The sequence below is a fragment of the Devosia sp. CN2-171 genome, assembly GCF_049354815.1.
GTDB lineage: Bacteria > Pseudomonadota > Alphaproteobacteria > Rhizobiales > Devosiaceae > Devosia_A.
The window spans coordinates 781848-1232102 of record NZ_CP186479.1 but is presented as its reverse complement, the minus strand read 5'-3'; the positions used below and the strand labels follow the sequence as shown (position 1 = coordinate 1232102).

At 64.7% G+C, this 450255-nt stretch carries 435 protein-coding genes, 11 tRNA genes, 3 pseudogenes and 1 riboswitch (2 of these 450 running past the window's edge); of the genes and pseudogenes, 258 read left to right on the top strand and 191 right to left on the bottom strand.

The genetic code is table 11. The features are described from left to right. The 5 genes in view from ACOYW5_RS06225 to ACOYW5_RS06205 are tightly spaced (at most 30 nt apart) and all read right to left on the bottom strand, a layout consistent with a single transcriptional unit that may run on beyond the window. On the bottom strand, window positions 1-728 hold the start of the coding sequence (locus ACOYW5_RS06225) for a hypothetical protein (RefSeq protein ID WP_423068384.1). Its footprint begins 745 nt before the window's first position; the window shows 728 of its 1473 coding nt (coding positions 1-728); its start codon is at window positions 726-728; its stop codon lies off the left edge, out of view. 16 nt (window positions 729-744) lie between these two features. Further along, window positions 745-2004, bottom strand: a complete 1260-nt coding sequence (locus ACOYW5_RS06220) for a glycosyltransferase WbuB (protein ID WP_423068383.1) — start codon at window positions 2002-2004, stop codon at window positions 745-747. Further along, window positions 2001-2948 (bottom strand): GDP-L-fucose synthase, encoded by a 948-nt coding sequence (fcl, locus tag ACOYW5_RS06215; RefSeq protein ID WP_423068382.1) that lies wholly within the window; start codon window positions 2946-2948, stop codon window positions 2001-2003. Before fcl ends, ACOYW5_RS06220 begins: the two co-directional genes overlap by 4 nt. Further along, window positions 2948-4012 (bottom strand): GDP-mannose 4,6-dehydratase, encoded by a 1065-nt coding sequence (gene gmd, locus ACOYW5_RS06210; RefSeq protein WP_423068381.1) that lies wholly within the window; start codon window positions 4010-4012, stop codon window positions 2948-2950. Before gmd ends, fcl begins: the two co-directional genes overlap by 1 nt. Before the next feature lie 30 nt (window positions 4013-4042). Continuing rightward, window positions 4043-4858 carry a sugar transferase gene (locus ACOYW5_RS06205; RefSeq protein WP_423068380.1) on the bottom strand — a complete coding sequence of 272 codons (816 nt, stop codon included), beginning with the start codon at window positions 4856-4858 and terminating at the stop codon, window positions 4043-4045. Between the two features lie 446 nt (window positions 4859-5304). Here ACOYW5_RS06205 and ACOYW5_RS06200 point away from each other — a divergent pair, with 446 nt between their 5' ends. Both ACOYW5_RS06200 and galU read left to right on the top strand, forming a co-directional pair. Further along, complete coding sequence (locus ACOYW5_RS06200) at window positions 5305-6696, top strand: UDP-glucose dehydrogenase family protein (protein ID WP_423068379.1); 1392 nt, start codon at window positions 5305-5307, stop codon at window positions 6694-6696. 45 nt (window positions 6697-6741) lie between these two features. Further along, window positions 6742-7644, top strand: coding sequence for a UTP--glucose-1-phosphate uridylyltransferase GalU (galU, locus tag ACOYW5_RS06195; protein ID WP_423068378.1), 903 nt, complete (start codon window positions 6742-6744; stop codon window positions 7642-7644). Window positions 7645-7751: 107 nt separating this feature from the next. Here the strand turns inward: galU and ACOYW5_RS06190 are convergent, their stop codons facing one another. Next, window positions 7752-8321, bottom strand: a complete 570-nt coding sequence (locus ACOYW5_RS06190) for a LysE family translocator (protein WP_423068377.1) — start codon at window positions 8319-8321, stop codon at window positions 7752-7754. Between the two features lie 174 nt (window positions 8322-8495). On the opposite strand from ACOYW5_RS06190, the gene ACOYW5_RS06185 reads away from it, so the two are divergent. Continuing rightward, complete coding sequence (locus ACOYW5_RS06185) at window positions 8496-8924, top strand: CBS domain-containing protein (RefSeq protein WP_423068376.1); 429 nt, start codon at window positions 8496-8498, stop codon at window positions 8922-8924. Window positions 8925-9885: 961 nt separating this feature from the next. Here the strand turns inward: ACOYW5_RS06185 and ACOYW5_RS06180 are convergent. Continuing rightward, window positions 9886-10710: an amidohydrolase family protein gene (locus ACOYW5_RS06180; protein WP_423068375.1), complete on the bottom strand. Its 825-nt coding sequence runs from the start codon at window positions 10708-10710 to the stop codon at window positions 9886-9888. 171 nt (window positions 10711-10881) lie between these two features. Here ACOYW5_RS06180 and ACOYW5_RS06175 point away from each other — a divergent pair, with 171 nt between their 5' ends. The 3 genes from ACOYW5_RS06175 to nagA are packed head-to-tail and all read left to right on the top strand — an operon-like array spanning window position 10882 to window position 13847. After that, the gene (locus ACOYW5_RS06175; protein WP_423068374.1) at window positions 10882-11643 is read left to right on the top strand and encodes a GntR family transcriptional regulator; all 762 of its coding nucleotides are present in this window, start codon (window positions 10882-10884) and stop codon (window positions 11641-11643) included. Between the two features lie 32 nt (window positions 11644-11675). Next, window positions 11676-12686, top strand: coding sequence for an SIS domain-containing protein (locus ACOYW5_RS06170; RefSeq protein ID WP_423069412.1), 1011 nt, complete (start codon window positions 11676-11678; stop codon window positions 12684-12686). Between the two features lie 6 nt (window positions 12687-12692). Beyond that, window positions 12693-13847, top strand: a complete 1155-nt coding sequence (gene nagA, locus ACOYW5_RS06165) for an N-acetylglucosamine-6-phosphate deacetylase (protein WP_423068373.1) — start codon at window positions 12693-12695, stop codon at window positions 13845-13847. Between the two features lie 94 nt (window positions 13848-13941). On the opposite strand, the gene ACOYW5_RS06160 is transcribed toward nagA, so the two are convergent. Next, a complete protein-coding gene (locus ACOYW5_RS06160) occupies window positions 13942-14634 on the bottom strand; it encodes an outer membrane protein (protein ID WP_423068372.1) in 693 nt (230 codons plus the stop codon). A 326-nt stretch (window positions 14635-14960) separates the two neighbouring features. Further along, entirely contained in the window at window positions 14961-15704 is a 744-nt protein-coding gene (locus tag ACOYW5_RS06155) for an SDR family oxidoreductase (RefSeq protein WP_423068371.1), read from the bottom strand. Between the two features lie 108 nt (window positions 15705-15812). Between ACOYW5_RS06155 and ACOYW5_RS06150 the strand changes: the two genes are divergently transcribed. The 4 genes from ACOYW5_RS06150 to ACOYW5_RS06135 all read left to right on the top strand — a co-directional run bounded on the left by ACOYW5_RS06150 (window position 15813) and on the right by ACOYW5_RS06135 (window position 24164). Continuing rightward, complete coding sequence (locus tag ACOYW5_RS06150; protein ID WP_423069411.1) at window positions 15813-17573, top strand: tetratricopeptide repeat-containing sulfotransferase family protein; 1761 nt, start codon at window positions 15813-15815, stop codon at window positions 17571-17573. 304 nt (window positions 17574-17877) lie between these two features. Then, window positions 17878-19251, top strand: a complete 1374-nt coding sequence (locus tag ACOYW5_RS06145; RefSeq protein WP_423068370.1) for a hypothetical protein — start codon at window positions 17878-17880, stop codon at window positions 19249-19251. A 424-nt stretch (window positions 19252-19675) separates the two neighbouring features. Then, window positions 19676-22822, top strand: coding sequence for an OmpA family protein (locus ACOYW5_RS06140; RefSeq protein WP_423068369.1), 3147 nt, complete (start codon window positions 19676-19678; stop codon window positions 22820-22822). A gap of 127 nt (window positions 22823-22949) precedes the next feature. Continuing rightward, the gene (locus ACOYW5_RS06135) at window positions 22950-24164 is read left to right on the top strand and encodes a hypothetical protein (protein WP_423068368.1); all 1215 of its coding nucleotides are present in this window, start codon (window positions 22950-22952) and stop codon (window positions 24162-24164) included. Window positions 24165-24348: 184 nt separating this feature from the next. Here the strand turns inward: ACOYW5_RS06135 and ACOYW5_RS06130 are convergent, their stop codons facing one another. Then, window positions 24349-25290 carry an alpha/beta fold hydrolase gene (locus tag ACOYW5_RS06130; protein ID WP_423068367.1) on the bottom strand — a complete coding sequence of 314 codons (942 nt, stop codon included), beginning with the start codon at window positions 25288-25290 and terminating at the stop codon, window positions 24349-24351. A 38-nt stretch (window positions 25291-25328) separates the two neighbouring features. Continuing rightward, window positions 25329-27458 carry a lytic transglycosylase domain-containing protein gene (locus ACOYW5_RS06125; protein ID WP_423068366.1) on the bottom strand — a complete coding sequence of 710 codons (2130 nt, stop codon included), beginning with the start codon at window positions 27456-27458 and terminating at the stop codon, window positions 25329-25331. 290 nt (window positions 27459-27748) lie between these two features. Here ACOYW5_RS06125 and dapA point away from each other — a divergent pair, with 290 nt between their 5' ends. Beyond that, entirely contained in the window at window positions 27749-28630 is an 882-nt protein-coding gene (gene dapA, locus ACOYW5_RS06120) for a 4-hydroxy-tetrahydrodipicolinate synthase (RefSeq protein ID WP_423068365.1), read from the top strand. Window positions 28631-28635: 5 nt separating this feature from the next. After that, window positions 28636-29118, top strand: coding sequence for an SsrA-binding protein SmpB (gene smpB / locus ACOYW5_RS06115; RefSeq protein ID WP_423068364.1), 483 nt, complete (start codon window positions 28636-28638; stop codon window positions 29116-29118). A 35-nt stretch (window positions 29119-29153) separates the two neighbouring features. Here the strand turns inward: smpB and ACOYW5_RS06110 are convergent, their stop codons facing one another. The 4 genes from ACOYW5_RS06110 to ACOYW5_RS06095 all read right to left on the bottom strand — a co-directional run bounded on the left by ACOYW5_RS06110 (window position 29154) and on the right by ACOYW5_RS06095 (window position 32773). Then, on the bottom strand, window positions 29154-30041 hold the full coding sequence (locus ACOYW5_RS06110) for an alpha/beta hydrolase family protein (RefSeq protein WP_423068363.1): 888 nt from the start codon (window positions 30039-30041) through the stop codon (window positions 29154-29156). Window positions 30042-30306: 265 nt separating this feature from the next. After that, complete coding sequence (locus tag ACOYW5_RS06105) at window positions 30307-31326, bottom strand: FecR family protein (RefSeq protein ID WP_423068362.1); 1020 nt, start codon at window positions 31324-31326, stop codon at window positions 30307-30309. 106 nt (window positions 31327-31432) lie between these two features. After that, a complete protein-coding gene (locus ACOYW5_RS06100; protein ID WP_423068361.1) occupies window positions 31433-32104 on the bottom strand; it encodes a uracil-DNA glycosylase in 672 nt (223 codons plus the stop codon). Between the two features lie 36 nt (window positions 32105-32140). Continuing rightward, complete coding sequence (locus ACOYW5_RS06095) at window positions 32141-32773, bottom strand: NYN domain-containing protein (protein WP_423068360.1); 633 nt, start codon at window positions 32771-32773, stop codon at window positions 32141-32143. 344 nt (window positions 32774-33117) lie between these two features. On the opposite strand from ACOYW5_RS06095, the gene rpoZ reads away from it, so the two are divergent. From rpoZ to ACOYW5_RS06050, 9 genes are all read left to right on the top strand, one after another. Beyond that, window positions 33118-33486 carry a DNA-directed RNA polymerase subunit omega gene (gene rpoZ, locus ACOYW5_RS06090; RefSeq protein ID WP_423068359.1) on the top strand — a complete coding sequence of 123 codons (369 nt, stop codon included), beginning with the start codon at window positions 33118-33120 and terminating at the stop codon, window positions 33484-33486. 143 nt (window positions 33487-33629) lie between these two features. Beyond that, entirely contained in the window at window positions 33630-35903 is a 2274-nt protein-coding gene (locus tag ACOYW5_RS06085) for a RelA/SpoT family protein (RefSeq protein WP_423068358.1), read from the top strand. Further along, window positions 35900-36484 (top strand): orotate phosphoribosyltransferase, encoded by a 585-nt coding sequence (gene pyrE / locus ACOYW5_RS06080; RefSeq protein ID WP_423068357.1) that lies wholly within the window; start codon window positions 35900-35902, stop codon window positions 36482-36484. Before ACOYW5_RS06085 ends, pyrE begins: the two co-directional genes overlap by 4 nt. Then, window positions 36481-36900 (top strand): holo-ACP synthase, encoded by a 420-nt coding sequence (acpS, locus tag ACOYW5_RS06075; RefSeq protein ID WP_423068356.1) that lies wholly within the window; start codon window positions 36481-36483, stop codon window positions 36898-36900. Before pyrE ends, acpS begins: the two co-directional genes overlap by 4 nt. A gap of 30 nt (window positions 36901-36930) precedes the next feature. Continuing rightward, window positions 36931-37695: a signal peptidase I gene (lepB, locus tag ACOYW5_RS06070; RefSeq protein WP_423068355.1), complete on the top strand. Its 765-nt coding sequence runs from the start codon at window positions 36931-36933 to the stop codon at window positions 37693-37695. Continuing rightward, complete coding sequence (gene rnc, locus ACOYW5_RS06065) at window positions 37695-38399, top strand: ribonuclease III (RefSeq protein WP_423068354.1); 705 nt, start codon at window positions 37695-37697, stop codon at window positions 38397-38399. Before lepB ends, rnc begins: the two co-directional genes overlap by 1 nt. Further along, window positions 38396-39346 (top strand): GTPase Era, encoded by a 951-nt coding sequence (era, locus tag ACOYW5_RS06060; protein WP_423068353.1) that lies wholly within the window; start codon window positions 38396-38398, stop codon window positions 39344-39346. Before rnc ends, era begins: the two co-directional genes overlap by 4 nt. Before the next feature lie 6 nt (window positions 39347-39352). Beyond that, complete coding sequence (gene recO, locus ACOYW5_RS06055; RefSeq protein ID WP_423068352.1) at window positions 39353-40063, top strand: DNA repair protein RecO; 711 nt, start codon at window positions 39353-39355, stop codon at window positions 40061-40063. Between the two features lie 23 nt (window positions 40064-40086). Then, window positions 40087-40548, top strand: a complete 462-nt coding sequence (locus tag ACOYW5_RS06050; protein WP_423068351.1) for an SRPBCC family protein — start codon at window positions 40087-40089, stop codon at window positions 40546-40548. Here ACOYW5_RS06050 and ACOYW5_RS06045 read toward each other — a convergent pair. From ACOYW5_RS06045 to ACOYW5_RS06030, 4 genes are all read right to left on the bottom strand, one after another. Next, on the bottom strand, window positions 40545-40784 hold the full coding sequence (locus ACOYW5_RS06045; RefSeq protein ID WP_423068350.1) for a DUF6898 family protein: 240 nt from the start codon (window positions 40782-40784) through the stop codon (window positions 40545-40547). The genes ACOYW5_RS06050 and ACOYW5_RS06045 overlap by 4 nt on opposite strands. Before the next feature lie 4 nt (window positions 40785-40788). Beyond that, the gene (locus tag ACOYW5_RS06040; RefSeq protein ID WP_423068349.1) at window positions 40789-42021 is read right to left on the bottom strand and encodes a L,D-transpeptidase family protein; all 1233 of its coding nucleotides are present in this window, start codon (window positions 42019-42021) and stop codon (window positions 40789-40791) included. A gap of 281 nt (window positions 42022-42302) precedes the next feature. Beyond that, window positions 42303-42812, bottom strand: a complete 510-nt coding sequence (gene ldtR / locus ACOYW5_RS06035) for a transcriptional regulator LdtR (protein ID WP_423068348.1) — start codon at window positions 42810-42812, stop codon at window positions 42303-42305. Between the two features lie 187 nt (window positions 42813-42999). Next, the gene (locus tag ACOYW5_RS06030; RefSeq protein WP_423068347.1) at window positions 43000-43386 is read right to left on the bottom strand and encodes a hypothetical protein; all 387 of its coding nucleotides are present in this window, start codon (window positions 43384-43386) and stop codon (window positions 43000-43002) included. A gap of 98 nt (window positions 43387-43484) precedes the next feature. Here ACOYW5_RS06030 and hemB point away from each other — a divergent pair, with 98 nt between their 5' ends. From hemB to ACOYW5_RS06015, 3 genes are all read left to right on the top strand, one after another. Continuing rightward, on the top strand, window positions 43485-44498 hold the full coding sequence (gene hemB / locus ACOYW5_RS06025; protein ID WP_423068346.1) for a porphobilinogen synthase: 1014 nt from the start codon (window positions 43485-43487) through the stop codon (window positions 44496-44498). Between the two features lie 74 nt (window positions 44499-44572). Beyond that, window positions 44573-45055, top strand: a complete 483-nt coding sequence (locus tag ACOYW5_RS06020; RefSeq protein ID WP_423068345.1) for an RDD family protein — start codon at window positions 44573-44575, stop codon at window positions 45053-45055. Between the two features lie 99 nt (window positions 45056-45154). Continuing rightward, window positions 45155-45883 (top strand): arginyltransferase, encoded by a 729-nt coding sequence (locus ACOYW5_RS06015; protein ID WP_423068344.1) that lies wholly within the window; start codon window positions 45155-45157, stop codon window positions 45881-45883. A 28-nt stretch (window positions 45884-45911) separates the two neighbouring features. Here the strand turns inward: ACOYW5_RS06015 and parC are convergent, their stop codons facing one another. Continuing rightward, a complete protein-coding gene (gene parC, locus ACOYW5_RS06010; protein WP_423068343.1) occupies window positions 45912-48179 on the bottom strand; it encodes a DNA topoisomerase IV subunit A in 2268 nt (755 codons plus the stop codon). 165 nt (window positions 48180-48344) lie between these two features. On the opposite strand from parC, the gene ACOYW5_RS06005 reads away from it, so the two are divergent. Continuing rightward, complete coding sequence (locus ACOYW5_RS06005; protein WP_423068342.1) at window positions 48345-48818, top strand: SixA phosphatase family protein; 474 nt, start codon at window positions 48345-48347, stop codon at window positions 48816-48818. 27 nt (window positions 48819-48845) lie between these two features. Here ACOYW5_RS06005 and ACOYW5_RS06000 read toward each other — a convergent pair whose 3' ends face one another. Next, on the bottom strand, window positions 48846-49280 hold the full coding sequence (locus ACOYW5_RS06000; RefSeq protein ID WP_423068341.1) for a BA14K family protein: 435 nt from the start codon (window positions 49278-49280) through the stop codon (window positions 48846-48848). A 121-nt stretch (window positions 49281-49401) separates the two neighbouring features. Continuing rightward, a riboswitch (ZMP/ZTP riboswitch) is annotated at window positions 49402-49483 on the top strand. A 140-nt stretch (window positions 49484-49623) separates the two neighbouring features. Here ACOYW5_RS06000 and glyA point away from each other — a divergent pair. The 4 genes and pseudogenes from glyA to ACOYW5_RS05980 all read left to right on the top strand — a co-directional run bounded on the left by glyA (window position 49624) and on the right by ACOYW5_RS05980 (window position 53256). Further along, the gene (gene glyA, locus ACOYW5_RS05995; RefSeq protein ID WP_423068340.1) at window positions 49624-50928 is read left to right on the top strand and encodes a serine hydroxymethyltransferase; all 1305 of its coding nucleotides are present in this window, start codon (window positions 49624-49626) and stop codon (window positions 50926-50928) included. 45 nt (window positions 50929-50973) lie between these two features. Next, window positions 50974-51535: pseudogene (nrdR, locus tag ACOYW5_RS05990) on the top strand (transcriptional regulator NrdR). A 2-nt stretch (window positions 51536-51537) separates the two neighbouring features. After that, a complete protein-coding gene (gene nusB / locus ACOYW5_RS05985) occupies window positions 51538-52038 on the top strand; it encodes a transcription antitermination factor NusB (RefSeq protein ID WP_423068339.1) in 501 nt (166 codons plus the stop codon). 6 nt (window positions 52039-52044) lie between these two features. Then, entirely contained in the window at window positions 52045-53256 is a 1212-nt protein-coding gene (locus ACOYW5_RS05980; RefSeq protein ID WP_423068338.1) for an MFS transporter, read from the top strand. Between the two features lie 55 nt (window positions 53257-53311). Here the strand turns inward: ACOYW5_RS05980 and ACOYW5_RS05975 are convergent, their stop codons facing one another. Beyond that, window positions 53312-53761 (bottom strand): outer membrane protein assembly factor BamE, encoded by a 450-nt coding sequence (locus tag ACOYW5_RS05975; protein ID WP_423068337.1) that lies wholly within the window; start codon window positions 53759-53761, stop codon window positions 53312-53314. 160 nt (window positions 53762-53921) lie between these two features. Here ACOYW5_RS05975 and ACOYW5_RS05970 point away from each other — a divergent pair, with 160 nt between their 5' ends. The 5 genes from ACOYW5_RS05970 (at window position 53922) to ACOYW5_RS05950 (ending at window position 59026) form a co-directional block, all read left to right on the top strand. After that, on the top strand, window positions 53922-54449 hold the full coding sequence (locus ACOYW5_RS05970; RefSeq protein WP_423068336.1) for a ubiquinol-cytochrome C chaperone family protein: 528 nt from the start codon (window positions 53922-53924) through the stop codon (window positions 54447-54449). After that, complete coding sequence (locus ACOYW5_RS05965; protein WP_423068335.1) at window positions 54446-55000, top strand: DUF177 domain-containing protein; 555 nt, start codon at window positions 54446-54448, stop codon at window positions 54998-55000. The genes ACOYW5_RS05970 and ACOYW5_RS05965 overlap by 4 nt, the downstream gene beginning before the upstream one ends. Before the next feature lie 245 nt (window positions 55001-55245). Next, a complete protein-coding gene (plsX, locus tag ACOYW5_RS05960) occupies window positions 55246-56319 on the top strand; it encodes a phosphate acyltransferase PlsX (protein WP_423068334.1) in 1074 nt (357 codons plus the stop codon). After that, on the top strand, window positions 56316-57284 hold the full coding sequence (locus tag ACOYW5_RS05955) for a beta-ketoacyl-ACP synthase III (protein ID WP_423068333.1): 969 nt from the start codon (window positions 56316-56318) through the stop codon (window positions 57282-57284). The genes plsX and ACOYW5_RS05955 overlap by 4 nt, the downstream gene beginning before the upstream one ends. Before the next feature lie 110 nt (window positions 57285-57394). Then, window positions 57395-59026, top strand: coding sequence for a hypothetical protein (locus ACOYW5_RS05950; protein ID WP_423068332.1), 1632 nt, complete (start codon window positions 57395-57397; stop codon window positions 59024-59026). A gap of 10 nt (window positions 59027-59036) precedes the next feature. Here the strand turns inward: ACOYW5_RS05950 and ACOYW5_RS05945 are convergent, their stop codons facing one another. From ACOYW5_RS05945 to ACOYW5_RS05935, 3 genes are read right to left on the bottom strand one after another with little or no spacing between them, the layout of a single operon-like run. Next, a complete protein-coding gene (locus ACOYW5_RS05945; RefSeq protein WP_423068331.1) occupies window positions 59037-60131 on the bottom strand; it encodes a glycosyltransferase in 1095 nt (364 codons plus the stop codon). After that, on the bottom strand, window positions 60128-61105 hold the full coding sequence (locus tag ACOYW5_RS05940) for a lysylphosphatidylglycerol synthase domain-containing protein (RefSeq protein ID WP_423068330.1): 978 nt from the start codon (window positions 61103-61105) through the stop codon (window positions 60128-60130). Before ACOYW5_RS05940 ends, ACOYW5_RS05945 begins: the two co-directional genes overlap by 4 nt. After that, window positions 61102-62073 carry a glycosyltransferase family 2 protein gene (locus ACOYW5_RS05935; RefSeq protein ID WP_423068329.1) on the bottom strand — a complete coding sequence of 324 codons (972 nt, stop codon included), beginning with the start codon at window positions 62071-62073 and terminating at the stop codon, window positions 61102-61104. The genes ACOYW5_RS05940 and ACOYW5_RS05935 overlap by 4 nt, the downstream gene beginning before the upstream one ends. A 299-nt stretch (window positions 62074-62372) precedes the next feature. Between ACOYW5_RS05935 and ACOYW5_RS05930 the strand changes: the two genes are divergently transcribed. Beyond that, window positions 62373-62684: an integration host factor subunit alpha gene (locus ACOYW5_RS05930; protein ID WP_423068328.1), complete on the top strand. Its 312-nt coding sequence runs from the start codon at window positions 62373-62375 to the stop codon at window positions 62682-62684. 26 nt (window positions 62685-62710) lie between these two features. Next, complete coding sequence (locus ACOYW5_RS05925; RefSeq protein ID WP_423068327.1) at window positions 62711-63232, top strand: MerR family transcriptional regulator; 522 nt, start codon at window positions 62711-62713, stop codon at window positions 63230-63232. Between the two features lie 56 nt (window positions 63233-63288). Here ACOYW5_RS05925 and ACOYW5_RS05920 read toward each other — a convergent pair whose 3' ends face one another. After that, window positions 63289-63552, bottom strand: a complete 264-nt coding sequence (locus tag ACOYW5_RS05920) for a hypothetical protein (RefSeq protein WP_423068326.1) — start codon at window positions 63550-63552, stop codon at window positions 63289-63291. A 201-nt stretch (window positions 63553-63753) separates the two neighbouring features. Between ACOYW5_RS05920 and ACOYW5_RS05915 the strand changes: the two genes are divergently transcribed. After that, window positions 63754-64125, top strand: coding sequence for a response regulator (locus ACOYW5_RS05915; RefSeq protein WP_423068325.1), 372 nt, complete (start codon window positions 63754-63756; stop codon window positions 64123-64125). 27 nt (window positions 64126-64152) lie between these two features. Here ACOYW5_RS05915 and ACOYW5_RS05910 read toward each other — a convergent pair whose 3' ends face one another. Beyond that, window positions 64153-65688 carry an MDR family MFS transporter gene (locus tag ACOYW5_RS05910; protein WP_423068324.1) on the bottom strand — a complete coding sequence of 512 codons (1536 nt, stop codon included), beginning with the start codon at window positions 65686-65688 and terminating at the stop codon, window positions 64153-64155. Between the two features lie 118 nt (window positions 65689-65806). On the opposite strand from ACOYW5_RS05910, the gene ACOYW5_RS05905 reads away from it, so the two are divergent. The 4 genes from ACOYW5_RS05905 (at window position 65807) to ACOYW5_RS05890 (ending at window position 69007) form a co-directional block, all read left to right on the top strand. Further along, entirely contained in the window at window positions 65807-66463 is a 657-nt protein-coding gene (locus tag ACOYW5_RS05905) for a MarR family winged helix-turn-helix transcriptional regulator (protein ID WP_423068323.1), read from the top strand. Between the two features lie 39 nt (window positions 66464-66502). After that, complete coding sequence (gene ybaK / locus ACOYW5_RS05900) at window positions 66503-66976, top strand: Cys-tRNA(Pro) deacylase (RefSeq protein ID WP_423068322.1); 474 nt, start codon at window positions 66503-66505, stop codon at window positions 66974-66976. 231 nt (window positions 66977-67207) lie between these two features. Continuing rightward, window positions 67208-67603 (top strand): hypothetical protein, encoded by a 396-nt coding sequence (locus tag ACOYW5_RS05895; protein WP_423068321.1) that lies wholly within the window; start codon window positions 67208-67210, stop codon window positions 67601-67603. A gap of 108 nt (window positions 67604-67711) precedes the next feature. Then, window positions 67712-69007, top strand: a complete 1296-nt coding sequence (locus ACOYW5_RS05890) for a peroxidase family protein (RefSeq protein ID WP_423068320.1) — start codon at window positions 67712-67714, stop codon at window positions 69005-69007. A gap of 148 nt (window positions 69008-69155) precedes the next feature. Here ACOYW5_RS05890 and ACOYW5_RS05885 read toward each other — a convergent pair whose 3' ends face one another. Beyond that, window positions 69156-70061 carry a hypothetical protein gene (locus ACOYW5_RS05885; RefSeq protein WP_423068319.1) on the bottom strand — a complete coding sequence of 302 codons (906 nt, stop codon included), beginning with the start codon at window positions 70059-70061 and terminating at the stop codon, window positions 69156-69158. Window positions 70062-70356: 295 nt separating this feature from the next. On the opposite strand from ACOYW5_RS05885, the gene ACOYW5_RS05880 reads away from it, so the two are divergent. From ACOYW5_RS05880 to ACOYW5_RS05870, 3 genes are all read left to right on the top strand, one after another. Then, window positions 70357-70433 (top strand) — tRNA-Pro (locus ACOYW5_RS05880). A 52-nt stretch (window positions 70434-70485) separates the two neighbouring features. Further along, on the top strand, window positions 70486-71436 hold the full coding sequence (locus ACOYW5_RS05875; RefSeq protein WP_423068318.1) for a phosphotransferase enzyme family protein: 951 nt from the start codon (window positions 70486-70488) through the stop codon (window positions 71434-71436). Window positions 71437-71466: 30 nt separating this feature from the next. Further along, a complete protein-coding gene (locus tag ACOYW5_RS05870; protein ID WP_423068317.1) occupies window positions 71467-72237 on the top strand; it encodes a metallophosphoesterase family protein in 771 nt (256 codons plus the stop codon). A gap of 3 nt (window positions 72238-72240) precedes the next feature. On the opposite strand, the gene ACOYW5_RS05865 is transcribed toward ACOYW5_RS05870, so the two are convergent. Then, window positions 72241-72747: a Crp/Fnr family transcriptional regulator gene (locus ACOYW5_RS05865; protein ID WP_423068316.1), complete on the bottom strand. Its 507-nt coding sequence runs from the start codon at window positions 72745-72747 to the stop codon at window positions 72241-72243. Between the two features lie 76 nt (window positions 72748-72823). Next, window positions 72824-73378 carry a polysaccharide biosynthesis/export family protein gene (locus ACOYW5_RS05860; protein ID WP_423068315.1) on the bottom strand — a complete coding sequence of 185 codons (555 nt, stop codon included), beginning with the start codon at window positions 73376-73378 and terminating at the stop codon, window positions 72824-72826. Window positions 73379-73533: 155 nt separating this feature from the next. Here ACOYW5_RS05860 and ACOYW5_RS05855 point away from each other — a divergent pair, with 155 nt between their 5' ends. Together ACOYW5_RS05855 and ACOYW5_RS05850 are read left to right on the top strand one after the other, a co-directional pair. Beyond that, complete coding sequence (locus ACOYW5_RS05855) at window positions 73534-75588, top strand: GumC family protein (RefSeq protein WP_423068314.1); 2055 nt, start codon at window positions 73534-73536, stop codon at window positions 75586-75588. A gap of 5 nt (window positions 75589-75593) precedes the next feature. Continuing rightward, window positions 75594-76625, top strand: coding sequence for a polysaccharide deacetylase family protein (locus ACOYW5_RS05850; RefSeq protein WP_423068313.1), 1032 nt, complete (start codon window positions 75594-75596; stop codon window positions 76623-76625). A gap of 181 nt (window positions 76626-76806) precedes the next feature. On the opposite strand, the gene ACOYW5_RS05845 is transcribed toward ACOYW5_RS05850, so the two are convergent. Further along, a complete protein-coding gene (locus tag ACOYW5_RS05845) occupies window positions 76807-77007 on the bottom strand; it encodes a DUF2842 domain-containing protein (RefSeq protein ID WP_423068312.1) in 201 nt (66 codons plus the stop codon). Window positions 77008-77089: 82 nt separating this feature from the next. Between ACOYW5_RS05845 and ACOYW5_RS05840 the strand changes: the two genes are divergently transcribed. Next, window positions 77090-78142: a COX15/CtaA family protein gene (locus tag ACOYW5_RS05840; RefSeq protein ID WP_423068311.1), complete on the top strand. Its 1053-nt coding sequence runs from the start codon at window positions 77090-77092 to the stop codon at window positions 78140-78142. A gap of 10 nt (window positions 78143-78152) precedes the next feature. Here ACOYW5_RS05840 and ACOYW5_RS05835 read toward each other — a convergent pair whose 3' ends face one another. Continuing rightward, window positions 78153-78458 (bottom strand): GIY-YIG nuclease family protein, encoded by a 306-nt coding sequence (locus tag ACOYW5_RS05835; RefSeq protein ID WP_423068310.1) that lies wholly within the window; start codon window positions 78456-78458, stop codon window positions 78153-78155. 284 nt (window positions 78459-78742) lie between these two features. Between ACOYW5_RS05835 and rplM the strand changes: the two genes are divergently transcribed. The 6 genes from rplM to ACOYW5_RS05805 all read left to right on the top strand — a co-directional run bounded on the left by rplM (window position 78743) and on the right by ACOYW5_RS05805 (window position 83944). Further along, window positions 78743-79207, top strand: a complete 465-nt coding sequence (gene rplM, locus ACOYW5_RS05830) for a 50S ribosomal protein L13 (protein WP_423068309.1) — start codon at window positions 78743-78745, stop codon at window positions 79205-79207. Then, window positions 79207-79689, top strand: coding sequence for a 30S ribosomal protein S9 (gene rpsI / locus ACOYW5_RS05825; RefSeq protein ID WP_423068308.1), 483 nt, complete (start codon window positions 79207-79209; stop codon window positions 79687-79689). Before rplM ends, rpsI begins: the two co-directional genes overlap by 1 nt. A gap of 115 nt (window positions 79690-79804) precedes the next feature. After that, window positions 79805-80884: a Gfo/Idh/MocA family protein gene (locus tag ACOYW5_RS05820; RefSeq protein ID WP_423068307.1), complete on the top strand. Its 1080-nt coding sequence runs from the start codon at window positions 79805-79807 to the stop codon at window positions 80882-80884. A gap of 132 nt (window positions 80885-81016) precedes the next feature. Further along, complete coding sequence (locus ACOYW5_RS05815; RefSeq protein WP_423068306.1) at window positions 81017-82036, top strand: glycosyltransferase family 4 protein; 1020 nt, start codon at window positions 81017-81019, stop codon at window positions 82034-82036. Between the two features lie 40 nt (window positions 82037-82076). Next, on the top strand, window positions 82077-82403 hold the full coding sequence (locus ACOYW5_RS05810; RefSeq protein ID WP_423068305.1) for a c-type cytochrome: 327 nt from the start codon (window positions 82077-82079) through the stop codon (window positions 82401-82403). 326 nt (window positions 82404-82729) lie between these two features. Continuing rightward, complete coding sequence (locus ACOYW5_RS05805) at window positions 82730-83944, top strand: LL-diaminopimelate aminotransferase (RefSeq protein ID WP_423068304.1); 1215 nt, start codon at window positions 82730-82732, stop codon at window positions 83942-83944. A gap of 45 nt (window positions 83945-83989) precedes the next feature. Here ACOYW5_RS05805 and ACOYW5_RS05800 read toward each other — a convergent pair whose 3' ends face one another. Further along, the gene (locus ACOYW5_RS05800; protein ID WP_423068303.1) at window positions 83990-84667 is read right to left on the bottom strand and encodes a sulfotransferase domain-containing protein; all 678 of its coding nucleotides are present in this window, start codon (window positions 84665-84667) and stop codon (window positions 83990-83992) included. 218 nt (window positions 84668-84885) lie between these two features. Between ACOYW5_RS05800 and ACOYW5_RS05795 the strand changes: the two genes are divergently transcribed. From ACOYW5_RS05795 to glpX, 4 genes are all read left to right on the top strand, one after another. Continuing rightward, entirely contained in the window at window positions 84886-85854 is a 969-nt protein-coding gene (locus ACOYW5_RS05795) for an iron-siderophore ABC transporter substrate-binding protein (RefSeq protein WP_423068302.1), read from the top strand. 2 nt (window positions 85855-85856) lie between these two features. Next, window positions 85857-86825 carry an iron-siderophore ABC transporter substrate-binding protein gene (locus ACOYW5_RS05790; RefSeq protein WP_423068301.1) on the top strand — a complete coding sequence of 323 codons (969 nt, stop codon included), beginning with the start codon at window positions 85857-85859 and terminating at the stop codon, window positions 86823-86825. Window positions 86826-87068: 243 nt separating this feature from the next. Further along, complete coding sequence (locus tag ACOYW5_RS05785; RefSeq protein WP_423069410.1) at window positions 87069-88409, top strand: homoserine dehydrogenase; 1341 nt, start codon at window positions 87069-87071, stop codon at window positions 88407-88409. Between the two features lie 81 nt (window positions 88410-88490). After that, window positions 88491-89471: a class II fructose-bisphosphatase gene (gene glpX, locus ACOYW5_RS05780; RefSeq protein ID WP_423068300.1), complete on the top strand. Its 981-nt coding sequence runs from the start codon at window positions 88491-88493 to the stop codon at window positions 89469-89471. Window positions 89472-89692: 221 nt separating this feature from the next. Here glpX and ACOYW5_RS05775 read toward each other — a convergent pair whose 3' ends face one another. Further along, complete coding sequence (locus tag ACOYW5_RS05775) at window positions 89693-90643, bottom strand: Tim44 domain-containing protein (protein ID WP_423068299.1); 951 nt, start codon at window positions 90641-90643, stop codon at window positions 89693-89695. A gap of 154 nt (window positions 90644-90797) precedes the next feature. Between ACOYW5_RS05775 and recJ the strand changes: the two genes are divergently transcribed. The 3 genes from recJ to ACOYW5_RS05760 all read left to right on the top strand — a co-directional run bounded on the left by recJ (window position 90798) and on the right by ACOYW5_RS05760 (window position 94402). Next, window positions 90798-92591 carry a single-stranded-DNA-specific exonuclease RecJ gene (gene recJ, locus ACOYW5_RS05770; RefSeq protein WP_423068298.1) on the top strand — a complete coding sequence of 598 codons (1794 nt, stop codon included), beginning with the start codon at window positions 90798-90800 and terminating at the stop codon, window positions 92589-92591. Between the two features lie 164 nt (window positions 92592-92755). Then, a complete protein-coding gene (locus tag ACOYW5_RS05765) occupies window positions 92756-93991 on the top strand; it encodes a class I SAM-dependent methyltransferase (protein WP_423068297.1) in 1236 nt (411 codons plus the stop codon). A gap of 153 nt (window positions 93992-94144) precedes the next feature. Next, window positions 94145-94402: a hypothetical protein gene (locus ACOYW5_RS05760; protein WP_423068296.1), complete on the top strand. Its 258-nt coding sequence runs from the start codon at window positions 94145-94147 to the stop codon at window positions 94400-94402. Here ACOYW5_RS05760 and ACOYW5_RS05755 read toward each other — a convergent pair. Continuing rightward, window positions 94399-94785, bottom strand: a complete 387-nt coding sequence (locus ACOYW5_RS05755) for a hypothetical protein (RefSeq protein ID WP_423068295.1) — start codon at window positions 94783-94785, stop codon at window positions 94399-94401. The genes ACOYW5_RS05760 and ACOYW5_RS05755 overlap by 4 nt on opposite strands. 139 nt (window positions 94786-94924) lie before the next feature. Between ACOYW5_RS05755 and ACOYW5_RS05750 the strand changes: the two genes are divergently transcribed. The 4 genes from ACOYW5_RS05750 to ACOYW5_RS05735 are packed head-to-tail and all read left to right on the top strand — an operon-like array spanning window position 94925 to window position 98792. Beyond that, entirely contained in the window at window positions 94925-95869 is a 945-nt protein-coding gene (locus ACOYW5_RS05750; protein ID WP_423068294.1) for an ABC transporter substrate-binding protein, read from the top strand. A gap of 26 nt (window positions 95870-95895) precedes the next feature. Further along, the gene (locus ACOYW5_RS05745; RefSeq protein WP_423068293.1) at window positions 95896-96903 is read left to right on the top strand and encodes a FecCD family ABC transporter permease; all 1008 of its coding nucleotides are present in this window, start codon (window positions 95896-95898) and stop codon (window positions 96901-96903) included. Further along, window positions 96900-97958 carry a FecCD family ABC transporter permease gene (locus ACOYW5_RS05740; RefSeq protein ID WP_423068292.1) on the top strand — a complete coding sequence of 353 codons (1059 nt, stop codon included), beginning with the start codon at window positions 96900-96902 and terminating at the stop codon, window positions 97956-97958. Before ACOYW5_RS05745 ends, ACOYW5_RS05740 begins: the two co-directional genes overlap by 4 nt. A gap of 12 nt (window positions 97959-97970) precedes the next feature. Then, window positions 97971-98792, top strand: coding sequence for an ABC transporter ATP-binding protein (locus ACOYW5_RS05735; RefSeq protein WP_423068291.1), 822 nt, complete (start codon window positions 97971-97973; stop codon window positions 98790-98792). 216 nt (window positions 98793-99008) lie between these two features. On the opposite strand, the gene ACOYW5_RS05730 is transcribed toward ACOYW5_RS05735, so the two are convergent. The 5 genes from ACOYW5_RS05730 to ACOYW5_RS05710 all read right to left on the bottom strand — a co-directional run bounded on the left by ACOYW5_RS05730 (window position 99009) and on the right by ACOYW5_RS05710 (window position 102665). Next, window positions 99009-99467: an SRPBCC family protein gene (locus ACOYW5_RS05730; protein ID WP_423068290.1), complete on the bottom strand. Its 459-nt coding sequence runs from the start codon at window positions 99465-99467 to the stop codon at window positions 99009-99011. A 20-nt stretch (window positions 99468-99487) separates the two neighbouring features. Further along, window positions 99488-100093, bottom strand: coding sequence for a dihydrofolate reductase family protein (locus ACOYW5_RS05725; RefSeq protein WP_423068289.1), 606 nt, complete (start codon window positions 100091-100093; stop codon window positions 99488-99490). A gap of 88 nt (window positions 100094-100181) precedes the next feature. Then, entirely contained in the window at window positions 100182-100535 is a 354-nt protein-coding gene (locus tag ACOYW5_RS05720) for an ArsR/SmtB family transcription factor (protein ID WP_423068288.1), read from the bottom strand. A 60-nt stretch (window positions 100536-100595) separates the two neighbouring features. After that, the gene (locus ACOYW5_RS05715) at window positions 100596-101783 is read right to left on the bottom strand and encodes a mandelate racemase/muconate lactonizing enzyme family protein (protein WP_423068287.1); all 1188 of its coding nucleotides are present in this window, start codon (window positions 101781-101783) and stop codon (window positions 100596-100598) included. Between the two features lie 54 nt (window positions 101784-101837). Next, window positions 101838-102665, bottom strand: a complete 828-nt coding sequence (locus ACOYW5_RS05710) for a transglutaminase-like domain-containing protein (RefSeq protein WP_423068286.1) — start codon at window positions 102663-102665, stop codon at window positions 101838-101840. Between the two features lie 107 nt (window positions 102666-102772). On the opposite strand from ACOYW5_RS05710, the gene ACOYW5_RS05705 reads away from it, so the two are divergent. From ACOYW5_RS05705 to ACOYW5_RS05695, 3 genes are all read left to right on the top strand, one after another. Beyond that, entirely contained in the window at window positions 102773-103738 is a 966-nt protein-coding gene (locus tag ACOYW5_RS05705; protein ID WP_423068285.1) for a transglutaminase family protein, read from the top strand. A 66-nt stretch (window positions 103739-103804) separates the two neighbouring features. Next, window positions 103805-104788 carry a Gfo/Idh/MocA family protein gene (locus ACOYW5_RS05700; RefSeq protein ID WP_423068284.1) on the top strand — a complete coding sequence of 328 codons (984 nt, stop codon included), beginning with the start codon at window positions 103805-103807 and terminating at the stop codon, window positions 104786-104788. Between the two features lie 33 nt (window positions 104789-104821). Beyond that, the gene (locus tag ACOYW5_RS05695) at window positions 104822-105874 is read left to right on the top strand and encodes an acyltransferase family protein (RefSeq protein ID WP_423068283.1); all 1053 of its coding nucleotides are present in this window, start codon (window positions 104822-104824) and stop codon (window positions 105872-105874) included. 99 nt (window positions 105875-105973) lie between these two features. On the opposite strand, the gene ACOYW5_RS05690 is transcribed toward ACOYW5_RS05695, so the two are convergent. From ACOYW5_RS05690 to ACOYW5_RS05660, 7 genes are all read right to left on the bottom strand, one after another. Then, a complete protein-coding gene (locus tag ACOYW5_RS05690; RefSeq protein ID WP_423068282.1) occupies window positions 105974-107395 on the bottom strand; it encodes an FHA domain-containing protein in 1422 nt (473 codons plus the stop codon). Beyond that, the gene (locus ACOYW5_RS05685; protein ID WP_423068281.1) at window positions 107392-113073 is read right to left on the bottom strand and encodes a hypothetical protein; all 5682 of its coding nucleotides are present in this window, start codon (window positions 113071-113073) and stop codon (window positions 107392-107394) included. The genes ACOYW5_RS05690 and ACOYW5_RS05685 overlap by 4 nt, the downstream gene beginning before the upstream one ends. Next, window positions 113070-113606 (bottom strand): hypothetical protein, encoded by a 537-nt coding sequence (locus ACOYW5_RS05680; RefSeq protein WP_423068280.1) that lies wholly within the window; start codon window positions 113604-113606, stop codon window positions 113070-113072. Before ACOYW5_RS05680 ends, ACOYW5_RS05685 begins: the two co-directional genes overlap by 4 nt. After that, window positions 113603-114460 carry a hypothetical protein gene (locus ACOYW5_RS05675; protein WP_423068279.1) on the bottom strand — a complete coding sequence of 286 codons (858 nt, stop codon included), beginning with the start codon at window positions 114458-114460 and terminating at the stop codon, window positions 113603-113605. Before ACOYW5_RS05675 ends, ACOYW5_RS05680 begins: the two co-directional genes overlap by 4 nt. A gap of 64 nt (window positions 114461-114524) precedes the next feature. Next, window positions 114525-115325, bottom strand: coding sequence for a MotA/TolQ/ExbB proton channel family protein (locus ACOYW5_RS05670; protein ID WP_423068278.1), 801 nt, complete (start codon window positions 115323-115325; stop codon window positions 114525-114527). Then, entirely contained in the window at window positions 115325-115726 is a 402-nt protein-coding gene (locus ACOYW5_RS05665) for an FHA domain-containing protein (protein ID WP_423068277.1), read from the bottom strand. The genes ACOYW5_RS05670 and ACOYW5_RS05665 overlap by 1 nt, the downstream gene beginning before the upstream one ends. Window positions 115727-115821: 95 nt before the next feature. Continuing rightward, complete coding sequence (locus ACOYW5_RS05660) at window positions 115822-116577, bottom strand: PP2C family protein-serine/threonine phosphatase (protein WP_423068276.1); 756 nt, start codon at window positions 116575-116577, stop codon at window positions 115822-115824. 125 nt (window positions 116578-116702) lie between these two features. Between ACOYW5_RS05660 and ACOYW5_RS05655 the strand changes: the two genes are divergently transcribed. Genes ACOYW5_RS05655 through ACOYW5_RS05645 form a run of 3 tightly spaced genes read left to right on the top strand, consistent with a single transcriptional unit; the run spans window position 116703 to window position 123330 of the window. After that, complete coding sequence (locus tag ACOYW5_RS05655; RefSeq protein ID WP_423068275.1) at window positions 116703-121958, top strand: protein kinase domain-containing protein; 5256 nt, start codon at window positions 116703-116705, stop codon at window positions 121956-121958. Further along, the gene (locus ACOYW5_RS05650) at window positions 121958-122575 is read left to right on the top strand and encodes an FHA domain-containing protein (RefSeq protein ID WP_423068274.1); all 618 of its coding nucleotides are present in this window, start codon (window positions 121958-121960) and stop codon (window positions 122573-122575) included. Before ACOYW5_RS05655 ends, ACOYW5_RS05650 begins: the two co-directional genes overlap by 1 nt. Further along, the gene (locus ACOYW5_RS05645) at window positions 122572-123330 is read left to right on the top strand and encodes a PP2C family protein-serine/threonine phosphatase (protein ID WP_423068273.1); all 759 of its coding nucleotides are present in this window, start codon (window positions 122572-122574) and stop codon (window positions 123328-123330) included. The genes ACOYW5_RS05650 and ACOYW5_RS05645 overlap by 4 nt, the downstream gene beginning before the upstream one ends. Window positions 123331-123350: 20 nt before the next feature. Here the strand turns inward: ACOYW5_RS05645 and ACOYW5_RS05640 are convergent, their stop codons facing one another. From ACOYW5_RS05640 to ACOYW5_RS05610, 7 genes are all read right to left on the bottom strand, one after another. Continuing rightward, window positions 123351-124238: a hypothetical protein gene (locus tag ACOYW5_RS05640; RefSeq protein WP_423068272.1), complete on the bottom strand. Its 888-nt coding sequence runs from the start codon at window positions 124236-124238 to the stop codon at window positions 123351-123353. Between the two features lie 86 nt (window positions 124239-124324). After that, a complete protein-coding gene (locus ACOYW5_RS05635; RefSeq protein ID WP_423068271.1) occupies window positions 124325-124909 on the bottom strand; it encodes a hypothetical protein in 585 nt (194 codons plus the stop codon). A gap of 422 nt (window positions 124910-125331) precedes the next feature. Continuing rightward, a complete protein-coding gene (locus ACOYW5_RS05630) occupies window positions 125332-125898 on the bottom strand; it encodes a hypothetical protein (protein WP_423068270.1) in 567 nt (188 codons plus the stop codon). Window positions 125899-126245: 347 nt separating this feature from the next. Next, window positions 126246-126320, bottom strand: a tRNA-Glu gene (locus tag ACOYW5_RS05625). Window positions 126321-126379: 59 nt separating this feature from the next. Continuing rightward, a tRNA-Glu gene (locus ACOYW5_RS05620) sits at window positions 126380-126454 on the bottom strand. Between the two features lie 67 nt (window positions 126455-126521). Continuing rightward, complete coding sequence (locus ACOYW5_RS05615) at window positions 126522-126977, bottom strand: YcbK family protein (RefSeq protein WP_423068269.1); 456 nt, start codon at window positions 126975-126977, stop codon at window positions 126522-126524. Window positions 126978-127097: 120 nt separating this feature from the next. Beyond that, window positions 127098-127517 (bottom strand): VOC family protein, encoded by a 420-nt coding sequence (locus ACOYW5_RS05610; RefSeq protein WP_423068268.1) that lies wholly within the window; start codon window positions 127515-127517, stop codon window positions 127098-127100. A 228-nt stretch (window positions 127518-127745) separates the two neighbouring features. On the opposite strand from ACOYW5_RS05610, the gene ACOYW5_RS05605 reads away from it, so the two are divergent. After that, complete coding sequence (locus ACOYW5_RS05605; RefSeq protein ID WP_423068267.1) at window positions 127746-128369, top strand: cold-shock protein; 624 nt, start codon at window positions 127746-127748, stop codon at window positions 128367-128369. Between the two features lie 166 nt (window positions 128370-128535). Here the strand turns inward: ACOYW5_RS05605 and ACOYW5_RS05600 are convergent, their stop codons facing one another. Then, a complete protein-coding gene (locus tag ACOYW5_RS05600) occupies window positions 128536-130083 on the bottom strand; it encodes a hypothetical protein (protein ID WP_423068266.1) in 1548 nt (515 codons plus the stop codon). Window positions 130084-130170: 87 nt separating this feature from the next. On the opposite strand from ACOYW5_RS05600, the gene ACOYW5_RS05595 reads away from it, so the two are divergent. Further along, window positions 130171-130689 (top strand): GNAT family N-acetyltransferase, encoded by a 519-nt coding sequence (locus ACOYW5_RS05595; protein WP_423068265.1) that lies wholly within the window; start codon window positions 130171-130173, stop codon window positions 130687-130689. A gap of 9 nt (window positions 130690-130698) precedes the next feature. Here ACOYW5_RS05595 and ACOYW5_RS05590 read toward each other — a convergent pair whose 3' ends face one another. Continuing rightward, on the bottom strand, window positions 130699-131424 hold the full coding sequence (locus ACOYW5_RS05590) for a class I SAM-dependent methyltransferase (protein WP_423068264.1): 726 nt from the start codon (window positions 131422-131424) through the stop codon (window positions 130699-130701). 417 nt (window positions 131425-131841) lie between these two features. On the opposite strand from ACOYW5_RS05590, the gene ACOYW5_RS05585 reads away from it, so the two are divergent. The 5 genes from ACOYW5_RS05585 (at window position 131842) to ACOYW5_RS05565 (ending at window position 138362) form a co-directional block, all read left to right on the top strand. Then, a complete protein-coding gene (locus tag ACOYW5_RS05585) occupies window positions 131842-131967 on the top strand; it encodes a hypothetical protein (RefSeq protein ID WP_423068263.1) in 126 nt (41 codons plus the stop codon). Between the two features lie 260 nt (window positions 131968-132227). Continuing rightward, window positions 132228-132995: a hypothetical protein gene (locus ACOYW5_RS05580; protein ID WP_423068262.1), complete on the top strand. Its 768-nt coding sequence runs from the start codon at window positions 132228-132230 to the stop codon at window positions 132993-132995. A gap of 185 nt (window positions 132996-133180) precedes the next feature. Beyond that, window positions 133181-134935, top strand: a complete 1755-nt coding sequence (locus tag ACOYW5_RS05575) for a flagellar hook protein FlgE (protein WP_423068261.1) — start codon at window positions 133181-133183, stop codon at window positions 134933-134935. A 68-nt stretch (window positions 134936-135003) separates the two neighbouring features. After that, window positions 135004-136851: a flagellar hook-associated protein FlgK gene (gene flgK, locus ACOYW5_RS05570; protein WP_423068260.1), complete on the top strand. Its 1848-nt coding sequence runs from the start codon at window positions 135004-135006 to the stop codon at window positions 136849-136851. An 11-nt stretch (window positions 136852-136862) separates the two neighbouring features. Then, entirely contained in the window at window positions 136863-138362 is a 1500-nt protein-coding gene (locus ACOYW5_RS05565; RefSeq protein ID WP_423068259.1) for a hypothetical protein, read from the top strand. A 224-nt stretch (window positions 138363-138586) separates the two neighbouring features. Here the strand turns inward: ACOYW5_RS05565 and flaF are convergent, their stop codons facing one another. From flaF to ACOYW5_RS05520, 9 genes are all read right to left on the bottom strand, one after another. Then, window positions 138587-138958, bottom strand: a complete 372-nt coding sequence (gene flaF / locus ACOYW5_RS05560) for a flagellar biosynthesis regulator FlaF (protein ID WP_423068258.1) — start codon at window positions 138956-138958, stop codon at window positions 138587-138589. Next, entirely contained in the window at window positions 138948-139334 is a 387-nt protein-coding gene (flbT, locus tag ACOYW5_RS05555) for a flagellar biosynthesis repressor FlbT (RefSeq protein ID WP_423068257.1), read from the bottom strand. Before flbT ends, flaF begins: the two co-directional genes overlap by 11 nt. Before the next feature lie 105 nt (window positions 139335-139439). Beyond that, on the bottom strand, window positions 139440-141272 hold the full coding sequence (locus ACOYW5_RS05550) for a flagellin (protein WP_423068256.1): 1833 nt from the start codon (window positions 141270-141272) through the stop codon (window positions 139440-139442). Between the two features lie 168 nt (window positions 141273-141440). Then, window positions 141441-142892 carry a flagellin gene (locus ACOYW5_RS05545; RefSeq protein WP_423068255.1) on the bottom strand — a complete coding sequence of 484 codons (1452 nt, stop codon included), beginning with the start codon at window positions 142890-142892 and terminating at the stop codon, window positions 141441-141443. Window positions 142893-143139: 247 nt separating this feature from the next. Beyond that, window positions 143140-144591, bottom strand: coding sequence for a flagellin (locus ACOYW5_RS05540; RefSeq protein ID WP_423068254.1), 1452 nt, complete (start codon window positions 144589-144591; stop codon window positions 143140-143142). 251 nt (window positions 144592-144842) lie between these two features. After that, entirely contained in the window at window positions 144843-145163 is a 321-nt protein-coding gene (locus tag ACOYW5_RS05535; RefSeq protein WP_423068253.1) for a hypothetical protein, read from the bottom strand. A gap of 94 nt (window positions 145164-145257) precedes the next feature. Beyond that, on the bottom strand, window positions 145258-145728 hold the full coding sequence (locus tag ACOYW5_RS05530; RefSeq protein ID WP_423068252.1) for a hypothetical protein: 471 nt from the start codon (window positions 145726-145728) through the stop codon (window positions 145258-145260). Beyond that, a complete protein-coding gene (locus ACOYW5_RS05525; RefSeq protein ID WP_423069409.1) occupies window positions 145725-146063 on the bottom strand; it encodes a rod-binding protein in 339 nt (112 codons plus the stop codon). The genes ACOYW5_RS05530 and ACOYW5_RS05525 overlap by 4 nt, the downstream gene beginning before the upstream one ends. Then, a complete protein-coding gene (locus ACOYW5_RS05520) occupies window positions 146063-147187 on the bottom strand; it encodes a flagellar basal body P-ring protein FlgI (protein WP_423068251.1) in 1125 nt (374 codons plus the stop codon). Before ACOYW5_RS05520 ends, ACOYW5_RS05525 begins: the two co-directional genes overlap by 1 nt. Before the next feature lie 185 nt (window positions 147188-147372). On the opposite strand from ACOYW5_RS05520, the gene ACOYW5_RS05515 reads away from it, so the two are divergent. Together ACOYW5_RS05515 and dksA are read left to right on the top strand one after the other, a co-directional pair. Continuing rightward, entirely contained in the window at window positions 147373-147828 is a 456-nt protein-coding gene (locus tag ACOYW5_RS05515) for a flagellar assembly protein FliX (protein ID WP_423068250.1), read from the top strand. 113 nt (window positions 147829-147941) lie between these two features. Next, a complete protein-coding gene (gene dksA / locus ACOYW5_RS05510; RefSeq protein ID WP_423068249.1) occupies window positions 147942-148355 on the top strand; it encodes an RNA polymerase-binding protein DksA in 414 nt (137 codons plus the stop codon). A 57-nt stretch (window positions 148356-148412) separates the two neighbouring features. Here the strand turns inward: dksA and ACOYW5_RS05505 are convergent, their stop codons facing one another. Beyond that, the gene (locus ACOYW5_RS05505) at window positions 148413-149075 is read right to left on the bottom strand and encodes a TetR/AcrR family transcriptional regulator (protein ID WP_423068248.1); all 663 of its coding nucleotides are present in this window, start codon (window positions 149073-149075) and stop codon (window positions 148413-148415) included. Window positions 149076-149172: 97 nt separating this feature from the next. Here ACOYW5_RS05505 and ACOYW5_RS05500 point away from each other — a divergent pair, with 97 nt between their 5' ends. After that, a complete protein-coding gene (locus tag ACOYW5_RS05500; RefSeq protein WP_423068247.1) occupies window positions 149173-150132 on the top strand; it encodes an alpha/beta fold hydrolase in 960 nt (319 codons plus the stop codon). Window positions 150133-150142: 10 nt separating this feature from the next. Beyond that, on the top strand, window positions 150143-150511 hold the full coding sequence (locus ACOYW5_RS05495; protein ID WP_423068246.1) for a VOC family protein: 369 nt from the start codon (window positions 150143-150145) through the stop codon (window positions 150509-150511). A gap of 9 nt (window positions 150512-150520) precedes the next feature. On the opposite strand, the gene ACOYW5_RS05490 is transcribed toward ACOYW5_RS05495, so the two are convergent. The 5 genes from ACOYW5_RS05490 to ACOYW5_RS05470 form a co-directional block, all read right to left on the bottom strand. After that, window positions 150521-151288 (bottom strand): ATP-binding cassette domain-containing protein, encoded by a 768-nt coding sequence (locus ACOYW5_RS05490; RefSeq protein WP_423068245.1) that lies wholly within the window; start codon window positions 151286-151288, stop codon window positions 150521-150523. Beyond that, on the bottom strand, window positions 151285-152415 hold the full coding sequence (locus tag ACOYW5_RS05485; protein WP_423068244.1) for an ABC transporter permease: 1131 nt from the start codon (window positions 152413-152415) through the stop codon (window positions 151285-151287). The genes ACOYW5_RS05490 and ACOYW5_RS05485 overlap by 4 nt, the downstream gene beginning before the upstream one ends. A 68-nt stretch (window positions 152416-152483) precedes the next feature. Next, window positions 152484-153443, bottom strand: a complete 960-nt coding sequence (locus ACOYW5_RS05480) for an ABC transporter substrate-binding protein (RefSeq protein ID WP_423068243.1) — start codon at window positions 153441-153443, stop codon at window positions 152484-152486. 156 nt (window positions 153444-153599) lie between these two features. Continuing rightward, window positions 153600-155852, bottom strand: coding sequence for an LLM class flavin-dependent oxidoreductase (locus ACOYW5_RS05475; protein WP_423068242.1), 2253 nt, complete (start codon window positions 155850-155852; stop codon window positions 153600-153602). Window positions 155853-155923: 71 nt separating this feature from the next. Next, the gene (locus ACOYW5_RS05470) at window positions 155924-157525 is read right to left on the bottom strand and encodes an ABC-F family ATP-binding cassette domain-containing protein (RefSeq protein ID WP_423068241.1); all 1602 of its coding nucleotides are present in this window, start codon (window positions 157523-157525) and stop codon (window positions 155924-155926) included. A gap of 239 nt (window positions 157526-157764) precedes the next feature. Here ACOYW5_RS05470 and ACOYW5_RS05465 point away from each other — a divergent pair, with 239 nt between their 5' ends. Next, complete coding sequence (locus tag ACOYW5_RS05465) at window positions 157765-158670, top strand: hypothetical protein (protein WP_423068240.1); 906 nt, start codon at window positions 157765-157767, stop codon at window positions 158668-158670. Between the two features lie 3 nt (window positions 158671-158673). Here ACOYW5_RS05465 and ACOYW5_RS05460 read toward each other — a convergent pair whose 3' ends face one another. Both ACOYW5_RS05460 and ACOYW5_RS05455 read right to left on the bottom strand, forming a co-directional pair. Next, complete coding sequence (locus ACOYW5_RS05460; protein WP_423068239.1) at window positions 158674-160302, bottom strand: MFS transporter; 1629 nt, start codon at window positions 160300-160302, stop codon at window positions 158674-158676. A 16-nt stretch (window positions 160303-160318) separates the two neighbouring features. Then, window positions 160319-161827, bottom strand: a complete 1509-nt coding sequence (locus ACOYW5_RS05455) for a carboxypeptidase M32 (protein WP_423068238.1) — start codon at window positions 161825-161827, stop codon at window positions 160319-160321. 108 nt (window positions 161828-161935) lie between these two features. On the opposite strand from ACOYW5_RS05455, the gene ACOYW5_RS05450 reads away from it, so the two are divergent. The 10 genes from ACOYW5_RS05450 (at window position 161936) to ACOYW5_RS05405 (ending at window position 169487) form a co-directional block, all read left to right on the top strand. Further along, a complete protein-coding gene (locus ACOYW5_RS05450) occupies window positions 161936-162556 on the top strand; it encodes a LysE family translocator (RefSeq protein WP_423068237.1) in 621 nt (206 codons plus the stop codon). A 64-nt stretch (window positions 162557-162620) separates the two neighbouring features. Further along, the gene (locus ACOYW5_RS05445; RefSeq protein ID WP_423068236.1) at window positions 162621-163124 is read left to right on the top strand and encodes a heme-degrading domain-containing protein; all 504 of its coding nucleotides are present in this window, start codon (window positions 162621-162623) and stop codon (window positions 163122-163124) included. A 92-nt stretch (window positions 163125-163216) separates the two neighbouring features. Next, the gene (locus ACOYW5_RS05440; RefSeq protein ID WP_423068235.1) at window positions 163217-164098 is read left to right on the top strand and encodes a PhzF family phenazine biosynthesis protein; all 882 of its coding nucleotides are present in this window, start codon (window positions 163217-163219) and stop codon (window positions 164096-164098) included. Between the two features lie 96 nt (window positions 164099-164194). Beyond that, window positions 164195-164623 carry a hypothetical protein gene (locus ACOYW5_RS05435; protein WP_423068234.1) on the top strand — a complete coding sequence of 143 codons (429 nt, stop codon included), beginning with the start codon at window positions 164195-164197 and terminating at the stop codon, window positions 164621-164623. A 3-nt stretch (window positions 164624-164626) separates the two neighbouring features. Continuing rightward, entirely contained in the window at window positions 164627-164986 is a 360-nt protein-coding gene (locus tag ACOYW5_RS05430; RefSeq protein WP_423068233.1) for a VOC family protein, read from the top strand. Next, complete coding sequence (locus ACOYW5_RS05425) at window positions 164983-165189, top strand: hypothetical protein (protein ID WP_423068232.1); 207 nt, start codon at window positions 164983-164985, stop codon at window positions 165187-165189. The genes ACOYW5_RS05430 and ACOYW5_RS05425 overlap by 4 nt, the downstream gene beginning before the upstream one ends. A 116-nt stretch (window positions 165190-165305) precedes the next feature. Beyond that, complete coding sequence (locus ACOYW5_RS05420; RefSeq protein ID WP_423068231.1) at window positions 165306-166880, top strand: 2-isopropylmalate synthase; 1575 nt, start codon at window positions 165306-165308, stop codon at window positions 166878-166880. Between the two features lie 2 nt (window positions 166881-166882). Next, entirely contained in the window at window positions 166883-167662 is a 780-nt protein-coding gene (locus ACOYW5_RS05415; RefSeq protein WP_423068230.1) for an SDR family oxidoreductase, read from the top strand. Between the two features lie 9 nt (window positions 167663-167671). After that, the gene (locus ACOYW5_RS05410) at window positions 167672-168445 is read left to right on the top strand and encodes an HpcH/HpaI aldolase family protein (RefSeq protein ID WP_423068229.1); all 774 of its coding nucleotides are present in this window, start codon (window positions 167672-167674) and stop codon (window positions 168443-168445) included. 106 nt (window positions 168446-168551) lie between these two features. Next, a complete protein-coding gene (locus ACOYW5_RS05405) occupies window positions 168552-169487 on the top strand; it encodes an endonuclease/exonuclease/phosphatase family protein (protein ID WP_423068228.1) in 936 nt (311 codons plus the stop codon). Window positions 169488-169490: 3 nt separating this feature from the next. Here ACOYW5_RS05405 and ACOYW5_RS05400 read toward each other — a convergent pair whose 3' ends face one another. Beyond that, window positions 169491-170546 carry an ornithine cyclodeaminase gene (locus ACOYW5_RS05400; protein ID WP_423068227.1) on the bottom strand — a complete coding sequence of 352 codons (1056 nt, stop codon included), beginning with the start codon at window positions 170544-170546 and terminating at the stop codon, window positions 169491-169493. A gap of 47 nt (window positions 170547-170593) precedes the next feature. Further along, entirely contained in the window at window positions 170594-171535 is a 942-nt protein-coding gene (locus tag ACOYW5_RS05395) for an arginase (protein ID WP_423068226.1), read from the bottom strand. A 109-nt stretch (window positions 171536-171644) separates the two neighbouring features. Between ACOYW5_RS05395 and ACOYW5_RS05390 the strand changes: the two genes are divergently transcribed. Continuing rightward, on the top strand, window positions 171645-172094 hold the full coding sequence (locus tag ACOYW5_RS05390; RefSeq protein WP_423068225.1) for an Lrp/AsnC family transcriptional regulator: 450 nt from the start codon (window positions 171645-171647) through the stop codon (window positions 172092-172094). 124 nt (window positions 172095-172218) lie between these two features. Here the strand turns inward: ACOYW5_RS05390 and ACOYW5_RS05385 are convergent, their stop codons facing one another. After that, complete coding sequence (locus ACOYW5_RS05385; protein WP_423069408.1) at window positions 172219-173319, bottom strand: pyridoxal phosphate-dependent aminotransferase; 1101 nt, start codon at window positions 173317-173319, stop codon at window positions 172219-172221. 158 nt (window positions 173320-173477) lie between these two features. Between ACOYW5_RS05385 and msrA the strand changes: the two genes are divergently transcribed. Further along, complete coding sequence (gene msrA, locus ACOYW5_RS05380) at window positions 173478-174125, top strand: peptide-methionine (S)-S-oxide reductase MsrA (protein WP_423068224.1); 648 nt, start codon at window positions 173478-173480, stop codon at window positions 174123-174125. A 106-nt stretch (window positions 174126-174231) separates the two neighbouring features. Here msrA and ACOYW5_RS05375 read toward each other — a convergent pair whose 3' ends face one another. Then, window positions 174232-175101 (bottom strand): mechanosensitive ion channel family protein, encoded by an 870-nt coding sequence (locus tag ACOYW5_RS05375; protein WP_423068223.1) that lies wholly within the window; start codon window positions 175099-175101, stop codon window positions 174232-174234. A gap of 131 nt (window positions 175102-175232) precedes the next feature. On the opposite strand from ACOYW5_RS05375, the gene ACOYW5_RS05370 reads away from it, so the two are divergent. Continuing rightward, window positions 175233-175308, top strand: a tRNA-Lys gene (locus ACOYW5_RS05370). Window positions 175309-175427: 119 nt separating this feature from the next. Here the strand turns inward: ACOYW5_RS05370 and ACOYW5_RS05365 are convergent. Then, a complete protein-coding gene (locus ACOYW5_RS05365; RefSeq protein WP_423068222.1) occupies window positions 175428-176339 on the bottom strand; it encodes a helix-turn-helix domain-containing protein in 912 nt (303 codons plus the stop codon). A 159-nt stretch (window positions 176340-176498) separates the two neighbouring features. Here ACOYW5_RS05365 and ACOYW5_RS05360 point away from each other — a divergent pair, with 159 nt between their 5' ends. From ACOYW5_RS05360 to ACOYW5_RS05340, 5 genes are all read left to right on the top strand, one after another. Then, entirely contained in the window at window positions 176499-178589 is a 2091-nt protein-coding gene (locus ACOYW5_RS05360; protein WP_423068221.1) for an ABC transporter substrate-binding protein, read from the top strand. 68 nt (window positions 178590-178657) lie between these two features. Then, window positions 178658-179668 carry an ABC transporter permease gene (locus ACOYW5_RS05355; protein ID WP_423068220.1) on the top strand — a complete coding sequence of 337 codons (1011 nt, stop codon included), beginning with the start codon at window positions 178658-178660 and terminating at the stop codon, window positions 179666-179668. A gap of 56 nt (window positions 179669-179724) precedes the next feature. Continuing rightward, complete coding sequence (locus ACOYW5_RS05350) at window positions 179725-180846, top strand: ABC transporter permease (RefSeq protein ID WP_423069407.1); 1122 nt, start codon at window positions 179725-179727, stop codon at window positions 180844-180846. Between the two features lie 26 nt (window positions 180847-180872). Continuing rightward, the gene (locus ACOYW5_RS05345; protein WP_423069406.1) at window positions 180873-182519 is read left to right on the top strand and encodes an ABC transporter ATP-binding protein; all 1647 of its coding nucleotides are present in this window, start codon (window positions 180873-180875) and stop codon (window positions 182517-182519) included. A 25-nt stretch (window positions 182520-182544) separates the two neighbouring features. Next, entirely contained in the window at window positions 182545-183915 is a 1371-nt protein-coding gene (locus ACOYW5_RS05340; RefSeq protein WP_423069405.1) for an alpha-glucosidase/alpha-galactosidase, read from the top strand. On the opposite strand, the gene ACOYW5_RS05335 is transcribed toward ACOYW5_RS05340, so the two are convergent. Further along, window positions 183912-184778: a helix-turn-helix domain-containing protein gene (locus tag ACOYW5_RS05335; protein WP_423068219.1), complete on the bottom strand. Its 867-nt coding sequence runs from the start codon at window positions 184776-184778 to the stop codon at window positions 183912-183914. The genes ACOYW5_RS05340 and ACOYW5_RS05335 overlap by 4 nt on opposite strands. A gap of 91 nt (window positions 184779-184869) precedes the next feature. Between ACOYW5_RS05335 and ACOYW5_RS05330 the strand changes: the two genes are divergently transcribed. Further along, window positions 184870-186324, top strand: coding sequence for an alpha-glucosidase/alpha-galactosidase (locus ACOYW5_RS05330; protein ID WP_423068218.1), 1455 nt, complete (start codon window positions 184870-184872; stop codon window positions 186322-186324). Window positions 186325-186405: 81 nt separating this feature from the next. Here ACOYW5_RS05330 and ACOYW5_RS05325 read toward each other — a convergent pair whose 3' ends face one another. Both ACOYW5_RS05325 and ACOYW5_RS05320 read right to left on the bottom strand, forming a co-directional pair. Next, window positions 186406-188376: a phospholipase D-like domain-containing protein gene (locus tag ACOYW5_RS05325; RefSeq protein ID WP_423068217.1), complete on the bottom strand. Its 1971-nt coding sequence runs from the start codon at window positions 188374-188376 to the stop codon at window positions 186406-186408. 71 nt (window positions 188377-188447) lie between these two features. After that, the gene (locus ACOYW5_RS05320; RefSeq protein ID WP_423068216.1) at window positions 188448-189989 is read right to left on the bottom strand and encodes a tryptophan halogenase family protein; all 1542 of its coding nucleotides are present in this window, start codon (window positions 189987-189989) and stop codon (window positions 188448-188450) included. 345 nt (window positions 189990-190334) lie between these two features. Here ACOYW5_RS05320 and ACOYW5_RS05315 point away from each other — a divergent pair, with 345 nt between their 5' ends. Together ACOYW5_RS05315 and ACOYW5_RS05310 are read left to right on the top strand one after the other, a co-directional pair. Then, window positions 190335-191195 carry a hypothetical protein gene (locus ACOYW5_RS05315; protein ID WP_423068215.1) on the top strand — a complete coding sequence of 287 codons (861 nt, stop codon included), beginning with the start codon at window positions 190335-190337 and terminating at the stop codon, window positions 191193-191195. Then, complete coding sequence (locus tag ACOYW5_RS05310; RefSeq protein ID WP_423068214.1) at window positions 191137-191862, top strand: LuxR C-terminal-related transcriptional regulator; 726 nt, start codon at window positions 191137-191139, stop codon at window positions 191860-191862. Before ACOYW5_RS05315 ends, ACOYW5_RS05310 begins: the two co-directional genes overlap by 59 nt. Here ACOYW5_RS05310 and ACOYW5_RS05305 read toward each other — a convergent pair. Continuing rightward, window positions 191853-193199 carry a sensor histidine kinase gene (locus tag ACOYW5_RS05305; RefSeq protein WP_423068213.1) on the bottom strand — a complete coding sequence of 449 codons (1347 nt, stop codon included), beginning with the start codon at window positions 193197-193199 and terminating at the stop codon, window positions 191853-191855. The two genes, ACOYW5_RS05310 and ACOYW5_RS05305, sit on opposite strands and share 10 nt — an antisense overlap. A gap of 228 nt (window positions 193200-193427) precedes the next feature. Between ACOYW5_RS05305 and ACOYW5_RS05300 the strand changes: the two genes are divergently transcribed. Beyond that, window positions 193428-194123: a YjbE family putative metal transport protein gene (locus ACOYW5_RS05300; protein WP_423068212.1), complete on the top strand. Its 696-nt coding sequence runs from the start codon at window positions 193428-193430 to the stop codon at window positions 194121-194123. Window positions 194124-194130: 7 nt separating this feature from the next. Here ACOYW5_RS05300 and ACOYW5_RS05295 read toward each other — a convergent pair whose 3' ends face one another. Further along, a complete protein-coding gene (locus ACOYW5_RS05295; RefSeq protein WP_423068211.1) occupies window positions 194131-194700 on the bottom strand; it encodes a hypothetical protein in 570 nt (189 codons plus the stop codon). 150 nt (window positions 194701-194850) lie between these two features. On the opposite strand from ACOYW5_RS05295, the gene acs reads away from it, so the two are divergent. The 7 genes from acs to ACOYW5_RS05260 all read left to right on the top strand — a co-directional run bounded on the left by acs (window position 194851) and on the right by ACOYW5_RS05260 (window position 203389). Beyond that, window positions 194851-196794, top strand: a complete 1944-nt coding sequence (acs, locus tag ACOYW5_RS05290) for an acetate--CoA ligase (protein WP_423068210.1) — start codon at window positions 194851-194853, stop codon at window positions 196792-196794. Between the two features lie 196 nt (window positions 196795-196990). Continuing rightward, a complete protein-coding gene (locus ACOYW5_RS05285) occupies window positions 196991-198085 on the top strand; it encodes a glycoside hydrolase family 3 N-terminal domain-containing protein (protein WP_423068209.1) in 1095 nt (364 codons plus the stop codon). Further along, entirely contained in the window at window positions 198082-198582 is a 501-nt protein-coding gene (locus ACOYW5_RS05280) for a cupin domain-containing protein (protein WP_423068208.1), read from the top strand. The genes ACOYW5_RS05285 and ACOYW5_RS05280 overlap by 4 nt, the downstream gene beginning before the upstream one ends. 155 nt (window positions 198583-198737) lie before the next feature. Beyond that, window positions 198738-199553, top strand: a complete 816-nt coding sequence (locus tag ACOYW5_RS05275) for a UDP-2,3-diacylglucosamine diphosphatase (protein ID WP_423068207.1) — start codon at window positions 198738-198740, stop codon at window positions 199551-199553. A 278-nt stretch (window positions 199554-199831) separates the two neighbouring features. Beyond that, window positions 199832-200854, top strand: a complete 1023-nt coding sequence (locus ACOYW5_RS05270) for a glycosyltransferase family 4 protein (RefSeq protein WP_423068206.1) — start codon at window positions 199832-199834, stop codon at window positions 200852-200854. A gap of 91 nt (window positions 200855-200945) precedes the next feature. Then, on the top strand, window positions 200946-202169 hold the full coding sequence (locus tag ACOYW5_RS05265) for an MFS transporter (protein ID WP_423068205.1): 1224 nt from the start codon (window positions 200946-200948) through the stop codon (window positions 202167-202169). Between the two features lie 11 nt (window positions 202170-202180). Further along, a complete protein-coding gene (locus ACOYW5_RS05260) occupies window positions 202181-203389 on the top strand; it encodes an MFS transporter (RefSeq protein WP_423068204.1) in 1209 nt (402 codons plus the stop codon). A 202-nt stretch (window positions 203390-203591) separates the two neighbouring features. Here the strand turns inward: ACOYW5_RS05260 and ACOYW5_RS05255 are convergent, their stop codons facing one another. Next, on the bottom strand, window positions 203592-208619 hold the full coding sequence (locus tag ACOYW5_RS05255) for a hypothetical protein (RefSeq protein WP_423068203.1): 5028 nt from the start codon (window positions 208617-208619) through the stop codon (window positions 203592-203594). A 343-nt stretch (window positions 208620-208962) separates the two neighbouring features. Here ACOYW5_RS05255 and ACOYW5_RS05250 point away from each other — a divergent pair, with 343 nt between their 5' ends. The 8 genes from ACOYW5_RS05250 to ACOYW5_RS05215 all read left to right on the top strand — a co-directional run bounded on the left by ACOYW5_RS05250 (window position 208963) and on the right by ACOYW5_RS05215 (window position 216163). Further along, a complete protein-coding gene (locus ACOYW5_RS05250; RefSeq protein ID WP_423068202.1) occupies window positions 208963-209361 on the top strand; it encodes an Hpt domain-containing protein in 399 nt (132 codons plus the stop codon). A 71-nt stretch (window positions 209362-209432) separates the two neighbouring features. Then, window positions 209433-209753, top strand: a complete 321-nt coding sequence (locus ACOYW5_RS05245) for a 2Fe-2S iron-sulfur cluster-binding protein (RefSeq protein ID WP_423068201.1) — start codon at window positions 209433-209435, stop codon at window positions 209751-209753. A gap of 195 nt (window positions 209754-209948) precedes the next feature. Beyond that, window positions 209949-211340 (top strand): siroheme synthase CysG, encoded by a 1392-nt coding sequence (gene cysG / locus ACOYW5_RS05240; protein WP_423068200.1) that lies wholly within the window; start codon window positions 209949-209951, stop codon window positions 211338-211340. Continuing rightward, on the top strand, window positions 211341-211646 hold the full coding sequence (locus tag ACOYW5_RS05235; RefSeq protein WP_423068199.1) for a DUF2849 domain-containing protein: 306 nt from the start codon (window positions 211341-211343) through the stop codon (window positions 211644-211646). It begins immediately after the preceding gene. Beyond that, window positions 211633-213291: a nitrite/sulfite reductase gene (locus ACOYW5_RS05230; protein WP_423068198.1), complete on the top strand. Its 1659-nt coding sequence runs from the start codon at window positions 211633-211635 to the stop codon at window positions 213289-213291. The genes ACOYW5_RS05235 and ACOYW5_RS05230 overlap by 14 nt, the downstream gene beginning before the upstream one ends. Further along, window positions 213284-214567, top strand: a complete 1284-nt coding sequence (locus ACOYW5_RS05225; RefSeq protein WP_423068197.1) for a phosphoadenylyl-sulfate reductase — start codon at window positions 213284-213286, stop codon at window positions 214565-214567. The genes ACOYW5_RS05230 and ACOYW5_RS05225 overlap by 8 nt, the downstream gene beginning before the upstream one ends. 122 nt (window positions 214568-214689) lie before the next feature. Further along, window positions 214690-215715: an NAD(P)/FAD-dependent oxidoreductase gene (locus ACOYW5_RS05220; protein WP_423068196.1), complete on the top strand. Its 1026-nt coding sequence runs from the start codon at window positions 214690-214692 to the stop codon at window positions 215713-215715. 115 nt (window positions 215716-215830) lie between these two features. After that, window positions 215831-216163 carry a 2Fe-2S iron-sulfur cluster-binding protein gene (locus ACOYW5_RS05215; protein WP_423068195.1) on the top strand — a complete coding sequence of 111 codons (333 nt, stop codon included), beginning with the start codon at window positions 215831-215833 and terminating at the stop codon, window positions 216161-216163. A gap of 3 nt (window positions 216164-216166) precedes the next feature. Here ACOYW5_RS05215 and ACOYW5_RS05210 read toward each other — a convergent pair whose 3' ends face one another. Together ACOYW5_RS05210 and ACOYW5_RS05205 are read right to left on the bottom strand one after the other, a co-directional pair. Further along, the gene (locus tag ACOYW5_RS05210) at window positions 216167-216688 is read right to left on the bottom strand and encodes an SH3 domain-containing protein (protein ID WP_423068194.1); all 522 of its coding nucleotides are present in this window, start codon (window positions 216686-216688) and stop codon (window positions 216167-216169) included. A 168-nt stretch (window positions 216689-216856) separates the two neighbouring features. Then, window positions 216857-217450, bottom strand: a complete 594-nt coding sequence (locus ACOYW5_RS05205) for an NADPH-dependent FMN reductase (protein WP_423068193.1) — start codon at window positions 217448-217450, stop codon at window positions 216857-216859. 133 nt (window positions 217451-217583) lie between these two features. Between ACOYW5_RS05205 and ACOYW5_RS05200 the strand changes: the two genes are divergently transcribed. Continuing rightward, on the top strand, window positions 217584-218033 hold the full coding sequence (locus tag ACOYW5_RS05200) for a winged helix-turn-helix transcriptional regulator (protein WP_423068192.1): 450 nt from the start codon (window positions 217584-217586) through the stop codon (window positions 218031-218033). 48 nt (window positions 218034-218081) lie between these two features. Here the strand turns inward: ACOYW5_RS05200 and ACOYW5_RS05195 are convergent, their stop codons facing one another. Next, window positions 218082-218939, bottom strand: coding sequence for an EamA family transporter (locus tag ACOYW5_RS05195; RefSeq protein WP_423068191.1), 858 nt, complete (start codon window positions 218937-218939; stop codon window positions 218082-218084). A gap of 153 nt (window positions 218940-219092) precedes the next feature. Here ACOYW5_RS05195 and ACOYW5_RS05190 point away from each other — a divergent pair, with 153 nt between their 5' ends. Then, complete coding sequence (locus ACOYW5_RS05190) at window positions 219093-219641, top strand: hypothetical protein (RefSeq protein WP_423068190.1); 549 nt, start codon at window positions 219093-219095, stop codon at window positions 219639-219641. 53 nt (window positions 219642-219694) lie between these two features. Here the strand turns inward: ACOYW5_RS05190 and ACOYW5_RS05185 are convergent, their stop codons facing one another. The 3 genes from ACOYW5_RS05185 to ACOYW5_RS05175 form a co-directional block, all read right to left on the bottom strand. Beyond that, window positions 219695-220279, bottom strand: a complete 585-nt coding sequence (locus ACOYW5_RS05185) for an NADPH-dependent FMN reductase (RefSeq protein WP_423068189.1) — start codon at window positions 220277-220279, stop codon at window positions 219695-219697. A gap of 110 nt (window positions 220280-220389) precedes the next feature. Next, on the bottom strand, window positions 220390-221418 hold the full coding sequence (locus ACOYW5_RS05180; protein ID WP_423068188.1) for a YcjF family protein: 1029 nt from the start codon (window positions 221416-221418) through the stop codon (window positions 220390-220392). Beyond that, window positions 221415-222869: a YcjX family protein gene (locus tag ACOYW5_RS05175; protein ID WP_423068187.1), complete on the bottom strand. Its 1455-nt coding sequence runs from the start codon at window positions 222867-222869 to the stop codon at window positions 221415-221417. The genes ACOYW5_RS05180 and ACOYW5_RS05175 overlap by 4 nt, the downstream gene beginning before the upstream one ends. A gap of 108 nt (window positions 222870-222977) precedes the next feature. Here ACOYW5_RS05175 and ACOYW5_RS05170 point away from each other — a divergent pair, with 108 nt between their 5' ends. Further along, the gene (locus tag ACOYW5_RS05170) at window positions 222978-223415 is read left to right on the top strand and encodes an SRPBCC family protein (RefSeq protein WP_423068186.1); all 438 of its coding nucleotides are present in this window, start codon (window positions 222978-222980) and stop codon (window positions 223413-223415) included. A 15-nt stretch (window positions 223416-223430) separates the two neighbouring features. Here ACOYW5_RS05170 and ACOYW5_RS05165 read toward each other — a convergent pair whose 3' ends face one another. Then, a complete protein-coding gene (locus ACOYW5_RS05165) occupies window positions 223431-224357 on the bottom strand; it encodes a homoserine O-succinyltransferase (RefSeq protein ID WP_423068185.1) in 927 nt (308 codons plus the stop codon). A 56-nt stretch (window positions 224358-224413) separates the two neighbouring features. Then, on the bottom strand, window positions 224414-225280 hold the full coding sequence (locus ACOYW5_RS05160; RefSeq protein ID WP_423068184.1) for an ATPase: 867 nt from the start codon (window positions 225278-225280) through the stop codon (window positions 224414-224416). Between the two features lie 139 nt (window positions 225281-225419). Here ACOYW5_RS05160 and ACOYW5_RS05155 point away from each other — a divergent pair, with 139 nt between their 5' ends. Continuing rightward, entirely contained in the window at window positions 225420-225884 is a 465-nt protein-coding gene (locus ACOYW5_RS05155) for a DUF192 domain-containing protein (RefSeq protein ID WP_423068183.1), read from the top strand. On the opposite strand, the gene trhA is transcribed toward ACOYW5_RS05155, so the two are convergent. Next, the gene (gene trhA, locus ACOYW5_RS05150; RefSeq protein ID WP_423068182.1) at window positions 225871-226557 is read right to left on the bottom strand and encodes a PAQR family membrane homeostasis protein TrhA; all 687 of its coding nucleotides are present in this window, start codon (window positions 226555-226557) and stop codon (window positions 225871-225873) included. The genes ACOYW5_RS05155 and trhA overlap by 14 nt on opposite strands. A 137-nt stretch (window positions 226558-226694) precedes the next feature. Between trhA and ACOYW5_RS05145 the strand changes: the two are divergent. Further along, a pseudogene (locus ACOYW5_RS05145) lies at window positions 226695-226904 on the top strand (ArsR/SmtB family transcription factor); the annotation flags it as partial. Window positions 226905-226970: 66 nt separating this feature from the next. Here ACOYW5_RS05145 and ACOYW5_RS05140 read toward each other — a convergent pair. From ACOYW5_RS05140 to ACOYW5_RS05115, 6 genes are all read right to left on the bottom strand, one after another. Next, window positions 226971-227807, bottom strand: coding sequence for a YdcF family protein (locus ACOYW5_RS05140; RefSeq protein WP_423068181.1), 837 nt, complete (start codon window positions 227805-227807; stop codon window positions 226971-226973). A gap of 148 nt (window positions 227808-227955) precedes the next feature. Continuing rightward, window positions 227956-228031: transfer RNA gene (locus ACOYW5_RS05135), tRNA-Arg, on the bottom strand. Between the two features lie 33 nt (window positions 228032-228064). Next, window positions 228065-228901, bottom strand: coding sequence for an MBL fold metallo-hydrolase (locus tag ACOYW5_RS05130; protein ID WP_423068180.1), 837 nt, complete (start codon window positions 228899-228901; stop codon window positions 228065-228067). An 81-nt stretch (window positions 228902-228982) separates the two neighbouring features. Next, a complete protein-coding gene (locus tag ACOYW5_RS05125) occupies window positions 228983-229174 on the bottom strand; it encodes a hypothetical protein (RefSeq protein ID WP_423068179.1) in 192 nt (63 codons plus the stop codon). 282 nt (window positions 229175-229456) lie between these two features. Beyond that, a complete protein-coding gene (locus ACOYW5_RS05120) occupies window positions 229457-229699 on the bottom strand; it encodes a hypothetical protein (RefSeq protein ID WP_423068178.1) in 243 nt (80 codons plus the stop codon). An 88-nt stretch (window positions 229700-229787) separates the two neighbouring features. Beyond that, window positions 229788-230819, bottom strand: a complete 1032-nt coding sequence (locus ACOYW5_RS05115) for a LacI family DNA-binding transcriptional regulator (protein WP_423068177.1) — start codon at window positions 230817-230819, stop codon at window positions 229788-229790. 229 nt (window positions 230820-231048) lie between these two features. Between ACOYW5_RS05115 and ACOYW5_RS05110 the strand changes: the two genes are divergently transcribed. From ACOYW5_RS05110 to ACOYW5_RS05080, 7 genes are all read left to right on the top strand, one after another. Next, a complete protein-coding gene (locus tag ACOYW5_RS05110) occupies window positions 231049-232299 on the top strand; it encodes an ABC transporter substrate-binding protein (protein ID WP_423068176.1) in 1251 nt (416 codons plus the stop codon). 67 nt (window positions 232300-232366) lie between these two features. Further along, the gene (locus ACOYW5_RS05105) at window positions 232367-233314 is read left to right on the top strand and encodes a carbohydrate ABC transporter permease (RefSeq protein ID WP_423068175.1); all 948 of its coding nucleotides are present in this window, start codon (window positions 232367-232369) and stop codon (window positions 233312-233314) included. Continuing rightward, a complete protein-coding gene (locus tag ACOYW5_RS05100) occupies window positions 233311-234213 on the top strand; it encodes a carbohydrate ABC transporter permease (RefSeq protein ID WP_423068174.1) in 903 nt (300 codons plus the stop codon). Before ACOYW5_RS05105 ends, ACOYW5_RS05100 begins: the two co-directional genes overlap by 4 nt. A gap of 2 nt (window positions 234214-234215) precedes the next feature. After that, on the top strand, window positions 234216-235289 hold the full coding sequence (locus ACOYW5_RS05095; RefSeq protein ID WP_423068173.1) for an ABC transporter ATP-binding protein: 1074 nt from the start codon (window positions 234216-234218) through the stop codon (window positions 235287-235289). A gap of 129 nt (window positions 235290-235418) precedes the next feature. After that, window positions 235419-236168, top strand: a complete 750-nt coding sequence (locus tag ACOYW5_RS05090) for a sugar phosphate isomerase/epimerase family protein (RefSeq protein ID WP_423068172.1) — start codon at window positions 235419-235421, stop codon at window positions 236166-236168. Between the two features lie 13 nt (window positions 236169-236181). Continuing rightward, the gene (locus ACOYW5_RS05085; protein WP_423068171.1) at window positions 236182-236931 is read left to right on the top strand and encodes a sugar phosphate isomerase/epimerase family protein; all 750 of its coding nucleotides are present in this window, start codon (window positions 236182-236184) and stop codon (window positions 236929-236931) included. Between the two features lie 4 nt (window positions 236932-236935). Then, the gene (locus tag ACOYW5_RS05080; protein ID WP_423068170.1) at window positions 236936-238078 is read left to right on the top strand and encodes a Gfo/Idh/MocA family protein; all 1143 of its coding nucleotides are present in this window, start codon (window positions 236936-236938) and stop codon (window positions 238076-238078) included. A gap of 61 nt (window positions 238079-238139) precedes the next feature. Here the strand turns inward: ACOYW5_RS05080 and ACOYW5_RS05075 are convergent, their stop codons facing one another. Next, window positions 238140-238463 (bottom strand): hypothetical protein, encoded by a 324-nt coding sequence (locus ACOYW5_RS05075; protein ID WP_423068169.1) that lies wholly within the window; start codon window positions 238461-238463, stop codon window positions 238140-238142. Window positions 238464-238745: 282 nt separating this feature from the next. On the opposite strand from ACOYW5_RS05075, the gene ACOYW5_RS05070 reads away from it, so the two are divergent. Beyond that, a complete protein-coding gene (locus ACOYW5_RS05070) occupies window positions 238746-239801 on the top strand; it encodes a sugar phosphate isomerase/epimerase family protein (RefSeq protein ID WP_423068168.1) in 1056 nt (351 codons plus the stop codon). 10 nt (window positions 239802-239811) lie between these two features. Continuing rightward, the gene (locus ACOYW5_RS05065; RefSeq protein ID WP_423068167.1) at window positions 239812-240963 is read left to right on the top strand and encodes a Gfo/Idh/MocA family protein; all 1152 of its coding nucleotides are present in this window, start codon (window positions 239812-239814) and stop codon (window positions 240961-240963) included. Here the strand turns inward: ACOYW5_RS05065 and ACOYW5_RS05060 are convergent. The 3 genes from ACOYW5_RS05060 to ACOYW5_RS05050 form a co-directional block, all read right to left on the bottom strand. Continuing rightward, window positions 240950-241864: a TraB/GumN family protein gene (locus tag ACOYW5_RS05060; protein WP_423068166.1), complete on the bottom strand. Its 915-nt coding sequence runs from the start codon at window positions 241862-241864 to the stop codon at window positions 240950-240952. The two genes, ACOYW5_RS05065 and ACOYW5_RS05060, sit on opposite strands and share 14 nt — an antisense overlap. An 11-nt stretch (window positions 241865-241875) precedes the next feature. Further along, entirely contained in the window at window positions 241876-242181 is a 306-nt protein-coding gene (locus ACOYW5_RS05055) for an ETC complex I subunit (protein ID WP_423068165.1), read from the bottom strand. 14 nt (window positions 242182-242195) lie between these two features. Beyond that, window positions 242196-242272: transfer RNA gene (locus ACOYW5_RS05050), tRNA-Pro, on the bottom strand. 102 nt (window positions 242273-242374) lie between these two features. Here ACOYW5_RS05050 and ACOYW5_RS05045 point away from each other — a divergent pair. After that, window positions 242375-243073 carry a phosphatase PAP2 family protein gene (locus tag ACOYW5_RS05045; RefSeq protein WP_423068164.1) on the top strand — a complete coding sequence of 233 codons (699 nt, stop codon included), beginning with the start codon at window positions 242375-242377 and terminating at the stop codon, window positions 243071-243073. Window positions 243074-243076: 3 nt separating this feature from the next. Here ACOYW5_RS05045 and metC read toward each other — a convergent pair whose 3' ends face one another. After that, entirely contained in the window at window positions 243077-244261 is a 1185-nt protein-coding gene (gene metC / locus ACOYW5_RS05040) for a cystathionine beta-lyase (protein ID WP_423068163.1), read from the bottom strand. A 215-nt stretch (window positions 244262-244476) separates the two neighbouring features. Here metC and ACOYW5_RS05035 point away from each other — a divergent pair, with 215 nt between their 5' ends. The 5 genes from ACOYW5_RS05035 (at window position 244477) to ACOYW5_RS05015 (ending at window position 249845) form a co-directional block, all read left to right on the top strand. Further along, window positions 244477-245493, top strand: a complete 1017-nt coding sequence (locus ACOYW5_RS05035; protein WP_423068162.1) for an amino acid ABC transporter substrate-binding protein — start codon at window positions 244477-244479, stop codon at window positions 245491-245493. 90 nt (window positions 245494-245583) lie between these two features. Next, entirely contained in the window at window positions 245584-246774 is a 1191-nt protein-coding gene (locus ACOYW5_RS05030) for an amino acid ABC transporter permease (RefSeq protein ID WP_423068161.1), read from the top strand. Between the two features lie 4 nt (window positions 246775-246778). Beyond that, window positions 246779-247900: an amino acid ABC transporter permease gene (locus ACOYW5_RS05025; protein ID WP_423068160.1), complete on the top strand. Its 1122-nt coding sequence runs from the start codon at window positions 246779-246781 to the stop codon at window positions 247898-247900. A gap of 3 nt (window positions 247901-247903) precedes the next feature. Beyond that, a complete protein-coding gene (locus tag ACOYW5_RS05020) occupies window positions 247904-248701 on the top strand; it encodes an amino acid ABC transporter ATP-binding protein (RefSeq protein ID WP_423068159.1) in 798 nt (265 codons plus the stop codon). A gap of 88 nt (window positions 248702-248789) precedes the next feature. After that, window positions 248790-249845, top strand: a complete 1056-nt coding sequence (locus ACOYW5_RS05015) for an amino acid ABC transporter substrate-binding protein (RefSeq protein ID WP_423069404.1) — start codon at window positions 248790-248792, stop codon at window positions 249843-249845. Window positions 249846-249848: 3 nt separating this feature from the next. On the opposite strand, the gene ACOYW5_RS05010 is transcribed toward ACOYW5_RS05015, so the two are convergent. Together ACOYW5_RS05010 and ACOYW5_RS05005 are read right to left on the bottom strand one after the other, a co-directional pair. Beyond that, entirely contained in the window at window positions 249849-250559 is a 711-nt protein-coding gene (locus tag ACOYW5_RS05010) for an alanyl-tRNA editing protein (RefSeq protein WP_423068158.1), read from the bottom strand. After that, window positions 250556-251608: a cysteine synthase A gene (locus ACOYW5_RS05005; RefSeq protein ID WP_423068157.1), complete on the bottom strand. Its 1053-nt coding sequence runs from the start codon at window positions 251606-251608 to the stop codon at window positions 250556-250558. Before ACOYW5_RS05005 ends, ACOYW5_RS05010 begins: the two co-directional genes overlap by 4 nt. Before the next feature lie 300 nt (window positions 251609-251908). On the opposite strand from ACOYW5_RS05005, the gene cysD reads away from it, so the two are divergent. From cysD to ACOYW5_RS04990, 3 genes are all read left to right on the top strand, one after another. Next, a complete protein-coding gene (cysD, locus tag ACOYW5_RS05000; protein WP_423068156.1) occupies window positions 251909-252826 on the top strand; it encodes a sulfate adenylyltransferase subunit CysD in 918 nt (305 codons plus the stop codon). Next, window positions 252826-254745 carry a sulfate adenylyltransferase subunit CysN gene (cysN, locus tag ACOYW5_RS04995; protein ID WP_423068155.1) on the top strand — a complete coding sequence of 640 codons (1920 nt, stop codon included), beginning with the start codon at window positions 252826-252828 and terminating at the stop codon, window positions 254743-254745. Before cysD ends, cysN begins: the two co-directional genes overlap by 1 nt. 81 nt (window positions 254746-254826) lie before the next feature. Further along, window positions 254827-256362: a peptidoglycan-binding protein gene (locus ACOYW5_RS04990; protein WP_423068154.1), complete on the top strand. Its 1536-nt coding sequence runs from the start codon at window positions 254827-254829 to the stop codon at window positions 256360-256362. Here ACOYW5_RS04990 and ACOYW5_RS04985 read toward each other — a convergent pair whose 3' ends face one another. The 4 genes from ACOYW5_RS04985 to mobA all read right to left on the bottom strand — a co-directional run bounded on the left by ACOYW5_RS04985 (window position 256363) and on the right by mobA (window position 258933). Beyond that, window positions 256363-256695, bottom strand: coding sequence for a hypothetical protein (locus ACOYW5_RS04985; RefSeq protein WP_423068153.1), 333 nt, complete (start codon window positions 256693-256695; stop codon window positions 256363-256365). Between the two features lie 206 nt (window positions 256696-256901). Beyond that, entirely contained in the window at window positions 256902-257732 is an 831-nt protein-coding gene (locus ACOYW5_RS04980; protein WP_423068152.1) for an outer membrane protein, read from the bottom strand. Between the two features lie 417 nt (window positions 257733-258149). Further along, a tRNA-Asn gene (locus ACOYW5_RS04975) sits at window positions 258150-258225 on the bottom strand. An 81-nt stretch (window positions 258226-258306) separates the two neighbouring features. Then, the gene (gene mobA / locus ACOYW5_RS04970) at window positions 258307-258933 is read right to left on the bottom strand and encodes a molybdenum cofactor guanylyltransferase (protein WP_423068151.1); all 627 of its coding nucleotides are present in this window, start codon (window positions 258931-258933) and stop codon (window positions 258307-258309) included. A 70-nt stretch (window positions 258934-259003) separates the two neighbouring features. Here mobA and ACOYW5_RS04965 point away from each other — a divergent pair, with 70 nt between their 5' ends. From ACOYW5_RS04965 to ACOYW5_RS04890, 16 genes are all read left to right on the top strand, one after another. Next, the gene (locus tag ACOYW5_RS04965; RefSeq protein WP_423068150.1) at window positions 259004-259447 is read left to right on the top strand and encodes a Crp/Fnr family transcriptional regulator; all 444 of its coding nucleotides are present in this window, start codon (window positions 259004-259006) and stop codon (window positions 259445-259447) included. Between the two features lie 130 nt (window positions 259448-259577). Continuing rightward, entirely contained in the window at window positions 259578-260546 is a 969-nt protein-coding gene (locus ACOYW5_RS04960) for a PAS domain S-box protein (RefSeq protein WP_423068149.1), read from the top strand. 464 nt (window positions 260547-261010) lie between these two features. Beyond that, window positions 261011-261262 (top strand): hypothetical protein, encoded by a 252-nt coding sequence (locus tag ACOYW5_RS04955; protein WP_423068148.1) that lies wholly within the window; start codon window positions 261011-261013, stop codon window positions 261260-261262. A gap of 13 nt (window positions 261263-261275) precedes the next feature. After that, window positions 261276-261923: an ImmA/IrrE family metallo-endopeptidase gene (locus tag ACOYW5_RS04950; RefSeq protein WP_423068147.1), complete on the top strand. Its 648-nt coding sequence runs from the start codon at window positions 261276-261278 to the stop codon at window positions 261921-261923. Window positions 261924-262040: 117 nt separating this feature from the next. Beyond that, on the top strand, window positions 262041-262871 hold the full coding sequence (locus ACOYW5_RS04945; protein ID WP_423068146.1) for a hypothetical protein: 831 nt from the start codon (window positions 262041-262043) through the stop codon (window positions 262869-262871). 186 nt (window positions 262872-263057) lie between these two features. Further along, on the top strand, window positions 263058-263282 hold the full coding sequence (locus ACOYW5_RS04940) for a hypothetical protein (RefSeq protein ID WP_423068145.1): 225 nt from the start codon (window positions 263058-263060) through the stop codon (window positions 263280-263282). A gap of 849 nt (window positions 263283-264131) precedes the next feature. After that, window positions 264132-264205 (top strand) — tRNA-Cys (locus tag ACOYW5_RS04935). A gap of 109 nt (window positions 264206-264314) precedes the next feature. Next, window positions 264315-264965 (top strand): protein-L-isoaspartate O-methyltransferase family protein, encoded by a 651-nt coding sequence (locus ACOYW5_RS04930; RefSeq protein ID WP_423068144.1) that lies wholly within the window; start codon window positions 264315-264317, stop codon window positions 264963-264965. A gap of 151 nt (window positions 264966-265116) precedes the next feature. Next, window positions 265117-266496, top strand: coding sequence for a TolC family outer membrane protein (locus tag ACOYW5_RS04925; protein ID WP_423068143.1), 1380 nt, complete (start codon window positions 265117-265119; stop codon window positions 266494-266496). Between the two features lie 117 nt (window positions 266497-266613). Further along, window positions 266614-266991 carry a hypothetical protein gene (locus ACOYW5_RS04920; protein ID WP_423068142.1) on the top strand — a complete coding sequence of 126 codons (378 nt, stop codon included), beginning with the start codon at window positions 266614-266616 and terminating at the stop codon, window positions 266989-266991. A 210-nt stretch (window positions 266992-267201) separates the two neighbouring features. Continuing rightward, window positions 267202-267861: a DUF2497 domain-containing protein gene (locus tag ACOYW5_RS04915; RefSeq protein WP_423068141.1), complete on the top strand. Its 660-nt coding sequence runs from the start codon at window positions 267202-267204 to the stop codon at window positions 267859-267861. Window positions 267862-268100: 239 nt separating this feature from the next. After that, complete coding sequence (locus ACOYW5_RS04910) at window positions 268101-270950, top strand: valine--tRNA ligase (RefSeq protein WP_423068140.1); 2850 nt, start codon at window positions 268101-268103, stop codon at window positions 270948-270950. An 11-nt stretch (window positions 270951-270961) separates the two neighbouring features. Further along, window positions 270962-271966 (top strand): CorA family divalent cation transporter, encoded by a 1005-nt coding sequence (locus tag ACOYW5_RS04905; protein ID WP_423068139.1) that lies wholly within the window; start codon window positions 270962-270964, stop codon window positions 271964-271966. 484 nt (window positions 271967-272450) lie between these two features. Further along, the gene (gene ilvD, locus ACOYW5_RS04900; RefSeq protein WP_423068138.1) at window positions 272451-274175 is read left to right on the top strand and encodes a dihydroxy-acid dehydratase; all 1725 of its coding nucleotides are present in this window, start codon (window positions 272451-272453) and stop codon (window positions 274173-274175) included. A 34-nt stretch (window positions 274176-274209) separates the two neighbouring features. Next, window positions 274210-275007 carry a tetratricopeptide repeat protein gene (locus ACOYW5_RS04895; protein WP_423068137.1) on the top strand — a complete coding sequence of 266 codons (798 nt, stop codon included), beginning with the start codon at window positions 274210-274212 and terminating at the stop codon, window positions 275005-275007. 70 nt (window positions 275008-275077) lie between these two features. Next, the gene (locus tag ACOYW5_RS04890; protein ID WP_423068136.1) at window positions 275078-275296 is read left to right on the top strand and encodes a hypothetical protein; all 219 of its coding nucleotides are present in this window, start codon (window positions 275078-275080) and stop codon (window positions 275294-275296) included. Between the two features lie 156 nt (window positions 275297-275452). On the opposite strand, the gene xth is transcribed toward ACOYW5_RS04890, so the two are convergent. The 3 genes from xth to ACOYW5_RS04875 all read right to left on the bottom strand — a co-directional run bounded on the left by xth (window position 275453) and on the right by ACOYW5_RS04875 (window position 277809). After that, window positions 275453-276232, bottom strand: a complete 780-nt coding sequence (gene xth / locus ACOYW5_RS04885; protein WP_423068135.1) for an exodeoxyribonuclease III — start codon at window positions 276230-276232, stop codon at window positions 275453-275455. 36 nt (window positions 276233-276268) lie between these two features. Continuing rightward, window positions 276269-277372 (bottom strand): serine hydrolase domain-containing protein, encoded by a 1104-nt coding sequence (locus ACOYW5_RS04880; RefSeq protein ID WP_423068134.1) that lies wholly within the window; start codon window positions 277370-277372, stop codon window positions 276269-276271. An 83-nt stretch (window positions 277373-277455) separates the two neighbouring features. Then, window positions 277456-277809 carry a HesB/IscA family protein gene (locus ACOYW5_RS04875; protein WP_423068133.1) on the bottom strand — a complete coding sequence of 118 codons (354 nt, stop codon included), beginning with the start codon at window positions 277807-277809 and terminating at the stop codon, window positions 277456-277458. 85 nt (window positions 277810-277894) lie between these two features. Here ACOYW5_RS04875 and ACOYW5_RS04870 point away from each other — a divergent pair, with 85 nt between their 5' ends. The 10 genes and pseudogenes from ACOYW5_RS04870 (at window position 277895) to ACOYW5_RS04825 (ending at window position 287961) form a co-directional block, all read left to right on the top strand. Further along, complete coding sequence (locus tag ACOYW5_RS04870; protein WP_423068132.1) at window positions 277895-279082, top strand: deoxyguanosinetriphosphate triphosphohydrolase; 1188 nt, start codon at window positions 277895-277897, stop codon at window positions 279080-279082. Between the two features lie 31 nt (window positions 279083-279113). Then, entirely contained in the window at window positions 279114-280850 is a 1737-nt protein-coding gene (argS, locus tag ACOYW5_RS04865) for an arginine--tRNA ligase (protein WP_423068131.1), read from the top strand. Between the two features lie 91 nt (window positions 280851-280941). Beyond that, complete coding sequence (locus ACOYW5_RS04860) at window positions 280942-283386, top strand: SPOR domain-containing protein (protein ID WP_423068130.1); 2445 nt, start codon at window positions 280942-280944, stop codon at window positions 283384-283386. A gap of 72 nt (window positions 283387-283458) precedes the next feature. Beyond that, window positions 283459-284157, top strand: a pseudogene (locus tag ACOYW5_RS04855) (segregation and condensation protein A); the annotation flags it as partial. A 92-nt stretch (window positions 284158-284249) separates the two neighbouring features. Next, entirely contained in the window at window positions 284250-284921 is a 672-nt protein-coding gene (scpB, locus tag ACOYW5_RS04850) for an SMC-Scp complex subunit ScpB (RefSeq protein WP_423068129.1), read from the top strand. A gap of 116 nt (window positions 284922-285037) precedes the next feature. After that, window positions 285038-285253, top strand: coding sequence for a twin-arginine translocase TatA/TatE family subunit (gene tatA / locus ACOYW5_RS04845; protein WP_423068128.1), 216 nt, complete (start codon window positions 285038-285040; stop codon window positions 285251-285253). A 39-nt stretch (window positions 285254-285292) separates the two neighbouring features. Next, window positions 285293-286093 carry a Sec-independent protein translocase protein TatB gene (tatB, locus tag ACOYW5_RS04840; RefSeq protein ID WP_423068127.1) on the top strand — a complete coding sequence of 267 codons (801 nt, stop codon included), beginning with the start codon at window positions 285293-285295 and terminating at the stop codon, window positions 286091-286093. Continuing rightward, complete coding sequence (tatC, locus tag ACOYW5_RS04835; protein ID WP_423068126.1) at window positions 286090-286923, top strand: twin-arginine translocase subunit TatC; 834 nt, start codon at window positions 286090-286092, stop codon at window positions 286921-286923. The genes tatB and tatC overlap by 4 nt, the downstream gene beginning before the upstream one ends. Before the next feature lie 16 nt (window positions 286924-286939). Continuing rightward, window positions 286940-287401: a DUF3828 domain-containing protein gene (locus tag ACOYW5_RS04830; RefSeq protein WP_423068125.1), complete on the top strand. Its 462-nt coding sequence runs from the start codon at window positions 286940-286942 to the stop codon at window positions 287399-287401. Window positions 287402-287478: 77 nt separating this feature from the next. Then, window positions 287479-287961, top strand: a complete 483-nt coding sequence (locus tag ACOYW5_RS04825; protein WP_423068124.1) for a hypothetical protein — start codon at window positions 287479-287481, stop codon at window positions 287959-287961. A gap of 36 nt (window positions 287962-287997) precedes the next feature. On the opposite strand, the gene ACOYW5_RS04820 is transcribed toward ACOYW5_RS04825, so the two are convergent. Further along, window positions 287998-289827 carry an aminopeptidase P family protein gene (locus ACOYW5_RS04820; protein ID WP_423068123.1) on the bottom strand — a complete coding sequence of 610 codons (1830 nt, stop codon included), beginning with the start codon at window positions 289825-289827 and terminating at the stop codon, window positions 287998-288000. Between the two features lie 121 nt (window positions 289828-289948). On the opposite strand from ACOYW5_RS04820, the gene ACOYW5_RS04815 reads away from it, so the two are divergent. Beyond that, the gene (locus ACOYW5_RS04815) at window positions 289949-290080 is read left to right on the top strand and encodes a hypothetical protein (protein ID WP_423068122.1); all 132 of its coding nucleotides are present in this window, start codon (window positions 289949-289951) and stop codon (window positions 290078-290080) included. Window positions 290081-290219: 139 nt separating this feature from the next. Beyond that, window positions 290220-290354 (top strand): hypothetical protein, encoded by a 135-nt coding sequence (locus ACOYW5_RS04810; protein WP_423068121.1) that lies wholly within the window; start codon window positions 290220-290222, stop codon window positions 290352-290354. A gap of 112 nt (window positions 290355-290466) precedes the next feature. Here ACOYW5_RS04810 and ACOYW5_RS04805 read toward each other — a convergent pair whose 3' ends face one another. From ACOYW5_RS04805 to cls, 3 genes are read right to left on the bottom strand one after another with little or no spacing between them, the layout of a single operon-like run. Beyond that, on the bottom strand, window positions 290467-291333 hold the full coding sequence (locus ACOYW5_RS04805) for a 50S ribosomal protein L11 methyltransferase (RefSeq protein ID WP_423068120.1): 867 nt from the start codon (window positions 291331-291333) through the stop codon (window positions 290467-290469). Window positions 291334-291382: 49 nt separating this feature from the next. Then, on the bottom strand, window positions 291383-292096 hold the full coding sequence (locus tag ACOYW5_RS04800) for an endonuclease/exonuclease/phosphatase family protein (RefSeq protein ID WP_423068119.1): 714 nt from the start codon (window positions 292094-292096) through the stop codon (window positions 291383-291385). Window positions 292097-292102: 6 nt separating this feature from the next. Next, entirely contained in the window at window positions 292103-293557 is a 1455-nt protein-coding gene (cls, locus tag ACOYW5_RS04795; protein ID WP_423068118.1) for a cardiolipin synthase, read from the bottom strand. Window positions 293558-293746: 189 nt separating this feature from the next. Between cls and ACOYW5_RS04790 the strand changes: the two genes are divergently transcribed. Then, window positions 293747-294676 (top strand): DMT family transporter, encoded by a 930-nt coding sequence (locus ACOYW5_RS04790; protein WP_423068117.1) that lies wholly within the window; start codon window positions 293747-293749, stop codon window positions 294674-294676. A gap of 4 nt (window positions 294677-294680) precedes the next feature. Here ACOYW5_RS04790 and ACOYW5_RS04785 read toward each other — a convergent pair whose 3' ends face one another. Further along, a complete protein-coding gene (locus ACOYW5_RS04785; RefSeq protein WP_423068116.1) occupies window positions 294681-297086 on the bottom strand; it encodes an ATP-dependent helicase in 2406 nt (801 codons plus the stop codon). 156 nt (window positions 297087-297242) lie between these two features. Here ACOYW5_RS04785 and ACOYW5_RS04780 point away from each other — a divergent pair, with 156 nt between their 5' ends. From ACOYW5_RS04780 to ACOYW5_RS04725, 12 genes are all read left to right on the top strand, one after another. After that, window positions 297243-299405, top strand: a complete 2163-nt coding sequence (locus tag ACOYW5_RS04780) for an esterase-like activity of phytase family protein (protein ID WP_423068115.1) — start codon at window positions 297243-297245, stop codon at window positions 299403-299405. A 600-nt stretch (window positions 299406-300005) separates the two neighbouring features. Further along, window positions 300006-300494 carry a pantetheine-phosphate adenylyltransferase gene (gene coaD, locus ACOYW5_RS04775; protein ID WP_423068114.1) on the top strand — a complete coding sequence of 163 codons (489 nt, stop codon included), beginning with the start codon at window positions 300006-300008 and terminating at the stop codon, window positions 300492-300494. Beyond that, window positions 300494-301057, top strand: a complete 564-nt coding sequence (locus ACOYW5_RS04770) for a peptidylprolyl isomerase (RefSeq protein ID WP_423068113.1) — start codon at window positions 300494-300496, stop codon at window positions 301055-301057. Before coaD ends, ACOYW5_RS04770 begins: the two co-directional genes overlap by 1 nt. A 13-nt stretch (window positions 301058-301070) precedes the next feature. Next, complete coding sequence (locus ACOYW5_RS04765; RefSeq protein ID WP_423068112.1) at window positions 301071-301547, top strand: peptidylprolyl isomerase; 477 nt, start codon at window positions 301071-301073, stop codon at window positions 301545-301547. Then, complete coding sequence (locus tag ACOYW5_RS04760; protein ID WP_423068111.1) at window positions 301544-301945, top strand: hypothetical protein; 402 nt, start codon at window positions 301544-301546, stop codon at window positions 301943-301945. Before ACOYW5_RS04765 ends, ACOYW5_RS04760 begins: the two co-directional genes overlap by 4 nt. Continuing rightward, entirely contained in the window at window positions 301945-303000 is a 1056-nt protein-coding gene (gene queA / locus ACOYW5_RS04755; protein ID WP_423068110.1) for a tRNA preQ1(34) S-adenosylmethionine ribosyltransferase-isomerase QueA, read from the top strand. The genes ACOYW5_RS04760 and queA overlap by 1 nt, the downstream gene beginning before the upstream one ends. 82 nt (window positions 303001-303082) lie before the next feature. Beyond that, the gene (locus tag ACOYW5_RS04750) at window positions 303083-303373 is read left to right on the top strand and encodes a GYD domain-containing protein (protein WP_423068109.1); all 291 of its coding nucleotides are present in this window, start codon (window positions 303083-303085) and stop codon (window positions 303371-303373) included. 48 nt (window positions 303374-303421) lie between these two features. Next, entirely contained in the window at window positions 303422-304552 is a 1131-nt protein-coding gene (tgt, locus tag ACOYW5_RS04745) for a tRNA guanosine(34) transglycosylase Tgt (protein ID WP_423068108.1), read from the top strand. Between the two features lie 22 nt (window positions 304553-304574). Further along, window positions 304575-306209 carry a glucose-6-phosphate isomerase gene (pgi, locus tag ACOYW5_RS04740; RefSeq protein WP_423068107.1) on the top strand — a complete coding sequence of 545 codons (1635 nt, stop codon included), beginning with the start codon at window positions 304575-304577 and terminating at the stop codon, window positions 306207-306209. Next, window positions 306206-307192: a phosphotransferase family protein gene (locus tag ACOYW5_RS04735; RefSeq protein WP_423068106.1), complete on the top strand. Its 987-nt coding sequence runs from the start codon at window positions 306206-306208 to the stop codon at window positions 307190-307192. The genes pgi and ACOYW5_RS04735 overlap by 4 nt, the downstream gene beginning before the upstream one ends. Further along, the gene (gene map / locus ACOYW5_RS04730; RefSeq protein ID WP_423068105.1) at window positions 307189-307941 is read left to right on the top strand and encodes a type I methionyl aminopeptidase; all 753 of its coding nucleotides are present in this window, start codon (window positions 307189-307191) and stop codon (window positions 307939-307941) included. The genes ACOYW5_RS04735 and map overlap by 4 nt, the downstream gene beginning before the upstream one ends. Window positions 307942-308058: 117 nt before the next feature. Then, window positions 308059-308493, top strand: a complete 435-nt coding sequence (locus ACOYW5_RS04725; protein WP_423068104.1) for a hypothetical protein — start codon at window positions 308059-308061, stop codon at window positions 308491-308493. 34 nt (window positions 308494-308527) lie between these two features. On the opposite strand, the gene ACOYW5_RS04720 is transcribed toward ACOYW5_RS04725, so the two are convergent. After that, window positions 308528-309259: an SDR family NAD(P)-dependent oxidoreductase gene (locus ACOYW5_RS04720; RefSeq protein WP_423068103.1), complete on the bottom strand. Its 732-nt coding sequence runs from the start codon at window positions 309257-309259 to the stop codon at window positions 308528-308530. Between the two features lie 378 nt (window positions 309260-309637). Here ACOYW5_RS04720 and ACOYW5_RS04715 point away from each other — a divergent pair, with 378 nt between their 5' ends. Both ACOYW5_RS04715 and ACOYW5_RS04710 read left to right on the top strand, forming a co-directional pair. Beyond that, window positions 309638-310003, top strand: coding sequence for a hypothetical protein (locus tag ACOYW5_RS04715; protein WP_423068102.1), 366 nt, complete (start codon window positions 309638-309640; stop codon window positions 310001-310003). A 49-nt stretch (window positions 310004-310052) separates the two neighbouring features. Next, window positions 310053-310274, top strand: a complete 222-nt coding sequence (locus tag ACOYW5_RS04710) for a hypothetical protein (RefSeq protein WP_423068101.1) — start codon at window positions 310053-310055, stop codon at window positions 310272-310274. Here the strand turns inward: ACOYW5_RS04710 and ACOYW5_RS04705 are convergent. The 3 genes from ACOYW5_RS04705 to ACOYW5_RS04695 form a co-directional block, all read right to left on the bottom strand. Then, window positions 310271-310579, bottom strand: a complete 309-nt coding sequence (locus ACOYW5_RS04705; protein ID WP_423068100.1) for a hypothetical protein — start codon at window positions 310577-310579, stop codon at window positions 310271-310273. The two genes, ACOYW5_RS04710 and ACOYW5_RS04705, sit on opposite strands and share 4 nt — an antisense overlap. 104 nt (window positions 310580-310683) lie before the next feature. Further along, a tRNA-Lys gene (locus tag ACOYW5_RS04700) sits at window positions 310684-310758 on the bottom strand. 140 nt (window positions 310759-310898) lie between these two features. Then, window positions 310899-311690 (bottom strand): hypothetical protein, encoded by a 792-nt coding sequence (locus tag ACOYW5_RS04695; RefSeq protein ID WP_423068099.1) that lies wholly within the window; start codon window positions 311688-311690, stop codon window positions 310899-310901. A 132-nt stretch (window positions 311691-311822) separates the two neighbouring features. Between ACOYW5_RS04695 and glmU the strand changes: the two genes are divergently transcribed. Genes glmU through ACOYW5_RS04680 form a run of 3 tightly spaced genes read left to right on the top strand, consistent with a single transcriptional unit; the run spans window position 311823 to window position 315393 of the window. Further along, window positions 311823-313178, top strand: coding sequence for a bifunctional UDP-N-acetylglucosamine diphosphorylase/glucosamine-1-phosphate N-acetyltransferase GlmU (gene glmU / locus ACOYW5_RS04690; RefSeq protein ID WP_423068098.1), 1356 nt, complete (start codon window positions 311823-311825; stop codon window positions 313176-313178). Window positions 313179-313187: 9 nt separating this feature from the next. Beyond that, window positions 313188-315014, top strand: coding sequence for a glutamine--fructose-6-phosphate transaminase (isomerizing) (gene glmS / locus ACOYW5_RS04685; protein WP_423068097.1), 1827 nt, complete (start codon window positions 313188-313190; stop codon window positions 315012-315014). Next, the gene (locus ACOYW5_RS04680) at window positions 315007-315393 is read left to right on the top strand and encodes a DUF2237 family protein (protein WP_423068096.1); all 387 of its coding nucleotides are present in this window, start codon (window positions 315007-315009) and stop codon (window positions 315391-315393) included. Before glmS ends, ACOYW5_RS04680 begins: the two co-directional genes overlap by 8 nt. Here ACOYW5_RS04680 and ACOYW5_RS04675 read toward each other — a convergent pair. Continuing rightward, the gene (locus ACOYW5_RS04675) at window positions 315390-315806 is read right to left on the bottom strand and encodes a GNAT family acetyltransferase (RefSeq protein WP_423068095.1); all 417 of its coding nucleotides are present in this window, start codon (window positions 315804-315806) and stop codon (window positions 315390-315392) included. The two genes, ACOYW5_RS04680 and ACOYW5_RS04675, sit on opposite strands and share 4 nt — an antisense overlap. A gap of 5 nt (window positions 315807-315811) precedes the next feature. Continuing rightward, window positions 315812-317920, bottom strand: a complete 2109-nt coding sequence (recG, locus tag ACOYW5_RS04670) for an ATP-dependent DNA helicase RecG (RefSeq protein ID WP_423068094.1) — start codon at window positions 317918-317920, stop codon at window positions 315812-315814. A 199-nt stretch (window positions 317921-318119) separates the two neighbouring features. Here recG and ACOYW5_RS04665 point away from each other — a divergent pair, with 199 nt between their 5' ends. The 3 genes from ACOYW5_RS04665 (at window position 318120) to ACOYW5_RS04655 (ending at window position 322694) form a co-directional block, all read left to right on the top strand. Then, window positions 318120-318365, top strand: coding sequence for a succinate dehydrogenase assembly factor 2 (locus ACOYW5_RS04665; RefSeq protein WP_423068093.1), 246 nt, complete (start codon window positions 318120-318122; stop codon window positions 318363-318365). Beyond that, window positions 318362-321856, top strand: a complete 3495-nt coding sequence (mfd, locus tag ACOYW5_RS04660; protein ID WP_423068092.1) for a transcription-repair coupling factor — start codon at window positions 318362-318364, stop codon at window positions 321854-321856. Before ACOYW5_RS04665 ends, mfd begins: the two co-directional genes overlap by 4 nt. A gap of 112 nt (window positions 321857-321968) precedes the next feature. Next, window positions 321969-322694, top strand: a complete 726-nt coding sequence (locus ACOYW5_RS04655; RefSeq protein WP_423068091.1) for an invasion associated locus B family protein — start codon at window positions 321969-321971, stop codon at window positions 322692-322694. A 52-nt stretch (window positions 322695-322746) separates the two neighbouring features. On the opposite strand, the gene ACOYW5_RS04650 is transcribed toward ACOYW5_RS04655, so the two are convergent. The 3 genes from ACOYW5_RS04650 to ACOYW5_RS04640 are packed head-to-tail and all read right to left on the bottom strand — an operon-like array spanning window position 322747 to window position 324835. Continuing rightward, on the bottom strand, window positions 322747-323901 hold the full coding sequence (locus tag ACOYW5_RS04650; protein ID WP_423068090.1) for an FAD-dependent monooxygenase: 1155 nt from the start codon (window positions 323899-323901) through the stop codon (window positions 322747-322749). 2 nt (window positions 323902-323903) lie between these two features. Next, entirely contained in the window at window positions 323904-324377 is a 474-nt protein-coding gene (locus ACOYW5_RS04645) for a DUF6691 family protein (protein WP_423068089.1), read from the bottom strand. Next, window positions 324377-324835 (bottom strand): YeeE/YedE family protein, encoded by a 459-nt coding sequence (locus ACOYW5_RS04640; RefSeq protein ID WP_423068088.1) that lies wholly within the window; start codon window positions 324833-324835, stop codon window positions 324377-324379. The genes ACOYW5_RS04645 and ACOYW5_RS04640 overlap by 1 nt, the downstream gene beginning before the upstream one ends. A 199-nt stretch (window positions 324836-325034) precedes the next feature. On the opposite strand from ACOYW5_RS04640, the gene ACOYW5_RS04635 reads away from it, so the two are divergent. The 4 genes from ACOYW5_RS04635 (at window position 325035) to ACOYW5_RS04620 (ending at window position 327298) form a co-directional block, all read left to right on the top strand. After that, window positions 325035-325886 (top strand): TerC family protein, encoded by an 852-nt coding sequence (locus ACOYW5_RS04635; RefSeq protein ID WP_423068087.1) that lies wholly within the window; start codon window positions 325035-325037, stop codon window positions 325884-325886. Window positions 325887-325891: 5 nt separating this feature from the next. Beyond that, window positions 325892-326863 carry a quinone oxidoreductase family protein gene (locus ACOYW5_RS04630; RefSeq protein ID WP_423068086.1) on the top strand — a complete coding sequence of 324 codons (972 nt, stop codon included), beginning with the start codon at window positions 325892-325894 and terminating at the stop codon, window positions 326861-326863. Between the two features lie 30 nt (window positions 326864-326893). Continuing rightward, window positions 326894-326983, top strand: a tRNA-Ser gene (locus tag ACOYW5_RS04625). 99 nt (window positions 326984-327082) lie between these two features. Next, entirely contained in the window at window positions 327083-327298 is a 216-nt protein-coding gene (locus ACOYW5_RS04620; protein WP_423068085.1) for a dodecin, read from the top strand. A 353-nt stretch (window positions 327299-327651) separates the two neighbouring features. Here the strand turns inward: ACOYW5_RS04620 and ACOYW5_RS04615 are convergent, their stop codons facing one another. Continuing rightward, on the bottom strand, window positions 327652-328215 hold the full coding sequence (locus ACOYW5_RS04615; RefSeq protein WP_423068084.1) for a dihydrofolate reductase family protein: 564 nt from the start codon (window positions 328213-328215) through the stop codon (window positions 327652-327654). Between the two features lie 80 nt (window positions 328216-328295). Between ACOYW5_RS04615 and ACOYW5_RS04610 the strand changes: the two genes are divergently transcribed. The 4 genes from ACOYW5_RS04610 to ACOYW5_RS04595 are packed head-to-tail and all read left to right on the top strand — an operon-like array spanning window position 328296 to window position 331523. Next, window positions 328296-328931 (top strand): 5-oxoprolinase subunit B family protein, encoded by a 636-nt coding sequence (locus ACOYW5_RS04610; protein WP_423068083.1) that lies wholly within the window; start codon window positions 328296-328298, stop codon window positions 328929-328931. Continuing rightward, window positions 328931-329821, top strand: coding sequence for a biotin-dependent carboxyltransferase family protein (locus ACOYW5_RS04605; RefSeq protein ID WP_423068082.1), 891 nt, complete (start codon window positions 328931-328933; stop codon window positions 329819-329821). The genes ACOYW5_RS04610 and ACOYW5_RS04605 overlap by 1 nt, the downstream gene beginning before the upstream one ends. After that, the gene (locus ACOYW5_RS04600; protein WP_423068081.1) at window positions 329821-330564 is read left to right on the top strand and encodes a LamB/YcsF family protein; all 744 of its coding nucleotides are present in this window, start codon (window positions 329821-329823) and stop codon (window positions 330562-330564) included. The genes ACOYW5_RS04605 and ACOYW5_RS04600 overlap by 1 nt, the downstream gene beginning before the upstream one ends. Before the next feature lie 56 nt (window positions 330565-330620). Beyond that, window positions 330621-331523, top strand: coding sequence for a bifunctional methylenetetrahydrofolate dehydrogenase/methenyltetrahydrofolate cyclohydrolase (locus tag ACOYW5_RS04595; RefSeq protein WP_423068080.1), 903 nt, complete (start codon window positions 330621-330623; stop codon window positions 331521-331523). On the opposite strand, the gene ACOYW5_RS04590 is transcribed toward ACOYW5_RS04595, so the two are convergent. Beyond that, window positions 331513-331872 (bottom strand): MmcQ/YjbR family DNA-binding protein, encoded by a 360-nt coding sequence (locus tag ACOYW5_RS04590; protein ID WP_423068079.1) that lies wholly within the window; start codon window positions 331870-331872, stop codon window positions 331513-331515. The genes ACOYW5_RS04595 and ACOYW5_RS04590 overlap by 11 nt on opposite strands. 119 nt (window positions 331873-331991) lie before the next feature. On the opposite strand from ACOYW5_RS04590, the gene mgtE reads away from it, so the two are divergent. From mgtE to ACOYW5_RS04565, 5 genes are all read left to right on the top strand, one after another. Then, complete coding sequence (gene mgtE / locus ACOYW5_RS04585) at window positions 331992-333407, top strand: magnesium transporter (protein WP_423068078.1); 1416 nt, start codon at window positions 331992-331994, stop codon at window positions 333405-333407. A gap of 359 nt (window positions 333408-333766) precedes the next feature. Then, entirely contained in the window at window positions 333767-334444 is a 678-nt protein-coding gene (locus tag ACOYW5_RS04580) for a glutathione S-transferase family protein (protein WP_423068077.1), read from the top strand. Then, window positions 334441-334872: a DUF1489 family protein gene (locus ACOYW5_RS04575; RefSeq protein ID WP_423068076.1), complete on the top strand. Its 432-nt coding sequence runs from the start codon at window positions 334441-334443 to the stop codon at window positions 334870-334872. The genes ACOYW5_RS04580 and ACOYW5_RS04575 overlap by 4 nt, the downstream gene beginning before the upstream one ends. Continuing rightward, window positions 334869-335219 carry a DUF4180 domain-containing protein gene (locus tag ACOYW5_RS04570; protein WP_423068075.1) on the top strand — a complete coding sequence of 117 codons (351 nt, stop codon included), beginning with the start codon at window positions 334869-334871 and terminating at the stop codon, window positions 335217-335219. The genes ACOYW5_RS04575 and ACOYW5_RS04570 overlap by 4 nt, the downstream gene beginning before the upstream one ends. 148 nt (window positions 335220-335367) lie before the next feature. Continuing rightward, window positions 335368-336270 carry a division plane positioning ATPase MipZ gene (locus tag ACOYW5_RS04565; protein ID WP_423068074.1) on the top strand — a complete coding sequence of 301 codons (903 nt, stop codon included), beginning with the start codon at window positions 335368-335370 and terminating at the stop codon, window positions 336268-336270. Window positions 336271-336277: 7 nt separating this feature from the next. Here the strand turns inward: ACOYW5_RS04565 and ACOYW5_RS04560 are convergent, their stop codons facing one another. Together ACOYW5_RS04560 and ACOYW5_RS04555 are read right to left on the bottom strand one after the other, a co-directional pair. Beyond that, complete coding sequence (locus tag ACOYW5_RS04560) at window positions 336278-336559, bottom strand: hypothetical protein (RefSeq protein WP_423068073.1); 282 nt, start codon at window positions 336557-336559, stop codon at window positions 336278-336280. Window positions 336560-336616: 57 nt separating this feature from the next. Continuing rightward, window positions 336617-338248: a serine hydrolase gene (locus ACOYW5_RS04555; RefSeq protein WP_423068072.1), complete on the bottom strand. Its 1632-nt coding sequence runs from the start codon at window positions 338246-338248 to the stop codon at window positions 336617-336619. Window positions 338249-338568: 320 nt separating this feature from the next. Between ACOYW5_RS04555 and clpS the strand changes: the two genes are divergently transcribed. Together clpS and clpA are read left to right on the top strand one after the other, a co-directional pair. Beyond that, entirely contained in the window at window positions 338569-338967 is a 399-nt protein-coding gene (gene clpS, locus ACOYW5_RS04550) for an ATP-dependent Clp protease adapter ClpS (protein WP_423068071.1), read from the top strand. 10 nt (window positions 338968-338977) lie between these two features. Beyond that, window positions 338978-341356, top strand: coding sequence for an ATP-dependent Clp protease ATP-binding subunit ClpA (gene clpA / locus ACOYW5_RS04545; protein WP_423068070.1), 2379 nt, complete (start codon window positions 338978-338980; stop codon window positions 341354-341356). Between the two features lie 101 nt (window positions 341357-341457). Here clpA and ACOYW5_RS04540 read toward each other — a convergent pair whose 3' ends face one another. The 10 genes from ACOYW5_RS04540 to ACOYW5_RS04495 form a co-directional block, all read right to left on the bottom strand. After that, window positions 341458-343203: a SulP family inorganic anion transporter gene (locus ACOYW5_RS04540; RefSeq protein ID WP_423068069.1), complete on the bottom strand. Its 1746-nt coding sequence runs from the start codon at window positions 343201-343203 to the stop codon at window positions 341458-341460. 72 nt (window positions 343204-343275) lie between these two features. Further along, complete coding sequence (locus tag ACOYW5_RS04535; protein ID WP_423068068.1) at window positions 343276-343539, bottom strand: helix-turn-helix domain-containing protein; 264 nt, start codon at window positions 343537-343539, stop codon at window positions 343276-343278. A gap of 113 nt (window positions 343540-343652) precedes the next feature. Continuing rightward, complete coding sequence (locus tag ACOYW5_RS04530) at window positions 343653-344288, bottom strand: YoaK family protein (protein WP_423068067.1); 636 nt, start codon at window positions 344286-344288, stop codon at window positions 343653-343655. Then, a complete protein-coding gene (locus ACOYW5_RS04525; protein ID WP_423068066.1) occupies window positions 344285-344710 on the bottom strand; it encodes an HIT family protein in 426 nt (141 codons plus the stop codon). Before ACOYW5_RS04525 ends, ACOYW5_RS04530 begins: the two co-directional genes overlap by 4 nt. Continuing rightward, window positions 344707-346035 carry a glycosyltransferase gene (locus ACOYW5_RS04520; RefSeq protein ID WP_423068065.1) on the bottom strand — a complete coding sequence of 443 codons (1329 nt, stop codon included), beginning with the start codon at window positions 346033-346035 and terminating at the stop codon, window positions 344707-344709. The genes ACOYW5_RS04525 and ACOYW5_RS04520 overlap by 4 nt, the downstream gene beginning before the upstream one ends. 137 nt (window positions 346036-346172) lie before the next feature. Further along, on the bottom strand, window positions 346173-347339 hold the full coding sequence (locus ACOYW5_RS04515; protein WP_423068064.1) for a GNAT family N-acetyltransferase: 1167 nt from the start codon (window positions 347337-347339) through the stop codon (window positions 346173-346175). Further along, the gene (locus tag ACOYW5_RS04510) at window positions 347332-348093 is read right to left on the bottom strand and encodes a glycerophosphodiester phosphodiesterase family protein (RefSeq protein WP_423068063.1); all 762 of its coding nucleotides are present in this window, start codon (window positions 348091-348093) and stop codon (window positions 347332-347334) included. The genes ACOYW5_RS04515 and ACOYW5_RS04510 overlap by 8 nt, the downstream gene beginning before the upstream one ends. A 74-nt stretch (window positions 348094-348167) precedes the next feature. Further along, entirely contained in the window at window positions 348168-348632 is a 465-nt protein-coding gene (locus ACOYW5_RS04505; RefSeq protein ID WP_423068062.1) for a RidA family protein, read from the bottom strand. Beyond that, window positions 348613-349944: a DNA polymerase IV gene (locus ACOYW5_RS04500; protein ID WP_423068061.1), complete on the bottom strand. Its 1332-nt coding sequence runs from the start codon at window positions 349942-349944 to the stop codon at window positions 348613-348615. Before ACOYW5_RS04500 ends, ACOYW5_RS04505 begins: the two co-directional genes overlap by 20 nt. A gap of 3 nt (window positions 349945-349947) precedes the next feature. Continuing rightward, window positions 349948-350217: a DUF3572 family protein gene (locus ACOYW5_RS04495; protein WP_423068060.1), complete on the bottom strand. Its 270-nt coding sequence runs from the start codon at window positions 350215-350217 to the stop codon at window positions 349948-349950. A 104-nt stretch (window positions 350218-350321) separates the two neighbouring features. Here ACOYW5_RS04495 and ACOYW5_RS04490 point away from each other — a divergent pair, with 104 nt between their 5' ends. Then, entirely contained in the window at window positions 350322-350696 is a 375-nt protein-coding gene (locus ACOYW5_RS04490; RefSeq protein ID WP_423068059.1) for a response regulator, read from the top strand. A gap of 44 nt (window positions 350697-350740) precedes the next feature. Continuing rightward, complete coding sequence (locus ACOYW5_RS04485; protein ID WP_423068058.1) at window positions 350741-352111, top strand: PleD family two-component system response regulator; 1371 nt, start codon at window positions 350741-350743, stop codon at window positions 352109-352111. A 362-nt stretch (window positions 352112-352473) separates the two neighbouring features. Here ACOYW5_RS04485 and rpmG read toward each other — a convergent pair whose 3' ends face one another. The 4 genes from rpmG to topA form a co-directional block, all read right to left on the bottom strand. After that, the gene (gene rpmG, locus ACOYW5_RS04480; RefSeq protein WP_055048921.1) at window positions 352474-352641 is read right to left on the bottom strand and encodes a 50S ribosomal protein L33; all 168 of its coding nucleotides are present in this window, start codon (window positions 352639-352641) and stop codon (window positions 352474-352476) included. A gap of 99 nt (window positions 352642-352740) precedes the next feature. Next, window positions 352741-353163, bottom strand: a complete 423-nt coding sequence (locus ACOYW5_RS04475; RefSeq protein WP_423068057.1) for a DUF983 domain-containing protein — start codon at window positions 353161-353163, stop codon at window positions 352741-352743. 2 nt (window positions 353164-353165) lie between these two features. After that, window positions 353166-355457 carry a ribonuclease R gene (rnr, locus tag ACOYW5_RS04470; protein WP_423068056.1) on the bottom strand — a complete coding sequence of 764 codons (2292 nt, stop codon included), beginning with the start codon at window positions 355455-355457 and terminating at the stop codon, window positions 353166-353168. Window positions 355458-355469: 12 nt separating this feature from the next. Then, complete coding sequence (gene topA, locus ACOYW5_RS04465) at window positions 355470-358103, bottom strand: type I DNA topoisomerase (RefSeq protein ID WP_423068055.1); 2634 nt, start codon at window positions 358101-358103, stop codon at window positions 355470-355472. A 175-nt stretch (window positions 358104-358278) separates the two neighbouring features. On the opposite strand from topA, the gene ACOYW5_RS04460 reads away from it, so the two are divergent. Then, entirely contained in the window at window positions 358279-359622 is a 1344-nt protein-coding gene (locus ACOYW5_RS04460) for a hypothetical protein (protein ID WP_423068054.1), read from the top strand. On the opposite strand, the gene dprA is transcribed toward ACOYW5_RS04460, so the two are convergent. The 5 genes from dprA to ruvX form a co-directional block, all read right to left on the bottom strand. Beyond that, complete coding sequence (gene dprA / locus ACOYW5_RS04455) at window positions 359590-360708, bottom strand: DNA-processing protein DprA (RefSeq protein ID WP_423068053.1); 1119 nt, start codon at window positions 360706-360708, stop codon at window positions 359590-359592. The two genes, ACOYW5_RS04460 and dprA, sit on opposite strands and share 33 nt — an antisense overlap. A 4-nt stretch (window positions 360709-360712) precedes the next feature. Next, window positions 360713-361345 (bottom strand): glycerol-3-phosphate 1-O-acyltransferase PlsY, encoded by a 633-nt coding sequence (gene plsY / locus ACOYW5_RS04450; RefSeq protein ID WP_423068052.1) that lies wholly within the window; start codon window positions 361343-361345, stop codon window positions 360713-360715. Beyond that, window positions 361342-362655, bottom strand: a complete 1314-nt coding sequence (pyrC, locus tag ACOYW5_RS04445) for a dihydroorotase (protein ID WP_423068051.1) — start codon at window positions 362653-362655, stop codon at window positions 361342-361344. The genes plsY and pyrC overlap by 4 nt, the downstream gene beginning before the upstream one ends. Next, the gene (locus tag ACOYW5_RS04440) at window positions 362652-363647 is read right to left on the bottom strand and encodes an aspartate carbamoyltransferase catalytic subunit (RefSeq protein WP_423068050.1); all 996 of its coding nucleotides are present in this window, start codon (window positions 363645-363647) and stop codon (window positions 362652-362654) included. The genes pyrC and ACOYW5_RS04440 overlap by 4 nt, the downstream gene beginning before the upstream one ends. Window positions 363648-363715: 68 nt before the next feature. Further along, the gene (gene ruvX, locus ACOYW5_RS04435; protein WP_423068049.1) at window positions 363716-364177 is read right to left on the bottom strand and encodes a Holliday junction resolvase RuvX; all 462 of its coding nucleotides are present in this window, start codon (window positions 364175-364177) and stop codon (window positions 363716-363718) included. A 60-nt stretch (window positions 364178-364237) separates the two neighbouring features. On the opposite strand from ruvX, the gene ACOYW5_RS04430 reads away from it, so the two are divergent. The 5 genes from ACOYW5_RS04430 to ACOYW5_RS04410 all read left to right on the top strand — a co-directional run bounded on the left by ACOYW5_RS04430 (window position 364238) and on the right by ACOYW5_RS04410 (window position 367596). Beyond that, window positions 364238-364744 carry a hypothetical protein gene (locus ACOYW5_RS04430; RefSeq protein WP_423068048.1) on the top strand — a complete coding sequence of 169 codons (507 nt, stop codon included), beginning with the start codon at window positions 364238-364240 and terminating at the stop codon, window positions 364742-364744. Window positions 364745-364825: 81 nt separating this feature from the next. Continuing rightward, a complete protein-coding gene (gatC, locus tag ACOYW5_RS04425) occupies window positions 364826-365113 on the top strand; it encodes an Asp-tRNA(Asn)/Glu-tRNA(Gln) amidotransferase subunit GatC (RefSeq protein ID WP_423068047.1) in 288 nt (95 codons plus the stop codon). A gap of 6 nt (window positions 365114-365119) precedes the next feature. Beyond that, window positions 365120-365602 carry a GNAT family N-acetyltransferase gene (locus ACOYW5_RS04420; RefSeq protein ID WP_423068046.1) on the top strand — a complete coding sequence of 161 codons (483 nt, stop codon included), beginning with the start codon at window positions 365120-365122 and terminating at the stop codon, window positions 365600-365602. 70 nt (window positions 365603-365672) lie between these two features. After that, complete coding sequence (gatA, locus tag ACOYW5_RS04415; protein ID WP_423068045.1) at window positions 365673-367157, top strand: Asp-tRNA(Asn)/Glu-tRNA(Gln) amidotransferase subunit GatA; 1485 nt, start codon at window positions 365673-365675, stop codon at window positions 367155-367157. Between the two features lie 124 nt (window positions 367158-367281). Then, entirely contained in the window at window positions 367282-367596 is a 315-nt protein-coding gene (locus ACOYW5_RS04410; RefSeq protein WP_423068044.1) for a hypothetical protein, read from the top strand. Between the two features lie 439 nt (window positions 367597-368035). Here the strand turns inward: ACOYW5_RS04410 and ACOYW5_RS04405 are convergent, their stop codons facing one another. Beyond that, window positions 368036-368290, bottom strand: a complete 255-nt coding sequence (locus ACOYW5_RS04405; RefSeq protein WP_423068043.1) for a YjhX family toxin — start codon at window positions 368288-368290, stop codon at window positions 368036-368038. Window positions 368291-368606: 316 nt separating this feature from the next. Here ACOYW5_RS04405 and ACOYW5_RS04400 point away from each other — a divergent pair, with 316 nt between their 5' ends. From ACOYW5_RS04400 to ACOYW5_RS04385, 4 genes are all read left to right on the top strand, one after another. Continuing rightward, on the top strand, window positions 368607-368915 hold the full coding sequence (locus ACOYW5_RS04400; protein ID WP_423068042.1) for a chorismate mutase: 309 nt from the start codon (window positions 368607-368609) through the stop codon (window positions 368913-368915). Window positions 368916-368956: 41 nt separating this feature from the next. Then, entirely contained in the window at window positions 368957-369481 is a 525-nt protein-coding gene (locus ACOYW5_RS04395) for a GNAT family N-acetyltransferase (protein ID WP_423068041.1), read from the top strand. 10 nt (window positions 369482-369491) lie between these two features. Continuing rightward, window positions 369492-370994, top strand: a complete 1503-nt coding sequence (gene gatB / locus ACOYW5_RS04390; RefSeq protein ID WP_423068040.1) for an Asp-tRNA(Asn)/Glu-tRNA(Gln) amidotransferase subunit GatB — start codon at window positions 369492-369494, stop codon at window positions 370992-370994. A 62-nt stretch (window positions 370995-371056) separates the two neighbouring features. Next, window positions 371057-371455: a hypothetical protein gene (locus tag ACOYW5_RS04385; RefSeq protein ID WP_423068039.1), complete on the top strand. Its 399-nt coding sequence runs from the start codon at window positions 371057-371059 to the stop codon at window positions 371453-371455. Between the two features lie 318 nt (window positions 371456-371773). On the opposite strand, the gene ACOYW5_RS04380 is transcribed toward ACOYW5_RS04385, so the two are convergent. Next, window positions 371774-372349: an alkylhydroperoxidase gene (locus ACOYW5_RS04380; RefSeq protein WP_423068038.1), complete on the bottom strand. Its 576-nt coding sequence runs from the start codon at window positions 372347-372349 to the stop codon at window positions 371774-371776. A gap of 126 nt (window positions 372350-372475) precedes the next feature. Between ACOYW5_RS04380 and ACOYW5_RS04375 the strand changes: the two genes are divergently transcribed. Next, entirely contained in the window at window positions 372476-372952 is a 477-nt protein-coding gene (locus ACOYW5_RS04375; RefSeq protein WP_423068037.1) for a VOC family protein, read from the top strand. Here the strand turns inward: ACOYW5_RS04375 and ACOYW5_RS04370 are convergent. After that, window positions 372949-373839, bottom strand: coding sequence for a DMT family transporter (locus ACOYW5_RS04370; RefSeq protein ID WP_423068036.1), 891 nt, complete (start codon window positions 373837-373839; stop codon window positions 372949-372951). The genes ACOYW5_RS04375 and ACOYW5_RS04370 overlap by 4 nt on opposite strands. A gap of 269 nt (window positions 373840-374108) precedes the next feature. On the opposite strand from ACOYW5_RS04370, the gene ACOYW5_RS04365 reads away from it, so the two are divergent. After that, window positions 374109-375053, top strand: coding sequence for a bifunctional helix-turn-helix transcriptional regulator/GNAT family N-acetyltransferase (locus tag ACOYW5_RS04365; protein ID WP_423068035.1), 945 nt, complete (start codon window positions 374109-374111; stop codon window positions 375051-375053). Between the two features lie 14 nt (window positions 375054-375067). Continuing rightward, complete coding sequence (locus ACOYW5_RS04360) at window positions 375068-375679, top strand: dihydrofolate reductase family protein (RefSeq protein WP_423068034.1); 612 nt, start codon at window positions 375068-375070, stop codon at window positions 375677-375679. Here the strand turns inward: ACOYW5_RS04360 and purN are convergent. After that, window positions 375676-376272, bottom strand: a complete 597-nt coding sequence (gene purN / locus ACOYW5_RS04355; protein WP_423068033.1) for a phosphoribosylglycinamide formyltransferase — start codon at window positions 376270-376272, stop codon at window positions 375676-375678. The genes ACOYW5_RS04360 and purN overlap by 4 nt on opposite strands. Then, complete coding sequence (purM, locus tag ACOYW5_RS04350; protein ID WP_423068032.1) at window positions 376269-377345, bottom strand: phosphoribosylformylglycinamidine cyclo-ligase; 1077 nt, start codon at window positions 377343-377345, stop codon at window positions 376269-376271. Before purM ends, purN begins: the two co-directional genes overlap by 4 nt. Window positions 377346-377378: 33 nt before the next feature. On the opposite strand from purM, the gene ACOYW5_RS04345 reads away from it, so the two are divergent. The 4 genes from ACOYW5_RS04345 to ACOYW5_RS04330 are packed head-to-tail and all read left to right on the top strand — an operon-like array spanning window position 377379 to window position 383005. Beyond that, a complete protein-coding gene (locus ACOYW5_RS04345) occupies window positions 377379-378563 on the top strand; it encodes an AI-2E family transporter (protein ID WP_423068031.1) in 1185 nt (394 codons plus the stop codon). Continuing rightward, entirely contained in the window at window positions 378560-379306 is a 747-nt protein-coding gene (locus ACOYW5_RS04340) for a hypothetical protein (RefSeq protein WP_423068030.1), read from the top strand. The genes ACOYW5_RS04345 and ACOYW5_RS04340 overlap by 4 nt, the downstream gene beginning before the upstream one ends. Continuing rightward, window positions 379299-381470, top strand: a complete 2172-nt coding sequence (locus ACOYW5_RS04335; RefSeq protein WP_423068029.1) for an RNA degradosome polyphosphate kinase — start codon at window positions 379299-379301, stop codon at window positions 381468-381470. Before ACOYW5_RS04340 ends, ACOYW5_RS04335 begins: the two co-directional genes overlap by 8 nt. Continuing rightward, complete coding sequence (locus tag ACOYW5_RS04330) at window positions 381467-383005, top strand: exopolyphosphatase (protein ID WP_423068028.1); 1539 nt, start codon at window positions 381467-381469, stop codon at window positions 383003-383005. Before ACOYW5_RS04335 ends, ACOYW5_RS04330 begins: the two co-directional genes overlap by 4 nt. Before the next feature lie 15 nt (window positions 383006-383020). On the opposite strand, the gene ACOYW5_RS04325 is transcribed toward ACOYW5_RS04330, so the two are convergent. The 3 genes from ACOYW5_RS04325 to ACOYW5_RS04315 all read right to left on the bottom strand — a co-directional run bounded on the left by ACOYW5_RS04325 (window position 383021) and on the right by ACOYW5_RS04315 (window position 385924). Beyond that, complete coding sequence (locus tag ACOYW5_RS04325) at window positions 383021-384355, bottom strand: TCR/Tet family MFS transporter (protein ID WP_423068027.1); 1335 nt, start codon at window positions 384353-384355, stop codon at window positions 383021-383023. 72 nt (window positions 384356-384427) lie between these two features. After that, complete coding sequence (locus ACOYW5_RS04320) at window positions 384428-385669, bottom strand: FAD-dependent monooxygenase (RefSeq protein ID WP_423068026.1); 1242 nt, start codon at window positions 385667-385669, stop codon at window positions 384428-384430. Between the two features lie 9 nt (window positions 385670-385678). Beyond that, complete coding sequence (locus tag ACOYW5_RS04315; protein ID WP_423068025.1) at window positions 385679-385924, bottom strand: zinc-finger domain-containing protein; 246 nt, start codon at window positions 385922-385924, stop codon at window positions 385679-385681. A gap of 216 nt (window positions 385925-386140) precedes the next feature. On the opposite strand from ACOYW5_RS04315, the gene ACOYW5_RS04310 reads away from it, so the two are divergent. The 3 genes from ACOYW5_RS04310 (at window position 386141) to ACOYW5_RS04300 (ending at window position 388205) form a co-directional block, all read left to right on the top strand. Beyond that, a complete protein-coding gene (locus ACOYW5_RS04310; RefSeq protein ID WP_423068024.1) occupies window positions 386141-386896 on the top strand; it encodes an alpha/beta fold hydrolase in 756 nt (251 codons plus the stop codon). A gap of 162 nt (window positions 386897-387058) precedes the next feature. Then, window positions 387059-387883 (top strand): serine O-acetyltransferase, encoded by an 825-nt coding sequence (gene cysE / locus ACOYW5_RS04305; protein WP_423068023.1) that lies wholly within the window; start codon window positions 387059-387061, stop codon window positions 387881-387883. A gap of 103 nt (window positions 387884-387986) precedes the next feature. After that, on the top strand, window positions 387987-388205 hold the full coding sequence (locus ACOYW5_RS04300; RefSeq protein WP_423068022.1) for a DUF3126 family protein: 219 nt from the start codon (window positions 387987-387989) through the stop codon (window positions 388203-388205). A 13-nt stretch (window positions 388206-388218) separates the two neighbouring features. On the opposite strand, the gene ACOYW5_RS04295 is transcribed toward ACOYW5_RS04300, so the two are convergent. Continuing rightward, a complete protein-coding gene (locus ACOYW5_RS04295) occupies window positions 388219-388887 on the bottom strand; it encodes a hypothetical protein (protein WP_423068021.1) in 669 nt (222 codons plus the stop codon). A 98-nt stretch (window positions 388888-388985) separates the two neighbouring features. Between ACOYW5_RS04295 and ACOYW5_RS04290 the strand changes: the two genes are divergently transcribed. Continuing rightward, window positions 388986-389306: a DUF6949 family protein gene (locus ACOYW5_RS04290; RefSeq protein WP_423068020.1), complete on the top strand. Its 321-nt coding sequence runs from the start codon at window positions 388986-388988 to the stop codon at window positions 389304-389306. 6 nt (window positions 389307-389312) lie between these two features. On the opposite strand, the gene ACOYW5_RS04285 is transcribed toward ACOYW5_RS04290, so the two are convergent. The 3 genes from ACOYW5_RS04285 to ACOYW5_RS04275 form a co-directional block, all read right to left on the bottom strand. Further along, window positions 389313-389939, bottom strand: a complete 627-nt coding sequence (locus ACOYW5_RS04285) for a transglutaminase-like cysteine peptidase (RefSeq protein WP_423068019.1) — start codon at window positions 389937-389939, stop codon at window positions 389313-389315. 132 nt (window positions 389940-390071) lie between these two features. Continuing rightward, entirely contained in the window at window positions 390072-390695 is a 624-nt protein-coding gene (locus tag ACOYW5_RS04280) for a PilZ domain-containing protein (RefSeq protein WP_423069403.1), read from the bottom strand. Between the two features lie 104 nt (window positions 390696-390799). Beyond that, a complete protein-coding gene (locus tag ACOYW5_RS04275; RefSeq protein WP_423068018.1) occupies window positions 390800-391462 on the bottom strand; it encodes a PAS domain-containing protein in 663 nt (220 codons plus the stop codon). A gap of 187 nt (window positions 391463-391649) precedes the next feature. On the opposite strand from ACOYW5_RS04275, the gene ACOYW5_RS04270 reads away from it, so the two are divergent. Both ACOYW5_RS04270 and ACOYW5_RS04265 read left to right on the top strand, forming a co-directional pair. Beyond that, window positions 391650-392399, top strand: a complete 750-nt coding sequence (locus ACOYW5_RS04270; protein ID WP_423068017.1) for a rhomboid family intramembrane serine protease — start codon at window positions 391650-391652, stop codon at window positions 392397-392399. Beyond that, complete coding sequence (locus tag ACOYW5_RS04265) at window positions 392396-392629, top strand: SlyX family protein (RefSeq protein WP_423068016.1); 234 nt, start codon at window positions 392396-392398, stop codon at window positions 392627-392629. The genes ACOYW5_RS04270 and ACOYW5_RS04265 overlap by 4 nt, the downstream gene beginning before the upstream one ends. Window positions 392630-392631: 2 nt before the next feature. On the opposite strand, the gene hisI is transcribed toward ACOYW5_RS04265, so the two are convergent. Together hisI and folE are read right to left on the bottom strand one after the other, a co-directional pair. Beyond that, window positions 392632-393069, bottom strand: coding sequence for a phosphoribosyl-AMP cyclohydrolase (hisI, locus tag ACOYW5_RS04260; RefSeq protein WP_423068015.1), 438 nt, complete (start codon window positions 393067-393069; stop codon window positions 392632-392634). A 38-nt stretch (window positions 393070-393107) separates the two neighbouring features. Beyond that, entirely contained in the window at window positions 393108-393731 is a 624-nt protein-coding gene (folE, locus tag ACOYW5_RS04255) for a GTP cyclohydrolase I FolE (RefSeq protein ID WP_423068014.1), read from the bottom strand. Between the two features lie 154 nt (window positions 393732-393885). Here folE and ACOYW5_RS04250 point away from each other — a divergent pair, with 154 nt between their 5' ends. Together ACOYW5_RS04250 and yidD are read left to right on the top strand one after the other, a co-directional pair. Continuing rightward, window positions 393886-394338, top strand: a complete 453-nt coding sequence (locus ACOYW5_RS04250) for an iron-sulfur cluster assembly scaffold protein (RefSeq protein WP_423068013.1) — start codon at window positions 393886-393888, stop codon at window positions 394336-394338. After that, window positions 394338-394649 (top strand): membrane protein insertion efficiency factor YidD, encoded by a 312-nt coding sequence (yidD, locus tag ACOYW5_RS04245; protein ID WP_423068012.1) that lies wholly within the window; start codon window positions 394338-394340, stop codon window positions 394647-394649. The genes ACOYW5_RS04250 and yidD overlap by 1 nt, the downstream gene beginning before the upstream one ends. 12 nt (window positions 394650-394661) lie before the next feature. Here the strand turns inward: yidD and ACOYW5_RS04240 are convergent, their stop codons facing one another. Then, the gene (locus tag ACOYW5_RS04240; protein WP_423068011.1) at window positions 394662-395717 is read right to left on the bottom strand and encodes a FecR family protein; all 1056 of its coding nucleotides are present in this window, start codon (window positions 395715-395717) and stop codon (window positions 394662-394664) included. A 244-nt stretch (window positions 395718-395961) separates the two neighbouring features. Here ACOYW5_RS04240 and thrS point away from each other — a divergent pair, with 244 nt between their 5' ends. Continuing rightward, the gene (gene thrS / locus ACOYW5_RS04235; protein ID WP_423068010.1) at window positions 395962-397935 is read left to right on the top strand and encodes a threonine--tRNA ligase; all 1974 of its coding nucleotides are present in this window, start codon (window positions 395962-395964) and stop codon (window positions 397933-397935) included. A 51-nt stretch (window positions 397936-397986) separates the two neighbouring features. On the opposite strand, the gene ACOYW5_RS04230 is transcribed toward thrS, so the two are convergent. From ACOYW5_RS04230 to ACOYW5_RS04180, 11 genes are all read right to left on the bottom strand, one after another. Further along, window positions 397987-398265 carry a hypothetical protein gene (locus ACOYW5_RS04230; protein ID WP_423068009.1) on the bottom strand — a complete coding sequence of 93 codons (279 nt, stop codon included), beginning with the start codon at window positions 398263-398265 and terminating at the stop codon, window positions 397987-397989. 93 nt (window positions 398266-398358) lie between these two features. Then, window positions 398359-398649 (bottom strand): hypothetical protein, encoded by a 291-nt coding sequence (locus tag ACOYW5_RS04225; RefSeq protein ID WP_423068008.1) that lies wholly within the window; start codon window positions 398647-398649, stop codon window positions 398359-398361. Between the two features lie 152 nt (window positions 398650-398801). Beyond that, on the bottom strand, window positions 398802-399038 hold the full coding sequence (locus tag ACOYW5_RS04220; RefSeq protein WP_423068007.1) for a hypothetical protein: 237 nt from the start codon (window positions 399036-399038) through the stop codon (window positions 398802-398804). A gap of 194 nt (window positions 399039-399232) precedes the next feature. Further along, complete coding sequence (locus tag ACOYW5_RS04215; protein WP_423068006.1) at window positions 399233-399589, bottom strand: cupin domain-containing protein; 357 nt, start codon at window positions 399587-399589, stop codon at window positions 399233-399235. Between the two features lie 110 nt (window positions 399590-399699). Beyond that, on the bottom strand, window positions 399700-400008 hold the full coding sequence (locus tag ACOYW5_RS04210; protein WP_423068005.1) for a hypothetical protein: 309 nt from the start codon (window positions 400006-400008) through the stop codon (window positions 399700-399702). A gap of 144 nt (window positions 400009-400152) precedes the next feature. Then, window positions 400153-400407: a PilZ domain-containing protein gene (locus tag ACOYW5_RS04205; RefSeq protein WP_423068004.1), complete on the bottom strand. Its 255-nt coding sequence runs from the start codon at window positions 400405-400407 to the stop codon at window positions 400153-400155. 88 nt (window positions 400408-400495) lie between these two features. Next, window positions 400496-402262, bottom strand: coding sequence for an adenylate/guanylate cyclase domain-containing protein (locus tag ACOYW5_RS04200; protein WP_423068003.1), 1767 nt, complete (start codon window positions 402260-402262; stop codon window positions 400496-400498). A 118-nt stretch (window positions 402263-402380) separates the two neighbouring features. After that, entirely contained in the window at window positions 402381-403643 is a 1263-nt protein-coding gene (locus tag ACOYW5_RS04195) for an RNA polymerase sigma factor (RefSeq protein WP_423068002.1), read from the bottom strand. A gap of 42 nt (window positions 403644-403685) precedes the next feature. Further along, window positions 403686-404123, bottom strand: a complete 438-nt coding sequence (locus ACOYW5_RS04190) for a YciI family protein (protein WP_423068001.1) — start codon at window positions 404121-404123, stop codon at window positions 403686-403688. Window positions 404124-404139: 16 nt separating this feature from the next. After that, on the bottom strand, window positions 404140-404565 hold the full coding sequence (locus tag ACOYW5_RS04185; RefSeq protein WP_423068000.1) for a YciI family protein: 426 nt from the start codon (window positions 404563-404565) through the stop codon (window positions 404140-404142). A 100-nt stretch (window positions 404566-404665) separates the two neighbouring features. Continuing rightward, complete coding sequence (locus ACOYW5_RS04180; RefSeq protein WP_423067999.1) at window positions 404666-405697, bottom strand: hypothetical protein; 1032 nt, start codon at window positions 405695-405697, stop codon at window positions 404666-404668. A 114-nt stretch (window positions 405698-405811) separates the two neighbouring features. Between ACOYW5_RS04180 and ACOYW5_RS04175 the strand changes: the two genes are divergently transcribed. The 3 genes from ACOYW5_RS04175 to ACOYW5_RS04165 all read left to right on the top strand — a co-directional run bounded on the left by ACOYW5_RS04175 (window position 405812) and on the right by ACOYW5_RS04165 (window position 408569). Next, on the top strand, window positions 405812-406390 hold the full coding sequence (locus tag ACOYW5_RS04175; protein WP_423067998.1) for a nitroreductase family protein: 579 nt from the start codon (window positions 405812-405814) through the stop codon (window positions 406388-406390). A gap of 69 nt (window positions 406391-406459) precedes the next feature. Further along, complete coding sequence (locus ACOYW5_RS04170) at window positions 406460-407278, top strand: transglycosylase SLT domain-containing protein (protein WP_423067997.1); 819 nt, start codon at window positions 406460-406462, stop codon at window positions 407276-407278. Window positions 407279-407360: 82 nt separating this feature from the next. Further along, complete coding sequence (locus ACOYW5_RS04165) at window positions 407361-408569, top strand: DUF2336 domain-containing protein (RefSeq protein WP_423067996.1); 1209 nt, start codon at window positions 407361-407363, stop codon at window positions 408567-408569. Here the strand turns inward: ACOYW5_RS04165 and ACOYW5_RS04160 are convergent. Continuing rightward, complete coding sequence (locus ACOYW5_RS04160; protein WP_423067995.1) at window positions 408566-409339, bottom strand: NAD kinase; 774 nt, start codon at window positions 409337-409339, stop codon at window positions 408566-408568. The genes ACOYW5_RS04165 and ACOYW5_RS04160 overlap by 4 nt on opposite strands. Before the next feature lie 125 nt (window positions 409340-409464). Here ACOYW5_RS04160 and prfB point away from each other — a divergent pair. Further along, a protein-coding gene (prfB, locus tag ACOYW5_RS04155; protein ID WP_423067994.1) for a peptide chain release factor 2 occupies window positions 409465-410593 on the top strand; the annotation gives its coding sequence in 2 pieces (ribosomal slippage) (window positions 409465-409533 and window positions 409535-410593; 1128 coding nt in all). A gap of 183 nt (window positions 410594-410776) precedes the next feature. Here prfB and ACOYW5_RS04150 read toward each other — a convergent pair. The 3 genes from ACOYW5_RS04150 to ACOYW5_RS04140 all read right to left on the bottom strand — a co-directional run bounded on the left by ACOYW5_RS04150 (window position 410777) and on the right by ACOYW5_RS04140 (window position 415987). Next, on the bottom strand, window positions 410777-414094 hold the full coding sequence (locus ACOYW5_RS04150) for a beta-ketoacyl-ACP synthase 3 (RefSeq protein ID WP_423067993.1): 3318 nt from the start codon (window positions 414092-414094) through the stop codon (window positions 410777-410779). Between the two features lie 110 nt (window positions 414095-414204). Further along, a complete protein-coding gene (locus tag ACOYW5_RS04145) occupies window positions 414205-415356 on the bottom strand; it encodes a M23 family metallopeptidase (RefSeq protein WP_423067992.1) in 1152 nt (383 codons plus the stop codon). A 115-nt stretch (window positions 415357-415471) separates the two neighbouring features. Beyond that, the gene (locus tag ACOYW5_RS04140; protein ID WP_423067991.1) at window positions 415472-415987 is read right to left on the bottom strand and encodes a peroxiredoxin; all 516 of its coding nucleotides are present in this window, start codon (window positions 415985-415987) and stop codon (window positions 415472-415474) included. 262 nt (window positions 415988-416249) lie between these two features. Between ACOYW5_RS04140 and ACOYW5_RS04135 the strand changes: the two genes are divergently transcribed. Both ACOYW5_RS04135 and ACOYW5_RS04130 read left to right on the top strand, forming a co-directional pair. Continuing rightward, window positions 416250-419600 carry an AsmA-like C-terminal region-containing protein gene (locus ACOYW5_RS04135; protein ID WP_423067990.1) on the top strand — a complete coding sequence of 1117 codons (3351 nt, stop codon included), beginning with the start codon at window positions 416250-416252 and terminating at the stop codon, window positions 419598-419600. Window positions 419601-419672: 72 nt separating this feature from the next. Then, window positions 419673-420122 (top strand): universal stress protein, encoded by a 450-nt coding sequence (locus ACOYW5_RS04130; protein WP_423067989.1) that lies wholly within the window; start codon window positions 419673-419675, stop codon window positions 420120-420122. Window positions 420123-420145: 23 nt separating this feature from the next. On the opposite strand, the gene tyrS is transcribed toward ACOYW5_RS04130, so the two are convergent. Together tyrS and ACOYW5_RS04120 are read right to left on the bottom strand one after the other, a co-directional pair. Further along, the gene (tyrS, locus tag ACOYW5_RS04125) at window positions 420146-421402 is read right to left on the bottom strand and encodes a tyrosine--tRNA ligase (RefSeq protein ID WP_423067988.1); all 1257 of its coding nucleotides are present in this window, start codon (window positions 421400-421402) and stop codon (window positions 420146-420148) included. Between the two features lie 100 nt (window positions 421403-421502). Then, window positions 421503-422165 (bottom strand): alpha/beta hydrolase, encoded by a 663-nt coding sequence (locus ACOYW5_RS04120; protein ID WP_423067987.1) that lies wholly within the window; start codon window positions 422163-422165, stop codon window positions 421503-421505. 296 nt (window positions 422166-422461) lie between these two features. Here ACOYW5_RS04120 and ACOYW5_RS04115 point away from each other — a divergent pair, with 296 nt between their 5' ends. The 9 genes from ACOYW5_RS04115 to ACOYW5_RS04075 all read left to right on the top strand — a co-directional run bounded on the left by ACOYW5_RS04115 (window position 422462) and on the right by ACOYW5_RS04075 (window position 431054). Next, window positions 422462-423616, top strand: a complete 1155-nt coding sequence (locus ACOYW5_RS04115; RefSeq protein ID WP_423067986.1) for a cysteine desulfurase family protein — start codon at window positions 422462-422464, stop codon at window positions 423614-423616. 10 nt (window positions 423617-423626) lie between these two features. Continuing rightward, a complete protein-coding gene (sufB, locus tag ACOYW5_RS04110; RefSeq protein WP_423067985.1) occupies window positions 423627-425126 on the top strand; it encodes a Fe-S cluster assembly protein SufB in 1500 nt (499 codons plus the stop codon). A 93-nt stretch (window positions 425127-425219) separates the two neighbouring features. Continuing rightward, a complete protein-coding gene (locus ACOYW5_RS04105) occupies window positions 425220-425474 on the top strand; it encodes a hypothetical protein (RefSeq protein WP_423067984.1) in 255 nt (84 codons plus the stop codon). Between the two features lie 73 nt (window positions 425475-425547). Further along, window positions 425548-426300, top strand: a complete 753-nt coding sequence (gene sufC / locus ACOYW5_RS04100) for a Fe-S cluster assembly ATPase SufC (RefSeq protein ID WP_423069402.1) — start codon at window positions 425548-425550, stop codon at window positions 426298-426300. Then, a complete protein-coding gene (gene sufD / locus ACOYW5_RS04095; RefSeq protein ID WP_423067983.1) occupies window positions 426297-427505 on the top strand; it encodes a Fe-S cluster assembly protein SufD in 1209 nt (402 codons plus the stop codon). The genes sufC and sufD overlap by 4 nt, the downstream gene beginning before the upstream one ends. 28 nt (window positions 427506-427533) lie before the next feature. Then, window positions 427534-428754 (top strand): cysteine desulfurase, encoded by a 1221-nt coding sequence (locus ACOYW5_RS04090; protein ID WP_423067982.1) that lies wholly within the window; start codon window positions 427534-427536, stop codon window positions 428752-428754. 9 nt (window positions 428755-428763) lie between these two features. After that, window positions 428764-429180: an SUF system Fe-S cluster assembly protein gene (locus tag ACOYW5_RS04085; protein WP_423067981.1), complete on the top strand. Its 417-nt coding sequence runs from the start codon at window positions 428764-428766 to the stop codon at window positions 429178-429180. 53 nt (window positions 429181-429233) lie between these two features. Then, a complete protein-coding gene (locus ACOYW5_RS04080; RefSeq protein ID WP_423067980.1) occupies window positions 429234-429620 on the top strand; it encodes a HesB/IscA family protein in 387 nt (128 codons plus the stop codon). Between the two features lie 162 nt (window positions 429621-429782). Continuing rightward, on the top strand, window positions 429783-431054 hold the full coding sequence (locus ACOYW5_RS04075; protein WP_423067979.1) for a 3-phosphoshikimate 1-carboxyvinyltransferase: 1272 nt from the start codon (window positions 429783-429785) through the stop codon (window positions 431052-431054). On the opposite strand, the gene ACOYW5_RS04070 is transcribed toward ACOYW5_RS04075, so the two are convergent. The 4 genes from ACOYW5_RS04070 to parE form a co-directional block, all read right to left on the bottom strand. Beyond that, window positions 431051-432088: a GGDEF domain-containing protein gene (locus ACOYW5_RS04070; protein ID WP_423067978.1), complete on the bottom strand. Its 1038-nt coding sequence runs from the start codon at window positions 432086-432088 to the stop codon at window positions 431051-431053. The genes ACOYW5_RS04075 and ACOYW5_RS04070 overlap by 4 nt on opposite strands. A 160-nt stretch (window positions 432089-432248) precedes the next feature. Next, on the bottom strand, window positions 432249-433613 hold the full coding sequence (locus tag ACOYW5_RS04065; protein ID WP_423067977.1) for a DEAD/DEAH box helicase: 1365 nt from the start codon (window positions 433611-433613) through the stop codon (window positions 432249-432251). 231 nt (window positions 433614-433844) lie between these two features. Further along, window positions 433845-434750, bottom strand: coding sequence for a metallophosphoesterase (locus tag ACOYW5_RS04060; protein ID WP_423067976.1), 906 nt, complete (start codon window positions 434748-434750; stop codon window positions 433845-433847). A gap of 39 nt (window positions 434751-434789) precedes the next feature. Then, window positions 434790-436817 (bottom strand): DNA topoisomerase IV subunit B, encoded by a 2028-nt coding sequence (parE, locus tag ACOYW5_RS04055; RefSeq protein ID WP_423067975.1) that lies wholly within the window; start codon window positions 436815-436817, stop codon window positions 434790-434792. Between the two features lie 400 nt (window positions 436818-437217). Here parE and ACOYW5_RS04050 point away from each other — a divergent pair, with 400 nt between their 5' ends. The 4 genes from ACOYW5_RS04050 (at window position 437218) to ACOYW5_RS04035 (ending at window position 441049) form a co-directional block, all read left to right on the top strand. After that, window positions 437218-437631 carry a hypothetical protein gene (locus ACOYW5_RS04050; protein WP_423067974.1) on the top strand — a complete coding sequence of 138 codons (414 nt, stop codon included), beginning with the start codon at window positions 437218-437220 and terminating at the stop codon, window positions 437629-437631. 109 nt (window positions 437632-437740) lie between these two features. Next, window positions 437741-438061, top strand: a complete 321-nt coding sequence (locus ACOYW5_RS04045) for a hypothetical protein (RefSeq protein WP_423067973.1) — start codon at window positions 437741-437743, stop codon at window positions 438059-438061. A 596-nt stretch (window positions 438062-438657) separates the two neighbouring features. Then, window positions 438658-440181, top strand: coding sequence for an ABC-F family ATP-binding cassette domain-containing protein (locus ACOYW5_RS04040; RefSeq protein WP_423067972.1), 1524 nt, complete (start codon window positions 438658-438660; stop codon window positions 440179-440181). Between the two features lie 172 nt (window positions 440182-440353). After that, complete coding sequence (locus tag ACOYW5_RS04035) at window positions 440354-441049, top strand: PilZ domain-containing protein (protein ID WP_423067971.1); 696 nt, start codon at window positions 440354-440356, stop codon at window positions 441047-441049. On the opposite strand, the gene ACOYW5_RS04030 is transcribed toward ACOYW5_RS04035, so the two are convergent. Then, window positions 441046-441657, bottom strand: a complete 612-nt coding sequence (locus ACOYW5_RS04030) for a LysE family translocator (protein ID WP_423067970.1) — start codon at window positions 441655-441657, stop codon at window positions 441046-441048. The genes ACOYW5_RS04035 and ACOYW5_RS04030 overlap by 4 nt on opposite strands. 10 nt (window positions 441658-441667) lie before the next feature. After that, window positions 441668-442663 carry a DUF808 domain-containing protein gene (locus ACOYW5_RS04025; RefSeq protein WP_423067969.1) on the bottom strand — a complete coding sequence of 332 codons (996 nt, stop codon included), beginning with the start codon at window positions 442661-442663 and terminating at the stop codon, window positions 441668-441670. Between the two features lie 123 nt (window positions 442664-442786). Here ACOYW5_RS04025 and ACOYW5_RS04020 point away from each other — a divergent pair, with 123 nt between their 5' ends. Then, complete coding sequence (locus ACOYW5_RS04020) at window positions 442787-443458, top strand: spermidine synthase (protein WP_423067968.1); 672 nt, start codon at window positions 442787-442789, stop codon at window positions 443456-443458. Between the two features lie 53 nt (window positions 443459-443511). Here ACOYW5_RS04020 and glnA read toward each other — a convergent pair whose 3' ends face one another. The 3 genes from glnA to ACOYW5_RS04005 form a co-directional block, all read right to left on the bottom strand. Beyond that, entirely contained in the window at window positions 443512-444921 is a 1410-nt protein-coding gene (gene glnA, locus ACOYW5_RS04015) for a type I glutamate--ammonia ligase (protein WP_423067967.1), read from the bottom strand. A 61-nt stretch (window positions 444922-444982) separates the two neighbouring features. Continuing rightward, complete coding sequence (locus ACOYW5_RS04010) at window positions 444983-445321, bottom strand: P-II family nitrogen regulator (protein ID WP_126151873.1); 339 nt, start codon at window positions 445319-445321, stop codon at window positions 444983-444985. Between the two features lie 294 nt (window positions 445322-445615). Then, complete coding sequence (locus ACOYW5_RS04005) at window positions 445616-446989, bottom strand: FAD-binding oxidoreductase (protein ID WP_423067966.1); 1374 nt, start codon at window positions 446987-446989, stop codon at window positions 445616-445618. Window positions 446990-447155: 166 nt separating this feature from the next. Between ACOYW5_RS04005 and ACOYW5_RS04000 the strand changes: the two genes are divergently transcribed. From ACOYW5_RS04000 to ACOYW5_RS03985, 4 genes are all read left to right on the top strand, one after another. Further along, entirely contained in the window at window positions 447156-448163 is a 1008-nt protein-coding gene (locus ACOYW5_RS04000; protein WP_423067965.1) for an AraC family transcriptional regulator, read from the top strand. A 60-nt stretch (window positions 448164-448223) separates the two neighbouring features. Continuing rightward, a tRNA-Leu gene (locus ACOYW5_RS03995) sits at window positions 448224-448308 on the top strand. A 55-nt stretch (window positions 448309-448363) separates the two neighbouring features. Beyond that, window positions 448364-449743 carry a trigger factor gene (gene tig / locus ACOYW5_RS03990; RefSeq protein ID WP_423067964.1) on the top strand — a complete coding sequence of 460 codons (1380 nt, stop codon included), beginning with the start codon at window positions 448364-448366 and terminating at the stop codon, window positions 449741-449743. A gap of 117 nt (window positions 449744-449860) precedes the next feature. Continuing rightward, window positions 449861-450255, top strand: the beginning of a protein-coding gene (locus tag ACOYW5_RS03985; RefSeq protein WP_423067963.1) for an NAD(P)H-hydrate dehydratase. Its footprint extends 1087 nt past the window's final position; only the first 395 of its 1482 coding nucleotides appear in the window; it begins with the start codon at window positions 449861-449863; its stop codon lies beyond the right edge, outside the window.

Sequence of the window (450255 nt, the reverse complement as noted above, 5' to 3'; positions counted from 1 at the left end):
AGGCCAACCGATCCGACGATCACGCTGCGAAGCGCAGCCGGAATGGCGATCGAGAGATTGGTTCCTGTCGCCGCTAGGACGCCGAAGCGGACGAGGGGCAGTAGAGCTGCGAACTTCGGCGGAGTGGCCGACCATTCAGTCAGTTGCCGCCGCGCCGAGAAGAAACTGCTGAGCGGGTAGGCCAGGGCAAAGCCGATCAGGGTTGCCTCGCCGGTGCCAAAAAGAAGACCGCCGGCCACTGCGCCCACGAGGCCGAGGACTGCACGGAGGATCGTGCGGCTGGAGACGGCGAAATTCAAGAAGCTCGCCCGCGAGGCGGCCTGCTGACCATCGAATATCCCCTGCAGCGCAGCGATGGCCGCAACAAGCGCAACCGGACTGAAGCCAGCGTTCAAAGTGGACAGTAGGGCGAAGGCTACCGCCAGGACGCCGAGGGCTCCGCTCACCGCCAGGTACGCGGCGGCCATGACGGAACGACGATCCTGGTCGGCTGCGGGATCAGAAGTCTGCGAGTAGCGGATGACGCCGATCCGCAGCCACTCGAACAGCAGGCTTGCCGTGACCTGCGCGAAGCCGAGCAGCAGGGAATATCGCGCGTATTCCTCCGCGTGCAGAAGGAAGGGCAGGCAGAGATTCAGCGCTATCCCGAGGAAGCTTGCGAGCACGGTTGTGGCGGCCAGGGCCGCCTGGCTGGAGAGGAGTTTTCGTGCTGTCACGCGCCAACCCATGGGCAGCCGTAGCGCGTCATCGGATGGTTTCTGCGAATGCAGAAACCGCAACCGCCGAGGCGCCCGTTTCCATGATATCCGCGGCGCGCTTCAATATCGCCTGCTTGGCCCAGTGCTCCTCGGCACGCTGGCGCGCCGCTGCTCCAAGTGCGCTCGATAGCTCGCGATCGTCGAGCAAGCGCCCGATCGCTCCAGCGAATGCTGGACCATCGCCCGGCTTGACGAGCAGGCCACATCCATCGACTTCGTCGTAGAGCCCGCTTCCGGACTCTGCCGTCGCAACGACGGGGCGGCCCGAGGCAAGCATGTTGGTCAGCTTGCTTGGCAGGACCAGGTCGGCGGCTCCCGAGATCTGCGGGAGAAGGTGGACGGTGGCGAGGCCCAGCAACTCGTTGAGCCGCTCCTTGGGTTGCAGGTCGTGGAACTGCAGATTGGAGAGGCCCATCGCCTGACGCTCGAGATTGGCGCGGTTAGGACCCTCGCCGCAGATCACGAAGGTGAGGTCGGCCCGCTGCTGCAGTTGCCGGGCGGCATCGAGGACGATCTCGATGCCCTGCTTGTTGGCAATGTTGCCCGAATAGAGCGCGACGTGCTCGGTCATAATTCCCCACTGCTGCCGGTAAGGCGAGGGGGCACTCATCGGCCGCACGGCATCGACATCAGCCCAGTTGCGGAGCTCCATCACCCGGGTGCCGGGCACGCCCTTTTCGACGAGACGGCGGCACATGGCGGGGGAGATCGAGCTCACCTGGTCGAAACTCGTGAGTACGGTCCGCTCGAACCAGCGTGCCATCCGTGCCCCGCGGCCTTCGCCCTTCAGGAGCCCGGTCGCGAAGGCAGCTTCGACCTCGAAGTCCTGAATATGCAGCCAACTGCGAGCACCCGCGACCCATGCCGCGATCCGCGCCACCGGTGCTGCCACCAGAGACGGCGCGACGGTGAGGACGACATCCGGCCGGAACGTCAGTGCCGTCCACAAGGCCGGGACCAACGCCGTGGCCGCGAAACTGGCGTGATGGAGCAGGCGCTTGAAGCCGCTCGGCTCGGCCGGAATGTAGTGCGGCACGCGCCTAACGCGGACGCCGTGCTCGGTGGCGTTGGAGTAGGCCCAGGCATTGTAGCCCTCGGCGATCCGCCAGGTCGGATAGTAGGGGTTGCCGGCGATGGCCCGGACCTCGTGTCCCCGGGCAACCAGCGCCTCGGCCATGCCTGCGGTGTAAACCGCGATGCCGACCTTCTCCGGCGTGTAGTTCAGCCCGACGATGAGGACCTTCATGCCGCCTTCCCCTTTGCGTCATGTTCTAGGAACCAGCGGTATGTTTCCGTTATGCCATCTTCAAGCGCGATGCTGGGAGTCCAGCCCATGTCGCGCAGCTTGTCGGCGCTCATCAGCTTGCGCGGCGTGCCGTCAGGCTTCGAGAGATCGTGGACGATCCGGCCATCATAGCCGACCACACGGCAGACGAGTTGCGTGAGCTCGAAAATGCTCAGATCCTCGCCGGAGCCGACATTGACGTGCTCGGCTCCCGAATAGCCCTTCAACAGGAAGACCAGCGCGTCGGCACAGTCGTCCGCATGCAGGAATTCGCGCCGCGGCGTGCCCGTGCCCCATACCGTGATCGTTTCGGCATGAGCCAGCTTGGCGTCATGCGCCTTGCGGATGAGCGCCGGCAGCACATGGCTGGTCTTGAGGTCGAAATTGTCGCCCGGCCCGTAGAGGTTGGTGGGCATGGCCGAGATGTAGTCGCGGCCATACTGCTTGCGGAACGCCTGCGTCAGCTTGATACCGGCGATCTTGGCGATCGCGTACCACTCGTTGGTCTCCTCGAGCGGGCCGGTGAGCAGGGCGTCCTCTGTGATCGGCTGAGGTGCGTGCTTGGGGTAGATGCAGCTCGAACCGAGGAACAGCAGCCGTCCGACATCGGAGGCGTGTGCTGCGCCAAAGATATTGTTCTCGATCAGCAGGTTCTCGAACAGGAAATCGGCTGGATACGCGTCATTGGCAAGGATTCCGCCGACCTTGGCCGCTGCCAGGACGATCGCGTCTGGATTTGCGTCGTGAACGAAGCGCTCGACATCTGCCTGGCGCGTCAGGTCGAGTTCGGAGCGCGTTGCCGTCAGGATCGTGCAGTCCTCGCGCTCAAGGCGACGCACCACGGCGGAGCCGACCATCCCGCGATGGCCGGCAACCCAGATGCGCTTACCCTTGAGATCGTACATCAGGCTTCCTTCATGACGGTTGCCGTCTGCATGGTCTTGAGATCCTCGTTGACCATCTCCCGGGCGATTTCTCGCGCGGACTTGGTGTGCGTCCAGCCGAGCTTCTCGTGGGCCTTGGTGGGGTCACCGATCAGCAGGTCCACTTCGGTAGGACGGAAGTAGCGCGGGTCGACTTCGACGAGGCACTTGCCTGTCACGGAGTCATAGCCCTTTTCCTCGACACCGAAGCCGCGCCACTCGAGCACGACACCGACATCGGCGAAGGCCCATTCGACGAAGGAACGCACGGGCGTGGTTTCGCCGGTGGCGAGTACGTAGTCGTCCGGGTGCTCCTGCTGAAGCATCAACCACATGCCGCGCACGTATTCCTCGGCGTGGCCCCAGTCGCGCTTGGCGTCGAGATTGCCGAGGAACAGCTTATCCTGCTTGCCCAAACGGATCGCCGCGGCGGCACGGGTGATCTTGCGCGTCACGAAGGTTTCGCCGCGCAGGGGGCTCTCGTGATTGAACAGGATGCCGTTGCTGGCGTGCAGCCCGTAGGCCTCGCGATAATTGACCACCATCCAGTAGCCGTAGAGCTTGGCCACGGCGTAGGGCGAGCGCGGATAGAAGGGCGTCGTCTCCTTCTGCGGCACCTCTTGCACCAGTCCGTAAAGTTCGGACGTCGACGCCTGGTAGAAGCGGGTCTTCTGCTCCAGCTTGAGGATTCGGATTGCCTCGAGCAGCCGCAGCGTGCCGACGGCATCGGCGTTCGCGGTGTACTCGGGAGTCTCGAAGCTGACCGCCACATGGCTCTGGGCGGCCAGGTTGTAGATCTCGTCAGGCTGGGCTTCCTGCACGATCCGGATCAGGTTCGTGGAGTCGGTCATGTCGCCATAGTGCAGGATCAACCGCGGATCCTCGACATGCGGGTCCTGGTAGATGTCCTCGATGCGACCGGTATTGAACGACGACGACCGCCGCTTGATACCGTGGACAACATAACCCTTCTCCAACAGGAGCCGGGCCAGATAGGCGCCGTCCTGGCCGGTTATGCCAGTGATCAGTGCAACACGTTTACTCAAGATGTCACTCGTTAAGTGGGTGCCGAGGGGCTAGATACCGGAGCCCGTCAAGAACTCGCGCGCGAGTGTCTGAATGATGATCCGGATATCGAGGGCTAGGGAGAAGTTTTGCACGTAAGCGCAGTCGTGGTCTATGCGATCCCTCGCCGAGACGATGTCCGTAGTGGGGCCACGCAGTCCGTTCGCCTGCGCCCACCCTGAGAGTCCGGGCTTAACCCGGTGCCGATAGTCGTAATAGGGAACCACCTGATTGTAGTCGACGCCCGCCGCGAGCTGGCCCGGCACCATGGGCCGCGGCCCGATGACGGCCATGTCGCCGACGAGGATATTCCAGAGCTGCGGCAGTTCGTCGAGGCTGGTTGCACGCAGGAAACGCCCGATGGGCGTAACCCGGTCATCGGCCGCAACCGTCTGCTTGACGCCGGTATGGTCGCCGGCCTCGGTTCGCATAGAGCGGAACTTGAGCATCTTGAACTCGCGACCATCGAGGCCGACGCGAGTCTGCTTGAACAAGGCAGGGCCCTTGGACGTCAGGCGAATGGCAAGTGCCACTCCGAGCAGCAGCGGCGAGAGCACGATCAGCGCCATGGCCGAAAGCGGAATATCGATGAGCACACGCTTGAGGAGGAGCTGGAACTTCAGCGCCTTGCTGTCCGGCGGAGCAACCGGAGTTCCGGATGTCATGCTAAGCGGAAGCCCGCTCTTCAGCGTGACGGAGTGCTTCGGATGAGTCCAGTCTATCGCCGGCGGGCTCTTGGCCCGGGGGTCGCTCGTTACCGCTGTGCGGTTGCGCAGCCGGTAGAACTGTGGCGCGCTGTCATAGATGTCACTCATCAACTGCCCCAAGTCGCCGATGTCTGCGGATCACGTCCCGCACCTCACGCCTCCCATAGGGGCATGTTAAGGTAACAATAACTAGACAATACAAGGGCAAAATTGTCCGGATCGAGGCGGCGGGACGGACGCGGACTAGACCTTTTGAGGTCATTTGCCCCGGAAATCCACCAGCCTTGCTGGTTCAAACCTGCATTCAGCGCATGGCTGTTATGTAGGACTTCGGGGAGAGCGCACGAGATTGGTAACGTCCGCGAGAGCTGCAGATTGATCTTGTGCTGGTCCGCGATCCTTGGCGGAGCCTAGAGAAACGGGACACTCCGGGGGCAGTGGGGCGGCCGCTGCCGACCACGGGAGCACAATGTGCTGCCCTGGCGGTCGGTTCCCGGAACCGGAATGATAGTTGCTGCAAGCGGTCCTCGCTTATGTATGTTGCGCTGAACCGTTCGAGGCGTTGAATGAAAGTTACAGTGTTCGGGTCCGGCTATGTCGGGTTGGTCACCGGTGCGTGCCTGGCCGATGCCGGAAATCATGTGGTCTGCGTCGATGTCGATGAAGCCAAGGTTGCGTTGCTGAACAATGGCGGGTTGCCGATCTACGAGCCGGGCCTCGACGACATCGTCGCGGCCAGCCGGGAGGCCGGGCGGATCGAGTTCACCACCGACATAGCGAGGGGTGTCGATCACGCCGAGGTCATTTTCGTCGCAGTCGGCACGCCGCCGGACGAGAACGGCTCGGCCGACCTCAAATACGTGCTGGCGGTTGCCCGCTCGATCGGCCAGCACCTCACGGGCTTCAAGGTCATCGCGGACAAATCGACCGTCCCGGTCGGCACTGGCGACCTGGTTGCGGCCGCCGTTGCCGAGGAGTTGGTCAAGCGCGGCTACGCCGCCGACGCCGACGAGCGGATCAGGCTGGGCCAGCCCGATTTCACCGTGGTCTCCAACCCGGAATTTCTCAAGGAAGGCGCCGCGGTAGCCGACTTCAGCCGCCCCGACCGGATTGTCATCGGCGCCGATGAGACCACCTCCGGCCGCCGTGGCCTCGAGCTCATGCGCTATCTCTATGCGCCCTTCACGCTCAACCACGACCGCACCATGGTCATGGATGTTCGCTCGGCCGAACTCACCAAATATGCCGCCAACGCGATGCTCGCGACCCGCATCTCGTTCATGAACGAGCTCGCGAACCTCGCCGAGGACCTTGGCGCCGACATCGAACTGGTGCGGCGTGGCATCGGATCCGATCCCCGCATCGGCTATAGCTTCCTCTATGCCGGCACGGGCTATGGCGGCAGCTGCTTCCCCAAGGACGTGAGCGCCCTCCGCCGCACTGCGGCCGATCGTGGCAAGCCGCTTCGCATTCTCGATGCTGTGGAGCAGGCCAACGAAGCGCAGAAGGAAGTGCTGGGCGCCAAGATTCGCACCCGCTTCGGCGACGACCTGACGGGCCTGACCTTTGCCATCTGGGGTCTCGCCTTCAAGCCCAACACCGACGACATGCGCGACGCACCCAGCCGTGTGCTGATCGCCGACCTGCTGTCGCGGGGCGCCAAAGTCAGGGCCTACGACCCGGTGGCGATGGACGAGGCGAAGCGCGTTTTCGCGCTCGATCTCAACGGAGCGCATGACGGCATCGCCTTTGTTGACAGCAAGGATGCAGCGATCGAGGGGGCCGATGCGTTGGTGATTGTCACCGAGTGGAAAGCCTTCCGCATCCCGGACTTCAATGCGCTTGCCGCGCGGTTGTCCAAGAAGGTCATTTTCGACGGTCGCAACATGTTCGAGCCGACCGCCGTCGAAGAGGCCGGTCTTTCCTACTTCCCGATCGGGCGCCGACAGGTGAACTGAACCAGCAACCCGATCGCTTACCACTAGAGAATTTCGGAGCCCATCTTGCCCAAACGCGTACGGACTGCCGTGTTCCCTGTTGCCGGTCTCGGGACCCGCTTCCTGCCGGCCACTAAGGCCATGCCCAAGGAAATGCTGACGGTCGTCGACCGTCCGCTGATCCAGTATGCGGTCGACGAAGCCCGGGAAGCCGGGATCGAGCACTTCGTGTTCGTGACCGGCCGCAACAAGGGTGTGATCGAGGACCATTTCGACCGCCAGTACGAACTCGAGCATACGCTCGAAATTCGCGGCAAGAGCCAGGCATTGCGTGAGCTGCAGAAGGACCTGCCGTCGGCCGGGCAATCGAGCTTCACCCGCCAGCAGGAACCGCTGGGGCTCGGCCATGCCGTCTGGTGTGCCCGCGAGCTGGTCGGCGACCAGCCATTCGCGCTGCTGCTCCCCGACATGGTGTTCAAGGCGCGGCCGGGTGTCTTGAAGCAGATGATGCAGGCCTATGAGGAAACGGGCGGTAACATCGTCGGGGTGGAAGAGGTCGATCCGAAGGACGTGTCGAGCTACGGCATCGTGGCCCGGGGAGCCGGCCCGGATCATGGCTTCCGGATCACCGGCATGGTGGAAAAGCCCAAGCCGGCGGACGCGCCCTCGAACCTTTTCATTTCCGGTCGCTATATCCTGCAGCCCGAGATCTTCAACCTGCTGAGCGAGCAGACCCGCGGCGCCGGCAACGAGATCCAGCTGACCGATGCGATGCAGGTGCTGATCAAGAGCCAGGACTTCACCGGTGTGAAGTACGAGGGCAAGGTCTTCGACTGCGGGTCGAAGCTCGGGTTCCTAACCGCCAACGTGGTGTTCGCACTGGATCGGCCGGACCTCGCCGATGCGTTCCGCAACGAGATGGTCAAGCTCGGCCTATTCGAGCGGGAGCGAGACCGCGAGCCTGCATAGCCGGCCAAGCCCTGGTTTGTCGGGCCTTCGATCCCCAGATCAAGTCCGGGAAGAAAAGTCTGCAGTCCCTGCTTTCGCGGGGGACAGGCCTCTTTCCCGAAAGCGCTCTAGCCCAGCACCGACGCCGCGATCAGTCCGGCGAAACCCAGTAGCGTCACCGAGGCGATGCGGCGGACGAGGCTGGCGTTGCGATCGCCTGAGGCTGCGCCGATGACGCGACCGACAAGGATCCAGCCGAAGCCGACGCTGGGGACGGCGAGGGCGAAGGCCACGAAATACCAGGCCAATTGCGGATCCTCGGTCGGGATGATGCTGAGCGCGAAGATCAGCGCCTTGGGGTTGAGCAGGGTCGTGACGAACACGCTCTGCCAGCCGACGGTTTGCGTACCGGTGAGGGCGGCGTCGTGGGTCCAGAGCCGATAGGCGATCCAGCCGAGATAGAGCACCACGGCCAGCTTGAGCGCGATGCCGACGAGCGGGAAGGCGTGGATCACGGGCCCGAGGACGATGCGAATTGTGGCTACCGCGATCAGGTAGCCCGCCAGTTCGCCGCCCAGCAGTGGCAGGGACTGCCTGATGCCTGAGGCCGCGCCCGACGTGGCGAGCAGCGTGTTGGTCGGTCCGGGTGTGCCGAGCAGGGTGAGCACGGCGAGGATGAAGAGGATCGGGTCGTGCACAGCGGCGGGTTTCCTAGCGTTGCGTGATTGAAGCCATGGCGTGGGATTTCGCAAGCCCGGTCGAACAGGCAACACGCCCTTGAACGCAAAACTATTCCCGATCTGACGATGAACCCGCGGGCCTGTCCGCGGGTTTCCTGTTCCGGGGCTGGGTTCTGACAAGGGAGAACGGCCATGAAAGTCAGTGAATGCATGAGCACCGATGTCGAGTTGTGTGCACCCGATGACTCCATCCGTGATGTGGCGCGCACCATGCGCGAGATCGACGCCGGCTCGATGCCGGTGGGTGAGAACGACCGGCTGGTCGGGATGATCACCGATCGCGACATCTGCATCCGCGCGGTCGCCGAGGGCATGGGCCCCGAGACCAAGGTACGGCAGGTGATGAGCTCGAGCCCGCGCTGGTGCTTCGAGGACGAGGATCTCGAGGACGTCGCCGACCAGATGGCCGAGTTCAAGGTCCGCCGCCTGCCGGTGCTCAGCCGTCAGAAGCGACTCATCGGCATGATTTCGCTGGGCGACGTGTCGCTGGCGGACGGTATGAGCAGCGGCCGGGCCCTGCATGAGATTTCCGAGCCGGGCGGGCTGCATAGCCAGCATTAGTGCGTGCGGGATTGGATGGCCGCATCAAGCGGCTCACCCACCGGCCGTCATCCCGGCGAACGCCGGGACCCACGGCTGGAGTTCTGAACGCGCGCTGATCCTGCCCGCCTGTCGGCATGAACCGGGCCGGCCCGCATCCAGACCACCCTTCGAGCAATGGGTCCCGGCGTTCGCCGGGATGACGGCCGATGGGGGGTGAGACGAACTGATGCATCCGGCGGCCGTTGGCCCCGGAGGATGTCAAAGAGCGAAGCGACGTGCCGGCGAGGCGTTTGCCCCTCGCGGGTAGTCCGCAATGTAAGTGAGGCTCACGCCTCGCCGGCCGATCGGGGTTTTGGGCGTATGGCACGATGGCTCGGGCGCATCCCGTGCCGCATCGCGAGGAACCTGCCGGCTGCAAACGGCCGGAATCCACCGGATACCGTCCCGCCTCTGCGGCTGCCTCATGCGTGGCAGCCTTGTCCCTTCGAGCCATCCCGCATCGGACGGCTCCCGCGTGCTAGCGGCGTCCCCGGCGAACCGGATCATGCCGTCGTGCTTTCGGCCTGATGGCGAACGACTCCACCATCACCCAATCTCCACCGCACCAACCACTCGTCATGATCTAGCTTCGGTGCAGCGGACGGGCGGGAGAGTCGCATGGGTCCGGGGTGAGGGGGACAAGATTTCTTGCCCCACGTGCGGTGTCACCCCGGCGCAAGCCGGTCCATCTCGAGATGCCTCTACCCGCGGTGAAGGCTGAAGGATCTCATGTTGGATTCCCGCCTCCGCCGGAATGACCCGGTGCGGGCGATGGCACGAGGCACCACCCTCGCGCTACACCCCGGTGTAATCCCAGCGCAGGCTGGGATCCATCTATCGGCCGGCACAGGTGGAAAGTTGGATCCCTGCCTTCGCAGGGATGACAGCTGGTGGGTAGGCAGGATTTGGGCCCTTGGCGCACCCCCTCCGACGCGTGGCGTCAGCTCACCCCGTAGACCCGCTCTGCGTTGCGGAAGAACAGCTTCTCCTGCTCTTCCACGCTCCCGCCCGAGACGATTTCACGGCTGGCTTCGACCCACCGGGTGAGGTTGGCGAAGAGCGTCACCACGGGATGGTCGCTGCCCCAGACGACGCGGTCCCAGCCGAAAGTTTCGATGACGAATTCGACATAGGGGCGGACCTCCTCGAGGGTCCACTCGGGGGTGACGTTGGCGAGGATGCCCGAGACCTTGCAGACGACATTGGGCAGCTCGGCGATCCGTTCCATGCGGGTGGTCCAGCTCTCCCATTCGCGCTCGGCGATCTTGGGGTTGCCGCAGTGGTCGAGGATGAACTGGGTGTCGGGGCAGGCCTTGATCAGCGGCGGCGCCAGCATCAGCTCGTGGGACTTGGCGCAGATATCGAAGGTCATGCCGTAGCGCGGCAGGAGGCGGATGTTGTCGATGAAGGTCTGGGTCTGGCTCATCTCGGCCGGTTGCCCCTGGATCAGCCGCCTGATTCCCTTCACTCCGCCCAGATCGCGCATCTTTTCGAGGTGCTGTTCGAACCCCGACCGCTCCGGCCGGCCGCTGGCGATGGCGCCGACCACTCGATCGAGCGTGAGAACGAACTCGGATTCGGCCGCGATCTGGGGCTCGGCGACGTCCACCTCCATGTGGAGAGCCGATTCGATGCCGAGGGGGACGGCTTCGGCCCGGTAGCTCTCGACGGTCCAGGCGTGGTTGATCTCCGGCACGCCTGCAAGCCAAGGATACGAGAACCGATCCGGATAGATCAGGTGCAGGTGGGTATCGAGAATGCGCATGAAATTAGCCGCTTGAGGGAGAGTATGGCTGACATGTTAGCGGGTGAACCACCAGCACGCGATAGCCATTCGGGTTGATGCCAAACAAGTACCACTTGCCAAGCGAGCCGCGGTTTATGCTTGCCAATGGTATCTCATTGGTATTATTTCACAGGCGAAAGACGGGTGCCCATGACTGATACATCCGACACGCTCTTCGGCTCCGGAGCCATTATCCTGCCCCAGGGTGGGCCGCTCTACCTGCAGCTCAAGCGCTGGATCGAGAACGCGGTGGCGCGCGGGGCCGTGAAGGCCGGCGACGCCCTGCCGTCGGAGCGGGATCTTGCCGCCAAGGTCGATGTGTCCCGCGTTACCGTGCGCAAGGCCGTACAGCAACTGGTGCGCGATGGTGTGCTGGTGCAGCGGCATGGCTCCGGCACCTTCGTGGCACCGCAGCAGAACCGCGTCGAGCAATCGCTGAGCCAGCTCACCTCGTTCACCGAGGACATGGCGCGGCGCGGCATGGCGGTGCGGGCGATCTGGCTCGATCGCGGGATTTATGCGCCGTCGCCCGAGGAGACGATGATTCTCGGGCTTTCGCCCGGCGAACGGGTCGCCCGGATCGAGCGACTGCGGCTCACCGGCGATGCGCCGCTAGCCATCGAGCGCGCGACGCTGTCCTCGATGACGCTGCCCGACCCCGAGGCCATCACATCCTCGCTTTACGAGCACCTCGAGGCATCCGGCAACCGGCCGGTGCGTGCCATCCAGCGCATTCGCGCTGCCAATCTTGGCGAGGACGACGCCCGCCTGCTGCAAATTCCCGCCGGGGCCGCCGCCCTTTATGTCGAGCGCATTGCCTACCTGCCATCCGGCAAGGTGGTCGAGCTGACACGCTCCGTCTATCGCGGCGACACCTATGATTTCGTCGCCGAACTGAGAGTTGGAGCCTGACCGTGACCGATCCGAAGACCAATGCCAGCCATATGCGCCAGGAGGTTGAGGAGACCCCAGCAGCGATCGCCCGGCTGCTCGCCGAGGGCCGCGATGATTTCGTGCGCGGGGGCAGGGCGCTGCGGGAACGGGATCCGGCGGCGATCGTCACCATTGCGCGCGGGTCATCCGACCATGCGTCGTCGTTCCTGAAGTATGCGATCGAGCTGCTGGCCGGGGTGCCGGTGGCCTCGGTCGGGCCGTCGATCGTTTCGATCTACGGGCGCGAACTGAAGCTGGGGCGGACCGCGGCGATTGCCACGTCGCAATCGGGCAAGAGCCCGGACATCGTGGCGATGACGCAATCGGCCAAGCGCAACGGTGCGCTGACCTTTGCGCTGACCAACACACCCGACTCGCCGCTGGCCGCTTCGTCCGACTACACGATCGCCCTGCGCTCGGGCGAGGAGAAGTCGGTGGCGGCGACGAAGACCTTTGTCGCTTCGGTGGTCGCGGGCCTTGGGCTCGTCGGAAACTGGTTGGAAGACAAGGCCTTGCTGGCGGCACTGGAATCACTTCCGCAAGTGCTGGAAGAGGCTGTTCACTGCGATTGGTCGCCGCTGCTCGGCGCACTCGACAAGCACCAGTCGCTCTACGTGCTGGGGCGCGGACCGGCGCTGGCCATCGCCAGCGAGGCGGCGCTGAAGTTCAAGGAAACCTGTGGCATTCACGCCGAGGCATATAGCGCTGCCGAGGTGATCCACGGCCCTGCGCGTATCGTCGAGCACCACTTCCCGGTGCTGGCCCTGGCGGCGCGCGATGCGGCCGAAGCGTCCGTGGCGGAAGTCGCCGAGCGGCTCGCCGGGCAAGGGGCGCGAGTGTTCATCACTTCGATCAACGCGCGGAGCGCCGAACGGCTGCCCTTCGCGGCTTCGGGGCATGCGATTACCGATGCTCTGGCGCTGATCGTCAGCTTCTACGGCTTCGTCGAGGCGCTGAGCCGCCGACGCGGCTTCGATCCCGACCGGCCGCCGCACCTCAAGAAGGTCACCGAGACGATCTAGGAGCCGATGATGACCAAGCAAGCTTTCACCGGTGCCCGAATCTTCGACGGCGCGGCCTGGCATGACCGGAAGGCGCTGGTCGTCGCCGACGGCAAGATCGAGGGGCTGATCGCCGAGGACTCGCCGACCGACGCGATCCGCGTCCCGGCGGACGGAGCGATGATCGTGCCCGGCTTCATCGACCTGCAGGTCAATGGCGGCGGCGGTGCGCTGCTCAACGACACGCCGACGGTCGACGCGATCCGCACCATCTGCACGGCCTTCGCGCAGTTCGGCACCACGGCGTGCCTGCCGACCATTGTCACGGACACGGTGGAGAAGAACATCGAGACCATCGCGGCGGGCGTGGCCGCGGTGGAGCGGGGGATACCCGGCTTCCTCGGGCTGCACCTCGAAGGGCCGCACCTCGCGGTGTCGCGCAAGGGTGCGCATGAGGCGAGCCTAATCCGGCCGATGGACGAATCGGACCTGCTGCGCCTGCTGGAGGCGCGCAAGCACCTCCCGAATCTCCTCATTACCGTTGCGGCGGAAACCGTTGGCCCGGAACAGATTTCCAGGCTGACGGCCGGTGGAATCGTCGTCAGCATCGGCCATTCCGACGGCACCTATGCGCAGGTGAAGGCGGCGGTCGAGGCCGGTGCATCGATGGTGACGCATCTGTTCAACGCGCAGAGCCAGATCGGCAATCGCGAGCCGGGGGTGGTGGGCTCGGCGCTCGACCTGCCGCAGATATCGGCCGGGTTGATCGCCGACGGCATCCATGTGCATCCGGCGTCGATCGGCATTGCCCTGCGCGCCAAGCGCGGTCCTGGGCAGATCTTCCTAGTCACCGATGCCATGTCGATCACTGGGACCGACTGGACCAGCTTCGAACTCACCGGTCGTACGGTCTATCGCAAGGACGGGGCGCTGCGGCTGGGGGATGGCACGCTGGCGGGCGCCGACCTCACCATGACGGCGGCTATCCGGTATATGCACGAAACCATCGGCGCGCCGCTCGAGGAGGTGCTCCGGATGGCGAGCCTCTACCCCGCGATGGCGATTCGGCAGGAAGCCGAGCGCGGTCACCTGCGCCGCGGTGCACGCGCCGACTTCGTGGTACTCGACGGCGTGCTCGATGTTCGCTCGACCTGGATCGGCGGCAGCAGGGCCTTTGGCTGAGCCAGGTCGGCTCTCTTGCCCCCGGACATAGTAGCCAAAAGCAGATCGGCCGCCCCTTTCGGAGCGGCCGATCGCATATTCGGTTCGGTTCGGCTTAGAACGAGTAGTTCAGGCCGAATTTGAACGAGTGGATGTTCGTCTCGGAGTTGACGGCGATGTAGTCGGCCGGCAGGACGTCGCCGAACGTGACTTCGTCCGCGGTCAGCGAGGTGTAGAGGTACTCGCCCTTGATCGACACATTCTCGGTCACGGCGACTTCAGCGCCAATACCGGCGGTCCAGCCGGTGGCGGTGACGTCGGCGGAGCGATCGTCGCCGGCACCGTCGAGGTTGGTGATGTCGAGCGTGCCACCGGCAAACGCGAACCCGGCGGTGCCGTACAGCAGGACCTGGTCGATCGCGATACCGGCACGGCCGCGGATGCTTCCGATCCAGTCGAGCGAGGTGCTCGGAACCGACGGGTCAGCGCTCAGCGGGTCGATCGGGTCGCCTTCACCCGAGATGTCAGCCCAGGAAATGTCACCCTCGACACCGAGGACGAACGAGTCGAACTGCACATTGGCACCGGCCTGGACGCCAAGGGTCCAGCCCGAGACGTCGAACGAGCCGTCCTCGCCGCCGAGGAAGACGTCAGAAGCGTCGTAGTAGTCGCCGGTCCAATCGACGGTGCCAATGGCGCCGCCAACGGAAGCGCCGACATACACGCCGGACCAGTCATAGCCGGTGGAAACGATCGGAGCGGCAGGCTCTTCGATGATCAGGTCGGCAGCGTAAGCGGTGCTGGCCATCGCGAGGAGCGAAACGCCAACGAGAAGAGTACGAGAAAGCAACATAAGTGGCCTCTAGGTTGAAATATGTCCCGTGTGTGTCTGGAATCGTGAAATTGGGCAAGGGCCCGGCCAAACAATGTTGAATATTGGCAGCGATTGCGCACAGCTGATGCGACCGGGTAACACGGGTGGAACGGCCGCGGCCGTCAGTTACCCCGAGGTGTCCTGTCATGGGTCAGGTGTGAAGTGGGCCGTTAATACAGGTCGATACACGAGCCGTAGCAAAATAAACCGCGAAGATGTTCGCGTGTGCGAGGCGAGAAGAACTTCGGCCGCGAAGTATATTAGCCCCGACCGATGTAGGGCATCGTAGTCGCCATGACAGTCATGAACTGCACATTTGCCTCGAGCGGCAGTCCGGCCATGTAGAGGATGGCGTCGACCACGTGCTGGACGTCAAACGTCGGCTCCGGCTCCATTGTCCCGTTGGCCTGCAGCGAGCCGGTTGTCATCCGGGCCGTCATGTCGGTTGCTGTATTGCCGATGTCGATCTGCCCGCAGGCGATGTTGTAGGCGCGGCCATCGAGCGAGATCGCCTTGGTCAGGCCAGTGATGGCATGCTTGGTTGCAGTATAGGCGGCGGCCCCGGGCCGCGGCACATAGGCGGAAATCGAGCCATTGTTGATGATCCGCCCGCCCTGCGGAGACTGGTCGCGCATTATTCGGAACGCCTCGCGCGCAACATAGAAGGCGCCGTTGAGGTTCACATCGACCATGTTCTGCCACGTGGCGATATCGGTATCGCCGAAGCTGGCCTGCGAGGCGAACCGGCCGGCATTGTTGAACAGCAGGTCGACCCGGCCGAGCTTGCCCCTCACGTCGGTGAAGTAGCGATGGACGGCCGCGGGATCGGCGACATCGCACGTGCCGCTATAGACGGCCTGGCTCAGCTTGGCGGTTTCTTCGAGCTCGGCCTCGCGCCGGCCCAGAATCGCAACACCGTATCCGGCCTTGCTCAACCCGATAGCCACCGCCCGGCCAATACCGGAGGTCGCGCCGGTGATCACCGCCACCTTGCCGTCTGTCATTCTGTCTTTCCCCGCCCTTGTTCGCGCCCATATGGACGACTAGTTGCGGCATAGACAAGGCAGCCTCTAGGCTAAGCCGTAACGCACGTTTCACCTGCAGGGCCCTTGATGTCGAAGCCACCTTCTGCGCCGCCGAGGGCTCCGTCCACGGACGATCTGCTGCGCACCGGCCTGCAGTTGCATCAGTCGGGCCGGGCGGAAGAGGCGGCTTCCCATTACGAGCGAGTACTCGCCGTCGAGCCGAAGCATCCGGCCGCCAACCACCTGCTTGGGCTCGTGTTCCTCGCCAGAGGCGATGCCGGGGCGGCCGTGGACAGCATCACCCGGGCAGTGGCGGCGCGACCGGACGATGCGCAATACCTCTGCAACCTCGGTGTTGCGCTCAACGCCGTCTCGCGCCACGAGGAAGCGGTGACCGCCCTGCAGCGTGCGGTTAGGATCAATCCGAAATTCGCCGAGGCCTATTCCAATCTCGGCATGGCCTATCGTGAACTCCGCCAGTTCGATGAGGCGGCCGAGGCCTATCGGCGTGCCATCGCGATCAGGCCGAACGAGGCCGGGTTTCACTACAATCTAGGCAATGCGCTGTCCGGAATAGGGGACATAGTACCGGCCGAAGAATCGTATCGCGAAGCCCTGCGGCTGCGGCCGGGCTATCCCGCGGCTGCAAATGCCTTCGCAGGACTGCTCGATGAGGAGGGAAGGTATGACGAGGGACTGAAGCTCGTCGATGCCGCCCTTGGAACTGCCGCCAACGATGCGCAGTTGCACCTTCGACGCGCCCGGCTGCTGGAACATGAAGGTCGCCTGGAGGAGGCCGTTGCCGGCTATGACCGGACGCTGACGCTGCGGCCCGGCTTCGGCGAGGCGCACCAGCACCGGGCCAGGCTCGTTCGGCATGCCGGCCGTGACTCGGCCATAGCGGCAATGGAGGCGCTGTTTGAAGACGAGGGCGCCCCGCTGGATGACCGCATCTTCGCTGGGTTTGGATTGGGCAAGGCTCTGGCGGACATCGGCGAGCATGGCGCGTCGGTCGAAGCCTTCCTCACGGCCAACCGAATGCATCGCGCGCGGACACCCTTCTCCTTGGAAAGGGCCAAGGCGGAGTTGGTGTCCGATCTCGACCGCGTCGCAGATGTCGCGGTCGGCAATGACGGCGAGTCGACCGGGCCGATCTTCATTGTGGGACTGCCGCGTGCCGGCAAGAGCACCATCGAGGCGATCCTGTCGCGGCACTCCGGGGTCACGCCGGCTCGGGAACTGCCGACGATGAACCGGCTCTATAAGAGAGTGACCGAAGAGTATCCGGGCATCGCGCTGCGGGAGATTCCGCGGTCGCGAATTGCCCAGCTCGGGCAGGACTATTTCGCCGAGGCGCGGCGGTTTGCGGCCGACGGCACGATCACCGTCGACACCATGCCGTCAAACTATCGCCTCATCGGCGCCATTCGCGCTGCCTTGCCGCGCGCGCGCATGGTCTGGTGCCAGCGGAAGCCAGCGGACCATTGCGTCGCCATTCTTGAAAAGTACCTCACGGGCCATGGACATGAGTACGCCAACGATCCGGGCGAGTTGGTCGCGTTCCACGCGGCCTATCGCCAGATCATGGACGGCTGGCGCGCGCTGCTCCCGGGGGTCATTCACTTCGTCGACGTGGCCGAGTTGCAGCAGGATCGCCGCTCGCAGACGGCCAAACTGCTGGAATTCTGCGGTTTGCGCTGGGATGAAGGCTGCGTAGCCGAGGTACAGTCCGAGCCACAGATCCCCGCCTGGGACCGGATACTGGCGGCGGCCAATCGCGTCGATCACCTTGCTGCCTGGCGCAAAGCCAGGCCGGATTTGTTCGGTGACGAGGGCGCGGAAGGCTGAACGCGTGCCCGGCCGCGATGGCGGGAGGCCCGTTCCTAACCTCGCGGTCACAGGTGTTAAGGGCTGGTTTCCAAACCTGTGCTGAATCTGCAACAGGACGTTTGCAACCACCTTGGGCTCGCCCCAATTCGGCCATTCTGCGATTGCGCCTCCTGACTTCATGCGTAGAGTGGCTAATGCGAATCCATGCATGGGATCGTTTGTCGGTCGCAAACGCGACGGCAACACACACAGTGAGTGTGGTCGCGTTTCGACAAACCGCCGGGCAACTGGCAAAACGAATGACTGACTTTGGAGGTCAATAATGAAAATCAGGAGCCTTCTTCTGGGTTCTGTGGCGGCGGCGGGTCTCTCGACCGGTGCCTTTGCGGCCGATCTCGGCGTTCTCACCTCGCTCGACGTTTGCGACGCGCTTGGCCTTTCGGGTCTGACGATCTCGTCGGATACGAACTGCCTGCAGATCACCGGTGAAGTGAAGTACAACTTTACCTGGGGCGATTACAACGACGAAGACCTCGTAGTTGACACCCCCGCCGACGGTGGCGTCGGCTTCTTTGGTGGCGACGGCTACAACGACTTCAAATCGAAGTTTGATGCCTACATCAAATTCGTTGCTACCGCGGACTCTGACTTCGGTCCCGCCAAGGCGGTCCTGAAGCTGCGCGAGAAGAACTACAAGCTCGCCACCGGCGGCTACTACTACGATACGAATTCGAGCAGCTACTACGAGGGCTTTTTGACCTCGCAGGGTTCGGGTAACACTGGCCTGTACTTCGACGAAGCCTACGTCTCGATCGGCGACTCGACCGTCATCATGGCGGGCAAGAAGGGCTCGATCATGAACAAGGCCGACGACGAGCCGCTGAACTGGCTCGGCCTGTTCAACTCGGAAGACGTCGACACCGGTGTTTCGTGGGGCCCGTATGTCGAGCTTCCCGATGGTGGCCATGTCATCCAGGTGACCTCGGATCTCGGCAATGGCGTTTCGGTCAGTGCCGGTCTCGAAAACCTCGATGGCTCGTCGCACGACTGGGACCTCAGCAACGAGGATGACCGTCCGGGCACTGCCGTTGGTGTGATCGCCTACTCGGGCGAGGGCATCTCGGCTCACCTGACCGGCGCCATTGGTGGCATTCTCGATGGAGACATCGACAATTGGGGTGTCCATGCCGGCTTCACCGGCACGTTTGACAACTTCAAGGTCGTTCTGGCTGGTGCCTATGGCCACAACGAGTACTACGACGACGACTACTGGAACGTGTTGGCGTCGGCTTCGGCCACGTTCGACATCTTCACGATCGCGGCGTCGTTCGAAGCTGTGGACTATTCTGACAGCGACGACACCGACTTTGGCGCTGGCGCGTCGATCACGGCCGCGGTAGCGGAAGGTGTCACGCTCAACGTCGGTGGCCGTTGGTTCCACTACGCCGACGGTGATGTGGACAACTTCCAGGTTGCAGCGTCGGTTAGCGCTGCGGTCACCGAGTCGATCACTCTCACGGGTGAAGTCGGCTACGTGGACGGCGACTATGACAGCCTGTTCTACGGTTCGGCTAAGCTGGCTTGGGCTCCGGGCGGGGGTTATACTTCGTCGATCAAGGGCACGGTCAATTCGGGTACCGACGACCAGGATGTCGGCTACAAGATCGAGACCGAGTTCAAGAAGACCTTCGAGTAAGCCTTACGGCCCAATCGGAATGGAAGGCCCGGCGTCAGCCGGGCCTTTCTTCATTTGGAGACCTGATTTCGCTGAACGGGTGCCGACCGGGCCGCATAGCCGTGCGCTCATCCTGCGTTCATCAGCGGCCACGTAGCTGTGATTGATCGGCCCGAAAAACCCCGTCGGACAAAGAGTTGGCGCACTTCTCCGATTCATTGATTGAGGCTATGGCTCGTCGGTGGCGTTGCGCGCCCGCATTCATTGACCCGGGAACGGCATGAGCATCTTTCTCAAGTGGGGCATACCCGCTTTCGTAACGGTCATCGGCGGAACCGCGGCTGCAATCGCAACGTCGGGTGCCGCGATCCCTGAGGATCTCCAAAGTCGCGCCGGGGCTGAGATCGCCAGAGGCGGAAGCTCCTGGGCTCACGTTGCTTTCGACATGCGTGACGCCGTGCTCACCGGCACGGCGACGACCCAGGCCATGATCGACGAGGCCGTGACCAAGGTTGCCGCGGTTCGCGGGGTCAGGTCGGTAACTTCGAATGTTGTCCTTGCCGAATACGCCAGCCCGTTTCCGTTCCTCGCCAGGGTGGAGGCGGGGAAGATCACCCTATCCGGCGCTCTGCCGGACGAGGCAGCTCGAGCCGAGGTCGCAGCCGCGGCGGGCGAGGGGGCTGTGGACGAGATGCGGCCCATGTCCGGGGGACCGGGGCGCGAGGTATGGCTGGCGGCAGTGGGCGAGGCGCTGGACTATGCGCGCCAGCTCGATGAAGGCGAGGTCGCTCTCGCCGACCTGACACTCACCGTCTCCGGTCGAGCCAGGTCCGGCGAGGCTTACGACGCGCTCGAGCAGCTTGCCGCGGCGCCGGCGACGGCCGGGGTCACGCTTGCATTCCACGATTTCACCCCCGCGCTTCAATCGCCCTATGAGTGGCGTGCCGAGTTCGATGGGCATCGCCTCATCCTCGCGGGCGCAGTTCCGAGCGATCCCGTCGCGGTGGAGCTCGAGGCGTTGGCGGGGGACGAGTCGGACGTTTCCAATAGCCTCGTTCTGGCATCCGGTGCTCCCGATGGCTTTCAGCAGACTGCGTCCGCGCTGGTCGAGAATTTGCTGAAGCTGGAAAGCGGTAGCGCGACGATCTCAGATGCGACATCAACTCTATCGGGGTCTCCGGCCGACCCTGCGACGGCGGAAGCCATCCGTGTCGCGATGACGCCTGGCGGCACGACGGTGACGCTGGGGCCGCCCGTGGTGGATCAGTACTGGTTCAGCGCGGAACGCTCGGGCACGGACATCGTGCTCGATGGCTTTGTCCCGGACGAGGCCTTGCGCGATCGTCTCGACGCGGCCGGCGGGGTGAACGCCGAGGGGCTGGAACTGGGACGCGGGGCGCCGGATCGTTTCGCCTCTGGCGTCGATTTCGTCATCGAGGCACTGCGCCAGATGAGCGAAGGTCGTGCGACGATCAACGGCACGTCGATCACGCTCGAGGGTCGTGCCGCGACCGTCGCGGACTTCACGAGACTCGAGACGACCCTCGATCTCGGGGCGCCGCAGGGGCTGATCCTCGCGCAATCCTCGATAAAGCCGCCGCTCGCGACCCCGTTCACGTTTGCGGTCGAGAAGACCGCAAGCGGGGCCTTCTCGGTCTCCGGCCACGTACCGAGCACCGCGGCGCGCAAGTCGGTCCTTGCCGCCATCACCGGACCGGCCGCCGACAGCACGACCATTGCCGATGGAAACCCAGTCGACTTCAGCAGTGAAGCCGTGGAGGCGATTGCCGTGCTGGCGCTGCTCGACAGCGGCAAGGTGAGCTACGACGGCGCGAGCTGGAGCCTGACGGGCGCCGTGGACACATCGGCCAAAGCGTTTGCCGCAGAGAGCGCCTTTGCGGCGACCGGCCTTCGCTCATCGGGCTGGTCCTATTCGGTCGCGCTGCCCGCAGCGACGGAAGTCGCGGCCCTGCCCGTGGTCGATCCCTATAACTGGCGCGCGCAGAAAGCCCCCGGCGGCGCGGTGACCTTCTCCGGATTCGTGCCGACGCCCCAGCTCAAGGCGTATCTCGCGGTCCATGCCGGGGAGGGCGTGGTCGATGGCACGTCGCTCGGCGCCGGTGCGCCCGAGAGCTTTGTCGCAGATGCACTTGCCGGACTTGACGCGATCCTGGCGCTCGACGAGGGCAGCGTCAGCTTTTCAGCCGGCAACTGGTCGCTGGACGGCAAGGTCGCTTCGACTGCGGGCCGTCACGCGGTCGAGGCGGTGCTGCAGCGTGGGACCGACGTCTCCACCTGGCATGTCGCCATCCAGGCCGCCGATGCGGCGCCGGTCGTGACCCCCTTTACCTGGTCGGCGACGAAGGCCGAGGACGGCACCGTTGCCCTCACGGGTTATGTGCCGACCGAGCCGTTGCGTGCGGCTCTGGCCGGTCTGGCGGGTGGCGGCGCGGCCGACCGGACGCTTGTCGGCTCGGGGGAACCCAACGGGTTCGAGGCCGATTCACAGGCGGGGCTCGCAGCGCTACTGCGGCTCAAGAGCGGCGAGCTTCGGTATGACGGCACCCATTGGTCGATTTCCGGTCAGCCGGAACAGGCAGCAGATGCCGAGACGGTGAAGGTTGCAATCGCCGGGATGTCGAACGGTGGTAGGGGCTGGACCCAGGCATTGGCCGACCCGCTCGTCGTAGCGCCTGAAGCTGCGGTGCCCGAGGTTGCTGTGGCCGAACCGGCCGAGGTCGAGGCTCCGGCGGATGAGCCAGCGGTAGAGACCGCTGTTGCACCGACTGAGGCTCCCGAGGCTCCGGACAAGACGGTCGAAAACGATGTTGCCGCGCTGACGCCGGCGCCGGAGACCAAGGTCGTTCCGCCGGCAGCGCGTAACTTCGTCTTCGATGGCAGCAAGGTGCTCGGCGGTCCCGTGACCTTCGACGGTGCCGTGCCGGCCGATGCGATGCGGAAGTTCCTTGCGGTGATCACCAAGGGCGAGCCGTCCGAAACCCTGAAGATCGACGACGGGCTGCCGGAGGACTTCATTCCCAATGCCGAGGCGGGCAGCCGGGCGCTGGCGCTGCTGGCCGATGGTGAGTTCGGGCTGGATGGCGGGCAGTGGGTCTTCACCGGCCGGGCCGAGAGCGAGGCGCAGCGCAGCGCCGCACTCGCGGAACTGGCCGCGGCGCCTGAAGCCGGCAAGTGGCAGACCGACGTCACGCTGCTGCCGCCGCTGCTGGTGTGCAAGGACAAGGTCGGCGCGTTCGCGACCCGCAACGCCATCCTGTTCCAATCGGGCAGCGCGAAGATTGCGGCGGAATCACTGCCCGCGATCGACGAGCTGGCCGGGTATCTCGCGCTCTGCGCGGAGGCCAGTGTCGAGGTAGAGGGGCACACCGATGCCGACGGAGACGACGCGGCCAACCTAGCGCTGTCCGTGTCCCGGGCCGAGGCCGTGGTGGATGCGCTGATCGAGCGGGGCGTCTCGGCTGACCGGCTCTATGCCATCGGCTATGGCGAAAGCCTGCCGATCGCCTCCAACGAGACGCGGGCCGGCAAGCAGGCCAACCGGCGCATCGCCTTCAACCTGTCGGATGAGTAACGAATGGCGATGATGCTGGGTACGTTCACTTATCTTCTGGGGTTCTACTGGCAGTTCGCAATCGGCGCGGCCCTGGTCGGGCTGGTGACGGGCTGGCTGTCGGTTACGCGGAAGGGTTGAGGGACTGATGCTCAATCCTGCCCATATCCTCGAGACGGCGTTCCTGCTGCTGGCGGCGTTCCTGATCGGCGCGGTCGTCGGCTCGCTGGCCAAGCTGCTGGTCCTCCGCCTGCGGCCGGCAAAGCCGGCAGTTGCGGCGCCAGCGACCGTAGTGACCGAGGCTGTCGTCGAGCAGCCGGCGCTCGTGGCGGCGCCGGTAATCGAGCCGACCGCAAGGCCCGCCCAGCCTGAGGCGCCGGCCGAGGTGCCGACGCCCGATTTCAGCGAGGTGGCACAGTCGATTGCGACGGCAAAGGCCGATGTCGCGCCGCTCTCCGAGATCAAGATGCCGAAGGTTACGCTGCTGCCCTCGATAGCGGCTGACGCACCCGCGCCTGCGATGGCTCCCGCGCGTGAGGCGGGCAGGGCGACGTCGGGCAAGCAGGTGACATCGCCCCGGCTAGACGACGTTGCCGCTGCGCCGGCCGCGGCGACGGGGCCAAGCGCGGATGTAATTCCGTTTCCGATCGAACGCGCAGCGCATGTGGACGAAGTGACGGCCGCGCCCGCACCCACAGCGGAATCGGCGCAGGCCGCCGATGTCGAAGTGGTCTATGAGGCGCAAGCGCCGGCCGCTGCGGTGGCCGAGACAGCGCAGCCGGAGCTCCGTGAGACCCCCGAGCCAACCGTGGTGGCTGCGGTGGTCCCCGAGCCGGTGCCGGTTGTAGCGGAGGTCGCCCCCGAGAGTGCACCTGCGGCCGAAACCGAGAAGACGCCACAGCCGGAAGCGGCCAAGGCCGACGCCAGGGCTGCGCTGCCACACGAAGACGAAACGGCAGCGATGCGGGCGATCGAGGGCACCTGGTCGCCGCGCCGGAACGCCGGGCGTCGGACCACGAAGGTGCCAGCACCCGAGGGGGTCGCCCTCGACGAAATGATGGTAGCGGACGCTCCCGCTGCTGACGAAGCGCCGGGCAAGCCCGCCGGACTCCCGGCGCCGCGCGGCGGGGTGAAGGACAATCTGACCAACGTCATCGGCGTCCTGCCGGTGATCGAGACCTCACTGAACTCGATTGGCGTCTACCACTTCGATCAGATCGGCGCGTTCAGCGACGAGAACGTCGCCTGGCTCGAGGGACATCTCGGCATACCAGGCCGCGTCGACCGTGAGCATTGGCGCGAACAGGCGCGCGAGCTGGCGGTGATTTCCGACCGTGCGCGGAAGGTGGCGGGCCAGCAGTAGGTGCCGGTTGCCTGTCGCCACCCTCACTGGGTCATTCCGGCGTAGGCCGGAATCCATCACGAGACGCAGCTGCCCGCACGGGAGCCGAGGAGACTTCAATGATGGACCCCGGCCTTCGCCGGGGTGACATCGGGCTTGGCGTGCCGACTGTGGCTCCCAGATCGATAGTTCGCGGGAATGGGCGCTATGCAGCCTTCGCGCGCCGCTTCAGCACTTTGCGGATGAACTCGGCGATCGGCTCGACGTCCTCGGGCGTGCCGAGGAGGGCAGGGGAACCCTGGCCCTCGATGACATAGCCCTCGCTGTCGCGCCGGCGGCGCAGCATTTCCTCGAAGGTTTCGCGCCGGACCTGCTCGGTCAGCTGGGTGCGCATGAGCATCAGCGGGGCGCTGCCGAGGGCGTCGTAGAGCGGCCATTGCGGCACAAGAATGTCGTCGTGCTCGAAGGTTTCCAGCATCTTGATCAGATGCGGGTCGAACAGTGCCTTCACCCGGTTGCGCTTGTCGAGATAGTGGGTCCGGGCCGCCAGCACATCGAGCAGGCCTTCGGTCGCAGCCGGATAATCGGGCGAGAGCATGCGGCGGAACATGTTGCGGAAACCGGCCTCGGAGCGGCTGCCGTCGAGATCCTTGAGGTTGTTTCTGAGCCGCACCAGGCCGCGCGGGTCGGACACTGGCCCGGAATCGACCAGCACGGCACCGGAAACGAGGGTGGGGCGCTCGGCGGCGAGGGCCATCACGACCTGCCCGCCATAGCCTTGTCCAACGAAGATGCCGCCGTCGACCGCGAGCGCCGCGAGCACCTGGATCAGGTCCAGGGCGTCGACCGTGCTGATGTAACGGGTCTTATCCCGCCGATCGGAGGAGCGGCCACGGCCCTTGAGGTCGATGAGGACCACCGGCCAGTCGGCGCTGTAGAGCCGGTGGAAATGGTTCGCGAAATCGGCGAAGTCGGCCATGTTGCGCTGGTAGCCCGGCACGCAGACGACCGGGATACGACCGATGCCGAGATGGCCCGAGATGTGGACGGCAATCTGCTCGTCCGCCGGACCCACGGTGAAGCGGGTGACCGGCAGGCTCTGAAAGCTGCGATAATCCTCGGGAACCGTGCGGGCGCGCTCGAACATGTCCGAGCGATAGCAGCCGCCGGGGCCGGCGCCAACGGTTAGGTCGGGATCTTCCTCAGGGCACTGTCGATGCTGAGGTCGTCCTTGCCGAGGCGGGCGCGGTAGACGAGGTAGTTGCCGAGCACGCGCTTCACATAGGTGCGCGTTTCCTGCACCGGGATCAGTTCGACCCAGACCACGGGGTCGATGGCCTCGGAGCGCGGATCGCCGTAGGCCTTGATCCACTTGTTCGCGTTGCCGCCGCCGGCGTTATAGGCCGCTGCAGCAAGCAGAAGCGAACCGTCGAAGCGCTCGAGTTGCGCCTTGAGATAGGTCGAGCCAAGCAGGGCGTTGTACTCGGCATCGGTGGTGAGCTTCGCCTTCGAATACGCGACCCCCAGCTTGCCGGCCGTTTCCTTCGCGGTCGCCGGCATCAGTTGCATCAGGCCGCGAGCGCCGGATGAGGAGATCGCATCGATCTGGAAGCGGCTCTCCTGCCGGGTGATGGCATAGACCGCGGCGTGATCGATGGATGCGAGCTTGGTCGCCGGCAAGCCGTCCTTGGGGAAGTTGAACAGGTCCATCGGCACGCCGCGCTTTTCCGCAGCATCGGCGATGCTGATGGCGACGTTGTGCGCCCCGAGGGCTTGGGCGAGGCGCGCCGTGAGCACCAGTTCGCCGCCATCGGTCAGGCCCTCTGCGAAGTTGCGGAGGAGAGGGATCGCCATTTCCGTGTGGCCGTTGTCGGCGAGGAGCCGAACCGCGCGCACCAGTTCGCGCTGCTCGAAGGCGGCTTCTACCGGCTCGGTGGCCGGCATGTCGCGCAACTCGAAGGACTTCTGCCCCAGCGCGCTGCGGGCGAGCTGGCCATAATAGACCGAGCCGAACTTGGCGGCGGCCTGCCAGGCAGCCTTGGCCCCTTCGGTGTCGCCAAGCTCCATCCGGGCGCGGCCGAGCCAGTAATTGGCCTGGGTGACGGAGTCGGGCAGCGTCGAATGGGTCACCATTGCCGCGAAGTGAGGCTCCGCGGCCTTGGCATCCTTGAGGAAGCTCAGCGCGATCCAGCCGGCGTGGAAGTGCGCCTCGACCTGCCGGCCTTCTGGGCCATCGCGATAGCCGTCGGCGGCTCGATAGGCGCGCTTCACTTCGCCGAGCGCGAGGAGCTGGCGGGTCAGCGTGCGGCGCTCGTACCAGACCTGGTCGGCATCGGCGACGCTGCCGCTGATCTTGTCGAAATACGTGATCGCCTGGTCCCATAGCTCGAACTGGCGGGCCCGCTGGGCCCGGCTGAACAGGTAGACCGGATTGTCGTGCATCGACGGATCGACATCATCGAGCAGCTTCTTGGCGTTCTTGGCATCGCGGGAGACCGCGTTGCGGGCGAGCGCCAGCGACTTCTGCGCGGGCGTGAGGAACTTCAGCAGCCGTACGACCCCGGTGGCACGATCATGCATCATCAGGTGCATGGTGCGGGCCCAGTGCGCCTCGTTGTCGAGCAGGCTCCCGAGCTTGCCGAGCACCCTGGTCTCGGTGGCCTTGTCGAGGAAGTTCTCGGCCCAGATCGCGCGGGCGATGCGGGCGGCGCGGGCCTTCTGACCGTCGGCGACGTAGGCCTGGGCGAGGGCAATCTGCGCTGAGATCGTGTTCGGCATGGAGCCGCCGAGTTCTGCGATGAGCGTCTTGTCGCCCACATCTGCACGAAGCAGCGACTGCTCGATGCGCGTCTTGAACACACCGGCGGTGTCGAAATCGGGGGCGGCCTTGGCGAAAGCCTTCACTGAGGCCGAGCCGATGTCGCCATCGCCGAAATAGATCGCGGCCCATTGGATGGCGTGGCGCTCGGCAGCATCGGTCAGTGTCTTCGCCACGTCGTAGGCGGCGGCGCGATCGCCTTCGGCAAGAAGCTGCAGGGCAGCACGGAACTCCGTAGAGGCGGTGGTTGCCGGAACTTCGGGCTTGGCAATCTTCGGCGCGATCGCACCGGTGGTGAATGGGTCGACGATATCAGCGACGATGGCCGGCGCGCGAACGGGCACAGCGGCTATGCGCACTGGTGCGGGCAGGGGGATGGGCGCATCTGCGTGATTATTGGCGCGTGGCAATACCGTCGGCAGCAGCGGAGCTGCAGCGACCGCGCCTACGGCGAGGATGCCAATGGCCAGGCCTTTGAGGCCTCGCGCAACAACCATAGTAACCGTCCTGTTGGTCCTCAGAACATATCCAACAAGGTGCCCCCACCCCTTGCAGTCGTAACCAAATATGCACGCTTCCCGTGAACGTTTGGTTAGCCACTCGGTCCTTGTGGGTGTGCGTCGCGCCCTCTGGCGACAGCTTGCTTGTCGCGCCGCACGAGAGAAACTATGGTGCGCGACTATGGCTACCGGATGATCCGGATGTGGCCGCATTTTGGCCATATGGCCCACAAACAAGCCCGCGACCGCCTCAGGCGGCGCACTTATCCAAGAGGAACTCACCCGAAATGTTGCGAGGCTCGATTACAGCGCTCATCACTCCGTTCGTCAACGGGGCGCTGGATGAGAAAGCCTTCAGCCATTTCGTGGATTGGCAGATCACCGAGGGTTCGCACGGCCTGGTGCCCGTCGGAACCACCGGCGAAAGCCCGACGGTGACGCATGAAGAGCATCGCCGCGTCATCGAGATCTGCGTCGAAGTGACCGCCAAGCGCGTTCCGGTGGTCGCCGGCGCTGGCTCAAACTCGACCGCCGAGGCGGTGGCGCTGACGCGCTACGCCGAGGATGTCGGGGCCGATGCGGTGCTCTCGGTCGTGCCCTACTACAACAAGCCGACCCAGGAGGGCATGTTTCAGCACTTCTCCGCCGTGGCTTCGGCGACGTCGCTGCCGATCGTGCTCTATTCCGTGCCCGGTCGTACCGTGGTCGATCTGTCGGTCGATACGATTGCGCGCCTGCGTGATGCCCATTCGAACGTGATCGGCGTCAAGGATGCGACCGCCAATATGGAGCGGGCCAGCCAGCAGCGCGCCAAGCTCGGCGCTGAGTTCATCCTGCTCTCGGGCGAGGATGTGACCGCGCTCGGCTTCAACGCGCATGGCGGCACCGGCTGCATCTCGGTGACGTCGAACGCCGCGCCGCGGCTGTGCGCGCTGTTCCAGAATGCCTGCCAGCAGGGCAACTATGCCGAAGCGCTGGCGCTGCAGGATAAGCTGCTGCCGCTGCACAAGGCGCTGTTCCTCGAGAACAATCCGGGCGGCATCAAATACGCGGCGTCTAGGCTCGGCCTCTGCCGCAACGAGTTCCGCCTGCCGGTGGTGCCGGTCAGCAGGGCCAACGAGCAGGCCATCGACGCGGCCTTGCAGCACGCCGGCTTGTTGCCCAACTAAGCATCATGGCCAAGACACCTGGAAAACCCGCGACGATCTCGGTGGGGCCCGTCGCGGAGAACCGCCGGGCCCGCTACGACTATGAGATCGAGGACACACTCGAAGCCGGCATCGTGCTGACCGGCTCCGAGGTGAAGTCGCTGCGCCAGGGCAAGGCGCAGATCACCGAGAGCTACGCCTCGCCCGAGCGCGGCGAACTGTGGTTGATCAACGCGCATATCCCAGAATTCCTGCAGGCCAACCGCTTCAACCACGAGGAAAAGCGGCCGCGGAAACTGCTGGTGAACAAGAAGCAGCTGGCCAAGTTGAGCCAGGATGTCGAGCGCGCCGGCAATACCATCGTGCCGCTGAAACTCTACTTCAACGACCAGGGCCGCGCGAAGCTGCTGATCGGAGTCGGCAAGGGCAAGAAGAGCTTCGATAAGCGCGAAACCGAGAAGAACCGCGACTGGAACCGCGAGAAATCGCGGCTGATGAAGCACGGATGATGGCTGCCCCGACCTGAGTCGGGGCAGCGCTACGCTCAGAGGTTTTCGCTGAAGAACTTCGCGAACGAGCTTTCGACGAGCGCGCTGACGTCCGGCTGATCGCTGTAGAAGCCGTAGCCGTGGTCGGCTTCGGGGACGAGGACGATCGAGGCGGCCGGGTAGGCGGCGACCACGGCTTCGTTCTCTTCCGGCTTGATCACCACGTCCTTGTCGCCGTGGACGACGAGCATGGCGCCCTTGTAGGCGCTGATCGTGTCGAGCGGGCTCGAGACGAGCAGCTCGTCGAACCACTTCTTGCTGAGCTGCTGCTGCTGGCCGTACTGGGTCGTGTAGTCCGCATAGCCTTTGTCGCTCGAGGCCTCGGCGTAGAGCCGCTCATACTCGGCCTCGGAGCCGGCGAAGAACAGCAGCAGGCCCTTGCCCGGCTTGGCGGACGGGGCAAGGAGACCCACGGCCTTGTACGGGTTGTCTGCGGACTCGCCGATCGTCAGGGCGATACGGCCACCCATGCTGTAGCCGAGGATGCCGAGTCGGGCGGGATCAGCCGGGTAGTTGGCGAGGAGATAGGCAAGGCTGGCGTTCGAATCCGAGATCATATTGCTTAGATAGCCTTCGGTGAACGGCTCCTTGCTGTCGCCGGTGCCGGGGAAATCCATGCGGATGGTGAGAATGCCGGCATCCGCCAGCGCCTTGGCGAGACGGGCGAAGCCGCCGCCTTCCTGCCGGCCGCCACCGTGGCCGTGATTCATCACCACGGCGGGAAATGGCCCCTCGCCATCGGGGATCACGACTGTTGCGGGAACGGCGCGAGCGCCATTCATCACGGTGACTTCGGCGACGGTTTCGGCCTGTGCTGTGGAGCCGAGGGCGAAGCCCAGTGAGGCGGCGATGAACAGTGCCATTCCGGCCCTGGCGATTTGCATGCGAGACATCCCTGTGAAGAAGCAAGAGCGGGATGGTCTGTCAGGCTGCGGTCCGCTGTCAACGCTGGCACGGGGTGCGACGGCGGATGGCAGCATTGCGTCGCCATGCGCAAAGAGGACGGAGGCCTTCCGGGTCCTCCGTCCTCCGCAACCGACGCTTGGTGGATGCGATTCAGTCGCCCAAACAGTTCCCGCTCAGCGACGGTGAGACGCAATGGGGACCTTGGTCCCTAGTGCCGGTATAAGCTTGGAGAAGGCCCATTTACTATGGGTTGCCGTTGGCGCCGTTGCCGTTGCCACCGGCGTTGCCGTTGCCGTTCTTGTCGCCCTTGTCGGCTTTATCGCCCTTATCGGGCTTGTTGCCGCCATGTCCCGGATTGCCCTGCTCGGTGGGGCCTTCGGAGCCCTCGCCGCCATTGCCGATGCCGTTATTGCCCTTCGGAGCCTGGGGTTCCTCCTCGTTGCCCGGAGGAGGTGGGGGAGGTGGTGGTGGCGGCGGCGGCGGAGGGGGTGGTGGTGGTGGAGGAGGCGGCGGCGGCGGCGGTGGTGGCGGTGGGTCGATGATCGCCACGGGCAACTTGGCCGGAATGCCCTGCGCGGTCTGGATTGGGGCGGCGCAGCGAGCTGGCCGTTCCACGCGAAACTCGCGCAGCAGGCGGGCCTGCGAGGCGACATAGGGGAAGCTGGAGGAGGCGACCTTCTGGCGATCGGCCTCGCGGCTGAGGAGCTTCGCATCGCGCTTCGAGGTCAGCTGAGCCACCTCGCAGCGGCGTGTGAGGACGACGCACTCCCCGGTGGTGGGGCAGAGCTCGACCCCGCCCTCGAACAGGATGACGCTGGTCAGGCCGGTGCCGCGCTCGACGGTGAAGTCGAACTCCGTGCCGCGCACACCCATCGTGCCGGTCGGCGTCGCGATCGAATAGGCGTTCTTGTCGCCCTTGCCGGTGATGAAGCGGAACGTGCCAGCCAGCGCGTTGACGGCGAACTTCTGCGACGCGGTGTCGCCGCGCATGAGATAGCGCTCGATGACGAGGCTCGAGCCGCGGCCAATAACCAGGTGCGTCTCGTCGGAGAAGACGATTTGCACCTCGCCATTGCTGCCGGTGATGATCGTCTCGCCTTCACGCAGCTCGGTGCCGCGCATCAAGGTTAAGCGGTCGGAACCGAAGCCGCCGGTGGCTTCGGGACGTACTTCCGCGACCGTGCCAAGTTGATCCTGGCCCGCCGCAGGCAGGACCAGAAGGGACAGAGCCAGGACGACATAAATCAGCCACGGCACGCGCATGAACACCTGCTCTCGGGTGGCCCCCGAAAGGCAGATTAACACTCCGTTTACTTGACATATCAAGCAGTCGTAGCGGTCTACGCCAACAAAAACTGCAAAAACCGACCTAAGTCGCCATTGCCCGGGCCGCGCGGCCGACAACGTCTTCGAACATCTGCGTCGTCAGGACGCCGGTGTTTGTGTTGTAGCGGGAGCAGTGGTAGCTGTCGAAGAGCGTGGCTCCGCTGCTCAGCCGGTGCTCGGCGCCATGGGCGAAGGGGTAGGCGCTGCGCTTCTCGCCGAGCGTCGTCAGCAGCGAGTCATGCGCGATGCGGCCGAGCGCCAGGTAGCCGCGCGGGGCGTGAACCTCGATGCTGGCGGTGAGGAAGGCGCGGCAGGTCTTGATCTCTTCGGGCGTCGGTTTGTTCTGCGGCGGAACGCAGCGGACGGCGTTGACGATCAGCACGCCCTGGAGCGCCAGCCCGTCATCGGGCCGCTGCTGGTAGTGACCGGTGGCGAGGCCGAACTTTTCGAGCGTTGCATAGAGCAGGTCGCCGGCATAGTCGCCGGTGAAGGGGCGGCCCGTGCGGTTGGCCCCCTTCAGCCCAGGAGCGAGCCCGACGATCATCAGGCCGGGACGCGGATCGCCCCAGTTGGGCACCGGTGCGTTGAAGAAATCGGGATAAGCGCGCTGGTTGTCATGGCGAAACGCCACGAGACGGGGACAGCGCGGGCAGTCATGCGGCGGATTGGTATTGGGCAACAAGGCAACCGGTGGGCAACAACAAGACTTGAGCATGCCTTGTTTCAGCGAAACGAGGAATGCTCAAGGGCCTCAGCTGCCCTTGGGGTCCACGGTTGCCATTGGCCGGTCGATCTGACGTTCAGCCTGGCGCTCGGCGCTGTGCGTGCGATCGACCTGACCGGTACGATCGACCGGCGGCACCCGGCCGACGGTCTTGGCCAGTTCGGCGACATCGAGGAAGAAATCGGCCTGGCGGCGGAGCTCGTCCGAGATCATCGGGGTCGGGGTGGTCAGCGTTGAAACCACGGTCACGCGCTTGCCCTTGCGCTGCAGCGCGGCAACGAGCGCGGTGAAGTCGCCGTCGCCCGAGAACAGCACGAGGTGATCGTAGTACTGGCTCATCTCGAGGGCATCGACAGTAAGCTCGATGTCCATGTTGCCCTTGATCTTCCGGCGCCCGGCGGCGTCGGTGAATTCCTTCGCCGGCTTGGTGACGACGGTGAAGCCGTTATAGTCCAGCCAGTCGATGAGCGGACGGATGGAGGAGTACTCCTGGTCCTCGACCAGCGCGGTATAGTAGTACGCACGGAGCAGGTAGGATTTGGCTTGGAATTCCGCGAGCAGGCGCCGATAGTCGATGTCGATGCCGACGGCCTTGCTGGTGGCGTAAAGATTCGCGCCGTCGATGAAGAGCACGACCTTTTCGCGCGGATCAATTGTCATGACAGTTCTCCTGACCGGGCGGCCGGCCTCTCAGGCTGCCCGGCATCAATATCCTGGTGGCTACGCGTATGGTCGAAGGGTAGCCGATTTAAGGCGCCGCTGCTGCCTAAGTTCGGAACAAAGGCTTAATCCCGGGAATTTGCAATCAGATTCAAAGTGGACGCCTGAGGTCCATTTTATTGCACCGACAGCAAGGCCTTGTTCCATCAGGCGAAACGCCAGCGGCCACCGGGGCCGGAATCTGTGAGAAACACGGTCGTGTGTCACACGGCTGAAAAACTTGTGCGAGGTGGCAGTGTCGTGTATGAGGGCCCCTTGATCCCCACAATTACCTGGAGACGTACGTGGCCCGCGTCACCGTCGAAGACTGCATTGAGAAGGTGAACAACCGGTTCGACCTGATCCTGATGGCTGCACACCGCGCACGCATGATCGCTGCCGGCTCGCAGATCACGGTTAGCCGCGACAACGACAAGAACCCCGTCGTTGCGCTGCGCGAAATCGGTGACGGCGCCATCTCGCCGGAAGACCTGCACGAGGACCTGATCCACTCGATGCAGAAGTATGTCGAGGTCGACGAGCCCGAAAAGCACGCCGCCCCGCTGCTCGACGCCAACGCGGACGAGGACGGCGACACCTTCGACACGATCTCGGAAGACGAACTGCTGCGCGGCATCGAAAGCCTCGCTCCGCCAGAGCGTCGCGACGATTGATCGCCTGCTGATCTCGCATATATAGTCTTGAGGCGTCGGGCGTTTCCGCCCGGCGCCTTTTTTGTTTGCGTGATCGCTAATCGCGGTCCCGCGACCGGTAGAACCAGCCGACAAGGCCGGGCCGCCGAGGAGTGCGGCACCCCATGATGCGTCAGTATGAACTCGTCGAACGGGTGCAGGCCTACAACCCGAACACCGACGAGGCGCTGCTCAACAAGGCCTATGTCTATGCCATGCAGAAACATGGCACGCAGAAGCGCGCTTCCGGCGATCCGTACTTCGCCCACCCGCTCGAAGTCGCTGCCATTCTCACCGACCTCAAGCTCGATGACGCCTCCATCGCCGTGGCGCTGCTGCACGACACCATCGAGGACACCGACGCCACGCGCGCCGAGATCGACCAGATGTTCGGCCCCGAGATCGGCTCCATCGTCGACGGCCTGACCAAGATCGATCGGCTGCAACTGGTGACGCGTGAGGAGGCGCAGGCGGAGAACCTGCGCAAGCTCCTCCTCGCGATTTCGGCCGACGTGCGTGTGCTGCTCGTGAAGCTGGCCGACCGGCTGCACAACATGCGCACGCTCGATTTCATGCGCGAGGACAAGCGTAAGCGCATCGCCACCGAGACCATGGACATCTATGCGCCGCTCGCCGGGCGCATGGGCATGCAGGGCATGCGCCAGGAGCTCGAGGACCTCGCCTTCAAGCACCTGCAGCCCGAGCACTACAAGGCGATCACATCCCGTCTCGATGAGATGAAGGCGGAATTCGCCGACACCATCAACACCATCAAGACCGAGCTCGCCGACAAGCTGAAGAGCGAGGGGATCGAGGCGCGCGTCTCGGCACGGGTGAAGTCGCCCTGGTCGATCTACACCAAGATCGAGCGCAAGCAGATCGCCCTGGAACAGCTCTCGGACATGATCGGCTTCCGCGTCATCGTGCCGACCATCCCCGACTGCTACCGCGCGCTCGGCATCGTGCACACGAACTGGAAGGTCGTGCCGGGCCGGTTCAAGGACTACATTTCGGTCCCCAAGCACAACGACTACCGCTCGATCCACACCACGATCGTGGGGGTAGGGCGGCAGCGCGCCGAACTGCAGATCCGCACCGAGGAGATGCACCGGATCGCCGAACTCGGCATCGCCGCGCATGCGCTCTACAAGGAGGGCGCGACCGACATCCACAAGATCGAGAATGAATCGAAGGCCTTCGTCTGGCTGCGCTCGACCATCGAGCATCTCACGGCCGGCGCTTCGACTGAGGATTTCCTCGAATACACCAAGCTCGAGCTGTTCCAGGACCAGGTCTTCTGCTTCACGCCGCGCGGGCGCCTGATCGCGCTGCCGCGTGGGGCGACGCCGATCGATTTCGCCTATGCGCTGCACACCGATATCGGCGACACCGCGGTGGGCGCCAAGATCAACGGCCAGATCGTGCCGCTGGTGACGCAGCTGCGCTCCGGTGACGAAATCGAGATCATCCGCGACCAGAACCACCTGCCGCCCTCGAACTGGGAGACCATCGCGGCGACCGGCAAGGCGCGCGCCGCCATCCGCCGCGCCGTCCGCCTGCAGCAGCAGCAGCGTGCCTACGCCATGGGTGAGCATGTGCTCTCGATCCTGCTCGAACGCGAGGGCGTGCTGCTCGACGATACGGAGTTCAAGCACCTCGCTGAGGCGCTTGGGCAGCCCGGCAAGAAGGAGCTGATGGTCTCGCTGGGAGAAGGCAAGATCTCCGGCGAGGACCTAGATACGCAGGTGATGGAGGTAAAGGGCATCAAGCGGCGGCGAAAAAAGATCGACCTGCCGGCCCCCGACAAGGCCGAGGGCTGGTTCGCGCTGCGGGGGACCGACCTGTTCCGGTTCCGCGTGCCGGGCAATCCGCGCTCGGGCCCCAGTGCCAAGGCGGCGCTGAAGCAGCTCGATTTCAATACGCGGGTCGAAGTCTCGCCCGAGGGCGTTGTGCCCGGCGACCGGCTGGTGGGCATCATGGAGCCCGACCGGCCCATCGAGATTTACCCGATCCACTCGGATGCGCTGTCCGAGCTCTACGACCAAGACGTCGCGTGGATCGATGTGCGCTGGGACATCGTCGGCCGCGAGGACCGCGACCATAAATGCGTGATCTCGATGCAGGCGCAGAACAAGCCCGGATCGCTGGCCCAGATTTCGACGGTGATTGCGGCCTGCGAGGCCAACATCCATAATCTGGTCATGCGCATGGAGTCGCCGGACTTCCACCGCTTCATCTTCCTGATCGAAGTGCGGGACCTGGCGCAGCTGACCGATGTGCTCAATTCACTCAAGCTCGCGCCCGGCATCTCCGATGTTCAGCGCGCGACGGTGGCAGAGGCACGTGCGCTCGAGCGCATCGACTGGAACGCACCCCAACGGCAAAAGGAGCCCGCGTGAACACCGAAGAAGTCCTGGACCTTTTCCGCGAGAGCGGGGCGCTGCTCGAAGGCCATTTCATCCTGTCATCGGGCCTGCGCTCGCCGATCTTCCTGCAGAAGGCGCGGGTGTTCATGTATCCGGCCAAGGTCGAAAAGCTCTGCCGGGCCCTGGCCGCCAAGATCCGTGAGACCGGCTATGGCGATGTGAGCCAGATCGTTTCGCCGGCGGTGGGCGGGATCATTCCGGGTTACGAGACGGCGCGGCACCTGGGCGTGCCGGCGATCTACACCGAGCGCGTCAACGGTGTTTTCGAACTGCGCCGCGGCTTCGAGCTGCAGCCGGGCGAGAAGGTGATCGTGGTCGAGGATATCGTCTCGACCGGCGTCTCCATCCGCGAATGCATCGAGGCGATCCGGAAGACCGGCGCCAATGTCGTGGCCGCTGCGTGCCTGATCGACCGCTCGGCCGGAGAGGCCGAGGTCGGCGTGCCGCTGGTCTCGCTGGTGCAGTACAAGGTGCCGGCCTATCCGGCCGACGCCCTGCCGCCGGAACTGGCGGCGATACCGGCGGTCAAGCCGGGGTCGAGGGGGTTGTCGTGATCATCGGGCTGGGCAACGACCTCTGCGATATCTCCCGCGTCGAAAAGACTTTGGCGAGATACGGCGACCGCTTCACGCATCGCTGCTTCACCGAGATCGAGCGGCAGAAGTCGGACCGCCGCGCACAGCGCGCGGCCTCCTACGCCAAGCGTTTCGCGGCCAAGGAAGCGTGCTCCAAGGCGCTCGGAACCGGCCTTAGTTTCGGCGTTTATTGGCGCGACATGGGCGTGGTAAACCTCCCCTCGGGCAAGCCGACGATGAAGTTGACCAACGGCGCCGCCCGTGTGCTGGAACGCCTTGTCCCAGCCGGCATGAAGCCTCATATCCACCTGACCATTACCGACGACGGCGGCATGGCGCAGGCATTCGTCATCATCGAAGCCCTGCCGATTGACCAGGCGGCGGCCCTCCAATAACCACTTGGCCCACTGGGCTAGAGGCAACCAATGAGCCAGACTGTGTCGAAAGCCGAAATCAAGGCCGGCAAGAAGAAGAACGAGCTGCTGGAGACGATCATTGTCATCGTCGAGGCGCTGATCATTGCGCTCATCTTCCGCAGCTTCCTCTATCAGCCGTTTTCGATTCCGACCGCATCGATGCAGCAGACGCTGATGATTGGCGACTATTTCCTCGCCAACAAGTGGGCCTGGGGCTTCGGGAAGTATTCCTTCCCGATTGCTATCCCGTTCAACGGACGAATCCTCGGCAACGCGCCCAATCGCGGTGACGTCGCGGTGTTCCGCAACGAGATTACCAACGAAGACTACATCAAGCGCGTCATCGGCCTGCCGGGCGACACTATCCAGATGCGCGAAGGCCGGCTCTATATCAACGGCACCATCGTCGAGCGCGAAAAGACGGGGATGGCCAAGGACACCGATAGCTACATGACCACGGTGGACGTCACGGTCTACACCGAGACGCTGCCAAACGGGGTCAAGCACACGATCCAGGAAATCTCGGACGACGAGAGCCTCGACAACACGCCGGAATATGTCGTGCCCGCCGGCCACTATTTCATGATGGGCGACAACCGCGACCGCTCGGCCGACAGCCGCGTGCTGAGCCAGGTGGGCTACGTGCCGCTGGACAATTTCATCGGCAAGGCCGAGGCACGCTTCTTCTCGATCAAGAACAACCTGCCGCCGTGGCAGCTGTGGGAATGGCCGGCGAACGTGCGGTGGGACCGCATGTTCCAGTCCGTGAACTGATGGCCAAGGGGCGTTCGCACGACAAGCTGCAGGCACGGCTGGGATATCGCTTCGCCGACCCGGACCTGCTCGATCGTGCGCTCACCCACTCCAGTGCCGTCTCGCCGGGCAAGCGCATCGAGCGCTCATACCAGCGGCTGGAATTCCTGGGCGACCGGGTGCTCGGCCTCGTGGTCGCGGACATGCTCTACCGCCGCATGCCGAAATCGAACGAAGGCGAACTCAGCCGCTCGTTGAATACGTTGGTGCGCAAGGAGACCTGCGCGGCCATTGCCCGCCAGCTCGATCTGGGTGCGGAGCTCAACCTCGGCGAGAGTGAAGCCCGGACCGGCGGCGCCAACAAGGATGCGATCCTCGGCGACGTCGCCGAAGCCGTGATCGGGGCCGTGTTCATCGATGGCGGCCTCGGGCAGGCCTACGAGATCGTCGAGCGGCTGTTCGGCGAGCAGCTCGACCAGTCCGGCACCGCGCGCGCCGACCCCAAGACGACACTGCAGGAGTGGGCGCAGGGCCGGGGCCTGGAACCACCTGTTTATGCCGAGATCGAGCGGACCGGGCCGGACCACGCTCCCGAATTCACCATTGCCGTGCGGCTTGGCAGTTACGAGGCCATCAATGCGACCGGCCCATCCAAGAAGCTGGCCGAACACAAGGCCGCCGAGGCTTTCCTGATCCGCGAGAAAGTCTGGCGCGACACGATATGACCGACAAGAACGAAATGCCCGATGCGGCCGAGCTGCCCGTTGCCGGCGAAAACACCCGCTGCGGCTTCGTCGCGCTGGTTGGCGCGCCCAACGCAGGCAAGTCGACGCTGCTCAATTCCCTCGTTGGCACCAAGGTGTCGATCGTCACCCACAAGGCGCAGACGACGCGCTCCATGATCCGTGGCGTCGTGACCGAGGGCGACGGGCAGATCGTCTTCATCGACACGCCCGGGATCTTCGCGCCCAAGCGCCGGCTCGACCGGGCGATGGTGGAGGCCGCTTGGACGGGGGCAGGGGACGCCGATCTCGTCGCGCTGATCGTCGATGCCGAGCGCGGGCTGACGACGGAGATCGAGGCGCTGATCGCAGGCCTCGAGAAGGTGCCGCACGACAAGGTGCTGGTGCTGAACAAGGTCGACCTGATCAAGCCGGAAAAACTGCTGGCGCTGTCCGAGACGATTAACGGCAAGCTGCGGTTCCAGCAGACCTTCATGATCTCGGCGCTCACCGGTAGCGGCGTGAACGATTTCCTCAACTGGGCGCTGAAGCGCATCCCGCTCGGCCCCTGGCACTTCCCCGAGGACCAGCTCACCGACCTGACGTTGCAGATCACCGCCGCCGAAGTGACCCGAGAGAAGCTGTTCCTCCGCGTCCACGACGAGATCCCCTACAACGCCACGGTCGAGGGGGAGAAGTTCACCATCAACAAGGACGGCTCGTATCGCATCGACCAGGTCATCTACGTGACGCGCGATACGCACAAGAAGATCGTGCTCGGCGCTGGCGGCCAGACCATCAAGGCGATCGGTGCGGACTCCCGCCGGGAGCTGATGGAGATCTTCGAGGTGCCGGTGCACCTGTTCCTCTTCGTCAAGGTCCGCGAGAAGTGGGGCGACGACCCCGAGCGCTACCGCGAGATGGGGCTGGAATACCCGCACGAGAAGTAATCTCCGATGCAATGGGACGGTGAGGGCCTGATCATCGGCGTCCGGCGGCACGGCGAGACCAGCGTCATCGCCGAGGTGATGGTGGCGGGCCGGGGCCGGTGTCTTGGCCTGGTCCGCGGCGGCCGATCGCCAAAACTGTCGGCGACCCTCCAGCCGGGGAATACCGTGCAGGTGAACTGGCGCGCCCGTCTGGAGGAACATCTCGGCACATTCCAGCTTGAACTGCTCGAGGCGCGGGCGGCCGCACTGATCTCCGATCGGCTGCGGCTCTACGCCAGCCAGTTGGTCTGCGAACACCTGCACCTGTTGCCCGAGCGGGATCCACATGACCGGCTGTTAGGGATGGCCGAGCGGATCATGGCGCAGGAGAGCATCCCCTCCGCGCTGGGGGCGACAGTTGCCCGCTTCGAGTTGGGCCTGCTCGAGGAACTGGGTTTCGGCCTCGATCTCACCAGCTGCGCGGCGACTGGCAGCACGCGCGATCTCACGCACGTCTCGCCGAAATCGGGCCGCGCCGTGAGCCGCGCCGCGGCTGAGCCATACCTGTCGCGGCTGTTGCGTTTGCCGCCATTTCTCATCGGAGACACCGAGCCCGGACCGGGGGACGTCGCCGATGCCTTCAAGCTGACGAGCTATTTCCTCGACACGCATGTCTGGATGCCGCGCCAGCTCGATCAGCCGGCTGTTCGGGATACATTCGTGGGGCTGGTGAGTTAGGCCTGTCGTCAAGGAGATGATCGATGAGGCGTGCGGACACAGCATCGAGGATCATTGCGGCACCGGCGCACGCGATCTATCAGGCGCTGGTCGATGGCGAGGCACTGGTCACCTGGCTGCCGCCCGACACCATGACGGGCGAACTGCTGGAGTTCGAGCCGCGACCTGGTGGCCCCTTCCGGATGGTGCTGCGCTATGCCGAGGGCGGCCACGGCAAGACGACCGATGACACGGACATGATGAATGCTGAATTCGCGGAGCTGGTCCCCGACCAGCGGGTGGTCTGGCTGGTGACCTTCAAGAGCGACGACCTGGCCTTCGCCGGCACGATGCGCATGGTGTGGGATCTCGAGCCGGCGGCCGAAGGGACGCGTGTCATCATCCTCGCCGAGGATGTGCCCGAGGGCATCAACAAGGAAGATCACGACGCCGGGCTGCGGTCGTCGCTGGCAAATCTGGCGCGGTTCGTCGGGGACCGGTCCTAGGCGTACTTGCCCGGGCGCACGGTGGGGCCAGCCGGTGGCTCGGGCGGAAGACCGAGCTTGTGGCGGAGTTTTGCGAGCGCCAGGCGCTGCATCTGGGCCTGGCCGAGCTGGAGCGGGCAGATCACCACGACTTCGGTGCCGCTCGCCTCGTCGATGGCAGCGACGCGCATCTGCTGGCCCAACTGGGTCAACTCGAAAAGAACGCGGCCGGACTGACGATTGTCGGGCCCGGCCATCGCATCAGCCTTCGGAGAAGCTCACGACGCCCTGGGCGTCGAACTGATAGACGTCGTCGCGGAAGCTCACGGTGCCCTGCCGATTGGCCCAGGCGGTAATGTAGGTGGTGTGGATCGGCACCTGCACGTCGAGCTTGATGTCTTCGCGCATGCCCTGCTGCCAGGCGGCCATGACGCTCTCCGGGGTCCAGCCGCCGCCATTGTCGCGCAGCAACCAGGCCACCAGTTCCTCGATGTTCTCGCAGCGCATGCAGCCCGAGGAGTGGAAGCGGGCGTTCTCGCCGAACAGGGCCTTCTGCGGCGTGTCGTGCATGTACACGTCGTACTTGTTGTAGAAGTCGATCTTGCAGTGGCCCATCGAGTTCTCGCCACCCGGATCCTGCCGGAAGGTGTACTTCACGGCGTCGTTGGTCGACCAGTCGATCTGCGTCGGCGAAATCTCGTTGCCATTGCCATCGAAGATGCGGATCTTGAACTTGGCCAGGTACTCCGGATCCTCGTTCATGTACTTGATCATATCCTTCTCGATGATGCTCTTGGGCACCGTCCAGTACGGATTGAACTTCACCTGGAAGATCTTGGAATTGAGGATCGGCGTGGCGCGGTCGACCTTGCCCACCACCGAATTGTGCCGCTGCACGACCTGCGCCCCCTCGACGGCTTCGACCGTCGCGGCGGGGATGTTCACGGCCACATAGCGGTCGGTGAGCGCCGAAGCCCACTGGTCGATGCGCTGGGCATTGAGGCGGAGCTGGTTGAGGCGGTAATCGGCGGGCACCGAGAGCGCATAGAACGTGGCTTCGTCGACCTGGCCGCTGATGACCAGGCCGTGACGGGCCTGGAACAGGCGTACGGCGGCGTCAAGCTTGGCGTCGAACTCGTCGTCGACGCGCTTCTCGAGCTCCATGTCGCCGTTGATCATCAGCCGGCGCTTGAGCAGCGCGGCGGCGCGGCGCGAGTCGCCGAGCTTGAGCCCGAAAGTCTCGCGCACCGGCGGTTCCCAGCTGCCATTGGCCTGGATGAAGGCCTCGTAGTTCTGGATGGCGAGCTGTAGGTTGTACGACGTGTCGTAGCTGAGGATCGGCTCGATAGTGTCGACAAGGCTTTTCGCCGTCGCGGTGGCGCCTTCGCGGTCAACCGATTTGAGGCGCTGCTCCTTGTTGAACATCTCCCAGAAGGAATTGTCCTCGGCCCGCACGATGGACGGCATGGCCAGCCCAGCGCCAACAGTCGCCATGGAAGTCAGCAGTTTACGTCTCGTCAGCCGCATCAAGTCACCAGCAGTCGCATGTGTCTCAGTTCCGCTCCTCATAGCACCGGCCCATCGAGGCACCAACGCAGGTCAAGCAGCTGTGAACCGCCAGCACTTTGCGCTCGGAATCGAGGGGCTTGCAGTGGCCGAGGAGCGAACCTGCAATTGGTCCGATGCATAGCCGAATTTAGGGCACAAATAAGAAACGCCGGCTTAAGGCCGGCGTTTGCTGAATCCGGTGTGGCGCAGATGCCACACTGGATTGATCAGAGCTTGTAGAGGATCTGGTCGACCCAGAAGCGCTCCAGGCGCCCGAGTGCCTTGTTGAGGCCCTCGAAGGCTTCGTTGTTCAGCCCGCCGACCTTCTCGATCGACTTGAGGTGGCGGTCATAGAGCTCGTCGATCACCTCGGCGACTTCTTCGCCCTTGGGCGTCAGGCGGATGCGGACCGAGCGGCGGTCCGAACGCGAGCGCTCCTGGAAGATGTAGCCGGTCTCGACCAGTTTCTTGAGATTGTACGAGACGTTCGAGCCAAGATAGTAGCCACGTGAGCGGAGCTCGCCGGCGGTCATCTCGGCGTCGCCGATGTTGAACATCAGCAGCGCCTGGACGGGGTTGATATCGTCCCAGCCCATCCGATCGAACTCGTCCTTGATCAGATCGAGCAGTCGACGATGCAGCCGTTCAACCCGGCTGACCGCTTCGAGATAGAGCGGCTTCAGCCCTACTGTCTCTTCCGGGACCATTGCCTCTGCGGCGTTGGATTTGATTGCCATTTGTGCCTCACTGTCTGTCGTCATGCGCGATTTCTTCGCGTCTCATAGGCCTCAAGTTACGGGGGCCCAAATAAGATGGGCTTAAGCCGTAGACTTAAAACTATCTTACGGAAAAAGTTCAGGATTTTGGCTTTACGGAACGTAACCACAGGTCAGAAAATTGTAACCTGAATGTTTCGTATACGGCCTAATCGTGGGCCTGGCGGCGGGTGCGGAAGTTGAGGAACATCAGCACCGCGAGGCTACCTAGGATGAGCAGCCGGAGGGCAAAGCCGAAGGCATCGATCCGCACTTCGCGCACGCCCGCAAGGTAGAGCGCCAGCTCGACCAGCGTCGCCCCAGCGAGCAGTACCGTGCCCCAGCTGGCGCGGATCCAGAGACCAACCGCGGCGAAGAGACGAGCGACACAGAACACGGCGAGATAGGTGAAGCCGGCGGCCCCGAGCTGGGTGATCGGGCTCTGGGCGCCGGTGGACACGCCAAGCAGCCGCGCGGCGTCGCCGAGCCCGAGCAGCAGCGCGATGATCGCGATGATGCGGAGGTAGCGGCCGGCAAGTTCGCTCTTGAAGTCCATGCCGTTGGATAACCCGGATGCCCCCATGCGACAAGCGCGAGCCTTGGCGCGGGCGCGTGCTGCCTGCTAGAAGCGCGCCCATCGAACGGAGCATCCCGATGAGCAGTAACTGGCCCAGGCACGACATGAGCTTTCTCGGCGGCCGGCGCCAGCGACGGCTGCGGCGCACTGACTGGATGCGCAACATGGTGCGGGAGACGGTGCTCACCCCGCACGACTTCATCCTGCCGATCTTCGTCGAAGCCGGGACCAACACGCGCAGCCAGATCAGGACCATGCCGGGCGTCGAACGCGTCAGCGTCGATCTGGCGGTGGAAGTGGCGCGCGCCGCGGCGGCCGAGGGGATTCCGGCGCTGGCCATTTTCCCCAATACCGAGGATGGCCGCCGCAACGAGAGCGGCACCGAGGCCTTCAACCCGGACAACCTGACGGCCCGCGCCTTGCGCGCCATCAAGGACAAGGTGCCTGGGATCGGGCTGATCACCGACGTGGCGCTCGACGAGTATTCGTCCGATGGCCAGGACGGGCTGGTCCGCGATGGCGAAATCCTCAACGACGAAACGGTCGAGGTGATGGTAAAGGCCGCGCTGATGCAGGCGAGGGCAGGGGCCGACATCATCGCGCCGTCCGACATGATGGACGGCCGTGTCGCGGCGATCCGCGCGGCGCTCGACGACGAGGGCTTCGAGCAGGTCGCGATGATGAGCTATTCGGCCAAGTTCGCCTCGGCCTTTTATGGGCCGTTCCGTGAAGCGGTAGGCTCGGGCAGCCGGCTCAAGGGTGACAAGCGGACCTATCAGCTGGATTTCGCCAATACCGACGAGGCCATGCGCGAGGTCGAGCAGGACATCGCCGAGGGCGCCGACATGGTGATGGTGAAGCCCGGCATGCCCTATCTCGATATCGTGCGCCGCGTGCGCGACGAGTTCGACGTGCCGGTGTTCGCCTACCAAGTGTCGGGCGAGTACGCGATGCTGAAGCTGGCCGGGCAGGCGGGCGCCATCAATGGCGAGGCGGCGATGATGGAGAGCCTGATCGCCTTCAAGCGCGCCGGCTGCGACGGCGTGCTCACCTATTTTGCCCTCGAAGCGGCACGGAAGCTGAACGGCTGATCGGTTTTTTCTGTCGACCACTTGCGTGGGGACACAAGGTCCCCATCTTTTCCCTCATGACCGAGGGCCAAGCCATGAGCGACCACCTTCCCGATCCGAGTACCGCACCCGAGCTGTTCGAGGGCGTTTTGCTGCGCCGGGCGTTTGCCTGGCTGATCGACTGCGTGATCATCGCGGGCATCACCATCGCGGCGCTGATCGTCGGGCTGGTGTTGGGCGTAGTGACGCTCGGGCTGGGCCTCTTGGCGCTGCCGATTATCATTCCGGTCGCGATCCTTGGCTACTATGCCGCAACGTTGGGCTCGCCGATGCGTGCGACGGTGGGAATGCAGGCGATGGATATCGTCCTGACCCCCGTGCGCGGCACGCCGCTCAATGGCTGGGCCATCCTCATCCACCCGATCCTGTTCTGGCTGACGGTGTGGATCAGCTGGCCGTTCTCGATCCTCTTCGCGCTATTCACCCCGCGCCAGCAGATGCTCCACGACCTCGTCGTGGGCACGCTGATGCTGCGCCGCTCGCCTATGCAGCGGTTCTGGCGCGCCCGCTCCGCCTGACTTGGCGCGCCCGCAGGGCGTCGCAGTGGAGCCGCTGCGACGGCCATTGCCGACGCGAGTCCTCGCGCATAGACTGACAGGGTCCCTCGCAGGCCCTCAATGACCGATCAGACGCCCGAGAACACCCAGCTTTTCCTTACGGCGGCTATGCCTTGCCCGTATCTGCCGGGCCGTCAGGAACGGAAGCTCTTCACGCACCTGACCGGCCGCCGCGCCGCGTCGCTTCACCATCTGTTGAGCGACAACGGCTTCCGCCGCAGCCAGAACCTGATTTACCGGCCGGCCTGCGACGGGTGCTCGGCCTGCCAGTCGGTCCGTATCGTCGCGCAGGAGTTTGCGCCCAACAAGCGCTACAAGCGCGTACTGCGCCTCAACTCCGACATCGCCGTCGAGGTCTGCCAGCCGCGGGCGACAGCCGAGCAGTTCGCCCTGTTCAAGCGCTACCTCGACGCTCGCCACGCCGGCGGCGGCATGACGCAGATGAGCTTCGTCGACTATGAGTACATGGTCGAGGATACCCCGGTGCAGACCGTGGTGGTCGAATACCGGCTATCCACCGTACCCGGGCGTCCGCTCGTCGCCGTGGCGCTGACCGACGTGATGCCGGACGGGCTCTCGATGGTCTACAGCTTCTACGATCCCGACCTCGATCACCGCGGTCTCGGGAACCTGTTGATCCTCGACCACATCCAGCAGGTGAAGCTCGCCGGGCTCACCTATGTCTACCTCGGCTACTGGGTGAAGGATTCGCCCAAGATGGCCTACAAGGGCCGCTTCCACCCGCTCGAGGTGCAACGCGGCCCACTCGGGTGGCGACGCCTGGAGTGAGGGTGCGGACCTGGGTCCGCGCCGCCCACTACCCCGTGAACCTGTTGTTTCGCGGGAAGCCGGTCGGCGGTTGCCTGCCGGCGTCGGCGCGGTTGCCGAGCCATTCGGCGAGTTCGGCCATGGTCTTGGTGTAGGTCCGACCTGACGAGTCCTGCCAGGTGAGACCGGCCGCCGCCGGGAAGGTCTTGAGGTCGCTCAGCCCGCCGTCCTTGTACTTCTGCAGGCGGACGCCCTTGCCGCGCGACATTTCCGGGAGCTGCTCGAGCGGGAAGACGATCAGCTTGCGGTTGTCGCCGATCGCCGCGACCACGTCGCCCTCGACCGGCACGATGAGCCTTGCCTCCTCGGTGCCCGAGAGGTTGAGCACCTGCTTGCCCTTGCGGGTGTTGGCGATCAGTTCGTCCTCGCTGACGACGAAGCCGTCGCCCTTGCGTGAGGCGACGACGCGCTTCCGGCCGGGGCGGTAGACGAACAGGTCGACGATGTCCTGGCCTTCCTCCATGTCGACCATCAGGCGAACGGGTTCGCCCTGGCTGCGGCCGCCGGGTAGGCGGTCGCCTGCGAGCGTGAAGACCTTGCCGCCGGTGGAGAGTAGCAGCAGCTTGTCAGTGGTCTGGGCGTGGATGAAGCGCTTCAGCCGGTCGCCGGTCTTGAAGCCCTTTTCGTCGATGTCGGTGGTGTGACCGCGCATCGAGCGGATCCAGCCCTTTTCGGAGAGGATCACCGTGATCGGCTCGCGCTCGATCATCTGCGTCGCGACCTCGTCATGGTCGATGACCAAGGCCTCGGCGAAGTCGGTCTTCCGGCGCCACAACTGGTGCGGCGCGCCGTTCTTGTCCAACTTCGGGTAGGCCTTCTTGAGGTCGGCGATCTGCTTCGAGATCTCGCCCCACTGCTTGCGATCCGAGGCCAGCAGCGCTTCGAGATGCGCTTCTTCCTCGCTCAGCGCCTTGTGCTCGGTGCGGAGCTCGATTTCCTCGAGCTTGCGCAGGGAGCGGAGCCGCATGTTGAGGATGGCTTCCGCCTGCACGTCGCTGAGGTCGAACGTCGCCATCAGCGAGGCCTTGGCATCGTCCTCCTCGCGGATGATGCGGATCACCTCATCGAGGTTGAGATAGGCGATGATGTAGCCGTCGAGCACTTCGAGGCGGCGGGCGATGTTGGCCAGCCGGTTCCTGGTGCGGCGGACGAGCACATCCTTGCGGTGCTCGAGCCAGGCAACGATCACCTCCTTGAGGCCCATGACGCGCGGGATCGTGCCCTTGTCGAGGACATTCATGTTGAGGCTGATGCGCTGCTCCAGATCGCTGAGCTTGAACAGCTGCTCCATCAGGATGTTCGGATCGACCGTGCCGGCGCGCGGCTCGATGACGAGACGGATGTCGTCGGCGCTCTCGTCGCGGATGTCCTTGAGCAGTGGCAGCTTCTTGTTCAGCAGCAGCTCGGCGATCTTTTCGACGAGCCGTGACTTCTGCACGCCGTAGGGGATCTCGGTGACGACGATCTGGTAGACGCCGCGGCCCTTGTCTTCCCGGATCCACCGGGCGCGCAGGCGGAACGAGCCGCGGCCGGTCTCGTAGGAATTGAGGATCGACGACTGGGTCTCGACAAGGATGCCGCCGGTGGGGAAATCCGGGCCCGGGATGAACTGCATCAGCTCGGCCGTGCCGGCGGACGGGTTCATGATCAGGTGCAGCGCGGCGTCGCAGATCTCGTCGACATTGTGCGGCGGGATCGAGGTCGCCATGCCCACGGCGATGCCCTGCGCACCGTTGGCGAGGAGGTTCGGGAAGTTGGCGGGGAGGACGACAGGCTCTTCGCTCGAGCCGTCATAGGTCGGCTTGAAGTCGACCGCGTCGTCGTTGATGCCATCCATGAGGCGCATCGCGACGTCGGTCATGCGCGTTTCGGTATAGCGCATCGCCGCGGCGCCATCGCCGTCGATATTGCCGAAATTGCCCTGGCCGTCGGCCAGCGGGTAGCGCATTGAGAAATCCTGCGCGAGGCGGACGAGGGCGTCGTAGATGGACTGGTCGCCGTGCGGATGGAACGAGCCCATCACGTCGCCGACCACCTTGGCGGATTTCTTGTAAGCGCCATCGGGATCGAGGCGGAGCAGGCGCATACCGTGGAGGATGCGGCGGTGCACCGGCTTCAGGCCGTCGCGCGCATCGGGTAGGGCGCGCTGTGTGATCGTCGAAAGGGCGTAGGACAGGTAGCGCTCTTCGAGGGCGCGGCGCAGGTCGACGACAGCGGTATGCTCGCCGGATGGGGGCGTGGTCTTGTCGTCGCTCATCGGTGGGTCAGGCTCATGCGAATCATGTCGGCACTATAGCGACAAGCCCGGCTGCCCGGGCGTAAAGCGTGGCCACATCTCACGGAGAACGGCGGCCCAGCGGCCGCTTCGGTTGCGCGGAAAATCCCACCCAGTAGGATTGGCGTCTCGTAGCGGAGCGTGCCCATGCTGAAACTGATCCTCGTCCGGCATGCCAAATCGGCCTGGGGCGACGCCACGCTGGCGGATTTCGATCGTCCCCTGGCGCCACGTGGGCGGCACGCTGCGGCTTGGGTCGGCACTGCGCTCCAGGAGCGGGCTATCGCGCCGGAGCTGATCCTCTGCTCGCCGGCGGCGAGGACGCGGGAGACGTTGCGGCTGGCCGCATTGGATGGGGCGGTGCAGTTCGAGCCGCAAGTCTACGAAGATCGCGATGGCGACTATCTCGACTTGCTCCGTGCGGTGGAAGGCTCACCGTCTCCGCTGGTACTTATCGGGCACAACTCGGCCACTGCGGTAACCGCCGCACTACTAGCGGGCAGCCGCGACGATTTTCCAACCGCGGCCTTTGCGGTCATCGAGCTGGCGATCGCGGAGTGGCGCGAGCTGCGCGCGGGGCAGGGGACGCTCGTGGAGTACTGCGTCCCGCCGAAGGACTAGGGCGCCTCGGAAGGCGCCCCGCTGTTGTCAGAGATTGCAGTAGTGATAGTCGCCGTCATAGCCGAGGAACATGTCGGTCTCGGCATTGTAGGACCGGTAGCGGGCCTCGCAGGCGGCGACATGATCGTCGAAATCGCCGTCGTAGCTGTCATAGCCGCGGTCGCGGTTCATGCTGGAAAAAATGGCGGCGCCGACGGCAAAGCCAAACAGGCCAGCCGCGACCGAGCCGACATTCGGCCGGTTCCACAGGTACCAGTCACGATAGTTGTTCTTGCCCCAATGCTTGCGATTGTGTTTCCAGTCATCGCAGCCCTTCCAGTTCGGGTGGGCGAGGCACTGCTGGGAAACATAGCGTTCCTGCTGGCCGATGCTGACCGAGACATTGGCAGCGCTGGCCGGGGCGGGGATTGCCATCATGCCGGCGAGGACTGTTGCAAGGGCGGCGGAAGCGATCTTGTGCATGGTTTGACTCCAAGTGTTCTTGTTGTGGTGACGCTGGTCAAACCAAACGCGCAGAAGCGCCCGAGGTTGCCCGGAGACCGGGGATTGGGGCTTTTCCAGCCCGCTCAACTCTGCGATAAGGGAACGTTCGCGCGACTGGCGAGATCAGATGGGGCACCATCGGGGAACGCGAACGTTAGCTGCCGCTCGCCTGGGCACCCTCTCGATCCTTCATGGGAGCCCGCATGACCCTGACAATCCATTCCCCTCGCCAGGCTGTCGCCAGCTTGGAATCGCCGGAGCCCGCGTGCTACACGCTCGCGATCCGAAACGCCCTCCACATCGTATGCCCCGGGAGCTGCCAATGAGCGCCGCCGCCAACCTTCCGCTCTTTCCCCGCTTCTTCTCCAACACGCTGGCCGACACCGATCCCGAGATCGCCGAGGCCATCAAGCTGGAGCTGGGTCGCCAGCAGCACGAGATCGAGCTGATCGCGTCCGAAAACATCGTGTCCAGGGCCGTGCTCGAGGCCCAGGGCTCGATCATGACCAACAAGTATGCTGAGGGCTACCCGGGCAAGCGCTACTATGGCGGCTGCCAGTATGTCGACATCGCGGAAAACCTGGCGATCGAGCGGGCCAAGGAACTGTTCGACGCGGGGTTTGCCAACGTGCAGCCGAACTCCGGCTCGCAGATGAACCAGGCGGTGTTCCTCGCGCTGCTGGAGCCCGGCGACACGTTCATGGGGCTCGACCTCAACTCGGGCGGTCACCTGACGCACGGCTCGCCGGTCAACATGAGCGGCAAGTGGTTCAAGGTGATCTCCTACGGCGTGCGCCAGGACGACCATCTGCTCGACATGGAAGAGGTTGCCCGGAAGGCCCGCGAGCATAAGCCCAAGCTGATCCTTGCCGGCGGCACCGCTTACTCCCGCGTCTGGGACTGGAAGCGCTTCCGCGAGATCGCCGACGAAGTGGGTGCCTATCTGATGGTGGATATGGCCCACATCGCCGGGCTCGTCGCCGGTGGCGTGCATCCCTCGCCAGTGCCGCATGCACATGTGACGACCACCACCACGCACAAGAGCCTGCGCGGGCCTCGTGGCGGCATGATCCTCAGCAACGACGAGGCGATCGCCAAGAAGATCAACTCGGCGGTGTTCCCGGGCCTGCAGGGCGGGCCGCTGATGCATGTCATCGCGGCCAAGGCCGTGGCGCTCAGGGAAGCGCTGCAGCCCGAGTTCAAGGCCTATGCCCGCCAGGTAGTCGCCAACGCCCGTACGCTCTCGGCCACGCTCATCGAGCAGGGCCTCCAGGTCGTTTCTGGCGGCACCGACAACCACCTGATGCTGGTCGACCTGCGGCCAAAGAACGCCACGGGCAAGCGGGCGGAAGCCGGCCTCGGCCGCGCCTTCATCACCTGCAACAAGAACGGCATCCCGTTCGACCCGGAGAAGCCGTTCGTGACCTCGGGCATCCGCCTCGGCACCCCGGCCGGCACCACCCGCGGCTTCGGCGAGGCCGAATTCCGCGAGATCGGGCAACTGATCGTCGAGGTGCTGGACGGCTTGCGTGAAGCCAATTCCGACGAGGGCAACGCGGCTGTCGAAGCAGCGGTGCGCGAGAAGGTGAAGGCGCTCACGGCGCGCTTCCCGATCTACGCCGACTAAGAGCATGGCTTCGCGACCCGCGAAGCGTCGTTGGAGAAAGATGGCATGCGCTGTCCCTATTGCGGAAATGACGATACGCAGGTCAAGGACAGCCGGCCGACCGAGGATTCCAACTCGATCCGCCGCCGCCGCATCTGTCCCAGTTGCGGCGGCCGCTTCACCACCTTTGAGCGCGTGCAACTGCGCGAGCTGATGGTGGTGAAGAAGTCCGGCCGGCGCGTGCCGTTCGACCGAGATAAGCTCACGCGCTCGGTGAACACGGCGCTGCGCAAGCGGGACGTCGAGCCCGAGCGTGTCGAGCGCATGATCTCCGGCGTCGTGCGTCAACTCGAGAGCCTGGGCGAAGTCGAGGTGACATCGGACCAGATCGGCGAGTTCGTCATGGAGGGGCTGAAGGGCCTCGATGACGTGGCCTTTGTCCGCTTTGCCTCGGTCTACAAGAATTTTTCCGCTGCTGACGACTTTCGGTCGTTCCTGACCGAACTCGGCGACGACGACCGCCGCAAGCCCAATCAGGACGATTGAGATTGCGGTTTCACCGCCCGACGGGGTAATCCTGAGGGCAGAACATTGCGCACCAAGCGCGAACAAGAGAACGACTTTCTAGATATGGCCGATCCCAAGCCACGTGATCCCTCAGTTTCCCGCACGGCCAACCAGCGTGGTGCGGCGCGGCTGGCAGCGGTGCAGGCGCTTTACCAAATGGATGTCGGGCGCCAGTCGCTCGAGGACACACTGAGCCAGTTCGGCACCATCCACGTTGGGCGCGAGATCGAGGGTGAGGAATACCTGCCCGCCGACGCCGATTTCTTCCGCCAGATCGTTACCGGGGTGATCAAAGGCCAGTTGCAGATCGACCCGGCCGTGGACCAGGCGCTGGTCGATACATGGCCTATGGGCCGTATTGACGCAACGCTTCGGGCCATCCTACGTGCTGCAGTATTCGAATTGCTGAAGCGCAAGGATATTCCCTCCCGCGTGGTGATTACCGAGTACGTCGACGTCGCCAAAGCCTTCTATGAGGACGAGGCGCCCAAGATGGTCAACGCGGTGCTCGATCAGGTCGCCAAGACCGCCGGGCGGGACAACGATCCGGTGAAGACAAGGTAGTATTCTATGGACGAGCGTGCCGTGAGTGTAGGGTCGCCCGTCCGGAATATTGGTTTGCTCGCTGCAGCCCAGGCGACCATGGGGTCGAACCAGGCGATCCTGATGTCGATCGCCTCGCTTACCACCGCCGGCATGGTGGCCGACAAGGCCTTCGCGACCATCCCCGTTACGCTGATGATCATCGGCACTGCGCTCTGCACCGGGCCCGCGGCCTGGATGATTCACTCGTGGGGGCGACGGAACGGCCTCGTTTTCGGGGCCGCGATCGCCATTCCTGCCGCGCTGGTTGCGGGTTTTGCCGCCTGGATAGGCTGGTTCTGGCTGTTCTGCGCGGCGCTGGCAGCGCTGGGTGCACCGGCGGCTTTCGCCAATCAATATCGCTTCGCGGCCGCCGACAGCGTGCCGGCCGCGCTGAAATCGCGAGCGATTTCATGGGTTTTGTTTGGCGGTGTGGTCTCCGGCTTCCTCGGGCCGCAGATCAGCGCCCATACCAAGGACTGGATTCCCGGGCACGAGTTCACCGCGACTTACCTCGTGATGGCGCTGCTGGCCGTCGTCGCGATTGCCGTGCTGTGGCTAACGCGGCTGGCGCCGACCGTGCGGCGTGCGGCGGATCGCAAGGCCGGGCGATCGATCGCTAAGCTGTTGCGGGATCGAACGATTTGGGTACCGATGCTGGCGGCCTCGGCGGCGTATTCGCTGATGGTGCTGGTGATGGTCGCGGCGCCGCTGGCCATGGTCTACGTGTGCGGGCATACCAGCGAGGAAGCGGCGTTCGCCATCCAGTGGCACATCGTCGCGATGTTCGCGCCGAGTTTCATCACCGGCGCGGTAATCCAGCGTCTGGGCGCCCCCATGACGGCGGCGATTGGGCTCTTGGCGATCATCGCCGCGGCAGGGGTAAGCCTCCACGGCATCACCACGCTGCACTTCGATATTTCGCTGATTCTATTGGGTGTTGGCTGGAACTTCGGATTCATCGCTGCAACCGCGATGCTGGCCGTGGCTTACCGCCCGGAAGAGGCGGCGCGGGTGCAGGGGCTGAACGAGCAGGTGGTGTTCGGCGTGATGGCCGTCGCCTCGATCGCCTCGGGCGTGCTGCTGGAACTGGTGGGCTGGCAGACGATCAACCTGATCGCCATCGTGGTGGCGACCGGTGCGATCGTCATCCTGGCCTGGGGCGCGATGACGCCAAACAGGGCAGCAGAGCTGACCTGATGAACGGCGCTTCCTGAACGGTGGATCAACCGATCCTGAACGGCTTTTCGTGCCGTCAGATCGAGCTGATGATCGACTCGATGAAGGTGCGGTCCTGTCCGTAGGACGGGGTGCGGCGGCTGTCGATGGTGAACGACTTGCCGTCCTTGATGCCGAGCCGCTCGGTGTCGACGACCTTGCCCTTCTTGTCGAAGTAGATGACGAGCAGGGTGCGCTCCTTGCTGAGCTCCATGCCGAAGGCCGTCTGCGAGACTTTTTCGCCGAGGTAGTACCAGGCGTTCTCGTTCTGGAAGCTGTTGGTGATCTGCGGCGAGCCAAGCACGGCAGTGACGAGCGCAGTGCTCTGGCCGACGCGAATCTGCTGCACTGCGTCGTCCGAGATGGAATAGCCGCGCTGGCGCTGCTGGGTGAGGCTCATGCCGCTCGAGCACGCAGATAGCGTGACGCCAACCAGCACGGCGGCGGTGATCGGGAGGAGAACTCGAGTTGCGGTGCGCAGAGGCATCAGTTTGACTTTCCCGATCGCTGTCTACTATTAGCTCGGCTTGAGCCGGGCGGGCACTGTGTAGCTGTCAATGGCGCCCGCTGGCAAGCTGGCTAGGCCCTCGACCCGAACCCTTCCACACCGGCAGCTGACCGTACCGCACAAGAGCGGAGTGCCACTGATGATATTGAAGTTGTTCAGGAAAAACCCTGCCCCAGACGCTGTTTATGCCGTCTATACAGCCATTGTGGCGCAATCCCGGCAGCCCGTGTTCTATGCCGAGTGGGGCGTCCCGGACACGGTGACCGGCCGCTTCGACATGATCTCGCTGCATCTGGCGCTGGTATTCCGGCGCCTGCGGCATGAAAAGAAGGTCGGCATCGAGTTCGGCCAGGCGCTTTTCGATCTGTTTTTCAAGGACATGGACCGCTCGCTACGCGAATTGGGGGCAGGTGATCTGAGCGTGCCCAAGAAGGTGCGGAAGATGACGGAGATCTTCTATGCGCTCATGACCGGCGTAAACGAAGCCATCGACCGCGGTGATCGCGCCGGTGTCGAGGTGGTGCTGCGGCGCAACGTATTCGGCGAAGCCGAGGCCGGCCGGGCCGACGAACTGGCGAGCTACCTTTTCACACAGGCCGATTCGCTGGCCACGCAGCCGCTCGACGCGATTGCCGGCGGCCATATCGACATGGCGGTGGCAGCATGAACCCCAAGCCCGCTCCGTTCCGCATCGCCGGCGCCGATATCCGGCTCGATTCGATGCCCACCAACGGTCGCGACCTGACACTCGATGTCGGTGCCGAGGATCGGCTCGCTGCCGCCGACCTGCTCGGCATTACGGCGGTGGAGAAGCTGCACGTGCGGCTCCATGCCGTGCGCTTCAAGGGCGGCATCCGCGTCAACGGTCGGCTGGTCGCGACGACGGTGCAGCCCAGCGTCGTGTCGCTGGAACCGGTGGTGCAGGAAATCGCCGAACCGATCGACCGCGTGTTCCTGCCCGGCGGCGAGAAGGCCTATGCCGGTCCGGCCGATGCCGAAATCTTCGTCGACCTTGACGGCGAGGACGTGCCCGACCATTTCGAAGGCAACGAGGCCGATATGTCCGACCTCGTGCTGGAGACACTGGCGCTTGCACTCGATCCCTATCCGAAGAATCCGGGGGAAAGTGTCGGCGCGCTGGGCGATGACGGCGACACCGAAAGCGACCTGCCATTCGCCGGCCTCAAAATACTCAAGACTCCCGAGGACAAGGGGTAGGGCTGCCCTGTGGCTGCCTGCAGCAGCCGCGAGGAGTGGGCCAGGGGTGGCCCAATGACTGCCACAAACACGGTGTCATCCCTGCCTTCGCAGGGATGACATCCGGAGTGTGGCGATGACAGCCGGATGTGTGGCCGCAACAGGTGCAGGATCAACGCTTCTCACTAGAGGTGTTCGGTTCTCTGAGGTAAGCGTTTGACGAGCAATTCATCCGTTCCCGTGCGGAACGTAGGACCCAAGCGGCGATGAGCGACAGCATCCGTATTTCCGTGGACGCCATGGGCGGCGACAAGGGCCCGCGCGTGGCGGTCGAGGGCGCCTATCTGTTCTGGCGTGAGCGCAAGAACACCACCTACATTTTCCACGGCCGCGACGCCGACCTCGCGCCGCTGATCGAGCAATTCCCGGCGCTGAAGCCGATCTCGCGGATCGTCCACTGCGACAACGTCATCTCGATGGAAGAAAAGCCCAGCCAGGCGTTGCGCAAGGGCAGGGGCAACTCGTCCATGTGGGCAGCGCTGCAATCGGTGAAGGACGGCGAGGCCGATGTCGCCATCTCCGGTGGCAACACAGGCGCGCTGATGGCCATGGCGACCTTCTGTTTGAGGCCGATCGAGGGCATCTCGCGTCCCGCCATCGCAGCGCTGTGGCCGACGCTACGGACCGACATCATCGTGCTCGATGTGGGCGCGACCGTCGGTGGCGATGCCAAGCAACTGACCGACTTCTCGATTCTCGGCGCTGCACTGGCGCGGGCGCTGTTCGACCAGGACCTGCCGACGGTCGGTCTGCTCAATGTCGGCACCGAAGAGATGAAGGGCCACGACGAGGTCAAGGAAGCCGCACGGATTCTGCAGGCTGCGAGCGGTGAGGGCTTTGTCTATCACGGCTTCGTCGAGGGCGACGACATCGGCAAGGGCACGGTGGACGTCGTGGTCACCGAGGGCTTTGCCGGCAATATCGCGCTGAAGACCGCCGAAGGCACGGCCCGGCAGGTTGGCAGCTATATCCGCGATGCGCTAAAGGCCGACATCATCTCGATGCTCGGCGCGGCGATTGCCGGACAGGCGCTGGAGGCGTTGAAGCGCAAGCTCGACCCGCGCAACATCAATGGCGGCGTGTTCCTGGGGCTGAACGGCGTCGTCATCAAGTCGCATGGCGGCACCGACGAAATCGGCTTCAAAGGCGCGCTCGGCCTTGCCTACGAAATGGCGCGCAGCCGGGTGATGGACAAGATCGCCGAAGGCATGCGCCGCTTTCCCACCCTCAACGCAGCGCCGGCTCCGGCCGCTGCCGAACCCGAGGCCAAACCCGCGTGACGAATACCAGAAACATCATCCGCAGCGTTGGGGCGTATCTGCCGACGCGCGTCATGACCAATGACGACCTGGCCAAGATCGTCGATACATCCGACGAGTGGATCCAGCAGCGTACCGGCATCAAGCAGCGCCACGTTGCCGCCGAAGGCGAGAACACCTCCGACCTTGCCGCCGCCGCCGGGCGCCGGGCGCTCGAGAATGCCGGCCTCGAGATCGGCGAAATCGACCTGATCGTGGTTGCGACGACGACCCCGGACATGACCTTCCCCGCCACCGCTGCCGTGGTGCAGCAGAAGCTCGGCATGCACCATGGCGCCGCCTTCGACATCCAGGCGGTGTGCTCGGGCTTTGTCTATGCGGTCGCGACGGCCGACTCGTACCTCAAGAACGGGCTGTCGAAGCGCACGCTGGTGATCGGCGCCGAGACCGCGACGCGTATTCTCGACTGGAACGACCGCACCACCTGCGTGCTGTTCGGCGATGGCGCCGGCGCGGTGATCATGGAGCCGGCCAAGGGTGGCGAGGAGCGCGGCGTGCTCGCGACGTCGCTGCGCTCGGACGGGCACCACTGGAATAAGCTCTACACCGATGGCGGCCCGAGCTCGACGCAGTCGATGGGCCATGTCCGCATGGAGGGCAAGGAGGTCTTCAAGCACGCGGTCGGCATGATCACCGACGTGGTCTACAAGGTGCTCGAGGATACCGGCCACACCATCGACGACCTCGACTGGTTCGTGCCGCACCAGGCCAACAAGCGCATCATCGACGGTGCCGGCGTCAAGCTCGGCCTGCCGCCCGAAAAGGTGGTGGTGACAGTGGATCGCCACGCCAATACGTCCGCCGCTTCAGTGCCGCTGGCTCTGCACACCGCCGTCTCCGACGGACGCATCAAGCGCGGTGACCTCGTGATGATCGAGGCCATGGGCGGCGGGTTCACCTGGGGTGCCTCGCTGATCCGGTGGTAAGCTAGCGGCCCTTGTCGGGGGTCGATCCGCCCGACATTCTTTGCGCGTCTCACCGAGTCGCAGCGCAGGGCATCGTCGTGCAGGAGAATGGACCCGGGGACCGGTCAGCGGTGCCCGAGAGCGACTGGCGCCTGGTGCTGGTGGCGACGCTTGCCGTGTTCGCTGTCTACGCGATCTCAACCTGGTCGCGGACGCTGCCCATCATCTCGCAGGATGAGCTCGGCTTCATTTCGCAATCGCAACTGCTTGGCGGCGTGCCGGCGGTGAACATGGGCTCGGCGCCCTATTACCACTTCGGCTATTCGCTGCTGCTGGTGCCGGTCTGGTGGATCACCCAGGACCCATTGCAGGCCTATAAGAGCTTCATGCTGATCAACGCAGTGCTCGCTGCGTTGCTGCTGCCCGCGCTTGTCGGGATCGCGGGTGCGCTCGGTTTCCGGCGCTCGCCACTCCTGCTCGCTGCCGCGGCGGTTGTCGCACTTTGGCCGTCCTATTTCTTCGTTGCCCACTACGCGTGGTCGGAGGCGCTGTTTCGGCTGGTGTTCGCCGTGCATGTGCTGGCGCTGTTGCGGCTCGTGGGACAGCCGCGCATGGGCTGGGCCGTGCTGTTCGCGGTCAGCGGAGTGGCGCTCTACGCCGTCCATCCCAAGGCGCTGCTGATCCTGCTGCTCGCGCCCGCGACGCTCATCGCTCTGCGCGGCATGCGGGCGCTCGACACGCGAACGATGCTCATGGCGGTGGTTGTGCTCGGCGTGGCAGCTGGGACCGTGATGCTGGCAATGGGTAACCTGCACGGGCTGCTCTGGCACGACGGCGGCTATTCGACCGAACGGGCAATGCTGGCCCGGCTGCTTCGCCCCGAGGCACTGCTGACGGGGCTTGCGGTCCTGCTGGGGCAGCTCTGGTATCAACTGACGGCGAGCCTTGGGCTGGCCGCGATCGGCATATGGTACGTGCTGCGATATGTGGGGCGTCCGGGCGCTCCGGCCCTGCGGTGGGCTGTCGGCTACGTGCTGGTTGCTGCCCTTGCTGTGGGGCTGGCCTCTGTGGCGCAGATGCTCGATCCGCAGCGGGTCGATCATGTCGCCTACGGGCGCTACATCGACGGTGCCTCGGTGCTGCTGGTCTGGCTGGGTCTCTGCTGGCTGCTGTTCGGCGAGCGCGGCAAGGGGCAGCGGGTCGCGGGGCTGGTGGCCATCGGCATCGTAGTGCTGGGGGGCGCGGTCCTGGCCGCGCTGCCGACCGTGGCCGCGCTAATGCCGGCGCATCCGGAGAACGTCGCGGGGATCGGGTGGACCTTCCTCACAGGCTCAACGCCGCTGCAATTCTTCGGGATCAACGCCCTGCTGTTCGCGGCCCTGGCAGGGCTGCTGCTGCTCCTGGGGCAGGCCGGGCGGTTGGCGCTGGTCGCAGTGTTCGTTCTGGGATCGACCGTGGTGATCTCGACTTACCTTGCAGTGCAGTCCCGCGCGCAGCTGCAGTATCTCTCGGCCGATGCGGCGGCGATCCGGGGCACCGGGTTGGCAACGCTCTACTGGACCGATGAGGTCCGCGACCGGAAGCTGTGGTCCTATCACCTGCAGTACACGCTCGGCGCCACGTTCATCGCGCGAGAGGCAACCTTGCCGGCAGGAGCGGGGTTGGTCTCGGCCGAGCGGGATACCGACGGGCTTGTCTGCGCGGTGGCGCTGTCGAACGGTCTGTACGTGCTCGCCGGCCCGCCACACACGGCAGGCTGCTAGCGCCCGGGGGTCACGCCAGGATGTGACGCGCGAAGCGTTCCCAGGTCAGGGTGCGGCCGAACTCCATGGCATGGTCTCCCGCCATGGCGGTCTGGTGTCTGTCGAGCCGGGCGATGATCTCGCTCAGGCTCCGGGCGTCGCCCGTGGGAAACAGCCATCCGCTCTTGCCATTCTCGATGGTCGAGGCGAGGCCGGGAAGGTCGCTTGCAATGACCGCCCGGCCATAGCGGCAGGCGAGTGGTACGACGCCTGATCCGCTGACCGCGCGGTAGGGCAGCACGACGGCATCAGCGCGGGCAAAGAGTTCGGCCGTGTCCGCATCGCTGACATGGCCGGGACGGATTTCGACCATGTCGGTCAAGCCAAGGCGAGTGATCTGTGCCCGTAGCTGGTCCTCCCCCTGCCAGAACTCGCCGGCGATGGTGAGGCGCACATCCCGGCGGCCACTGAGCGCCAGGGCCTCAATGGCGATGTCGAGCCCCTTGTAGGGACGCACGAGGCCGTAAAACAACAGTTCGAGTGCCCTCTGCCGGGCAAGGGCACCAAGCGGCTGCGGGAAATCGTCGAAGACGGGATGTGGCAGGATCGCAACCGGAGCGCCGGGAGAAATAGCACGCACCGCGTCCGCAAGGGTGTCGTTGTGGGTGACGTAGCGGTCAGCTTGGGCCAGCTGCCACTTGCTCAACCGGTTTTTCCACCAGGCAGCTTCGTGATCGACGGCGTTGTGAACGATCGCGCATACCGGCACCCCTTGCCGTCGCAGGCTGCGAGCGATGGTTCCGAGGGCGGGGGCGAGAACGAACGTCCAGACCGGGATGACCGCCAGATCGGGTTGCCACCGTGCGACCTGCGATGCCGCCCGGTGCCAGCTCAGCGGGTTCATCCCGTCGAGGCCGGATGCTATGGTCAGCCCTTCGGGCGGGCGCAGGTCGGCGGAACGTTCGGAGCTGCCGGGATAGATCCAATTGCGGTATTGGCGCGAGAAGGACCAGAGCCGCACCTCTGCAAGCTGCGCCAGCGCCTGAGCGGTCGCCGCCGTGTGCCGCGCGACTCCGCTGCGGATCGGCGGCACCGGGCCGATGACCGCGATGCGGCGTTGCGTCATGCCCGAACAAGCCGCCGCAGGCACAGCCCGAGGCCGAAGCCGATCGCATCGGTCAGCGTGGTCGCGATCCGCAGGCCGAGAGCGGCGAGCAGTGCTGCCTCGGTGCCGGTGACCGGCGCAACGAGCGCGAGCAGCACAGCCTCGCGAACACCCAGCCCACCAGGGGCGCCCGGAGTAATCAGGCCGAGGGTCCAGGCAGTGGCCACCGCGGCAGTCAGGAAGAAGTAGTCCGCTTCAGCGTGGGGCGCGACCTGATGCGCAATCGCCGTGAAGATTGCTCCCATCAGGGCGACGTTGAGCAAGTAGCAGCCGAACGCGACTACCAGATCCGCGGCTCGGGGTGCGGTCAGCGCGCGCAGGTAATCCGGCCACTTCCATGCCGCGAACGCTATCGCCACGGCGATCGCGCCGAGCAGAATTGCCGGAAGCAGCGCGGCCGCAGGGGAGAAGTGAACCAGGCCATAGAGTTCGGGCAGCTCGCTGCTGCGGATCGATGCGAACGCTATGGCCACCAGCGTCGCCGCAAGTGCCGATCCTGCCAGTTCGATCAGGATGGCCACGCCTACCGGAGCGGGCGAGAGCCCCGCGTTCCGCGACATCACCAACCGGCCCGCGTGATGAACGACGTTCCCCGGCAGATATTTCGTGAACTGCGAGACCATGAGGATGCTGAGTGCCGAGCCGAAGTGCGAAGGCTCGCCCATGCCCTTCAGGAGCCGGTGAAATGCCGCGGCCGCAAGGATGAAACCCAGTTGTCCAAATGCTGCCAGCACGCAGAGGAGGGCCAGCAACCGGCTGTCAGCGATGAGCGGCCCGATCGCCGACCAGTGCATTGCCAGCGCGGCAACGAAGAACAGGCCGCTCAGCACGAAGGCGGCGAGGCCGAGATAGTGGATTATCCGCTGGGAGAAATGCGGCGGCGCGTCCCCGGATGCCTCGGCGCGCGCTGGCGCACCATCGGCCGGACCGGTCATGACACCAGTTCCCTGGGCTGGGCGGCCTGCTGAAGCTCGGCTCGCAGCTGGCGCTCGCGAATTTCCTCGAGCAGGCGGCGATTGGTGGCGATGAGATCGGCGAGGATGCCCCCGACCGCGAGGATGCCCGAAACTGCCAGCAGCCCGGCGGCCAGCACCAGCGACTGGATGTTGCCCGCGCCCTCGCCGATGGCGAAGTGGTAGAGGAAGCGCACGATGACGATCAGCGCAGGCAGGGCGACCAGCGCCGCCAGCCCGAGGAAGAAGCGCAGCGGCTTGTAGAGCACGAAGATCCGGATGACCGTCAGGATCGAGCGCATCACGTAGCTGCCGATGCTGCGGACCAGCCGCGACGGCCTGAGGTCGCCGTTGACGCCCACCGGCACCGAAGCGATGGCAATGCCGTTGCGCCCCGCCTGGATGATCGTTTCGAGCGTGTAGGTGTAGGAATTGAAGACGTTCATCCGAACCGCGGCATCGCGGTGAATGGCGCGGAAGCCGCTCGGCGCGTCGGCGACCACGGTGCCGCTCGCCTGCTTCACCACCCACGACCCCAACCGTTGCAGGAACTTTTTGATCGGCGAGAAATGCGCGATCTCCTCGATCGGCCGCGCGCCGACGACGATCAGCGCCCGGCGCGCCAGGATGGGCGCCACGAGGTCCGGAATCGAGCGCGCGTCGTACTGGTTGTCCGCGTCGGTATTGACGATGACGTCGGCGCCGAGCCGTAGCGCGGCCTCAATCCCCGCCATGAAGGCGCGGGCCAGGCCCTGGTTGGTCGGAAGCGACACGACATGGTCGACACCGCCTCGACGCGCCACCTCGACGGTCCGGTCGGTGGAGCCGTCGTCGATCACCAGCCACTCGACGCGGTCGAAGCCTGCGACCGCCCGCGGCAGGTTGGCAAGCGTGATCGCGAGGGTCGCTTCCTCGTTGAGACACGGTATCTGGATGATCAGCTTATGCACGGAGGATCCGACGGTAAGGCCCGGTCGACGGCGTGTGTCACCGGCTCGAAAATGCCCCGGAAGTCCGAATTCCCCGTTAACTCGGGCTGTGCGATGTGCCGGACCGCCCACACTGGGGCATCGCGGCCCGTCCGGGACAGGCTCCTCAGCCGGTCATTTGAACGCTGCAATTGCTCCTAGCCTTTGATAGATCAGCCAGATTGCCAGTGGGGCGCACCCGCGTTAATCTTTCTTCACAATCCGTAGGTGGGGGCGCCTGACGGGACTAAGCCGGTGCGGCGATTAGTGGAGGGGCGGTAATGACACAGAAGACGGTCACGCGGGCAGATCTGGCGGAGGCGGTATACGAGGCAGTGGGTCTGTCGCGCACCGAATCGGCGGAGTTGGTCGAGCGCGTCCTTGACCTCATCGGTGATGCGCTGGTGGAGGGTCAGCACGTCAAGCTGAGTTCGTTCGGATCGTTCCAGGTGCGCTCGAAAAACCAGCGCATCGGCCGTAATCCGAAGACCGGCGAGGAGGTGCCGATCCTGCCACGACAGGTTCTGGTGTTCAAACCGTCCAACGTGTTGAAATCCAAGATCAACAAATCTATGGTCCGGTCTGGAAAATAAGACTCTTTCCGGGCGGGTGAGTCCTTTTGGACAAGTCTCCAGACGCTTTCCGTACGATCTCCGAGGCAGCCGACGAGCTGGATCTGCCGCAGCACGTGCTGCGCTTCTGGGAGACGCGATTCTCGACCATCAAGCCGCTGAAGCGCGGCGGCGGCCGGCGCTATTACCGGCCCGAGGACGTGACCCTGCTCAAGGGCATTCGTCACCTGCTCTATGATCAGGGCTTTACCATCAAGGGCGTGCAGCGGATCCTGAAGGACCAGGGCATCCGCTACGTCATCGCTATCGGCGAGGGCCGTCCCGTCGAGGCGCTGTCGCCGCCGTCCGAGATGGCCGACGACGAGGATTTCGTCGCCGAGTCCGCCGTGATGCCCGAGATCGAAACCGATGCGGATGGGCAGCAGGCCGCCGCGCCGCGCGGCCTGAAGCTCCCGAGCTTTAAGCCGAAGCCGGCGGGCCTGACCTCCGCCGATCGCGACCGGCTCTCCGACGTGCTGCGCGAACTGCTCGACTGCAAGCGACTGCTGGAGCGCGCCCGCGAGGGGTAAGGACGGCGCAGACGCTGAAATGAAGAAGGGCCCCGCTGGGGCCCTTCTTCATTCCGCTAGTCGCCCGTACCGTCGATGGACCGGTCGGGTGCCTTTGCGTCAAGCACCCCGTAGGACTGCGACGAACCGTTTCCGGCGTCCTGCACGTCCCCGTCGACACGGAGGCCGCGGCGCAGGAGTTCACGCACGGCGGACGCGCGGCTTGGCATCCGGTTAGCGAACCGGAAATCGTCAAGAGCGCGGAGTTCATTGGGCTCCAGCATGATCTGGAGCCGCTCGCCGCGCTGGAGGTCGTTGCCCTTGTAGGTCTTCTCGGTCATGGGAAATGTCTGGCTGCTAATCCTACTCATTCAACTCATTGCGCGAGCTTTGGTTGCGCTCAGTGAGTAACTTACTCATTCGGCGCGTGGGGCTGCATCCGTGCAATAGCCTAACTTCGGTTTTCCTCGACCTTTGGCGGCGCAGCGCGCAACCTGACGCTCAAAGAGGTAGGTGCCATGTTCAACGAGCTGCAGTCTGGGATGTCAGACGTCGGGACCGTCCTCGTACTCGAGGACGAAATGCTGGTCGCCGTGGTGATGGAGGACTGCCTGCGCGACCTCGGCGCGATCGATGTCGTCATCTGCACGACCCTCCGTGAAGCGGAGAGTGCGCTTGCGACGCGGCGGATCGACTGCGCCGTCCTCGATGTGCGGGTTGGCGGTTCGCCGTGTTTCCCGATCGCCGACAAACTGGCCGAGCAGGCTATCCCGTTCGTCTTCGCCAGCGCCTCCATGCCGGAGGAGTTTCCCGAGCGGCACCTCGATCGCGAGCGGTTGTCGAAGCCGTTCTCGAACGAGCAACTGGTCGAGGTCGTACTAGCCGCAATCGCAGCGGTACCGGTCAAGGCCTGAGGGGGCCCGCGTGAGCCCCCCGTTGCGTCAGCCCCGCTTCGGGATCTGGATGTCCTTGAGCAGCAGCGTCAGGGCCGTGTTGAGTGCGTAGACGCCCGCCAGGAACAGGAACAGTACGTTGAAGCCGCTCGTGTAGTGGCTGAGGACGATCTCGCGCGTTGCCTCGGGCAGGCCGGCCGCGATATGCGGGCTGAGGCTGGTGAGCCCGCCCGGGATGGCCGCCGCGACATCGGCAGGGAGTTGCGCGTCCTGTGCGGTCAGTGCCCAGGTCATCACGGCGCCGTTGACCGCGAGGCCGAGGGAAGCGCCGATGGTGCGGGCCTGCGTGATGAGGCCGGTACCGGCGCCGATATCCTGCAGCGGGGTGGCAGCCTGGATGGCCACCATCAGCACCTGGAACTGCAGGCCCATTGAGATGCCGAACACCGCCATGAGCAGCGCCATGATCCAGACCGGCGTATGCGCGTCGACGAAGGTGTAGCCCACCATCAGCAGGGCGCCGATGGCCATGGCGGCAACCGGCATCCACTTGTAGCGGCCGGTGCGGGCGATGATGCGGCCGGCGAGCATCGAGACGATCATCGAAGTGGCTGACGCCGGCAGGAACAGGAAGCCGACTTCGGCGGGCCCGAACCCGGTAATCACCTGAAAGTAGAGCGCGAAGTAGAAGAACTGGCCGAGCGTCACGATGCCGGCGAGCAGCGAAACCAGCGTCACGATGGTGATGGTGTGGTTCTGGAACAGGCGCAGCGGCACGATCGGCTCGGCGGCCCGGCGCTCGGTGACGACGAACCAGATGGCCGCGGCGATGCCGATCACCGGCAGGGCGAAGGTGAGAAGATCCGGGCCGGCGGGGTCGATGACGTGATCGCCCCAGTAGACGATGGCGGTGGTGGCGATGGCGAGCAGCGCGCCGCCGAGATAGTCGACCTTGTGCTTTTTCTCGGTGAACTTCGACTGCATGGCGAAAAAGATCAGGGCGAGGACGACGATGCCGACCGGCAGGTTGACGAGGAACACCCAGCGCCAGCCGAAAAGGCTGGTGATGTAGCCGCCGGCGACCGGCCCGAGGATCGAGCTCAGCGCAAACACTGCGGATGAATAGCCCTGGTACTTGGCGCGGTCGCGCGGGCCGAACAACTCGCCGATCATGGCGAAAGCCGAAACCATGAGCCCGCCGCCGCCGATGCCCTGCAGCACGCGCGCGGCGATCAGCGATTCCATCGACCAGGCCATGCCGCAGACGGCCGAGCCGATGAGGAAGAGGACGATGGCGACCATGACCACGTTCTTGCGGCCATACATGTCGCCGAGCTTGCCGTAGAACGGCGCTACCGCGGCGGTGGAGAGCAGATAGGACGAGCCCACCCAGCCGAAGAGATGCAGGTTGCCGAGTTCCCCGGCGATGGTAGGGAGCGCGGTGACGACGATCTGCATGTCGAGGGTCGCCATGAACATCGCGATCAGGGCGGCGAAATAAACGAGCAGCGTCGCGCGATCGGGCCGGGCAGGGGCCTCGGCCGGCGCGGCGGCTGCGGAAACGGGCGATGCGTCAGCAGACATGGAGTATCTCCGAAACTCGGAGGCGGTTTATGTGCCTCGGGCAAATCCGTGTCAACGACAATTATGTGACATCAGCATATAATTGACCGGCGCATGCATTTATGCTACCGCGGCGCCCATGACCAGCAGCAAGACCGGCACCAGCCGCGAGCCATTTACTGACCTTCCGACCATCTGCCAGACCCGCGGCGACCGCGAGATGGTGGAGTTGGCCGAGCAAAGCGGTCTGTCGCCCAACGCGGCAGAGGCTGTCGCGACGATCGACGCGGTGATGCACAAGATGCGCCGCTCGATCCAGCGCCGCGAGTTTGGCCGGCAGGTGATGGCTCAGATGGACCCAAGCCTCGATGTCAGCCACCTCGATGCGGTCAGTGCCATAGCGCACAAGGGCGAAGAGATCGCCGAGGTGACGGTTGGCCTCGTGGCCGAGCGGCTCGGCATCGACCCTTCGCGCGCCAGCCGGGTCACGTCCGATCTCGTCGAGCGCGGCTATGCACTGCGCGTGGCATCGCAGCAGGACGCACGGCGCATCTGTCTCGAGCTGACCGAGAAGGGCGCCAACTTCGTCGAGGCGATACGGCGCAACAAGGTGCAGCTTTTCACCCGCGCGCTGGCGCAGTGGAACGAGCACGAACTGATGGTGTTCGCCGCGCTGTTCGAGCGCTTCTCGAACTGGGCGACCGACGAGAACGGTGCCGCGCGTTCGGCCGAGAATATCCGCCGGCTGCTCGACGAAGCCGAGAGCAAGCCGAAGGAAACCGCAGACGCGAAGTAGCGGCTGGACGGGCGGCGCGGGTCGCCGTAACCCTTGCGCATGTCCAAGACCACTGCTGCAACGCTGGCGCTGACGAAGGCCGGCATCGCCTTCACGCCGTTCCCCTATGAGTACGACCCGGACGCGCCGCGCATCGGCCTGCAGGCGGCCGAGGCGCTCGGCCGCTCGCCCGACCAGGTGTTCAAGACGCTGATGGCCGAGGTGGACGGCAAACCTGTCTGCGTCGTCGTGCCGTCGGACTGCGAAGTCAGCATGAAGAAACTCGCGGCGGCCTTCGGCGGCAAGTCCGCCAACATGATGAAGCCGGCCGACGCCGAGCGGCTCACCGGCTTCAAGGTTGGCGGCATCAGCCCCTTCGGGCAGCGGAAGCGGGTGCCGACCGCGATGGACGAGACGGCGGAGCTGTTCGACGAGGTGCTGATCAATGGCGGGCAACGTGGCCTGCTGATCGGGCTGAAGCCCGCGGACGCTACGCGGGCGGCCGAGATGAAGCTCGTCGATCTCGTTGCTTGATTTCGATTCCTGACCAACGTTATCCACTTTTCATCAGTAGTATCAACTAAGTAGACATAGTCGTTGGGCTCGGGCTTCGAGCATGTTAGCCGTTGTCACAAGTTGAAATCGGCATTTTGGAACCGGAACAGCCGGTTCATCTTCTCTTTTACTCGGTGAGATGCTTCCAACCGCCTCCGGTGGCGCCGCCGCGGCTCGCCCGGGCACGGTTGTGCACGCCTGGAGGGCAAGGTGGCAAGGTTCGAGATCGTCAATCGGATCGCCCGGTACAATACGACCTTCATGGGCGCGGAGCCCGATCTCGAGCCCGGATTCCTGGGGTGGATCGAGCTGATCCGGCCCAATGGTGATCCGGCCGGCTACATCTACCTCGAGGACAAGGCCAAGGGTTCGCGTCTCGGCGGCGTGGGGCGGTTCGACCCGCCCTATGTGGTCATGTCGCGCCCCATTCGCGAGGCGGCCCTGCTGTTCACAGTCCTCGACAGCAACCGGCCTCTCCAGCTCCGGTACCACGGCGAGGAGGAGCGGGGCGGCAGCACCTTCCTCGAAGAGGACTTCACCACCCAGACCGAGGAAATCCGGCAGGACATCGAGTCCGAGGTCGGGCGAGCGCTGTTCACCAGATAGGCAGGGAGTTGCGACATGCATGGATTTGAAGAACGGGGTGTAGACGTCCCGCGTGGCAGGTTTGAAGAAACCGGCCGGTTTGGCAGGATGTTTCCGCACCTGCGATCGTTGAAGCGAGAGGAGGCCGACATCCTCCCGCTGACCGGGATCATGTCGGGTCCGGGCGATGACAACCCGCGCATCAAAGCCGGATACACGTTTCTCGGCCAGTTCATCGATCACGATCTGACACTGGACCTCACCTCGCTGCTCGAGCAGCAGGTCGACCCCATGGCCACGACCAAGTTCCGAACGCCAGCCCTGGAACTGGATTCGCTCTATGGCAGGGGCCCGGGAGCCCAGCCGGCGCTCTATGACAAGGACAGGTTCGGAAGATTTCTGCTGAACCCCGAGGGCAACGACCTGCAGCGCAATGCGCAGGGGACGGCGCTCATCAGCGAGCATCGGAACGACGAGAACCGCATCGTCAGCCAGTTGCACCTGCTGTTCCTGAAGTTCCACAATGCCGTGCTCGACACCCTGGCCGTTGGTGCCGACGACCAGCAGAAGTTCGAGGACGCGCAGCGACTGGTCCGCTGGCACTATCAGTGGATCGTCCTCAACGAGTTCCTGCCGCGCACGGTCGGCGGCGACTTCATGTCGGAGGTCCTCGAGTCGACCGACCCCCACCACATCGGGCCAGCCTATATGCCGGTCGAGTTCAGTGGTGCCACATATCGGTTCGGGCACAGCCAGATCCGCCCGGGCTATGCGATCAATGACACCGAGGGGGCGCCTCTGTTCCCAGCTAACCCGGCCGCCCCTCCCGGCAACGATCTCCGCGGTGGCCGTGATTTTGGCGGCACGCTGGTTGTCGACTGGAAGCACTTCTTCGGTGAAGCCCCGCCGGCCGCAGGCGGCGCCGCCGTTGTCCAGCAAAGCAAGAAGATCGACACCAAGCTTTCCGGTCCGCTGCTGAACCTGCCCAATAGTGTTGTTCCTCCGACCGACCTTGCCCGTTCCCTGGCTGAGCGGAACCTAAAGCGCGGCCTCCGCCTGCGCCTGCCAGCCGGCGAAACGATCGCTGACTACCTGGGAATCGAGAGAGTCCCAGAGGCCGTCGTCTGGGAGGAGCTTCCGGCCAATGCCGGGCTGACGCCACTCTGGTTCTATATCCTCAAGGAGGCCGAGGTCCTGCACCACGGGCACCATCTGGGCGGCGTGGGGGCAGCGGTGGTCGCCCAGACTTTTGCGAATGTCGTCCTGGCGGACAAGGCCTCGTATCTTAACAACGTGCCCAACTGGACGCCCGACCTGGCGGTAGGTGGCAAGTTCACCATGGCCGATCTGGCGAACTTCACCCTTGGGACGAGCATTCCGAACGAGACCCTCGATTTCGGACCGGCAGCGCCGGCACGGCCGTAGCACTCGGCGAGCGGATGGACGCAAGAGGCGGGCCGGAGCCCGCCTCTTTTTCGTCAGTTGTGGATGAACAACAGGATGATGATGATCAGCCAGATCGGGATACCGAGCAGCCAGAGGCCAAGGGCACGAAACATCTAGTGTCTCCTTCTCAACGGACGCGACGGAACGTGGTGCCGAACGACGTCCGGCTGTCGCGGTGGTTGCCGCCCTGCTGCGCGGCCCAGAAGGCGCCGGCAGCGCTGACCAGCAGCGAGGCGGCGATGAGGAAGGCGCCGAGCACGCCGGTCTTGCGGGCGGTTTCCGCAGCGGCAGCGGCCTGGGCCTTGGCTGTGTCGACGGCAGTCAGCACGTCATTGACGCGCGTCGTCGCTTCATCGGCGGTGAGGCCGGTGTTGGCGGCCACGACCTGTGCGAGATAGGCTCGATCAGGGTCGCTCACCGAACCGGCAATCGCACCCTGGGCGATGATGCGTCCAGCCTCGGCGCGAGCCGCGATGCTGTCCGGAGCCGTGCCGCCGGCAGGGGCGGAGGCCGGACGGAACAGCGTGTCGACGAAGTAGGCGTTCGGGTCGAGGGCTCCGGCGGCGTCATCGGCCACCGTGGCTGCTGCGTTCGTGACGGTCGACGCGGCCGAGCCAACCGCATTGGCGGCGGCGGAGATGCCACCGACCGCGATGATCCCGCCAACGACCAGGGCACCGCCCCAGACGAGCAGACCATGCACGCCATCGCGGATATCGCTCTCCTCCTCGGTGGCATCGTTGTGCCGCCTGCGCAGCCGGCCGGTGACGTAAGCGCCGGCCATGAAGCTCGAGATCTGCACCCAGAGCAGCCACGTGCCGGCCGCAATGGCGATCCAGATCGCCGGGACGTCCGGACCGGCGCGGAAATCCACCATGCTGAGGCCGACAGCCGAGCCGAAGCTCAGCAGCACAAGCGAAATGGCCGCAGCGATGACGATGCCGGCGATGATCGCCGGCCAATCGACATAGGAACCGCTATCCGTTGCCGGTGCTGGCGCGACGATGACGTCGACTTCCGATGGGATGGTCATGTCGGCCCCCATCAACGCAGGCCGAAGAAGGACAGGACGGCCAGGACGACCACCACCAGACCGACAAGGTAAATTATTCCGTTCATTTTTTTATCTCCTTGACGCAGTTCGCCTAAAGGAAGCGCGGAACGGGCATTTTGGTTGCAATGCGGCGAAAGAGGGGCGGTAACCTGTTCCGCATCGCCCCTGCGTCGGGCCCTGCGACCAGGCCGTAGATCGGCGCGACCGAGCAGCCGTTTCTCACAGTTCGGAGGGTTGCCTTGGGGCGAGCTTGCGACTAGATAGGGCGCCAAGTCGGGGTGTAGCGCAGCCTGGTAGCGCATTTGTCTGGGGGACAAAGGGTCGTCGGTTCGAATCCGGCCACTCCGACCATTCTTTCCAAGGCCTAGAGGATAGTCGATTGGATAGTGCGCACAGCGATCCAATGGCGGCTGAACTGACTCTGGTGCAGAGCAATCTGGAGCGCTGGCCGGCTGCGGCTGATGGCGTTCCGGTGCTGATAAACCTCTCCGAGAATCACACTTTCCGCATCGATGGCGCCCAGGGCGGGCGGCAGGTCTTGCGCCTGCACCGGCCGCGCTACCAGTCGCGCGCGGCGATCGGCAGCGAGCTCAGCTGGCTCGAGGCGATCACCGACGACACCGAGATTCCGGTGCCGCGGCCGATTCCCGGCTCCGACGGGGAGATCGTGCAGGAGGTGGCGCCCGATCGCTACGCCGCGCTGTTCGCGTTCGAGCCGGGCGAGGAGCCGCAGCCGGATGGAGACCTGGTGCCGCTGTTTGCGACGCTCGGACACTACGCGGCGACGCTGCACAACCATGTTGCCACCTGGCAGCAACCTGAGAGGTTCGTGCGCCCGATCTGGGACGCTGTGGGGATACTCGACCAAGCCGGGCTGTGGGGCGACTGGCGCAAGGCGCCCCGTGTGGATGGCGAGACGCTGGAGACGCTGACGGAGCTCGACGCTGCGCTGCGGCAGGATTTGCGCGCCTATGGCACTGATATCGACCGGTTCGGGTTGATTCATGCCGATATGCGGCTCGGAAACCTGCTCGTCGACGGCGAGCACACGGTGCTGCTCGATTTCGACGATTGCGGGCATGGCTGGTTCCTCTACGACCTCGCTGCCAGCCTGTCGTTCATCGAGACCTCGCCGCAGGTGCCGGCGCTGATCCGCTCCTGGCTCACCGCATACCTCGAAATCAGGCCGCTGAAGCCCGACGACCTGCGCATGATCGACGCGCTGATCCTGCTGCGCCGCATGGCCCTGCTGGCCTGGATCGGCTCGCATGGCGAAACGCAGCTGGCGCAGGAGCATGCCGACCGTTTCGCGCTGGACACGGCAGCGCTGGCAAGGAAGTATCTGGCCCGCTGACCCCCAGGGTCGGCTGGGGGCCGGGCCGGAATGCGCATCCTCGCTGTCGCCGATATCCACTACAGCCTGCCGCAGTTCGACTGGCTGCTGAAGGTCGCGCCGCGCTACGACCTCGTGATCATTGCCGGCGACCTGCTGGATGGCGCCTCTTTCGTCACCACAAGCGCGCAGATGGTGGTGGTGCTGAAATATCTCGAGCGGCTGCGCGAGCTGGCGCCGCTGATGGTGTGCTCGGGCAATCACGATCTCAACCACGCCTATTCGAGCGGCGAGCGCTATGCGCGCTGGGTACCCTATGCGCGCTCGGCCCAGGCGCATGCCGATAACGAGACCCTGGAAGTGGATGGAGTGACCTTCACGATCTGCCCATGGTGGGACGGCGACATCGCCAAGGCCAATATCGGCCGGCAACTCGAGGCCGCCGCGGCAGAGCGGGCCGAGCGGTGGATATGGGTCTATCACGCGCCGCCGTCCGAGACCCCCGTGGCCTGGTCGGGACATCGGCACTACGGCGATGTCGAGCTGGCGGGCTGGATTGCCAAGTATCAGCCGGACCTGGTGTTTGGCGGGCATGTGCACGAGGCGCCGTTCGTGCGCGGCGGCTCGTGGGCGTCGCGGCTGGGCAACACCTGGGTGTTCAACCCCGGCAAGCAGATCGGCGACGTGCCGACGCATATCGTGGTCGATACCGATCGCAACGCAGCGGCCTGGTTCTCGTTCGAGGGGGCAGGGGTGCTGGACTTCGCGGCGGACGCGCCGACGGAGATGTATGAGCTGCCCGACTGGGTGCCGGCGGTTTAGCCCCTACAACCGCGGATCCGACTTCAGCGCCGAGCCGGCGGGCGCTGCGCTTTGCTGCTGGTTGACCAGCGCTTCCAGCACCTCGTCGACCATGCCGAGATGGTCGGTGCGGTCGGCGAACTGATGCTTGATGTCGGCGAGGTAGGTGGTGGCGTCGATCAGCCGGCGCGCGAGGATCCGGGCGACGTGGAAGACGATCTCGGGTCGCATCTGGAGGAAGCTCTCGGCATCCTCGATGCGGTGGACGACGGTCGGCTCAAGCGCGCGGACGGTGGCGCTGTGGGCGCTGCCGAGGAGGGCGGAAATCTCACCGAACACAGCGCCGGGTTCATCGACCAGCGAGACGCGCACATCGCCGCGCAGCACTTCGACGGCGCCCTCGATGAGGATGTAGAGCACGCCGCTGGCGGGGCCTTCGGAGATCAGTATATCGCCGGTGGCGTAGGGGATCTTGGCGAGATCCTCGGTAAACGCGAGGACGGCCTGCATCGAGGTCTGCTGCGGTTCCATCGGACGCCCTCGCTGTCATTTCTGACAGCGACATTGACGCAATGTGACGGTCCCGCCAAGCCCAAATAGCGGACGGCTAGAGCCAGCGCTCCGAGATGACGATGGTATCGCCCGGGTAGATCGGGAAATCGAGGTTGACGATGCCCTTGACCATCTGGTTGCCCTGCCGGCGGTAGACCACGGCGCGGCTGCGGTCGGCGGTCTCGCTGTAGCCGCCGGCAGTACTGATCGCGGCGCGGACGCTCATGCCGTAGACATAGGGGAACTGGCCGCCGGTCTTGACCGCGCCCTGGATGAAGAACGGGCGGTAAGTGTCTATTTCGACTGCAACACTCGGCTCGCGGATATAGCCGGCCGCGAGTGCGGCGGTGATCGCCGCGGCAGCCTGCTGCGTAGTCTTGCCGCGCACCTTCACCGCGCCGATCAGCGGCATGGCGACGGCACCGCCGTCATCGACCTTGTAGCTCTTGGTGAGTTCGGCCTCGCCATAGACGCTGACCCGCACCACGTCGCCGGTATCCAGCGTGTAGGGCCCCTTCACCTCGACGAGGTAAGTCGCCGGGGCGCCATTGGTGGCGCACGCAGCGAGCGGAACAAGCAGCAACAGAAGGAGGAGACGCAGCCAGCGCATGGCTATTCCTGGAAGACCTGATCAGGACCCCAGTGTCGGGCGCGCATGGTTAACATTCCGCTTAGAACGGACTGTTCGGTTGCAGAATGCGGGCGGGCTTAACCGAATGCTTACCACGCCGGGGCGATATCTCGGTGGTAGCAAGAGGACGGCCCGTGGGTTCCGACGCCGAGCGCGAACAGATAATGCGCGTGGACTTGGGTGCTCCCAGGGCTGCGGTGCTGGCGCGCGCGCTGCGCATCGCGGTGGTCACGATTCTCGCGCTGGCAGCGACCGCTGCGATCCTCGTCTTCATCCCCCGCACTTACGAATCGACGGCCCGCCTGATGGTCGAGGCCTCGGCGAGCGGCAGTGCCGCCGATACCAATGCCCGCGTCGCCAGCCAGGTCGAGCTGATCAAGTCGCGCGACCTGCTGCTGCAGGTGGTGGACAGCGAGAATTTGCGCTCCATCCCCGAGTTCTCCAATGCCGGGTTCTCGCCGGTGCCCATGCTGATGCGGCTCGTTGGGCTGGGTGACAAGCGCAGCGTCGACGAGATCGTCATGGCCAATCTCGCGGACCGGATGACGGTGGTGCGCGAGGGCGAATCGTCGGTGATTGCGATCACCGTCAGGGCAGGGGAGCCACAGCTTGCGGCCGGCATCGCCAATCGCATTGCTCGAAACCATGTCGATGGCTGGGCCGCCCGGCAGGCGGCGGACTCTGCCGGCGCCACGACTCGGCTGCAGCAGGAGATCGATGATCTGCGCGTCAAGGTGAGCGCGGCCGACGGGGCGGTGGCGAGCTACAAGATCGAGCACGACCTCGCCGATGCGGCGGCGCTGCCCGGTCTGGATCAGATGTCGAGCACGGCCACCAGCATTGCCGAGGCGCAGCAGCGGAGGGAAGTGGCCGAGTCGCGGGCTCGGGTGATCCGCGGACTGCTCGCAAGCGGCGAGCCGCTGAACGGCGTTGCCGAACTGGGCAATTCAGCGGTGATGGCGCTGCTGATGCAATCGCGGGCGACCCTGCAGGCCGAGCTGACGCAGCGGCAGACGACGTTGCTGCCGAACCATCCGACGGTCCGTGCGCTCAAGGGCCAGATTGCTCAGGTCGAAGGCCAGATCCGGGCCGAGGCGGAGAAGATCGCGGCCTCCCTCGAGGCGGAGGCACGGATCGCCGGCGAGCACGAGAAGAGCCTGCGCGATGCTGCTGCGACCGACCAAACGGCGGCCGGTGCGGCTGCAGCCAGTGCCGTGAGCCTCGAGGGGCTGGAGCGCGAAGCCAAGGCACAGCGCGACCTGCTCGACAGCTACCTGGCCAAGTATGCCGACCTGGTTGCGGCCAACAATTCCAGCCGGACAGAGCAGGACGTTCGCATCATCAGCGATGCCGCGCCGGCGCTGGAGCCGGCTTCGCCAAAGTATCTGCTCGTCATGGGCGCGGTCGGCTTTGCGGCGGTGGCCTTGCAGGTGGCGGCGATCCTGCTCGGGCAGGCCACGTCAGCGCCGTTGCGTCAGAGCCACGAGCTGGCCGCCCGGCCGCTCGATGAAATGCCCGAGCCGCCGGCTGCACAGGATTTCGCCGAGGCGGAAGCAGACGATCTGGTGGAAGCCGAGGCTGATGGTGTCGCGGAAGCGGCGGAAGTCGCGGATGATGAGCTGGTCGGGCAGGCCGTGGTCGTCGATGACGACCTGGCCGCCCTGTCGCAGGACTTGCTGGCACAACAGCAGCGCATTGTGCTGCTGGCTGGCGTTGGCCGGGCGGCCGACACCCTGCTGGTGATCGAGCGGGTGCTCGAGGACACCATCATGGAGGAGCTCAGTGCGGTGGTCGTCGATGCCGGAAGCGGCAGCGTCTCGGCGGCGGTTGGGCTCACCGATCTCGCGGCGGGCGCGGTGGATTATGGCGAGGCGCTGCAGCGCGTCGGCGAGAATCTTGCCGAGGTGCAGTGGGGCCGGCTGGGGACGCTGGACCTGCAGTCGTCCCGTCCGCTGACGCTGATCGAGGCGCTGGCCGAGATCTACCACATCGTCGTTGTGGATACCGGCAACGTGCGTGATGGCCTCAATCTCGCGGCTTTTGCTGGTGCCAATGCCAGCGTGGTAATCGTCCCGTCCATCGATACGCCCGCGGCTACCATCGCGGCGGCCCGGCAGGAGATCGCGGCGCTTGGCTTTACGAGCAGCCGTGTCGTACATCTCGCCGCCGCACGGGCAGAGGTGGCTTAGGCCGTATGACTGAATTCGGGGACAGGCTGGTCGGTGCCGCTTTCGAGGTGATCTGGGCCAGCCAGCTGCCGCGGTTGCTGCGGGCCCGCTCGAAGGCCCGCGGCATCATCTTTGCCCTCAGCCGCGTGCTGCCCGACGATGCCGCCGACTTCGCTCCCAATGCCGCGCTGCAGGTGCGGCCCGATTTCCTCGCGTTCGCCATCACCCGCGTCCGCCAGCTCGGCTTCGATATCGTCGACATGGACGAGGCGGCGCGGCGGATAGAGAGCGACGAGCGGAGCAAGCCCTTCGCGGTCATCAGCTTCGATGGGGCATTTCGCGACAATATGAAATACGCGCTGCCGATCCTGCGCCGCCAGCAATGCCCGTTCACGCTCTACGTGCCGACGGCCTTGGTCGATGGCGTGGGCGAGGTCTGGCGGCAGGCGCTCGAGGAGATCGTCGCCACCCAGAACGCGCTGGCCGTGAGCCATGGTGGCGAGACCGAGTATCACGCCACGGCCACGCTGTCCGAGAAGCGCGACGCCTATCAGAGCCTCCTCAAGCGGTTGCGCACCATGCCTGAGGCGGAGCGGGTCAAGCTGATCCGTGACCTTGCCAAGCAGTACGGGCTCGATCTCGAGCGGCACTGCCGCGAACTGGTGATGGACTGGAGCGAGCTGCGCCACTTTGCGGCGGAGCGGCTCTGCACAATCGGGGCAGGGGCCGTGCACGGGTACGAACTGGCCAAGCTCAGCCCGGCGGATGCGAGGAGCGAGATCGAGCAATCGGTGCGCATCCTCAAGGCCCAGTTCGGCCGGGCGCCGGTACACCTCAGCTATCCCGTAGGCGACGCTGCTTCGGCCGGGCCGCGCGAGTTCACGCTGGCTCGGGAGCTCGGTTTGCGAACCGCGGTGACGGCGGTGCAGGGCGGGATCTACGCGGCTGATCGCTACCGGCTCCATTCGCTGCCGCGCGTGCGGCTGAGCGGCAACCTGCAGTCGCGGCGGCATGTCGATGTGCTCGCGACGCCGGCGCTGTTCTCGCTGGGGAGATAGGGGCGCGGTTTGCCGAGATGCTTGACGGGCGGCAAGCGCACTCACGCCTTCCCCACCGGCCGTCATCCCTGCGAAGGCAGGGATCCAAGCATCAGCAAGCGCGGGCTGTGAGCCGGATCCCTGCCTTCGCAGGGATGACATCGAGTGTTGGTTCAGCCGAAGAGAGGAAGGCGAGCGGACGCTAAGGCTTCGACATCCAGCGGATCACCCAGGCGGCGGGGAAAAACCAGCCCATGCCCATGACGGCGAAGAAGCCGATCAGCAACCACCACGCGGCCGCGCCGAGAAAACTCATGTAGATCCACATGCCGAGCACCGACCAGGCGACCAGCAAGAGCAGGACGAGCACGGTGCCAAGGAGTTTGCGGTTGGATTGGGTCATCGCTGCGCTGTGATCCGATGCGGCATCGCGCCCATTGTGCGGGTACGATGCGAGGAGTAGTTCGGGCGCAAAGGAGCCCATCTTGACGCTCAGCGCAACTGCTCAAACCGCTACCCCGGTGGCGCCCACTACCGACCGGCTGAAGCCGGTCCGCATCTGGCTCTATGTCATAGCGCTGTTCGTGCTTGCCATGGTGGTGGTCGGCGGGGCGACGCGGCTGACCGAATCGGGGCTGTCGATCACCTCGTGGAAGCCGGTATCGGGCGTGATTCCGCCGCTGAGCGACGCCGATTGGCAGGCGGAGTTCGAGGCCTACAGGCAGATCCCTCAGGGTGTGCAGAACGCCTGGATGGGCATCGAGGATTTCAAGTCGATCTTCTGGTGGGAATGGGCGCACCGCTTCCTCGGCCGTGTGATCGGCTTCGTGTTTGCCGTGCCGTTCGTCATCTTCCTCGTGCAGCGCCGCTTCAGCTGGAGCCTCGCCGGCCCGCTGGCCGGGCTGTTCGTGCTCGGCGGGTTCCAGGGCTTTCTCGGCTGGTGGATGGTCTCGTCGGGGCTCTCGGAGCTGACCTCGGTGTCGCAGTACCGGCTGGCGGCCCACCTGTTCGCGGCCTCGCTCCTGTTCCTCGCGCTGATCTGGGTGGCCCGGCGGCTCGAGCCGGCCAAATCGGCGTCGTCGCCGGGCTGGCCGGTGTGGGGGCTGTTGATCCTCATCGAGGTGCAGATCGTGGCTGGCGCATTCGTCGCCGGTCTCGACGCCGGGATGAGCCACAACACCTGGCCGCTGATGGACGGCTCGCTCATTCCCCGCGGCCTCGATGTGATGCAGCCGTTCTGGAAGAACCTGTTCGAGAATACGCTCACCGTCCAGTTCATCCACCGCATGATCGCCTATCTGGTGGTGATTTATGCCGGCTGGCTGCTGTGGCGTCAGCACCGGGCAGGGGGCTTCGCCGGCGTCCACGGCTGGCTGCCCCGCATCGCCGGGCTAATCGGCCTGCAGGTCGTGCTCGGCATCGCGACACTGCTCGCGGCGGTGCCGATCTCGCTGGCGCTGGGTCACCAGGCCCTGGCGTTCATGCTGGCCGGCGCGACGATTGCCTATCTCGCGGATGCTACGCCTCGTCGGGGGTAGGAGGGCGGGCTTAGGTCCAGATGCCCTTCGTCAAGCCCGGATAGAGGTCGCTCCAGCCCGGGTTGAGGTCGCGGAACAGATTGACCTTCCACTCGCGCTTCCAGACCTTGATCTGCTTTTCTCGCTGGATGGCTGCGTCGATGGAGGTGTGCGTCTCGAACCAGACAAGGTTTGCTACCATGTACCGCTCCGTGAAGCCGGGAACGTTCTGCGACTTGTGCTCTGCAATTCGCCTCACGAGATTGTTGGTTACACCTACGTAGAGTGTGCCGTTGCGATCTGAAGCTAGCAGGTAAACGTAGTAAGTCTTCTCCATACTCGCCCCCGCTTCGGTGTCATCCCAGCGCAGGCTGGGATCCAACTCACAGGCTGCGCAAGAGGAGAGTTGGATCCCTGCCTTCGCAGGGATGACATCTGTGGAGTAGGGAGATCGAGCAAAATCAATATGTTAGTATGTGGTATTATAATACCAATCTCCTTAGCTATTGATATACAACACTAAAATCTTCTCGCTTGACGTTCTGTCGCTTCGCCCGTATATCCGCGCCACGAAAACCGGGCATGGGTCAACTTGTCCGCCTTTCCCAAAGGAAAACATCAATGAGCACCTTCTCGGTAAAGCCGAGCGAGATCGACAAGAAGTGGGTCTTGATCGACGCGAAAGACCTGGTGGTTGGTCGCGTTGCCTCCATCATTGCGATGCGCCTGCGCGGCAAGCATCTGCCGACCTTCACTCCGCACATGGACATGGGCGACAACGTCGTCGTGATCAATGCCGACAAGGTGAAGCTGACCGGCAAGAAGCTCGATCAGCGCCGCTTCTTCTGGCACACCGGCCATCCCGGCGGGATCAAGGACCGTACGCAGCGCGAGCTGCTCGAGGGTCGCTTCCCCGAGCGCGTGCTTGAGAACGCCGTCCGCCGCATGCTGCCGGGCGGCCCGCTCGCCCGCAAGCAGTACGGCAACCTGCGCATCTATGCCGGTGAGAATCACCCGCATGAGGCCCAGTCGCCAGTGAAGCTCGACGTCGCCTCGTTCAACTCCAAGAATGTGAGGGCCAAGTAATGGCCGAGACCATCAACTCGCTCGAAGACCTGGGCACTGCCAACGTCGCCGCCGTCGCCAACGACGCTCCCGTCCATGTCCAGAAGCTGGACAAGGAAGGCCGCGCTTACGCCACCGGCAAGCGCAAGAACGCTATCGCCCGCGTCTGGATCAAGCCGGGTGCCGGCAAGATCACCGTCAACGGCAAGGAGTTCAACGCCTTCTTCGCCCGTCCGGTGCTCCAGATGGTGCTGCAGCAGCCGATCGTCGCGGCAGCCCGCGTCGACCAGTATGACGTGATCGCCACCGTTTCGGGCGGCGGTCTGTCGGGGCAGGCCGGTGCGGTTCGCCACGGCATCTCCAAGGCGCTCACCTATTTCGAGCCCGAGCTGCGCGGCGTACTGAAGGCCGGCGGCTTCCTCACCCGTGACAGCCGCGTGGTCGAGCGTAAGAAGTACGGCAAGGCCAAGGCCCGCCGTTCCTTCCAGTTCTCCAAGCGCTAAGCTTCGAGACTTCAGATTTGTCGAAAGGGCCGGAGCGATCCGGCCCTTTTGCTTTGGCGCTTGGCGTTCGACTTGGGAAAGTGCCATTGTCCCCCTCCCGGGAAGAGGCAGGGCGATGGCAGACAAGACGCGGATCGGCATCATCGGCACGAGCTGGTGGACTTCCCTCATGTATCTGCCCGCACTCAAGTCGCATCCCGGCGCCGAGATCGCCGCGATCTGTGGCCGTGACGGGGAACGGGCTGCGGCGCTCGCCACCGAGCACGGCATCCCGCAGGTGTTCACCGACTACCGCCACATGCTGGAGCAGGGCGGGCTCGACGGCGTGATCATCGCGACGCCCGACGACCAGCACCGCGATATGGCGATCACTGCAGCCCAGGCAGGGCTGCACGTGCTGTGCGAAAAGCCGCTGGCGCTGACCGCCGCCGACGCGCAGGCCATGCACGATGCCGCCGATGCCGCCGGCGTCCTGCACATGACCATGTACACTTGGCGTTGGCCGCCCTGCGTGCAGTATCTCAAGACGCTGGTGGACGATGGCTTCGTCGGAAAGCTCTATCGCGCCCGCTTCGCCTACTCGGCCGGAACATGGCGCGACGACCGCTACGAATGGCGCCGCGACGGCGAGCGCGCCAATGGCCTACTCGGCGACGTCGGGTCGCACATGATCGACATGGCGCAATGGCTGATCGGCGACATCGCAAGCGTGTCGGCCGATGCGCCGACCCTGATGCAACGCAGCGCGTTCGCCGGCCGCACCGCGGCCAATGACGCGGCCCATCTCACCGTGCGTTTCCGCGGCGGCGGGCAGGGCGTGATCGATGTCAGCGCGCTCGAGCACCAGGGTGACCAGCGGCTGCGCATTGAGGTACATCTCGATGGCGAGGAGGGCAGCCTCGACCTGACCTTTGTGCCGCTCGCCTCGACACCAATCGCCCGCGTTCGCGGTATCCAGGGCGACGAGCAGGTGCTGCGCGAGCTCGAAGTGCCGGCAGAGTTCTACGACGGCGTCGACCCCGGCGATTTCCTCGCTATCTTCGCCCGCCATCCGGTCGGTGCCCGCCTGTTCGTCGACGCCATCCGCGAGGGCGTGCAGCCCGAGCCGGGGCTCGATGCTGGCTTGGCCGTGCAGAAGGTCATCGAAGCGGCGCTGCAGTCGCACCGCGAGCGTCGCTGGATCGACGTGGTGTAGGCGGTCGGCAAGTAGAAATGTTGGGCAGTAGATGTGCGAAGTCGCCCCCTTGGTCGAGGGGACGCCGGCGCTGCCCTTTGATTTTGCCGATGTGACACGCTACCCATGGTCGCGCACCAGAACGAGCAGTCAATGCCGCAGCCCAAGACCGTTCTCATCGTTACCGACGCCTGGCACCCGCAGATAAACGGGGTGGTACGCTCCATCGAACTGGTGGCGCGCGAGATGGAGAAGCGCGGCATTGCGGTGAAGCTGCTGACGCCGAACGAGTTCAAGACCTTCCCGATGCCCGGCTACGGCGAAATTCGGCTGAGCCGAACGCTGATGAAGCCGGTCTACGCGCGGATCGAAGCCTCCGGGGCGGATGCGATCCACATCGCGACCGAAGGGCCGCTGGGCATCATGGCGCGGCGCTGGTGCCGCAAGAACAAATTCCCCTTTTCGACCGCCTATCACACCCAGTTCCCCGAATATCTGCGGGCACGGCTGCCGGTGCCGCTGCGCTGGAGCTATCGGTTCCTGCGCTGGTTCCACGGGGCGGGGAAATACTGCCTCGTCGGCACGCCGCACCTGAAGTCGCTGCTCGAGCAACGCGGTTTTTCCAATGCGGTGATCTGGCAGAAGGGCGTGGACACCGAGCTGTTTCACCCGTCGCGGCGCGGGCCGTTGCCGTATCCGGGGCCGGTGTTCCTCTATGTCGGCCGCGTCGCGGTCGAAAAGAACATCGAGGCCTTCCTGGAGCTGAGCCTGCCGGGCACCAAGCTGGTGGTCGGGGGAGGGCCGAGCCTCGGGAAGCTGAAAGTCGAGCACCCCGACGTGGTGTTTCTCGGACCAAAGCACGGCGAGGAGCTGGCGACCCTCTTTGCCTCCGCCGATGCCTTCGTGTTTCCGAGCAAGACCGACACGTTCGGCCTCGTGCTGCTCGAGGCACTGGCGAGCGGCACGCCCGTGGCCGCCTTCCCGGTCACCGGACCAATCGATGTGATCGGCGACGCGCCGGTCGGTGCGCTGGACAACAACCTCGCGGCCGCCGCGATGCACGCCCTGGGCATTTCGCGCGACGCCTGCCGCGCCTATGCCGAACAATTCTCCTGGGCGGCGAGCACGGACCAGTTCCTCGCCTACCTGCCTGCAAGAGACGGAGCCCAATAGGCTCATTCGTGGCATCATGCCGACTCACGGAGAACGGCAGATGACAAAAATGGTGACGAGGGTGCTGGCACTGGTCTTTGTGCTGGCCCCCTTGGCGGCGGGCGCCGAGGACGTTGAGCAGGGCCGGGGCCTGGTCGATATGTACTGTTCCGATTGCCACGCCGTCGGCGCCGAGGGCACCAGCCCGCTGGCGCAGGCGCCGCCATTTCGCGAACTCTACCTGCGCTACGACGTTGCGTTCCTGAGCGAGGCGCTGGTCGAAGGTATCGTCACAGCGCATCCCGAGATGCCAGAGTTCGAGTTCGATCCCGAACAGGCGGAGGCGATCGTCCGCTATCTCAAGTCGCTCGAACCGGCCGCCCAGTAGCCCATATTGCCATTGCGACTTGACCTTTGCCGGTCGCCGCCACTAAAGCTCCTAAATCCTCACGTTAGGTTGGGAAATGACTCAGGGAGTAGCAGCGCAAATCGCAGCCGCCGGCAGTGCAGCCGGTGCCGCAGCGCGTGCTGGCGCCCCCGCTCGCTAGCTCTCCTCGATAGCCGCAGCGCGGCTGGGGAGAGCGGAACCGAACGAGCAGTGCGGCCACGAAAGGCCGCTTAACCGAGTCAAAACCATAATTCCGCGATAATCGACGCCCCAAACAGGCGATACGTGCAGCAGTGAAACTGCGTCGCGGGCACACCGAGGTTCCAATGAACGATTTCCACCGTATCCGCCGCCTGCCGCCCTACGTCTTCGATCACATCAACCCGATCAAGGCGCGCCTGCGTGCCCAAGGCGTCGACATCATCGATCTCGGCATGGGCAATCCGGATCTGCCGACGCCGCAGCCGATCGTCGAAAAGCTGCAGGAGACGGTGAAGGACTCGCGCACCCACCGCTATTCTACCTCGCGCGGTATCCCCGGCCTCCGCAAGGCGCAGGCGAGCTATTACGGCCGCCGTTTCGGCGTGAAGCTCGACCCGAATACGCAGGTGGTCGCGACGCTGGGCTCCAAGGAAGGCTTCGCCAACATGGCCCAGGCGATCACCGCGCCGGGCGACGTGGTGCTGGTGCCGAACCCGACCTATCCGATCCACTCGTTCGGCTTCATCATGAGCGGCGGCGTGGTGCGCTCTATGCCGGCCGACCCGAACGAGGATTTTATGCGCGCGCTCGATAGGGCAGTGCGCCACTCTATCCCCAAGCCGATCGCGCTGGTGCTGAACTACCCGGCCAATCCGACCGCCTACACGGCGACGCTGGATTTCTACAAAGAGGTGGTGAAGTACTGCAAAGAGCACGAGATCTTCATCCTCTCCGATCTCGCCTATGCCGAGATCTATTTCGATGAGGACGTACCCCCGTCGGTGCTGGAAGTGCCGGGTGCAATCGACATCACCGTCGAGTTCACCTCGATGAGCAAGACGTACTCGATGCCCGGCTGGCGCGTTGGCTTCGCCGTGGGCAATGAGCGGCTGATCGCGGCACTGGCGCGCGTAAAGTCGTACCTCGACTACGGCGCGTTCACCCCGATCCAGGTGGCGGCGGCGACCGCGCTCAACGGCGACGACAAGGTCATCGAGGAAGTGCGCAACATCTATCGCGACCGCCGCGACGTGATGGTAGAGAGCTTCGCCCGAGCCGGTTGGAACATCGCGTCACCCAAGGCGACGATGTTCGCGTGGACGCCCATTCCGGACCAGTTTGCCCATCTCGGCTCGCTCGAGTTTGCCAAACTCCTGGTCCAGGAGACGGCGGTGGTCGTGTCGCCGGGTGTCGGCTTCGGCGAGTACGGGGACCAGTATGTCCGCCTGGCGCTGGTCGAAAACGAGCAGCGCATCCGTCAGGCTGCGCGGAACATCAAGAAGTTCCTCGCCGGCCGGCCCAGCCATGGCAACGTGGTCCCGATCACGGCAGCGAAGTAGCAAATCAGAGGCCCGGTCGTTGACCGGGCCTCTTGCATTCGTCGGCTAGGGGTTCAACTCGGCCGGAGCATCGGGGCCGGTCAGGCGCGCGTAGCCATAGTTGAGCATCTGCTCGCCGTTCTTTCTCCAGAACGCCTCGAGGTCGGGTCCCGAGAGTTGCGGACGACGCTTTTGCTCGGGCCGGATCCATTTGCCGTCCGCGCGGGCCAGGTCCTCGCGTGAGGGAACAGCGTAGGACTTTGGCTTGAGGTTGAGGAACTCCGCCAGCCTGTCCACGGTGCTCCGCGTGTCGGCGAGGACCTCCTCATAGCGCAAGAACAGCGTCGACTGCCGCTCAAGCGGGCGCCAGCGCCTCAGGTGTCCGCCCCACGATCCGAACAGGTTTCGGCCCTCGATGATGACCGGCAGAGGCATGCGCTTCCCGTAGAACTCGAACATGCTCATCGTCGCCGCCTGTCCGTCGCGCACGATGTAGATGGCCGGACGGTCGTCCTGCGGCGGATGATGGGTCTTGATCAACCGTATCGGCTCGTCGCCGAAGTCGATCGTCCCATCGGGGCTCTGCTCGATATGGCCGATCAGGCGCGAGGGCCCGAGTTCGCCCATATCCTCATCATAGATGCTGGCCGAGCGCACGCCAAAGCAGTGATAAATAATGGTGCGAACAAATGTGTTTCCGCTTCTTGGGTACGAAGCGAGCCAAACAACGGGAGCTAGTGTCATAATAGTTAGATATCTAGCCAACTGTGGCAGAATACGCGCGGAATTATGGCGGCCGTGTGGCTGAACCAAACACTTTTGTGACAAGAGCTGGCTGGTGCCCAACAGGCGTGCTGACCGCCTACAGGAGCAGCATTACGTGAGCATTACAGGGCATCTCGCCCTTGCGCTTTAATATGACAATGGCTATCAGCTTTCGTTTTCAATCGAGGGCCAAAGCCATGCTCCGCCGCCTTGTCGTCGCCTTTGGATTGCTGCTCGCAGCCATCGTTCCCGTCGCCGCGCAATCTTTCCCTGTGACGATCAGGCACGCCTTCGGCGAGACGGTGATCGCGAAAGCCCCAGAGCGGATCGTCACCTGGGGTTGGGGCAACCATGATGCCGTGCTGGCGCTGGGCGTCGTGCCGGTCGCCATGCCGTTCTCAACCTACGGGGGAGGGGAGAACGGGCTGCATCCCTGGGTCGAGGAGAAGCTGAAGGAGCTCGGCGCCGAAGCGCCGGTACAGCTTTCCGACACGCAGGAGATCCCGTTCGAGCAGATCGCCGCACAGAAGCCGGACGTGATCGTTGCGGTGTTCTCGGGCATCGAAGCCGATGAGTACGCCCGGCTCAGCCAGATCGCGCCGACGGTCGCTTACCCGGACCAGGCGTGGAGCACGCCATGGGAGGACGTGACGACGATTGTCGGGCGGGTGGTCGGCAAGTCGGCGGAGGCTGACCAGCTGGTGGCCGACACGCACAAGTTCGTCGCCGACGAGACGGCGAAGTATCCCGAAATCGCCGGCACCACCTTTGCCGGGGTCAACGACTTCGACGGCTCGATCGCGGTCTATGACGCGCTGGACGCGCGTATGAAGTTTCTGATCAACGCGGGGCTGGTGCTGGCACCTGATGTCACTGAGCTCTCGCCCAAGGATGGCTCGTTTTACTATCCTCTGAGCTACGAGCTGTTCGACCAGCTGACGAGCGACATCCTCATCACCTACTACGAGACGCAGGAGGCTTCGGACGAGTTCTTTGCCAAGCCCTATGTGCAGAGCCAGCCACAGTACAAGAATGGCGCCTTCGCCTCACTGGTCGGGGTCGAGTACGTCGCGGCCGTCTCGCCGCCAAGTGCCCTGAGCCTCCGCTGGGGTTATCCACACTATGCCGAAGTCATTGCCGCTGCCGCCCGCAACGCCAGGAAATGATCATGAAGACGATCCTCCGAACCGTGGTGGCACTTGCCGCCTTCGCCCTCGTCACGCCTGCTTTTGCCCAGGCCTTTCCCGTCACCATCAAGCATGGACTGGGTGAGACCACGATTCCGGCGGAGCCGAAGAGGGTTGTAACGCTGGGGTGGTCTTCCACCGATGCCGCAATAGCGCTTGGCACCGTTCCCGTTGGAGTTCCGAGCTTCCGCTCGGAGGGCTACGACAAGGATTTGGTGCCGTGGGTGGAGCAGGCGATCGCGGAGGCGGGAGCCGAGACGCCGGTGGCGTTCGACGATACATCGGGCGCCCCGATCGAGAAGATTGCAGCGCTCAAGCCCGACCTGATCCTTGCGGTCTATTCCGGCGTCTCGGCGGACGAGTACAAGCTCCTGAACCAGATTGCACCGGTCGTCGCCTTCCCGACGACACCGTGGACCGCATCGTGGCAGGAAGTGATCACCGTGACCGGCGAGGCACTGGGCAAGCCGGACGAAGCCAAGGTGCTCGTCGCTGAACTGGAGCAGTTCGTCAGGGACGAGGCGGCCAAGTATCCCGAGCTTGCCGACGCCAGCGCGGTGACACTGCTCGACTACAACGATGCGCTCGCCATCCATTCCGCCGACGATGCGCGCGCCAAGATGCTCGCGCTGGCCGGTCTGACGATCCCGCCCAAGCCTGGCGCAGCAGGGCCGAACGAAGGCTTCTGGTATCCGCTCAGCTATGAGAACGCCGACCAGATCCCGGCCGACGTGCTTATTCCCTTCTTTAGCAACAGGACGGCGGCCGACGAGTTCTATGCCAAGCCGTTCATCGCCGCGATTCCGCAGATCAGGAAGGGTGCCTATGTCCGGATGGACGACCGTATCGCCAACATGGCGGTGATCTCGTCCAGCGCACTGTCGATCAGGTGGGCCATGCCCGACTATCTCAAGCTCATCGCCGAGGCCGTGCGGAACGCGAAGAAGTAGGAATCGGCCGCTAATCCTATTGACGGATAGGGTCTTTCCTATCCATAGCTCTCGGACACGTCCGAGAGCTATTTTATGTCCGATATCCAGTCGTTCCGCCAGTCTGTCGAAACCTTTATCGCCGCGCGCGGCTGGACGCCGACACGCTTCGGCCGGACCATTGCCGGCGATCCGCTGTTCGTTTTCGACCTGCGCGAGGGCAGGGAGCCGCGCTCGGACACGCGCACCCGCATTCTGAAGATGATGCAGGAGCATGCCGACGCCGCGCTCGAAGCGCCGCTGCGCATTGGCGTTGCTGGTCTCGGCAATGTCGGCGCTACGCTGGTGCGCATCATCCAGAAGGACGGGCAGGAGCTGACCCGAAAACTGGGGCGCAAGATCACCGTGACCGCGGTGTGCGCCCGTTCGCGCAGCCGGGATCGCGGGATCGATACGACCGAGCTCGAATGGTTCGATGATCCTGTCGCGCTCGCCAAGTCCGACGGGATCGATCTTTTCGTCGAACTGATCGGCGGCGAGGACGGCCCGGCGCTGGCCGCGGTACGCGCGGCGCTGGAGATCGGCCGTCCGGTGGTTACCGCGAACAAGGCGCTGCTGGCGCGGCATGGCGTGAACCTTGCCAAGATCGCGGAAGAGTCGGGTGCCCAGCTCGGTTTCGAAGCGGCGGTGGCCGGCGGCATTCCCGTGATCAAGACGCTGCGCGAGGGGCTCGGTTCCGCCCGGATCGCCCGCGTCTATGGGATCATGAACGGCACCTGCAACTACATCCTGACCCGAATGGGCAATGAGGGGATCGGCTTTGCCGAATGCCTCGCCGACGCGCAGAAGCTCGGTTACGCCGAGGCCGATCCGAGTTTCGATGTCGACGGCTTCGATACCGCGCATAAGCTCGCCATCCTCGCCTCGCTCTGCTTCGGCTGCGAGATCGCACCGGACGAGATTTTCGTCGAGGGCATCACCTCGATCAGCCAGGCCGATATCAAGGTGGCCGGCGACCTCGGCTACAAGATCAAGCTGCTCGGCATCGCACAGCGCTCAGCCGACGGCATCGACCAGCGCGTGCACCCGACGCTGGTGCCCAAGACCTCGGCAGTCGCTGGTGTCGATGGCGTGCTGAACGCGGTGGCGCTCGAGACCGACCACGTGCACGAGCTGTTGCTCGCCGGCCCCGGCGCCGGTGGCCCGCCGACGGCGTCGTCGGTGCTCTCCGATATTCTCGACATCGCCCGCGGCACCAAGGTGCCGCCGCTGGGGGTGCCGAGCGCCGAACTCACGCCCTATCGCCGGGCGCCGATCCGCGAGCATGAGGGCGGCTATTACATCCGACTAAATGTCAGGGATGTGCCCGGTGCGTTTGCCGCTATTGCTACTCGCATGGGTGCGGCGGGCATCTCGCTCGAGAGTGTCATCCAGCGTCCGGATTTGCGTGTTAGCGAGCCGGGCGTGACGGGAACCGACTCCCGTACGGTGGTGCTGCTAACGCACTCCACCATGGAGCAGACCGTTCGTGACGCGCTCAGCGCGATCAAGGGCGACGGCTTCATCGTCGGCGATCCGCAGATGATCCGGATCGAGCAGTTGTAGGCGTACTCCTGGGCTTCAGCCGCCAGGAGAGGCGCCGCGAAAAGTGTCTCTAGCGCCCCTGCGGCGGGGCAGGGAGTGCATATGAAGCTCAGCAAGTCCGATCCCGACCGGCAGGCGGCGATTGATCGTTCGCTCACCCTTGAACTGGTGCGCGTCACCGAGGCTGCGGCGCTCGCCGCCGCCCAGTGGCGCGGCAAGGGCAACGAGAAGGCGGCCGATGCCGCCGCCGTCGAGGCCATGCGCGGCGAGATGGGCAACGTCCATATCCACGGCCGCATCGTCATCGGCGAGGGCGAACGCGACGAAGCGCCGATGCTCTGGATCGGCGAGGAAGTCGGCGCCGGCGACGGCCCGGAAGTCGATATCGCCGTCGATCCGCTCGAGGGAACGACCCTCTGCGCCAAAAACCAGCCGGACTCGATCTGCGTGCTGGCCATGGCCGAGCGCGGCGGGCTGCTGAACGCGCCTGACGTCTATATGCACAAAATCGCGGTTGGGGCGGGCTATGCCGACGGCATCGTCGATCTCGACCAGTCGGCCAAGGACAATGTCACCGCGCTCGCCAAGGCCAAGGGCGTGCCGGTGAGCGAGATCACCGCCTGCGTGCTGGATCGGCCGCGCCATGCCGGCCTGATCGACGACCTGCGCTCGGCCGGCGTCGCCATCAAGCTGATCTCGGATGGCGACATCGCCGGCATTATCCATGCGGTGAACACGGAAGACACCGGCATCGACATCTATCTCGGTTCGGGTGGCGCTCCCGAGGGCGTGCTGGCCGCGGCGGCGCTCCGCTGCATCGGCGGGCAGATGCAGGGCCGGCTGATCCTCGATACCGAGGACAAGCGGGCCCGGGCGCTGAAGATGGGCGTCACCCAGCCGAACAAGAAGTACCGCGCCGACGAACTCGCTTCGGGCGACGTGCTGTTCGCTGCGACCGGCGTGACCGATGGCAGCCTGTTGACCGGCGTCCGCTACCGGCAGAGTTCGGTACGGACCAACACCGTGGTGATGCGCTCGTGGAGCCAGACGGTACGCTGGATCACGGCGGAGCATCATCGGTAGGGTGCCCGGCGCCCGCCACGTCCGCATGCGGTGGTGGTGAGTGAGCGGGGCTGCAACTCTACTCGGTGTCATCCCTGCGCAGGCAGGGATCCATGTCACCGCAAGTGCCAGCTGCGAGTTGGATCCCAGCCTTCGCTGGGATGACAGCCGGTGGGTGTGGGAGCGACAATGAAAGAGGGCCGCCCATCAGGCGGCCCTTTGTGTTTCCGGTAGTCCGGCGGTTACGCCTCCTGGATCGCGCTGACCAGCCACTGACCCCGGTTCTGGCGCATGAACGTCCAGATCTCCGTCGTCTCTGTAACCCGGTCGTCGCCGGCGACGATTTCGCCGGTGCTGCGGTTGCGCGTGATGTCGCGCGACTCGTAGCGCATGGCGACCGTGGCGTAGTCGGTGGCGCCTTCGCGCCAGGCCTCGGCGACGTCGCCGTCGAGCAGCTTCACGTCATAGACCTCGTTGCGGAGCCCCTTGCTGGCGTTCTCGCCAAGTTCCTCGGCGAGGTAGCCCATCACTTCGGGCGTCGAGATGACGCGGAGGGCTGCGTAGTCCTCGCGCGAGTAGGCGTCCTGCAATTCGGCGAGGCGCTGCTGGAACGTGCCGAGGTCGGCGTCGGTCACGCCAATCCTGTCACGATTGCCGGCGCGCTGGGAGGCGCTGGAGCGCGGTCCGGCCGAACCAGCGGCGCGCCCGGCGGAGTTTTGGCCCGCATTGGGAGCCTCATAACGGAACTGGTTGGGCGAGGGCCCGCCGGCCATGGCCGGCTGACGGCGGCGCATGAAGAAGCTGATGATAAGGCCGATGATCACGACCTGGAACAGCAGGGCGAGCAAGCCGCCGAAGCCGCCAAAGCCGAAGCCGAACAGCATGCCGAAGAGGCCGGAGAACAGGAAGCCGCCGAGGATCGCGCCGCCGATGCCGCCGAACAGGCTCGGGCGAGCCGGTGTCGCCGTCGCGGCGGTGCCGCGCTGCGTAGTGCCGTTCGTCATCGTGTTCTGAACCGGAGCTGTCGGCTTCGGCGAAACCTGCGTGGACGGCACGCTGCGCTGGGTGAACATGCCGCGGCTGCCGAAGCTGCCGCCGCGCCGGGCCTCGGCCGTATCGACCGCGACGAGCGAGAAAGCCATGATCAGAGTGGCGAGGAGGGCCGAAAGTCGAAAGCCCTTCGAAGCGAACATAGTGGTCCCCTTGGTGAATGTTGCGCAACATATGGGGACCGGCGGGGCCGAGTTTTAGTGTTCGCAACCCCCGCGTGTCCGATTTTGCCGCGAGGCGAGGAAAACTGGGCGCTGACCCTCGACGCGCGCCGCCAATCTGCTTACTTCGGCTGCGATGGACGAGCCGCGCGCCAATTTCCTCGATGTCAGCAGGTCCGTGCTCGGTCGCCCATGGGTCGATCGGCTGGACGCGGCCGGCGTGCGGACGGCGACTGCCATCGGGCAGCGCACCGACCTCTCCGAGATCCTGGCGCGCATCGTGGCGGGGCGCGGCGTCGATGTGGACGCGGCCGAGCGCTACCTGCAGCCGACGGTGCGCGAGCTGATGCCCGATCCGTCGACACTCGCGGGCATGGATGCGCTGGCCGAGCGCCTGGCACAGGCAATCACCGACGCCGAGCCGGTAGCGCTGTTCGGCGACTACGACGTGGATGGCGCCTGCTCCTGCGCGTTGATGGCGCGCTACCTGCAGCATTTCGGGCTGGCGCCGCAGGTGCACATTCCTGACCGCATCTTCGAGGGTTACGGCCCCAATACGACTGCCATCGACAAGTTGGTGGATGGCGGGGCGAGCCTACTGATCACGCTCGATTGCGGCACCACCAGCGATGGGCCGATCGCCCATGCCCGGGAGCGCGGGCTCGACGTGCTGGTGATCGACCACCACCTGTCGGACGCGGAATTGCCGCCGGCCACCGCGCTGGTCAATCCGAACCGGCCCGACGATATCTCGGGGCTCGGCTATCTCTGTGCCGCAGGCGTCACCTTCATGGTGCTGGTCGCGACCAATCGCGTGCTGCGCCAGCGCGGCGACACCGGGTTGCCGGACCTGATGAGCATGATCGACCTCGTAGCGCTAGCGACGGTCTGCGATGTCGTGCCGCTCAAGGGCTTGAACCGGGCCTTCGTGGCGCGCGGGCTGGAAGTGGCGCGGACCGGATCGAACCGGGGCATCGGCGCCTTGGCGCTGGCGGCGCGACTGAACGGGCCACTCAATCCGTACCATCTCGGCTACCTGATCGGGCCGCGCATCAATGCCGGCGGCCGTATCGGCGACGCGGCGCTGGGGACGCGGCTCCTGACGCTCGACGATGAGCAGCAGGCACTGATCATCGCCGCCCAGCTCAATGAGCTGAACACCGAGCGCCAGCGCATCGAAGTCGAGGCGGTGGAGGAAGCGGTGCGCGCGGCCGAGGCCGAGATCGGTGGGGGGGAGGGGCCGCCGGTGCTGGTGCTGGCCTCGGCCAACTGGCACGCGGGTGTGGTCGGGCTGGTGGCGGCGCGGGTGCGCGAACGCTTCGAGCGCCCGACCTTCGCCATTGCACTGAACCCCGATGGCACTGGCACGGGCTCGGGCCGCTCTATGCCAGGCGTCGACCTCGGCACGGCGGTGATAGAGGCGGTGGAACTGGGGCTTGCGGCCAAGGGCGGCGGGCATGCCATGGCGGCGGGCGTGACGTTGCGGCCGGGTCAGCTCGGCCCCTTCCGTGCCCACGTGATCGAGCGGCTAGGCGCCAGCGTCGGCACGGCACGGGCGGCGACGGCACTCGAGATCGATGCGGCAATGACGGCGCGCGGGGCGACGCCCGAGTTCGTGCACGAGATCGAGCGGGCCGGCCCTTTCGGCTCGGGCAATCCGCAGCCGGTCTTTGCCTTTCCGGCGCACAAGGCAAAGTTCGCCGAGGTCGTGGGCGGGGCCGGGCATGTGAGGTTCACGCTGATCTCGGGAGATGGAGCACGACTCAAGGCGATCGCCTTCCGGGCTGCGACGACCGCGCTCGGCGAGACGCTGCTGGGGGCAGGAAACGACACCGCGCTCCACCTTGCCGGCACGCTCAGCATCGACCACTGGCAGGGCCGGGAAGAGGTGCAGCTGCGCCTCAATGATGCAGCGGTTCCGAAGGGTTAGCGAGATCCGGCAACACTCCGCAACGGGTTGAAACTCCTACTTGCATCTCCATTTATGACGGCTAGAGTGCTGTTTCTTCGGGCGCCGTGGCTGGCTTTCCGGCATTTGTGCTGCCCCGACCCTGGGCCCTCTTTTGGTGCCGGATTTGTCTGGATTGTTGCGTCATGGATAAGCTTGCGGTTGATACGAGGGCGAGTACGCCCACGCCGTGGACTCACCTGCTGTCGGGCATTGCCGCCTGGCTCGGCAAGCGGCTGATCGGGCGACCCAGGCACGGCGCAGTCACCATCACCTTCCCCAACGGCAAGACCAGGACCTTCGGCGATCCGTCGACCGGGGTGCATGCCAGCCTAGTGCTCCACAACTTCAAGGTGCTGCGGCAGACGCTGCAGCGTGGCACCGTGGGCTTCGCGCAGGCCTATATCGATGGCGATGTCGAGATCGAGGATCTGACGGCTCTGTTCCGTTACTTCCTGCAGAACCGTGACGTGCTCGATAGCGGCGAGAACTCCTGGTACGGCCGCGCCGCCCAGGACATCACCTATCACCTGAGCCGCCACAACTCGAAGGAAGGGTCCAAGAAGAACATTTCCGAGCACTACGACCTCGGCAACGACTTCTATTCCGAGTGGCTCGACCCCTCGATGACCTATTCCTCGGCCTACTACACGTCCGAGGACCAGACGCTGACCGAGGCGCAGCACGCCAAGTACCGCAAGGTGGCGGAGATGGCTGGTGTCACGGCGGGTAGCAGGGTGCTGGAGATCGGCTGCGGCTGGGGCGGTTTCGCCGAGACGGCCGCCAAGGATTTCGGCGCCGAGGTGCGGGGTATCACGCTGTCGGCAGAGCAGCTCAAGTTTGCCAATGAGCGGATGGAGCGGCAGGGCCTCGACAAGCTGGCAAGGATGCATTTCGAGGATTACCGCGATACGCAGGGCCAGTTCGACCACATCGCTTCAATCGAGATGATCGAGGCGGTGGGGGAGGAGCACTGGCCGAGCTACTTCAAGACGGTTCACGACCGGCTGAAGCCGGGCGGAACCGCGGCGATCCAGGCGATCACTATCGGCGAGCAGGACTTCCTCGATTACCGGGCGCGGCCGGATTTCATCCAGCGCTTCATCTTCCCGGGCGGCATGCTGCTGACCAAGACGGCGATGAAGGAGCAGGGCGACAAGGTTGGGCTGATCCTCGAGAACGTCGAGACCTTCCGCCTGAGTTACGCCAAGACGCTGCAGCTGTGGCGCGAGCGCTTCCTCGAGCGCTGGAACGAGATCAAGAAGCTCGGCTATACCGAGGACTTCCGGCGCAAGTGGGTCTACTACCTCTGCTATTGCGAGGCGGGCTTCGCCGAGGGCTCGATCGACGTCGGCATCTACCAGTACCGCCGCCCGGTCTGAGCCGCGGCCGTTTTGTGAGCGTTATCGTACCGAGCAGCCATGCGCGCGCCGGACTCGATTTTGATTTGCCGGGGGTGCAAATATTGCCCAGTGGGGGCAAGCCGGATTGGCGGATTCGGCGGCATCCCGGGGGCTCGTACATAAGGAGACGCCGTGGCAAAGGCGCTCTATCTCGTCATTCGCAGTCGCGACAGCTGGTGGGTTGATTTCGAGGGCAAGGCCCACGGACCCTACGGCTCGCGCGAAAACGCCGCGCTCGAGGCGCGGTCCCTGGCCCGCTTCCAGGCGCATACCGGGCGCGAGGCCGAAGTGCTCGTTCCGGACGAACACGGCAAGTACTGGGTGGTCTGGTCGAGTGTCTACGACAGCGGCGGCAGCGGAACGTTCACCCCGCATCGCATCGCCAGCTAGCGCAGGTTGAGCTGGCGCAGCTTCGCCGGCGGGACCTTGCGGACCATGACCTCTTCGAGCCCGTCCTCGTGGGCGCGCGTCAGGCGTCGCACGCCATCGAGGATGAGCCAGCGGCCCTTGTGTCGGGCGATCTCTATCGGGAACAGCAGGTTGGCCGCGCGGATGCGGTGATACTCGGCGGCATAGCGGTAGGGCGAGCGCAGCACCTGGCGCGGCGTGAGCGCGAACTGTTGCCCCTCGTAGGACCAGAGCGGCAGGTCGAGATGCCAGGCCAGCCTGGCCATCGGAAAGGACTGCGCCCGTAGCTCCAACGCCCAAAGCGCCTCGACGTCCAGGTCGAAAGCGGACCACGTCTCGGCGATGGCGTGCGGCAGCTCGTTCAAGCTCGCTTCCGTCTCCGTTGGGTGTAGCGTTTCTAGCAGCTTTTCTTGAAGGCCGCATGACCCGGAAACATGACTTGACTCGTCAGCATACGCCTTAGATACGTGACCGCAAGTATCAACATTATTCGGGGTCGTTTCCATGTCGCTCAAAGCCCTCGCGTTTGCCGCGTTCTCGCTGGCACTGCCCGCCACCGCTTTCGCCGCGGAATGGACCTATACCGACGGCTGGGGCGCGACCGTGACGCTCGACCACGTGCCGGCGCGCATCATAGCCAGCCAGGACGCCGCGGCCGGCCTAATCCCGCTCGGCATCCGCCCGGTCGGCATTTATGCCGACAGCGCCATCGCCGACGCCAAAGCACTCGAAGGGCTCGACCTCACTGGCATCGAAATCATCGGTGAGGCCTGGGGCGAAGTCAGCGTCGAGAAAGCCGCGGCGCTGAAGCCCGATTTGATCGTTGCCGAATGGTGGCCGCTCGACAAGACCTGGAGCGGTGGAGCCGATGTCGACGCTGCGCTTAGGCCGCTGGCTCCGATCACCGGCCCGATCCAGGGCGCTTCGATCGTCACCCTGATCGAGGACTACGAGAAGCTCGCCGCCAGCCTCGGCGCCGATCTCACCGTGCTGCAGGTGGCGACCGACAAGGCGGCTTTCGAGGCCGCGCGCGACAAGTTCAAGGCCGCCGTCGCGGCCAAGCCCGACCTATCGGCCCTGGCCGTCTGGGCCGGGACCGACGCGCTCTACGTTGCGGCCACCGCCGGTTCGTCCGAGCTGATGGACTTCGCTTCGTGGGGCTTGAAGCTGATCGATCCGGTCATTGCCGACGATCGCGGCTACTGGGAGACGCTGAGCTGGGAGCAGGCCGACAAGTACCAGCCCGACCTGATCCTCGTGGACAACCGCTCGAAGACCACTATCGAGACCGCCAAAGCTCAGGCGACGTGGACCGCGATGCGGGCCGCTGCGGCAGGGCAGGTGACCGACTGGCCGGCCTTCTGGCTGCGCAACTACGCCGCCTACGCGCGTGAACTCGACAAGCTGACCGCCGCCATCGACGCGGCCGACGTGAGCGTCGGCGACTAGGCGTGGCCGCGGCGGGCACATCGGCGATGGGACTTGCGCCGTCGGCTCGCGCCGGCGGCCTTGTGCTTTTCACGCTGCTGCTCGGCTGTGTGCTGGTGCTCTCGATCACGGTCGGCGCGCGGCCGATTGCGATCGGCGACATCTGGAACGCCTTCTTCGCCTTCGATCCCGACCAGACGGCCCACAAAATCATCCTCGACCTGCGCTTACCACGCACATTGGTCGGGCTGCTGGTTGGAGCCGCACTGGGCCTCAGCGGCGCGATCCTGCAGGGGGCGACGCGCAACCCGCTCGCCGATCCCGGCATTCTCGGCATCAATGCCGGAGCGACGCTCTGCGTCGTGCTCGGCATCTCGATCTTCGGCATCGCGCAGCTCTCGCATTACGTGTGGCTGGCCTTCCTCGGCGCCGGCTTGGCCACGGTGCTGGTCTACCTCATTGCGTCGCTCGGCCGTGAAGGCGCGACGCCGGTGAAGCTGGCATTGGCCGGAGCCGCGGTCACCGCTGCGCTCACCTCCGTCACCAGCGGTGTGCTGATCACCAACGTGGAGACGCTGGACCAGATCCGCTTCTGGCAGGTGGGCGCGCTGACCGGGCGCACCACGGAGATCCTGGTGCAGGTGACGCCGTTCATTCTCGCCGGCATCGTGCTGGCGTTGGCGACCTCGCGCATCCTCGATGGCCTCGCTATGGGCGACGACATCGCCCGCGGGCTTGGGCTGAAGGTGCAGCGCTCGCGCGCCATTGTCGGGCTGGCCGCGGTGATCCTCGCGGGTGCAGCGACGGCGGCGGCGGGGCCGATCGGCTTCGTCGGCCTGACGATGCCGCATGTCGCGCGCGCCTTCACCGGCCCGAACTACCGCTGGCTGCTGCCGTATTCGATGGTGCTGGCACCGATCATGCTGATCGGGGCCGATATCGTCGGCCGCGTCATCGTACCACCCGGTGAGCTGCAGGTCGGCATTGTCACCGCCGCACTGGGGGCGCCGTTCTTCATCGCGCTGGTCCGGCGCCGGAAGCTGGCCGAGCTATGAGCAGCGCTGGTTTCGCCCCCGTCAACGCAGTGATCGCGGCGCGAAGGCGCCTGCGGCAGCGCTATGGGCTCGTCGTGATGGGCCTGATCATCCTCGGGCTGGCGCTGATGGCGCTGACCATGTCGGTCGGCGACTATCCGCTGCCGGTCGCGGACGTGCTGCGCTCGCTGCTGTCGCCGTTCACCAGGAACTCGGACTCGGCCAACGACTTCATCGTCCTCGGTGTGCGCCTGCCTCGGGTGCTGGCGGGGCTCCTAGCCGGCGGCGCCTTCGGGCTGTCGGGCGTGATCTTCCAGACCGTGCTGCGCAACCCGCTCGCCAGCCCCGATATCGTCGGCATCACACTGGGGGCGAGCGCCGCGGCGGTAGCCGCGATCATCTTGTTCAAGTGGTCGGGCGTGCCGGTCGCCCTCTGCGCCTGCGGCGGTGCGGTGGTGATCGCGCTGCTGATCTATGGGCTCTCGTGGCGCAACGGCGTGACGCCATATCGGCTGGTGCTGGTCGGGATCGGCATGTCTGCCATCGCCGGGGCGGTGATTTCGTATCTCTTCACCCGCGCCCGCATCATGGAAGTGCAGGAGGCGCTGGCCTGGCTGACCGGCAGCCTCAACGGCTCGACCTTCGACTCCATCGCGCCGCTTGCCGTGGCCCTGGTGGTGCTGGCGCCGCTGGCGGCGTGGCTGTCGCGGTCGCTACAGACCCTGCAACTGGGCGATGATGCCGCGACCGCGCTCGGCACCCGCGTCGAGTATTCGCGTCTCGGACTGATCATCGTGGCGGTCCTGCTCGCAGCGTTTGCCACCGCTGCGGTAGGCCCGGTCTCGTTCGTCGCCTTCGTTGCCGGCCCGATTGCGCGACGCCTGCTCGGCCCTTCGGGCAACGCGCTGGTGCCGGCCTTCCTTGTCGGTGGCATCGTCACCATCGGTGGCGATTTCATCGCCCAGCACATGCTCGGCCGCAACCAGCTGCCGGTCGGCGTCGTCACCGGGGCGCTGGGTGCCGTGTTCCTCATCTACCTGCTCGCCGCTGCCCATCGTTCGGGCCGCGGCGGCTGATCGGAGGCAAGTATGTCCGCCAACCACACGCTTTCGGCCACTGATCTCGCCCTCGGCTATGGCGAACGCACCATCGTGAATGGCCTGAGCCTCGAAATTCCGGCGGCGCAGTTCACCGTGATCGTCGGCGCCAATGCCTGCGGCAAGTCCACGCTGCTGCGCGGTCTGGCGCGGCTGCTGACGCCGAGCTCGGGCACGGTGCTGCTCGATGGCCGGAACATCCACCAGATGCCGACGCGCGAGCTGGCGACGCTTCTCGGCGTGCTGCCGCAAACACCGGTGGCGCCGGATGGCATCACCGTCGCCGATCTGGTCGGTCGCGGCCGCTACCCGCACCAGGGCTGGTTCCGGCAGTGGGTGGCCGCCGACGACGTGGCCGTCGCCAACGCGCTGCAGGTGACCGATACGCTCGACCTTGCGGGTCGAGCGGTGGATGAGCTGTCTGGCGGCCAGCGCCAGCGGGTCTGGATCGCCATGGCGCTGGCGCAGGAAACCGAGTTGCTGCTACTCGACGAGCCGACGACCTTCCTCGATATCAACCACCAGGTCGAGGTGCTGGACCTGTTGACCGACCTCGTGCAGCAGCGCGGTCGCACCGTGGTTGCGGTACTGCACGACCTCAACCTCGCCTGCCGCTATGCCGACCACATCGTCGCAATGCGCGACGGCAAGATTGCCGCCGTCGGCGCGCCGGGAGAGGTGGTGACGGCCGAACTGGTGAAGACGGTATTCGGCATGGATGCAGAGGTAACGCCCGACCCGGTGTCGCACACTCCGATGATCGTGCCGGTGGGCAGGCACAAGGTGCGGGCACGGCTTAAGGCGGCGGAGTAGGGGGCGCGGTTCTGGCGAGCCGTGGTGTTTGCCTGCAGTCAGGCCACACCCACGGAGTCACCCGACGCAGGCCGGGGTCCATCATGAGGTCTCGCTGCCTCCCAGCGGGCTGCAATATCTCAGGATGGATTCCGGCCTTCGCCGGAATGACGCCGGTGGTTGGGCTGGGCGGCGGGCCTGACAATCCAGCACCAGCCCAGATACCCAGGCGCGCGTTTACGCGTTCTCGTCCAGCCACTTGCCCATCAGGTCGACGAGGTAGTTGGTGCCGGCTTCGCGCTGCTGGTAGGTGTCGAGGCCATCGAGGAAGGCGCCGTCTTCCTTGATCACCATGCGCGTGCCGCTGCCATCGGGGAAGAGTTCGATCGTGGCGAGGGAGACCGAGATGCGCTTGCCGTCCATCGTCATCTCGTAGGTGTAGATGATGCGATTATCCGGCACGATGTCGCGGTAGAGCACGTCGAAGGTGTAGAACTTCCCCTCCATGTCGCTCTCGTTGTACTCGCGGCCGCCGACGCGGAAGTCGAATTCATCTTTGGGCTTGTCGGGGCTCGGCGAGCCGAACCACTGGCGCTTGAACTCGGGGTTGGCCCAAGCCGAAAAGACCTTGGAGGGTGAATGCTTGTAGGTCCGCTCGACAGTGAAGCTGCCATGGGCAATGGAACGATCGGTCATTTGCTCTTTCTCTTTCTCGATTAGTGCACTACGTCGAATTCAAGATGCGTCACATCAGGTGACGCGGCGACGGCGCGGGTGCGCCGCAGTTCGATGTGATGGTCACCGATCTGGTCGAACAGGCGCGTGCCGTCGCCCAAGAGGACGCTCACCACCTGGATGTGGAGGGCGTCGGCGAGGCCGGCGCGCAAGACTTCCTGCCCGGTCTCAGCCCCCATCACGATAACGGCCTTGTCGCCGGCAGCGGCCTTGTCGCCGGCAGCGGCCTTTGCCGCCGTGACGGCAGCCTCGATGCCTTGGGTGACGAACTGAAAGCTGGCGCTTTTCATCTGCTGCTCCGGTTCGGGCCGGTGCGTGAGGACGAAGGACGGCGCGGGGAAGGGGGTATCGTTCCAGTGCTGGAGCCCGAGATCGTAGGTGCGGCGGCCCAATACGACGGCGCCGACGGACTTCATGAGCTTGTCGATCATGGCCCCGTCCTCCGGCCTGACCGCGTCGGGAGCCGGGGGGAACATCCACTCGTGCAGCCGGTCGCCGCCGACGCCCATGGCGTTTTCCATGCTGATATCCGGGCCGGCAACGAACCCGTCCAGCGACATCGAAAAGCTCAGTACAACCTGCGCCATGCATGCCTCCTGTTTCAGCGGGCAATATCCATCCGCGACCGGGCGCCAGGCCCGGGTCGGTACGTCAAAACTGTTTTCGTTCGAGCCGCTACTTGGCGACCTTGTCAGGATCGTCGGGCAGGCTGTCGAGAAACGTGCCCAACCGGTCGAGACGCCTTTCCCAGCCAATGCGCCGGTCGTTGATCCACTTCTCAGCAAAGCTGAGCGCACCAGGATCTATGGTGCAGGTGCGCACCCGGCCGACCTTCTGCGTTGTCACCAGCCCGCTCTGTTCGAGCACCTGCAGGTGCTGGACCACGGCGGGAAGGCTCATATCGAACGGCGCGGCCAGCTCACTGACCGACGCCGAACCCTGCGTCAGCCGCTCGACCATCCGTCGCCGGGTGGGGTCGGCGAGGGCCTGGAACATGAGATCGAGCGGCTCGGCGGATTGCTTAAGCATGATCTTAAGTAACCTGTCGGCGGATCGCTGTCAATAGATAAGTGATCTCTTAAGTTACGGTCAGCGCCAGACCGGCTCGCCCTTCGCGCGATGCGCCTCGAGCCAATCGAGATCGAGATCGACGCCGAGGCCGGGAGCGGTCGAGACATGCATCCTGCCGTCCTTGATCTTCAGCGGGTTGGGCTCGGCCCAGCGCAGCGAGGTCGCGCCGCGCGTGCATTCGATGCGGGGGCAGTTGAAGACGGCGGCTGCCAGCTGCTGGCTTGCGGCATTGAGCAGCAACCCGCTCACATTGTGCAGCGTGATCGGCGTCCGGTAGAGCGACGCGAGATCGGCGATGGCCCTGGTACCGGTGATGCCGCCGGAGTTGACGATGTCGGGCTGCAGGCAATCGACGGTCTGGTGCTGGAGGAAGGGCAGGGCCTGCTCGGGCAGCTCGATGTTCTCGCCGGTCATGATCGGGATGCGCGTCGACTTGCGCAGCGCCTGCCAGTTCTCGGAGAAGCCCGGCTGCAGCGGATCCTCGAGATAGATGGGATCGATCGCCTCCACCGCTTCCGCCACCGAGATGGCGCTGGGGGCGTCGAGCTCGTTGTGGCAGTGGACGATGATGTCGATGTCCTCGCCCAGATGCTCGCGGGCGAGCTCGTAAGAGCGCCGGATGTTGCGGATGTCGCCGGGCGAGAGGCTCGGCACGTATTCCTGCATGTTGATGCCGATGGCGTCGTGGATATCGACCTTGAAGGTCTTGAAACCATGCGGATCGGACTTGAGGTCGGCCGCGGCGTCGCGCCACGCGCCGGGATCGGTGAGATCGAAATGCGGGCAGTGCGAATAGAGTTCGATCTCGCTGCGGAAGCCGCCACCGAGGAGCTTATGCACCGGCTGGTTGAGGAGCTTGCCCGCGAGGTCCCACAGCGCCATGTCGAGGCCGGAGCAGACCATCATATGCGCCGGGCGCTGCCGGTAGGCGTAGAACATGTTGTGGTAGTGGACGCCGATATCGAGCGGGTCCTTGCCCACGAGCTGAAGGTGCGGCAGGCGGGCGCCGCCCTTGGCGTGGGTGAGGACGGACGCGCGGACGAGGTCGCCGTCGAGATCGCCGCATTCGCCATAGCCCGAGATGCCGGCATCGGTATCGATGCGAAGGAGGCAGAAGCCGTTCTCGAGCCGCATGGCCTTGATGTCGGTGATCGTTGCCTGACCGCGATCGCTCGCCGACAGGTGCTGTTGCCTCGATATGGCCATGTAGTACCTCCCCTTTTGCCCGAGCTATAGCGTCCGGGCCCGGCGAGCGAAACCTCACTGGCGCGAGAGACTTACCGCATCCACCGTCCATTCCTGGTTCGCCACGTTACCCAGCCGCTCCACGGTCACCACCTTGGGCGGACCCGTGAGCTGGCCGAAATAGGTGGCAAAGGCCGTATCCGCGGCGTCGCGGCCGACGCCGATCTTGATGATCCCGTCGATCGGGCAGAGCCGCGTGGCGTCGAACAAATACCAGCGTCCGCCGAGATAAGCCTCGAACACGGCGTGAAAGTCCTGCGGCGTGAGTTCGAGCGCATAGGCTGAGACGAACCGGGCCGGTATGCCGACCGCCCGCGTCAGGGTGATGCCCAGGTGGGCGAAATCCCGACACACGCCGGCGCGCAGGGTGAAGGTGTCGTGGGCGGACGTGCTGCCGTCGCTCGAGCCTTCGAGATAATCGACGTTCTCGAAGATCCAGTTGCAGATCGCCTGCACCTTCTCGTGCCCGCTGCCGAGGTTGCCGAACTGGCGCCAGGCAAAGCGCGCCATCAGGTCCGAGGGGCAATAGCGGCTGGCGTAAAGGTGCGGCAACACGTCGAAAGGGAGCTTGCCGACCGGGGTCTCCTGCACCTCGTCGGGGATACTCCGAACGGGATGGGTGTCGACAATGGCCCTGTAGCGGAAGTTGTGAGTGCCGGGAGCGAGGATCAGCCGGCGGTACCGGTTCCCCGTCTCGGGGACTTCGTAAACGTCACCGCTCGGGCCCGTGTACCTGTCCTCGAACAGCCGCTGTCCGCTCGAGCGCTGGGCCTCGATGTTGAGGATCAGGGTTGTCTCGGTGATAGCCTCGTATTGCAGCTCACAGCCTACTGAAAATCGCATCGTGGACCCCGCGTGATGGGCATCAATACCACAGGGGGCCCGAGAGTTCCGGAACCTGAGGCGAGTTCGCGACTTTGGCTCTGACACAGACAAGTGCCAGCAGCGTCATGACAGTCCTCACCGTTCGCCACGTGACCACCTATCGCTATGCCCGCCCCGTCGGCTTTGGCGAGCATCGCATCATGTTCCGGCCGCGTGACAGCCACGCCCAGAGGCTGCTGACTGCTGAGATCATCATTTCACCGATCGCGGAAGTCCGCTGGATGCACGACGTGTTCGGCAATGACATTACCCTTGCGTCCATCACCGGTGACGCGGACACGCTCCGGTTCGAGAGCAGCATCGCTCTCGATCACACGCCCGAAATGGTGCCCCGTTTTCGGACCGAGCAGCACGCCAAGCTCTGGCCCTTCGAGTACGACGCTGAAACGCTGCCCGATCTCGCGGCCTACATGCGGCCGCACCATCCGGCACCGGAAGTCGAGGCTTTCGCCAGAAAGTTCACCCGCTCCGGCCTCGAGACCGAAACCGGGCACCTGTTGATGACGATGACCATGGGCATCCGCGAGAGCCTGAAATACAGCCGCCGCACCGACCCGGGCACGCAACCGCCGATCCAGACTCTGACCACCGGCACCGGCACCTGCCGCGACTATACGCTGCTGATGATGGAGGCTTGCCGCGCCTTGGGCTTCGCGGCGCGCTTCGTCACCGGCTACATCTACGTCCCGTCGCGCGATGCACCCGGAGCCAAGCGCGGTGGTGGGGCGACGCATGCCTGGGTGCAGGTGTTCCTGCCCGGCGCCGGCTGGGTGGAATTCGACCCAACGAACGGCATCGTTGGCTCGAAGGACCTGATCCGCGTCGGCGTAGCGCGTGAACCCCGGCAGGCGCGGCCGCTGAGCGGCAGCTTCATCGGCAGCCGTGCCGACTATCTCGGCATGGAGGTCGAGGTGGAGGTCTCCGCCGATAGCGGGCTGGTCCGCGCGACGGCCGAGGCAACGGCAGCGGGGCGTCGGTTGCGCCACGCGACTGCCGCTAGCGTCCGGCCTCCCGGAACCGGCTCCCTCTAGCCCATTCGCCGGATTGCGCTTTGTGCAGAGGCCGTTACACCTCTTCCGCGACAGCGGGAGAGAGCTATGGCCGGCAAGGTGCGGTGGGGGATTCTGGGGACGGGCTGGATCGCGGATCTGTTCGTCAAGGATCTGCAGATGCACGGGCACGCCCTGACCGCGGTCGGCTCGCGATCTGAGGCCAGCGCCGATGCTTTCGCCCAGCGCTTCGGCATCGCCAGGGCCCACGGCAGCTACGAGGCGCTGTGCGCCGATCCGGACATCGATGCGATCTACGTGGCCACCCCGCACCCGATGCACCACGCCAACACCCTGCTGGCGCTGCAGAACGGCAAGCACGCGCTGGTGGAAAAGGCCTTCACCGTCAACGCCCGCGAGGCGCAGGAACTGGCCGACCTTGCCAGAGCCAGGGGCCTCGTCGTGCTCGAAGCCATGTGGACCCGCTTCCTGCCGCACATAGTCCGCATCCGCGAGATCGTGCGCTCGGGCGTGCTGGGGGAGATCCGCTCGGTCGTCGCCGACCATACGCAGGACCTGCCGGATGATCCGAAGCATCGCCTGAACGCCCTTGAGCTCGGTGGCGGTGCGTTGCTCGACCTCGGCATTTATCCGATCTCATTCACCTTCGACGTGCTGGGCCCGCCACAGGAGATCGTGGCGCGGGCGCGGCTGAAGGAGACGGGCGCCGACGGCACCGTCGCGACGGTCTTCACTTATGCCAGCGGTGCCATCGCCACCACCATCTCGGCGAGCGACACGGCCGGCCGCAACGTCGCGACCATCCACGGCACCGAGGGGCGGATCGAGATCGACAAGGTCTGGTACGCGCCGACAAACTTCCGTCGTTACGACGCGACCGACACCGTGGTCGAGGACTACCAGTCGGCGGTCATTGGCCGCGGCATGCAATATCAGGCGGCCGAACTGGAGCGGCTGGTGGCCGCGGGCGAGACCGCCGGGGACATCCTGTCGCCCGCCGAGAGCGTCGCCATCATGGCCGCGCTCGACGAGGTCCGTCGCCAGATCGGGCTTAAATACCCGACAGAGTAGGATGCTGGACTTGGTTCCGGCGCTGACCTAGCGTTGCGAACAACTGAGAGGCGGGGGGCGGCCCTGAGAGCCACGGAACGCATTGCCTGGCTCGACGTCGCCAAGGGCCTGTCCATCGTCTTGGTGGCGATGTTCCACGCCCATCTGACCGCATACGAGCTTGGCTTCCGGCCGCTCTATACCGGCCCGTTCAACGTGGCGCTCCAACCCATCCGCATGCCCCTGTTCTTCGCGATCTCGGGCATACTGGCAGCGAGCTCACTGGGGCGGACATGGCCAGAGCTGCTGAGCCGCAAGGTCTGGGTCTTCGTCTATATCTTCGCCCTCTGGGGCCTGATCCGCTGGGTGTTCTTCGGCCAGGTGCTGGAGAACGTCCGCGCGCCGGAGGAAGGGAACGACTGGACCCAGTTGCTGGTCATGTGGGTCATGCCGTCGAGCTCGCTCTGGTACATCTGGGCGCTGGCCATCTTCTACGTCATTGCCAAAGCGGCCGACCGCTACAAGGCCGCCGCGCTCGTTGGCGCCTTCGTGCTGGCCTGCCTCACCTGGGGCGGCGTCATTCCGCCGACCCTCACGACTTACCGCGTTTCGGTCTACCTCTTCTTCTTCCTCGCCGGCGCCTATTACGGCCCGCAACTGCTGGCGTGGATCCCGGCGCGGCCGTGGATGATCGGCCTGCCGGCTCTCGCCGCGTTCCTGGTGCTCGAATACGTCGCCCTTCCGGTCCTTGATACGAGCCTCGCGGACGGGGTGCTGCGCGCCCTGGAGTCGGTACTGGGCCTCGCAGTCGGCGGCGCCGCAGCCGTGCTGCTCATCCGCGTGCCGCCGGTGCGTGACGTATTCGCCCGCATCGGACAGCACACGCTTTCGGTGTACGTGACCCATGGCCTGATCGTCGCGATACTGGCCCAACTGCTCAGCGGCTTCGCGGGTGCCGAGCCCTGGCGCTACCTGATCGTGCCGGTACTGGTAATCGTCTCGGTAAGCGGCTCGCTCCTGCTCGAAGCCGCCAGCAAGCGCCTCGGCCTCGCCTGGCTCTACGACGCCCCACGCCTGCCGGTCGCACAAAGGCCGGTGACGCCCTGAGGGCGTCTGTCGATATCTCGATTTTGGAAAATTGGCGCGCCCAAGGGGAATCGAACCCCTGTTCCCGCTGTGATCGTCAACATTCGACCAGCAGGGCGGTCAGACCTCGAACAGCGCCTCGACCAGTCCAAAACGAAGCCGCTCCCCGCCCTTTAGTTCGCGGGTCTGCACCGACTCCTCGTTGACCAGCGTCGGATTGGTCTCGGAGAGATTGACCACGCTGTAGGCGCCGGCTTCGCCGCGGATAAACACCGCCTGATGCCCCGACACTGTGTCGCCTGCGATCACGATGGTGTTGTCGCGCGAGCGGCCAACCGTCACGCGCGCGCCGGTCACCGCAAAGCCGGTCTTTTGGCCGCTCGACGGATCGGCCCAGGTGAGGCGGTAGGTCCGGTTCTCCGGCAGGGGCTGGGTCGGCCCGGACTTGCTCAGCGGGCCCGCCGGTTTCGCTGGCGCCGAGTGGACCTCCGCGGCAGTTGCAGCAGCAGGGCGCCGCTTGCGGAACGCGAAGGGCAACAGGGCCAGCGCCAGCAACCAGCCGACAGCCGCAAGGCTGAAACCGATCGTGTTGCCGTAGTGCTCCCAGACGTAAGCAGTCGTCTGCCCAAGATCGGCCTCCGGCACCGTGACCGGCGCCTCGAGATGCATGTCGCGGTCGCCATAGCTGACCGTGACGTGCACGGGTCCGGCGGGTTCCCAGAAATAGTGCACCGCACCCGCGAGCGAAATCTCCGCGGTCGCGCCGCTGTCGAGCAGCTCAAAAGGGTCGGTGAGAGAGGCGACTATGGCCTCGTCTCCGGTGTAAAAGCCGCCGCCGGTTCCCTCGGCAAAGCTCTTCCAGGCATCAGCGCCCGTCGGATCGTTGCCGCGCGTCAAGTAGACATAGACTTTTACGTGCCCCGCCCGTGCCGCCTCGCTCAGCGCCGCGAAATCCGGCGCAGGATTGCTGTGCCCGTCGGTGAACAGGACAATGCCGCGGCGGGTCGTCTCGATGCTGGTCGCTATCTCGATGGCCTTGCCGATCGAACTGCCTAGATCGGGAACCTGCTCACTGATGCCAAACGCCGCGAGCGCCTCCAGCGACACCATCGCTGCGCCATTGGCTTCGGCGGCGGACGAAAGCCCGCCAACTGCGCTGTAGAGCCCGACGCGATGATGCGGCTGCACCATGGCGAGCAACGTGCCAGCCATGCCTTTGCGCTCGCCAATGTCGGCATCGCGCGCCGCACCGCCCGACACATCGACGATGCACAGGACCACCGTACTGTCGGCCTCGCCGGGATACTCTGTCACCGACGTAGCGGTAAGCGGCCGGCCGTTGTACTCCGCCGTCACCCCATCGACCTCGGCCGGCGGCGTGGCTGAAAAATACCATTTGAGTTCGACGGTCTCAGCCGAAGGCAGCAGGCTCGCGACGATCCCGTCCTGCCGCACGACGAACTGATCTGTCTGCGCATGACCGAGCGTTGGCAGGAGGAGCCCCGCGGTGACGACGAGCACACGATAGAGGTTGGTTCTCAATTGAGGTTCACCGCAGGAGCTTGATCAAGGGGGACGATGTTCGTCGGTTTCTGTACGACCTTGGGGCGCATGGCCGCGCGATCGGCCTCCAGCATGTCGATGTTCTGGCTGTACCGGCGGACGACGCCGGCATTGGTGTTGTTGTTCATCTGCAGCATGTTGTTGCGCTCGTCGACCAACTGCTTCACCTGCGCGCCAGTGGAAAGCGTGGCGCCGGCGTTCACTCCGACATCACCCAGGGCGCTCACCCGGTCGCTGCCCGTCGAAATGCCGTAGCCCTTAATGCTGTGGCCCACCGCTTTCATGTAGCTGCTGACCGCGCCGACCTTGTCGCCACTCTCCCACTGCTTGTCCGCATCGTACATGGCGAGGCCCGCCTGAGTGGCCTCGTGCATGATCTCCTTGCCCTTCTCGCCGTGGGTGATCTCAGCGGCTCCTTCGAACTTCTCATAGGTCGCCGCGAGCCGGTCGCGCTGCGGGTCGCCGGACGGTCCACCTTCCGGCGCACCCTGCCCGGTGATCTGCTGGGCCTGATTGACGATCTCAAGACCACGATCGTAGCCCTCCTTGAGCTTACCTCCGGCCCCCGGCACCGCTACGGCGTACCCATTGACGACGGTTGACGCAGCTTGGCCGACGGTGGCGACAGTGCCCACGATGATCGCCTTGCCGCTCGCCTGCCGGATTTCGCCGTCCATTCGGGCGATGTCGGACTGGGCCTCGGTCAAGCCGTCCCGCTGCACGACCACCGTCGAGTTCTGGAACGCCTCGAGTTCGCCGCCTACCTGGTCGTCGAGGCCCTTGATCACGTCGTAATCGGCACGCGCTTCGCCCGAGAGACTGTCGACGCTCATCTCGCCGCGCTTGATGGCGGCATAGTTGCCGAACGCCTCGCTCCGGTTCGACAGTGTCGCGGTCTTCGCCTTGTACTCACCCAGCGTCAGCGGATGGGGCGCCTCCGCCGGCGGAGGCGTGGCCGGCGCATCGGTGCCCTCGGCAGGAGTTTCGGCAGCAGGCGGCGTCTCGGCCTGCTGCCCCGGCGCATCGACAGCTGGCTGATCCTCGGTTGCAGGCTGCTCTTCACCGCCGCTGCTGCCACCGTCTCCGCCATCACCAGAGCTGCCCTCGTCCCCACCGGCACCACCGTCATCGGCTCCTGCGTCGCTACCGCCGCCATCCGAGCCACCGTCTTCCGCACCCGTGCCGCCATCGCCTTCGGCGCCGGAGCCTGAATTTTCCCCCCCGCCGCCCTGCTCGGCGCCCGCGCCGTCACCCGACGCACCGTCGTCGCCACTGCCACCGACTTCGCCGCTGCCGCCGCTCTCCTCGGTGTCGCCGCCCGTGTACGAACCCCCGGCATCCCCTGCGCTACCGTCATCTGTCCCAGCGCCGTCGTCGGTGCCACTGCCGCCATCGGCGCTACCGCCGCTCGCACCATCGTCTCCGCCACCACCCGCGCCGTCATCGCCGCCGGCGGTACCATCGTCGCTACCGGAGCCCTGGTCGTCACCGGTACCGCCATTACCATCTGCCCCCGAGGGGGCGTCGGACGACGCCGTTCCCTCGTCGCCAGCGTCCGAGCCGCCTGCTTCGCCTGCGATCTGCTCGTCGCCGGTTTCGTCGACCTGCTGCTGGCCATCGTCGATCTGTTCCGTCGAGGTGTCAGGCGGCATTGTCTCCTCGGCTTCGGGCGCAGGCGCAGCCGCGCCACCGCCAGCCATACCGGAATCGCCGCCACCGGCGTCGTCGAACGAGCCGCTGGCCCCGCCGCCGCTGAAGCCACCGCCTCCGCCCTCGAAGCCACCTGCATCACCACCTAACCCGCCAGCACCACCGCCGCCGAAGCCACCGTCTCCACCGGAACCACCCCCGCCGAAACCGCTGCCGCCGGAACCACCGGCCGAATTGCCCTCACCAAATCCGCCACCGCTCCCGCCGAAACCGCTGCCGCCGGAACCACCGGCCGAATTGCCCTCACCAAATCCGCCACCGCTCCCGCCGAAACCGGTGCCGCCAGAGCCATCGCCGCCGCCTGCTATCCCGCCGCGGCCCCCGAGCCCACCTGCATCACCACCGAAGCCGCCTGCGCCACCGCCACCGTTGCCGCCGCCGAAGGTGCCGTCTCCACCGGCACCACCGCTACCGCCAAAACCGCCACCATCACCGCCAAAGCCACCACCATCACCGCCAAAACCGCCACCATCACCGCCAAAACCGCCGCCACCCAGGCTCCCGCCGTCCCCACCGGAACCACCCGCGCCACCAGCGCCACCGCCGTCACCGAAACCGCCACTGTTCCCGCTGAAGCCGCTGCCGCCAGAGCCATCGCTACCGCCGCTTGCTATCCCGCCACCGTCTCCTCCGGTGCCGCCGCCCGAGCCTGAACCATCGCCTCCGGAGCCGCCGCCGACACCGGATGCGCTGCCCCCGCCAAAGCCCCCGCCATCTCCACCGGAACCACCGTCGCCAACGCCGGAGCTACTGCCCGCGGCGCCACCACCAGAGCCGCCGCCATTCCCACCGAAACCGGTCCCGCCGGAGCCATCGCCACCGCCGCCTATCCCGGCACCCTCTCCTCCGTTGCCGCCGCCTGAACCTGAGCCATCGCCTCCGGAGCCGCCGCCCGCATCAGATGCGCCACTACCGCCAAAGCCCCCGCCATCGCTACCGGAACCACCGTCACCAGCACCCGAACCACCGTCCGAGGCGCCGTCACCAAAGCTACCGCCGTCCCCACCGAAGCCGTTACCGCCAGAGCCGCCGGAGTTTCCGCCGCCGCCCGAGCCTACTGAACCACCTCCTGCGGAGTCGCCATCGCCCCCGAGATTGCCTCCGCCACCACCCGAGCCGTTGCCGTTTACGAGCTCGTGGTCGTCGTAGTCGGCGGATCCGCTACCGCTACTGTCGCCGCCTTGGGCGAACTCACTGCGGCCACCGAGATCACTTCCGCCACCGCCGTCGCCAAAGCTGCTGCTCCCGACGTCGCCGCCGAAGCCGCCGCCGGCACCGCCCCCTAGTCCTCCGCCACCGGCTCCGCCAAATCCGCCATCCGTACCTCGGATGCCGCTCGAACCACCGGAGTTCGACCCACCAGCAGAGCCGCCGCCGGAGCCAAGTGCACCGCCTGAACCGCCGGACCCGAAGCCTTCAGAGCCACCGCTCGAACTAACCCCCCCGCCGGAGCCTCCGGAACCGATGACATTGCCGCCTGATCCACCGGAGCTTGAACCATTGCCTTCCGAGCCACCACCGGACCCAGATCCCGATCCACCACCACCGAACCCATTGCCCGACCCCGATCCGGAGCCGTCGCCAAAATCACCTGTGACCCCGGCCGGCGCGTCGGAGAAATCGACGCCACCTGAGCCGCCTAGGCCGCCCGCCGAATACTCCCAGCCGCCGTCGCCCGGGCCCTGGAGCGAGCCGAAGCCGCTGGACCTTTCGCTACTGCCCAGGTCCGGCGGCGGGCCGACAGCGATCAGTTCGCTGAGAATCTGTCCCAGCTCGGGGGTACTGGCGACCAGTTGTTCGAGCATCTCCCGATCTTCGTCGGTGAGCTCGCCGCCGTCGCCCCAGCCCGGCAGTCCGCCGCTGCCGCCATCGGGGTCCACTACGCCGGGGATCGAAATGCTCGGCTCCGACTCCGCAGTCGCGGTCCGCTCCGGAGCTTCGGCAGCCGGGGCAGGCTGCGCCTCCGGAATGGTCTCTGTCGGCGCGGCCTCCGCGACGTCCTCCTCCGTCGCGCCTTCGCCCACGCCAGCACCGGCGCCCTCACCGCCGTCGGGGTCGAACCCCTCATAGGCCTCCTGTGCTGCTCCGAGCGATGCGGTCGCCTGTGCCGCGGCAGCGCCCGCAGTGTTCGCGCTGCCGGCTGCCGAAGTGTTTCCCGGTGCACCGCCGGCCGTCGCCGATGCGGCATCTGCCGCCGATTGTGCCGCGGCTGCCGCGCCGCTCAGTGTCTCGAGCGCTGCATTCGCCGCCCCAAGGGCGGCAGACTGTGCAGCGGCATCGGTCGCCGCGGCGGCGTCGGCCATCGCGGCATCGAACGCCTCGCGCGCCGCCTGAGCGTCGCTCAGTGCGGTTTCGGCGTTGCCGGCGGCGTCGGCAGCAGACGACTCGATTGCCGCCGCCTGTTCTGCCGAGGCATGCGCTGCATCGGCTGCATCGTTCGCCATTGCCAACGACGTGCTGGCAGCACTCGCCGCACCGGCCGCAGCTGCTGCGTTCTCGGCAATGGCCGTGTTATTAGGATGCGCCGCCGCCAGATCGGCTGCGGCCTGTGCCGCCGCCTGCGCATCCTGCGCCGCGCCGGTCGCTTGAGCCAGCGCTGCATCGCTCTGTCCAGCCACCTTGCCGGCCACGTCCGCACTGGTCGCCGCCGCCGCGCTTGCCGCAGCTTCGGCCGCGGCCTCAGCCGCGCTTTGAACTCTGCTTGAGCTCGCCGCTGCATTCCCCGAGGCCCGGGCGCTGGCAGTTTCGGCCGCGGCCGTCTGCTCGGCCACCCGTTGCGCTTCAGCCGCCGACGACTCCGCAGCATCCACTGCTGCCTGCGCCGCCGCCGCCGCATCCGACGCAATGTCCGCGCTGCCGGCGGCGAGGGAACCGAAGGCACTCGCCAGCGCATCGGCTTGTGCTGCAGCGTCTGTCGCCTGCTGCGCGGCACTTGCCGCGGCCTGCTGCGCGGTGGCCGCCTGGGCCGCGGCATCGGCGGCTGACTGCGCGCTGTCTGCCGAGGTCGTGGAATCCACCGCTGCCCCGGCGGAGGTTGCCGATGTCTGCGCTGTGTCACGTGCTGTGCTCGCAGCCTTGGCGGCTTCAGCCGAGGCGATGGCCGCGTAGCTGGCGACCGAGTCCTCGATGTCCGAGAGTTGCGATTCCGCGTTCTGCGCATCCGCTATCGCGTCGGCCGCATCGGCCATTGCCTGGGCCGCGGCGTGGTCCGCCGTATCGTCGCCATGTGCGTCGATCTGCGCCTGCTGCGCCGTCTGGCTGATCCCGGTAGCCTGCGAAGCAGCGGCAGCCGCCGCCTCGCCAGCATCACGCGCCGCTTCCAGCGCCTCGACCGCGCCTGAAGTATCGTTCGCCGCCAGCGCCTCGGCAAGCGCTGTGCGCGCCTCGGCCAGCGCAGCCAGCGCCGCATCGACGTCGTTGCCGATGGTGGCAGCCTGTTCGGCCGCAGCCACAGCCGCTTCGATCGCCGCAGTCTCCGCCTCTTGCCGCGCTGCTGCCGCCGCCGCGTCCCGCTGTGCCTGCTCGGGATCGACGGCAGGTTCGAGAGCCGGCGGCTCTGCCAGCGCGTCCGACTCGAGCGGCTGCTCGGGCGTTTCCTCCGGTTCGGCGGGAGGTCGCGCCTGATCCGCGGGAATCGGCGCTCCAGTCCCGGTACTGCTGCCGCCAACCGCGACGGCCCCGGACAGGTCCTGTTGCTCGCCGTTCCGGTCGTAGCCCGAATAGCCTGAGAAAACGTCCTCGGTGCCGAACCCCGTCGTGGGCACGAACTCGCCCAGCGCGGGCTTGCGGCCGGCGTTTGCCGGAGACGGATTAGGCAGAATTTGTTCCGGCGCCGGCGCATTCCATGTGTACGTGCGCCGCTGTCCCGGGATTCCGGCAGCAAGTGCCACATCGATGGCGAGGAACGCCACCGCCAGTCCGGCAATAACGTTTCGCGCGTGAGTCATAGTAGGCCGAACTGCTCCACCCGGCCACGGAACGTCAGGAAAAAGGTGAACCGCGTCGCCTCTTCGACGGCCGTCTTCGGATAGGTGAAGGAGAGGTTGCCGAAGGCGATCGACTTCTGCGAACTGAGAGGCAACTCGCCGTCTATCGGCAGGGCCTCCTCATAAAGCCATTCGATCGTGGCCTCCGTGGCATCGGCCGGCTTGTAGATCGCGAGTCCTAGCCAATCGAAATGCAGCGGGTCGGGCGCCGAACTGAAGGGCATTGCTGGGTTCAGCTTCACCGTCAGATACTTGAAGTCGAGCCTGTAGCTTTCTCCCAGGTCGGTACAGGTGATGATGGCCTGGATCATGAGGTTGGAGTTGCCGTTGGCCGACTTCATGTCCTGGCCCTGCGTGGCTCCGTCACACCTGGCGATCCGCTTGAACCCGTGGTCTAGCCAGTAGCTCGCCGACCCGGCGGGGGACGCAACGCAACAGGCGATGAGAATGAGCAAGACCAGCCGTGTGTGGTGGAGTATCCGGCGCTCGCTCACTGCACTACCTCCAGAGTGCCGGTCTCGGTGACCCGCACGATAGTGGTGACGACTTCATTGGTCGTTTTCATCACCATGGGCGCAACTGTCTCAACGCCGTTACGGTAGAACAGACTGCCCTTAACGGTGACCGGTATCGTTCCACTACCCCCATCGGGCTGTCTGAAAAGCTTGTATTCGATCTTGTATTCACCAGGGCTCGCATCGGGTGCCTGCCACACCTCGATACCCGGCCCATAGGTGTTGTCGATCGTCAGAGCCGTCAGCGTGTCCGGGAACGCTTTGGGATGTTCGGGGGCGTCGGCACGGTTCGTTGCGCCGAAGTAGAACCTCCTCCCCTCAGGATCTGTGACCGCGAGATCGACGTCTCCGTCAGCGTCCCACTCGACCACGATGATCAGGAACGTTCGCGCAACTTCGAGCCGCAGCGCCGCAACGGTCTGCTCGAGCTCGGTCTGCACCTCGGCGGCTTCGCCGAGCTTTGCCTCCGCTACCCCCTGCGCCGCGATGGCGGCCTCGGCCTCCGATTGCGCGGTCTCCAGCTGCTCGGCAGTCTCGGCCGCCTTAGCTTCCGCTTCGGCCCTCGCTTCGGTCGCCGCCTCCGCTGCCGCGGTCTGTTGCGCAGCTTCAGCTTCAGCCGACCGTTGGGCTGCCTCGGCGCTCGCCTGCAGTTCCTCTGCCTCGGCTTTTGCGGCTTCCGCCGCCTGCTGCGCTTCGGTCGCTTCCTTGGTCGCCGCTTCGGCTTGCTCCGCGCGCTGCTGCAGCGCCTTGTCCTCATTGTAATACGGAAAAAGAATGATCGCGATCAGCACAAAGCCGCCCAGCGCCGACGCGAACAGGTCGAGTGCGGACATTGAGAAGATTTCGATATTGCGGTGCGGCCTTCTCATCCGGAGGCTCCTTGGACCGCGTCTGCCGTCACTTCAGTGCCGCACTGCCGGGCGCCGCGTAGAGCCGGTTGATCAGGTTGTCGAGGCAGTACTGTCCGGCCGTATTGAGAGCGTGCTCCTCGCGCGACTGGATGACCGATTGTGCGAACACGATGATGCTGGCGAGCAGCAGCGCCAGTAGCGTGCCGTTGAACGACACCGCCAGCTTTTCCGTCACGTGCACCAGGAGCATGGGATCGTTGGGCTCTGCGCGCGCCGCTTCTTCGAGCGCCGCACCGATGCCGATAACCGTGCCGATAAAGCCTAGCGAGGGGATGAACCAGCTGAGGTAGCGGATCATGTTGTAGCGGAGGTCCACCTCGTGGAGGAACATCTCCATGCTGGTGTTAAGCAGCGTCGCCGACTGCTCCACCGAATTGCCCGCCTGGAACTGCAGAGCGATGCGTTGGATCAACCGCGGCAAGAAGGCGCGTCCTGCATCGGGCGTCGCCCGCACTTCGGCGTATATCGTTCCTAGGTCCGCAGCCACGATGACGGCGCGCTCGTCCTCCGGCAGCAGCCCGAGTCCCATCTGCCGCTCCTCCATGCGCGCGTTAAAGTATCGGACAACGAGCTCGGCGATGGCGACACCGAACGCCACCCACATGGCATTCTGGACCGACCAGGGATCGGTCGGCGAATGGCGACCGATGAAAATCGTGGCCCAGTAGTCGTCGAGCGTCACGTTGAGTAGAAGGATTATTCCAAGGCCCGCTAGCGCGCCGATGACCGCGGCGATCGGACGGAACCGGTCGAGCGGCCTTGCCGCGTTAGCGTGACGCTTGGCCATCAGTGTTTCTTCATAATCAAGCCGGTGGCGGGATCGCGCTCGAAGCGTCCGCCGACTTCGGGCTTTTTCGGCTCACTGTTCGCACCTGCCGCTCGCCGTACGGGCGCCGCTTCGCTTGCGCCGAACTGCAACGTCACCGACGGGTCGATCTTTTCGAGCAGCTCGGCGACGCCGATCTCGTATTCGCCGAACCGAAGTACATCGCGCAACGACACTGTCTGCTTGCGCACCCGCCGCCAGATGTCGCCGTCGCGCACAAACGTTCCGCCCGCGCTGTCAGTATCCTGAATGGTGAACTTACCGCCCGCTACCGCCTGGACCTCGGCGTGGCGCCGAGAGATTGTGGGATGGTCAAGGATAATCTCGCAATCTGAATGCCGGCCGACAGTCAAGATTGTCATGCTTCCCCCGAAGCGAGTCGCCGACTTGCCTGTCCGATCAGCGACTTCATATCGTTAAGTTTCTGCTGCCCTATCGTCAAGCGGCGCCCGCACCGCTACTTACCGATGCCGATCTGGCGCAGCCACCCCACCAGACCGGCTCCCGCCGCCGCGACCACAATCGCCGTAATGTTGTCGCCACTGGTTCCCGCCGCGAACGCGCCCGCCTGCGCAAGCTGCGCTGCTGGGTCGGGGCTGCTCCGTGACAGGCGTGCGATGCGAGACGCCGGCAGAGCCTGCCAAAGGCCGTCGCTGCACAGGATGATGCGCTCGCCTGGCCGCGCGTCGATCTCGGCTATGTGCGGCCGCGGCACTTCCGGCCCACCCAATGACTGTGTCAGTAGACTGGAATCGGGATGCCCGCGGGCTGCGTCGGCGCTGATCTCACCTTGTACCACCAGCATCTCAACCACCGAGTGATCCCGGCTCAGGCGCTCAAGGTTGCGCCCCACTACCCGGTAGACCCGGCTGTCCCCCACATTGGCCACAACCACCTGCTCACGCGATACGAAGACACAGCAGACCGTGGTTTTCGCGTCGATCCCACGCTCGGCATTGAGCGCCAACACACGCCGCTGACCTTCAGCTACAGCTTCCTCGACAAACCGGCGCGGATCGATAACCATCGGATGCGCCTTGTCCTCGTCCCACAGCGCCGCTGCCGCCGCCACTGCGGCAGCGCTGGCCAGGTCCCCTGCCTCGTGGCCCCCCAGCCCGTCCGCTACGATCGCGTACCCATACTGGCCGCCCGGATCGAAGGCGAAACCGGCGCAATCCTCCTGCACCGACCTTCCACCCAGGGACTGAGCCATGCTCGCCTGCCACGTCATGCTCTCTACCCCAATATGATCGCCAGCATATTGAACAATCTTGATTCTGACCGCTAGGATAGACCGGGGCTTCCAATGCCTCGACACAAAGGATTGGACAGGGACAATTGTCCACTGCGCGATCAACACTGCCCGCAGGCTACCTCCTCGAGGGGGATTACGAGATTCTGTCCGTGCTCGGCGCGGGCGGCTTCGGCACTACTTATCGTGCGCGCTACAAGCTGGGCAACTTCTTCGCCGTCAAGGAGTACTCCCCGTCCGATCTCTACATGCGCGAAGGGGCAACCATCTATCCCTATGAGGACAGCGAGGAGCAATACCACCAGGGCCTCGCCGATTTCCTTCATGAAGCTCGCACCCTCGCACGCTTCTCCCACCCCAACATCGTCAAGGTGGCGCGCATCATCGAGGCGAACAACACGGCCTACATGGTGCTGGAATTCGAGGAGGGCCAGAGCCTCAAGGAATGGCTCCTCGACCGGCAGACAAAGCCGAACCAAGCGGAGCTCGACGCCATCATCGGCCCGCTGCTTGATGCGCTCGAGCTGATCCATGCCGACAACATTCTCCACCGCGACGTCGCACCGGACAACATCTATGTCCGCCGCAACGGCACGCCGGTACTATTAGACTTCGGGTCTGCTCGCCCCGGCACTGCGCGATCGCACAGCGTCAGCGCGATCGTGAAGGCCGGCTACTCGCCCCAGGAACAGTATTCAAGCCGCGCCCAGAACCAGGGCCCATGGACCGACATCTATTCGCTTGGAGCCACCCTTTACAAAGCTGTCACCGGCGAAGCTCCGCCCGACGCAACCGAGCGCGTCGTCGACGACGAATACCGCCGCGTCAGCAAGCGACTGCCCAGTGGATACCGCAGCAATTTCCTCGCCGCGATTGACTGGGCGCTCGAAGTCCGTCCTGACGACCGGCCGCAGGTTGTCGAGCAGTGGCGCGGTCCCCTGCTCAAGAACACCGCCGTACCGCCGCGCGCCCATCGTGCCGAGACAGCACGCGGCGACCCCCCGCCCAAAAGTGGCCTACGAGCCTGGTCGGTGACCGCCGCCATTGCCGTCGCACTGGCGCTGGTTGCAGGGTTCGCCACCTGGTCGTACAGCCGCGGCGAAATCGGTTCCGCCGTTGCAGCGGCCCAGGCCACCATGGCGCAGCAGGTCGCTGGCCTCGAATCCCAGCTCGCCGCTGCACGCCGGCAGGAAAGCCAGACCTCCATCGCGCTCGCCGCCGCCAAGGCCGACATGCAGTCACAGGTGGCGGCCCTCACCAGTCAGGCCGAGACCGCGCGCACATCGGCCGCCCGACTGCAAGACCAACTTGCTGTGGCCCAGGCGGCGGCCGCCAATGGCGAGGCCAACGCTACAGCGCAGGTCGCCGTGCTGCAGACCCAGCTCGACGATGTGAACGCCCATGCCGCCGATCTTGAGGCCCGCCTCCAGGTCGACCGCGGTGACCTCGAGAACGAGATCACAGCGCTTCAGCAGCAGTTGGCCACCGAGCGTCGCGCCAAGGAGGCGCTTCGCACTGAGAGCGCCGCCATCCGCGCCCAGCTCGAGGACAAGGTCGCCACGAGCGAGCAGGCGGCCGTTCTCGCCCGGCAGGCGACAGAGAGGGCCGAGGCCGCACTCGCCGAAGTCCGTGCCGCTGCCGCGACGGCGGCCGAAAAATCCGCCGACCTCATTGCCTCGACGCGTGACGAGGCCGCCGCACTCACCAAGCAGCTCGAAGCCGAACGCAAGTCTGCTGCAACCGCCAGCGCCGATGATAGAGCGGAGGCCGAAAAACGCGTCGCAGTGATGGAAGAGAGCCTCGCCGCCGCCAAGGCGCGCGAGGAGCAGTTGATCGCTTCTGGCCGTGTCGCCATGGCCGGCCTTGAAGAGAAGATTCGTGATCTGACCGCTAGGGTCGAGGTGGAAACTGCAGGTCGCGCTGCCGCCGAGGAAGAGGCAACCACCTCTCGCGCCGACCTCGTCCGTCTGAGGGAGCAAGACGCGCGGCGCATCGCCCAACTCGAAACCGATCTCGCCACCGCCCGTGAGGGCGAACAGTCGGCTATCGCCTCGCTGACAGCCGCCCGCGAAGGCGGCGGCGATCAGCTCAAGCAACTCACAACGCAGATTGCCTCGTCAAAGGCACGTATCTCGGCGCTCGAGTCCACACTTTCGGCCGAACGCGACGCCGCCGCGCAGACGCTCGAGGGCGAGCGCGCGCAGTCCGACGCCCGCATCGCCGTGCTGCGCAAGCAACTGACCGATGAGCAGACGCGCGCCACCGATCTCAGTGCCAAGCTAGAAGAAATTCGCGCCCGCAACGAGGGCGAGGTCGCGCTGCTGCGCCAGCAGCTTGTCACCGAGCAGGTCGCCAAGCAGAGGCTAGTCGACGAACATTCAGCTGCAGAGGCGGCCGCCGGCAAGCGCGTCGCCGAACTCGAAGCCGAGCTCAGCGCGTCGAACGATGCCACCGCCGAGATCCAGACCGCGCTCGCAACGGCGAGAGAGGACGTCACCGCCGCGCAGGCGCAGGTGGCTGCAGCCGGCGAGGCAAAGCAGCAGGCCGACACCGAACTCGCCAAGGCGCGTGAGGCCGCAAAAGCTGCCGAGGGCGTGGCCGCGGGCCGCATCGCGGAGCTTGAAACACAGCTGGCCTCTGGCGAAGTCGCGATCACCACGGCAGCGGCCGATGCTGCCTCCAGCGCAGCCGTCGCGCAGGCCGAACTCGCTGAGGAGCGCCGCGCTGCGACCGCACTCAAAGAAGCCGCTGCAGCCCGCGTTGCCGAGCTTGAATCCGCTGTCGCCAGCGCCGCGGCCACGGCAAAGAGGTTCGAGACTGAGCTGGCCAGCAAGCAAGCGCAGCTGCAGACCCAGATTGCTGAGCTCAACGACAATCTCGCCGCCGAAGCCGCCGCCAAGGAGGGCTTGGAAACTGCCGTCGCCGCCGCGAAGCTGGAATATGACGGCCTGCAGAAAAAGTCCGAGGCCCGCATTGCCGAGCTCGCCACGGAGATCGATTTGGGCCGCGGTCGCGAGACCGCCGCGGCCGAGGCGCTGAAGGCCGCTCAGGCCAGCGCCGATGCCAAAATAGCCGAGCTGAGCGCGCAGATGGCCACTGCGCAGCAGGGGGCGGCCGAGGACCTGCGTGTCCAGCTCGAGGCTACGCGCAACGAATATGACATCAAGCTCGCCGAACTGCAGGACACGCTGCAGAACCAGGAACTGGCCCGCCAGTCGCTGGTCGCGGAAAGCCAGGTGTTGATGGGCATCGCCATGCAGCCCGGCATCGATTTCGCCGGTGTGGAACTGGCCTCCGCGCTAGAGCGGGGCGGCTTTTTTGTGCGAGGTGTCGATCCGGAAAGTCCGTTGAACGGTGCCATCCAGGCGGGCACCTTCATCGAGACTATGAGCCTCAACGGAGTGCCCGTGGACTTAGCGGAATCGTCAGCGACGCTGGCCGCCTGCGACGTGCTGGTCGCCCGTGTGGCAGGTGCCGAAAGCGACATCAGCGTCACCGTGCCTCAGGGCGCTGGCCTAGCGATTTCCGGCGCGACAAGGTTCGCCGGCGTCGGCCTGTCGCTGGCGCCGGCCGGAGCCGACGGCGAGCTGTTGGTCGCCGAGGTCGATGGTGGCTCGCTTGCCCCGGCACTCCGTCGCGGCGACATCTTGGTCGGTTTCGATGGCCAGCCGGTCACTACGGCGGAGGCGTTCAGCGATGCCATCGCGGCGGCAGCCCGCGGTGGAGGTAAGCGCTCCGCTTCCGTCGAGCGCGATTGCGAGCGGATTGATGTGACGCTGGATTTCGGTGCCGAGGTCCAGAGCTTCGACTATGCGGGCCTCACCCTCGAGGGCACTGACGCGAGCCCGGCCCGGGTGGCTTCGGTCGATCCTACGAGCATCTTCAGCCAGGCAGGCCTGCTGCCCGGTGACCACCTCGATTCTCTCTCAGTCCATGGCGAGACACTGGATTTCGTATCTTTCACCGCTGCGCGCGGCGCGCTCGACACGTTGACCCTCTGCGGTCCGGTCGATGTCGCCTATACACGTGGCAACGCCAAGAGCACCGCCACGATAGACACCACGCCCGACCGCGGCGACGGCCCGGAGTTGGAGCTGGCGCAACTCGGCATCGGCGGCTACGCCCTCGGCGATGGCCGCGGCATCCTGGTGGATGGCCTCACGCCCGGGTCGCGGGCGGGCGCCGCCGGCCTTGCACGGGGCGACATCATTACGGCCATGGGCCGCACGCGAGGCGCGGCGCTCTCCGGGCTCACCACAACCGCCGAGGGCCGCTTCCTCCGCCAGGGTGGCGTGCTTTCCGTTACCCGCGGTTGCGACGATATTGAGATCAAGGTCGCCGCCTACGATCCGCGCAACGAGCCTGTTGAAATTGCGGAACTGACGCAGGTCGAGCGGCGCTTCGTCATTCGGGCGCTTTACGCTATGGGCCACTACAAGCTGGGCGACATGCCGACGGGCTTCGTCACCTCCGGCGAAATTGAGAACCCGCAGATCGCCGCGGCCTTTGTCGCTTTCCGCACGGCGCAGGGCGAGGCCGATGACGGTCTCAGCCGCAACGATGTCGACTATCTGCTGCCGCTGGGGCAAAGCAAGATGCCCAGCGAGCTCGAGCAGGACGCGCTCCACGACGTGGTGCCGCCGGTGGTCGCCATGAATGCCGAGCTCATCGAAAACCGGCTGCGTCTCTGGGCGTCCCAGCAAGGTTTTGACGCCGACACCGGTCGCGAGGCCATCTCGAAGTACCAACAGAGCGTCGGCGTGTCCGAGAGCGTCGGCTTCGTGACGAGCCCAGCCGAGGCGCGCGCCATTTTCACCGATCCCATGCCGCTCACCGTTGGCCCGCTCCCCGAAGGCGAGCGCAACTTCAGCGACTGGCGACTGACGCGCGACGACAATAGTTGCGTCATCTATGTCCTGCCCACCCGCATAACCGGCGCATTTTACCAGTATACCCGCAACACCTCGCGTGCGGATCGTCCGGCCCTGTGGATCGGCGTCTATCGCGACGCAGCCGGGCCCTGGCAGATGAGCGTAAACTTCGGCGGCTCGATCGAATTTGACCAGCGGCTGGCTGTCACGATGTCGACCAACAGCAGCAGCACCCCGCTCAACACCCTTTGGTCGGGCAACAGCCTCGTTCCTCCGCTAGCCGCTGACGGCGCGCATACATCGGACGAGCTGCACAAGGTGCTGCTCACAAGCGACTGGGTCGAGCTGCACGGCACATCCAAATATGGCGGACCGCTCGATATCCGCTACAACACGAGCGGCTTCCGGCAGGCCTTCGACTATCTGAACAGCGATTGCGCCGACGACACTCTCTCGAGCTGGATAAGGTAATGCCCAAGAACTCCGATGACGTTCCCACGCAGATATTCAAGCGGCCTTTCGCCTCGCGGCCACGACCAACGCCGGACCAGCATCGCACGGACGACACGCCGATGACTGCCAAGGTGGTCGTTCCCAATCCCGAGCAAGTTGTGACGCGCCGCATCTCGCGGCCGAATCGGCCGGGCGCGGCTGCACCTGCAGCAGATCCCGTCACCGGGGCGACTCAGTCGCCGGCCCATCCGGCCCCCGCCGGGCCGGCTGGGGCAGTGGCGGAGGCCAACCTGCCGGTCGGCTGGATCACCGTGATCTCGGGCCCCGGGCGGGGGAACTATCTGCCGGTGTTTGCCGGCATGAATTCGCTGGGCCGAGACGTCGCAAACCGCCTGCCCGTCAACTTTGGCGACGAAGCGATCTCACGCGCCGACCATGCCTTCCTTGTCTTCGACGACGAACAGCGGAAGTTCTGGATTCAGCACGGGGGCAAAAGCAACCTCGTGCGGCTCAACGGCGTGCCCGTGATGGCGCCGATGCCGCTCGGCAACGGTGACATGGTGCGAGTCGGTGGCACCGAGCTACGTTTCACCGCCTTTTGCGACGACAGTTTTGACTGGGCGAGCACGTCTTGAGCCATATCGAGACCTGGGGAGGTGCGATCTCGGGTTCGAGGGAAAATCAGGAGGATTGGCACACTGTCCTCCCGCTCGATGGCGATGCGCGCGTCGTCATCGTAGTGGCCGACGGCATGGGCGGACACGTCGCGGGCGAGACCGCTAGCCGCCTCGCCGGCGAGGCATTCGCGGCTGCGATTGCGCGTCCCGGTCAGACTACTCTCGCCGATACTTTCCTCACCGCCATTACGCAGGCCAACCAGGCACTCGCCAACGCCATCGAGGTTGATGCCAAGCTTGACGGTATGGGCACGACGCTGGTCGGCGTGGTGCTGACCCCCGAGGGCATGAGCTGGACCAGCGTTGGCGACTCCGCCCTGCTGCTGGTGCGCCAAGGTGTTGTGTCGCGCCTCAATGCCGACCACTCCTACGGCGCCCATATGGACGAGCAGATCCGACTCGGCCACGTGTCGCCCATGGAGGCACCGACCAGCGCCGAGCGCAGTCAGCTCATGTCCGCAGTTGCGGGCGACGAGATCGAGCTCGTCGAAATCGCCGCCAATGCTGTTCAGTTTCTGCCTGGCGACTTGGTGGTCGCTGCCTCTGACGGCTTGCTCACGCTGGACTTTTCGAAGCTCGCTGCCGTCGTCGCCCGCCTATTCGCGTCCCCGCTGGCTGACATTGGCGCCGCCATCCTCGCCGCGATCACCGACGAGCACAAACCCCATCAGGATAACGCCACGGTCGTCCTCGCCCGTGTCCGCTACACCTGATGGTCTCAAGCGATGGGATTCTACTCGCAGAAGCTGTCTCCGTTGAACACGAAACAACGGGTGGCGCCACCACCGCCCCCAGCGTTTCCGCCTCCGCCACCTCCGCCTCCGGCGGTTCCGCCCCCACCACCGCTACTGGGCTTATAGCATTGGCCCTTCGAAGACAGCCGCTGCCCCGCTGGGCAGGTTTTGGCCACGCATACCCCGTTTCGCAGCACCTGCTTCACAGTGCAGGTTGCCGGGCAGACCCGGCCGGTCTTGTCGTTCAGCAGTGTTACCAAGTCCGCCGTTGGTTCGGTCGTCCCGAGTGACACCCCTGCGTACCGCGCAAACGACGCCAACGCCCGCCGGCTCTGGCTACCCCACACCCCGTCCGGCCGTCCCACCGAGCAACCCAGGCGGTTGAGCTCAGTCTGCACCTGCAGCGCCAGTTGAACCGGATCTGGCTGAGGAACGACCGGCGCGGCAGGGGCCGCCGGTGCGCCACTCAGCAGTCCCTGCAGCGCCGCATTGGCGAGTGTCGAATAGGGCCCGTTCGGATACGTCTGGAGAAACGCCCGCCACCCCGCCTCGGTGTTGATCTCCACCGCAGCCGCGAACAGCTCGCGCTCTGTGTCTGGGGCCGCCGGTAGCGGCGTCTCGTCGGGTGGCGGCGTCGTGGCGCGCTCATCACCCTGCGGCACGATCATGCCACCGCGATCCTCGAGCATATCGAGCCGCACCCGTGCATCGTCGACATGCGGACTGTCCGGAAACTGCTCAATGAACCGCTCGATGACGCGGGCGTCCACCGATTCCTTGACCAAGTCCCACGCCATGTCGGCGTTGGACTGAGCAAAGGCCGGCGACAACATGGCGAGGCTCATCATGCAGCCGACCAGCGCAACTCTCCACCACGATCGCGCCATTCTCAGCATTCAGACCCTACGCCCATGTCAGTCACATCACCCCGGCAACTGGCCTGCCCGCACACTGCCGACGGGTAGCCCAGCAGCTACTTTGCTTTGATCTGCTTGACCGTGCAGAACGACTTCGTCATCTCGAAGCGATCACAGAAATACACGGTTCCGCCCGCCCCAATCGAATAATACTTCTCGCCCGGCCGGAGCTTCGCTATCAGCTTGGCACCGCAGCGCTTGCCGTCCACCGCGACGTTCACAGTGTAGTCGTTGGTCGGGTAGCTCAGCTTCATCGATAGGCCATTGTTGTTCAGCACCCTGAAGGACGTCGTCGTCCCGTCGCTGTGCTTCACCGGTGGCGCACCTAGCCGAGCACTGACCTGGCTCTTGAACGAAACAAAATAGGCAGCCGTCATGGTCAGCTTGGCCGTTGCGTCGCCTGATGGCAGCATCGTCAACTGCCCCTTGAACGCCAGTGGCAGGTCCTCGTATTCCTCCGGGCTCTGGCAGTCGACATGACCCGAAACCTTGATATCGAATTGCAGGCCGGTCTCGGCCGCCACTCCCACCGAGGCAAACAGCACAATGCCGGCTCCCAGCAGCTTTGCAACTAACTTGGCAGTATCCATCGCATCACCCCCGCGTCTCAACAACAGGCTGGCACAGGTCAGCGATTTCATCAATGTCGAGGATGCAAGAGGTTGGCGGCTTCTTTCCACCCTGCTGAACGGCGGGCGGTGCTGTCTTCCTTCAACACTTAGGTGAACGGCACCCAATGCGATTCAACGGACGGGACGCCAGGCTAACGGTGGGCAGCTCGATCCAACATGTCGGCCGCACCTTCACCTCGCGCCACTAAGGACCGTGACGTCTGCAGCAAAACTGCATAGTGAATAGGCTCCAGGTTGGAGGTAATTTTCCAAAATGCACCTGTCAACTCCACGATCAGCATCGGTCACTATCGATAACTCAGATGGAGGTCTGTGCTGGCCACCTTTGGGTTTGCCATTGGCGCCTGCGTGTATATAGCAGCCACCAGAGTCACCTGATGATGGACGGAAGCACCATCAGGTGGAGCGTGCCTGGGGGGAAGGAGACATCGTCACTGGTCGGCAAGGCCGTCTGGAACTCCACGCGTAAGCGTACATATCCCCTCAGTGGCCTTTACGCTGAAATAACTAAGTCCAGGATCGGGCACGTACTTGTAGTCCTGAAGCTTGCAACCGGTTGAATTGATTCCAATCAACCAAATAAAAGTCTCGTTTGCGTGCCGCGTATCTTTGCCTCGACTCAAAAGTGACACCTTAAGCGCGTCATCAGACTGCTCTAGACGGATGTCGGCGGCGAATTTTCCGTCCTTCCGCCACTTTATTGCTTTGTTCTTCCCGACTGGAATAAGAATTCTGTCGTACGAATCTATGAAGTTAGTCGTTCCAACTGCGTTCTCTTTATGAACATATATGAATCTATTACCAGCTTTTCCAAAGTATACCTCAATTCGCCAAGTTACGGACTCACGAGACATGTTTCGCTTGACAACAACCTGATGACCTTCGGCCACGACTGTGTTGCCCGTAAGGTCTACCGCATAGGCAGGTGAAACCACCAACAAGCCAAGCGCAACACTGGCCGACAGCGCTTTGGTTAAGTATCGCCAGAACCGTTTCATTCCGTCCCCCGAGCTGGAAGTCTTGATGTTTACTTTACTCGTAACGGCGCGACAAGTCGTATGAGTTTCCGACGTTCGATCGACGTTCCATGGACCGCTCGATTGAATCGACAAGTTCACTGTGGTGACCGATCCTCAGCGAGATCGTCAGCAGAACACCTGGTTCCCGTTCGGAGGCCGAATTTCGAGTGGCCCAAACGCGCCTTGGCGCCACGTCTTCTCCATGCCCAAAGTTCACGGCCTGCAGGCTGGGGCGGAGGCGACCGTTCATCGGTTGCGGCATATCGGACACGTGTTGGACACGTCTCAACGGAGAAAAGCTAACTTACTGAAAAGACTTGAAGAATTGGCGCGCCCAAGGGGAATCGAACCCCTGTTCCCGCCGTGAGAGGGCGGTGTCCTGACCGCTAGACGATGGGCGCGGCGGAACTCTTATGGCGATCTACGCCAACCGCGTCAACCACCACCCATGTGGGGAAAGTGGCGCGCCCTAGGGGAGTCGAACCCCTCTCTGCACCGTGAAAGGGTGCCGTCCTAACCGATAGACGAAGGGCGCCGCGGTGGCGACCGTATAGGGGCGTTCCCCCAAGCTGGCAAGAGCTAATTCCGGCCTTTTCGCGCTTTCAGCAACCCGAGAAGGTGATGGGCTTTTTCCAGCCGCGCGGCCGGTCGCGCACGTCGACATGGATGAACTGGCGGCCCGGATAGCACCCGAGGCCGCCCACTTCCGGGTTGCGCTTGGCGAAGGCGATAAGGTTCGACTTGTTGACGCCGGGGATGAAGAAATCTACCGCCTGACAGTTCATGTGGTAGCTGCTGTCGACACCGCCGCCGATGATGTTGCGGATCGGGTCGCGATACTGCGAGTTGACCACGATCTTGCGGCCAAACTTGCGCTCAAACGAGGCGATGACGCTCCTGAGCTTGGGCGAGACGCAGGAATTGTCGACGTCCTCGGAGGCGAGGAACATGCCGGCCCGCTGAACGTACCCACCATAGGAGGCGGGGCCCGTCCCGCCCATGAAGAAGCAGCCGCTGAGGAGCGAGGCGCAGAAGAGCGCCGGGATGAGGCGTATCATATAGTCTTCCCCGGCTCGCCGGATGGTGTGGCGTGAGGCCGGCCTTGCCCGGCCGGCCTCCTGTCGGGAAACTACGTGGGTTTGGCTAACCCGCTGCTAATCCGCTTGGTTAGCGCCCGGTTACCAGCTGCCGGTGTTGGCCATCGACAGCCACGGCTCGGCCGGCGCGAGGGCAGGGCCGGCCTGCAGGATCTCGATCGAGATGTTGTCGGGCGAGCGCACGAACGCCATACGGCCGTCGCGCGGCGGCCGGTTGATGGTGATGCCGAGGCTCTGCAGGTGCGCGCAATAAGCGTAGATGTCATCGACCTCGTAGGCGAGGTGGCCGAAATTGCGCCCGCCGGTGTAGACCTCGGGGTCCCAGTTATAGGTGAGCTCCACCTGCGCCTCGGGCTGCCCCTTGGGCGCAAGGAAGATCAGCGTATAGCGCCCCTTCTCGTTCTCGCTGCGGCGCACTTCCTCGAGCCCGAGGCCATCGCGGTAAAATCGCAGGCTGGCGTCGATATCGGTGACGCGCACCATGGTGTGGAGATATTTCAACTCGGTTCCTCCGGGATCGTCGGGCGACGCAGACGGGCGCCGCCGGGGCGGCACTGTATTGTTGCGTATCCGATGCAGCAACCCGGCCACACTGACCGGTCGCCTACGAAAAAGGACGGGGCAAAATGGTAAACGCTTCTTAACTTCCTTCAGTGAATCGGACACAGTGACCAAGTCTTGTGGCGTACCCCGTTTTGCGGCGGGGCGAGTACGAAAAGGCTTGAGGGCATGGGGGTCAAATCAACACCCGACGGTGAAGAACCGGGCGTTCGTTCTTTCGAGGCGAGCGACTTGGGTCGAGGTCCGGCAGTTGACCAGACAAATGATGCTTCGCTCGACGTGATCGAGGTCGTGGGCACCATCAAGTGGTTCGACGTCGCCAAGGGTTTCGGTTTCATCGTGCCCGATGACGGGCGTGCCGACGTGCTATTGCATGTGACCTGCCTGCGGCGTGACGGTTACCAGACGGCCTACGAGGGCTCGCGCGTGGTTGTAGAGGCACTGGCGCGTCCGGGTGGGCTGCAGGCCTTCCGCATCCTCTCGATGGACGACACCACCGCCAAGCACCCGGCGCAGATGCCGGCGCCGCGCACCCATGTCAGTGTCGAGCCTACCAGCAAGCTCGAGCGGCTCGAGGTGAAGTGGTTCAACCGTATCCGTGGCTTCGGCTTCCTCTCCGCCGGCGACGGCGCGCCCGACATCTTTGTCCACATGGAAACGCTGCGCCGCTTCGGCATCACCGAACTGCGCCCCGGCCAGCACGTCCTCGTGCGCTACGGCAACGGCCCCAAGGGCCTGATGGTCGCCGAAATCCGCCCCGACGGCTGGGGCGACGCGCCAAGCTCGCACTGAAGCGGGCAGGGGAGAGGTTGAGCGGCGCCGAGGGGCGCCGTTTTTGGTTTGGGGGACGGGAGGAGCGGTGCGCGCAATCAGCGTCGGGTGTTTGGCTGACCGTCCCGCGACCTTCTCATGGCACGCCGGGCGCGGGCTGCGGCGGAGCAGCCGGCGGACGCTTTCGCTATGGGGCGCCCGCATAGAGGGTGAAAGCTTCAGTCTCAAACACAACCTCGAGCACCCGCCGCGAGGCCATTTCCTTCACGGCGGGCGCTGAGGAACCGTCAAGCCGTGCCTTGTCGACGAAGAGGATCTCGGCATCGTCGGGAAGGTCCCGGGGGACACTCATCGCCAGTCCGTTGCGCAGGCGGCCATCAGCACAACTCAACTCAACTCTCGCCTCATTCGCGTCATCGCTTAGCGCGGTCGGCCGACATTGCTCCCAATAGGCTGAGTTGAGCAGCAGATACGCGGACAGGTTGCCATACCCCTCAGTCTCCGGAAAGAAGGAGACAACACTGTTGGCATGTGTGCGCTCTCTGACCTGGGCGAAAGCGGGCGTCAGCTTGTAGCCAACATCGGTTATCGAACCGGTGTCGGAGGTTCGCGTCAACATGTCGGCCAGCCTGTTACCGGCTACCGCGAACTGGCAGACAATAAGCAACGAAAGCAAGGCGTTGATGATGCGAAGGCGATCACCCATCCCCCCGATCAGCGCCGCGAGGCTCAACACCAGAAGTGGGTAGTACGGAGAAACGAAGCGACCATCGATCGGGTCAATCGACACAAGGGATGAGGACGCTACCTGCGCGGCGAACGAGAGACCGGCGACAGCGACGGGTATCAGCGCGACCACCAGCCTCGCGTGGTCTCGTCGCGCAACAACTGCCAGCGCGACTATTGAAATAGCGATCGGCGCCAGCACAAGCCTGTCGCGCCAGAGCGCCCGGCCGAGCAGCACCACGTTTTCAGCCGCGCTGGTTTCCGATGGAACCCGGCAGCCCAACGCACACCCATACGACAGGTGGTTCCAGACCCCGACCGCAATCAATGGCACAACGGCCACGATTACCGCTACCAGAACCCGGAGCATCATTCGTCCGTTCTCTGGGCGCGCGGTCGTCGGGTAGAAGCGCATCGCCATCACGCCGAGAAGTGCGACTGATGACACGATGCCGATATACCTCGACAGGGGCAGCACCAACAGGAGGGCCAACAGCGTGGGTGAGACGTTCCTGCCGTCGAAGCATCGCACAGCCTCCGATACGGCCAGCGCCAGTATCGCGGTGAAAAGAGGCTCGGACCAGGCGAAGAAGAAGCTCTCCGAGGTCAGGGCAACACCGACCGCCACTACACCCAGAAGCATGCGGGTAAGGGGAGGCGATGTCGGGATCACCCGCCACCCTGCCAGGAATATAGCGCCCACCGCCGCAGCGTTGACCAGGGTCATCGCTGCCTCTGTACTCAACCCGGCGATGGTCAGCAGTGCCAGGGTTACCGGATAGGCGGGCGCGTACAACCCTTCGCCCAGAGAGGTGCTTCCGTTCAGCCTGATCTGCTGGGAGAACAGCAGGTAGAAATTGGAGTCCCAGCTTTGGCCCACACCGATATTGAGCAGAGCAACAAATAGAACGGCGGCAAGGGAAGTCGCAGCCACCGCAGCGAGCAGCGGTCTGTTGATGTTTTGCTCAGCCCCCATGGCTCTATTGGCCCCTTTGCTGACGTCCACCATGGCACACGTCTGTGGCCGCCGCCAGAAGACCACAACGGCCGTGGAGCCAAGCGGTAAGTTCAGATCCTCGCAACAGCCGGTGCCACGATGAGAATTGAAGTCCGCGATGCAGTGGAGAGTCGCCCCGATGTTGCGCCGCTGGTGGCTGCCGTCTATCCGCCCGAAGTGTTGGCAACTGTCGTTTGGCGGAACGTCGTGTCGGCGCGCGCAACCCGACGCGTACTGGTTTACAACGGCGCCACCCTTGTCGCCGCCGCGGGGATACTCTTCCGCCGGGCAACAGTAGACGACAGGGAGACTAATGTCGCCGGCATTGGGGGAGTGATGACGCTGCCGGCTGCGCGTCGCAAGGGGTTCGGCAGTGCCGCGATGGCCGCCGCGCACGAGGTGATAACCAACGGGGGAGCGGCCTTCGGCCTGCTCTTTTGCGAGCCCGGGAACTTTGGCTTCTACGGAAGCCTGGGCTGGACCCCTTTCGGCGGAACCGTCATCGCCGAGCAGCGAGGGGTGACCGGAACATATGGGGTCATGCCGACCCTGGTCCGGCCCTTTCGCGACGCCGCCCCGACGGCGGGGACAATAGACCTGCGTGGTCTGCCCTGGTGAGCCCGGCGACTAGCCCATTGCCCGCCTTACGTCCTCGGAAGGCCAAAGCCCCAGCGTGCGGCCTGAGAGGCTTTGGCTTTCCTCGATAGAGACCGACGGTTCGGGTAACCTGAATGGACCGGCCGTGAGGTTGAGCACGCGGAAGTCGCCGGTTCGGATGTCCGAATTGACCCGCGTCATGCTGTCGGTCGTCAGCAGAAAGTGCTGTGCGCCCGTCGCGAGGGCCTTGCGAAGCAGGCTCTTCGCATCAGCGAAAGAAAGGTGGAACAGAACCTCTCGGCAAAGGACGACGTCAGCGGACGGGAGATCATCGACGATCCCGTTGGCGACGATGAAGGTTCTCTCGGCGGTATCGAACCGGCTCTGGTTCCTCGCGATGACATCGGGGACGATGTCGGCACCAAAGTACTGAATGCCGCGCAGGTCGACCTCGGACATCCAGGTGAAGTCACCGCAGCCAAGGTCCAGCATGCTCCTCGCGCCGAGGCGCTTAAGCAAGCGCGGCAGTTCCGCGCGGAGGATCTCGGTCGCCTCGAGCGACGATCCCTCGCCGGAGAGCGGAACGTCGATTTTCCCTCGGCGCCAGACCGCATCCCGATAGATGTGAGAAAACCGATCGGCCACGTTGTCGTGGGCCAAATAGGCCTTGTTTCTGCCGGATACTGTTTCGAGAAACCCGACCAGACCCAGCCTGTGCAATACGTGTCGAGCTACTTCTTTTGTTGTCGCTGCCATCTCTACCACTCCTCCAATGGTCAGGACATCACAGTGCTGCTCGCTTCCAACCTCTCCGAGACGCGCACTCTTTGCCCTTGTAAGAAAACCGCCTCGAACAGCTCATTGCCGAGCGTGATCGAGGCCAACGGCCGCCGTCGCTTCACGTTATTGCCCGACCGCCATCGAAATTACTTGGGCTCGGGGCGTCGCAACTTTCGTGTGTTAGTGTGGCGCTTTCACGTCAAGTTTGGGGACTTAGGGCCGTATTGAGGCGGCTATCCACTGCCCGTAGGGTCCAGAGGCGATTGGACCTCTTCCCCCTAACCGATCGCCGGAGCGCGTTGATGCCCCGGGGTAGCGCCCGCTCCACCCAAACGCCAGAGGTGAGCCGTGCAAACACCCTATGCGACCTTACCCAGCCACAGGCAAGTCTCGATGACAGCTGTCTTGCGAAAGGCAGCCATCGGCCTCGGCTTCGCTGCGCTCGGCATTGCCATGTTCGTCTGGGGAGTGGTCATGCCGTTCATGGGGCTGTTCTACACGCTGCAACTGCTGAGCTGAGGTGAGTTCGCTGCCCGCTGGCCTAGCCAGCGACGAGCCCGCTTGACCGCATCCCGCCAGAACCAGAATGACAGTGCTCCCCGTACGTCCGGTGTCAGGGTCACAAGTATCCGGCCGTGCGGTATTGGACGTCGCTTCCTCGCTGCGGACATATATAGTTCACAGCACCCGGTGAGCGGCTAGAATGACTGCACGCGCCAGGTAAGGCAGGGCTGTCGGGGGCGCCGGTGAGGAAAAAGCTCTATCTGGAGCGGGCTAATGTGGGGAACCTGATGTTCCGCTACATGTTCGCTGAACATCTGCGCCGGTCCAATCCTGACTGGGTGATCGTCGGCGCCGGCATGCCGGAATGGGGGATCGTTCTTGCCGACGACGGGCCGAGCCCGGCAGTGAAGCTGGAGAATGGCAACGCGTTCCACATCCCCGCGCTGATCGAAGCCATCAATCGTCCGGGGATAGAGGGCGCCTATCTTGGTTGCTACGCTCAGCGGCTGGAGTATTTCGAGGCGCACCGGCAGCAGTTCGGCGCGAGGTTCCAGGCGATCGCCGGCGGGCAGGAAACCCACGAGGACGAACTGGTCATCCACGTACGGGCCGGCGACGTCTTGCGCGGCCCGAACGTCCACTACAACCTCACGCCGGTCTCGTACTATCGGCGCATCGTCGAACGCACCGGCCTGAAACCGGTCGTCATTGGCCAGACGCAGCCGAGCTACTACTCGGACGCCTTCCGCAAAGCGTTCCCGAACGCCCGGTTCCTCGCGGGCAATCACTGGCTCGACGACTTCCAGACGCTGCGCAACGCCACCAATATCGCTCTGTCGGTGAGCACGTTCGCCTGGCTCGCGGCCTGGCTGTCGGAGACGGCGCGGGTCATTTACCAGCCGCAACTGGGCTTTCTCAATCCGCTCCAGTGCCCCGATATCGATTTGGCGCCCAAAAACGACGCCCGGTACGTATATGAGCGGTTCCCCGTTGAGCTCTTCAAGGCCAGCCCCGAACAGATTGCCCGCGCGATCGCGGACTGAGGCTCATCGGAACCCGGCAAAACCTGCCGTGGTGCCCGGCTTGTTTTGCCGCTTTGTCGCCACAAGCGTTACCAGCCGGTCGGAAAACATAGCAAAATCAACGCTATGACGATCTGGCATTGCCCTTGCATTGCTTCACCTGAACCCGCGTGTCCGCACGCCGATTGGGGGTACTGGAGCATAACATGGGCATCTACGGCGCTCTTTCGACCGCAGTAACTGGGCTTCGCGCCCAATCCTTCGCGCTTGAGAACATCTCGGGCAACATCGCCAACAGCCAGACCACCGGCTTCAAGCGCATCGACACCGACTTCGTCGACATGATCCCCGATGCCGCGCAGAAGCGGCAGACCGCGGGTTCGGTGCTCGCCTACTCGCGCTCGACCAACAACATCCAGGGCGACATCAAGGGCACCTCGACCGAAACCAACATGGCCATCAACGGCAATGGTTTCTTCGTCGTCGAGCCGGCCATCGGCATGTCGGACGGCGATACCCTGTTCTCCGGCGCCAACTACTACACGCGTCGCGGCGACTTCGAGCTCGACAAGAACGGCTACCTCGTCAACGGCTCCGGCTACTACCTCAAGGGCCTGCCGATCGATCCGGCGACGCAGAACATCTCGAGCTCGGTGCCGCAGGTGCTGAAAGTGTCCAGCGCCTTCCTCCCCGCCGAGCAGACGAGCTCGATCAACTACGAGCTGAACCTGCCGCAGCTGCCCAAGACGGCGGCCTACCAGGCGTCCGGTGTAGCAGGCAGCGAGCTGCTGCGGGCCCAGGACTTCCTCACCATCACGCCGAATACGCCGGCCACGACGACAGGCTCTGCGGCGACAGGGGCCGCTGCCGCCACTACCATCGCCAGCGACCTCGATACGCTGACGATCTCGGTCAACGGCACGCCGGTGAACTTCACCTTCAACGAAGGCAGCGGCACGACGGGCACCGATATCGACGTCACGGTCGCGCCGACCGACACGGTCACCGGCCTGCTCGCCGCCATCCAAGCCGCGCTGCCGGCGGGCACGACAGTTGCGCTGTCCGGCGGCAACATCACCGTCACCGGTGCCGACGCCGACGACGTGATCCAGATTACCGACGGTACGACGGGTACCTCGTCGCTCGGCTTCGGCCTCGCCGACGGTACCTACAACCCCACCGTCTCGCAGGCCCTGGCGCTGCAGCAGCGCGTCGACACGATCAGCGCCGACAAGGCCGATACGTTCATCTCGCAGTCGATCTCGGGTGGCGCGGTCACGGTCTATGCCGGCAACGGTGCGCCGGCCAACGTGCAGATGCGCTGGGCCAAGGTAAACTCGACCGCAAATGGCGGCGCCGAGCGCTGGAACCTGTTTATCCTGACCAATTCCGAGGCGACGGGCTCCGGCACCGAATGGACCCGCGTCGGCGGCGATTACACGTTCGGGCCCGACGGCTCGCCCAATCCGGCGGTCGAATACACCGACCTGCCAGGCCTCACCGTCAACGGCGTGACCATCGGCGACCTGCGCCTGCAGCACGGCGCCACGGGCCTGACCCAGTTCTCCGATCCCAACGGCAATGCCGAGGTGACGCGGCTGACCCAGAACGGCTACGCCGCCGGCGAGTTCGTCTCGGTGTCGGTGAACGACAACGGCCGCGTGGTCGTCTCCTACACCAATGGCCAGCAGCTCGAAGTCGCCCAGGTGGTCACCGCCAACTTCAACGCAGTGAATGCGCTGAAGCGCATGGACGGCGGCGTGTTCGCGGCGACCTCGGAATCGGGCGAGCCGTTGCTCGATACCGATGGCGTCATCGGTTCGGCGGTGGAAGCCTCGAACACGGATATCTCGGAAGAGTTCACCAAGCTCATCGTCACGCAGCAGGCCTACGCCGCCGGCACCCGCATCGTCTCGGCAGCCGACCAGATGCTGCAGGAATCGCTCAACATGATCCGCTGATGCGGACCTGAATCCCTCCGGCGCGGGCGATCCTCGCGCCGGAGAGAACTCAACTGGAGCAGGATGGCATGGGGCTCTCCGTTACCCTCAGCAGTGCGCTCTCCGGCATGCGTGTCGGACAGAACGCGCTCGATACGCTGTCGAACAACGTCGCGAACGCCGGTACCCCCGGCTATCACCGGCGTTCGACCAGCGTCATCGACTCGCTGGGCGTCAACTCGACCTATGCCCGCGAAGGCCAGCTCACCCGCGCCTTCAATACCAGCCTCCAGGCCCACTACACCCGCACCACCGCGGAGTCCGGTTTCACCAGCGTGCAGGCGAGCTTCCTCGACCGCGTCCAGGTACTGTTCGGCAAGCCGGGTACGGTCGGCTCGATCGACAGTGCCTACAACGCCTTCGAGAGCTCGCTCGCGGCGGTGGCGACGAGCCCCGACAGCTATGCCAACCGCGCCGACTTCATACAGAAGGCCCAGGCGCTGACCGGCACGCTGAACCGGCTGAGTTCGGACATCCAGTCGCTGCGCCAGGAGATCGAGGCCAAGCTCTCCAACAGCGTCGACTCGATCAACAACCAGCTGCAATCGCTGGAAAAGGTGAACCTCCGGCTCGCCGACCAGGGCATCGACCCGACCTCGCGCGCAACGCTGATGGACCAGCGCGACCGGCTGGTCGACGACCTGTCGACGCAGATGGATCTGAACGTCACCTATCGCAGCGACGGCACGGTGGCGCTGATGACCCGGTCGGGTGTCGGCATCCTCGACGTCAAGGCCTCGGTGTTCCAATACGAGAGTGCCGGCGCGCTGTCGGCGGCCTCGCGCTTCAGCCCGAACGATGCGGTGAGCGGCGTCGGCAAGCTCAGCATCATGACGCCGGCAGGGCTCGAGATCGACCTCGTCAAGCAGAACGTCCTGCAGTCGGGCGAGCTCGCGGGTCTCGTCCAGCTGCGCGACCAGCAGCTGGTGCAGGCGCAGGACCAGCTCGACGAGATCGCCGCCTCCGTGGCGCAGGCGATGTCGACCAATGTCGCGCAGGGCACGCAGGTGACCGTCGGGCCGGCTAATGGCTACGAGGTCGACCTGGCGGATGTCCGCAACGGCAACGAGTTCACCTTCAAGTACCTGCAGGGCGGCGCCGAGCGCACCGTTCGCGTGCTGCGGGTCGACGACACATCGAAGCTGCCGCTCGACTATGTCGACGCCAACGGCGCGCGGGTGATCGGTCTCGATTTCTCGGGTGGCACGGCGTCGGTGGCGGCGCAGCTGCAGCAACGGATGGGCGGTGGGTTCAACATCGCCAACCCCTCGGGCACGACGATCCGGGTGATGGACGACGGCGCGGCCGGCACGACCGACATGCTGTCGCTCTCGACCCGCACTACGTCGTCGGGTCTCCAGAACGGCACGCTCGGTTTCTCGCTGTTCGTTGATACCAACAATGCCGACTTCACCAACAACCTCGACGGCGTTGGCCAGAAGCTTGGCTTTGCAAGCCGCATCAGCGTCAACTCGGCGATCGTCGCCGATAACAAGCTGCTGGTGCAGCACACCGGCACGACGCCGCTGGGCGACCAGGACCGGCTGAACCAGCTGATCTCCAATCTCGACGACATGCGCTTCGCCGGCGGGCAGGGGAGCGGCGCGACCAATGCCAGCTCCCGCCTCGGCGGCACGGTCGCCGACATGATTTCGCAGACGCTCAACTACCAGGGCAACGTCGCCGAAGCTGCCATCTCGAACAACGAGACCCAGCAGATGACGCTCGACGCCCTGACCCAGCGGCTCGACAGCGAGTACGGCGTCGATGTCGACGAGGAAATGGCCCGTCTCATGGAACTGCAGAACGCCTTCGCCGCCAATGCGCGCGTTATGTCCGTTGTGCAGGAGCTCATGGACGCCCTGATGCAGCTCTAGGACGCGCTACGATGACATCGATCGGCAAGACCATGTTCCCGCTGTCCAACGGCATCGCCAACATCACGGCGATGAAGGGGCGTTACGACAAGCTGCAGACCCAGCTCTCGAGCGGCGAGAAGGCCTCGACGCTGGCCGAGATGGGCTCGGACCGGTACTTCGATCTGGCGCTGCGCCAGCGCATGGCGCGCATGGACGGCTACCAGCAGTCGATCTCGACGGTGAACCTGCGGCTCGAAGTGCTGGATTCGGTGATGAGCCGCATCGACACCATCGAGTCCGACGCACGCGCCGCGGCGCTCTCGGGCGGCGGTGGCACTTCTGGCATCAACTTCCAGACGGCGCCGACTCTGGCGGGTTCGCGGCTCGACGAACTGCTTACGCTGCTCAACACCGACGTGGCCGGGCGCTACATGTTCGGCGGCAACAAGACCGACAGCAAGCCCGTGGCAACGACCTCGGACATCATGAACGGCGTGGGGGCGCGGGCGGGCTTCAAGCAGGTCGCCGCTGAGCGGAAGCTCGCCGACCTCGGCACCAGCCACCTTGGCCGGCTCGGCGTGATCGCCGCCACCGATACGGTGACGCTCAGCGAGGAGAACACCGTCTTCGGCATGAAGCTCTCCGGTGTCAGCACGACCTCCGCCAATATCGCGGTGACCCCGCCCACGGGCAGCCCGCAGTCGCTGACCGTGCAGTTCGGCGCGACGCTGCCGACCGCCGGTGATAAGGTGCAGGTCAACCTGACCATGCCCGACGGCACGCAGGAGCAGGTCATCCTCGTCGCAACGGCCGGCACGCCGGGCGCCGGCGAGTTCCAGATCGGCGCCGACGCCGACACGACCGCCGCCAATTTCCAGGCGGCGCTAACCAATTCGCTGCAGGACGTGGCCGAGACCGGGATGGTCTCGGCATCGGCTTTCGCAGCGGCAGAGAATTTCTTCAACGGCCAGGGTGACGCCGTGCTGCGGGTCGACGGCCCGCCTTACGACACGGCAACCGGTACGATCGCCGGCACCACGGCCAACACCATGTTCTGGTACACCGGCGAGGACAGTGCCGACCCGCGCAATACGGTGACGGCGCGGGTAGGCGAGGGGACGACCGTCGGCTACGGCGTGCAGGCCAACGAGCTGGGCTTCACCAACCTGATCCAGACGCTGGCGGCGATCGCCGTGCAGGATTTTCCGGATTCCGATCCCACTTCCGAGGCCCGCTACACCTCGATGATGGAGCGCAATGCGACGCGGCTTGCCGACACCAAGGACAACAATCCCGGCTCGCTCGCCGCGATCACCGTGGAACTCGGTCTCGCGCAGAGCACCACGGGCGCCATCTCCGAGCGGCATACGACGCACTCGGCGCAGCTGAACAACATGCTGCAGGATATCGAGGAAGCGCCCACCGAGCAGACCGCCATGGAGATCCTGGCGCTCAAGACCCGCCTCGAGGCGAGCTATCAGACGACCGCGCTGCTGAGCCAGCTGTCGCTGGTGAACTACATCAGGTAGCGGGCGGTCAGTCAGGGACCGATCGATAACGACGGCCCCCTCCCATCCTCCCCCATAAAGGGGGAGGTGCCCCCGCCGGTGCGTCAGGCCTGATCCAGCCACAAAGTCGACTCTTCACCTCCCCCTTTATGGGGGAGGCCGGGAGGGGGTCGTCTGCCTCAGTCAGCACAAACAACAAAGCCCGCGTCTCCGCGGGCTTCTTCATTCGCACCAATGTCTCGCGCTCAGCTCTGGCCGGCGCGCAGCCCGGCGGCGATTTCGCGGTTGATGTTGATCAGCACCGTGAGCTTGCCCGGGGCCGGTTCGGCCTGGACGGTCATGGTCTGCTTCATCACGAACAGGCCGAGATTGGCGATGTTCTCGCGCAAGGGCTTGGGGAGGGTGCTTTCCTCGCCGGTGACCGAGCCGAGGAACACGGTCCAGAGCTTGCGGTTGAAGGCGAGGGCAGAGCCCAGTTCATGACGGGAGACGTCCCATTCGTCTCTGACTCGCTGCAGCTGACCGGCGGCACGGGAAAGAAGGTTCGCCTCGAGAAGCCGAGGGTTGATCGTCTGCTTGCCGACCTGCTGGTAGGCGAGCGCCGCACTATTCTGCATTGCCGAGGAGTTCCTGCTCGTACTGGATCAGCTTTTTCGCAGCCTTGAGAGCTTTGTACAGGTTGCCGGTTAATATCTCGTTATTGATTTCGTCAACAATGCGGATGGTTGATGGCGCTGCTGTGATGATGTCGTTGACCAGTTGAAAGTAGTCTTTGGTCAGTCGTTCCACGTCCTCATGAATGTACATGAGCTGTACAGCCAAGTAGATGCGCTTGGCGGGGCTGTCCGCGGTTTCGAAGGTCAGGATGTCCTTCTCGCGCAGAATTGGCGCCTTGCCGTCGATGAACAGCCGCGTGCGCTGGTCGGAATTGGTGATGACGCAATTGCCGACGATCAGCCGTTCGCCCGGCTTGAGTTCAACCTTCAAGGACATGTTGTGTGTGCTCGGCCCGTGATTCCTGGGAGGAGCATACTGCATGCCGCTCCTTCCCAAAACGCTACCGCCGTGTGCGAAAGCGCGCCGTCCGCTCCGTGCCGACTAGAACAGGCGGAGCACGGCCTGGTCGGCCTGCGAGGCCATGGACAGGGCGGTGGAGCTCAGCTGCTGCCGGGTTTGCAGCGCCAGTAAATTGGCCGCTTCCTCGTTGGTGTCCGCGAGCGTGAGGTTAGCGGCACCGGTCTCGAGCGTGTTGATCATGTTCTTGGTGAAGTCCTGCCGGTTCTGCACGATCGACAGGTTCGAGCCGAAGGAAGAGGCGTGCGAGCGGAGTTCGCCGAGCGCATCGGAGAGGGTGGAGAGGCGGGCGTCCAGATCCGCATCGGAGTCGAAGTCGGCATCCACGGCACCGGTGATGCCGAGCGTCGAGTTATCGACTGAAGTCGCGTCGCCATCGGCGTCGCGCGCCTGGATGTCGATGGTCGAGGTGCCGGTCTCGTTGAAGGTGAGCTTCAGCTTGTCGCCACGCAGCAGGTTGATGCCGTTGAACGAAGCGTCATCGGCGAACTTGTCGAGCTGGTCGCGCAGGTCGTTGAATTGCTTGACGAGGTTCTTCCGCACGTCGTTGCCGCCGATGGTCGTGGTACCCGAGGTCCCATCGATCTCGCCGTCGGTGCCGACGCCGGTCACGGTCAGTTCCTCGGTCGACAGGTTCTCGATCCGGAGCTTGCCGCTGTCGTTGGAGGCACGGAGCTTGCCGGTGAGGGCGGTGTTGGTGTTGATCGACTGCACAAGCTGGTCGACCGAATAGGTACCGGCGAAAGTGCCTGCCGTGACCGTCGGCGCCACGCCGAACACGTCATCGGCGTCCGCGCCACCCACGGTAATGCTGTTCGAGCCATTGGCGGCCCCTGCGAGGTCGATACGTCCGCCCGAACCGCCTACCGTGACGCCCGTCACGCCCTGGGCGGTAAGCTGCGATTGGATGTAGCTGCGCGCTGTAGCGACCGATCCGGCATTGGCGGAGGTTAGTGTGATCGTGGCAGTCGCCGAACCATTGCTGATTGTCACCTGCTTGCTCAGGTCAGTTGTCGAGCCGGCGGTCCCCGTGCCGGCGGCGATGCCGAACGTGTGGTTTATGCTGCCGCCAATATCGGCGTCCCCATCTGCCGAGACAACGTCTATCGTCGAGCTGGCGCCGGTGGTGTCCGACGAGATGATGATGTTGGTGCCGTCGGTCGTCGCCGTGTATCCTGACGAGCCGCTCGTGTCGCGACCGTAGTTGAAGGCCGCGACGAACTCGTCGATGTCATCGATGCTGGTATCGAGATCACCAATTGCGCTGATATCGCTATCGATGATGCTCATCGCCTCGGCGGCGCCATCGACGGTAAATTGGTAGATCACGGCATCACCACTAAATGCCGTGGTGTTTGGGTCGTAGACAAAACTGATCTGGCCATTTGCCGAGGCGGGTGCCTGGTAATCCGCACTCGCGGCAACCGTGGACTGAACGCCCGAGCCTGATCCCACGGCGACATTCACCGCCGATTCCCCTACAGCGCCGCCGGAGAATGAAACGTTGCCGGTCGCCGCTGTGTCGACCGTAAAACTCTGCGTCTTGAACGACTTGTCCTGCCGAGCCTGACGCAGCGTCGACTGCATCGACTCGACCGTCTTGGTGATCGACGAGAGGCCGTTGTCCGCGGCTTCGATCGTCTTGATGCCGCTAGCCATCGAGTCGAGCAGGTTGCTCATGTCGCCGGCACGGCTGTTCAGGGATGCAGCGGTGAAGAAATTGGTCGGGTTGTCGAGCGCCGAATTGACCTTGAGGCCCGTTGCCAGGCGCTCCTGAGTCTTGGCCATACTGGCCGCAGTCGACTGGAGGGAAAGCAGGTTCGAGCGAACCGCCTTCGACAGGTTGATATCAGTCACTGCAACAAACCTTCTGGTCTGCTGCTACCCCTTTCTGGGATAGCGTCCGAAGCGGACTATGCAGCCACAAGGGTGAACGAGCGGTTACTCGAGGGCGATAGACAGTTGATCGGCAATGAAGAAGGCGGGCCGAGGCCCGCCTTTTCCGTATCGTCTGTATTCGACTTCTTAGAACAGGCGGAGCACGGCCTGGTCGGCCTGCGAGGCCATCGACAGGGCTGTCGACGACAGCTGCTGGCGGGTCTGCAGGGCGAGGAGGTTCGCCGCTTCTTCGTTGGTGTCGGCCAAGGTCAGGTTCGCCGCGCCGGTTTCCAGCGTGTTGATCATGTTCTTGGTGAAGTCCTGGCGGTTCTGCACGATCGACAGGTTCGAACCGAACGAGGACGACTGCGAGCGCAGCGAGCCGAGGGCATCGCTGAGGGTCGAGAGGCGAGCGTCGATCGAAGCGTCCGAGTCGAAGTCCGAGTCCGCGGCGGTCGTGATGCCGAGGGTGGAGTTGTTCACCGAGGTGGCGGCGCCGTCGGAATCCTTGGCCTGGATGTCGATGGTCGAAGTACCAGTCTCGTTGAACGTCAGCTTCAGCTTGTCGCCGCGGAGCAGGTTGATGCCGTTGAACGAAGCGTCATCGGCAAACTTGTCCAGCTGGTCGCGCAGATCGTTGAACTGCTTGGCGAGGTTCTTGCGCACGTCGTTGCCGCCGATGGTGGCTTCGCCGGTGGTGCCGTCGACTTCGCCGTCGGTGCCAACGCCGGTCACGGTCAGATCTTCGGTCGAGAGGTTCTCGATGCGAAGCTTGCCGCTATCGTTGGAGGCACGGACCTTGCCGGCGAGCGAGGTGTTGGAGTTGATTTCCTGCACCAGGGCATCGGTGGTCTTGACCGCACCGGTAACGGCGGCGACGCCGTCGGTGGAGGAGGCAACGCCAAGGGCAGTGGCACCAGCACCGGCGGCGGTGAAGTTCACGCCATCAGCGCGGCTGATCACCAGATTGTCGCTGCCGTCGAACGCGGCGGTGAAGCCGCTGGCGCTCAGCGCAGTCTCGAGGTCCGAAATGGTCGAGGTGCCGTCGATCGTGTAGGTGACGGTGTCGGTACCGGCAGTCAGCGTGATCGGGCCAGACAGGGCCTGGAGGGCCGCGTCGTTGGCAACAGCGACGGTACCCGTCGAAGTGGCCGGCGTGGCCGCGGCGTTGATCGTGTTCAGGTCGACGCTGACGGCGGTGGTGCCGACGGCGCCATCCTCGAACGACAGGGTCTTCACCGAAGCGGTGCCGATCGTGGCGGCATCGACCGTGTAGGACGAGGTCTTGAACGACTTGTCCTGGCGCGCCTGACGGAGCGTGGACTGCATCGACTCGACGGTCTTGGTGATCGACGACAGGCCATTATCCGCGGCTTCGATGGTCTTGATGCCGTTGGACATGGAGTCGAGCAGGCTCGCCATATCCGAGGCGCGCGAGTTCAGCGACGACGCGGTGAAGAAGTTGGTGGGGTTGTCGAGCGCGCTGTTCACCTTGAGACCGGTGGCGAGACGCTCCTGCGTCTTTGCCATCGAAGCAGCGGTGGACTGCAGGCTCAGCAGGTTCGAGCGAACTGCTTTCGACAGATTGACATCAACCATTTTGGAGGCCCTTTCTGGGTCCGTACGCGATTACTAACTGCCGCCTCTTCCTGAGACGTGGTCGGATGATTGGCTGGGATCGGCAAAAGAAGTCTTAAGTTCGACTCGCGAATTGAACTTTACCCGTCGCATTCGAAGCAAAGTTAATGAAGGGTAGGTGCTCTGCGTCGAACTGGTACGCACTGATCCGCGGGCAACAAAAAAAGGCGGGCCGAAGCCCGCCTTTCGCATTCCTAGAGTGTGGAGATCAGAACAGGCGGAGCACGGCCTGGTCGGCCTGCGAGGCCATCGACAGTGCCGTCGAAGACAGCTGCTGGCGGGTCTGCAGGGCGAGCAGGTTCGCCGCTTCCTCGTTGGTGTCGGCTAGCGTGAGGTTCGCCGCACCGGTCTCGAGGGTGTTGATCATGTTCTTGGTGAAGTCGGTGCGGTTCTCGACGATCGAGAGGTTCGAACCGAAGGACGAGGCCTGCGAGCGCAGCTTGCCGAGGGCCGTCGAAAGTACCGAGAGCTTGGCGTCGATGGTGGTGTCGCTGTCGAGGTCGGAGTTGACCACGAAGTCGATGCCCAGGGTCGAATTGTTGACGGCGATCGGATCGCCATCCTCGTTCTTGGCCTGGATGTCGATGGTCGAAGTGCCGGTCTCGTTGAACGTCAGCTTCAGCTTGTCGCCACGGAGCAGGTTGATGCCGTTGAACGAAGCGTCATCGGCAAACTTGTCGAGCTGGTCGCGCAGGTCGTTGAACTGAGTGACAAGGTTCTTGCGAACCGTGTTCTCGTCAACTTCGCTGGTGCCGGTGGTGCCGTCGACTTCGCCGTCCGTGCCGATACCGGTCACGGTCAGCTTCTCGGTCGAAAGGTTCTCGATGCGAAGCTTGCCGTTGTCGTTGGAGGCGCGGATCTTGCCGGTGAGCGAGGTGTTGGAGTTGATCTCCTGCACCAGGGCATCGACGGTCTTGACCGCGCCGGTAACGGCGGCGACGCCGTCGGTGGACGAAGCGACGCCGAGGGCAGTGGCACCAGCACCGGCGGCGGTGAAGTTCACGCCGTCAGCGCGTGTGATCACCAGATTGTCGCTGCCGTCGAACGCGGCGGTGAAGCCGCTGGCGCTCAGTGCAGACTCGAGGCCGGCGATCGTCGACGTACCGTCGATCGTGTAGGTGACCGTGTCGGTACCGGCGGTCAGCGTGATCGGGCCAGACAGGGCCTGCAGGGCCGCGTCGTTGGCAACAGCGACGGTACCCGTCGAAGTGGCCGGCGTGGCGGCCGCATTGATCGTGTTCAGGTCGATGCTGATCGGCGTGGCGCCGACAGCCCCGTCTTCGAACGAGATCGTCTTTACCGCTGCGGTGCCAATGGTCGTCGCGTCGAGCGCGTACGACATCGTCTTGAACGACTTGTCCTGGCGCGCCTGGCGCAGGGACGACTGCATTGCTTCAACGGTCTTGGTGATCGAGGTCAGGCCGTTGTCGGCCGCTTCGATCGTCTTGATACCGTTGGACATCGAGTCCAGCAGGTTTGCCATGTCGGACGCACGACTATTCAGCGACGCGGCGGTGAAGAAGTTCGTCGGGTTATCGAGCGCAGTATTCACCTTGAGACCGGTGGCGAGACGCTCCTGCGTCTTGCCCATCTGGGCCGCGGTGGACTGAAGGCTCAACAGGTTCGACCGAACCGCCTTCGACAAATTGACTTCGGGCATGGGTGGAATCCCTTCTGGCTAAGATCGTAATCTCGTTCTGAGATTGACGAAGATCGTAGCCGCCGGGGGCTTAGGAATGGTTAACGAGACGCTTCCCGATGCAGTTAATTTTGTGTTCTTCCTCCATGCATCGTCGGCGGTAACCGACGGAAATATATAGAGAATATCGCTACTCGGCAGGAGTTGCCCAGTTGTGCCGTAATGGTCGCGGTTAGTGAATGGCGTAACGGACGCCGCCAGAATCGAGCCGGCTAGACCCGCCGGTCGTGCAGCGCCAGCGAGCCCTGAGCGGGTAGTTCGGCGCTGCCCAGCCGGAGCAGCATTTCGCGCTCGGACCTGGGCTTGGGCGGCAACTGTCCGGAGAGCAGGGCGGCGGCGAAGGTCGAGCCCGGGGGCGCCGGCGGTGTCGGCAACGGCGGCAGGGTTTCGGAGATGGGCGTAGGTGCCGGGGGTGGCGGCGGAGCGTCGGGCTCCGGTCCGGAATAGGAATCGCCAAGCAACGACCGCGAACGATAGTCCGCGATGGCTCCGAGTCCCGAGTGTATCGGTTCGGGCGCTATCCTGGCGCTCATGACCGGCATTCCCTTCACCTTTTGAGCGAGGATGCCGATTCAGCCTTTCGGCCCGCTTGCGGCGGTGCCGACGATTTTCGGAAAATTGTACTGGCTAGAGCGCGCGGTTGATCGATACGCCGCTCGCGGCTTGCGGGGGCTGGCCGGTGAGCGTGCCGTTGGCGCCGTAGGTCTTCGGCCGCGCCTTGGCGCTGATGGCCTGGGCGACGTCGGTCAGCAGGTCCTCGGTGAGGGCGCGGGCCGAGGCGATGACGCGCAGGTTCTCCGCCATCTGCATCGCCAGCTTCTCATGCCGGGCGAATAATGCATCCACGTCATCCGGCGCCTCGGCCTTGAGCCGCTTGGCCTGCCGCTGCACCGAGCGGGCGAGGCCCATGTAGTCCTGCGCCAGCCGGGTCTTTTCCGCCGAGAGTTCACCGGCCTCGCGGGCATGGCCGGCGCGGAGCAGGGTCGTTTCCTGGTTGAGGATCAGCACAAGGCTCTCGAGCGTGCTCGATGCCAGCTGGCAAAGCTCCGCTGCGGGCAGGGAATCGATCGCAGCCAGGCGTTCGGCGGCAGAGTTCATTGTTTCGCTCCTCGTGCATTGGTCGCGTTCTGGGCGGCTTCCTGTGCCGCGATAAGGTCGGGAAGGATGGATTGGGCGATGCCGATGCCACCGGCTTCAGCCATTGCATCGGCAAACTGCTCGGCCTGCATGCCGCGCCAGGTTTCTTCGCCGAAGCCGCCGCCAAAGGCGCTCTGGTCGGTCTTCAGCGAGGCAAACATCTCCTTCATCAAGGTGTTGAGGAAAACGCCCTCAAGCTCCTTGGCCTGCTCGCGAAGCTGCCCGAGTTTGGCGGAGGACAGTGAGGTCGGCGGGTCGCTTCTGTAAGCGGCGAGGGCGAATGAGGAGGTGATCATCACAGCACCTCGATTTCGGCCTGCAGGGCGCCGGACGCCTTGATGGCCTGGAGGATCGCGATCAGGTCGCGCGGCGCGATGCCCAGCGCGTTGAGCCCGTCGACCAGCTCCTGCAGGCTCACCGATTCCCGCACCATGGCGAGATTGCTGCCGGCTTCGTCAACGTTGATCTCCGTGCGCGGCTCGACCGCCGTGACGCCGAGGCTGAGCGGATTGGGCTGAACCACGGTCGGGTTCTCGGCAATGGTCACGGTGAGGTTCGATTGGGCCACAGCCACGGTGGAGACCCGCACATCCTTGCCCATGACGATGAGGCCGGAATTCTCGTCGATGATGATCTTGGCCGGGATGTCGGTCTCGACGACCAGTTGCTCGATATCTGTGAGCAGGTCGACGATGTTGCCGTTGAAATTGCGCGGCAGGTTGACCCGGATGGTCGCTGGATCCTCGGGCGTCGCGCAGGGGATGCCGATGAAGTCGTTGATGGCGAGCGCGACGCGCCGCGAGGTGGTGAGATCGGGGTTGCGGAGGGAGAGCCGCAGCGAGCGCTGCGCGCCCAGCACGAAGCCGATCTCACGTTCGATCAGGCCGCCCGAGGAGATACGGCCGGTTGTCGGCACGCCCGAAACCACCGAGGCGGCGTCGCCCTGCGCCGAAAAGCCGTTGATGGTCACCGACCCCTGGGCCAGCGCGTAGACTTCGCCGTCGGCGCCGAGCAGCGGCGTGACGAGCAGCGTGCCGCCCTGGAGGCTCTTGGCATCGCCAAGCGAGGCCACGTTGACGTCGAGGCGCGAGCCCTGCGTAGCGAAGGCCGTCAGGTTCGCGGTCACGATCACCGCCGCGACATTGCCGGTGCGCATGTTCTCGCCGCGCGTATTTACGCCGAGCCGTTCCAGCATCGCTACGAGGCTCTGCTTGGTGAAGGGCGAGTTGTTGAGCCCGTCGCCGGTGCCATTGAGGCCGACCACGAGGCCGTAGCCGACGAGCTGGTTGTCGCGCACGCCTTCGATATTGACGATGTCCTTGATGCGCGCCGCGGCGCCATAGCTGACGGAAGGTTGTGGCAGCAGTAGCAGCGCGGTCATCACACCGAGCAGTGCGCGCTTGAGGTTGAGTTTGGCCATGTTTGGCAGTCCCCGGAGTTCGACGCATCCCCATGCGCCGTGATCGACAGGTGAGTAGCGAGAACCGTGCCAAGTCGGTAGTGTTGTGTTAAGTCGTTGAACAGGAACGATAAAAATACGTGGCAGAGGTCGGGTCAGGCGCCACCCGGCAAGTCCTGCCCACTCGGTTAACGTTTGATTAACTGGTGACGGCAGATTTTGCCGGGGTGAATGCGGGGCAGGTGAGTCCGGTGCGGATCGACGGCAATTCGAGGATCGGGACTGTTGCGGGGCGGGCGGCGACGCGCGCCGGATCCGGCACGTTCCAGATCGGCGAGGGCGCGTCCACGCCGCAGGCACGGCCCGTCGCCAACCTTGCTCCTACCGCCTCGATCGACGCCCTGCTGGCGCTTCAGGCGGTCGACGATCCGCTGGCGCGGCGCCGGAAGCTGGTCCGTCGCGGCAATCAGCTGATCGACTCCCTCGAGGGACTGCGTACGGACCTTTTGGCCGGCAATTTGTCGGACGGACGGCTCAACCAGCTGATGGCCGTCATGTCGCAAGCACGCGATCGCGGCGATCCGGGCCTCGACTCCCTGCTCGACGATATCGAGCTCCGGGCTCGGGTGGAGCTGGCCAAGCGCGGACTGTACCCCGCCTGACACAGCCGGTAACAACTCGCTCACGCATTAATCACCAAGCTTTTCAAAGCTTGCCGGGGCGTTCGACGGCCACTATAAGGCCCCCGACTAGGGGCGTTTGGAATCGAGTCACAATGTCGACTGATGTTCTTGACTATCGTCCTACTGAGGACGAGCCTTTCATGAACCCGCGGCAGCGGGAGTATTTCCGGCAGAAGCTGGAGCGGTGGAAAGACGAAATCCTGCGCGAGAGTCGCGAGACCCTCGAGAACCTGCAGGAAGAAAGTCAGAACCACCCGGATATGGCCGATCGCGCCTCTTCCGAGAGCGACCGTGCCCTCGAGCTGAGGACCCGCGACCGCCAGCGCAAGCTGATCAGCAAGATCGACGCAGCGCTGAAGCGGCTCGAGGACGGGACCTACGGATACTGCGAGGAAACCGGCGATCCGATCGGCATCGCCCGCCTCGATGCCCGGCCCATCGCCACGCTCTCCCTGGAAGCACAGGAAATGCACGAGCGCCGCGAAAAGGTGTACCGCGACGAATAACCACGAGGCCCGCAGCGATGCGGGCCTTGTTGTTTCTGGCCGGCAGGACCTGAAGCGCTAGCGGCTGGGGCCGTAGGCTGCGAGAAAGACCCGTACGCCGTCTCTGGCGTAGCGCTTGAGCTGCGCCGCTGGCGGAATGGCGGCGTCGCCCAGCAGCATGGCCGCGTTGAGGGCTTCCGACATCACCAGCCAATTGTAGTGCGACGCGGCGGTCCACGGGTCGTCGATAGTGAGCAGGCCGCGTTTGCCCAGGTCATCGAAAAGGGCCGCCAGGTCGGTCATGGCCCGCTTCGGGCCGGCCTCGTAGAGGGCCCGCGCCAGATCGGGGAAGCGCCCGACTTCGCCGATCACCAGCCGGCGCAACTGCATCAGGCGCGGCGTGAGCACCACGGTCAGCTGCCGGATGGCATAGTCTTCGAGATAGGCGTTGAGGTCGCCGCCCGGGAATTCGAGCGGCTGCGAGCGCACCTGGTCTCCAGCCCGGCCGGTCATCGCGAGGACGATCTCGACGAACAACGCCTCCTTGCTGGAAAAGTGCTTGTAGACGGTCTGCTTGGAAACGCCTGACAGGGCGGCGATCTCGTCCATGTTTGTGCCGAGAAACCCGCTCGTCAGGAACACCTCGGTGGCCGCATCGAGGATCGCCTTCCGCTTCTGGGCCGAGCGGCCGGTATCTTCCTCGCCGCTCATCTTTCCCGCACCCGCAACCGCCCTTGCCATCAACTCTCATCCTGACGCTGTTGACACCACAGTACTGGACAGTCTAGTTTCCTGCAAGTGATGGAACTGGACCGTCTAGTTCCGATGTGAGGGTAACATGAACCGTACCCAGATCCTGCCGATCGCCGTCGCCGCGCTCAGCGCTGCTCTCGGCCTCGCCACTGCCTTGACCGGCTTCGCAGTCGGCGAAACCTACACTGCAACAAGGGGAGAGATATCCGTGACCCAGATGACCACCTCGACGCTGAAAGTGCCCGGCGCGACGATATACTACGAGGTCCGCGGGTCGGGACCGACGCTGCTGATCATTCCCGGCGGCCCCCAGGATGCCGGTGTCTTCAGCGATATCGCGGCCCGGCTTGCTGCGCAGTACACGGTCGTGACCTACGACCCCCGCGGCAACTCGCGCAGCCCATTCGACGGGGAAGCCGTGGCGCTGGACGTGGACGTTCAGGCCGACGATGCGGCCGCCCTGATCGGGGCAGTGGGTGCACCGGCCTATGTGTTCGGCACCAGCGGCGGTGCCCAGATCGCGCTCAACCTGGCGGCGCGGCACCCCGAAGTCGTTAAGGCCGTGCTCGCACACGAACCGCCCTCGTACATGCTTCTCGACGATCCCAGCGAGGCGCTGGCAGCCGACAAGCTGATCCACGACACCTACCTGAGCGCTGGCGTGGATGCGGCTATGGGCGCGTTCTTCGGCATGAACGGCCTCGAGGACGAGGCGCCGGCGGACGCACCGCCTGCGTTCGAGCCGAGCCCGGAGGAGGCCGAGACCTTCGCGAGAGTCAGCGGAAATTTCGAGTACTGGCTGGCGCACGGGATGATGCCGCTCGGGCGCTACCGTCCCGACGTCGACACCCTGAAGCAGGGCGAGCCGGTGATCATCGTCGCCATCGGCGAGAAGTCGGCGGGCCAGCCAATCGAGGCGATGGCCGCAGCTTTGGCCGAGCAACTCGGCACCGATCCGGTCTCGTTCCCGGGCGATCACATGGGCTTCGGCCCCGAAGCCGAGGCGTTCACTGCCGCGATGCACTACGCATTCGACGGTCGGTGAGGTGGGGATCATGCACATCCAATTTGCTGAACTACCGGTGTTCGACCAGGATCGGGCCAAACGGTTCTACGTCGAGAACCTCAAATGCGAAGTCGCGTCCGACGAGGCGATGGGGCCGCCGGGCAGCTGGCGGTGGATCGAGCTGCGCCTGCCCGGCGCCGTGACCACCCTGCATTTCATCCGGCGCCAGGGTGAAGCGCCGTCGGACGAACCGGTGCTAGTGTTCGTCGACGACGATGTCCGCGGCACGGTGGAAGCCCTCCGCGCCAAGGGCGTCGAGATCGTCACCGAACCCGCCGAGGCGCCATGGCAGCCAGGCCGGACGGTGGCGGAGTTTCGCGACAGCGAGGGCAACCGCATGGTGCTCGGCAGCCGCTGAGTCTGCGCGCTAAGCCGGCGCCCGCGTGTCGTCCAGCGCGCCCACCATGTACTGCACCAGCTCCGATGCATTGGTTTCGGCCGTGCGCTTCTCGGTGACCTTCTTGCCGCGATGCATCACGATGATCCGGTCCGCCACTGCGAACACGTCGGGCATGGTGTGGGTGATGAGGATCACCGGCACGCCCTGGTCGCGGAGGCGCCGGATCAGTTCGAGCACCTTCTGCTGCTCGGGCACGCCGAGATTGTTGGTCGGCTCGTCCATGATCATCAGCCGCGCCTTCCAGTAGATGGCGCGGGCAATCGCCACCGCCTGCCGCTGGCCGCCCGAAAGACTCTCGATCGGCTGGGTCAGGCTTGGGAAGCGGATGTCGAGCGTAGCGAGGCTCTGCGCCGCTTCACCGAGCATGAACTTGTCGTCGAGCGTGTTGATGAGGCCGCCGAGATAGCGGTTCTTCTTCTCGCGCCCGAGGAAGATGTTGGAGGGAACATCGAGATTGTTGGCGAGCGCCAGGTCCTGGTAGATCGTCTCGATCCCGGCACTGCGGGCGTCGATCGGCTTCGGGAAGCGCACCGGCTTGCCCTCGAAGCGGATCTCGCCCTCGTCGGGCAGGTGGACGCCCGACACGCACTTGATCAGCGTCGATTTACCGGCGCCGTTGTCGCCGAGCAGCGCCACGACCTCGCCGGGATGGATATCGAGGCTCACATCATTGACCGCGACGAGGCCGCCGAAGCGCTTGACCATGTTGCGGATGGTGAGGATCGGCTCGCTCATGATCCGCGTCCCCGACGCCCGAGGATGAGGTCGCGCGACTGGTCGATCAGCACGGCGATGATGACGACCGCGCCGACAACGATGAACTGCCAGAACGCCTGCACGTTGAGCATCACGAGACCGGTGGTCAGCACCGCGATGATCAGTGCGCCGATCACCGTCCCGACGATCGAGCCGGCACCGCCGAAAAGGCTCACGCCCCCGATGATCACCGCCGCGATGGAGCTGAGCAGCAGCGGATCGCCGATGACAGCCGAGCCCGCGGTGAAGCGGAGGGTGGAGAGCACGCCCGCGACACCCGCGGTCGATGAGCTCAGCATGTAGAGCTTGATGATGTGCCGATCGACCGGGATGCCGGTGCGCAGCGCCGCCTGCATGTTGCCGCCGATGGCGTAGGTGTGGCGGCCGAACTGCGTGCGCTTGAGGAGGAAGATGCAGAAAAAGACCACCACCGCGGTGATGACTACCGGCCAGGCGAGGATGCGATCCATGGCGCGCAGCAGTTCGCCGGTCACCTCGGGCTTGTCGAGGAAATAGAAGCCGCCGCCCTCGCCGCGCACCCAGTAGAACATCGCCTCATTGCCGTAATCGCGGATGCCCTCAGGCAGGCCGATGACGGTGGTGTTCTCGGAAAACAGCAGCGAGAGGCCGCGCACGATGAACGAGGTACCCAGCGTCACGATAAAGGCCGGCACCTTGAGCTTGGCGATGATCAGCCCGTTGACGAGCCCCACGATCGACGCGCCGCCAACTCCGGCGGTGAAGCCGAGCACAACCGCGAGGAACAGCGGCACGCCCGCATTGTAGCTGGCGCGGATGGCATGGGCCGAGAGCACCGAGGCAAGGCTCATCACCCAGCCGACGCTGAGATCGATGCCGGCGGCGATGATGACGAAGGTCTGTCCGAGCCCAAGCAGCAGCACCGGCACGATGGCGACGAGGATGTTCTGGCTATTGCGCACCGACAGGAAGGTCGCGCCGCCGAACAGCGGCACCGCGACGATGAAGAAGACGATCATCACGGCGAGGAAAACCCACGCCCAGAGCCGGCTGGTCAGCAGAATGAAACGTCTGCCCGGCGACAGCGCAGGCTCATCGAAGCCCGCCAATGTCTTGGTATCGGTCACTTGGCCCCCGAAGCGCTAGGAAAGGGGGCCGGGAGCGCGCTGCGTCCCCGGCCCGGATCAGGCTCGGGTCAGTTGCCGACCTTGTAGATGAAGCGCGAGAAGTTCGGGTCGGCGACATTGTCCTTGTCGATGATCGCGAACCCGGTTTCGACGCGGCGCGGCAGGCTGGTGACACCGGCGGCATCGGCCACGGCGAACTGCACTGCCATATAGCCCATGTCGAACGGCTTCTGCGCCAGCACGAGCGAGACGACGCCTTTGTTCATCAGCTCGATCGCCTCCGCGGTCGCATCATAGGCGACGACCTGCACCTGGCCGCCGAGTCCGGCATTCACCACCGCATTGCCCGCGCCACCGGCGCTGAACACATTAGTGCCGAACACGCCCTTGAGGTCGGCGTTCTGCTCGATCACGGCGCCGGTCTGCTGCGCCGCCTTGTTCTGGTCGTCGAGATTGTAGTCCGGCCCGAGCACCTTGATGTCCGGGAACTCGGCGGCCATCACTTCCTTGAACCCCTGCTCGCGGCCTTCGACCGACGAAACGTTCGGGTTGGTGGAGTTGATGTAGACCGTACCCTTGCCGCCGATAGCCTTGGCGAGGCCGCGCGCCGAGATGCGCCCGCCTTCGACATTGTCCGAGCCGATATAGGCGATCGGGAAGGTCACCGGGCCGTTGGCGTAATCGCCATCGCCGAGGAAGGTGTCGACGGTGATCACCTTGATGCCGGCGTCGACCGCGTGCTGCAGCGGCGCGACCATCTGGTCTTTATCGGTGGGCGCGGTGATGATGTAGTTGAGGTCGCCGCGCGCCACGAGTGCATCGAGGATCGGCGTCTGCGCCTCGACACCCCAGGTCGGCGGGATCTGCGTCACGACCTCGATGCCGAGGTCCTTGGCAGCGGCTTCGACGCCGAGTTGCATGACCTGGTAGAACGGATCCACCACGCCCGGCAGGAAGCCGATCTTGATGTCGGCGGCAGAAACGACAGTGCTCGAAAGTAACATCGTGCCCATAAGGGCAGCAGTCATGGTCGACGCTTTCCGCATCGAATCCTCCCCTCGATTGTTTGCTCTGGCCTCCCGAAGGTCCTCCGGCCAGATGTCAGACAATAGGCCCCGGCCCCGGCATTTGTAAACCGGCTGCATATATTCGGGTTCCGAGGCTAAACGGTTGTGGTGCCGCCGCTATTCGGCGGCGACAGCCATCAGTGGCGGGATGTTGAAGTTGGCGTTGAACATCTCGCGCGGATCGTACTCGGCCTTGAGCCGCTGCAGGCGATCGAGCGTTTTGCCCGGGAAGGCGGCTTCGAGATAGTCCCGGCCGATGCCGGTTTCGAAGCTGATATAGAGGCCGTCCATTGCCGGCTTCAGCGGCGCCAGCAGGGACTCGAGGCGCGGAGCCAGCGCGTCCGAAGTCGTCGCCAGCAGCGAGAAGGCCTGGTGCCGATGGGCATAGGCCGTGGCATCGGCCGGGATATCGTTGACCGCGCCGCCCACCGCGCGTAGCTGCACGAAGCCCGAGGCGCGCGCCTTGAGGATGTTGCCGATGCCTTCGGCGACTTCAGGGGTGACCTCATTGACGAGCCCGCCATGCACGGTCATCCCGCCCTGGCCATCGTGTTCGCCATACGACGGGGCGACCAGCGCATGATACGGCATCTGCCGCGCCTCGCTGCCGAGCACCGGCGCGACCTCGAGGAAGGGCATCAGCATGCGCTCGGCCGCGCTGATGTCCTCGTTGTCGATCACCACCATGGCCTGGCCGATGGCCGGATTCCCGCCGCGCGCCGGCACCATGATCATGAAGCTGGTCACGTCGCGCGGCGCCTTCGTCACGATCTTCGCCCACTTCGCGATGCCCTGCGGGTCGGTGAGGTCGTAGACGAAGGTGGCGAACACCACCTTGCCGACCGGATAGGCTTCGAACTCGAAGGTGGTTACCACGCCGAAATTGCCGCCGGCGCCGCGGATGGCCCAGAATAGGTCGGGATAGTGCTCGGCATCGACGCGCAGCAGCCGACCGTCGGCGACGACGATTTCGGCGGCGACGATATGATCGATGGTCAACCCGCGCTTCCGCGACAGCCAGCCGATGCCGCCCGCCGTGGCGAGGCCACCGACGCCGACATCGCCATAGTCGCCCGAGCTCATTCCGAGCCCATGTTCACTGAGCTTTTCCGCCACCTCGCCCCAGCGCGCACCGGGGCCGATGCGGACGCGGTTGGTCGCAGGGTCGATCAGTTCGATGGAGTTGAGCTTGCCGACATCGATCACGATCCCGCCATCATTGGTGGAGCGGCCCGACATGCCATGGCCGCCGCTGCGGACGGACAGCGGGACGCTCTGTTCGCGCGCGAAGTTGACCGCCGCGACCACATCGTCGGCGTCCTCGGCCCGGATCACGAGACCGGGCGCGCCGCGATGGACGTAGGTGGAGCGCACGCGGGAATATTCGTGGTCGCCGGGCTCCACCACCTTGCCGGTGAGCCGAGCCGGCAGTGCGTCATAGGCAATGCCCGGGGCGCGTAAGGCGAGTGCCGAAGCAGTGCGGACCGCGCCGATATTCGTGCCTTTCGACGCACGGACGCGCGCGACCTCATCGCGGACCGCCGGGGCGATCTCGCGCCCGAACTCGGCAAGCTTGGCCGGATCGTCGGCAGCAAGGATGAAGGTGCTGAAGCCATGATCGAGCGCGAGGCCGGTGATCTGGCTCATCAGTTCCTCGTTCGAGCCGCTGTTGCCGAGCAGGTTGATCAGCCGCCGGATCTCGCGCGGGTCGCGGCCGGCGCGGATCGCCGCTTCGTCGATCAGCCGGTTCGACTCCTCGATGGTCGGACTCTTGATGTAGCCGAGCGAGGGCAGCCAGCCATCGCCCTTGCGGCCGACGAGATCGAGCATCCGCGGCTTCAGCGCGCCGAGCCACAGGCTGACGCGATGCGCGGGCAGGGGGCCGCGGCGCGCGCCGTTGGCGCGATGAAACTTGCCGTCGAGGCGAACGCCGCCACCGGCGCCGACATCCCAGACGCCGCGAATGATGTCGATCGCTTCTTCCAGCGCATCGACGCCCTGGCCAGGCGTGAGCTTGGTGCCGCCCATCGCCTCGATGCCGTCCCAGAACGCACCGGCCCCGAGCCCGAGTTCGATGCGGCCATGCGAGAGCAGGTCGAGGCTCGCCACGGAGCGGGCCAGCACCGCCGGCTGCCGCAGCGGCAGGTTGAGCACATTGCCGGCGAGCTTCACCTTCTCGGTTCGCGCGGCGACGAAGGAAATCAGCGTCCAGGCGTCGAGAAAGGCGGGCTGGTAGGGATGGTCCTGGAACGTGACGAGGTCGAGTCCGACCTCCTCGCTGACCTGGGCCAGCGCCACCACATTATCGGGCTGCTTGTTGCTGGGCGTGATAAAGCTGCCGAACTGCAGATCGTGTCCGTAGTCAGTCATAGTGGCCTCGAAGAGGGTAGTTACCGAGAGTTACCTGGTAACTAGGGGTGACCAACTCCCGGCGCAAGAAGTTACAGGGAGGATACCGGCTGGCTGCTAAGCACGATCTCCCGGGTGATCCCGATCGCCTCGAGGAAGGCGGGGTCGTGGCTGACGACGAGCAGGGCGCCGTCATAGGCCCGCAGCCCCGCCTCGACCGCCGCGATGGCGTGGATATCGAGATGGTTGGTCGGTTCGTCGAGGATCAGCAGTTCCGGCGGCCGCCCGCTGCCGATGGTGCAGGCAAGGCCGGCGCGCAGCGTTTCACCGCCACTGAGCTGCCCTACAGGCTTCAGCGCCGCATCGTTGCGGAACATGAAGCGGGCGAGGGCCGCCCGCGCCGCATTCTCGCCATCGCCCGGATTGAGCCGCAGGTAGTTCTCACGGATGGTCTCCCACGGATCGAGCAGGCTCACCTGCTGGTCGAGCAGCACGTGCCGGGGCGTGATGCGGACTGAGCCGGAGACGGGCACCAGCCCACCAGTGACCAGCCGCAGCAGCGTGGTCTTGCCGACCCCGTTCGGACCGGTGATCGCGACCCGCTCGGGTCCGATGATCGCGGTGCTGAGTTCGCGGATGATCTGCGCATCGGGCACCGGCCCGCCGGTCAACCGATCGAGCTGCAGCACGGTCGTGCCGCGCGACAGTCCGGTCGGCTCGAGCTTCACCGCCATCGGCTGCAGAACCTCGATCTCGGTCTTGGCCTCGGCGAGCGCGATACCCGCCGCTGCCCGCCGGCGTTCGCCCAGCTTGGCCTGTTCGCCGCTGGTATTCTCGGCGTTCATCTTCATGCCGCCGAGCATGATCTTCGGAATGTCGCCCTTGGCGGCTTTGCGCGACCCGGCAGCGTCCTTCTTGGCCTTCCGCTCGCGCATCATCTGCGTCTTGCGATCGATCTCGCCGAGGGCGCGTTCGGCATTGGCGAGGTCGTGCTCGGCCGCGGCGAGTTCGGCGGCCTTGCGTTCTTCGTAGAGATCCCAGTTCCCGCCATACACATTGGCGCCGATGCTGGTCAGTTCGACGATCTGATCCACCTGCCGGAGCAAGGTGCGATCGTGGCTGACGACGATGGCGCCACTACGCCAGCCGGCCAGCAGCGCCGATACCGCCTCGCGGCCATCGGCATCGAGATTGTTGGTTGGCTCGTCGAGCAGCAGCATATCCGGCTGCGCGATCAGCATCGCCGCGAGCGACAGCCGGGTCTGTTGGCCGCCGCTGAGCGTGGCGATCGGCCGATCGGTGTCGAGCGCGGGCAGGCCGACCTCGGCCAACGCGCCCTCGATGCGGCCGTGCAGCGTCCAGTCCGCCTCGCCGGCGTCATCGAGCGAGCCCTCCCCGCGTTCGAGCCGGTCGAGGCGCGCGAGATCGTCGGCGACACCGAGCGCTTCGGCGACGCTGGCTTCGGCGCGCTGCACCGTCTGGCGCAGCAGCTTGATCGTGCACGATACGATCACCCGGCCCGACCCTGGCGTGAGTTCGTCCGTGATCAGCCTGAGCAGCGTCGTCTTGCCTGTGCCGTTGCGGCCGATGAGGCCGGTGCGCAGGGGACCGAACGAGAGATCGAGATTTGAGAAGAGTTCGACGCCGTCAGGCGTCTTGTAGCTCACCGCTTTGAGCGAGATTGAACCGGGCATGCTTGGACTCCGGGAGACGGATCAGGGCGAAATGATCGGTCATGCGGACGTCCATCGGGCACCAGCCTGTTGAGTTTCGGATGCCCGGAAACATAGGGATCGAGCCCCCAATGTCAACCTTACGATCCGTAACCATCCGAAGGTGCCCGTCCCGTTGATCAGGAGGAACCTCTGCGTTGGGGCATCAACAGGGGGCAAAGATGCAACTATCGGGATTTCTCGACGTCGCGGTGACAATAGTGGTCACCTTCGTGCTGGCCAGCCTGCTTTGCACGACCATTAACGAGCTTGTCGTCACCTTGCTCAAAACGCGGGCCAATACACTTCATCGGACGGTCAGCGCACTGCTGGACGACCAGAATATTCGGTCGGCGTTCTTCAACCACGGCCTTATCAAGTCGCTCGGCATCGGGTCGACCGGCGGCAAGGAAGGGGATACGCCTCCGAGCAGCGAGTTCGACAAGACCTCGCGGTCGTCGTACATCGACGGTCGAACCTTCGCCGATGCCTTGCTCGGCACGATCGAGCCGGGCAAGCCGATACCGGCGATCGACGATGTCCAGAAGCGCGTTGATCTTCTGGAGGATGGCCAGTTGAAGGCCGCGCTTGCGCTCGCCGTGGCGTCGGCCAATGAGAGCATCACTAGCGTTCGCGACGAGATGGCGCGGTGGTTCGACACATCGATGGACCGTCTCAGCGGTCACTACACCCGCTACATGAAGTGGCTGTCGCTAGGCGTCGGGCTTGCCGTCGCCATTGCACTCAACATCGACACCATCGATATCGCGGCCAGCAGTTGGAAGGATCCACAGGTTCGCCAGGCGGCGATAGCCGTCGCGGAGACGCTTGATCCTAGCAATGCTGTGCCGGCCTGCACGGATGAGGCCACGAGGATAAACTGCCTAACCAACAGCGTGGCAACGACGACCACCGAACTCAGTAGGTTGCCGGTCGGCTGGGAAGGCTATCAGATCGACTGGGCCAATCCTGGCTGGTGGATCGTCAAGCTCGCCGGCTGGATCATCACCGCCCTTGCAGCTTCCGTCGGAGCGCCGTTCTGGTTCGACATCCTGCAGAATGTGATGAGTCTACGCGGAGCAGGCGTCAAGCGCGACGACAAGCTGGCCGGAACGCCCGTCAAATAGCCCTCACGGTGGATCGATCGTCCGGTTCGCGGCAATCGCTGCGAACCAGTTCGGCGGGCGCTCGATCAATCGGTGGACGACGGGGCGATCTGGGCCTTGGTGCAGGGCGCGGAGCCGGTCGCCGACCACTTCGTCGGCATGGGTGAGGCGCTGGTTGTGGCGCGCGTACTCGGTCCAGGTCGGGCTCTTGTAGCTCTCGACCCACAGGTCGGTCTCGGCAAGGTCGCGCCGCAGCGTCCATTCGCGGGCGCCGTCGCGCATGCGGATGCGCTTGCGGTTGGCCATGACCTTGAGGAACTCGCGCGCGTCCTGCGGGCGGATGCGGTACTCGATGCTGATCACGATCGGGCCGGAGCGCGGCTCGATCGGCACGTTTATCTGCGGCTCCTGCCAGCGGTTGGCCGGGTCGAGGTCGGGCATCGTCCGCGGCGGGATGGCGAGGAGCAGGCCGACAGCCGAACCCACGACGAGAGCGGCCGCCGAAGCCAGGAGCGCGGTGGATACACCGTACTGCTCGCCGGCCAGACCCCAGATCCAGCTGCCGGCCGCCATGCCGGCGAAGGTGGCGGTCTGGTAGAGCGACAGGGCGCGGCCAACCACCCAGCGCGGCGTCGAGAGCTGTACGGTGACGTTGAACAATGTCAGCGCCAGCACCCAGCAGGCCCCGCCGACCATCAGCGCGACGGCGGTCAGCCACGGCGACGGACTGATGGCCGTGACCGCTGCACACACCGCGAAGCCGAGGAAGGCGAGGCGGACGATCGTTTCGCTCTCGAACCGCTCGTTGAGCCGCCCGGTCAGCAACGCTCCGCCAACGGCGCCGACGCCGAACGTGCCGAGCAGCAGGCCGTAGAGCAGGGGGCCGGCGCCCTCGATCTGGCGCGCCACCACCGGCAGCAGCGCCATCACCGAGATCGCCGAGAAGCCGAACAGGAAGCTGCGCAGCAGCACTTTGCCGAGATTGGGCGACAGCGCGACGTAGCGCAGGCCCGCGAACATGGCGGCGCCAACTGCTTCGCGCGGCAAACCCTGCGGCGTCGGCAGTGGTTTCCAGCCGATCAGCACCGCGATCAGCGCCAGATAGCTGACCATGTTCACCGCGAAGGCTGCCGCTGCACCGGCCGCCGCGACGATAATGCCGCCGATGGCTGGGCCGAGGCTGCGCGAGAGGTTGAAGCCGATCGAGTTGAGGGCCACCGCCGAGCCGACGCTAGAGCGCGGCACGAGATCGCCCACCGAGGCCTGCCACGACGGATTGTTGAGCGCCGTGCCGCAACCGATGAGGAAGGTGAAAGTCAGCAGCAGCCAGGGCGTGACCAGCCCCATGAAGGCGGTGACGGTCAGCAGCACCGACACCACGAACATGAAGAGCTGCGCAAACAGCATCACGCGCCGGCGTGGAAAATTGTCAGCGATGGCGCCGCCCAATAGCGAGAACAGCATGATCGGCAGCGAGGTCGAGGCCTGGACCAGCGCAACGAGGTCGACCGAGTTGGTCAGCGCGGTCATCATCCACGCCGCGCCAACGCCCTGGATCAACCCGCCGAAGCTCGAGGCGAAGTTGGCGATCCAGATGTTGCGGAACGTCGGCAGCTGCAGCGGCTGCAATACCGACGGCCGGTCCTTGGCCATGCTGCCGATCCCTCCGTCAGCCCAGGTAGCGCTGCGTCAGGTGCTCCTCGAAATGCCTGGAGTTGAGCTTCTCGCCGGTGGCGCGCTGGATCAGGTCGGGAATCGAGTACTTGCTCGCCTGCCGCCAGATCTTCTCGCGCCGCCACTCGTTGAGGCCGACGAAGCGGCCCTTGCGCATGTCCTCGCGGACATTGGGCTGGTCGCGCTCGATCGCCGACCAGAGCTGCGCCGCGATAATGGCGCCGAGCGTGTAGCTCGGGAAATAGCCGATGGCGCCCGACGGCCAATGCACGTCCTGCATCGGGCCGTCCTTCATGTTGTCGATGGTCGAGATGCCGAGATATTCGCGCATCTTGGCGTCCCAGGCTTCCGGCAGGTCCTTGGGCGCGAGGGAACCGTCGATCAGCCCCTGCTCGAGTTCGAACCGAAGGATGACGTGCAGCGGATAGGTCGCCTCGTCGGCGTCAACGCGGATCAGGCCGCGCTTGATGAAGTGGACATGGGCAAGCACGTCCTCGACGTCCCAGCCCTCCATCGCCTCGGCGCCGAGCTTTTCGCGGACATGTGGCATGGCCCAATCCCAGAACTCGGGCGAGCGGGCGATTTCCTTTTCGACGAACAGGCTCTGGCTCTCGTGCATGGCCATGCCGCGGGCGCGGCCGACTGGCCAGTGCGTCCATTCATGCGGCAGGTTCTGCTCGTAGAGCCCGTGCCCGGTCTCGTGCATGATGCCCATCAGCGAGGTGATGAACTCGCCCTCGGTGTAGCGCGTGGTCATGCGGATATCGGTCGGCACGCCACCGCAGAACGGGTGCGTAGAAACGTCCAGCCGGCCGTGGTCGAAATCGAAGCCTACGGCTTCCATCATCACGAGGCCCAGCGCCTTCTGCTTGTCGATGGCATAGGGTGGGCTGAGCGGCTTCAGCGGGCGCTTTGCAAGCTTTTCTTCCTGCCGCGCCAGCGCCTTGGGGATGAAATCCTTGAGGAAAACCTTGAGGTCGGCGAATACCGGCGCCACGTCGGCGACCCGGTTGCCGGGGTCGAACTGCTCCATCAGCGCGTCATAGGGCGAGAGGCCCAGCACGTCGGCGCGCAGTTGCGCTTCTTCGCGCGCCGTCGCGACGACGCCTTCGAAGGCGGGCAGGAACGTCTTCCAGTCCCCGGTCGGGCGCAGCTCCCGCCACAGTTGCTCGCAGCGGATGCGGGCGTTGACCTGCTTGCGGACGAAATCGGCCGAGAGGCAGGTCATGTTGGTGTGGACGCGGCGGAACTCCTTGATCGCCAGCGTCTGCATTTCGTCGAGCGGTTCGGCTTCGGCGTCGGCAAGCCAGTCACCGACTTCCGGCGCCGTCGCCATCTCGTGGTACATGCCGGCCAGCACGCCCATCGTCTCGGCGCGCTTCTCGCCGCCGCCCACCGGCATCATCACGGCCTCGTCGACGCCGAGCATCGATTGCGCGTGCTCGATCGCTTCGAGCCGGCGGCTCAGCCCATCGAGCTTGGTGAAAGCGGAATTGGCGGACATGTGAGACTCCCGATGCGAGTGGCCGCTGTTTGGTAACCGCAAAAAGCCGGGCGTGCCACCCCGGGGGACTGTCGCAATTGCGACGGCAATGTTAGGCACCCGCACACAATGCCCGACCTGCCGATCCTCCTCTCCTTCATCGTCGCCGCTTTCGTCGTCGTCATCGTGCCGGGCATCACCGTCTCGGCGCTGGTCTCGACCTCGCTGGCCCGCGGCATGGCGGCCGGGTTTTGGATGGAAGCGGGCGTGCAGGTCGGTCGCCTCACCATGGTGCTGATCGTGGCATTGGCGCTCGAGGCGGTGACCGGGCTCGTCGCCTCGGCCTTCGACATCATCAAGTATGTCGGCGCCGCCTACCTGATCTGGCTCGGCTGGGGCTACATCACCAGCCGGCACGGCATCGCGACAGACCGGCCAATCGAGGCGCGTTCTCCGTTGCAGCAGGCGGCGTCGGGCTTCCTTGTCCTCTGGAGCAACCCCAAGGCGCTGATCTTCTTCGGCGCCTTCCTGCCGCAGTTCGTCAACCCGGCTTATCCGGCCTGGCCGCAGGTCATCGTGCTCGGGCTGATCGAAATGGGGGCCGGGCTAGTCACCGACGGCGTCTACATCTACCTCGCCGCCCGGGCGCGTGGTGCGCTGGGCGACGACCGGATGCTGATTGTCAACCGAGCGGCCGGGGTGATCCTGATCGGCGCCGCCATCTGGCTCGCCATTCAGCACAATGTCTGACCGGACGCCTGCTTCGAATCCGAGCCGGGCGTGCTAGGACTGGCCGCCATTTCGGGAGGAAGTAATGAGCGTAGCCGACGATATCGCCAAGGTGACCGAGCAGGAGCAGCGGCTCACCTTCAAGGTCTTCACTGAGGACACGGCCTACGAGATCGGCTCGTCGATCCGCGACCTCGCCAAGGCCGACGGCGTCGCCGTTGCCATCGACATCCGCTTCTTCAACCGGCCGCTGTTCTATGTCGCCATGACCGGCACCAATGCCGACAACCCCGACTGGCTGCGGAGGAAGGGCAATTGCGTGCGGCGCTGGGAGCGCTCGTCCTATCTCACCGCGCTGCGCTGGAAGCGCGACAACCGCACCGTGCAGCCTGACCACAACATCGACCCGACGGAATACGCCGTCCACGGTGGGGCATTTCCGATTCGCATCGAAGGGGTTGGCGTCGTCGGTTCGATCACTGCTTCAGGTCTGCCGCAGCGCGACGACCATGCCTATGTCGTGCGCGCCATCTGCAAGCATTTGGGCATAGATGCCATGTCGCTGGCGCTTGGACCGGAGACACCCTGAGACACTGGCAGCGGTAAGATTTCCGCTACACTGGTTTGCTACAGGCAGAGTCGTCCTGAGCTGGGGCAAGCGCGCGACTTCCGGAGCGTCAGATGAAACTCAACTACATGCTGCTCGATGTCTTCACCACGACCCGGCTGAAGGGCAATCCCCTTGCCGTGGTGCTGAAGGCTGATGGCCTGCTCGACGACCAGATGCAGGCGATAGCGGCCGAGTTCAACCTTTCCGAGACCGTGTTCCTGCAGAAGCCCAAATCGGAGCGGCACACGGCCGCAGTGCGCATCTTCACGCCCTCGGTCGAGTTGCCGTTCGCCGGCCATCCGACCGTCGGCGCCGCCGTCGTGTTGGGCCTCCAGAGCCGCGCCACCGCAGTCCGTCTCGAGGAGAAGGTGGGCGTCGTCACCTGCGTGATAGAGCGGGTGGACAAGGAAACGGGCCTCGCCCGCTTCGCGCTGCCCAAACTGCCCGAGGAGATCGGCAAGGCGCCATCCAATGCGGCCATCGCGGCGACGCTGGGTCTCGAAACCAGCGAGATCGGCTGCGGTCTTTACCAGCCGGCGCAGTTCTCGGCCGGCGTGCCGTACTACCTGATCCCGATCAAGGACGCGGAAGCCCTTAAGCGTATCCGCCTCGAGCGCCGCGGCTGGGAGGACGTCTATCCCGGTGGGCGCGGTTCCATCTATGTCTTCACCCAGACGCCCGAGGAACGCGGCATCGACTTCGCGGCCCGCATGTTCGGCATGGGGATCGGCGAAGATCCGGCGACCGGCTCCGCCGCCGCCGCGCTGATCGGGTTGATCGCCCGGCTCTCGGACAACGGACAGCACGAGTACAGGCTGCGCCAGGGCTACGAGATGGGCCGCCCCAGCATCATCGAGCTGCAGGTTCGCAAGGCAGACGACAAGCTGACCCACGGCGGCATCGGCGGCCACGCCGTCATCATCGGCGAGGGCGTGCTCAATCTCGGTGACTGAACGAAGACTGTTCACTTTCGTACCGGGCCCGCTTCCAAGATCCGGCGTCCAGACGTAGGCTGACCTCATCTGTCTGAGCTCTTGGGGGAAGCGCTTATGGACGCAATCAACACCATCCTGCTGTGGCTGCACTTCATCGGGCTGGCGCTCGGCGGCGCAGCGTCCTTCGGCATTCCGGTGATCGGCAGCCGAATGCCAACCGCCACACCGGAGACGCGTCCGCTGTTCATGAGCATCATGCACGGCCTGTCCACGGTCGGCCGCGCTGGCCTGGGCCTGCTGATCGTCACCGGTCCGTTGATGCTCTGGCTCAAGGTCGGTGGCGTAGAGGGAGTCAGCGTCTGGTTCTGGGTCAAGATCGTGCTGGTCCTGCTGCTCATTGCCGGCGTCATCTACAGCGGCATCCTGTTCAAGCGCCTGCAGGGCGGGGACGCATCCGTGGCTCCGCTGATGCCGCGCCTTGGCATGGCGAACACCGCCATCCTGGTGCTGATCGTGCTCAGCGCCGTGCTGGCCTTCGGCTGATCGTTGCCCCGGCTCGACCATATCAACATTCATGTGGTCGACGGGCAGCGAATGGTGACGTTTCTCGAGACGGTGCTGGACGCCCGCGAGGGTGTCCGGCCGCCCTTCGATTTTCCCGGTCACTGGGTCTATGTCGGCGGCGAACCGGCCATCCACCTCACCGTGGTGGAGCGGGCGGCAGACTACTCGCCGGGTATCGTCAACCACGTCGCTTTCGGCGTTTATGACTTCGACGAGGCCAGGGCGCGCATCGAGTCCGCGGGCTATCCGTACCGCCTGACGGGCATCCCCGAAACCGGCATCGGCCAGTTCTTCGTCGAGGGTCCGGAGGGGCTGCTGCTGGAGATCCAGTTCCGCCGGTGAACCATTTCGGGCAGAACCGCCTTGCCAAGGCGGCGGAATTTCAGCATTATTCCTGTCGCAAACGGAATCTTGCCATGCAGCGCAGCCGCGCCATTGCCATCGCAGTCGCCGAACAGAAGGCTCGCCAGAGCCGGCTTATGTTCGCTGCTGCCATGCTGCTGCTGCCGGCCGCTCTGCTGCTTCTCCTTCTTATCAGCCCCTGATAACCGACGGCTCGGATAGCGAGCGGGTGATCAGGGGATAACGCGCAACAACCGAACAACGATTTGTCCGGTCGCGATGGTGTTTCACACCCCGGCCGTTTGATAGGACCAAAGAAATGAGCACCCAGGCAGCGGCGCAGAGCAACAAAGACCGCGTCTTCATCTTCGACACCACGCTGCGCGACGGCGAGCAGAGCCCCGGCGCGACGATGACGCTGGAGGAAAAACTCCAGGTCGCCGAGGCGCTGGACGAGATGGGCGTCGACATCATCGAAGCCGGCTTCCCGATCGCCTCGAACGGCGACTTCGAAGCCGTCGTCGCGGTCGCCAAGCACGTGAAGAACTCGGTGGTCGCCGGCCTCGCCCGCGCCATCCCCGGCGACATCGCCCGCGCCGGTGAAGCGGTACGGCACGCCAGGCAGGGCCGCATCCACACCTTCGTCTCCACCTCGCCGATCCATCTGGCCCACCAGATGAAGAAGACCGAGGAGCAGGTGCTGGAGATCATCTCCGCCACCGTCGCGCAGGCCCGCAACCTCATCGACAATGTCGAGTGGAGCGCCATGGACGCGACCCGCACGCCGATCGATTACCTCGCCCGCTGCGTCGAACTCGCCATCAAGGCCGGCGCCACCACCATCAACCTGCCCGATACTGTCGGTTACGCCGTGCCGTCCGAGCACGAGGCGATGTTCCGCTCGATCATCGAGCGCGTCCCCGGCGCCGACAAGGTGATCTTCTCGGCCCACTGCCACAACGATCTGGGCCTCGCCGTCGCCAACTCGCTGGCCGCCGTCCGCGGTGGCGCCCGGCAGGTCGAGTGCACCATCAACGGCCTCGGCGAGCGCGCCGGCAACGCCGCGCTGGAAGAGATCGTGATGGCGCTGCGCACCCGCGGCGACGCCATGCCCTATGAGACGGGCATCGACTCGACGCACCTGAGCCGCGCCAGCAAGATCGTCTCGGCGGCGGCGAACTTCCCGGTCCAGTACAACAAGGCCATCGTCGGCAAGAACGCCTTCGCGCACGAGAGCGGCATCCATCAGGATGGCATGCTGAAGAACGCCCAGACCTACGAGATCATGACGCCCGAGAGCGTGGGCATCAAGGAAACGACCCTTGTCATGGGCAAGCATTCCGGCCGCGCCGCCTTCAAGGACAAGTTGAAGGAACTGGGCTACGAGCTGGGCGACAATGCCTTTCAGGAGGCCTTCCAGCGCTTCAAGGATCTCGCCGATCGTAAGAAGCACGTCTACGACGCCGATATCGTCGCGCTGGTCGACGACGAGGCCGGCTCGGTTGACGACCGCATCAAGCTGGTTGACATGGAGGTCGTCTCGAAGACCGGCGGCGTACACCATTGCGACCTGACGATCTCGATCGACGGGGCCGAGGTGAAGGCATCGTTCGACGGCACCGGCTCGGTGGATGCGATCTTCAACGCCATCAAGCAGGCCATCGGTAAGGACCCGCATCTCGTGCTCTACGCCATCGACGGCGTCACCGGCGGTACCGATGCGCAGGCCAGCGCCCATGTGCGCCTCGAGATGAACGGCCGTATCGTCTCCGGCAACGCCGCCGAGCCCGATACTCTCGTCGCTTCCGCCCGCGCCTATATCAACGCCTACAACCGCCTGCTGCTCGAACGCGGCGCGGCGGCGCAGGGCGCGACCGAGGCCGTGGCGAGCTGACCATGGACCTGGGTCTCCGCGGTCGCAAAGCCATCGTCTGTGCCTCCAGCCGCGGTCTCGGCCGCGGCTGTGCCACGGCGCTGGCCGCCGAAGGCGTCGATGTCGTGATCAACGGCCGCGATGCCGCCCACCTTGAGCAGGTGGCCGAGGAAATCCGCAAGGCTACCGGCGCGACGGTGATCGCCGTCGCCGCCGACGTCGGCACTCGCGAGGGCCAGGAGTCGCTGCTGGCGGCCTGTCCGGCGCCGGACATCCTCGTCAACAACAATGCCGGCCCGCCCTTCCGCGATTTCCGCGAGCTCGATCGCGAGAAGCTGCTGGCCGGCGTGGTCAGCAATTTCGTCACGCCGATTGAGCTGATCCAGCGGGTCATCGACGGCATGGTGGCCCGCAAGTTCGGACGCATCGTCAACATCACCTCCAGTTCGGTGAAGGCCCCGCTGGGTGGCCTCGACCTGTCGTCGGGCGCGCGGGCAGGGCTCACGGCCTTCCTCAAGGGCGTGTCGCAATCGGTCGCCGGCAGCAACGTGACCATCAACAACATCCTCCCCGGCTCATTCGACACCGACCGCCTGCGCTCGGGGCAGGAGCGTTCCGCCAAGCAGCGCAACGTCGATGTCGCCACCATCCGCGCCGAGAACGCCGCGAAGATCCCGGCGCGACGCTTCGGCACGCCGGAAGAATTCGGCGCCGCCTGCGCCTTCCTTTGCTCCAGCCAGGCCGGCTACATCACGGGCCAGAACCTGCTCATCGATGGCGGCGTCTTCCCGGGCGCCTTCTAGGGGAACCACATGCGGCCGATTCCGCCGAACGCCTTCAAGCGGCGCCTGTACGAGCGCGTTCCGCAGCTCGGCTACTGGCTGTCGCTCAACAGCCTGCTGGCGACCGAGGTGGCGGCCGGATCGGGCTTCGAGTGGGTCTTGCTCGACATGGAGCACTCGACCCTTTCGGTCGAGACCATCGAGCAGCACCTGCTGGCCGCGCATCACGGCGGCGACGCGGAGTTTATCGTGCGCGTGCCCAGCGTCGATGCCGTGATCGTCAAGCGCCTGCTCGATGCCGGCGTGCGCAATTTCATGTTCCCCTACGTGCAGACCGTGGAGGAAGCTCGGCTTGCGGTAGCCGCGACGCGGTATCCGCCGGCAGGTATCCGGGGCTATTCGGGCAACAACCGGGCCAATCGGTTCGGCACCGATACGAGCTACCCCACTTCGGCGCATGAGCAGTTCGCGGTGATCCTGCAGGTCGAGACGCCGCAGGCGCTGGCCAACATCCCCGCCTACGGCGCCATAGACGGCGTCGACGCCATCTTCATCGGCCCCAACGACCTTGCCGCCAGCATTGGCCTCGTCGGCCAGCAGGGCCACCCCGATGTCAGGAAGCTCGTCCTCGAGAGCGGCGAGGCTATCCTCGCCACCGGCAAGGCTGCCGGCATGCTCGATTTCAACCCGTCGACGGCGAAGCCCCTGTTGGAAGCAGGCTTCGGCTTCATAGCCGTGGGCAGCGATCTCAGCACGGTAAGCAGCGGCACTCGCCAACTCCTCGGCGCGTTCGGGCGAGGCTAGTCGATAGCCAGCAGTGAGACAACACGGCGCTGGCAGCCTTGCGCCGGCGGCAGTGGTTCTTCCCGCGACTCGCGGATACGTTGCGGCCACCGGAAGAGGGGCCAGCATGCTACGCGAGTTCAGGGGAGCGATCACGGCGCTGGCACTCGTTGCCTGCCTCGCCGCTCTCGCCGTCAGTTACGATGTCGGCATACCCGGCCAGGCGCTGCTGCAGACTCTGCGCTTCCACGTCGCGGCCATGGTCCTGGGGCTGTCCGTGCTGCTCTTCATCAGCGGTGCCTGGTGGCGGGGCGTGCTGTTTCTGGCGATCGCCGGCGCGAGCGTGGGGCAGGGTGCCCTGATCATCAAGGCCCAGCAGGACGTGAGGATGGAAGTCGCGGCGAAAGAGACGCGCCCGCTGTTCAAGCTGCTCAGCTTCAACATCCTCAGCAACAATCGCAACGGCGCCGCGATCGCCGACTTCATGGTCGCCTCGGGCGCCGACGTGGTGATGCTGATGGAGGCGTCGCCGATCGATAAGCAGCGCGAGAAGACCCGGGTCGCCTATCCCTATGCGACCTTTTGCGAGGCTTGCGACAGCGTCATTTTCTCGAAGACCCCGCTGACCGACCTAAAGGTGTCCTCGCTCGGCCCGGCCTGGCGCAACCGGCTGGTCACGGCATCTACCGTCATCGACGGCACCCGGGTCAATCTGGTGCTGGCTCATCTGGTGAAGCCCTATTTCGACGATCTGGCGGCCGGCGAGATCTACGGCCTGGCCCAGGCCCTGCAGCGCCTCGAGGGACCATTGCTGCTGGCCGGCGATTTCAATGCCGCCGCCTGGTCCGACAATGTTGTGCGCCTGGCGAACTGGCGCCACCTTGCACCCGGACCGGCGTACCCGGCGACCTGGCCGGTGGGCCTGGGACCGCTAGGCGTGCCGATCGACAACGTCTTCACCCGCGCGCCGCTGGTCATCACCGATGTCCGGGCAACCGAGGATGCCTTCGGCTCCAACCATCGCGGCCTGCTGGCAGAGGTTGCCCTGGCGACCGGCAGCTGACGATCAGCCGGCCAGTACATCCTCGAGCACACTCGCAGGCACCGGCCGATGCGCCGGCACGGCGAGGCCGAACAGGTCCTTGGGGTCGTCCAGCTCCGGAACGAGGTCGATATCCCGCACCGCCCCCCGCGTCAGGTCGCGGACATAGCGCAGGGTGGAGAAGTCCTCGACCGCGAAGCCGACGGAATCGAAGAGCGTGACCTCGGTCGCCGTGCGGCGGCCGGGGGCGTTGCCCGTCAGCACCTGCCACAGCTCCGTGACCCCGAAATCTGGCGCCATCTGCTGGATTTCGCCCTCGATGCGCGTTTGCGGCGTGAACTCGGTGAACACCGACGCCGCCGCGACCACATCGGGATGCAGCTCGGTTTTGCCCGGGCAATCGCCACCGATGGCATTGAGATGCACGCCCGGCTGGATCATCTCCGGCGTCAGCACCGCGGCGCGTGCCTTAGTCGCTGTCGCCGTGGTGACGATATCCGCACCCGCTACGGCATCGGCCGTCGAAGCGGCGCGATGGATGCGGAGGCCTGAGCCGGCAAGGTTGTGGCAGAACTTGTCCACCGCTTCGGTATCGAGATCGAACACCCGCACTTCGGCAATCCCGAGCAGCGCCCTGAACGCCAGGGCCTGGAACTCCGACTGCGCGCCCGCGCCGATCAGCGCCAGCACCTGCGCGCCCGGCCGTGCCAAGGCCCGCGCCGCGACCGCCGACGTCGCCGCCGTGCGGAGCGCCGTGAGGATCGTCATCTCCGAGACCAACAGCGGATAGCCCGTCGCGACGTCTGCCAGTACGCCGAAGGCGGTGACGGTCAGCTTGCCTTCGCCGGTGTTCTTCGGGTGCCCGTTGACGAACTTCATCGCGTAGAGCTCACCGTCCGAAGCCGGCATCAGCTCAATCACGCCGTCGCGGCTATGGCTCGCGAGCCGTGCCGCCTTCTCGAACATCTCCCAGCGCCGGAAATCGGCCTCGACATAGTCCGCGAGCCCGGCGAGGAACGGCTCGATGCCGATCGTTTCGAGCAGGGTGCGAATGTCGCTGGTGCCGATGAACTGGGTCATATCTGCCTCTTACTTTTCCGGAGCAGTCAGGCTCGTGGTTGAAGGAACTATGCAGCGGCGCGCCGACGGGCCCGCGCCACGAACTGCTTTTCGCCGAACAGCCGGGCGGTGAGGTTGACCATCAGGTCGGCGCTCATGCAGCCGCTGTCGAGAAGGGGGTTGAGCTCGACTAGATCGAGCGAGCCGACGCGGCCGCTGCGATGCAGCATGTCCATCACCTTTTCGCCCTCAGGGAGGCTCAGGCCGCTGGCGACAGTTGTACCGACACCGGGCGCGAGGCTTGGGTCCATAGCATCGACGTCGAGCGACAGGTGCAGGTGCCCGTTCGCTGCCTCGACGCGATCGAGGAAAGCGCGGAGCGGGGCTTCGACGCCGCTGACCCGCAGCACGTCCATGTCGACCACCTGCACGCCACGCGCATCGATCAGCTGCGCCTCCTCGCAATCGAGGGCACGGGCGCCGAGGATCATCACATTGGTCGGATCGACCGGCGCGAACCAGCTGGCGCTGTTGGTAAAGCCGGGCTCGCCGCAGAGCCGCGCCAGCGACATGCCGTGGATATTGCCGGTTTCAGTCGTGGCCCAGGTGTTGAAATCGCCATGCGCATCGAACCACAGCACGAAGAGCGGGCGGCCGTTGTCGCGGCAATGCCGCGCCACTCCGGCCACCGATCCCATCGAGATCGAATGATCGCCGCCGAGGAACACGGGCCGCGCGCCACTATCTAGTGTCCGGTATCCCGCCGCGCTGGCCCGCACCGCGAGCGAGTCGATCTCGGCGCCCCGCGACAGTTTTGGCTCCACCCCGATATCGCCAAGGTCCGCGACGGCATAGCCGACGCCGGCCAACCGCTCGGCGAGGCCCGCTGTGCGCAGCCCGTCCGGCCCGAGAACCGCGCCGCGGCACGACGCGCCGGCATCGGTCGGCACGCCGATCAGGTCGATACGGTTGCCCGCAATCGGGCGGCGGGGACGGGAGTCGTGGAGCATCGGGGTCCTCGATTCAGGTGAGGACTAAAATGTGGCGCCGATGGCTGCTGGCAAACAGTCGGAATAGTGCTAGATGTGACCAGTAGATTGAGCAAAGTGGTGGCATCAGGTGGCAGAAAGTACATTCAGTCTCGATGACCTCGATCATCGCCTGATCGCGCTGCTGCGCACCGACGGCCGCCTGCCGGTCGCCAAACTCGCGACCGAGCTTGGCGTGTCCCGCGCCACAGTGAGTGCCCGCATGGAGCGGCTGGTGAAAACCGGCGCCATCGCCGGCTACACGGTGATGCTGCGCTCCACCGGTCGCGCCGACGCGGTGCGCGCCATCACCATGGTCGAGATCGACGGCAAGAACTCCGAAGCCATCATTCGCCGGCTCACCGGCTTCCCCGAGATACGCACGCTCTACACCACCAACGGCCGCTGGGACGTCGTTGCCGAGATCGAGACCCCGACGCTGCGCGAGTTCGACGAGCTGTTGCGCAAAATCCGCCAGGTCGACGGCATCGCCAACACCGAGACGAGCATCCTGCTCACGGCACGGAAGGAATTGGGGTAAGGGCCCCGCTGCCACCACCCCCACAGGTTATCATCCCTGCGAAGGCAGGGATCCATTTCGCCGCCCGCGCCAGCTGATAGTTGGATCCCAGCCTTCGCAGGGATGACAGCAGTGGATGGCAGACCTACAGCGCGTCTCGTAGCGCTCTAGGCAGCTCCTCGGCCACGATATCCATCTCGGCCTCGGGCCCGACACTGATGCGGATATGCCGGTCGAGCCCGGGAGCCATGGGCTTGCGCACGAATACGCCGCGCGCCTCCAATGCCTTCAGCACCTTCATCGCGTAGTCGCCGTCGCGACCGCAGTCGATCGCAACGAAGTTTGCCTGCGACGACACGGCGCCGAGCCCCGCCGCCTCGGCAATCTCATAGAGCCGCTCCCGCGCCGCGGCGACATTCCCAACCACCTGATGCAGCCAGTCCTGATCCGCAAGCGCGGCCAGCGCCGCTACTTGACCCAACCGGGTGACGCCAAAGTGGTTGCGGACCCGGTCGAAGGCGCCGATGAACCCGGCCTCCCCGATGGCATAGCCGACGCGCATGCCCGCGAGACCGTAGGCCTTCGAGAAGGTACGGGTCCGGATGACGTTAGGCCGGTTGATGTCCAGCGCGGGGAGAGCGAAGTCCGTCGCCGTCTCGCAATAGGCCTCGTCGAGCAGCAGCAGGGTCTCGTCGGGCACTGCCGCGATGAACCGCTCGAGCTCCGGCGCATCCCAGTGCGACCCCATGGGGTTGTCGGGGTTGGAGAGGTAGATCACCTTGGCCCGCTCCCGCCGCGCCGCCTCGAGCAGCCCGTCGAGATCCTCCTGCATGCCGCGATAGGGCACGGCGACCACGCGGCCGCCATAGCCGGCGACGTGGTAGTTGAAGGTCGGATAGGCACCCAGCGAGGTCACCGCGACATCACCGGGCTCGATGATCAGCCGCGCGATCAGCCCGTGCAGCCCATCGATGCCTTCGCCGATGACAATGTTCGCCGCGGGCACGCCGAGATGCGCGGCCACTGCGGCGCGGAGATCATGCACCTCCGGATCGCCATACTTCCACGTCTCGCCAGCGCTCGCCGCGATGGCCGCGATCACCTTCGGCGACGGCCCGAAGCCGCTCTCGTTGGCGCCGACGCGGGCGCGGAACGCTATGCCGGTCCGCCGCTCCAGGGCCTCGGGACCGGTGAACGGCACGGAGGAGGGGAGTGCAGTCGCGATGGCAGTGAGGATGGAGCGCATGGTGGCGCGCAACTTACCCGTCCGGCAGGCCGCCGCAACTCAATCTATTCGCACCAGATCGTCCGGAAGTTTCACGGCAGAGCAGCACATTTCTTTGTCTTGTGCGTGTCGGCGCGCCGGTCCACCTTCGGCCCAACAACTTCCCTCAGGGTGAACCGATGAAGCGGAATACTATTGCACTGGCAGTCGCAATGGCCGGCGCCATGTCGATGACCGGAGCCCAGGCGGCCGAAACAGCGACAGCGATCTTTGCCGGCGGCTGCTTCTGGTCGGTGGAGAGCGACTTCGACCACGCCCCCGGCGTGATCTCGACCACCTCCGGCTATATCGGCGGCCACGTCGCCAACCCGACCTACGAGCAGGTGGTCACCGAAACCACCGGCCACCGCGAAGCGGTGAAGGTTGAGTACGACCCAAGTGTCATCAGCTACGAGAAGCTGGTCGATACCTACTTCCACTTCATCGATCCGATCGAAACGCGCGGCCAGTTCTGTGATTTCGGTGAAAGCTACACGTCGGCGATCTATGTCGGGAACGCCGACGAGATGAAGCTCGCCGAGGCCGGCAAGGACGCGACGGCCAAGGCCCTCGGCAAGGACGTGGCGACGATCATCGCCATGGCCCCGACCTTCTATCCCGCCGAGGAGTACCATCAGGACTTCTGGGAGAAGGCCGACCCGTACCCCTTCAGCGGCATGCCCAGCAACGCCCACTACGCCCGCTACCGCGCCGGCTGCGGCAAGAACGCCCAGGTCGAAGCCATCTGGGGCGCGGAAGCCTTCCGCGGGCTGGATGGGCACGCCTGAGGTAAAGGGGCAGGCCACCTTGGCCTCCCCAACCACAGATGTCATCCCTGCGCAGGGATGACAGCCGGTGGGTGTCGGGACGGCGAGGGTAATGCCGACCTGATCCCTAACTCAAATCCGGCGTCTGCTCGGCCGCCGTCTGCGTATGCGGATCGGCGGCGAGCTCCACCTGGGCATGCTCGTCAGTGGCAGCCAGCATCTTGTTGACCGCGACCTTGGCTTTCTCGGTGATATCGCGCAGCGCGTTGAGGTAGTCGGCCGTCGGTACCCAGGCGCGCATTTGGAGGATGATCTTGTCGCCGGCGAAGCTGTCGACATGCACGGCCGGCGCCGGATCGGCCTGCACCCGCTTATCCGACGTCGCAATCTTCAGCATTGCCTTACGCGCGGCGGCCACGTTGATCGAGTCGGGCACCGTCACGTTGACATCGATGCGCCGGCGCACCTCGCGGCTGTGGTTGGTGATGGCGCCGGACCAGAGCGTTTGGTTGGGCACGAAGATATAGAGACCGCTGGTCGAGCGCAGCCGCGTCCCGAAGAGCCCGATCTCCACCACGACGCCGGCCACCCCGTTGCCCACGACATATTCGCCGATGGCGATCGGCCGCTGCCAAATCAGCATGATGCCGGCCGCGATATTGGACAGCGTATTCTGCAGCGCCAGCGCGATCGCGAGGCCCGCGGCACCCAGCACGGCATAGATCGAGGTGCTGGAGACGCCGATGAAGCTCAGCGCCGTCACGATGGCGAAGACCAGGATGCCGTAGCGCGTCACCTGGCTCAGCAGCGGCGCGAAGTTCCTGTCGACGCCCTGTGCGCGCGGCAGCAGCGCCCTGACGAGACGCGACAGAAATCGGGACAGGTACCAGCCGATCGCCAGCACAATGATCGCCGAGATCACCCCGCCCGAATTGGCGAGGAACCAGCGCCAGAGCGTGGTCAGGAAATCGACGGACTCGGCGACGGCATCGTTCATGGATTCGGCTTCATCGGCTGGCTGTGGCTGCGCGTTAACTTAGCGATCTGGCGAAACCGCGAAAGTCCACATTGAACGCGAATGGGTGCTGGACAACCCAAACTCACCCTGATAGTCACCCGCTCGGCCCAGGGTGCGTAGCTCAGATGGTAGAGCAGCTGACTCTTAATCAGCGGGTCCACGGTTCGAGTCCGTGCGCACCCACCAGCCTTTCTCTCCTAGAGAAATGCTGGTTTTCCCGGTCCTCCCCACTTCGTTAGTCGAGCTCAACGGTTTTCGGTCGTGGCGACCGGTTTCCAGCTCGCGCTCGTTGAGCGCGCCGAGCATCACTGGTGGAAATGCTGCGACCGGAGCTGGCGGGGCGTGATGCCGTAGGCGTTGCCGAACTGGTGGTAGAACTGGCTGAGCGAGGCGAAGCCGGACTGGAAGGCGACGTTCTCGATCGACAGGCTCCCCTCGAACAGCAGGGCGCGGGCGCGGATCAGGCGCATGCGCAGCACGAAGCGGTGGATGGAGACGTTCATGACGGCGGTGAAGAGGTTCAGCGCGTAGTTGGGATGCAGGCCCACCACCTTGGCGATGTCCTCGGCCCGCAGCGGTTCGCTGAGGTTCTCGAGGATGTGACGGATCATCGCCACCACATAACGCAGGGGGGTGGCCCCCCGCGTCGCCGGTTGTACGGCCTCGATCCAGGGCGACAGCAGCTCGTCCCAGCCATCCACTGAAGCCCGGCGCAGCATCAGGCCGATCTCGGAGCGCAGGATATCGCCGCGCTCGGCGTCGCCCCGGCGGTAGTCGTTGTACCAGCGCACCAGCGTCTCATCGCCGATGCTGTCGAGCGGCAGGGCGATCACGCCGCCGCCCATCATGGTTTCGGTCAGCCTGCCGAGCTTGGGCATGTGCAGGAAGCTGTCGAGCGGCAGGTAGACATTGCACTGCCGGCTGTCGCCGTTCGGGCCGCGATCGATCCCGGTAGTGCGATGCGGGATGCCGGCCCAGAACAACACCAGCCGGCGCGCCGGAACCTCCACCGGCTTGCCGTCGACCAGGTAGTCCATGCTGCCGGCGGTCAGCCAGTTCATCTCGATATGGCCGTGGAAGTGCTCGCGCTCCATCATCTGCGGGTCGAACCAGCGGATGCCGAACCGGCCGAAGGCCGCTGTCTTGGCGTAAAACTGCCGGTCGGGACGCGGCACCGGCGGGGCGGCTTTGAGTTGCGGCGAGGAGGGGTTCGGCATGGCTCCCGATATCTTTAAAAGCCGGAAATACCCACCCAGATATCGGATTGTTGCGGCCGCGGCAAGTCGTACCATCACCATAGCTGGACATAGCGGAAAATAGGGCGGGAGGCTCTGTTTCCGGCACTTTGTGTGTTGCCCAGCGTAATGGGAGGTACCATGCGAAAGCCAAAATATGCCCTTGGCGGGGCAGGATTGCTGCTGTCCGTTTCGATCCTAGCGGCGCAGGCGCAGACCGTAATGCCGACCACGCCGCCCGAGGCGCCGAACTTCGATGCCCAGGGCCAGGTCAGCTTCGTCGGCGTCAAGGACATCTACGAGTACAAGGCTCTGCCCGAGTATCACGAGCCCGCGTACATCACCGAGAACTTCGTCAACAAGGGCACGCTGCCCCCGGTTGCCGAGCGCCTTCCCAAGGAGCCGCTGGTCTTCAAGACCTCCAACATGCCTGACGGCAACGGCGTCTACGGCGATGCGATGCGTCACGTCATCGGCGGCCGGCCGCAGACCTGGAACTTCTGGGGCGGCCTCAACTACGGCTGGGGCGGCATCGACAACGGCATGAACGAGTGCCTGACCCGCACCGGTCCGCTGTTCATGGTGAAGGCTGAGGAACTCGAGCCACTGCCCAATCTCGCCAAGAGCTGGGAATGGTCGGAGGATGGTCACACCCTGACCATGCACATCGTCGAGGGCATCAAGTGGTCCGACGGCGATCCCTTCACCACAGAAGACCTGATGTTCTACTGGAACGATCACGTGATCGATCCCAGCGTCACGCCCACGAGCGGCCAGTCGCCGGAGTCCTATGGCGCCGGCACCACGCTCGAGGCTCCCGACGACTATACCCTGGTGTGGAAGTTCCAGGAGACTTTCCCCAAGCAGTATCTCTACACGATGGCGGCCTTCTGCCCGCCGCCGTCACACATCCTCAAGCCGATGCATCCCACCTACAACAAGGACATGACGGCTGAGCAGTATGCGAGCTATCCGCCGCCGGAATACATGAACTTCCCGGTGCTTGGTGCCTTTACCAATGTCGAGTACCGGCCTGACGACATCGTCATCCAGCGCCGCAATCCCTATTACTGGAAGGTCGACGAGGCTGGGAACCAGCTGCCGTACCTCAACGAGATGCACTACCGGCTGAGCACCTGGGCCGACCGTGACGTGCAGACCGTGGCCGGTACGGCGGACCTCTCGAACCTCGAGCAGCCGGAGAACTACGTCGAGGCCCTCAAGGGCGCGGCACTCGAAACGTCGCCGGCCCGCCTCGAATTCGCGGCGCGTCTGCTGGGCTACGGGCTCTACCTCAATCTCTCGGCCAATGGCTGGGGCGAACCAGATGCCCGTGGACAGGCTGTCCGCGAGCTCAACCGCAACCTCGACTTCCGCAAGGGCGTGACCACAGCGCTCGATCGGCAGCGTCTGGGTGAATCGCTGGTCAAGGGTCCGTTCACCGCCATCTATCCAGGCGGCCTCTTCGGTGGCACGGCGTTCTACGACCGCGCATCGACCGTCTACTATCCGTTCTCCATCGAGCAGGCCAAAGCCTACTTCACGGCGGCGGGTCTGGCCGATACAGACGGCGACGGGTTCTTCAACTGGCCGGCCGGCAGTCCGGCTGGTACCGGAAACGTCGAGATCAAGCTGCTTGCGGTCGGCGAATACGGCACCGACCGGAACCTGGGCGAAGGTGTTATCGCCATGATGGAAGCGGCTGGCCTCCGGGTCATCGCCGACTTCGTGGCAAACGCTCAGCGTGACCCGATCCGCGACGCGGGTCAGTACGACTGGAACGTCAACCGCTTCAATACCGCCGAGCTGTTGACGGTCGTCCAGAACACCGCCGCCTTGGCTCCCACCGGTCCTCGCATCACCTACCAGCACCGGGCCGGAACCGACGGCACGCTAGACTTGCTGCCGTTCGAGCAGGAGATGGTCGACATCGTGGCGAAGTTCAACGCCAGCCAGGATGCCGCCGAACGCGTGGAACTGATGAAGCAGTATCAGAAGCTTCACACCGAGAACGTCTGGCTCGTCGGTCTCACCCAGTACCCGGGTGCGCTGATCCTGAACAAGCGACTTGCCAATATCCCTCCCGGCACGCCGCCGTTCCACTTCAACTGGTCCGAGGACTCCCTGATGCGCGAGCGCATCTTCGTGCCCGCGGACAAGCAGCCTGGCTACGAGCAATACCCTGACTCGCTCCCGGGCGCTCCCGGCTCGGCTGGTGCCGTAACTCAGTAGAGTCCGCTCACCTCGTCAGGGGGGCCTCCGGGTCCCCCTGCTTCCTGCACCGGGACCAAAGAAGCGCCATGTTACGGTTTCTCATCATTCGTGTGTTGTCGGCGATCCCAATCCTGTTCGTCCTCAGCCTCGTGACGTTCCTGATCATTCAGGCGCCCCCTGGGGACTACGCCGACTCCATCGCCACCATGCTGGTCAATCGTGGCGGCGCCTCGCTGGAAGTCGCCGAGCAGCAGGCGCAAGCCTATCGCCTGGCACACGGCCTCAATGATCCCCTCCCGATCCAATACTTCAACTGGCTGTGGGGTATCATTACGCGCTTCGACTTCGGCGACAGCCTCTACTACAACAAGCCCGTCAGCGCCGTCGTCCTGCAGCGGCTGCCGCCCACCATTATGATCGCGCTGACCTGCCATTTGCTGGCCACCGGCATCGGGATTACGCTCGGAACGATCGCGGCTACCCGGCAGTACAGCTGGATCGACACTCTGTTCGGGGTCATCTCGTTCCTCGGCATGACGATCCCGCGCTTCCTCCTGGCGCTGATCTTCATCTACATCCTGGCATTCCGTCTCAACGTGCAGGAAATCGGCAGCTTCTTTTCGACCAAGTATGGCGGCGCCCCCTGGTCATGGGACAAGTTCGTCGACCTCGTCCGCCATGTCTGGCCTGTGATCGTCATCGCGACCTTCGGTGGGCTCGCCTACAATATGCGCGTGATGCGCGGCAACCTGCTGGACGTGCTCAACAGCCAGTACGTTGAAACCGCGCGGGCGAAAGGCTTGTCCGAAGGGGCGGTGATTTTGAAGCACGCCGTCCCCAACGCCATCCATCCGCTGCTCGCCTATCAGGGGGTGGCGCTGCCCTACATGCTTACGGGTGAGATCGAAGTCGCCATCGTCTTCGGCCTCGCGACCGTGGGGCCGGCCATTGTCGGATCCATGGGTGTCGGCGACGTCTTCGTCACCTCGACGTTCATGCTCGTGCTCGCCGCGACCCTCATTGTCGGCAACATCATCGCCGATATTCTGCTCGCGGTTCTCGATCCGCGCATCCGTCTCGGAGGGGCGCAGGAATGACCGATCTCAAGGCACACGAGGCAGAGCCGCTTCCGACCGATCTTGCCGCTGGCCCGATGCCGTCGACTGAACTGACTGATACGGGAGTACGCGAGCGCTTCATTCGCGGCAACGAGGGCTACGCCACGCTGGTATGGCGACGCTTCCGGCGCTCGGCCGTCGGCATGCTGGGCCTGATCCTTGTTGGCTTGCTGCTGGTCGTATCCCTGTTCGGCGACTTTTTTGCGCCGATGGACCCCAAGCGCACCGAGTTGGCCTTCGCGCCACCCGACGCAATTTCCTTCATCGATCCGCAGGGCAACTTCAGCTTCATGCCCTACGTGTACCCGATCGGCGAGACTGGCGAGTTTGATCCCGTAACGTTCCAGCCCATTACCGGGCCGGTGAAGGACAATCCTACGCAAGTAGGCTTCTTCGTAACCGGCCATTCCTACAATCTGCTTGGTCTGTTCCCCACCAACATCCACTTCTTCGGCTCGGTCGATGGCCGCCCCATCCATCTGCTCGGCACGGACAAGCTCGGCCGCGACATTCTCTCGCGTGGCATCGTGGGGTCGCAGATCTCGCTGACGATCGCCATCGTTGTGGTCGCGCTTACAACCATCATTGGTACGCTGGTGGGTATCGCCTCGGGTTATCTGGGCGGCCGCTTCGATACTTGGGTGCAGCGTTTCGTCGAGTTCGTCCTCGCCTTCCCGCAATTGCCTCTATACCTGGCGCTGACGTCGCTGATCCCGGTCACTGCTCCCTCCAACGTCTTCATCGCCTTTGTCATCTTCGTCATGGCGGCTCTGGGCTGGGCGCAACTGAGCCGCGAGGTGCGGTCCAAGACGCTCTCGCTTGCTCGCATCGAGTATGTGCGAGCGGCCATTGCGGTCGGTTCGAGCGATGCGCGCATCATCACCCGCCACATCCTCCCCAACGTGATGAGCCATGTGATCGTGGCCGTGACCCTGGCGGTGCCGAGCGTGGTGCTGCTCGAGAGCTTCCTCGGCTTCCTGGGCTTTGCGGTGAAGCCGCCACTGATCTCGTGGGGCCTTATGCTGCAAGATACCGGCACCTTCTCGGTGATCGGCTCTTACCCCTGGATTCTCTCGCCGGTGGTGTTCGTGCTGATCGCCGTCTTTGCCTTCAACGCGTTGGGCGACGGCCTGCGCGACGCCATTGATCCTTACTGAGGCCCGTGATGACCAATCAGTCCAGCATGGCGCCCAGTGAGCGTCACGATCTCGGCGCGCACGGCCGCGAATTGATCCTCGACGCGCGCAACATCGCCGTCGACTTCAAGGTCGAGGGGGGCGTCGTCAATGCCGTCCGCGACGTGTCCTTCCAACTGCACAAGGGCGAGACGATCGCGCTTGTGGGCGAAAGCGGGTCGGGCAAATCAGTCACGGCTCGCGCAGTGATGCGGCTCCTCACCAAGCGCGCCAAGATAGGGGCGAACACCCGCATCTCGCTTGCCGGACGCGACATCTTCGCCATGTCCGACGCCCAGATGCGCAAGCTGCGCGGCAACGACATTTCGATGATCTTCCAGGAGCCGATGAGCTCGCTGAACCCGGTCTACACGATCGGACAGCAGCTCTGTGAGGTGCTCCACTTGCACAACCGCATCTCGCGCGCCGAGGCGATGCGCCGGGCGGAGAAGCTGCTCGAAGAAGTGCAGATCCCCGAGCCGGCGGCCCGGCTGCGCTCCTATCCGCACCAGCTCTCGGGCGGCCAGCGGCAGCGCGTGATGATCGCCATGGCGCTCGCCAACCGGCCTGACATCCTGATCGCCGACGAGCCGACAACGGCTCTCGATGTCACCGTGCAGGCGCAGATTCTCAACCTCATCAAGGATCTCAAGGCCAAGTACGGCATGGCGGTGATCCTGATCACCCACGATCTGACGATCGTCCGCCAGTTCTCCGAATACGTCTACGTGATGCAGCATGGCCGGGTACAGGAGCACAACGTCACCGAGGCGTTGTTCACCAACCCCCGTCACGCCTATACCCGCCACCTGCTTGCGTCCGAGCCCAAGGGCAGCGCCAAGCCGATCGCCGCGGACTCCCCGACGATCCTCTCCGGCGAAGAGGTGAAGGTGAGCTTCACGTTGAAGCGCGGCGGCTTCTTCAAGCCGGATTTCTTCGAGCTCATCGCCGTGGACAAGCTGTCGCTCAACCTCAAGCGCCACGAGACGCTTGGCCTCGTCGGCGAAAGCGGCTCGGGCAAGACCACTTTTGGCCAGGCGCTGATCCGGCTGATCGGCAATCAGGGTGGCAAGATCTTCTTTGACGGCCAGTCGATCCACGACAAGGACCGCGAAGCGATGCGGCCGCTGCGGCAGCGCATGCAGATCGTCTTCCAGGACCCGTTCTCTTCACTCAACCCGCGCATGTCGGTGCGGCAGATCCTCGAAGAGGGGCTGATCGTCAACAAGATCGGCGCCAACTCGCGCGACCGTGTCGATCGCGTCCGTGCCGCTTTGCGCGATGCCGGTCTGCCCGACAATATCCTCAGCCGCTTTCCGCACGAGTTTTCGGGCGGCCAGCGCCAGCGCATCGCCATCGCCCGTGCGATCGCCCTCGAGCCCGAGTTCATCCTGCTCGACGAGCCGACCTCTGCCCTCGACCTGTCGGTGCAAGCGCAGATCATCGAGCTTCTGCGCAAGCTGCAGGACGAGCGCGGGCTGTCCTATCTCTTCATTTCGCATGACCTCAAGGTCGTGCGCGCCCTCTGCCACCGCGTGATGGTCATGCAACATGGCAAGGTCGTCGAAGAGGGTCCGGTGGCTGACGTTCTCAGCAACCCCAGGACCGAATACACCTCGAGGCTCGTCAGGGCCGCTTTCGAAATTGCCGCGTGAATCCGGCATCTGACTTACTGGAGACATTATGACCAACCCCAAGATTACCTTCATCGGCGCCGGCTCGTCGGTATTCATGAAAAACATCGTCGGCGACATCCTACAGCGCGAGGCGTTGGCCGGTGCCGAGATTCGCCTGATGGACATCAATCCGCAGCGGCTTGAAGAGAGCGCGATCATCGCCGGCAAGCTGGTTCAGACGCTCGGCGTACCGGCGACGGTGAAGACTTACTCGAACCAGCGCGAGGCGCTCGACGGCACCAATTTCGTCGTCGTCTGCTTCCAGATCGGCGGCTATGAGCCCTCGACCGTCGTCGATTTCGAGATCCCCAAGAAGTACAACCTGCGCCAGACCATCGCTGATACGCTCGGCGTCGGTGGCATCATGCGCGGGCTGCGCACCGTGCCGCACCTCTGGTCGATCTGCGAGGACATGCTGGAGGTCGCCCCCGAGGCGGTGATGCTGCAGTACGTCAACCCGATGGCCATCAACACCTGGGCCATCGCCGAAAAGTACCCGACCATCAAGCAGGTCGGCCTCTGCCACTCGGTGCAGGGCACGGCGCACGAACTCGCCAACGATCTGGGCATTCCCTACGACGAGATTCGCTATCGCTCGGCGGGCATCAACCACATGGCGTTCTACCTCAAGTTCGAGCACCGCCTGCCCGACGGCAGCTATCGCGACCTCTATCCCGATCTCGTTCGCGCCTACCGCGAGGGCAGGGCGCCCAAGCCGACCTGGAACCCGCGCTGCCCCAACAAGGTGCGCTACGAGATGCTGACCCGGCTCGGTTATTTCGTCACCGAAAGCTCGGAGCACTTCGCCGAATACACCCCGTATTTCATCAAGGAAGGCCGCGAGGACCTGATCGAGAAGTTCGGCATCCCCCTCGATGAATACCCCAAGCGCTGTGTCGAGCAGATCGAGCGCTGGAAGACGACGTCGGAGGAGTATCGCAAGGCCAACCGCATCGAGGTCAAGCCGAGCAAGGAATATGCCTCTGAGATCGTCAACTCGGTCTGGACCGGCGAGCCGGGCGTCATTTACGGCAACGTGCGCAACAATGGCGTCATCACCTCCCTGCCGAACAACGCAGCCGTGGAAGTGCCGTGCCTCGTCGACAGCTCAGGCATCCAGCCGACCTATATCGGCGACCTGCCGCCGCAGCTGACCGCGCTTATCCGCACCAACATCAACGTGCAGGAACTGACGGTCGCGGCGCTGATGACAGAGAACAAGGAGCACCTCTACCACGCCGCCATGATGGACCCGCACACCGCGGCCGAGCTCGACCTCGACCAGATCTGGCACCTCGTCGACGACCTGCTCGCTGCCCACGGCGACTGGATCCCCGAATGGGCCCGGCCGACGAAGCGCCAGAAGGTCGCCTAAAACTCCCCGCGATGCGCCGACGCGCGGAACTCACCGGGCGTCGTGCCATGGGCGCGGCGGAAGGCCTTGGCGAAGTAATTGCCATCGGCAAAGCCGCAGGCAGCAGCGATTTCGCCGATTCCGGAGTCGGTGGCGATCAACAGCCGCTCGGCGCGCTCGATGCGCTGGGCGAAGACATAGTTCGATGGCGCGCTGTCGACCGCGGCCGTGAACAGCCGGACGAAATGCGCCCGGCTCATCTGGGCAATGCCGGCGAGCCGGTCGACGCTCAGGTTGGCGGCAAGGTTGCGATCGATGTGGCTGAGTACGCGCTGGATAGCGACCGGGGCATCGATGGTTGCCGTATCGCTGCTGGTTGTCGTGCCGTCATGCACTGCCATGATGGCCGTATAGGCCGCCGCGGAGGCGAGGCCGGTCGGCAGGTCGGTGCCGAGCAGCGACAGGCAGCCGGCCGCCAGCCGGTCCACCGCGTCGGCTCCCGGACGAATGACCGGGCCGTTGGCGTCGATCACCGCGCGCGCGATCCGCAGCGCTTCGCGGCCATTGAGCGTGATCCAAAAATACTCCCAGCTTTGTCCTGCAGCCAGCCAGTATCGGTTGCGATGCGGAAAGGTCAAAAGCATCGTGTCGCCGGGCTCAAGCACATGGTGTGTGCCCTCGAAGTCGAGCTCGCCACGTCCCGCGATCGTATGCTGGATCAACGCGAACGGCTGGGACCCGCGTTTCATGCCCTCCCACGAATAGGCTTCGTTGAACCGCCGCTCGAACCCGGCGGCCCGCGCCATGCAGTGGAGCGGCAACGCGCCCTTGGGCGGGTCCGCCATGCGCAGGCCGTGGCCATGATCGATCAGCTGTGAAAGCACAAAATTACCCTCAACCGCACAGCATTTCTCTACACCCTAAGAGGGCGTCGCGGTAGTCAGTCAGCATGAGCCCGAGGAGGAGATTATCGCCATGACGTTCAAGGTCGCCATTATCGGCGCCGGCTCGGTCGGCTTCACCAAGACACTGATCTCGGACCTCCTGAAGGTACCGGAATTCGCCGATGTCGAGTTCGCGCTGACCGATATCAACGCCCACAACCTGGACATGATCCACCAGATCATCTCCTCGATCGTGGCGGTCAACAACCTGCCGGCCAAGGTCACCGCGACCACCAACCGGCGCGAGGTCATCACCGGCGCGCGCTATATCATGAGCTGCGTGCGCGTCGGCGGGCTCGAGGCCTTCGCCACCGACGTCAACATTCCGCTGAAATACGGCGTCGACCAGTGCGTGGGCGACACCATCTGCGCCGGCGGCATCCTCTACGGCCAGCGCAACATCCCGGTGATCCTCGATTTCTGCAAGGATATCCGCGAGGTCGCCGAGCCCGGCGCGCTGTTCCTCAACTATGCCAACCCGATGGCGATGAACACCTGGGCAGCCGACCTCTATGGCGGCGTCGACGTCGTCGGCCTCTGCCACGGCGTGCAGCATGGCGCGCACCAGATCGCGCAGGTGCTGGGTGTCCGCGACGACGAGCTCGACTATGTCTGCTCGGGTATCAACCACCAGACCTGGTACATCGATATCCGCGCCAAGGGCCGCAAGATCGAGGCGGACGAGTTGCTCGCCGGCTTCGAGATGCACCCGGTCTATTCCAAGCAGGAGAAGGTGCGCATCGACGTGCTCAAGCGCTTCGGTGTCTACTCCACCGAGTCCAACGGCCACCTGAGCGAATACCTCCCCTGGTACCGCAAGCGCCCCGAGGAAATCTCGCGCTGGATCGACATGAGCGACTGGATCCACGGCGAGACCGGCGGCTACCTCCGCCACTCGACCGAGCGCCGGAACTGGTTCGAAACCGACTTCCCCAAGTTCAAGGCCGAGGCGACCAAGCCCCTCAGCGAGCACAAGCGGACCACCGAGCACGCCAGCTACATCATCGAGGCGCGCGAGACCGGCCGCACCTATCGCGGCCACTTCAACGTCCGTAACAACGGCATCATCAAGAACCTGCCGGCCGACGCCATCATCGAGAGCCCCGGCTTCGTCGATCGCTTCGGCCTTAACATGGTCGAAGGCATCGAGCTGCCGATCGCCTGCGCCGCCACCTGTTCGGTCTCGATCTCGGTGCAGCGCATGAGCGTCGAAGCCGCGATGACCGGCAACATCGACACGCTCAAGCTCGCCGTGCTGCACGACCCGCTGGTCGGCGCTATCTGCACCCCCGACGAGGTCTGGCAGATGGTCGACGAGATGGTCGTCGCCCAGGCCCAGTGGCTACCGCAATATGCCGACGCCATCCCTGCCGCCAAGGCCCGGCTGGAAAAGGCTACGGTCAAGACCAGCGACTGGCAGGGCGCCGCCCGCAAGTCGGTCCGCTCAGTCGAAGAGCTGCGCGAAATCAAGGGCGCTCATCACTAAGGCGCAAACGAGTCCCTCCCGACTGGCCCCGTAGCCCTGGCTGCGGGGTCTTTGTCTGGGGACGTCCCAAGTGCGTGGGCGTCAGTTGTTCCGTGCCAGGTATCGAACCAGCGCGCCCTTGGTCTGGGCGACGTAGTCGTCCTGCCAGCTGTCGTCCTTCTCGAGAAAGCCGGACCAGCCCTTCTTTCCCTGTTTCTTGCGCTCCGCCTCCACAGCCCGGAACCTGTAGTGGTCGTAGACGTCGAGGATATGGACCGCGTAGGCCTGCGCCAGTGCCTTGTGCCCGGTGACGATCAGCAGGTTCTCGTCATTGGCGTAGGAGGCCTTGAACCCGAGGTTGTGGCTGCCAAGGATCACCGTGCAATCGTCTGACAGGGGATCGATGACCACCACCTTGTCGTGCACGATTGCACCGATACTGCCCCGCGCGGTGAGTTGCTCGAGGCCGAAGTCGCCCAGCAACGACCTGTCGTCGATCCGGGCGGCACGCACGATCGACACATTGGCTTCGCTGAAGGTATGCGGCGAGATCGCGGCGACATCATCGCTTTCGTCCTCCGTGCCCTTCTTGTCCTTTGCCACGTAGTTGGGCATCGCGTTGGCGCTGGACACCGCGCCGGTGACGATCAGTGATTTGTCGTCGCGACCGAATTCCACGGCCTTGCCGATGATGCAGTCCTTGCCGCTTTGTCCGGGATAGAAGGCGAGGAACAAGATTGCGTCCTTCGCCAGCCGCATCCTTCGATAGACTTCCGTCAGGTCGAGGGGCGTCTGGGTACCCTTGCTAACCCGTTGCGTGTTAGGCGAGAACCAGCACTGGACCTTCGCACTACCCACCGTCACCTCGAGCGGTGTCTCATTCTCCTTGCGGAAAGTCTTGCCTTGCACGTTGTCGGGCATGGGCTTGCTTAACGGGGTCGGCACCGCCAGCACATCGGCCTTCATACGGTCCCAGTAGCCGAGGAAGACCTCGGCAAGCCCGTCATCCTCGATCAGAAGCGCATTGTTGGTCTGCCCGGCCAACCCGGTCGAGGTCCAGTTGGTGCTGCCCGTAAACACCGAGCGGGTGCCGCTGGGAGGCACGTGGACCACGAACTTGTTGTGCCCGATATGACCGCTGCTGTTGAACATGCGGTGCTGAATATCGACGCCCGCGTCGATGAGCTTCTTCCGGGCCGCCTTGTTGCGAGCGTCCCACTTGTCGTCTTCGGCTCCGGTGTTGGCGAGGATCAGGTGAATGCGGCCTGCGACCTTCAGCAACAACTCGACCAGTTCCTGGTCGTCGAGTTCGTAGAGCGCAAGGAAGAACTCGCCCTCGCGTCCTAGCAGCTCGCGCAGCATCGGCAGCACGTCCCCGGCGAGGTACTTCCGGTGGGGATCGCCCGGGTTGGAGAGCTTGTTGATGAGCTCGTCCGGCTGGACCTTACCATCCGCAAGTAGCACGTTGCTGAGCCACTGAGCCGCAAGGATGCCATTGGTGAAGGTCGACTGAAACTGGCCCAGTCGACGGGTGATATGGAGGTCGTTGCTCGCGACCGCCGGCCCAAGATAGCCGAGTGGCCGCGGCGTGCCCGTATAGGCCTTATCCTCGATCCGCACGGGCTTGCCATTGGCGTCGAGCACCAGCTTGCCCTTCTTGTCCCGCTTGGTGACTTTTCGCACCTTCGGGGTCGGGTCGGGCGCCGCCTCCATTCCCGGCTTCAGGTCGCCGACGGCCCGCACTTCGTAGCGGACGCGCACCTCATCGGGGCGCAGCTTCATCTCGTTGCGCCGCTTGCGCAACGTCAGATCTCGCCAGGATAGTTTCTGCACCGGCCAGATGCCGGTGTCCTGCGGCAGCCAATATGGATTGCGCTGGCCCTTGAAGGCGACCCAGGCGGCACACCGCACCCGGTCTTCTTTGCCATCGCGGATGGCGACATTACCAGCCTCATCGAGATAGACTCGTGTGACTTCGAACCCAAGGCAATCCGGTATCTTTTCGTCAATATCCCAGGCAACGAAGGCAACTTCATTGTTGCAGTATGCGGAGACGGAAGTAATCGACGCCAATTGTCTGCCCTCCGATTGGGTGGGCGATAATCGGTGAATTGTCCGTCACAATCAATTCGGCAAAGTGTATTTCATTTCCACCGTCCCTCCCGCACGCCCCTCAAGAACTCCGCGTGCCCCAGCGCCTTCGTCGCGGCCTGCTTGTATTCCTTCACCAGCGCGTCGTGCGTCACCTTGGCGAAGCTGCGGAGCTTGGGGTCACGCGCCATCTCGGCTTTCGCGACTGCTGGGTCGAGCAGGCCGAGACCGTCGAGCACGGGGTAGTGGAGCTGCGTCTCCGTGTGCGGCAAGCCCGAGAGATATTGCGGGAAATGTTCGTACCGCGGCATCTCCTTTCGCCACCGCGCGAGACGCTCTTTCGTCTCGGGATGGATGCGGTTGGCGCGCACCTCGCGCCAGAACGGCGTGTCCTCGCGCTCGGTGACATAGTGCGTGTTGACGAAGGTGCGGAAGTCGTCGACCTGCCGGCCGACGCGGGCGTTGTAGTGGTCGCGCATCTCCTGGCCCATTTCCTTGGGATTGCGCAGGTACTCGGCGCCGAACAGCATCATCTGCACGATCGTGCCGTGGATCGAGGTGGATTCGAGCGGCTCGAGAAAACTGGATGACAGGCCGACCGCGACGACATTGTTGATCCAGGCCTTCTCCAGCCGGCCGATCTTGAACTGGATATCGCCGCGCACCTCGACCTTGCGGCCGAGCACGCGTTCGATCTCGGCATGCGCCTCGTCGGGCGTGCGGAACTCGTCGGAGAAGACATAGCCGCAGCCGTAGCGGAACTGCGTCGGGATCTGCCACATCCAGCCGGCCTCCTGGGCCCAGGCGCGGGTGTAGTTGGCGATCTCCTCGCCCTCTTCGATCGGCAGCCAGAAGGGCAGGGCACGATTGACCGGCAGTTCGTGCTGGTAGCTGATCCACGGCGCGTTGAGCTCGCCAACGATCAGGCGCTTCCGGAAGCCGGTGGCGTCGACGAAGAAATCGCCCTCGAGCCGCTGTCCGTCTTCGAACAGGATGGCAGTGACGTCGCCGGTCTCGGCATGGCGCTCGACGCCGGTCAGCACGTTGTCGACGATCTCGACGCCCGCGGACCTCGCCTTGAGATACTTGCCCACCAGTGCCTGGTCGAAATGATAGGCCGGCAGGTACGGGCCGAGCGCGAGCAGGGAGTCGTCCGCCTTGGTCGTCCACGGCGCCTTCTTGCGCTGGAGCAGCGGGCCGAACATGTGCATGTCCTGCACGGGCTTACCTACCGAAACGGCATAGACATTGAGGTAGTCGCTCGGCGCGCCGGGAGCCTCCACCACCTGGTGCGGGTCGTCGATCGGGCCATAATAGGTATAGCCCTTGCGCCGCCAGTCCTCGTGCCGGATGCCGAGCTTGTAGGTCGCCTCGCAGCTCCGCATGAAATCGAAGATGTCGATGCCGAAGTGGCGGAGGAAGACGTGGAAAGCCGCCGTCGTCGCCTCGCCCACGCCGACCGTCGGGATCTTGCTCGATTCGACCACATGCACGCTCGCATCGAGCTTCATCCGCTTGATGCCGTCCTGCAGGATGAAAGCCGTGATCCAGCCGGCGGTGCCGCCGCCGACCACAACAAAGCGTGATGGTGCCAAGATATGATCCTCCCTGAAACCAATCTATCGGCCGGCCCATCCTCTGCAAGCGCAGGCCAACTCGTTTGCGTATTTCCCGGAGGGAAATGGGTATGCAAAGGAGTGTGGCCGCTCCGCTCCGGCCGCCGGGAAATGCTGGTTACGCGGTTACGGCCCAAGGTCGCCATTGGTCCCGTGGTCTTGGGTCCGTATTAATGTTGTGTTAGGGATAAGTTTGCCGGTCGGGCAGTTGTCCTGCATGATCAGGATGTGGATTGGATGAGGTTCTCTCATCCCTTATCGACACGGAGGTCGTGGGATACTTTGGGTGCGAACGCGTCATATAAGGGTGTTCGACGCGATCCCATGGCGGCCGCAGTAATCGTGGCGGCGAGCGCACGTCGCGCGCGCCCCTGGCGGCCGGTTTTACAGGCCGCGATGCTCAGCGCAGCGATAGCAGGCTTTGCCGCGCCGTCCCTTGGTGCCGAGCCTGTCGATTGGCTGGTGGGCAAGACCCGCGGCACCGTCCTGGCGTTGTCCGGCGATACCTGGGCCGAAATCGGCACGAGCACCGCTGTGCCGATGGGCACGCCGGTACGCACGCTGCAGGGTGGCTATCTCGAGCTGCTGGGCGAGGGGGTTACGATCACCCTCGGCGCCCTGTCGGCGGTCTCCGTCGATCTGCTGAGCGGTCGCCTGGTCCTGACCCAATATGCCGGCTCGCTGCAGGTTGAGGCTCAGTTGGTCGCCGGGGGGCTGATCATCCAGAGCAAGGCCGTTCGGATCACCATTGGCGGCGGTTACGCGCGGCTGACCGTCGATATTGCCGGAGAAGTCGAAGTCGACGCCGGCAGTGCGACCGTGGCCGTCGCCGGGGAACCGGCCGTTGTGGTGTCGGCTGGACAATCCACCTCGACGATAGAGGGCGAGGTCACCGATGCCGGCGTGGTGGGCGCCACCAACGCGGCAAATGCAAACAGCAACGCCACCAACAACGCTGGCGGCAACGTCAACAGCAACGCCGGCGGTAACGACAATTCCGGCGGGAATGGCAACGGGAACAACGGGAACGGAAACGGGGGGAACGGAAACGGCAACGGAAACGGTGCCGGTGGAGGAGGCCAAGGCAACGGCGCTGGCGGCGGCGTCGGTAACAACGGCAATGGGAATGGAAACGGGAACGGCAACAGTAACGGGAACGGCAACGGCAACGGGAAGGACAAATAGCACAGGCAGGACGCGGCTCGTCTTCGTCGACGATCATCCAACCCTGCTCACAGGCATAGCCGCACTCTTTGACGGGCAGGACGATTTCGAGATCGTTGGAACCGGCACGTCTGCCGCGCAGGCGGTAGAACTGGCCGCATCGGTGACACCCGATGTGATCTCGCTCGACCTCAGCATGCCGGGAGACGTGTTCTCGGCCATCGGGGCGATCTCGGAATTGAGCCCGCTTACACGGATGATCGTGTTCACGGCCTATGCCGACGTCGATATGGCGCTGCGCGTGCTCGATGCGGGCGTCCACGGCTTCGTGCTCAAGGGCAGGCCGTCGAGCGACCTGTTCGAGTGCATCGGAACGGTGATGGCGGGCGGCATTTTCGTGTCACCCGAGTTCTCGCAACGGCTGATGGCCGGCTTCCGCAACCGCACCCGCCGGGTGCGCGAGCAGACGTCGACGCGGCTGAGCGCTCGTGAACAGCAGATCGTCCAGTGCTTGTTCGAAGCCAAATCGAACAAGGAGATCGCGCGGACGCTCAACCTCACCGAGAAGACGGTCAAGCACTACATGACCAACCTGATGAACAAGCTGCGCGTGAAGAACCGGCTCGAAGTCGTGCTGGCGGCGCAGCGGATGACCGGGCCGTCGGCCATCCTCGTTCCTCAGCTCTGAGACTGGCTAGGCCGGAGTGGAATGCGCGCCTCGACATGCGCCAGTTCCGGCCCGATCCGGGCTGATAGCGTGCCGCCGACCGACTGGATGCGGAACCGCATGGCGTGCAGGCCAAGTCGGTCCCGGGCCACGTCCTCGCCTTCCTCGGCCATCCGCACATGGTTGCTGGAGCCCAGCACCAGTGTTTCGCCATCGACACGCGCCGTGACGTGTTCGCCGTGTCCGTCACCGTGCCGAAAGGCATTCGAGAGGCACTCCTGCACGAAGCGATAGGCGCAGACCTTGACGTCCATGCCCGCGTCGGCCCCATCGAGCTCCACCTCCGCGGCGACCGCGCGCCCGGTCTGGTTCTCGTAGCGCTGGATCGCGAGGCGTAGCACCCGCTCGAGACTATGGTCGGCGAGCTCGGGCAGCACGAGCCCCGATGATATCGCCCGCAATTCATCCATCGCCTGCGTCGACAGCGATACGGCCGCGTCCACGTCCGCGGCCTGGGGCGATGAGCCGCCGCGCGTGAGGCGCAGGATCATCAGCGTCATCAGCTGCAGCGGCCCGTCATGGATGTCCGATCCAACCCGGGCGAGCACGCGTTCGTTGGCGACTGCCGCCTGCACCCGCAGGTCCTCGGAAGCCTTGTGCAGCAGGCGGTTTTCCTCGAGCAGCCCACGGGTTGCGAGGAGGTTGCGCGCCAGCGCAAGCCGGTGCCGCGTAATAACGGCGCCCGTTGCATCCATGATGGCCGCCAGCAGCCCGATTGCCAGGAACCCGATCACCGCCACGATTATCCACACATCGACCTGCGCCTGCGCCTGGATTGCTCGCACCGCGCGGGCGGAGAGATAGAGTTCCGCCACGGCAAACGTCTCGCCGTTATCGAGGCTCCGGAGCGGCGAATAGATCTTGAGCACCGGGAGCGCAACGCTGGGGATATCGCCAACCGCCTGCAGCGGCAGCTCCTCCACCTCGCTCGTGACGATGCCCTCGGCCGCCCGGCGCAGCGCCTCGCTGCTGCTTTCGTCCTCGATCCCGCCCAGCGACTGGAAGAGTACGTTATCGGCGAAATCGCGCACCCGGATCTGCAGCAGCCGGCTCGAGGTAGCATTGTTGGCGATCTGGAAGACGCCCTCCAGCCCTTGGGACAGCGCAGCGGGGGACGGCGGGCTGCCGGCGCGCGTCACGATCAGCGACTCGATGCTCGCCGCCGCCGTTTCGCCCACCCCGCGCGCAATGCCCGATGCCAGGTAGTTCCCGATCCAGGCGCCAAGCGCCAGCATGCAGGCCACAACGACCAGCACGGCGATGGCGAAGAAGCGCTGCGACAGGCTGAGGGTGCGCATGCCAAGCCTGGAACGGATCCCTCTGGGCCGCGTCGGACGATCGTCAACCTCCATCGCGACTCCCAGGTCCGGTGGCTGCTGTAATGCTAAGCCCCCGCACGGCCGATCACAATCGCTGCGGACCCCATCGGATATCGGCTTGACAAGGGACTAACCCGAACTTCCAGCTTCACAAGCCTGCAATGGACCACTACATAGCCCCTCACCCGCAACGGATAGGACGATGACATGCCTTTTGGCCTTGACCCTTCGGCACTCTGGGCCTTCGCCAACGTCATCGTAATCGACCTCGTCCTCGCCGGCGACAATGCCGTCGTGATCGGTCTCGCCGCTGCCGGCCTGCCGGCCGACCTGCGGCGCAAGGCCATTCTCATCGGCATCCTCGCCGCCACCGTCCTCCGTATCTGCTTTGCCCTGATCACCACGCAGCTGCTCTCGCTCGGCGGCGGCCTGCTGATTGCCGGTGCGTTGCTGCTGCTGTGGGTGTGCTGGAAGATGTACCGCGAGCTGTCGGTCTCCCACGCAGAAGAGCACGCGGCGACCGAAGCGCTGGCTGATGCCGACCTCAACAGTGACGGATCCGTCGCCGGCGGCGCCAAGCGCAAGACGCTGCGGCAGGCCGTCCTGCAGATCATCATCGCCGACGTTTCGATGTCGCTCGACAACGTGCTGGCGGTCGCCGGCGCAGCCCAGCACCATGAGGTTGCGCTGATCTTCGGCCTTGGCCTGTCGGTGTTGTTGATGGGCGTCGCCGCGAGCTTCGTGGCCGAACTGCTGCACCGCTACCGCTGGATCGCCTGGGTCGGCCTCGTGATCATTCTCTATGTCGCGGTCAGGATGCTCTACGAAGGCGTCGACCAGCTCGTGGGTCACACCCTGCCGATGATCCCGCTGATCAAGGGCGCGCCACCCGTCCCACACTGATCGGCGCTCAGCGCCCGATCAGAAGGTCCATGCGCGCCTTGAACTGGGCGATGCGGCCCATGACCATGGCGCTGTCATAGTTGTCGGTGACCTTGGTGTAGAACTTCTCCATCACCACGTAGTCCTGCCCGAACACCTGCTTGCGCAGCAGCGCGGTCTGCTCGTAGCCGTAGCGGCGGAGCAGGGCGAGGGCCACCTCGTTCTCCGGCCGTACCCAGGTATAGGCCTTGTGGAACTTGCCATGGTCCCAGTGCTCATCGAAGATGCGCATGCCGTGGAGCCCGAGCCGGCTCTGCCGGTGCGAGGGGAATATCCAGCTCCAGTAGCGGAAGATCGAGCCCAGGTCCGGGCCTGAGATCAGCGCACCGCCGGGGACGCCGTCCGAAGTCAGGACGATGACGTGGTAGGGGTCGATGCGCTGCAGCGAGCGCAGGAAACCCATTGTCATCCGGCGCTTCTCGTGCGCCTTGAACTCGTCGTTGTAATGTGGGGATTCATCGATGACGGCCATCAGTTCCTGATGGACGAGTTCGAGTTCCTGATGGGTACGCGCTGCGTGATAGCCGAGTTCGGGCATAGGTTTCCCCGCTAGGTGGATCGAGACTGTGCCGCAAACTTCTCAACGAGCACCTTACCCTCCGGCGACATCAGCCCAAAGAGGGGGGAGTGGTATTCTTGCTGCGATTAGTCGGCTTGGTTAAAACGGCTCACAACGAGGAGGAAATCAATGACCGACAATCTGGTGTTCGAGCCCAGCGCGGCCGCCATTGCCCGCACGCGAACCACGGCGGCGCAGTATGAAGAGCTCTACGCCCGCTCGGTCAACGACCCCGACGGCTTCTGGAAGGAGATGAGCCAGCGCATCGACTGGATCAAGGCTCCCACGAAGATCAAGAACACCACGTTCGAGCACCCCAACGTCTCGATCAAGTGGTTCGAGGACGGCATCCTCAACATCTCCTACAACTGTGTCGATCGGCACCTCGCCACCCGCGGCGACCAGACCGCTATCATCTGGGAAGGCGATACCCCGGGCACCCAGGACAAGATCACCTATCGCCAACTGCACGAGCGCCTCTGCCGCTTCGCCAACGTGCTGAAAGCCAATGGCGTCAAGAAGGGTGACCGCGTCACCATCTATATGCCGATGGTGATCGACACCGCGATCGCCATGCTCGCCTGCGCCCGCATCGGCGCCGTGCATTCGGTGATTTTCGGCGGCTTCTCGCCGGATTCGATCGCCGGCCGCGTCAACGATTGCGAGAGCCGCATCGTCTTGACGACAGACGAGGGCCGTCGCGGCGGCAAGACCATTCCGCTGAAGAAGAACGTCGACGAGGCCCTGCTCAAGACGCCGGGCGTCGAGAAGGTGATCGTGGTCAAGGTCACCGGCAATCCGGTCGATATGAAGCCCGGCCGCGACATCTGGTACGAAGAGGCGGCAAAAGCCGTGTCGGCCGATTGCCCGCCCGAGCCGATGAACGCCGAGGATCCGCTGTTCATCCTCTACACCTCGGGTTCGACCGGTAAGCCGAAGGGCGTGCTGCACACCACCGGCGGCTACATCGTCTGGACCTCGCTGACCCACGAGCGCGCCTTCGACTATCGCGACGGTGACATCTACTGGTGCACCGCCGACGTCGGCTGGGTGACCGGCCACAGCTACATCGTCTATGGGCCGCTCGCGAATGGCGCGACCACGCTGATGTTCGAAGGCGTGCCGAGCTATCCCGACGCCTCCCGCTTCTGGCAGGTGGTCGAAAAGCACAAGGTCAACATCTTCTACACCGCCCCGACCGCCATCCGCGCCCTGATGGGCGCCGGCTCAGAATTCGCCGACAAGTACGAGATGCCGTCGCTGCGGCTGCTGGGTTCGGTCGGCGAGCCGATCAATCCCGAGGCCTGGCTCTGGTACCACAAGCATGTCGGCAAGGAGCGCTGCGAGGTCATCGACACCTGGTGGCAGACCGAGACCGGCGGCTTCATGATCACCCCGCTCCCCGGCGCCATCCCTGCCAAGCCCGGCTCGGCGACCAAGCCCTTCTTCGGCGTGCAGCCCGTCGTTCTCTCGCCCGAGGGACGCATCCAGGAGCAAACCAAGGCCGAAGGCGTGCTCTGCATCAAGGACAGCTGGCCGGGCCAGATGCGGACCGTCTACGGCGACCACGCCCGCTTCGTGTCCACCTATTTCGAGACTTACAAGGGCTACTACTTCACCGGCGACGGCTGCCGTCGTGACGAGGACGGCTACTACTGGATCACCGGCCGCGTCGACGATGTGCTGAACGTCTCGGGCCACCGCATCGGCACCGCCGAAGTCGAGAGCGCGCTGGTCTCCCACCCCAAGGTCGCCGAGGCCGCTGTCGTTGGCTATCCGCACGACATCAAGGGGCAGGGCATCTACTGCTACATCACCCTGATGGCCGGCGAGAAGGGTGACGACGGGCTCAAGACCGAGCTGCGCAACTGGGTCCGCAAGGAAATCGGCGCCATCGCCTCGCCCGACCTGATGCAGTTCGCCCCCGGCCTGCCCAAGACCCGCTCCGGCAAGATCATGCGCCGCATCCTCCGCAAGATCGCCGAGAACGACTACGGCGCACTGGGCGACACGACCACGCTGGCCGACCCGACCGTGGTCACGGATTTGATCGAGAACCGGCAGAACCGGTAAAGCGACTGGGGCAGACGGCCCCCTGCCGGTTCACTTGGCACGATCGAAGACACCAGCTCGACTCTTCACCTCCCCCTTTATGGGGAGGCCGGGAGGGGGCCGTCTCTCTCGGCCATGCGCCCGTTATGTGGCAACCCCGCTTTCGCCGTACTTTCCGCTCACAAGCCCGCACCCGATTCCTCCGAGACCGACATCGATGCGCCTCGCCACGACCCTCCTCGCGACGATCCTCGCCCTGTCCGCCGCTCCGGTCTCGGCCCAGTCGATCGCTGAGATGGCTGGCCAGATGATCGTCGTCGGCTTTGCCGGCGACTCCGTCGACAGCAAGGGCGTTGCCGCGGCCCGGCAGCAGATCGCCGACGGCACCATCGGCGGTGTGATGTTCCTCAAGACCAATGTCGCGAGCCAAAGCGCCGTGACCGCGATGAACGATGCCTTCCGCAAGGCTGCGCCGCAGGGCCTGCCCCCGTTCATCACTCTCGATCAGGAGGGCGGGCTCGTCGAGCGGCTGGACAGTTCCGCCGGTTTCAAGGAAATCCCGAACGCCGAGACGATCGCCGCCGAGTACACGCCGGAGCAGTCGCGCGCCGTGTACGAGAGACTCGCCGAGGGCGTGCGCGCCTGGGGCTTCAACGTCAATTTCGCGCCCGTGGTCGACCTCGCGGTGAACCCGGACAACCAGGTCATCGCCAAATACGGTCGCGCTTACGGCAAGACCGCCGACATGGTCGCCGCCTATGCCGGCGAGGTTATCGCTGCCCACCACGACGCCGGGCTCCTGACCTCACTGAAGCACTTCCCCGGTCACGGCTCCTCGACCGCCGACAGCCACGAGGGCTTCGTCGACATCACCAAGACCTGGAAGCCCGCCGAGCTCGACCCGTATCGCGCGCTGATCGCCAACGGCTACGAGGATTTCGTCATGATCGGCCACCTGATCGACACCGAGATCGATCCGTCAGGCCTGCCGTCGAGCCTGTCCGAACCGTGGATCACCGGGGTCCTCCGCGGCCAGCTCGGCTTCACCGGCGTCGTCATCACCGACGACCTCGAGATGGGCGCCATCCGCGACCACTTCGACCTCAAGGAGACGGTGACGCGAGCCGTGCGCGCCGGCGTCGACGTGCTGCTGTTCTCCAACACCGCCAAGCCGCGGGCCTCGCTGGGGGAGGAAGTCCGCGCCATCCTGGTTGCCGAAGCCGAGGCCGATCCGGACTTCAAGGCGAAAATCGAAGCGAGCTACAAGCGCATCGTTGCCTTGAAGGCGCGCATCGGAGCAGAGCAGCCGTGACCAAACTCACCAAAGCCGAAGTGATCCAACATCTCGGCCTCGGTGGCCATTTCGAGGGCGGCTACTTCCGCGAGACCTTCCGGCCCACCCATCGCGAAAAGCTCGAGACGCCGCGTGGCCTGCGCGGCACCATGACCAGCATCTACTACATGCTGACCGACGACTCGCCGGTGGATCACTTCCACACCAAGCACTCGGACGGCATTCAGTATCATCACTTCGGTGCGCCGCTGACCTATCACCTCATCCATCCTGATGGGCGCTACGAGGCCGTGGTTCTCGGCCCTGACCTCGCCGCCGGGCAGGTTCCGAGCCTCGCTGTCGCCGGCGGAGTGTGGAAAGCGGCCGAACTTCGAGCGGGCGAGTACGGCCTGGTCAGCGAGGTCGTCGCGCCGGGCTGGGAGATGGAGGACATGATCCTCGTCACGCGCGCCGAGTTGCTCGAGCGCTTCCCGAAGCATGCCGAAGTCATCACCCGGCTGACGCCCGCACCCTGACCGTCTGCTGGCCATGCGGGCGCTCCGATGCTATTGGGACCGCCCACAGCGGCCGGGTTTTCCCCACCTGAGGCAGGGGTTGCGCTGAAAGCGCTCCCGTCGCATGGATCAATTGGGCTAAACTCCGCGTCCCGGATACGGCGAAGGTATTGAGCATGAGCGAAGAGAGCAGGGAGGTGCGGCGGGTTCGCGCGCTGTTCATCTCCGATGTGCATCTCGGCATGCGCCCCACGCGCGTCCATCAGCTCATTGATTTCCTGCGCTGGCACGAGGCGGACGTCATCTACCTCGTCGGCGACATCGTCGATGGCTGGCGGCTGGCCAAGGCCTGGTACTGGCCGCCCGAGTACCATCAACTGGTTGAGCTTTTCCTCGACAAGGCGCTGGCCGGCACCCGCATCGTCGTGCTGCCCGGTAACCACGACGAGTTCCTCCGCGAGTATCTCGGCACCTATTTCGGCGAGGTCGAGTTCGTCGATCGCACCATCCACACCACGGCACAGGGCAAGACCTATGTCGTGATGCATGGCGACCAGTTCGACGTGGTGGTCGCACACGCGAAGTGGCTAGCGCATGTGGGCGACTGGGCCTATCGCGCCGCGCTCCGCATCAACATCGCCGTCAACTGGGTGCGCCGGCGCATGGGCCTGACCTACTGGTCGCTCTCGGCCTGGGCCAAGCACAAGGTCAAGAACGCCGTCTCGGTCATCGGTCGCTTCGAGGAAGCCCTGACCCTCGAAGCCCGCGACGCCGGCGTCGATGGCGTCATCTGCGGCCACATCCACTATGCCGACATGCACGAGCGCCTCGGCATCCACTACGTCAACACCGGCGACTGGGTGGAAAGCTGCACCGCGGTCGCCGAGACGCAGGAGGGCGTGCTGGAGCTGGTGCACTGGACCGAAACCCCACTGCCGCGCAAGCCCCGCCGGCTGAGGCTGCGGCGCGCTCCGGCGGTGCCGGGGCAGTAGGGCTTACCTTACCAATAGAGACGCCCCCCTCCCATCCTCCCCCATATAAGGGGGAGGTGCTCTGCCGGCGCGTTTGGCACCATCGAGCCACAGCCTCGACTCTTCACCTCCCCTTTATGGGGGAGGCGGGCAGGGGGCCGTCTGCCTCAGTCGCGCACCGGCATCTTCCTGTGTGACACCGCCTCGCACACCGTCATCCACCCGTCACACCCCCTTCACGGCCCCGACACCCGACTCCCGTACAAGCCCCGCATCGCTTCCCCTTCAGGGTGGGTCCGATGCTCAAGGTGCTGATTGTCACCGATGCCTGGCGGCCGCAGACCAATGGCGTAGTGCGTTGCCTCGATGCCGTTGGCACCGAGTTGCGGGGCCGAGGCCACAACGTCAGCTACCTGACGCCCGAAGGCTTCTGGACCTTCCCGATGCCGACTTACCCGGAAATCCGGCTGTCGCTAGTGACGCCGATGACCATCGCGGAGGTCATCGCCCGCGAGGCGCCCGATTGCATCCATATCGCCACCGAGGGACCACTCGGCCTCCTCGCCCGCTACATCTGCGTCGAGCAGGGCCTGCGCTTTACCACCAGCTACCACACGCGCTTTCCCGAGTATGTCGCGGCCCGCATGCCGATCCCGGCCGAGTGGACCTATGGGTTCCTCCGCTGGTTCCATGAGCCGGCTGCCGCGACGCTCGTGCCCACCGCTTCGATGCAGGCCGAACTCGCCGCCCGCAGCTTCAACCACACCCGCCTGTGGACCCGCGGCGTAGACCACGCGCGCTTCTCGCCCGGCGAGAAGACGCAGTTCCTCGATCTTCCCGGTCCGCACCTGCTCTATGTCGGACGCGTCTCGGTCGAAAAGAACGTCGAGGCCTTCCTGCGTATGGATGTGCCGGGCACGAAGATCGTGGTCGGCGAGGGTCCGGCGCGAACGGAGCTTGTGGCAAAATATCCAGGTGTGCACTTCCTCGGGCTCAGGACAGGCGACGAATTGTCGACCATCTATCGCTCGGCCGATGTCTTCGTCTTTCCCAGCCGTACCGACACCTTCGGCAACGTGATCATCGAGGCGCTGGCGTCAGGACTGCCGGTCGCGGCCTATCCGGTCACCGGACCAGCCGACATCCTCACTGATCCCGCCTGCGGCGCGCTCGACCATGATCTCGCCAAGGCGACCGAACGCGCCCTGAAGCTAAGCCGTGATGCCGCGCGCCGGCACGCCCTGACCTTCACCTGGTCGCGCTGCGCCGACATCTTCCTCGATACTCTCGTGCCATCGCGCAACATTGCCATTGCGGCATAACGCGCGGGCGCATGGGGCCCGTTGATTCTTTGCCCGTCTCATGGGCACTGTCCGGAACGTGCAGCGGATTCTCCCGCTCCGGAGCACTTTCATGTCGTCCCCGCCTTCGGCCGCGCTCCGGGTTTCGCCCGAGTTGCGCGCGGCGATCTACCATTTCGCCGTGTTCGGCTCGACCGGTGTTGCCTCGGTTTATTTCGGCATCTGGCTGACCAACCGCGGCATCAGCCCGGACGAGATCGGCATCATCAATGCCGCGCCGCTCCTGCTCATGCTGCTGGTAAACCAGCTGGTCGGCCGCATCGCTGACCGCATGCCGGATTGGCGCGGAGTGATCATCGTACTGTCCCTCGTCGCCGGCGCCGTGCCGATCGCCCTGTTCTTCGTCTCCGGTTTCTGGGGCGTGCTGCTGGTCTGGACGCTGTCCGTCATGCCCGCCTTCGCGCTGGTGCCGGTCGTCGACGCGGCAACGCTGCGCATGACCCAGCGGCGGGGCACGGATTTCAGTGCCGTGCGCGCTTGGGGCACCGTCGGTTTCATGGTCACCACCGGCGCCTCCGGCCCGCTGATCGCCTGGCTGGGCGATGCGGCCTTCGTGCCGATCTTCGTCGCCTTCGCCCTGTTGCGGGCGCTGCTCTCGTTTCAGTTGCCGCAGTTTCGCGCCGGCGAAGCGGATCGGAAGCCTGTGGCGCGCGGCGCCCGTCGCCTGCGCGAGGTGCTGAAACCCTGGTTCCTGCTGACCTTGCTGGGCGTTGCGACGCTCTACGCCAGCCACGGCGTGCTCGGCGCCTTCGGCGCCTTGCTCTGGCACGAGCAGGGCATCGCCGAGGGCCTGATCGGTCCGCTCGTCGCCACCATGGCAGCGGCCGAGGCGGCAATGATGTTCGTGTGGGGCCGGCTGAAGCTAAAGGTCTCGGCCCGGCACATCATCCTCTTCGCCTGCATCGTCGCCGCGTTCCGCTGGACCGCGATGGCCTTCTCGCCGCCGGTATGGGTGCTGTTCGGGCTGCAGATGCTGCACTCCGTTACCTTCGCCATGGGCTATCTGGGCGGCATCTACTTCCTCGCCAATTGGACCAGCGAAGACATCGCGGCTGAAGCGCAGGGCTTTTCCTACGTGCTGCAGCAGGCGATGAGCGTGCTCGTCATCGTCGGCATGGGCTGGTTTGTCGCCGTCTACGGCACCCTGGCCTGGCTGTTCGTGGCCGGGTTCGCCGTCATCGGCGCGCTCTGCGTCCTCGCTTCGCTGCGTCTCCAGCCGAAATCCTCGCATCCCGTCACCACCGATCAGCTTGTCGTGGCCGATCCCGCCCCCTGAGTATTTTCTCGATGTCCGCCGCCGTCGCCTCGTCGGAGCCCCGTTTCTCGCCTGAGTTGCGAGCGACGATCTACTATTTCGTCCAGTTCATGTCGGGGGCCGTGGTTACGGTCTATGGCGGCATCTGGTTCGCCGCCCAAGGCCTGACGCCCGAAGAGATCGGCATCCTCAATGCCTTTCCGGTGCTGGTGATCCTCGTCCTCAACATGCTGGTCGGCCGCATCGCCGATCGCGCCTCGGACTGGCGGCAGGTGATTGTCATCGGCTGCGTGCTCGCCGGCATCATCCCGGTCGCCCTGTTCTTCGTCCATGGTTTCTGGGGCATCCTGATCGTCTGGACGCTGCTGTCGCTCCCGGCCGGCCTCGTCGGGCCGGTGGCGGATGCAGCCACCCTGCGCATGACCAATCGCCGCGGCAGCCAGTTCGGGCCCATTCGCGCCTGGGGCACGGTCGGCTACATGGTCATGCTGGTGCTCGCCGGCTTCATCATCGCAGCGCTCGGCGGCGGTATCTTCCTGCCGCTCTTTGTCGGCCTCTCGCTCGCCCGTACCGTCGCCGCCTTCGGCCTGCCGAAGTTCCGTGGCGAACACGGCGAGGTCTCGGTCGCCCCGCCATCAAGGGGGGCAAAGCACCTGCGCGACGTGCTAAAACCCTTCTTCGTCCTGCCGCTCGTCGGCTTCTCGATGGTCTACAGCACCCACATCGTGCTCAACGCCTTCCAGGGCCTGCTGTGGAAGGAGCAGGGCTTCTCCGAGGATATCATCGGCCCCCTCCTTGCGGTCGCCGCCCTCTCGGAGGCCGGCCTGATGTTCACCTTCGCCCGCTTCGCCAAGCGCTTCCCGGCCCGCAGCCTGATCCTCGCATCGGCTGTGGTCGCGGTATTCCGCTGGACCTGCATGGCCTTCGAGCCCGGCATCATTCCGCTGATCCCGCTGCAGGCGCTCAACGCCATCACCTTTGCGCTCGGCTACATGGGGTGCCTGCATTTCATCGCCAACTGGACCAGCGACGACATCGCCGCCGAAACCCAGGGCTTCTTCCAGATGCTGATGCAGGGCATGAGCGTCATCGCGCTCCTCGCCTTCGGTTGGCTCACCGGTCTCATGGGCGCCAAGGCCTATCTGGTCGCCGCGGCCTTCGCTGGAGCCGGCGGCGTGCTGATATGGGTGTCACTGGCCATGCAATCGCCAAAGCAGCCGGGTGAGCCGGCGCTGGGGTAGGGTGGGAGCCCATCACTCACGCCCCACCGGCTGTCATCCCAGCGAAAGCTGGGATCCAACTAACCGCCCGCGCCAGCTGAGAGATGGATCCCTGCCTGCGCAGGGATGACACCGAATTTGTGGCACGCTCCGCGTCCCACCCCCAAAACCAAAGGGCCCCGCGGTCACCCGCGAGGCCCTTGTTCATTCCGCCCGGTGAGGCTTACCCCAGCCGGCCGCTGGCATGCGCCAGCATCGTGTATACGCGACCGCGATCGCTGAGCAGGTACTCGCGGGTCTCGGCGACCGGGTTGGTACCGCCGGCGGCGCGCTTCAGGAGTTGCTCGAACTCAGTCATGTAGGTAGCTGCAGTCTTTGCGAAATCCTGGTCGCGCTGCACACGCTTGCGGACTTCGTCATAGGTCGCCTGGCCGCTGAGCGTGTAGATGCGGCGCGAGAACACGTTCTGCTCGCCGGCCTGGTAGCGCTGCCATGCGTCGGCGAGAGCCGAAGGCTCCATCGACCTGGCGATTTCCTCGGTCAGCGTCGAGAGATTCTGCGGCTGCGGCGCTGCCACGGGGGCAGGGGTCGGAGCCGGAGCAGTAGCCGCTGCTGCGGCCGCAGTGGTGGAGCCCGATGCGTTGCGCAGAACGTCACGCAGCCAACCGCCGCCTTCCTCGGTCTTTGCCGCCGGCTTCTCGGCCACCGGTTGCGGACGCGGCGCGGTGACGGTCGGTGCCGGAACGTCGGGCATGGCCGTGTAGCGCGGTGTCGGGCGGGCCGGCTCCGGCTGACGCACGGGATCGGGACGCGGCGCTTCCTGGCGCGGCTCGGGCTTGCTCGGCGCTTCATCGCGCACGAACGAGGCACGGGTCGGCGCCGGCGGGCGACGATCGTTGACGTCATGCGAAGCGGGCTGGGCCCGGACGATGGCGTTGAGTTCGGCGAGCGCTTCGATCTGCTCGGCAACTACGCGACGCATCGCTGCAGCGCTCGACTTGGTCTCTTCCGGCAGCTCGATCACGCCGCGGGCGAGTTCCGAACGGGTATTCTCGAGCTCGGTGCCAACTTCCTTGGCCGTCGCGCGCATCGCCGATGCGGTCTCGTTGAAGCGCTGGGTCGCGGCTTCGAGCGCAGACTGCATCTCGAGGATCATCGTCGCCTGCGTCTGGCGCACGGCATCGGCCGCACGCTGACTTTCGCTGGCCGCGGTATCGGTGAACGAGCTGAGCTGCGTCGCGACGCGATGCGAGGTGCCTTCCAGCGCTTCCTCGAGCAGGTTGGTGCTCTTGCCAAGCACCGACTGCATTTCGGACGTGGCGTTGGCGAGGGCGCTCTGCACCTTGTCGGTGGTTCCGGTCAGTGCCGTCTCGAGCTTGCTGGTCGTTTCCGAGAGCGAGGACTGGACGCGTTCGGCCGTGCCGGTCAGCACGCTCTCTAGCTGGCCGGTGGTCTCGCCAAGGGCAGCCTGCACCTGCTCGGCAGTGTTGGTGAGCACCGCCTGCAACTGGCCGGTCGTATCGGCAAGCGCCGCGTTGATCGTGCCGGAGGTCGCTTCGAGGGTCTCGGCCACATTGGTGGTGGTCGAGGCGAGGAGGCTCTCCATCGACTCGCGGGCCGAGACGAGGCGGACCTCGGTCTCTTCCACGGTCTCCGAGATGGATTGGGCGAACCCGCGCATGCGGCCATCGATCTCGTCGGCACGGGCGGTGAAGGCCTGCGCCAGCTCGTCCATAGCCATGCGGCGCTCGTCGAGGTTGGCGAGCGTCAGCGTGCCGGTGGCGCTGAGGTTCTGCGCCGCGACGTCGAGGCTCTTGGCTTCGCTGTCGAGGTTGCCCAGCATCGAGCCGAATTCGCTGACCATCGATGCAATCGACGACTGCAGCGCACCCACATGCTGGGTGACGAGACGGCCGGCCTCTTCGGTGGAACCAATCGCTTCGCGCACGGTGGTCGAGTAGGTCGAAGTCTGCTGCGCGACCGACGTCTCGAGGTTGGCGAGGTTCGCCGTCGAGGCGTCCAGCACCTTCTGCAGCAGCATATTGGAGTCGTTGAGCTTGCCGAGCGCCGCCGTCACATCGGTGAGGATGCGCGAGGTCGACTGGCTCATCAGATCCTCAGCGTGCGAGGCATTGGTGATGAGCGCCTGGGCCAGCACGTTGCCGTGGTTCTGGAGGCTCATTTCGAGCTGTGCCGAGCGATCGGACACGAGCGACGAGAAGGCGTCGGTCTGTTCGCTGACCACGCGGTTGATCTCGGCCACCTTGGCGCCGATTGCATCGGCGGCGGCGACGGCCTTGATCGAGATCAGTTCGTCGACATTGCTCGAAGCGCGCTGGATCTGCTCGAGCGCGTTGCGCACCGCGACGTCCATGCGGTCGGCAGTAGTCGTCACGTCCTCGGCGATACCCTGCGTCGCGGAAACGATACGGCGCGAAATGGTTTCTTCGATGCGGTCGGCGCCGGCCTCGAGGTCGGTCATCGACTGGACGAGAGCAGTGTTGATGGCGGTGTTCAGCGACGCGAGGCGCTCGGCCGTGATGTCGGCACGGGCGGTGATGGCCTCCGGCAGGGTGCCCAGCCGCTGGTCGACCATGTCGGTGATCGCCTTGCGGGCCGAGTTGACGCCGGTCTCGATGATATCCGCCGCCTTGCGGGCGCTGTCGCCCACGGTGTTGGCAGCGCCGTCTATACGGGCGGTCACGCCGGACTCCGCATCGGCGATGCGGAGGATGGCGGCGTCGAGGCCGCGACCGAGCGACTCGCCGATCTCGGAGACCTTGGTCTCGATCACGGTGGCGACGGCGCCAGCGCGTTCCGACATCACATCGGTGACACTGCGCAGCGTACCTTCGATCTTGTCCTTGGCGGTCGTGCCCTGGGCCTCGATCGTCCGCGCGAGTTCAGCCGTACGCTCGCCGATTGCGGCGGCGATGCCGACGGTGTGCGTGCCGAGCGTATCGGCCAGCTGCTGCGTGCGGGTGTTGAGTGCATCGGCAAGCTCGGCCGAGCGGGTCGAAACCGTGGTCGCCAGCGCCTGGGTGCGCTGATCGAGGCTGTCCCCAATCTGCTGGGCGTGCTGCTGCAGGGCGGCGTCGAGCGTCCGCGACCGCTGGTCGAGGCTGTCGCCGATCTGCTGCGCATGCTGCTGCAGCGCTAGGTCGAGTGCGGCAGTGCGGGTCGCGACCGACTGATCGAGCGCGGTCGTCCGGCTGGCGACGGCGTCCTCCAGTTCCTTGGCGCGGCCGGTGAGGACCTGCTCGAACTGGTCGACGCGGTTGCCGAGCGCCAGGTCGATCGCCTGCGCATGGGTGATGATGTTGGTGTCCATCTGCCGGGCATGGCCGGAAATGGTGGTGTCGAACGCCTTGACGTGCTGGTCGAGCGCCGCGCTCAGCTCGCCGTGGCGGCCGGCGAGGGTGTCGTTCAGCAGCTGAGTGCGGGTATCGAGAGCATCCGCGATGATCTGCGTGTGGCCCTCGAGCGCATCCGAAATCTCCTGGCTGCGGTTGCCGATCGTTTCGGTGATCTGCTTGGTGCGCTGACCGAGCGTCTCGGTCATCTCGCGGGTACGCTGCGTGACGATGTCGTTGAAGTGCTCGGCCTTCTCGTCGAGCGCCATCTCGAGCACGTTGGCCCGAGCCGCGAAGCTCGCATTGTTCTTGTCGAGCGCGGAGATGAGCCGCTCGCCCTTGTCGCCGATCACGCCATCCAGGGAGGAAAGGCGCGTATCGATGGCCGAGGCGATCTCGTCGAGACGGGAGTCGAACTGCGCCAGGTTCTGCGAACCGGCGCCGGTCAGCGTCACGCGGGCCCGCTCGGTCGTATCGTCGAGGGCGCCGCTCAGCTCGATCATCGCCGACTGCAGACGCGACTCCATCGAGTTGACCTGGATCTGCACCTGCTCGTCGAGCTGATGCGACAGGCCCGAAAGAAGCTGCTCGGCTTCGCGAGCACGGCCGGTGATGTCCGACGCGATGCGGGTGCCGATCATGTCGAGCGCGCTCGACACTTCATGGCCGCGGTCGCGCAACTGGTCGAGCAGGGTGATGCCGCCCTGGCTCAGGAGCTTGGCCAGCGACGACGTGCGGTTGTCGATGGCGTCCGAGAGGGTGACAGCACGGCTATCCAGCGCCTCGGTCAGTGACTGCATGCGGCCATCGATCACCGAGCTCAGCTCGAGCGTACGGTTCTCGAATGCGCCGGAGATGGTACCGGCGCGGTCTTCGAGCGTGATGTTGAGGCGCGAAGCACTGTCATCGAGCGCGACGAGCAGGTGGCTGGTGCGCTGGTCGATCAGCGAGACGAAGCTCTCGGTACGCTCGCCGAACGCGCCGTTCAGCGAGTTGCCGGCGGTTTCGAGCGCCTTGGTCAGGTTGCCGCCGCTTTCGACGATCGTGCCGGCGATGCGCTGGCTGATCATGTCGAGGTCGAACACGAGGCCGGTATGGCTCTCGGTGATGGCTTCGCGCACGCGCTCGGTATTGGTGATCACCGCTTCACGCTGGCTGGCGAGTTCCTGGATCAGCGCGCGCATGCGGGATTCATTGTCGGAATAGGTGCGTTCGAGCGCGGTGACCTCGTTGTGGATCATCACTTCCAGCTCGCCGGCACGCGACAGGGCACGCTCGAGGCCATCGCCCAGCGCATTCACCTCGCGGCGCACGGCCTGGCCGACCGAAGCAACCTTCTCCGATGCCGTCGTCTCCGGCTCCGCAAGACGGATCGCCGCCTGCGTCACGGCTGCCGCGGCGTTGCGCAGGTCCTGCGCCCGGCGGATCAGCGTCGCGATGGCAAAGATGCCGATGACGGGAACGATGGCGAGGGCAAGCAGCCCGATGAAATCGTTCGAGCCCCAGAAACCCGGCGTGCCCATATCCGAGCCGTTGCGGACCAGCGCGACGAGAATGATCGCGACCACCCAGCCGACTGCGATCAGCCCTGCCACCATGGTCGGGGTGCCGGACGGCCGCGATTGCAGGCCATAGAGGATCTTGGAAGAGGGGAACCGGTCGTCATTGGCGACCGAGCCCGTCTGCGCCGCAAACTTGTCTGCCGTGCGCTGGCGCTCCGATCGCGCCGATGTATCGCGCGGTACCGGTTTCGGCCCTGCCGCCTTCTCCACCGGGGGCTCTTCAGCCTCGGCCGGCTTGTCGAGATTGGCGAACACCGAGTCCTTCAGTGCGTCCTCGACGGCCGAGAATGCCAGAGTTGCAGGGTCGTTCTGGGGGGCGGAGGTCTTCTTAGCCATACTCTTACAACTCTCGCATCGGCACTCGGCGGACGTCTTGAGCAGGCATTGGACCACCTACCGGGTTCCGGTAAGCCGTCCAAACTGGGTAAAAAGCGATTCAAAAGCCCCGCAATCGACCCGATGCCCCACGCCGCCGCACGCTAGGTGGACCACAAACATACATACAATTTGAGGCAAACCGAGCGCGTTCTTAACGGAGGGTTAATTTCCGGTGGGAATGCGGCCGGTTAAGGGCATGGATAAACTTGTCCACATTCGCTTGGCGCTACCTTCATCCCCCCTCGCTAGCCTTGTTCCAACGCGTCCTCGATAGGGCGCCATACGAACAGGGCAGGCGGGTATGGCACGCAACAATGTGGTCGGAGCAGGGCATCACGGTCCTGCCCGGAAATCGTCGCCAGGGCCGATCGATATGGTGCATCTCGAGCAGCAGTCGCTCGGCGATCCCGGCCTGCAGGAGGAGGTCCTGCGCCTCTATTCCCAGATGAGCGGCGTCTACCTCACCCGCATCGAAGAGAGCAGCTCGAGCGAGGAACTGGCTCGCCACCTCCACACGCTGAAAAGCGCCGCCGCCGGTATCGGCGCCTGGCAGGTCCGCGACCTCGCCAAGCACGCCGAAGACGCGCTGCGCGAGGGCCATCCGGTCAATCCCGAGCATATAGAGGCCATTGCCGAGGCTGTCGGCGCTTGCCGGGCCTTCATCCATAGCTTCGTAGAGGCTCCCGGCGCCGCAGGCTGAGACCTTGTGGCGCTTGCGGGGCGGGGGGCCGCGCCGTATATGCGGCACAGCTCCTCCGTTGAAGATTTCCAATGCCCCACATCACCTATGTTGAAACCGACGGCACGCGGCACGAGACCGAGGCCGAAGTCGGCTCGACCGTGATGGAAACCGCCATCATGAACGGCGTCCCAGGCATCGTCGCCGAATGCGGCGGCGCCTGTACCTGTGCCACCTGCCACGTCTACGTCGATGACGCCTGGACCGAAACCGTCGGCGGCCCCTCCATGATGGAAGAGGACATGCTCGACTTCGCTTACGCGGTAAAGCCGACCAGCCGCCTCAGCTGCCAGATCAAGGTCAAGGACGCGCTGGACGGGCTCGTGGTGCACGTACCGGAACGGCAGGGGTGAACCGCAACGGCCACGCGTTTCCGAGCAGTTCTTCCACATAAAGTGCGAGACATGGATTCTTTTGCCGACGCGGGGCCATCCCCCTCAACGCAATTCTAATCCGTCCCTGCTATGAGGAACATTAAAGCTATTGAATTTCAATAGCTTGTACGGATGTTCCAATGTGGGTATGTATCCGTCTCCGAAAGGCGGCCAATGGGTGACCTGACAACATTTCCTGTCAGCTACAAGGTCGAGGGTCAGCGCATCGTCATCGTCGGCGGTGGAGAAGAAGCCCTCAATAAAGCCCGGTTGGCCATTAAGACGACCGCTTCGGTCGTCATTATCTCCCGCCACATCGAGACGGACTTCTCCGAGCTGCCGGTCACGGTGCTGGCGCGCCCGTTCGAGGACGGCGATCTTATTGGCGCGGCACTGGTTTTCGTCGCGGACCACGGTCCGGACGGCGATGCCGCCAAGCGTGCCGCAAGGGCCGCAAGGGTCCCGCTGAACGTCGTCGATGTGCCCGAAGAGTGCGATTTTTACACCCCGGCCATCATTGACCGTGCGCCCGTCACCATCGCGGTGTCGTCCGAGGGCGATGCTCCGGTGCTGGCCCGGCTGATCCGCGCCCGCATCGAGGCGGCGCTGTCGCCGAACCTTGGCGCTCTCGCCAAGCTGGCCGGTTCGATGCGCGAAAAGGTCGCCGCGCTGCTCCCCGGGACCCGTGCGCGCCGCTACTATGAGGAACTGGTGACCTCGCCTGAGGTCGAAGTCGAACTGGTGCGCGGGCAGGGCGCCAGCAAGGCCGATGCGCTGCTTGCCCAGCATGCCGAGCGCGGCGAAAGCCCCGGCGTCGTCTGGCTGATCGGCGCAGGCCCGGGCGCCGAAGACCTGTTGACCCTGCGGGCCCAGCGCCTGCTGCAGGAAGCCGACGTCATCGTCCACGATCATCTCGTGCCGGCCGCGGCCGTCGAGATGGGGCGTCGCGATGCCGAACGCATCCTCGTCGGCAAGCAGAAGGGTCATCACTCCTTCACGCAGGCCGAGATCAATGCGCTGATCGTGCGCCTTGCCAAGCAGGGCAAGCGCGTTGCGCGTTTGAAGGGGGGCGACCCGATGATTTTCGGTCGTGCAGGCGAAGAAATCGACGCCCTCAACGAAGCCGGCATCGCCTATCATGTCGTGCCCGGTGTCACCGCCGCGCTCGCGGCTGCGGCCGACACGGCAACCCCGGTGACGCTGCGCAAGATTTCCACCGGCTTCGTCATCGCGACGGCGCACGGGGCCGAGTCCGAGGAACTGCATCACTGGGCGGCGCTGGCAGGCTCGGGCCTCACGCTCGCACTCTACATGGGTAAGTCCGTCGCGGCCGAGACGGCCGCGCGGCTCATCGCCGAGGGCGCGAGCCCGACAATTCCGGTCGGCGTCGTCGTTCGGGCTGGCCACAAGGATCGCGTCCTCTATCGCGGCACGCTCGGCGCACTCGCCGCCGGCGAAGCCGTGCTCGAGGACGGTCCGGCAATCATTTTCGTGGGCGAAGCGATCGCGCACGGCGACTGGCGCGATGCGATCGAGTTCGCACGCACCGAATTCAAGGTGGCATGAATGGAAATCCTCACCGGCAATGAGCTGATGAGCGGCGCGACGGTCTATCTCGACCGCCAGGGCAACTGGGTCGAAGAGCTGCAGCAGGCGCGCGTCTTCCTCGCAGAAGAGCTAGAGGCCAAGGAAGCGGCCATTGCCGCCACCAAAAGGACCGGACGCATCAATTCTCTTGAGGTCGAAATCGTGAAGCTCGCCAGTGGGGTGATCCAGCCCACGCGCCTCCGCGAGCTCATCCGCGCCGAGGGCCCGACGGCTCCGCGCTTCGACCGCCAGCATCTCGACGAGGACGGCCATGTATCGATATGACGAGTTCGACGCCGCGTTCGTAAAGGAACGTACGGCGCAGTTTTCCGACCAGGTGGCCCGCCGTCTCACCGGCGAGCTCAACGAGGACCAGTTCCGGCCGCTGCGGCTGATGAACGGGCTCTACCTGCAGCTCCACGCCTACATGCTCCGTATCGCCGTGCCCTACGGCACGATGAATTCGAAGCAAATGCGCATGCTGGCCAAGATCGCGCGCGACTATGACCGTGGCTACGGCCACTTCACCACGCGCCAGAACATCCAGTTCAACTGGCCCAAGCTGCGCGATATCCCCAAGATCCTCGCGGACCTCGCCTCGGTCGAGATGCATGCCATCCAGACCTCGGGCAACTGCATCCGCAACATCACGACCGACCAGTTCGCCGGCGCCACCGCCGACGAGATCATCGATCCGCGTCCGGTCGCCGAAATCCTGCGCCAGTGGTCCTCGCTCCATCCCGAGTTCAGCTACCTGCCGCGCAAGTTCAAGATCGCCATGACCGGCTCGACCAACGACCGCGCCGCGATCCGCTTCCACGATATCGGCCTCCAGGCCGCGACCAACGCTCTCGGTGAGATCGGCTGGGAAGTCTGGGTCGGCGGTGGCCTCGGCCGTACCCCCATGATCGGCAAGCAGATCAGCCCGTTTGTGCCGCACGAACACCTGCTCGCCTATCTCGAGAGCATCCTGCGCGTCTACAATCGCTACGGCCGGCGCGACAACAAGTACAAGGCGCGCATCAAGATCCTCGTCCACGAGACCGGCATCGACACCATCCGCGAGCAGGTCGAGGAAGAGTTCGCCCATGTGAAGGGTGGCGTCCTGACGCTCCCGCAGGAAGAACTCGACCGGATCACGAAGTACTTCGCCCAGCCCGACTACGAGCTCGTCAACGAGACGACCGTCGACGTGCCGAAGGAGAAGATCCTCAACCCGCCGTATGCCCGTTGGCTCGAGCGCAACCTCAACGGTCATCGCCAGCCGGGCTATGTCTCAGTCACCATTTCGCTGAAGCCTGTTGGCGGCGCCCCTGGTGATGCCACCGACAAACAGATGGACGTGATCGCCGACCTTGCCGAGCGCTACTCGTTCAACGAGCTGCGCGTCAGCCACGAGCAGAACATCGTTCTTCCGCACGTGAAGATCACCGACCTGCCGGCCGTCTACGGCACGTTGGTCGAGCACGGCCTCGCCGAAGGCAATGCCGGCCAGATCACCGATATCATCTGCTGCCCGGGCCTCGACTTCTGCGCTCTGGCCAATGCCCGCTCGATCCCGCTGGCCCAGGAGCTGACCCGCAAGTTCCAGAGCCCCGAGCGCCAAGCCGAAATCGGCGACCTCAAGATCAAGATCTCGGGTTGCATCAACGCCTGCGGCCACCACCATGTCGGCCACATCGGCATCCTGGGGGTCGAGAAGAAGGGCACCGAGCTCTACCAGATCACCGTTGGCGGCGACGCCACCGAGAACGCCGCGATCGGTGACATCCTCGGCCACGGCTTCGTCGTCGAAGAGGTGCCCGACGCCATCGAGCGGCTGGTCGACACCTATATCGCCCGGCGCGAGAGCCCGAACGAGCCGTTTATCGCGGCCTTCCGCCGGCTCGGCAAGGAGCCGTTCAAGGAGGCCCTGTACGGCAATGCTTGATCTCGCGCCCACACCGCTGCGTCAGCACAAGCCGGACAAGCTCCGCCAGCTCGGCATCATGTCGCTCAACGGCATGTTCGACGAGATGGACGGTGTTGCCGTCCTGCGCCAGGCCGTCACCGAGCTTCTGGTCGAGGACGTCGCGATCGTCTCGTCCTTCGGCGCGGACTCGTCCGTGCTGCTGCACATGGTCTCCGAGGTCGACAAGGACCTGCCGGTCTATTTTCTCGAGACCGGCAAGCACTTTCCCGAGACGCTCGACTATGTCGAGACGCTGAAGCAGCACCTCGGCCTCACCAACGTCATCGCGCTGCGCCCTGACAGCAAGGACGTCCTGCGCTTCGACCCCAAGGGGGACCTGTGGGAGACCGATCCGGATTCGTGCTGCCATATCCGGAAGACCGAGCCGCTCGACGCGGTCGTCTCCGGTTTCGGTGGCTGGGTCACGGGCCGCAAGCGCTACCAGACGACCGAGCGTGGCGTGCTGCCGCATTTCGAGCTGACCAGCGACGACCGCATCAAGGTCAATCCGCTGGCCTATTTCTCGGATGCCGATATCACGGCATACAAGCTCAAGTACGGGTTGCCCGAGCATCCGCTCTATTCTAAGGGCTACAAGTCCATTGGTTGCGCGCCGTGCACGAGCGCCGTGGCCGAGGGCGAGGACGCGCGCGCCGGCCGCTGGCGCGGGCTCAACAAGAAAGAGTGCGGCATCCATTTCGATTTCAACGGAGCCATCGCCAAGCCCATGGCCGCTCAGGAACTGAACCTTTTCAAGGACGGCAAGTTCATCGCCGATCCGTTCCATCCGTGGGCCGAGGGCGACGACGCCGGCTCGGTGAGCTACAAGCACATCCCGTTGGCGGTGTTCCTCGAGAACCGCGACGCCGTGCTGGCTAACCCCCATCCGGTCGGCCTGCTCGTGTCCCCCGGCGACAATGTCGACCTGGTGAAGGACGATCTCGACCTCTTCCCGTCGATCGCCATCAACTTCCCGGCCTATACCGATGGTCGCGGCTATTCCTCGGCGCGCCTGATCGTCGAGCGCTACGGCTACAAGGGCGAGGTCCGGGCTGTCGGCGACGTGCTGCACGACCAGATCTCGCATATGCGCCGCTGCGGCATCACCGCTTTCGTCGTCAAGCACGAACCGACGAAGAAGGCGCTCGAAGCGGGCAAGCTCGCGACGGTCGATATCTTCTACCAGCCGGTCGGCCTCACCGAGGTCCCCCTCGGCACGCGCCCCTTCCTCCGCCGCGCGGTGGAGAACGCCTGACTACGCCACACACCCGGAAGCGTCCGCCCAGCGGAGGCGTCCGTTCGCCGCGCCTAGCGTGACAGGCGGCGCATACCTCAAGACAGAGAGCCACGATCGGTTCTCAGCCAAACGAGAATTGAATGTCGAACGAAATTGTCACCGATGTCGTCATCATTGGCGCTGGTCCCGTTGGCCTGTTCGCCGTGTTCGAGCTCGGGCTGCTCGATATCAAATGCCACCTGATCGACATTCTCGATCGTCCGGGCGGCCAATGCGCCGAGCTCTATCCGGAAAAGCCCATCTACGACATTCCCGCCTTCCCCATGATCACGGGGCAGGGGCTCACCGACAACCTGCTGCAGCAGATCGCGCCGTTCGGGCCGCAGTTCCACTACAACCGCATGGTCAACACCCTCGAAAAGCTCGAGGACGGCACCTTCCGGCTGACCACGGATGCCGATGAGACTTTCCTCTGCAAGGTGGTCGTCATCGCGGCCGGCGGCGGCTCGTTCCAGCCCAAGCGCCCGCCGGTCGAGAACATCGAGGCGTTCGAGAACAAGTCGGTGTTCTACGCCGTTCGCAAGATGGATGATTTCCGCGACCAGGACGTGGTGATTGTCGGCGGCGGTGACTCGGCGCTCGACTGGACCCTCAACCTCCAGCCCATCGTCCGCTCGCTGACCCTCGTCCACCGCCGCGACGCCTTCAAGGCCGCCCCGGCTTCGGTGAACAAGATGAAGGAGCTGGTCATGGAGGGGAAGATCAACTTCCTCATGGGCCAGATCGGCAAGCTCGAGGGCAAGGACGGCCAGATCGACCACGTCCACATCACCATGGACTCGGGCGACACGCCGCTCCCGGCCACCCGCCTGCTACCGTTCTTCGGGCTCACGATGAAGCTCGGTCCGGTCGCCGACTGGGGCCTCGAGCTCAACGACAACCTGATCGCCGTCGACACCGAGAAGTTCCAGAGCTCGATCCCGGGCATCTTCGCCATCGGCGACATCAATCACTACCCGGGCAAGCTCAAGTTGATCCTCTCCGGCTTCCACGAGGCCGCGCTGATGGCCCAGGCCGCCAAGGCCGTCGTCTCGCCCGGCGAGCGCGTCGTGTTCCAGTACACGACGTCGAGCACGAAGCTGCAGAAAAAGCTCGGCGTGGTGTGATCGAGGCAGGGCCTGCAACCTGGATCGGCAATTAAGCCTCCGCCATCCCCGGGCTTGACCCGGGGACCCATCTTGCCCCAAACACCGGCCTCTCGTTAGGAACCACGTCAGCCCGATGAAAATACTCGTCACCGATCAATCCGGCGTCGAACACGAGCTCGAAGGGCTCGATGGCTGGCGCACGATGGAAGTGATCCGCGACTGGGGCCTCAATATCAAGGCCGAGTGCGGCGGCGCCTGTTCCTGCGCCACCTGCCACGTCTATGTCGAGGATGGCTGGTTCGATAAACTGCCGCCGCCCAGCGACGACGAGGAAGACCTGCTCTACTCGACGCTCGACAAGAAGCCGAACAGCCGGCTGAGCTGCCAGATTCTGCTCTCCGACGAGCTCGAAGGGATGCGGGTCACGCTCGCGCCGAGCGCCGCCAAGGATTCCGAGGCGGCCTGACGCCTACTGGATGATGGTGGCGCCGGAATTGGCCGGCGAGCCGGCCTGCAGCAGGCTGCCATAGACCCAGCCCTCGCGGCCGGTCTCGTCCGTCACCTTCACCCAGCCGCGCACATTGTCGCTGACATTGACCCAGGTGCCCTGGCGCAGGGTGAAGACCTGCGGGAAACTCTTTTTCGGTCCGCTGCGCACATTCGCGCCGCTCGCCACCACCTGGTGCGAGAAGGTCGGCTTAGCCGTGACAGTCAGTTCCGCTGTCGCAGGTGGCGGGGTGACTGGCGCAACAGCAGCCGACGTCACGATAATCGGCTTCACCGGCACCGACTTGGCAACGTTCAGCGTCTCCGCCTTTGCCGTAGGCAGGCGGACGACATAGCTGGGCTTGAGTGGACCGGCGGCGATGGGGGCATTGGCGGCGACTTCGGTGACCATCCCAGCGGTCAGGCTGAGGCCCGATGCCGCGAACAGCCCAGCCGCAACTACCACGCCGGCGAAAATCGCAAGTGAACGAACCGGAAGGGCCATCTAACGCTCCTGCAGCACATACGTTTCATAACCGAGCGTCTGGTGGCCCCACGGGCGCTCGTCCTTGGAAAACGTCTGCCCCCCTAACGTAGTGCTTCCCGCCTTGGTTCCGCCACAAGTGGTCGCCGACTCGTGATCACGAGTCGGCGCCAGCGTTAACGCCTCGTGTCAGGCGGCCTTCGCAAGTTCGCGCTCGCGACCGGCCTTGAGCGTCCGCGTGTACCAGGCCAGCTCGTCCAGCATCGTCGTCACGGTGGGCGCGAGGTAGTCGTAGTCGGCAAAGTCCTTGCCGCCGCGCAGCATGCCGAGCAGTGGCTCCATGTTGATGTGGACGGCGAACCGCGTCGGCACCATCGAGAGTTCGACCACCAGCGCCCGCAGGTGCTCGACCGCGCGCGAGCCGCCCACTGCGCCATACCCGACGAAGGCCGCCGGCTTCCGGTCCGTCTCGTTGAAGATATAGGTGAGAGCGTTACTCAGCACGCCGGGTACAGTGTGGTTGTACTCGGCCGTAACGAAGATGTAGCCGTCGAACTCCCCGATCTTGCGGGCGAAACGCAGCTGCGCTTCATCGGTCAGCGGCACGAAGCGCGGCGAGCCCACCGCGTCGAAGAACGGCAAGGGGTACTCGCGCAGGTCGACGATCTCGTAATCCGCGTCACCGCGGACGTTCGCGATGTCCTGCACCCACTTGGCCGGGCGGTCGGCAAACCGCGTTTCGCGCGTTGAGGAAAGGATGATGCCGATCTTTGGCTTGGTCATTTGTCTGCTGCTCATGACGAAAGATTGAGGGGCAGCCACCAACAGAGAGCTAGTCACCGTTGGTAACTGAGGATAGGTATGTTCCTACCACCCGACCGTCGCAAGACGGCACTACCCCGATACGGAGTCACCCATGGACGACCTGGTCACCCACACGGAACCGGCCCATCCCCTCGAACTGCCCATCGACGGTCACCCCGTCTCGCACGAGGAATGCGCGCGCGCCATGCTGCCGGTGCATGAGGTCCTGGCACAGGTCAGCGGCAAGTGGACCATCCTCGTCGTCCGCATCCTCAGCGGCGGATCGAAGCGTTTCTCCGAGCTCAAGCGCCAGATCGACGGTATCTCGCAGAAGATGCTGACGGCCACCCTCCGCGATCTCGAGAAGGACGGTTTCGTCTCCCGCAAGGTCACGCCCTCGATCCCGCCGCGCGTCGACTACGAACTCACCGACATGGGCCGCGAACTGCAGGAGCCGCTGCGCGTCATCGGCGAATGGGCCCACGCCAACCGCGAACGCGTCGTCGAAGCCCGCGAGCGCTTCGCCGAACGCGAAGAAGAAGCGAAGCGCCTGGCTTGGTAGCCGCTTCTTTCTCTATCCTCCCCCGCGGGGCGGGGAGGGGGCCGCGGGTCAAGCGGCCTTCGCCACCCTCGCCCCCGCCCACTGGTTGATCACCAGCCCCGCCATCACCAGCACCACGCCCAAGAGCTGCAGCGGGCTCGGCACCACGTGGCGAATCACCGCATCGAGGATGAACGCGACGATCGGCGTCACCAGCACGAACGGGATCACCGACGCGGCGCCCAGCGCCACGATGGCGCGGAACCACAGGATGAAGGGCAGGGCGGTGAGTGCGACCGCAAGGATCGTAAGCCCCAGCACATTGGTCAGGTCGATGGACGCTGGCAGGTCGCCAAGGATCAGTGCCAGCACCGCCAGCTCGACGCCGCCGATGATCAGCTGCCACGACGTAAAGGTGGTGAGCCCCATCTCCGGCGGCCGGCCCCAGCGATTGATCAGCACCCCGCCAAGCGAGCCGGCGACGACGCTCAACAGCGCCGCCCCCACGCCCCACATGTCGATACCGGCGTCAGCGCGCAGGATCACCAGCGTCACTCCGATCCCGCCCACAATGATCGAGGCGATCTTGATCAGCGTCGGCGGCTGCCGCAGCAGCGCCCAGGTGAGGAGGATGGACATCAGTGGCCCGAGCGTCTGGAACGTACCTGCCACGCCGCCCGGCAGCCGGATCGCCGATACGAACAGCAGCGCGAAGAATGCACCGAAGTTCAGCGTCCCGAGCGCGATCAACTTTGGCCAGTAGTCGCGCGGCACGCCCTGCCGCGCTACGACCAGCAGCAGCAGTCCACCACCCAGCGCGCGCACCGCTCCGATGAACACCGGATTGTGCGGCAGCAGCGTCGTGGTGATGATGTAGGTGAAGCCCCAGAGGATCGCCGCGCAGAGCGCTGCCAGTTTCAGGTTCATGTCGGGACTCGGATTCGGCGGGAGCACCAGACTAGGCCCGCAAGCTGTTGCCCCACCAGCGATATCCGTTCGACGCCGGCCCCGCCATTCATCCCGCATTCATCGCGCCGGGCCTAACCCGCCCGAACGCGGGGGCGCGGTCGGGAGAGGGCAATGGATCTCTATACAATCTTCAAATTTCTGCACGTCATTACCGCCATCGCCTGGGTCGGCGGCGGGCTGACGCTTCTGGCGGCCCATATGATCGCCCTGAAGGTCGAGGGCGAACCGGCGGCCTTCAAGGTGCTGGACGTCATGAACCTGCTCGGCAAGGCCTGGTTCGTACCGACCTCGTTTCTCACTGTCATCTTCGGCGCCATCACCGCGACCTTCGGCGGTATGTGGGGCGATTTGTGGGTGATCCTCGGCCTCGCCGGTTTCGCCTCGACCTTCTTCACCGGCCTCCTGATCATCGAGCCGACGGGGCGTCGTATCGGCGCCGCCATGGCCGAAGGCCGTGTCGATGAGGCGCAGGCCGCCGGCAAGAAGCTCATGCAGGTCGTGCGCTTCGACTACACCGTGATGCTGGTCGTCATCATCGACATGGTGTTCAAGCCGAACTGGACCGACTTCGTCACCATCGCCATCATGGGAGCGATTGTGGCCGCGGGCGCCGTGGCCTTCCTCGGCAACGGCTTCGGTCGTCAGCCGGCGGCAACCTGACCGCAAAAATGCGATCCGGCCCGCCTTTTTTTGGGGGGCGGGCCGGGTTCCGTTCAGGCAGTCTTGCGCAGCTCTTCCGTCGCTTCGCGCGGTTCGGCGAACCGGCCGATCCAGTCGCTGAAGCGGTCCACCCAGATCGAGAGATTGGTCCGCATCCGCTCGTCGGCGATGGTGTAGTCGTCCTCGATCGAGCCGGGCCGCGACTGGAAGTAGACTTCCGGCGTGCCCATCAGCGCGATTCCGGTCATCGGCAGGATCGAGCGTAGATGCGCCTGCGCCGCCGCCGTGCCGCTGACGCCGCCGGTCGCACCGGCAATGGCGGCCGGCTTGCCGCTCCACACGCTGTCGCCATACGGCCGGGACGGCCAGTCGATGGCATTCTTGAGAATGCCGGGGATCGAGCGGTTGTACTCGGGCGTCACGAACAGCACCGCATCCGCTTCGGCGATCTCACGCTTCAGCCGGATCACCTCGGCCGGCGGATCGTCCCACAGTGCTTCGTCATAGAACGGCAGGTTGTCGATCCGGATGTAGTTGAACGCGAGCTTGCCGGCGGCCAGCTTCTCCAGCGCCCGGGCGAGCTTCAGATTTGATGATGTCTGCCGGGTGGACCCGACCAGAACGGCGACGCGGTACACAGAAGCCCCCTTGGTATCGAAATGTGACTGAGGGTGGATATGTGCCCAAGCGGTCGGCCGCGCAAGACGGCACACCGGTGTTACCAGCGAACGCAGCGTTCACTGGTCCGCTAACGGTCCGTCTTCTGGCTGTTCAGCACATTGGCTAGTTCCGGGATGAAGTCCTTCACCACCGGCTGCTTCACCACCTCGAAGGGCAGGGGGCGAACCACCCGCATCGCTGCGATGCCCACTCGCACCGTCATCAGCCCATTGACCACGCCCTCGCCGAGCCGCGCCGACAGCTTCGCCGCCAGTCCCTGGCCGACGAGTTGCTCCACCACCCCATCGGTCAGCACCAGTCCGCCCGTTACGGCCAGATGCGCGAGGATAGCGCCGAGCAGCCGCCAGGTGCCGAGCAGGCCAGGACGCGCACCATAAAGGCGGGCGATGTCACCACCAAGCCGCACGCTTTCGTAGATCACGAAGGCAATGTCGATGAGCGCACGTGGGCTGACCGTCGTCACCAGCGCCACGCGCCGCGCCGAGGCCGCGGTCAGCGCGCGAGCGCGCGCGTCGAGCGGTGCCATCAGCAACCGCTCGCCCAGCCGCACATGCTCGGCGCCATCGAAGATGTGCCGCGCGCTGGCTTCGAGCTCGTCCCGGCCGCGCGCCAGGTCGGCACGCCGGGCGTAGATATCGAGCAGTTCGCGCGTCACCTCGGCGCCGTCCCTGTTGCGGTCGGTCGCCAGCGCGGACAGCGCCTGGTGCCGCAGCTTGTCGAGGGCCCGCAGCCGCATCAGCGACACGACCTCCCGCACCAGCAGCGCCGCGATCGCCACGACGAAGGCGGCCAGCACCGCCACGCCGACCCAGCCCAGCCAGGGCTGCGTCGCGAACAGGTCCGAGATCAGCCTCTCCGCCGCCAGCCCCAGCGCCAGCGACACGAGGATGCCGCCGGCGGTCCAGGCGATCCGCCCGAACCAGCCCATCAGCCGCGGCTTGGTCACTGCCTCGTCCAGCGGAACGTCAGCCTCGGTGATCGGCTCAATCATGTCGGGCAGCGCCACCACCTGCGTGGGTTGGAACACGCGCGGCCGACGCTGCTCCTCGGCCGCATCGGAACCGGTGCCGACGGTGCGTGCAAAGGGTGGCTTCATTTCAGCCAGTCTCCGATCAGGTAGTCGAGCGCCCGGTCGAAGCGTATATGCGGCAGCACGATGTTGCCCTCGGCATTCTTGTCGAGCTTCTGTGGCGGCTCGAAGCGCAGGAACTTCAGCGCCACCGGTCGCCCATCCTCGAACAGCGTCTCCGGATGCTCGGGCAGGTCGCCGGGGAACAGCGCGATCTCGGTGTTGCCGTCATAGGTCACCCCGTCCAGCACCTCACCCTTCTCAGGAGTGCCGACGATCACCTCGTGCCGCTGGCCACGGTCCTCGATCACGCTCTCGCGCGTCGAGCGCACCGCGGCAATCGCCATCGACTTCGTCTCCGCACCCGCGAACCGCGCTTTGCGCGAAGCGTCGGCGACAAGACGGTTCATCACCGCCTCGAGCCTGTCATGGCTCGACGAGTGGATGTGGTCCGCCTTGGTCGCCGCAAACAGAATCCGGTCGATGCGCCGCGCCACCAGCCGCGTCAGCACATTGTTATCCCCCTGCCGGAAGCAGGCTAGTATATCGGTGAGCGCGGCCTCGAGATCGGCCACCGCCGCGGGACCGGCATTGAGGGCGCGCAGCGTATCGACAAGCACGACCTGCCGGTCGAGCCGCGCGAAGTGATCGCGGAAGAACGGCCGCACCACGATCGCCTTATAGGCCTCGTATCGGCGCTCCATCATCGCGTAGAGGCTCGACGAACGAACGACGCCGGGCTGAGCTGGCAGCGGCGCGAAGGTGAGGGCAGGGCTCCCTTCGAGATCGCCCGGCAGCAGGAACCGCCCCGGCGGGAGCGAACTCAGCGCTCGCCCATCCTCGCGGCTGCGCCTCAGGTAATCGGTGAAGGCGGCGGCCAGCCGTTCCGCATCCACGTCGGTAGCCTCTTTCGCGCCGTCCGTCTGTTGGATTTCGTTAATGAACCGTTCAGCTTCGGCCTTCGAATGGGGCAGCTCTGCTCGCCTAAGTGCCTGCGCGCTCCATTCCCCATAGCCCAGCGAGAGCAGCGGGAGATCGAGCAGCCATTCGCCCGGATAATCGACGATATCGAGGTTCAGCACCGTCGGCCCGAACATGCCGGCTGCCCACCGGGTCGACTGGAATTTCAGCATCAGCCGCAACTGGCTGATCCGCCTCGTAGATTCCGGCCAGTGCGGATCCTTCCCGGTTAGCGCCGCCAGATGCTGCTCATACGCAAACCGTGGCACGCCCGCATCCGGATGTTCGGCCAGCCGTGCGCCAATAAAGCGCCCCTCGGTCAGCGCCGCAAAGCCCGGTAGCCGTCCGCCGGTAAGCAGATTGTGGATCAGTGAAGTGATGAAAACCGTTTTGCCGGAACGGCTTAGCCCGGTCACACCGAGCCGCAGCGTCGGCGTAAACGGCGCCTTGGCCGCATCGGCGAGGTTCCCCAGCGCTATGCCGATCTCGTCGGTGATGGTCGTCGGCGACTGCGGCACGGGCGCTCCTCAACGTCGTCCGGAACGTAGGTTGTTCGCGCCCGAATGCAAGACAGACGCGAACCTCTCCTCCGTCCGGGCGTTGAGCCTCCAGCACAGGAGATTCAAATGCAAAAACCCGTCGTAGAAGTCGACACCACCATCGCCGCACCCGCCGCCAAGGTCTGGCAGGCCATGCAGCGCGGGGCGATGTTCCCCGGCACGGAGATCGAGACAGACTGGAAGATCGGCCATCCCATCACCTTCAAGGGCGAATGGCAGGGCCGGTCCTTCACCGACCGCGGTGAAATCCAGAGCCTCTCCGAAGCACACGAACTCAGCTTCACCCACTGGAGCGACAAGGACGGCACGGGCAAACGCCCAGCGAGCTATCACGTCGTGAAATACGAGCTGAGGCCCTTCGGCAAGGACACGAAGGTGATCCTAAGCCAGTTCAACGAGGGGGAGGACAAAGCCGTCGATGCCAAGACGAAGGCCGAATTCGAGAAGAACTGGACGATGATGCTGGACGGTCTGAAAAAGGTCGCGGAGGGGAGCCCCAACTGAGGCTCCCCAGCTTCGTCAAGGCGACTGCTTCACCAGCCCGATCTGCGCCGGATCATACGGCGTGGTCTGATAGATCTCGTTGATCCAGTTCTGGAACAGCAGATGCGCGTGGCTGCGCCAGCGGTTCTCCGGCTCTACCGTCGGGTCGCCGCCGGGGAAGAGGTTCGTCGGCATCTCCGGGTTGAGCCCAGCCTTCACATCCCGGTCGTACTCGTCCGCCAGCGAACGGTTGTCGTACTCGAGGTGGTTCAGCATGTAGAGCGCCGGCCGAGCCTTGTCCCGCAGCATGCAGAGCCCGATCTCTTCGTTGTCGATGAGGATCTCGAGATCGTCCCCGAGACTGTCGCGGTCGATGTCGTTGTAGCGGGACACCGGGATCATCGGGCTGTCGGAGAAGCCGCGCAGCCATGGGTTTGGCCCGCCAACCAGTTTGTGCCGAAAAACGCCGAACGCCTTTTGCGGCATACGATAGCGCTTCGCCCCGTGGAAGTGATGTAGCGCCGCCTGCGCGCCCCAGCAGATGAACATCGTCCGGTGCACGTTGGTTTCGGTCCAGTTCATGATCTCAAGCATCTCGGACCAGTACTTGACCTCCTCGAACGGGATGTTGGCGATGGGCGCGCCGGTGACGATCAGGCCGTCGAACTTGCGCTCCCGCACCTCTTCCCAGGTCGAGTAGAACGTCTTGAGGTAGTCCTCGGACGTGTGCTTGCTCTGGTGGTCGGTGATGCGCACCAGCGTCATGTCGATCTGCAGCGGCGTCGAACCGATCAGGCGCGCGAACTGGGTCTCGGTGCGCTCCTTGTTTGGCATCAGGTTGAGCAGGCCGATCTGCAGCGGACGAATATCCTGGCGGGCGGCACGCGACGAATCCATCACCATAACGCCCTCCTGTTCGAGGGTCTTTCTGGCGGGCAGGTGGTCAGGAATACGAATGGGCATGATGTGCCTCTAAATGGGAATGCGATCGGTGGATTGAAGCGGCGCCGGCAAAGGCGCTATCGCATTCGCTTACCGATCGCCCCCGCGACAAGATCGAGGAACTCGTCGCCATCCCGCACCGTCGCGAGGTCGCTGGCTTCGACCGTGTAGCCGAAATTGTCGGCGAGCTTCTGGTAGCGTGGCAGCCGGTCGGTCAGCAACGCCTCGAAACCCCAGGCCCCGAACGCGTCCGGATCGACATCGGCGTCGTCCTTGATCTTGTTCAGCGCCTTGAACTCCGTCCACTTCCTCAGAAGAAAGTCCGGTTGGTAATACATCGGCTTGGGGCTGTGCTTGAAGCGCGCCACTAGCTTTTCCGTATCCGCCTCGGTGCCGCGGATGTAGAGCAGCAGCGTGCTGTCGGCGAGCGCCTTAATCACCGGGTCCTCGGCATTATCCGGGTTGATCACCTCGATCAGCGAACCGCCCGTATCGGCGACGAAGTTGCTGTAGCCGTAGATCTTCTCGGCGCGCTCGATGAAGTAAGGCACGTCCTTGAGCGCTTCGATCTCGGCAATGCGATGCTGCTCCTGCCGGCGCTGGTACTCCGCCAGCGGCAGTCCGCCCTTGGCCGTGCTCCCCGGCCGCCCGAGATAGGTCGAGAGCGGGTCGAGATTGGCGAAGGTGATGTTGCTGTCGATTTTGATCGAGTCGGTCCGCAGCAGTTCGCGCAGGAACGGCACCTTCATGGCCTCGGCCTTGAAGTTGTCGACGATGTACTCGCCCATGTAGCGCGTGCCGATACGGTAGTCGGCCGAATAGTGGAACCACTGGTGCTTGCGGAGTAGCGCTGAGAGCCACGTCTTGCCGACGCCGGCCATGCCGAACACCGTCACGGCGTGATGCGGCGCGGTCAGGAAGTCCTCGGCTTTGTTGAACAGCATGGCAGGGGTCCGGTGTGGCGCATGGATTTAGACGATAGGGAGTTGGCGAACAAGTCCGCGTCGGCGTTGCATGTTTCCCCTTTTCCGCCGCAACCGTCCGGATAGAGTGGCGCCGAACTCACCAGCCCACCGGCACCCCATGCAATCCCTCCTCAAAGCCCTCCAGGGCGCGCTCCTGCTGCTCGCGCTCATGCCCCTTGCCGCGTGTGCGGATGACAGCCGGCTGGTGATCCAGTCGGCCAACGGCGATCACACCTTCTCCGTCGAGGTTGTCGACACCAACGAGACCCGCGCCAAGGGCCTCATGTTCCGCACCGATCTGGGTCCGGACTCCGGCATGCTGTTCGATTTCAAGGAGAGCCGCGAGGTCAGCTTCTGGATGCAGAACACGCTGATCTACCTCGATATGATCTTCATCACCCAGGAGGGGCTGATCGCCAACATCCACGCCAACGCCGTGCCGCATGACACGACGTCGATCCCTTCGGATGGACCGGTTATGTTCGTACTGGAAATCCCCGGCGGGCGGGCCGCCGAGCTGGGCTTGAAGCCCGGCGACAGAGTTGTCCACGATCGCATCAAGGTCGGCGCTACAGCCGGCTGATCACCATGCAGTCGAGCACCGCGATGAGGTGCAGGCTGGCGCCCGCGACGACGAAGCTGTGCCACACAGCATTGTGGAAGGTCAGCCGTTCCCACAGGTGGAAGATGAGGCCGATGCTGTAGCAGAGGCCGCCGGCGACCAGCAGCCACAGCGCCACGCCCGGCAGGTGCGATGCCAGCGCCTGCAGCACGAACACGCCGCTCCAGCCAATGCCGAGATAGAGCACGATCGCGCCGCGCCCGAACCGGTGCGGCACGAAGAGCTTGAGCGCCATTCCCGTCAGCGCCGTGCCCCAGATCAGGATGCCGAGCAGGATGCTCGACGGCGTCGCCCCGAGCAGCACGAGGAACGGCGTGTAGGTCCCGGCGATGAACAGAAAAATCGCCGCCTGGTCGAGCCGTGCCAGCGTGCGCTTCGCCGGCGCCGTGATCGGGCACAGGTTGAAGGCCAGCGAAACGCTCAACACCAGCAGCAGGCTACCCACATAGAGCACCAGCGCCGGCAATTCTTTCGGCGCCGTCTCGTAGCCGGCGAAGGCCAGAAGGACGGCACCAAGCGCCACCGCCACGACGATCCCCACGCCATGGACGATGCCGTCGGCGACAAGCTCTGGCAGGGTAAAGGGGCGGCCCCGGGTCCACCAGGTTCGCGAAATGGTCGTCTCAGTCGTCACGGGGGGTCGGCTTCCGGCAAAATCCACAAATAAGCTGTGACAATCCCGTCATCGGACTGTCACAGTCAAGCCATTCCCGTTGACAGGTAACGCTGCTGTTACGATCTTCCGCGCACTGCCTTGTTTCGGAACGCGAAATGAATCTCCCCGAGCTCTACTCGGCCTTAGCCGATCCCACCCGGCTCAAGGTGCTGGACCTGCTGCACGAGAAATCGCGGCCGGTGCACGAGCTCGCCGCGGCCTTCGACATCAGCCGCCCCGCCATCTCGCGGCACCTGCGCGTGCTCAAGGAAGCCGGGCTGGTGAAGGAGGTGAAGCAGGGCCGGGAGAACGTCTACACGTTCCAGCGCGCGCCGCTGAAGGCCGGTGCCGCGTGGATCGAGAAGCGCTCGAGCAAGTCCGGCAAGGCAAAGTCAAAACCGGAGATCATGGCGACCGCCGAGCCCGCTTCCCAGCCCACTGCAAAGCCCAAGGATGTGGCTGCAAAACCGGCTCCGACGCCGAAGGTCGCTCCCAAGGTGGTCGCGCCACCACCGGCATCCGCTCCCGCGCCGCAGCTGTCGTTCTTCGACATCTAGGGGACCGGGCAGGATCTCATCGATCTTGCCGACGAGGTAGTAGCCTAAGAGCCCCGTCCATTCGCGCAGCGCCATGGTCGACAGCCAGAGGTTCTCGGTGGGTTGGTCGAACTTGACGTTCAGCCCTTCGCTGCCGCTTGTCATGTAGTCGGTCGGCCACGGCACGACGGCAAACTCCGCCCTCCGGAACAGCCCGACCGACCGGGGCATGTGGAAGGCCGACGTAACGAGCAGCCACGTCTGCCCCTGGCCGGCACCGGCGAGTTCCTTGGCGAAGACGGCATTCTCCTCGGTATTGCGCGACTTCTGGTCGAGGATCACACGCTCCCCGGTGACACCGAAGTCCGCGAGGAACCGCTCGACCGCAAGTGCCTCGGGCTCCTGGTGCGGAGCGAGCGCTGCCGGACCGGCCGCAACGACCACTTTGGCCGTCGGATATTTCAGCGCCAGTCGCAGCGCCTCGACATACCGGTCGCCGGAGCGGTTCAGCTCCCACCTGCCGCGGGTGGAAGTCACCTCGCCATCCATCGCGCCGCCGAGCACGACGAGGCCATCGACCTGCGCCGGCTCGACCGGTCGTGCGAACCGGTCCTCGAGCGGGGCGATCAGCGCATAGCCGAACGTGGTGAAACCGCAGACGAACAGGACCAGCAGCGAAAGCCCGGCCAACATTCTCGGTATCCATCGCCGCCTTACCCAGCCAAACGCCAGGCTAAGCACCAGAAGCACGACACTGACCGAAAGCGGCTGCACCAGCAGCCAGAAGATTCGTGTGAGATAGGGAAACAGGGCAGGGGCCTCCAGTATGGGGCCCGGAGCGTGGTGACCTCGGCAGGATTCGAACCTGCGACCAACAGCTTAGAAGGCTGCTGCTCTATCCCCTGAGCTACGAGGCCATGCGCGCGATGTAGCGCAACCTGCGCGCGTTGTCAGTCCAAACTCGCGCTGCGCAGTCTCGCGAGGTCGTCATTGTCGTGGCTACAGAAGATATCCACGTCCCCCGAATGCTCGTTCTTCAGCTGGCGCAGGCGCTCGAGGTTGCTGCGGGCGTTGTCGAGTTCGGTCGCCATGATGCGCTCGTAGATGCGGAGCCCGAGTGGCATGTGCGGGTGCGGCGCAAGCTGGCCATGGTTCAAGTACGCGTCGCCGGCATTCAGCAGCCACCCGTCCGGCGTGTTGATCGCGACGCCAGCATGCCCGCTCGTGTGTCCCGCCAACGGGATCATCAGAATCTCTGGCGGCAGGCCGTCCAGCTCCCGCACGGACTGGAAACCAAACCAGTCCTCGCCGCCGCCGGCATAGGTCCGCCAGTCGCGAACTTCGTCGTACATCAGCGGGCGATAGCGTTGCTTCGCGACAAAACTCCGCCGCTTGTGCTCGCTCGCATCACGCTCGGCTTCCATCACGTGGACGCGGGCTTCCGGAAAGTCCTCGAGCCCGCCGGCATGATCGAAATCAAGATGGGTCAGCACGATGTGCCGCACGTCCCTGGCAGAATATCCGAGCCCCTCGACCTGACGCAGCGCCGTATCTTCTTCGCGCAGCAGCGTGTTGAGCACCAGCGGCCAAGTATAGGCCAGCCGACGAGGAGAGGCGTGCCGCGCGTCCTGAAGGCCGTATCCGGTGTCGACGAGAACCAGTCCATCAGCCGACTCGATCAGCATGCAGTGCGTACAGAGGTCGCCGAGCAGCCCCTTGCTCTTGCCGTCGAAGAACGCACCGCCGATCGGCCGGTGCGTGCCACAGTTGAGGTGATGGATGCGCATGTCTGCCCCCGCTACAGTCACGGCATTAGCAGCCGAAACACTGGAACGGCGCAACCCATCCAGCCGCATGACAGCAGACCGTCAGGGATGCGGGGTCTTTTCCTGATGCGCAGTCTCAAACGGCGCCTTCAAGAAAGCGGTCAGCCGCTCCGATTCCGCCCGTTCCAGGACGACGTCGGCACAGATCAACGGTTCGGCGAGGAAAACGTGACGGAAAGCCCGCCCGAGGCGCCGCCAAAAGCCAGCGGTCTTCGTCGAGATGACCGAAATCATGAATGCGCCGTCTATGTCGGCATCAGGCTGTATCAGGACGCCGTGGTGCGGCGTTCTGCAGTTGCAGAGCAAATACTCATAGATCACAAATTAACGAAAGCCTCGGGCTCGACACCAATATGGTCGAGTGGGTCAACTCATATCGGCGCCAAAGCTTGCCGGCAAGAGACTGCGCCAGCGAGTTGCTTCCACCAGCGCAGAGGTACGAGTGCATCCATCACCATTCGGGTTACGGCACGAAGCTGGCGAAGTCGTTTGTATGAACTGACCATGCGAGGGCGGTCAGTGCTTGCGCCAGACCTGCACGTCTTCGTCAGCGACAAGTCTCAGCCCGTCACTGTTCTCGACATAGACCGATGCCGTCTCGCCCAAGGCTCGGAGCATCCTTGCAGCGAACAGGGCATCCGAAATCGCCTCGTCACGCTGGCTATAGGGCCGTGGCCCACCCTTGGGATCGATATCCCGCTCGGGGCTGGCTATGCGCCATCCCGCCCCGTCATGCGTCACTAATATCCTGACCGTCATGCCGCACTCTCCGGACGCACCAACGCGCATCGACGCCAGCAGTTGCGTAGGGTGCAAACAGTTGACTGCGACTGCGTGACGCCGCCGTTTAGCCGATCGTCCGCGTGCTCTCGCGCACGATCAGATCGGAGGTCAGAACCACATGCACCGGCTCGCCGTTTGAAACGCCTTCGATGATGTCGATCAGCAAGCGCGTCGCCATCCGGCCGATTTCCTCCCGGGGCTGGCGCATGGTCGTCAGCGGCGGGTTATAGTAGGGCGCGAAGGATACATCGTCGAACCCCACCACCGAGATGTCGCGCGGGCACTCGACGCCTGCGACGTGCATGCGGTGGATCAGCCCGGTCGCCATCTCGTCATTGCCGCAGAACACGGCGGTCGGACGCTCCGGTGCGACGAGGAACTGCTCGGCCGCCGCAGCGCCGGACTCGGTGTTGTAGGCGCCCTGGTAGAGCCATTCCGGGCGAACCTGCAGCCCTAGTGCCTGCATCGCCTCCTGGTAGCCGACGAAGCGCTCGTTGGTGGATTTGTTGCGCGATGGGCCGATGACATGAGCGATCCTTGTGTGCCCAAGTGCGGCCAGATGCTGCACCGCCCGCTTGGCGGCGAGGCGGTTGTCGGTGATCACCGAGTTCACCTTGGGATCGGGAATCTCGTCATAGGCGGCGACGAGCGGCAGGCTGATCCCGTCCGCGCCGATGTGGTGCAGCGAGTTCGTATCGAGCGAGCCGTCGAACAGCAGCAGCCCGTCAGCACGGGTGGACAGCAGGTAGTCCTGCAGCCAGCGGTTCGGATCATCGCCGATGCGGCTGGCGACGAGCACGCTGTAGCCGCGCGAGGACGCTTCGCTCAGCACGGCGTCGAGCACGGTCGAGTAGTACGGGTTGCCGATATTCGGCGCCGCCATCAGAATCGTGCGGGCGGCCTTGAGCCGCAACGAACGGGCCGCCTGGTTCATCGTGTAGCCGCTATCGCGTACTGCGGCGTGCACACGCTCGCGTGTCGCTTCCGTTACGCGTTCCGGTGCGCTCAGCACCCGGCTGACAGTTGCGGCGGAGACCCCGGCCTGCCGCGCAACATCCTGAATCGTAGGCGTTTTCCTGGACGTGTTCATGGCCATGCAGCGCTCCCTCTTCGCTGCCGACACCCCAAATTAGTTCGGCCTTGACAGCCGCTCAAGGAATGTCTGAAACTCCTGCAATCGATTGCATTGAAGTTTCGTAACGCTTGGTGTAATCGATTACACGCTGTCGCCTCCTAAGGCTATCCCTCGTTAGTGGGAGCCAGAGAGGCCGGCGCAGAATTCGCTGGGGGCGCATCGCTCCTCGGGAACGTTGGGAGGATACATTATGAAGTCGTTTTTCCCGGTGGTGGCCATGGTGGCCGCCGCCATGCTTGGTAGCACGGCCGTACGCGCGGCTGACGTCGAAGTCATCCATTGGTGGACGTCGGGCGGCGAGCAGGCTGCCGTGTCGGTTTTTGCGAACGAGTTCGACAAGACCGGCGACAAGTGGGTCGATAACGCGATTGCTCTGGGTGAGACCGCTCGTGCCGCCATCATGCAGCGCGCCCTCGGTGGTGATCCGCCGGATGCCGCGCAGTTCAACCCTGGCCGTCAGTACGAAGAACTGATCGCCGCCGGCCTGTTGCTCGACCTGACGCCCCTCGCCGAAAAAGAAGGCTGGGACAATTTCATCCGTCCCGCCGAGACCGTTGCTCCGTGCAAGGTTGACGGCAAGTGGTACTGCGTGCCCGTCAACATCCACATGAACAACTGGGCCTGGGCTTCGGTTTCGGCCTTTACGAAGGCCGGGCTCGAAGTTCCCAAGACCTGGGACGAGTATATTGCCGACCTGCCCAAGCTGAAGGAAGCCGGCGTCATTCCGTTCGCCGTCGGTGGTGACGGTGGCGGCTGGCAGATTTCCAACCTTGCCAACGGTCTCATCCTTGCTCAGCTCGGCGCCGCAAATGTCGAGAAGATCTGGAAGGACAAGGATCTCGCTCTCGCCGGTGGTCCGGAAGTGCTCAAGGCCTTCACCGATCTCAAGGCCCTCGGCAGCTACGCCGATGCCGGCTCGCCGAACCGCAGCTGGTCCGACACCACCTCGCTGGTGATCTCCGGTGAAGCGGCTCTGCAGGTCATGGGCGACTGGGCCCAGGGCGAATTCCAGGTTGCCGGTCAGAAGCCGGGTACCGAGTACGCCTGTCTGCTCGGGCCGCTCGTGCCGGAGCCCACGCATGTCCGCATCGGCGGCGACATCTTCGTGTTCTTCAAGCAGAACGATCCTGAAGTCGAGCGCGCCCAGCTGTCGCTGGCCTCGCTGATGGTCAATCCGCAGGTGCAGGCGCTGTTCAACACGGCCAAGGGTTCCGCCCCGATCCGTGACGACGTCGATCTGTCGCTTGCCAATGACTGCATGAAGCTGGCGATCGACGTGCTGAAGAAGCCGGGTGCGGTTGTTCCGGATCAGAACGTGTGGCGCAACGAGGCCTTCGCAACGGCCCAGAACGCCATCTTCTCGGACCTGATCTACAACGCCAACACCACTCCGGAAGCGGCTCAGGCGACCTTCGTCGAACTGCTCAAGAACGCCGAGTGATTTGTTGCGGCGGCCCGGTATACTCCGGGCCGCCGTTCTTTTTTGTCTTGCATGCGGGGAATAGCGCGTGACCACGACTGTTGCGACTGAGCAGGCGCTTACCCAGCGTCAGCTCAAAGCGAGAGCCGGTCGCCGACGTCTAGTCGGCAAGCTTTCGGCCATTATCGGAACGCTGCCGATGATGATCGTGGCGATTGGCGTCTTCGTCATCGGCATCACCTTCACGGTGGTGTTGTCCTTCACCAACACGAAATTCTTCCTGATCAACATCGATTTCGTCGGCTGGCGCCAGTACGATGTCTTGTGGTCGACGCCGCGCTGGCTGCAGTCTGTCACCAACATCTGGTTCTATGGCTTCGGACATATCGCGTTGTGCCTGGGCCTCGGTTTCGCCCTGGCAGTGGCTATGGATCAGCGTATCCGTGGCGAGGACGCGTTCCGCACGATTTTCCTCTATCCCTTCGCGCTGTCGGCGGTGATCACGGGTCTCGTCTGGCAGTTGATGCTGGATCCCCATTGGGGCTTCCAGGCGTTCGTGCGCAGCCTCGGCTTCGCTGACTTTACCTTCGCGCCGCTCGCCAGCGGCAGCACGGCACTGATCGGCATGATCGTCGCCAGCGTCTGGAACGGCGTCGGCGTCACGATGGCCATCCTTCTCGCCGGCCTCCGTGGCGTGGACGAGGAAATCTGGAAGGCGGCGCGCATCGACGGCATCCCGGCCTGGCGCACCTATTTCAGCATCGTCGTTCCGATGATGCGTGGCGCGATTGCTACCGCCGTCGTCCTGCTGGTCGTCAACGTCGTCCGCACCTTCGACATCGTCATCGCAATGACCGGCGGTGGCCCCGGTATCTCGACGCAGATGCCGGCGACCTACGTCATCGACAACATCAACTCGCGGAACGTCGCGCAAGGCGCGGCTGCGGCCACCTGCATGCTCCTGCCGATCGCGGCGCTGGTCATCATCCAAGCGTACTTCCGTTGGCGTGCCTCGCGCCGGGGGAGGACCACATGAGTTCGGTAGCTTTGCAGGCCGGCGTCGAGCCGTCGGGCCCGAAGCCCAGGCAAGTCACTGCAGGCCGGATCGGCATCTATGCCTTCCTGCTGATCGCGGCACTGTTCTTCCTCATTCCGCTCATCGTCATGCTGATGACGTCGATGAAGTCGATGGGCGAAATCCGTGGCGGCAATATCTTCGCGCTGCCGACCCAGCCGACCTTCGACTACTGGGTCAAGGCCTGGAGTTCGGCGTGTACCGGCGTCACATGTAACGGCCTTGCCCCCGGCTTTCTCAACTCAGCCAAGATCACGCTGCTGTCCGTGCCGATCTCGATCGTCATCGCCATGATCAACGGCTACGCGCTGAGCTTCTGGCGCTTCCGCGGCTCGGAGCTGATGTTCGCGATCCTGGTGTTCGGCGCCTTCGTGCCGTTCCAGGTGCTGGTCTACCCGATCATTTTCGGCCTCAGCCGTGTCGGCCTGTTCGGCACGCTGCCGGGCATCGTCATCGTCCACACCATCTTCGGCATGCCGATCCTGACGCTTCTGTTCCGCAACTTCTTCCAGTCGTTGCCGATCGAGCTGTTCAAGGCGGCGCGCGTCGATGGGGCAGGGTTCTGGCGCATCTTCTTCTCGGTGATGCTGCCCATGTCGGTGCCGATCGCCATCGTCGCGGTGATCCTGCAGGTCACCGGCATCTGGAACGACTTCCTCTTCGGCCTGGTTTTCGCCGGCCGCGAGAACATGCCGATGACGGTCCAGCTCAACAACATCGTGCGTACCTCGACCGGTACGGTCGAATACAGCACCAACATGGCGGCCACCGTGCTTACCGGCGCGATCCCGCTGTTCGTTTACTTCGTTTCCGGCAAGTGGTTCGTCCGCGGTATCGCTGCCGGCGCCGTGAAAGGCTGACCATGGTTACCAGTGTAGAAATCAAGGACCTGTCGCTCAATTACGGTACCGTCACGGTGCTGGACAATTTGAGCCTCGAGGTCGGCCAGGGCGAGTTCATCGTGCTGCTCGGGCCCTCGGGTTGCGGCAAGTCGACCCTGCTCAACTGCATCGCCGGGCTGCTCGACATCTCGGCCGGCCAGATCTTCATCTCCGGCAAGAACGTCACCTGGGACGAGCCAAAGGACCGCGGCATCGGCATGGTGTTCCAGTCCTACGCGCTCTATCCGCAGATGACGGTAGAGAAGAACATGAGCTTCGGCCTCCGGGTCGCGGGCATGCCGAAGCCCGAGATCGAGTCGCGGGTGAAGCGGGCTGCCGGGATCCTGCAGCTGGAAGCCCTGCTGCAGCGCAAGCCGGTTGAACTCTCGGGTGGTCAGCGCCAGCGCGTCGCCATCGGTCGCGCGCTGGTCCGTGACGTGGACGTGTTCCTGTTCGACGAGCCGCTTTCGAACCTCGATGCCAAGCTCCGCAACGACCTGCGCGTCGAGATCAAGCGGCTGCACCAGCGGCTCAAGAACACCATGATCTACGTCACCCACGACCAGATCGAGGCGATGACCCTGGCGGACCGCATCGCGATCATGAAGAACGGCGTGATCCAGCAGCTCGCCGATCCGCACACCATCTACAACAAGCCCACCAACCTGTTCGTCGCCGGCTTCATTGGCTCCCCTTCGATGAACTTCATCAAGGGCGACCTGAGCTCAGGCACGCTCGACGCATCGGGCACTCCGATCTCACTGGCCAACTACCAGTTCAACGGTACCGCGAACGGCAACGTCGTGCTCGGCATTCGCCCCGAGCATGTCGCCGTCGGCGAGGACGCTCGCAAGATGCCGTTCCAGATCGAGAGCGAGATCGAGATCGTCGAGCCGATGGGCGCCGATACGGTGGCGTGGACCAAGCTCGGCGGGCAGTCGCTGACCTTCCGCGCCGCCGCGGAAGTGCACCTCGAACCCGGCCAGAAAGTCCTGATCGGCTTCGATCCTGCTCGTGGCTCCGTCTTCAACGCTGAAAGCGGCAACCGCATCTGACCTTTCGGCTCGTTAGGCTTACCGGGCGGGTGGCGAGGAGGCCGCGTCCGATGCTACGAGCCACCGACAACAGCGACGCGCGCCCCGGTTTTGCAACCGGGGCGAACGCATTAGCGGAGGAGATATTTCTTGGATTTTTCGTTCCAGCTCTATAGCGCCCGGAACTTCCCGCCGCTCGACGACGTGCTCGGCCGCATCGCGAAGGCTGGCTACCGTCAGGTCGAGGGTTTTGGTGGGCTTTATGCCGAGGCGGAAAGCCTCGCCGCCTTGCTGAAGAAGTACGGCCTCACCATGCCGACGGGCCATTTCGGCCTCGCTCAGCTACTGGACACAGATGCGGCCCTCAAGACCGCGGAAACGTTGGGGATCAAGTATCTCTACTGCCCCGCTGTGTCCAAGGAAGAGCGCGAGAACCAGCCCGACAGCAAGTGGGTCGCACTTGGCGAGACCCTCGCCGGCCTCGGCGAGGCTTTCCGCAAGCGCGGCTTCGGCTTTGGCTGGCATAACCACGCCTTCGAGTTCGAACCCACCGCCAGCGGCCGGTTGCCTATGGACATCCTACTCGAGACGGCGGCCCACAACGAGTGGGAGATGGACGTCGCTTGGGTGGTGAAGGGGGGACAGGACCCGATAGCCTGGATGAAGAAGTTCGGCGGCCGTATCAACGCCATTCACGTCAAGGACATCGCGCCCGCCGGCGAGAATGCCGACGAGGATGGCTGGGCCGATGTCGGCCACGGCACCCTCGACTGGGACGCGCTCTACGCCGCCGCCAAGCAGCACACCAATGTCCGCTATTTCGTGATGGAGCACGATAACCCGGCCGATGTTGACCGGTTCGCCTCCCGCTCCATCGCTACCGTCAACGCCTGGAAATAGATCGAGAACATCAATGGATATCGGCTTTCAGCTTTTCAGCGCCCGCAATTTCCCGCTGGCAGACGTACTCAAGAAGGTGGCCGCGCTCGGCTACACCCATGTCGAGGGTTACGGCGCGCTTTACGCCAACCCCGATCCGGCAGCGCTGAAGGCCCTGCTCGACGCCAACGGTCTCACCATGCCGACGGCCCACATCAGCCTCGGCGACCTTGAGGATACGTCCAAGACCCTGAAGCTCACCGAGACGCTGGGCATCAAGGTTGCGGTCTGCCCGTGGCTGGCACCGGACCAGCGCCCGACTTCGGCTGATGGCTGGAAGGCATTTGGCGACAAGCTGCAGAAGATCGGCAAGCCGCTGCAGGATGCCGGCCTCACGTTCGGCTACCACAACCACGACTTCGAGTTCGTCTCCTATGACGACAAGTACGCGATGGACCTGCTGCTCGAGGCTGCGCCGGCCGTGAACGTCGAAGCCGACGTCGCCTGGATCGTACGCGGCAAGGCCGACCCGGCCACCTGGCTGTCGAAGTTCGGCGACCGCATCGTCGCCGTCCACGTCAAGGACATCGCCCCGGCTGGCGAGAATACCGATGAGGATGGTTGGGCCGACGCAGGGCAGGGCATCGTGCCCTGGAAGACCCTGTGGCCGATCGTCCGCAACCAGACCAAGGCGCAATACTTCGTCGCCGAACACGACAATCCCAAGGACATCGACCGCTTCGCTTCGCGCTCGATCGCCTTCATCAAGACCCTTGGAGCCTAAGATCATGGCAAAGACCTATGGCGTCGGCATCATGGGAGCCGGCAACATCTCGGCTGCCTATCTGCGCCTCGCCCCGCTGTTCAAGAACCTCGAAGTCCGCGCCGTCGCCGACATCATTCCCGAGGCCGCCAAGAAGCGCGCTGAGGAATACGGCGTCGCGGCCCAAACCCCGGACGAGCTGCTGAAGAACTCGGAGATCGATGTGATCGTGAACCTCACGATCCCCTCGACCCACTTCCAGGTCACCAAGGACATCCTGAGCGCCGGCAAGCATGCCTACTCTGAAAAGCCCTTCGTCCTCAGCGTCGAGGAAGGCATCCAGATCAAGGCGCTGGCCGACGAGCACAAGCTGAAGGTCGGCTCCGCGCCGGACACCTTCCTCGGCGGCTCGCACCAGCAGGTCCGCTCGATCATCGACTCCGGCAGGCTCGGCAAGATCGCATCCGGCACCATGCACGTCATGAGTCGCGGCATGGAGCACTGGCACCCCAATCCGGACTTCTTCTTCCAGCCCGGCGGCGGCCCCATCCTCGACATGGGTCCGTACTACGTCACCGACCTGATCAGCCTCGTCGGCCCGATCAAGCGTGTCACCGCCTTCACCGGCAAGGCACGCGAAGAGCGTGAAGTGACGACGGCCGGCTCGCCCTTCCAGGGCACCAGGATCAAGGTCAACACCCCGACCACGATCCACTCCATCCTCGAGTTCCACAACGGCGCCATCATCACGCTGGGCGCCAGCTGGGACGTGTCGAGCAACGGCCACCACAATATCGAGCTCTACGGTACCGAAGGCTCGGTCTACGTGCCCGATCCGAACTTCTTCAACGGCGACGTCACGATCACCGATCGCGCCGGCACCAAGGAGAAGGTGACCCCGTGGGATCACCCATTCGGCGTCGCCAACCAGGATCTCGACAAGCCAGCGCCGCGTGCCAACTACCGCAACGCCGGCCTGAGCGACATGATGGACTCGATCGAGACCGGCAAGGCCGCCCGCTGCGGCCTCGACGTGGCGCTTCACGCCGTCGATGTGCTGACCTCGATCCTCAAGTCGGGCGAAACCGGCCAGGTCATCACGCTTGCCACCACCTGCCAGCGCCCCGCGGCGCTGGGCCCGGATGAAGCCCGCGCGCTGCTGAAGTAAGCGTTCTCACCGACAATCTTTGGAACGACCGCTGTCGTTGGATGGCGGCCGTTCTGGGTGGCTACAATCGACCCCGGAAGATGAACTCGTGGTTCTGGCAAAGCTGGGCCCGATAGTTGAACTCCTTGCCTTCCTTGACCCTGATCAGCACGTCCACCACGCACTTGTTCGCCCCGTCGTCGAGCAGCACCTGCAGCTTTCCTTTGGGAGGGATCGGCTTTCCTTTAAGCCGTTCAGATCCCATTTCGGCGGTCACGATCTCCACGTAGAGTTCGGTGATCGTCAGCTTCGAAGCGTTCTTGAAATGGATGCGGAGAGGCGCTCCCGCCCATGCGGGCAAGGTCATTATCGTAGCCGCAAGCACTGCGGCAAATAGTTGCTTCATTTGATATCCCCCGGGGCAGCGTAGCCCTGCCCGCGGAAATATAGCGAACGAAACTCATCTTTGGTGAGCGCCATCCGATGTGCTTAACGCCGGTTGGTGAGATAGCGTTTGCGGCCCCACCTCGCCTTGACAGTTTTCGGCGCACAGTGAAGGTAAGCCCCTGACATGTCAGCGGCGCTTCAGCGACATCGGCGGCAGGCTTTATCCACCGCCGACTGCGGCTCGCAGACCTGAGGTACGTGCACAATCGGTGGCCAATAGAGCCGCCCAAGGGAGGTATTCATGCGCACCATTAAGGGGCCGGCCATTTTCCTGGCCCAGTTCGCGGGCGACAAGGCGCCGTTCGACACCCTCGACAATCTGTGCGGCTGGGCCGCTGACCTAGGCTACAAGGGCGTGCAGATCCCCACCTGGGCCGGTCACTTGGTCGATGTCGAGAAGGCAGCGACGTCGAAGACCTACGCCGACGAGCTCAAGGGCAAGGTGAACAGCCACGGGCTCGAGATCGCCGAACTCGCGAGCCACATCATCGGCCAGTTGGTTGCGGTCCATCCGGCCTACGACACGCTGTCGGATGGCTTCGCCATTCCCGCCGTGCGCGGCAATCCGAAGGCCCGCCAGGAATGGGCGGTGCAGCACCTCAAGCATTGCGCCGCGGCCTCGAAGAACCTCGGCCTCAAGGCTCACGCGACCTTTTCGGGTGCACTCGCCTGGCCCTATCTCTACCCGTTCCCGCAGCGCCCGGCCGGCCTCGTCGAGGAGGCCTTCGATGAGCTGGCCCGCCGCTGGATCCCGATCCTCGATGAGTTCGATCGCAACGGCGTCGACGTCTGCTACGAGATCCACCCCAGCGAAGACCTGCACGACGGCGTCACCTACGAGATGTTCCTCGAGCGAGTGAACAATCACTCGCGGGCGAACCTGCTCTACGATCCCAGCCACTTCGTACTGCAGCAGCTCAACTATCTGGAATACATCGACTTTTACCACGAACGCATCCGCATGTTCCACGTCAAGGACGCCGAGTTCAATCCGACCGGCAAGCAGGGCGTCTATGGCGGCTTCCAGTCCTGGGTGAACCGGGCAGGGCGCTTCCGCTCGCTCGGCGATGGCCAGGTGGATTTCGCCGGCATTTTCTCGAAGCTCAGCCAGTACGGCTTTGACGGGTGGGCCGTGCTCGAGTGGGAGTGCGCCATCAAGTCGCCGCAGCAGGGCGCCGAGGAAGGGGCTCCGTTCATCCAGAGCCACATCATCAACGTCACCGAGAAGGCCTTCGACGACTTCGCTGCGTCGGGCACCGACAAGGCGGCCAACCGCAAGATTCTCGGTCTGAGCTAAGGGGGAAGAAATGGCAGAGAACGGCGCACCGCGCATTCGTCTTGGCATGGTCGGCGGCGGTACCGGAGCCTTTATTGGCTACGTGCACCGCATCGCGGCCCGCATTGACGGCGACTACGATCTCGTCGCCGGCGCCTTGTCGTCCAATCCGGCGACGGCAAAGGAGTCGGGCAAGAACCTCGGGCTCGCCGAGGACCGCATCTACACTTCCTACGAGGAGATGGCGGCCAAGGAATCCGCCCGCAAGGACGGCATCCAGGCGGTCTCGATCGTCACCCCGAACCACGTCCACTTCGGCCCGGCCAAGGCCTTTCTCGAGGCTGGCATCCACGTCATCTGCGACAAGCCTCTGACCTCGACGCTCGAGGACGCGCGGGCGCTGGCGGCGATCAAGCCGAAGAAGGGCGCCAAGTTCCTGCTCACGCACAACTACACCGGCTACCCGCTGGTGCGGCAGGCGCGCGAGCTGGTGAAATCCGGCGCGCTCGGCAAGATCCGCGTCGTGCAGGTGGAGTACCCGCAGGACTGGCTGACCAACCCGGCCGATCCGAACAACAAGCAGGCCGCCTGGCGCACCGACCCCAAGCGCTCCGGCGCCGGCGGTGCGATCGGCGATATCGGCACGCACGCCTATAATCTCGCCCGCTTCGTCACGGGCCTGAAGACCGAGGCGGTGAGCGCCGACTTGCAGAGCTTTGTGAAGGGCCGCAAGGTCGACGACAACGTCAACATCCTGCTCCGCTTCCACGGCGGCGCCCGCGGCATGCTTTGGGCCAGCCAGGTGGCGGTGGGCTCCGAGAACGGCCTGCAACTTCGCGTCTATGGCGAGAAGGCCGGCCTCGAGTGGCGCCAAGATAACCCGAACTACATGTGGTACACCGAGTTCGGCAAACCCAAGCAGTTGCTGACCCGCGGTGGCGCCATCTCCGCCGATCCGGCGGCATCGATGAACGTTCGCGTCCCCTCAGGGCACCCAGAGGGCTATCTCGAGGCCTTCGCCACGCTCTACAGCCAGTTCGCCCAGGTGATCCGCGGCGAGGGCAAGGACGTGGCCGGACTGCTGCCGAGCTTGGCCGATGGCGTCGAGGGAGTGGAGTTCATCACCGCCTCGATCGCCTCGTCCAAGAACGACGGCAAGTGGACCAAGTTCAGCGACGTCTGAGATCTCGGTCTTCAGTCGCCGACGGGGCTCCCGTCGGCGACTGGTCAACTCGCTCGACCGTATAGCCCCTGTCGCGCAGCAACGCCGGCACGCCGTCGGGGCCGACGAGATGCGCCGCGCCGACGATGACCAGCGACCGGTCGTCCGTCGCCAGTAGAGTTTCGAGCGGCTTGACCCAGCGGGCATTTCGGTCGGTCAGCAGCCGGTTGTAGAGCGCCGCGTCCTCGGGCGTGACTTGGGCCTCGATCGTCTCCGCCAGCGACGCGGTATCCCCGCTTTGCCAGGCATCGATCAGGTCGTCGAGTGCGCTGACGGCGCCGCTCTCGATGCCATCAAGCGTCGACATCAGCGTGGTGACCTGCTCGTCGAGTGGGGCATCGGAGAGGAAGCCCATCTGCTCGGCCGCTGTCTCGAGGCCGCGCTTGCGCCGGGGGTCCACTTCACTGTCGACCAGTGTCTCCACCCCGGCGGCGGTCTTTGGATAAGCGCCCTGCATCAGGGTCATCGTCGCCAGCCATGGCTGCATGCGCTGGAGTGCAGCCATGTCGGCACTCACAGTGCCCGCAATCGTCGAAAGCCGGGTGAACTGCGCCGGCGTCAGCACGTCCCGCAGCGTTCGTCCGTCGCGAAACATGCCCTTGGTCAGGGTGATCTGTGTAATTGTCGAGTAGGCCTCGATATCCATCACCACCTCGAAATAGACGTGGTCGGCCGAGTGCAGGATCGAATCGAACTGCGGGGTCCGCCAGTCCACCTGCTTGGTGAAGAGGTGCACCGAGCCGAACAGGTAGATCGAACTGTCGGCGTCGCTCACGCGCCACAACGCCGGCTCGGCGAGAGCCGGCGTGACGAGGCATCCGGCCAACAGCAACGGCGCGGCGATGTAGCGGAGTTTTGTCACTCCGCCCGGCCTCAGTGGGTCCAGGGAGTCTTGCGATCGGAGCGGAAATTGTCCGAGTAGCTGTTCCGCTTCACCGTCGCCTTGTGCTCGGGCATCACCTGAAAGGCGATGCCGTTGCGGTGGGCATAGGCCTCGGCCTCTTCGAGCGTCTCGAAGGTGAGCCGGATCTGCGCCCTAGTGTCGGCGGAGGAGGTGTACCCCATTAACGGCTCGATCTCGCGTGCGGACGCCGGCTCATGCACCAGCACCCAGTCCTTGGACTTTCCGCGGCCGGACTGCATCGCATTTGGTGCAGGCCGATAGATACGTGCCGTCATCGCTTCCTCTTTAGTGGTCGGGGCAGAGTGATTCGAACACTCGACCCCCGGTTCCCAAAACCGGTGCTCTACCAGACTGAGCTATACCCCGAACTATCGCAATCCGTTATCCGCACTCGCCGCAAAGCGCAAGCATTGCCGGGATTTGCGACGCAGAGTTGACGTAACCCGCCTCTTTGCGCACTTAGGCGCCATGATCGACTCCAGCAAACCTTGGCCGTTTGGCCTCAGCCGCCGCAGTGTTCTGCCGATCCTCATCGGCTTTGCAGTGGCCATCGCTGCGCTCTACCTGCTCGATCACCCGATCTCGCAGTGGGCCCAGGAGACCGCGCAGCCGGTGCGGCCGTTCTTCCGCTGGATCACCCGCTGGGGCGAATCGGACTGGATCCTGATCCCGACTGTCGTCGGCTGGCTGGGTGGCTGGCTGCTGTCGCTGGTGACGCGCGAGCGGGTGAAGTTGGTGGCGGCCCAGTTTGCCGCGATCTGCGGCTTCATCTTCGTTGGCGTCGGCCTGCCGAGCCTCGCGGCGACGTTGCTGAAGCGCGCCCTTGGCCGCGGTCGCCCGGAAACGTGGACCGTCGAGGCGCCGCTGAGTTTCCAGCCGATGAACTGGGGCGCCTGGGAGTACCAGAGCTTCCCGTCGGGCCACGCTACCACGGCCTTCTCCCTGGCGGCAGTCATAGCGATCCTGTGGCCCAGGGCCTTCTGGCCGGCGCTGCTTTTTGCCGTGCTGATCGCGGTGTCCCGTGTCGTCCTCGGCGAGCATTACCCGACCGACATCACCGCCGGCGCGGTGCTTGGCGTTGTCGGCGCCTATGCCGTGCGCCAGCTGTTCGTAGCGCGCGGCTGGTTGTTCGAGAGCACTGACGGGCGCATCACCCGGCGGGCGTGATCGCTACCCGCGGCTATAGCGCTCCAGCGCGGCTGTCATGTCGGCCTTGAGGTCGTCAAAACCTTCGAGGCCGATATGGACGCGGAACATCTGGCCTTCGGCCGTCCAGGGCACCGCAGTGCGGATATTGCCGGGATCGAACGGCAGGCACAGGCTCTCGTAGCCGCCCCACGAATAGCCCATGCCGAAGAGCTCGAAGCCGTTGACCATAGCTGCCAGGGCGTCGCGCGAGCGCTTCTTGAGCCGGAACGCAAACAGGCTGCCGCTGCCGGTGAAATCGCGCTGGTAGATTGCGTGATCCGGATGCGAGGGCAGGGCGGGGTGATAGACCTCCTCCACCTCGGGTCGCGTCTCCAGCCACTGCGCGAACGCAACGCTCTGTTCCGTGTGATTTTTCATCCGCAGCGCCAGCGTCCGCATGCCGCGCAGGGCGAGGTAGCAGTCGTCCGGCGAGGTGGCGACACCGAGGATGCGATGCGTCCGGCGCAGCCGGTTCCAGGTCCTCTCGTTCGCGGACACCGTGCCGAGCATGGCATCGGAATGTCCGACGAACATCTTGGTTGCCGCATGCATCACCATGTCGGCGCCGAGCTTCAGCGGCGAGTGATAGAGCGGCGTTGCCCACGAATTGTCGACGATCACGATGACGTCCCGCGCGTGCGCCGCGGCGACGATGGCCGGCAGGTCCTGCATCTCGAAGGTGAGCGAGCCTGGTGTCTCAGCGAAGATCGCCTTGGTCTTATCGGTGATCAGCGCGGCGATACCGGCCCCGATGCGAGGATCGTAATATCGCGTGGTTATCCCCAGTCGCGCCAGCCCCTCGGAGCTGAACGTGCGCGTTGGCTCGTAGGCCGAGTCGGTGATCAGCACCTCATCCCCGGCTGAAACTGCGGCGAGGAGGGCAGTGGAGACAGCCGACAGCCCCGACGGGCAAATGACTGTCCCTGCGGCGCCTTCGAGTTCAGTCACCAGCTGGGCCAGCGCCCGGTTCGTCGGGTTGTCATTGCGACCGTAGCGGTAGGTCCGTTTGTAGTCCTCGAGCTCGTCGAGCGTATTGAACAGGATGGTCGAGCCGCGGAACACTGGTACGTTGACGAAGCCCAGATGCTCCTCGGACGCACGCCCGGAATGAGTGAGAATGGACTCTTGGGAGAGGGAAGTGCCGGATTTCCGGTCGTTTTCGGTCATTGCAAACTCTGCACAAAACGCAGTCACAGGGGATTGTTGAACAAAAAACAGTCAGGTTTGCTGCCCCAATGTGGCCATGGAGCTTGACGCAACCCTCGATTGCCGCTTCGATGCTTAGCAGCATCACTCCCGCCGTCAAAGGCGGAGGTGCCGCCGGGGGGCGGGCTTGGGGCCAAGCCCATCGGCCAACAGGGTCAGGAACAAAGGCAAAATCAATGAAGAAACAAATCCTCATGCTGGCCGCGACCGCCGCATTCGGGCTGTCGGGCAGCGTTGCGCTTGCCGATACGCTCGCCGATGTGAAGGCACGCGGTTTCGTGCAGTGCGGCGTCACTGAGGGCGTGCCGGGCTTCAGCCAGCCGGACGCAAGCAACAACTGGGCCGGCCTGGACGTCGAGTACTGCCGTGCGCTCGCCGCGGCGATCTTCAACGACCCGACCGCCGTCCGCTTTACCCCGACCACCTCGTCCGATCGCTTTACGGTCCTCGGCTCGGGTGAAGTCGACCTCCTGGCGCGTACCACCACCTGGACCATGACCCGCGACACCACGCTGGGCCTCATGTTCGTGGGTACGCTGTTCTACGACGGCCAGGGTTTCGTCGTCCGCAAGGCCGACGGCATCACTTCGGCTTCAGGGCTGAGCGGCGCCGCCGTCTGCATCGAGTCCGGCACCACCACCGAGCTCAATGCTGCCGACTACTTCTCGTCGAACGGCCTCGAGTTCAATCCGGTGACCTTCACGGGCCAGGCTGAAGTGCTCAAGGCCTACGAAGACGGCCGTTGCGACGTGCTGACATCGGACTCCTCGCAGCTAGCCGGCAACATTACCGAGTTCGCCGTGCCGGAAGACCATATCCTGCTGCCCGACATCATCTCGAAGGAGCCGCTGGCCACCGTGGTGCGCCAGGGCGACGACACCTGGTTCGAGATCAACCGCTGGGTGTACTACGCGCTGCTCGAAGCTGAAGAGCAGGGCGTGACCCAGGCCAATGTCGACGAGATGCTGGGTTCGGACAACCCGACCATCCGCCGCCTGCTTGGCGTCGAGGGCGACTTCGGCACCCCGCTTGGCCTGACCAAGGACTGGGCTTACCAGGCAATCAAGGGCACCGGTAACTACGGCGAAATCTTTGAACGCAATGTTGGCTCGGGCTCGCCGCTGAACCTGGCCCGCGGTCTCAACGCCCTGTGGACCGATGGCGGCCTGCAGTACGCTCCGCCGATCCGCTAACCAGACAGCACCGGCGCTCCCTCGGGGGCGCCGGTCGCCTTTGGCGCATCCACCCAGCGCGCGGTTCGTCACTCGGGCAGGAGAGACACATTGGCCAGCATAGACGTCGGGCGGCGGCCCGATGACAAGGTTTTCTTCTTGAACGACCCGAAGGTCCGGGGCGTGTTCTACCAGATTGCGGTCGCTGCGGCGGTCGTCCTGTTTGCGGCATGGGTTGTCGCCAATACCGGCGCGAACCTGCGCGCCCAGAACAAGACTACCGGCTTCGATTTCCTCTGGGGCACGGCCGGGTTCGAGGTCAGCTTCACCCTGACGGGGTTCAACCGCTCGTCGATCTACTGGCAGGCGCTGTTGACCGGTGTCGTCAACACAGTGCTCGTTTCGGCCATATCCATCGTTGTCGCCACCGTCATCGGCTTCGTCCTCGGCATCGCGCGTCTTTCCAGCAACTGGATCGTGTCGCGCCTGGCTGCCGTCTACGTCGAGGTCGTGCGCAACATTCCGCTGCTGCTGCAGCTGTTCGTCTGGTACTTCGCCGTGCTCAAGGCGATGCCGGCAGTCAAGCAGTCCATCCTCTTCTTCGGCGATTGGGCTCTCAACCAGCGCGGCCTCTACGTCCCCAAGCCTCTGCTCGACGATCGTTTCATCTTTGTTGCGGTCGCCTTCCTGGTGAGCGTCGTGGTGGCTGTCGCGATCAGCCGCTGGGCGCGGAAGCGCCAGGATGCGACCGGACAGCAGTTCCCCAGCTTCCTGGTTGGCGTTGGCGTCATCGCCGTCGTCACCTTGTTGTCGCTGCCGGTCTCCGGCACCAACCTCCAGTTCGATCCGCCGGTGCTGCAGGGCTTCAACTATAAAGGGGGAGTCCAACTCCCGCCCGAGCTTGTGGCGCTGGTCGTCGGCCTGTCGCTCTACCACGCCACCTTCATCGGCGAGACCGTCCGCGGCGGCATCCAGGCCATCAGCCACGGCCAGACCGAGGCGGCCCAGTCCCTCGGCCTCAAGGAAGGCCACCGGCTCCGCCTGGTGATCATCCCGCAGGCCATGCGCGTGATTATCCCGCCACTGACCAGCCAGTACCTGAACATAACCAAGAACTCCTCGCTCGGCGCTGCGATCGGCTATCCCGAGTTCGTTGCGGTGTTCATGGGCACTTCGCTCAACCAGTCGGGCCGCGCCATCGAGATTGTGGCGATCACAATGCTCGTCTATCTGACGCTGTCCCTCAGCACTTCGGCGTTGATGAACTGGTACAATGCGCGCATCGCGCTGGTGGAGAGGTGAGCAGATGACCGATATCGGCTTCGTTCGCACCGAAATGGCCAGCAGCCGCCCGGCTCCTCAGCGCACTTCCGGTCCACTGCTCTGGCTCCGCAAGAACCTGTTCGCGACCCCTGCGGACACCGTGATGACAGTGCTCGTAGTGCTGTTCCTCTACTGGTTGATCCCGCTGATCTACCGCTTCATGATCGGCAACGCCGTGTTCTCCGGAACCGTCGAGGACTGCCGGGTCCTGAACGTTGGGGCCTGCTGGATCTACGTCGAGGCCCGGATCACGTTCTTCATCTACGGCTTCTATCCGACGGCCGAGTACTGGCGCGTCAACATCGTCTTCCTGCTGCTGGCGCTGCTGCTGATTCCCCTGCTGATGCCGAAGGCGCCGTACAAGCGCCTCAACGCCGCGCTTTTCTTCGTGGTGTTCCCAGTTGTTGCCTACATCCTGCTCAACGGCGGCATGTTCGGGCTGAGGGAAGTGCCGACCGAAAGCTGGGGCGGCCTAATGGTCACCCTGATCATTGCGCTCGTGGGCATCATCTGCTCGCTGCCACTCGGCATCCTGCTTGCCATGGGGCGGCGTTCCAAGCTGCCGATCGTCAAGGGGCTGTGCGTCGCCTTCATCGAGCTGTGGCGCGCGGTGCCGCTGATCACCGTGCTGTTCATGGCCTCGGTCATGCTGCCGCTGTTCATGCCGCAGGGCATGTCGGTCGACAAGCTGCTGCGCGCGCTTGTGGGTGTGACGCTCTTCACCGCGGCCTATCTCGCCGAAGTGGTTCGCGGCGGCTTCGCGGCGATCCCGCGCGGGCAGACGGAGGCGGCGTCGGCGCTTGGGCTTGGCTACTGGAAGGCGATGGGGCTGATCATACTGCCGCAGGCGCTCAAGCACTCGATCCCCGGCATCGTCAACAACTTCATCTCGCTGTTCAAGGACACATCGCTGGTCTCGATCGTGGGCATCTTCGATCTGCTCAACGCAGTGCAATCTGCAAGCTCCGACAACAGTTGGGCGGCCCCGACGCGTGATATCACCGGCTACGTTTTCGCGGCCATGATCTTCTGGGTCTTCTGCTTTGCCATGTCCCGCTACTCAATGTGGGTCGAGCGGCGGCTCAACACCGGATACAAGAGATAACAAATGAGCGAAGCAATGTCCGTCACCGACCGCGACATCGACACCACCAAGATGACGGTCTCAAAGACCGAGGTGGCGATCGAGATCGTCGGTATGAACAAGTGGTTCGGCGATTTTCACGTCTTGCGCGACGTCAACCTCAAGGTGATGAAGGGCGAGCGCATCGTCATCGCCGGGCCGTCGGGCTCCGGGAAGTCGACGCTGATCCGCTGCATCAACCGGCTCGAGGAGCACCAGCAGGGCCAAATCATCGTCAACGGCACCGAACTGACCTCGGACCTGAAGCGCGTCGACGAGGTGCGGCGCGAAGTCGGCATGGTGTTCCAGCACTTCAACCTGTTCCCGCATCTGACGATCCTGCAGAACCTGACGCTCGCCCCGATCTGGGTCCGCGGCATCCCCAAAGCCCAGGCCGAGGAGACCGCCATGATGTATCTCGAACGCGTGCGCATCCCCGAGCAGGCCAAGAAGTATCCCGGCCAGCTCTCCGGCGGCCAGCAGCAGCGCGTGGCTATCGCCCGCTCGCTCTGCATGAATCCGCGCATCATGCTGTTCGACGAGCCGACTTCGGCGCTCGATCCGGAAATGGTCAAGGAAGTGCTGGAAGTGATGATCGGTCTCGCCGAGGACGGCATGACCATGATCTGCGTCACCCACGAAATGGGCTTCGCCCGCCAGGTAGCGAACCGCGTCATCTTCATGGACCAGGGCCAGATCATCGAGCAGAACGAGCCGGAAGCGTTCTTCTCCAACCCGCAGCACGAACGCACCAAGCTGTTCCTCAGCCAGATCCTCCACTGATTGGACCAAGGCGGCGATGCCGCCTTGACCCCGCCGCCCTCGATCTGGATATTGCGCGCCGAGGGCGAGCAGGAGCATTGAAGTGTCCATGACGGTCGCGGCCGCTTGGCGGAGCCTCGTCCGCGCCGCATCAATTCTTTCGGCCGTCCTACTGCCGGCCCTGGCGACTGCGCAGGAGACGCCGGCCCCGGCGGGCCCGACGCTGCAGGCCATCCGCGATCGCGGCCACCTCATCTGCGCCACCGCCGACCCGCTGCCGAGCTTTGCCCAGCCGGGCAGCGATGGCCGCTGGACCGGCTTCGATGTGGACTTCTGCCGCGCCGTAGCGGTCGCCATCTTCAATGACGCCAGCAAGATGGAGTTCCTGCCGCTCTCCGGCGACAGCCGCTTCGCGCAGCTGCAGACCGGGACCATCGATCTCATCGCCCGCAATGCGCCCTGGACCATGCGGCGCGATACCGGCTACGGCGCCCGCTATGTCGCGACCTCGTTCTACGACGGGCAGGCGATCATGGTGCCGCAATCGCTCGGCTTCGTGTCGGCCTATGAGCTGGACAACGTCACCGTGTGTATTCTCGACGAGCCCGAGCAACTCGCCAACCTGCGCGAGTTCTTCTTCGGCACCCAGTCCACCTACAACGAAGTGCTGTACGAGGATCGCGAGGACCTGATCGTCGCCTACCAGCAGGGGCTGTGCAACGCCGTCTCCGCCTCTGCCAGCTACCTCAACGCCGTGCGGCGCGCCCTGCCTGAGCCGGCCATTCACCGCATCCTGCCCGAGCGCATCTCCAAGGATATGTTCGGCCCGGTCATCCGCGCCGGCGACGATCAGTGGTTCCATATCGTCCAGTGGACCCTGTTCGCTCTGATCAACGCCGAGGAAGCCGGTGTCACCTCCGCCAATATCGAGGCCCTCGCCGCCACCAAGTCGCACCGCATCCGGCGGCTGCTGGGGCTCGAGGGTACGTTTGGGCCGCCCATCGGGCTCGATCGCCTGTTCATCTCGAACGTGATCAAGGCCGTCGGCAACTACGGCGAGATCTTCGAGCGCAATTTCGGCCCCTCGACCGGGGCGGCCGTGGTGCGCGGACAGAATGCGCTGTGGAGCAATGGCGGCCTGCTCTGGGCCCCGCCGATCGAGTAGGGGTTAGCCGAATAGCACCGTCACGCGGCGGTTGATGGCGCCCTTTTTCTCGATCTTGCCGAGCTTGAGCGGCCCGATCTCGCCGGTGCTCTTCACATGCGTGCCGCCACAGGGCTGCAGGTCGACATCGCCGATCCGCACGAGCCGGACCCGGCCCTGGCCCATGGGCGGTTTGACGTTCATCGACTTGATCAGCCCCGGATTGGCCTCCAGCTCGGTATCGGTGATCCACTCCGACGTCACCGGATGGTCGGCGCTCACCAAGTCATTGAGCTTGCGTTCGATTTCGGCGGCGTCAGGGACATCCGGCAGGTTGAAATCGACGCGCCCCTTGTCCTCGCCGACCGCTGCGCCGGTGATCGGGTAGGGGAGGACGACGGTGACGAGATGCAGCGCGGTGTGCATGCGCATCAGCTTGTGCCGGCGCTCCCAGTCGAGATGCGCGATGACCTCCTCGCCGACCTGCAACTGTGGCGAACCTTCCGCCGGCTGTTGCAGGATTGCCGTCTTGTCGCCATCCGGATGAATGGTTCCTGCAATGGTTATGAACGAGCCATCGGCGCGCTCCAGCCGGCCGGTATCACCCGGTTGGCCACCCGAGGTGGCATAAAAGATCGTCCGGTCGAGCACGATGCCACCTTCGGGCGTGATCGCCGTGACGAGCGTGGGCAGCGAACGGACATAGCTGTCGTCGCGGAAGACGAACTCCGTCATGCGACCGGCTCCGGCTCCACCACCGCGCGCCAGTCGATCGGCGCGCGCGCTTCCAGCCAGTGCGGCACCGGCAGGTTCTTCGAGCGCAGGAATTCGGGGTTGAACAGCTTGCTCTGATAGCGATTGCCGTAATCGCAGAGCACGGTGACGATGGTCTTTCCCGGTCCGAGGTCGCGGGCCAGCCGCACGGCACCGGCGATGTTGATGCCCGACGAGCCGCCGAGGCACAGCCCCTCATATTCGAGCAGGTCGAATACGTAGGGCAGGGCCTCGCTGTCCGGAATCTGGTAGGCGCGATCTACCACCACATCCTTGAGGTTGGCGGTGATACGGCCCTGGCCGATGCCCTCGGTGATCGAGTTGCCGGAGCTCTTGAGCTCGCCGGTCGTGTAATAGCTATAGAGCGCCGCGCCCTCCGGGTCGGCGAGGCCGATCTGGACGTCGGGATTGTTCGCCTTGAGCGCCATGGAGACGCCGCCCAGCGTGCCACCGGAGCCGACGGCGCAGATGAAGCCGTCGATCTTGCCGCCGGTCTGCTCCCAGATCTCGGGGCCGGTGGTCTCGACATGGGCCTGCCGGTTGGCAGTGTTGTCGAACTGGTTGGCCCAGATGGCGCCGCCCGGCAGCTCCTTCGCCAGCTTCTCGGCGAGGCGGCCGCTCAGCTTCACGTAGTTGTTCGGGTTCTTGTAGGGCTTGGCCGGCACCTGGATCAGTTCGGCGCCGAGGAGGGTCAGCGCATCCTTCTTCTCCTGGCTCTGCGTCTCGGGGATCACGATCACCGATTTGTAGCCCAGCGCATTGGCCACCATCGACAGCCCGATGCCGGTATTGCCCGCCGTGCCCTCAACGATCGTGCCGCCCGGGCGCAGTAATCCTCGCTGTTCAGCGTCGCGCACGATGTACAGCGCCGCGCGGTCTTTCACCGATTGCCCGGGGTTGAGGAACTCCGCCTTGCCCCAGATTTCGCACCCGGTTGCGTCGGACACACGGTTGAGCCGGATCAGGGGCGTGTTGCCGATGGCCGAGATAACGTCGCGATGGTTTGTCATTGGATCAAGGACTTATGGAAGGATGGCGGTCAGGGTAGGGGGCGCTGGCGGGCCTGCCAAGGCTTATGGCGCGGATTGGGTAACGCGTGTCGACGCCCGGCAGAAATAGATTTTCGTTTGCGAGGCCCGACCCGCGGTCTCGTTTCCAGCGTCGCGACAGCGAGACAAGCTCCACCTTTTTCGGATCGAGTCCGCGCAAACGACTATATTAGTTGATCTTTTTAGTAGTCTGTTTGCGCTTGCCGGCTTGTTGGGGAGCGCGTATTTCAGCACCGTTGCAACACCGGACTGCCCAGCACAATGACCGTTACCGGCCCCCGTAGCTTGAGCCACCTCAAGTCCCTCGAGTCCGAAAGCATCGAAATCTTCCGCGAAGTCGCGGCGAGTTTCGAGCGGCCGGTGATGATGTACTCGATCGGCAAGGACTCCTCGGTCCTGCTGCACCTGGCGCGCAAGGCCTTCTTTCCAAGCCGTATTCCGTTTCCGGTCCTCCATATCGACACCCGGTGGAAGTTCCGCGAGATGATCGAGTTCCGCGACCGCATGGCTCGGCAACACGATCTCGATCTCGTCGTCCACACCAATCCCGATGGCATCGCCGCCGGGATCAACCCGTTCGATCACGGCTCGGCCGTGCATACCGACATCATGAAGACGCAGGCGCTGCGCCAGGCGCTCAACGCCGGCCAGTATGATGCCGCGATCGGTGGCGCGCGCCGCGACGAGGAGAAGTCCCGCGCCAAGGAGCGCATCTTCTCGCACCGCAATGCCCAGCACGCCTGGGACCCCAAGAACCAGCGGCCCGAGCTCTGGCGCATCTTCAACACGCGGCTGGCGCCGGGCGAGAGCATGCGGGTGTTCCCGATCTCGAACTGGACCGAGCTCGACGTCTGGACCTACATCTATGCCGAGGGCATCGAGATCCCCGATCTCTACTTCGCTCGCCGCCGCCCGGTGGTCGAGCGTTCCGGCACACTCATCATGGTCGATGACGACCGCTTCCGCTTCAACCCCGGCGAGACGGCCCGCGAAGAGATGATCCGCTTCCGCACCCTCGGCTGCTATCCGCTGAGCGGCGGCATCCGCTCCGATGCTGCCGACCTGCCCTCGATCATCATGGAGATGCAGGCCTCCCGCACCTCCGAGCGCGAGGGCCGTCTCATCGATTCCGACAGCGTCGGCTCGATGGAGAAGAAGAAGCAGGAAGGGTATTTCTGATGGCGAGCATACCCGTGACCGCTGCCTCCGCCGCCGAAACCGCGCTCGATCTGTGGCTCGCCGAACAGACCGACAAGGGGCTGCTGCGCTTTCTGACCTGTGGCTCCGTCGACGACGGCAAATCCACTCTGATCGGCCGCCTGCTCTATGACAGCCAGCTGATCCTCGACGACCAGCTCGCCAGCCTCCGCAAGGAGAGCCGCAATCGTACCACCGGCGATGAAGGCATCGACTTCTCGCTGCTGGTCGACGGCCTCACCGCCGAGCGCGAGCAGGGCATCACCATCGACGTCGCCTACCGGTTCTTCTCGACCGACAAGCGCAAGTTCATCGTCGCCGACACGCCGGGCCACGAGCAGTACACCCGCAACATGGCGACCGGTGCCTCGAACGCCGACCTCGCCATCGTGCTGATCGATGCGCGCAAAGGCGTGCTGACCCAGACACGGCGTCACAGCTTCATCCTCAGCCTGATCGGGGTGAAGCATGTGGTTCTCGCGATCAACAAGATCGATCTCGTCGGCTACGACGCGGATGTGTTCAACGCCATCGAGGCCGAATACCGCGAATTCGCCAAGGACCTCGGCTTTGAAACCCTGGTGGCCATCCCGGTTTCGGCGCTGAAGGGCGACAACATTCTGGCGCCGAGCGCGCAGATGCCCTGGTACGAAGGGCCGCAGCTGGTACCCTATCTCGAGACGGTGGAGGTCGCCTCCGACCGGGTCGAAAAGCCGTTCCGCTTCCCGGTGCAGTGGGTGAACCGGCCCAATCTCGATTTCCGGGGCTTTTCGGGCACCGTCGCATCCGGTGCAGTGGCGGTCGGCGACGACATCCTCGTTGCCGCCTCGCGCAAGCCCGCGCGCATTGCCCGCATCGTCACCATGGATGGCGATCAGCAACGCGCCATTGCCGGCGAAGCGGTGACGCTCGTTCTCGATCGCGAGGTCGACATCTCGCGCGGCGACGTGCTGGTGCATGCCGGCGAGACGCCTGACTATTCCAACCAGTTCCAGGCCCGGCTGGTCTGGATGAACGACGAGCAGGCCATCCCCGGCCGCTCCTACCTGCTGAAGCTCGGGTCACAGCTTGTACCCGCCTCGATCACCGATCTGAAGTTCAGAACCAACGTCAACACGCTCGAACAAAGCGCTGCCAAGACTCTGGAATTGAACGAAGTCGGCACGGTCACCATCGCGACGGACAAGCCGATCGCCTTCGACAGCTACGGCGACAACCCCCTGACCGGCAGCTTCATCCTGATCGACCGCATCACCAACGCCACGCTCGGCGCCGGTGTCATCGACTACGGACTGCAGCGCGCGCTCAATCTCAGCTACCAGAGCTTCGACGTGAACCGGCAGGTGCGCGCCGACCTGAAGGGGCAGACACCGCAGATTGTGTGGTTTACCGGCCTTTCGGGTTCGGGCAAGTCGACCGTCGCCAACCTGATCGAAAAGCGCCTCACTGTGGAAGGCCGGCACGCCTACATCCTCGATGGTGACAACGTCCGCCACGGGCTGAACAAGGATCTCGGCTTCACCGATGAGGCGCGCGTCGAGAACATCCGTCGCGTCGCCGAAGTGGCCCGGCTGATGGCCGATGCCGGCCTGATCGTCGTGGTTTCGTTCATCTCGCCGTTCCGCAACGAGCGCCGCCTGGCGCGCGAAATCGCCGGCGACGTGAAGTTCACCGAGGTCTATGTGAACACCCCGCTCGAGGTCTGCGAGGCCCGCGATCCAAAGGGGCTCTACGCCAAGGCGCGGCGCGGCGAGATCAAGAATTTCACCGGCATTTCAAGCCCGTACGAGACCCCGGAGAAGCCGGACGTGGTGCTTCACGGGGCCCTGCATGACCCGGTGAAGATGGCCGACGAGCTCTATGCCCGTATCTTCGACTGGGACACCGGCTACACCATCTAGTGCCTGTGGATGGGGCTCCGAAAGCTGGCGCCCCATCCAAATCGATGCGACAATGCCAACGGGTTGATTGGCTAGTTCACCATGCATCATGCGTTCCGCCTCGTCGTCTGGCTCCTGCTCTTATGGGCGCCAGCCGGGTTGGCGCATGCGTCGTTCGATGATTCGCGCACCTGGTTCGACCGCCTGTCCGAAACCGAGCGAACAGAAACCCAGTCCGACCTGATCCTCGTTGGCCACTACGAATTTCTCGTCGACGGAAAGTTCGGTCGCGGCACCTTTGACGCCATCGCCGCTTTCCAGAAGAGCCAGGGCCGGGCGGGGACGGGCGTCCTCACCGATTTCGAGCGCCGCAAGCTGCGTGATCTCGCCAGCAGGGTCGATGACGAGCTCGGCATCGAGCCGGTGAGCGATGACGAGGCGCGTGTCGCGTTGCGCATCCCGGGGCGGTTGCTTTCCGTCCGCAACCCGACCGACGCCGGCACCTCCTATGTCAGCGAGGATGGCGAGATTTCGCTCGAGACCATGCATGCCTCGCTGGCGGATCAGTCGTTCGAGCAATTGTTCGAGCTCATGACCAGCCCCGACCCCGAGCGGACGGTGACCTATCGCAACTTCGGTTCCGGCCGCTTCGTGGTGTCGGGCCGCATCGGCGACTACTCGTTCTACACGATGTTCGTCAGCAGCAACGGTGAGGCCGTGGGTTACTCGCTCGCCTGGGGCAAGACCTACGAACGGCAGGGCAACATCACGTCGGTCTACATCGCTTCGCACTTCACTCCGATGGCCAGCCTGCCCGAGCCGCCGCCCGAGTTGCGCAAGGCCGAGGGGACCGGGGGTGATCGCCAGCGCAGTGCATTTGTGCTGCCCAAGGAGCAGCCGGAAGTCATTTTCCTCAGCGCCGACATCACGGAAACGACGGCGGCCGACTTCGATCGGGCACTCGCGGCTCGACCCGGGGCGCGCATCGTCGCGCTCAACAGCCCCGGTGGGGCCGTGGACTCCGCTCTCAAGGTGGCATTCGAAATCAGCAAGCGCGGGCTTACTACCTATGTGCCGCGCGACATGGGCTGCTACTCGGCCTGTGCCTATATCTTCTTTGCCGGGACCGGCCGGCAGGTCGAGGGCGAACTCGGCGTGCACCAGATCTCGGCTGAGATCGCCGACCTGGTGCTCGCCCAGACGACGCTGGGTGACGTCCTTGATGCCCTGCAGCAGTTCGGCGTCCGGCAGCCGGTGATTTCCCACATGCTGCGCACGCCGCCCGACGACATGTACGTCTTCAGCACCGCCGAACTGGATGAACTCGGCATCGTCAGTGGCGACCCGATCGACATAGCGCTCGCAGAGACTGCCCCCGACGGCCAATCGCCATCCCCCGCGCTGAACAGCACCTATGTCCAGCTTTCGAGCCTGTCCTCGGCGAAAGAAGCGGAGCGGTCGCGCGACTATGCCGAGAGTCGCTGGAGCGCGCTGTTCGGCGAGAGCAAGCCGGAAGTGCACACGGCCGGCGAGACTTTTGCCGTGCGCGTCCCCACGCCTTCGCTGGAGCGCGCCAATGCGATTTGCGCCGCCATCAAGTCCGATGGCGGCGGCTGCTATGTGGCGACGGGCGACTAGCTACCTAGGCTCGCAATCCGGAATCTGAACTACTGTGGTCACCATATCCGTCGGATAGTCGCAGTTCGGCTTGCGGTGCTCACCGCCGCCACTGCCCGTCGCTGCAATCGACTTGAGGTCCGCGTTCGGGGTGCCACCGCATGGCGGCTGTTCGGCCTCGAAAGCCGCGAGGTCGGTCAGCAACAGGATCTTGCAGTGGATGTACTCATCGATATGCGCTTTCTGCTTGTCGGAAAAGCCGACAAAGGCGCTGGCGGAAGTCGAGAGCGAGAGAAGGCTGGCCGTAGCCAGAACGGCCGCGCCAACGAGGCGCAGCAGGACGCGATTACGCATGATCAACTCCATTACTGCCGGGCAACCCCAAGCCGCCCAGTCTGTTGATCCGCCGCAACCAGGCAACATTACCAAATCATTAACGCCCCGACGCCGCAAGGCTGCGATGCTTCACGTTCTCGGGGTGGTTAAGACAGAGCGAGCCTGGGATCCACAAAAAAATCCCCGGTCGGGGACCGGGGGTAGTGGGCTCGGTTTTCTGAAAGTCAGAACTGGAAGTTGAGGCCCGCACGGACCGTGTGGAACGCCACCGTGCTGTCGGCGGAGAAAGTGTAGGGCACCTCGCCTTCACCGAAGTCGACATCGAGGATCTGCTCGGAACCAAGGTCGGTGTAGAGATACTCGGTCTTGAACGTGATGTTGTCGGTGAGCGCGTATTCGATGCCTGCGCCGACGGTCCAGCCAAACCGATCATTGGTAACCGACTCGTCGAACGGCTCAACTTCCATCATGCCGCTGAAGTCGGCATGGATCGAGGACGTCGTCTGGCCCCAGGCGAGACCGCCGGTGGCGTAAACGACGAAGCGATCGTTCACCCAGCCGATTCTCGGGCGGATGGTGGCGAACCAGTCGAGCTTGGTGCCGAGGTCCGCCGAGAAGGTGCCGTCGATGATCGCCCCAGTCTCATCGGTGACCTCGAGCGAGACCCGTCCGTCGATGGTCGAAGCCTGGATGTCCGCCTCGAGACCGATGAGGAAGTTTTCGTCGAACTGCCAGTTGTAGCCAGCCTGGATGCCGCCGACGAATCCGCCGGCCGTGACGTCGGCCGTGCCCGTGGCCAGTACAATCTGTCCAGGAAGGGGACCCACGATAGCCGGAGCGGGGACCTCGCTCTCGGGCTCAGGTCCGTTCAATTGGAACGGATGCTCGAACACCCCGCCGCCGTAACCGCCGTTGATACCGACATAGAAGCCGTTCCAATCGTAGAGTGCCGGCTCCACGTAGATGGGCGCCGGTTCGATCACCGTCAGGTCGGCAGCCAGAGCGCTCGTTGAGACCAGGCACGCTGCGCTGAGGAGTAGGAGTCTCTTCTGCATAGTCAAACCCTCACCAGTATCGGAGCTGCTTTTCGCCCCGTGCATGGCAAAGGTTAGGTCATGCCTAGCCCCGAGTCCTTAACGCCCGGATGAATGGAGGTGGGTGGTGTATTTTCGGCAACGTACGCTGACTTGTTCGAATTGGTACGAACAATTCGTAATTGCTTGCAAAAGAAGAATTATCTGCCGGGCATACTTGAGGCTGTTGCGGAATCGTCACTGTGCATAGGCGGTGCCGGCCCGAAAATCGGCATCGCCGTCGCATTTAGACCGCAATCGCGCGGCGCCTGGGAGCAATGTGGCGAGAGGCGGGCGAGGGTGCGGAACCGAACGGCCACAATCGGGCGGGCGCTAACGGCTGCTCGGCACAAACGAGGCCGTCGGCCTCGAACAACTCATTGCATCTGTTGAGAGAAATGGCTCCGCGACTTGGACTCGAACCAAGGACCATTCGATTAACAGTCGAATGCTCTACCAACTGAGCTATCGCGGAACACGGGTGCCTCGTTCAAGGCTGCGCCCATGTAGCGGGTTTGGTTTTCGTTGCCAAGCCAAAATTTCAGTCACGTGACACTCACGGGGAGACTGCCGCGCGCCGCTGCATCTCGGCGAGGTCCTCGGGGGTGTTGATGTTGGAAAACGGGTCGCCGTCCGGCGAGGCCGGCCAGTCAAGGGCGACACTGTCAACACTGGCGGTGAGAGACTTGAGGCTGCGCGGCGCCGTGCCCGCGAGGATTCGGCCCGGCAGGTCGACAAACCGCGCGACGCGCCAGATCGCGTTGGTGGGGTAGGGCTGCCCGTCATAGACCGCCAATGCGGCATCATGGTTCCCGAGCGAGGCGGCCAGGCGCGCGATGTAGTCCTGCGGCAGGAACGGCGCGTCCACCGCGGCGCAGATCAGGAGATCGGGCGGCTCCGGCAGCCCGGCCAGGTAGGCGATGGCCCCGGCCAAACCGGCCAGCGGCCCGGCATAGTCGCCGTCGAGATCCGGAACCGGCACGAGGTCGGGGCCAAGCGCCAGCGCCTCAGGTGCCAAGCGCCCATGCGCCACGAGGAGGGGCCGGCATCCAGCGAGACGAGCGGCAACCCGATCGAGGAGTCTTACGCCGCCGACACGGAGTTCCGACTTGATGACGCCGCCGAGGCGTTCGCCGCGTCCGCCGGCGAGAATGAGGCCCGCAATCGACGGGGCGTTATCCATTTCAACAAGCACCTTATCCCCGGCCCTTCGAGCAGCTAAGGTCGACGCGGGAAACCTTGGGGGTCAACCCATGACGAGCCTGCTGCTGCTAACCTATTCTGCGCCCACCATCGAACTCGACAAGGGCGATGTGCTGATCACCCAGGGCGAGAGCGATGGCAATCTTTACGTGCTGGATGCCGGCACGCTCAGCGTCGAGCGCGACGGGGTCCGGATCGCGACGATCGACCAGTTCGATTCCCTGATCGGCGAAATGTCGCTGCTGCTGGGCAAGCCGCACAGCGCCACCGTAAGGGCCGAGGGCAAGGCGCGCGTCCGGGTCGTGCACGACGCCATGCTGGTGCTCGAGCGGCACCCGCTGATCACCCTGCGGCTCGCCACCCTGCTGTGCCAACGCCTCGACTCCACTTCGGCGCTTCTCGCCGGCCTCAGCCACGACGGAACGGCCAAGGAGGTGGAGCAGGGGCTCCTGAGCCGCCTTCGGTCCTCGCTGCTCGGCCACCGCACCGCGTGATTGTCGGGGTAGCGATGGAACGATTTGCTCCCAACGAAGTTGGGGCAACTAGACTGGACTTTGGGGGAACAAAGTGGGGACTGGCGATCCGGCGGACACGGGGCTGTCCGAACGCGCCGTAGCTGCTCGCTTGGCAGCGATTATTGACTCTTCCTTCGACGCGATCGTCGCCAAGGACCTGAACAGCACCATCACCGACTGGAATCCGGCGGCCGAGCGCATGTTCGGTTATTCCGCCGAGGAGGCCATCGGCAAGCCGATCACGATGCTCATTCCAGCAGAGCTGCAGGATGAAGAAGCCAACATCATCCGCCGCATCCGCGCCAACGAGCGCGTCGACAGCTTCGAGACCATTCGCCTCCGCAAGGACGGCAGCAAGATCCACGTCTCGCTGACTGTCTCTCCTATCCGTGACGCCGACGGCCGGGTCATCGGCGCCTCAAAGATCGCGCGCGACATCACCGAGACCCGGGAGAACGAGCGGCGCATCCGGCTGCTGCTTCGGGAGATCAACCATCGGGTCAAGAACCAGTATGCGGTCATCCTGTCGCTGATCCGCGAGACCGGCCTGCGGTCGATTTCCATCGAGGAGTTCCAGGCCAAGATCCGTACCCGGATCACCGGGCTGGCGACATCCAACGATCTGCTCGTTCGAACCCAGTGGAACGGCTCGACCCTGGCCGAGTTGATCTCCGAGCAACTGGCTCCTTTCGCGCATGAGCATTTGGTGACGGTCGGCGGCCCCCTGATTTCGATTGGCGCACCGGCCGTGCAGAACCTGGGCATGGCCTTCCATGAACTCGGCACCAACTCGGCAAAATACGGCGTGCTCGCAGGCCGCGCGGGCAGCGTGTCCATCAACTGGACCATCGACAACTCCGTCCCCGACCCCGAGGTGAAGCTTGTCTGGGACGAGCGCTTCGATGTCCCGCTCACGGCCGAGCCGAGCACCAGCACCGGCTTCGGCACCGTCGTGCTGCAGCGGATCGCCCCGATGTCGCTGAACGGCAAGGCGACCATCGAACGGACCACCACCGGCGTTCGCTGGACGCTGGTCGCGCCATTTTCCGCCTTCCAGGTGGAAGGCACCGACCCGTAGAGTGGGGATGGCGGGCAATGTCTGGCTTGCCTAACGCACCGCTCTCCAATATGAACCCGCCCCGGTGAGGCCACATGGCGGAGTGGTTACGCAGCGGATTGCAAATCCAGAAATTATCGTGGAAAATCAATAGGCGTTCCCGGAATCTGGGGGGCAAAATGCCACTAATCCCCCCTTTTCTCCGCAGATTTCGGAATGACTTTGGCGATCATTTAGCCGGCCCGGGTCGCCTCCGGATGGCCGCCCCGAACGCCTCCCGCAAGGTCCCGTCCTTAATGCTGCAGTAGCATCGGCTGAGCTCCGCTGCCCCGGCTGCGGCTCAAGCCCGGTGGCAATTAGTGCTGGGTGAGGCAGCCGAACCGATTAGCGAGGATACGCTTTGTGGTCGCGTTCTCTCGCCCTTTACGCCCTATGGAGTGCAAGCCCCAACACCCATATGCTGAGCGCAAAGCATGGAGGGGTGAGTGACAAAGTGGCTCAGCTATCTAGGTGGTCATATGCGCATCGGATCCTCGGTCGGGTTCGCTGGGTGGGGAAGGCAGCGCAGACCCGTCTCGGGTAATGGTCTGACGGCTGAGGCGGCCTTTGATCCAAGCCAACCACCGCAGTTGTTGAAGCGCAGTCAGGTCCCGGAAAAGTACCGCGCCATAGCTGACAATCGAGCGGTTAAGCGGCGTCGCAAAGCGAAGAAGAAGATTGATGCCAACCCGACCTAGAAGGACGCTTGCCATGGGTGAAGAGCCCGTAGTGAGTGGGCCAATTCCCAGTGTCGTCGAGCTGATCGAGCAGGCAGGCGGCATTGTGGTCCTTGGTAGTTTTGGCACAAACCTCATGGACGGCCTGAGCTTCCGTCTGGAGGGAATGCCCCCCATGTTCTTTATGAACAGGGACGTTCCCGGCGATCGCTTCCGGTTCTCGCTTGCCCATGAATTAGGGCACATGGTCATGCACTCGGTGCCTGACGATGATGAGAAGATCGAAGGCGAGGCTCATCGGTTTGCGGCGGCACTGCTTATGCCCGCGACGGAGATCAAGCCATACCTCGTAGGCACCAAAGTCGGTGGGATGGGGCGGGTGAAAGCGTATTGGAAGGTCTCGATCCACTCGCTCATTCGCCGGAGCCTGGACCTCAAGATCATTACGGACTCGCAGTACAAGTCCATGAATATCCAGTACCGGAAGATCTTCAAAGAAGGGGAGCCAGTAGCTCTAGAAATCGAGCGGCCCAACAGGCTTCGGAAGATGATCGAGTATCATAGGGACGTGCTGGGCTACTCGCGAGACGATTTGGCGACTCTTCTTGTAGCTGAGCCTGACTACGTTGACCGATCCTATCTGGGCGTACGCCCGGGCCCACGACTCGTAGTGTCAAACTGAGTTCATCTGATTGACGATAAGCGCGCGCGCCGTGTGCAACATGTCGGTTGAGGCAGGGCATGTTTCGCATTGCGTCAGGCTGCGGTGTCTTTTTTCGAAACTACGGGGGAGTTCAGCATGCCTTTCAATCGGATCATCTGGGGTTACGGCTGGCCCGATGCCTCCCAGGGCGAGGTTGACTACCCAGTTGACCGGGTGCCTGACAACGCGTCAGCGCCGGAGTTAGCGGTACTGCCAACGCTATTCATGGCCGAGGGACGTGATGCAGACAGGTTCGCCCGTGTCGGCTCTATGCAGGTTGTCGGCCGATCCCATTCGACGATCCGCCTCCGCTACCAGTACGACACAGCCGTCCCGGCAATTTCTCAGGACCGGCTTGAGCGTGTCGCGACAGAGATTGGCCTTTCCAGCCACGGCACCGGCAGCCAGCGATTTGATTGGACCCACACCCGCTGGAGCGTGCAAGACGGTGACATCTACCGCACGTTGTTTCGACTTGGCGCCACCGCTACAAACGCGCCCGCGGTTTTCCAGGTAAGCACGCCGCCTCGGATAATCGCGACCCAGCTGTCGGTGATGATGCCTTTCGATGCAGGCGCGGCGCCTATTTACGTCGCAATCCAGGGGGCCGCGGCTGCTTGTCGAATGACCTGCCAGCGAGCAGATGTAATATGGGTGAACCACAGCGTGATACAGGACGTCGTCTCGTTAATTGACCGCTCCCGCATTGTGGTCTGCGACCTGACGGGCCGCAACGCCAACGTCTTCTACGAGACGGGCATTGCCCACACCCTAGGACGTGACACCATCCTCATCGCCCAGCACCAGACGGATGTGCCGTTCGACGTCGGGCACATCCGCCATCTCCGCTACGTGAACAATGCTCAGGGCCTCGCCGAGCTGCAGGCGGGGCTCATCAGCCGCATCAACACGATACTAAGCCAGTGATGATCTCATCGCCGGGCGACTCGTGTAATCTTGCCGCCGGGAACGATTGTATCCTTGGTCCTCTTGCGGTCGCAGCGAAACTGGCCTCTGGGGAGGTATTGTGCAAAGCGGCAGCAAAGCTTTAGATTGACCCTGCGCCCTTCTGATGTTCACGTTAGTCGGCAAGGGACCAGGAGGGCGACAGCAATGGACTACCGGCACTACAACCTATCAATGCAACAGAGCATCGGTCAGCTGTTGAAAGGAATGGAGACTGGTGAGCGGCTCTACTTGAGGCTGGTCACTGGCGCCGAAGTGGAGGCACACGCTCCATTTGCTATCATGCCAGACCACATTGAATACAGAGTTGGCGCTACGGCAGAACACAAAGTAGCGCTCACGCCGTACGCGGCGATCGTGCAGTTACTCTAGGTGAGTCCACGGGTGCGCTGCATCGAGTGATGCACCCGTAAATCACATCCCCTCTCGCAAAGCGGATTGTCCTTGAGGATTCGAGGCGCTCATGCTGCTAACTGCCCCATCGCACGAGTTACTGACTTGCCACGAATGTCGATCGCAGTTGCACAGCAAAACAAGCCCGCCAGCGAGGGGTCGGGCGTGCACAGTTTTCGACGATGCTGCAACTCGGCTGAGTTCTGCCCCGTGGTCACGGAGAGCGGAATCCATATACCGCTCAACCAACCTTTGAGCACGCATCCACGTTCACGACGCAATCGGGTCTATTGCGTCTGACCTTGCCAATTGCCTCGTCGAGATTCTTGGCTTCAATGAGATCGGTCAACCCTAGAAGACCCTTTCGGTCCGCCTCTTTTGCAGCCCCAGACATCGTGGTTCCGTCCCACTTCTCCCGCCAAAGCACGCTAAGGCCACGCTCTACGTAGGATATCTGGTACAGGCTCGTCATCTGTTCCGCTGTTCGTTGAGAGACTTTTCCAGTCTAGCACCCGGGCCTAGGCTGCGCATCATAGTCGTGTGCCAACTGTCCGCGCTGCTCGCCGCGTCGCGCACTTATCGTTGAGCGTTATTCTTAGCCGCGGGATCACGGGACGCTGCACGCGCGCGGCCCTCATGGGTCTCGCATCCGGAGATCACCGGCAACCGCTAAAACGCGCGTTACGAAGGCGAGGGAGCGGGGAGTGTCCGCGTATTATTTCGGAATGAGTTCCGAAGGTTAGCGGATTTTCTTCGGAATGACCGACCCCCGACGGCACCTTCAGCTTGCGTAACACATTGTTTTACCTTATGAAGCGCGCCCGGTGAGGCCACATGGCGGAGTGGTTACGCAGCGGATTGCAAATCCGTGTATTCCGGTTCGATTCCGGATGTGGCCTCCATCGTTCCCCCTGTTCGTCGGTGTCTGTGGCTAGCCGGTATCCGGCTGCTTGAAGCCGTCATGCGCGAGCGGTATTGACCTCGGAGCATGTGGAACCGAGGAGTACAGGGATGACCGATTTCGCAACGGCGCGGGCGCGGATGGTGGACAACCAGCTGCGCACCAGTACCGTCACCGATCATCGCCTGCTGAGCGCCATGGGTGAGGTGCCGCGGGAGGCCTTCGTGCCGGCCGGCCGGGTGGCTCTCGCGTATTCCGATGTCGTGCACCCGCTCGGCAGTGGCCGCTACCTGGCCGCACCGGCCCCATTTGCGAAGCTGCTGCAACTCGCCGAGATCGAGCACACCGATCGCATCCTCGATGTCGGGGCGGGTACCGGCTACGGCACCGCGGTGCTCGCGCGGCTCGGGGCCGAGGTCACGGCGCTGGAATCGGACGCCGAACTCGCGACAAAGGCACGTGCGGCACTCGCCGCGGCCGGTACTGCCAACGCCACGGTCGTCGAAGGGAGCCTTGACGGCGCGGGCCTCGAGCGTGAGTTCGATGTGATCATCGTGGAGGGCGCGGTGCGTTCCGAGCCTTCCGAGCTGTTTCCACTGCTGGCCGAAGGCGGGCGTCTCGTCGTCCTGATCGGGACCGGTGGTTCGGCGGTTGCCCATGTCTTCGTCCGCTCGGGCGAGGAGGTAGCGGGCCGCAGTGAGTTCAACACGTCCCTGCCGCCACTGATCGCCACAGCGCCGGCGGAAACGTTTGAATTCTAACGGGAAACGCTTACTGACCGACCCAGTGGCAGTGTTGCCGCCGAATCACGGCGGCAACCTTTTCAAAGGTTAAGACCGCGCAAATCTTGCGTTGCGTGGTTGTGCCTCCCATGTGGCGGGCATAGGGTCAGCAGGCGTCGGAGATTTGACTATGCGTTATTTGGGGGCAATGCGGGCGGGCGCCCTTGCCATCGTAGCTATCGGACTGCTGTCCTCGACAGCCTACGCGGAGAGTCTCCGCTCGGCGCTTGAGAGCGCTTATCAGAACAATCCCACTATCATGTCGGCGCTGCTCGGCGTCAGGGCATCGGCCGAGAACATCGCGCTGGCGAAGTCTGGCAAGCTCCCGACCATTGCCGCGTCGGGTAGCCTCAGCGGTTCGTTCACGGCCCCGCAGGCGGCCGATCTGTATACCGCCACCAGCGCTTCGGCCGGCGTGAGCTACAGCCAGACGCTGTTCGACAACTTCAAGACCGAAGCCGATATCGAGGCGGCGCGCGCCGGGACCGAGGTTTCCAAATACGCGCTGCGCAACACCGAGCAGAACATTCTGCTCGCCGTGGTGCAGGCCTATTACAACGTTATCCGCGACACCCAGCTCGTGCAGCTGCGTGCCGACAACATGAAGTTCTTCGATGCGCAGGTGAGCTCGGCCGACGATCGGCTGCGCCTTGGCGAGGGCACCAAGATCGACGTGTCGCAGGCCAAGACGCGCCAGGTCGCCGCTGTTGCCCTTTACCGCGCCGCCGTCGCCTCGCTACAGACGAGCCAGGCGAGCTACGAGCGCTATGTCGGCCATAAGCCGAAGAACCTCAGCTCGGACTTCAACTTCGGCAAGTCGCTGCCTGCCTCGATCGACAGTGCCATTGCTTCGGCCGAAGAGCGGCACCCGGCCTTGCTCTCCGCCCGCGCCGCCATTCGCGCGGCACAGGCGGGCGCCGATGCGGCGAGCGCGTCCTTCGGGCCGACGCTGCGATTGCTCGGTTCGCTCGATGCCACAACGGGCTGGACGGACCGGACGGGGACCGGCGTAACCGCTTCCGATGTCAGCGGCTCGGCCCAGTTGCAGCTGTCCATCCCGATCTATTCGGGCGGCGCGCTGAGTGCCAGCCTGCGCAAGGCCAACATCACGCAGATCCAGACGGAGGTCGACGCGCTCGACGCGCGGGACCAGATCAAGGAAGCGGTGATCTCGGCCTGGTCGACGCTGCAGAACGCCAGCTCGCAGATCGAGTCGGCCGAAGCGGCCGTGGGATCCGCGCAGCTCGTCGTCGACGGCACCATCCAGGAGCGCGACGTTGGGCAGAAGACCACGCTCGACGTGCTCAACGCCCAGGCTGAACTCACCACCGCCCGCGAGTCGCTGATCAGCTCGCGCGCCACCAAGATGATAGCCGCCTTCTCGCTGCTTTCCGCGTCAGGCAAGCTCTCGCCCGAAGTTCTCGGGCTCAACGTGCCGGTCCACTCGGCCGACGGCTACATCGCCAAGATCGAGGATGTGTGGCTGGAGTTGCGCGCCATCGACGAATAATCCCTCCGGCCGCGATGGACCGCGGCTGGCCCGGACAGTAGCTTCATGGAGCCGCGTCGCGAGTCCCGCGACGCGGCTCTTGTCATATGGGCCGTTGGGGCGGCCCGAGGGGGAACAATGAAGGCACTTCCGTTCTGGTTCATCGTCGTCGGCGCGCTGCTCGGTCTGGCCGGCATGCTCTGGGGCATCCAGATGGCGATCACGCAGGATCACTCGCTGGCGCCGGGCCACGCGCACAACAATCTCGTCGGCTTCGTGCTGATGGTGATCTACGGCGCCTACTACAAGCTGGTGCCCGCGGCGGCCGACACCCGGCTCGCGCTGGTCCATTTCGTGCTGGCGTTGATCGGCGCGCTTACCATGGGTGCGGGCGTCGCCATGGCGACATCGGGCAATGGCGAATGGCTGGCACAGATCGCCTCCATCGCCACGATCCTCGGCATGGCCATCTGGGTCTACACCATATTCCGCCACCGGAGCGCTCTTGCCGTCTAGGTCAAGGCCATCAACTAGGCTCTTCCCCCGGAAATCCCTGGGGGAAGACCGGCCTGCCGGCGAGCCGCCGATTCACAAATAGTGATTGCTTGCACTAGATTGGACAAAGCTGATTCGGTTCACGCGCCGAATCCGCCCCGAATATGCGGCCGCGTATCTGGCGGGTAATGTGAGGCAGTTATGAACAAGCCGGCGCCCAAAGAGCCATCCATGGACGAGATCCTGTCGTCGATCCGGCAGATCATCGCCGATGACGATGCGGGGGCCGCGCCCAAGAAGCCGGCGGTGCCCGTATCGCCGCCTACCGCCCGCAGCTTCGTTCCGCAGCCCGCTCCGGTGCCGACGCCCATCCGTCCCGAGCCCGAAGCCGAGCCCCTCGCCCTGTCGCCGGAGCAGATCCTGCGCGATACGGCCGCTGAGGACGAAGCCAAGCCCGGACTGAGCTATTCCGAGCTCCTGGGTAACGCCGCTCCACCGGACATCGAGGCGACACTGGTCGATCCCGACGATATCGCCTTCGATATCGAGGAGCCCGAGCCGGCGCCCGTCTTCACGCCGCCGCCACGCGCAGCCGCGCCGTCCTTCGAGCGGCCGGCACCACGGCCGGTGGCCGCAGCGGCACCGATGCCCGATCCGACGCTATCGGCCGACATTGCAGAGCAACTGCTCGAGCCGACCACCCAATCGGCGGTGAAGAGCACCTTTGCCAAGCTGAGCGGCATACAGACGGTCGGCAGCGGCGTCACTATCGAAGACATGATGCGCGAGATGCTGCGTCCGATGCTCAAGGAGTGGCTGGACGAGAACCTGCCCTCGGTCGTCGAGCGTATGGTCGAGAAGGAAATCGCGCGGGTATCGCGCGGGAAGTAGCTCCTGGCATCCTCCTTCGGCACGGGGTGGCCTCGCCATTGAACGCGCCATACTCGGTAGTGGCGAGGTAGTGCTTCGTCCCGACCTCCGAGGGGCCCTCCCACCTTGCCCTCCGACGCCCCGTTCCCCACATTGTGTTGACTTTCGCCGCCCGCCTTTGCTTTAGCACTAGCCGATGATTTTTGGCCTGCCTGGCATTCCACTTCGCCGGGGCGGGCTGTTGCGCTTGGAAACCACCGATGCTCGAGAAGACCTACGAACCAGCCGATGTCGAAGCCCGCATCTACGAGCAGTGGCTGGACGTAGGGGCATTCACGGCTGGGGCAGGTGCCAAGCCCGGCGCCGAGACCTTCTCCATCGTCATCCCGCCACCGAACGTGACCGGTTCGCTGCACATCGGCCACGCGCTCAACAACACGATCCAGGACATCCTGATCCGGTTCGAACGCATGCGCGGCAAGGATGTGCTGTGGCAGCCGGGCACCGACCATGCCGGTATCGCCACGCAGATGATCGTCGAGCGCCAGCTGGCCGAACGCCAGCAGCCCGGCCGTCGCGAGATGGGCCGCGAAAAGTTCCTCGAGCGCGTCTGGGAATGGAAGGCCGAATCCGGTGGCACCATTCTTAACCAGCTCCGGCGCCTCGGTGCGTCGGCCGACTGGTCGCGCGAACGCTTCACCATGGACGACGGCCTCAGCGAGGCAGTTCGTAAGGTGTTTGTTACGCTTTACGAGAAAGGCCTCATCTATCGCGCAAAGCGGCTGGTGAACTGGCACCCGGGGCTCGAGACCGCGATCTCGGATCTCGAGGTCGAGAACATCGAGACCAACGGCAAGATGTGGCACCTGCGCTACCCGATCGAGGGCAGTGCGGAGACGATCACCGTTGCGACGACGCGTCCCGAAACCATGCTCGGTGACGTGGCTGTGGCAGTGAATCCCGAGGACGAGCGCTACAAGCACCTGATCGGCAAGTATGCGATCCTGCCCATCGTCAGCCGGCGCATACCGATCATCGGCGACGAGTACGCCGATCCCGAGCTTGGCTCGGGCGCGGTGAAGATCACCCCGGCGCACGACTTCAACGACTTCGAGGTCGGCCAGCGCCATGGGCTGAAGCCGATCAACATCTTCACGACCACGGCCAAGCTGAACAACACGGTGCCCGAGGCTTATCGCGGGCTCGACCGCTTCGAAGCGCGCGACAAGATCGTCGCCGAGCTCGAGGAATCGGGCGTGCTCGTCTGGGTCGACGACAAGAAGATTATGGTCCCCTACGACGAGAAGTCGAAGCTGATCGTGATCGAGCCGTTCCTGACCGACCAGTGGTTCGTGAAGGCGGACATTCTGGCCGCGCCGGCGCTGAAATCGGTGCAGGAGGGGCGGACCAAGTTCGTTCCCAAGCAGTACGAGAACACCTATTACGCCTGGATGGAGAACATCAAACCCTGGTGCATTTCACGCCAGCTTTGGTGGGGTCACCAGATCCCGGCCTGGTACGGCCCGCGCCTCAACACCGATCCGGACTTCAACAACCGCGATGCGGGCCCGAAATGCTTCGTTGCCGACAGCGAGGCCGAGGCGATCGTGCTGGCGCAGGCGTATTACGGCAGCGGTCGGAAGATCGCGGTCTATGCCGGCGGGGTGAACGCGCCCGACTATGCCAAGGCCGTGCACACCTTCGAGACCGCCCAACGTGACCGGATGAATGCCGACACCTGGAACATGCGCAAGCACAAGGACCCGTTCGCCGAGCTGAGCGACAGCAAGGTGCCGCTGCATCGCGACGAGGACGTGCTCGACACCTGGTTCTCGTCAGCGCTGTGGCCGTTCTCGACCATGGGCTGGCCGAACCAGACGCCCGAACTCGCCAAGTACTACCCGACCGACGTGCTGGTCACCGGCTTCGACATCATCTTCTTTTGGGTCGCCCGCATGATGATGATGGGGCTGGAGTTCACCGGCACCGAGCCCTTCCACACTGTCTACATGCATGCGCTGGTCCGCGATGAGAAGGGCCAGAAGATGTCGAAGACCAAGGGCAACGTCATCGATCCGCTGAAACTCGTCGACGAGTACGGCGCCGATGCTACCCGCTTCACGCTCGCCGCTATGGCGGCGCAGGGCCGCGACATGCGGCTCGCGATGTCGCGCGTCGAGGGCTACCGCAACTTCGTCACCAAACTCTGGAACGCCGCCCGCTTCCTCGAGATGAACGGCTGCGCGCGCGCCGAAGCCTACGATCCGAAGAAGAATACGCTGGCGCTCAACCGCTGGATCATCGGCTCCACCGCCCGCGCCGCGGCAGCGATCACTGCTGCGATCGAGGACTACCGCTTCAACGAAGCGGCCAACGCCGCCTACGACTTCGTCTGGGGCACGTTCTGCGACTGGTACATCGAGCTCGCGAAGCCCGTGTTCACCGGCGACGACGAGGCCGCCAAGGCCGAGACGCAGGCGACCGCGGCCTTCGCGCTCGACCAGATCCTGAAGCTGCTGCATCCCTTCATGCCCTTCATCACCGAAGAGCTGTGGGCCGAGACCGGCAAGACCGGCCCGGCGCGCGAGAAGCTGCTGATCATCTCGGAATGGCCGGAACTCGCCGGCCTCGAGGATCCGGAGGCCCAGGCCGAACTCGATTGGCTCGTGTCGCTCATCTCCGGCATCCGTTCGGTCCGCCAGGAAATGAACGTGCCAGCCGGCGCCAAGGTGAAGCTGCTGGTCGTCGGGGCAGGGGAGGAGACCGGCATCCGCGTCGAGGCCAACCTCAGCGCGCTGACCCGCCTCGCCCGTCTCGACAGCGTCGACTACACCACGGATGTGCCCCGCGATTCTGCACAGCTGATCCTCGGCGAAGCCACCTTTGTCTTGCCGCTGGCCGGTGTCATCGATCTGGATGCCGAGCGTGGTAGGCTGAAGCGGGATATCGCCAAGGAACAGGCGGAGATCGACAAGATCGACAAGAAGCTCGGCAACGAGCAGTTCCTCGCCAAGGCCGCCGAAGAGGTGGTCGAGGAACAGCGCACCCGGCGCGAAGAAGGCCTTGAGCGGATTGGGCGCCTGCAGGAAGCCCTGTCGCGGTTGAGCTAACGGAGACTGCGATGGGCGAAGTCAGGCGACCGGCCAGCAATCAGCGCGCGCCGCTGGAAGACTGGATGACCATCGTGCAATTCGACGGCAAAGGCGGCGTGCGCGCCCTGCCGGACGAAGAGGAAGCCGGTTTCAAGACGCCGACCACCGGCTTCGCGCTGGTCTCCGGCAGCGCCAAGGCGCCGGAGTTCAGGGCCTGGCTCAAGAAGGAGGTCGGCGAGTTCTATGCCGATCTCATTTGCGTGCCCTCGACCCGCAGCCGCTGCACCGTGTTCGACGACCAGGCGCTGGTGGTGCTGCGCGTCGCCCGCCCCGGCGCCGAGCCCGACGATATCGGCCGGCAACTGCTCTCGCTCTGGCTCGAAAAGGGCAGGGTGATCGTCGCCGCCGAACTCAACATCGTCGATTTCCTCGGCATCGCGCAGTGGCAGCGCACGCGCCACGCGCCGATCACGCCGGCCGATCTCGTGGCTCGCCTCGCCCTGCGCGCCGCAGACCGCATCGAACCGCTCACCGAGCGCCTGAGCGACAAGCTCGACGAGGTCGAGGAGGAACTGGTGATGGAGCGGCTGACCGACACCCGCTCCAAGCTCGCGGCCCTCCGTCGCACCATCATCAATATGCGCCGCCTGATCTGGCCGCAGCGCGACGTGCTGACGACGCTAGAAATCGAGGACCTGAGCTTCTTCACCGATCGCGACCGCATTCGCCTGCGAGAGGCCGCCCTGCGCACGGCTCGCCTCGGCGACGAGATGCAGACGCTCTCCGAACGCGCCGGGCTGGTGCACGAGCAGCTGCTCGACACCCGCGCCGAGGAGATGAACCGCAACATGCTGGTGCTGGCTGCAGCGACCGTGGTGTTCATGCCGCTTACGGTGATCAGCGGGCTGCTGGGCATGAATGTGGAGGGGATCCCTTTTCACGACAGCCCGTGGGCCTTCTGGCTGGTAACGGGTGGGCTGGCCGCGCTGGGCGTGGCGATCTACCTGTTCATGCACAAGCGGAAGTGGATGTAGGGGCTCATTCAGCCCGCAGCAGGATTGGCTCCGGGCGGCGCAACCTCACTCGGTGTCATCCCTGCGAAGGCAGGGATCCATCTCGCCGCTTGCGCAGGCTGATAGTTGGATCCCTGCCTTCGCAGGGATGACAGCTGGTGGGGGGTGGAACCAGACCAACCCCAGCAAGCTGAGCATGTTCCCGTCGCTCCACGGCCCTCATCCTGAACGCCCGATGAATCGTCCGTGACGTTTTTGCAACAGCAAGTTTGAATCCCGTTTGCCACCCCGGTCGGTCAACGTTTTGCTGAGGAACCCCGCCACATTCTGACCCTAAAAGAAGAAGAGGACTGGGGCTCGGTCAGATCGCGAAGTGGTGCAGGCTTTCCGCCGCGCACCGTAGCCTTTCGCGATTTTCCCGCTCTTGTGCCTTGTCAGGCCGACACGCAAGGACGGCGCTCGTCTGGGCGCCTGATCAAAACCGGCCGGACAAGCAGGTGTAGAGATGGCATCGAACTACGTCGACAAATCGAAGCTGCCATCGCGGCATGTGACTGAGGGGCCGGAGCGCGCCCCGCACCGCTCATACCTCTACGCCATGGGCCTCACCTCCGAGCAGATCCACCAGCCGCTGATCGGCGTGGCGACCGCCTGGAACGAAGCTGCCCCCTGTAACATCTCGCTGCAGCGCCAGGCACAGGCCGTGAAGAAGGGCGTCGCCGCCAACCACGGCACGCCGCGCGAATTCACCACCATCACCGTCACCGACGGCATCGCCATGGGCCATGCCGGCATGAAGTCCTCGCTGGCGAGCCGCGACGTGATCGCCGACTCGGTCGAGCTCACCATGCGCGGCCATAGCTATGACGCGCTGGTCGCCATGGCCGGATGCGACAAGTCGCTGCCGGGCATGATGATGGCGATGATCCGCCTCAATGTGCCGTCGATCTTCATCTATGGCGGCTCGATCCTGCCGGGCCGCTTCCGCGGCCGCGATGTCGTGGTGCAGGATCTGTTCGAGGCCGTCGGCCTCCACTCGGTCGGCAAGATGGACGACGAGACGCTCGATGAACTCGAGCGCGTTGCCTGCCCGTCGGCCGGTTCATGCGGTGGCCAGTACACCGCCAACACCATGGCCATGGTGGCTGAGGCCATCGGCCTCGCGCTGCCCTACAGCTGCGGCGCTCCGGCGCCCTACGAAATCCGTGACGCGCTCTGCGCCAAGGCCGGCGAGCAGGTGATGGAACTGCTGAAGGTCCAACTCCGCCCGCGCGACATCGTCACCCGCAAGGCCTTCGAAAACGCCGCGATGACCGTCGCCGCGACCGGTGGCTCGACTAATGCCGCGCTGCACCTGCCTGCGATGGCCCACGAGGCGGGCATCGACTTCGACCTGTTCGACGTCGGCGAGATTTTCAAGAAGACCCCGTATATCGGCGACTTGAAGCCGGGTGGCCGCTACGTCGCCAAGGACCTGTTCGAAGCCGGCGGCATCCCGCTGGTGATGAAGGCGCTGCTCGATGGCGGGTACCTGCACGGCGACTGCATGACGGTGACCGGCAAGACCATCGCCGAGAACCTAGCCAAGGTGAATTTCAACACCGAGCAGGACGTCATCCGCGCCACGACCAACCCGATTTCGCCTACCGGCGGCGTGGTTGCGCTGCGCGGCAATCTCGCCCCCGACGGCGCGATCGTTAAGGTTGCTGGCCTCAAGAACTTGCGTTTTGTCGGCCCGGCGCGTGTCTTCGATAACGAAGAGGCGTGCTTCGAGTGCGTCGAGAAGCGTGAGTACAAGGAAGGCGACGTGCTCGTCATCCGCTACGAGGGTCCGAAGGGCGGTCCCGGCATGCGCGAAATGCTGTCGACCACCGCTGCGCTTTACGGCCAGGGCATGGGCGACAAGGTTGCGCTCATTACCGACGGCCGCTTCTCCGGCGCCACCCGCGGCTTCTGTGTCGGCCATGTCGGCCCCGAAGCGGCAATCGGCGGCCCGATCGCCCACATCAATGACGGCGACATCATTACGCTCGACGCCACGACCGGCGAGATCTCGGTCAATGTGTCGGACGAGGAACTTACCCAGCGCAAGGCCAGTTGGGCCCCGCGCGAAACCGAGTATGGCTCGGGCGCCATCTGGAAATATGCCCAACTGGTGGGGCCGGCACGCTTCGGCGCGCTGACCAACCCCGGTGCGAAGGGCGAGAAGGAGCAGTATGCGGACATTTAGGGCAGGAGCCCTTGTCTCCGTTGCGTTTTGGGCTGTGTTCGCGATTGCTGGTGCTGCCACCCCGGCTGCGGCGCAGGTAAGCGGCGTGCTGCCGTCCCTGCCAGCTGCGCCCGAGACCGCGGCAGACGCCGCGCTGGCCATGGCCAACTCGCTCGATGGCGCCGGGGGCGGCATTTCGAGCAAGGACCTGATCGCGGCCCTCGAGGACGCAGCGCTCGCCGGGCAGCCAATGGCACTCTACCAGCTCGGCCTCATGTATGAGACGGGCGAGGGCGTGAACAAGGATCCGGTGAAGGCCTTCGGCTATTTCAGCCAGATCGCCGACGAGCACGCCGACACGGCGCCCAAGGGCGTCGAGGCCGACATCGTCGCGCAGTCCTTCCTCAAGGTCGGCGAGTACTATCGCACCGGCCTGCCTGAAGCCGGCATCGCGAAGAACGAGGCCTATTCGAACAAGCTGATCATGCACGCGGCATCCTACTTCGGCGACGCCGATGCGCAGTACAAGGTCGGCGAACTCTATCTAGACGACGCCGAACTGGGCGACAGCCCGCTGCAGAGCGCGCGCTGGCTGAACCTGGCTGCCCGCAAGGGACATGCCGGCGCACAGGCCAAGCTCGGCAACATGCTGTTCAACGGGCAGGGCATCGCCGCCGATCCGATCGAAGGGCTGATGTGGCTCACCGTCGCCTCGCGCCGCTCGGCCGGGACGATCGACGAGAGCTGGATCGCTGACCTCCTGAACACAGCGATGTCGGTCGCCACACCCGAGCAGCGCAAGCAGGCGGTCGAACTGGCCGATTCCCTCGGGACCCGCTTCGGCGGACTCTGACCGAACCGTTCAGCGCGAGTTCAGGCGCAGGGTGGCAACTATCGGGCCAGTTAGCCCGTTGGTTCCCATCATGCGTCTGCCCATTATCCTCGCTCTCATCGTCATCATCACCCTGCCCAAGGATGTCCATGGGCTGATGAACGACGTCTCCGCCCAGATGCGCGTGGCACAGGCCACGTTCGGCAAGATGCTCAAGCGCGACGACACCATCCAGGTCGCCGAAGCAAAGGTGACCACGTTTAAGTCGCAGAGCGATACGACTAAGGGCTTGAGCGGGAATATCCGCTAGGCCCGCTCGCCCTAATCAACCCACCACGTGTCATCCCTGCGAAGGCAGGGATCCAAGTTTCCGCAAGCGCGGCTGACAGGTGGATCCCTGCCTTCGCAGGGATGACAGCCTGTAGTTGGGGCAGATTGCAGCGCAAATGCCGGCCGCTACGCCGTCCTAGAACGCGAACGTACCCACGACCGGCACGTGATCGCTGGGCTTTTCCTTGCCGCGCTCGGCGGAGTGCACCACCACATCTTCGAGCCGGTCGGCCGCCTGCGGCGACAGCAGCAGGTGGTCGATGCGGATGCCGTCCTTGCGCTCCCAGCCGAACGTCCGGAAATCCCAGAAGGTCAGCGAGGGCTCGTCCGTGATGGCGCGCTGGGCGTCGGTGAGGCCAAGATTGAGCAGGGCGCGCCACCGCTCGGCGCTCTCGGGCCGGAATGCCGCGTCGCCAACCCACTTTTCCGGGAAGGTCGCGTCGACATTGGCGGGGATGATGTTGAAGTCGCCAAGGAGGATGAACGGCTCCTCGAGCGCCAGCCGGCCTTCGACGAACGTGTGCAGCCGATCCATCCAGCTGAGCTTGTAGGTGAACTTGTCGGTACCGACCGGATTGCCGTTGGGCAGATAGATGCAGCAGACGCGCACGACGCCGCCCTCGACCGAGAACATGCCCTCGATCAGCCGCGACTGCTCGTCGCCATCGTCGCCGGGCAGGCCGCGCGTCACCTCGTCGAAGCGGTGCTTCGAAAGGATGGCGACGCCGTTCCAGCTCTTCTGCCCGAACGTCTCGATATTGTAGCCGAGCGCAGCGATCTCCATGCGCGGGAACGCCTCGTCGATCGACTTAATCTCCTGCAGGCAGACGATATCGGGCGATTCTTCCTCAAGCCATTTGAGAAGAAGTCCCTGCCGCGCCTTGACGCCGTTGATGTTCCAGGTGGCGATGCGCATGAGTAGGCTCCCGTTCAGCACGGGAGCCTAGCTGTCTCACAGTGAGGCGTAAACCGCGTCGCGGATGTCCTCGCGGAACGGGCCGTTGCAGCCTTCGGGCGCGACGTTGGTGAGGACAGCGATCGTGAGCTTGTTGGTCCGGTCGATGATCCAGTTATGGCCCCAGGCGCCGCCCCAGTCGAGCGTGCCGACCGGGCAGGGGCTCCGGGCTGCCTTCGGATCGTCGATGACCGCGCCGAGGATGGTGAAGCGCTTGCCGGCGTCGCCTTCGCGGCGCGGCAGCGTACCGATCTGGTTGGTGAAGGCTTCGGCGGTGGTCGAAGGCTTCAGGAAAGTGCCGCCATTATAGACCTCGAGCATCTTCATCACGTCGTCGGCCGTCCCGCACGAGCCACCGCCACCCGATTGCGGCGCATCGGCGCGGAAGATGCGATCGGGGTCGAAAGTCGTGCCCTGCTTGTTCTCGGATGTGATCCGTACCGGCGGGACGATCGCGGGCTTGGGCAACTCGCCGTTGTAGTAGTTGGCCGTGACACGGGTCGCATCGGTCGGCGTGAAGCGCCAGTCAACCATGCCCAGCGGACCGGCGGCATACTTGTTTACCGCCGCTTCGAGTGTCGAGCCGTTGATCGCTGCGAGCACGCCACCGACCACGTCGATGCTGGTGCCATAGGCCCACCCGGTCCCGGGCGCGAACACCAGCGGCGCCTTGGCCAGGCGGCGCAGGTTCTCTTCGAGCGAAAGGAACGGTCCGGACATGCCGGGCGATACGTCGGCGGGCGTCGTTTCGTAGGAGAGGCCGGAACTGTGCGACAGCAACTGGCGGATGGTGATCGGCCGGACCACGCCATCCGGGCTCGCGGGCGTGAAATAGGGCAGGTATTTGGTGACCGGATCGTCGAGCCCGAGCAGGCCGGCTTCCATCATCTTCAGCGCCGCGGTCGCGACTGTGGGCTTGGTGATCGAAGCAAGCCGCCAGATGGCATCGCGCTCGAGTTTTCGGTTGGCCTCGCGGTCGGCGAGACCGGCCGTGCGCGCGTAAACTTCCTTGCCGTCCTGGTTGACCAGCACGACGCAGCCGACAATACGGCTCCCGAGCGCGGCGTCGATCGCCGCGTCCAGCTTGTTCTGCAAACTCATTGGAGTCCTCCCGAATTCGAGAGGATGCTAACGGTTCAGCGACACGGGTTGCAAGCCGCCGAAAGGCCTATCCGACCAGTCGCTCACGCTACGGCGAAGCTGGTGCCGCAGCCGCAGCCGGCGACGGCGTTCGGGTTCCTGATCTGGAAGCTCTGGCCGATGAGGTCATCGACATAGTCGATCTCGGCGCCGCCCATGAACTCGAGGCTGAGCGAGTCGATCAGCACCGTGGCACTGCCGTTGGTCAGCACCAGGTCGTCGGCCGTCGGCGTTTCCTTGACCAGATTGTACTCGTACTGGAAGCCGGAACAGCCGCCCCCCGCGACGGCGATGCGGAGCACCGTGCCTTCGCCCTGTTTGCTGAGGATGCGCCCGATCCGCTTGGCGGCGCGGTCTGTCAAAACGACATTGTTCGGTGCTAGAGCAACTTCGGACATGCAGTACCTTCCGGCCGCTGGAGGGTGCGGCTCACGGTTACAATCTAATATCGTCAGATGACGATGAAAAGGGTCTTGGCGCATAATGGCTGAACGCGCAGCATATGCCTCCGATCCGTCAAAGAGCCGCGGCCGCCTGTTCGACCCCGGCACCAGCCCGACACGCTCCGAATTCCAGCGCGATCGCGACCGCATCATTCACTCCACCGCCTTCCGCCGGTTGCAGCACAAGACGCAGGTCTTTCTGCACCACGAAGGGCAGCATTTTCGTACCCGCCTGACCCATACGCTCGAAGTGAGCCAGATGGCCCGCTCGATCGCCAGGGCGCTGGCGCTGGATGAGGACCTGGCGGAGGCAGTGGCGCTGGCCCACGACCTCGGCCACACGCCCTTCGGCCATGCCGGAGAGCGCGTGCTCAACGAGAAGCTGAGCGAGTGGGGCGGCTTCGACCACAATATGCAGGCCATCCGCGTCGTCACCCGGCTCGAGAACCGCTATGCCGAGCATGACGGGCTGAACCTCAGCTGGGAGGCGCTCGAGGGTATCCTCAAGCACAATGGTCCGCTGGTCGATCGGAACGGCCGGGCACTTCGTGCCGACCATCCGGTTCCCGTCGGGCTCAATGATATCCCGGCCAGCGCCGACCTGATGCCGTGGAGCTACGCCAGCCTCGAGGCGCAGGCCGCGGCCATCGCCGACGACATCGCCTACAACTCGCACGACATCGACGATGCCCTGCGCGCCGGGTTGATCCGCATCGGCGACCTCGCCGACGTGCCGCTGGTCGGCCCCTTCGCGCGAGACGTGCTGGCGCACTGGCCCGACATCGAGCGCAGCCGGCAGGCGCATGAGGTGCAGCGCCGGCTGATCACCGCGCAGATCGAGGATGTGATTGCCGAGAGCACCCGCAACATCGCCGAAGTCGCGCCGCAATCCGCCGACGATGTGCGCTTCGCTGGCCGTACCTTGATCCGCTACTCGCCGCCTGTGGCGGAGGCCGAGCGGGGGCTGAAGCGCTTCCTCTTCGACCACGTCTATCGCAGCGACGAGGTGATGGCGCCGGTCCGCCGCAGCCAGACGGTCGTCTCGATGCTGTTCGACCACTACATGGTCACTTCAGCCATGCCCGGCAGCTGGGGCGAGGCAGCGCGCGCCGCGTCCGATCGCGGCACCAGGGCCCGCATCGTCGCCGATTTCGTGGCCGGGATGACCGACCCATACGCCCTTGAGCAACATGCCCGCCTGTTTGACGGGGCAGGGGCTTTGGGGTAGGGGCACCGGACCCTTCCCAAAAGGCACTGAAATGAACGTTTTCGCGCTGTTCGCCACCCGCGTCGCCGACGCCCTTAGGGCACTCTACCCGGAAGTCACCGGCGAAGCCCTGTCGCGCCTGGTGGTCGAGCCGCCGCGAGATGCCGCGCATGGCGACCTGTCGAGCAATGCCGCGATGGTGGTGGCGAAGCCCCTCGGCAAGAACCCGCGCGACGTGGCTTCGGCGCTTGCCGAGCATTTCAAGATGGACGCCGACGTGGCTTCCGTCGAAGTCGCCGGCCCCGGCTTCCTCAACTTCCGGCTCAAGACGCCGATCTGGCACGCCGTGCTGAAGTCCGTCGGCGCTGATTTCGGCAAGGCCGACATCGGCAAGGGCGAGCGGGTGAACGTCGAGTATGTCTCGGCCAACCCGACCGGCCCGATGCATGTGGGCCATACGCGTGGCGCCGTGTTCGGCGATGCGCTGGCTTCGCTCATGGCCTATGTCGGCTACGACGTGACGCGCGAGTATTACATCAACGACGCCGGCAGCCAGATCGATACGCTGTCCAAATCGACCATGCTGCGCTACCGCGAGGCGCTGGGCGAGACGATCGAGATTCCCTCGGGTTTCTACCCGGGCGATTATCTGGTCCCGGTCGGGCAGGCGCTGAAGGCCGAGTTCGGCACGGCGCTGCTCGATAGGCCCGAGGCTGAGGCGCTGGCGCTGGTCAAGGACAGGGTGCTGGCCGCGATGATGGACCTGATCCGGGCCGACCTCGCCAAGCTCAACATCCACCACGACGTATTCTTCTCCGAGCGCCAGCTGCACGGGCAGGGCGGCGACGTCGACCTGACGCTAGAATGGTTACGCTCGCAGGACATGGTCTACCAGGGCCGGCTCGAGCCGCCCAAGGGCAAGACTCCGGAGGACTGGGAGGATCGCGAGCAGACGCTGTTCCGCGCCACCAACTACGGCGATGACGTTGACCGGCCGCTGGTCAAGTCGACCGGGGCCTACACCTACTTTGCCGCCGACATCGCCTATCACCGCAACAAATACCTGCGCGGCTTCAAGCACATGGTCAACGTGCTCGGCGCCGACCACTCGGGCTATGTGAAGCGGCTCCAGGCGGCCGTGAAGGCGATTTCGCTCGGCGAGGCGGAGATCGACGTCCGCATCTGCCAGCTGGTGCGGCTGCTGAAGAACGGCGAGCCGTTCAAGATGAGCAAGCGTTCGGGCGACCTGGTTCTGCTCTCCGACGTGGTAGAAGAGGTCGGCTCCGACGCCACCCGCTTCATGCTGCTATATCGGCGGAACGACGCTGCAATGGATTTCGACTTCGCAGTCGTGAAGGAGCAGACGCGCGACAATCCGGTATTCTACGTGCAGTACGCGCACGCCCGGACTTACTCGGTGTTCCGCAAGGTGGCCGAGGAACTGCCGGGGCTCGATGTTTCGCCGGCGGCCCTCGCGGCGGCCGATCTGTCACTGCTGTCGTCGGAAGCCGATATCGAGTTGATCAAGGCCCTGGCGCAGTGGCCGCGCATCGTTGCTTCGGCCGCCGACGCACATGAGCCGCACCGGGTCGCCTTCTACTTGTACGAGCTGGCGAGTGCGTTTCATGGCTTCTGGGCCAAGGGCAATCAGGATGTTGCCTTACGCTTTGTTAACGCCGATGATTCAAAGCTGACTACGGCCCGACTCGCCCTTGTCGGGGCCGTGCGTCAGGTTCTCGTCAACGGTTTGACTCTGCTTGGTGTCTCTGCTCCCGAGGAGCTTTCATAATTCGGGCGCATTGGTTGGTAGAGTGGCCGGCCCGCTAGTATGGGGTGCGTAACTAGCGGACGGGTCCACGAGTACAGGGGCGCTGCTTTCAATGACAGCGAGACCGCAGCAGATGCCTGATGGCCAGGAAAAATCCGACGACCTGATCGCCGAACTCGCCAAGCTAATGGCGAGCAACGCCGGGTCACCCGAACCTGAGCCCCGGCCTGCGCCCAAGCTGGTCACGCTGCCAGACGCGCCCGCGCCCCAGGCACCGGCTCCATCGCCCGTTCGTATCCCAGGCATGGACGCGCCGGCTGCCCCGGTAGCGGCCGCACCTACGCCGGCAGCTCCGCCTTCGGCGCCCGCGCCGGGCGTGTTCCGTATTCCCGGCATGGATCAGCCGGTCTCCGCGCCCGTCGCGGCGACTGCACCCGCGCCGACGACAGTAGCCCCGACGCTCGCGCCGACGATAACGCCGCCCGCGGCCAAGCCGGCCGCTTCGATCGACTTCGGTACGCTGCCGGCGGCATCGACCTTCAAGCCGGAGCCGATGTCCAGCTGGCAGGATCGCGAGATCCCCAAGCCCGTCGCGTCCCGTCCTATTCCTGCGGCGGTCATCGAGCCCTCCAGGCCCGCACCCGTATCCGTGACGCCGCCGGTATCGGCTCCCGCGTTCGCCCCGGTTGCCGCTCCGGCTCCTGCGCCGGTGTTCCCGGCGGCCGATCCGACGATCGAGATGGAATCGGCGTTCGCCAAGCCGGTGCAGGCCGAGCCCGCTCCGGCGCCTGCTGCGCCGGTCGTTCGCCCTGCGGCCGCGCCTGCCGCCCCGATGGTGGCCGCCGCCCAGGCATCGCCCGCAACCGACAATTTCGACTTCGATTTCGGCTTCGCCACGTCGCCGCCGGAACCGATTGCTCCGCAGGCCAAGGCGCCCACGCCGGCTCCCGCACCCAAGCCGGCGTCCTCGGGTGATCCGATCGCCGACCTCATCGCTGCCGAACTGGATACGGCCGAGGTCGAGGAACCGCCGCAGTCGGTCCAGCCGGCGCCGCGTCCGTTCCCGCAGCCTGGCCTTGCGCCAGCCCCCGCGCCGCGTCCACAACCCAATCTTGGTCCGGGCCGCGGTCCGGCTCCGGTCGCACAGCCCGCCGTCCGCGCCGAAGACCGCTTTGGCGTGGCCCCGGTATTCGGCCCGACCAGCAAGGTGCAGGCCCCCCGGCCGCAGCCGGCTGCCGATCCGATGGACGAGATCGAGAGCCTGATCGGCGAAGCCGTCCGCGTCGAACTGACCAGCGACAAGCCGGTCGCACCGGCAGCCGCACCCACTCCGGCGCCGCAGCAGACCCCGCCGGTCGTGCCGCCGCTGACTACCGGCTTCGCGCCGCGTCGCGCCACGATCAAAGATACTGAGCCGCAGGTCGCCTCCGCCGAGGCCGCCATTCTTGCTGCTGCCGCTGCCAGCGGCGCGGAGGTTGGCCGCATCGACGGCGTGCGGGCCGAACCGAGCCCCTATAAGCGCGTCAAGGCCAAGCCGGAGCGCCGCTCCGGCGGCATGCGCCAGTATGTCGGCATGGCCGTGGCTGGAACGCTGCTGCTCGCCGCCGGCTTTGGCCTCTACTGGGTTCTCGGCATGGGCCGCAGCAACGACGCCGAGGCACCGGTGCTGACGGCTGACGCGACCCCCGTGAAGGAGCCGCCCCCGCCGGCGGTAGCCGCGCCGACCAACCAGGGCTCGGTCGTTTTCAACGAACTGGACGGCAACGCGGCCGCTCCGACCGACGAGCAGCTCGTCTCGCGTGACGACAGCGAGGCGACCAGCGTCGCCGACGTTGCGACCACCGTTGGCGACGAGTCTGGCGATACCGGCGAGAGTGAACTGGCGAACCGCAAGGTGCGCACGGTTACGGTCCGCCCGGATGGCACGATTGTTTCCGGTGACGAAGCTGTCGCGGGCAACGAGGAACTGCCGGTCGATCGTCCGGCAGTGCCGGAGCTTCCGGGCGCCGACGTGCAGCCGTCCGAGCTTCTCGCGGCGCTGCCCAGCGGCACGGCCGATGCAGCGACTGCGGCCGGAGCGCTTACCGATCCCGCCGCTGCGACTGACTCGACTCAAGTCTCCGCCTTGACGGAAACCCCGCCCACCGGCGCCACCATTGATCCCACCATCGTTGCGCCGATCCCGGTTGCACGCCCGACCGATCGCTCGGTGCTCGGTGGCGGCGCCAATCAGCCGATTGCCGCTGCTCAGCCCGTCGATCTCGGCACGCAGACTGCTGCGACGCAGCCCGCACCTGTGTCGTCTGGCGGCTCGGGTCCCTATGTCCAGTTGAGCTCGCAGCCCACCGAAGCCGATGCACAGAGCTCGCTCCGCGCCACGCAGAACCGTCTCTCGGGCCTGCTCGCCGGTCGCAGCCTTGCCGTCCGGCAGGTGAACCTTGGTGCCAAGGGCACCTGGTATCGCGTCGTCCTTCCGGTCGACTCGTTTCAGGAAGCGACGCAGACCTGCGCCAGCCTGAAGGCAAACGGGGTCGATTGCGTGCCGATTGGCGGTTGATCGCCGTCGGCACTTCCTTGACGCCTTGCCCGGTTAGGGACCAAATCCGCCTTTAATGGACAAGGCGGCGCTATGAGCGGCACATCGCAGGACTGGTTCGCGGCGCCTGATGCGCCGCCCGACGACGAAGTGCTCTACGTCGACGTCACCGGCTATGAAGGCCCGCTCGACTTGCTGCTCGACCTCGCGCGGCGCCAGAAGGTCGATCTCGGCAAGATCTCCGTCCTGGCCCTTGCCGAGCAGTACCTCCTGTTCATCGAAACCGTGCGCGAGAAGCGCATCGAGATCGCCGCCGACTATCTCGTGATGGCGGCGTGGCTGGCCTATCTCAAAAGCCGGCTGATGGTGCCGCATGCCCCCAGCGACGAAGAGCCGAGCGGCGAGATGATGGCCGCGCTGCTGCAGTTCCGGCTGAAGCGGCTCGAGGCCATGCGCAAGGCGGCGATGCAACTGGTCAACCGGCCACGCCTCGGTCGCGACGTCTATGTGCGCGGCCAGCCCGAGCCGGTTCTGGTCGAGCGCCGGAACCTCTGGGAAGCATCGCTCTACGACCTGCTCAAGGCCTATGCGTCCGGCCGTGAGCGCGGCGTGCCGCAGGACTATCACCTGTTCGAACGCAGCGTCTGGTCGCTGCAAGAGGCCCGCGAGATCCTCGCCAGGCTGATCGGCGAGAGCATGGACTGGGTGCCGCTCGACGCGTATCTCGACCGCTACCTGACCGATCCGGAGCAGCGCAAGACCGCCACCGCGTCAAGCTTTGCCTCGAGCCTTGAACTGGCCCGGCAGGGGCAAATAGAACTGCGCCAGACCCTGACATTCGGCCCGCTGTTCATGCGCCGCCGCCAGGGTGACGGGAACAAGCAATGACCGACGCCATGGGCGACACCGATTTCGATGAGCACGGCGAGATCGGGGAACGTAATCTCCGTATCCTCGAGGCCATCCTCTTCGCTTCTGCCGACCCGCTGTCGCCAGCCGACGTCGCGCCGTACCTGGGGGAGGGGGCCGACATCCCCGTGCTACTGGCACGGCTGGCCGAGCGCTACGCGGGCCGTGGCGTCAATCTGGTGCGGCGCGGCGACAAGTGGGCCTTCCGCACCGCCGACGACCTGTCGTTCCTCCTCCGCCGCGAGGAGACCGAGAGCCGCCAGCTGTCGCGCTCGGCGCTCGAGACGCTGGCTATCATCGCCTACCACCAGCCGGCGACCCGGGCCGAGGTGGAGGAAGTGCGCGGCGTCGCCAGCGGCGGCGGCACGTTCGACATCCTGATGCAGACCGGCTGGGTTCGCATGCGCGGACGCCGGCGCACACCCGGACGCCCTGTGACCTACGGAACGACCGAGGCTTTCCTCGATCATTTCGGACTCGAGAGCCTGGCTGACCTGCCGGGCCTCGATGAACTGAAGGGCTCGGGGCTGCTGTCGAGCCGTCTGCCGCCCGCCTTCCAGGTCCCGCTGCCCTTCGATGGGCCGCTGCGCGACGACGAAGACCCGCTCGAGCCCGACGATCAGGGCGAGAGCGATCCGGTCGAGTGAGCATTTACTTCGGGGCACGAATTGTCACGGAACCCCAACACGTCCTTGTGTTCGCCAAGGATTGAACCTATTTCTCTGCGCTAAGGTAGAGCGTTCGGCTTTCTCGGAGACTTCATATGCACGCGCCAGGAATTTGGGGCATCATCGTCGTAGCGATCGTCGTGATCCTGTTGTTCGGACGCGGCAAAATCGCCGGCCTCATGGGCGAAGTCGCTTCCGGCATCAAGTCGTTCCAGAAGGGTATGCGCGACGAGGAAAACAAGCCCGCCGCGCAGATCGATGCTTCGACGACCGTCGAGCCGGTCGCTCAGCCCGAAAAGAAGGACGCCTGATCCTTCAGGGTCTGACATCCGCTCTCTGGAGCTAACTGTATGCTCGGCGTCGGCTGGACCGAAATGCTCGTGATCGGGGTTGTTGCCCTGATTGTCATAGGTCCCAAGGAATTGCCCGCGTTGATGCGCCGGGTTGGTCAGTTCGCCGGTACCGTCCGGCGGATGGGCCAGGATTTTCAGCGCGAGCTGAACAAGACCACCGGCCTCAACGAAATCACCAACCTGCGAAACTCCGTCACGCAGCCACTCAAGGCGACTGCCGACGCGATCCGCAAGGAATTCAACACCACGACCGCCACCGGCGAGGTGAAGCCCTCGGGAGCCATCAAGCCGGCCGACCCCAAGGCGCAAAGCGTTGTAGCAGAGATCAAGGCTGCAGCCGGGATCGCGACGCCACTGGTGGCACCTGCCGCCACAGTCGCTACTGCGCCCGTGGTGACCGCCAAGGCGCCGGTGAAGGCGGCCCGTCCCGCCCGCATCAAGAAGCCGACCGAGAGCAAAGTCGATACCGCCGAACTCGCCCCGGTGAAGCCGGCCACCAAGGCCGCACCGAAAGCGAAAAAGCCGGTCGAGCCGCCTGCGCCGGTTGAAGCCGTCGCGCCGAAGGTCACGGCAAAGAAGACTGCGGCTAAGCCAAAGGCACCGGCGACTGAAGCGGCGCCTGTTGCAGTGAAGACAGCTGCGGCCCCCGTGGCCAAGAAGCCTCCCGCGGCGAAGAAGGCCGCATCTCCTAAGCCCGCTGTGACTGCAAAGGCTGCTGCGACCGAGAAGCCGGCCGCGACCAAGCCGGCTGCCAAGAAGCCCGCCACCAAGGCGTCCGCCGCCAAGAAGACGTCATGACCATGGCCGAGCAGACCAAACTCGAAGCGCCCAAGACCGCCGAGACAGAAGACGAGCTGGCCGGCAGCGAAGCGCCACTGCTCGATCATCTCATCGAGCTGCGTAAGCGCCTGATCCGCTCGTTGCTCGTGATCCTCGGGCTGCTGATCGTCTGCTTCTTTTTCGCCGGACCGATCTTCGACGTTCTGGTGCAGCCGTACCGCAACGCCATCTACCCGCAGCCGGTGGAGCTCATCTACACCGCGCCGCAGGAATTCTTCTTCACCCAGCTGAGCCTCGCGCTGTTCGGCGCGGTGTTCATCGGGTTCCCGTACCTCGCCACTGAGGTCTACGGCTTCGTTGCGCCCGGCCTCTACAAGAAAGAGCGCCGCGCGTTCATCCCGTATCTCATTGCGACGCCGATCTTTTTCATACTCGGCGCCTGCATGGTCTATTTCGCGGTTCTGCCGCTCGCGATGCACTTCTTCCACGCGATGGAAACGCCCGAGATCAAGCTGCTCGCCAAGGTCAGCGAGTACCTTGGCCTGGCCATGACGCTGATCATCGCGTTCGGCATCTGCTTCCAGTTGCCGGTGATCCTGACGTTGCTCGCGCAGATCGACCTTGTGTCGAGCGCCTCGCTGAAGAAGGGACGCAAGTACGCGATCGTCGGCATCCTGATTTTTGCCGCCTTCATCACGCCGCCCGATCCGATCTCGCAGATCGGCCTGTCGCTGCCGATGTATCTGCTCTACGAGCTCTCGATCTGGTCGGTGACCCTGATCGAAAGGCGCCGTGCCAAGACGCTGGCGGCCGAGGGCACCAGCGACGACGGTACCGCCGCGAGCTGACAGAGGAGAGCCACGGATGTCACGACTGCTCGCCGTCCTCTCCGTGCTCCTCGCTGTCGCCGCTCCCACCGTCGGGCTGGCTCAATCCTACGACGATCCCGGGGCGCTGCTCGAGGCGCTCTACGCCGGCTACATGCCGCCCAACGAGTTTCCGCCGGATCAGTCGTCGCTGCAGAGCGAGCGCCTGCGCGGCCTGTTCGAGAAAGACCAGCAGGATGCCAAGGGCGAGATCGGCCGCATCGATTTCGATCCCTTCGTGAACGGGCAGGACTACCAGATCACCGACCTCGCTATCGGCGAACCCTATCTCGCTGCTGGCAAGGCTGTTGTTGCGGTCACCTTCGCCAACATGGGCACACCGCAGGAGCTCGGCTATCTGCTGGTTAAGGAGGACGGCTGGAAGGTCGACGACGTCTGGTACACCGGCGACGACTTCAGCTACGACCTGCTGGACATATTGCAGCAACCATTGCCTTGATTGTGGCGCGGCGCGGCCCTCAATGCGCCAGAAGCCCTTGCTAGCCGAGTGAGCATCGAACTCCGCCCGGGGCACACATGCGGCACCTCATCGCGACCATCCTTCTCGTTCTCGGCTTCTCCGGCGGCGCCTTCGCCTATGACAATCCGAAGGCTCTGGTGGAGGCCATCTACCAGCCGTACCAGTCCGGCCAGAAGCCTGAGGGCGGGCTCGAGCAGTTCTATTCGGCCAAGCTCAAGGGCATGTACGACGCCCACCGCGAAGCCAAGCTCTCCGACGTGGCCTTCGACCCCGACAGCAAGGACATCCTGTCGTTCGACCCGTTCGTCGAAGGCGGAAATGCGCTTCTGCTGGATGTCGCAATCAGCGAGCCGGTGATCAACGGCGACCGCGCCGCGACCATCGTCACCTTCCACAATTTCGATCACCTCAGCATGCTCAGCCTCTCGCTGGTACGCGAGGCCGACGGCTGGAAAGTCGATGACGTCGCCTCGCTCGGCGGCGACCCCAACTGGCTGCTGTCCTGGCTGCTGGAATACGACCCGTTCGGGCAGAACTGAGCTCTCCTCCCCCGTTCACGGACGAGGATGACGAGGTCAAATCTCCCGCGTGGCCTCCGTCAGCCAGGCCTTGACATCGCCCTTCACCAGCGGGCCGATCTCCTTGTATACGCGCTTATGGTAGGCGTTGAGCCAGGCCTTCTCCGGCCCGGTCAGCTGCGTCTCGTCGATCAGCCTGAGGTCGATCGGCGCCAGCGTCAGCGTCTCGAACTCGAGGAACTTGCCGTCGCCGACCTTGCTCTCGGCGACCACAAGCAGGTTTTCGATGCGGATGCCGAACGCGCCTTCCTTGTAGAAGCCGGGCTCGTTCGAGGTGATCATGCCCACCTCGAACGGGGTCGGATAGCGCGGCGAGATGCCGATCGGGCCCTCGTGCACCGAGAGGAACGCGCCGACGCCGTGGCCGGTGCCGTGATTGTAGGTGACGCCGTCGGCCCACAGGAACTGCCGCGCCAGCACATCGATCTGCGCGCCGTTGGTGCCCATGGGGAAGCGCAGCATCGAGATCGCGATCATGCCGCGCAGCACCTGCGTGTAGCGGGCCTTCTGCTCGGCCGTCGCCTTGCCGGTGAACATCGTGCGCGTAATGTCGGTGGTACCCGAGAGGTACTGCGCCCCGGAATCGAGCAGCATCAGCTCGCCCGGCTTGAGCTGCCGGTTGGTCTTGGCATCGACCCGATAGTGGATGATCGCGCCGTTGGCGCCCGCGCCGGAGATCGTGTCGAAGCTCACATCGACAATGCTGGGCTCCTCGCGCCGGAAGCTCTCCAGCGCCGTCGCGATGGTGATCTCGTCGAGCTTGCCCTTGGGCGCTTCGGCGTCGAACCAGTGGAGAAACTTCGCCAGCGCGGCGCCATCGAGCCGATGCGCCTCGCGCATGCCACCGAGCTCCGCGTCGTTCTTCCGCGCCTTGGGCAATAGCACAGGATCACGCTTCTCGATCAGCACCGCGTCGCTGACGCCGCTGATCGAATTGGCGACGGCGACCGGCACCGTGTTCGGATCGATCATCACGCGCTTGTCGGCAGCGCCGAGTTTGCGCAGCGCCGCGATCATGGTCTTGGCGTCCGCCACCTTCGCGAGACCCTCGAGGCCCTTCCGCAGGTCCGGCGTGATCTTCTCCTTGTTGAAGAACAGTGTCGGCATGCCGGACTTCGGCACCAGCGCGAAGCAGAGCACCACGGGCACGTGCGGCACGTCGCGGCCGCGCAGGTTGAACAGCCAGTTGATCGATTCCGGCACCGTCAGCACCAGTGCGTCGGCATTGTCCTCGCCCATCGTGGCGCGGATTTCCTTGAGCTTATCCTCGGCGGTCCTGCCGGCACGGTTGTGGCCCAGGAACTCGATTGGCGCGTTCGGTGGCAGAGGGCGGTCGGCCCAGACCTTGTCGACGAGGTTGGCCACCGGCACCAGCGCAGCGCGGCCAGCGAGCTTCTTTTCCAGGTCCGCGATCTCACTCGGCGTATGTAGCCACGGATCGAACCCGAGCTTGCCGCCCTTGGCAACGTAGTCGGCGATCTTGGGAGACAGCCCGCCCTGCGCCGCCTCCAGCACCGTGATCACCCTGGTGTCGGTCTCGGCCGGCGCCTGCAGCGTGTAGCGGCCATCGACGAACAGCGCCGCCTTGCGGTTGCCGATGACGGCGAGGCCGGCCGAACCGGTGAAGCTGGTGACATAGGCGAGCCGCGCTTCGCTCTCGGGCACCATCTCGCCCCGGTGCGCATCGGTGCGCGGTACGAGGAAGGCATCGACCCCGGCATCCTTCATCGCCGTGCGCAGCGCCTTTACGCGCTTGGCCACGGTCTTCGGATCGGTGCGGATGTCGAAGGACTGATAGACGGTGGGGGCGAAGCTGTTGTCGGTCATGATGGAATTGCCGTTCTAGAGGTGGCGGACCCTAACAAGCGTCTCCCGCCGTGGCGAGTATTCATTCCTGGTTCAGCTGGCATCGGGCATCAGGGCGCCGGGGCTCCGATGGAGCGATGTCATGACTGAACGAATGAGACTATTCCGCCGGGTTTTCGAATCGATGATGGAGGGCCGCAGCCGTGCTGCGGAGCGCTACATCACCGAATATCTGAAGGCACGGCAGGTTGCGATGAACGCGCGACGAGACTGATTGCGTTCACCGATTGTTAAGTCGCCCTGCAAGTTTGGCATGGCAGCTTCACGCAACGACCCCTAACCGGCCGCGTCTATCGCGACTATCTACTGAACGTCGGCAGAAGGTCCGACAGACTCGAAGACGGGAGAAAGATATGCCCGAGAACAAGAACGATTTCCGCAAGGCTCTGGCCGGCGTGATCGATGCGCGCGGCCGCGAAGCGACCCGCAGCGTTTCGCGTGCCCGTGAGTACCTGCTGCTCGGCGCTCTCACCAAGCGCCCGAATTAAGCCGCAGCGCACCTCGCGCGGCATTGCCGAACGTTATTTGATCGAACGAATCCCTGGGCTTGCCCGGGGATTTTGTTTTTCCGGCTTCGGAGCGGGTGGCGTAGGGAGGGCCCTACACCCGCTCCAGCACCAGCGTCGTCCATTCCTTCTTCTCGATCTTCTGCTTGAGCACGATGTGCTGCAGCCCATAGGCCGAGATGACGCGATTGGCCTGCGTGTTGAGGATGCCGGAGAGGATCACCGTCGCGCCGATCTGCGTCACCTTGCGCACCGCCGGAGCAAGCGCCACCAGCGGGCCGGCGAGAATGTTGGCGACGACGAGGTCATAGGGCGAGCCCGCGGCGATCTGCCGGTGGTCGAGGCCGGTCGCCTCGATGGCGATGATATTGCGGGCGACACCGTTGTCCCGCGCATTCTCTACCGTGGTCTCGACCGCGATCGGGTCGATGTCCGTTGCCAGCACCGGCTGGTGGGTGCGCTTGGCCAGCGCGATAGCGAGGACGCCGGTGCCCGTGCCGACATCGATCATCGAAGAATAGCGGCGGCGCTTCAGCGCCCGGTCGATGGCCTCGAGGCAGCCGGTCGTCGTCTCGTGGTGGCCCGTGCCGAAGGCCTGTGCGGCGTCGATCCTGATGCCCGTGACGCCCGGCGGCGGCGCATCCTCGTGGCTGCCATAAACGTAGAAGCCACCGGCCAGCACGGGCTTCAGCCCCTCGAGCGATTTCGCCACCCAGTTCACGGTCGGGTCGATCGCCTCGACCGCAAAACTGACCTCACCGCCCAGCACCTCGCGGGCGATGGCGTTGAACGCCGCGATGTCCGGATCGGTGTCGCAGGTCGCCTCGAACACCCACTCGCCGGTTTCCTCGATCTCGTGCGCCGAGGCGGTGATCGCCACGTCGTCGCGCGCCATCACGGCATCGACCAGGGCGTAGGCTTGGTCTTTGGTGAGCGGGGTCGAGAGCTGCGAAAGAGTCATGGGCGGAAAATCCTGTACGCCCGCTGTTTCGGAGCAGCCGGACGCGAAGTCAAGCGGCGGCCGTTGCGCTCGTTAGCGAAAGCGTAGCCCAGACCGGCAGGTGGTCCGAACCGGTGCGGGCGAGGGCGGTGTGATGAACGCCTGACGCCTCGATGCGGAAATCGCGGCTGGCGATGATGCGGTCGAGCTCGAGCATGGGCCGGCGCGAGTGGAAGCTGGGGCCCGGGGTGATGACCTCGTGGTGCTTGGCGAAGGCCACGAGGCTCTTGCCGTTCCTGGCCCACTGGTTGAGATCGCCCATGATCACCGTCGGCATCCGGCCTTCCAGCCGCTCGAGGTGCGCAACGATCGCCTCCGCTTGCTTGGTGCGGGAATCGCCCAACAGGCCGAGATGCATGCCCACTACCCGCACTGCGCGGTCGCCGATCTCGACGTCGGCCATCACCGCGCCGCGCGGTTCGAACGCCGGCAGCTCGATGCGTTGCTGGTTGGTGACCCGAAATCCCTTCTTCACCAGCAGCACATTGCCGTGCCAGCCAAGGCTCTGCTCGCGGATGCCGAAGCGCACCGGAAAGTAGTTGGTAAAATCGACGATGAGATCGGGCGAGAGCGTGGTGACCCGCTGCCCGAAGCGCCGGTCCACCTCCTGCAGCGCGACCACGTCGGCATCGACCTCGGCGAGGATCTGCATGATGCGTTCCGGCTGCCGCCGCCGGTCCGTGCCGATGCTCTTGCGGATGTTGTAGGAGGCGAACTTGATCATGAGGCCCTAGAGAATTGGGGAAAACAGCCGAGCGGCTTGCGAGATGAAGCGGGCGAGCGGGTTGCGCTTGGCGACCTCCTCCTTGGTCACCTGCTTGCAGTTGGCGAAATCGGCGAGGAGCATCGCCTCGACGGCATCGACGACCTGCCGGTTCGGCATCCAGACCGTCATCTCGAAGTTGATTGCGAACGACCGGTTGTCGAAATTGACGCTCCCTACGGCCGCGATCCGGTCGTCCATCAGCAGGATCTTCTGGTGCAGGAAGCCCTTTTGGTAACGGTAGATGGCGACGTCGTGTTCCACCATCGCGTCGGCATGGGCGTTGCTCGCCAGCCAGACGATCAGGTGATCGGGCTTGTCCGGCAGCATCACCCGCACGTCGACGCCGCGGAGGATAGCGGCGTAGAGCGCCGTTCGCATGTCGGTGTCGGGCACGAAATAGGGGCTGACGATCCACAGCCGCTCGCGCGCCTGGCCGATGATGTCGCTGAACGCGATGGCGTTGGCCTCGAGTTTGTCCGCCGGCCCCGTCGCCATCACCAAGGCAGAGACGTCACCGACTTCGACCGCATCAGCGGGTGGCACCTCCAGCACTTCTCCCGTCGCCCAGTTCCAGTCCTCTTGAAAGATCAGCGACAGCGACGCGGCCGCCGGCCCCTCCAGCCGCAACTGCGTATCGCGCCAGTGCCCGAATTTTGGATCCTCGCCGAGATACTCAACGCCGATATTGGCGCCCCCGGTCCAGGCGACTGCTCCGTCCACCACCACGTTCTTCCGGTGATTGCGGTAGTTTATCCGCATCGGCCCGAACAGCCGCAGGAACCGGTGTCGGTTGTTGAACCCGTAGGTCTGAATGCCCTCGGCCCACAGCCGATCTCTGAACTCCTTGGAAAGTCCGGTGCTGCCGACATCGTCGTAGAGCATATAGACCTTCACCCCGGCCCGGGCCCGCTCCATCAGCGCCGCCGCAAGGCGCTGGCCCAACTCGTCAGCGCGGATGATGTAGAACTGCACGAAGATGTAGTGCTTCGCCTCAGCGATGCCCTCGAAAATCGAGTCGAACGTCGCCGCGCCGTCGATCAGTAGGTCCGCCTTGTTACCAGCGAGGAACGGCATGCCGGCGGCCCGGCGCTGCACCGGCCACTTGGCCCCCATGTCCCGGTCGACGACCTTCAGGTCCTCACTGCGGATCAAACGGGATTGCCGCACCTGCATGCGCGTCTTCGCATAGCTGTCGAAATGCTTCCACCCGAAGACCAGATAGACCAGCGTGGTGGGGAACGGCAGGAAGAACAGCGACACCAGCCAGGCGATGGAGCCCTGTGAGGTTCGCGAGGCCGAGATTTCGCGCACTGCGCAGATGATCGCCAGCGCATAGAACCCGGCCAGCACCATCGCGATGATCGGGATGCTTTCGACCACGCCCTCGACCACGTCCGTCATATCGACGACTTCGTTCATTGCCGCTCCGCCAGGTCCAGCCGCTACGACCGCCTTAGACTAATATCCGATAGATGCCGAACGGCCAGAGGCCTTTGCGGGTTTCTAGGCCGTTGCGTCCGGAGCCGAACCTCGCGAAACTGGTGCGCGGACCGTTCGCGTCCCGACTTCCCGCCGCCGAAAGATTTGCCCGTGTCGCCGCAACCGCCAATGCTCCGTCAGAATGCCATGACGGGAATTGCGTTCAAGCTGAGCTCGGTCTGCGTGTTCCTCGGCATGTCGAGCCTGCTCAAAGCCTCCGAAGGGGTGCCGGCCGGGCAACTGGTGTTCTTCCGCTCGTTCTTCGCCATCCTGCCGATCATCGTGTATCTGATCTGGAAGGGCGAGCTCGGCGTCGGCATCAAGACCAAACACCCGCTGAGCCACCTGATGCGCGGCCTCGTCGGTACGGGCGGCATGATGACTGGGTTCTTCGCGCTGACCCAGCTGCCGCTCGCCGAGGCCATCACCATCAGCTACGCGACGCCGCTGCTGATCGTCATCTTCAGCGCCGTGTTCTACCACGAGCAAGTCCGCCTCTACCGCTGGAGCGCCGTGCTGGTGGGCCTTGTCGGCGTTATCATCATCATCTGGCCGCGGCTCACGGTGTTCTCCGGTGGCCTTGAGGATATGAGCGGGGCGACGCTCGGCGCCATCTCGGCACTGGTCGCAGCCGGCTTCGCCGCCACCGCGATGGTGCTGGTGCGCAAGCTGGTCGAAACCGAGCGGTCCGCAACGATCGTCCTCTATTTCTCCGTGATGTCGGCGGCTCTCGGCCTGCTGACGCTGCCCTTCGGCTGGGTCATGCCCACTCCCGAGCAGTTCGCCCTGCTGATCGGCGCTGGCATCTTCGGGGGCGTCGGCCAGATCCTACTCACCGAATCCTACCGCCACGCCGACATGTCGGTGGTGGCGCCGTTCGAATACGCCTCGCTGATCCTCTCGGTGCTGATCGGCTACGTGATCTTCCGGGACGTCCCGACCATCGAGATGCTCATCGGCGGCGCCATCGTCGTCGGCTCCGGCCTGTTCATCATCTACCGCGAGCACAAGCTGGGGCTGGAGCGGAAGAAGGCGAGCGAGGTTAGCCCGCCGCAGTAGACTCTCACGCCTTCTGCACGAAGCTCTCAAGCACCTTCTTCGGGCCGGCCTTCTCGAACTCGATCGAGAGCTTGTTGCCCTCGATATTGTTGATCGTGCCGTAGCCGAACTTCAGGTGGAACACCCGCTCGCCGACGGAGTAGGCGGAGCCGCGGCCATTGTCGGTGGAGCGGGCGACGAGGTCGCCGTCGATCGTCACCGGACCGTGTGATTTGCGGGTCGAGGCCTGGGCGCGGGCCCGTTGCCAGCCGGGGGTTTCGTAGAGCGAGTCGAATGGATCGCGAGTGTCGAAGCCGCGACTGGTGCGGCCGCCATAGCCGTAGCCGCCATAGGCGGAGCCGGTGTCCTTCACCTCGACCGCCGAAGCCGGCAGCTCGTCGAGGAAGCGCGACGGGATTGCTGATTGCCATAGGCCATGCGTCAGCCGGTTCTGCGCCACCGAGACGCGCAGGCGCTTGCGGGCGCGGGTGAGGCCGACATAGGCGAGCCGCCGCTCTTCCTCGAGGCCAGCGCGGCCGGATTCGTCGAGCGTGCGCTGGCTCGGGAACAGGCCTTCCTCCCAGCCGGGGAGGAATACGGTGTCGAACTCCAGACCCTTGGCCGAATGCAGCGTCATGATCGAGACGGCGTCGTCGGCCTCGCCGGTGTCGCGGTCCATGACCAGCGAGACGTGCTCGAGAAAGCCGCCGAGCGAGTCGAACTCCTGCATGGAGTTGACCAGTTCCTTGAGGTTCTCGAGCCGCCCCTCGGCCTCTGCCGATTTGTCGTTCTGCCACATCTCGGTATAGCCGGACTCGTCCAGCACCTGCCGGGCGAGGTCGGCATGCGAGGTGTGACGCCGCACGATACCGGGCGGGCCGTCATCGTCGTCCGGTTCGATATCCTCGGGCGGCGTCGCCTTGGCGCGCTGCGACCAGTCGTCGAACTGCTCGATCAGCTGCCGCAGCGTCGTACGCTGCTTCGGCTTCAGCTCCTCGGTCTGCACCAGCATGCGGACCGTGCCAACCAGCGAGGTGCCTTGGTGCCGTGCCGCGTCGTAGAGCAGTTTCAGCGTCGAATCCCCGAGCCCGCGCTTGGGCACGTTGACGATGCGCTCGAAGGCGAGATCGTCGTTAGGGTTCCACACCAGCCGCAGATAGGCCAGCGCGTCGCGGATTTCCTTGCGCTCATAGAAGCGCGGGCCGCCGATGACGCGGTAGTTCAGCCCCAGCGTGATGAAGCGCTCTTCAAAGGCGCGCATCTGGTGCGAGGCGCGGACGAGGATGGCGATCGAGTTCAGCGCATCGCCCTTGCGCTGGAACTGCTCGATCTCCTCGCCGACCTGCCGCGCTTCCTCGTCGCTGTCCCACACCGAGGTGACGGTGACCAGTTCGCCCGGCTCGCCGACATCGGTCTGCAGGGTCTTGCCCAGCCGGCTCTCGTTGTTGGCGATGAGCGTCGACGCGGCCTTGAGGATGTTGGAGGTGGAGCGGTAGTTGCGCTCGAGCCGGATCACTTTGGCGCCCGGAAAGTCCTTCTCGAAGCGGAGGATGTTGTCCACCTCGGCGCCGCGCCAGCCATAGATCGACTGGTCGTCGTCGCCGACGACGCATAGGTTCGCCTCCGACGCGGGCTTCCCCTGGGCCAGCAGCCGCAGCCACAAATACTGGGCCGTGTTGCTGTCCTGGTACTCGTCCACGAGCATGTACTTGAACCGGCGGTGGTACTCCGCCAGCACGTCCGGGTGCTCCTTGAACAGCTTGATGTTGAGCAGCAGCAGGTCGCCGAAGTCGGTCGCATTGAGCGTCGCAAGCCGCGCTTGGTAGTCGCGGTAGAGATTGGGCAGCCGGCCATTGGCGAAGCCCAGGAGCTCGGCCTTCGGCACATCGTCAGGCAACCAGCCGCGGTTCTTCCAGCCATCGAGCATTCCGGCGAATACGCGTGCCGGCCAGCGCTTCTCGTCGATGTTCTCGGCTTCGAGCAGCTGCTTGATCAGCCGGATCTGGTCGTCGGTATCGAGGATGGTGAAATCGGAGCGGAGGTTCACCAGTTCGGCATGCCGGCGCAGGATACGGGCGCCGATCGAGTGGAAGGTGCCGAGCCACGGCATGCCCTCGACGGCGGAGCCGGCGATTTTGCCGATCCGTTCCTTCATCTCGCGGGCGGCCTTGTTGGTGAAGGTCACCGACAGGATTTCCGACGGCCAGGCGCGCTTGGTAGTGAGAATGTGGGCGATGCGGGTCGTCAGCACGCGCGTCTTGCCCGTGCCGGCGCCGGCGAGCACCAGCAGCGGCCCGTCGGTGGTCAGCACGGCTTCGCGCTGCTCTTCGTTGAGGCCCTTCAGATAGTCAGGCGCGCCTGCTCCCCGGCCGAATTGGCTGGTGATCGAGCCCGCCTGGGGGCGGTCGAGGCGCTGCGGTTCGGCTGGCATATGGGATTGACGAATCCTGTTTCGTTCTCATCGGCGAATATAGGGAGTGCGACCGCCGATGTATATGCGCGGGGACCGTCACAGAACCGTCACGCCGCTGTCATGTGGCCGTTGTGCGGCGTGCCTAAGTCGAAGCCCTCTTTTCAGGGGGACTTCATGCACACCAAATCCATTCTTCTCGGTCTCACGACGGCTCTGCTCGCCAGTTCGGCCTTTGCCGCGCCGGTCTTTAACCGCATTGCCAGCTTCCCGGTCGAGCTCAATGCTCCCGACGCCAAGGCGACCTCGTCGGAAATCATCACCGCCTCCGAGGATGGCCTGACGCTGGTCTACTCCGATAGCCCGAACGGCGGCATCGGCTTCATCGACATCACCGACCCCAAGGCGCCGAAGCCGGCCGGCTACCTGAAGCTCGAAGGCGAGCCGACCTCGGTGACCATCGTCGGCGACAAGGTCTACGTCGCGCTCAACACCCGCAAGGATTTTGTCGACGTCTCGGGCCAGCTCGTCGTCATCGACCTGAAGTCGCACGAAATTCTCGAGACCGTCGAACTCGGCGGCCAGCCCGACTCGATCGCCCATAACGAAGCCGGCACGCTCCTTGCCATCGCCATCGAGAACGAGCGCAACGAAGAGGTCAACGACGCCGCCATCCCGCAGGCGCCGTCGGGATATCTCGTGCTGCTGTCGATCACCGACGGCAAGCTCGATGCAGCTTCGCTGAAGAAGGTCGAAATCACCGGCCTCGCCGCCATCGCCCCCGAGGATGCCGAAGTCGAGTACGTCAACTTCAACAGCGCCGACCAGGTCGCCGTGACGCTGCAGGAGAACAACGAGGTCGTCATCGTCGACGGCAAGACCGGTACGGTCGCTGGCCACTTCCCCGCTGGCCAGGTCGATGTCGCAGGCATCGACACCAAGAACGACGGCAAGCTCGATTTCACGTCGAAGAAGGATGGCCTGCTGCGCGAGCCGGACGCCGTGAAGTGGCTCGACGACAACCGTCTCGTCACCGCCAACGAAGGCGACTGGAATGGCGGCAGCCGGGGCTTCACCATCTTCAACAAGGATGGCACTGTCGCCTGGGACTCGGGCGACCTGCTCGATAGCGACGCCGCCCGCATGGGCCACTACCCTGACTTCCGCAACAAGAAGGGCGTCGAGGCCGAGGGCATCGAGATCGCCAAGTTCGGCGATGACACCCTGATCTTCGTCGCCGAGGAACGCTCGTCGCTCGTCGCCATCTTCAAGGACGCCGGCGCCGGCGTCGCGCCGGAGCACCTGCAGACCATCGCTTCGGGCATCGGTCCGGAGGGTTCGGTGGCGATCCCGTCGCGTAACCTCTTTGTTACCGCCAACGAGAACGACTTCCGCGAAGACGGCCTCGCCGGCTCGCATGTCATGATCTACGAGCGCGCCGAGGGCGTGCCGGCCTATCCGCAGATCGTCTCGGACAATGATGCCGACGGCAACCCGATCGGCTGGGCCGCTCTCTCCGGCGCCGTCGCCGATGCCGACAAGCCGGGCACGCTCTACGCAGTGTCCGACAGCGTGCTCTACGGCGCTCCGGCGATCTACACCATCGACGCCACGCAGACGCCGGCAAGGATCACGGCCAAGACCGTCATCACTCGCAAGGGCGAGCCGGCCCAGAAGATCGACCTCGAAGGCATCACCCAGGACGGCGAAGGCGGCTTCTGGCTGGCCAACGAAGGCGACTCGGCCAAGCTCGTGCCGCATGCTCTGCTCCACGTCGACGCCGAAGGCGAGATCATTGCCGAGGTCGGCTTCCCGGTCGAACTGCTCGCCGGTCAGACCCGCTTCGGCTCCGAAGGTGTCGCCAGGATCGGCGATACGCTATGGGTTGCCGTGCAGCGCGAATGGGGTGACGACGAGAAAGGCTCGGTGAAGCTCCTCGCCTACAACACCGAGGCCAAGGAATGGGGCGCGGTGCGCTACCCGCTCGAGGCTCCGGCCGAAGGCGCCTGGGTCGGCCTCAGCGAAATCACCGTCCACGGCGACTACGCCTACATCGTCGAGCGCGACAACCAGGCTTCGCTCAAGGCCCAGCTCAAGGCGGTCTACCGCGTGCCGCTCGCGCAGCTGGTTCCGGCCAAGCTCGGCGAGGAGCTGCCGGTCGTCACCAAGGAACTGGTCCGCGACCTGGTCCCCGACCTCAAGGCCCAGAACGGCTACGTCGCCGACAAGGTGGAAAGCCTCGCCATCGACAGCGAAGGCACCGCCTACGTCATCACCGACAATGACGGCATCGACGACAGCTCGGGCGAAACCTACTTCTGGACCTTCAAGGTCGAGTAAGGGCAGGGCGCCTGCAAGGAAGATAGGGGCCGGTTCCGAAAGGGGCCGACCCTTTCGAATGTCTGTCTGGTGCAACGCCTGATGACCCTCACACCTACGGGGTCATTCCGGCGAAGGCCGGAATCCATCACGAGATGCCTCCACCTCCACAGCGGCAGAAAAACTACGCTTAGGCCGGGGGCACCGGGAATGTTGGAAAATCTCATCCCCCCACCATCCGCCCCATCGTAATCTCCTCCCGTCCAGTCACGGGCGGCGGTCGCGACGAACGAACGGTGAGTGGACATCGGGAGCCATGGCAGTCGTGCCATGGCGGGTTTGTGGGACCGACAACCGACCACCCATCCGGGCTCCGATGCAGTAATGCAGACGAGAGGTGCGATGGGGGCACGCTCCTTGGATTCCACCGATCCTACTCATCCCGATCTGGATCGGCGCGGCGACGGCCGTTTCATTTGCGGACTAACCGCGTGGCCCAAAACCGCGCCGGTCCCCGTCCATCTCGAAAACCGATGGCGTCAGCCAGTCGGGTGCTTCGGCTTGCCATAATTCGCTCGCCGTGACACAACCCGCGCCAGCGAAAACCGGGGAGCGCTCCACATGACGAGACTGGTCGGTTTCTATCCCGGCTCGTTTGATCCGCTCACCAACGGCCACCTCGATGTCATCGAGCGCGCCTGCAAGCTGGTCGACAAGCTGGTGATCGCCGTCGGTACCCACCACTCCAAGAAGCCGCTGTTCAGCCACGAGGATCGCGTCGCGCTGCTGAAGGCCGTGCTTGAACCGGTGGGCAAACGCACCGAGACCGAGTTCGAGTTCGTCGACTTCTCCGGCCTGATGGTCACGGCGGCCCGCGCGGCCGGCGCCAAGCTCATCATCCGCGGTCTTCGCGACACCACCGACTACAATTTCGAGATGCAAATGGTGGGCATGAATGCCCAGATGGCGCCCGACCTGCAGACGGTCTTCCTGCCATCGAGCCCGCATGTCCGCCACATCTCGGCCACGCTCGTGCGTCAGATCGCCGAGCTCGGAGGCGATATCAGCGCCTTTGTCCCCCCCATTGTTCTGAAGGCATTGAAGAAATAATGGCCGATCCCATCAAGCGCGCCGGCATCATCCTCGGCATCGTTCTCGCGGTCGTGGCCGCCTTCCTTGCGGTCTCCATGGTCGCCCCCTCCGCCGCCCATGCCCAGTCGGGTACGCCGCACTGGATACTCGAACTGAAGGACGGCATCGTCGACATCGAGCTGCTGCCCGCCAAGGCGCCCAAGCATGTCGAGCGCATCGTCGAGCTGACCAACGAAGGCTTCTACAACGGCATCGTCTTCCACCGCGTCATCGAAGGCTTCATGGCCCAGTCCGGTGACCCGACGGGCACTGGCACCGGCGGCTCGGACAAGCCCGACGTCGTCGCCGAGTTCAACGACACCTCGTTCGGCCGTGGCGCCGTGGGCGCCGCCCGCACCAATGATCCCAACACCTTCAATTCGCAGTTCTTCATCTGCTTCCAGGACTGCACGTTCCTCAACGGCCAGTACACCGTCTTCGGCCAGGTCGTGTCGGGCATGGAAGCTGTCGACAAGATCACCCGGGGCGAGCCGCCGGCCAACCCCGACAAGATCATTTCCGCCAAGATCGAATACAAATAAGGAGGCCACAACATTGGCTTACGCTGATCCCGAGAACACCCTCGTCATCGAGACCACCAAGGGGCCGGTTGTCATCGCCCTGCGTCCGGACCTCGCGCCGAACCACGTCACCCACATCAAGAAGCTGGCGCGCGAAGGTTTCTACGACGGCATCGTCTTCCACCGCGTGATCGATGGTTTCATGGCCCAGACCGGTGATCCGAACGGTACCGGCACCGGCGGTTCGAGCTACCCGAACCTGAAGCAGGAATTCAACGCCGAGCCGCACGTCCGCGGCACCGTGTCGATGGCCCGCTCGCAGAACCCGGACAGCGCCAATTCGCAGTTCTTCATCTGCTTCGCCGACGCCCGCTTCCTCGACCGCCAGTACACTGTCTGGGGCAAGGTCATCGAAGGCATGGAAAACGTCGACAAGATCAAGCGCGGCGAGCCCGTGCGCGATCCCGACAAGATGATCACCGTCAAGGTCGCCGCCGACATCGCCGAATGATCAAGCGGGCCGCAATCGCCGCCGTCGGCCTTTGCGGCCTCGCCACGCCGTCGCTTGCGACGGAGTGGATCAACTGCGCCTCGCCCGATGGCGGGGCCAGCTTTGATATACTTGTCGGCACGACCGACGTCCTCTCCGTCGCCGGCATGACCATCACGGTCGGCGACCAGGTGTGGGCCACCGACCCGGCTTACGGGCCCGGTGACCCGGTCATCGTTGGCCAGGGCTTCGAGGATGCCGAAACCGTGCGCATCGACGCGGTCGATCCCGGCGTCACCACCCGCATCGCCGAACTGCGCCTGTTCAAGGCCACAGAGGGCGAAGCCATCGCGATCTACGGCGGCACGCTCCGCATCCCCGGCCACGGCGCCTGGTCCGTGAGCTGCACCGGTCCCTGATGCGCGTCGACGAATTCGATTTCGATCTCCCCAACGAGAGTATCGCGCTGCACCCGGCCGAGCCGCGTGACTCCGCCCGTATGCTCATCGTCCGGCAGGGCGAACCGCTCGAGGACGGCCATGTCCGCGACCTGCTGAAGGTCCTCCGCGCCGGCGACGTCCTTGTCGTCAATGATACCCGCGTGCTCCCGGCCGAACTGGTTGGCCAGCGCATCCGCGGCGATCTGCGCGCCAATGTCAGCTTCAATCTGCACAAGCGCGTCGATGCCCACACCTGGCGCGCCTTTGCCCGCCCGGCGAAGAAGCTCCATCTGCTCGATCGGCTCGAACTGGGCGACAATGGCTCGATCGCGGCAACTGTCACCGGCAAGGGCGATACCGGCGAAATCACGCTCGAGTTCGACCTGGGCGGAGCGATCCTGGACGAAGCCATCAAGGCGCACGGCGCCATGCCGCTGCCGCCCTATATCGAGGCCAAGCGCCATACCGAGGAACGCGACAAGACGGACTACCAGACCATCTACGCTGCGCACGACGGCGCGGTGGCAGCTCCTACGGCCGGCCTGCACTTCACCGAGGGCCTGCTGCAGCAGCTGACCGAACTCGGCGTCACTATCGAGCGCGTCACTCTGCACGTGGGGGCAGGGACCTTCCTGCCGGTGAAGGTGGACGACACCGACGATCACGTCATGCACGCCGAGTGGGGCGATATCCCCGCCGCCGTGGTGGAGCGCATCCTCGCCGCCAAGGCCAAGGGAGGCAGGGTGGTGGCGGTCGGAACGACGAGTCTGCGCCTGCTCGAAACCGCCGCGCGGGCGACGGGCACGCTGCAGCCCTTCATCGGCGACACCGACATCTTCATCACCCCCGGCTACCGCTTCAACGCGGTGGACATCCTGATGACCAACTTCCACCTGCCGCGCTCAACCCTGTTCATGCTGGTCAGCGCCTTCGCCGGGCTGGAGACGATGCGCGCCGCTTATGCGCATGCGATCGGGAACGGATACCGGTTCTATTCCTACGGCGACTCCAGTCTGCTGTTCCGGAGGGACTAACGTCCCCGTATTCGGCCGATCCCAAAAGGCATAATGTTCGGCCCGTGAAGGAAATCCATTCCTTCGAGAGGGAGAGCGTAAGATGTCCAAATACATTCTGCTGCTCAACTGGACCGAGCAGGGCGTGAAGAACATCAAGGAATCGGCGAACCGCTACGATGCAGCCAAGGAACTGGCGAAAAAGTCCGGCTGCACGATGGAGTCGATCCATATGACTTTCGGTGCCTATGATCTGGTCGTCATGCTCGACGCCCCGAACGACGAAGCCGCCGCGATCTTCAACCTGCGGGTGACGTCGGGCGGCGCGGTGCGGGGCACGACGCTCAAGGCGTTCCCCGAGGCCGAGTATCGCAAGATTATTGCCGGCGTCTGATCAGCCGGGCAGGGTGACAGGAGCCGCGGGGCCAGCTAATAGCCGCGCATGAAATCCGATTACTCCTTCACCCTCCTCGCCACCGACGGCATGGCGCGTGCCGGTCGCATTGATACCTGGCGCGGCGAGGTCAATACCCCCGCCTTCATGCCGGTAGGCACGGTCGGCACCGTCAAGGCGATGTATCCCGAGCAGGTGCGCGATACCGGCGCGGATATCCTGCTCGGCAACACCTACCACCTGATGCTGCGCCCGGGCGCCGAACGCGTCGCGGCGCTGGGTGGGTTGCATGACTTCATGGACTGGCAGCGCCCGATCCTCACGGACTCGGGCGGGTTTCAGGTCATGTCTCTGGCACAACTCCGGAAGTTGACCGAGAAAGGCGTCAAGTTTCGGTCGCACATTGACGGGTCGGCCCACGAACTGACCCCCGAGCGCTCGATCGAGATCCAGACGCTGCTCGACAGCGACATCATCATGCAGCTCGACGAGTGCATCCCGCTCCCCTCCGAGTACAAGGAGATGGAGCGGGCGATGGAGCTGTCGCTGCGCTGGGCCCAGCGTTCAAAGGATGCCTTCGGCAACCAGCCCTACCGCTCGCTGCACGGCATCGTGCAGGGCGGCGACAATGCCGAGTTGCGTGGACGTTCTGCTGCGGGCCTGAAGTCGATTGGCTTCAACGGCTACTCGATCGGTGGCCTTGCCGTCGGTGAGCCGCAGGAGACGATGTTCCGCGTCCTTTCTGAGATCACGCCGGAACTCCCCACCGACAAGCCGCGCTACCTGATGGGCGTCGGCAAGCCCGACGACATCCTCGGGGGCATCGAACGCGGCGTCGACATGTTCGACTGCGTGCACCCGACCCGGGCCGGGCGGCATGGGCACGCCTACTCCCGCTTCGGTGTCATCAACCTGAAGAACGCCCGGCATAAGGACGATCCGCGCCCGCTCGACGAGCAGTCGCCCAACCCGAACTGCCGCCGCTTCAGCCGCGCCTACCTGCATCACCTGATCCGCACCGAGGAAATGCTGGGCGCGATGATCCTCAGCCAGATCAACCTCCACTACTACCAGCAGCTCTGCATAGGTGCCCGTCAGGCGATCGAGGCTGGTACCTTCGCCGATTATGCGGCACAAACCCGAGCAACATGGGCCGCGGGCGACCTTCCGCCTGTCTGAGCCAGCATCAGGAGTCAGCGTCATGGCCTCTAGCCGCAAATCCCTCCTCAACCCGCTGATGAAGGCCAGGAAGCGCCTCGACGAGACGACGATGCGCGAGCTGTTCGCGGCGGACCCGAGCCGGTTCAAGACCTTTTCGGCCAAGGCCGGCGACCTGCTGCTCGACTATTCGAAGAACCGCATCGACGCAAAGACGATGGAGGCGCTGTTCGACATCGCCCGCGCCGCCGGCGTCGAGGAGCGTCGCGACGCGATGTGGAAGGGCGAGCACATCAACTCGACCGAGGACCGCGCGGTGCAGCACATGGCGCTGCGCTACTTAGGCGACAAGAAGGTCGTGGTCGACGGCAAGGACGTGATGCCCGACGTGCGCGGCGTGCTCGCGGCGATGAAGGCCTTTTCCGACCAGATCCGCGACGGCTCGATCAAGGGTGCGACGGGCGAGACGTTCACCGACATCGTCAACATCGGCATCGGCGGCTCCGACCTCGGACCGGTGATGGTGACACTGGCGCTCGAGCCCTACACCCGCAAAGACCTGCGCGCCCACTACGTCAGCAACGTCGACGGCGCCCATATCCACGATACGCTGAAGACGCTCGACCCCAAGCGCACCCTGTTCATCGTCGCATCCAAGACCTTCACTACCGACGAGACCATGACCAACGCGGCCACGGCCCGCGCCTGGATCGCCGACGCGCTGGGCGAGGCGGCGGTGACCGACCATTTCGCCGCGCTCTCGACCAACCTCAAGGCTTGTGCCGATTTCGGCATCAAGTCCGATCGCATCTTCGGCTTCTGGGACTGGGTTGGCGGCCGCTACTCGGTCTGGTCGGCCATCGGCCTGCCGGTGGCGATCACCGTGGGCTACGACAATTTCGAGGCGTTCCTGCGTGGCGCCTACGAGATGGACCAGCACTTCCTCAAGACCAAACTCGAGAAGAACCTGCCAGTCATCATGGCGCTGATCGGTATCTGGTACCGCAATGCCTGGGGCTTCTCGACCCACGCCGTGCTGCCCTATGACCAGCGGCTTTCCCGTTTCGCCGCTTACCTGCAGCAGCAGGACATGGAGAGCAATGGCAAGTCGGTGAACCTTGCCGGCAAGCCCGTCGACTACAACACCGGCCCGATCATCTGGGGCGAGCCCGGCACCAACGGCCAGCACGCCTTCTACCAGTTGATCCACCAGGGTACCGACGTGATCCCAGTCGATTTCCTCGTCGCCGCCCAGCCGCATGAAGCCCTGCCGCCGCACCACGACAAGCTGGTCGCCAACGTTTTCGCCCAGTCCGAGGCGCTGATGCTGGGCAAGACCAAGGACGAGGTGGTGGCCGAGCTGACTGCGCAGGGCGTCGACAAGGCCAAGATCAAGCCGCTGACGCCGCACAAGGTGTTCCCGGGCAACCGCCCATCCAACACCCTGATCTACCCCAAACTGACCCCCGAGCGCCTCGGCAGCCTCGTGGCGCTCTACGAGCACAAGGTGTTCGTGCAGGGCACCATCTGGGGCGTGAACTCCTACGACCAGTGGGGCGTCGAGCTCGGCAAACAGCTCGCCAAGGCGCTGCTGCCCAAGGTGCAGGGCACCGAGAAGGCAGACGGCCACGACAGCTCCACTAAGGGGCTTGTCGAGGCCTACCTGAAACTCAAATGAGCGAGGCGGTGGCGGAGCCGTCCTACAAGTCGCCGCCGGTCGACGTCGACATCGCGAGGCTCGCCGCAGTGTTCGGCGAGCTTGGTCTCGGGGTGCCGACGGCGGTGACTGAGCTTATCGGCGGCGGTGCGCGCTCGTTCCGCATCGAACGTACCGACGGCGCGCCGCTGGTGCTCAAGGCGTTCAAAGATGCCTTTCCCTACGCGACCGGCAAAGAAGTCTATGCCTCGCAGCTGCTGCGCGACCTCGATGTGCCGATGGCTCGCTTCCTCGCCTCGGACGAGACCCGCACCCGGATGCCGTTCCGCTACACCATCGCGAACTACCTGCCTGGCAGGCAGGTGATGACCTTCAAGGACGAGCCGGACGTTGGCGACCTCTACCGGCAAATGGGCACGATGCTGCGCAAGCTGCACTCCGTGCCGGCGCCCGGCGGCTATGGCGCCTTCGGCGAGCAGGGCGTGGTCGACCCGTCGGCGACCCATAGCGAATACCTCGACCGGCGCTTTGCCTACAGCATCAGCCGGTTCCGCCACTTTGGCGGCGGCGAGGCGCTGGCGCAACGGCTGGAAGCTATCTTCGCAGCCCATGCCGATGTCATCGCCGAAAGCCGCGGCGCCGTCTTCGCCCACGACGATTTCCAGCCGCACAACGTGCTGGGCGAGCGTGATGCAGCGGGGCGGCTGCAGCTGACCGGGCTGCTCGACTATGGCAATGCCCGGGCCTCGGACGCCGTATGCGACCTCGCCAAGGCGCTATTCTGCTCCGAGCACGACGCGCCGGGCTCGACCCCGCATATCCGTGACGGCTACGGCTCGATCGATCATTCGGATCCCGAAGGGGCGCTCTGGATCTACACACTGGTCCACCGCGTCACCATGTGGATGTGGCTGCGGCATACCGGCTTCGTTTGCGACGGCGAGCACAACCCGCTGATCGACGACCTTGAAGCCATGGCAGAAGCCGGGACTTACACGACTTGACCATCACCACCGAAGCCGAACTCGAACGTCTCAAGGCCATCGGCCGCATCTGCGCCGTGGCCCGCGACGCCATGGCTGCGGCACTTCGGCCGGGGATCACCACGCTCGAGCTCGACGATATCGGCCGCCGCATCCTCGATGAGAACGGCGCGCGTTCGGCGCCCGAGATCACCTACGACTTCCCCGGAGCGACCTGCATCTCGGTCAACGAGGAGATCGCGCACGGCATCCCGGGCAGCCGGGTGATCAAGGCGGGCGACCTCGTCAATATCGACGTTTCGGCTGAACTCAACGGCGTGTTCGCCGATACCGGTGCGTCGTTCGTCGTGCCCGAGGCTAACCCGAAGCTGGTGACGTTGTGCCGGGACGGCAAGCGGGCGATGTGGGAGGGGATCCGGGTCGTTCGCTCGGGCGCGCCGCTCGCTGGCATCGGCAACGCCATCGGCGCCTTTGCCAAGAAGCACCGCTACACGCTGATCGAGAACCTCGCCAGCCACGGCGTCGGCGATAGCCTGCACGACGAGCCGGGGGAGATTTCTACCTGGCCTGATCGTGGCGAGCGGCGAGTGATCACCGATGGATTGGTGTTCACCGTCGAGCCGTTCCTGTCGCTGGGCGGGCGCATGGCCGAGCAGGCGACCGAGGACGATGAATGGACGCTCGTCGCCAGCCCGCCGGCGCCCTGCGTGCAGTACGAGCACACGATCGTTGCGACGCGTCGTGGCGCGATTGTGGTGACTGCGGCATGAGCATGGCGCCGCGCTGAACGAATTCTGAGCAGCCGGTTCCAAACGCGTTCAATTTCAGTGGGCTAGGGTGGTGCCAACGCTGCAGATGCAGCACTGACCAACCCAGGAAACGCTGAAATGACCGTAATCAACCTCATCCGGCAGACCAGCCGCGCCGCGGTCCTTGCCGTCGTCCTCGCCGGCACCGCGCTGAGCGCGGTTCCCGCCCAGGCTGCCCCGCCGAACCTCAACGGCGGCTTCTCGCTCGACGTCAAGCCGCAAGGCGGCGACCAGAAGCAGCTGCAGCAGTACAAAAAGAAGCAGTTCGGCCCGAACGACTTCTTCAACTGGTGCCTGACCGACAAGCAGATCCGCAAGGGCCTGATCAACTACGGCTTCGACGATGTCGATATCGTCGCTCACCTCAGCAAGAACCGTGTCCGCGTCGAGGCCTCGTACGGCAACTGGTACTACTCGATGCGCATCCACCGCTGCTCGGGTGTCGTCGACCGGATCAAGAAGCTCTACCCGGTCTGGGAAGACGAGGACTATGAAGACGACGATTGGTACTGAGTGACCGATCCTGGCAGGGGCCTCGTGCCCCTGCCTAGATGTTGGTGCGCCGGAACAGCCACCACGGCAGGGCGCGCACGACCAGCATGATCAACCACCAGTGACGTGGCGCGTATTGCACCGGGCCGCCCCGGTCGGCGGCCGAACGCACGATCCGCGCTACCCCGTCGGCCGATGCCAGCCGGCGTCCCGGTGGACCGCCGGCCGTCATCGCGGTGGCGGTAGGCCCCGGCTTCACCACCACGGCTCGTAGCGGCGTCCCGGCGAAGCGGTGGGCGATCCCCTCGACCAGCGTTTCGATCCCGGCCTTAGTCGACGCATAGATGAAGTTGCGGCGCCGCCCGCGGTCGCCTGCGACCGAGCCCAGCACCACCAGTGAACCGTGCCCCTGCGCCTCCAGCAGGTTGGCGGCGGCGAGTGCCCACAGGGCCGTGGAGATGTAGTTGGTCTCCATCATCGAGCGGGCAACCGACAGGTCGGCAGCAGCGGCAGGCTGGGGCGGCATGATCGCGTAGGCGATGTGGATGTGATCGGCGGTGCCGAGCAGTCCGGCAATCTGTGTGAGCTCAGTCGCTGGATCAGCGTTCGCGAGATCGAGGACTACGGAGCGGCACTCACTTGCTCCCAGCGACAGCATTTCCGCCTCGAGCTTTGCGAGCCGGTCCGCATCCCGCCCGACCAGCACCAACCGCGCCTCCTCGGCCGCGTAGATCCGCGCTGTGGCAGCCGCTATTCCCGAAGTCGCGCCGAGAATGACAACCCGCAATCCTTCTCCAGCCATCCCCGAGCCCGCGATTCTGTTCCGTAGCGCACACTGCACCATTGCAGACGGCGGTCAAAAGATGGCGATTGGCGTTCTCGTTGCCACATTTGAAGGAGGGGCGGTAGCGCCGCGGACGGGGAAGAGGCTCGTCTGCCGTTTCGTTGGCCAGTGCGGGAAACCGGAAAAACCGCAATGTTCCCCGTACCCGTCGCGTCCGGTTGACACGCGGCGCTACTGAAAAGAAACGGCGGGGGCGCCCTTCGGTTGCACAGATCGGTAGAACTCTACCCATCGCGTTTCCGCCAAAATGCAGCCGCTCCCGAGCCACACTGGCCCCCTAGCGTCATACCAACCTACACGCAGCGATCGGGGGGCAATCCGATGACTGCCATCAAGAAGCGGCGCCGGCCCGTCGTCGGTGCTGAGACCTCAGAAGCCCTGCAGCGCGAGAAAGCGCTGTTCATGGCCCGCAACGGCAAGCGTTGCAGCCACCTGCTCGTGCGCTTCGAACCGGACGAGAAGGCGAACCATCTCGTCATCACGGCCGCATTCGCGTTCGATGAGAACCGCGTCTGGCACCAGGTCGACGCCATCGTTTCCGCTGACGAACTTCACCGCGAAGCCGGGCCCGATCGTGGCCTGATAACCGCCTTCGGCCAGCTCGATGACGGCATAAGCGCGGCGCGTATCGCCCGCCTGTTCGCGCCGCTGTCGATCGCCCAGCGCCTCGCGGCCGGACGCGCCTGATTTCTCCTGCAACCGAGGGTGGCCGCCGATCTGGCCGGGGAGCAATGCTATGAAGACCTGCTGGTTCATCGTCATCGAAAGCATGGGCGAGTGGTGGGTGGATTGCGAAGGCAAGGCCTATGGCCCCTTCGAAAGCCGCGAGGATGCCGAGGCGGAAGCCAAGTACATCGCCCTCACCTATGGCGACGAGACGCGCCGGTCACAGGTGTTTGCCGCCGAAGAGAACGGCGCGCACCGGCTGATCTGGTCTGGTCCGGTCCCCGCAAGCTAAGCTTGGTCGCGGCCAAAGTCCTTGCCCGAGCCGACGCGCCGCGCGAGGGCGGTGAAGGACAGCGCCTTGCCGTCGGCGACGGTGGCGTTGGCCATGCGCAGCAGCCGGGCCGGGAAGGCGAGGGCGTCGCGCTCGGCGGGCCGGAGGTTCTCCATGGACCGGTAGTCGGTCAGAGCGGTGTCCTCGGCCGCCCGCATGGCGTCGTCGACCTCCTGACGTGACATGATGCCCTTAGCGATCAGCGTCTCGTGGATGGCGGCGATGGCGAGGTAGAGGCCTTCCAGCTGCAGATTGGCGGAGTTCATCGGCGTCCTCCCTGATTGGCGCTATGCTGCGCCCACGCTCGCCGAATGAACAGCGAAAAGCACGCAGGGTTCCCGCGTAACTTTGTCGTTCCGATTGGTGAGAGTGGTACGCCCGGATGGATTCGAACCATCGACCATCCGATTAAAAGTCGGATGCTCTACCACTGAGCTACGGGCGCCCGGAGCGGGATCAGGAAAAGTTGCAGACTCTTCCGGTTCGATCCCGTGACAACTCGAACTGAGCCGCTTGGCGGATCGGCGCGGAACATAGGCATTCGGACCCCGCTGTCAATTGCAATCGGCGGGCGCCGGGCTCGGCTCAGTTCAGGAGCGGCATCGGCTCGCCCGCATATGCGGTCGGCTCGCACGCAATTCCTGCCTCGGCCATGCGGGCACAGAGCTCGATGGCGGAGGCTTTGTCGACCAGCGGACCGGCGACCAACACCTTGCCGTCGTTGCCATCTGCGTCGGCGAGGACCGGCGACAGCCCGACCAGCATGGTGCCGACCTGCGCCAGCATTTCCTGCCATTGCGCTTCCGCCGCATCGGGCATCACCGGGACGCCGAGAGCGATGCCCGCGGACGGGCCGGGGGAGGCGATCGGGGCGGGCATCGTGCCCGTCAGCGGTACGACCGCGAGCTTCACTTCGTCCGAACCGGGAATGAGCGGCCGCTGCTGCACGGCGACGGTGCCGCCATCGGCCTCAAAGGTCAGGACCTTGCCCTGGCCGATCGAGCCGGTCGGCATGGGATCGATGCTGGCCGGCGTCCGGGACTGTACCTGCTCGATCAGCTTGGGTACGCTGACCTCGAGCGCGCCGACGCGTTTGGTAACGGAACCAGCGGCTTCCTCGCCCATGTTGAATCGTTGCACGAGCTGGCTGGTGTCGCGCTGCAGCCTGATCGTGTCCTCTTCGAGGGTGCTGACCTGGGCCCGGAGCTGGTTCAGCGTCGAACCCTCGAGGCGCGAGGCGTGGAGGGCGCCGTAAACACTGGCCGGGATCACGCCGGAAAGGTTCGCCCCCAGAATCGCCACCGCCCAAGTGCCGAGCGCTATGATGCCCCATAGGGTGACATCCGCCGCGCGGAAGTGGTCCACTGCCTTTGCCAAAAGTCCGGTCCTCAAAGGCCTTACGAATCAGGCCGATGGAGAAGTTTACCACTCCGTAACCGCGTTATCGGATTCCCAACAACTTGCTGCCACACTAGCTGGGGAAACGAAGACCCCACCAGAGGGCCTCTCATGACTGAACTGCTGTCGATCATCCTGGCCGCGGGCGAAGGTACCCGCATGCGTTCGGCTAGGCCGAAGGTGCTGCACGAGGTTGGCGGGCTGGCCATTGTCGGCCATGTGGTCAACGCGGCGGTGTCAGCCGGATCGACCAGGGTAGCCGTGGTCACCGGACCAGGCCACGAGGCGGTACGCGAGACCATCGGTACTTTCGCGCCCGAAGTCAGCTTCTTCGAGCAGTTGGAACGCAAGGGCACAGGCCATGCGGCGTCGATGGCAAGGCCGGCATTCGCCAACGCCGAGGGCTATGTCGCCGTCATCTACGGCGACCACCCGCTGCTGCGCCCCGAGAATTTCCGCGGTGTGCTCGATCGGCTGGATGCCGGCTGGGACGCGGCGATCCTTGGCTTCGAGCCTCCCGATACGCTGACCTATGGGCGGCTGATCACCGATGGCGAGCGGCTGCTCGCTATCCGCGAGCACAAGGACGCGACACCGGAAGAACGCCTGATCGGGCTCTGCAATGCCTGCATTCTGACTTTCCGCGCTGAGGTGTTCCGCGCACTGATCGACAAACTCGATGCGGACAACGCTGCGGGAGAATACTACCTTACCGACCTGGTCGAACTCGCCAACGACGCCGGCTACAACGTCAGCTACGCCGTTGCACCGGAAGTGGACGTGATGGGCGTCAACGACCGCGCGCAACTCGCCCGTGCCGAAGCACAGTTCCAGGAGTTGCGCCGCGACGACTTCTTGAAGGCCGGTGTGACGCTGAAGGACCCGTCGTCGGTGTATTTCAGCTACGACACCGAAATCGGCCGCGACGTGACCATTTTCCCAAACGTGGTGTTCGGGCCGGGTGTGAAGATCGCCGACGGCGTCGAGGTCCGCGCATTCTGCGATATCGAAGACGTGAAGATCGGGGAGGGGGCGACTATCGGGCCTTTTGCCCGTATTCGCGGCGGCGCCGAACTGGGCAAGGATGTGCACCTTGGCAACTTCGTCGAGGTGAAGAAATCAAAGCTCGGCGACGGCGTGAAGGCCGGGCACCTGAGCTACCTCGGCGACGCCGAGATCGGCGCCCGTACGAATATCGGCGCAGGCACGATCACTTCGAACTATGATGGGGTGAACAAGTCTAAGACCATCATAGGCGAGGACGTATTCATCGGCTCGCACACATCGCTGGTAGCGCCAGTGACAGTGGGCGATCGCGCCTATACGGCTTCGGGCAGCACCATAAACAGGAATGTCGAACCTGAGGCGATGGCAATCGGCCGTAGCCGCCAGGAGAACAAGCCAGGCTATGCGCCCAAGCTGAAGGCGCGCGCTCAGGCCATCAAGAATGCAAAGTCGGGCAAGTAGGAGCCTCGCATGTGCGGCATCGTCGGGATTATCGGAACTGAACCGGTCGCGCCGCGCCTCGTCGACGCGCTGAAGCGGCTCGAGTATCGCGGCTATGACAGCGCCGGCGTGGCTACGCTGGAAAGCGGCCAGATCAATCGCCGCCGCGCCGAGGGCAAGCTCGGCAATCTCGCTCAGAAGCTGAGCTTCGAGCCGCTCGCCGGCAACATCGGCATTGGTCACACGCGCTGGGCGACACACGGGGCGCCGACCGAAGGCAATGCCCACCCACACGCGACGGAGAAGGTCGCGGTGGTCCATAACGGCATCATCGAGAATTTCCGGGAGTTGCTGGCCGACCTCGCCACGGACGGCTACCTGCCCAAGACGCAAACCGACACCGAGTCCGTGGCGCTGTGGGTGACGCGTGAGCTCGATCGCGGCCTCGACCCCGAGATGGCGGTCGCCCGCACGCTGAAGTCGCTGCGTGGTGCCTTCGCCCTGGCCTTCATGTTCAAGGGTGAGGACACGCTGCTGATTGCCGCCCGCTCCGGCGCACCGCTCGCCATCGGTTACGGCGCGACCGAGATGTATCTCGGCTCCGATGCCATGGCACTCGCGCCCTTCACCTCACGGCTGAGCTACCTGCTCGACGGCGACTGGGCGGTGATGACCAAGAATGGCGTCACTATCCGCGACGGCTCCGACGCCATCGTCCAGCGTGAACTGCTGGTCTCCAACGCTTCGGCGCTTCTGGTCGACAAGGGCAACCACCGCCACTTCATGGCCAAGGAGATTTACGAGCAGCCCGAGACCATTTCGCACACACTCAGCCACTACGTGGACATGGGTACCGAGAAGGTGGCGTTGCGCGAAACGCTGCCGTTCGACTTCGCCAACCTGTCGCGGCTGACGATCTCGGCCTGCGGCACGGCCTCGTATGCCGGCATCGTGGCCAAATACTGGTTCGAGCGTTACGCCCGCCTGCCGGTCGATGTCGATGTGGCCTCGGAGTTCCGCTACCGCGAGCCGCCGCTGGAAGCCAATGGGCTGAGCCTGTTCATATCGCAATCCGGTGAGACCGCCGATACGCTGGCTGCCCTGCGCTACTGCGCTCGGGAGGGCCAGCACGTCGTTTCGCTGCTGAATTCACCTGAGAGCACGATGGCTCGCGAGAGCCAGGTGGTTTTCCCGACGCTATGCGGTCCAGAGATCGGCGTTGCCTCGACCAAGGCGTTTACGGCCCAGTTGACAGCGCTCGCCAGCCTCGCCATCGCGGCGGGCGTGGCGCGCGGCAAGATCACGCCGGAGGCCGAGTCCGAACTGGTCCGCAGCCTCACGGCACTGCCATCGGCGGTTTCCGCCGCCCTGGCGCTGGAAGGGCAGATCGAGGAAATCGCCAAGCGGCTCTCGAAGGCCAAGGATGTGCTCTATCTCGGCCGTGGGCAGATGTTCCCGATCGCCATGGAAGGCGCACTGAAGCTGAAGGAGATCAGCTACATCCACGCTGAAGCTTATGCAGCAGGCGAGCTGAAGCACGGCCCGATCGCGTTGGTGGACGAGTTGATGCCTGTGATCGTCGTCGCGCCGTCCGACGAGCTGATGGAAAAGACGCTCTCCAACATGCAGGAAGTCGCGGCGCGCGGCGGCAAGATCATCCTGATCACCGACGAAGAGGGCGCGCGGGTGGCCGGGCACGGCGTCGGCGACATTCTCGTGCTGCCGAAGGTCTCGAGCTTCGTGGCGCCGATCCTCGCCACCATCCCGGTGCAGCTGCTCGCCTATCATACCGCCACCTTCATGGGCACGGACGTGGACCAGCCGCGTAACCTCGCCAAGAGCGTGACGGTTGAATAAGCCGTTCTTCGAGCACGAGGGTGAGCTGAACGTCTTCGGCGGGCGGCTCGAACTCTGCTCGATGAACCCGCTCACCGGCTTCTTCCGCAACGGCAACTGCATCACTGGCCCGCTCGACGAGGGGCGGCATACGGTCTGCGCCGTGATGACCGATGCGTTCCTCGCGTTCTCGAAGTCGCGCGGCAACGACCTGTCGACGCCGATGCCGGAATACGCGTTTCCCGGACTGAAGGCCGGCGACCGCTGGTGTCTCGTGGCGCTGCGATGGGTCGAGGCGCTGGAGGCCGGGATGGCGCCGCAGGTCGTGCTCAAGTGCACGCACCAATCGGTGCTGAAGTATGTCGAGATCGACGTGCTGAAGAAGTATGCGGTGGACTAGTCCTCTATCAGACGCCTGCCCAGGCTCAGGGAGTCGTGGCGCTCGTAGCCGAGGCGGTCGTAGAACTTCACCACGGCGTCGTTCTCACCGCGCACCAGCAGGTTGATCTTGGGGCGGCCGATCGCCGCGAGGCGACGTTCGAGTTCGGCGAGGATCGCTGCGCCGAAACCCTTGCCGGCATGCGCTTCGGCTGCGGCCAGGTAGTAGACCGAGCCGCGGTGGCCGTCATAGCCGCCCATTGCCGTTGCAACGATCGCGCCGTCCAACTCGCCGACGAGGAACAGCTCTGGCTGCACGGCGAGCTTGCGCTCGATGTCCTTGAGCGGGTCGTTCCACGGGCGGGTGAGGCCGCGGGCCTGCCAAAGGGCGATGACCGCGTCAGTGTCGCGGCGTTCGAAGGGGCGGATTAGCATGGAGGTCAGCCGGCTCGGAGGAGGGGAATCGCAAGGTCCTTGCGGAACAGGTACAGCAGGATGCGAAGCGCGTCGCCCTCCGGGCCGGTGAGCCCTGGATTGCGGGCTAGCGCTGCCTTGGCGTCGTCATGCGCCCACTCGAGCAGGTGACGGTGCACGTCAGGAACGGCGAGATGGTAGCCGGGCATGCCGGATTGGCGGGTGCCCAGCACATCGCCCTGGCCACGCAGCTCGAGATCCTTCTCGGCAATCTCGAACCCGTCCTCGGTGCGCTTGATGGTATCGAGGCGAGCCTGGGCGGTCTCGCTCAGCGGCTCCTTGTACAGCAGCAGGCAGGCCGAGCGCTGGGTGCCGCGTCCGACACGGCCGCGGAGCTGGTGCAACTGGGCAAGGCCGAAGCGCTCGGCATGCTCGATGATCATGATGGTGGCGTTAGGCACGTCGACGCCGACTTCGATGACTGTAGTGGCGACGAGCACCTTGGCCTCGTTGCGCTGGAAGCGGTCCATCGCGTCCTGCTTGGCCGCCGCGCTCATACGGCCGTGGATGAGGACGACCTGGTCGCCGAACACCTTCTTGAGCTCGGCGAAGCGATCTTCGGCGGCGACGACTTCCAGCGTCTCGCTCTCCTCGACCAGCGGGCAGACCCAGAAGGCCTGCGCGCCTTCGTCGATGCGCGCTTTGAGGCGCTGCACGACGCGGGCATATTCGGCGATGGAGGTGACGGCGGTGTCGATCGGCTGTCGGCCGCGCGGTTTCTCGCGGAGGATCGAGACTGCCATGTCGCCGAAATGCGTGAGGACGAGGGTGCGCGGGATCGGCGTCGCAGTCATGACGAGGAGATCGGCATGCGAGCCCTTCTCGCTGAGCGCAAGGCGCTGGTGGACGCCGAACCGATGCTGCTCGTCGACGACGGTGAGGCCGAGGTTGTGGAAGTCGACGCCCGATTGGAATAGAGCGTGGGTGCCGACCGCGATGTGGCTTTCGCCGGTGCGAAGCCGCTCGATTGCCGCGCGACGGTCGCCGGCGGGCATCTTGCCGGTCAGCAGCTCGATGCCGAGGCCGGCTTTGACGCAGATCGGCGCCAGCGAGCGGTAGTGCTGGGCGGCCAGCAACTCGGTCGGTGCCATCATGGCGGACTGCGCGCCGCTCTCGGCGACAGCTGCCATCGCCACAAGCGCAACGACCGTTTTGCCCGCGCCCACATCACCTTGCACTAGCCGCGACATGCGTTCTGGGGCAGCGAGATCTTTGCGAATGTCCTCCACCGCAAGACGCTGGCCTTCGGTCAGGGTGTAGGGCAGGGCGGCGGTCACCGCGGCGGTGATTTCGCCGGTGAAGCTCCGGGGGATGCCGCGGGGGGCGACGAGCTGGGAGCGGACGATCAGCAGCGCCAGCTGGCCGGCGAGATACTCGTCATAGGCGAGGCGCATCCGGTTCTTCGACCAGAGCTGTGCATCGTCGGGAGCCTCGGGCACGTGCGATGCGGTCATCGCGGTGTGGAAAGTTGGCCAGCCGAACTCGGCGATGCGCTCGGCTGGCATCCATTCGGGGAGCTGAGGCAGGCTTTCCAGCACCTGCCGGGTGAGCTTGATCAGGGCGCGGGAGCTGAGGCCGTGGGTGAGCGGGTAGACCGGCTCGACCAGCGGCATATCCTCGAACTTGTCGACCTCGACGACATAGTCCGGATGGGTGATCTGCTTTTCGCCCTGGAAGAAACCGATCGTGCCCGAGACGTACCGCGTCTCGCCGACGGGCAGGAGCTTTTCCACCCAGCCGCCCTGGGCGCGGAAGTAAACGAGTTGAATCTCGCCGGTCTCGTCATGCGCGAACACGCGATGCGGCACATGCGGCCGGCCGCGCGGGGGCGGCTGGTGCCGGTCGATGTGGAGTTTCAGCGTCGCGATATTGTTGTGCACGGCGTTGGCGATGCCATCCATGCGCCGGCGATCGACGACGCCGGTCGGCATGTGCATCAGCAAGTCGAGCGCGATGGCTTCCTGCCCCTCCGGCGCACCGAAGAATCGCGTCAGCAACGCGCTGAGCTGCGGCCCCACGCCCTTGATGGAGTGCAGCGAACGAAACAGCGGATCGAGGATGGACGGGCGGGACAAGTTCTGCTGCGTGCGGATGGCGATGAAGCATGAGGTGAGGCCGCACGGGTCCCCGGGTCAAGCCCGGGGATGACGGTGTGCGTTGCGGCACCGAGGCATACAGGTGACACGCGGAACTCAAGCGCGTAAACAGCCTGTCCACATCCCCCGAGACGACCCCGTCATGGCCCTTCAAAAAGATGCCGGTGAAGAATTGTCTATGCGGCTGCGCCGACTGCGCTACCGCGCCTGGCACCGCGGAACCAAGGAAATGGACCTGTTGCTCGGGCCTTATGCCGATGCACGGCTCGCGGGCATGGCGACGGCTGAACTCGATCGCTTCGAGACCTTCCTCGAAGAGGCCGATACCGACCTGCTCAAGTGGCTGATGGGGCAGGAGCCTGCCCCGGCCGACGCCGACCACGACTTGCTCGCCGACCTGCTCAGGTTCCGGACCGCCTCATGACCGATATTCGCGCCGACCGCACTATCTCCAATGTCCCCGATGGCATGCAGCCGGTCGTCCTGGCGCGCATCGTCGAGCAGCGGTTGAAGGCCGATCCGGATGCGGCGGTGAGCGCCGTGTTCGTCGCCCGTGATGGACGCCGGCTGCAGCGCATGGCCGAGATCCTGGCGCAGCTCATGCCGGGCCACCAGATACTCACCTTGCCCGCCTGGGACTGTCTTCCCTACGACCGCGTCTCGCCGAATGGCGTCACCATCGCGGCGCGCATGACGACGCTGTCGACGCTTGCAAGTGGGGCGGCGAAGAACGCCATCATCCTGACCACGGTGAACGCGGTGGTGCAGAAGCTGCCGCCGCGCGATGTCGTGGCCAGCATGAGCTTCGCGGCGGCGGCGGGGCAGGTGGTCGAGAGCGAGAAGCTGATCGCCTGGGCTGCAGGCAACGGCTACCTGCGCGTGCCCACTGTCCGTGAGGCGGGCGAGTATGCGGTGCGCGGCGGGCTCGTCGATCTCTATCCGGCCGGGGCGGAGACGCCGTTGCGGTTCGACTTCTTCGGCCGCCAGCTCGAGACCATTCGTACGTTCGACGCAGACAGCCAGCGCACCACCGGCAACGTGAAGCGCATCGCGCTCGCGCCGATGAGCGAGGTGCTGCTGAGCGAAGAAGCGATCCGCCGCTTCCGGGCGCGCTACACCACGATGTTCGGTGGCAACACGGTCGACGATCCGCTCTATGCCGCCGTGAGTGCCGGACAGCGCTATCCCGGCATCGAGCACTGGATGTCGTTTTTCTTCGAGGAACTGGATCACCTCGCCGCCTACACAGGCGAGGCGCCGTTCGTCTTCGACGACCAGGCACGGGAGGCCTTCACCGACCGGCAGACCCAGATTTCGGACTACTACCAGGCGCGCGAGGATGCGCGACACGAGAAGCAATCCGGCGCTGCGCCCTATAAGCCGGTACCGCCCGCCCAGCTCTATGAAATGGAGCGGCCGATCTACAGCCTCGCGCCGGAGAAGGGCGTTGTGCAATTGTCGCCCTTCCTCGCCCCGGATGCCAAGAAGGCCGACGACGCGGCTGGCCGGATGGCTCCGAGCTTCGCCGCAGAGCGGCAGGCCCAGGACGTCAACCTGTTCGAAGCGGTGGTGAAGCTGTTCGCCACGCAGCGGAAGGCCGGCCGCAAAACCATCATCGCCTGCTGGTCGGAAGGCTCGCGGGATCGCATGGCGCAGGTGCTGGCCGACCACGGCCTTGCCCATCCGCGTCTCGCCGAGAACTGGCGCGATGCCGAGACGACGTCGCCGGAGACGACGGCGCTGGTCGTGCTCGGTCTCGAGAGCGGCTTCCAGACCGACGAGATGCTGGTGCTGTCCGAGCAGGATATCCTTGGCGAACGCCTGCTGCGGCCGCAGAAGCGCAAGCGGGCGTCGGATGCGCTGACCGAGGCGGCGGGCTTAGCGGCGGGTGACCTCGTTGTTCACGTCGACCACGGTATCGGCCGGTTCCTTGGGCTGAAGACCATCGAGGTGCAGGGCGCTCCGCACGACTGCGTCGAGATCGAGTACGCGCAGAACACCAAGCTCTACCTGCCAGTCGAAAATATCGAGCTGCTGTCGCGCTATGGCGCCGACGCGATAATCGAGCTCGATAAGCTCGGCGGCGTCGCCTGGCAGGCGAAGAAGAGCCGGCTCAAGAAGCGCATCCGCGAAATGGCGGACCAACTCATCAAGATTGCGGCGCAGCGGCAGTTGCTCACCGTGCCGCCGATCGACATCCAGCCCGGACTTTACGAGGAGTTCGCGGCGCGCTTCCCCTATGACGAGACCGAGGATCAGCTCGCGGCGATCGCTGCAGTGTTCGAGGACATGTCGTCTGGCAAAGTCATGGACCGGCTGGTCTGTGGCGACGTCGGCTTCGGCAAGACCGAAGTGGCGCTACGGGCCGCGTTCGCCATGGCCATGTCGGGCCGGCAGGTTGCAGTGGTGGTGCCGACGACGCTGCTGTCGCGCCAGCACTTCCGCACGTTCAGCGAACGCTTCTCCGGCCTGCCGCTGCGTATCCGGCAGGCGTCGCGACTGGTCGCAGCCAGCGAGCTGAAGAGCACCAAGGAAGAACTCGAGAAGGGCACGGTCGATATCGTCGTCGGCACACACGCGCTGCTGTCGAAGTCGATCAAGTTCAAGGACCTGGGCCTGCTCATCATCGACGAGGAGCAGCACTTCGGCGTCGCCCACAAGGAGCGGCTGAAGGAGCTCAAGGGCAACGTCCATGTGCTGACGCTGACGGCAACGCCGATTCCGCGCACGCTGCAACTGGCGCTGACCGGCGTGCGTGACCTCAGCCTGCTGGCGACCCCGCCCGTGGACCGGTTGGCCGTGCGCACGTTCGTCTCGCCCTTCGATCAGCTCTCGATCCGCGAAGCGCTGCTGCGCGAAAAGTATCGCGGCGGGCAGGCGTTCTACGTCGTGCCCAAGATCAAGGATCAGCCTGACATCGCGGAGTTCCTGCGCCAGCACGTGCCCGAGGTGAGCTACGTCGTCGCCAACGGCCAGATGCCGCCGGGCGAGCTCGACGACATCATGAACAACTTCTACGACGGCAAGTTCGACGTGCTGGTGTCGACGACGATCGTCGAGTCCGGCCTCGATATTCCCAACGCCAACACGCTGGTCGTGCATCGGGCCGACAATTTCGGTCTCGCCCAGCTGTACCAGATCCGCGGTCGTATTGGCCGGGCCAAGCAACGCGCTTATGCGCTGTTCACGGTGCCGCCTGATCGCAAGCTCAACGACACGGCCGAGCGTCGGCTTTCGGTGCTGCAGTCGCTCGAAACGCTGGGTGCCGGCTTCCAGCTGGCGAGCCACGATCTCGATATCCGTGGCGCCGGCAACCTGCTTGGCGACGAGCAGTCGGGTCACATCCGCGAGGTCGGGTTCGAGCTCTACCAGGCGATGCTGGAAGAGGCGGTGGCGGCGCTGCGCGATGGCGACGTGGAGTACGAGGATCGCAACGAGTGGAGCCCGACGATCTCGCTCGGCATGCCGGTGATGATCCCCGAATATTATGTACCCGACTTGCAGCTCCGCATGCAGCTCTATCGCCGTCTGGGCGACCTGAGCGACGCGCGCGAGATCGATGCCGCGGGTGCCGAGCTGATCGACCGCTTCGGGCCGATACCGGAAGAGGTGGAAGCGCTACTCAAGGTGATCCTCGTGAAGGCACTTTGCCGCACCGCCAATGTCGAGAAAGTGGACGCCGGACCGAAGGGCGCCGTGATCACGCTGCGCCATAGCCAATTCCCCAATCCGGCAGGGCTCGTACGCATGGTTTCCGAACCAGCCATGATGGTCCGCATCAAACCTGATCAGAAACTTGTGTTCAGCCGGGATTGGCCGACGGCAGACGCGAGACTGAAAGGGACGGCTGCTATTCTATCGAAGATGGCCCGGATTGCCGGCGAATCGAGCGCCGCAGCAACACTCGCAGGTTAAAGCTTCCGGAAGTCCGTCCGGCCATGCTATTGCCCGAATTCGTGCATTGAAGAGCGCACGAATAAGGGTGGCCGGGAGAGTCACCGATGGTAGGACACCACAAGGAAATTCAATGACCCTCAAAAAGCTCGTCGTTGCTGGTTTCGCGGTCGCCGCGCTGATGATGCCCTCCTTTGGGGCGCTCGCGCAGGATGCGGCTCCGGCAGCCCCCGCCGAGGGTGCTCCGGCAGCTGCGCCCGCTGAAGGCGCTGCGGCTCCGGCTGCTGCACCTGCTGGCAACGCCAACCCCGCCCAGAACTGGCTGAAGGTCTGCGACCCGATCGCCGACGGCAAGCAGGCCTGCATCATGCGCCAGGTGGTCGTCGCCAACGGCCAGTTCCTCGGCTCGTTCCTGCTGCGCGACGATCCGGGCCAGGAGAGCCGACTGCTCGCCGTCGCCGCGGTCCCGCTTGGGGTGCTGCTGCCGTTCGGCCTGACCTGGCAGATCGATGGCGGCAAGCCGATCCGCGTTCCCTTCATGCTGTGCGATCCGCAGAGCTGCGCCACCCAGCTGGTGATCAACGAGGCTTACGTGAACAGCCTCAAGAAGGGCGGCGTGCTGAAGCTCACCGCGAAGAACCGCCAGAACAAGGACCTGGTGATCGACATCAGCCTCGCCGGCTTCACCTCCGTCTATGACGGCGCTGCCGCGATGACCTTCGACGAGTTCAACAAGCAGGCCGCGACGCCGACCGCGCTGGAGAAGCAGCTGCAGGACCGTGCCGAGCAGCTTCGCCAGCAGATGGGAACCGAGGGTGGCGCCACGCCGCCGGCCGAGACGCCCGCTGCGCCGCAGTAAGCGATACCTTCCGGAAGATTTGAGGGGCGCCCGACCGGCGCCCCTTTTTGATTCAGCGCTTGCCCATGCCGAGCCCGAACGCCTGCTTGCGCAGGGCCGGCAGCATCCGAAGGGCCCACAGACCTCCTGCGCGAGCTGCCTGCGCGGGCAGATAGTCGCTGAGCAGCGAACGGAAGAGGGCATCGACCATGCCGCCGGTGCGGTCTAGGTCGTCTGCCCGCAGCTGTGCGTAGCGGTCGCTGGCAGCGATGGCCCAGCCGGGCTGTGTGCGATCAGCGTCACGCAGCACCCTCGACAGGTCGGCGACATCACGCAGACCAAGGTTGAGCCCCTGCGCCCCGATGGGCGGGAAGGCGTGAGCCGCCTCGCCGGCGAGGACGATGCCGCGCATGCCGGCCCGATCGACAGTCAGGGTCGAGAGCAGGAACATGTGCGCCGGCGTCACCAGCTTGATGTCGCCGAACAAGCGCTGGGACTTCTTGAGGAAGGTCTCGCGCAGCCCCTCCGCGCCCGAGGCCTGAGCCTCCTTGAGCACCTCGCGGTCGTCGATCCAGACGAGGTTGGCCCGCGGCCCGCCGGCCGGCACCAGCGTGAACGGGCCCTGCTCGTAGTGGAACTCAACGGAATCGCCACCGAGCGGCCGCCCGAGTTCGAGGTCGCAGACCAGCGCTGACTGGGTGAAGCCGTGTTCGCGGGCGCGGAAATCGGTGGCGACGCGGACCAGCGACTTCTTGCCGTCCGATCCGACGACGAGCGGTGCCTCGACCTCGGATCCGTCGGACAGGACAAGCCGCCAGCCGGCGGAGCTCTGCTCGATGGAAGTGAGCGCCAACTCGCGTACCTCGAGGTTCGGCAACTCGCGCCGTGCCGTCTCGAATGACTCGAGCAGCTTTACGTTGGCGAAGTTCCAGCCGAATGCCTCGAGACCGGCATCCGCGCTGTCGAACAGCGTCTCAGGGGCGCGCAGGAGGCGGTTGGTCGCATCGATGATGCGGATGCGCGTCAGGGGATGACCGATCGCGGCAGCGCTATCGATCAACCCGGCCTCGAGCAGGAAATCGACACTTGGGCCCATGAGGGCCGACGTCCGGCGATCCGGCGGACCTTTCGGTGCGAGATGCAGCGTCCTGAGTCCGGCGCGTGCAACGGCAACGGCCGCCGCGACGCCAGCGAGACCACCACCAACAACGACGGCTTCGGGTTGCATGCTCATCGTGCCAGCGCCAGCCGCTTGTCGTGGCCGCTCGGTATGACCAGCGCGCCGGCATAGGAGCCGATGAACATGGCCGCGAGGAACAGGAACAGGTCGGGCGGCCAGAACGCGATCAGCGAGATGGCCGGTCCCGGGCAGATGCCCGACATGCCCCAGCCGATGCCGAACAGCACGGCCCCGCCGACGAGTGGCGTATCGATGTGGGTGAATTCGGGCTCGTTGAACTCGGTATCGAACGCCGGCTTGCTGCGTCTGCGGGAGATGCGAACGGCGATGAACATCACGACAATGGCGGGCCCGATGACGAAGGCGAGGCTCGGGTCCCAGCCGCCGGTCGGGATAGCGGTGAAATCGAGGAAGCGCAGCACCTTCAGCGGATCGACCATCTGCGAAATGTAGAGGCCGGCGCCGAACAGCAGGCCGCTGAGGGCGGCGGTGGCGAGATAGGGCAGGCGGGTCGTGGCGGGCATCAGACGATTCCCGTGACGGTGACGGTGAGGATAGCGACGCTGAAGAACACCGCTACCGCAACGAACGACCGCTTCGATAGCCGCGCGATGCCGCAGACACCGTGCCCGGATGTGCAGCCATTACCGATCTTGGTGCCGAAGCCGATCAGCAGGCCGGAGGCGACGATCCAAAGCGGGGCAGGGATGGCCCAACCCGGCGGCGGCGATGCGAGCTGCGCCGGCTGGCCGCCGGGGCCGCCAACGCCGAGACCCGGAAACAGGTAGGACGCGCCGAGGGCACCCAGCACCAGCATCGCGAGAAAGACCAATCGCCAGACCACGGTCCGGGCCGGCGGCAGCAACTGGCCGAACAATCCGGAGATGCCGGCGATGCGCCCGTTGCCCAGCCAGAGCAGCGCCGAGGCGAGGCCGATGAGCAACCCTCCGGCAAGAGCGGGGATCGGCGAGAAGGAGTCCATGGCAAAATTCCTGGAGAAGCAAGTTCACGTGAGTTTATCAGCGAAAACAGGCCCATAACAGGCGCGGGGCAGCGCGATCGTCCCACAGCGGGGCGGTGCGGTGAAAAACCACACCCGTTGAACTCTGCATCGCGCACTCTTCCAACTGAGCGCACTCCATCCTAGGTATGACCTGCCAGAGATCTGAACGGAGAAGTCGATGCTGGACCTGCTTTACGATCCCAACGTTTGGGCTGCCTTCCTGACCCTGACCGCCATGGAGATCGTCCTCGGAATCGACAACATCGTGTTTATCTCGGTGTTGGTGTCGCGTTTGCCGAAAGAGCAGGCCGACCGCGCCAGGCGCATAGGTCTTTCGCTGGCGCTGATCTTCCGCATTGCGCTGCTGCTGGTGATCTCCTGGATCATCGGGCTGACGCAGCCGGCCTTCGACATTCTCGGCTTCGCGCCGTCGTGGAAGGACCTGATCCTGATCGTTGGTGGCGCCTTCCTGATCTATAAGGCGACGCACGAGATGCATGCCGAGATCGAGGAGCCGCACGAGGAGGAGGACAGCCTCAAGAAGACGGCGTCCATGGCCTTCGCGGCGATCATCAGCCAGATCATCGTGATCGACCTCGTATTCTCGATCGACTCGATCGTTACCGCCGTCGGCATGGCCGACAATGTCGAGGTGATGATCGCCGCCGTGATCGTCGCGGTCGGCGTGATGTTCATGGCGTCGGGCCCGGTTGCCGATTTCGTCGCCAAGCACCCGACCACCAAGATGCTGGCGCTGGCCTTCCTGCTGCTGATCGGCACCTCGCTCGTGGCTGATGGCCTCGGATACCACATCCCCAAGGGCTACATCTATTCGGCCATGGCCTTCTCGGTGCTGGTCGAGGCGGTCAACATCTTCGCCAAGGAGCGCCGGCAGAAGCGGCGGGCAGGGGGCACCGCGCCGGTGAAGGCCGCGGCCGCTGCCGTTGATGCCCCTGCGGCGGCGCGCAAGCCCAAGTCGACGCCGTCGGCGCGGGCGCGTTCAAAGCCCAAGTCGGCGCCGAGGAAGTAGGAGCCATGGCGCGCGCCTTCGTCGTTCGGGAGTACGGTGGCCCGGAAAAGCTCCAGCTCGAGGATGTCGAGGTCGGGGCGCCGGGCCCGGGCCAGCTCAAGATCCGCAACCGCGCCATCGGCCTCAACTTCGTCGACGTGTACCAGCGCACCGGGCTCTACAAGACCCAGCTGCCCTTCGTCGCGGGCAACGAGGGCGCGGGCGAGGTGATCGCCATCGGCCCCGATGTGACCGGATTCGTGATGGGCGACCGCGTCGCCTACCAAGGACCGGTCGGCGCCTATGCCGAAGAACGCCTGCTGCCGGCCGAGAAGGCCGTGCGCTTGCCGGAGGGCGTGAGCTACGAGGTTGCGGCCGCAGCGCTGCTCAAGGGCGCCACGGCGTTCTACCTCCTCCACTGGACCTACGCCCTCAAGGCCGGCGAGACGATCCTGGTCCATGCGGCCGCCGGCGGTACGGGGCAGATCCTGACCCAATGGGCCAAGGCGATCGGCGCGCGGGTCATCGGCACGGCGGGCTCCGACGAGAAATGCGAAATCGTCCGCAGGAACGGCGCCGACCTAGCAGTGAACTACAAGACCGACGACTTCGTCGCACGCGTGAAGGCGTTCACCGGTGGCAAGGGCGTCGACGTGGTCTATGACGGCGTCGGCGCTGCGACTTTCGAGCCCTCGCTCGATTGCCTCAAGGTGCGCGGTCTGATGGTGAGCTTCGGCAATGCTTCGGGGCCGGTGTCGATCCCCAAGCTCGGTATCCTCGCCGAGAAGGGCTCGCTCTACGTGACTCGCCCGACCGGCGCCGGCTATTTCCGCACGGCGGAAGACCTGCGCATCGCGGCCGATGCGCTGTTCAATCTCATCACCCTGGGCAAACTGACCGTATCCATCGACCAGACCTGGCCGTTGGCCGAGGCCGTCGAGGCGCACCGCGCGCTGGAAGCCCGGAGTACGACGGGCTCGACGCTGCTCTTGCCCTGACGAACTGCTGCCGTTAAACGCGTGATCGTCGGGTAGGTGGCAGAGCGGTTGATTGCTCCGGTCTTGAAAACCGGCGAACGTGCAAGCGTTCCGGGGGTTCGAATCCCTCCCTACCCGCCACTCACTTGACAGTCCCCTCGAAAGGGCGCGCGATAGGTGCATCCGCCGGAGACTGGCGGCCAAGGCTCATCGCCCGTTCGGCCAATGAAGGGGACTGACATGCCAAACCACATCTACAAGAAGATCGACCTGGTTGGATCGTCGTCGGAGTCGATCACCGACGCCATCAGCAGCGCCATCGAACGCGCCCACAAGACGACCCGGAACCTCGAATGGTTCGAAGTCGAGCAGATTCGCGGCTCGATCTCCGCCGGCAGGGTTGAGCAGTATCAGGTGGTGATGAAGGTCGGCTTCCGCATCGACGAGCCGAGTTGAACCTGGCTCAGGGCTGGTAATGAAAAAGGGCGCCTTCTGGCGCCCGTTTTTCGCTCTACGCAATCGACTACGCCGATCTTTGCATCCGCTCCTGCTGGATCATGCTGCCGTCCTGGTTAGCCAGGAAGATCCGATTGTCCCCACCTGTGCGACGGGACATGTCGAAGGCGGCACGTAGCGCGCGTTCCGGCGTGGGGTGATTCCCCAGGACCGTTCGACCGACGGAAAGGACCCAGCGATCGTTGCTGGGCGTGACGACGAAAGAGAGTATTTGCATTTGCATAACCTCGGGTGGCCTTCCGAATGGGCTGCAAAGTGCCTGCCTGCGCGTTATGACAACGTTAGCTGCAGTTTTACATAACGCGGGGTAGACCTCGGACCCATCGGGTCTGAACGACTCCGCGGTCAATTAGTTCCATGTCGCGGGCTTCGAGCGCCGCGCCGGGCAGCACGAAACGCGGATGCCCCTTGCTGAAGCAAGGGACGCCATCCCCCAGCTCCAGTCCGCGCACTTCCGATAGAACGAATCGATCATAGGACGGAAGAAACAGATCGAAGGTACCGGTCCCGCCTGTCACTGCGATGACACCCTCGGCGATCCCCATGCGGTTCAGGACCGACGCGATGTCCATCCTGGCGGGGTTCCAGAACGTGGCCAGGGGATCGCGTGAGTCGTCCGCCAGACCCGCGACCGATCGGGTCAGCACGAGCCGCCTGCGGCCGGGATTGGGATGGCGGACGTGTCCGAGGCGGCCAAGGACTACGAGCGCTGCGCGATCGAGGGCCGCCTGGAACAGTCGCCAATCCGCGTCGTTGCGGAGGGCATCCGGCATGCTGCCATCGGCCGCTGCAATCATCCCGTCGACCGAGACTATGGCGTGGCCTTCGATGACGACACTGCTTCCGGGGATGGGCATGCCGCAGGCTGTAGCGAGTGGCGCGACAGGGCGCAAGCCGCGTGCTAGTTCAGCGACATGACCCCCGGGACACGCCCAAATTGACGCCGTCGATCATGCCGCTCGGCGACCGCGGGCTGCTGGTGCGCTTCGGCGACACGCTGACCGACGAGGCTAACCTGTCGGCGATCCGATTCGCGGAACTGGCCGACGCCGCAGGGTTGCCGGGCGTGCTGGAGATCGTGCCAAACCTGATTTCGGTGCTCCTCCGGTACGATACTTCCGCCACGGGGTTCGACCAGTTGGCGGGGGAGGTGAGGCTGCTGGTGTCGCGCCCGGGCGAGGCGCCGGGCGCTGCGCGTGAGCACATCGTTGAGGCAGCGTTCGATGGCGAAGACCTCGCCGAGGTCGCCGAGACACTGCACCTCGCGCCGGATGCCTTCGTCGCGGCGCATAACGATGTGCCGCTGCGGGTGCTGGCGACCGGCTTTGCCCCGGGCTTCCTCTATTGCGGGATGCACGATGCCGTGTTGGTCGTGCCGCGTCGGCAGACCGTACGCCGGCAGGTTCCGGCCGGGACGATCCTGTTCGCGGCGGGGCAGACCGCCATCGCCTCGACCGCCATTCCCACCGGATGGCACGTCATCGGCAGGACCGGGTTTCGCAATTTCGACCCGGCCGCCGAGCCGCCCGTCGTGCTCAAGTCCGGCGATTACATCCGCTTCGTGAGCGTCTGATGTACGCCATCCGGATTCTCCGTACCGCCCCGCTGACCACCCTGCAGGACGCCGGCCGACCCGGCTGGCTGCGCTTCGGCCTGTCGGCGTCCGGCCCGATGGACCGGGGCGCCTTTGACAGGGCGGCATCCTGGCTGGGCGGCTCGGGCACTACGGGGATCGAGTTCACCTCCGCTGGCCTGAGCTTCAGGGTAGAGGAGGGCTCGCTCGGCGCCGCCTTCGACGGCGGGGCGTTCAGGCTCAGCATCGACGGCAAGATGCAGCCGTGGCCGACGCGCGCGATCTTGAAGGTCGGGGTCACCGTCGACATTACCCCGGGCACCGGCGGCAACTACGGTTATGTCCGCTTCGATCGGGAGATCGATGTCCCCGTTGTGCTCAGCAGCCGAGCCACGAGTTCCATCGCCGGTCTGGGCGGGCTGGAGGGCAGGGCGTTGGCGGCCGGTGACGTGATCGCATTTGGCGCTTCCATCGCCGGGCGGCCGGGGCCGCATCCTCGTCCGGCCGAACGCGTCGAGGGACCGATCCGCGTCGTCTGGGGCATTCATGCCGACCTGTTCGAGAGCGACCGGCGCCAGCGCTTCATCTCGCAGCCGTTCACGATTTCACACCAGCTGGACCGCATGGGCGTGCGGCTCAAGGACGAGGCCGGTGTGTTCGCCGATGCGCGGATACTGTCGCTGGCGTCGGATGCGATCGCGCCGGGCGACATCCAGATCCTCGGTGACGGTACGCCGATCGTGTTGATGCGGGACCACCAGCCGACGGGCGGCTACCCCCGCATAGCGACGGTCATCACGGCCGATCTCGATCGCTTCGCTCAAATCCCGCCGGGAGCGGAGGTGCGGTTTACGCCCGTGACCGTGGCACACGCGCAGGGGATACATTGATGACGACGCTCGATCTCAACGCCGACCTCGGCGAGGGTATGCCCGGAGACGAGGCTCTGCTCGACATCGTCTCGTCGGCCTCGATCGCCTGTGGCGGTCACGCTGGAGACGCGGAGACGATGCGGCGGACATTGCGGGCGGCAAAGGCGCGGGGCGTGGCTGTCGGCGCCCATCCCGGCTTTGCCGACCGCGAGAACTTCGGCCGGCGCCGGCTGATTCTGCCGCCGGAGGAGCTCGACGAGCAGGTCCGCTCCCAAGTGCGGTTGCTGGTGGAGATCGCCGAGGAGGAGAGCGTGGATGTCCGCTACCTCAAGCTGCACGGTGCACTCGCCAACATGGCGGCCGAGGAGCCTGCCGTCGCGGCGCTCTGTTTTGCCTCGGTAGCCGGCCTCGTGCCCGATCTCGCCATTCTCGCCATCGACAACAGTGCGCAGGTCGAAGTCGCAGAGGCGCTTGGATATCCGGTGGTGCTCGAGGCCTATGCCGATCGCGCCTATCTGCCCGACGGTCTGCTAGTGCCGCGGTCGGCGCCGGGCGCGGTGCTGCATGACGCGGAGGCCATCGCCGAGCGGGCGGTGCGGCTCGCCAAGTCGGGGGAACTGGTCGCGATCGACGGCAGCATTATCGCGACCCGCGCGACCTCGCTCTGCATCCACGGCGATACAGCCGAGGCTGTCGCGATTGCCCGCGCCGTGCGGCACGCGCTCGAGGCCGAGGGAATAGCTGTCAGCGCTCCGTACTGAGGTTGCGCCGCGCCCCGAGTTGGGCCATATCGGCGACGCCGAACAGGAGTACCGCTATGACCGCCAGGATCATCGATGGAAAGGCCTATGCCGAGGGGCTCCGTGGTCGGATTGCCGGTCACGTCGAGCGACTGAAGCGCGAGCACGGCCTTACGCCCGGTCTGGCAGTCGTGATCGTCGGGCATGATCCGGGTAGCGAGATCTATGTCAGCCAGAAGGCCAAGCAGACCGTTGAGGTCGGCATGCACTCGGAAAAGTACGAACTGCCCGAGGACGCGTCCGAGGCGGAAGTGCTGGCACTGGTCGAAAAGCTGAACGCCGACCCTGCCATCCACGGCATTCTGGTGCAGTTGCCGCTGCCCAAGCAGATCGACCCGAACAAGGTCATCGCCACCATCTCGCCCGACAAGGACGTCGACTGCTTCACCCCCGCCAGTGTCGGCAAGGTGCAAATCGGCCTGCCGGGACCAGTGTCGTGCACGCCGCTCGGCTGCCTGATGTTGCTGCGGGATACTCTCGGCTCGCTCGAAGGGCTGAACGCCGTGATCGTCGGGCGGTCGAACCTTGTCGGCAAGCCCATGGCGCAACTGCTGCTGCGTGAGAACTGCACGGTGACGGTCGCGCACTCGAAGACCAAGGACCTAGCGTCGGTGGTTCGAGGCGCGGATATCGTCGTGGCCGCGGTGGGCCGCCCGCAGATGATCAAGGGCGACTGGATCAAGCCGGGGGCCACCGTCATCGACGTGGGCATCAATCGCATTCCGGCTCCGGAACGCGGAGAGGGCAAGACCCGGCTCCTCGGCGACGTCGACTATGTCGCCGCGTCGGCGGTGGCGGGCGCCATTACGCCCGTGCCTGGTGGCGTAGGGCCGATGACCATCGTCTGCCTCCTCGCCAACACGGTGACCACGGCCTCGCTGATCAACGGCCTCGAGCCGCCCAAAGACCTTACGCCCTAGCGGCCGTCGCGTAGGCGTCGGCGAGTCGCTTGGGTGCGCGGAAGCGCCAGGCATCCTCGAGGCGGATCGCCAGCTCTTCGTCGCCGATGATATCCAATCGGACCAGCAGGCCCGGCCAGCCCCTGAAGTGGTCGGTCTGCCAGTAGATGTCCGGCGCCATCTCCATCAGCAGTTCCTTCTGCTCGAGCGGGCAGTGCAGCACCATTTCCTGCTGGCCTCGCACCGAAGCGAAGTTCCTGGTCTTCACTTTGACCGCGGGTGCGCCGTAGCTCGTCGACTGCGTGACCTCGGGCAGGCCGAGCTTGGCGCAGAGCCGAAGCATCCGTTCGATCTCACTCTCACGCGCCATCGCCATCTCCCTCGCATCAAAGCAAAAAACGGCTGTCGACTTGCCACCAAGTCTGGCGCATTGCGAGCCGATTGGCTACACCAGCCATGAACCCGAAGCGCCAGCCTCCCGGGGTCTCCATGACCGACGAATCCAGCATCGCCGAACACGGGGAAACCCGGCCGGACCCGAACGCTTTTCGCGACCCGGAGGATCACCTCAATCCGGAGTGGCTGGAGCGCCTGCGCGCACACCTCGCCGCTGGCGATGAGCACGACCTCGTCGAAATGATGGAGCCGCTGCACGCCGCCGATGCCGGTGACGTGCTGGAGGCGCTGGAGGCGGACGAACGCGTCGCGCTGGTCCAGATGCTGGGCGACAAGTTCGACTTCCTGGCGCTGACCGAAGTCGATGATTCCATCCGCGCCGACCTCATCGACGAGTTGCCCAACGAAGAAGTGGCGCGCGGCGTCGCCACACTCGACAACGACGATGCCGTCTACATCCTCGAGGATATGGATGCCGGCGACCGAGAGGAGGTGTTGGCCCAGCTGCCGGCCTTCGAGCGGCTCAGCCTCAAGCGCAGCCTCGATTTCCCTGAAGACTCCGCCGGCCGCCGGATGCAGACGGAGTTTATCGCTATCCCGCCGTTCTGGAGCGTGGGCCAGACGATCGACTACCTGCGCGTCGAAAAGGACCTACCCGACGAGTTCTACCAGCTCTACGTCGTCGACCCCAGCTACCGCGTGCTCGGCACCATTCCGCTCGACAAGTTCCTGCGCGCCAAGCGCCAGGTGAAGATCGAGAACCTGATGAACCACGACGTCCTGACGGTCGATGCGACCGAGGACCAGGAAGAAGCGGCACGCGACTTCGAGCGCTACGACCTCGTCGAGGTGGGCGTTGTCGACGAAAACAAGCGGCTGGTCGGCGTGCTGACGGTCGATGACATCGTCGACGTCATCCACGAGGAGGCGACCGAAGACATCAAGCTGCTCGGCGGTGTCGGCGACGAAGAGATCTCGGACAAGGTACTCTCGACGGTGCGGAGCCGCGCCCCTTGGCTGGTGGTGAACCTCTTCACCGCCATGCTGGCATCGTTCGTCATCAGTCTGTTCAACGCCACCATCGAGCAGATGGTCGCGCTCGCCGCTCTGATGCCCATCGTCGCCTCGATGGGCGGGAATGCCGGCACGCAGACGATGACCGTGACGGTGCGCGCTCTGGCGACGCGCGACCTCGATCGGGCGCGGGTACGGCGGCTGATCACTCGTGAAGTTTCCGGCGGGCTCATCAACGGCTGCATCTTCGCCGTGCTGATCGGCGGGATCACCTGGCTGCGCTACCTCAACCCGGGTCTCGGCACGGTCATTGGCCTCGCCATGATCGTGAATATGCTCGCCGCCGGCACAGCTGGAATTCTCATTCCGCTGACGCTCGACAGGCTGAAGGTCGACCCCGCCATCGCCTCGTCGGTGTTCGTTACCACCGTCACCGATGTGATTGGTTTCTTTGCTTTTCTCGGATTGGCCGGGTTGTGGTTCGGGCTATTCTAAGGTTCCGCCCGGCGGAATACTCGACCTATCCACTGTGGCTTTCGCGCCACTTCCCAACCACCCCTTTGTCGAGTTAACGAATCATTACTGTCGCAATTCCGTCACCGTTGGTGGTTGCGTCAGTGACTGAGAACGGCAAAGAGGAGCTTTGATGCACGGCCATTCAAAGACTGCCTGGTGGCGTTCGGCACTCCCCACAGTCTCGTGGACCTTGGTGTGTTTGCTGGCAATGTCACTTGTGTTCACTATCGTTGCCGGCGCCTAGGACGGAGCGCAACTGGACCTGAAGGGTCTTCGATAGTACAGAATTTTGGAAGGGCGCCGGGCCACTCGGCGCCCTTCCGCATTGAGGCCCTCCGATGAAACTGATCTTCGCCAACCGCAACTATTCCAGCTGGTCGCTGCGCCCCTGGCTGGTGCTGAAGCACTTCGGCATCCCGTTCGACGAGGACCTGGTGCTGCTCAACGGCGAGGGCTGGCAGGCCAACCTCCGCAAGAAATCGCCTAGCGGCAAGGTGCCAGTGCTGGTCGATGGCGATGTCGTCATTCCCGAAACGATCGCCATCATCGAGTATCTCAACGACAAGTACCCGGCCAAGGGCATCTGGCCCTCCAATCGCGTCGAGCGGGCGCTGGCCCGGTCGGCGGCAGCGGAGATGCACGGGGGCTTCAGTGCCCTGCGCAACGCTGCGCCGATGAACCTGCGCGGCTCGCATCCGGGCAAGGTCGATTTCGACGTGGTGGCCGATGATCTAAAGCGCATCGAGCGCATCTGGGGTGACTTGCTGAGCCGCTCGGGCGGCCCGTACCTGTTCGGCTCGTTCAACGCCGCCGATGCGATGTTCGCGCCCGTGGCGACGCGCATCCGCACCTACGAGCTACCGGTCAGCGACCTGGCGCAGGAGTATGTCGAGGCGATCTACGCCCTGCCGGCGTTCCAGGAGTGGTTCGCCGAGGCGGTGAAGGAGCCATGGGTGGTCGAATTCGACGAGATCGACATCATCCTCGCCAAGCGGGACGCGGCCGGCAGCGCATGATGCATATGATCAAGCTCTGCGTCGGCGTTTCGACGCTGGAGGAGCTGGAAGGCTATCGCAACGAACGTGCCCACTGGTGGGGTGCCGACTACGGGGAGGACGTCCACGTCCATCGGACGCGCACCATGCCGAAGCGTCGCGACGAGATCGAAGGGCAGGGCTCAATCTACTGGGTCATCTCCGGCGTCGTCCGCTGCCGCCAGCCGATCCTGCGGCTGGCCGAGGCGGTGGACGAGCAGGGCCTCAAGTGCTGCGATATCATCATGGCGCCCGACATGGTTCGCACCATCCCGAGGCCGAAGTCGCCGTTCCAGGGCTGGCGCTATCTTGACCCCAAGGACGCGCCGGCCGACCTGGCGCATGGCGGACTCGAGGACGAAGGATCGGTCGAACTGGCCGAGGAACTGGCAAAGCTGGGGTTGATATGATCCGCATCGAGACCGTAAGCGGGACCACGATGGGTTGGTACGAAGGCCCGCCGATCGCCACCGAGCGGGACGCCATCGACGTGATCGGCGATTGCTACGGGCAGGACGTCGAGGTTGTGGTGTTTCCGGCCGCGCTGCTGCCGGACGACTTCTTCTGGCTGAGCACCGGCCTCGCCGGAGCGGTGCTGCAGAAGTTCCAGAACTACGGCTTTCGGGTGGGAATCGTTGGCGATCTATCGCGCTTCACGGCGGAGAGCTCGTCGCTCCGCGACTTCGTCTACGAGAGCAACAAGCGCGGGCAGATGCTCTTCGTGCCGGACCGGGCCACGCTCGAAGCGAGGCTTTGAGGCCACGTCCAGCCCCAACGTCGGGCAACGAGACACAAACACCACTTGAAACCGCGGATATGATCCGCCCATTGTTTCGATTGCAGGGCTAGGCAGGTGTCGCAATCCCGAGAGGGCGTCGGACTCGGGACCGACCAGGGAATGGACTATGGCCGGTACGGGGACACACGTCATTGTCGTGGGCAATGAGAAGGGTGGTTCGGGCAAGTCGACCACCGCGTTCCACCTTGCCGTTTTCCTGATGTATCAAGGCTTTCGCGTTGCCTCGATCGATGTCGACAGCCGCCAGCAGACCCTCACCCACTATGTCCGCAACCGGCGCAATTGGGCCCAGGCGCATGACCTGAAGCTGCCGCACGCGACGCATTTCCACCTGCCCCTGTCGAAGTCCGACTCGGTCAAGGAGAACCAGCGCGTCGAGTTCGACCTGTTCCGCCAAGCGATCATCGAGGTGGAGGGTGATGCCGACTTCCTGATCGTCGATACGCCGGGCTTCGATACGCACCTGACGCGGTTGGCACATTCGCTGGCGGATACGCTGGTGACCCCGCTCAACGATTCGATCATCGACCTGGATGTGATGGCGCATGTGGATCCCGTCACCGGCGATCCGCGCGAGATGAGCCACTATGCCCGGCTGGTACAGAGGGCGCGGACCGAGCGGCTGTCGATCGACGGGCGCACCATCGACTGGGTCATCGTCCGCAATCGCATCTCGATGCTGCCGTCGCGCTCGACCAAAGTGGTGCAGGCGGCGATCGAGAAGATTGCCGTACGGCTGGGCTGCCGTGTGGCCGAAGGCATAGCCGAGCGCGTGATCTTCCGGTCTCTGTTTCCGACCGGCATGACGGTCTTCGATCCGTTGGACGAAGAGATGCTGGGCGGCCTGCCGTCGATGTCGCATCTCAGTGCGCGGCAGGAGTATCGGGCGCTCGTCGACGCCCTGCGCCTGCCCCTGAGCGACCGGGCGAAGTCCCGCATCGAGGGTGAAAAGGCACTCGCAGCAAGCGCGAGCGAGCCGGCCAAGTTCGAGCACATGGCCGGCGAGTAGATACCGGTCAGCTGACCCGTCGGGGCAGGGTGACCCGGACGGCCCGCGAGCCGTCGGGCCCGAACACGTCGAGTTCGATGCCGACCTGCGGCATCAGCATGCGGCGGGTGCGAGAGCTCAAGGCCATCACCACCGCCAGCAGATCGCCGACGCCCCGCCGGCGCAACTGCGGGTTGAAACGCGTCACCATCGCGTTGACCGCCTGCCTGCGGACAACTGCATCTTCGGACGCAAGGGCCGACTGCCCTACAAACCGGGCGAGTTCGGTCAGACTAGACGTATCGCTCATTTGGGCTACTCCAACACAGGCCACAAATTCGCTTCCCTGGGCGGCTGCTCTGCGTGCTTACGACTGCATCGCCAGGCAGCTCATCTTTGCTTTCTTCATTTCGTTGCACACGTCGGCCGCATCATCGCGCCCGCCGAAACCGCTGAAGCGGGCGCGGAAGAACACCTGCCCATTCTTCTCGAAGCGCTCGACATAAGGCTTCATCGCGCCGAGCGTGCCGACCTTTGACGAGGCGTCGCTGATCAGCGAATTGGCGCCGGTCTCGGTAGGCGAGGCGCCAATCTGGACAATCCAGCCAGTCGGCTGCGGGGCCACCGGCTCGGGCTGGACTTCCGCCACTGCAATCGGGGCAGGGGCGGGCTGGTTCTCGACCGGCGCGGCCGCGACCGCGGTGCTGCCGGACGTCATGAGATCGAGCGGCTCGCCTGCCTCGCCGATACCGACCGGCGGCAGCAGCGGGGCCGAGGGGGCGGTCTGCCCAAGCGGAGCCGGGGCGGCGCCGAGCGAGAAGGTGTCGCTGAGCCACGCGCCGATGACGTCGAGCGGGCGGTCCGGTTCCTGCGCCGCGGCGACAGCAGTCGGCTGCGCCAGGGACTTGGCGGCCTGCACGGCTTCATCGAAGCCGAGATCGGCCGGACGGGCGCTCGGCATCGGGGCTACGTCGCCGATCGCGGCGACGGCGATGGCGTCCGGCTGCTGGATGGCTTCGGTGGGCTGCATCTGTGCGGCCACGGAGACGGTGCCGCCGTTGAGGCGGAACGACGGGTAGGGTAGCGGCATCACCGGGGTCGGATCGGCGGAGGCAACCATGACGGTCGCGCCCTTGCGGCCCGGCTGCGGGATCATCGCCACGTCGAGATAGCCGCCGCTGCGGCTCTTGGGCAGGTATTTCTTCACGAGCTCGCGCACCTTGGCGTCTCGCTTGCCGCTTGAATCGAAGCCGAAACCGACGACGACGATGTGGTGGCCGTCGGTACGGGCCGCGGTCAGCAGGTTGAAGCCGGAGGCATTGGTATAGCCGGTCTTGATGCCATCCACGCCATTCGAGCCAAGCAGCCGGTTGTGGTTGCCGTAGGTGCGCTTGCCATAGGAGAACGACTTGGTCTGGAAGTACGCGTAGTACTTCGGGAAGTGCTGGTAGACGGCGGCGCCGAGGGTAGCCTGGTCGCGCACGGTGGTGACCTGGCCGGGGTTCGGCAGGCCGGATGCATTTTTGTAAGTTGTGTTGCCCATGCCGAGCGCGCGCGCCGTCGAGGTCATGCGCTGCGCGAACGCGCTCTCGGAACCGGAGATGTTCTCGGCGATCACGCGGGCGATGTCGTTGGCCGAGATGGTGACGAGCGCCTTAATGGCGTTCTCGACGGTGATGGTGGAGCCGGCCTTGATGCCCAGCTTGGTGGGCACGGCCGAGGCGGCGTACTTCGACACCGTGAGCTTGGTCTTCAAGGTAATGTTACCGGCCTCCAGTTCCTGGAACAGGACGTAGAGGGTCATCACCTTGGTTACGGATGCTGGGTAGCGTGCAGCGTCAGCGTTCTCGTCGTAGAGGATCTTGCCCGACTTCGCGTCGAGGACGATGCCGGCATATTTGCGGGGAACTGAAGCGGCTTCGGCAGCGGAAATGGCCGGAAGCAGCAGGGCTGCGGCGACCAGGACGGCGGCCACGATACGCGGGAAAAGCTCGCGCAAATGGGAAAAATGCTTCGACGAAAGCACCCGGTACTCCAACTACACTCGGGCGCTAACACCGCCCGTACTCATCACTTTGGAGAAGCGGCGCCAAGTCCTCCCAAGCCGGACCCGACACGCTCCCTGTCAGCATCGAGATTAGGCATGCCGCCTTACCATTTCGCTAAAATGCGATGCTTTCCGGGCACTTGATTAAAGAGCTGCAACCAACCGGCACCTGCTCCAAAGTTTAGGTACTAGGCCACTTAACAACAGGGGGACTTAGCCTACATAATGGCCTCACCATGCTGCTTCGAACCGACCTCCCACTGACCCGAGCCATGCGTGCCCCCATCGCCGTGGAGACTGCACCGAAAGGTGCGGCGAGACCCCTGCGCGGTGCCGGCGACGACGGCGAGGATCGCCGGGGGAACGGTGGAAGCAAGCACGATACGGCGACCATCACGAAGCCCAAGACCCGGAGCAAGCGGCCCAGCCTCTATCGGGTGCTGCTGCTCAACGACGACTACACCCCAATGGAGTTCGTCGTTTTGGTCCTGCAGGACGTATTCAACAAGACCCGGGAAGACGCCATGCGGGTCATGCTCCACGTGCACAACCACGGCGTGGGCGAGTGTGGCATCTATCCGTTCGAAGTGGCCGAGACCAAGGTCACCAGGGTCATGGACGCGGCACGCAAGAACCAGCACCCGCTGCAGTGCGTGATGGAAAAGCAATAGGAACCGACATATGCCCTCTTTCTCCCGCGGACTTGAGAAGGCCCTCCATCAGGCAATGAACCTGGCGCGCGAGCGTGCCCACGAGTTCGCGACGCTGGAGCACCTGCTGCTTGCCCTCACCGACGACCGCGACACCATCGCGGTACTGACCGGTTGCGACGTCGATATCGAAGCCCTGAAGTCCGACCTCGAGGATTTCATCAACGAGGAACTCGACAGCCTCGTTGTGCCCAACGGACAGGATGCGCGCCCAACCGCCGCGTTCCAGCGCGTGATCCAGCGCGCCGTCATTCATGTGCAGTCGTCCGGCAAGGAAGAGGTTACGGGTGCCAACGTGCTCGTCGCCATCTTTGCCGAGCGCGAGAGCCACGCTGCCTACTTCCTCGAGCAGCAGGACATGACCCGGCTCGATGCGGTGAACTTCATCTCGCACGGCATCACCAAGTCGGGCCCGAGCGAGGATCGCCGCGTGCGCGGCGCCGAGAGCCCGACTGGCAACAATCAGGGCGAGGACGGCGAGCGCTCCGGCAACGGCCAGAGCTCGGCTCTCGCCGACTTCTGCGTGAACCTCAACGACAAGGCCCGCGCCGGCAAGATCGACCCTCTGATCGGGCGCGATCCGGAACTGCGCCGCACCATCCAGGTGCTGTGCCGCCGCTCGAAGAACAACCCGATCTATGTGGGTGACGCCGGCGTCGGCAAGACCGCCATCGCCGAGGGCCTTGCCCGCAAGATCGTCGAGGGTGATGTTCCCGAAGTGCTCCGCGAGTCGGTGATTTACGCGCTCGACATGGGCTCGCTGCTCGCCGGCACCCGCTATCGCGGCGACTTCGAAGAGCGGCTGAAGGCCGTGATGAAGGAGCTCGAGAAGCACCCCGACGCGATCCTGTTCATCGACGAGATCCATACCGTGATCGGCGCCGGCGCCACCTCGGGCGGCGCGCTCGATGCCAGCAACCTGCTGAAGCCGGCTTTGGCTTCGGGTAATATCCGCTGCATCGGCTCGACCACCTACAAGGAGTACCGCCAGTTCTTCGAGAAGGACCGGGCCCTCGTCCGGCGCTTCCAGAAGATCGACGTCGCCGAGCCGACCATTCCGGACGCGATCGAGATCGTGAAGGGCCTGCGCCCTTATTTCGAGGACTACCACAAGCTCAAGTACACCGATGAGGCCCTGAAGGCCGCGGTGGAGCTGAGCGCGCGCTACATCAATGACAGGAAGCTCCCCGACAAGGCGATCGACGTGATCGACGAGACGGGCGCCAGCCAGATGCTGCTGACGCCGGAGAACCGCAAGACCATCATCGACGTGCCGGATATCGAGCAGACCATTGCGACGATGGCCCGCATTCCGCCCAAGTCGGTGTCGAAGTCGGATTCCGAACTGCTCGCCAATCTCGAGAACAACCTCAAGACGGTGGTGTTCGGTCAGGATGTCGCGATCACGGCGCTCGCTTCGGCGATCAAGCTGGCCCGGGCCGGGCTGCGCGAGCCGGAAAAGCCGATCGGTTCGTACCTGTTCACCGGTCCGACCGGCGTGGGCAAGACCGAGGTGGCGAAGCAACTGGCGGATACGCTGGGCGTCGAACTCCTGCGCTTCGATATGTCGGAGTACATGGAGCGCCACACCGTCTCGAGGCTTATCGGCGCCCCTCCGGGCTATGTCGGCTTCGACCAGGGCGGCCTGCTCACCGATGGCGTGGACCAGCATCCGCATTGCGTGGTGCTGCTCGACGAAATCGAGAAGGCGCATCCGGACCTGTTCAACATCCTGTTGCAGGTGATGGACCACGGCAAGCTGACGGACCACAACGGCAAGTCGGTCGACTTCCGCAACGTGATCCTGATCATGACGTCGAACGTCGGCGCCATGGAGCTGCAGAAGTCGCCGATCGGCTTCGGGCGCAAGCGCGAGCAGGGTGACGACGAGGAAGCGATCAACCGGATGTTCACGCCGGAGTTCCGCAATCGCCTCGACGCCATCATCTCGTTCGGCCCGCTGCCGCCGCAGGTTGTCCGCCGCGTCGTCGAGAAGTTCGTGCTGCAGCTCGAAGGCCAGCTGGCCGAGCGCGGCGTCACGATCGAGCTGACCCCGGAAGCCGCCGAGTGGCTGGCCGTGCGTGGCTACGACGAGCGCATGGGTGCGCGCCCGCTGGGTCGTGTGATCCAGGAGCACGTCAAGAAGCCGCTGGCCGACCAGGTGCTGTTCGGCGAACTGCAGAACGGCGGCTCGGTGACCGTTGCGGTCGTCGGCGTTGGCCCCGATGCCAAGCTCGAGCTGATCGCGGTTCCGCCGCGCCCGGCCCGGCCGAAGGCCATCGCCGCGCCCAAAATCAAGAAGGCCAAGGTCGAGAAGGCCGCCGACAAGCCGGCAGAAGAGAAGAGCTGATTTCCCATGCAGGGAAGTTAGGCAGAGGCCGGGAGCAATCCCGGCCTTTTGCTTTGGCCGAACGGTCTTGACGTGGCGAATGGTTTTGGGGGCGAAGCCGCCTAGGCTGGAACTGCAGGCCGTGAATGACCTCGCCGGGCAACCTCCCGGTGCGCTGCGACGACGGCGGCTTCTATGCTGCTTTCATAGGGCACGTCCGGCGGCCTCACTCCGTGCGACGTCAGGGCCTTCCTTACGGCAGGTGTGGCGCCGGAGATCAGCAGCACGACATGATGGCGGGCCGCCTTGCGGGCAATGCCCTCGATGGTGTTGGCGGCGGTCGAGTCGATGAAGGGTACGGCCGAGAAATCAATGACGAAGGCGCGGTGCTGATCGGCGATACGGTCGAGTACCGATCCCACGGTCGATGCGGCGCCGAAGAAGAAGGCGCCGGTGATGCGGTAGACGGCCACATCTGGATCGGTAGCTATGGCCGAATCGTAGGGGCGCCGGTCGACTCCGGCGGTGTCGGCCTGATCCTCGGGGATCGGGGGCACGTGGACTTCGACGCCGGCCGATTGTGCCATACGGTGGATGAAGAGAAGCGCGCCCAGCGCGAAGCCGACGACGATACCTTCGGTGAGGCCGCGGAACACCGTTAGCCCGAAGGTCGCCAGCAACACGACGGCATCGCCCGGCGACGTTCGGAGTAAGGTAGCGAAGGCCTGCTTCTCCGCCATGTTCCAGGCAACGACCACCAGCACGGCGGCCAGTGCCGCAAGCGGAATGAAGCTCGCCAGCGGCGCCGCGACCAGCATGAACAGAACGATGAAGACAGAGTGGAATATGCCGGCGAGGGGGCTGCGGGCGCCGGAGCGGACGTTGGTGGCGGTGCGGGCGACTGTACCGGTCGCGCAGATGCCTCCGAACAGGGCCGAGCCGATATTGGCGATCCCCTGGGCGACGAGCTCCATGTTGGACCGGTGCCGCCGTCCGGTCATGCCATCAGCGACCATGGCAGACAGGAGCGACTCGATGGCGCCCAGCAAGGCGAACGAAATGGCGTCGGGCAGGACGGCCTGCACCTTCTCGAAGGAGATGGGCGGCAGCGTAGGTACGGGGAGCGTGCTCGGGATGCCGCCGAAACGAGTGCCGATGGTTTCCACTGGCAGATTGAACAGCGCCGTCGCGGCTGCCGCGCAGACCACGGCAATCAGGATGCCTGGCCAGTGTGGGCGGAGCCGGCGCAGCCCTATGATGATGCCCAGGCTGGCTGCGGCAACGGCAATGGCAGCCAGGTTGATCGTGCCGGCGGCCGAAGCCAGTGCCTCGAGCTTGGGGAGGATATCCCCGGACTCGCCAGCGGGCAGACTCAGGCCGAAAAGGTCACCGATCTGGCCTACGAACAAGATCACCGCAATGCCGGAAATGAAACCGACTGTCACCGGGTAGGGGATGAACTTGATGTAGCTGCCGAGGCGGAACACGCCCATCAGCAGCAGGATGAGGCCCGCCATAATGGTGGCCAGCAGCAGCCCATCGAGCCCGTGACGGCTGATGGTGGCAGCGACCAGCACGGTGAAGGCGGCGGCCGGTCCGCCAATCTGGAAGCGGCTGCCGCCCAGCGCCGAGATCAGGAAGCCGCCGATGGCCGCCGTGAACAGCCCGCGCTCCGGGGTGGTGCCCGAAGCAATCGCAATGGCCATGGAGAGCGGCAGGGCGACGATGGCAACCGTCAGCCCGGCAAGAACATCCGCCCGCAGGTCGGCAAGGTGATAGCCCTCGCGCAGCACCGTGACCAGCTTGGGAGTGAACAGGTCGGTGAGGGCGGGCTGGGCCGTGGAGGAACTCGGGGCAGGGGAGGCCATCGAATCATCGCCTTTCGCGGCATGCGCGGCGATCATCGGCAGAAGCCGCAATCGCCCATTACGTCCGGGTACTCAGTCGGGTTTCGGAACCGGTCGTCGAAGGCGCACGCCTCGGCCACCGGTCTCGCTGCGGGCGTTTTCGCCGATCAGTTCGACGCCCGCCTCGTTCAGGGCTTCGATCACTTTGGTGAGGGTTTCGACGATGCCGCGTACTGTGCCATCGCTGGCTTCCATGCGCTGGATGGTCGGCAGCGACACGCCAGCCATGTCGGCCAGCGTTTTCTGGTCGATGCCGAGCAGGGCCCGGGCGGCACGGAGTTGCGAGGCAGTCATCATCGGGTGCCAACGCCTGGACCAGCAAGTCTAGCGCAGAATGTCGACGAACTAATGCTCAGAACATCACTGTTGCGAGGTTAGCACCCCCGACCGGCGTCGGAAAGCGGATAGAGCTAGCTCCGCCCGTGAAAGATGAAGCCGATCATGAACAGCAGGTACACCGCTCCCGGAACGATCAGGGCCCCGACCTGCCAGTACCCGTAGGCGACGGCCCCGATGGCGGCGCCGAGCAAAAGAGCGAACCAGACCAGCAGGTGCTGGGCCCAGCGCAGCGGCGGGGCGTCGCCTCGGACGGCGCGTGCCAGATCCTGGCCTACCGCGAACAGCGTGCCAGTGACGAAGGTGGCGCCGAGGCGGACAGCGCCGGGTTGTGGCAGCACCGCGTTCTGTGCTCCCGCGGCAGCCGCCAGCGCGAGCATCGCCTGCGCGGCGGAGAAGCCGTTGGCGTGGAGCGTCAGGGTGATCAGCAAGCCGGCAATGACGATGGCCAGCACACCGACCCGGCCGCGAGGATGCCCTACGCTTGAGACGAGGCTGCCGATAAAGCTGCCGATGATGAACATGACCACGAGGCCCGCAGGCAGGGCCAGCGCCGGCCCCATGTGAGCGAGTCCGGCGCCCAGCTGCGTGGTGTTACCGCTCATGAACGAGGTGTAGAAGCCGCCCAGCTCGATGAAACCGACGACGTCGATCATGCCGGCCGCGGCTGTGAGCACGAGGCCAAGGGAGAGATGAGATGCCGGAGTCACGCCAGATTGGCCGCGATGGCTTTGGCCTGGGCGGCCAGCTCGGTGTCGTCGGCCTTCCCGCCATCCCCGTGGCGGCCGATGGGGACGCCCTCGTAGGCGGGGATGATGTGGAAGTGCAGGTGGAACACCGACTGGCCGGCCGGCGCTTCGTTGAATTGGGCGATGCGGATGCCGTCGGGGTTGAGGGCCGCCTGCACGGCATTGGCGACGCGCTGCACATGGGCAATAGCCGTGGCGAGGACCGCCGGATCGGCATCGAACAGGTTACGCGATGCGGCCTTGGGGATGACCAGCGTATGGCCCTTGGACTGCGGGAAGATATCCATCATCACCAGCACGTCCGCATCCTCGTAGACCTTGTGCGCGGGGATCTCGCCGCGGATGATCTTGCCGAAGATATTGGCGGGGTCGTAGGCGGTCACGAGGCGGCTCCCATCTCTTCGTCGGGTTCGTAATAGTTGCCGGGATAGGTCTCGATCGTCTCTTCGACGATATCGGCGGCGAGCCCGGTGCCATCCTCGAGGATGAGCTTGTCGCGCAGTTCCGCGGCAGCGATCGCGAAAGACGGGTCGGTATTCAACTCGTCGAGCGCCGAGGCGAGAATGGTCGGGGTAAGCTTGCGCAGCTTCACCGGTGCCGGACCGCAGCCCAGCTCATAGACGCGTCGGCCCCAATAGGGCTGGTCGAAGAAGTGCGGCACGACAAAGGTCGGCCGGCCGGCATAGAGGCCCGCATAGGTAGTGCCGGCGCCGCCGTGGTGGACGAGGGCCTTCATCAGCGGGAAGAGCTTGGTGTGCGGGGCCTTGTCGATCGAGTAGACCGTGTCCGGCAGGTCTTCGGACTTGATGCCGCCCCAGCCCTTGCCGACGACCGCGCGGCCGCCCCAATCCTTCAGGGCCTTGGTGACGATCTCGGTGTTGCGCTGCGCGCCCCACGGCATCGAGCCGAAGCCCAGGTAGATCGGCGCGTCGCCGGCATCGAGGAAGCGGCGGAATTCGGCATCCGGCTCCCAGCCGGTGGTGTCGTCGAGACGCCAGAAGCCGGTGACCGTCGTGGTCTCCGGCCAATCGCCCGGCGGGGGCGAGATGGTGCGGGAATAGGCGTGGAGCGCCGGGATCGGCTCGCCGCGCGCGTTCTTGGCAAAGCCCGAACGCTTGCGGCTGCGGAGGCCGAGCAGCTTGGCGCGCATCCGGTCGCGCGGGAAATCGTAGTAGCTCTGGTGTGCCGCCTGCACAACGTAGCTCAGCCGGTTGAACAGCGGATCAAGGCTGATGCGGTTGAACAGCGGCTCGGGAGCCGGGCCCTCATAGCCGAAATAGGGGAACTCGCCGGTCGGATTGATTGGCTGGAAGGCCGTCATGATCGCCGGGATGTCCAGCGCCTCGGCGACGTCCACTGCGAAATTGGTGGTCTGGTGGAAGATGATGCAGTCGACGTCCTGGGCCGTGGCCCAGAGATGCCGGCAGGCCTCCTTCATGATCTTCTGGCCGTCGCGCAGCAGTTTCGGCGCGTAGAGCAGCGAGTTCTTCGACATCACCAGGTCGAACTGGCTCTGGCGCATGAACGCCTGGATGTCGCTGCCCAGCGTCGCGAACGGGATGCCCTGGCCAGTGACGAAGCCTTCGAAGTCGCTCGTGGCGCAAAGGATGACCGAATGGCCACGCTTCATGAGCGCGAGCGCCAGCGCCGCGAAGGGTTGTACGTCACCCATCGTTCCGATCGCTGCGATTGCGATGCGCTTGCTCATTCAGTCTCCATGGCCGGGGGCAGGGCACTCCATCCCCCGGCAGTGTGGCCTCGCTGAGGCGGAAAATACTGCGCCGGACGACATCTCGTCTAGCCGGTGACTTGGAACCACAGGCGGAGCGGCGGCGCAACTGGCTGTTACTGCCGCTCCCCATGTCTGAAGGGGGTGTAACGCTCCAATTGTTCCTGCTCGCGCGCGACGGAGGCCCGCTCCTGCGCCACGAACTGCGCGACGGCATCTCGAAGCCCGGGGTGGCCGATCCAGTGCACCGACCGGGTCGTCGCCGGCTCGTAGCCGCGCGCCAGCTTGTGTTCGCCCTGCGCTCCTGCTTCGACGACCAACTGCTTGTGGGCGATCGCGTAGTCGATGGCCTGGTAGTAGCAGAGCTCGAAATGGAGGAACGGCACGTTCCGCGTCGCGCCCCAGTAGCGGCCGTAGAGCCGGTCATGCCCGATGAGGCTGAGCGTGCCCGCCACCGGTTGATCGCCGTCATAGGCGAACATCAAGAGGATGCGGTCGGCCATCGCCGCGGAGAGTAGAGAGAAGAAGCGGCGGTTGAGGTAAGGCCGGCCCCACTTCCGGTTGCCGGTGTCCTGGTAGAATTCGAAGAAGTGGTCCCAGACGGTTTCGGTCAGGTCCGATCCGGTGAGCCATTTCACCGTCAGTCCATCGGCGGCCAGGGCATCGCGCCGCTCGCGGCGGGTAACCTTGCGGTGACGGGAGGAGAGGGTTTCGAGGAAATCGTCGAAGCTGGAAAAGCCCTGGTTGTGCCAGTGGTACTGGGTGTCGTGACGCACCAGCCAGCCCGAGGTACGCGCCAGTTCCGCCTCCGCTTCGGTGACGAAGGTCGCGTGGACCGAGGAAACGTTGTTGCGCGTCGCCAGCTGTTCGGCGGTGCGGATCAGCGCAGTGCGGTGGGCGTCGTCGCGGGCGAGGAAGCGTGGGCCGGTCACAGGGGTGAACGGCACGGCACATTGGAGCTTGGGGTAGTAGTCGCCGCCGGCGCGCTGGAAGGCATCGGCCCAGCCGTGGTCGAACACGTATTCGCCCTGCGAGTGCGACTTGAGATAGAGCGGCATGACGCCGACCGGCTCGCCCGCGCTGTCGTTCAGCAGCAGATGCTGCGGCAGCCAGCCGGTGCGTTCGCTCGCCGATCCGGACTGTTCGGCCGCCAGGAAGAAGGCGTGGTCGAGAAAGGGGTTGTCGACGACGCCGTCATGGTTCGGCGCCAGCCCGTTCCATACCGCCGCAGGAATTTCCGCGACGGAGCTGACGACATTTGCGCTGAGCGGTGCGTCAGGCACTTGGCGGTTCGAACCCTTCGAAAACGATCTGGTCGGCCTTGCCGATCACGGCCATTGCAGCGACGGGCGTCTTGATCGTCCAGGCCGTCACCGGCAGGCCGAGTGCCCGGAAGAAGCGGACCGCCGGCAGGTGGAGCGACTGGTCGCGGCAGGAGATGAACTCGAACCGGCTGGCTGGATAGTGCAGCAGGTGGCGGAGCGCGAACTTGGTGCCGCCTGCGAGATGCTGGTCCCACTCGGGCTCATCGTATCCGTAGGTGACGATGCCGAGCGGCATTGTGGCGCCGCGCTTGCGGACTTCGATCAGGAGCTTCGGATCGAAGGACTCGATCGTCACCGGGCCACTGTAACCCTTGAGGGCGTCCATCACGGTCTGCGCCAGAACTTCGGTGGCGGCCTGGTTAGGCTGCTGCTTCAGTTCGATCTGCAGCAGCGTCCGGCCGGCGATCTGGGCGAGGAACTCGGTGAATCGCTGCGGCGTGTCACCGGTCGAACTGTCGATCAGCTTGTAGCTCGCCAGCTCGGCCATGGTGCGGGCATTGACGGGACCCTCGACACCCGTGAGGCGGTCGAGGTCATCGTCGTGGAAGATCATCGGGATGCCATCGCGGCTGAGCTGGACGTCGCACTCGATGGCGTAGCCCTTCTCGATGGCAGCGGCGAAGGCGCTGGCCGTGTTCTCGATGATCCCGCGCCCGCGGTCATGCAGGCCGCGATGGGCGATGGGACGATCGAAAACGGGTTTGGCACACATGGATCAGGCCGTCATATGGGGTTGCGATTGGTCGGGCGCTAGCAGCCCCGCATGACAGTTTCGCGTCGCCCAGGTCAGTCCTCGACTTCGATGATGCCTTCGACTTCGACGGCCGCGCCGAGCGGCAGCGCCGCCATGCCGACGGCCGAGCGGGCATGCTTGCCCTTGTCGCCGAGGACGCCGACGATGAGATTGGAGGCGCCATTGGCGACGAGGTGATGCTCGGCGAATTCCGGGGTCGAGTTCACGAACACGGTGAGCTTCAGCACCTTCCTGACCTTGCTCAGGTCGACGCCGGCGGTGTGGACGATCTGACTGAGGAAGTTCACGGCCGCCAGTTCGGCGGCGTTGCCACCCTGTACGACATTCATGGTCTCGCCGAGCTTACCTTCGGCCACGCCATTGGCATCCGACGAGATCTGACCGGAGACGTAGACGATGTTGCCGGTCCGCGTGACCGGGATGTATGTCGCAACCGGCGCCTTCGGCATGGGCAGCTCGTAGCCATACTCGCGGAGCTTATCGAGGGGGCTGGTCATCGTTGTTCTCTTCCGTCTCTTCGTCTTGTTTGCGGGCGGCGCGTGCCTTGACCCGATCATAGAGCTTGCCGCGGATCACCGCATCCCGCCCGAATTTGTCGCGTACCCGGTCAATGGCCCGTTCGGCGGCTGCTCGGCGTGCGATTCCCGGTTCGATCAGATCGACAGGGTCGACGCCATCCGCCTCCGATATCCCGCTGACCCCGATGCCGATCAGCCGGAACGCCGTCCCATCGGTCTCCCGGGCGAGCAGCTGCATGCCGGTTTCGTAAAGCACGTTCGCAAGTTGCGTCGGAATCATCAAGTGCCGGGCGCGCGTCCTGAGGCGGAATCCGGCCGACTTCAGCTTGAGCGTTACGGTATCGCCGAGGATGCGCTTGGCCTTGAGTCGGTCCGATAGCCGCTCGCACAGCGCCAGCAGTTCGGTTGAGAGTTCGTCGAACCCCTTGAGGTCGGTGTTGAACGTTGTCTCGGCTGAAACGGTCTTCATCTGGTCGTCGGTCGAGACGGCCCGCGCATCCTCGCCCCGGGCGAGCTTCGCCAGCCGGGCGCCGGAATCGCCGTAGCGGCGCATCAGTTCGATCGGGTCGGCCTGCTGCAGCTGACCGATCGTATCGAATCCGTCCTTGTGCAGTGTCTCGGCGAACACTTTGCCGACCCCGAAGATGAGGCTCACCGGCTGGCGCGCCAGGAATTCGACCGTCTCGGCCCGGCCGATCACCGCGAAGCCGCGCGGCTTGTCGAGATCGGAGGCAATCTTGGCGAGGAACTTGTTGTGGCTGAGCCCAACCGAGATGGTGACGCCGACCTTCTGCTCGACCTCCTTCGCGAACCGCGCCAGCACCACCGCCGGGCTGGCGCGGTGCAGCGTCTCGGTGCCGGTGAGATCGAGAAAGGCCTCGTCGATGGAGAGCGGCTCGACCAGCGGTGTCAATGCATCCATCAGCGCCCGGATTTCGCGGCTGACGGCGACGTATTTCGCCATGTTGGGTGGAATGATCACCGCATGCGGGCAGAGTTCGCGTGCCTTAAACATCGGCATGGCCGAGCGCACGCCATATTGCCGGGCGATGTAGCAGCAGGTGGAGACGACGCCGCGCACGCCCCCGCCGATGATCAGCGGCTTGTCGACGAGGCTGGGGTTGTCGCGCTTTTCCACCGAGGCATAGAACGCGTCGCAATCCACATGGGCGATCGAGAGGGCGCCGAGCTCGTTGTGCGCGATGATGCGAGGTGAGCCGCAGGTCCGGCAGCGACTAAGCGGCTCGATCGCGTTCACCGTCGCTGAACAATCCCGGCAAAGCGAGAGCATCGGTCATCCCGAGGGGTTGAGCCTGGCCCAGACCCGCATGAAGTCGTCCGGCCTGAAGCTGTTATTGGCCGCCAGGGCCAGCAGCAGGGCCTCGTTGCTGGCGAAATAGTCGATCAGGCCATGGTCGAGCCCGGCCGTGCCTGCCGCCCTGCGCAGGGCGTCCGGGGAATAGCCGGTCATGCCCATGAACTCGGCCAGCTGCGAAGGGTTCTCGGCGAGATGGTGCAGGCAAAGCTCGCCGAGCGAGCGGGGGGTGAGTTCTGATCTGGGCAAAGGGCAGGGCTGTCGTTGGCGGTTCGCTAATCGATTGATGTTACCCCGAAACTGCGGCAGAACACGAGGCCTGCCGAAGTGCCCCAGGGCGGATTCGAGTCCATATGCCCAAGACAGTGATGATCGTCGAAGATAACGAGCTCAACATGAAGCTCTTCAACGATCTGCTTGAATCTCGTGGATATTCCATCGTCCAGACCCGCAACGGCCTGGAGGCGCTGGACCTCGCCCGTGCACACCGGCCCGACCTGATCCTGATGGACATCCAGTTGCCCGAGGTCTCGGGCCTCGTCGTGACACAGTGGCTCAAGGAAGACGACGAACTGATGTCGATTCCCGTCATCGCCGTCACTGCCTTCGCCATGAAGGGCGACGAGGAACGAATCCTGCAGGGCGGCTGCGAGGGATACATCTCCAAGCCGATCTCCGTGCCTCACTTTTTGGAAACGATTGCCCGGTACATTGGACCAGCCAACTAGCTGGCAATCGGGCACATTTCCTCAAATCGCGGAGGCTGAGGTCTTTGACGGCGCGGGTGCTGATCGTCGACGATATTCCAACGAACGTCCGTCTGCTCGAGGCGCGGCTTTCGGCTGAATATTTTGACGTTGTTACCGCCGCAACCGGCAAGGACGCGCTCGCCATCTGCGCGGGCGGCGACATCGATCTCGTCCTGCTCGATGTGATGATGCCCGAAATGGATGGCTTCGAAGTCTGCGCCCGGCTCAAGGCCGATCCCGCGACCAGCCATGTGCCGGTGCTCATGGTCACTGCGCTCGACCAGCCCTCGGACCGCGTCCGCGGGCTCGAGGCCGGCGCCGACGATTTCATCACCAAGCCGCTCGACGATGTGCAACTGATGGCACGCGTCAAGAGCCTGGCGCGGCTCAAGGCCTTGACCGATGAGCTCAGAGCCCGGGCGCGCACCGGCCAGGAGATCGCCATCGAGGACGCCATTCGCGCGATGGATTCCATCGATCACGACAACGGGCGCATCCTTCTCGTCGATACCGACCCGCGCCATGCCGAGCGGGTGAAGGGCTACCTCAGCGCCAGCAACCGCGTCGACGTGCTGGCCCATCCAGCCGACGCCGCGCTGGTGGTCAGCGGCGGTACCTACGAGCTGGCGCTGGTTTCGATGGCGCTCAATGATTTCGACCCGCTGCGCGTCTGTTCGCAGATGCGCACTGCGGAGCTGTCCCGCACTCTGCCGATCATCCTGATCGCCGAGGAAGACGACAAGCCGCGCGTCGTGCGCGGGCTCGATCTCGGGGTCAACGATTTCATCATGCGGCCGGTCGAGCGCAACGAACTGCTGGCGCGCGTCCGCACGCAGATCCGGCGGCAGCGCTATGCGATGGAACTGCGCCGCAGCGTCAACAATACACTGGCTCTGGCCGTGACCGACGAACTGACCGGGCTCTACAACCGGCGTTACTTCGAGCGGCATCTGGCGATGATGCAGACCAAGGCCATCGAGCAGCAGCGCGACATGGCGGTGATGCTGATCGACATGGACTATTTCAAGCAGGTCAACGACACCCACGGCCACGATACTGGGGACTCCGTGCTACGTGAGTTCGCCGACCGGCTGCGCCGCAATATTCGCGGCGTCGACCTCGCCTGCCGATTCGGCGGCGAGGAATTCGTGGTGCTGATGCCCGATACCGATTTCCAGCAGGCACAGGGCGTTGCCGAGCGGGTGCGCACTGCCGTGGCGGAAAAAGGGTTCGACAACGGCAAGGGCCGTTCGCTGCCGGTTACGGTTTCGATCGGGCTGGCGTTGAACGATGGGCGTGTCGACACGCCCGAATCCCTGCTGAAACGCGCCGATGTGGCGCTCTACCGCGCCAAGCGCGAAGGCCGGAACCGGGTCGTCTACGACGCCGCGTGAACAGCCAAGTCCGCTGAAGCAGGGCGTCTGATCAATTAAGGTTAAGGGTTAGTAACGTTTTCCGCGGCCTATTTAATTGGCCGTAAGAAAGGGCTAAGTTGCCCCATCAGTTACCGCCGACACACTCGGTGTCAGCAGCTAACCCTACGGTTCTCCTCAGGTCCGCCGCAACTCCTGGGTCCGTAGGGAGGCTGGTTCGCAGCGGACAAGAGTGGCCTCTTCGACATGCCGCTGCGGACCAGCCGACTTAATTCAGGAACGCCCGTCCCGTATACCGGGGCGGGCGTTTTCCATTCGTGATGCGCATAACGAAAAACCCCGCGCCAGGGCGCGGGGCTTCGTTTTCCACAGGCGTAGCCTGATTATTTAATCTTGGCTTCCTTGAACTCGACGTGCTTGCGCACGACCGGGTCGTACTTCTTGAACGAGAGCTTCTCGGTCTGGGTACGCGAGTTCTTCTTGGTGACATAGTAGAAGCCCGTGTCAGCGGTCGACACGAGCTTGATCTTCAAAGATACGGCTTTGGCCATCGTTCAGGTTCCTTTACGCGGGCCACAGGACCGCTCAAATTTGGCCGGAAACTACGGATTTTCGGCCCGTTGTCAAGGCGATACCGAGGACGGCTTCGCTCAGACGTCGCTACGGGCGATCTCGGCCGCCGAGCGGGTCGGATCGAAGCCGTACATGTAGTTGGCCCACTGCAGCCCGACCACGGCGCCCTTGATCGAGGGCAGCATGATGAGCGGCAGGATGATCGCCGCGGGAATCATTGTCAGCACGTAGAGCATCGGATCGACCGTTCCGCTCATCTCGGCGTGCAGCATCCACCCGATCAGCACATGGCCGACGATGAAGATGGCGATATAGGGCGGGAAGTCATCGGCACGGGCAGCGCTCAGCTCGAGGCCGCAGTTGGGGCAGGTGTCGTTTACCTTGAGGTAGGACCGGAACAGCTTGCCTTTGCCGCAATTGGGGCACTTGCACGCCAGCCCGTTGCCGATCGCCTTCCACAGCGACCGGTGCTCCCGATAGGTCTCAACCTGAACAGCCATGACTATCTCTTTTTCCCGGCGTGCTTTCGATAGGCGCCCGCCTTGCCTCGTGGCGTAGATGGTCCTTTGCGGCCGCGCTTGCCAGATGACGGAACGCCGCGGCTCCCTTCACTCAGGAGTTCGAAGCGCAGCGCGCCGGCAACGGGGGCCGCTTCGAGCAGCCGAACCTCAACATCGTCGCCGATGCGGAAGGTCTCGCCTGTCTGGTCGCCGACCATGGCCTGCATCTCTTCGACGTAGCGATAGTAGTCGGCGCCCAGGGTCGATGCCGGGATGAACCCGTCGGCCCCGGTATCCTTGAGACGCACGAACAAGCCGGAGCGGGTGACGCCCGAGATTCGCCCCTCGAACTTGGCGTTGATGTGCGCGGCGAGGAACTGGGCCAGCAGCCGGTCGATGGTCTCGCGCTCGGCCAGCATGGCCCGGCGCTCGGTCGAGGAAATGTGCTGGGCGATCCCCGGTAGCCTGGCGATCTCGCTGTCGGTGAGCCCGTCCTTGCCGAGATCGAGCGCGGTGATGAGCGCCCTATGCACGATCAGGTCGGCATAGCGCCGGATCGGCGAGGTGAAGTGGGCGTAGCGATCGAGGTTCAGGCCGAAATGGCCGTAGTTCTCGGCCGCGTACTCGGCCTGCGCCTGGGTGCGGAGGACGATCTCCGAGACCTGCTGAATCTTGCCGTCCGAGCGGGCCTTGTCGAGGATGCGATTGAAGTCCGACGGGCGGACCGCATCGGATTTCGGTGCCGGCAGCGCGAGCGACGAGAGGAAGTCGCGCAGCGCGACGAGCTTCTCCTGGCTCGGTACGTCGTGCACCCGGTAGAGCAGGGCGCTTTTGTGCTTTTCTAGCGTCTCCGCAGCCGCGACGTTGGCGGCGATCATCATCTCTTCGATGAGCCGGTGGGCGTCGAGCCGCTCCGGAACCTTCACGTCGACGACCATCCCCGATTTGTCGAGGATGATCTTGCGCTCGGGCAGGTCGAGATCGAGCGGGCCGCGGGCGTCGCGGGCGTTGGCCATGACACCGTAGGCAGCCCAGAGCGGGCGCAGGATGGTGTCGAGGATCGGGCCGGTCTTGTCGTCCGGCTTGCCGTCGATCGCCGCCTGGGCCTGCTGGTAGTTGAGCTTGGCAGCCGAGCGGAACAGCACGCGATGGAAACTGTGGCTGCGCTTCCGGCCGTTCTGGTCGAACACCATGCGGACCGCGAGCGACGGCCGGTTCTCGCCCTCGCGCAGTGAGCAGAGGTCGTTGGAGATGCGCTCGGGCAGCATCGGCACGACCCGGTCGGGGAAGTACACCGAGTTGCCGCGGATATATGCCTCGCGGTCGAGCGCAGTGCCCGGACGGACATAGGCCGCGACATCGGCGATGGCGACATAGACGATGTGGCCGCCGACGTTCTTCGGATCGGTGTCCGGCTCGGCATAGACCGCGTCGTCGTGGTCCTTGGCATCGAACGGATCGATGGTGACGAGCGGGATGTGCCGCCAGTCCTCGCGCCCCTTAAGCGCCACCTCCTTGGCCTCCTCGGCTTCCTTGGTGACGGAAGCGGGGAAGCGGTAGGGGATGTCGAGGTTGTGGATAGCGATCATTGAGACCGCGCCCTCGGTCTGCGGGTTGCCGATGACGTTGGTGACCTGCGCCTTGGGGATCATCAGCCGGCCGGCGAACTTCACTTCGACCTCGACGAGGTCGCCGTCACGGGCGTTGCCGAGATTGGCACCGTCGATGCGCATTTCCTTCTGCTTGCGGTCGACCGGCACGAGCCGGGCGCCACCCTCATCGAGACGCACGATGCCGATCTGGCCGCGCCGCGGCTTGTCGAGGATCTTCATCGCCCGGGCGGTGTAGTTGGGCAACTCGCCCTTGCCGGGATCGATGCGGGCGAGAATGCGGTCACCCGGCGCCGGGGCGACGCGGGCATCCCGGGGCTGGCGGATCGTGACGCGCGGACGTGCACCTTCCTCGTCGTTCCACTGGGCCGGGAAGGCGTGGAGATCGTCGGGATCGGCGTCGGCCGGGATATCGAGGACGGTTACCGCCGGCAGCGCCGCCGTGGGGCGAATCTGCTTGCGGCTGCGGGCGATAAAGCCATCGCCTTCCATTTCCTTGAGCAGCACCTTGAACGGGGTGCGCATGTCGCCGTGGATGCCGAAGTGGCGCGCGAGATCGCGCTTGCCGTCGAGGGTCGGATTCTCGGCCATCGCCTGCAGGATGGCCTCACGGGAGGGGAGCGTGCCCACGAGAAACTCCCGTGGGGCTTTTGTCTTGTTCTGTAGTTTTGGCGCTCTGGCCATTGTGTCTTTCTTTTAGGCGGGATTCTCCGCCTTCGATTTCGCTGCGGCCTTTGGCTTTGCTGCCTTGGCCGCCGGTTTGGTTGTCGTCTTCTTAACCGCCGCCTTCTTCGCTGGAGCCTTTTTAGCACCAGCGGTACGCGACGAGGATTTCTTGCCGCCCGAAGAGCCTCCCTTGGCGGCGATGAGCTCGAGTGCCTTCTCGACGGTCACGTCTTCTGGCTTGAGCTCCTTGGGCAGTGTAGCGTTCACTTTGCCCTGATTCACGTAGGGGCCATAGCGGCCCGCGCGAACCGTGATCGGCCCATCGGCGTGCTCGAACGTCTGGATCGCTGCCGGTGCGGCCCGATTGCCGCGTCCACCGCCTGCGGCCTTCTGTGCGATGAGGTCCACCGCCCGGTTGAGGCCGACCGTGAACACTTCCTCGACATCGGGAAGGTTGGCGTAGGTGCCGTCGTGGAGGACGAACGGTCCGTAACGCCCTATGCCGGCGCTGATCGGCTTGCCCGTCTCCGGGTGGTTGCCGACTTCGCGGGGGAGGGAGAGCAGTTGCAGGGCCTTCTCGAGCGTAAGGCTATCCTGCGCCCAGCCCTTGGGCAGCGACGAGCGCTTCGGCTCGGCGCCGTCGCCCAGCTGCACATATGGGCCGAACCGACCGGACTTCAAGGCAACCTCGAGCCCACTCTCGGGATCGGTGCCGATGATGCCGTCGCCGGCACCCGCATCACCGGCTCCGCCGGTCGCGGCATCGCTGAGCTGCATGGTGTAGCGGCACTCGGGATAGTTCGAGCAGCCGATGAACGCGCCGAACTTGCCGAGTTTCAGCGACAGCTGGCCTTCGCCGCAATTGGGGCAGCGGCGCGGATCGGAGCCATCGGCCTTGGCCGGGAAGATGTGATCGGCCAGCATCTCGTTGAGGGCGTCGAGTACCTCGGAGACGCGGAGATCCTTGATCTCCTCGACCTGGTGCTGGAAGTCCTTCCAGAAGTCGCGCAGCACGTCCTTGTAGGCAAGCTTGCCGTCCGAGATCAGGTCGAGCTGCTCCTCGAGGCTGGCGGTGAAACCATACTCGACATAGCGGTTGAAGAAGCTCTCGAGGAAGGCGGTGACGATGCGACCGCGATCCTCGGGGATCAGCTGCCGCTTCTCCAGCCGGACATAGTTGCGGTCCTGCAGCACCGACATCGTGGCCGCATAGGTGGAGGGACGGCCGATGCCGAGCTCTTCCATCTTCTTGATAAGGCTCGCCTCGGAATAGCGCGGCGGGGGCTGGGTGAAGTGCTGCTCGATCAGCGCTTCCTCGAGCTTGGGCCGGTCGCCGACGTTCAGCGGCGGAAGTTCGCGGCTGTCCTCATCGTCCTCGGCATCATCAGTGCGATCTTCCTTGGCCTGCACGCCATAGAGCGCGAGGAATCCGGGGAAGGTGACGACGGAGCCGACGGCACGCAACGCGATGTCGCGGCTGGTGGCGAACACGGAGATATCGGCGGTTGTCCGTTCGATCTCGGCCGATCGCATCTGGCTCGCGAGGGTGCGCTTCCAGATCAGCTCGTAGAGCCGGTGACGATCAGGGTCGCCGCGCAGTGCGTCCGGATGCTTGAACATGTCGGTGGGGCGGATGGCCTCGTGGGCCTCCTGCGCGTTCTTGGCTTTGGTCTGGTAGATGCGGGCCTTCTCGGGCACGTAATCCGAGCCGAATTCTTTGACGATAGCGCGCCGCGCCTGGTCGATCGCCTCGGGCGCCATCTGCACGCCGTCGGTTCGCATGTAGGTGATGATGCCGTCCTCGTAGAGCCGCTGCGCGACCTGCATCGTGCGGCTGGGCGAAAAGCCGAGGCGCGACGAGGCGTCCTGCTGCAGGCTCGAGGTGGTGAACGGCGCGTACGGGTTACGCTTGGTCGGCTTCCTGTCAACGGCGGTGACGGAGAAGGTCCCCGCGGCGATGGCGGCCCTCAGCACTTCAGCATCGGCGGCGGTGCCGACGTCGAGCTTGTCGGTCTTCTTGCCGTCCACCGAATAGAGGCGCGCCTCAAAGGACTTGCCCTTCTCGCTGAGGCGGGCGCCGATGGACCAGTATTCCTGCGCCTTGAACTTCTCGATCTCGCGTTCGCGGTCCGAAATGATGCGGAGAGCGACGGACTGCACGCGCCCGGCGGAACGGGAGCCCGGAAGCTTGCGCCACAGCACCGGGGAGAGGGTGAAGCCGACGAGGTAGTCGAGCGCACGGCGAGCGAGATAGGCATCCACCAGCGGCTCGTCGATGGCACGCGGATGCAGCATCGCCTCGGTGATAGCGGCCTTGGTAATGGCATTGAACACAACGCGGCTGACCGGCTTGTCCTTGATCAGCTTCTTCTGCCTGAGCACGTCGAGCACGTGCCAGCTGATCGCCTCGCCTTCGCGATCCGGGTCGGTCGCAAGGATCAGTTCATCGGCGTTCTTGAGCGCGTTCCCGATATCCGAAAGCCGCTTCTTGGAGGCGGTATCAACCTCCCAGGTCATGGCGAAGTCATCGTCCGGCAACACCGAGCCATCCTTGGCCGGCAGGTCGCGGACATGGCCAAAGCTCGCCAGAACCTCATAGTCCTTGCCGAGATAATTGTTGATTGTCTTGGCCTTAGCCGGACTTTCAACGATGACGAGCTTCATCGGACAACGCTTTCGGGAGTGGCTTGCAAACGCGGCGCAACATGGTGAACCGCCTAGGGGCTGTCAACCGTGCCAAATCCTCCTGCGGCCATTCCCCTTCGGGGAAGATTTCGGTGCGATAGCCTCGCCGTTAACCGGGGCCTGCTATGGCTGACGCCGTCTGGGAGCTCGCGGAATGCGCACGATCAAGGCGCTCATCATCTTCTTTGTCGCACTGGTGGCGTTCATCCGCTATGCGCCAGAGGACGGCCGCAATCCGCAGCATATCACCCGCACCGCCTTGGCGATCTCGATCACCGAGGGCCGCCTCGACATCGACCGCTTCGCGCCGCTGACGGTCGACAAGGCGGAGCATGACGGCCACTTCTACGCTGACAAGCCGCCGGGTCTGTCGCTGCTGGCCGTGCCGGCCGTAGCGCTGGCGCGGCAGGTGATGGCGGCGGGCGGCAATGACAACCCGGACGATATCGTCGTGTTCGTGCGTTACGTAACGGTGGCGACGGCAAGCACGGTGAGCCTGCTGGCGGCGTTGGCGGCCGCCGTGCTGTACCTTTTCACCCGGCGGCTCGGTGTGAGCGATGCGGCGGCCCTGTTCGGCTCGGCGGCGTTGGCGCTGGGGACGCCTTTCTTCGGCTGGTCGGCAACGTTCTTCGCCCACGCCGCAACCGGCAGCCTGCTGTTGTTCGCCGTGGCGATCATAGGATGGGTCGATCGGCCCTCGGTCTGGCGCCCGGCAGTCGCGGGGCTTGTGCTGGGATATCTCATGGTCATCGACCTGACCGCTGCGCCCGCCGCGGTGCTGGTCGGCGTGTGGGCCGTGCTGCGCGCTCCGACCCGCGGGCAGACGTTCAGTGCGTTGGTCATTGGCGGCGCCATCGGCATCGCACCGCTGCTCATCTACAACGGGCTGGCATTCGGTTCGCCATTCCGGCTGGGCTATGCGCAGGTCGTCGGCTTCGAAGGGATGAAGTCCGGACTGTTCGGCGTGTCGGTGCCGAATCCGGTCGTGCTGGGCGAGCTCCTGTTCGGCCATTTCCGCGGGCTGCTGCCGATGGCGCCGGTGCTGGTGCTGGTGCCATTCGGCCTGCTGGCTATGTGGCGGGCCGATCTGCGTGGCCTGACGATCGTGGTTGCCGGCACGATCCTCAGCTACCTGCTGATCAACTCCGGCTATCACTACTGGGATGGCGGCTCATCCACCGGGCCGCGCCACCTGGTAGCGATGCTGCCGCTGGCCGCGGTCGCACTGGCCTTCACCTGGCCTGCCGGGGTGTGGCAGCGCGTTGTCGTCCTGGCGCTGCTCGCCGTGAGCCTTGTGCTGTCGCTGATTGCGGCGAGCACGGAGATGTTCGCCAATGCCGGCTTTGCCAACCCGCTGATCGACGTGCTGCTGCCGGAGTTCCTGACCCCCGCCGGGCTAGCGAATGCTGCGCCTGTGCTGCTGCACTGGGTGGCGTTCGCCGCGCTGCTGTTGCTTAGGGATCGATCAGGGCCGGAGCGCCACGAGCTGGCCGCTTGACCATTCGATCCGGCCGTCGAGGTCGAGCTCCAGCAACAGGGTCTGGACGCGGCCGATGCCGATGCCGGTGGTCTTGATCACGTCGTCGACCGGCACCGGCGTGACGCTCAATGCCTCGATGAGGCGCGAACGCTCGTCGGTCGAGGGCGGCGCGGCGTCGAACACTTCTGCATCGGGCAGCCAGTCCGGTTCTAGCAAGCTGGTGCGGGACGGGTCGGCTTCGCGCAGGGTCTCGATGATGTCGGCCGCGCCGGTGATGAGCTTGGCGCCCTGCTGGATCAGGGCATTGCCGCCCTCGGCGCGCGGATCGAGCGGTGAGCCGGGGACGGCGAAGACCTCGCGGTTCTGTTCGAGGGCAAGGCGCGCGGTGATCAGCGAACCGGAGCGCTTGGCGGCTTCGACGACGACCGTGCCGAGCGACAGACCCGATACAAGCCGGTTACGCCTCGGGAAGTCGCGGGCCCGAGGCTCCCAGCCAAGCGGCATCTCCGATAGAAGGGCACCGCCGTTGGCAACGATTTCGCGGGCGAGCGGGAGGTTCTCGCTCGGATAGATCTGGTCGAGGCCGCCGGCGAGGACTGCCACCGTGCCTGTATGGAGCGAGGCGGCGTGGGCTGCGCTGTCGATGCCCCGGGCCAGGCCGGAGACGACGGTGTAGCGAGCGTCGCCGAGATCGGCGGCGAGCATGCGGGCAAACTTCTGCCCGGCCGTGGAGGCGTTGCGGGCGCCGACGATGGCGACGGTGCGGCGCCACTCGAGGTTGTCACCTCCAGCGATCGTCACCATCGGCGGGGCGCCGGAGATGTAACGGAGGAGCGGCGGATAGTCCGGTTCGCCGGAGCCGACCAGCCGGCCGCCGAGCTTTGCCGTCCGCGCGATCTCTTCTTCGGCTTCGGCGAGCGATGGGATACGGGCAGGCGTGCCGATGCGGCGAAGCAGGCCGGGCAGGGCCTCGAGCGCCGCCTCGGCCGAGCCCTCGCGATTGATCATCTGACGGAAGGTCTGCGGCCCGACATTGTCGGTCCGGATGAGCCGGAGCCACGCAGTGCGTTGCGACGGCGTCAGTTCGATGCCGTCACGCGCCATGGAATCAGCCGGCCTTCTTCTCGGAGCCGATCTTAGGTTCGGTGCCGTTCCACAGGCGCCGGATGTTTTCCCAGTGCTTGAAGTAGAGCACGAAGCTCAGCAGCGCGCAGGCGGCAGCGAAGGTGTAGCCCTGGGTGTCCGACCCCGCGAGGGAGTAGGCGAAGATCGGTGCGGTGGCGGCGGCGGTGAGGGCCGCGAGCGACGAGAAGCGACGGGCGACAGCGATCAGCAGCCAGACCCCGCAGAAGATCAGGCCGACGACCCAATTCCAGGCGAGCAGCACGCCGATATAGGTGGCGACGCCCTTGCCGCCCTTGAACCCCAGCCACACCGGGAAGACATGGCCGAAGAAGGCAGCGATGCCTGCGCCGTAGATGATGAAATCGGCGGCGAGGGGCGACTCGGCCCCGGGCGCCAAGAAGTAGCGCGCGATCAGCACCGCGGCGGCGCCCTTGCCGGCGTCGAGAATGAGCGTCGCTGCGGCGAGCCAGCGGTTGCCGGTGCGCAAGACGTTGGTGGCGCCGATATTGCCCGAGCCGACGGCGCGAATGTCGATGCCGACGGCCCGCGTCAGCAACAGGCCGAACGGGATGGAACCGAGGATGTAGCCGATGACGGCTGCGATCAGGAAATTCATGCGGTGGCGCCCTCCCGGGTCGCAACATGGCTGAAGACCGGCTTGCCCGCAACGAAGCTGTGCATCACCGCGCCCTGCATGCGTGCCCCTTCGAAGGCGGTGTTGCGGGAGCGGGAGCGAAGCTCGCTATCTTTCACCACCCACGGGAATTCCAGATCGAGGATGATGATGTCGCCAGGGGCACCGACAGCGAGGCGGCCGGAAGCGAGGCCAAGGATTTCGGCCGGCCGGCTGGTCATGGCGCGCAGGATCGTCAGCAGCGGTACGTCGCCGGAGTGGACGAGGCGGAGCGCCGCGGCGAGCAGAGTCTCGAGCCCAACGGCGCCATCGGAGGCTTCGGCGAAGGGCTGGCGCTTCACCTCGCTGTCCTGCGGGTCGTGAGCCGAATGGATGGTGTCAATGGCGCCGGACTTGAGGCCCTCGATCACGGCCCGCCGGTCGTCCTCGGAACGGAGCGGCGGCGAGAGCTTGAAGAAGGTGCGGTAGGGCGCGACGTCGTTTTCGTTAAGCGCCAGATTGTTGATGGAGATGCCGGCCGAGACAGTGCCGCTGCGACGTTTGGCGGTGGCGAGGAGTTCGACCGCTGCGCCGGTCGATACCTGCGCGGCGTGGTAGCGCACACCGGTGAGGGCAGCGAGTTGCAGGTCGCGGGCAAGGGGGATGGTCTCGGCCTCGATGGGAATACCCTTGAGGCCGGAGACGGTGGCAAGCGTGCCCTCGTTCATCACCCCTTCGCCGACCAGGGAATAGTCCGCGACATGGTGGATCACCGGCATGTCGAAGTTCGCCGCGTAGGTGAATGCGGCGCGGAGCAGGGCGGCAGACTGGATCGAGTGGCGGCCGTCGGTCAGAGCGACGGCGCCCGTTTCCTTGAGCAGGCCGAACTCGGTGATCTCCTCGCCCCTGAGACCTCGGGTGATCGCGGCGGCCGGGAGGATGTTGACCGAAGCGGTGGCGCCGGCGCGGCGCAGGAGGAAGTCGACCAAGGCGCCATCGTCGATGACCGGCATGGTGTCGGGCATCAGCACGAAGCTGGTGACGCCACCGGCAGCGGCGGCCTCGGCGGCGCTCTGCAGCGTCTCGCGATACTCGTGACCGGGCTCGCCGGTGAAAACGCGCATGTCGATGAGGCCCGGCGCGACGATCAGCCCCTTGGCGTCATAGACCTGGGCACCGTCGGGCACGCCCTGTGGGGCGCCGTTGGTGATGCCGGCGATCTTGCCGTCCTCGACGAGGATAGCGCCAGCTGAGTCGCGATCGCTCGCGGGGTCGACGATGCGGGCGTTGGAGATGACGACGGGCTTGCTCATGCGTCGACCTCGCGGTCGGCGAGGAGGGTATCGAGCACGGCCATGCGGACGGCGACGCCCATCTCGACCTGCTCGTTGATCACCGAACGCGGCCCGTCGGCGATGGCCGGATCGATCTCGACGCCGCGGTTCATCGGGCCCGGATGCATGACGATGGCGTCGGGCTTGGCATAGCTGAGCTTCTCGGCGTCGAGGCCGTAGAAGTGGTAGTACTCGCGGATCGACGGGATCATCCGGCCGCTGGCGCGCTCGTGCTGCAGGCGGAGCATCATCACCACGTCGGCGCCTTCGAGGCCCTTGCGCATGTCGGTGTAAACCTCGGAGGTCAGCGCCTCGATGCCGCGGGGGATGAGGGTCCGGGGCGCGACGACGCGGGTGCGGACCTGCATGGCGCCGAGCAACAACAGGTTCGAGCGGGCCACGCGCGAATTGGCGATATCGCCGCAGATGGCGACGGTGAGGCCCGCGAGATAGCCCTTGTGCTGGCGGATCGTCAGTGCGTCGAGCAGCGCCTGCGTCGGGTGCTCATGCGCACCGTCGCCGGCATTGATCACAGAGCAGCCGACCTTCTGGCTGAGGAGTTCGACCGCGCCGGAGGCGGCATGGCGGACGATGATGACGTCCGGGCGCATGGCATTGAGCGTCGCGGCAGTGTCGATCAGCGTCTCGCCCTTGGCCACCGACGAGGTTTTCACCGACATGTTGGTGACCTGGGCGCCAAGGCGCTTGCCGGCGATCTCGAAACTCGACTGCGTACGGGTCGAGTTCTCGAAGAACAGGTTGATCTGGGTCTTGCCCGAGAGGCTGGGGAGGATCTTCCGGGGCTGGCGCGAGATCGGGATCATCGCCTCGGCGCGATCGAGCAGTTCGACGATTTCGTACTGGTTCAGCTGGCTGATGCCGAGCAGATGCCGATGGCGGAATGGGGGTCTTGATGGCGATCCTAGGGCCGGCTGGCCCGGGGTGACCGATGCTGGCGAGGAAGTAGCCATGCCGCTCCGTTCCGAATGTTCGCGGGGGTCTACCCCGTAGGGGCAAGACTCGCAAGCGGCCGAAGGGATTATCCCCGCCGGAGCCGCTCCAGTGCGCCCTGCAGGATGTAGCTCGCCGCAAGCTTGTCGACGACCTCGGCCCGCTTGTCGCGACGCACATCGGCCTCGATCAGCGTACGGGTGACGGCGGAGGTAGAGAGGCGCTCGTCCCAGAAGACGATGGGGATCGAGACCTTGGTCGCGAGGTTGCGGGCAAAGGCGCGGGTGGACTGGACGCGTGGGCCTTCCGAGCCATCCATGTTGAGCGGCAGCCCGAGGACGAAGCCAACCGCGTCATTTTCGGCAATCAGCTCGATCAGCCGTGCCGAGTCCTGGGTGAACTTGGTGCGCTTGATGGTTTCGAGCGGGGTGGCGGAGTAGCGCATGCCGTCGGAGATCGCGACGCCGATGGTCTTGGTCCCGAGATCGAGGCCGAGCAGTTTGCCCGTGGGAGGGAGGGCGGAAAGGGGATTGTTGTCCGGGTCGGTCAAGCGATGCCCTTTGCAGAAAGCTCGGTTCTGGCTACCTGTGCCACTTCAAAGAGGCAAGCGATGAAACTCACCTGGTTCGGCGGCACGACGATCCGCATTCATATCGGCGGCAGTATACTCGTCTGTGATCCCGCGGGGATTGGCGGGGTGGATCCGGATGAGCTGGTGTCCGGGGCGGACCGGGTATTCTCGATGGGCGAGCTCGACAGGGTCGATGCGGCGACATGGCAGCCGGGGCGGGCTGGGTCGATGCTGGATGAGGTCGGCGAGGTTTCCGTTCATGGCATCGAGGGGGGCGCGATTGTTGCGGCACCGGGCGAGCCGCCGCTGGTGCTGACGACGGCGACGCCGCCAAGGCTTGGTCGGTGGGGCAGGGATTCGGTGGTTGTCGCGTTTGGCGATGTGGCCGATCAGCTGGCGGCCGATGTGCTCGACGCGGTTGGACCGAAATTGATCGCGGTGGCCGCGCCGGAAAGGGTTGTCGACAAGACTTTCTCGGCCCTGCGGAATCGCCTCAACGGGACCGGCCTGACCTCGCTCGAAGTCGGATTGGCACTGGAAATTTGATGGCGACCATCAAGGCTTTTCGTTTTGCGTTGCGCCGCGGCGTTGCTAGAACGCGCAAAATCGTGACTTTCGGAGTGCCCAATGTCTGTTGATGCCGCCACCGTGAAGCGTATTGGCCGCCTTGCCCGCATCCGCATCGAGGAGGGCGAAGTCGAGACCTACCAGAACGAGCTCAACACCATTCTCGGATTCGTCGAGCAACTGGGCGAAGTGGACGTGACCGGTGTCGAGCCGATGACCTCGGTGATGCCGATGAAGCTGCGACTGCGCGAGGACAAAGTGACCGACGGCGGCTACCCCGAGAAGATCGTCGCCAATTCACCGCTGAGCGAAGACAACTTCTTCATGGTCCCGAAGGTCGTCGAGTAAGCTGTCATGGCTATCACGATCGCCATTGAAACGCCGCTGCAGGACGACGTTCGCCAGTTGGTGAGCGAGTTGAACGACCACCTGCTGCCGCTCTCGCCCATCGAATTCCAGTTCAAGATGACGGTCGAGCAGATGGCAGGCGCCGACACCACGCTGTTCGTAGCGCGCAACGAGGCCGGTGAGGCCGTGGGGTGCGGGGCGCTCAAGGTGATTTCTGCCGGCGAGGGCGAAGTGAAGCGGATGTACACCAGACCGTCCGTGCGCGGTCAGCGAGTCGGCTCGGCCCTGCTCGAAGCAATCACCGAGCTAGCGCGGCAGAAGGGGATCGGCCATCTGCTGCTCGAGACCGGTACCGGCGACGGCATGGCCGAGGCTCATCGCCTCTATACCCGCAGCGGCTTCACACCCCGCGGGCCGTTCCTCGACTACCCGGACAGCGAGTGGTCGGCCTTCTTTGAAAAGCGGCTCGATCAGCCTGCCGTCGCCTGAGGTTGCGGGAAACGCCGCACCTCTGTAGGAACGGCGGTCGATATTCCCGCGTCATTCCCGCGAGCTTGCCTTGTCCGATCTTACCCGCCTAACCCTTGCTGCTGCCCGTGACGGGCTGAAGCGCAAGGATTTTACTTCCAGCGAACTTACCGGCGCCTATCTCAAGGCGATCGAGGTCGCCAATCCCAAGCTCAACGCCTACGTGGCGGTGACCGGGGAACAGGCTCAGGCGCAGGCCAAGGCCAGCGACCTCAAGCTGGCAGCCGGTCAGGGTGGCGCGCTCGAGGGTATCCCGCTGGGCATCAAGGACCTGTTCGGCACCAAGGGCGTGCACACCCAGGCGGCGAGCCACATCCTCGATGGTTTCAAGCCCGAGTACGAGTCGACGGTGACGTCGAATCTCTGGCGCGATGGCGCAGTGATGCTGGGCAAGCTCAATATGGACGAGTTCGCCATGGGCTCGTCGAACGAGACTTCCTACTACGGCCCGGTGATCAACCCCTGGCGCGCCTCGAACTCGAATGCGCTGCTGGTGCCGGGTGGCTCGTCTGGTGGCTCGGCTGCGGCCGTTTCGGCGTGGCTCTGCGCCGCGGCGACCGCGACCGATACCGGCGGCTCGATCCGCCAGCCGGCGGCGCTGACTGGCACGGTTGGGATCAAGCCGACTTACGGCCGCTGCTCGCGCTGGGGCATCGTCGCTTTCGCATCCTCGCTGGATCAAGCTGGGCCGATCGCTCGCACCGTTGAGGATGCAGCGATAATGATGACCTCGATGTCCGGGTTCGACCCCAAGGACTCGACCTCGGTGGAGCTGGCAGTGCCGGACTTTGCCGCAGCCGTCGAACGCGGCGTGAAGGGCCTCGTGATTGGCATTCCGCGCGAGTATCGCATGGACGGCATGCCAGCGGAGATCGAGGCTCTCTGGCAGCACGGTATCGAATGGCTCAAGGCCGAGGGCGCGACGGTTCGCGATATCTCGCTGCCGCACACCAAGTATGCCCTGCCGGCCTATTATATCGTGGCGCCGGCTGAGGCGTCGTCGAACCTCGCCCGCTATGACGGCGTGAAGTACGGGCTGCGCGATACCGGCAAGGACATCACCGACCTCTACGAGCTGACCCGCGCCGATGGTTTCGGCCGCGAGGTGAAGCGCCGCATCATGATCGGCACCTATGTGCTGTCGGCTGGCTACTACGACGCCTACTACGTGCAGGCCCAGAAGGTCCGTACCCTGATCAAGCGCGACTTCGAGATCGTCTTCAACGACGGCGTCGACGCCATCCTGACGCCGGCAACGCCCTCCGCAGCCTTCGGTATTGGCGACGAGGACATGAAGGCCGATCCGGTGAAGATGTATCTCAACGACGTGTTCACGGTGACCGTGAACATGGCCGGCCTGCCGGGAATCGCGGTGCCGGCGGGCAAGGACGGGGCGGGGCTGCCGCTCGGCCTGCAGCTCATCGGCAAGCCGTTCGACGAGGAAACCCTGTTCGCTGCCGGTCGCGTCATCGAGCGTTCGGCGAGCATCGATTTCAGCCCCGACAAGTGGTGGTGATAACCACGGAACGTCAAAACCGCTTGAAGACTAGCGGTTTCGGCACTATTTGCCGCGCATGCGCAAATTGAGACTTGTCGATCTGCCGGTCCGCCCGGTGGTTTCGTATCAGAGGATTGGCTCCATGGCCGACGTTTTCACGACCCTCGACTGGTCGGCTCCGCCCAAGGACCTGTCCAAGCCGCTGCAGGCCCTGTGGTGGATGAAGAAGGGTGAACTGCGCGTCGGTCCCGAGTGGGAAGAGGCGCATCGCATCGTCCAGGCCATGGAAGGCACCTTCGAGTTCGACTGGGTGCACGCCCTGCTGCACTGGATCGAAGCCGACATGGGCAATGCCGACTACTGGTATCGCCAGGCCGGTCGCAAGCGCGCCACCGCCAGCGTCTCCTCCGAGTGGGAGCACATCGCCCGCGAACTGAGCGGCATGACGCAGCACTAGAAGCCCGACTGGCTCGCGCCATCGGGATTTGCTGCAGTATTGCCGCATCCGAGGATGCGGCATGGGCGGGACTTCGTCCCTGTGGCGGTCGTCCGCCAAACTGTACAAAGGTTGGGACTCTCGCCCCGCCCATTGCGAACGGTCTTTTGGCCTGCCGGCACCACGAAGCGATGCAGGAACCGACTGACCCTGACGAGGACGCCCCCCGCTAGCCCGAACCCCCACCGCGACGCCGCGGAGCGCCTCGCATCGGTGGGATGGGGGGAGAATACGGCCGGTGCGGAGGTAGGGGGATTAGTTTTGCATAATGCGCAATGTCATGCCGGCGCAGGCCGGCATCCATCACAAGATACCTCAGCCTCCTCAGTAGGTTGCGGCATCTCATGACAGCCCCCGGGCCTTCGCCGGGGCGACACCGTGGTTGGGCGGCGAGCACCCCCTACCGGTTGTCCACCTCCGCCCGTACCAGCTCCAGGCCGCGTCGCGTGATGCGGTAGGGGCGGCTGTCACTGGAGGCTATGGCCTTCTTGTTCTTGAGTTTTTTGAACATGCCGAGGGTGCAGGGCATGAGCCAGCCGTCACGGCTGAAGAGCTCGATGCCGGTGATCTTGCCGTTCTCGGATTTGAGTGCGTGAATAGCGCCGCCCTGCGCGAGGGCGTGCAGCACCCGCTGTTCTTCGCGGGAAATATCCATGGAATGTCAGTGCCTTGGGGATGCGTCGAAGCGAGCCGCCGCCAGCATCTCGCTTGGCAGCTGCCTGGTTCAGACCCCGAGCCAGCTCACTGATTGCATCGTGCAATCAGGCGGTCGGGGGTGTTACGCAATCTCCGGCAGGCTAGACATACGACGTTCTCCGTCAGTGCAGCTGTCCCAATGACGCGGCGCCGATGAACAGGTCATGAATAGCGACTGAACGCCGTGGGTGCCAAGCCCCCGGTTGCAAACGCCGGCGTGGCGGTGCAAACCAGCAACTCTCACCTCTGTTTCGTTCTCTTGCCGAGTGCCTCCCGTGACCAAGACCCCCGCCGAATGCCAGAGCAAGGAAGACGTGCGTGCCGAGATCGACCGCATCGATCAGGGGCTGCTCTCGCTGCTGGCCGAGCGCCACGCCTATGTGACGCGCATGGCCGAGATCAAGACCGATCCGCACGAGGCCTATGACCCGACCCGCATCGAAGCGATCATTTCCAAGCAGCGCAAGCGCGCCGAGGAACTGGAGCTCGACGAGGACCAAGCCGAGTTGATCTGGCGCACGCTGATCAACTGGAATGTGAACTACGAAAAGGGCATTATCGCTGCCCGCAAGCGCCACGGCTGAGTTAGGCTGGCGGCGTACCGGAGCCAACGAGATCGATAGAGATGACGTCGTCCGAGATCATCGTCAGGAAGGCAGTGGCAAGCGAAGCCGAGAGGCTGGCCGATTTGGCGCTGCTCGCCTGGGAGCGCGACCTGCGCCCGTTCCTCTCGGGTGAGGCGGCGAGCCGGCAGAGCGAGAAGCACCGCCTCGGCAACGCCGTGCACGAGCTGCTGGACCGCACGATCGTCGCCGAGATCGACGGCAAGCCGGTCGGCTGGTGCGCCCGGGCCCGCAGCCGGGCCTACATCCCGTACCTGTTCGTAACGCCGTCGCTGCAGAACCAGGGCATCGGCAAGCTGCTGCTGCGCCGGATGGAGTCGCTGCTCGAACTCGAGGGTAACGACCGGGTGCAGCTCGACACGCTCAGCGACAACGTGCGGGCAGTGAATTTCTACCAGCATCAGGGCTACAGGATCCTGGTGCTGAAGCGCGAGGGGCCACAATCGAGCGATGCGCATTTGAGCGTGCGGCTCGAAAAACGCCTCTCCCCATACCGCGGCTCGCTGGCCGACGAAGAAGAAGAATAGGAACGCCCACTTGACCCTCATCGATACCAGGACCCCCAACCCCAAGAGCTTCATCAAGGGTGCGAGAGGGGATTGGGAGATTGTTATCGGCATGGAAGTGCATGCCCAGGTGACGTCTGAGAGCAAGCTGTTCTCAGGCTCCTCGACCGAGTTCGGCTCGCCGCCGAATGCGAACGTGTCGTTTGTCGATGCGGCGATGCCAGGCATGCTGCCGGTGATCAATGCCGAGTGCGTGCGGCAGGCCGTGCGCACGGGACTGGGGCTCAAGGCCAAGATCAACAAGCGGTCGATCTTCGACCGCAAGAACTACTTCTATCCGGACCTGCCGCAGGGCTACCAGATCAGCCAGTTCAAGGACCCGATCGTGGGCGAGGGCTCGGTATTCCTCGACATGGGCGGCGATGAGCATATCGAGATCGGCATCGAGCGGCTTCACCTCGAGCAGGACGCCGGCAAGTCGATCCACGACCAGCATCCGAACATGAGCTTCGTCGACCTGAACCGGTCGGGCGTGGCGCTTATGGAAATCGTTTCGAAGCCGGACCTCCGCAACTCGGACGAGGCCAAGGCGTACCTGAGCAAGCTGCGGACGATCCTGCGCTACCTCGGCACCTGTGACGGCAATATGGAAGAAGGCTCCATGCGTGCCGACATCAACGTGTCCGTGCGGAAGCCCGGCGGTGAGTTCGGCACGCGCTGCGAGATCAAGAACGTCAACTCGATCCGCTTCGCCGGCCAGGCCATCGAGTTCGAGGCGCGCCGCCAGATCGACATCCTCGAGGATGGTGGCAAGATCGACCAGGAGACGCGGCTCTACGACCCCAAGACTGGCGAAACGCGCTCGATGCGTTCCAAGGAAGAGGCGCACGACTATCGCTACTTCCCCGATCCGGACCTCTTGCCGCTGGAGTTCGATCAGGCTTTCATCGACGAGCTGGCCCAGCACCTGCCGGAGCTGCCGGACGACAAGCAGGCGCGTTTCATCAAGGAGTACGGCGTGACGCCGTACGACGCGATGGTGCTGACGCTCGAGCGGGAGTCGGCGGATTACTACGAAGCGGCGGTGAAGTTCGGCGGAGCCAAGCGCGACGGCAAGGCTGTGGCCAACCTCGTCAACGGCGACATCGCGGCGTTCGCCAACAGCCAGGGGCTGAGCGTCTTCGAAACGCAAATCAAGCCGGGCCAGATCGCCGGGATCGTCGACCTTGTTGCGGCCGGCACGATCTCGTCAAAGGGCGCCAAGGACGTGCTGCAGATCATCATCGCCGAGGAACCCGAGGGCGACCCGGCCGATATCGTCGAGCGTCGCGGCCTGAAGCAGGTGACCGACCTCGGCGCCATCGAGGCGGTGATCGATGAGATCATCGCCGCCAATCCGGGGCAGGTCGCAGCCGTGAAGGCGAAGCCGACCGTGCTCGGCTGGTTCGTCGGGCAGGCGATGAAGGCGAGCGGCGGCAAGGCCAACCCGCAGGCGCTGAATGAGCTGCTGAAGAAGAAGCTCGGGATCGAGTAGTTGGCGTTGCTCAGAGCGATACTCGCTGCATTCGTACGTGATTAGATCGGCTGGAGAGTAGTGTGGATCTCGACCAAGTAAGGACACGGATGGAGCAGTTCGCCAGCGAGATTCGCGAGATGAAACTGCTGCCTGCCAAGAAGCCAGTTGTCTTCAGGGACAAGGGCGGTCTGATAATGAAGGGCGTCCGCTTCGAGAAGGACTGGTACGTAACCTACACCACGTTGGCCAATCACTCGGCCACGTTGGCGGTTCTCCAGCCCACCGCTGACGAGAACAGCGCTTATGTCATTGTCCGACGGCGAAAGCCTGACGGGCGGAGAATGCCGGACGCCACGCTTGATCAACTGCCGTTGGCTCAGTTTGACCAAGCCGCCCAGTATTTTATGTCGTTGGTGGCTTTGATCGGAAACCGAGATATCGTCCACCTCGACCGTTACCCCGGCGATGAGGATGAGTAGCGGCCTTCAAGCGGCGTGCTGAACAATACCAAGAAGCGCCGGGACGCGTTCGCCATTGGCGGGTTGGTACTGCGGCTCGCCATGCTGGTGTCAGAAAATAAGAGGGCCCGACCAGGAGGTGGAAACTCCGGACGGGCCCAAACCAACGGGCGGCGAAGCCCGTCAGCAGCTGTCACATAGGCGTCATAGACGCGGATGGCAAGGGTAGAGTTGCTCACCTGCCCGCTGAAGCATCCCACTAGGTCCCCGCTTTCGCGGGGATGACGGCGGTGGGTGCGGCGGGGCGAAGGGCGCGAGGCGGGCGAGCATCGCGCTCTGTTACTTCCCAACCGCCATTTCCGCGCGAACGTCCGGATCCTCGTCGAGGAAGCTCGCCTCGGCGGTGGCGCCGACGGCGTCGAAATAGCGGCTCATGAAGTTGCGGTAGGACGCGGCCAGCGCGATGTCCGCGATGTTGAGATCGGTGAAGCCGACGGCACGGAGCCGGGCGATGTTCGCTTCGGTGATCTTGCTCGCATCCTTCGTGATCTGCTCGGCATAGGCGAGCATCTCGACCTGCTGCTCGGTGAGCCCGGCGTTGCGGTAGTCGCGATGGACGGCGAGTACCTGCTCGCGGCCGATCATGTTGGAGAGGCTGCGGAAATAGACGTGCGAGCAGTAGCTCGAGGGCACGTGCTTGGCAGCGATGAAGGTGATCAGTCGGAAGTTGAGTAGCCCGAGGGAGAATTCGTTCCGCATCTGATGCAGCAGGCGCTCGACAGGCAGGAGCATGTCCGGCCGGGCCGACCAGCAGCGGGTGGCCTCCATCACCGTGCCCATCGATTGGCGCTCGGCCGCGAACAGCTCGGCGACCTCGCCGATGGCTTCGTCGTCCGAAATGGTCTTGAGGTACATTTGCGGCCACATCTCCACTTCAATGACGCCACACTGCCCTGCGACGGTGCCGGTGTGAAGTGAGGCAGGCGGGAACCGCTGTTCCCGCCGTTCGTTCAATTTGAGCGATTTTCAGTGGAGGCCACCATGCCCGTACTCAACCGCGTCCTCTTCAACGTGTTGTGCAAGGACCTCGGCGACAGTGTCGCCTTCTATCGGGAGCTGTTCGGGCTCGAGACGGTTTACGACAGCGATTGGTTTGTGATCCTCAGCCCTGCCGGCCAGCCGAACGTGCAGATCGGCCTGATCGACCAGGTCAGTGAATATACGCCGCGCCATGCCTGGGGCATGCACGAGGGCACCTATCTCACCTTCGTGGTGGATGACGTCATGGATGTGATGGACCGCGCCCGCGCCATGGGCGCCGATATCGTGTCCGAGGCGGTTGCACTCGACTACGGCCAGACGCGCGGGCTGATCCGCGACAAGAACGGCATGGTCATCGACATTTCGACGCCGACCGAACTGCTGGCGGCGCGCGAGGAGGACGGCATCGACTTCGCCGACCGCGACACGATGATCGACGAAGGCCGCCCCGGCGATACGGCGCGGCCGTTCTTCTAAGCCGGGGCGCGCCGGAAGCGCTTCACCAGTCGGCCGTCGATGAAGATGAGGCCAAAGAAAATCACGATGATGCCGAGGATGTGGACGAGCTCGAAGCGCTCGTGCAGCACCAGCACGCCCAGGAGGATCGCCGAGATCGGGGTGATGAAGGTGTTGAGCGACAGGTTCGTCGCGCCAACCCGCGGCAGCAACCAGTAGACCAGGAGGAAGCTGAAGCTGGTCGAGAACACCGAAATGCCGAATAGCGCCCCCCAGGTCTCGGGCAGGGTAATGACCGGAATGCCCGAGAAGATAAGCGCCACGGGAACCGAGACGAGCGCGGCGCCGGTCAAGGAACTCGAGGCGACCGCATAGGGCTCCACCTTGGCGAAACGGCGGGCGTAGTTGAGCGTGATCGCGTAGCAGCAGGTGGCGACGAAGGCGGCGAGGAGGCCGATGACCTGCGCTGAGGCGCCTTCACTGAACGAGGGCAGGGCGAGGATGGTCGCGCCGGTGAAACCGATCAGTACGCCCGCGACCTTGTTCCAGCTCGCTTTCTCTCCACCCGGCCACATTTGCGAGATGATTACGGTGGTCATCGGCGTCATGCCGTTGATGACGCCGACGATGCTGCTGGCGACGGTGACTTCGGCGAAGGGAAAGAGCGCGAAGGGGATGGCGTAGTTGAGGATGCCGAGGACCAGGAACTGCGGGTAGAGCCTGAGGTCGGTCGGCAGCCTTTTGCGGGTGGCGAAGAACACCAGCCAGCAGATCGCGGCGCCGATGGTAACCCGGCCGGCCGCGACCCAGAGCGGGCTGATTTCGCGGATCAGCACGGCGTTGAACAGGAACGAACAGCCCCAGACGGCGCCGAGCAGGATGATGAGCAGCCAGTAGCGCAACGGCATGATCAGACCTCGACCTTGAAGCCGAGTGCCATCAAGCAGTGCAGGCTCTGGTTCTCCCGACGCAACGCCTCGTGGCGGTCGCCGATCCAGCCGGCGCGGGTTTCGATGCGAGTCGCAGGCATCCGTGTTCTCCGTTTGTGCGCAAGGTAGGGGCGTAAAGAGGCCGCGTCGAACCGTTTTTGACGATGGCTGCGATCGATTCCCGTGATGACTTGGCGCCGTGCCGGCAGATATGTTAGCACTTACATAAATGCATTCGGAGGTGCGACATGAGCTATTTGTCCGAGATGGGGCTGCTTTCGCTCGGCAGCCAGCTGAAGGCGATCAGCGACCAGCTCTATGCCATGGCTGACGATGTCTACGCCCGCCACGGCATCGAGCTGCAGGGACGCTGGTTCCCGATCCTGCGTCTGCTGCACGACCGCGGGCCGATGACGGTGGGCGAGATCGCGGCGGCGGTGGGGCAGACGCATTCGGCGATCAGCCAGATTGCGACGCGGCTGGTGCGCGACGGCTGGCTGAGTGCCGCGAGCGATGCCGACGATCGGCGAACGCGACGGCTGTCGCTGAATGCCAAATCGCAGGCGGCGATCCGCGCAGCGAAGCCATTGTGGCGTGCCATGCGCGAGGGGCTGGAACAGCGGGTGCAGGCCAACGGCCTCGATGTGACGACGCTCGAGGCACTGGCGCGGGTGCCGGGGCCGGAACTGGCGGAGACGATCCTCGCGCGCGCTGCGGCCTACCGCGACGAGGGCGTGCGGATTGTGCCGTTCGCGCCGGAGCTGAGGGAGCATTTCTACCGGCTCAATGCCGACTGGGTGCAGCGTTACTTCGAGCTCGAACCCTACGACATCGAGGTGCTCTCGAATCCGGAGCGGGTGATCCTGTCATCGGGTGGCACGATCTTCTTTGCCATGCTCGGCGACGAGGTGGTGGGCACCTGTGCGCTGATGCAGGTGAGCCCCGGCGAGTACGAGCTGACCAAGATGGGCGTCGACCCCTCGGCGCAGGGCCTGGGCATCGGGCGAAAGCTGATTGAGGCGGCGATCGCCGAGTTCAAGCGACTGGGTGGGCACCAGTTGTACCTGGAGACCAACACAAAGCTGCAGACGGCGATCCGGCTCTACGAAAGCAGTGGGTTCGAGCATCAGCCGGCCGTTCGCGCGGGCACGCACTATTCGCGGGCGAACGTCTATATGATCTGGCGGGGATAGGTTCGGGAGGCGGCATGCGCAAGGTCGTGGTCAGCAACTTCGCTACGCTTGATGGGCTCTTCGATGGGCCGGACGGAGATATCGGGTCGCTGTTCCGCTACTTCCATCCGGACTATCAGGCCGATGCGAGCTTCGACTTCTACAATCGCGACCTGCTGAAGGCGGCGGACTACCTGCTGCTGAGCCGCAAGGCCTTCCTCGGCAACAAAGGCTATTGGCCGGGCATGCGCGACAACCCCGAGGCGACGCCGGTGCGCCGGGAGTTCGCGGGGTTGATCGCCGAGCGACCAAAGCTGGTGATCTCCGACAAGCTGGGCGCTGATGAGCTGGCGCCGTGGGAGAACACGGAGGTTATCGCGCGGGCCGATGCGGCATCGCGGATCGCGGCGCTCAAGGCAGGCGGCGATGGCGACATGCTTGTGCTGCTGAGCCGGCTGCTGTGGCAGGACCTCCTGGCGAAGCGGCTGGTGGACGAAATCCACATCACCTTCTTCCCGATCGTCGGTGGCGAGGGCTTACCCATGTTCGCCAAGCGACCAAGAGTGCCGCTGCGGCTGCTCCGCTCGGAAAGCTGGCCGGGGTCAGGGAAGGTGCTGGCGGTCTATGCGCCAGATTACGAAGCCTAGCCCGAGAACGTCGCCGCGCCGCGCGCGACGAGCGCCAGCGCTTCCGGATAGATCCGGTGCTCTTCGGCAAGGACGCGTTCGGCAAGTGTGTCGGGCGTATCGCCGGGGAGGATGGGGACGCGGGCCTGGAGGATGGTCGGGCCCTCATCCATCCCGGGCGTGACGAAATGCACCGTGCAGCCATGCTCCTTGTCGCCGGCGGCGATAGCGGCTTCGTGCGTGTGGAGGCCCCGGTGCAACGGCAGCAGCGAGGGGTGGATGTTGATCATCCGGCCCTTCCACTTCTCGGTGAACTCGGGCGTCAGGATGCGCATGAAACCGGCGAGCGCGATGATGTCGGGGCGCCAGAGCTTCAGCACGTCGGCAATGGCAAGCTCGAAGCCGGTGCGGCTCGGATAGTCCTTGTGCCAGCGCCAGGCAGTGGCGATGCCATGGCTGGCCGCCACCTGCAGGCCGCCGGCATCGGGCTGGTTGGAGAACACGCCGACGATCTGCGCCGGATAGTCGGGCGCCTTGGCGGCTTCGATCAAGGCCGACATGTTCGAGCCGCGGCCGGAGATCAGGATCGCGACACGTTTGCGAGGTTCGCTCACAGCGCCAGCGTGCCTTCGAAGGTGACGGGCTCGCCGGCACGGGGGCGGAGTTCGCCAACGATGGCGGCGGTTTCCCCGGCAGCGGCGAGGTGCTCGACGAGCCTGGTCGCATCGTCCTTGGCCACGGCGCACAGCATGCCGACGCCGCAGTTGAAGGTACGGAGCATCTCGCGCTCGTTCATGCCGCCGACGCGGGCAAGCCAGGCAAACACCTTGGGCACGCGGATGCGGTCGAGCTGGACGTGGGCGGCGAGCTCATCGGGCAGGACGCGCGGGATATTGTCGATGAAGCCGCCGCCGGTGATGTGGGCGAGGGCCTTGATGCCGATGCCGGCCTTCAGCGCCGAGAGCAGGGGCTTCACGTAGATGCGGGTGGGGACGAGCAGGGCGTCCGAGAGCGATTTGCCCGGCTCGAACGGTGCCGGCAGGTACCAGTCGATGCCCGAGAGCTCGACGATCTTGCGGACGAGCGAATAGCCGTTGGAATGGACACCGGACGAGGCGATGGCGACCAGTACGTCGCCGGCAGCGATATCGGCGCGCGGGAGCAGGGTGCCACGCTCGGCTGCGCCGACGGCGAAGCCGGCGAGGTCGTAGTCCTTGCCGTGATACATGCCCGGCATTTCGGCCGTCTCGCCGCCGATGAGGGCGCAGCCGGCGATGCGGCAGCCCTCGGCGATGCCCTCGACGATAGCGATGCCGGTGGTAACGTCGAGCTTGCCGGTGGCGAAGTAATCGAGGAAGAACAGCGGCTCGGCGCCCTGGACGATGATGTCGTTGACGCACATGGCCACGAGGTCCTGGCCGATGGTCGCGTTATTGCCGGTTTCGATTGCGATCTTGAGCTTGGTGCCGACGCCGTCATTGGCGGCAACGAGGATGGGATCGGTGAAACCAGCCGCCTTGAGGTCGAACAGCCCGCCGAAGCCGCCGATCTCTGCATCGGCGCCGGAGCGTCGTGTCGAGCGGACGGCGGGCTTGATAGCCTCGACAAGCGCGTTGCCCGCGTCTATGTCGACGCCGGCCTGCTTGTACGAGAGCCCGTTTGATGGCACGTTTTGCGCGTCGGACATGGGCTTGTTCGCCATATTTCAGGGGTAGCGGATTTGTCGAGCGCTGATAACCGCTCCACCTCGGTGACGCAAGCGTCGCCCAAGACGATGAGCCTCAGAAATCAGGTTCTGGTGTGGGCGGCGCTGTTCGTGGGCGCCATCCTGTTGCTGTGGGTGTTCCGTTCGATCCTTCTGCCCTTCGTGGTCGGGTTGACGCTGGCCTATCTGCTGAACCCTGTGGTCAATTGGCTGCAGAAGGTCGGGATCGGTCGCAGCTGGGGCGCCATGCTGTCGCTGACCGGTGTGCTCGTGCTGCTTGTCGGCCTGCTGCTGGCCCTTGTGCCGCTCGTTGGCGCGCAGATTGGCGGGCTGGTGTCGCGGCTGCCGAGCTATGTCAGCGACCTGCAGGCGCTGCTGCGTGAATGGATGCCGCAGTTCACCGAATGGATCGGGCCAGAGCGGGCGGCGCAGCTCGAGGGCAGCCTCGCCGACATGATTGGCCGCGGGGTCGAATTTGCCGGATTGCTGACGGCGACCCTGGCCAGCAGCGGCCTGACCGTGGTCAGTACAATCGGTGTGCTGTTCATCACGCCCGTCGTCGCGTTCTACCTGCTGGTCGACTGGGAGGGCATGCTGAAACGTGGCGACGAGCTGCTGCCCCGCAATTACCGCGACGAGATTCGTGGCGTGCTGCGCGATATCGACAACGCCATGGCCGGCGTGATCCGCGGGCAGGGCGGCGTGATACTCGTACTCTGCGTCTACTACTGTACAGCGCTGACGGTCGCCGGGCTTAACTACGGTCTCGCCATCGGCCTGATCGGTGGATTGCTGAGCTTCGTGCCCTATGTCGGCTTCCTGATCGGCTTCGCGCTGTCGATGACCATCGCACTGGTCCAGTTCTGGCCCGACCAGTGGATATTCGTGCTGATCATCCTGGCGATCTACACGGTGGGCCAGTTCCTCGAGGCCAACATCCTCTACCCCAAGCTTGTCGGCCAGAGCATCAACATCAACCCGGTCTGGTTGATGTTCGCCTTGTTCGCCTTCGCGCTGCTGTTCGGCTTTGTCGGCCTGCTGCTCGCCGTGCCACTTGCCGCCATTACCGGCGTGCTGACGCGCTACGCGCTGCAGAAGTACCAGCAGTCGAGCCTCTATCTGGGCACGGAGTCGCCTGCCGACGCTGCGGTCGCTGTGGAGAAGCCGGCACGCCGGACCCGTGTCGTCGCGGAGAAATGAGTATCCCCGGACCTGTCGCGCCTCGATCCGGCCAGCTCGCCCTGGAGCTTGGCCACGAGCCTTCTCATGCCGAGCACGATTTCATCATCGGTGAAGGCAATCGGTTGGCGCACGCGCATATCCTCGGCTTTGCCAGTTGGCCCGGACCGCTGACGCTGATCGAGGGGCCGGCGAGTGCCGGCAAGTCGCACCTGGCCCGGATTTGGTCGGAGCTGACCAGGGCCGGGTATGCAACGCCGGAGACGGCGGAAGAGCTTTCGCGCCTCGGCGGCACGCAGCCACTGGTGGTCGAGGATGCCGATCGGGCCGGCTATGACGAGGCGGCGCTGTTCCACCTGCTCAACCAGTCGATGCGCGACCGGCGGCCGCTGCTGCTGACGGCGCGCGAGCCCGTTGCAAACTGGCCCTTCGCGACCAATGATCTGAAGTCGCGGGCCCGACTCGCGGCCCATTTCGGCGTGTCATTGAGCGACGACATCCAGTTGTCACAGATGTTCGTGAAGTTGTTCGATGATCGCCAGGTGGCGGTCGACCCCCGGATCATCGCCTATCTGGTCGCCCGCATGGAGCGCTCCGCTGAAGAGGCGGTGGCTCTGGTGGAACTGATGGACCGCGCGGCGCTTGAACGTGGTACGGCGATCACCCGCGCGATTGCAAACGAAGCCCTGCAGCAGCGCGGCGCCACGCGCGACGAGGGCCAAATGGAACTGGCGCTCGATTGGGGAGCCGACGACGATGAATGAGATGAGCGAGATCGTGGAAGAGGCCAGCGAGGCGCCCGATGTCGCGGAGCTGCGCCAGAGCCCGGCGCGGTTCGTCAACCGCGAGGTCAGCTGGCTGCAGTTCAACATGCGCGTGCTGGAGGAGGCGGGCAACGTCCACCACCCGCTGCTCGAGCGGCTGCGCTTCGTCTCGATCTCGGCGACCAACCTCGACGAATTCTTCATGGTGCGTGTCGCGGGCCTCAAGGGCCAGCTTCGCGCCGGGCTCGGCTCGAAGAGCGCCGATGGGCTGACGCCGGCCGAGCAGCTCGAGGAGATCGCGACGCTGGCGCAGCATTTGCATCTCGAGCAGCAGGACCACTGGCAGCAGCTGCGCGAGGAGCTGTTCGCCCAGGACGTGGTGATCCATGAGGCGGACGACCTGACGGCCGATCAGGTGAAGTACCTGCAGAAGCTGTTCCGCGAGGAGATCTTCCCGGTGCTGACGCCGATCGCGGTCGATCCGGCGCACCCGTTCCCGTTCATCCCGAACCTCGGTTTCACCCTCGCCTTCGAGATGGTACGCGATGGCTCGACCCAGACGCTGACTGCGCTCGTTCGCGTGCCGTCCAATCTCGATCGCTTCATCAGCCTGCCGTCCGACCTGACGGCCGGTGGGCGGGTCGAGGTCGTGACCATCGACACGCTGATCAACCTGTTCATCAACAAGATGTTCCCGGGTTACACAGTCTCGGGCTCGGGCGCCTTCCGCATCATCCGCGACAGCGAAATCGAAATCGACGACGAAGCCGCCGACCTGGTGGTCGAGTATGAATCCGCCCTGCGCCAGCGCCGCCGCGGCATGGTGATCCGCCTTGAGATCGAGAAGAAAATGCCGCGCGCCCTGCGGCGGCACATTTCCGAGCGGCTCGGGATCGGACCGACCGACACTTTCGAGGTCCAGGGCTTCCTCGGTCTCGCCGATGCGAGCTGGATCTGCTCGATCGACCGCCCGGACCTGCGGTTCCCGCCCTACCTGCCGCGCTTCCCCGAGCGCATCCGCGACTACAACGGCGATATCTTCGCGGCCATCCGCGCCAAGGACCTCTTGGTCCACCACCCGTTCGAAAGCTTCGACGTCGTTGCGCAGTTCCTGATGCAGGCGGCGCGCGACCCTGATGTGGTGGCAATCAAGCAGACGCTCTATCGCACCTCGCGCGACAGCCCAATCGTCAAGGCGCTGGTGCAGGCGGCCGAGGCGGGTAAGACGGTGACCGCACTGGTGGAGCTCAAGGCCCGCTTCGACGAGGAGGCCAATATCCGCTGGGCCCGCGACCTCGAGCGGGCCGGGGCGCAGGTGGTGTTCGGCTTCATCGAGCTGAAGACGCACGCCAAGATGAGCCAGGTAGTGCGGCGCGAGGCCGGCAAGCTGGTGAGTTACTGCCACCTCGGGACGGGCAACTACCACCCGATCACGGCCAAGATTTACACCGACCTCAGCTACTTCACGACCGAGCCGGCGATCACCCGCGACGTGGCGCGCGTGTTCAACTTCATCACCGGCTACGCGCGGCCTGCCGAGATGGAGGGCATCGCATATTCGCCAGTGACGCTGCGCCAGACGCTGCTCAATTCGATCGCGCAGGAGGTGGAGTTTGCCGAGCGCGGCGAGCCGGCCAATATCTGGCTCAAGATGAACGCGCTGGTCGATCCCGAGATCATCGATGCGCTCTACGACGCGAGCCACAAGGGCGTGAAGATCGAGCTGATCGTGCGCGGCATCTGCTGCCTACGGCCGGGGATACCGGGCTTCTCGGAGAACATCCGGGTGAAGTCGGTGGTCGGCCGGTTCCTTGAGCACTCCCGTATCTTCTGCTTCGGCAACGGCGCGCCGCTCCCGTCGCGCCGAGCCAAGATCTACATGAGCTCGGCCGACATCATGCAGCGTAACCTCGACTGGCGCGTCGAGGTGATGGTGCCGATTCTCAACCCCACGGTGCACGAACAGATCCTCGATCGCACGATGGTTGCGTATTTGAAGGACAACGAGCAGAGCTGGGAGGTGCTTCCCGACGGCAGTTCCGATAGGATAAAGCCGAAGGAGGGCGAGGAGCCCTACAACGCGCACGACTACTTTATGACGCATGCGAGCCTCTCCGGCCGCGGAACCGCGCTGAAGCGCGAAACCGAAGAGAGAACTGAGTGAACCAATATTGGGGCGTTGACGCCGACCCCACCGCACAGGGCCGCATCAAAGGTGCGCGCCCTGTTGCCGTGCTCGACATCGGGTCCAACTCGGTGCGTCTGGTCGTCTATGAACGTCATGCCCGCTCGCTGACGCCGCTCTACAACGAGAAGACGGCGTGTGCGCTGGGCCGTGGCCTCGCGCAGACGGGCAAGATCGCCTACGAGAATATCGATCGCGCGCTAACGGCCATCCAGCGCTTCGCGCTGGTGTCGCGGCTGATGCGGGTGGGGACGACGCACATCCTCGCCACCTCGGCCGTGCGCGAGGCCAGCAATTCCAAGGCCTTCGTCGATGCCGTCGAAGAGATCATGGGGGCCAAGGTCACCGTGCTGTCGGGGGCCGAGGAGGCGCATTTCGCGGCGCTGGGCGCCATTTCGGGGATGCCGAGTTTCGGCGGTGTCGTGGGCGATCTCGGTGGCGGCAGCCTCGAGTTGTCCTCGATCGCCGGCGGAACCGACTCGACCGGCGAAACGCACGAACTCGGCGTGATCCGTCTGCAGGACGATTCGGAGGGGTCGCCGGGCAAGGCCGCGGCCCTCGCCAAGCGGCGGCTGAAGAAATCCAAGCTGCTCGAGGGCAAAGGCGGCAGCTTCTGCGCGATCGGTGGGACGTGGCGGTCGCTCGCCAAGATCCATCAGGTGCTGCGCAACTACCCGCTGCACATGATCCAGCACTACGAAGTCGGGGCCGCCGACATGCTCGAGCTCTGCGAGCAGATCGTTGCCGCGACGGGATCGGCCAAGACCTATCCGGGCTCAGAGCTGGCCAGCAACAGCCGGCGCGATCTGGTGCCCTACGGCGCCGCGGTGATGGCCGAAGTGCTTAGGGCGGGCAAGTTCTCGACCGTCGTGTTCTCCGCTCTCGGGGTGCGCGAGGGCTATCTCTTCGGCCTGCTCGACCCGGACGAGCGCGCGATCGACCCGCTGATGCAGATGGCCGAGGACGTGAACGTGCTGCGCTCGCGCTCGCCGGAGCATGCCGAGGATCTCGTCGCGTTCTCGGCGAAGCTGCTCGGCATTCTCGGCGTCAAGGAGACGGCCGAGGAAGAGCGCCTGCGTCGCGCCGCTTGTTATCTCGCCGATATCGGCTGGCGCGGCCATCCCGACTATCGCGGCGAGCAGGCGGTAGACATGGTGGCCTATGGCGCCGCGACCGGCATCGACCATCCGGGCCGCGCGTTCCTCGCCGAGGTGCTGGCGGTCCGCTACATGGGACTCAAGCAGAAGTCGATCAGCGCCGACGTACTGGCGTTATCAGGGGCGGCGCTCAGCGCTCGCGCCCGGCTGCTGGGTGCCATCTTCCGAGTCGGCTACCCGATGTCGGCGGCGATGCCCGGTATCCTGTCGCGAGTGAGCTTCGAGGTGGATGGCCCGATCCTGAAGCTCATCCTGCCGCAGGACCTGGCATTCCTCGATGGCGAGCATTTGCGCGGCCGGCTCGACCAACTGGCCGGCGTTGCAGGCTACAAACTTACCGATATCGTGGCGCGCTAGCGGGCGAGCTGCCGGCTACTTCGAGCTGCCGTTGCCGTTTTCGTCGTGCGGAGGCGTCGCTTGCTGGCCGGGCTGGGCCATTTCATGCACATGCGGCTTCTTGGACACTGACGGGCGGTGCATAAGGTCGAAGCGGCGCACCGTGTAGATAAACACGCCGGCCGCGGCGAGGACAAGGATACCGGCGCCGAGGAACGGCGCACCGGGGAAATACCCGGACGCCCCCTTCGGCGCCTGGGTGAAGTAGCTGAACAGCTGCGTCGCCGCGAGCGGCCCGAGGATCGAGGCCAGCGAGTTCACCGCGTTGATGGCGCCCTGCAGTTCGCCCTGCGCATCGTCCGATACCTGCCGTGACATCAGCGAGTTGATGGCCGGGCCGGCGAGGCCGGCGAGCGAGCCGAGGATCAGGAAGCCGTAGAGCGGGATCTCGGAATGGATGAAGGCCGTGCCGGTGAAGGCAATGGCAGCCGCTAGCATGCCGAGGAGCACGGTAGACCACTCGCCGATTTTCTTCGTCACCGGAGCGATCAGCAGCGCCTGGCTCAGCGCGAAGCCGATGCCGAAGGTGCCCAAGGCGATACCGATCTGGGCGGACGAGAAGCTCAGCACCTCGATGGTGAAGAAGTTCCAGACCGACGGAAAGGACTGGCTGGCAAGGACGAAGAGGCCGAGTGCGGCGAGCAGCCACAGCACCACCGGACTGTTCCGGCCGAGGCTGAACAGCACGCCGAACGGGTTGGCGCGCCGGATGTCGAAGGGACGGCGCTTTTCCTTCGCAAGGCTCTCGGGGAGCACGAAGAAGCCGAACAGCAGGTTCGCGCCGGCAAGCGCCGCAGCGGCATAGAACGGCCAGCGCGGGCCGATTTCGCCGAGGAGGCCACCGACCACCGGGCCAAAAATGAAGCCGAGGCCGAAGGCGGCGCCAATCAGACCGAAGCGGTGGGCGCGCTTATCCTTGGGCGTGATGTCGGCGATGTAGGCGGTCGCCGTTGCCACCGAGGCACCGGAAATGCCGGCGATGGTGTGGCCGATGAAGATCAGCACCATCGTATTGGCGAAGCCCATGATGGTGTAGTCGATGGTGAGGCCCGCCAGCGCGACCAGGATGATCGGGCGGCGGCCGAACCGGTCGCTGAGATTGCCGAGCGCCGGCCCGAACAGGAACTGCATCAGCGAATAGGCGAAGACGAGGTAGCCGCCGATGACGGCCGCCTGCGCCACGCTGCCGCCCGAGAGCTGGCCGATCAGCTCGGGCAGCACGGGCAGGATGATGCCGTAGCCCAGCATGTCCAGGAAGATCGTGACCAGCACGCAGATAAGGGTGAGGTTGGACTGGGGTGATACGGGCATGCGCGGGGGTTAATCCCTTGTGGTGGGCGGCAGTTGACACATCGGCCTTGGTGAAGGCAAGCGCCGAGGAGATTAGTGGACGTCCTGTCGCGGCGGTCTCGGCAGGGCGGGGACCGTGTCCGGATCGGGGGCCGCGTCGTAGCCGTAGAGCCAGCTCAACCGCTTCAAATGCCCGCGCGTTCCCTGGAGCTTCACAACGGCGTTGCGGGCCAGCGTAAACGGCCACTCGAGGTGGAAGGCGAAGCCGTTCGAGTTCGAAAGCTTTCGCACGCGGTCCACGCGCGGCTGGCGCAGAGCGGCGTAACGCTTCAGCGCCGTTTCGGCCTCTGCCTCGGTCATCAGCAGCGGCGCAAGGATGGCAGCATCCTCAATGGCCATGACCGCGCCTTGGGCCTGGAACGGCATCATGGCGTGAGCCGCGTCTCCGATGAGGCCGACGCCGCCTTCTGTCCAAGTCGGGGTTGCGACAGTCGACATCGGCCAATAGCCCCAATCGTTGCCGGCGGCTTCTCGGATAACGTCGAACTGCCGGCTCTTGCGGGCCGCCCAGGGAAGTTCGGGCGCGCGGGGCGGGTTCTCGCCGAACGCCAGTTGCTCCTTCACCTTGGCAAAGAGCGCGATGTTCACCTGCTGGCGGTAGGGCAGCGGATAGGTGACGGCATGGTAGCCGGGCCCCCAGAGCAGGCCGGTGCGATTGGGGGCCAGTACGCGGTCGAGCGCGTTCTGGGGCAGGGTGATGCGCCAGGCGACCATGCCGGAATAGGTGGCTTCGGGGCCCATCAGGATTCCAGTGCGGGTCCGTGAGTTCACCCCATCCGCTCCGATGAAGGCGAAAGCGCGGGCCGAGCGCGATTTGCCATCGGCTTCGTCGACAGTGACCGAGACGCCGCGGGCATGGCTGACCACGTCATAGGCACGGACGCCGAACAGCATGTCGATATTCGCGAAGCGCTTGCAGGCCTTGTAGAGCAGGTCCGCGAGGTCGGCGCGATGCATCACGGCATAGGGGGCGCCGAACTGCTGCTCGACTATGTCACCAAGCTCGAGGGTGATGAGCGGCTGGGTGGCGCCATAGGGGTAGACGTCGATGCCGGCAGGCTCGAACGCCCGTGCCGCAATGGCGCGATCGAGGCCGAGGCGGTTGAGGATCTTGCGGGCATTCGGGCTGAGCTGCAGCCCGGCCCCGACTTCCTGCACCGCATCGCGCTTTTCGAGCACGACGACCGTCGCGCCGAACTTGGCGAGCGCCAGGGCGAGCGTCATGCCGGCGATGCCAGCACCGGCGATGTAGACGGTGCGTCCGTTACCGGACATGGCGGGGAATCAGGCGGCTTCGGAGTGATAGATGGCCGAGAGCGGCTCGGACGTGCCGGCGGCCAGCGTGCCGTCGAACTGGTACAGCGTCGAGCAGTACGGACAGACGATCTCGTTATCCTTGCCCATGTCCAGATAGATGTGTGGGTGATCGAACGGGGGCAGGGCGCCGACGCACTGGAATTCCTTTGACCCGATCCGAATACTCCGCAGCCCTTCGGTATTGTGGAAGTGCGGGGTGCTCTCGTGGGCCATCGGTTGATCCTCGGTTCGAATTCGGCGCGAACATAGCGGCGGCGTACTGGTGCGACAAGTGCTCGGTGACTGCACAACAACCGGCTGTCATCCCTGCGAAAGCAGGGACCCAGCTGTCAGCCGGCGCGGGCGATGAGTTGGGTCCCTGCTTTCGCAGGGATGACAGCCTGTGTATGAGGCTCGAATGTGCCACTCTGGCTTTGCCGAGGAATATCCATGCCCCAGTTCAATTCCGCCGGCATTGCCATCGACTACGAGGTGCATGGCGAGGGCCGGCCGATCCTCCTGATCCATGGCTTCGCCTCGTCGGGCAAGATCAACTGGATCGACACCGGCTGGGTGGAGACGCTGAGCGGCGCCGGGTACCAGCCGATCACCTTCGACAACCGCGGCCACGGCGCCTCGCGCAAGGTCTACGATCCGCAGCTCTATTTCGCCCATGAGATGGCCGAGGACGCACGGCGGCTGCTGGCGCATCTCGGCATCACGCGCGCGCCGGTGATGGGCTACTCGATGGGTGCGCGGATCACCGCCTACCTGATGCTGAACCATCCGTCGCTCGTGAGTTGCGCCGTCTGGGGCGGCATGGGGCGGAACCTCATTACCGGGCTCGAGAACAGCGAGGAGATCATCGCGGCGCTGACGGCCGAGTCGCTCGAGCACGTCACTGGCCGGTCCGGACGGCAGTTCCGCATCTTCGCCGACCACAACAAGGCCGACCGCGCCGCGCTCGCCGCCTGCATGATCAGTTCACGCGAGCCGATGCGCGAGTCGGACGTCCGCAGGATCGAGGCGCCGGTGCTGGTTGCCGTCGGCAGCGAGGACGACATGGCCGGCTCGGCGGATGCGCTGGCGGAGTTGCTGCCGCACGGCGAGGCTTTCACCATTGACCGCCGCGATCACATGCGGGCGACCGGGGACAAGCAGTTCAAGGCCGCGGCACTGGAGTTCCTCGCACAGCACGGGGTTTGAGCTGTCGCGCTCTCGAACCGGAGACGTCTGCAACTTCTCCTGAGGGCGCTTCAGGGAGTAACCATTGGACGCGACCGGACGCGCGGCGAACATTTTTACGCGCTAAGGGTTGGTATCTGAGAACGGGTTGGCTTATATCGGCATCCGCCGATGGAGACACGGATGAGCTCGAACTTGAAGACGGCAGGGGTCACGGCGATCGACCCCGTATGGGATGCAGTGGTTTCCGGTGCGCGCCAGATCGTGGCCAGCGAACCGTCCCTGACCAACCTGATCTACTCCAACATCCTCAATCACTCTGCGTTCGAGGACGCGCTGGCGCACCGGCTCGCTGAGCGTCTCGATCACCCTGATGTTTCGGCCGACCTGATCCGCCAGGCGTTCCAGGATGCGCTGGAGGCTCGACCCGAGATCGGCATGGAAGCGCGCGCGGATCTCGCTGCGACGCTCGAGCGCGATCCCGCCCTGCACAAGGCGGTGGACTGCTTCCTCTATTTCAAGGGCTACCACGCCATCCAGACGCATCGCTTTGCGCATGCGCTGTGGACAAACGGCCGCAAGGATTTTGCGCTCTATCTGCAGAGCCGCTCGAGCGCCGTGTTCCAGGTGGACATCAATCCGGCTGCGCGAATCGGCAAGGGTATCATGCTCGACCATGCGACCGGCTTCGTCGTCGGCGAGACGGCGACGATCGGCGACAATGTCTCGATCCTTCAGGGCGTGACCCTCGGCGGTACCGGCAAGTCCGAGGAAGACCGGCATCCCAAGATCGGCAACGGCGTGCTGATCGGCGCCCATGCCGTGGTGCTCGGCAACATCAAGGTCGGTGACTGCGCTCGCATCGGCGCCGGTTCCGTCGTCGTGAAGGAAGTGCCGCCGCGGGTGACCGTGGCCGGCGTTCCGGCCAAGGTGATCGGCGAAGCGGGCACTCCGCACCCGGCTTCGGTGATGGACCAGCTCGGCGTGGTCAAGGACGTCACCGGCTGATCTGCCGCAGGGCTGGCCGAAAAAATCGTCGCTCCGGGATTGCTCCGGGGGTCGCAATGCCTATTGTGGCGATCCCAAATCGACCCCTTAGAAGGCGGCAGCCATGAACCACCCCGAGATCATCAAGCTCCAGAAGTTCCTGCAGCAGAAATTCGGCAACCGGAATATCGACGTCCGTCCGCGCAACAAGCAGAACGACAGCGTCGAGGTCTACCTCGGCGAGGAGTTTCTCGGCCTGATCTATGTGGACGATGAGGACGGCGACCGGTCCTACAACTTCCAGATGGCCATCCTCGACGTCGATCTCGACGAGATTCAATAAGGATACGGGGCGCCTAGAGCGCCCCGATCTGTTTCAGCCTGTCGCCCAGCATCGGATCGAAGTCGCGCCAGTGCATCAGCGCGGCTTCCGGGAAGGCGTAGATCGCCGCGATGCCGGGGCCGAGATAGACCGTGCGCAGGCACTGCCCCCCGGATTTCCCTGATATCGCCGATGAGCACTTGGTGACGAACGGCTCGGCCGACAGCGGGTCGTACCAGACCGTCTCGTCGGCATAACCCTCGGTCGGCTTGAGCGGCTTGCCGACGAGGCCGGGCGGACCGCTCAATTGCTCCGGCACGAACTGGTGCAGGTAGACGCCATCGAGCAGCGAGGCGCTTGGGCGAACGCGGCTGCGCGGCAAGAGCGTCACGTCGATGGCGACGAGCTTGCCGTTGTCGGCCAGCGGCAGCTCGAGCCTGAGGTCGATTTCCTTCGCAAACCCCTCGATCCGCTGCTCTTCGTAGCGGAACCAGGAGCGCGGAATTTCGAGATCGGCGCCGCCGAGCGTGCGGGTGAGGGTGGTTTCGGCATCGAGCCGGTGCGGCTGCGTGCGCGCGCTGCGACCGGCGCCATCCAAGAGATAGGCGCCGCCAAGGCCCAACAATGCCATCAGGACGGCGATGGCGGCGAGGTTGAACCCGAGGTTTTGGTGTGGCCCGTGGGCCTCAGCTTGGCCGGCCATTGTGGGAATTAACCAACTGCGCGCGGGACGACGTGACAGCCGAATGGGCGCCCGGTATGCTTAACAAAGGGTTAAGGTTGCTATCTGGGGCTTGAGTAATGTTGCGTGAATTGCTGTTGGCCGGACTGATCATGGCGACCGGGCTCACCATCGCCGGCATGGGCACGCACCTGTACCAGGGCTTCGCCAAGACCCAGGCCATGCTGCGATACGACGGCAAAACCTTCCTCCACACGCTCGGCCACCTCGCGATGAGCTTTGTGTGCGGCCCCTACATCATGCTGCAGATGGGCTGGAAAAGCGATCGCAACGGCACGCTGTCGCTGACGCTGGCGCTCGTGGCCGCGTTCGTGGCCTTCGGCTGGGCCTTCGTGACCGGGCTGATCTTTGTCGGCAGCTATTTCGCTGTCGTCGCCTAGAGCAGCTTACTTCGACGCAACGAAGGTGGCGCGGTCATCCAGCAGGTCGACCCACTTGCCGGCATCGGCCTGCGACTGACGCTTGAGGTAGGTGTATTCGGTCTGGTTCCAGAGCAGAATCTGGCCGTTCTGGTTGTCGAGGACGAGGTCGCCGCGATCGGTGCGGGCCATCAGCACCGCATGGCCCTCGCCATTGGGCTGGCGCACCACGGTCATCAGCAGCGTCGAGGGGTTCCAGCCGCGCGCGATCAGTTCCTTGCGCTTGGCGAGGGCGAAATCCTCGCAGTCGCCGTAGCCGTCGGGATAGGCCCAGTACTCGGAGACGCGGTAGAGATCCTGGTCGGAGACGGGGACAACGGCGGCGTTGATAAGGTTGTTGGTATCGACCAGCTCGTTCCAGCGCGCATCGGTCAGCACGGTCGCCGAAACGGCGCCCGAGTTGGCCTTGCACTCGGCACGATGGGTCTTGCAGAACTCGGAAGCGCCGACCGGGATGCTGGTGGTTTTGCCGGCGGGGGCGAAGGCCGCGTTGGCGAAGTCTACCTGGTCGGCACGGGCCGGCATGGCGAGGATGAACAGCGCCATCGCGAACACCATTGCAACGCTGAAGTACGACTTGATCTGGCTCGACATCTTGGAGGCCCCTTGTTGGGAACCAAGATGCCGGGGGCGAATTGCCCCGACCGAAAAACTGCAAGCTAGTTTTTATGCAAGTTTGAACAGTCCCGGTGAGGACTTGTTAGGCATGAGAAACGGGTGAACGGATCAGTTGATCCGGAGGTTCTGCTGGACGACGGTCAGCATTTCCTGCGCGGAGACGAACTCCACGGCGACGCCGTCGCCGAAGTGGCGGACGACCTTCGCGCGCATGCGGCCCAGCGTAACCGGCGTACCCATGGCCGGGCGCACGGCGAGCTCGATCGCCGCGCCCGAGAGCGAGATGTCGATGATCTTGCAGTTGTAGCGGCGGCCGTCATCGAGGACGACGGTGGAATGCCGGTTGTCGGGCACGACACGCTCGTGGCGGCGATCCTCGGGCAGGTTGAGGATGTCTTTGTTGGCGAGCCAGGTGAGCTGTGCCGCCATCTTGTCGCGCTTGCGCGACGTGGCGGCGATCGCCATGCGGAAGCCGCCATCGATGATTTCGCTGATATCGCCTTCGACGCGGCCGATATGATCGAGATAAGCAATGACGCGCTCGCCGGCGACGCCGGACACGGGCGCGATCACCACCGCATCACCGGGGGACATCTCGAGGACCTGGCACGGAAACTCGCGCCGGTCGGTCAGCATGTAGCGGCCGAGCAGGGACGCCCGCACGCGCTGGAACTGCGGCATCTGCGCATAGCTGCGCGCGGGTCTCGCCAGACGGGAATCTTCGGTGAGCATCTTGCGGACCAGCCGGGCCAAGCTATTGACCCTCGTACGCTAATCCAGGCTTGGTTAATCGAAGGTAAGGTCTGCGGCGCCAATTGCCCGCAGATGTCGATTTATTAGCGCCGACCGCCATCGATGACGGCAAGGTGGGCATAGCGACGTGCCGAACGGCCGAATACGGTCGCCGACATCGGGGCAGGGACGGGCGAACCGCCGGTGGCAAAGGCGAGATCCTCGGCCGGAACGGCTGCCATCACGTCCTTGCCCATGTCGGACAGCGCAACATCGTCCGGCCAGATCAGGCGCAGGCCGGTAATGCGCTGCTCGAGGATTGGTTGCACGCCGAACCAGTAGGGCTCGTCGATGGAGGTCATGGCGCCGAGCAGGCGTGTCTCGGTGCTGCCGTTGTGACGCAGCGGCAGCAGAATGGTCTCGACCGACAGGCGGGTGTGCACCGCTGTCGTGCCCTGGAATGTGACGAGGGCAACCGCATGATCCTCGGTGACGGCGCGGATCAGGGTGTCGATGGCGTCGCGGTCACGGTCGTGCCACAGACGCGTAAAAGAGCGGCCTTTGAGCTCGCGGGCATAGGCCGAGCAAAGATGCGAGCCGGCGAGGCGGAAGTCGAACTCGCGGCGCTCGTTGAGCTCGAGAATAAAGGTATTCGCAAGCGCCGAGCGGATACGGGTAGGGTCGATGTCGCGCCGGTCTGGCGCGCTGCGGGAGCCACGAAGCGCATTCCAATAGTCGAACAGCGCCTTGGTGCTGGCCTTTTGCATAGTCTTCTTTGCCTTTTCCCAAACCCCGAAAGCCGCATCCCGGGGAAGGGGCGACCGCCGCAGGTCAGTAGAGTGGCAAAACACGTAGACGAAATCGCCCTTAATCAATTGTTAGGGTTAACGCGGCAGGTGCCGTGTGGATAAGTCGGGGGAATGGGCTACAAAGCCCGGAAATCCGGGAGTTTTCATGTCTGACGACGATAAAGGCCAGCAAAATCAAGGGATAGGGGAGCACCAACCGGCGATCCTGCTGCCGGGCGTGGTGACCCTCATGCTGGGTGCCATGCTGGCCGTACACCTCGCCAGAACCTTCGTTCTTAACGAGTCTGGCGACGCCGAGCTGCTCTACTGGTTCGGCTTTATTCCCCTCCGCGGGATGCTGCCGCAGGAGTTCGTCGGGGGGTGGATACCGCTGCTCTGGACCCCGCTTTCGCATGCCTTTTTGCACGCCGGATGGGAGCACCTTTTAATCAATTGCGCCTGGTTGGCCATTTTCGGCACCCCGGTGGCCCGTCGCTACGGGGTGATTCCCACGCTGATTCTCTTCGCCGCCAGCGCGGTGGCCGGCGCCGCGTTCTTTGCCGCGACGACGCTGCCGGAACTACAACTGCTCATCGGGGCGTCTGGCGGCATCGCCGGACTGACCGGGGCGGCCTGCCGCTTCATCTTCCAGCCGGTGATCGTGGCGCGCGATCCCGAGACGGGCGCAACACGGGTGCTCGGGCGGCGCAGCGCGACTCTCCGCGACCTGGCGCGCAACCAGCGGGCCGCCTTCTTCATTGGTATATGGCTCGTACTGAACGCTGCCGTGCCGTTCCTGCCCATGCTGGTCGGGCAATCGGTCGGTATCGCGTGGCAGGCGCACCTGGGCGGCTTCCTCGCCGGCCTGTTCCTCGCCCCACTGTTCGAACGCCGGCCCAAGGAGAACGTGTCATGACGATTGAGACCGAAGCCCGCAGCAACCTCGCCGCTCGGATCGAGGCGCTGGAGACAACGATCGCCTTCCAGGACCAGGCGATCGAGGAATTGAACCAGGCCTTGGCGCTGCACTTCAAGGAAATTGAGGCACTGACGCGCGAGGTCCACAACCTCGGCTCGCAACTCAAGGAAGTGGAATCGCACCCGGCACTGGCGCCGGGTCTCGAACCGCCTCCGCCGCACTACTGAGCCTAGTAGACCTCGTCCGGGTCGAACAGTCTCGGCTCGCCCGTTTGGCGTAGAGTCTGGCCGTCGATGACGATGCGGTAGAAGCAGCTCTTGCGGCCGGTGTGGCAGGCGGCGCCGCGGCCGGTTTGCTCAACGGACATCAGGATGACGTCCTGGTCGCAATCGGTGCGCATCTCGATGAGCTTCTGGAGTTCTCCCGAGCTTTCGCCTTTCTTCCAGATCTTCTGGCGCGAGCGCGAGTAGTAGTGGACCGTGCCGGTCTCGAGCGTGAGCTGGAGCGCCTCGGCGTTCATGTGCGCGACCATCAGCACGCGGTTGCTGCCCGCCTCCTGCGCTACGGCAGTGACGAGGCCGTGCGCGTCGAATTTCGGCGCGAACAGTGTGCCTTCTTCCTGCTCGGCATGCGTGAGGGTGCTGGGGTCGGCGAATAGTTTGCTCATGCGGGCGGTTGTAGCCGCCCGCCGAGCAATGTGCCAGATCAGCCGCGCCGTGCGATCAGGGCGAAGAAGCGATCCTGCAGGTCGCGCTCTTCGGCGAACTTGCCGGTGAAGCGCAGCGTGGTGGTCTGGGCGCCGTGGGCGCGGACGCCGCGCATCGACATGCACATGTGCTCTGCCTCGAGCATGACGGCCGCCCCGTGAGGCTCGAGCTCCTCGTTGATCGCGTCGATGACCTGCTGGGTCATGTTCTCCTGAACCTGCAGGCGCCGGGCATAGACGTCGACCAGCCGGGCGAGCTTGCTCAGCCCGACAACCCCGTCGCTCGGCAGGTAAGCGATATGCGCCTTGCCGAAGAACGGCACCATGTGGTGCTCGCAATGCGAGGCGAACGGGATGTCCTTGACCAGGACGATGTCGTCGTAACCGCCAACCTCCTTGAAGGTCGTGTCGAGCACCTCGGAGGCGGCTTGCTGGTAGCCGCCGAAGAACTCGCCATAGGCCTTGGTCACGCGGCTTGGCGTGTCCAGCAGGCCTTCGCGATTTGGATTGTCGCCCGCCCACGCGATCAGCGTGCGAACGGCCGCCTCGGCCTCTTCGCGGCTGGGCCGGGGATAGTCGGCAACAATGGGGGCAGACTCTTGCTGCTTCGCGCGGGCGTCCATTTTTCTCTCTTCCGGTCAATTTCCGGCGACCGACGCAATAGGTCGCCTAGCGGTTCACGGTTTGTCAGCGACGTGGACGCCCCTGACTTGCGGACATTCCGTTACTATATAGGAGTGGAAACGCAGGCGGCCAAGGAACAGTTTCGCGACAATCATGGAACTCAGCGATCTTTATTCCGACCGGATACTCGAACTCGCCGGCAATCAGCCGCGTCCGGGTCGCCTAATCAATCCCGATGCCAGCGCCCGCCGGGTGAGCCGCGTTTGCGGCTCGACGATCGAGGTCGACATCAACGTCGAGGACGGTGTGATCACGGGCTACGGCCATGACATCCAGGCCTGCGCATTGGGTCAGACCTCGGCAGCGGTGGTCGCGGCGCATGTCGTCGGCACTCCGATTGCCGAGTTTCGCCGCGTGCGTGACCAGATGACGGCGATGCTCAAGGCCGACGGCCCGCCGCCCTCGGGCGACAAGTGGGTGGACCTCAAGTATCTCGAGCCGGTGCGCGAGTACCGCCCGCGCCACACCTCTACACTGCTGGTCTTCGACGCCGTCTGCGAGGCGCTAGACCGGATCGAAGCACCACGAGTCGCGGCGGCGGGGTAATGTCCGACGCCGTCCGCCTGTTCTGGACCATCATCGACTGGCCCTTCAAGCTTGCCTCGTACGTCCTCATCCAGGGCTACCGCTATTCGCTCAGCATGTTCGTCGGCCGCAACTGCCGGCACGCGCCGACCTGCTCGGAATTCACACGCGACGCCATCTGGCGCCACGGCTTCTGGCCGGGTGGCTGGATGGGATTGGCGCGAATTGTCCGGTGCCGGCCGGGCGGCACGCATGGCTATGATCCCGTGCCTGACGTGGTGCCTCCCACGGCGCACTGGTATGTGCCGTGGACGTATGGACGGTGGAAGTAGCTTTGGCCGCCGTCAGCTCGGGCTGACGATTCGAGGGTTGATGACCGCGGTCCTGGTGATCACGCAATCCTCGATGGTCTTGGCGATCCCGAGGCTCGCCAGGCGGCGCACCTCATCGAGGATGGTGTTGCCGGCAAAAGTAATGGCATCTGGCAACTCGGTCGGGCGCTCGTCGCACTCCTCGCCAGGCTTGAACAGCTCCGCAAGCTGGACGATCAGCTCCGCAATGGCCTCTACGCCCTCAGGTGTGTTGGGATCGAGGGATCCGACATAGCCGGCGACGGCCGCGCCGCACTCACCCCAGCGGCTGAGAGTTCCCTGATACTGTTCGGCAATGACGGGGCTGCAGGTCGCAAGCACGCCGGCGATGCTGACGGGAAGGAGTTTGCCGGGACCGGCCAACTGACAGGCCGGAACCTCGGCCAGGCGGAAGCTCTCCTCGAGCGGGGACTGATTGTCGGCATAGCGGAAGCCGGCGCGGAGAGAGGCCCGTTCCTCGTCGGTGGCGTTCATCGAAAGGCCGACCACGCTGGCGCTGGCGCCGTCGGTCGTGCCGATCTGGCAGCTCTCGCTGACCTCCACGCACTGGCCGGAAACGCCGCACAGCGCGGTGCTCCCGTGGTACATGATGAGATAGGTGATGCCGTTGAAGATAAAGAAATCGAAGGCGGTTCCCCGGACGCCGATCGTGCCGGTTGGAGTCTTGATCGCGTAACGGTCCTTGGCGGAGTCGCCGGTGATGAACCGGAACGTGCCGTTGAGGGCATTCACCGCCAGCTTGCCGACGGAACCGTCGTTTCGGAGCAGATAGTCTTCGAGCACCAGCGACGAGTTCGGCCCGATCACCAGCTCGGTGTTGTCCGAGAACAATACCTGGACCTGGCCATTGGCGTCCGTGGTCACGGTTTCGCCAATCGCGAGGTCGCTGCCAGCCCGCAATACTCGCGTCGTGCCGGCAATAGTGGCATGCGCATCGGTAATTACGGCCACCGCTTGCCCGGTCTCAGCAACTGCCGGGCCGCCAAGCAGACAAACCAAAAATACGAGAAGTCCAAAGCCCCTGAGCACATCCCCCTCCTGCGCAGCCGAGCGAGCGTATACGAGAGAAGAACAGTAAAGAACTGCATTCTTGGGGGATCAGCTATCCTTGCCAAGCATTCGGACTGGGCGAGAGCGGAGCAACAGACGAGCACCATGCCGGGATCGTGGCTGGCGAGGCCGATACGGCCGCTCCCTTGGCGCGGGGCTTTGCCGCGTGCTAGACACCCCGCCTTGCCGGTATTCCGCCGGCGATTTCCCATTGGAGATGAAAATGATCAAGGTGACGTTCCCCGACGGTGCAGTACGCGACTATGCGCGTGGCACCACCGGGACCACCGTGGTCGAGTCCATCTCCCCGAGTCTGGCCAAGAAGACTGTCGCGATGAAGTGGAACGGGGTCCTCAGCGACCTTTCCGATCCGCTCGAGGCAGATGGCAAGATCGAGTTCGTGATGCGCGACAGTCCCGATGGCCTCGGGCTCATCCGGCACGATGCCGCGCACGTGCTCGCTGAGGCCGTGCAGGAGCTGTGGCCGTCGACGCAGGTCACGATCGGTCCGGTGATCGAGAACGGCTTCTACTACGACTTCAAACGCGACACGCCGTTCAGCGAGGATGACTTCCCGACCATCGAGAAGAAGATGGCCGAGATCATCGCGCGCGGCGCCGCCTTCACCAAGGAAATCTGGACCCGCGACCAGGCCAAGAAGGTGTTCAAGTCCAAGGGCGAGGAGTTCAAGGTCGAGCTCGTCGACGCGATCCCTGAGGACCAGTCGATCAAGATCTACAAGCAGGGTCAGTGGTTCGACCTCTGCCGCGGTCCGCACATGCGCTCGACCAAGGATGTCGGCACGGCCTTCAAGCTGACCAAGGTGGCGGGCGCCTATTGGCGCGGCGACAGCAACAATCCCGTGCTGAGCCGCATCTACGGCACGGCTTTCGCCAACCAGAAGGAACTCGACGAGTACCTCCACATGATCGAGGAGGCCGAGAAGCGCGACCATCGCAAGATCGGCCGCGACCTCGACCTGTTCCATCTGCAGGAAGAAGCTCAGGGCTCGGTGTTCTGGCACCCGAAGGGTTATGTCCTCTACAACCAGATGGAGGCCTATATCCGCCGGCGCGTGAACGCCAACGGCTACAACGAGGTGAAAACCCCCCAGCTGATGTCGTCCAAGTTCTGGGAAGCCTCCGGGCACTGGGGCAAGTACCGCGAAAACATGTTCGTGGTGCCTGACGAGGTACCCGGGACCGAGGAAGAAGGTCCGGTGCTCTCGGGCAAGGCGGAGCTGATGGCGCTCAAGCCGATGAACTGCCCGGCCCATATCCAGATCTTCAACCAGGGGATCAAGTCTTACCGCGATCTGCCTCTGCGCATGGCGGAATTCGGTTGCTGCCACCGCAACGAGGCCCACGGCGCGCTGCATGGCCTGCTGCGCGTGCGGCAGATGACCCAGGACGACGCCCACATCTTCTGCACCGAGGACCAGATCCAGGCCGAGACCGAGCGTTTCGTGCACTTGCTCTATTCGGTGTACGGGCACATGGGCTTCGAGAATGTCGTCATCAAGCTCGCGACGCGGCCGGAGAAGTTCGGGGGCACGATCGAGCGCTGGGACGCGGCCGAGAAGGCCCTGGGCGACGCGCTGAAGGCGACCGGCTATGACTTCGTCATTGCTGAGGGCGAGGGGGCGTTCTATGCACCCAAGCTCGAATTTCACCTCAAGGACGCCATCGGGCGTTCGTGGCAGGTGGGAACGCTCCAGCTCGACTACGTGCTGCCCGAGCGGCTCGGTGCCATGTATGTCGCCGAAGACGGGACCAAGAAGTATGCGGTGATGCTGCACCGCGCGATCCTCGGCTCGCTCGAGCGCTTCATCGGCATGATGATCGAGCACTACGCCGGCAAGATGCCGATGTGGCTCGCGCCGGTACAGGTAGTGGTCGCGACCATCGTCTCGGAAGCGGATGACTACGCCCAGAAGCTGGTCGACAAGCTGCGGGCCGGCGGCATTCGGGCCGAACTCGACGCGCGCAACGAGAAGATCAACTACAAGGTGCGCGAGCACTCGGTGCAGAAGGTGCCGCTGATGTTCGTGGTCGGTAAGCGCGAGGCTGAGGAAGGCACCGTGTCGGTGCGCCGTCTCGGCACCGAGGGCCAGAACGTCATTCCGGCGACCGACGCCATCGTCGAACTGATGGCGGAAGCCGTTCCGCCAGACCTGAAGCAGCAGGCCGCAGCCTGAGCGAATTGAGTGGGGCCGCAGCGATGCGGCCCCACTCACATGGTCGGCGGATCAGTCCGCGGGCAGACAGTCGTCGGCAACAAGCAACCTCTCGCCCGGTGCGAGCGATGTGAGCAGCGCTTCAACCATCTGGTAGTCGCAGCCTTCCTTGTGGTCCATCAACGAGCCCTTGCTGTCGATCTGGTCGCAGTAGCCGCCGGGCCGCTTGTAGCCCTCCGGCGCATCGGGGCCGCACAGGCGGTCGGTCGACGAGTCGGCGAAAGCTGTGGTGACGCCGCCGAACGGGGTTGCCATGGCAAGCATGAGGGTGAGGGCGAGGATGCTCTTCATAGTTCTCTCCTGAGGCCAGGGACTGGCCAATGTGATGGAATCTCGGTCAAAGCCGAATGAGACGAGACGGCTGAGTCGCGACCCCGCTGATGGTCAGACCGCGACTGCGAGCTCTTTCGACGCCTGGTAACAGTCGGCGACGAGCAGCCGTTCTGTCGGCAGCAGCATGCTGATATTGAGCGGCAGGTAGTCGCAGCCTTCCTTGTGGTCCATCAACGAGCCCTTGCTGTCGATCTGGTCGCAGTAGCCGCCGGGCCGCTTGTAGCCCTCCGGCGCATCGGGGCCGCACAGGCGGTCGGTCGACGAGTCGGCGAGGGCGGTGGTGACGCCGCCAAACGGGGCGGCCATGGCAAGCATGAGGGTGAGGGCGATGATGTTCTTCATGGTTCTCTCCTGAGGCCAGGAACTGGCCGTATCTTGCGGCGGAGCAACGTCCGCAGCGATGGCAGGAAGAACTAATGGCGACGCACTGAACCCAGGCCGAACTTGTCGTTCAACCCGGGTTCATAGTCATATGATGACTTATGACAGTTGAGTCACTGATCCTCGGGGCCGTCGTCCGGGCCGTTGTGTTCGGCGCCCTTTGAGTCGCCGCCGGAAAGCAGGCTGTTGGCTCCGATCTGCTCGCAGTACCCGCCGGGACGCTTGTAGTCTTCTGGGGCGTCCGGGTTGCACTTGGCGCTGATCGACGCATCGACAGCGATGGCGGGGGAGAGAGCGAACGAGGTGGAGGAGATAAGGGCAAGAAGGGTGATGGTGAGAAGGGAGCGCATTTGTCTATCTTTCTGTAGCGTCATAGATTCGGAAAAGAATGACGATTTCCGTTGAATGAACGGATGATTGCGCCAGAGGACGTGAAGGGGCGCCGAACCTGACGTTCACCCGCAGTTCAGCCGCCGGAACCAGTCGCCAAAAAACGAAAGGCGGCCACTTGGGCCGCCTTGTTCAAGATCGGGATGTCGGCTAGTCAGGCCGCAGTGAGGTGGATGGTCACCTTGCAGGACTGCCGCGCACGGTTGGCCGGTGCGGTACGGCAAAGCAGGTGTGCCACGTCATCGCCGGCGTTGCGATAGGCAAAGACCGCGTTCGGAGGGACCCGGACAAAGCCACCTGCGCCGACCATGGCAGCCGCGCCGTTGATCATGACTTCGACGATTCCACCGGCAACGACGATCACGGTCTCGGCGCCCTCATGCTGGAACGGGCCGGACTGGACGCTGGGCGGCAGCACATGCGGCAGCGCGCGATACTGGAAGCCGGCGCCGGCCGGGTTGGCGACGTGGATGACACGATCGTCGGCGATGAAGAAGGCGTGCTTGGTCATGGGAGGTGTCCCCCGGATCCTGTCTTGCACGTTAGCACAACCGGCTGAACGGGGCTTGAACGAATATAGGATGCAAGGGGAGCGACGGTGATCGTCGCTCCCGCTTGGCGTCAGAGCGTTTCAGCCGGCGCGGCGTCTTGGTAGTAGTAGCAGTTGTCGGCAACCAGGGCGGTCTCCTCCAGCGGCTTCAGAAGGTCGATGCTGGCGGGAAGGTAGTAGTAGGTGCAGCCATCCTTCGGCTCGACCAGCGAGTTGTTCGAGCCGATCTGCTCGCAATAGCCGCCGGGCCGCTTGTAGGATTCCGGACCGTCAGGGCCGCAAAGGGCGGAAATGCTGGTATCAACGGCGAAGGCCGGGGTCGCGACGGGAAACGCGGTCAGCGAAGCAGCGACAAGCGCCAGAGCAATGAAATTCTTCATAATCCACTCCTGTTAGACGGCAGTTCCGCAGAATGGCGGAACGTTGGAAGGCGAACGTTGCGCTCGCCGTCGATGGCCGGTCTGATAGGAGAGGCGATTTGAACCGATCCCGAACTGGGCGTTCAGCAGGGGTTCACGGACTTGTCAGCTCTGGAACTGAACGCCGAGTTCTTTGACGGCGCGCCACACAACGACGCAGCTCTGCGGGCGGACCCGGTCGACGACGAGGTCGAAGGTGCGGGGAATCTTGGTGACCGAGGAGACTTCGATCTTGGCGCCGGTATCCGACAGGTTGCGGATGACGCACGGCATGCGGGAACGGCCGCCGTCATAGACCAGGCTCGCCTGGATCATAGTGTTGCGACGCGCAGATTGACGCTTTTCGAGCCGGATATCCAAGGCACTGCCCCCTAAAACCAAGCCTGACAATGACGGGTTCAGGTTGGAGAAATACTGAGGAGATGCATAAAATTGCGTAAGCAGGCACTCATTCGAGGCCGGCGAGCCGCAATCCCTGGAGATATCGCGCCAAAAGCGAGGGATACATGAAGCGCAAGCCGTCGCCGATGCTGGCGATGCTCACACCCGGATGCACGCGGCGGAAGCGCTCGAGCGCGTCGCGGGCGGCAGCCAGGTCGCCGTGATGGGCGTAGTAGGTCGCGAGGTCGCGATGTGGCCAGGTGAGGCCCGGACGTTCGGACAGCGCGCGTTGGGCCCAGATGATCGCCTGCTGCGGCCGGCCGGCAGCGAAGTGGGCAAGGCCCACGCCGATGTGGATGTTGAAGGCGAACGGATCCATCGGCGAGAGCCGCATGGCGCGCTCGAAGGCGACGAGCCCTTCCTCCGGGTTGCTGAGGTAGACCTGGCCCCAGCCGCGCCGCATCCAGGCCCAGGCATGGTTGGGATCGAGCGCCAGGGCCCGGTCGGCAAGCGCAGCGGCCTGCGGCACGTCGAGGCCGAGCATCATCATGGCGGAGGCGAGCGCGGTGAGGGCGGTGGGATCCTCGCCGATGGTGCGAACGGCCGTCTCGATCAGGCTGCCGGCCTCGAGGCGCTCGGTGGCATAGTCGGTAGTCCAGTTGTAGACGACCTGTTGACCGTGCGCCCAGCCGGCCAGCGCGGCGGCGAGCGCGTAGTCGGGGTCGAGCTGGAGCGCGCGCTTGAGCAGGGCAATGGCTTCGGCGTTGTCCGTGGGGTTATGGGCCCAGAGATGCGGGAAGGCCCGCATGACGAGATCATAGGCAGCGAGGGTGTCCGGCCGCTTCTTCCTAGCGCGCTCGATCTCGGCGCGGCGGATGGAGGGCTGGATGGCGCTCGCGACCTCGGCGGCCATGCGATCCTGCAGGTCGAAGAGATCGGCGACCGCGCCATCGACCTTGTTCGACCAGATGTGGCTGCCGGTGTCGGTTTCGACGAGCTGTGCCGTGATGCGCACTTTCTCGCCGACGCGGCGGACCGAGCCCTCGACGACGTAGCGCACGCCGAGATCGCGGCCGATCTGGCGGATGTCGATGCCAGCGCGGCCCTTGTAGGTGAAGGCCGAGTTGCGGGCGATGACGAAGAAGTCCTTCACCCGGCTCAGCGTCGCGGTGATCTCCTCGACCACGGCATCGGCGAAATAACTCTGGTCGGCCTCGCCCGAGAGATTGTCGAACGGCAGCACGACGACGGACGGCCGGTTGCTCGGCGGCGCCGGTAGCGGCGCATCGGTCGGCTGCGGGCGCGAGATGCCGGCCGGGTGCCAAGTGTAGATGCGCACCGTCTTCGAAATGTTCTTGAGCTCGGTCGGGCCCATATCGGTGAAGGGCAGGTCGATCGTGCCGTCGAGATACTGGTACATCCACTTGGTGATGCATATCCCGCCCGGCGGCGAGTGCCCCTGCACCCGCACCGCGAGGTTGATGCCGGAGCCGTAGAGATCGTTGCCCGCGACGAGCACGTCGGCCAGCACGATGCCGGCACGGACCTGGAACATCTCGCCGCCCGGCGCGTGGATCTTGCGCTCGTGGATTTCGCGCTGCAGCTGCGCCGTCCATTGCACGGCGGCGACGACACTGCTGAATTCGGCGAGCAGGCCATCGCCCATTGTCTTGAAGACCTTGCCGCCAGCCTCGCCGATGGTGCGTGAAATCAGGCGCTCGTAGACCCGCTGCACGAGGCGCAAGGTCTGACGCTCATTGCGTTCGACGAGCCGGGAATACCCCACCACGTCCAGCGATACGATTGGGACCAGTCTACGGTCGGGCTGAGCCATTCAAGTCTTCTGCTGCGCTAGCCGCTCTATAGCATTGCCGAATGTGACGGAGATAGCGCCGCGAGCCGCGCGCCGAAACAAATCGCGACATGGCACGCATGCAGCTGCGTCCTTGGAATCAGGCCGGTGCGGCGCATTCGGCGGCGCGAGCCAGTAGCAGGTCGCGCTCGCGCTGGTTGCGGGTAAGCCCGGCGGCACGGTCGAACTCAAGCCGGGCCTCGTCGCGGCGGCCGAGTTTCATCAGGAAGTCCCCGCGCACGCTGGGGAGCAGGTGGTAGCTCTTGAGGGCAGGGGCGTGTGCGATGCCATCGAGAATTGCCAGCCCATCCGCTGGTCCGAAGGCCATCGAATGGGCGACTGCACGGTTGAGCTCGATCACCGGATTTGGGGTCGTGATCGCCAGGGCGTCGTAGAGCGCGGCGATTCTGGGCCAGTCGGTGTCTTCGCCCTTACGGGCGCGGGCGTGGCAGGCAGCTATTGCCGCCTGCAGGGCGTAGGGACCCCGACCGCCGAGATCTTCTGCCACTTCAAGCGCGGCAAGGCCGCGCCGGATCAGCAGCTGATCCCACAAGCCGCGATTCTGATCGAGCAGCAGGATGGGCGTCCCATCGTGGGCCGTGCGGGCCCTGAGGCGCGAGGCCTGGATCTCCATCAGCGCGACGAGGCCATGGACCTCGGCGTCGCGCGGGGCGAGGCCGGCAAGGATGCGGCCAAGGCGCATGGCCTCCTCGCAGAGGGCCGGCCGCGTCCAGTCATCGCCGGCGGTAGCGGAATAGCCTTCGTTGAAGACGAGATAGAGAACCTCGAGCACTGAGCCGAGGCGGGCGTCCCGCTCTTCGGCTCGGGGGACTTCGAAGGGCAGTCCGGCCTCGGCGAGGCTCTTCTTGGCGCGCACGATGCGTTGCGCGATCGTCGGTTCGGGGACGAGGAAGGCACGGGCGATCTCGTCGGTGGTGAGCCCGCCGAGCAGACGCAGGGTCAGCGCGACGCGGGCCTCCTGCGAGATCGCGGGGTGGCAGGAGGTGAAGATCAGCTTCAACAGGTCATCGCCGACATCGTCGTCGAGCGGGGTATCGAGGTCGGGGGCGGTCGACTCGATCTCGCGCAGGTCGTGGCCGAGTTCGTCGAGCTTGCGGGCGGCCATCTTGTTACGCCGGAAATAGTCGATGGCACGGTGCTTGGCCGTCTGCATCAGCCAGGCGCCCGGATTGCGCGGCACGCCGCTCTCCGGCCAGTGCTTGAGGGCGACCAGCAGGGCGTCCTGCGCCAGTTCCTCGGCGAGCCCGACATCGCGAACGATCCGCGTCAGGCCGGCAATTACCCTCGCCTGCTCGATGCGGAAAACCGCCTCGATGGCGCGCTGCGTATCCCTGTCCGTCATGGTGGCGGATCAGACCAAATCCGATCCGCCTGGGCAACCCGGTCATTTCGGCGTCGCGAGGGCCTCGCGGGCAGCGTCCTTCAGGGACATGGCCTCGGTGTAGGCCTCGCCGAAGTCCGCCTCGGTGTAGAGCTGGCGCACTTCGAGCTCGACGTTTCCGTGCCCGTCCAGTTTCGGCCACTGCCTCACCCAGTCGAGCGCGGCCTCCAGTGACGGCGCCTCGATCAGCGTGTAGCCGGCGATCAGTTCTTTCGCCTCGGTGAACGGACCGTCAATCACCGTGGGGTTTCCGTCCCTGAACTTCACCCGGGCCCCATTGCGCGTCGGGTGCAGGCCGGCTCCACCGATGACGATGCCCGCCTTGGCGCCTTCGTCGTGGAAGGTGGTCATGTCCGCGATCAGCTGAGGGCTCGCCACCAGATCGGCGCTTGTTTCCGCCTCTGTCTCGGCGTCGGCCTTGCGGAAGATGATGAACTGCATGGTGTTCTCCCTCTCGTCAGTTGGTGATGGGCTTCTGGTTGGCGTCGCGCCAGGCCTGTTCCTTCGCGACCTCTTCGGCCGACACGACGTCGGCGAAATCGGCAGCTTCGAACACTCGGCGGAGCTCGATCGTTTCGCCTTCGTCCAACGGCACGCGCTTGACCCACTCGAGCGCCTCGTCCTGGGACTTGGCGGTGATGATCCAGAAGCCTGCGATCAACTCCTTGGTTTCCGCGAACGGGCCATCCTGGACGACATGCTTGCCACCCTTGAAGGTGACGCGCGCACCCTTGCTGGAGGGATGCAGTCCCTCCGCGGCGAGCAGCACGCCCGCATCGATCAGCTCTTCATTGAACTTGCCCATCGCCTCGAAGGCTTCGGGCTTGGGCATGACACCCGCTTCGCTGTCGGGGGTCGACTTGACGATGATCATGAAACGCATGGCCGTTCTCCTCGTGTGTCGCAGCAGTTGCGCTGCCTCAATGACACAACGAACGGACCAGCGCGGAATCGACACGGCGCCGAAAGATTCTTCGCGATCGTCAGTAGACCGTGGTCAGGACTTCGATTTCGCGCGCCGGACCGGGTTGCACCTGGAACTCGCGGTTGTAGACCTGCTCGCCGCGCTTGGCCAAGACGAGGTAGTCGCCCTCGGCGAGAACGGTCGAGGGGAAAGCGCCGATATTGGTGAACACCGTCTGCCCGTCGGCGGTTTTCACGGTCCAGTCGATATCGGCGATCGCTTCGCCACCCGCTTCGCTCACCAGCTTGAACGAGACCTGCGCCGCCTTGTGATAAAGCGTCGCGTCGGTGAGCTGGCCCGGTTCGACCCGCAGATCGGCGCGCACCACGGCGTTCACATCGCCGAAATACGAGATGATGTGATACGTGCCGCCGTTGAGCGTCACGATGTCGTTGGGGCTGAGGTTCTGCGCCACCAGCGTCCGGTCGGCCTCGTCGCCGGCGGTGTAGATATCGAAGCGGAGCAGGTTGATCGGGATCGGCACGTCGCCAGCCACCGCCGCACTGAGTCGCATGGCGCCGGCGTCCAGCACCAGTTCCTTGCTGTTGTCGCCCTCGGCGACCGTCAGCGTCTCGGTGGTCTGGGCCCGGCCATAGGCGACGTGGACGACATAGTTGCCCGGCGTCAGTTCGAGATGAGCGGTCGCGTCGTCGGATTTCTGCGCAAGGATCAGGTCGCCCTGCGAATCGGTCTTGGTCTCGAACACCCGCCAGGTGACGCCATCGGGCAGGTCACCGCTGTCTTCGGTGATCTTGGCGCTGAGGGTCACCGGCTGCGGCGTCGCGTTCACCGAAGCGACGGCAGCGGCCGCGGCGGCGGCCTGGGCCGCGGCCTTCATAGCCTCGGCGGGATCGATCTCGGGCTGCAGTGCAGCCTGGTCGTCCGGCGCAGCCTCTTCGGTCACGGCAGGGGCTGGCGCGGGAGCGGCAACGCCGGCCGGCATGCGGTCGGCACGACGGGGCAGGGGGATGGGGGGATCCTCGGCAGTCGCCGCCAGCGGAGCCAGCAGCGCCGCGAGTACGAACACGCCGATCCAGTGCTTCAGTCTCACCCGTCGTCCCCGCAACTGCGCCGGCTGGCGCGTCGGCCTAAAGTCGACGCGTGCCTACGCTTGGATTGGGGAAAAGCTGTGTCATAAGGTCCTCACTCTCGCAAGGACCAGACCATGCCCATCAACGCCGCACTGCGCGACTATCTCAAGACCCGCCGCTCGGTCGGCATCGGCTTCCTCAAGGATCCGGGTCCGACCCCGGAGGAGCTGCGGGAAATCCTCACGATCGGCACCCGCGTGCCTGACCACGGCAAGTTCGAGCCGTGGCGCCTGATCGTTATCGAGGGCGAGGCGCGCGAGAAGGCCGGCGAGAAGCTGGCCGAAATCATGAGGCGCCGCCGTCCCGATCTGGACGAAGCCGGTCTCGACATCGAGCGGCGCCAGTTCCTGCCGGCGCCCGTGACTGTGGGCGTGCTGCTCTCGCCCAAGCCGAACCCCAAGGCGCCTGAGATGGAGCAGTTGCTGTCGGCGGGCCTCGTCTGCTTCAACCTCTCGCATGCCGCCTTTGCGCTGGGGTTTGCCGCCAGCTGGACCAACCGCTGGTATGGGTTCGACCCCGAGGCGCAGACCATGCTTGGAGCGCGGGGTGGTGAGCGCTTCGTCGGTTTTGTCCATATCGGGACACCGACCACGGTGATCGAAGATCGCGACCGACCGAACCTCGATCGCATCGCCACCTGGTGGGGCGAGTAACGTTTTGTTAACCCGCGGCGGGCGATTGGTTAACCGAACGTTAGCAACGGACCCTTCGAGTCGATGGGCGTGAAGCCGATATCGGTGCCGCAGCCGCTCGCCTATGCCATCGACACGGCAGGGGCCAAGAGCGATGTCGACTTCGATTACCTGCTGCAGACGGCGATCCGCGAAAGCAGCCTGAATCCCGAGGCCAAGGCGCAGACTTCGAGCGCTACCGGACTGTTCCAGTTCCTCGACAGCACTTGGCTGCAGGTGATGAGGCAGGAGGGACCGCGCCTCGGTTACCAGCAGTACGCGGACGCCATCAGGGTCGACAAGGACGGCGACTATTACATAGCCGACAAAGCGCTGCGGGCGGACATTCTCGCACTGCGTGAGGATCCTCAGGTCTCTGCCGACTTGGCCGCGGCATTCACGCGTAGCAACGGGGAGTACCTGTTCGAGAAGTTCGGCCGCATGCCGAGCCCCGGAGAGCTGTACATCGCCCACTTCCTCGGCCCGCAGGGCGCCGAGAAGATGTTCAACGCCGGGCTGTCGGATCCGGATCAGATCGCGGCGGACCTGTTCCCCAAGCAGGCCAAGGCGAACCGGGCGATCTTCTACGAGAACGGCACGCCGCGGACGATCCGTGAGGTCTACCGGGCGCTGGTTGACAAGCACGACGGCCAGTTCGATCCGCTGTTCTCCGCTCAGCAGATGGCCTCGGACCCGACAGGCAAATGGCCCGCAGCGGCGACAATCCCGTCGCGGTTTTCGGCGGACGACATGTCGTTCACCTCGCTTTTCTCAAACGAGGGTGAAGTGCAGGGTAGGGTGCTCCTGAGTCCCGCCTCGGAAGCGCAGGGAGCGGCGCTGTTCACCCAACTCTATGGCCAGGGCAAGTAGCTGGCCTGGCTGAACAATTATGGTGAACCGGTTATTAAGCCTTCCCCGGTAGCGTCAGTCTCGACGCCTGCCGGAGAGCTTGATGGTTGCGTACCAGGATTTTGTCGCGCTGAGCCAGTCGCGTGACAGCGAGGAAAGGGGGCAGGCTGCCCACCTCGCGGCGATGGCCTATCTCAACCACTATGGCCCGGCCGACGAGCATGCTGCGCTCTATGCGGCGCTGATCGGCTTCCTCGACGATCCGTCCGTCCGAGTCCGCGGTGCGCTGGCCTATGGCCTGCTGCACGCGCTCGAAGCGCCGCGTCCAATCCTCCTCGCCTTGCTGCAGGATAGCGCGGTGATCTCTCGCGCGGTTGTGCAGTACTCGCCGGCCCTCGTCGATGCCGACATCATGGGCGTGATCCGCGACGGCGACGAGGCGATGCTGCTCGCCGTGGCGATGCGCGAGCGCCTTACGTCGCGCATCGTAGAGGCCTTGGTGGATCGCGGCGGGCGGCCGCTGATCCTCGCGCTTCTGTCCCGGACCGGCGTCCCGTTCACGGAAGCCATGCTCCGCCGCATCGCCGCCAACGAGGCCAGCGACGACGCTGAACTGCGCGGGCTGCTGCTCGACCGTGACGACCTCCCCGCCGATTCCAGGTTGATCCTGGTGCAGGCTGTCGCCGCCGCGTTACGCGCCACCCGTATCGTCAGCGGCGCGGTGGCGGCGCACCGGCTTGACCGGCTGCTGCGCGATGCAACCGACACGGCGCTGACCTCGATTGGCGAACAGGAGGCCGCCGCGGGCAGGGCGCCCTATGCAGCTACGCTAGTCGATTCAGAGCGGGTCTCCACACGTGTCATGCTGCACGCGATCGTGCAGGGGCACGTGCTGTTCTTCGCCGATTGCGTGGCGACGCTCTCCGAGGTCCCACGCCAGAAAGTGTTCACGCTGCTGGAGAGCGGCAGCCGGGCAGCGCTGAATGCGCTGTTCAGCCGTTGCGGGCTGTCCGCGCCGGTGCGCAACATGCTGGCGCGATTGATCTTCCATGCCCGTGCCGCTGATCTCGCCGACGATCTGGCGGCGCGCCATTTCGTCGTGACGGCGATGACGGAAGAACTGATCTTCGACCATCGCGGGACCATCCCTCCCGAGCTCGAAGAGGCCTTTGCCTATCTCAGCGAGCAGAATGTGATCCTCGCCCGCCGGGCCGCGCGCGGTGTCATGGCGGGATTTGCCGGCTCGACCGATGCCGAGATGGATCTGCCGCGGATCGCACAGGAAGACCGGCTGGCGCTGCCAGCGGCCTAGTACCTGAACTGCTCGCTGAGCACGCGTTCCTCGAGCCCGGTGCCGGGATCGAACAGCAGCGTGACCTTCTGCTTGCGATCCTCGCGTACCGTCACCTCGATTACCCGCTGGAACTCGACGTTGTCGGCCACGGCGCTGACCGGACGCTTGTCGGCTTCGCGCGTGACAAATTTGACCTCAGCGTGGTTATTGAGGATGGCGCCGCGCCAGCGCCGGGGACGGAACGGGGAGATCGGCGTGAGCGCGAGCAGCGGCGCATCGATCGGCAGGATCGGGCCGTGGGCCGAAAGGTTGTAGGCGGTCGAGCCGGCGGGCGTGGCCAGCAGCACACCATCGCAGATGAGTTCCTCGAGCCGGACGTGGCCATCGACGACGATCTGCACCTTCACCGCCTGGTAGGTCATGCGGAACAGCGACACTTCGTTGAGCGCCAGCGCGGTGCGCTCGGAGCCGTCGGCGAGCCGCACGTGCATCTGCAGGGGATAGATGTCGGTCGGGATGGCCGCCTCGAGTCGTGCCGCCAGGCCGTCGGCGGCGAACTCGTTCATGAGGAAGCCGACGCTGCCGAAGTTCATGCCGTAGACCGGGACCGACTTGCCCATCTTGCGGTGCAGCGTCTGCAGCATAAGGCCATCGCCGCCCAGCGCCACGACGACCCGGGCACTGTCGAAACCGCAGTCGCCGTAGCGCTCGCGCAGCATGTCCGCGGCGCGATCCGCCTCGGGCGTGCCGCTCGACACGAAGCTCACTCCCTCGATGCGCTCAGTCACTTGCCGCCCCTTTGCCGCCCGCGCGGTGAGCCCGCTGCCTAGCATGCGTGGGTGACGCGGGGAAGAACGGGTTGATCCAGCCCTTAGTCTCAACTACATGAGCCCCAACGAGTTTGAGGATAGAAATGCGCGCCGAAATCACCAAGGTCATCGCTGAAATCGAGCAGGTCATAAGCCTGCTGAGGAGGCATCTTTGACTGGGATACAGCCCAGGCACGACTAGACGACCTTAACGCCCGCACCGAGCACCCGGAGTTTTGGGCCGATCCGGAAAAGGCGCGCCCGATCATGCAGAAGCGCGACGAACTGGATAGCCAGATCGCGGCTGTTCGGGCGCTCGAAGCCTCGATCCGCGACAATTCCGAGCTCATCGAGATGGGGGAGGCCGAGAACGACGCCGAAATCGTCAAGGAAGCGGAACAGGCCCTGCAGGAAACCCTGAAGGACGCGCGCTCGGCCCAGGTCGAGACGCTGCTGTCCGGCGAAGCCGACGGCAACGACGCCTATCTCGAAATCCACTCGGGCGCCGGCGGTACCGAGAGCCAGGACTGGGCCAATATCCTCCTGCGCATGTACACGCGCTGGGCGGAGCGGCGGAAGTTCAAGATCGAAGTCATGGAAATGCATGACGGCGAAGAGGCCGGGATCAAGTCCGCGACCATCAAGGTGTCCGGTCACAATGCCTATGGCTGGTTGAAGACCGAGAGCGGCGTGCACCGCCTCGTCCGTATCTCGCCCTATGACAGCGCAGCGCGGCGGCACACCAGCTTTTCGAGCGCTTGGGTCTATCCGGTGGTCGACGACACCATCAACATCGAGATCAACGAGTCCGATCTCAAGGTGGACACCTACCGTTCGTCGGGCGCCGGCGGCCAGCACGTGAACACCACCGACTCGGCGATCCGCATCACCCACATTCCAAGTGGCGTGGTTGTGGCCTGTCAGCAGGAGCGCAGCCAGCACAAGAACCGTGCGACGGCGATGCAGATGCTGAAGGCGCGGCTCTACGAGATCGAGTTGCAGAAGCGCGAAGAGGCGGCGAACGCCGAGTCGGCCGCGAAGACCGATGTCGGCTGGGGTCACCAGATCCGCAGCTACGTGCTGCAGCCCTACCAGATGGTCAAGGACCTGCGCACCGGCCACGAGACGTCGAACACCGCCGCGGTGCTGGACGGCGATCTCGATGACTTCATGGAAGCGTCGCTGGCGGCCCGCGTCACCGGCTATGCCGACACGGTCGCGGACGTCGACTAAGGCCCTCACAAAGCGATCGGCCGGCAAGAACCCTCCGCCGGCCGACCCTAGAGGTCCCAAAAATCAGGATCGTTGGCGCCTAGTGCCACCTCGACGCCCAACGCATTGTTGCTAGCAACAATGCGTAACGTCCGCATGATGCATTCGCACTAACTCGTTCCACTATCCGGAATATGTGATCGATCAGCGCGGCGTGCCAACGGTGGCGACCGCCGCCGCATAGGTGATGCCGCCGCCGAAGGCGACAAGGCCGAGCCGGTCGCCCGGCTTGGTAGTCGGCAGTGCATCCATCAGCGCCAGCGGGATGGTCGACGAGCTGGTATTGCCGAAGGTGCGGATGATCGAGTGGGCTGGCCGTCCCGACCGGCGGGCGATGGCGTCGATGATCCGCTGGTTGGCCTGGTGCGGCACCATCAGGTCGATGTCATCCATGCTGATGCCTTCGGCCGCGCAGGCCGAGGTCAGCGTCGCGGTCATAGCGCGAACCGCATCGGTGAACACTTCACGGCCGTTCATGTGGATGTAGCCCTCGCCGGCGCGCGGCACGCTCAGCAACTCGCCGGATTCGGGGGAGCCGGCGATCGTCGGCTGGGCGAAAGTGAAAAGGGTCGGCTGCTCGTGGTCCGGTCCCTGGACCAGCGAGGCCGTCGCGGCATCGCCGAACAGCACTGCCGTGGTGAAATCGTTCTGGTCGAGCAGTGGTGACAGCACCTCGGAGGTGACCACGAGGACGCGCGCCGCCGGATTATTGGTAACGAAGTCGCGCGCCTGGGCGAGGGCATAGAGATAGCCCGAGCAGGCGGCGTTGATGTCGTAGGCCGGCAGGCTCACCCGGCCAACCTTGCTCACGGCATCGGCGACGCGGCAGGCCAGCGACGGGGTGATCACGTCGGGCGTGCCGGTCGCGGCGATGACGAGATCAATGTCGGTGATGGCGAGCTGCTGCTCGTCGAGCAGTTTCTGCGTCGCGGCGGTCGCCAGCGAGAACACCGTCTCCCCCGGCTGCACCCAGCGCCTGCTCTCGATTCCGGTGAGCTTGACAATATCGGCGGAGTCGCGCGTCTGCCAGTTGCCGCGCAGGTCGGAATTGTTGACCTTCCGGCCGCCGGTAACACCCGCAATGCCTGCAACGCCGACAGCCACCTTGGCGCGACCAATAGTGGCTGGCGCAGCAGCGGCAAGGGCACGGCGCTTAAGGATGGCCTTGTCGATACGTTCGGCGGTGACGGTTGCCTGCCGTGGCGCCGCACTGGCGTCGGCCTCGACGAACATCAGCGGCGCGCCCACGGCGACCTTGTCCTTGGGCGCGACTGGGATGGACAGGACCTTGCCGGTCACCGTCGCCTGCACGTCGACGGCAGCCTTCGTGGCCTCGACGACGGCGACAAGATCGCCGGTCTTGATCAGGTCGCCGGGCTTCACGAGGAGCTCGACGATCTCGACTTCATCGTCCGCCGGGCCGGAGCCGATCGCTGTGATGGCGGCGGGACCGGTATCGGCCTTCGGCGCTTCCCACTCGAGATCGAATTCGAGCAGCGCCGCCGCGGCTTCCATGATCCGGCGATAGGAGGGAAGGGTGTCGATCTGGCGTTCAAACTGGAACGGCACGTGGATGTCGTCGCGCGTCACGCGCTTGGCGAGGACTGGGATACCGGTCTTCTCCATCACCGTCGCCATGACTTCGGCGCCGAAGCCGGCGGTGTGATTGTCCTCATGGACGACGAGCAGGCGCTTGGTGCGGCGTACTGAGCGGAGCACCGCTTCCTCGTCCCACGGCGAGATCGAGCGCAGGTCGATGAGGTCGACCTCGGCGCCAGCGCCGGAGAGCGTCTCGGCGGCGAGCTGCGACTGGGCCAGCGGGTTGCCCCAGGTGACGAGCGTCAGGTCGTTGCCGGTGCGAACGGTGCGCGCGCGGCCGGGGAGCACGAAGTGCTTCGCGATATCTTCGGAGGTCCGACGGTCCGAGAGGTTCAGCGCGCTCTTGGGGTAGAGGAAAACCGTGGGCCGCTTGCTCTGGAATGCGGCGTTGAGCAGGCCCGCAGCATCACCGGCGCTCGAAGGCATGACAACATCGATGCCAGGGATGTGGGCCAGCACCGATTCCAGGGTTTGCGCGTGGAACGGGCCGAGGCCGGCCTTGTAACCGCCGCAGCTGACCATCAGGATCACCGGCGCCTGCCAGGCCCCGTCGGTACGCCAGTACATAGAGCCGAGTTCGGAGATGATCTGGTTGAAGGCGAGCGGCAGGAAATCGGCGAACTGCAGGAAAGCGACCGGACGCTCTCCGGTTAGGGCGCGCCCGATCGACGTGCCGACGATGGTCGATTCCGACAGCGGCGCATTGCGCACGCGGCCGGGGAAGGCCGTGGACAGGCCCTTGGTGACGCCGAACACGTCGCCCTTGGGATCCTCGATGTCCTGGCCGAGTAGCTGCACTTCGCGGTTGGCCGCCAGCTGCTCGCGCAGCACCCGGTTGAGCGCCTCGCGCATGGTGAGCGTCGCGGTTTGTGTGTCGCCGCGATACTCCTTGGCCTGCGCAAAACCGGTCGGGTAGGGGGCTTTCGCCGTGCCCGCCGTGGTGGGGGCACTCTCGCCGCGGGCTTCCGCAGCCGCCGCGGCGACCTCGCCGATGAGGCTGGTTTCGAGCTGCGTCAGCGCCGCCTCGCCCATCTGCGACTCGCGCAGCGACTGGCGGATGGCTTCGAGCGGGTCGCGGACCTTGCCAGCTTTCAGGTCGTCTGCGGTGCGGTAAAGCGCCTGGTCGTCGGCATTGGTGTGGTCGGAGAGCCGCTCCAGCTCCATCAGGACGATGGAGGGACCGCGCGTGGCGCGGGTGTGGGTGACCGCAGCCTCGAATACCGCCCGGGTCGAGCCGAGATCGACGCCATCGACGCGGCGGATCGGCAGGCCGAGGAAACTGTCGGCAGGGCCGCCGGGCAGGTCGAAGAAGGTCTGACCGGGAGTTTTGGTCGAGATGGCCCAGTTGTTGTTCTGGATGACGAACACCACCGGAGCCGCGGTGCGTACCGCCTCGCCCACCGCTTCGAGGAACTCGCCCTGCTGGGTCGTGCCGTCACCGACGCAGCAGATGACGACCGGTGCATCCGGATGGGATTTCACCGCCTGCGCATTACCGACGGCCTGCAGCGCGTTGTTGCCGACCGGGCCGACCATCGAGGCGACCTTGAGGCCGCGCGCCGAATAGTGGGCGCTCATCTGGCGGCCGCCGGAGTGTGATTGCGACGTCGCGAGCAGGCTCGAGAAGAACTCGCGCACCGGCATGCCGCGCGCCACCAGCAGCGCCTTGTCACGATAATGGAGGTGCAGCCAGTCCTCGGCGCCGAGATAGTCGGCGATCAGTGCGGACGACTCGTGGCCGGCGCCGGAGACATGGAAATGGGCGAGGCCCTGCTTGACGAGGTCTTGTTCGACGCGGTCGATCTCGCGGGCAAGAAACATCGCCCGGTGGAGCCGCAGCATCGTCGGAATGTCCGAAGTCATCAGCATTGCGGTGTGACCCTAGACCCGCAAATAACTAAAAACCAGAACAACTACGTGGCTTTGTGACAATGCATGGCTGATTTGCCACAGGGCGTTGCCGCGCTGCACCCTCAGGCGCCGAGGAACCGCGCAAGCCGTTTGCCGACCGCCAGGTACTTCGAGGGATCGACCGCAGCGTCGCCCAGCCGGACCTCGAAATGGAGGTGCGGCCCGGTCGAGCGGCCGGTGGAACCGACCCGGGCGATCGGCGTGCCGGTGTCGACGATCTGGCCCTCTTTGACGAGGAACGCGCTGAGATGCCCGTAGCGGGTGACGAGGCCGGTGCTGTGGGTGATCTCGACGAGATTGCCGTAGCCGGACTTCTCGCCCGCGAACGTCACCTTGCCATAGCCGGCGCTGAGCACCGCTGTGCCCTTGGGGGCGGGGAAATCGATGCCCGCATGGAAGGCACGGCCGCCGGTGAATGGGTCCTTGCGGTTGCCGAAGGTTGAACTCATCCGCGTAAGGGCATCCATCGGCTTGTGAATTGGCGCCAAATCGATGGCGCTGCGAGCCGCCTTGAAACGGGCGAGGGCCAGGTAGGCTTCGTTGGCGTCGTCGACGATGCCGCTCGAATCTAGCGCGTCCGTCGATGGCGGCAGGAGCGGGCCGCCGACACCCTCGTCGAGGTCGTCCGGCATCCTGGGTTTGATCCCGATTCCGCGCAGGGCGTCGAGGATGGTGTCGGTCGATTCAGTGGCAGATGCAGAGAGCGACGCGAGAGCCAGCCGGCTGTCGGTCATCATCTGGGTCATAGAGGAGCTGACCTCGGCGAGGTCGTCGGGCGTCGCGGCGGCAGGCGTCAGGGCGGCAGGCGTCACGGCGGCAATGGGCGCGTCGTCGCCAGCGGCAGGCGTCGCGGGCTCGAGGCCCATTTCGGCCGCCTTCTGCGCCAGCTGCTTCACCAGTTGGTGCTGCTCGAGCAGCACTTCCTGCTGCTGGGTAAGTTCCTGCAGCTGCAGGTTGATGTCGCCGGTCTGGGCGTATTGGCGGGAGTGCAGCCGATCGACCTCGACGCGCAACTGCGCGATCCGGTCCTCGTAGGCGGCGACGACCTGTTCGCTCTGCCCGTTGAGCAGGGCAGTGATGTCCGGCGCCATCAGGAAGCCGACGAGCGTCAGGACATTGGTCCCGAAGAGGAGGGTGAAGCTGAGATAGAAGAGCGAGGGGCGGATGCCGCCGCTGCGCTGCTTGGGCGCCTTCTTCGGGGGCGCGCCGAACACTTTGTGAACATTACCCTTGTGGGGACTCACAACTGCTACTCCGGACGCAACTCAACTGCGTCCGATCATGGTCCGTTAAGGTTAACAAACGCAAAAAGTGCCGGCTGGCTGGGCGTCAGCGGGTCCTGGCACTTCTTTTTGCCGGGGCGGCGCCGGCTTTCGCGACCAGTTCGCGGGTCGCGGCCAGCACCTTTTCGGCATGGCCCTTGATCCGCGTGGCGTGGAAGACGCCGGCGACATTGCCATCGGGGCCGACGAGGACGGTGACCCGCTTCACGCCCATGAACTCGGTGCCCCAAAGCTTCTTGAGCTGCCAGATGCCATAGGCCTCGATCGCCTTGCGCTCCGGATCGGCCGCGAGGGTGACGCCGAGATTGTATTTGTCGCGAAACGAGCAGTGCTTCTCGATGCTGTCGGGCGAGATGCCGACGACCCGCGCGCCAAGCTTGCGGAACTCCGGCATCTGGTCGGTGAACTCGATGTTCTCGAGCGTGCAGCCCTCAGTATCGTCCTGCGGGTAGAAGTAGAGGACAACCGGATGCCCGCGATGATCGGACAGGCGGAACGTCTCATATCTGTCGGTCGTCAGTGCAAAATCTGGTGCGAGCGTGCCCACAGCTGGTAGTGTCATGTTGTGGTCGCGCCAAAGTCACGGGAGCGCCAGAAAACAGCGCTGCCAAGGGGTGTTAGTGCCATATTGCAGCCGGTATCATCAGGCAGTGAACGCCTGCTCGGTTTGATTCTAGATTAGGGCGACAAACCGCGCAGCCTCAAGTCGGAAAACAGTGAAACCTACTCCAGCTCCTGGCACGCTCCGCAAGCGCTCGGCATGGCGCATTCTGGGTAGGATAGCGGCAGCGGCAGTTGCAGCGCCCGTGCTGTTGCTCGTCGTCATGTACGCTGTGCTCCTGGTCACCCCGATCCCTCTGCCCTTCGTCAACTCGCAGGTGCGCAACGCCGTGCTGGCCTCGATGCCCGAGGGCAGCCAGCTCGAACTCGGCGACATGGCGCTGGCGCTCGAAGGCTTCGTCTGGCCGGTGATCCGGTTCACGCCGGTGACCTTCACCGATTTGAAGACCGGCGGCACGGTCAGAATGGATGCGCTGGAGGTGGGCTTCTCACCTGTCCGCATGCTGGTCGGGCAGCCCGGCGCGACGGTGACGGTGGTCGGCCCGCACCTGCAGGTGAACCAGGACCTGTTCGGGCCGCGGCTGGCCAAATTCGAGTATGTCGACGCGCCGAACGGCGAGCGGACCGTCCGCGTGATCGAGGGCGAGAGCAAGTTCCCTGAGGTAAACCTTTCTTCGGGTGGCGTGGCAGTGACTGGAGACGTGCCGGATTCAAGCCTCGGCATTCGCTCGGATAATGACTGGCTGGTCTATAATCTCGAGGCCGCGGCCAAGGGCATCGCCGGCATCGTGCAGCAGGCCAAGCTCGGCAATTTCTCGCGCCTCGTGGTGCGCGAGGGCGCGCTCGACATGAACGACGCGCTATACGGCATCCTGCGCCACTTCACCAATATCGAACTCGACATTGCCCCGAGCCCGGACTCGAAGACGGCCTCCGGCCGGTTCTCGGCCGAGATCAGTGGGTCGGTGATGAACGGCATCATCGAATGGGTGGAAGACGACAGCGGCAATGCCCGCATGAAGATGTCGATCACCAACCTCGACCCGGGCGCCTTTGCGCCGTTCGTGGGCGAGCAGGAGCAGCCGATCGGTATCGTCGGCACTGCCTCGGTGTCGATCGACGTCGGCTTCACCCCGGAGAGCAAGATCACCGACGGGCTGTTCCACGTCGACCTGACCGGCATGGATGTGAAGGCAAGCGGGCAGTATTTCCCGATCGCGACGTCGATCGCCGAGGTGGTCTGGGACCCAGTGATCGGCCAGTTCACCATGGGGGAAACGCAGGTCAGCGTGGCCGGGAGCACGGGGTTCGTCAGCGGCGTGTTCAAGCTCGGCCTCGATCCGCTTTACGGCCCCATCGTGGGCATCAAGATCGCTGCGCGCGACGTGTCGATTCACAACGAACTGGGCGCGCCGGAGCAGCCGTTCAGCGAGGTCAACTTCCAGGGCTGGTCCGCACCGCTCTACGGCGCCACCGGCATCGACCAGTTCGAAGCCAGGAAGGCCGACGGCTCGGTTCTGGTTTCGACTGGCCGCATCGATATGGTCAAGCGCGGCACCGGCTTCGAGATGAATATCGCCGGTGACGGGCTGTCGGCGGACGATCTGAAGCGGCTATGGCCGGCGTTCCTCGCATCTGAGTCGCGCGACTGGTTCGTCAAGAACGTGGTGGGCGGGCGCATCAAGAAGTCGACGATGCGCTACTCGTTCCCGGTGGGCTCGCTCGGCCAGCCAGGCGAGAACAAGCCGATGCCCAAGAACGCCATGGCGATCGAAATCACCGGTACCGGCGTGCAGATCAAGGCGCTCGACACGATGGATCCGATCACCATCGAAGGCGAGATGAAGCTGAGCCTCCATGACAGCGACATTGAAATCTCGGGCGATGGCGCGACGATCCCGACGCCGAAGGGCAATATCTCGATTGCCAATGCCGGCTTCATCATCGGCTCCAACAGCGACACCGAGGCAGTTTACGAGATCTCGGGCGACCTCTCCGGGGGCATCCCGGCGCTCATCGCCTGGACCAAGGAGAACCAGCCGGACGCGCTGAAGCAGGGGGCGTTGCCGATCAATCTCGACGTGCTGGAAGGACAGGTGTCCCTGGGGCTGGTCGCGACCATTGTCACGGAGAAGGGGACCAACAAGCCCGTCAGCATGGACTATGCCATCAACGGCACGCTCCAGGACCTCGGGACAGCCTCTCCGATCGAGGGCCACTCGCTCGGCAAGGGGCAACTGGCGTTCCGGGTTACTCCGGCCGGGTTCAATGTTAGCGGCACCACCGAGCTCGATGGGGTGTCGACCGAGATTATGGCCAAGGGCACGCTCGATGCCAAGAAGCCCGATGTGGTGGTCACGGCCAAGGTCGATTCCGATGCCTTCAAGAAGTTCGGCGTCGATACGTCCGCCTTCCTGAACGGACCGCTGACCGTTGCCGCGAGGCCACTGACCGATGGTAGCGTGCAGCTTGTCGCCGACCTCGGGGCGGCCAGCCTCAATATCAAGGACCTCGGCATCAGCAAGGCGGCCGGGGTCGCGGGCAACGCTGAGGCGCAGATCAAGATGTCCGGCGACGTGGTGGACATCAGTTCGCTGACCGTGGGCTTTGCCGCCGTGAAGCTTGAAGGCAGTCTCGGCTACGACGTGAAGAAGGGCCTCCAGTCGGCCGAGTTCACCAACTTCGCTCTGAGCCCCGGCGACCAGGCGCAGATCTCGCTGACCCCGATCCGCAACGGCTACGAGATCAGGCTGCGCGGTGATCAGCTCGACCTGAAGCCGATGCTGCAGCGCTTCTTCAGCCTGACCGGGGATTCCACCGGCGGCCCGCAGGCGACGGCAATCGACCAGACCATCGCGGTTGATCTCGAACTGAAACGCGCGCTCGGCTTCTACAAGACCACGGCCTACAACGTGAATCTCGACCTCGTGCTGCGCGGCGCCGACCTGCAGAAGGTCAACCTGCAGGCCAATCTTGGTGGGGATCGCAATGTCTCGGTCACGACCAATCCGACGCCCGGCGGCAAGGTGATGTCGGTGGCCTTCAACGACCTGGGCACGTTGCTGCGGTTGATGAACGTCTATCCTAACATGGAAGGCGGGCAGGGCAGCCTTGTCGTCGAGACGATCAAGGATCAGAAGATCGACCAGGGCGTGTTCAACCTGAACAACTTCGCCTTCGTCAACGAGGGCAACGTCGCGCAGATTCTCGGCAATCACAACGAGTCGAAAGCCATGATCGCGCGCTCGAACAAGCTCGAGTTCAAGAGCGCCGAGGCCGACTTCATCCGCCGCAAGGATCGCGTCGAGATCACCGACGCAGTGCTGGCCGGGTCCACCGTCGGCGGTACGGCCCGCGGCTTCATCTACACCGACAACCGGCAGTTCGACCTGACCGGCACCTACGTGCCGCTGTTCGGGCTGAACAATGCCTTCGCCAAGCTGCTCGGGCCGCTGGCTGGCCGCGAGGGCGAGGGGCTCTACGGCGTAACCTTCGCGGTGAAGGGCCCACTCGACAATCCGCAGTTCAAGATCAACCCGATGTCGGCGCTCGTGCCTGGTGCCTTCCGGCGGATGTTCGAGTACCGTGCCAAGGAAATCCCGCGCGTCGAATAGGCTTGATTTCGGTCAAGACACGGCTTGGCGTTTGGGCATACCCTTCCCACATCTGGTGCGGAGGTATTTGAAATGTATGCACATATTCTCGTTGCGACGGATGGCTCGGAACTGGCCGGGCGTGCGCTGGACCACGCTCTGGGCCTGGCCAAGGATCTCGGCTCGCAGGTGACGATCGTCACTGTCACCGAACCGGCGGCCTTGGTTGGCGGTGGCTACGGCGCCGTGGCCGGCACCGCATTCGATCCGATCCCCGAACTGATCGAAGCGCAGGAAGAGGCGGCCAAAGGGCTGCTCGCCAAGGCCGTCGAGGTCGCGAAGGCGGCCGGCATCGACGCCAAGACCGCCTACGTGAACGACAGCTTTCCCGCCGAAGGCATCATCGGCACGGCCAATTCTGTTGGCGCCGACCTTATCGTCATGGGCTCGCACGGCCGCCGCGGTCTCGGCCGGCTGCTGCTCGGCAGCCAGACCAGCAACGTGCTCGCTCATACCAAGGTGCCGGTGCTGGTGACGCGCTGAGGTGCGAGGCGTGAAGCCGGTCCTTAGACCGGCTTCAGCAGTGCATGCTTCTTCTTGCCTACGGACAGCTTGATCACCCCTTCGGACAGCACCGCGGCGGTGCCAAGGGTGGCACGGTCGTCCGTCGTGATCTCGTCGTTGATCCGGACGGCGCCTGACTGGACGTGACGGCGGGCTTCGCCGTTCGACCCGGCGAGGCCGACGGCGACCAGCGCGTTCAGCAGCCCGAGCCCGGTGGCGAGATCGCCCTTGGGCACCTCGGTGGTCGGCAGTGACAGGTCGATCGCACCGACTTCGAACGTCGCCGAAGCCGTTGCGGCGGCCTTGTCGGCGGCTTCGCGGCCATGGACGATCGCCGTCACCTCGGTGGCGAGGATCTTCTTCGCCTCGTTGAGCTCCGAGCCGCCCAGCGCTTCGAGTTTGGCGATCTCGGCGAGCGGCAGGCGGGTGAAGATCTTCAGCCACTTGCCGACATCGGCGTCTTCGGTGTTCCGAAAATACTGCCAGAAGTCGTAGGGGCTGAAGAGGTCGCCGTTGAGCCAGACGGCGCCCGAGGCCGACTTGCCCATCTTCTCGCCGGACGCCTTGGTAAGCAGCGGCGTCGTCAGAGCGTAGAGCTGCGGACCGCCCATCTTGTGGCTGAGGTCGACGCCATTGATGATGTTGCCCCACTGGTCCGAGCCGCCCATCTGCAGCGTCGCGCCATACTCTTTGCTGAGCACGGTGAAGTCGTAGCCCTGCATGATCATGTAGTTGAACTCAAGGAAGGTCAGCGACTGCTCGCGCTCGAGCCGCATCTTCACCGAGTCGAAGCTCAGCATCCGGTTGACCGAGAAATAGCGGCCGACCTCGCGCAGGAACTCGACATAGTTCAGCTTCAGCAGCCAGTCGGCATTGTTCACCATGATTGCATCGGTCGGGCCGTCACCGTAACGCAGGATGCGGCTGTAGACCTTCTTGATACTCTCGATGTTCGAGTTGATCTTTTCGACGGTCAGCACCTGGCGCTCGGCTTCGCGACCAGTCGGATCGCCGACCATGGAGGTGCCACCGCCCATCAGGCTGATGGGGCGATGGCCGGTCTCCTGCAGCCAGTAGAGCAGGGTGACGGTGATCAGGTTGCCGATATGGATCGAGGTCGCCGTCGCGTCGTAACCGACATAGCCGGTGATGACCTCCTTCGACGCCTTGGCGTCGAGCCCCTCTGGATCGGAGATCTGGTGGATGAAGCCACGCTGATCGAGGACGTTGAGAAAATCGGACTTGTACTTGGCTGCCATCGGCTTGCCCCATGAATCGACCGGCTCGTCATGAGGGCGATTGCACCCTCATGAGGACCTCATCCCGAGCCTTCTGAAGGAAGAGGTCCGGGGCGTCTGGCTATCGCCCCTTGCCCGCCGCGATTTCCGCGCGGCGCCGGTCGAGATAGTCGGAGCAGCGCTCGGTCAGCTCTTCGATCTTGCCTTCGTAGAAGTGATTGGCACCTTCGACGATCTGCTGCTCGATGGTGATGCCCTTCTGCGTCTTAAGCTTGTCCACCAGCTTCTGGACCGAGGCAGGCGGGGCCACGCGGTCCTTGTCGCCATGGATGATCAGGCCCGAAGACGGGCAGGGGGCGAGGAACGAGAAGTCGTAGAGGTTTTCCGGCGGAGTCACCGAGATGAAGCCTTCGACCTCGGGACGGCGCATCAGCAGCTGCATGCCGATCCAGGCGCCGAACGAGAAGCCGCCGATCCAGCAGCCGCGCGATTCGCGGTTGAGGCTCTGCAGCCAGTCGAGCGCCGCCGCGGCGTCGCTGAGTTCGCCGATGCCGTGGTCGAACATGCCCTGCGAGCGGCCGACGCCGCGCGAATTGAAACGCAACACCGAAAATCCACGGTTCGCGAACATGTAGAACAGGTTGTAGACGATCTGGTTGTTCATCGTGCCGCCGAACTGCGGATGCGGATGAAGCACGATCGCGATAGGTGCGTTCGGATCCTTGCCCTGCTGGTAGCGCCCCTCGAGGCGTCCTTCGGGTCCGTTGAAGATCACTTCTGGCATTAGGTCGTTTCCTTGGCCTCGCCGACCTCTATGCGCTGGGCTCATGCCTCGCGCGCGGGCCGGTCTGTCGGCTTGACGAATGACGTGCCGCTGCCTAAAACATGGGCCGAAAACTCCAGTTTCGAATAGTTCTAAACTGAGTTTCCAAGGCGGCAGTTGGTGTTCCAACCGCTTCCGGTTGTTTGTGAGCGCTCCTTGTAGAGAAAGTGAGCGCCCGATTTCAAGATTTGTTTCGGGTGTCAGCACGCGCAGCCGCGTCTCAGCCGGTCATTCGAAGCAAAAAAGACCTGGGTTCAATGACGCGACAGTCGATCTATCTCGATCACAATGCGTCCGCGCCACTCCTGCCGGAGGCGCGCGAAGCGCTTGTGGCTGCGCTCGATCTGGTCGGGAACCCATCATCCGTTCATGCCCAGGGCCGGGCGCTTCGTGGCCTGATCGATAATGCGCGCGCCCAGGTGGCAAAGCTCGCCGGAGCCGAGCGCGACCAGGTGGTGTTCACCGGTTCGGCCACCGAAGCGATCACGCAGGCGATCGTCGGCGGCGCCAAGGCGTTTGGCGTGGACGCAATTGTCGTGTCTGCCGGCGACCACGCCGCGGTGCTCAAGGCGGCCGAGGCGACTGGGCTGCCGGTGAAGAAGGTGGGTCTTGATGCTGATGGCCTGATCAAAGTCGAGGAGATCGCCGCGGCGGTAGCGTCGGCCGACACGGTTGGCATGCGGCTGCTCGTGGCCGTGCACCTCGTCAACAATGAGACGGGCGTGATCCAGCCGGTCGACCGGATCGAGATGCTGGTCGGCCCGAGCCCGCACTACCTGTTCGTCGATGCCGTGCAGGCCTTCGGCAAGGTGGAACTGGAATTTGCCTCGCGCGCACCCGATATGATGGCGGTGAGCGGCCACAAAATCGGTGGTCCGGCCGGAATCGGCGCGTTGCTGATGAAGGGCCATGCCGATCAGGTGCGGCTCATCCCCGGCGGCGGGCAGGAGAGCGGCCGGCGCGGCGGCACGGAGAATACTGCAGTGATCGCCGGCTTCGGTGCTGCAGCGGAGGCGTTCCCGACGCGCTTCTACGATGCCAATACGACCGAGTTGGTGCATTTGGCTGAGGATGGGATGCGCGCCGTAGCGCCCGATCTCATCGTTTTCGGCGAGAAGGCCGACCGCATCGGCAATGTCTCGAATTTCGCCGTGCCGGGGATAAAGAACTCGGTCGCGATGATGGGGCTCGATCTCGCCGGACTCTCGGTGTCCTCGGGTTCCGCCTGCTCCTCCGGCAAGGTCGGCCCGAGCCATGTGCTCGATGCCATGGGCGTGCCGGCAGCGCTCGGCGAATGTGCAATGCGTGTGAGTTTCGGCTGGTCCTCTACCAAAGCGGACGTCGAGGCTTATCTCAAGGGTTTTAGCGAAGTCGTCGGGCGTCATCGCGCCCGCCACGGCGTCGCAGCATAGGAAGAAGACGATGGCCCGTTACGACATCCCGACTTTGAAGGAAGAGATCGAAGACGACACCGTAGAGAAGGTGCTCGCGCTCGATGTCGAGAAATACAAGTACGGGTTCGAAACCAAATTCGAAGTCGAACGCGCGCCAAAGGGGCTGAGCGAGGAGGTCATCCGCTTTATCTCGGCCAAGAAGGAAGAGCCCGAGTGGATGCTCGAGTGGCGGCTCGAGGCCTATAAGCGCTGGCTCACCATGGATGAGCCGAACTGGGCCAAGGTGCACTACCCAAAGATCGACTTCCAGGACATGTACTACTACGCGGCGCCAAAGAGCTCGAACCGGCCGAAGTCGCTGGCCGATGTCGATCCCGCGCTGCTCGAGATGTACGAGAAGCTGGGCGTGCCGCTGAAGGAGCGCGAGCTGCTGGCCGGCGTCGAGCAGCCGAGGGTAGCCGTGGACGCGGTGATCGACTCGGTGTCGGTCGCGACCACGTTCCGCGCCGAGCTGAACAAGATGGGCATCATCTTTTGCTCGATCTCGGAGGCGATCCGCGAGTACCCGGATCTCGTCAAGCAGTACCTCGGCTCGGTCGTTCCGGTGTCCGACAACTACTACGCGACGCTGAATTCGGCCGTCTTCACCGACGGTTCGTTCTGCTACATCCCCAAGGGCGTTCGCTGCCCGATGGAGCTCTCGACCTATTTCCGCATCAACGAGGCCAAGACCGGCCAGTTCGAGCGGACGCTCCTGATCGCCGACGAAGGCGCCTACGTCTCGTACCTCGAAGGCTGCACAGCCCCCGCCCGCAACGAGCACCAGCTGCATGCCGCGGTGGTCGAGCTGGTCGCCATGAAGGACGCCGAAATCAAGTACTCGACGGTCCAGAACTGGTTCCCGGGCGACAAGAACGGCAAGGGCGGCGTCTACAACTTCGTCACCAAGCGCGGCGACTGCCGCGGCGACAATTCCAAGATCAGCTGGACACAGGTCGAGACCGGCTCAGCCATCACCTGGAAGTACCCCAGCTGCATCCTCCGCGGCGACAACTCGTCGGGCGAGTTCTACTCGATCGCCATTTCGAACGGCTACCAGCAGGTCGATAGCGGCACCAAGATGATTCACCTGGGCAAGAACACCACGAGCCGGATCATCTCCAAGGGCATCGCGGCGGGCTTTTCCGACAACACCTATCGCGGCCAGGTCTCGGCCCACGCCAAGGCCAAGGGCGCCCGCAACTTCACCCAGTGCGACAGCCTGCTGATCGGCGACAAATGCGGTGCACATACGGTGCCGTACATCGAGAGCCGCAACGCCACTGCCGTATTCGAGCACGAAGCGACGACCAGCAAGATCTCGGACGACCAGATGTTCTACGCCATGCAGCGCGGCCTCTCGGAAGAGGAAGCGGTGGCGCTGATCGTCAACGGCTTCGTGCGCGACGTGCTGCAGCACCTGCCGATGGAGTTTATGGTCGAGACGCAGAAACTGATCTCGATCTCGCTCGAAGGCAGCGTTGGCTGATCGGTATGGTCCCAGGTCGCAACATGGACGGGTGCGATGGCTAGCCGCTTCTGGTTCGCACGACGATTCCCGGTCGGGCATCCGAGGAACGCGATGTCGCCTGTCTCGGCCGAGGGGCATGCCGTCGTGCGCGACTTCATCGTGTGGATGGCAGGCGGTGCGATCGCGGCCGTGATTCTGCTGATCGTCGGCTTCACCGTGCTGCCGTTCGGCTGGGTACTGGCGCTTATCGCCTTCGTCGGCTGTGCGGCATACGGCGCGTGGAAGTTCATCGCGGCGGCTCAGAGCCACGGCGACCACCAGCACACCGTCGAAGATTACGAATCGGGCCGGGTGCAGAACACCTGACGCCCCAAGAAACTGGCTCCGCCCGCGACCTTGAACCGCGGTGCGAAGAATGGAGAAGACAATGACGACCCCAATGCTCGAAATCCGCAACCTGCATGTCCGCATCGAGGAGCGCGAAATCCTCAAGGGCGTGAACCTCGTGGTGCCGCGCGGCGAAGTGCACGCCATCATGGGCCGCAACGGTTCGGGCAAATCGACGCTGAGCTATGTGCTCGCCGGCAAGGAAGACTACGAGATCACCGAGGGCGAAGTGCTGCTCGACGGCGAGAACATCCTCGAGATGGAGCCGAACGAGCGCGCCGTGGCCGGCCTGTTCCTTGCCTTCCAGTACCCGATCGAAATCCCCGGCGTCGCCACCATGACCTTCCTCAAGGCGGCACTGAACGCCCAGCGCAAGGCGCGCGGCGAAGGTGAGATCTCGACCCCGGACTTCATGAAGGCGGTCAAGGAAGCCGGCGCGACGTTGCATATCGACAGCGACATGCTGAAGCGCGCGCTGAACGTGGGCTTCTCCGGCGGCGAGAAGAAGCGCGCCGAGATCCTGCAGATGGCGCTGCTGAAGCCCAAGATGTGTATCCTCGACGAGACCGATTCCGGCCTCGACATCGATGCGCTGCAGGTGGTGTCGAAGGGCGTCAACGCGCTGCGCGACGGCACCCGCTCGATGCTGGTCATCACCCACTACCAGCGGCTGCTGAACCACATCGTGCCCGACGTCGTGCACGTGTTCTCGGACGGCAAGGTCGTCGAGAGCGGCGGCAAGGAGCTGGCGCTCGAACTCGAAGCCAAGGGCTATGCCGATTTCGACGGGGAGAAGGCGGCGTGAGCATCCACGTTCCCGTACGTCTCGGCCCCGCCGAAACGACGCTCATCGAGCAGCTGACGGCGGCTGGCGCCATGGATGAGGCCGAGCGCCTCGGCGGTTCTGGCCTGCCGACCCGCCGTGTCGAGGCCTATCACTACACCGACCTGAAGCAGCTGCTGCGCTCGGTTCCCGAGCTGGCCGGTGCTGCGGAGGCTGCCAGCGCCCCGGCGTTGCGCGTCGCCGGCGCCTACCAGCTGATGATCGCCAATGGCGTCGTCCAGGATACGGGCACGGCTCCGGCCGGGGTCATCGTCGGCAAGACCGAGGGCGGCGTGCTGACGACGCGTGACGACGTGGTGACACGTCTCAATAACGCGCTGGTCAAACAAGCTCTGACCCTCGATCTCGACGGTTCGGTCGATCCGGTGATCCAGATCGACCGCCGCACCGAGGGCGCCGCCGGTCATTCGGCCAGCGCCGCCAAGATCTACGTCGGCGACGACAGCAGCGTGGTGATCCTCGAGACCTATTCGGGCTCCGAGGAAGGGCATCTCGGTAATCACGCGACCTACCTCGCGATCGGCAAGAACGCCAGGGTGACCCACATCACGGTCAACCTGGCCGCCGCCAAGGCCACGCACTTTGCCTCGAACGAGTACCATCTCGCAGAGGGTGCGCAGCTGCGTACGCTGGTGATCAATGCCGGCGCCGCGCTGAGCCGCACGCAGCTGTTCCCGCGCTACGAAGGCTCGGGCGCCCACGCCGATGTGACGGGCCTCAACCTCGTTGGTGACGGCCAGCACACCGATATCACCATGGACGCACTGCACGCCGTGCCGAACACGTCGAGCAAGCCGCTGTTCAAGTCGATCGCCCGTGGCCGCTCGAAGGCCGTAGTGCAGGGCCGGCTTGTGGTGGCGCGCGACGCGCAGAAGACCGACGCCAAGCTGATGAGCCAGGGCCTGATGCTCTCCGACGAGGCAGAAATCCTCGTGAAGCCCGAGCTCGAGATCTATGCCGACGACGTCGTCTGCGGCCACGGCTCGACCTGCGGCCAGCTCGACGAGGACTCGATGTTCTACCTGCTCAGCCGCGGCATCCCGAAGGCCGAGGCCGAGACGATGCTGGTCCGGGCGTTCCTCGCCGAACTGATCGACCCCATCGAGGACGAAGCGCTCAATGAGGCGCTGACCGCGGTGGTCGAGGACTGGCTGGCGCGGGGCTGATCCCGCGCCGCCCCAAACGGTAGACACGATGACCTTCGACCTCTCCAAAGTCCGTGCTGATTTCCCGATCCTCGAGGAGAAGATCCACGGGCATCGGCTGGTCTACCTCGATAGTGGCGCATCGGCGCAAAAGCCGAACGCGGTGCTCGACAAGATGGATTGGGCGCATCGGCACGCCTATGCCAACGTCCACCGCGGCCTCCACACGCTGGCGAACCGCGCCACAGAGGCCTACGAGGACGGCCGCAAGGCGGTGAAGCGCTTCCTCAACGCGGCGCGGGAGGAAGAGATCATCTTCGCCCGCTCGGCCACCGAAGCGATCAACCTCGTGGCGTCGTCCTTCCTCGGCCCGCGGATCGGGGAGGGCGACGAGATCGTGCTCTCGATCATGGAGCATCACTCCAACGTCGTGCCCTGGCACTTCCACCGCGAGCGCAAGGGCGCCGTGCTGAAATGGGTCGATGTCGGCGACGATGGCAGCTTCTCGCTCGATGCGTTCGAGCAGGCCCTGTCGCCCAAGACCAAGATGGTCGCCATCACCCACATGTCGAACGTGCTGGGCACGGTGACGCCGATCAAGCAGATCGTCGAGATCGCCCATGCGCGCGGCATTCCCGTGCTGGTCGACGGCAGCCAGGGCGCTGTACACCGGAAGGTGGACGTGCAGGACCTCGGCGCCGATTTCTACGTCTTCACCGGCCACAAGCTCTACGGCCCGACCGGCATTGGCGTGCTCTACGGCAAATACGAGCTCCTCGCCGACATGCAGCCTTACCAGGGGGGCGGCGAGATGATCGATGTCGTGACGATGGATACCGTCACCTACAACGAGCCACCGCACCGCTTCGAGGCGGGCACGCCGCCAATCGTCCAAGCGATCGGCCTCGGGGCGGCGATCGAATATGTCGAGGGTATCGGGCATGCCGACGCCGAGGCTCACGAAGCCGAGATGACAGCCTACGCTCTGGAGCGACTCGGCCGGATCAACTCGCTGCGCCTCATCGGCACGGCGCCGGGCAAGGGCGGTATCTTCTCGTTCGAGCTCAAGGGCGCGCATGCCCATGACGTTTCGACCATCCTCGATCGCTACGGCATCGCCGTGCGGGCGGGGACGCATTGCGCTATGCCGCTGCTGAAACGCTTTGGCGTCACCTCTACCTGCCGGGCCTCCTTCGGCCTATATACCGGAAAAGACGATATCGACGCCCTCGTCGAGGGCATCGAAAAAGCTCGAAGCTTCTTCGGGTAAGGAACTGATATGACGGACGAAGCCAAAGAACTGGCCCCTGCGGTCGAAATGCCCGAGCCCAACGCCGGCGATGCGCCCCGCATCACACCCAACGTTGCCGGCTCGCTGCCGGCCGACGAGGTGGAGCGGATCACCCGCGACCTGATCGGGGCGCTGAAGACCGTCTACGATCCGGAGATCCCGGTCGACATCTATGAGCTCGGCCTCATCTACAAGGTCGACCTCGACGATGACCGCAACCTTGCCATCGACATGACGCTGACCGCCCCGGGCTGCCCCGTGGCTGGCGAGATGCCGGGCTGGGTAGAAAACGCCGCCATGGGTGTCGAAGGCATCCAGAACGTCACCGTCAACATGGTCTACGATCCGCCGTGGGACGCTTCGCGCATGAGCGAAGAGGCCCAGGTCGCGCTGAACTGGTGGTAAGTTCGAAGCGTTAGGTCTATATATCGTCTTGTTACGATGAAGGTCCGAATCCGATGCCCCTGAAGATCATGAGCCTCACCGATGCCGCCGCCGAGCGCATCAACGAGATCATCGAAGACAGCGACAAGCCGGTCGTCGGCGTGCGCGTCGGCATCAAGAATGCCGGCTGTGCGGGGCAGGCCTATACGCTCGACTATGTGGGCGAGGCGATTGCCGGCGACGACCATGTCGAGGACAAGGGCGTCCACGTTTATGTCGAGCCCAAGGCGACGCTGTTCCTTTTGGGCACGGTGATGGATTTCGAGGAAGATATCCTCAAATCCGGCTTCACCTTCAAGAACCCGAACCAGACTGGCGAATGCGGCTGCGGCGAAAGCGTGCAGCTGAAGCCCGCGGACCTGAAGGCGCTGGCGGACGCGCGGTCGGCCGAGCACGCCTGAAGCTGGCAATTGGTGGGTGTTGCATCGCCGTAGCGATTTCCGCTACACCCATCGGGCTGCTTCAACCTCACCCCCGGCACGTCCGGGCCAATCGAAATCTCGATGTGTCCGGCACGGCCGGAGTGAGAGCGGCGTTTGCCGCCTGATTGACGGAGTCTTCCAGTGACCGCCGCTTCCCACGCAAAGCTCAAGGCTTTGACGATCGTCCCGCCTGCGCACCCGCTCGTCGGTCGCGTAACTCCGCCGGGATCGAAATCCATCACCAATCGCGCGCTGCTGCTGGCTGCGCTTGCCAAGGGGACCAGCCGGCTGACCGGCGCGCTGAAGAGCCGCGACACGCAGTTGATGGCGCGGGCGCTCGGGCAGATGGGCGTGACGGTCGAGGAACCCGATGCGACGACGTTCATCGTGACCAGCAACGGCACGCTGAAGGCGCCAGTCGAGCCGCTGATGCTCGGCAATGCCGGTACAGCGACGCGGTTCCTTACGGCGGCGGTGTCGCTGGTTGAGGGCAGGGTGGTGGTCGACGGCGACGAGGCCATGCGCAAGCGCCCGATCGAGCCGCTGCTGGTGGCGCTGCGATCGCTCGGCATCGATGCGAGCAGCGAGACCGGCTGCCCGCCGGTGGTGATCAACGGCACCGGCACGTTTGGCAGCGGCCGCGTCGAGATCGACGGTGGCTTGTCGAGCCAGTACGTCTCGGCCCTGCTGATGGCGGCGCCCTATGGCGAGGGCGCCATCGAAGTCGCCCTGACCGGCAAGGATCTCGACGCGCGCGGCTACGTGAACCTGACCTTGGCGGCGATGCGGGCGTTTGGCGCGAGGGTCGAACAGCTCGACGAGATGACCTGGCGCGTCGAGCCGACCGGCTACCGCGCCACCGACTTCCACATCGAGCCGGATGCCTCGGCGGCGACCTATCTCTGGGCCGCCGAGGCGCTCACCGGCGGCAAGATCGATCTCGGCGTGCCGATGGATGCCTTTACCCAGCCCGATGCCGAGGCTGCGAAGCTGATCCGCATGTTCCCACATATGCCGGCCGTGATCGATGGCTCGCAGATGCAGGATGCGGTGCCCACGCTGGCGGTGCTCGCGGCGTTCAATGAGGCGCCGGTGCGCTTCATCGGCATCGCCAACCTGCGCGTCAAGGAATGCGACCGCATCTCGGCGCTCTCGACAGAGTTGAGCCGCATCAGGCCGGGTCTCGCGCACGAGGAGGGCGATGATCTCGTCGTCAGTTCCGACCCGGGCCTTGTCGAGCAGGTGCTGCCGGCCAGCATCGAGACTTACGAGGACCACCGTATCGCCATGAGCTTCGCACTCGCCGGGCTCAAGATCGGGGGCATCTCGATCCTCGACCCCGATTGCGTCGGCAAGACCTATCCCGGCTATTGGAATGCGCTGCGCTCGCTGGGAGTGGAACTCATCGACTAGGCGACGCCCAGGGCCGCGATGTCGTCGAGTTCGCTGAGTTCCGTTTCGCTGATCACCTTGTTGCGGCCCTGGTGCTTGGCCGCATAGAGGCAGCGATCGGCGCGCTCGATCAGGGTCGACGGGTTATCGTCGGGCCTGAACATCGCGACGCCGAACGAGGCCGTGACCCGGCCCAGCTTCTCGTTGGTCGAGCGCTTCAGCAGTTCCTTGGCCTGGATCGCCTTGCGGATGTTGTCCGCCAGCGTCACCGCGCCTTCGAGGTCGGTGTCGGGCAGGATGGCCGCGAATTCCTCACCGCCGTAGCGCGCCGCGATATCCTTGCCCTTGATGTTCGATTTCAGCGTCATCGCCACGAGGCGCAGCACCTGGTCGCCGGTCTGGTGGCCCCAGGTGTCGTTGAAGCGCTTGAAATAGTCGATATCGACCAACAGCAGGCAGAGGTGATTGCCGGTCTCGCGGGCGCGGATGACCGCCCGGGTGAGGCCGTCGTCGAAGGCCTTGCGGTTGTAGATCTTGGTGAGCGGATCGAGCAGCGCTTCGCGGCGCACATCGTCGAGATCGCGCTGCAAGGCGTCTAGATCGTCGCGGGAGGCTTGCAGGCTCATTTCGAGCTGGTGGTTGGCATCCTGCATTCGGCGCGTCTCGGCCAGGAGCTCGCCGGCGAGTTTGCGCAGTTCTGCTGCCTCAAGATCGGCAGCGCCAAGGTCGCCGCTGGCAATCTGCAGCGAGGCCGAATAGGCGCTTGCCGTCGTCATCGCCGTGTCGATGGCGTCGTGCACCGCGACGATCCGCTTCGACATGCGCTCGGACACGCCTGACATGCGGGCGTTGGTGTCCTGGGCCTTGAGAAACTCGTTGTAGAGCCGCTCGGCGATATCGGCAGTCACGTGCCCGTTGCGGAAGATCTCGTTGATGCGGGCGTTCAGCGCCGGGTTCACGCCGGTCGCGTAGGTGTAGAGCAGTTCATAGAATTGCGGATAGGGAGGGATCAGCGCCCGTTTCAGCACTTCCAGCGCCGACGTGGCATAGCCCATCGCGCGTCTGAATTCCGGTTCCGACACGGTTCCCCCAAAGGCTCGTCCAGCGCCTCTATAACCCGTACTTTCAGTCCTTCAGCATTAATGGCACGTAAAAACACGCCATTCTGCTAGCACTTCTACGCAGAACCGGCCGGTTTTTCTGTCTATCGGGGTGTCAGCGACGGAGAAGGAAGGCTGGAACCGGCCCATCCGTGCCAAACGGCGAATCGGCGACGATGCCCTCGATGGGCTTGCCGGCCGACGCACGCGCCGGTGTCTCATCCGTCTCGACCGGCCGGCGGGCACCGCGACGCGGGCGCTCGGAACGCTCTTGACGTTCGCGACGGGGCGCGGCTTCCGTCCGTTCCGGGCGAGCTTCGCCATTCGGCTTGGCCGGCGCCTCGGCGGCGCCACCCAGCTTCGTCTCCGGAATATCCTTGCCGATCAACTTGGTAATGGCATCGATATACTTGCCATCCGACGGCGCCATCAACGTGACGGCAACGCCCGAACGGCCGGCACGACCGGTGCGGCCGATGCGATGCACGTAGTCTTCGGCGTGGGTGGGGACGTCGAAGTTGAAGACGTGGCTCACCGCCGGAATGTCGAGCCCGCGCGCTGCCACGTCGCTGGCAACGAGCAGCTGCAGCTTGTCGGTCTTGAAGGCGTCGAGCGTCTCCATGCGGCTCTTCTGGTCCATGTCGCCATGGAGCCCGGCGGCGGAGAAGCCGTGCTTCTCGAGCGAGCGGGCGAGGGTCGCCACGTCGCGCTTGCGGTTGGAAAAGATGATCGCGTTCTTGAGGTTCGGCTCGGCGCGGATAAGCCGGCGCAGCGCGTCGCGCTTTTCCTCCGGCTTGCCCGAGACCCGGACGAGGCGCTGTTCGATGGTCTCGACCACCGAGTTCTGCCGGGCGACCTCGATCCTGATCGGATCGCGCAGGAAGCGGGCGGTGAGCCGCTGGATTTCCGGCGGCATGGTCGCCGAGAAGAACAGCGTTTGCCGGCGCGGCGGGAGCAGGCCGCAGATGCGCTCGATATCGGGAATGAAACCCATGTCGAGCATGCGGTCGGCTTCGTCGATTACGAGGATGTCGACGCCGGTGAGCAGGATGCGGCCGCGCTCGAACTGGTCGAGCATGCGACCCGGCGTCGCGATCAGCACGTCCGCACCGCGATCCAGGACCTTGTTCTGGTCCTCGAACGATACGCCGCCGATCAGCAGCGCCACGTTGAGCTTGTGGTTCTTGCCGTACTTCTCGAAATTCTCGTGCACCTGCGCCGCGAGTTCGCGGGTCGGCTCGAGGATCAGCGTGCGGGGCATGCGGGCCCGGGCCCGACCGCTCTCGAGCAGCGTGAGCATCGGCAGCACGAATGAGGCGGTCTTGCCGGTACCCGTCTGCGCAATGCCGATGATGTCCTTCTTCTGAAGAACATGCGGAATCGCCTGCGCCTGAATATCGGTGGGCTTGGTGTAGCCGGATGCGGCAACCGCATCGATTACCTTGGCGCTAAGGCCGAGCCCGGAAAAATCGTCTGCCAAATCAAAAGGTCCGCTCAAGTAGGAAGGCAGGTCGACAGGCAGCTACTTGAGGAACAGCGGGTCGACAATTCGTCGCGGGGCACAGTCGCTCAACGTCAACTGCACTCGCAGCAACCCATCCGGACTCCGCCCTGTCCGGAAGCGCGCGCAACGCGCCCGGAACATAGTGGAAACCCTTTCCGAGTCAACGGGATTCACGGGGGAGGAGTTAATGCAGAGAGTGTGCTGATCTCACGCTGTTCCAAGTTCGACTAGAAGTATTTCCGGCCAGCTGCCTAACCGCAATGGAATGGCTGAACAACCAAGCCCGCGCGACACGATCAGTTGCCGCTTTCCTGCTACATATTGGCCAGCGGGGAAGCGGCGCGAACCGAGTGAGGCTGACCACGGGCGCCAGCCGAACAGGTTGATTTGCCCGCCATGGGTGTGACCGCTGAGAGTGAGGCCGATGCGATCGGGCACGGATGGAAAGATGTCTGGTTCGTGCGCCATAAGGACCACGGGCGCGTCGTCGGTGACTTGGGCGAGCGTGGCGTCGAGATCACCGATACTGAGCAACCGTGGGCGGTCGAATCGTCGGCCTGGCAGAAGAGCCATCTGATCGTCGAGGCCGGCGAGCCAAAACGGTATGCCGTTCTTTTCGAGGCGGATCGCCTCGTTGCGGTAGGTGCGAATGCCGACATCGCGCAGGGCTCTCAGGGCGAGAGGCGTGGCGCTCTGGTCCAGTTGGAATGCGAGGTCCTCCCAGTAGTCATGATTGCCCAGCACTGCATGGATACCGAGCGGTGCGCTCAGTTTACCCAGCGCGCGGGCCCAGTCGGCGGAGTGGACCTGCTCAAGCACCAGGCCCATACCGGTGGTGTAGTCGCCGAGCAGCAGCACTACGTCAGGCTCGAGCGCCTGTGCCTGGGCGCAAATGCCCTCGATGCGGCTGACCCCCATCCAGGGTTCGCACGCATGGATATCGGCGATGACGGCGATACGCAGATGGAGTCCCGGCGTCCACCGCTGCGGCGTAAGAGCGTAGCGCGTCACCTGGGGTTGCGCCAACGCCTCCACGAAGGGGTAGGCCGCGATCGCGAGCCCACCAAGCACACCTGCGCCCGCCAACTGCAGAAATCGACGCCTCGTGATCACCCTCGTCCCCGGTGCTGTCCAGAGGCTCGCCTCGCGCCTCTAGATATCCAGATCGGTGACGAATGCGGCGTTTTCCTGGATGAAGTCGAAGCGGGCTTCCGGGCGGTTGCCCATCAGGCGATCAACTGTCAGCTTGGTGCCCTCGAGGTCTTCCTTGACACGGACCTGCAGCAGGGTGCGGGACTTCTTGTCCATCGTCGTTTCACGCAGGTGCGTGTAGGGCATCTCACCAAGGCCCTTGAAGCGGGTGATGTCCGGCTTCTTGCCCTTGAACTCGGTGGCGATGATCTCGTCGCGATCAACCTCGTTCATCGCGTACGCGACCTTGGGTCCGGCGCTGATGCGATAGAGCGGCGGCATGGCGAGGTAGAGGTGCCCGCCTTCGATCAGCCCCGGCATCTCCTGGAAGAAGAAGGTCATCAGCAGCGAAGCGATGTGGGCGCCGTCGACGTCGGCGTCGGTCATCAGGATGATCTTGTCGTAGCGCAGGTCGTCATCGCGATAGCGGTCGCGCGTACCACAGCCGAGTGCCTGGATCAGGTCGGCAATGGCCTGGCTCGCCTGCACCTTGTCGCGGCTGAGACCGGCGACGTTGAGGATCTTGCCGCGCAGCGGCAGCACGGCCTGGCTGGCGCGGTCCCGTGCCGATTTGGCGCTGCCACCAGCCGAGTCACCCTCGACGATGAAGATTTCTGCGCCCTGGGCTGCCGACTGCGTGCAATCGGCGAGCTTGCCCGGCAAGCGAAGCTTGCGCGTCGCGCTCTGCCGGTCGACTTCCTTTTCCTTCTTGCGCCGCAGCCGCTCCTCGGCGCGCTCGATGGCCCAGTCGAGGAGCTTGGAGGCCTGGTTGGGCGAGGCGGCGAGCCAGTGGTCGAAAGCGTCCGACAGCGCCTTGTCGACGATGCGGGTCGCTTCCGGCGAGCTGAGCTTGTCCTTGGTCTGGCCGACGAACTCCGGCTCGCGGATGAACACCGAGAGCATGGCCGAGCACTGCACGAACACGTCGTCGGCCGTCAGTTGCGCCGCGCGCTTGTTGCCCGAGAGCTCGGCATAGTTACGGAGGCCGCGGAGCAGGGCGACGCGCAGGCCCTGTTCGTGCGTGCCGCCGTCGCCGGTCGGCACAGTGTTGCAGTATGAATTGACGAAGCCGTCGCCGAGGCACCAGGCGATGGCCCATTCGACCGCGCCGTGGGTACCGGGCTTGCCGACGATGCCCGAGAAGATGTCCTCGGTGATGCGCGGCTCGCCTTCGATGCGGTTGGCGAGGAAGTCCTTGAGGCCGCCTGGGAAGTGGAAGGTGGCCTTGGCCGGCACGTCGTCCTTGGCGAGGCTCTCGTCACAGCTCCAGCGGATTTCGACGCCACCGAAGAGGTAGGCCTTGGAGCGCGTCATCTTGAACAGGCGGGCTGCAGAGAACTTGTGCTCGCCGAAGATTTCGGGATCGGGATGGAAACGCTGCGTGGTTCCGCGGCGGTTCTGCACCTTGCCCAGCTGTTGGACGCCACCCTGCGGTTTACCGCGGGAGAAAGTCTGCCGATAGAGCTGCTGGTCGCGGGCGACCTCGGTGACGAGGAGGTCGGAGAGCGCGTTGACCACCGAAACGCCCACGCCGTGGAGACCGCCAGAGGTTTCGTAGGCCTTGCCGTCGAACTTGCCGCCGGCATGGAGGCGCGTCATGACGATCTCGAGCGTCGAGACGCCGGGGAACTTCGGGTGCGGTTCGACCGGGATGCCGCGGCCGTTGTCCGTGACGGTCAGGAAGCCGTCCTCGCCGTAATGCACTTCGATCCGGCTGGCATGGCCGGCGATCGCCTCGTCCATGCAGTTGTCGATGATTTCGGCGAACAGGTGATGAAGCGCGTTGGCGTCGGTGCCGCCGATATACATGCCCGGGCGACGACGGACGGGCTCGAGGCCTTCGAGCACTTCGATGTCGGCGGCGGAGTAGGAGTGGGCGACGCTCGGAGTCGGGCGTGCAGCGGCGGGGGCAGGGGTGGGCGCCGCGACCGGCTTGGGCACGCGGGGCGCATCGTCTTCCGGGCCGAACAGGTCTTCGATCGCCGCCATGAAATCTCCGTCCGAGGCGCGAATCGGCGCCTCTCAAGCTCTAGCATATCTGCCGGGTTGGGTGGGTTAAGGCGGGAGGTAAGGCGCGTCACGGCGGCTGTCAACCAGCTGTGAACGCCAAGTGAACGCACGGTTCCGCGAGCATTCAAGGCAGCTGCCCTATTTCGGCCCGCGAGATTGCAGAGCGCCCGGCTGGGGCCAGTAGGCAGTGCCCGGGCCTGGTGTTCGGCAATCTCACCAGATGTGCGCCTGATATCACTCGGAATTCCGCCGCCGTGTTGCCCGCAACATGAACGGAGGATGAACGGGCGATACCGCATTGGTTAAGGAAGCAACCTTTAGGGTCATGCAACGCTAGTGGACCTGGCACCACAGAAGACTACCCCAAAAGGAGACTACCATGACCCCGATCCTTTCCCGCGTGATGAAGACCGGCCGTGCTGCGATCATTGCAGTGACGCTCGGCGCCGCGGCGTTCACGGCCATGCCGGTCCAGGCACAGTCTGGCAATCCGACCTTCAACTTCCAGTTCGGCATCCAGGGTGGTGGCGATGGCTTCTCGTACCGCTTCGACAACGGCAAGCGCTTCAAGCGTGACTGCCTGACCAACAACGAAGTCCGTCGTGGCCTGCGCCGGCTCGGCTGGGAGGACATCCGCTTCGTCGACCGCAAGGGCGTCCGCGTGAAAGTCGTCGCCGACTGGGGCCGCCGCACCTACGCGATGACCATCAACAAGTGCACTGGTCGCGTGTCGGATGTCGAACGGCTGCGCCGCCCGTTCGGCCCGGGCTTCCGCTTCCAGTTCAACTTCTGACCCGACATCCGGCGGAGCCGGAACCTCCTCCCTCTGGCTCCGCCGCACCCCGGCCCCGCAACGGGCCGGGGTTTTGCATCTTCGGCACAATGACCAACAGGAGAACACCATGACCACCAGTTCATACCTCCGCGCCGCCGTCCTTGGCCTCACGCTGGCTGCTGCGACTGTCCCGGCCAGCGCGGCGCAGTTCCACTTCGGCTTCGGCACCGACGGCTTCGGCTTCCGCCGGCCGCTCGTCTGCATAGAGCTGACCGACCGGCAGATCCGCAACGCCGTGCGCGACCAGGGCTACACCAACATATTCCTGAACGTGCGGAACGACCGGCGCATCCAGGTTCGCGCCACGCGCGGCGACTGGGTCTACCTGCTCAGGGTTTCGACCTGCACCGGCACCATCCTCGACCGCGACCGGCTGCGCCGAAGCTGACAGATTTGCAAACGATTTCAATGCGTCCGTTTCCGTACAAACGCGCAGGACGCGTTGTTTTGGAGCACTCCGTTTAGACTTCGTTTGCTTTATCGAAGCACTTTCTTAAGCGCCCGCCGATATAACTTTCACATACGGTTTTTGTGTCTGGAGTAGCCGTATGCGTACCCGAAACGAGGGTGGTCTCGCGTACCCTGAGGCCAAGTTTCGGGCGCACCGAAATAGCGGATGGCAGCAAGCCGGATTTCCTAGTTTTGCGTACCGGCTTGCCCATCTTGCTTTTCCCCGTCCCATGATCATCGCCGCTGTCACCGCCCTGTTCTACCTGGCGTGATTGCCAGCATCGGTCGGCTGCGCTATTGAGCCTTCATCCGCCGCACCAACAAACAGGAGGGTCGCGTGGGTTTTCGTCATGACCAGCACCGCAGCCGTGGCCCTGTTTTCGCCCTGCAGCTTGAGTTGCAGGGCTGACCGAGCGGGTCCGGACGACAGTTTCGTCTCATCCAATTCTGGTCTGCCCAAGCCGGCTCCGCATCGCGTGAGCCATTGACGGCAAGGCGCCTTCTGTTGCGCCATGACTAGCGGAAGAGATGAAAATGGGCTCGATCAGCCTCCAGAACCTTTCCACAATTGCGACCGACCCGTTGTTCACCGGGTTGAGCGTCGTCATCGCCGACGGCGACCGGGTTGGCCTCGTCGCGGGCAACGGCCTCGGCAAGACCACGCTGCTGCGCATTATGGCCGGCCTCGCCGAGCCGACCGCGGGCGAGGTGGTGCGGTCTCGCGGCCTGCGCATGGGCTATGTCGAGCAGGATGTCCCTGCCGCGCTGATGCCGCTGACGCTGCGCGACGCTGTGCTCGATGCGTTGCCGCCAACAGATCGCGAGACCGACGCCTGGCGCGCAGATGTCGCCCTCGACGGCTTCGAGACGCCCTACGAGCTGCGCGACCGCAAAGTGTCCGAACTCAGTGGCGGCTGGCAACGCCTGATGCTCATCGCCCGCGTATGGGTGACCGACCCCGACGCGCTGCTGATGGATGAGCCGACCAACCATCTCGATCTCAGCAAGCTGTTCCGGCTCGAGGAGTGGCTCAACCGCGACGCCCGCAACGTGCCGCTGGTGATTGCCAGCCACGACCGCGACTTTCTCGATGCCGTCACCAACCGCACCCTGTTCCTGCGACCGGAGGTCTCGCGCTATTTCGCGCTGGCCTATTCGGCGGCGCGCAAGGAACTCGAGCGCGAAGATGCCTCGCAGGACGCGCAGAACGAACGTGACCTGAAGGAAGCGGCCAAACTCAGGAAGCAGGCGGCCAAGCTCAACAATATCGGCATTAACTCGGGCAGTGACCTGCTGGTGGTGAAAACCAAGCAGCTGCGTGAACGCGCTGCGAAGATCGAGGACGCGGTCCGGCCGACCCACAAGGATCGCTCGGGCGAGATCCGCCTCGCCAACCGTGGAACGCACGCCAAGCTCCTCGTCGGCATCGAGAACGTCACGGTGACAACGCCGCCGGGCGAAGCGCTGTTCCAGATCGACAAGCTCCACATCTTCCAGGGTGATCGCGTCGTGCTGCTCGGCCGCAACGGCGCCGGCAAGTCGCAATTGGTGAAGCTCATCCACCGCGCCATGACCCAGCCCGACAGCGTGCCCGGTATCAAGGTCACGCCCTCGCTGGTTCTCGGTTACACCGACCAGGACATGTCGCAACTGCCCGTGCGCGACACGCCGGAGAACTTCATCTCGGTAGGGTTCAAGCAACCCGACGCGCGTGTGCGGAGCCTCCTCGCGGCGGCCGGCTTCACCATCGAGAAGCAGGGCAAGCCGATCGGCCAGCTCAGCTTCGGCCAGCGCGCCCGGCTGGGCCTGCTCGCCCTGCGGCTGACCGAGCCGAATTTCTACCTGATGGACGAGCCGACCAACCACGTCGACATCCCGGGTCGCGAGGCACTGGAGAGCGAAATCCTGCTGCACGAGGCGACCGCAGTGCTCGTATCGCACGACCGCAGCTTCGTGCGGAATGTCGGCAATCGCTACCTGTTGATCGACGGTCGGAGACTGCGCGAAGTCGATGGCCCGGAGACGTTCTTCGAGGAGATGATGTTGGAGACGGACTGATCGCGGAAGTCAATCTCTGCGATACATACATGAGTTAGATTGCCTAGACGGCGACGATATCTGCACGAATACTCACGTATCGTCACACGGGTAACTTCTGATTCAGGATCGGACAGTAGTGTTTGCGCGTGGATGGAGTGGACGCCACCACGAGTTCTTTGGGAAGAACGACATGCCATCAGTGGCCCAGAAGGGCTCCATTGGCGCCGCGCCAGGCGCCTCGGGCCGCAAAGATACGCGCTTCATCGGCGATGTGATGGGGAGCTACGTGCTCGCCAGCCGGGCCCAGGGGCAAGGCGCCGTGCAGGTCTTCGCCTGCCGCGCCCGCAGCATCTCGGCCTATGAGGCGGTGATCAACGCGCCCGTAGCCGGCACCCCCGGCGAGACGTTCACGGTCACCTTCCAGGGCCTCGGCATCCTGCGCGGTCGCATCGCCCGGGCAGTGGATGGCGGGTTCGTTGCCGGCTTCGATTGCACAGACACCGAGCGATCGCTGCTCGCCTCGCGCATCGACTGGCTCAAGCGCAAGACGCTCAAGACGGTAAGCGACCGCCGTGCCCACAAGCGCGTACTGCCGCGCGAGACCAAATCGAAGCTCGTCCTCGGCGACGGCACGAAGTACGATTGCTTCATCATCGACATGTCGCAATCGGGCGTCGCTGTATCAGCCGACGTACTGCCGCCGCTCGGCGCGCTGGCCGGGGTGGGTGCGGTGCCGGGCAGGGTGGTGCGCTATGTCGAGGCCGGCTTTGCGGTGCAGTTCGCCGAACTGCAGGAACTCGCCCAACTCGAGGCACTGCTGACGCTCAAGACCAGCCAGAACCGCTCCCTTGCCGCCGAACGGCTCGGGCTCGCGGGCGAGAACTAGCGCTCGGTGAACGCCAGCTTGGCGCCGAGCGCGACAAAGGCAGCCGCGAACGTACGGCGCATCCAGGTCAGGATACGTGGCCGGCTCACCACATGCGAGCGCACCGCAGCAGCGAACACCCCGTAGATCGCGAACACCACGAACGTCACCGCCATGAACACGGCACTGAGCTCCAGCATCTGCGGCAGGGCGGTAGCACTGTTCGCGGGAACGAACTGCGGCAGGAACGCGAAGAAGAAGATCGACAGCTTTGGGTTGAGGATGTTCACCAGCACGCCCGAAACCAGGACCTGCCGGATCGATTGTGGCGCGGCGTCCGTGCCGACGCTGAGAGCGCCCTTCTCCCGCAGCGTCTGCCAGGCGATGTAAAGCAGGTAGGCGACGCCGAGATATCTGATGATCTCGAAGGCGAGGGCGCTCGTATGGAGCAGGGCCGCCAGCCCTGTCACCGCAGCCGCGATGTGCGGGATGATGCCGAGCGTGCAGGCAAAGGCGGCGAGAAGGCTCGCCCGCGTGCCGCGAGTGAGCCCGGCGGCGAGGGTGTAGAGCACACCCGTCCCGGGTGATGCGACGATGACCAGCGTGGTGATCAGGAATTCGAGGCTCACCGCTTCCTCCTCAATGGCCCGGAGCCGCGTCGCGCTTGAACAGGCCACGGATCGCTCGCCAGGCAGGTGCGATGACCTTACCGACGATCGGGATCAGCACCAAGCCCAGCACCAAGCCGAGCACGAGGTCGGCGGCAATGGTGGCAAGTTCGCCGAGGAACCCGCCGATCTGCGGCACCAGTTCCTCTGCCCAATGCGCGAACGCCTCGATGCCATGCTCGATGAAGCCGAGGCCGAACCCGGCAAGACCATGGGCGACGATGCCGCCGCCGACCCAGATCATCGCGGCCGTACCGACAACGCTGAGGGTCTGCATGACCCAAGGCATGGCAACGAGGATGCCGCGGCCAAGGGCCCGACCCGCGCCCGTACGGCCCTTCGTGGCGAGGGCGAGCCCGATGTCATCGGCCTTAACGATCAGCGCCACGGCACCATACACGGCCGCTGTGATGCCGAAAGCGACGACGATCAGAATCACGATCGTCTCCCAGAGCGGCAGACCGGGCAGGGCGGCGAGCGCAATGGTCATGATCTCGGCAGAGAGGATGAAGTCGGTCTGGATGGCGCCGGCGACCCGCTCTTCCTCGAGCTTGCTGGGGTCGGGATGTTCAGGGGCGTCGGCCTCATGTTCATGCTCGTGCGCGGCATGGGGGAACAGCGCTTCGAACACCTTCTCCGCGCCCTCGTAGCAGAGATAAGCGCCGCCGATCATCAGCAGCGGAGTGATCAGCCACGGCACGAACAAGCTGAGCGCGATGGCCGCCGGCAGCAGGAACAACAGCTTGTTGCGGATCGAGCCGACCGCGATCTGCCACACGATCGGCAACTCGCGGTCGGCCTTGAAGCCGGTGACGTAGTTCGGCGTCACCGCGGCATCGTCGATCACCGCGCCGGCCGCCTTGAGCCCGGCCTTGGCCGCCTGGCCCGCGACATCGTCGATCGACGCGGCCGCGACCTTGGCGAGCGCCGTCACGTCGTCGAGCAATCCGAGCAGGCCAACACTCATCACGAATCCTCTGGTTTGGCTGACACCATGCCAGCCCGCTCGCCCGGCGCAAACAGCCGGCACAGGCTGTCATCAACGCGGATGTGGCGCTAAAGCTGCCCGGCAAGCCACAAGGAGACTGCGATGCTGCCCTGGGTTGAACTCGGTCGTGCCAAGGTGCCCGGTGGCGGCGAGTTCCGGCTGATGCAGCGCGGCACCGAGTTCACCATCTTCGCCGGCACCATCGGCCTGATGAGCAGCCGGCAGGCCGGGTCGGAAGAAGCGATGTCCAATATCGCCGCCGTACGGATCGGCGGGAAGCCAAAGGCGCGAGTGCTGATCGGTGGACTCGGCATGGGTTTCACGCTCCGCGCTGCACTGGCGCAGTTCCGCCCCGATGCTGAGATCGTCGTCGCCGAACTGGTGCCCGAGATTGCCGGCGCCTGGGCGCGAGGGCCGCTGGCCCATATCCACGGCGAGGGCCTCGACGATCCGCGCCTGACGGTCCGAGTGGGTGACGTCGGCGACGTAATGACAAGCGACACGCAGAAGTTCGACGCGATCCTGCTCGATGTCGACAACGGTCCCGAGGGCCTCTCCCGCCCCGGCAACGATGCCCTCTACAGCCATGGTGGCATTGCCAAGGCCAAGTCCGCCCTCCGCCCCGGCGGCATGCTCGCGGTCTGGTCGGTCGCGCCAGATCCACACTTCGCCAAGCGGCTGGGACAATCGGGCCTGAAGGTCGAAGAGTTGAAGGCCCGGGCGCATGGGGGGAAGGGCGCAAGGCACGTGATATGGGTGGCGACGAAGGCCTGAAAAGAGAAAGGGCCCCGCGGGGCCCTTTCAATTTCATGTCACTCGTCCGGCGCTTACGCCGAGTAGTACATCTCGTACTCGACCGGGTGCGGGGTGTGCTCGAACTTGATCACTTCCGTCATCTTCAGCTCGATATAGCTGTCGATCTGGTCGTCGGTGAACACGCTGCCGGCCTTCAGGAACTCGCGGTCCTTGTCGAGCGACTCGAGGGCTTCGCGGAGCGAACCACAGACGGTCGGGATCTCCTTGAGCTCTTCCTTCGGCAGCTCGTACAGATCCTTGTCCATCGGGTCTCCCGGGTGGATCTTGTTCTTGATGCCGTCGAGGCCGGCCATCAGCATCGCGGCAAAGCCGAGATACGGGTTCGCCAGCGGATCGGGGAAGCGGACTTCGACGCGCTTGGCCTTCGGCGACTGGCCGAAGGGAATACGACAGGAGGCCGAACGGTTGCGGGCCGAGTAGGCGAGCAGCACGGGGGCTTCGAAGCCGGGGACCAGGCGCTTGTAGGAGTTGGTGGTCGGGTTGGTGAAGGCGTTGATGGCCTTGGCGTGCTTGATGATGCCGCCGATGTAGTAAAGCGCGTCCATCGACAGGCCAGCATACTGGTCGCCGGCGAAGAGCGGCTTGCCGTCCTTCCAGATCGACTGGTGGCAGTGCATGCCCGAGCCGTTGTCGCCATAGACCGGCTTCGGCATGAACGTGGCGGTCTTGCCGTAGGCCTGCGCCACCTGCTGGATCACGTACTTGTAGATCTGAACCGAGTCCGCTGCCTTGATGATCGGGCAGAACTTGATGCCGAGTTCGTGCTGGGCCGAGGCCACTTCGTGGTGGTGCTTTTCGATCGGCACGCCCATGGCGCCCATGGCTGCCAGCATTTCACCGCGGATGTCCTGCGCGCTGTCGAGCGGCGGAACCGGGAAGTAGCCCTTCTTCAGCGCGATGTGGTGGCCGGTGTTGCCCGACTCGTACTCAGTATCGTTGTTGGTCGGCAGTTCGGTCGAGTCGACCGAGAAGCCCACCTTGTACGTGGTGTTCGAGTAGCGCACGTCGTCGAAGATGAAGAATTCGGGCTCGGGGCCGAAATAGACCGAGTCGCCGATCCCGAGTTCCTTGACGTAGGCCTCGGCCTTCTTGGCCGTGGTGCGCGGGTCGCGGGAATAGGGCTGGTAGGTCAGCGGCTCGAGAATGTCGCAGTTGATGGCAAGGGTCGAGGCGCCGAAGAACGGATCCATGTAAGCCGAATCCGGATCGGGCATCAGCACCATGTCAGACTCGTTGATGGCCTTCCAGCCGGCGATCGACGAGCCGTCGAACATCGTGCCTTCTTCGAACAGGTCTTCATCGACCATGGTCTGGTCGAAGGTGACATGCTGCAGCTTGCCGCGCATGTCGGTGAAACGAAGGTCTACGTATTTGATGTCCTCATCTTTGATGCGCTTGAGGATGTCGGCTGCAGTGGTCATTCAGTTCCCCTGTGTAAGTCTGGGTTGATGCTTTTAGGCGGGCATGACGGGCCCAGGCGCCCTAGAGCGCGTCGTCGCCGAATTCGCCGGTGCGGATGCGGATAGCCTGTTCGATCGAATAGACGAAGATCTTGCCGTCGCCGATGCGACCGGTTTGCGCGGCCGTGCGGATTGCCTCGATCGCCTTTTCGGCGAGTTCGTCCGGGCACACCACTTCGACCTTCACCTTGGGCAGAAAGTCCACGACATACTCGGCACCCCGATAAAGCTCGGTATGGCCTTTCTGCCGGCCAAAACCCTTGGCCTCGGTCACGGTGATGCCCTGCAGGCCAACTTCCTGCAGCGCTTCCTTCACTTCGTCGAGCTTGAACGGCTTTACGATAGCCTCGATCTTTTTCATTCAGGCCTCCACTCCAGCACCGGTCGGGTGCCGCCCGAATGTATGCAGGGGACGTGCCAGCGCGTGCCAATGGCAAAAAGCATCGGACCAGCAATAGGCTACGCCAAAGACCTAAGAAGGCAGGCGAGGGACGGATATGTTTGAATGGGTAAAAAGTAGGCATGGCGGCTATTAGTTAGACGTAACCGGTATCCACGCTGCCCACCGACGCGGCATCGCGCAGCACGCCCTGTGCAGTTCGAAGTTTGGCGGCGGCGCGAGGCTGAACCCCGCGCCGTCGGTTGACCTCCGCCGTCAGTGCGCGGGAGGGATGTTGTGGTTGACGCGGAACAGGTTGTCCGGGTCGTAGGCCCGCTTTATCGAGGCGAGCTTCGCATAGTTGCTGCCAAAGGTCGCGTGGAGGCGTCCTTCGCCTTCATCGGTCATCATGAAGTTCGGGTAGGCGCCCGCCAGATCGTGCGGGTGAACGTCCTTCCAATAACCCGTGGCCCAGTCCCGGATCGCCTGCCGGTCGGCCGGATCGGGACTGAGGCCGACGATCACCATCGACCACAAGGCATCGCGGGTGTTCCACGCCGTGTCTGTCGGCTTCTTGGCATGAACGGCGCAATCGATGGGGTAGAGGTGCATGGCCGAGAAGATATTGGCCTTGCTGGCGTGGGCGACATGGGCGCGGATCGCGGCATCGGGCAGTGTCTTCACGAAGTCGCCCTTCCAGTACCACTGGAGACCTTTGGGATAGAAGGGATCGAACAGCGTCTGCAGCCCAGTGTACGGAATGGGGCCGCACCAGTCGAAGAGCGGCGTCGGCAGTTCGCTGCGGATCTCGTTCACAGCGGCTTCGCCACCTTCGCCATTGTGGGCGACGAGCAGCACGCACATGATCTTGTTCCAGTGCTCCTCCGGGAAAGGCGCGGTCGGCGGGATGCCCTGGAGGCCAAGGAAGACATAGAATTCCGGCGGCGCCTTGAGCTGGAAGTCGCGATACCACCGCATGATGGCTTCGGCGTCCTCAATGGCATAGGCGATCGGTCCGCCGTAGAGAATCTTGGCCGGGTTCGTCCGGAACAGGAAACTGGTAACTACACCGAAATTGCCGCCTCCACCCCGCAGGGCCCAGAACAGATCGGCGTTCTGCGTTTCGCTGGCGGTGACAAACCGGCCGTCGGCCAGCACGACATCCGCCTCGAGCAGGTTGTCGATCGCGAGGCCGTATTGCCGGCTGAGATAGCCATGCCCGCCGCTTAGCGTCAGCCCTGCGACGCCGGTGGTGGAAATAATGCCGAAAGGTACGGCCTGGCCGAAGGCATGAGTGGCATGGTCCACGTCACCGGTCGTGCAGCCGGCGCCGACCCGCACGGTGCGGGCTGCTGGGTCGACCCGAACACCCTTCATGCCGCTGAGATCGATCACGAGGCCATCGTCGACGCTGCCCAGCCCCGGCCCGTTGTGTCCGCCGCCGCGGATTGCGATCGGCAGCTTGTTGATCCGTCCGAAGTTGACCGCGGCGATCACGTCGGCGGCGTCCGTACAGCGGGCAATTGCCATCGGGTGCTTGTCAATCATTCCGTTGTAGAGGCTGCGTGCGTCCTCGTATTCGGCGTCGGTGGGGCGGATCACCGGCCCACGTAGGCCGGCCGCGAAGTCGGTGAAGATTGTCTCGTTCATGGCTGTACTCCCTCGAGTCTGACCGGCGGACGGTAGGCAGCAAGGACTTGTGCTGGAATGCTCAGGCGTCCGGCTCTTTTGCTCGGTCGATCGCCGGTCTCATTTGCGCGAGCGCCGCCACCGGGTTAGTGTGACCCTGAGGACCGTCGGCGAGGAGGAACGCGCGATGGACGTTCTCTCCGACGTGCTGAGCGCAGTCAGGCTGACCGGCGCCATCTACTTCGATATCGACGCTGGTAACCCGTGGGTCGGCGAGTCCCCGGGTACCGCGGCAATCGCCGCTGCGATCATGCCCACCGCCGAGCACATCATCTCGTTCCACATCGTGCTCGCGGGGGGATGCTGGGCGGCCATGGCTGATGGCTCGGTGCCGCCGGTGTGGCTGGACGCCGGTGACGTGGTGGTCTTCCCCAGCGGCGCCCCGAATGTCCTCAGCTCTGCGCGGGGAGCGCGGGGGAGGCCCAACCCGCTGTCCATGTACTACCGTCCTGTCGATGAGCACCTGCCGTTCGAGGTGATCCATGGCGGCGACGGGCCCGATCGGACCCGTTTCGTGTGCGGTTTTCTCGGCTGCGACTCGCGGCCCTTCAATCCGCTGCTATCGGCGCTCCCCCCGCTACTGTGCATTCCCCAGTCGGCCGGCGCACTCGGGATCAGCGATCTGTTCGCGATGGCTCTGGCCGAGGGCAAGGGCGCGCGGGCGGGCTCGGAGACGGTACTCGCCAAGCTCAGCGAACTAATGTTCGTCGAGGTCCTGCGACGGCATATCGAGGATCTGCCGGAGGACGCACGAGGCTGGCTCGCCGGCCTGGGCGACAGCCACCTCGGGGAAGTGCTGCGATTGCTGCACAGCCGGCCCGCCGAGGCGTGGACGATCGACAGCCTGGCGCGGGCGGCCGGCATGTCGCGCTCTGTCCTCGCAAGCCGCTTCTCCGCCAAGATGGAGGTGTCGCCAATGCAGTACCTCGCCCGCTGGCGCATGCATCTGGCTGCACGTCGCCTCGAAGATCCGCATGTCAGTATCGGCCAGGCCGCCGCCGATGTGGGCTATGAGTCCGAGGCGGCATTCAACCGCGCATTCAAGAAGTTCGTCGGTGTGCCGCCGGGGGCGTGGCGGCGCGGCGGGCACCGCCGCGACACAAGTACGGTCGACGCTGGGCCCGGTCCCATCTGAGCCTTTGACCTTCCCCGTTTCTTGCCATATATGCACGCGACCCGGCCGACGGGGCACCTTGCGGGTGTGGCGGAACTGGTAGACGCACTGGATTTAGGTTCCAGCGCCGCAAGGCGTGGAGGTTCGAGCCCTCTCACCCGCACCAATCCGCCGCGGAACCCCCGGCCACACGAGTTTTGAAGAGACAACGGGATACCCCAATGCAGGTCACAGAAACCCTCAACGAGGGCCTCAAGCGCAAACTCTCCGTGGTCATCCCGGCCAAGGACCTGAGCGAGCGCCTCGATGCACGCCTCGATGAGATGAAGTCCACCGCCAACATCAAGGGCTTCCGCCCGGGTAAGGTGCCGGCAGCGCACCTCAAGAAGGTCTATGGCCGTTCGGCCATGTCGGAAGTGCTGTCCGACGCCATCAACTCCACCGTCTCCAAGACCCTGGACGATCGCTCCGAGCGCGCCGCGACGCAGCCGAAGGTCGACCTGCCGGAAGACCAGGACGTCATCAACAAGGTGCTGGATGGCGCCGCCGATCTCAATTTCGAGGTCAGCTACGAAATCTTGCCGCCGGTTGCGCTGATGGACTTCTCGAGCCTTGCGGTCGAGACCCCGGTCGTCGAGATCGACGAGAAGGACCTCGACACCGAAGTGCAGCGCGTCTTCGCGCAGCAGCGCGGTTATGAAGAGAAGGGCGAGGATGGCGTTGTCGAGACCGGTGACCGTCTCGGCCTCTCGTTCAAGGGCACGATCAAGGGCGAGGCCTTTGCAGGCGGTTCGACCGACCATGCGCACCTCACCGTCGGCTCGGGCGAGTTCATCCCCGGCTTCGAAGAACAGCTCGTGGGCATGAAGAAGAACGAGACCAAGACCGTGAAGGTCACGTTCCCCAAGGACTATGCGCAGGAAGAACTGGCCGGCAAGAAGGCCGACTTCGAGACCACGATCCTCCACATCGACGGCCCCAAGGCCGGTGAGCTGAACGACGAGTTCGCGAAGAGCCTCGGGCTCGAGGACGTCGCCGGGCTCCGCAACGCGGTCAAGGACCAGATGCGCGCCGCGCTCGATTCGATGAGCCGTCAGGCGGTGAAGCGCCAGATTCTCGATCAGCTCGACGAGGGCCACAAGTTTGAAGTGCCCCAGCAGTTGGTCGACGCCGAGTTCGACACCATCTGGCAGCGCGTCGTGCACGAGGTCGAGCATCACGGCCGTTCCTTCGAGGACGAGGGCACGACCGAGGAAGCCGCCAGGGAGCAGTACAAGAAGATCGCCGAGCGCCGCGTGCGCCTGGGCCTGGTCGTCGCCGAGATCGGCAACGTAAACAAGGTCGAAGTGACCGAGGACGAGCACCAGCAGGCTCTCATCGCCGAGGTCCGTCGTTTCCCGGGCCAGGAACAGCAGGTCTACGACTACTACCGCAAGAACCCGCAGGCCCTCGCCGGCCTCCGCGCTCCGGTGTTCGAGAACAAGGTCGTCGAGTTCGTCACGGCGCAGGCCAAGAAGACCGACAAGACCATGACCCGGGCCGAGCTTTCGAAGCTCATCGCTTCGGAAGAGGACGAGGTCCCGGAGGAGCACCACCACTAAGGGTGAGTGATCCGACGAATTCGAGGCCGCCCTCCGGGGCGGCCTTTTGTTTGGGGGGTGTTCTCTGCGCACCGCCGACGGCTTTCTGTCTACGCAACCGCCGGGTAGGGTGCCGGCATGAGCACTGAGCACATCCTCCTCACTCCCGCCGAAATGTCCCGCGCCGACCAATTGGCGGTCGTGTCGGGCATCCAGTCGTTCAAGCTGATGGAGGCCGCAGGGGTGGCCGTGGCCGACTTCGTGGCTGCGCGCTACCCGGAGGGGCACATTCTCGTCCTCTGCGGGCCGGGAAATAATGGCGGCGACGGTTTCGTTGCGGCCGAGAAGCTCCGGCAGGCGGGGCGCGAGGTGCGGCTGGCCCTGTTCGCGGACAAGGAAAGGTTGAAGGGCGACGCAGCCCTGTTCGCCGACCTGTGGAAGGGGCGGATCGAGCAGGCGGACCCAACCGGCCTGCAGCCGGCAATTGTGATCGTCGACGCACTGCTCGGCGCGGGGCTCGATCGCGATGTCAC

Excerpts from the sequence above, each read along its gene's own strand:
- ACOYW5_RS04800 (WP_423068119.1), bottom strand. The coding sequence starts at position 292,096 with ATGATCAAGTTCGCCTCCTACAACATCCGCAAGAGCATCGGCACGGAC.
- ACOYW5_RS06005 (WP_423068342.1), top strand. The coding sequence starts at position 48,345 with ATGCTGAAACTGATCCTCGTCCGGCATGCCAAATCGGCCTGGGGCGAC.
- ACOYW5_RS04070 (WP_423067978.1), bottom strand. The coding sequence starts at position 432,088 with ATGGGCTATGCCACGTCGGCGCTGGAAGTGCTGAAACGGGCGCTGATC.
- cysG (WP_423068200.1), top strand. The coding sequence starts at position 209,949 with ATGGGTGACCTGACAACATTTCCTGTCAGCTACAAGGTCGAGGGTCAG.
- ACOYW5_RS04165 (WP_423067996.1), top strand. The coding sequence starts at position 407,361 with ATGGTTGCGTACCAGGATTTTGTCGCGCTGAGCCAGTCGCGTGACAGC.
- ACOYW5_RS06185 (WP_423068376.1), top strand. The coding sequence starts at position 8,496 with ATGAAAGTCAGTGAATGCATGAGCACCGATGTCGAGTTGTGTGCACCC.
- ACOYW5_RS04250 (WP_423068013.1), top strand. The coding sequence starts at position 393,886 with ATGGAACTCAGCGATCTTTATTCCGACCGGATACTCGAACTCGCCGGC.
- ACOYW5_RS05330 (WP_423068218.1), top strand. The coding sequence starts at position 184,870 with ATGACGTTCAAGGTCGCCATTATCGGCGCCGGCTCGGTCGGCTTCACC.
- ACOYW5_RS04340 (WP_423068030.1), top strand. The coding sequence starts at position 378,560 with ATGAGTATCCCCGGACCTGTCGCGCCTCGATCCGGCCAGCTCGCCCTG.
- ACOYW5_RS05260 (WP_423068204.1), top strand. The coding sequence starts at position 202,181 with ATGTCCGCCGCCGTCGCCTCGTCGGAGCCCCGTTTCTCGCCTGAGTTG.
- ACOYW5_RS05285 (WP_423068209.1), top strand. The coding sequence starts at position 196,991 with ATGCGCCTCGCCACGACCCTCCTCGCGACGATCCTCGCCCTGTCCGCC.
- ACOYW5_RS04980 (WP_423068152.1), bottom strand. The coding sequence starts at position 257,732 with ATGCAGAAGAGACTCCTACTCCTCAGCGCAGCGTGCCTGGTCTCAACG.
- ACOYW5_RS04290 (WP_423068020.1), top strand. The coding sequence starts at position 388,986 with ATGTTGCGTGAATTGCTGTTGGCCGGACTGATCATGGCGACCGGGCTC.
- nusB (WP_423068339.1), top strand. The coding sequence starts at position 51,538 with ATGGCCGATCCCAAGCCACGTGATCCCTCAGTTTCCCGCACGGCCAAC.
- ACOYW5_RS04890 (WP_423068136.1), top strand. The coding sequence starts at position 275,078 with ATGCGTCTGCCCATTATCCTCGCTCTCATCGTCATCATCACCCTGCCC.
- ACOYW5_RS05795 (WP_423068302.1), top strand. The coding sequence starts at position 84,886 with ATGCTCCGCCGCCTTGTCGTCGCCTTTGGATTGCTGCTCGCAGCCATC.
- ACOYW5_RS05200 (WP_423068192.1), top strand. The coding sequence starts at position 217,584 with ATGGACGACCTGGTCACCCACACGGAACCGGCCCATCCCCTCGAACTG.
- ACOYW5_RS05790 (WP_423068301.1), top strand. The coding sequence starts at position 85,857 with ATGAAGACGATCCTCCGAACCGTGGTGGCACTTGCCGCCTTCGCCCTC.
- ACOYW5_RS06155 (WP_423068371.1), bottom strand. The coding sequence starts at position 15,704 with ATGACAGACGGCAAGGTGGCGGTGATCACCGGCGCGACCTCCGGTATT.
- lepB (WP_423068355.1), top strand. The coding sequence starts at position 36,931 with ATGAGCCAGACTGTGTCGAAAGCCGAAATCAAGGCCGGCAAGAAGAAG.
- ACOYW5_RS04760 (WP_423068111.1), top strand. The coding sequence starts at position 301,544 with ATGATCAAGCGGGCCGCAATCGCCGCCGTCGGCCTTTGCGGCCTCGCC.
- cysE (WP_423068023.1), top strand. The coding sequence starts at position 387,059 with ATGAGCTCGAACTTGAAGACGGCAGGGGTCACGGCGATCGACCCCGTA.
- ACOYW5_RS05270 (WP_423068206.1), top strand. The coding sequence starts at position 199,832 with ATGCTCAAGGTGCTGATTGTCACCGATGCCTGGCGGCCGCAGACCAAT.
- ACOYW5_RS05045 (WP_423068164.1), top strand. The coding sequence starts at position 242,375 with ATGATCGACTCCAGCAAACCTTGGCCGTTTGGCCTCAGCCGCCGCAGT.
- ACOYW5_RS05835 (WP_423068310.1), bottom strand. The coding sequence starts at position 78,458 with ATGGAGAAGACTTACTACGTTTACCTGCTAGCTTCAGATCGCAACGGC.
- ACOYW5_RS04475 (WP_423068057.1), bottom strand. The coding sequence starts at position 353,163 with ATGGCTGTTCAGGTTGAGACCTATCGGGAGCACCGGTCGCTGTGGAAG.
- ACOYW5_RS04295 (WP_423068021.1), bottom strand. The coding sequence starts at position 388,887 with ATGGCCGGCCAAGCTGAGGCCCACGGGCCACACCAAAACCTCGGGTTC.
- ACOYW5_RS04725 (WP_423068104.1), top strand. The coding sequence starts at position 308,059 with ATGACCGTAATCAACCTCATCCGGCAGACCAGCCGCGCCGCGGTCCTT.
- ACOYW5_RS05140 (WP_423068181.1), bottom strand. The coding sequence starts at position 227,807 with ATGTTGGCCGGGCTTTCGCTGCTGGTCCTGTTCGTCTGCGGTTTCACC.
- ACOYW5_RS04590 (WP_423068079.1), bottom strand. The coding sequence starts at position 331,872 with ATGGCGCGTGAGAGTGAGATCGAACGGATGCTTCGGCTCTGCGCCAAG.
- ACOYW5_RS06110 (WP_423068363.1), bottom strand. The coding sequence starts at position 30,041 with ATGCAAATCGCCAGGGCCGGAATGGCACTGTTCATCGCCGCCTCACTG.
- ACOYW5_RS05215 (WP_423068195.1), top strand. The coding sequence starts at position 215,831 with ATGAAAATACTCGTCACCGATCAATCCGGCGTCGAACACGAGCTCGAA.
- ACOYW5_RS05070 (WP_423068168.1), top strand. The coding sequence starts at position 238,746 with ATGCGCACCATTAAGGGGCCGGCCATTTTCCTGGCCCAGTTCGCGGGC.
- ACOYW5_RS05545 (WP_423068255.1), bottom strand. The coding sequence starts at position 142,892 with ATGGTTGATGTCAATCTGTCGAAAGCAGTTCGCTCGAACCTGCTGAGC.
- tyrS (WP_423067988.1), bottom strand. The coding sequence starts at position 421,402 with ATGGCAGCCAAGTACAAGTCCGATTTTCTCAACGTCCTCGATCAGCGT.
- ACOYW5_RS04315 (WP_423068025.1), bottom strand. The coding sequence starts at position 385,924 with ATGGCCCACGAGAGCACCCCGCACTTCCACAATACCGAAGGGCTGCGG.
- ACOYW5_RS06105 (WP_423068362.1), bottom strand. The coding sequence starts at position 31,326 with ATGCGCGTGCCGTGGCTGATTTATGTCGTCCTGGCTCTGTCCCTTCTG.
- ACOYW5_RS04175 (WP_423067998.1), top strand. The coding sequence starts at position 405,812 with ATGCCCATCAACGCCGCACTGCGCGACTATCTCAAGACCCGCCGCTCG.
- ACOYW5_RS05110 (WP_423068176.1), top strand. The coding sequence starts at position 231,049 with ATGAAGTCGTTTTTCCCGGTGGTGGCCATGGTGGCCGCCGCCATGCTT.
- ilvD (WP_423068138.1), top strand. The coding sequence starts at position 272,451 with ATGGCATCGAACTACGTCGACAAATCGAAGCTGCCATCGCGGCATGTG.
- fcl (WP_423068382.1), bottom strand. The coding sequence starts at position 2,948 with ATGTACGATCTCAAGGGTAAGCGCATCTGGGTTGCCGGCCATCGCGGG.
- ACOYW5_RS04230 (WP_423068009.1), bottom strand. The coding sequence starts at position 398,265 with ATGAAGAGCATCCTCGCCCTCACCCTCATGCTTGCCATGGCAACCCCG.
- cysN (WP_423068155.1), top strand. The coding sequence starts at position 252,826 with ATGGCGAGCATACCCGTGACCGCTGCCTCCGCCGCCGAAACCGCGCTC.
- glpX (WP_423068300.1), top strand. The coding sequence starts at position 88,491 with ATGAAGCTCAGCAAGTCCGATCCCGACCGGCAGGCGGCGATTGATCGT.
- ACOYW5_RS06045 (WP_423068350.1), bottom strand. The coding sequence starts at position 40,784 with ATGGCCGGGCCCGACAATCGTCAGTCCGGCCGCGTTCTTTTCGAGTTG.
- ACOYW5_RS05470 (WP_423068241.1), bottom strand. The coding sequence starts at position 157,525 with ATGCCCGGTTCAATCTCGCTCAAAGCGGTGAGCTACAAGACGCCTGAC.
- ACOYW5_RS04595 (WP_423068080.1), top strand. The coding sequence starts at position 330,621 with ATGACCGCCAGGATCATCGATGGAAAGGCCTATGCCGAGGGGCTCCGT.
- ACOYW5_RS05365 (WP_423068222.1), bottom strand. The coding sequence starts at position 176,339 with ATGCCGAACCCCTCCTCGCCGCAACTCAAAGCCGCCCCGCCGGTGCCG.
- ACOYW5_RS04780 (WP_423068115.1), top strand. The coding sequence starts at position 297,243 with ATGCACACCAAATCCATTCTTCTCGGTCTCACGACGGCTCTGCTCGCC.
- ACOYW5_RS04825 (WP_423068124.1), top strand. The coding sequence starts at position 287,479 with ATGCGGCACCTCATCGCGACCATCCTTCTCGTTCTCGGCTTCTCCGGC.
- acs (WP_423068210.1), top strand. The coding sequence starts at position 194,851 with ATGACCGACAATCTGGTGTTCGAGCCCAGCGCGGCCGCCATTGCCCGC.
- ACOYW5_RS05635 (WP_423068271.1), bottom strand. The coding sequence starts at position 124,909 with ATGAAATCGCTGACCTGTGCCAGCCTGTTGTTGAGACGCGGGGGTGAT.
- era (WP_423068353.1), top strand. The coding sequence starts at position 38,396 with ATGACCGACAAGAACGAAATGCCCGATGCGGCCGAGCTGCCCGTTGCC.
- ACOYW5_RS04705 (WP_423068100.1), bottom strand. The coding sequence starts at position 310,579 with ATGAACTCCGCCAATCTGCAGCTGGAAGGCCTCTACCTCGCCATCGCC.
- ACOYW5_RS04805 (WP_423068120.1), bottom strand. The coding sequence starts at position 291,333 with ATGACTCTTTCGCAGCTCTCGACCCCGCTCACCAAAGACCAAGCCTAC.
- ACOYW5_RS06150 (WP_423069411.1), top strand. The coding sequence starts at position 15,813 with ATGTCGAAGCCACCTTCTGCGCCGCCGAGGGCTCCGTCCACGGACGAT.
- ACOYW5_RS05750 (WP_423068294.1), top strand. The coding sequence starts at position 94,925 with ATGTCGCTCAAAGCCCTCGCGTTTGCCGCGTTCTCGCTGGCACTGCCC.
- parE (WP_423067975.1), bottom strand. The coding sequence starts at position 436,817 with ATGGCGGCGATCGAAGACCTGTTCGGCCCGGAAGACGATGCGCCCCGC.
- ACOYW5_RS05520 (WP_423068251.1), bottom strand. The coding sequence starts at position 147,187 with ATGGCCAAACTCAACCTCAAGCGCGCACTGCTCGGTGTGATGACCGCG.
- ACOYW5_RS05095 (WP_423068173.1), top strand. The coding sequence starts at position 234,216 with ATGGTTACCAGTGTAGAAATCAAGGACCTGTCGCTCAATTACGGTACC.
- ACOYW5_RS06200 (WP_423068379.1), top strand. The coding sequence starts at position 5,305 with ATGAAAGTTACAGTGTTCGGGTCCGGCTATGTCGGGTTGGTCACCGGT.
- ACOYW5_RS05225 (WP_423068197.1), top strand. The coding sequence starts at position 213,284 with ATGCTTGATCTCGCGCCCACACCGCTGCGTCAGCACAAGCCGGACAAG.
- ACOYW5_RS04510 (WP_423068063.1), bottom strand. The coding sequence starts at position 348,093 with ATGTGTGCCAAACCCGTTTTCGATCGTCCCATCGCCCATCGCGGCCTG.
- dapA (WP_423068365.1), top strand. The coding sequence starts at position 27,749 with ATGTTGCGAGGCTCGATTACAGCGCTCATCACTCCGTTCGTCAACGGG.
- ACOYW5_RS04440 (WP_423068050.1), bottom strand. The coding sequence starts at position 363,647 with ATGGCTACTTCCTCGCCAGCATCGGTCACCCCGGGCCAGCCGGCCCTA.
- recJ (WP_423068298.1), top strand. The coding sequence starts at position 90,798 with ATGGACGAGCCGCGCGCCAATTTCCTCGATGTCAGCAGGTCCGTGCTC.
- ACOYW5_RS04620 (WP_423068085.1), top strand. The coding sequence starts at position 327,083 with ATGCCAAACCACATCTACAAGAAGATCGACCTGGTTGGATCGTCGTCG.
- ACOYW5_RS04365 (WP_423068035.1), top strand. The coding sequence starts at position 374,109 with ATGAGCTATTTGTCCGAGATGGGGCTGCTTTCGCTCGGCAGCCAGCTG.
- xth (WP_423068135.1), bottom strand. The coding sequence starts at position 276,232 with ATGCGCATCGCCACCTGGAACATCAACGGCGTCAAGGCGCGGCAGGGA.
- ACOYW5_RS04150 (WP_423067993.1), bottom strand. The coding sequence starts at position 414,094 with ATGACTTCGGACATTCCGACGATGCTGCGGCTCCACCGGGCGATGTTT.
- ACOYW5_RS05410 (WP_423068229.1), top strand. The coding sequence starts at position 167,672 with ATGCGGCCGATTCCGCCGAACGCCTTCAAGCGGCGCCTGTACGAGCGC.
- ACOYW5_RS04210 (WP_423068005.1), bottom strand. The coding sequence starts at position 400,008 with ATGAAGAATTTCATTGCTCTGGCGCTTGTCGCTGCTTCGCTGACCGCG.
- ACOYW5_RS05765 (WP_423068297.1), top strand. The coding sequence starts at position 92,756 with ATGGATAAGCTTGCGGTTGATACGAGGGCGAGTACGCCCACGCCGTGG.
- ACOYW5_RS04770 (WP_423068113.1), top strand. The coding sequence starts at position 300,494 with ATGGCCGATCCCATCAAGCGCGCCGGCATCATCCTCGGCATCGTTCTC.
- ACOYW5_RS04370 (WP_423068036.1), bottom strand. The coding sequence starts at position 373,839 with ATGCCGTTGCGCTACTGGCTGCTCATCATCCTGCTCGGCGCCGTCTGG.
- msrA (WP_423068224.1), top strand. The coding sequence starts at position 173,478 with ATGAAGCGGAATACTATTGCACTGGCAGTCGCAATGGCCGGCGCCATG.
- ACOYW5_RS04115 (WP_423067986.1), top strand. The coding sequence starts at position 422,462 with ATGACGCGACAGTCGATCTATCTCGATCACAATGCGTCCGCGCCACTC.
- ACOYW5_RS05875 (WP_423068318.1), top strand. The coding sequence starts at position 70,486 with ATGGCGGCTGAACTGACTCTGGTGCAGAGCAATCTGGAGCGCTGGCCG.
- ACOYW5_RS05675 (WP_423068279.1), bottom strand. The coding sequence starts at position 114,460 with ATGTCCGCACTCGACCTGTTCGCGTCGGCGCTGGGCGGCTTTGTGCTG.
- ACOYW5_RS05085 (WP_423068171.1), top strand. The coding sequence starts at position 236,182 with ATGGATATCGGCTTTCAGCTTTTCAGCGCCCGCAATTTCCCGCTGGCA.
- ACOYW5_RS04190 (WP_423068001.1), bottom strand. The coding sequence starts at position 404,123 with ATGCAGTTCATCATCTTCCGCAAGGCCGACGCCGAGACAGAGGCGGAA.
- ACOYW5_RS04005 (WP_423067966.1), bottom strand. The coding sequence starts at position 446,989 with ATGAACGAGACAATCTTCACCGACTTCGCGGCCGGCCTACGTGGGCCG.
- ACOYW5_RS04675 (WP_423068095.1), bottom strand. The coding sequence starts at position 315,806 with ATGCTAATCCGCCCCTTCGAACGCCGCGACACTGACGCGGTCATCGCC.
- dprA (WP_423068053.1), bottom strand. The coding sequence starts at position 360,708 with ATGGCGCGTGACGGCATCGAACTGACGCCGTCGCAACGCACTGCGTGG.
- ACOYW5_RS05735 (WP_423068291.1), top strand. The coding sequence starts at position 97,971 with ATGTCCGCCAACCACACGCTTTCGGCCACTGATCTCGCCCTCGGCTAT.
- ACOYW5_RS05600 (WP_423068266.1), bottom strand. The coding sequence starts at position 130,083 with ATGGTGGACGTCAGCAAAGGGGCCAATAGAGCCATGGGGGCTGAGCAA.
- ACOYW5_RS05445 (WP_423068236.1), top strand. The coding sequence starts at position 162,621 with ATGAGCGTAGCCGACGATATCGCCAAGGTGACCGAGCAGGAGCAGCGG.
- ACOYW5_RS04020 (WP_423067968.1), top strand. The coding sequence starts at position 442,787 with ATGCTGCCCTGGGTTGAACTCGGTCGTGCCAAGGTGCCCGGTGGCGGC.
- tatC (WP_423068126.1), top strand. The coding sequence starts at position 286,090 with ATGACCATGGCCGAGCAGACCAAACTCGAAGCGCCCAAGACCGCCGAG.
- ACOYW5_RS05845 (WP_423068312.1), bottom strand. The coding sequence starts at position 77,007 with ATGACCCAATCCAACCGCAAACTCCTTGGCACCGTGCTCGTCCTGCTC.
- glmS (WP_423068097.1), top strand. The coding sequence starts at position 313,188 with ATGTGCGGCATCGTCGGGATTATCGGAACTGAACCGGTCGCGCCGCGC.
- ACOYW5_RS04325 (WP_423068027.1), bottom strand. The coding sequence starts at position 384,355 with ATGCCCGTATCACCCCAGTCCAACCTCACCCTTATCTGCGTGCTGGTC.
- ACOYW5_RS04505 (WP_423068062.1), bottom strand. The coding sequence starts at position 348,632 with ATGACCAGCCCCCTCGATAAGCTCCGCGAGTATGGCTACGAGCTGCCC.
- ACOYW5_RS05665 (WP_423068277.1), bottom strand. The coding sequence starts at position 115,726 with ATGACAATCTTGACTGTCGGCCGGCATTCAGATTGCGAGATTATCCTT.
- ACOYW5_RS04615 (WP_423068084.1), bottom strand. The coding sequence starts at position 328,215 with ATGCCCATCCCCGGAAGCAGTGTCGTCATCGAAGGCCACGCCATAGTC.
- ACOYW5_RS05495 (WP_423068246.1), top strand. The coding sequence starts at position 150,143 with ATGCACATCCAATTTGCTGAACTACCGGTGTTCGACCAGGATCGGGCC.
- glmU (WP_423068098.1), top strand. The coding sequence starts at position 311,823 with ATGACTGAACTGCTGTCGATCATCCTGGCCGCGGGCGAAGGTACCCGC.
- ACOYW5_RS05815 (WP_423068306.1), top strand. The coding sequence starts at position 81,017 with ATGCCGCAGCCCAAGACCGTTCTCATCGTTACCGACGCCTGGCACCCG.
- ACOYW5_RS06170 (WP_423069412.1), top strand. The coding sequence starts at position 11,676 with ATGCGCCAGGAGGTTGAGGAGACCCCAGCAGCGATCGCCCGGCTGCTC.
- clpS (WP_423068071.1), top strand. The coding sequence starts at position 338,569 with ATGCGTGCCCCCATCGCCGTGGAGACTGCACCGAAAGGTGCGGCGAGA.
- ACOYW5_RS05615 (WP_423068269.1), bottom strand. The coding sequence starts at position 126,977 with ATGATACGCCTCATCCCGGCGCTCTTCTGCGCCTCGCTCCTCAGCGGC.
- ACOYW5_RS04320 (WP_423068026.1), bottom strand. The coding sequence starts at position 385,669 with ATGTCCGGTAACGGACGCACCGTCTACATCGCCGGTGCTGGCATCGCC.
- ACOYW5_RS06050 (WP_423068351.1), top strand. The coding sequence starts at position 40,087 with ATGAGGCGTGCGGACACAGCATCGAGGATCATTGCGGCACCGGCGCAC.
- ACOYW5_RS04105 (WP_423067984.1), top strand. The coding sequence starts at position 425,220 with ATGTCGCCTGTCTCGGCCGAGGGGCATGCCGTCGTGCGCGACTTCATC.
- ACOYW5_RS04335 (WP_423068029.1), top strand. The coding sequence starts at position 379,299 with ATGAATGAGATGAGCGAGATCGTGGAAGAGGCCAGCGAGGCGCCCGAT.
- ACOYW5_RS04040 (WP_423067972.1), top strand. The coding sequence starts at position 438,658 with ATGGGCTCGATCAGCCTCCAGAACCTTTCCACAATTGCGACCGACCCG.
- ACOYW5_RS05305 (WP_423068213.1), bottom strand. The coding sequence starts at position 193,199 with ATGCGCACCCTCAGCCTGTCGCAGCGCTTCTTCGCCATCGCCGTGCTG.
- ACOYW5_RS05700 (WP_423068284.1), top strand. The coding sequence starts at position 103,805 with ATGGCCGGCAAGGTGCGGTGGGGGATTCTGGGGACGGGCTGGATCGCG.
- ACOYW5_RS04920 (WP_423068142.1), top strand. The coding sequence starts at position 266,614 with ATGAAGGCACTTCCGTTCTGGTTCATCGTCGTCGGCGCGCTGCTCGGT.
- ACOYW5_RS05505 (WP_423068248.1), bottom strand. The coding sequence starts at position 149,075 with ATGGCAAGGGCGGTTGCGGGTGCGGGAAAGATGAGCGGCGAGGAAGAT.
- ACOYW5_RS05725 (WP_423068289.1), bottom strand. The coding sequence starts at position 100,093 with ATGGCGCAGGTTGTACTGAGCTTTTCGATGTCGCTGGACGGGTTCGTT.
- ACOYW5_RS04265 (WP_423068016.1), top strand. The coding sequence starts at position 392,396 with ATGACGATTGAGACCGAAGCCCGCAGCAACCTCGCCGCTCGGATCGAG.
- plsY (WP_423068052.1), bottom strand. The coding sequence starts at position 361,345 with ATGAATTTCCTGATCGCAGCCGTCATCGGCTACATCCTCGGTTCCATC.
- ACOYW5_RS05715 (WP_423068287.1), bottom strand. The coding sequence starts at position 101,783 with ATGGCCATATCGAGGCAACAGCACCTGTCGGCGAGCGATCGCGGTCAG.
- ldtR (WP_423068348.1), bottom strand. The coding sequence starts at position 42,812 with ATGGCAATCAAATCCAACGCCGCAGAGGCAATGGTCCCGGAAGAGACA.
- ACOYW5_RS05195 (WP_423068191.1), bottom strand. The coding sequence starts at position 218,939 with ATGAACCTGAAACTGGCAGCGCTCTGCGCGGCGATCCTCTGGGGCTTC.
- ACOYW5_RS04130 (WP_423067989.1), top strand. The coding sequence starts at position 419,673 with ATGTATGCACATATTCTCGTTGCGACGGATGGCTCGGAACTGGCCGGG.
- ACOYW5_RS04045 (WP_423067973.1), top strand. The coding sequence starts at position 437,741 with ATGACCACCAGTTCATACCTCCGCGCCGCCGTCCTTGGCCTCACGCTG.
- ACOYW5_RS04460 (WP_423068054.1), top strand. The coding sequence starts at position 358,279 with ATGCGCACGATCAAGGCGCTCATCATCTTCTTTGTCGCACTGGTGGCG.
- ACOYW5_RS04785 (WP_423068116.1), bottom strand. The coding sequence starts at position 297,086 with ATGCCAGCCGAACCGCAGCGCCTCGACCGCCCCCAGGCGGGCTCGATC.
- ACOYW5_RS04570 (WP_423068075.1), top strand. The coding sequence starts at position 334,869 with ATGATCCGCATCGAGACCGTAAGCGGGACCACGATGGGTTGGTACGAA.
- ACOYW5_RS05345 (WP_423069406.1), top strand. The coding sequence starts at position 180,873 with ATGGCGCCCAGTGAGCGTCACGATCTCGGCGCGCACGGCCGCGAATTG.
- ACOYW5_RS06140 (WP_423068369.1), top strand. The coding sequence starts at position 19,676 with ATGCGTGACGCCGTGCTCACCGGCACGGCGACGACCCAGGCCATGATC.
- ACOYW5_RS05355 (WP_423068220.1), top strand. The coding sequence starts at position 178,658 with ATGTTACGGTTTCTCATCATTCGTGTGTTGTCGGCGATCCCAATCCTG.
- ACOYW5_RS05650 (WP_423068274.1), top strand. The coding sequence starts at position 121,958 with ATGCCCAAGAACTCCGATGACGTTCCCACGCAGATATTCAAGCGGCCT.
- ACOYW5_RS05980 (WP_423068338.1), top strand. The coding sequence starts at position 52,045 with ATGGACGAGCGTGCCGTGAGTGTAGGGTCGCCCGTCCGGAATATTGGT.
- tatA (WP_423068128.1), top strand. The coding sequence starts at position 285,038 with ATGCACGCGCCAGGAATTTGGGGCATCATCGTCGTAGCGATCGTCGTG.
- mfd (WP_423068092.1), top strand. The coding sequence starts at position 318,362 with ATGACCGATATTCGCGCCGACCGCACTATCTCCAATGTCCCCGATGGC.
- ACOYW5_RS05575 (WP_423068261.1), top strand. The coding sequence starts at position 133,181 with ATGGGCATCTACGGCGCTCTTTCGACCGCAGTAACTGGGCTTCGCGCC.
- ACOYW5_RS04905 (WP_423068139.1), top strand. The coding sequence starts at position 270,962 with ATGGGCGAAGTCAGGCGACCGGCCAGCAATCAGCGCGCGCCGCTGGAA.
- gatC (WP_423068047.1), top strand. The coding sequence starts at position 364,826 with ATGTCTGTTGATGCCGCCACCGTGAAGCGTATTGGCCGCCTTGCCCGC.
- ACOYW5_RS04880 (WP_423068134.1), bottom strand. The coding sequence starts at position 277,372 with ATGAGTTTGCAGAACAAGCTGGACGCGGCGATCGACGCCGCGCTCGGG.
- ACOYW5_RS05930 (WP_423068328.1), top strand. The coding sequence starts at position 62,373 with ATGACACAGAAGACGGTCACGCGGGCAGATCTGGCGGAGGCGGTATAC.
- ACOYW5_RS05015 (WP_423069404.1), top strand. The coding sequence starts at position 248,790 with ATGACGGTCGCGGCCGCTTGGCGGAGCCTCGTCCGCGCCGCATCAATT.
- ACOYW5_RS04025 (WP_423067969.1), bottom strand. The coding sequence starts at position 442,663 with ATGAGTGTTGGCCTGCTCGGATTGCTCGACGACGTGACGGCGCTCGCC.
- ACOYW5_RS04830 (WP_423068125.1), top strand. The coding sequence starts at position 286,940 with ATGTCACGACTGCTCGCCGTCCTCTCCGTGCTCCTCGCTGTCGCCGCT.
- ACOYW5_RS05705 (WP_423068285.1), top strand. The coding sequence starts at position 102,773 with ATGACAGTCCTCACCGTTCGCCACGTGACCACCTATCGCTATGCCCGC.
- recO (WP_423068352.1), top strand. The coding sequence starts at position 39,353 with ATGCAATGGGACGGTGAGGGCCTGATCATCGGCGTCCGGCGGCACGGC.
- ACOYW5_RS04085 (WP_423067981.1), top strand. The coding sequence starts at position 428,764 with ATGACGGACGAAGCCAAAGAACTGGCCCCTGCGGTCGAAATGCCCGAG.
- tig (WP_423067964.1), top strand. The coding sequence starts at position 448,364 with ATGCAGGTCACAGAAACCCTCAACGAGGGCCTCAAGCGCAAACTCTCC.
- clpA (WP_423068070.1), top strand. The coding sequence starts at position 338,978 with ATGCCCTCTTTCTCCCGCGGACTTGAGAAGGCCCTCCATCAGGCAATG.
- dksA (WP_423068249.1), top strand. The coding sequence starts at position 147,942 with ATGTCGACTGATGTTCTTGACTATCGTCCTACTGAGGACGAGCCTTTC.
- ACOYW5_RS05005 (WP_423068157.1), bottom strand. The coding sequence starts at position 251,608 with ATGACAAACCATCGCGACGTTATCTCGGCCATCGGCAACACGCCCCTG.
- ACOYW5_RS04430 (WP_423068048.1), top strand. The coding sequence starts at position 364,238 with ATGAAACTCACCTGGTTCGGCGGCACGACGATCCGCATTCATATCGGC.
- ACOYW5_RS04575 (WP_423068076.1), top strand. The coding sequence starts at position 334,441 with ATGATGCATATGATCAAGCTCTGCGTCGGCGTTTCGACGCTGGAGGAG.
- ACOYW5_RS04940 (WP_423068145.1), top strand. The coding sequence starts at position 263,058 with ATGGACTACCGGCACTACAACCTATCAATGCAACAGAGCATCGGTCAG.
- purM (WP_423068032.1), bottom strand. The coding sequence starts at position 377,345 with ATGTCCGACGCGCAAAACGTGCCATCAAACGGGCTCTCGTACAAGCAG.
- ACOYW5_RS04640 (WP_423068088.1), bottom strand. The coding sequence starts at position 324,835 with ATGGACTCCTTCTCGCCGATCCCCGCTCTTGCCGGAGGGTTGCTCATC.
- ACOYW5_RS04215 (WP_423068006.1), bottom strand. The coding sequence starts at position 399,589 with ATGACCAAGCACGCCTTCTTCATCGCCGACGATCGTGTCATCCACGTC.
- ACOYW5_RS05490 (WP_423068245.1), bottom strand. The coding sequence starts at position 151,288 with ATGAGCGAGCCGATCCTCACCATCCGCAACATGGTCAAGCGCTTCGGC.
- ACOYW5_RS04140 (WP_423067991.1), bottom strand. The coding sequence starts at position 415,987 with ATGACACTACCAGCTGTGGGCACGCTCGCACCAGATTTTGCACTGACG.
- flbT (WP_423068257.1), bottom strand. The coding sequence starts at position 139,334 with ATGTCCTTGAAGGTTGAACTCAAGCCGGGCGAACGGCTGATCGTCGGC.
- ACOYW5_RS05885 (WP_423068319.1), bottom strand. The coding sequence starts at position 70,061 with ATGACCATCCCATCGGAAGTCGACGTCATCGTCGCGCCAGCACCGGCA.
- sufB (WP_423067985.1), top strand. The coding sequence starts at position 423,627 with ATGGCCCGTTACGACATCCCGACTTTGAAGGAAGAGATCGAAGACGAC.
- pgi (WP_423068107.1), top strand. The coding sequence starts at position 304,575 with ATGGCCTCTAGCCGCAAATCCCTCCTCAACCCGCTGATGAAGGCCAGG.
- ACOYW5_RS04645 (WP_423068089.1), bottom strand. The coding sequence starts at position 324,377 with ATGCCCGCCACGACCCGCCTGCCCTATCTCGCCACCGCCGCCCTCAGC.
- hemB (WP_423068346.1), top strand. The coding sequence starts at position 43,485 with ATGAGCAGTAACTGGCCCAGGCACGACATGAGCTTTCTCGGCGGCCGG.
- ACOYW5_RS04580 (WP_423068077.1), top strand. The coding sequence starts at position 333,767 with ATGAAACTGATCTTCGCCAACCGCAACTATTCCAGCTGGTCGCTGCGC.
- ACOYW5_RS04870 (WP_423068132.1), top strand. The coding sequence starts at position 277,895 with ATGGCTGAACGCGCAGCATATGCCTCCGATCCGTCAAAGAGCCGCGGC.
- ACOYW5_RS05180 (WP_423068188.1), bottom strand. The coding sequence starts at position 221,418 with ATGAAGCCACCCTTTGCACGCACCGTCGGCACCGGTTCCGATGCGGCC.
- pyrC (WP_423068051.1), bottom strand. The coding sequence starts at position 362,655 with ATGAGCAAGCCCGTCGTCATCTCCAACGCCCGCATCGTCGACCCCGCG.
- ACOYW5_RS04405 (WP_423068043.1), bottom strand. The coding sequence starts at position 368,290 with ATGGATATTTCCCGCGAAGAACAGCGGGTGCTGCACGCCCTCGCGCAG.
- ACOYW5_RS05730 (WP_423068290.1), bottom strand. The coding sequence starts at position 99,467 with ATGACCGATCGTTCCATTGCCCATGGCAGCTTCACTGTCGAGCGGACC.
- ACOYW5_RS04540 (WP_423068069.1), bottom strand. The coding sequence starts at position 343,203 with ATGGCCTCCCCTGCCCCGAGTTCCTCCACGGCCCAGCCCGCCCTCACC.
- hisI (WP_423068015.1), bottom strand. The coding sequence starts at position 393,069 with ATGAGCAAACTATTCGCCGACCCCAGCACCCTCACGCATGCCGAGCAG.
- flgK (WP_423068260.1), top strand. The coding sequence starts at position 135,004 with ATGGGGCTCTCCGTTACCCTCAGCAGTGCGCTCTCCGGCATGCGTGTC.
- ACOYW5_RS04360 (WP_423068034.1), top strand. The coding sequence starts at position 375,068 with ATGCGCAAGGTCGTGGTCAGCAACTTCGCTACGCTTGATGGGCTCTTC.
- argS (WP_423068131.1), top strand. The coding sequence starts at position 279,114 with ATGAACGTTTTCGCGCTGTTCGCCACCCGCGTCGCCGACGCCCTTAGG.
- ACOYW5_RS04655 (WP_423068091.1), top strand. The coding sequence starts at position 321,969 with ATGACCCTCAAAAAGCTCGTCGTTGCTGGTTTCGCGGTCGCCGCGCTG.
- ACOYW5_RS04750 (WP_423068109.1), top strand. The coding sequence starts at position 303,083 with ATGTCCAAATACATTCTGCTGCTCAACTGGACCGAGCAGGGCGTGAAG.
- ACOYW5_RS05405 (WP_423068228.1), top strand. The coding sequence starts at position 168,552 with ATGCTACGCGAGTTCAGGGGAGCGATCACGGCGCTGGCACTCGTTGCC.
- ACOYW5_RS05585 (WP_423068263.1), top strand. The coding sequence starts at position 131,842 with ATGACAGCTGTCTTGCGAAAGGCAGCCATCGGCCTCGGCTTCGCTGCG.
- ACOYW5_RS05165 (WP_423068185.1), bottom strand. The coding sequence starts at position 224,357 with ATGCCCATTCGTATTCCTGACCACCTGCCCGCCAGAAAGACCCTCGAA.
- ybaK (WP_423068322.1), top strand. The coding sequence starts at position 66,503 with ATGTCCAAGACCACTGCTGCAACGCTGGCGCTGACGAAGGCCGGCATC.
- ACOYW5_RS05220 (WP_423068196.1), top strand. The coding sequence starts at position 214,690 with ATGTCGAACGAAATTGTCACCGATGTCGTCATCATTGGCGCTGGTCCC.
- ACOYW5_RS05080 (WP_423068170.1), top strand. The coding sequence starts at position 236,936 with ATGGCAAAGACCTATGGCGTCGGCATCATGGGAGCCGGCAACATCTCG.
- rnr (WP_423068056.1), bottom strand. The coding sequence starts at position 355,457 with ATGGCCAGAGCGCCAAAACTACAGAACAAGACAAAAGCCCCACGGGAG.
- ACOYW5_RS04715 (WP_423068102.1), top strand. The coding sequence starts at position 309,638 with ATGACTGCCATCAAGAAGCGGCGCCGGCCCGTCGTCGGTGCTGAGACC.
- ACOYW5_RS05295 (WP_423068211.1), bottom strand. The coding sequence starts at position 194,700 with ATGCCCGAACTCGGCTATCACGCAGCGCGTACCCATCAGGAACTCGAA.
- yidD (WP_423068012.1), top strand. The coding sequence starts at position 394,338 with ATGTCCGACGCCGTCCGCCTGTTCTGGACCATCATCGACTGGCCCTTC.
- ACOYW5_RS05010 (WP_423068158.1), bottom strand. The coding sequence starts at position 250,559 with ATGACGGAGTTCGTCTTCCGCGACGACAGCTATGTCCGTTCGCTGCCC.
- ACOYW5_RS06130 (WP_423068367.1), bottom strand. The coding sequence starts at position 25,290 with ATGTTCGAGCGCGCCCGCACGGTTCCCGAGGATTATCGCAGCTTTCAG.
- ACOYW5_RS04915 (WP_423068141.1), top strand. The coding sequence starts at position 267,202 with ATGGACGAGATCCTGTCGTCGATCCGGCAGATCATCGCCGATGACGAT.
- ACOYW5_RS05120 (WP_423068178.1), bottom strand. The coding sequence starts at position 229,699 with ATGACGGTCAGGATATTAGTGACGCATGACGGGGCGGGATGGCGCATA.
- parC (WP_423068343.1), bottom strand. The coding sequence starts at position 48,179 with ATGAGCGACGACAAGACCACGCCCCCATCCGGCGAGCATACCGCTGTC.
- ACOYW5_RS05350 (WP_423069407.1), top strand. The coding sequence starts at position 179,725 with ATGCCGTCGACTGAACTGACTGATACGGGAGTACGCGAGCGCTTCATT.
- ACOYW5_RS04395 (WP_423068041.1), top strand. The coding sequence starts at position 368,957 with ATGACGTCGTCCGAGATCATCGTCAGGAAGGCAGTGGCAAGCGAAGCC.
- ACOYW5_RS05205 (WP_423068193.1), bottom strand. The coding sequence starts at position 217,450 with ATGACCAAGCCAAAGATCGGCATCATCCTTTCCTCAACGCGCGAAACG.
- ACOYW5_RS05245 (WP_423068201.1), top strand. The coding sequence starts at position 209,433 with ATGCCCCACATCACCTATGTTGAAACCGACGGCACGCGGCACGAGACC.
- ACOYW5_RS05115 (WP_423068177.1), bottom strand. The coding sequence starts at position 230,819 with ATGGCCATGAACACGTCCAGGAAAACGCCTACGATTCAGGATGTTGCG.
- ACOYW5_RS05415 (WP_423068230.1), top strand. The coding sequence starts at position 166,883 with ATGGACCTGGGTCTCCGCGGTCGCAAAGCCATCGTCTGTGCCTCCAGC.
- ACOYW5_RS05525 (WP_423069409.1), bottom strand. The coding sequence starts at position 146,063 with ATGATCACCTCCTCATTCGCCCTCGCCGCTTACAGAAGCGACCCGCCG.
- ACOYW5_RS04090 (WP_423067982.1), top strand. The coding sequence starts at position 427,534 with ATGACCTTCGACCTCTCCAAAGTCCGTGCTGATTTCCCGATCCTCGAG.
- ACOYW5_RS05710 (WP_423068286.1), bottom strand. The coding sequence starts at position 102,665 with ATGCGATTTTCAGTAGGCTGTGAGCTGCAATACGAGGCTATCACCGAG.
- ACOYW5_RS06160 (WP_423068372.1), bottom strand. The coding sequence starts at position 14,634 with ATGGCCAGCACCGCTTACGCTGCCGACCTGATCATCGAAGAGCCTGCC.
- ACOYW5_RS04600 (WP_423068081.1), top strand. The coding sequence starts at position 329,821 with ATGACGACGCTCGATCTCAACGCCGACCTCGGCGAGGGTATGCCCGGA.
- ACOYW5_RS04220 (WP_423068007.1), bottom strand. The coding sequence starts at position 399,038 with ATGCGCTCCCTTCTCACCATCACCCTTCTTGCCCTTATCTCCTCCACC.
- mgtE (WP_423068078.1), top strand. The coding sequence starts at position 331,992 with ATGACCGACGAATCCAGCATCGCCGAACACGGGGAAACCCGGCCGGAC.
- ACOYW5_RS04910 (WP_423068140.1), top strand. The coding sequence starts at position 268,101 with ATGCTCGAGAAGACCTACGAACCAGCCGATGTCGAAGCCCGCATCTAC.
- ACOYW5_RS04950 (WP_423068147.1), top strand. The coding sequence starts at position 261,276 with ATGGGTGAAGAGCCCGTAGTGAGTGGGCCAATTCCCAGTGTCGTCGAG.
- glnA (WP_423067967.1), bottom strand. The coding sequence starts at position 444,921 with ATGACCACTGCAGCCGACATCCTCAAGCGCATCAAAGATGAGGACATC.
- queA (WP_423068110.1), top strand. The coding sequence starts at position 301,945 with ATGCGCGTCGACGAATTCGATTTCGATCTCCCCAACGAGAGTATCGCG.
- ACOYW5_RS05440 (WP_423068235.1), top strand. The coding sequence starts at position 163,217 with ATGAAACTCAACTACATGCTGCTCGATGTCTTCACCACGACCCGGCTG.
- ACOYW5_RS04035 (WP_423067971.1), top strand. The coding sequence starts at position 440,354 with ATGCCATCAGTGGCCCAGAAGGGCTCCATTGGCGCCGCGCCAGGCGCC.
- ACOYW5_RS05020 (WP_423068159.1), top strand. The coding sequence starts at position 247,904 with ATGAGCGAAGCAATGTCCGTCACCGACCGCGACATCGACACCACCAAG.
- ACOYW5_RS05160 (WP_423068184.1), bottom strand. The coding sequence starts at position 225,280 with ATGCTGTTCAACAAAGCCGAGGACTTCCTGACCGCGCCGCATCACGCC.
- ACOYW5_RS05250 (WP_423068202.1), top strand. The coding sequence starts at position 208,963 with ATGGCACGCAACAATGTGGTCGGAGCAGGGCATCACGGTCCTGCCCGG.
- ACOYW5_RS04520 (WP_423068065.1), bottom strand. The coding sequence starts at position 346,035 with ATGAGCAAGCGCATCGCAATCGCAGCGATCGGAACGATGGGTGACGTA.
- ACOYW5_RS06220 (WP_423068383.1), bottom strand. The coding sequence starts at position 2,004 with ATGAAGGTCCTCATCGTCGGGCTGAACTACACGCCGGAGAAGGTCGGC.
- ACOYW5_RS05500 (WP_423068247.1), top strand. The coding sequence starts at position 149,173 with ATGAACCGTACCCAGATCCTGCCGATCGCCGTCGCCGCGCTCAGCGCT.
- ACOYW5_RS06095 (WP_423068360.1), bottom strand. The coding sequence starts at position 32,773 with ATGACAATTGATCCGCGCGAAAAGGTCGTGCTCTTCATCGACGGCGCG.
- mobA (WP_423068151.1), bottom strand. The coding sequence starts at position 258,933 with ATGGATAACGCCCCGTCGATTGCGGGCCTCATTCTCGCCGGCGGACGC.
- ACOYW5_RS05860 (WP_423068315.1), bottom strand. The coding sequence starts at position 73,378 with ATGCGCTGGCTGCGTCTCCTCCTTCTGTTGCTGCTTGTTCCGCTCGCT.
- ACOYW5_RS05905 (WP_423068323.1), top strand. The coding sequence starts at position 65,807 with ATGACCAGCAGCAAGACCGGCACCAGCCGCGAGCCATTTACTGACCTT.
- ACOYW5_RS05965 (WP_423068335.1), top strand. The coding sequence starts at position 54,446 with ATGAACCCCAAGCCCGCTCCGTTCCGCATCGCCGGCGCCGATATCCGG.
- ACOYW5_RS05155 (WP_423068183.1), top strand. The coding sequence starts at position 225,420 with ATGCAATCCCTCCTCAAAGCCCTCCAGGGCGCGCTCCTGCTGCTCGCG.
- ACOYW5_RS05740 (WP_423068292.1), top strand. The coding sequence starts at position 96,900 with ATGAGCAGCGCTGGTTTCGCCCCCGTCAACGCAGTGATCGCGGCGCGA.
- scpB (WP_423068129.1), top strand. The coding sequence starts at position 284,250 with ATGACCGACGCCATGGGCGACACCGATTTCGATGAGCACGGCGAGATC.
- ACOYW5_RS05275 (WP_423068207.1), top strand. The coding sequence starts at position 198,738 with ATGAGCGAAGAGAGCAGGGAGGTGCGGCGGGTTCGCGCGCTGTTCATC.
- ACOYW5_RS04285 (WP_423068019.1), bottom strand. The coding sequence starts at position 389,939 with ATGTCGAGCCAGATCAAGTCGTACTTCAGCGTTGCAATGGTGTTCGCG.
- ACOYW5_RS05630 (WP_423068270.1), bottom strand. The coding sequence starts at position 125,898 with ATGAAACGGTTCTGGCGATACTTAACCAAAGCGCTGTCGGCCAGTGTT.
- ACOYW5_RS06100 (WP_423068361.1), bottom strand. The coding sequence starts at position 32,104 with ATGCTCAAGTCTTGTTGTTGCCCACCGGTTGCCTTGTTGCCCAATACC.
- ACOYW5_RS04650 (WP_423068090.1), bottom strand. The coding sequence starts at position 323,901 with ATGCAACCCGAAGCCGTCGTTGTTGGTGGTGGTCTCGCTGGCGTCGCG.
- ACOYW5_RS05400 (WP_423068227.1), bottom strand. The coding sequence starts at position 170,546 with ATGACCCAGTTCATCGGCACCAGCGACATTCGCACCCTGCTCGAAACG.
- ACOYW5_RS05865 (WP_423068316.1), bottom strand. The coding sequence starts at position 72,747 with ATGGAACCGCAGCAGACCTCGATGCAGGCCGTCCTCGCGTTTACCGAG.
- ACOYW5_RS04275 (WP_423068018.1), bottom strand. The coding sequence starts at position 391,462 with ATGCAAAAGGCCAGCACCAAGGCGCTGTTCGACTATTGGAATGCGCTT.
- ACOYW5_RS06135 (WP_423068368.1), top strand. The coding sequence starts at position 22,950 with ATGCTCAATCCTGCCCATATCCTCGAGACGGCGTTCCTGCTGCTGGCG.
- ACOYW5_RS04135 (WP_423067990.1), top strand. The coding sequence starts at position 416,250 with ATGTACGCTGTGCTCCTGGTCACCCCGATCCCTCTGCCCTTCGTCAAC.
- ACOYW5_RS05395 (WP_423068226.1), bottom strand. The coding sequence starts at position 171,535 with ATGCTCCACGACTCCCGTCCCCGCCGCCCGATTGCGGGCAACCGTATC.
- ACOYW5_RS05100 (WP_423068174.1), top strand. The coding sequence starts at position 233,311 with ATGAGTTCGGTAGCTTTGCAGGCCGGCGTCGAGCCGTCGGGCCCGAAG.
- ACOYW5_RS04010 (WP_126151873.1), bottom strand. The coding sequence starts at position 445,321 with ATGAAAAAGATCGAGGCTATCGTAAAGCCGTTCAAGCTCGACGAAGTG.
- ACOYW5_RS06180 (WP_423068375.1), bottom strand. The coding sequence starts at position 10,710 with ATGCGCATTCTCGATACCCACCTGCACCTGATCTATCCGGATCGGTTC.
- cls (WP_423068118.1), bottom strand. The coding sequence starts at position 293,557 with ATGAACGAAGTCGTCGATATGACGGACGTGGTCGAGGGCGTGGTCGAA.
- ACOYW5_RS04605 (WP_423068082.1), top strand. The coding sequence starts at position 328,931 with ATGTACGCCATCCGGATTCTCCGTACCGCCCCGCTGACCACCCTGCAG.
- ACOYW5_RS04080 (WP_423067980.1), top strand. The coding sequence starts at position 429,234 with ATGCCCCTGAAGATCATGAGCCTCACCGATGCCGCCGCCGAGCGCATC.
- ACOYW5_RS05190 (WP_423068190.1), top strand. The coding sequence starts at position 219,093 with ATGGATCTCTATACAATCTTCAAATTTCTGCACGTCATTACCGCCATC.
- ACOYW5_RS05565 (WP_423068259.1), top strand. The coding sequence starts at position 136,863 with ATGACATCGATCGGCAAGACCATGTTCCCGCTGTCCAACGGCATCGCC.
- ACOYW5_RS05975 (WP_423068337.1), bottom strand. The coding sequence starts at position 53,761 with ATGCCTCTGCGCACCGCAACTCGAGTTCTCCTCCCGATCACCGCCGCC.
- ACOYW5_RS04630 (WP_423068086.1), top strand. The coding sequence starts at position 325,892 with ATGGCGCGCGCCTTCGTCGTTCGGGAGTACGGTGGCCCGGAAAAGCTC.
- ACOYW5_RS04375 (WP_423068037.1), top strand. The coding sequence starts at position 372,476 with ATGCCCGTACTCAACCGCGTCCTCTTCAACGTGTTGTGCAAGGACCTC.
- ACOYW5_RS06040 (WP_423068349.1), bottom strand. The coding sequence starts at position 42,021 with ATGGCGACTGTTGGCGCTGGGCTGGCCATGCCGTCCATCGTGCGGGCC.
- ACOYW5_RS04820 (WP_423068123.1), bottom strand. The coding sequence starts at position 289,827 with ATGACCGACAACAGCTTCGCCCCCACCGTCTATCAGTCCTTCGACATC.
- ACOYW5_RS04710 (WP_423068101.1), top strand. The coding sequence starts at position 310,053 with ATGAAGACCTGCTGGTTCATCGTCATCGAAAGCATGGGCGAGTGGTGG.
- ACOYW5_RS05720 (WP_423068288.1), bottom strand. The coding sequence starts at position 100,535 with ATGCTTAAGCAATCCGCCGAGCCGCTCGATCTCATGTTCCAGGCCCTC.
- ACOYW5_RS04195 (WP_423068002.1), bottom strand. The coding sequence starts at position 403,643 with ATGACGGACAGGGATACGCAGCGCGCCATCGAGGCGGTTTTCCGCATC.
- ACOYW5_RS05385 (WP_423069408.1), bottom strand. The coding sequence starts at position 173,319 with ATGCGCTCCATCCTCACTGCCATCGCGACTGCACTCCCCTCCTCCGTG.
- ACOYW5_RS06145 (WP_423068370.1), top strand. The coding sequence starts at position 17,878 with ATGAAAATCAGGAGCCTTCTTCTGGGTTCTGTGGCGGCGGCGGGTCTC.
- rpmG (WP_055048921.1), bottom strand. The coding sequence starts at position 352,641 with ATGGCCAAAGCCGTATCTTTGAAGATCAAGCTCGTGTCGACCGCTGAC.
- ACOYW5_RS06015 (WP_423068344.1), top strand. The coding sequence starts at position 45,155 with ATGACCGATCAGACGCCCGAGAACACCCAGCTTTTCCTTACGGCGGCT.
- smpB (WP_423068364.1), top strand. The coding sequence starts at position 28,636 with ATGGCCAAGACACCTGGAAAACCCGCGACGATCTCGGTGGGGCCCGTC.
- ACOYW5_RS04310 (WP_423068024.1), top strand. The coding sequence starts at position 386,141 with ATGCCCCAGTTCAATTCCGCCGGCATTGCCATCGACTACGAGGTGCAT.
- ACOYW5_RS04945 (WP_423068146.1), top strand. The coding sequence starts at position 262,041 with ATGCCTTTCAATCGGATCATCTGGGGTTACGGCTGGCCCGATGCCTCC.
- ACOYW5_RS05685 (WP_423068281.1), bottom strand. The coding sequence starts at position 113,073 with ATGACTCACGCGCGAAACGTTATTGCCGGACTGGCGGTGGCGTTCCTC.
- ACOYW5_RS05230 (WP_423068198.1), top strand. The coding sequence starts at position 211,633 with ATGTATCGATATGACGAGTTCGACGCCGCGTTCGTAAAGGAACGTACG.
- ACOYW5_RS04965 (WP_423068150.1), top strand. The coding sequence starts at position 259,004 with ATGACGAGCCTGCTGCTGCTAACCTATTCTGCGCCCACCATCGAACTC.
- ACOYW5_RS04300 (WP_423068022.1), top strand. The coding sequence starts at position 387,987 with ATGAACCACCCCGAGATCATCAAGCTCCAGAAGTTCCTGCAGCAGAAA.
- ACOYW5_RS05435 (WP_423068234.1), top strand. The coding sequence starts at position 164,195 with ATGGACGCAATCAACACCATCCTGCTGTGGCTGCACTTCATCGGGCTG.
- ACOYW5_RS05915 (WP_423068325.1), top strand. The coding sequence starts at position 63,754 with ATGTCAGACGTCGGGACCGTCCTCGTACTCGAGGACGAAATGCTGGTC.
- ACOYW5_RS04635 (WP_423068087.1), top strand. The coding sequence starts at position 325,035 with ATGCTGGACCTGCTTTACGATCCCAACGTTTGGGCTGCCTTCCTGACC.
- ACOYW5_RS05530 (WP_423068252.1), bottom strand. The coding sequence starts at position 145,728 with ATGAACTCTGCCGCCGAACGCCTGGCTGCGATCGATTCCCTGCCCGCA.
- ACOYW5_RS04185 (WP_423068000.1), bottom strand. The coding sequence starts at position 404,565 with ATGCGTTTCATGATCATCGTCAAGTCGACCCCCGACAGCGAAGCGGGT.
- ACOYW5_RS04050 (WP_423067974.1), top strand. The coding sequence starts at position 437,218 with ATGACCCCGATCCTTTCCCGCGTGATGAAGACCGGCCGTGCTGCGATC.
- ACOYW5_RS05480 (WP_423068243.1), bottom strand. The coding sequence starts at position 153,443 with ATGACTGCTGCCCTTATGGGCACGATGTTACTTTCGAGCACTGTCGTT.
- ACOYW5_RS04120 (WP_423067987.1), bottom strand. The coding sequence starts at position 422,165 with ATGCCAGAAGTGATCTTCAACGGACCCGAAGGACGCCTCGAGGGGCGC.
- ACOYW5_RS05670 (WP_423068278.1), bottom strand. The coding sequence starts at position 115,325 with ATGGCCAAGCGTCACGCTAACGCGGCAAGGCCGCTCGACCGGTTCCGT.
- ACOYW5_RS05170 (WP_423068186.1), top strand. The coding sequence starts at position 222,978 with ATGCAAAAACCCGTCGTAGAAGTCGACACCACCATCGCCGCACCCGCC.
- ACOYW5_RS04410 (WP_423068044.1), top strand. The coding sequence starts at position 367,282 with ATGGCCGACGTTTTCACGACCCTCGACTGGTCGGCTCCGCCCAAGGAC.
- ACOYW5_RS05590 (WP_423068264.1), bottom strand. The coding sequence starts at position 131,424 with ATGGCAGCGACAACAAAAGAAGTAGCTCGACACGTATTGCACAGGCTG.
- ACOYW5_RS05745 (WP_423068293.1), top strand. The coding sequence starts at position 95,896 with ATGGGACTTGCGCCGTCGGCTCGCGCCGGCGGCCTTGTGCTTTTCACG.
- ACOYW5_RS05130 (WP_423068180.1), bottom strand. The coding sequence starts at position 228,901 with ATGCGCATCCATCACCTCAACTGTGGCACGCACCGGCCGATCGGCGGT.
- ACOYW5_RS06125 (WP_423068366.1), bottom strand. The coding sequence starts at position 27,458 with ATGGTTGTTGCGCGAGGCCTCAAAGGCCTGGCCATTGGCATCCTCGCC.
- rpsI (WP_423068308.1), top strand. The coding sequence starts at position 79,207 with ATGGCCGAGACCATCAACTCGCTCGAAGACCTGGGCACTGCCAACGTC.
- ACOYW5_RS05235 (WP_423068199.1), top strand. The coding sequence starts at position 211,341 with ATGGAAATCCTCACCGGCAATGAGCTGATGAGCGGCGCGACGGTCTAT.
- ACOYW5_RS05850 (WP_423068313.1), top strand. The coding sequence starts at position 75,594 with ATGACTGAATTCGGGGACAGGCTGGTCGGTGCCGCTTTCGAGGTGATC.
- ACOYW5_RS05910 (WP_423068324.1), bottom strand. The coding sequence starts at position 65,688 with ATGTCTGCTGACGCATCGCCCGTTTCCGCAGCCGCCGCGCCGGCCGAG.
- ACOYW5_RS05785 (WP_423069410.1), top strand. The coding sequence starts at position 87,069 with ATGCAGGAGCATGCCGACGCCGCGCTCGAAGCGCCGCTGCGCATTGGC.
- ACOYW5_RS04790 (WP_423068117.1), top strand. The coding sequence starts at position 293,747 with ATGCTCCGTCAGAATGCCATGACGGGAATTGCGTTCAAGCTGAGCTCG.
- ACOYW5_RS05595 (WP_423068265.1), top strand. The coding sequence starts at position 130,171 with ATGAGAATTGAAGTCCGCGATGCAGTGGAGAGTCGCCCCGATGTTGCG.
- ACOYW5_RS04665 (WP_423068093.1), top strand. The coding sequence starts at position 318,120 with ATGCGGCTGCGCCGACTGCGCTACCGCGCCTGGCACCGCGGAACCAAG.
- plsX (WP_423068334.1), top strand. The coding sequence starts at position 55,246 with ATGAGCGACAGCATCCGTATTTCCGTGGACGCCATGGGCGGCGACAAG.
- metC (WP_423068163.1), bottom strand. The coding sequence starts at position 244,261 with ATGACCGAAAACGACCGGAAATCCGGCACTTCCCTCTCCCAAGAGTCC.
- ACOYW5_RS04270 (WP_423068017.1), top strand. The coding sequence starts at position 391,650 with ATGTCTGACGACGATAAAGGCCAGCAAAATCAAGGGATAGGGGAGCAC.
- ACOYW5_RS05870 (WP_423068317.1), top strand. The coding sequence starts at position 71,467 with ATGCGCATCCTCGCTGTCGCCGATATCCACTACAGCCTGCCGCAGTTC.
- ACOYW5_RS05945 (WP_423068331.1), bottom strand. The coding sequence starts at position 60,131 with ATGACGCAACGCCGCATCGCGGTCATCGGCCCGGTGCCGCCGATCCGC.
- ACOYW5_RS06020 (WP_423068345.1), top strand. The coding sequence starts at position 44,573 with ATGAGCGACCACCTTCCCGATCCGAGTACCGCACCCGAGCTGTTCGAG.
- ACOYW5_RS05805 (WP_423068304.1), top strand. The coding sequence starts at position 82,730 with ATGAACGATTTCCACCGTATCCGCCGCCTGCCGCCCTACGTCTTCGAT.
- ACOYW5_RS05420 (WP_423068231.1), top strand. The coding sequence starts at position 165,306 with ATGAGCACCCAGGCAGCGGCGCAGAGCAACAAAGACCGCGTCTTCATC.
- ACOYW5_RS04990 (WP_423068154.1), top strand. The coding sequence starts at position 254,827 with ATGCATCATGCGTTCCGCCTCGTCGTCTGGCTCCTGCTCTTATGGGCG.
- ACOYW5_RS04565 (WP_423068074.1), top strand. The coding sequence starts at position 335,368 with ATGGCCGGTACGGGGACACACGTCATTGTCGTGGGCAATGAGAAGGGT.
- ACOYW5_RS04535 (WP_423068068.1), bottom strand. The coding sequence starts at position 343,539 with ATGATGACTGCCTCGCAACTCCGTGCCGCCCGGGCCCTGCTCGGCATC.
- ACOYW5_RS04875 (WP_423068133.1), bottom strand. The coding sequence starts at position 277,809 with ATGTCCGAAGTTGCTCTAGCACCGAACAATGTCGTTTTGACAGACCGC.
- ACOYW5_RS04735 (WP_423068106.1), top strand. The coding sequence starts at position 306,206 with ATGAGCGAGGCGGTGGCGGAGCCGTCCTACAAGTCGCCGCCGGTCGAC.
- ACOYW5_RS05300 (WP_423068212.1), top strand. The coding sequence starts at position 193,428 with ATGCCTTTTGGCCTTGACCCTTCGGCACTCTGGGCCTTCGCCAACGTC.
- ACOYW5_RS05940 (WP_423068330.1), bottom strand. The coding sequence starts at position 61,105 with ATGACCGGTCCGGCCGATGGTGCGCCAGCGCGCGCCGAGGCATCCGGG.
- ACOYW5_RS04930 (WP_423068144.1), top strand. The coding sequence starts at position 264,315 with ATGACCGATTTCGCAACGGCGCGGGCGCGGATGGTGGACAACCAGCTG.
- ACOYW5_RS04925 (WP_423068143.1), top strand. The coding sequence starts at position 265,117 with ATGCGTTATTTGGGGGCAATGCGGGCGGGCGCCCTTGCCATCGTAGCT.
- ACOYW5_RS04490 (WP_423068059.1), top strand. The coding sequence starts at position 350,322 with ATGCCCAAGACAGTGATGATCGTCGAAGATAACGAGCTCAACATGAAG.
- ACOYW5_RS05255 (WP_423068203.1), bottom strand. The coding sequence starts at position 208,619 with ATGGCTAAGAAGACCTCCGCCCCCCAGAACGACCCTGCAACTCTGGCA.
- ACOYW5_RS04000 (WP_423067965.1), top strand. The coding sequence starts at position 447,156 with ATGGACGTTCTCTCCGACGTGCTGAGCGCAGTCAGGCTGACCGGCGCC.
- flaF (WP_423068258.1), bottom strand. The coding sequence starts at position 138,958 with ATGCAGAATAGTGCGGCGCTCGCCTACCAGCAGGTCGGCAAGCAGACG.
- ACOYW5_RS05455 (WP_423068238.1), bottom strand. The coding sequence starts at position 161,827 with ATGTCCGCCAATTCCGCTTTCACCAAGCTCGATGGGCTGAGCCGCCGG.
- ACOYW5_RS05375 (WP_423068223.1), bottom strand. The coding sequence starts at position 175,101 with ATGAACGATGCCGTCGCCGAGTCCGTCGATTTCCTGACCACGCTCTGG.
- ACOYW5_RS04860 (WP_423068130.1), top strand. The coding sequence starts at position 280,942 with ATGACAGCGAGACCGCAGCAGATGCCTGATGGCCAGGAAAAATCCGAC.
- ACOYW5_RS05820 (WP_423068307.1), top strand. The coding sequence starts at position 79,805 with ATGGCAGACAAGACGCGGATCGGCATCATCGGCACGAGCTGGTGGACT.
- ACOYW5_RS06175 (WP_423068374.1), top strand. The coding sequence starts at position 10,882 with ATGACTGATACATCCGACACGCTCTTCGGCTCCGGAGCCATTATCCTG.
- ACOYW5_RS05640 (WP_423068272.1), bottom strand. The coding sequence starts at position 124,238 with ATGGCGCGATCGTGGTGGAGAGTTGCGCTGGTCGGCTGCATGATGAGC.
- ACOYW5_RS04280 (WP_423069403.1), bottom strand. The coding sequence starts at position 390,695 with ATGCTCACCGAAGATTCCCGTCTGGCGAGACCCGCGCGCAGCTATGCG.
- ACOYW5_RS05535 (WP_423068253.1), bottom strand. The coding sequence starts at position 145,163 with ATGAGCGCCAGGATAGCGCCCGAACCGATACACTCGGGACTCGGAGCC.
- topA (WP_423068055.1), bottom strand. The coding sequence starts at position 358,103 with ATGAAGCTCGTCATCGTTGAAAGTCCGGCTAAGGCCAAGACAATCAAC.
- ACOYW5_RS05055 (WP_423068165.1), bottom strand. The coding sequence starts at position 242,181 with ATGACGGCACGTATCTATCGGCCTGCACCAAATGCGATGCAGTCCGGC.
- ACOYW5_RS05775 (WP_423068299.1), bottom strand. The coding sequence starts at position 90,643 with ATGTTCGCTTCGAAGGGCTTTCGACTTTCGGCCCTCCTCGCCACTCTG.
- ACOYW5_RS05540 (WP_423068254.1), bottom strand. The coding sequence starts at position 144,591 with ATGCCCGAAGTCAATTTGTCGAAGGCGGTTCGGTCGAACCTGTTGAGC.
- ACOYW5_RS04810 (WP_423068121.1), top strand. The coding sequence starts at position 290,220 with ATGCCCGAGAACAAGAACGATTTCCGCAAGGCTCTGGCCGGCGTGATC.
- nagA (WP_423068373.1), top strand. The coding sequence starts at position 12,693 with ATGATGACCAAGCAAGCTTTCACCGGTGCCCGAATCTTCGACGGCGCG.
- sufC (WP_423069402.1), top strand. The coding sequence starts at position 425,548 with ATGCTCGAAATCCGCAACCTGCATGTCCGCATCGAGGAGCGCGAAATC.
- ACOYW5_RS05315 (WP_423068215.1), top strand. The coding sequence starts at position 190,335 with ATGGCGGCCGCAGTAATCGTGGCGGCGAGCGCACGTCGCGCGCGCCCC.
- ACOYW5_RS05065 (WP_423068167.1), top strand. The coding sequence starts at position 239,812 with ATGGCAGAGAACGGCGCACCGCGCATTCGTCTTGGCATGGTCGGCGGC.
- ACOYW5_RS04200 (WP_423068003.1), bottom strand. The coding sequence starts at position 402,262 with ATGGCTCAGCCCGACCGTAGACTGGTCCCAATCGTATCGCTGGACGTG.
- ACOYW5_RS04380 (WP_423068038.1), bottom strand. The coding sequence starts at position 372,349 with ATGTACCTCAAGACCATTTCGGACGACGAAGCCATCGGCGAGGTCGCC.
- glyA (WP_423068340.1), top strand. The coding sequence starts at position 49,624 with ATGAGCGCCGCCGCCAACCTTCCGCTCTTTCCCCGCTTCTTCTCCAAC.
- cysD (WP_423068156.1), top strand. The coding sequence starts at position 251,909 with ATGACCGTTACCGGCCCCCGTAGCTTGAGCCACCTCAAGTCCCTCGAG.
- tatB (WP_423068127.1), top strand. The coding sequence starts at position 285,293 with ATGCTCGGCGTCGGCTGGACCGAAATGCTCGTGATCGGGGTTGTTGCC.
- ACOYW5_RS05310 (WP_423068214.1), top strand. The coding sequence starts at position 191,137 with ATGGAAACGGGAACGGCAACAGTAACGGGAACGGCAACGGCAACGGGA.
- ACOYW5_RS04560 (WP_423068073.1), bottom strand. The coding sequence starts at position 336,559 with ATGAGCGATACGTCTAGTCTGACCGAACTCGCCCGGTTTGTAGGGCAG.
- ACOYW5_RS05800 (WP_423068303.1), bottom strand. The coding sequence starts at position 84,667 with ATGACACTAGCTCCCGTTGTTTGGCTCGCTTCGTACCCAAGAAGCGGA.
- ACOYW5_RS05025 (WP_423068160.1), top strand. The coding sequence starts at position 246,779 with ATGACCGATATCGGCTTCGTTCGCACCGAAATGGCCAGCAGCCGCCCG.
- folE (WP_423068014.1), bottom strand. The coding sequence starts at position 393,731 with ATGGACGCCCGCGCGAAGCAGCAAGAGTCTGCCCCCATTGTTGCCGAC.
- ACOYW5_RS05075 (WP_423068169.1), bottom strand. The coding sequence starts at position 238,463 with ATGAAGCAACTATTTGCCGCAGTGCTTGCGGCTACGATAATGACCTTG.
- ACOYW5_RS04815 (WP_423068122.1), top strand. The coding sequence starts at position 289,949 with ATGACTGAACGAATGAGACTATTCCGCCGGGTTTTCGAATCGATGATG.
- ACOYW5_RS05035 (WP_423068162.1), top strand. The coding sequence starts at position 244,477 with ATGAAGAAACAAATCCTCATGCTGGCCGCGACCGCCGCATTCGGGCTG.
- ACOYW5_RS05210 (WP_423068194.1), bottom strand. The coding sequence starts at position 216,688 with ATGGCCCTTCCGGTTCGTTCACTTGCGATTTTCGCCGGCGTGGTAGTT.
- coaD (WP_423068114.1), top strand. The coding sequence starts at position 300,006 with ATGACGAGACTGGTCGGTTTCTATCCCGGCTCGTTTGATCCGCTCACC.
- rnc (WP_423068354.1), top strand. The coding sequence starts at position 37,695 with ATGGCCAAGGGGCGTTCGCACGACAAGCTGCAGGCACGGCTGGGATAT.
- thrS (WP_423068010.1), top strand. The coding sequence starts at position 395,962 with ATGATCAAGGTGACGTTCCCCGACGGTGCAGTACGCGACTATGCGCGT.
- ACOYW5_RS04985 (WP_423068153.1), bottom strand. The coding sequence starts at position 256,695 with ATGCGTAATCGCGTCCTGCTGCGCCTCGTTGGCGCGGCCGTTCTGGCT.
- ACOYW5_RS05460 (WP_423068239.1), bottom strand. The coding sequence starts at position 160,302 with ATGGCCAAGGACCGGCCGTCGGTATTGCAGCCGCTGCAGCTGCCGACG.
- tgt (WP_423068108.1), top strand. The coding sequence starts at position 303,422 with ATGAAATCCGATTACTCCTTCACCCTCCTCGCCACCGACGGCATGGCG.
- ACOYW5_RS04225 (WP_423068008.1), bottom strand. The coding sequence starts at position 398,649 with ATGAAGAACATCATCGCCCTCACCCTCATGCTTGCCATGGCCGCCCCG.
- ACOYW5_RS04420 (WP_423068046.1), top strand. The coding sequence starts at position 365,120 with ATGGCTATCACGATCGCCATTGAAACGCCGCTGCAGGACGACGTTCGC.
- ACOYW5_RS05810 (WP_423068305.1), top strand. The coding sequence starts at position 82,077 with ATGACAAAAATGGTGACGAGGGTGCTGGCACTGGTCTTTGTGCTGGCC.
- ACOYW5_RS05475 (WP_423068242.1), bottom strand. The coding sequence starts at position 155,852 with ATGACTGACTACGGACACGATCTGCAGTTCGGCAGCTTTATCACGCCC.
- ACOYW5_RS05265 (WP_423068205.1), top strand. The coding sequence starts at position 200,946 with ATGTCGTCCCCGCCTTCGGCCGCGCTCCGGGTTTCGCCCGAGTTGCGC.
- ACOYW5_RS05970 (WP_423068336.1), top strand. The coding sequence starts at position 53,922 with ATGATATTGAAGTTGTTCAGGAAAAACCCTGCCCCAGACGCTGTTTAT.
- ACOYW5_RS05360 (WP_423068221.1), top strand. The coding sequence starts at position 176,499 with ATGCGAAAGCCAAAATATGCCCTTGGCGGGGCAGGATTGCTGCTGTCC.
- ACOYW5_RS05660 (WP_423068276.1), bottom strand. The coding sequence starts at position 116,577 with ATGGCTCAGTCCCTGGGTGGAAGGTCGGTGCAGGAGGATTGCGCCGGT.
- ACOYW5_RS05450 (WP_423068237.1), top strand. The coding sequence starts at position 161,936 with ATGCCCGACCTGCCGATCCTCCTCTCCTTCATCGTCGCCGCTTTCGTC.
- ACOYW5_RS04500 (WP_423068061.1), bottom strand. The coding sequence starts at position 349,944 with ATGCTCTCGCTTTGCCGGGATTGTTCAGCGACGGTGAACGCGATCGAG.
- ACOYW5_RS06085 (WP_423068358.1), top strand. The coding sequence starts at position 33,630 with ATGATGCGTCAGTATGAACTCGTCGAACGGGTGCAGGCCTACAACCCG.
- ACOYW5_RS06000 (WP_423068341.1), bottom strand. The coding sequence starts at position 49,280 with ATGCACAAGATCGCTTCCGCCGCCCTTGCAACAGTCCTCGCCGGCATG.
- ACOYW5_RS05125 (WP_423068179.1), bottom strand. The coding sequence starts at position 229,174 with ATGATTTCGGTCATCTCGACGAAGACCGCTGGCTTTTGGCGGCGCCTC.
- ACOYW5_RS05605 (WP_423068267.1), top strand. The coding sequence starts at position 127,746 with ATGGGGGTCAAATCAACACCCGACGGTGAAGAACCGGGCGTTCGTTCT.
- ACOYW5_RS06030 (WP_423068347.1), bottom strand. The coding sequence starts at position 43,386 with ATGGACTTCAAGAGCGAACTTGCCGGCCGCTACCTCCGCATCATCGCG.
- ACOYW5_RS05920 (WP_423068326.1), bottom strand. The coding sequence starts at position 63,552 with ATGACCGAGAAGACCTACAAGGGCAACGACCTCCAGCGCGGCGAGCGG.
- rplM (WP_423068309.1), top strand. The coding sequence starts at position 78,743 with ATGAGCACCTTCTCGGTAAAGCCGAGCGAGATCGACAAGAAGTGGGTC.